A 417,111-nucleotide genomic window follows, 5' to 3' on the forward strand; every position below is an offset into this window, starting at 1 on the left:
TGGCGTTCTGAGTGTTCTGCAGGGCACTCTGGGTGTTCTGCAGCGTCTGGAGGGCGGCCATTGCGGAATTGTTGGTAATAATGCTGGTCATAGGAGTGTCCCCTGGAAACTGGATACGAAAGGAGGACATACCGGACTGGGAATACCGGCGATGACGGAGCAGCTTCATGCCCCTCGATCCATTTTCCTAGAGGACCAAACCCGTCATGTCGCGAGGAAGTTCGCACCCATTGCTTGCCAATTTCTTAAATCCGAGGCTGGGGGACACCGCCTCTCTGGAACGTGGCTAAGAATCCGTAAAGGCATTTCCGACCGGTGCTTCGGTTTCAGGCAAGCTCCGTGAGGGATCATGAAGCGAATCCATGATGCCGGCCCTCGACCTTCGGCGGGAGCCGGTCAACATATTGCTCGGAGTTCTCGCTCGTGAATACGAAAAATGCCTTTGTGACAGCGTCCGGCTTCTACCAAAAGGGGCAATATACGCGCGCACTCGAAACGCTGAACGAGCTGCTGAACGTCGACAGATCGCCCAAGACCTATGCCCTCCTGGCAAAGACGCTGCTGAAACTCGGTTTTCGATCGGATGCGGCGAGCGCCTACGAGCTGGCCGGCCGGCAAAAGCCGCAGCGCGACGACTATCTTCGGGAGGCCCTGCTGCTGCACGGCGACTGCGGCAACGACGATCAGGCTCTCGCCATCGGAAGTCTGATCCTGCCTCTGGCTTTCAAGGATCCGGACCTTGCCTTCGTCCTTAGCCGCATCTTCCTCGGCCGTCAGCAAAAGGACCTGTTGACCGGTTTCAAGACGGTGCTCGTCGAAGGACCGGAACTCAAGCATCGCCAGATGGCTGCAAGACTGCTGACCGACGATCTCAATGACGAAAGCAACCGGCACATCGTCACGACGCTGTTCAAGAAGCATCCCGACCATGTCATTTTCCGCGCGCTCTACCTGATCTTCGCACGCGAAGTATCCGATCTGGCGGCCGTCGAAAAACATATCGCCCCGGTCACGACATCGCTTGCGCAAGGCAAGCTCGAGCATGTCATTCCCGACAACCCCTTCTTCCATCTCCATTGGTGCGGCGACGAGGCGCTCAACAAGCTCGTGGTCCACGACACCGATCCATTGCCGGTGGGGCATGCAGAAGCCCGCCGCAAGCTGCCGCACACATGGGGCAGCAAGATCCGCATCGGCTACCTCTCCTCCGACTTCTGGCCGGGGCATGCGACGATGAAGCTGATGCAGCGCGTTCTCGAACTGCACGACAAGGATCGGTTCGAAATCACCCTTTTCGATCACTCGGAGGCGGCTCACCAGAAGGAGGAGGCCTTCGACTATTCGGCACTGGGGACGACGGTCGACATTCGCGGCCTTTCCAACCAGGCTGCGGCGGAAGCGATCCGCGCCCGGGGAATCGACATCCTCGTCGACCTCAAGGGGCATACCAAGGGAAGCCGCGCTTTCATCCTCAACTACATGCCAGCTCCGATCCACGTTGCCTGGCTGGGCTTTCCCGGCACGACCGTCAACATCGACCTCGATTACATCATCGGCGACCATTACGTCCTGCCGGATCAGTCGAAGGCGCATTTCTACGAAAAATATTGCCGCCTGCCCGAATGCTACCAGCCGAACGATCCGCTCAACCGCCCGAAGGCGCGGCCGACAACGCGCGCGGAGCACGGGCTACCCGAAGACGCGTTCGTCTACGCTTCCTTCAACGGCAACCGCAAGATCACGCCGCAGATGGTCGACGTCTGGTGTAATATCCTCAAGCGCAGCAAGAACAGCGTGCTCTGGCTCCTATGCAACGGTCCGCGCGCGGAAGCCAATATCTGGTCGCGCCTGGAAGCCCGCGGCGTCAACCGCAAGCGGGTCGTCTTTACCACCCGTATCCGCTACGAGGACCATATAGACCGCCAGCAGCTTGCCGATCTCGGCCTCGACACCTTCCCGGTCAACGGCCATACGACGACGTCGGAACAGCTTTGGGGCGGCCTGCCGGTTCTCACCATCAAGGGCACCAATTTCGCCTCGCGCGTCAGCGAAAGCCTGCTGAATGCCATCGGCCTACCAGAACTGGTGGCCGACGACGTCAAGGCCTACGAGGACATGGCGGTGCAGCTTGCCGGCCAGCCGGAGCGTATCGCCCAATTCAAGCAAACGCTGGCGGCCAATCGCTACATCAAGCCGCTCTTCGATGCGGAGCGCTTCACACATCATCTGCAGACGGCTTTCGAGATGATGGCGGCGCGGGCCAAGCAGGGGCTCGCACCCGACCACATGGACGTGCCGGCACTGCCGGTGCGTTCGGAACCGTTCATGGAAGACGACCAGAACTCGGCGGCGATCGCGGCCGAGTAAAGCACAGCGGTCATCAGGCAGCAGCTTCGATGACCGCTTTCCGCTTATCGTATCAGTGGAAAGAGCGGACCAGGCTGCCGACCAAAAGATTCCAGCCGTCGATCAGCACGAAGAAGAGAATCTTGAACGGCAACGAGATCGAGGTCGGCGGCAGCATCATCATGCCCATCGCCATGACGATAGTCGACACGATCAGGTCGATCACGAGGAATGGCAGCACCACGAGAAAGCCAATTTCGAATCCGCGGCGAATCTCCGAGATCATAAAGGCCGGGATGAGGACACGATAGTCGATCTTGTTGTCAACCACGGTCGTCTGGCCACGCTCCTGCGCCAGATCGACGAAAAGCTTCAGATCCTTGTCGCGCGTGTTGTTGGACATGAAGGTACGGAACGGCTCGGCGATGCGCTGCACCGCATCGGCTTCCGAAATCTGATTGGCAAGCAGCGGCTGCACGCCATCCTTCCAGGCCTGATCGAAGGTCGGCGACATGACGTAGAAGGTCATGAACAAAGCAAGGCTGAGCAGGATCATATTCGACGGCGTCGTCGCAAGGCCCATGCCGGTGCGCAGGATCGAAAACGCGATGATGAAGCGCGGAAAGCTTGTCACCATGATCAGGATGCCGGGCGCGATCGACAGGATCGTCAACAGCCCGAATGTGCGGATGATCCAGGCGGCAACCGAACCGTTGACCGGCGCGTTCAGAAGATCGGTCGGAAGCTGCTGCGACAATTGCTGCGCCGCCGCCAGCTCAGGCGACAATGCAGCAATGACGAATATAGACAGGGCAAGTGCTAATCGACTCATTCGATCACGAAAGTTCTGAACATAACTTTCGATACCCGTCCTTCCGAGCGCAGGTCAACACGCTCCTGGATGTCATCCCGAAGATATTGCAGGCCGCGTGCACCTTCGATCTGCTGCAAGGAAACCGTGCGGATGTAGGCAAGGATATCCTGATGGATCGCCTGGGCGAGCTGGGCGTCCGGCGGTCCCTTGAAAGCAAGCGCAAGCTCCAGCCTGATCCAGCTCTGCGCGGGATAGGCGAGATTGGTGGTGATCGGATCGAGCGCGATGATGCCGTTCGCCTGGGCGGCAGCAGCTGCCTGCTTGCTGTCACCGCCGGCCTTCGCAGTCGCCTGGACTGCGGCCGTGGCCGCCTTGATCCGCGGCGCGACCATCGTTCCCAACATCCAGCCGCCGCCACCGCCCAGCACGGTCAGCACCAGTAGCCCGACGATCATCATGATCAACGGCGATCCCTTGCCCTTTGCCGATTCGTCTGCGGCTGCTGCCATATCAGTATCCGTCCACTGTCAAATCAGAGCGGCGAGAGCAGGTCGACAGCCTGCTGTCCCCTCGGCGGCTGCTGTATTTCCGTCAGGCGACCGCGGCCGCCATAGGAGATGCGCGCCTCGGCGATCTTGTCGTAGGAGATCGTATTATCCGAGGTAACGTCCTGCGGCCTGACGATGCCCGCGACGTTGAGAATACGGATTTCCTGGTTCATGCGCACTTCCTGCGAGCCGCTGATCATCAGGTTGCCGTTTTCGAGAATGCCGGTCACGACAGCTGCGACCAGAAGATTGATCTGCTCGGAGCGCTGCATCTTACCCTTGGCGTCGGTGCTGGTGTCGGAGCCCGAAGTCGCATCGGCATTGGTGCTGGGCTGCCAGCCGAAAATCTTGGCGGTAATGTTCCAGTTCATATCGCTCTTGTTCGTGCGATTGCGATTGGTCTCGTTGTCCCAATTCGCCTTGTCGTCGATCTTGATCGTCACCGTCAGGATATCGCCGACATTGAGCGCGCGCGCGTCCTTGAAAAGGGCGGCCTGCGAATCATTCCAGAGCGAATAGCCCTGTGCGACCTGGTGCGGCCGCTTCGGATACTGCGACATCTGCGGCGTCTGCGCATATTGCAGACCGCTGCCGATCGGACTCATGGCAGGCGCCCTGCCGATTTCCTTGAGGGCCTGCGACTGGCAACCGGCGAGAAAGACGACGATTGCGCAGGCGGCCGTAAGACGCGTGTTCATGAGGGGTCCTTCGACTTCGATGTATTCGGGTCGGATGCGCTGGCGATGATATTGGTGATGACGGCCGCCTTCTTCGCATCCATTTCCGCGAGGATCAGGCTCGATTGACGCGCGGAGAGCTTCATGATGATGGCCGCTGCGATGACAGTCCTCACATCGTTGAGACTGGCGGCCGCGGCATCCGGCTTCATGTTCTTGTAGATATCGACCAGACCGAGATCGGCTGTCTTGAGGAAGTCGTCGCGGCGTTTCAGCCAGTCCTCATATTCGGCCTTGCGCTTGTCCATGGTGGCGATGCGCTGATCGACATCGGCCTGAAGTTTTTCCAGTTCCTGCTTCTGCAGCAGATAGCGCTGATCGCGGGCCGGATCGGCGATATTGGTGCAGAACTGACGGATCTCATCCTGGCTGGACGCCGGATCGGTAGCCGGCTTCGGCGCCTCCTGCGCCGCCGCCGTACCCAGCGACAGCAGCATGGCGCCTGCCGTAAGACTGCAGGTGATCAGCAATTTTCTGGCGATGGCGTTCAAGATCATTGCAGCACGAGCTCCGCTTGCAGGGCGCCGGCCGACTTGATGCCTTGCAGGATGGCGATGATGCCGTCCGGCTTGACGCCTATATTGTTGAGACCCGAGACCAGCGTTTTCAGGTCAGGCCCTTCCAGCACCGCCACACGGCCGCCGCTCTTGGTGGCGGTGATATCCGTCTGGTCCTGGATCGCCGTCTGGCCGTCCGAGAAGGGTTCCGGCTGGATAACCTGCGGGTTTTCGCTGACCTGCACGGTCAGCGTTCCATAGCTGACGGCGACTGGCGAGACGCGGACATCGGCGCCGATGACGATCGTTCCGGTGCGCTCGTTGATGACAACCTTGGCCGGCGTGTCGGTCTGGACGTTGAGATTTTCGATATCGGCCATCAGCCGCGTCAGGTCCGCCATCTTCGGCTTGGCGATCGTCACCTCCTGCGAATCCTTGGCTTCGGCGATCGGCGCGCCGAAACGCGAGGTCGCCCAGGTATTGACCGTGTCGGCGATACGGATCGAGGTGGAGAAGTCCGGATTGCGCAGCTGCAGGACCAGATTGACGGAATCCTTGAAGCGCGAGGGCAGCTCACGTTCGATGATGGCGCCGCCGGGCACGCGGCCGGCCGTTGTCACACCTTCGGTCACCGTGGCGGCCGCACCCTGCGCCTGGAAGCCCGATACGATCACGGAGCCCTGTGCCACAGCGTAAATCTGTCCATCAGCGCCGCTCAGCGAGGTCATGATCAGCGTGCCGCCACGCAGCGACGTCGCATCGCCGAGCGAGCTGACCGTTACATCGATGCGGCTGCCGGGGCTTGCAAAGGGCGGCAGGTTCGCCGTCACCATGACGGCGGCCGTATTCTTCGCGGCGGACTGGCCGCCCTGCGTCGAGATGCCGAGGTTCTGCAGCATCGCGCGCATGGACTGTTCGGTGAAGGGCGAGGAACGCAGACCGTCGCCGGTCCCCTGAAGACCGACGATCAGACCGTAGCCGATCAGCTGGTTGTCGCGGCCGGATTGCAGCGACGCAATATCCTTGATGCGCGATTGCATTGCGAGAGCCGGATCCGCGACGATCAGGCTCGGCAATGCGAATAGAACTGCTAGAAATTGACGAAGCCGTTTCATTTCGCAACCACGCGGATCGTACCGTTTTGCAGGACCGTGCCGTTAACGATGATGCCGGAGTCCATATTGCGGGCACGGACGTTATCGCCGACGGCGCCATCATCGAGCGGCGTGCCGGCTGCCGTGATCGTCATGCTGCCCATGCTCATCACCAGACGGACATTGGAGCCGCGCGTCACCGCATAGGGCTGGCGCAGCGCCGAGATGGAGATGGTTCGGCCGGGAAGAAGTGTGCGCTTCGACACCAAGCCCGTGACCTCGCGAAGCCGCTTGGCGTAATCGCCACTCAGGTTTGGGTTGGTGACCTCGACCTCTTCGAGCTGACCGCTGCTGATGATATCGCCCGGATAGATCGTCTCGGTCGGCACCACGGCGGTTCCGAGGCTTGGGCCGTCGGCGCTCATTGCGCCGACCGGAGCAGCTGACGCGAATACGACGGAGAGGCTCGCTGCGGCGAACCATGCCATTGCCAAGCTTTTCATCCGGCGAAACCTCATGTTCGGCCCGTCCCTCTTGCTACTTCAGGTTCTTGCTGACGATCTGCGCCATTTCGTCGGCCGTCGTGATGACCTTCGAATTCATCTCGTAGGCGCGCTGCGCGGTGATCAGATCGGTGATTTCCTTGACCGGATCGACATTCGACGATTCCAGATAGTTCTGCTTCAGATAGGCGAAGCCGTTCTGGTTCGGATCGGAGACGACAGGATCGCCCGAGGCCGGCGTCTGCGTGAAGAGGTTGCTGCCCATCGGCTGCAGGCCGGCTTCATTGACGAAATTGGCGATCTGCAGCTGGCCGAGTACCGTCGGCGTTGTCGCTGTGCCGATGATCGCCGTCACCTGGCCGGACTGGCTGATGGCGAGGCTGCTCGCATTGTTCGGGATCGTGATACCCGGCTCCAACACGTTGCCATCGGGCGTGACGATCTGGCCGGTGTCGCTCTTGTTGAAGGAGCCGGCGCGCGTGTATGCGGTCGTGCCGTCGGGCATCTGAATCTGGAACCAGCCGCGACCGACGAGAGCGACGTCGAGCTCATTCTGGGTCTGCGACAGCTCGCCCTGGACCTGGATGTTGCGCACCGCAACGGTCTGCACGCCGAGGCCGATATTGGCGCCTTCCGGCACGACCGCCTGGTTCGGCCTGTTAGCGATGCCCTTGGCGCGTTCGGTCTGATAGAGAAGGTCGGAGAATTCGGCGCGCGAGCGCTTGTAACCCGTCGTATTGATGTTCGCGATGTTGTTCGCGATCACTTCGAGATTGGTCTGCTGGGCGTCCATGCCCGTCGCGGCAATTGCGAGCGCTCTCATGCTTTCGTCCTTCGAGCCAGGGCGGAACCTTCGAAACCGCGAAGCGGCCTGCGAACAACTCACGCCAAATCAAGTAATTAGAGCGGGCAACCCCGCGCTAGATCTGCATCTTTGTAATATCGAGAAAGGCCGAGACGACCTTGTCGCGCAGTGCAATCGCGGTCTGCAGGGTCTGATCGGCCTGCATGACCTTGTCGACGACTTCGCGTGTGCTCATCGTGCCCTTGATGCCGGCGAAGGAAGCGTTTTCGGCATCCTTCAGCGAATTGATCGAGTCTTTTGCGACATTCGACATGACCGACGCGAAGCTCATTCCGGCATCCGCTCCCGCGGCGACCGCCGGCGAGGCGTTCATTGCGCTGGAAGCGGCTGAGGTCAGATCCGTGGCGATGCTGCTAAGGCCGCGCGTCGCCGAGAGAGAGGCTACATTCTTAACCGAGTCGATCATTGGTTCTTCAGCAGATCAATAGTGGAGGAGATGAGATCACGGGCCTGTCTGACCGTCTGCAGATTGGCCTCGTATGAACGGTTGGCTTCGCGCATGTCGGCCATCTCGACCAGAATGTTGACGTTGGGCATCTTGACGTAGCCCTTCTGGTCGGCGGCCGGATTACTGGGATCGTATTCTTCGACGAATTTGCCCGTGTCTTCGCCGAGCTTCTTGACGCCGACCGTGGTTACGCCATTGGCGCGGTCCATTTCGGCACCGAACGTTACCGTCTTGCGCCGATAGGGATCGGCACCGGGCGTATCACCCGTCGAACGGGCGTTGGCGATATTTTCGGAGACGACACGCAGACGTGTCGATTGAGCCTCCAGGCCGGAGCCCGCAATCTTCAATGCGGCTGATAAGGGGTCCATGACATCTTCACTTCATCTATTGTTTTACGGTCATCAACATCATGCGATGAAAGGAGCCGACGAGAGCGGTGTTCAAGCTGTACTGGCGCTTGATTTCACCGGCCTTCGCGAGCTCGTCTTCCAGACCGACGGTGTTACCCGACTCCTGGACACCAATTTCCTGGTTGAGCGACGCGTCCTCAACGTTGACGTTGCCGCTCGTGCTGAATTCGCTGCCCGAAAGATGCGCGGGATTGGTCCGGGCCATGCTGGCATTCTGGTTGTCCAGAACGGCCTGAAACGGCGTGACATCCTTGGCGCGAAACTTCGGCGTATTGGCATTGGCGATATTGCCGGCAACAACCTCCTGACGCACCTGGAGCCACTCGGCTTGCCGCGAGGCCAGGTCAAAGAGCTGAATGGGTTGCATGGGCTTCTCTCCGTTCTTACACTGGGAATCTAGCGGGATAATCTTGCGTGGGACTTGCGAGAAATGCGTTCCTGTAAAGTCTTCGAAGTGCCTGAAATCCAGGCGATTCCGGGTTTTCTTCAATTGTTGCCGTAGACATCGCCCGCCGAGGTGACGATGACCCATTTTCCCTCTCGCTGTTCGATCGAAGCCAACCGGCTGTTGTCGGGCAGAAGCGATCCGACACGCACGACGTACATGCCGGTATCATCCTCGATCAGCGCGCGGCCATTGGCGACATGCAGCAGTTGAAATGCGGACTTGCCAGGGAACGGCTGCTGATCGGCAGGAGGCCCCTTGTCGTCTTCGCGACCGGCGTTGCTGACCGTCGCCGTCGTCAGCGGATCGGGAATGAAATCCTTCGGCTCGGCGGGATTCTTGTTGACCATGGCGAGCGGCGATACGCTGACGATGGTACGGCCAGGCCAGTTCGGCAAATCGCGGCTGCGATCGCCTTCGGCCACCTGAATGCCGAACTTGTCCGGGTTCAGAAAGACGTACCAGGGGAAGAAGGCAGAGGCACCGGCAAGCGCCAGTCCCGTGAAGGCCAAAGCCTTGTCCGTAACGGTTCGCCTTCTCGCCGATTTCGGCGGGGCAACCGGTTCGTCTGCGTCGGATTCTTTCACTTCTGGCCCCTTTTTCGGCATGACATTCGGCGATATCCGGCAGGCTGCGGACAAGAAAAAATCGAGATAGTGCTGCGCGCGACCATCACTTGGCTCTGGCGGGGACACCGCTCGAAGCATTTCTGAGGGCCGTCGCAAGATCGGTGAAGGCATCCGCAGAAGGCTCCTCGCCCGGCGTCTGCTTCAGTATGTCGTAGATGATCGGCACCTGGCGCACGGCGATATCGAGATCGGCGTCGCTGCCTTGGCGGTAGCCGCCGATCAGCCGCAAGTCGCGCGTCTCTTCGTAGCGGTGCACCAGCGCCTTCAGACGCGAGACCAGCTTCTCCTGATCCGACGTCCAGGCCTTTCGCGCCAGACGGGAGACGGATGCGAGCGGATCGATCGGCGGGTAGCGCCCTTCTTCGGCAAGACTGCGCTGTAGGACGATGTGGCCATCGAGAATGCCACGGGTGGAATCAGCGATCGGGTCGTTGTGATTGTCGCCGTCCACCAGGATGGAGATGATGGCGGTGATCGTACCGGTGCCTTCCGGCCCTGGGCCGGCGCGCTCGAGAAGGCGCGGCAGTTCGGTGAAGACGGACGCCGGATATCCGCGCGCGATCGGCGGCTCGCCGGAGGCGGTCGCCACTTCGCGGATGGCATGGGCGAAACGGGTGACGCTGTCGACGATCAGGAGAACGTTGTCACCCCTGTCGCGAAAATGCTCAGCGATCGTGATAGCCGAAAGCGGCGCCATCTTGCGCAGCATCGGGCTCTCGTCGCTCGTCGCGACCACGGCTACCGATTTCCGCATGTGAGAGCCGAGCGTATCCTCGATGAATTCGCGCACTTCACGGCCGCGTTCGCCGACGAGGGCGATCACCACCTTGTCGAAGGCATCGGCCCGCGCCAGCATCGACAGCAGCGTCGATTTTCCGACGCCGGAACCGGCAAAGATGCCGAGGCGCTGACCAAGGCAGAGCGGCGAGAAGATATCGATGGCACGGACACCGGTCTTGAACCCGGTCTCGACACGCTTGCGGGTCATCGACGGCGGTGCGGTGTTGGAGATCGAGCGCGCTTCGAGACCGGCTGTCAGCGGTCCCAGTCCGTCGATCGGCTCGCCGAGCGAGTTGATCGTGCGGCCGCACCAGCTGTCATCGGGCGCGATGCGGAAAGCGCCCTTGCGGATGATGGTATCCTGAATGCCGATCGGTTCGCCCGGCTCGATCGGACAGACATAGGTGAGTTCCGGCTCGACGCGGACGACCTCGCCGAGGTGAACGCCCGTTGCCGACCGATGCGCAACGAAATCGCCGAGGCGCACCTGCCTAGACAGGCCGGCAACCGTATAATGCCCGGCGGCGATGGTGCGCACGTGGCCACCATGGGCCACGGCATTCTCCGCCATCGCATACTGGCCGGCCAGAACGGCCATATGCGAAAGCTTCGGCGACAGTGCGCCTTCCGGCAACCGATCCTCGACCATCATCAGTCTCTTTACTGGCTGCCGCCGAGGGTCTTGATGGCGTCGGTAAGCGTGCCTTCACTGCTGCCGGTGAGCGTGCTGATGTTATCGAAGGCGCGGCTGACCTCGATCAGATTGGTCATTTCCCGCATGCCGTTGACGTTGGAGTTTTCGAGATAGCCTTGGGCGATGCCGATATTCGAGCGATCGATCACCGCCTGTGGCGTATCGGTCGGCAGGATGCCGCTGTTTTCGTAGCGCAGGAAGCCCTTGCTGACGTCGGCGCTATAGAGGCCGATCTGGCCCATGCGGCGGCCGTTCTGCGTGATCGTACCGTTCGACGCGACGCTCGGCGGACCGCCGGCGGGATCGAGCTGGATCGGCGCACCGCCAGGATCGAGGACCGGGAAGCCGCGGGTGGAAACCAGCGCGCCGCTTTCGGTCATGGTAAAGCGGCCATCGCGGCTCAGCACCAGGCCTGCCGGCGTGTTCATGCCGAAATAGGCGTCACCCTTGACGGCGAAATCGAAGAGATTGCCGGTGTTCTGAAGTTCGCCATTGTCCGTGGAGAGGTAGTCGTTGCCCTGGGAGACGAAGGCGACCTTGGCGTTGAGTTTGTTTTGGGTATTGCTGAGGACCTGATCGAACTTGACCTCGGTGCCGCGGAAACCCGTGGTGTTCACGTTGGCCAGATTATCGGCGATCGTGGTCAACCGCCGCTCAAGCGCCATCTGGGACGACAGCGCCACATAGATACCAGACTGCATTTTCAACGCCCTCCGGACATTGGAGAATAACGGGAAAGGAAACGCCGGGCGCTCCTACATTTCGTTAGCGGGGCATGGATGCCCTTACCCGCCATCCTGCAGGGCTTGGCTTGTGCGAAGCTGACAAGGCAAAAAGGACGTTCAGCGCCCATCGAACAGCCTCACGCAAGGCAGGTCCCCTAGTTCATCATATGAAGCAACGTTCAGGTGTGGACCGACGATGAATATTATTATCGGATTTGTAGTGACCTGCGGCTGCATCATAGGCAGCTTCATGGCTATGGGCGGAGACGTAGGCGCGCTGTTCCAGCCCTTCGAATTTGTCATTATCGCGGGCGCCGGCATCGGCGGCTTCATCATGGCCAATCCGATGAAGGTCGTGAAGGATTCGGGCAAGGCGCTCGGAGAAGCCTTCAGCCACAAAGTGCCGAAGGAGCGCGACTATCTCGACACGCTCGGTGTGCTCTACGCCCTGATGCGCGACCTGCGCACCAAGTCGCGCAACGAGATCGAAGCCCATATCGACAACCCGGATGAATCGACGATCTTCAAGGCCGCTCCGACGGTTCTGAAGAACAAGGACCTGACGGCTTTCATCTGCGACTATGTCCGTCTCATCATCATCGGCAACGCCCGCTCGCACGAGATCGAGGCGCTGATGGACGAAGAGCTCGAGACCATGCAGCACGACAAGATGAAGCCTTATCACGCGATCACGATCATGGGCGATTCGTTCCCGGCGATCGGTATCGTCGCTGCCGTTCTCGGCGTCATCAAAGCGATGAGCCACATCAACGAATCACCCGAAGTGCTCGGCCACCTCATCGGCTCGGCACTGGTCGGCACCTTCCTCGGTATCATCCTGTCCTATTCCGTCTGCGCGCCGCTGGTCTCCCAGATCAAGGTGGTGCGCAACAAGCAGCACCGCCTCTATGTCATCGTGAAGCAGACGCTGCTTGCCTATATGAACGGATCGGTGCCGCAGGTCGCACTCGAATACGGCCGCAAGACCATCTCCTCCTACGAGCGTCCGTCGATCGATGCCGTCGAGCAGGAAATGATGAACCCCGGCGGTGAAAGCAAGGCAGCCTGACGATCATGAGCCAGCAATCCGCACATACGACACAGACGATGGACCGGACCCTTTTTGCCAAGCTCACTGGCAATCTCGGCGATCAGGCGACGCTTGCGAAACTCGGCATCGCCTTCGCCCAGGTCTATGCCGAATTCCTGCCCGACATCATCAAGAGCGAAACGGGCCTGGACATCAACATCGCCTATGCCGGCTGTCAATCCGGCTCGATGAACGAGCTGATTGCCGGGCTTGGCGGCAGTCATGCTCTGGTCAACGGTTCGCTGCGCAACTGGGCACCGAATTTCATCCTTGGCTGCGGTGCCGGCTTCATCATGACGCTGATGGAGCATATGCTGGGTGCACGCGCAGAAGACATGGAAGCAGCCGTCGCGCGGCCGCTTTCGGTGATCGAACTCGATCTCTCGGTCATGGTGTTCGAAAAGATCGCCAAGGTGCTTCGCTCGGCGGTCAATGCATCCGGCGGCTTCGAACCCTATCTCGACCCGCCCTACAATATCGAGAGCCGACCGGCGGCTATCGGCGATGAAGGCAATGACTTCGCCGCCGCGATCACAATGACGATCTCGCTCGGCAAATCGCTTTCCCAGATCATCATCATCGCGCCGCAACGCGATTTGCTACGCACCGTCGTCAGCGCCCCCCGCGCCAAGAATCCAACGGCTGCCTCCCAGGCATGGTCGGAACAGCTCAGCGAACAGGTACGCCGCTCGCAGGTGACGCTGGAGGCTCGAATCCGGCTCGAATCGCTGACGCTCGATACCATTTCCAAGCTCGCGGTCGGCGATATCATTCCCTTCATGGACACCGGCGACGTCCGCGTCGAAGTCAGCGCCAACAGCAAAGACCTTTACATCTGCGAATTCGGCCGCTCTGGCGAAAATTATACGGTGCGCGTCAAGGACAATGTCAATTCCGACGACGAGCTTCTCAGACACTTGATGAATTGATCGGCTGGCGCGTGATCCCGCACACGGCAGCTTGAGGCAAGTTTCAACTGGAATAGTGATTTCATGGCTACGAAGACGACACAGCAAAGCAGCGAGGAATCGCTGGACATTTCAAACAGCGACGCCGCCTTGGACGAGGCCATCGATGGTCTGCGCGGCGTCCTGAAGAAGGATAACGAAGGCGGTCTGCCTGACTTCGACGCCGATGCATTCGGCGGGCAAACAGGCACGGATCTTTCGACCTTCGGCGATTTCGGCGACGACAATTCCGCTTCGGCCTTCGATGACGGCGAGTTCGGTGGCGTTTCCACGGCACCGGCTGCCCCCGGCAGCGCGCTGACCGCCAATCTCGATCTGATCATGGATATTCCGATCGACGTCCAGATCGTGCTCGGCAGCAGCCGCATGCAGGTGTCCGGCCTGATGAACCTGGCCGAGGGCGCAATCATCGCACTCGACAAGAAGATCGGCGAACCGGTCGAAATTACCGTGAACGGCCGCAAGATCGGCCGGGGCGAGATTACCGTTCTGGAACATGATGACACCAGATTCGGCATCAAGCTCATTGAAATCTACAACACGAAGAAAAGCTGAACCCGGCTCAGGATGAGCCCACGCCCCTTGCGGGACGGAGACGAAGACCATGATGGACTTTGACGATTTCAGCGGCGCGATTGCCGAGAAACCGTTATCTCAGACTGAAAAGGCAGCCGCCGTCCTCCTCGCCATGGGAAAACAAGTGGCGGGACGGCTGCTGAAATACTTCACGCAGAACGAGCTGCAGATGATTATCGCCTCGGCGCAATCGCTGCGGCTCATTCCGCCGGACGAACTGGCGCAGCTCGTGGCGGAATTCGAAGACCTCTTCACCGAGGGCGCCGGCCTCATGGATAACGCCAAGGCCATCGAGAGCATTCTCGAGGAAGGCCTGACGCCCGACGAGGTCGACAGCCTGCTCGGCCGCCGCACCGCCTTCCAGGCCTATGAGACATCCATCTGGGATCGCCTGGGCGAAGCCGATCCGGTTTTCGTCGCCAAGTTCTTCCTGCGCGAGCATCCGCAGACGATCGCCTATGTCCTGTCCATGATGCCTTCGGCCTTCGGCGCGAAGGTCCTGCTGCAGCTCCCCGAAGCCCAGCGCGCCGACATCATGAACCGAACGGTCAACATCAAGGACGTCAGCCCCAAGGCAGCACAGATCATCGAGAATCGCGTGCTCGGGCTGATGGCCGAGATCGACGCCGAACGCAACGCTTCCGGTTCCACGAAGGTCGCCGACCTGATGAACGAACTCGACAAGCCGGTGGTTGATACGCTGCTGAGCTCGCTCGAGACGATCAACAAGGAATCGGTCGAGAAGGTTCGCCCGAAGATCTTCCTCTTCGACGATCTCACCCGTATGCCGCAGCCGAGCCGCGTCCTGCTGCTCAACGACATCGCCGCCGACATCCTGACGATGGCTCTGCGGGGATCCGGCAACGAGATTCGCGAGATCGTGCTGTCCTCGATCAGCCCGCGCCAGCGCCGCATGATCGAATCCGACCTGCAGATGGGCAATACCGGCATCAATCCGCGCGAAATCGCGATTGCCCGGCGCGCCATCGCCCAGGAGGCCATCCGTCTCGCCAACTCCGGCCAGATCGAGCTCAAGGCCAAGGAAAATACGCCTGTGGAAGAAGCCGCATAAGCGCGGCGCGACTCAGCTAAAACGTCATAGACTGACAAGCTATGGGCCGCGCATGAAGCGCGGCCTCTTTCCGTTTCGCAAAGGGCGGCTTCTTTGGCTGACGAAGACAAGGACAGTAAAACAGAAAAACCGACGGAGAAAAAACTCCGCGATACGATCGAGAAGGGCAATGTCCCTCACTCCAGGGAAGCGACGCTTTTTGCTTCCATGCTCGCGACTGTCATCTACGTCACCTTCTTCCTGCCCGAGCGCATGGGCCGCATGGGCGAAGTTTTGCGCGATCTCTTCGAAAAGCCGGATCAATGGCAACTGGAGACAGGCCCAGACGCCATCTCGCTGTTTACGCGCATCGGCTGGGAAATCGGTAACATGGTGCTGCCGGCCGTGGTGCTCTTCTTCACCTTCGGCATCGGCGCCTCGATGTTCCAGAACCTGCCGACACCCGTTCTGGAACGTATCCGCCCGCAATTTTCGCGCATATCGCCCATGTCCGGTTTCAAGCGCATCTTCAGCGCGACCGGCATGGTGGAATTCGGCAAGTCCCTCGCAAAAATCGTGCTTGTCGGCATCGTCATGTTTTTTGTGCTGCGCAGTCAGTATTTCCACGCGATGGATTCGATGGTGTCCGACCCGCAGACCATCTTCGTGCGGCTGTCGACGATCGTTCAGCGCATCCTGATCATCGTGCTGATGGCGACCATCGTCGTCGGCGTTGCCGACCTGTTGTGGAGCCGGCACCACTGGTTCGACCAATTGAAGATGACGAAACAGGAGATCAAGGACGAGCACAAGCAGTCGCAGGGCGACCCGATCGTCAAGTCTCGCCAGCGCTCGATCGCGCGCGACCGTGCCCGTCGCCGCATGATGAAGCAGGTGCCGCGCGCCACCCTCGTCATCGCCAACCCGACTCACTTCGCCGTCGCGCTGCGGTATGTGCGCGAGGAAAACGACGCGCCTGTCGTCGTCGCCAAAGGCCAGGATCTGATTGCTTTGAAAATCAGGGAGATAGCCGAGGCCAACAATATTCCCGTTTTCGAAGACCCGCCGCTCGCGCGCTCCATGTTTGCGCAAGTCTCGGTTGATAGCGTCATACCGTCAGTATTTTACAAGGCTGTCGCAGAACTCATCCATCGGATCTATGCCGCGCAGTCGAATAGAAAACGGGTACGATAAACCAAATGAAAAAATGCCCCTACTCTGCCCAGCGTGAACAAATACTAGCCGAAGCCATCAGCCCGGTCGCAAGCGAACTACGCCTCCTGGATGCCGCCGACCTGATCTCGCTGCTGCGCTTCGAACGATATGGCAATCTTGCCGACCTCGTCGCTTCGGCGGCCGAGCTGTATTTTCTTCCCGGCGTGGTCAATTTCGGGCTTGGCGGTGACTACAAGCTTGATTGGGGCGGGCCGGCGGAAGTGACGCTCGATCTGGAAATCAAGCCACGCGGCGTCACCATCTATGCCAAGCTTGCGCTGGCGGAACATCATGCAGGCATCGAGATCAACCACATTGCCTTCGACAAGGCTTCCGTCGATCCCGACGAGAACACGGCCCTGCTCGCCCGCAGCCTAAGGGATGCGCGCTACGTCGTCCGCGGCGAGGCCGCACACGCGTTCTAAGGGATTCTTCTTTCAAAAAATCGGTGAAGTGAGTCGCGAGAGCGGCGTGCATCCGGCAGAATCCGGACCGCCGCTCTATTCATTCTGCGGCAGTGCCCCAAGACGCAACCATCTCAGCTTATGTAGCCGAAGCGGATCGCCTTTGCGATGGCCTGGATGCGATTGACGCTGTCGAGCTTGATCGTTGCCGATCCAAGATAGGCATTGACGGTATGCACCGACAAACCCAGCTTCTCGGCAATCTCCTCGCTGATGCGCCCGTCGCCGGCAAGCTGCAGGCAAGCGATTTCGCGCTCGCTCAGCGCTTCGGCTGCCTGGGACCGACGCTCATCCAGTGACAGAAGCTCCATCATGATCTGGCAGCTACGGCCGTGCAGCTCGACGATCATATCGCTCGCAAGATCCATGAACTTGGCAGTGAAGACGGTATAGCCGTTGCCGACGGCGCCCAGCCGCACCGGAAAGGCGGCGCCGGCAAAAGGCAGGAGGTGCGGCTTCAGGCGCTGCGTGAAGGCGGCAAAATCCGGTGTCTCGGCGGTGCTGTCGCTGTCGCGCCCGTTCCACATCAGCGGCAGCAGCGATTTGTCGATATGCTCGATCAGCGCTTCGCCATAGGCCTCAACGAAGGATTTGCCGACGACCGAGTTGGCCGAGCCCCAATTATCGAGCTCGCATACCAGGCGCTGCTTGTGCGGCAGGCCGGAGCCATGAAGGCGATAAACAGCAAAATGCTGCGCATCGATCAGCTTTTGCATCGACACCAGCTTCGGAAACAGATCGGAGCGGCCGGAGATTCGACCGGAACGGGTAAGCCGTGATTCGCCCGGCATATCCGTCGTCCTGTCAGACTGATAGCGCATCCGGTCGGCCCTTAAACGAGGTTGTTGCGCACTGCAAAGGCGATGGCCTCCGAGCGGGTCTTGGTGGCGGTCTTGCGCATGACGCTGGTGATATAGTTGTTGATGGTGTTGCGCGAGATCCCGAGAATCATCGCGATCTCGTCGCTCGTCTTGCCTTCCGCGATCCAGAACAGGCATTCCAGCTCACGCTCGGTCAGATCGAAATCACGCTCCAGCTTGCCCTCGAAGCAGCGCGTGGAGCTGGCGAGATAGCCGGCCAAGAGGCCGACATCCCTCAATCGCTCGGGCAGAAGCACCGCCGCTTCACTCGCCAGCAGCAACAAGGAGAAGCGGGTGCGACCGACATTGAACGTCAACGCATGATATTGCCGGCCCACACCGTCAGGCAGCGAGACATCATCGGGAAGCAGCGCCAGGCTCGGCTGAAATAGCGCCATGCACTTTTCCAGCTCGCCGATACGGCCGTAACCACTCGCCAGCTCCGTCGCCAGGCGCCGGACGAGATCGAAGGGCCAATCGGAGGAAATCACGAAATCGAGGCCGCTTTCCTGGACGAGATCGGACCTGACAAGAAGATAGTGGGAGGCGCCGGCATAACTCGTCAGGGCATTTAGACCGGCTTGCAGATAGGCAGGACCAGAAACGGCATTCAGCTGCAGAATGAGCTGCTCGCGCGACATGGCTCCGGCGGACACGATCAATCGCGCATCCCTATCGCCTTTGCTCAACTGCGATATCTGCATGTCCATACTTGCATTTCCTGCCGCTGTTTGACGATCGGTCGTCAACGAGAGCATTGTTCCGTCAGAACCCAATCCCTTCACCTCAGAGAACCGATAACGAAACTCGACGAGGCATCGAAGCCGGATCTTTCTCTATCGCGACACAAACATATCCCGGTGGATTCGGGCGGATGGGCAAATATCTCATCCCTGAATTCAACATCCGCGATCGCACCGGCATACATTGCCGCAAGCAAGATCCACGAACCATGAACTAATTTTTCCCGCTCCGGAATCTACGAACTTAAACATGCGAAACGCGGAAAACGATGGCCGATTCGCTCGGAATACACGGTTATTACGCAATAGATAAAGTATTTGTAAGTCGATTCTTTATACCCAGCAACCGTATATCCATTGAAATTCCATCTTACGAACACGTCAATTCGTTCGGCAGCGACTAATTGATCACAGGTGGCATCGACAATGAGGCAAGCTCAAATGCCACCCCTAGACAAAAAAAGGACCGGGAAATTTCCCGGTCCTTTTGTCAGGCTGCCTGATCGACGGCCCATTTTCTGAGGATCTTGGCGGCGCGTTCTTCGCTGATTTCCACCATGCGGGACAGGCGGCGCTCCGGCCCTTCCTTGACGCGGCGGTTGAAGGTGCCGCCGTCGTCGCCCATCGTCAGCAAGTCGTCGGTGCTGTCGAAGCCGAAGTCCGAGCCGAAGCCGTCCATCAGCGCCGCGCCGGGGCCGCCCACCGCCGGGGCAAAATCCGGCAGTTCCAGGCCTGCCGCTTCCGGAAGCGCCGTACTGTTGGACGAACCACCGAGTGAGCGGATCAGCGGACGGAAGCCCATCCAGACGATCAGGAAGGCGACCGCAACGAAGGCGAGCGAGTTGATGATGCCGGCCATGTTGCGGCTCAGCATATCGGTGATGCTGAAGCCGGAAGACGTGTCCTCAAGCAGCTGGTTGTCGAGGAAGTCCATGGCATTGACGGTGACGATGTCGCCGCGGGCCGGATCGACGCCTGCCGCCGTTGCGACGATCTTCTGCATTTCGGCGACATAGGCGTCGACCTTCGCCTGATCCGCGCCCTGGCCGACCATCTGGGCAATGCGGCCCCTGTTGACCACCACGGCGACGGACAGCTTTTCGATCTTGTAGCTGTTGCGGGTCGTCGCGGTCGTCTTGCTGTTGATTTCGTAGTTGGTCTGCTCTTCGCGCTTGTCGGACTGGTCGTTCGACGTCGGCGTGTTGCCGCCGGACTGCGGAGCGGCTTGCGGAATGTTCTGCTCCACGGTCGCGGCGCTATCGGGCTGGCTCTGCTGCGACTTCTGCGCTTCCTTCACGGTGCGGACGGAGCGCTCGACCTTCGAGTCTGGATCGTATGTGGTTTCCTGCACCTGCTGGCTGTCGGTGTTCAACTGCGCCGTCACGCTGGAGCGGAAATTGTCCATGCCGAGGAAAGGCGCGAGAGCCTTGTCGATATTGGATTCGACTTCGCTCTGCACGTTCTGCACGATGCCGAGGTTGCGGCTGAGAGCGCCGTTGCCGGGATCGTCGCCCGATGCAAGCAACTGACCGGTCGAGTCGAGAATCGTAACATCATCGACCTCCAGGCCGGGAACGGCGGAGGCGACGAGGTGGCGGATGGCAGAAGCCGATTTGCGCGCAGCTTCGGCGCTTGCGCGGATCATGACGGATGCCGTCGGCTTCTGATCCGCCTTCCGGAAGTTGCCGACATCCTGCATGACGATGTGGACGCGTGCAGCACTGATACCGGCGATCGAGGTGATGGTGCGGCTGATTTCGCCCTCGAGAGCGCGGACGCGGGTGACTTCCTGCATGAAGGACGTCAGACCGAGCGAACCGACATTGTCGAAGAGCTCATAACCGGCCTTGCCGCTGGTGGGCAGGCCGCGCTCGGCAAGAAGCGCACGGGCCTTGCCGGTCATGCCTGCCGGAACGGTCAGGCTGGTGCCATCCGTGCCGACCTGAAAATTGATCTTGGCTTCTGCGAGCGCGATGCTGATCTGGTTGAGATCCGTCGCATCCAGGCCGACATACAGTGTCTCCTGTGCGGGCTTATTGACGTAGAGGGCTGCAAAAAGGATCAGCAGCATGGACACGGCGCCCACGCCCCCCAGGATCATCAGCCGCGTTCTCCCGAGATTCTGAAGATTCCGAAGTAGGGGAACTAATTGATTTAACAGATTCATTCTGTTCTCGCACGATTCGTCAAAGACCTGATGGCTTTGTGCTATGCGGCGAAAATAGAAACCGAAACTTGTGCGAGCGTTTCGTCCGGCCAGAAAGGCCCAGGAAAAAGCCGGGAAGAAACGAAGGAGATTATATAAGAAAAACAGTATCTATTGCTGACCGCGCGGTCAGAAGAAATCAAAGTCTCCGGCCGCCTTTGCTATGGGCTGGGAATGCGTGTGGAACCCGCCGCCGCCAAGCGCCCTTTGCATCTCCGTTAGCTTGACAAGGCTCAGCGCTGTCGCAAGGTCCACCGTCCAGCCCTCGGGCATGGTGCCGGCAATCGTGTCGATAAATTCGGCGATGCCGCGCGTCTTCTGCACGGCAAGATCGATGCCCTGGACCACCTTCATGGCCTCCGGCGAGGCCAATATGTTGGCATCACTGATGTCCAGCAGCTGGGGCTCGATACGTTCGATCAGATAGGCGACATCATGCAATTCGGAAACGATGCGCAAAAGGATAGCCGGAAGCGTCTCCTCGATGGCGGTCGTCTCAACGCGCTGGAAGGGGGTCATACGCTTGCCTCGTTGATCAGAAAAATTCGATCGTGTTGTCTACCGGCTTGGGGGCAACAACCGGACGCTGTTCCAGCGCCACGGTCTTCTGCGTCTCAGCGCCGGTCAGCGGGTATTGCCTGGCCCTTCCGGAGATCGGCCAATATTCGATCTTGCGCCCATGCTCACCGCCCGTGCTGGAGCTGACGACTGGGATGCCTTCGTCTTTTAGAAATTGCATGGCGAAGATCGCGTTCTGCTCGCCGACATTGGAGAAGGTCGCAATCGTCTTGGCGCCGCCGAAGACTTTCGCCTCCAGCCGGTCGCGCCTTGCGCCCTTCTTCAGGAGACCGTTGATCAGAAGTTCCATCAGGTGCACGCCGTAACGCGTCGCATCGCCACCGCTCATCGGCGAGTTCGCCATTCCCGGGAGGAGAAAATGGTTCATCCCGCCAACGCCGGCAATGGGATCGCGCAGGCAAGCCGCCACGCAAGAGCCGAGAATGGTCGTCAGCACCACGTCGGGATCGCTGATGACCTTGTACTCGCCCTGAATAATATGCACGCGACGGGCAGCACCCTCGACGATCATTTTAGAGCTCCGAAGACGGCCTCGATGGCAGCTTTCATCTTTTCGATGGTGAAGGGCTTGGCGAGCACGTTGTTGGCTCCGAGCTGCGCCGCCTTCTGGACCAGCGCGCGGTCACCCTGCGCCGTCAGGATGATGAAGGCCGCCTTCTTCGTGGTCGGATTTGTCCGGACGGCCTGCAGGAGACCAAGCCCGTCCATTTTCGGCATGTTGAAATCCGAAATGACCAGATGATGGGGCTGCTGCTCCATGATCTTCATCCCCTGCTCGCCGTCGCCGGCAGCCGTGATCTGCTTGAAGCCGAGCTGCGTCAGAGCATCACTCAACAGAAGGCGACTGGTGACCTGATCGTCGACGATCAGAACTTTGATTTTCTCCGCTAGAGACATTATTCGCTCCCTTCCTTTCGGGCGGCTGTGATTTTCAAAATTTCCTCGCCAATGGCGTTCAGCGGAAACTGTTGTTCGACGGCGCCGAGCTCGTGGGCGACCCTCGGCATGCCGTAGACCACACAGGTCTTTTCGTTCTGGCCGATGGTACGCGCCCCGGCGTGGCGCATCTTGAGGAGACCGGCGGCGCCGTCGCGCCCCATACCGGTCAGGATTACGCCGACGGCATTGCGGCCTGCCAGTTCGGCAACCGAATCAAAGAGCACGTCGACGGAAGGGCGATGGCCGTTCACCGGCCCGCCGTCCACCAGACGGCAATGGGGCGCGGAGGCATTGGCGACCCTAAGGTGCCTTTCGCCGCCCGGCGCCAGATAGATCTTGCCGATTTCCAGCCGCGCGCCATCGGTCGCCTCCTGGACGACCGGCGCGCAGAGGCGGTTCAGCCGCTCGGCAAAGCTGCGCGTAAAGGTCGGCGGCATGTGCTGTGTGATGACGGTCGGCGGACAATTGGCCGGAAACTTCTGGAGCACGTTGATCAATGCCTCGACGCCGCCGGTAGACGAGCCGATGGCGACGATCTTGCGACCAACACGGAAGTCAGCGACAGCCGGCGGCGGCACGCGCTGGGCGGCGGGCTTCACATATTGCCGCTGCGAGCGGGCTGCGGCCTTCACTTTGTCCGCCAAGTCGCCGAAGGGATGCGGCTCGCCCGGCGAAGGCTTTCCGACGCAGTCGAACGCTCCGATCTCAAGTGCGGCAAGCGTCGCGTCAGCGCCGCGATGCGTCATCGTGGAGACCATGATGACGGGCATGGGCCTGAGCGTCATGATCTTTTCCAGGAATTCGAGGCCGTTCATGTTCGGCATCTCGATATCGAGGGTGACGACATCGGGATTGAGCGCCTTGATCGCGGCGCGCGCTTCCATAGCGTCACCCGCCTGACCAATGACATCGACCTCGGGATCGGCACGCAAGACGGCGGTGATCAAGCCGCGCATGGTCGGAGAGTCGTCGACGACGAGAACGCGGGCAGCGGTGCTCATGGTTTTCTCCCCGCATTCTTGCCGAGATAGCGATAGGTGGTGATACCGATATTGTCGAAGACGTGCTTTGCCTCACCGGCGACCCGCTCGGAGTGGCCGATATAGAGGTGGCCGTGATCGTGGAGCTGGCCGGCAAAGCGCGTCCAGATCTTGGTCTGTGTCGGCTCGTCGAAATAGATGACGACGTTGCGGCAGAAGATGACGTCGAACAAGCCCTTGAAGGGCCATTGCCCGAGCAGGTTCAGCTCGTTGAAGGTGATGAGACGCTTGACGCGATCGTCGATCTGGAATTTGCGGCGGCCCTGGACATTGACGTCCTGGAACCATTGCTTGCGCATGGCGGGCGAGATGGTTTCAAGCGAGTTCTCGTCATAGGCGCCGGCGCGGGCGAGCCCCAGGATCTTGGGATCGATGTCGGTCGCCAGGATCTTGAAGTCGAGATCGGCGACATTCGGCATTAAGGACAGCACGGTCAGCGCGATTGAATAGGGCTCCTGCCCGTCGGAACAGGCGGCCGACCAGATGCGAACCCGGCCGCCGGCCTTGGCGCGCGCCAGAAGACCCGGCAGAACCTCGTCGCGCAGATGATCGAAATGGTGGTTTTCGCGGAAGAAGCGCGTGAAATTCGTCGTCAGATGCGACAGCATCTCGCGCCGCGCAGCACTTCCCGCTGGCGAGGAAACCAGCGCGCAGTAATCACGAAAGCCGGAAAGGCCCAGCGCGCGGATGTGCTTCGACAGCCTGGAATAGACCAGCGACGCCTTGCTTTCGTTCAACGAAATACCCGCATCCGCATAGATCATGGCGGCGATTTCCGAGAGGTCGCGCCGCGTCAGCGGATATTCGCCGCTCGCCAACACCTCGTCAGGAGAGGCCTTGAAATCTATCGCTCCCATCCCGCTCATGCAGCCTCGCTTTCGCTTTCAGGGAACAGGGCTTCCAGCTCGATCAGGCAAATCATGCGGCGATCGATCGACACGATGCCGCGAGCAAACTGCCGCTCGTGATCGGAGGAGACTTCCGGCGTCGGCTGGATGCTGTCATCCGTGATCGTCAGAATGTCCGAAACCGCATCGACCAGGAGACCGACCACCTTGCGGTTGATCTGCGCAACGATGATCACGTGCCGCGCCGTCGGTTCCGCCCGCTTCATGCCGAGCCGGGCCGAGAGATCGATGATCGGCAGCACCGCGCCACGCAGATTGATGACGCCCAGCATGTAGCCCGGCGCATGCGGCATGGCCGTTGCCGGGGTCCACCCACGGATTTCGCGAACCGACATGATGTCGACGCAGAATTCCTGATCGCCGATGCGGAAGGCGATCAGCTCGCGATTGCCCTGGCTCAGGTTCTTGACGGCATAAGACATCAACTCACCCCGCCGCCGCGTAAGACATTTCGGGTTTCAGCGACTGGCCGCGCGAAGCGCCGACCACCGCGTCGACATCGAGGATCAGCGCCACGCGGCCATCGCCGAGGATGGTTGCAGCGGCAATGCCCGGCACGTGCGTATAATTGGCCTCGAGGCTCTTGATGACGACCTGGCGCTGACCCTGGATGGCGTCGACCATGAGGGCGCGCTGACCGCCGCCTTCCGATTCCACCAGCAGCGCGACGCCTTCGACCGGGTTGGCCTGCGTGGCGCGGAAGTTCAGGATGCGGCCGACATCGACCAGCGGGCAGAAGCTGTTGCGGATCGAAATCAGGCGATGGTTAGCGCCGAAAGAGTGGATGGCGGAAGCCTCGGGCTGCAGTGTCTCGACGATCGCCGTCAGCGGCACAACCAGCGTCTGGCCGGCAACGGTGACCACCATGCCGTCGAGGACGGCGAGCGTCAGCGGCAGGCTCATGGTGAAGACCGAGCCCTGCCCCGGACGAGAGCTGATGTTGATCCGTCCGCCGAGCGCCTGGATCGAGCGCTTGACTACGTCCATGCCGACGCCGCGACCGGAAATGTCCGAAATCTTGTCGGCGGTCGAGAAGCCCGGCAGGAAGATCAGGTTGTCGACTTCCTCGTCCGACAGATTGGCATCGGCCGGGATCAAATCGTTGTCGATCGCTTTCTGGCGCACCTTTTCGCGGTTGATGCCGGCGCCGTCGTCGGCAAGCTCGATCAGGATGCGGCCGGAGCGATGCTTTGCCGTCAGGCGAACCGTGCCTTCCGGGTTCTTACCCAGCGTCGCGCGCTTTTCCGGGGTTTCGATGCCGTGGTCGACGGCATTGCGGATCATATGCGTCAGCGGTTCGGCAAGCTTGTCGATGACGGTCTTGTCGACTTCGGTATTCTCGCCCTCGGTGATCAGGCGGATCGACTTGCCGGTCATGTCGGCAATTTCGCGGACGATACGCGACATGCGCTGGAAGACCGGCTTCACCGGCTGGGCGCGGATCGCCATGACGCTGTCCTGGATCTCGCGGGTGAGCTGCTGCAGCTCTTCAAGACCCATGTTGATGGAGGACGCGCCGTTATTGTCGTTCTCGATGACGCTCTGCGAGAGCATCGCCTGGTTGATGACGAGCTCGCCGACGAGGTTGATCAGGCGATCGACGCGGTCGAGGTCGACACGGATGGTCTGGCCGGCGGCGGCAGCGGCAGCGCTGTTCTGTGCAGCGGCGGCATTGGAAGCGGCAGCGGCGGCAAGGGCTGCTTCCTTCTTCTCGACGCGTGCGGCAGCAGAGGCGAGCTGCGTGACGTTGCTTGCGGTTTCCGCAGCAGCCACGGCGGCAGCGACATCGTTTTTCAGCGCCGGCGTCTCCTCCAGGGTTTCGGCAGCCGGGGCGGCGCCGTCATCGTCGAGGATCGAGAGATCGAAGGGCACGGGCACCATCGGCAATTCCTCGCCGCTTGAAGATCCAGTGCTTCCGGCCAGCTGGACATCGAGATCGCAATCCCATTCGGCGAATTCGAAGACGGTGCGAATGGCGTCCTCGCCCTTGTCCGTCTTGATCGAAATTGCCCATTTGAAATAGGCGCTTTCGGGATCGATGTCGGGAAGAGCCGGCAGTGCGTCCATGTCGCAGAAGATGCTCATCTCGCCCAGCCGCGAAAGGTCTCGCAGCAGCAGCGTCGCGTCGTTGCCCTTGGCATAGAGATCGGAGCGCGGCTTGAAGTTGACTTCATACTCCGGAACGCCGGCACCGGCCGGCTCGTCGGAGCCGAAATCGTCGTCGAAGCTGAAGGGGATCGGCTGGAAACCGCTGTCGTCCGTTGGTGCAGGCGCGGCCGCGACGGGCTTCGGAGCAGCCTCGGCGACCACTGCAGCCGACGGCGCGGGAACCTCGCCGTTCGCCAGCGCTTCCAGTTCCTTGACCAGGCCGCGGCTGCGGGCCTGATCGACACTGCCGCCATCGCGAGCAGCATTGGTGAGATCCGCCAGAACGTCGGCGGCCTTGAGCATGACCTTCAGGACATCCTGGGTCGGCTCCAGCTTGTTGGATCGAACGCAATCAAGCGTGGTCTCGAAGACGTGGGCGAATGCGACCAGGTCGTCCAGACCGAAGGCACCTGCCCCACCCTTGATGGAATGAACGGCGCGGAACACGGCATTGACGGTTTCCGGGTCACGGTCTCCGTCATTCATTTTCAGGAGACCGGATTCCAGTTCGGCGAGCTGCTCTTCGCACTCCTGGAAGAAAATCTCTTTGATTTCGTTCATATCCATGAGGGGTGGATCCTGTTTAGGCGGTTACGCGCTCGATGGCATCGATCAGCTTGGCGGGATCGAACGGCTTGACGATCCAGCCGGTCGCACCGGCCTGGCGGGCACGGTTCTTCTTTTCCGCATCGCTTTCCGTCGTCAGAACGAGGATCGGGACGGCGCGGTATCTGTCGTTGCGGCGAACGCCCTCGATGAAGCCGAAGCCGTCAAGACGCGGCATGTTGATATCCGTGACGATGACGTCCGGATTGGCTTCTTCCAGGATCTCCAGGCCCTCGACACCGTCTTCGGCCTGAATGGTCTCGAAACCCGCATTGTTGAGAGTGACGAGAAGCATGTTTCGAATGGTCCGTGAATCATCCACGGTCAGCACTTTTTTCTTCATTGCCGGATCTCCTTGGCAAGCAGATGGGAGATATCCACCCCGATCACCTGCATCGTTTTTTGAAATGCATCCGACACCTTGGAGAAGGTGAAGGAGAGCTTGTCTTCATCCCAGGTCTTGGCGGCGGCCATGATGACCTGAACGCACAAGGTCCCGATCCTTTCGACGCCGGACGCATCAATCGCGACATTGCTGCCGCGCAATCCCATCAACGTGCCGCGAAGGGCCGAAGCCTCGTTGAGGTCCAGCACCGTGGCCAGACTGACTGTCTTTTCGCCTTTCCTGCTCCGCATCGCTTCATTCCTTGTTGTCTGAAATCGGACCGGTCGGCCCGCATATGCATGAAACTGAAAGATCAATAGGCATTGCGCTCGCCTCCCGACGCGGTCCTGCGAAGCGGAAAGCCGAAATCGGCCATGTCTTCTTCATCCCGTGTGAGGTTGAATTCATCACGATCCGAAAGCTGTCGTTGCGGCGCGGCCTTGACCGAGGCTGCGTGACGCCGTTCGCGCTCGATGCGGAACTCGCGGATGGTCCGGCCAAGTTCGACGACGACGGTCTGCAGGTGATCGGCACCTTCTTCGGAGCGGTTGGCCTCGCTCCCGGCGGCAGCCGCACGCTCGCTGTAGCCGCCGATATCTGATGTCAGTGTCTTGAGGCCTGCGACCTGCTCATCGCTCGCCGCCGCAATTCCGGAAATGGCGTCGTTGATATCCGTCACCTGGCGCACGATGCTGCCGATCGCATCCTGGGTGCGGCCGACCATCTGGACGCCGGCGTCGACCTGCGCCTTGGTGCCTGTCACCAGCACCTTGATCTCACGCGCCGCATCGGCGGACCGTTGCGCAAGCGCGCGAACCTCCTGCGCGACGACGGCAAAACCGCGGCCGCTGTCGCCGGCGCGGGCCGCCTCAATACCGGCATTCAGCGCGAGAAGGTTGGTCTGGAATGCAATCTCATCGATGACGCCGATGATCTGGCCGATCTTTTCGGCCGATGTCTCGATATCGGCCATGGCTGAAATCGCCTGGCCAACGATCCTGCCGCTGTCTTCCGCCGCCACGCGGGTCGATGCCGTCACACGCTCGGCGGAGCGGGTATTGGCTGCATTGCCGCGTACCTGTTCGGCAAGCTCTGCGAGCTGCTTTGCAGAGGCCGCAAGCCCTCGCGACTGTTCGGACGAATTCTCCGCAAGGGATTTCGAGGCGCGCGCGATGGCATCGGCCGTCGACTGAGCCGCCAGCACGCCGCCGGAGAGAGCCGAAAACTGCTGCTGGATATCGGCAAGCGCCACATTCAAGGCTTCCGCGACCTCGACGTAAGCCTCGGGACAATCGGTCGTCATCCGGGTCGTCAGATCGCGATCGGCAAGACCATTGGCGAGATCGGCGATGAAGGATGCCGCTTCGGCGCGATCGGCAATCCGCTGCTCGGAGAGCGCACGCTGATGGCCGACCCGCAATTCGTTGAAGCGCAGCGATACGGCAATCTCGACATCGACCATGACGAGGCGCACGACCGCAGTCACGAGTTCGCTGAGTTCGCGGGCGCGACGCCTGGCTCCCGGCAGAATGGCGCGGCCGCCCATCTCATCGAGAAGGCCGGAAAGAAGATGCTCCAGCATGACGCCATGGCCCGCGACATGCCAGCGCGGATCGAGGCCCATCTTGCTCTCGCTATCGGAGAGTACCTTGACGCGCTCGGCATAGAGACTGTCGAAGCGCGCATCCGTCAGCACGCCCCAGTGCGAGGACTGCAGATCCTGGAGCCGTTCGAATTGGCTTTCGCTCGAAAAATTTCGGGAAGCGTCCGGAAAGGTCTGGAGGCGGTGGAAAAGATCGCGAAGGCCGGCTTTGAGATGCGTCTCGAGCATCGGCCGGTTGCGGCGCAGGGTTTCGCATTGCCCGGCGTCGAGACCAGCAAAACGCAAGCGATCGCGAAGGCTGCCAGCCTGCGCCCTGCCTGCCTGATCTGACGGCGTATCCTGCGCCAAAGTCGCCCCTGCCGAACTGCCGGGCATCCAAGCGCCGGCGAAACCGCGGATGATCCACGCCAGGCGCAATGAGGAGGCGAGAAAAGGCAGCCGTCGCCGTCGATCAGCTGATCGAGGCACCGAAGCTCGCTCGTTCATCAAAGTCTGTTGCGGACCTGTTTGATGAAATGGATACCGGATCGGACCCGGTACGACGGGGCGGCTTCATGCCTGGTGAGAACGAGTCACAATTTTCCCATTCCGACGTTCAGGCTCAATATTTATGGTTAATTCCTTGCCCGAAGGTTAATGACGGAAGAAGGCGCACTCAACAGCATTTCGCCCTAAATTAGGTATTACTTTCAGATATGCTTTTTCGACCGGTAAAGACGCTGATCGCAAGTCACAAGCAAGCTTCATCCCTTACTACCCAAGGGATAGACAGTTTCGATGTCGCTACGGAGAGAGCAATGATTGTTCTTGGTTTGACCGCCTCGCTGATGGCCAGCCTGACGCTTGTGGCCTTCATGCTTCTGTCCCGCCTCGAAGAGGCGCGCGGCAAAGCTACCCCTCGCATCCTCTAGGCAAAACGGTAACGGACGTCTCAGATCCAAAATCGGACATATGGCACTTCGTGGCCATGACGGCGAGCGCTGCTATTCTTGCAGATGGCGGGGAGCTAGCTTTGGCCTCAATAGTTCCGTATTAAGCCTCACGATCAGGCACCGAGACCCATCCTTTAATGCTCGACACGACCCATTCCCGAACAAACGCCCAGAAACTTTCGCTGGGGCTCGCCCTTGCGATCATCTTCGGAGTAACGCTCTGGCGCGTCCTCATGTTGCTTCTCAACAGGACGGATCTCTTCGTCGACGAGGCGCAATATTGGTTCTGGGGCCAGAATCTGGATTTCGGCTATTATTCCAAGCCGCCGATGATTGCCTGGGTCATCCGCTTCTTCAATGCGATCTCCGATTCGGACTCGACCTTCTGGATCCGCATATCGGCGCCGCTCTTCCATCTTGCCACCGCTCTGATGCTGATGTCCACGACGCGGCGATTGATTGACGACGAGACCGGACGCGAAATCGCGCCATGGGTCGGCGTCATCTTCATCACCCTGCCGGCCGCCTCGCTCTCGGCCGTGCTGGTATCGACCGATACGATCCAGATCCTGTTCGTGACGATCGCCATCTGGGCCTTTATAGGCCTGACCAAGCGCTCCTCGGTGCTGGAAGCTTTCATCCTCGGCGCCAGCCTCGGCATCGCTTTCCTGACGAAATATTCGGTGCTCTTCCTTCTGCCGGGTGTGGGCATTGCCATGTTGACGATGCGTTCGGCGCGCATCGCCTGGCGGGATGTCGCCATTGCCGCCATTGTCGGCGCCATCGTCGTTTCCCCCAATCTCTGGTGGAACCTCACCCACGATGCGACAACCATAAAGCACACCGAAAATATTGCCCAATGGAGCAAGAGCGGCGGCGGCAATAGTCTGCTGAAGCACATACTCAACGGGCTCAGCTTCTTCGGCGCGCAGTTCGGCGTTGTCGGTCCGGTGGTCTTCTATGCGCTTTTGTGGGCGACGTGGCGGCTCATCCGTGGGCAGAGCGACGACCGGGAAAAACTGCTGTTCTGGCTGTCCGTACCGGTCGTGGCGCTGATCACGCTGCAGGCCTTCCTCGCCAAGGCCTATGCCAACTGGGCAGTCTCGGCCTATGCCGCCGGCACCATTCTCGCCGTCTGGCTGCTCTATCGCCTGACGAAAAAGGGGCTGAGCACCTCGCTGATCATCGGCGCCGTCGTCGCCTTCGTGATCCCGGTGCTGACGGTCTTTGCCTATGACATCAAGCTGCCGAACGGCGACCTCGTCATGAAGCGCTATGTCGGCCGCAGCGTCATCAGCGAGGAAATCGCCAATATCGCCACGGAGGCGAAACTGGCTGACATCGTCGCCCAGGACCGAGATATCCTCGCCGATCTCTATTACACGCTGAAGGGCAAGCCGTTCCGCATCTATGCCCGCCATTTCGGCGGCTTCCCGGCAAACTATTACGAGCAGGATTTCTCACTGCCAGCCAGTGTGACCGACCCGGTCTTGTTCGTCGACAACGATCCGATCGAGTGCCCGGAAGGCCAGGCTGAGCTCATCAAGAGCTGGTCGCCTCCCTATGGCGAGATGAAAGGCAAGACGCTTTACGCCTATCGCGTTCCGGCATCCTGTCTGGCGCCCAAGTCGTCAGCCGCCGGAACGGGAGCTACGGAAAATTAAGAAATCGGGCCGGGACTGTTGACCGGCTCGTACAACTACATCATGACAGGTCGCCGTAGCGCTTTTAATCTGCTGCATAATTCCTTAAATCGACATCGATCTAAGGAATTATGCAGTGGGAAGACGCAAGGCCTGCTGATATCATAACCGAACCATCGGCGTTCGCGCCGGCAGAGGAATAAAGGCATTTTCGACCGTTGAACCCGTTCGAATTCGGCGCTGCCGACAGCGAAGATAAAGACAACAAGACGCACCGCGCCGGAGCGCGCGTGATCGCCTCGCTGTTCGTCGCGTTCTTCGCCTATATCGGACTGGCGCTCGGCGGCGGCATCAATGTTGCCACGCGTGCCGATGCGGACGCACTCGCCTCGGGCAAGGACAGCCAGCCGCTCTATCTTTCGCTGCGCGATCCGGTGCGCGGCATCGTCGTCGTTGATCGTCTGGCGACACCCAAGGCCACGTGGCACGACATGGGGCCTGCAACGCTTGCCGCCCTTCCCTCTCTCGGATATCCGGCAACGCCCTGGCAGCCGAGTCACCCAGACAATGCAGCGCGGCTCGAATCTCTCGCTTTCCGCGCCTATCTCGCACGCGCGCCTCCAGGCGTGCTCGCCTAAGCGGTTGGCGCAGACGCGCCGCATTTCCGACCAGACCTCAAGTCCGCCTGCGGCCAGACCGTCGGCACAAGCCTATTTTCAAGGATAATACCCATGCGTACCTCACCATGGCTCGTGACACTCTATACAGTGATCATCGTCATCGGCTTTCTGATCGCTCTGCCGAATGCGCTGTCGCCGTCGGTTCTGAGCAAAATCCCGTCCTGGCTGCCGCATAGCCAGGTGTCTCTCGGCCTCGACCTTCGCGGCGGCTCCTATCTCGTCCTCGAAGTCGACGAGAAGGACCTGACGAACGGCCGGCTGCAATCGCTGCAGCAGGACGCACGTCGCGTGCTGCGCGACAAGAACATTCAGACCCGCTCGGTCGTCCGCAACGGCGACCAGATCGTCGTGACGCTCAACGATGCCTCGCAGAGCGGTGACGCGGTGACGCAGCTGCAGACGCTGGCCAACACGATCACGTCGGGTCTCTCGGCCGGCCAGTCCGATCTCACCATCAAGCCGAATGGCGCAACGATCGCCATGTCCTTCTCGCAGGCAGGCATTTCGGCCAACGTCGATTCCGCCGTCCAGCAGAGCCTTGAAGTCATCCGCAAGCGCGTCGACCAGGTGGGCGTCGCCGAGCCGACCATCCAGCGCGTCGGACCGAACCGCGTTCTCGTCCAGCTTCCGGGTGCACAGGACCCGTCGCACCTGCGCGAACTTCTCGGCTCGACCGCGAAGATGTCCTTCCACCTGCTCGCTGACAACGTCGATCCGAACAATCCCGGCCCCGGCGTCACCATCCTCAAGGACGAGCAGGGCAACAGCTATCCAGTTCTCGACCGCATCGAACTGTCCGGCGACCGTCTGACGGACGCTCGCGTCAGCTTCGATCCGAATACGCATGAGCCGCTCGTCACCTTCCGCTTCGACAGCGCGGGTGCCAACCGCTTTGCTGAAATCACCCGCGAAAACGTCGGCAAGCCCTTTGCCATCGTCCTCGACAACAAGGTTCTGAGCGCGCCGAACATCCGCGAGCCGATCACCGGCGGTTCGGGCCAGATCTCCGGCAACTTCACCGCCGACAGCGCCACCACGCTTGCAGCGCTGCTGCGCGCCGGCGCTCTGCCGGCCAAGCTCACCGTCATCGAAGAGCGCACCGTCGGCGCCGACCTCGGCAGCGACGCGATCCAGAAGGGTATCTACAGCGGCCTGATCGGCTTCGTCCTGGTTGCCGCCTTCATCTTCGTACTCTACGGCGCCTGGGGTATCCTCGCGAATGTCGCACTGCTCATCCACACGGTCCTGACCTTCTCGGCCCTGACGCTGGTCGGCGCCACGCTGACGCTGCCCGGCATCGCCGGTGTCGTCCTCGGTATCGGCCTTGCGGTTGATGCCAACGTTCTCATCAACGAGCGCATCCGCGAAGAAACCCGCAAGGGCCGCGGCGCCTTCGCCGCCATCGATAACGGCTTCAAGAAGGCTTATTCGACGATTATCGACGGCAACATGACGGCCCTGATCGCCGCCGCCATCCTGTTCTACTTCGGCTCCGGCCCGGTTCGCGGCTTTGCCGTGACTATGGGTCTCGGCCTCATTATCTCGATGTTCACCTCCGTCGCCTTCGTGCGCGTCGTGATGATCGCCATCACCCGCCGCCGCAAGCTGAAGGTGATCAACATCAGGCCGCTGATTCCCTTCAGCCCCTATGACAAGCACATCCAGTTCATGAAGGCCCGCTTCTTTGGCATCACCGTCTCGGCGATCCTGTCGATTGCCTCGGTGGTCCTGTTCATCCATCCGGGCCTCAACTACGGCGTCGATTTCCGCGGCGGCATCCAGATGTCGGTCAAGACCAAGGATGCGGCCGACCTAGCGACGTTCCGCGAGGGCCTGAACACGCTCGGCCTCGGCGAAATCGCACTGCAGTCCTTCGGCGACAACAACAGCCTCCTTGTCCGCGCGCAGCGCCAGGACGGCGGCGAAGAGGCGCAGACGGCCGCCGTGACGAAGCTCAAGGCAGAGATCGTCAAGATCGACCCAAGCGCAACCATCGAGGGCACCGATGTCATCGGTCCGAAGGTCTCGGGTGAGCTTGCCTGGGCCGGCATCCTGTCGGTCGTGATCGCCAGCCTGGCGATGCTCGTCTACATCTGGGTGCGGTTCGAATGGCCGTTCGCGGTCGGCGCCATCGTCACTCTGGTACTCGACGTCACCAAGGCGATCGGCTTCTTTGCGATCACCGGCCTGGATTTCAACCTGACGGCTATCGCCGCGATCCTGACGCTTGTGGGATATTCGGTGAACGACAAGGTCGTGGTCTATGACCGCATGCGTGAAAACATGCGGCTCTACAAGTCGATGCCCCTGCGAGAGATCATCGACAAGTCGATCAACGAGACCCTGGCGCGAAGCCTCTACACCAACGCCACCGCCTTCCTGGCGCTGGTGCCGATGGCGATCTGGGGCGGCAGCGCCGTCTCCAGCTTCGCGATCCCGATGGTGTTCGGCATCCTCGTCGCTGGCGCCTCGTCGGTCTTTATCGCCGCGCCGATCCTGCTGTTCCTCGGCGACTGGCGTCGCCGCCATGCCAAGCCGGCCGCCAACGATGCGAAGTCGGCGGACGACAAGTCCAGCAAGGACAAGCAGATTCCTGCAGCCGAATAAGCGGTAAACATTCGAAAAAGACATGCCCGGAGGCCGGGCATGTCCGCCAGCCGAACAAAGCATATAGCGGTTTTGCGAGATAGGCGCCGAGACGCGGATTCGTCGGGTCGCAAAGCGACTCAAAGCGCGTCGCGATCTTTCAGATTCGCTTTTCGCGCTTTAGGTCTTTGATTTTGCGCATGTCGTCATCGCAAAACCGCTGCACACTTTTGCGCGACATGCTTTAGGATATGGTCGGCATATGCAACGGCAGGCCTGGGCGCGGCGCCGTTATCTTTTCCACAACACCCTTTTCCTGCTCGGCAACGAGCAAGTGCTTTCCATCGGCGGTAAAGGCGATGTTTCCTGGCCGTGCGCCATCGGTGCGGATATGGCCGGCCATCTTGCCCTCGGTGTCGATCAGGCAGATTTCACCGAGGCCATACATGGCGCAATAGAGCATGCCGCTGCGGTCAAAGGCCAAACCGGATGGTCCGCGCAGCGCGTTTATGGCTGGCGATGTCATCGAGCGCGCAAACATTTCCTGCCGCCCGCCGACGATCTGCCGATAGATTTTTCCCGTCAGCGTCTCACTGTAGTAGAGCAATCCACCGGCATCGAATGCGATGCCGCCAGCAAGGAGCAGACCGGCGGCCAGGACACGAATGACCCGGCCCTCTGCCGGATCGATCTGATAGACACAGCCATTATAGGCAGCCTTGAAGAAATCGGGATGGATATCGCCGCCTTCCAGCAGATCCGCCAGGCGGAAACCGGAATCGGTCATGTAGAGCAGGCCATCCGGCCCGAAGGCGAGAGCGTTCGGATGGAGAAACGGACCGTCCGCACTGCCCTCTATTACTTGCAAGACCCGCCCCTGCGGCGAAAGCCTCACGAGAGAATCTTCCGGTCCGCCGGCTATCCAGAAACATCCGTCGCCATCGGCGGCGATACCACTCGGAGTGCCGCCAAGCCGGCAAACTTCTCGGGACGCGCCGCCCGCATCATAGAGCTTCAGATAACGGCGACTGGCATCCATTTCGACGAGCGCAAGGCGCCCGTCTGGCAAAGCCACCAGTCCGCTAGGCAGACGCAGGCCAGTGGCAATCGTTTCGTTCATGTTCTGAAACCTTCACTCTACGCACTGCGAAACTCCAAAAACTCAAATTGCCGCGCCAAAACGATACATAAGCACGAAGAAAGTCCTTTTCGAGCCGCATCCGCCAAAATCAGAATAAGATTCTTGCAGAAAAGGTCACATCTGCGTGCAGGTCGCGCCAATCTTGACAGGCTTTACCGATTCGGAACATCCATAGAACGCCCATATGGTTTCGCAACTGCGATTCGCCGCGCATTATGCGCTCACATTCCCTGCCCGAGGCATCCAGGAGAGTTGATGACCGCCGCCTATCTGGAAAAGCTGAACCCGGAGCAACGGCTGGCGGTGGAGCATGGCACGACTGCGGGCGACAGTCATATCGCCGGTCCGCTGCTTGTCATTGCCGGAGCTGGGTCCGGCAAGACAAATACGCTCGCTCATCGCGTTGCGCATCTAATTGTTAGAGGCGCCGATCCGCGCCGCATCCTGCTGATGACCTTCTCCCGTCGCGCCGCCGCCGAGATGGGGCGCCGTGTCGAACGGATCTGCCGCGAGGTACTGGGAGCGAATGCCGGCATCACCGCCGATGCACTTGCCTGGAGCGGCACGTTCCACGGCATCGGCGCACGCCTGCTGCGGGATTACGCAGAACAGATCGGCATTGACCCGGCCTTCACGATCCACGACCGCGAAGACAGCGCCGACCTGATGAATCTGGCGCGCCACGACCTCGGCTTTTCCAAGACCGAGAACCGCTTCCCGACGAAGGCGACATGCCTTGCGATCTACTCGCGCTCCGTCAATGCCGAAGCGCCGCTCGACGGCGTGCTGCGCGACTTCTTTCCCTGGTGCGCCATGTGGGAGCAGCAGTTACGCGATCTTTTCGCTTCTTATGTCGAGGCGAAGCAGATGCAGAACGTGCTCGACTACGACGACCTGCTGCTCTACTGGGCGCATATGCTGCAGGAGCAGCTGATCGCCGAGGATATCGGCAGCCGCTTCGATCATGTGCTGGTCGACGAATATCAGGACACCAACCGGCTGCAGTCCTCCATCCTGCTTGCCCTGAAGCCGGATGGCCGAGGCTTGACCGTCGTCGGCGACGATGCGCAGTCGATCTATTCCTTCCGCGCGGCGACCGTGCGCAACATCCTCGACTTCCCCAAGGCCTTCACGCCCTCGGCCGATATCGTCACGCTCGACCGCAACTATCGCTCGACACAGCCGATCCTTGCCGCCGCCAATGCCGTGATCGATCTTGCCTCGGAGCGTTTCACCAAGAACCTGCGCACAGAGCGGCAGAGCACCGAGCGCCCACGGCTGGTGACAGTGCGCGACGAGGCCGATCAGGCGCGCTACATCGCCGATCAGGTGCTGGAAAATCGCGAGGGCGGCGCAAGGCTGAAACAGCAAGCCGTGCTCTTTCGCACCTCGAGCCATAGCGGCCCGCTGGAAGTGGAGCTCACCCGGCGCAACATTCCCTTCGTCAAGTTCGGCGGGCTGAAGTTTCTCGACAGCGCCCATGTCAAGGACATGCTGGCGGCGCTGCGCTTTGCCCAAAACCCGCGCGACCGCGTGGCGGGTTTTCGCCTGATGCAGCTTCTGCCCGGCGTCGGCCCCTCGACGGCGCAGCGCGTGCTTGACCAGATCGCCGAAGAGGCGAGCCCGATCACGGCGCTGACGGAACTGCCGCCGCCACCCCGCACCGGAGGCGACTGGACCGCCTTCGTCGAGACGATGCGGGAGGTCAAAAGCGGCAAGGCCGGCTGGCCGGCGGAAATCGGTCTGGTCCGCCAATGGTACGAGCCGCATCTGGAGCGTGCCCATGAGGATGCGGCGACGCGCCAGGCAGATCTCGTTCAGCTCGAACAGATTGCCGCCGGTTATGGCTCGCGCGAGCGCTTCCTCACCGAATTGACGCTCGATCCGCCTGACGCCACCAGCGATCAGGCCGGCGTGCCGCTGCTCGATGAGGACTACCTGATCCTCTCGACCATCCACTCCGCCAAGGGGCAGGAATGGACGAAAGTCTTCATCCTCAACGCCGTCGACGGCTGCATCCCCGCCGACCTTGCCGTCGGATCATCCGCAGAGATCGAGGAAGAGCGTCGACTGCTCTATGTCGCCATGACGCGGGCAAAGGACAATCTCGATCTCGTCACCCCGCAACGCTTCTTCGTGCACGGGCAGCATGCGCAGGGCGACAAACACGTCTTTGCCTCGCGAACCCGCTTCATTCCCGCGACACTGCTGCAGTTCTTCGAGGTTTGCGGCTGGCCGCAGGCGCGCGCCGAAAGCGCAGCCGCCATTCGGGCACGAGAGGTAAGGGTCGATGTCGGGGCGCGCATGCGCGGCATGTGGCGGTGAGTTCCAGCGATTGAGATCGGCAAGTCAGGCACGTCCGTCGACGCCGCCTCTTTGTGCCTGACCCCTCACCCTAGCCCTCTCCCCGTGAACGGGGAGAGGGGACGACCGCGCCAAACCGCAGCGTCCTCAACCATCGAGAGCTGTATGGGGCACAACTCCCCCCTCTCCCCGCATGCGGGGAGAGGGTCGGGGTGAGGGGCAAACCCACACCCGACCAATTCTCCAGCAACCCTCACTTCGCCTCGCGAAACATCTCGATGATCGCCGAAAAATCGCGGCCGCCGTTGCCGAGCTTTTCGAAGAGCGCATAGAGCTGTGCCGCTTCCGCACCCAGAGGTGTCGATGCACCGCTGGAGAGTGCCGCTTCCTGCGACAGCCGCAAATCCTTCAGCATCAAGGCAGCCGCAAAACCGGGCTTATAGTCGTTGTTGGCGGGCGAGGTCGGCACGGGGCCGGGCACGGGGCAATAGGTATTGATCGACCAGCACTGGCCAGACGAGGTGGAGGCGACGTCGAACAGGGCCTGGTGCGAGAGGCCGAGCTTTTCGGCGAGCACGAAGGCCTCGCAGACGCCGATCATGGAAATGCCGAGGATCATGTTGTTGCAAATCTTTGCGGCCTGGCCGGCGCCGGCATCGCCGCAATGGACGATCTTCTTGCCCATCATTTCGAGCAGCGGCTTGGCGGCCGCAAAGCTCTCCTTGGAGCCGCCGGCCATGAAGGTCAGCGTTCCCGCCGCAGCACCACCCGTGCCGCCGGAAACAGGCGCATCGAGCGAAAGGCAGCCGGCATCGCCTGCCATGGCGTGGGCCTTGCGGGCGCTGTCGACATCGATGGTGGAGCTGTCGATCAGCAGGGTTCCCTTGGGCACCGAGCGCAGCACGTCGGTCCAGACGGTGAGGACATGCTGGCCTTTCGGCAGCATGGTCACGACCACTTCCGCATCGGCCAGGGCCTCGGTCAGCACGCTGGCGGCTTTCACGCCCGCCGCTTCGGCTGCCTTCAGCACATCATGCGAGAGGTCGAACCCGGTGACGGCATGGCCCGCCTTGACGAGATTGGCCGCCATCGGGCCTCCCATATTGCCGAGGCCGATGAATGCGATCCGTGTCATGATGTTTTCCTCCCATGATCGGTTGAAGCAACTCCGGAAAAAGAGACAGATCTGCCCTCCATTCCGGAATTGCCTAAAGTAGCGAGATAGAGCGGTTCAGAAACTCGGTGATGAGCGGAACCCGTCTAGCTCGCAAAAAGCGGCGGCAGCGCCGGCACGAAGAAGCGGTCGATATCGGCGGCGGTCACCTCGGAAAGACTGGCCGGCGACCATTTCGGATTGCGATCCTTGTCGATGACAGCGGCACGCACGCCTTCGTAGAAATCGTGATTATACAATATGCCCTTGCAGGCGCCGAGTTCACGATCGAGGCATTCGGCGAGATTGGCGCTCGCCCTCCCTGCCCTCAGCAGCCGCAGGGTCAGTTTCAGGCTGGTCGGCGAGCGGCTGGCGATCACGCCGGCGGCTTCGGCGGCAAATTCTCCCGGCTCATCGGCCAATGCCTTTAGAATCTGCTCCACCGTATCTGCGGAAAACGCCCGATCGACCACTTCGCGGTTTGTCGCAAGCCGGCTTTCGCCGGCATCCGCCGCCATCGTTCTGATGAGGGCATGTACCTCTACGGCGGAGATATTAGCGGGTAGCCCTGCTATCGCATCTATGAGAGCCGGCAACGTGGAGGATGCGACACAATGATCGGCGAAACCTGCATGGATAACGTCAGCCGCCTCGACAGTCTGGCCGGTCAGGCCCATCCAGGTGCCGGCTTCGCCCGGTGCGCGCGGCAAAAGCCAGGTGGCGCCGACATCCGGGAAATAGCCGATGCCTGTTTCGGGCATGGCAAGGCGGGTGCGCTCGGTGACGACGCGATGGCTGCCATGGGCCGAGAGGCCGACGCCGCCGCCCATGGTGATGCCGTCCATCAGCACCACATAGGGTTTCGGGTAGCGAGAGATGGCATAGTTGAGCAGAAACTCCTCGCGCCAGAAGGTTTCGGCTTCTTTGGTGCCTTCCTTGCCGCTCCGGTGCAGCAGGCGGATATCGCCGCCCGCGCAGAAGCCACGCTCGCCCTCGCCCATGACGATGACACTTGCGATCGCCGGGTCTGCGGCAAAATCCTCCAGCGCCGGAGCGATCACCCGCACCATCGGCAATGTCAGGCTGTTCAGCGCCTTGGGGCGATTGAGCCTGATGATCCCGGCCGATCCGCGCCGCTCGATGATGACTTCGTCCGTGCTATCCATGCAAATCTCCTGTCCTTGCTGCCATCAATCCTCAGAGATTCATCTGTTGTCGGCAAGGATCATCTCGGCTGCCTTTTCGGCGATCATGATGGTTGGCGAGTTGGTGTTGCCCGATGTGATCGACGGCATGACGGAAGCGTCGGCGATACGCAGCCGTGCCAATGCCCGTAGCCGCAGCCGGGGATCGACGACGCTTTGCGCGTCGCCACCCATGCGGCATGTGCCGACCGGGTGGAAAATCGTCGTGCCTATGTCGCCGGCGGCGCGCTCCAGATCCGCATCCGTCTCATAGGCAGATCCGGGCTTGAATTCCTCGGGGTGGAACCGGGCGAAAGAAGGTTGCGCCACGATCCGCCGCGTCAGGCGAATGGAGCGCACTGCGATCTCCCGGTCACGATGCGCCGAAAGATAGTTCGGACTGATGGCCGGCTGCAGGGCGAAATCCGGGCTGCGCACATGCACAGAGCCACGGCTTTCAGGCCGCAGATTGCAGACGCTGGCCGTGATCGCCGGAAAGGGATGGACGGGGTCGCCGAACTTGTCGAGCGAAACCGGCTGCACATGATATTGCAGATCCGGCGTTTCCTTGTCCGGGCCGGAGCGGGTGAATATGCCGAGCTGGCTCGGCGCCATCGCCATCGGGCCGGAGCGGCGCACCAGATATTCGAGGCCGATCGCCGCCTTGCCGATGAGGCTCGTCGCCTTCTCGTTCAGTGTGGGAACGCCGGTCACTTTGTAGGCAAGACGAAGCTGCAGATGATCTTGCAGGTTTTCGCCGACCGACCGAACCTCGCGCACCACCTCGATGCCGGCCTTCCCAAGCACATCGCCATGGCCGATACCCGAGAGTTCGAGAATGTGCGGCGAGCCTATGGAGCCGGCCGAGAGGACGGTCTCCCTAGTGGCATAGGCGCGTTTCGCCACGCCGTCGTGCTGGAATTCGACGCCGGTCACGGCATCGTCCTCGACGATCAGGCGGCGGACCTGCGCTTTCGTGTAGACAGTGAGATTGCCGCGCTTCATGGCCGGACGCAGGAAGGCCTTCGTCGTGTTCCAGCGGATGCCGGAGCGCTGGTTGACGTCGAAATAGCCAGAGCCTTCGTTGTTGCCGCGATTGAAATCCGCCGTTTCGGGGATGCCGGCCTCCCTGGCCGCGGCCTGGAAAGCGTCGAGCACGGCCCAACGGACACGTGCCTTCTCGACCCGCCATTCGCCGCCGGCGCCGTGCATCTCGTCCTTGCCACGATAGTAATCCTCGGACTTGATGAAATAGGGCAGCACATCGTCCCAGCCCCAGCCGGCGCAACCGAGCTGACGCCAGAGATCATAGTCACGCGCCTGGCCGCGCATGTAGATCATGCCGTTGATGGAGGAGCAGCCGCCGAGCACCTTGCCGCGCGGATAGTTCAGCGACCGGCCGTTCAGGCCCGCTTCCGGCGAGGTGGTGAAGCACCAGTCGGTGCGGGGATTGTTGATGCAATAGAGATAGCCGACAGGGATATGAATCCAGTGATAATTGTCGTTGCCGCCGGCTTCCAGCAGCAAAACCCTATTGTTGCGGTCAGCCGAGAGCCGGTTGGCCAACACGCATCCGGCACTGCCGGCACCGATGATGATGTAGTCGAAGCGATCCATTCAAGAGACTCTATCGTCCCCTCTCTCCGCATGCGGGTAGAGGGCTAGGGTGAGGATGAGGGGCGGGAAGGCTCGGCAAATTCGGTATTCGCTGGAATCCGTGCAGGCCCCTCATCCGCCCCTCGGGCACCTTCTCCCCGCTTACGGGGAGAAGGAAAATCAAGCGGGTCACCGCCGATATTCGAACCCCAGCTTCCGTCCCAGCCGCGAGGCATAGAATTCGCCGACGATGCCACGGCGGAAGAGCAGGACGCAGACCATGAAGACGATGCCGGTGATGATGGTGACCGGGAATTCGGAAGTTGCGAGATAGTTTTCCAGCGTCGCCACGAAGCCCGCGCCGAAGATCGGCCCGATCAGCGTGCCGATACCGCCAAGCAGGGTCATGAGAATGACTTCGCCGGACATCTGCCAGGCGACGTCCGTCAGCGTCGCAAACTGGAAGACCAGCGCCTTGACCGCGCCCGCGAGCCCCGCGAGCGCCGCCGACATAACGAAGGCGCCGAGCTTGTAGCGGGCCACGGAATAGCCGAGCGAGATCGCCCGCTGCTCGTTCTCGCGGATCGACTTCAGGATCATGCCGAAGGGCGAATTGATGAAACGCCAGATGACCAGCACACCGATCAGGAACACGGCGAGGACGAAATAATACATGTTGAAGGAGTTGTTGAGATCGAGGACGCCGAAGAGGTAGCCGCGCGGCACCGACTGGATGCCATCTTCGCCATGGGTGAAAGCCGCCTGCAGGCAGAAGAAATAGAACATGTAAGAGAGCGCCAGCGTAATCATGGCGAAATAGATGCCCTGTCGGCGGATGGCGACGAAGCCTATGACGAGACCAAGCAACGAGGCTCCCGCGACGCCGATCAGGATGCCGATCTCGGGCGGCAAGCCCCATTCCTTCACCGCGTGCGCCGTGAAATAGGCGGCGCCCCCGAAGAAGGTGGCGTGGCCGAAAGACAGCAGGCCGGCATAGCCGAGCAACAGATTGAAGGCGCAGGCGAAGAGCGCAAAGCAGAGCACCTTCATGACGAAGATCGGGTAGATAAAGAACGGTGCCCAGATCAGGCCGACGAGACCGACCACCAGAAGCAGCTTCTGCACGGAAAGCTTCGGACGCTCCTTGGAACTCAAGGTGATCAATCCAGCCATATCACGCCTCCCGACCGAAGAGGCCCGCGGGCCTGAGGAGCAACACGATCGCCATGATGACGAAGATGACGATATTGGAGGCCTCCGGATAGAAGACCTTGGTGAGGCCCTCGGCAATCCCGAGCAGATAGCCTGTCACGATCGCCCCCATGATCGAACCCATGCCGCCGACGACCACGACCGCAAAGACGATGATGATCATGTTCGAGCCCATCAGCGGCGAGACCTGGTAGATCGGCGCGGCGAGCACGCCGGCAAAGGCGGCAAGCGCCACGCCGAAGCCGTAAGTCAGCGTCAACAACACCGGCACGTTGACGCCGAAAACCTGCACGAGCACGGAATTCTCCGTCGCTGCACGCAGGTAGGCGCCGAGCTTGGTCTTCTCGATCAGCAGCCAGGTGCCGATACAGACGATCAGCGAGGCGATGACCACCCAGCCGCGATAGACGGGCAGGAACATGAAGCCGATATTTTTCGCGCCCGCCAATTCCGTCGGAACGGCATAGGGCTGGCCGGAAGAACCATAGAGATAGCGGAAAGTCCCTTCGATGGTCAGCGCCATGCCGAAGGTGAAGAGCAGTCCATAAAGCGGATCGATCTTGTAGAGCCGGCGCAGGCAGAGCCGCTCGACCAGCGCCCCGAACAGGCCGACGATCAGCGGCGCAAGAACCAGGGCCGGCCAATAGCCGATGCCGGCATAGGCAAGCAGCAGATAGGCGGTGAAAGCCCCGAGCATATAGAGCGCGCCGTGGGCGAAATTAATGACCCTGAGCATGCCAAAGATGATCGCCAGGCCAAGGCTCAAGAGCGCATAGAAGGAGCCGTTGATCAGACCGATCAGCAATTGACCGAGAAGCGCCTGGGCGGGGATGCCGAATATCGTCGTCATGGCTCAGACCCCCAGAACCTTGTGCAGCATATCCATGCGCTCTGTGAGTTCGCCGACCGGAAATTCCGAGACCATCTGGCCATGATCCATCAGATAGAAGCGATCGGCGATGCGGCTCGCAAAGCGGAAATTCTGTTCGACCAGCAAGATGGTCATGCCGCGCCCTTTCAGCTTCTGCAGGACTTCGCCGATCCGCTGGACGATGACGGGCGCCAGGCCTTCCGTCGGCTCGTCGAGCAGCAGCATGCGGACGCCGGTGCGCAGGATGCGGGCCATGGCAAGCATCTGCTGTTCGCCGCCCGAAAGCCTTGTGCCGACGCTGTTGCGCCGCTCGTGCAGATTGGGAAACAACTCGAAGATCTCGTCGAGCGTCATGCCGCCGGGGGCGACAACAGGCGGCAGCATCAGATTTTCGTAGACGCTGAGCGTGGAGAAGATGCCGCGCTCTTCCGGCACGAAGCCGATGCCCTGATGCGCCGTCTTGTGCAGCGGCACCTGCATCATATCCTTGCCGGCGAAGGCGATCCTGCCCTTGCGGGCGCGGACGATGCCGACAATCGTGCGCAATGTCGTCGTCTTGCCGACGCCGTTGCGGCCGAGGATGGTGATGGTTTCCCCCTCGCCCACGCGCATATCGACGCCGTGCAGGATGTGGCTTTCGCCATACCAGGCATTGAGACCCTGAACTTCCAGAAGCGGCGCCATCGTCAAGCCTCCTCCGTGCCCATATAGGCCTCGCGAACGCGGGGGTCGCGGCTGACGGTCGCATAGTCGCCCTGAGCCAGGATCTCGCCGCGTTGGAGGACTGTGACATGGTGGCAGATATCGGCAACGACGGAGAGATTGTGCTCCACCATAAGCACAGCCCTGTCGCGAGCGACATCGCGGATGATGGCGGAGACGGTGTTCACGTCCTCCAGCCCCATGCCGGCCATGGGCTCGTCGAGCAGCAGCACCTTCGGGTCGAGTGCAAGCGTCGTTGCGATCTCCAGCACGCGCTTGCGGCCATAGGAAAGATCGGCCGCTATAGCATTGCGCTCCTTCGAGAGGCCGACGGAGGCAATGAGCTGTTCGGCACGCGCATTGAGGCTGTCGAGTGCCGAAAGCGGCCGCCAGAACTGGTGGGCGAGATTGTTTGGCCGCTGCAGGGCGACGCGGACATTGTCCAGCACCGTCAGATGCGGGAAGACGGCCGAGATCTGGAAGGAGCGCACGAGACCCATGCGCGCGACCTTGTCGGGTCTTGTCTTGGTAATATCGGTGCCGAGCAGCGTAATCGTGCCATGCGTCGGCTGCAGGAACTTGGTGAGCAGGTTGAACACCGTCGTCTTACCAGCGCCGTTCGGCCCGATCAACGCGTGGACGCGAGCGTGCTGTACGTCGAGATCGACATTCTTGACGGCGGTGAAGCCGCCGAAATCGCGTCGCAGTCCCCGGGCGGACAAGACCACCCGGGGCTCTTCATGCAGATGTGTCGCTGACATCGCCATAGGCTGGTCCAAGCCCTATTGCTTGACGAGGTCGCAGCCGCTCTTGGCGGGATCGATATAGGCTTCCTTGCCCGGGATCGTCGCCAGTACGTTGAAGTAATCCCACGGCTCCTTGCTCTCTTCCGGCTTCTTGACCTGAAGCAGATACATGTCGTGGATCATGCGGCCGTTGGCGCCGACCGTGCCGCCACGACCGAAGAAGTCGTCGACGGGCATTTCGTGCAGTTGCTTGGCGACGGCCTCGGTATCGTCCGTGCCGGCCTTCTGCACAGCCTTCAGGTACTGCAGCACTGCTGAATAGGTGCCGGCATGGATCATGTTCGGCATCTTGCCGGTGCGGGCAAAGAAGCGCTTGCCGAACTCGCGGCTCTTGTCGTCGAGGTTCCAGTAATAGCCTTCCGTCAGCGTCAGACCTTGCGCCGCCTGCAGGCCGAGACCGTGAACTTCGGCCAGCGTGAAGAGCAGCGCCGCCAGATGCTGACCGCCCTGGGTGATGCCGAATTCGGAAGCCTGCTTGATGGCGTTGGACGTATCGAGGCCGGCATTGGCAAGGCCGATCACCTTGGCGCCGGACGACTGCGCCTGCAGCAGGAAGGACGAGAAATCATTGGTCGACAGCGGGTGGCGGACGGAACCCAGGATCTTGCCGCCGCTGGCCTTGACGAAATCGCTGGTCTGCTGCTCGAGGGAGTAGCCGAAGGCATAGTCCGCAGTCAGGAAGAACCAGGTGTCGCCACCCTGCTTGACCAGCGCGCCGCCTGTGCCGACGGCCAGAGCATGGGTGTCATAGGCCCAGTGGAAGCCGTAGGGCGAGCATTGCTTGCCGGTGAGATCGGTCGTGGCAGCGCCTGTGACGATGTCGATCTTCTTCTTTTCCTTGGCGACCGCCTGCACAGCGAGCGCGACCGAAGAGGTCGTCAGCTCCATGATGGCGTCGACCTTGTCCTGGTCATACCATTGGCGAGCGATGTTGGAGGCGATATCGGGCTTGTTCTGGTGATCCGCATCGATGATCTCGATCGGCACGCCGAGAACCTTGCCACCGAAATCCTCGGCAGCCATCTTGGCGGCCTCGACCGACGATTTGCCGCCGAAGTCCGCATAGACGCCGGACTGGTCGTTGAGGATGCCGATCTTGACGACACCATCGGACGCGCCGGCGGCGAAGGCCGCGGTGCTGGTTGCAAGCAGAAATGCCAGGGACGCAATAAGACTCTTTCGCATATCCTCTCCTCCCAGAGATTTGGCAAAAATGAATCTGTTCAAAATTGGCCAGCCGCTTTCCTCAAAACGACTTTTCCCGAGAGGCAAGATCACGGAATTCGCGCGTTGACGCAAGTCGCGATTGCAACTAATTCCAAACAAGGTCTGTTCATTTTTGAACAGAGGAGGATGCATGAAGCGCACACCGCACTTTACCTGGGACGATCTGCAGTTTTTCCTCGCCGTTGCGCGAACCGGGCAGCTTTCGACTGCGGCGCGACAATTGCGCAGCAGCCACGCCACGGTCTCACGCCGTATCGACCGGCTGGAATTCGCCTTGAAAGTCAAGCTCTTCGAGCGCAATCCACGCGGCTACATGCTGACCAGCATGGGACAGCGCTTCGTCGATACCGCCGAGCACATGGAGCAGGAAACGGAACGTCTTCGTGCCGATCTTTCTGCTGGATCGGCGGCACAACGGGGTGTCGTGCGCATCAGCGCGCCAGAGGGGTTTTCCAATTTCTTCTTCACCGGCGTCCTGCCGGAGTTCGCCGCCAGGCATCCGAATATCTCGCTCGAGCTGATCACCATTCAGCAGATCATGTCGCTCTCGCGCAAGGAGGCCGATATCGTCGTGGTGCTCGACCCGCCGAAAGCTGGCCCCTATTTCACCGAGAAACTGACGGACTACCACCTACAGGTCTACGGATCGCGCGATTACCTTGCCCGCCATCCGCCAATCGAAAGCCGCGATGACCTGCCTGACTTCGCCTTCATCGGTTATATCGAGGATATGATCTTCGCGCCGGGCCTGGACTATCTCGACGACGTCCACCCGCGCATCAGACCGCAGTTCCAGAGCTCAAGCATCTTTGCGCAGCTGACGGCGACGAAGAACGGCCAGGGGCTCTGTGTGCTGCCGTTCTTCATCGCCGGCAAGCATCCGGACCTGCAGGTAGTCCTGCCGCATGCGGTGGATCTCAAGCGCCACTACTGGATCACCTGCCACCGCGACCTGCGCCAATCGCCGCGCGTGCGCACCGTCATCGATTTTCTGGCGGAGGCTGTGCGCAAGAACGCGCCGGCTTTTCTGGGACCTTGGAGAAGTAGCGACGGCTGAAGTCGCTCCCGGCTACGACATGCTCGGGGCGGCGTAGATCCTGCCGGCTCCGGCAGCATCGAAGCCCACACGCTCGGCAAGGCGAAGCTCCCAATCCAGCGAGGAGCGCACGATCGCTTCCAGGCTGTCGTATCTCGGCGCCCAGCCCAATTCGCGCCGGGCGAGCGTCGCATCTGCAACGATGCTCGCCATATCGCCGGGCCGGCGCGGCGCGATATGGATGCGGAAGGCGCGGCCATGGACGCGCATGACCATGTTGAGCACATCAAGCACGGAATAGCCGTGGCCATAACCGCAGTTGGCGACCAATGACCGCCCGCCATCGCGCAGATGTCGCAACGCCATGAGATGCGCCTCAACGAGATCGCTGACATGGATATAGTCGCGGACGCCGGTGCCGTCATGCGTGGCATAGTCGGTGCCGTAGATATCCACCTGGCGGCGGCGGCCAAGGGCTGCCTCGCAGGCGACCTTGATGAGATGGGTGGCGCCATCGGTCGACTGACCAGCCCTCCCCTCTGGATCAGCGCCAGCGACATTGAAATAACGCAGCGCCACATAGCGGAAGTCATAGGCTGCGGCAGCATCGCGCAGCATCAGCTCGGACATCAGCTTGGATTGGCCATAGGGGGATTCGGGCCGCAGCGGCGCATTTTCGCTGACCGGCCGATCCGCGGGCTGCTGACCATAGACGGCAGCCGTGGACGAGAAAACGAAATGGCGGATGCCGGCCCTGACGGCGGCGCTCATCAAGATGCGGGTCTTGCCGGTATTGTTCTCATAGTAGGCGAGAGGATCCTCGATCGACATCGGCACGACCGCCGAACCGGCGAAATGGATGATGGCCTCTATGTCGTTTTCGGCGAAAATCTGATACAGCAGCGCTTCGTCGGCGACATCGCCGAGATAGAAACGGGCAGCCGGCGGCACCGCCCAGCGAAAGCCTGTGGAGAGGCAATCGAGGACGACAACGTCCTCGCCCGCATCAAGCAATCTCCAGACCATGTGGCTGCCGATATATCCGGCTCCGCCCGTTACCAACACCGTCATTCGTCGCGTCCCCGCCAAGTCTTGTCGGTACCATATGAGGCCGCTTCCCCTGCGAAATTGATTAAAGGCGGGAGGTGGGGCGGGAAAGATTGCGGGAATGGTTAGAGTGGTCTTTCGCGGATCGATTGCATTTTATGGAATCGCTGAATCGCGTGATGCGGAGAGTGTTCACCCCCTCTGTCACTTCGTGACATCTCCCCCACAAGGGGGGAGATTGGAAACTTGCGGCACCAACCCACCTCAAGTCAATTTTGTATCTGGAGAAACTGAAGCGCATCGCATTGTTAAGGGCGGCTGCAAACTCCAAACGATCTCCCCCCTTGTGGGGGAGATGTCGCGACAGTGACAGAGGGGGGTATGCGGACAGACTAAAGGGAAGTTGCTAACGCAACAGAACGGCTAGCTCCTACAGCCCCAAAATATACCGACTCAGCCTTTCCGCAGCATCCGCAACCTGCACGGGATCGCGCAGAAAGCAGGCGCGCATGAACAGCTCTCCGCCCTTTCCAAAGGCCGTCCCGGGCGCCAGACCGACGCCGGTCTTGTCGACGATGTCTATGGCCGCCTTGCGGCTGTCGGTGACGCCGTCGATCCTGAGGAAGGAATAGAGCGCGCCATCCGGCTTCAGCGTCTGCACGCGATTGGTGGCAATCAACGCGTCGCAGAGGATATCGCGCGAGCGAGTGGCCTTGGCGATGTTGGAGCGGACGAAATCATCACCCTCGTTCAGCGCGGCAACCGCGCCCTTCTGCATGAATTGCGCGACGCCGGAGGTCGAATATTGCACGAGGTTTTCGATCACCTGTCCGAGCTCGGCTGACGCAACGATCCAGCCAACGCGCCAACCGGTCATCGACCAGTTCTTCGAGAAGGAATTGACGAAGAGGATCTTGTCGTCGGCTTCCTTCACATCCAGGAAACTCGGCGCGCGGCCACCAGCGTAATAGTACAGCGCATAGATTTCGTCGGCCATGATCCAGAGATCGTGCTTGCGCGCCAATGCCAGAATATCGCGGAGATCCTGATGGGTCGCCGTCCAGCCGGTCGGGTTGGATGGGGTATTGATGAAGAGACCCTTGGTTTTCGGCGTGATCGCTGCCTCCAGCCGCCCGAGATCGAGCGACCATTTGCCGTGCTCGAACTGTAGCGGCACAGCGACGGAACGGGCGCCCGCAATCTCCAATGCCGCGGCGATATTCGGCCAGGCCGGAGAGAGATAGACCATCTCGTCGCCGGGAGAGGTGATCGCCTGCACGGAAAGCTGGATCGCCTGCATACCAGAGCCGACGACATAGAAATTCTCCATCGGCAGGGAGGTACCGAAATGCCGGCCATAGTAATCGGCAAGCGCCTGGCGCAGCTCCGGAATGCCGCGCTGCCAAGTGTAAAAGGTTTCGCCGGCATTGAGCGAGGCCATAGCCGCGCGATTGATGAAATCCGGCGTCGGCAGATCGCCCTCGCCGACCCAGAGCGGCAGCAGACCCTCGCGGCCGCGGGCATAATTGACCACTTCGACGATCCCGCTTTCGGGTGCTGCGAGCGCGCGTGGGCTGAGGCTGTTCAGTATCGACATGCAAAGTCTCCGGTTTCTGCCTTCATAAAGCAGAGCAGCGGACAAATCCCATGACTTTGCCTTAGCGATCGATCGATTTTAGTGATGAATAAAGCCTCGGTCCTTTCGGACCGAGGCTTGCAAAGAAATTAAGTGAAACGTGTCAGCGCTTGGCGAGAAGATCGCGGATTTCCGTCAACAGCTGAACGTCGGCCGGCGGCGGCGCTGCCTCGGCAACTTTCTCTTCCTTGCGAGCGACCTGGGCCTGCAGAGCGTTCACGCCCTTGACCATGAGGAAGATGATCCAGGCGAGGATCAGGAAGTTGATGAGGACGGTGATGAAGCTACCGTAAGCGAGAACCGCACCCTGGGCGCGGGCGGCAGCGAGCGTCGGTGCATTGACCCCCGAAGCGAGGCCGACGAAGTAGTTCGAAAAATCGAAGCCGCCAAAAATCGCACCGACGATCGGCATGATGATATCGTCAACCAACGATTTCACGATGCCGCCGAAAGCGCCGCCAATGATCACGCCGACTGCGAGATCCATGACATTGCCACGGGCGATAAATGCCTTGAATTCATTAAGCATTGAGCAATCCCCTTCGCGTTGCCGTTGAATTCACTGATGATAATTAGCACCATCTTTTTCCTTATTTTTCAACAGCAAATTGACCGCGAGCCTCGTCCAGGCATGCATATCCCATGATAATTTCGCAGCTTTGGCAACTTTATCGTGCATATGTTCGACTACTTGTTCGTCAGTTGCGAGCAACCAAGCCGGAGCCACTGAATATGCTTAGCGGAGATCGAGTGAGTCGCTCGGCATTGCCGATTGCGCATCAAGTACCGGCTGCGCTCTCCGGCATTACCTTCGCAACGAGCCTGCGAACGCAGTCGGAGCCGGGCGCCTGATCGAAGAGGATGCGGTAGATGATCGGCGAGATGACGTGATCCATCAGGTCCGTCAAGGTGGGAAAGGGCTCGCCGCACTTCTCAGCCCGGGCAATGAAAACGGCAAGTTGATACCGCGTGTAGGTACCGCATTTTTCCGCATTTGCGCTGTCGGCTGCCGCAAGAACGTCGCGCAGCATTTGCCGGCCGACACCGGAGGCCATCTCATCGGCATATTGTTCGACCCAGGCCTCCAAATCTTCACGGGCGCTGCCGATGCTGGCCGGCTCACCCTCCGGCTGCAGATGCGACGCCGCCACATCCGCCAGAAGCTGTTGAAGATCGCCCCAGCGACGGTAGATCGTCGACGGCGTGACATTGGCACGCTGCGCAATCAGGGGGATTGTCACATCGGCGCGATCCATCGTTGCCAGCATGTCGCGGACGGATTGATGCACGGCAGCCTGCACTCTGGCGCTGCGTCCGCCGGGACGGGGATTTTCTCTGTAGCCCATAGGCCCTTGCCAATCTTTCCCTTTTGCCGATCGTGAATGACCAAGAGGCATTCACTAACGCAAATTATTTGCTTTTATACATCAGGCGACCTATATCCACCTAACGCAATGTTTTAGCTTTAGGCAGGATATAATCGATGACCTCGCTCGATTCCACCGCCAGCACGCCGATTTCACCAGCAAGACGCCTGGCGCCGGCCTATTATGCCGCAACCAGCGCCTTGTTTTTGGCCGCCTCATCCGCACCGACGCCTCTCTACCGCCTTTACCAGCAGGCCTTCGCCTTCTCGCCGGTGCTGCTCACGGTGATCTTCGCCGTCTACGCCTTCTCCCTCCTCGCCGCGCTGCTCATCGTCGGCTCGATTTCCGACCATCTCGGCCGCCGTCCGGTGATCTTCGCTTCGATCCTCCTCAATATGGTGGCGATAGCGCTGTTTTTAATGGCCAGAGGTCCGGATTGGCTGATTGCCGCCCGCATCGTGCAGGGCTTTGCCACGGGCACCGCAGTCAGTTCCATCGGTGCCGCCCTTGTCGATCTCGATCCGATCAGGGGATCGATCACCAACAGCCTTGCCCCGCTTGCCGGCATGGCGATCGGCGCGCTCGGCACAAGCCTGCTGATGCAGTTCGCGCCAGCCCCAACCGTGCTCGTCTATATCGTCACGCTTGCCCTGCTGGCGCTGCAGGCCGCGCTGCTATGGCTGGTGCCGGAGACAACGAACCGGCGGGCCGGCGTACTCGCATCGCTGAAGCCGGAAATCGCCGTTCCCCCGCAGGCGCGCCGGACGCTGCTGGCGCTGACGCCGATCAATAGCGCCGTCTGGGCGCTTGCCGGCTTCTATCTGTCGCTGGTGCCTTCGCTCGTCAGCGCGACGACCGGCAGCACGGCGCCGCTGGTGGGCGGCTCCGTGGTCGCGGCCTTGACAATCAGCGGTGCTGCCGCCGTCTTCCTGCTGCGTAAGAGATCCGCCGCCACGATCATGAAGTTCGGCATACCGACCATGGCCCTCGGCATACTGACCATTATCGCCGGCATGCATGCGGCTGAAGTGCCGATCCTCGCCTTGGGAACTCTGATTGCCGGCTCGGGCTTCGGGGCGGCTTTCCTCGGCACCGTTAGAAGTATCATGCCGCTGGCAAAGCCGGACGAGCGCGCCGGGCTGCTCTCGGCCTTCTACATCCAGAGCTACCTCGCCTTCAGCGTACCCGCCATCCTCGCCGGCTTTTTGTCGAAAGCACTCGGCTTTACCGAGGCCGCCGACATCTATGCGGCGGCAATCCTTCTGCTCATCGGCTGGGGCGTCGTTGCCTTGCGATCCAGTCGGGAAAAGCTCTTGAGTGTTGCGTAATAATACACTTACATAACACTTCCCGCTTGGCGAACCTCTCGAGGACGAATGAAAAAGGGCCGCTCCCGACAGGAGCGGCCCACCATTTACGCTGACCAGATGGCTGCTGGCTCAAGCTGCCTTCGCGACGCGGTAGGGATCGAAACGCCCGTAGAAGGTCTCGCCCTTCGCCGCCATGTCCTTCAGCAGCGCGGTCGGCTGGAAATGCGGGCCGTAGGCGGCTGCCAGCTTCTCGCAGAGCTCGACGAAAGCCTTGACGCCCATGCCGTCGATGTAGGACAGCGCGCCACCAGTATAGGGCGCAAAACCGAAGCCGAGGATGGAGCCGACATCGGCCTCGCGCGGATCGGTGACGATGCCTTCCTCGATGGTGCGCGCTGCCTCGAGCGCGATGGTGGCGAGGAAGCGCTGCTTCAGCACGGCGACATCGACATCATCGGCCTTCTTCTGCGGATAGAGATCCTTGAGGCCCGGCCAGAGCGACTTCTTCGCCGGCTTCGGCGGATAGTCGTAGAAGCCCTTGGCATTCTTTCGGCCCAGACGTCCCTCACGCTCCACCAGACCGGTGACGAGCTGCATGTGACGTGGGTCGACCGCCTTCTCGCCGAGATCGGCGACTGTCGCCTTCAGGATCTTGTAGGAAAGATCAATGGCGACTTCGTCGTTCAGCGCCAGCGGTCCGACCGGCATGCCGGCCATCTTGGCGGCATTCTCGATCATGGCAGCGGGCACGCCTTCGATCAGCATGTCATAGGCTTCGTGGATATAGCGGAAGACGCAGCGATTGACGAAGAAGCCACGGGTGTCGTTGACGACGATCGGCGTCTTCTTGATGGCGGCGACATAGTCGAGCGCGACGGCGAGCGCATGATCGCCGGTCTCCTTGCCGAGAATGACTTCGGTCAGCATCATCTTCTCGACCGGCGAGAAGAAGTGGACGCCGATGAAATCGGCCGGGCGCTTGGAATTCTTCGCGAGCCCGGTGATCGGCAGCGTCGAGGTATTGGAGGCGAAGACCGCGCCAGCGGGCAGCACGGCTTCGACAGCCTCGATGACGGCCTTCTTGACTTCGCGATCCTCGAACACAGCCTCGATGACGAGATCGGCATCCTTCAGATCGGCATAATCGGCCGACGGCGTGATACGGGAAAGCAGGGCTGAACCCTCATCTTGCGTCAACCTCCCCTTACCGATCGAATCCTTGACCAGCCCCTCGCCGACACCCTTGCCCTTCGTCGCGGCTTCGATATCGCGGTCGATGAGCGTGACGGGAATGCCGGCGGCGGCGGTAACATAGGCAATGGATGCGCCCATGAAACCGGCGCCGACGACGCCGATCTTCTTCAGCTCCGTCTTCGGCTGGCCTGCAGGGCGGCGAGCGCCCTTGCCGAGTTCCTGCATGGAGATGAACAGCGAGCGGATCATCGAATAGGCTTCGGTGGTCTGCAGCACATGGGTGAAATAGCGCTGCTCGATCTTCAGGCCGGTATCGAAGGGAACCTGCAGGCCTTCATAGACGCATTTGAGGATGGCGAGTGCAGCGGGATAATTACCCGATGTTTCGCGGCGCAGGATGGCGGGTGCTGCCGGCCAGAGCTGGGCTGCGGCAGGCGTCCAGATGCCGCCGCCTGGTGCCTTGAAGCCCTTTTCATCCCAGGGGGCGACGGGCTTCAGGCCGTCCTTGATCATCTGCTTGGCGGCGGAGATCAGCTGGTCCGGCTCGACCACCTGATGCACGAGGTTCATCGCCTTGGCGCGGGCTGCCGTCAGCGACTGGCCCGTCGTCATCATCTGCAGCGCCGACTGAGCATCCGTCAGGCGCGCGATACGCTGCGTGCCGCCGGCACCGGGGAAGATGCCGACCTTGACCTCAGGCAGCGCGATCTTGACGCTCTTGGCGCTTGACGCGACGCGACCGTGGCACGCCAGCGACAGCTCGAAAGCGCCGCCCATGCAGGTGCCGTTGATGGCCGATACCCATGGCTTGCCGCAGGTTTCGAGCTTGCGGAAGAGGCCGGTCATGCGTCCGACGAGATCGAAGAGCTTCTTCGCGGCCGCGGCCGGGTCCTTCGCTTTCTCATCCTGATAGAAGGAGAACATGGACTTGATCATCGAGAGATCGGCACCACCGGAGAAGGAGGACTTGCCCGACGTGAAGACCACGCCCTTGACGGCGGCATCGGCGACGGTCGTGTCGATGATGGCGTTCAGCTCTTCGAGGATTTCGGCGGTGAAGACGTTCATGGACTTGCCGGGCATGTCCCAGGTGACGAGCGCGATACCGTCTGCGTCGGTCTCAACGGTGAAATTTGTGTAAGCCATTGGTTTCCCTCCTCAGACGCGTTCGACGATCGTGGCGGTACCCATGCCGGCGCCGATGCAAAGCGTGACCAGCGCGGTGTTGAGATCGCGGCGTTCCAGTTCGTCAAGCACTGTGCCGAGGATCATCGCGCCGGTCGCGCCGAGCGGATGGCCCATGGCGATCGCGCCGCCATTGACGTTGATCTTGTCATGCGGAATTTCGAATGCCTGCATGTAGCGCAGCACGACTGCGGCGAAGGCTTCGTTCAGCTCGAAAAGATCGATATCGGCAAGCGTCATGCCGGTGCGCTTCAAGAGCTTTTCGGTGACGTCGACCGGGCCGGTCAGCATTAGCGCCGGGTCGGAACCGATATTGGCGAAGGCCCTGATGCGGCCGCGCGGCTTCAAGCCCATGCTCTCACCGCCCGCCTTGGAGCCGAGCAGCACGGCAGCGGCACCATCGACGATGCCGGAGGAATTGCCGGCGTGATGGACGTAGTTGATGCGCTCGACTTCCGGATGCGCCTGAATGCCGACAGCCTCGAAGCCGCCCATCTCGCCCGGCATCTGGAAGGACGGGTTGAGGGAGGCGAGCGCCTGCATATCGGTGCCGGGACGCATATGCTCGTCGCGGTCGAGAATGGTCAGGCCGTTGATGTCCTTCACCGGAATGACCGAATTCTTGAAGTAGCCCTTTTCCCAGGCATTGGCCGCGCGCCTCTGGCTCTCGACGGCATAGGCGTCGACATCATCGCGCGAGAAGCCGTATTTGGTGGCAATAAGATCGGCCGATACGCCCTGCGGCATGAAATAGGCCGGGAAGTTGACCGAGGGATCCATGAACCATGCGCCGCCGGACATGCCCAGGCCGACGCGCGACATGCTTTCGACACCGCCGGCGATGACGATATCATCGGCACCTTGCGCGATCTTCGCCGCGCCGAAATTCACGGCATCGAGGCCCGAGGCGCAGAAACGGGAAATCTGCATGCCGGGGGCCTTGGTGGAATAGCCTGCCTCGAAGGCGGCACCTCTCGGGATGACAGCGCCGGCTTCCATGACCGGATCGACGCAGCCCATGATGATGTCGTCAACCGTCTCGGTGTCGAGGCCGTTGCGGTCGCGGAGTGCCTCAAGCGTCTTGGCGGCAAGGCGAACGGAGGGCACTTCGTGCAGCGACCCATCCTTCTTGCCGCGCCCGCGCGGCGTGCGCACGTGGTCGTAAATGAAAACCTCGGTCATGTGTCATCTCCCTGCAGCGGCAAGCGCCGCCTTGATCAAAAGGCTTCCGCCGCCAGTTCCATCATCGTGTCGGCGCCGGTTTCGATGCGGGCCTTGCGCAATGCCGTTTCCGGCATGATGCGCTCCATGTAGAACCGCGCCGTGACAAGCTTGTTCTTCAGATAATCCTCGCGCGCGGTATCGCCGCTTGCAAGGCCATCCTGCGCCGCCTTCGCCATCTTCGCCCACATATAGCCGAGGACGACGAGGCCGAAGAGGTGCATGTAGTCGGTCGAGCCGGCGCCGGCGTTGTCGGGCTTGGCCATGGCGTTCTGCATGAACCACATGGTCGCGGCCTGCACGTCGTTCAAGCCCTTCTTCAGATGCTTGGTGAAGAAAACCATCTGCTCGTCGTTGCGGTTTTCCTCGCAGAAATCGCCGATTTCCTTGAATAGAGCCATGACGGCGCGGCCACCGTTCAGCGCCAGCTTGCGGCCGACGAGATCGAGCGCCTGGATGCCGTTGGCGCCTTCATAGATCATGGCGATGCGGGCATCGCGGACATACTGGCTCATGCCATGCTCTTCGATATAGCCATGGCCGCCGAAGACCTGCTGCGCCATGACAGCATGTTCGAAGCCCTTGTCGGTCATGACGCCCTTAAGGATCGGCGTCGCGAGGCCAAGAATATCGTCTGCAGCCTGACGGTCCTTTTCGTCCGGGGAGCGATGGGCGATATCGGACTTCAGCGCCGTCCAGAGCAGAAAGGCGCGGCCGGCCTCGTTGAAGGCGCGGATCGTCATCAGCGAGCGGCGGATATCGGGGTGGACGATGATCGGATCGGCCTTCTTGTCCGGCGCCTTCGGGCCGGAAAGCGAGCGGCCCTGGATGCGTTCGCGGGCATAGTTGGCGGCATTCTGATAGGCGATTTCGGCGATGGAGAGACCCTGCAGGCCGACGCCAAGGCGTGCCTCATTCATCATCACGAACATGGCGTTGAGGCCCTTGTTCTCGGCGCCGATCAGGAAGCCGGTGGCTTCGTCATAGTTCATGACGCAGGTGGCGTTGCCGTGAATGCCCATCTTGTGCTCGATGGCACCACAGGAGACCGGATTGCGCGCGCCGAGCGAACCGTCTTCCTTGACGAGGAACTTCGGCACGATGAACAGCGAAATGCCCTTGGTGCCCTCAGGCGCACCTTCGATGCGGGCAAGGACGAGATGGACGATATTATCCGTCATGTCGTGCTCGCCGGCGGAAATGAAAATCTTCTGGCCGGAGATCTTGTAGCTGCCGTCGGCTTGCGGCACCGCCTTGGTGCGCAGGAGGCCGAGATCGGTGCCGCAATGCGGCTCGGTAAGGTTCATGGTGCCGGACCAGCTGCCCTCGACCATCTTGGGCAGATAGGTCTGCTTCTGTTCATCGGAGCCGTGAACGAGGATCGCTGCGATCGCGCCCTGCGTTAGGCCCGGATACATCATCAACGACATGTTGGCGGCGGAGGTATATTCGCCGACGGCGCAGTGCAGCACATAGGGAAGCCCCTGCCCGCCGAATTCTTCCGGCACGGCAAGACCCAGCCAGCCGCCCTCGCGATAGGCGCGATAGGCTTCTTTGAAGCCCTTCGGCGTCGACACCGTGCCATCGTCATGGCGCACACAGCCTTCCTGATCGCCCGAGTAGTTCAGGGGGAAAAGCACCTCTTCCGACATCTTGGCCGCCTCGCCTACGATCGCCTCGATCATGTCTGGCGTCGCATCGGCATAACCCGGAAGATTGTTGTAGCGCTCCAGCCCGAGCACATCGTTCAGGACGAAGAGCGTATCGTTCACGGGGGCCTTGTAGACTGGCATTTCTCGAATTCCTCCAATTCGTCGCCGGACCTTTAGATTCCGGCCACTGTCATACTCTTACAAAATATTGACGTTTGCGTAAACGTCAAATTTGTGAGGCGCGCTGAAATTTTGGTGAAGCCGATGCGGGGTAGCGTGCCGCACGTGACCGACATCCCTTCATTCACCCAAGTAACGCGGCGCTGCCTGCGCGCAAGAATATCAGGCTGCGGGACAGCAGAACCGAAATAAAAGGTTAAAGATTTCCGCCAAACTTAACGAGTTGTTTACCACGTTTCGTGAATTGTACGAGTTGAGCAGCAGTGCTTCGCGTTTCTTCAACTTATGCTTGGATCGCGCGCTGGTTTTGCGGCTTCGTTTGAGGAAAGCCAATACATTTATCCCTTTCCGAACGGCGGGATGCAGACAGGGCGGCGATGCAGCAACGTCTTCTTCCGTCAGCATGACGGCCCGGGGTGGTCCATAGTTCAAGGCGAGCAAAAGATATGAGCGGATCGCGATCAAATCCTACCGGTACGGGCGACTGGACGTCGCTGGATGCTCTGAGCCGCACGATCGAGGGACTGGAGGCACGCATCGAAGGGCTGATGGGAACCGCCGCCGCGCGCGATACACGCCAGCGCGTCGCTGTCGGCTATGCGCCTGCCCCCGAGCGAGCCGCACCGGAGCGGATGCCGTCCCGCCCCGAACGCGAGCAGCATGCCAGTCGCCCCTATGAGCGCCCGCTGCGCAACGACCGGCAGGAAAGTGACCTTCGCTCCGACCCGCTTGCCGAAATCCGTCAGCGCCAGCGCACGCTGGAAGCGAACCGCGAGCGTCTGCAGGCGCGGCGCGAGGAAATCGCGCATGCGGAACCGCAACCAGTGCGGCGCCCCGTCGACAACTACCCGCAGCGCCAGCCGATGCGCGCTGCTGTCGCCTCCGAAGCCCCGGTCGATATCGCCCAGGCACTCGTCAACCTTCGTCAGGATCTCAAGCGCGACATCGCCGAGAGCGTGACCCGCGAAGTCACCGCGCTGCGCGCCGAAATCCGCGATATCCGCGAAAACACAGAGGACAAGCATTTCGTCGCCGATGTCCGCGAAGACATGGCCCGGCTTGCCGACAGCATCAACCAGCTCGCCGGCCAGCCGGAAACCATTGGTCTGAAAGCCGAGTTCGACGAGCTACGCTCGCTGATGGACGGTCTCGCCCGTGAAGAGTCGCTGCACCATGTCGAGCGCCAGGTGAAGGCTATCGACACGTCGGGCCTGCAGGACGAGCTCGTTTCGCTGGCCTATCGCCTCGATGACATCAAGCAGCATCTCGGCGGCATGAACGACAGCCCGGCCGTGCACGCGCTGGAAACCAAGCTGCTGACGATCGCAACCGCGATGGAAAGCCTCGGCTCGATGATGCAGCCGCAAGACCAGGCCATGCAGCGGCTGGAAGGACGCCTCAGCGGCCTTGCCGACCAGATCGACCTGATGAGCCGCGATGCGGGCCGCCGCCAGCCCGCCGACGATCTTTCAGGCCGTCTCGAAGCGCTTGCCATGCGCATCGATGAACTCGGCAGCGCCAAGGCCGTCGCCCGCCTTGAAGAGCGGCTGGATCAGCTTTCGCATCTGATGGAGCGGTCGCAGAAGGCCGCACCGCAGCCGGAACTCGTCACCTATCTCGCCGATATCTCCCACAAGATCGACGCGCTGGAACATGGCTCGGTCGGCAACGCGCTGGCGGACCGGCTGGATTATCTCGCCCGCCGCATCGACGAGATCGATTTCCATCCGGCAGCGTCGGCTGCAAGCTTTGACGACAGCATGGCGCGCCGGCTCGAAGGCCGCCTCTCCGACATCGCGGCCCGGCTGGAAGCGAGCACCGCAGCACCGCCGACGGATACGCAGGCGCTGCGCAATCTTGAAGAGCAGATCGCCCATCTCTCGACATTGCTGACTGCCGAGCCGCGGGCCGCTGCCGATCATCTGCCCCCGGATTTCGATCGCCGGATGAGTGCGATCGAAGACTATATGGCGACCAACGACGAATACATCATCGAGGCGGCCCGTCATGCGGCGGAAACCGTCGTCGAAGCCTATTCGCGCGAAGGCGGCATGGGCCACGGTGCGCAGCCGGCCGACATGGCCGCGTTGACGGCGCTTGCCGAGGACCTCCGCCATCTCGAAGACCTCAGCCGCGCCAGCGACGAACGCACGCACCGCACGTTCGAGGCGCTGCACGACACGCTGCTTCAAATCGCCGACCGGCTCGACCACATGGAACAGCGCAAGCCGGCGCCTGCCATGCCTGCAGCTGCCTTCGAAAGCGACGTCTTCGCGGAAGAGGATGCTCCGGCGTTGAAGCCGCCGATGGCAGCACAGCAGAAAGCTGGTCCCATCATCCGCACGGTTGCGCCCGCCGACGCCTCGGTTTCCGCCGAAGTCGCGGTCGCACAGGCGATCGACGCCAATACGAAGGCTGAAATCAAGGCTGCTGCCAAGAAGAGCGGCAAGACCAGCCTGTTTGCCAGCCTCGGCAAGCGTTTCTTCATGCCGGAAAAGGCCGAGCCGATCTTTCCGCCGGACCGCCCCGTCATCGAGCAGGCTCCGTCGATCGATCCCGCCGACGTGATGCCCGGCGAAGAGGCCAACGAGCTGCTGGAACCGGGTTCCGGCGCGCCTGACATCAAGAAGATCCTGGAGCGCGTGCGCGCCAGCCAGAACACGTCGCGGAGCGGAAATGCCCGTCAACCGACCGAAAACGAGCGGGCCGATTATATTGCGGCCGCCCGACGCGCGGCGCAGGCCGCCGCCATGGAAGTCGACCAGACGCAGCGCTCGGCTCCTGCCTCCAAGAAGGACGCCAAGAAGGGCGGCGCGTTCTCGCGCTTCCGTCGGCCGATCCTGCTTGCATTAGGCGCCGTCATGCTCGCCATCATGGCCTATCCGCTGGCAAACACACTGACGCGGGGTCAGAAAGCACCGCCCCCAGCCCAAGTGTCGACGATGGTCGCGCCTGCGGACAGCGCCGCGACCAATACCGTCGTCGCCAATGTGAACCCCGTCGCCAGCAATCAGCAGCCTGCTGCAAATCAGGCCGCTGCACCCTCGGCCTCCACGACGGAGACGGCGGAAGCCCAGCCGGCGCCTACAGCCATCGATCCCGCCGCCGCTCCGGCAAATGATCGCCTGACGGCAGCGACCCCGCTCGACGGCAACCAGACGGCAAGCGAAGCCCTGGCCCCTGCCGGCAGCGCACCCACACAGCAGGCCACCGCCTTTGTTCAGACGGACAATACGGCCGCCGCAACTCCTGCTGCCGCACCGGCAGCACCGGAGATTGCGGTGCCTGACGGCATCCAGCCGCCGTCACTCGTCGCCGCCGCCAAATCGGCCGATCCGGTTGCGCTCTTCGAAATCGGCGCCCGCTATACGGATGGTCGCGGCGTTGCGGCCGACATGAAGCAGGCAGCGAGCTGGTATCAGCTTTCGGCCGATAAAGGCTATGCCCCCGCCCAGTATCGCCTCGCCAGCATGTACGAGAAAGGCAACGGTGTCGATCGCGACCTCGTCAAGGCCAAGCAGTATTACGAGCAGGCGGCCAACCAGGGCAATGCCAGCGCCATGCACAATCTCGCGGTTCTCTACGCCTCGGGTACAGCAGGACCGCAGGATTACGATAGCGCGGCAAACTGGTTCATCCGCGCCGCCGATCTTGGCGTCTCCGACAGCCAGTTCAACCTCGCGATCCTCTATGCGCGCGGCAACGGCGTGAAACAGGACCTGCAGGAATCCTACAAATGGTTCGCCATCGCCGCAAAGAGCGGCGACAAGGACGCCGCCCAGAAACGTGACGAAGTCGCCAACGCCATGAAGCCGGCCGATCTCGAAAGCGCCCGCGCCAAGGTCGACCTCTGGAAAGTGCAGCCGGCCGACCCGAAGACCAACGGCACCGACATCCCCGACGAATGGACCACCGGCAAGGGCGTGAACACAGCCTCCATCGACATGAAGAAGGCGATCCGCAACATTCAGGCCATCCTCAACAAGAATGGCTTCGACGCTGGCGCGCCCGACGGCGCCATGGGGGACAAGACGGTCACCGCCCTGAAGAGCTTCCAGAAGTCTGTCGGTCTGCCGGCAGACGGACGGGTCACCGATCAGGTCGTCAAGGAGCTGCTCGCCCGCAACAAGTAGGGCCAGGATCTCGTGTGAAAGCGATCAATCGACATGCCGGCGCGACGACGCCGGCATTTTGTTTAGGAAGCTCAAGACTGCCGCATCCCCTGCCGGTGCCGGCCACGCCGCTATGCAGCGTCACAGAAAAGTGGAAAAACGCGGATTAAAGTAAAACCGGCAATTCGAAAACTGTGGCAGTGCGACCTTTCCTAAGGCTCTGGCAATGATTTCAGATTAGAATCCGCCGTTTAAGGGGAAATGGGCTTCGGTCACCGCGCCGAAAAAGCCTGCAAATGGGAACAAGGCGTGACGATCTATCTGCCGATCGCAGAATTGTCGGTGAATATTTTCATTATTCTCGGCATGGGGGCAGCCGTAGGGTTTCTCTCCGGCATGTTCGGCGTTGGTGGCGGCTTTCTCATCACGCCTCTTCTGATTTTCTACAATATCCCGCCGGTCGTTGCCGTCGCCACCGGCTCCAATCAGGTCGTCGCCTCCTCGGTATCGGGCGCGCTCAGCCACTTTCGCCGCGGCTCGCTCGACCTGAAGCTGGGCGCGATCCTACTTGCCGGCGGTTTGGCAGGGGCGACGTTTGGCCTCTGGCTGTTCGTGCTTTTGCGAAGGCTCGGTCAGATCGACCTGATCATTTCGCTGATCTACGTGCTCCTGCTCGGCACGGTAGGTTCGCTGATGCTGTGGGAAAGTGTGCGGGCGATGCGCCGCGCGGCCGGCAAACTGCCTCCGGCAACCGGCAAGCCGCGCCATCATAACTGGGTACAGCGGCTGCCGTTAAAACTGCGTTTCAAGAAGTCCAAGCTCTATCTCAGCGCCATTCCGGTGATCGGCCTCGGCTTCTTCGTCGGCATGCTGACGCCGATGGGTATTGGCGGTGGCTTCATCCTCGTGCCTGCCATGATCTATCTGCTGCGCGTTCCGACCAATGTGGTCGTCGGCACCTCGCTCTTCCAGGTCATTTTCGTCACCGCGTTCACGACCATCGTCCAGGCAGCCACCAACTATTCCGTCGACATCATCCTGGCCTTCCTGCTAATGGTAGCCGGCGTCATCGGTGCACAATACGGCGTTCGCGTCGGCCAGAAGCTGCGCGGCGAACAATTGCGTGCGCTCCTCGGCCTCCTCGTCCTTGCCGTCGGCCTTCGCCTCGTCGTTACACTCGTAATCACCCCCGCCGACATCTACTCGGTCATCATGGAAGGGGTGAGCCGATGAGAATGTCCGGACTGCTTATCGCCGCCGCATTGCTGCTCACTCCGTTCTTGGCACAGGCGCAGGTGCTGCTCGATCAGCCCACGACCTCGACCACGGCGCGGGAGACGATGGAGATCGGCACCTCGACGAGCGAGATCGCCATCACCTCGGATTTCACCGGCGCGGATCTGACGATTTTCGGAGCACTTTCCAATACCGACCAGCTGCTTCTGGCGATCGGCCAGTATGACATTGTCGTTGTGCTGGAAGGCCCGCGCGAAAACGCAACGGTGCGCCGGAAAGAGCGCGTCTTCGGCATATGGGTTAACACCCGCTCGATGACGTTCGAGCATGTGCCGGAAGCCTATTCGCTGTCGAGCACGCGCGCCGTTGACAACATCACCACGCCGCTCGAGCTCAGCGATCGCGGCATCGGCGTCGACCATATTCCGCTGGCGCCCATTGGCTTCGTCGGCAATGTCGGCGATGTTCCGGAATTCCGCGACGCCTTCCGGCGCCTGCAGAAGTCAGGCGGGCTCTATGAGAGCGATCCCGCCGGCGTCCGCTTCGTCAGCTCGTCGCTCTTCAAGGCGACGCTCAGGGTCCCGGCCGATGTGCCGAACGGGGTGCATACGGTACGTGCTTATCTCTTCAAGAGCGGCAAGTTCCTGAGCGAGAAATCGCTGCCGCTGCGGGTCATTAAGACTGGCATCGAGCAGATGATCACGGATGCGGCACATCAGCGGCCAATTACCTATGGCATTTTCTCCGTGTTGCTGGCCCTCGTCACCGGCTGGGGCGCGAGCTTCATCTTCCGGAAGAACTGATCAGCCGCCTTTCCGGCGATTGACGATCTCAAGATAGGCTTCGGTCAAGCATGGTGCGGTGGCTCTACGATGCGAGCCGGTGAAAGTCGCCTGAAAATGATCGCGCAATTGCAGACGAAAAGCCGCTGCACACCTCTGCGCAACATGCTCTAGGCCGAGAGATTGCCGAAGCGGACGGAGTAGATGCGGTCGCGGCCGAGCAGGTGCGCGATCAGGCTTTCCCGCGCAAAAAGACCGGCCATGGCCTTGTGGCGCAGGTCGAGGCCGCCGGTCATCACGCCGAAGGCTGGCATCAGCAGCCGGGCGCCATCCGTTGCGAAGCATGGGCGGCGCACCGATTTTTCCCGGCGCCGAACGGTGGCGGCGGGATGCAGATGACCGGCAATTTCGCCCGCGTGCTGCCCCGCTCTCGGTTCGTGACGGAAGGTCAGGCCGCCGTAGTGCATCTCGTCGACCGAATGGCCGGGGAGATCGACCGTGCCATCCGGATCGTGATTGCCATTGATCCAGATCCATTCGCGACCGCGGGCCATGCTGACGATGAGGCTTCGAAACTCCTCAGGCAGATGCTGCGACCCGACCCGGTCATGGAAATTGTCGCCGAGAGAAACCACAAGTTTCGGATCGTAGCGGCCGATGACGGCAGAAAGAACGGTGAGCGTCGCCAGCGTATCATAGGGCGGCAGCATCATGCCGCGACGGGCGAAAGCCGCCCCCTTCTCCAGGTGCAGATCTGAGACGACGAGAATGCCGGCATCGGGCAGATAAAGCGCGCCGAGGGGATCGCAGACGGCGGCAACGCCCTGAACGGCGGTCTCGACGCCTGACGTGGCCGTCGCACCGTTTCCCTGTCCGTTCATGTCTCGCGCCAGCGCCAAGCGGTGCATCACCTTGATCGTCTACCTTCGTCGTCCATTTCGCATGATCTCACGGGATCATACCTATTCCATCGCCTCGCGGATCAGATCGTCAGCCGCTTCCGCAAGCAGGGAATCGTGCGCCTCGCCCGGCACCGGCACCTTGCCGATTTCCAGCATCACCGGTACGGCGAGCGGGGAGATATGATCCAGCGCGCGATGGGTGATATGGCCCTTGATTCGCTTCAGCATATCCGCAAGTCGGCCAATATCCAAAAGCCCGGTCGCCGCATCCTGCCTCGTTGCCTGCAGCAGGATATGGTCGGGTTCGTGGCTGCGCAGCACGTCATAGATCAGATCGGCCGAAACGGTCACCTGCCGGCCGGTCTTTTCCTTGCCGGGATGCCGGCGCTCGATCAAGCCGGCAATCACGGCGCAATTGCGGAAGGTGCGCTTCAACAGGAAGGATTCGTCGAGCCAGGCTTCGAGATCGTCCCCGAGCATATCCTCGTCGAAGAGGTCGGAGAGGCTGAGATGGCCGTTGGCGATCATCAGCCCCATATCCTCCAATCCCCAGATGCCGAGCGAGTAATCGGTCGCGACGAAGCCCATCGGCTTGGCGCCGGCGCGCTCGAGCCTTCGGGTCAGGAGCATGCCGAGCGTCTGGTGCGCCAGCCTGCCCTCGAACGGATAGGCGACGAGGTAAGCGCGGCTGCCGCGCGGGAAAGTCTCGATGAGGAATTCGTCGCGCTTCGGCAGCAGCGACTTCTCTTTTTGAATTTCCAGCCAGTCGCGCACCTGGTCCGGCAGGCGGTGCCGCCGGTCGGGATCGGCAATCATCGCCCGCACCTGATCGGCGAGGTAGGTGGAGAGCGGAAACTTGCCGCCGGCATAGGAGGGGATTTTCGGGTCCAGCGAGAAGGCCTGCGACGCCAGGCACTCGCTCTCGCGAATGCCTTCGAAGCGCAGAACCTTGCCGGAAAAGAGGAAGGTGTCGCCGGGTGCCAGCTGCTCGACGAAATACTCCTCGACCTTGCCGAGCGGTGCGCCGCCTCGTCCAAGTGAGCCCAGCGCATTGCGCTTCACCAGGCGGATGTTCAGCATCGCCTCTTCGACGATCGTGCCGAGGTTCAGGCGATATTGCTGGGCGACCTGAGGATTGGAGACGCGCCAGCGCCCATCCGCAGTCTTGCGGATGCGGGCATAGCGCTCATAGGTCCGGAGCGCATAGCCGCCGGTGGCGACAAAATCGACGATGCGCTCGAAGGTTTCCCAGGAAAGCTCGGCATAGGGAGCGGCACTCTGCACCTCATCATAAAGCTCCAGCATGTCGAAGGGCTCGGCGCACGCCATGCCGAGCACATGCTGGGCGAGCACATCGAGCGCGCCGGCGCCGATCGGCGGCGTATCCTGCGCGCCGATGTAATTGGCATCCAGCGCCGCCTGGCATTCCATGACCTCGAAGCGATTGGCCGGCACCAGGATCGCCTTCGACGGCTCGTCCATACGGTGATTGGCGCGGCCGATGCGCTGGGCAAGGCGGCTGGCACCCTTGGGCGCGCCGACATGGATGACGAGATCGACATCGCCCCAGTCGATGCCGAGATCAAGCGTCGAGGTGGCGACGACGGCGCGCAGCCGATTTTCCGCCATGGCTGCTTCCACCTTGCGGCGCTGGCCGACATCGAGCGAGCCGTGATGCAGGGCGATCGGCAAGTTATCGTCATTGGCCGACCACAGCTCCTGAAACAGCATTTCGGCCTGGGAGCGCGTGTTGACGAAAAGGAGCGTCGTGCGATGCGCCTTCAGCTCGCGATAGATATCCGGGATCGCATATTTGGCGGAGTGGCCGGACCAGGGGATGCGCTCCTCCGTCGACAGGATCGAAATATCAGGCTTGGCGCCCCCCTCGACGATGACGAGGCCGGCATGGCGTTCCTTTCCCGGCTCTTGCGCCACCAGCCATTTCTGCAGGTCCATGGGGTCAGCAACCGTCGCCGAAAGGCCGATGGTCTGGACGCGCGGCGCCAGCTTGCGGATGCGAGCAAGGCCGAGCGACAGCATATGGCCGCGCTTGGAGGTGACGAGCGAATGCAGCTCGTCGAAGACGATGTATTTCAGATCCTTGAAGAAGCGCTCGGCCTCGCGATTGGCGAGCAGCAGCGCCACCTGCTCCGGCGTCGTCAGCAGGATATCGGGCGGATTGAGCTTCTGCCGCTGCCGCTTGCCGCTCGGCGTATCACCGGTGCGGTTCTCGACCGATACAGGCAGACCCATTTCCGAAACAGGCTTCATCAGGTTACGCTCGATATCGACCGCGAGCGCCTTCAGCGGGGAAATGTAGAGCGTATGGATGCCGGTAAAGGCCGAGCCCGGCGGGATCTTGCCGCGGCGCGTGAGGTCCGTCAGCGACGGCAGGAAGCCGGCGAGCGTCTTGCCCGCACCTGTGGGCGCAATCAGCAGCGTGCTTTCGCCTGCCTCGGCGCGGCCCAGCAGCTCCAGCTGATGGGCACGCGGCTGCCAGCCCTTTTCCGCAAACCAGCGGAGGAAAGGGGCAGGCAAGGCAAGAGGGTGTGCAGCGTCGATGTGGTCCACGGGGTAAATGTAATGGATATGCGGCGGATGAGAAGCGGGGAGGTTTAGAGAAGCACAACGATGGGCAGCACGTTCTTTCACCAAGACCGCCTTAGGTCCATCGGCTTCCATCCGCACCGTCATCCTCGGGTCAAGCCCGAGGATGATGGAACCCTCTTCTGGTGCCAGTCATAACCGGGCATTTCGCGCTCATCCGCCAAATAATAACACTATCCGCATTCCTCACTTGACTCCCACGATAATCATAGATAAAAAATATCCATAATTAGAGGGGCACGAAGATGAAACTCGGAGACGGCGTCGAACAATCCATCCATTGCGTCAGCATGCTGGCGGGATTGTCTCAAGGCGGCGTGCTTTCTGCGGCTGCACTTGCCGAATTTCACGGCATCTCGGTCAGCTATCTCTTGAAGCATCTGCAGGCGCTTTCGGGCGCCGGCATTCTCGACACCGTGCCGGGGCCGAAGGGCGGCTACCGGCTGGCGCGCAAGCCGGAGGAGATCACACTGCTTGACATCGTGCTGGCCGCCGAAGGTCCGGCGCCTGCCTTTCGCTGTTCGGAAATCCGCCAGCGCGGTCCGAACCCGCTGGAAGGGCTCTATTTCGTCAAGCCCTGCGGCATCAATGCCGCCATGCTGGCGGCCGAACGTGTTTACCGCGCAGAACTCGCCAAGACCACCATTGCCGACATTCTGACCGATCTTAGAGAGACGGACACGGATGGCGGAATTGCCGCGAGAGGCTGCGCCTTTCTCGAGCTTCATGAACGCAAGACGAAAAACTGAACCGAAAGACCCGAACCCAAGGAGAAGACCATGCATCCCCGTTTCAATTTTGCCAAAGCTTCGCCCGACTCCTACAAGGCCGTTACCGCGCTCGAAAACTTCGTCCAGAGCAGTGGCCTGGAGCGCCGCTTCATCCATCTCATCAAGCTTCGCGCCTCGCAGATCAACGGCTGCGCCTATTGCGTCGACATGCACGTGAAGGAAGCCCGGCACGACGGTCTCAGCGAGCAGTGGATCAACCTGATGTGCGTCTGGTGGGAATCGCCCGTCTATGACGATCGCGAACGTGCCCTGCTGCGCTGGGTCGACTCGGTCACCAAGATCGCCCAGACCGGCATTCCGGATTCCGACTATGAGCCGCTGAAGCAGCATTTCAGCGAAGAAGACATCGTCAAGATCACGGTGGCGATCGGCACGATCAACATCTGGAACCGCCTCGCCGTCGGTTTCCGCGCACTGCATCCGGTGGACGCGGCGAATAAGGCTGCTTGAGCTTGGTTTCTCTGAACGTGCTGTATGCCTGAATGCGCCTCTTGAGCTCCGTCATCCTCGGGCTTGACCCGAGGATGACGGAGTCCGGAGTTGGCAGCAGGCCTAGGAGAGTCTGGGCGACAGCCGCTGCTTGATAACCTCAAAACGAAAAACGCGGGGCCGAAACCCCGCGTCATTCATCGACTTTCCTGTGCTTGACAAGCCAAGCGCGAAAACAATCAGGCAGCTTCAGAAGCGAAACCAGCCGTCGGAACTTCTGAGATGGTCTTCAGAACCTGGGAAGCGATCTGGTAGGGGCAACCCTGAGAGTTCGGACGACGATCTTCGAGGTAGCCCTTGTAATCGTTCTTGATGAACGAGTGCGGGACACGGATCGAAGCGCCACGGTCGGCAACGCCGTAGCTGAACTTGTTCCACGGAGCAGTTTCATGCTTGCCGGTCAGGCGCATGTGGTTGTCCGGGCCGTAGACCGCGATGTGGTCGTGCAGATTCTTGTCGAACTGAGCCATCAGCGCTTCGAAATAGGCCTTGCCGCCGACTTCGCGCATGAACTTGGTGGAGAAGTTGCAGTGCATGCCGGAGCCGTTCCAGTCGGTGTCGCCGAGCGGCTTGCAGTGGAACTCGATGTCGATGCCGTACTTTTCGCACAGACGCAGCAGCAGGTAGCGAGCCATCCAGATCTGGTCGGCGGCGCGCTTGGAGCCCTTGCCGAAAATCTGGAATTCCCACTGACCCTTGGCCACTTCGGCATTGATGCCTTCATGGTTGATGCCTGCTTCCAGGCAAAGGTCGAGGTGCTCTTCAACGATTTCGCGAGCGACATCGCCGACGTTCTTGTAGCCGACGCCGGTGTAGTACGGGCCTTGCGGAGCCGGATAGCCGGATTCCGGGAAGCCGAGCGGACGGCCGTCCTTGTAGAAGAAGTATTCCTGCTCGAAGCCGAACCATGCGTCTTCATCGTCGAGGATGGTCGCGCGGCTGTTGGATTCATGCGGGGTGACGCCATCCGGCATCATGACTTCGCACATGACGAGCGCGCCGTTCGTACGGGCCGGGTCCGGATAGATGGCGACGGGCTTCAGCACGCAATCGGAGCTGCGGCCTTCGGCCTGCATCGTCGACGAACCATCGAAGCCCCAAAGCGGAAGCTGCTCGAGCGTCGGAAATGCGTCGAATTCCTTGATCTGCGTTTTACCGCGCAGGTTCGGTACTGGGGTATATCCGTCGAGCCAGATGTACTCGAGCTTAAACTTCGTCATTACGCACCTCATAACAGTTAATCAGGCGAAGTAGGAAAACTTGGCCGGCGCGCCCGCCGGAAAATTCCTCACTACGAACGGCTGCCGAGGGAGATGCATTTGCCGTGCCAAATCGCATCGACACCTGGCTCGTCAGGTGAGATTTTTATGAATCAGTCATGTTCGGGCAAGATTTCCGGGCGCCAACCATCGGATTCTTTTTCAAATCGCCTGCGTCGTTCCAACGGAGCTGACAAGATGTCGCAGGCTTGTCGTCCCCGGGAATGGATCAGAAAACCAGCAGATCAAAGAAACGGCATCGACCGCACGATTGTCGAATTGCCTATAATTTCATCATTTAGCATTTTTTTTAAGCGGAATGGTGATCTTTGCCTTCGGCTTTGCTATATATGAGCTGTCTCTTGAAGCGCGCCCGCTTGAACACCAAAAAGGGAGAGACAACGAATGGCAATCGGTACCCGGCACGAAACCGCAAAGATCTATCAGTTTCCCGTCACGGCCCGCTCCACGGCGGTCAGCCAGCGTCCGAAGGTGAACCTCACCCCGGATATCGGCCCGACCATTGCGACGGCTGCATTCGACAGCTGGTATCACGAAGCTGCGATCGTCGAATCCGACGAGACCCGCAAGCAGTAAGCCTCAGCTTTACAGCGCTATGTAGCGATCCGAGCGATGATTGATCGCGACGAAGAGGTTGAGCGCGATTGCGCCGATGACAGAGCAGATGACCACCGGAGGTGTGGTCACCGCGAAAGCAACAGCAAGCACGCATAGATCGATTGCCAGCTGTACCAGCCCTGCCCTGACACCAAAACGTTCCTGCAGATAAATCCCAAGAATGCCGACGCCGCCGAGACTGGCGCGATGACGATAGAGCGCGAGCAGCCCGAAGCCGAGCAGGATGCCGCCGAGAAGCGCCGACCACAGCGCATTGATATGCGCGACATCGAAGAGCAACGGCTGCACATTGGTCAGCAGCGAGGTCAACGTGATGGCGATGAAGGTCTTGACGGTGAAGACCGTGCCGAGCTGCTTCAGCGACAGATAGAAGAACGGCAGATTGACCACGAAGAAGGCCAGGCCGAAGTTCACGCCGATCGCATAATGCAGAAGGAAGGCAATCCCGGCGGTGCTGCCGGTCAAGAGGCCTGCGCTCGAGAGGCAGAACAGCCCCAGCGACGAAATCAGACTGCCGGAGACGATGCCCTGAACATCCTCAATCCACGAATGCCGGGTCGCGGAAGTATTCCAGACGCCAAATGCGCTCTTTGCGTTCGCCATGTGCTTTCCCCTGGGTTTCCAGGCTTTTTGCTGAAAGCGCCGATAACAATCAAGCGAAAATACGTAAGCAATGCTGACCTATTTTAAATTCGCAAGATTCGCAATCGTCAGGCCGATTTGTGGGTAATGAACAGAATGCCGTGGACCGGTTTTCCGCCATCCATGCGAATGACGCTGCGGGTGAGATCCAGCACCGTAAAGCCGTGGGCGGCCAAAATTTCTCTGACATAGGCCTCGGAGTGGGCGAACCGCAGGGAATCGCGCAGCACGTAACCGCCCGGCTGTTGCGCATCCTCGACGGAAAAGGCGAAGATTGCGTCATCAGTCGAAAGCTTGCGCACGATCGCCATCACGCCTTGCAGATTGCCGAGATACATCAGCACATCAGCAGCTGTCACCAGATCCGCGCGGCCGGCGGCAAGCCCTTCCTCAAACACGCCAGAGAGATCCGGCTCCAGAGACAGGTCGGCCTGGCCGAGATAGTCATAGACACTCTTCTCGGCCGCCTTGGCAAGCATGCCTTTCGATAGATCGTAGCCTTCGAGCCGATCGACGCGCGCGCGGATTTCCGGCCCGAGCAGCCCCGTGCCGCAGCCGAGATCGACGGCGAGGCGGAAATGGTTCGGGATACCGGCAGTCTCGGCAATCAGCGCCGCGAGCTTGCCGGGAACGGTATAGCCGAGCTTCTCGACCAGCGAGGTTTCGAAGCGATCGGCATAGTCGTCGAACAGTCGCTCAACATAGAGGCTCGGCGGCCGATCGGGCACCTCAGCGCCACCGAGAACCGCAAGCTTCAGGCGGGCGCCAAAGACATCACCTTCATCGAGCGCCAGCACCTCGTTCAGCGCTGCGATCGCGCCCGGCGCATCGCCGGCCTTCTCGCGATAGGTCGCAAGCGTGAACCAGCCGGCCGCCCAGCGAGGAACCAGCTCCAGCGCCTGCTCCATCAGTTCGGCAGCGCTTGCAGGCTCGCCGCTTTCGGCAAGCATCTTCGCATAATCGGCGCGACGGTCGGCGATGACATCGCCGGAGGAAAGCTGGCTCGGCAGCATGGGTTTCATCCTGTTTGACGCTCGCCTTTGAACGCGGCCATAAAAAAACTCAAGTCCTATTTCAGGCAGGCGCAAGAGCACTTCCGCTTTTCTTCGAATCGCGAAAGGGCTCTGCCTTGCTTCTTTCTGCATTCTGGATGGAAAACCGCTGCGCACTTTTCCTGGAAGTGCTTCAGTTTGGAGTGTAAGCCGGGCAAAAATGCTTGCGAGTCGCAGGTCCCGGCACTATTTCAACACCGACCGACTGCCATTATGGAGACGTCAGAATGTCCGATCAGGTGAACAGATTCCTTGGCGACTCGCCGGGCCGAACGCTGGTGAAGCTCGTCATCGTGTCGCTCGTCGTCGGCTTCGTGATGAAATTCTTCGGCTGGCGGCCGCTCGATTTCCTTTATGGCGTCCGCCGCTTCCTCACCGATCTCTGGCATAGCGGTTTCGCAGCACTCGGCGAGTTCGGTGATTATGTGCTGCTCGGCGCATCCATTGTCATTCCCGTCTTCATCATACTTCGTTTGTTCAATCACCGCAGCTGACATGACCTCCCAGACCCTGACCTTAACGCGCCGCGATGCGTTGCGCCTAGCCGCCCTTGCGCTCACCGCATCAGTCGCAAGCTGTGCGACGCCGCCGACCCATGTTTCCAATATACCGGCCAGCGACCAGACCGCCTCGGCCCTGCCGCTCGTCAATGCACTGCGCGCCAAGAACGGCCTGCCGCCCCTGAAAATCGACACGGCCGCCAGTGCCGCCGCTGTCTATCAGGCCCGGCGTATGGCGGATGCCGGCAAGATGGAACACCTGATCGGCCTCGGCGACGATTTCGGCAAGCGCGTCAAGGCAAGCGGCGTCAAGCTGCCGGCAGCCGAGAACATCGCCGAGGGACAGCACGACGTGAATGCCGCGGTGACGGCCTGGATCAATTCGCCGAAGCATTTGCACAACATGCTCGGCAAATATGATGGGCTTGGCGTCGCACTTGCGTCCACCCCCTCTTCCGGCGACAGGCCTTATTGGTCCATGGTGCTGTCCTCGAACTGAGGAGGCGCAAGGTCAAATGGATGTCCAGCAAGGGAGCGTAAGGGTTCTGCCCTTCGACGTGACACATCGGCTCGTGCTGTCGATCGCGCTTCCGATGACGCTTGGCTTCATGACGACACCGCTGCTCGGCCTTGTCGACACAGCCGTCGTCGGCCATATGGGACAGCCGGATGCGCTGGCAGGCCTGGCGATCGGCGCCGTGCTCTTCGACCTCCTCTTTGCCAGCTTCAACTTCCTGCGCGCATCGACGACGGGGCTGACCGCACAGGCCTATGGCCGCCACGATCGGCACGAGCAGCAGGCCGTCTTCTGGCGCGCCATCATCTCGGCGCTCGGCTGCGGCATCGTGATCGTGCTTCTGTCGCCGCTGCTGCTCTGGATCGGCATCAAGCTGATGGGACCGGAAGGCGGCATTGCCGACGCGACGCGCACCTATTTCTCCATCCGCATGCTCTCCGGCCCGGCAGCACTTGCCAATTACGCACTGCTTGGCTTCGTGCTCGGCCGCGGCCAGGGTCGTATCGGCCTCCTGCTGCAGACCGTTATCAACGGCGTCAACATCGTGCTCGCCATCCTGCTCGGGCTCCGTCTTGGCTGGGGTGTAGCCGGCGTTGCCTGGGGCACGCTGATCGGGGAAGCGAGCGGCATGCTGCTCGGGCTTTTCATCGTGCTGCGCGGCTTTGCCGGCGAAGAGCGGCCGGCACGCGCGGAGCTGCTTTCGCGCGCCAAGCTCACGCAGCTCTTCGCGCTCAACTGCGATATCCTGATCCGTACCTTCGTGCTGATCGGTGCCTTCACGCTGATGACGCGCATCGGCAACAGCTTCGGCGCCGTGATGCTGGCGGCCAATGCCGTGCTGATGAACTTCTTCTTGTTATCCGGCTATTATCTCGACGGGCTGGCAAACGCAGCCGAACAGATCACCGGCCGCTCCATCGGCGCCAATTATCGGCCGGCCTTCGAGCGCGGCTTGAAACTGACCGCGCTCTGGTCCTTCGGGTTGGCGCTTGCCGCCGCCATCTTCTTCTTCACTCTGGGACCAGCCCTGATCCGCCTGCTGACGACGTCCGAGGAGGTTCGCGCTGCGGCTGGGGCCTACCTGCCCTGGGCGGCGATCACCGGGCTGACCGGTGCCCTCGCCTTTTTGATGGATGGAGTCTTCATCGGCGCCACATGGTCGCGTGAGATGCGCAACAAGATGCTGCTTTCCTTCGGCGGCTATCTGATAGCGCTGGCCATTTTTGTGCCCACGCTCGGCAATCACGGCCTGTGGATAGCCATGAATACCTTCCTGCTGTTTCGCGGCATCTTCCTGGTAATGGGCCTGAAGAAGCGGGCGGATCAAACCTTCCGGTTCGCCCAGTAGTCCAGCTTGGCATCGCGCAGATCTCGGACTGAGCCGACACGCTCGCGATCGAGCAGCTTCGACAGGCCGGCAACGACCTGTCCCGGCAAACCCGGCCCTTCATAGACCATGCAAGAATAGAGCTGCACGAGATCGGCACCCGCCTTGATCTTTTCCAGCGCCGTCTCCGCCGACGACACGCCGCCGACGCCGATGATCGGCAGAGCCGCACCCACGCGGCGGCGCATCTTGGCAAGCACCGCGGTCGATTTTTCGAAGACCGGCTTGCCGGACAGGCCGCCTGCCTCTTTCGCCTGGCGCTGATCCTTCAAACCGTCGCGCGACAGCGTGGTGTTGGAGACGATCAATCCGTCAAGCGCATGCGACAGCACTTCCGCTGCAATATCGTCCATGCCCTCCTCCGTCAGATCCGGTGCGATCTTGAGGAAGACGGGAATGCGCTTGCCGGCCTTGACCGCTTCGTCGTCGCGGGCGGCAAGCACGGCCGACAGCAGGGCCGACAGGCTTTCGCGCGCCTGCAGATCGCGCAGGCCGGGCGTATTCGGCGAGGAGATATTGGCGGTGAAATAACGCGCCACGGAATAGAAGCGACGAATGCCGGCGACGTAATCGGCGATGCGGTCGACACTGTCCTTGTTGGCGCCGATGTTGACGCCGATGATGCCGCTGCCACGAATGGTTTTGAGCCGCTGCAGAGCTGCTTCATGACCCTCGTTGTTGAAACCGAGGCGGTTGATGACGCCTTCGTCCTCGACCAGGCGGAAGATGCGCGGACGCGGGTTGCCAGACTGCGCCTTCGGCGTCACCGTGCCGATTTCGGTAAAGCCGAAGCCGAGCTTCAGCAGCGCCTCCGGCACCTCGGCATTCTTGTCGTAGCCGGCGGCCATGCCGATCGGGTTGGCGAAATCGAGCCCGGCCACGGTCTGGCGCAGGCGGGGATCGGCACTGATGCGGCAGGCCGGAACCAGCCCCGATTTCAGCGCCGCTATCGACATGCCATGGGCGGTTTCCGGATCGAACAGGAACAGGCCGCGCCGGCCGAGATCGCGAAAGGCGCCGATCATTCCGCCATCTCCGGAAAGACGTGAGCGCCATCGTCGCCAATCGGCAGCGGCTTTTCCCAGATTACTGCGGAAAGCGGCAGCGGCGCATAGAGATGCGGGAAGAGATCGCCGCCGCGCGAGGGTTCGAAGACCAGCTTGTCGCCGAGCGCATCGCCGTCGACCGCCACCAGCAGCAGGCCGGTCTGCCCCGCGAAATAGAGCTCGGCAGTTTTCTTTGACTGTTTCGCGGTGGAAAGGTGAATATAGCCGTCGGTCAGATCGATCGCCGCGCCATGAAAAACGCCGGTTTGTCTGGCTTGCTGCCAGAGCGTGTCCGGCACGATCTTGTAAACCACTGGCATGGCGGTCATCATCCCTCTGTAAAGCTGTCCTGATAGGGCTTTGCACGAAAACATCAGCCGATGTCCACGGTTTCCGTGATGGATTTGGGGTTTAACGCAGAAAATCCGGAGGATGACATGACGAAGGAACTGAAAATCGGCCTTGTGGCCATGCTTCTGCCTACCGCCTTTCTTCTCGCCACGCCGGCTCTATCGGCCGAACCGGATGCAGAACGCTTTCAGCTTGAGCGCAGCGGCGATCACTTCATCCGCCTCGACAAGCAGACGGGCGCCATGTCCATCTGCCAGGATCAGAACGGCAATCTCGTCTGCCGCATGGCTGCCGATGAACGCGCCGCCTATGACGACGAGCTGGATCGCTTGGCCGACCGCGTGACGAAACTGGAAAAAACGGTCGCCTCGAACAAGGGGGCAAGCCTGCCCGACGATGCCGAGATCGACCGCACGCTCGGCATCATGCAGAAATTCATGCGCGGCTTCATGGGCATGGCGAAAGAATTCCAGAACGAGCAACCGGACGTCAAGCCGCAACCGCAGAAGACCTGAGGCCGGCAAAAAGGCCATACGACGAAAGCACGGGATAAAGGACCGTATTCCTATGCCGGTCTTTACTCGCCAAAATGCCTCGGTTAACGTTTTCTAAAGAGCAGAGCGCCGGGCGAGCCGGCGCGGATACCGAGCGGCGATGCTGTCACACGAGCAGATATGGGGTGCGATCGACCGGCTTGCCGAGCGGCATGCCCTGACCCCCTCTGGTCTCGCCCGCCGCGCCGGCCTTGATGCCACTTCCTTTAACAAATCCAAGCGGTTGAGCCAGGACGGCCGCCTGCGCTGGCCCTCGACGGAATCGATCGCCAAGATCCTCGATGCAACGGGTGCCAGCCTGGAGCAGTTCCTGAGCTTCATCCGGCCGAGCGAACCACCGGGCGCTGCGCTCGTGAATGGGACCCTGTCGGCCGGCCACTCGATCCCCCTGATCGGCTTCGCCCAGGCGGGCGCAGGTGGCTTCTTCGACGATGGCGGATTTCCGGCCGGTCAGGGCTGGGACATGGTGGAGTTTCCTGTTGCAGCCGGGCAAAGGACTGGCGCCTATGCGCTCGAGGTGCAGGGCGAAAGCATGTTGCCGCTCTACCGGGATGGCGATATTCTGATTGTCGAGCCAGGTGCTCAGATCAGGAAAAATGACCGTGTCGTCGTGAAGACCCGCGAGGGTGAAGTCATGGCCAAGGTCCTGCTGCGGCAGAGCGCCAAGTCGATAGAACTTTTGTCGCTCAACCCCGAACACCCCAATCGCAGCTTCGAGCTTGCGGATGTGGAATGGATTGCCCGGATCATTTGGGCCAGCCAATAGGAAAGTTTTCTCGTTATGCGTCGTGATATTTGGCTTGCCGGTGTGGCAGGCGCCATTGTCGGTTCTTGGTTGACCCTCGTCGCGATTCAGGTCAGTGAGCGTGGTTTCAGCCTGCCCCACCGGGGCAACAGCACCACGGCGGCAGAAAACAAGCCGGCTGCGACTACCCCGAGCGAGACCGCCCAGGCCGGCACCATGCCGCCGAAGGCTATCGAGGCACCCAAGCCCGCTGAAACCACGAAGCAGAGCGACGCGAATTCGGGTCAGCCGCTAGCGCAGGCCGACGGCTCGGCCACGCAAGCAACGAAGGATAAGGCAACGATCCTAGCCACAGCGTCCCCTTCCACAAGTAGCTCCGACGGCGGTCCCGAGCTGTCCGCCACCGCCATGGCGGCGGCGGCAGCGGCGAGTGACGACGACGAGGCCAAGGTCGAGGGAAACAAGACGGCGGCAGCGGAGCCGGTGACGCAACAGGACAACGAGGTTCCGACAGACGCGGCGAAGGACAAGGGCGCTGCCCAGTCCCAGGCTTCACAGCCAAGCGAAAGCGCGCCGGACAAGGCGGCTGCCGCTTCATCGGAGACAGCGTCTTCCGATGAGGTCAAGACGGATCCCGTCCCGGACAACCGGATACCGGCCGACCAGATCGACAGGGAAACGGCGGCCGCCGAACATCGAACCCTGCCGCCGGAGTCACCACAGCAGCAGCCTCAGCCGGAGCCTCAGTCCGAACAGACAGCGCTTGATCCCGCATCCAAGCCGCAGGAGCAGACGACAACGATCGAACTCGTCCGCCCCTTCTCGGATCAGGCTGGCATATTGACCATTACCGGCAGGAGCGTGCAGCTCAGCGGGATCGTTCCGACCGATGTCGACCGGATGTGCACCGGCCCAAGCGGGAAGGCCTGGCCCTGCGGCCAGGCCGCACGCACGGCCTTCCGCATGTATCTGCGTGGCCGCTCGATCGATTGCGATGTGCCCGATGCCAACTGGAAAGGCACCGTCAAGGGCGCCTGCCGCTATGTCCGCGTCGATCTCAGCGCCTGGCTGGTGCGCTTTGGCTGGGCCGATCCGGAGCCAGGCTCGCCGCTTGCATCGCTGGTCGATGAGGCCAAGCAAAAGAAGCGTGGCATGTATGGGGACGATCCACGCAAGAATGGAAAATCGACGCTCGGACCAGCCTTGCCCAAGGAAGACCCGCTCAATCCGATCTGACGCCCTGCTTCCGCCGTTACAGCGCCGCGCGTCATATGTGACCCGCAAAGGTCGCTGTAGCACTTTAAACCCGCTGCATAATTCCTTAAATCGATTCCGATTTAAGGAATTATGCAGTAACTTTTGCGATGAGACGCGCGACTTTTCAGCCTGCCAAATTCAAAGGACTTCGCCTGTCATGAACAAGCCGCTTTCTGCTCACGAGGCCCTGATCTATGTCATGGTACTGGCCTCGGCCGTTGATCGCACGATGAACGATCGGGAACTCAGCCGCATCGGTGAGCTCATCCACGCCCTGCCGGTCTTCAAGGGGTTCGACGACGAGAAGCTGATTTCCGTCTCCCGCGATTGCGCCAAGCTCCTGGCCAGCAATGAAGGGCTCGACATCGTGCTCGAAACCGTACGCGATACGCTGCCGGCGCGGCTCTACGATACAGCCTACGCCCTTGCCGTCGAAGTGGCTTCGGCCGACCTGTCGGTCAAGGCCGAGGAACTGCGCCTGCTCAGCCTGCTTCGCGACCGTCTTGGCCTCGACAAGCTGACCTGCGCGGCCATCGAGCGCAGCGCGATTGCCCGCTACCGCAAGGCCTGACCAGAGCAATTCCGGGAAAAGTGCGCAGCGGTTTTCCGTCCGCAATTGCGAGAAAACAAAGAGCTAGGGCGCTTCAGAGAAGCCGTGAAAAGCTGAACCGCTCTAGTACAGCCCATAAGGGAAATAGCGCAGATAGATTTCCTGCAGCCTGCCATCGCGTGAGAGTGTGGCGAGCGCATGATTTATCGCGGCCGTCAGATCGGCATCCTGCTGACGCAGCATGATGGTCAAGCCCTCGCCGAGAAACTGCTGCGACAGGTAGGGACCATCAAACAGAGCGCAGCATTTTTCCGCCGCCGGCGACGAGACCCAAAAGGAAAGCTGCAGGCCATCAGCGAAGGCGGCATCGACCTTGCCGTCCTTGACGGCGGCCAGCAGCGCATCCTTGTCGTCGAACGGCACTGGCTTGATCGCCGGGAAGAAGGCCGTCAGCATTGCCTCGTGCACCGTGCCCTTGACGACACCGACCGGATGTCCCGAGAGCGAGGCGGCCGTGCTGCCGCTGATCGATGCCTTGAGATTGCGCGCGAAACGGGCCGGCAACGTCAGGAAAGGCCGCGAAAAGGCAAAAGTCTTGCGCAGTTCAGGCGTGACCGCGACGCCGGCAATGACGGCATCGCCCTGGGAGGCCGCGAGTGCGCCCTGCAATTCGCCGAAGGGCAAGGCCTGGATCTGGCATTTGTCGGATATTGCGAGCTCATCGCAGATCTTGCGCGCCAGTTCGACATGGAAGCCCGTGAGCTTGCCGTTCTGATCGAGGAAATTGAAGGGCGGAAAATCGATCGATGTCAGGAAGCGCAGCCTGACCAGGGAGGACAGGTCCGGCTTCGGCAGGCGCTCGCGCGCATCGAACAGGATCGGCAGGTTCTGCGGCTTCGTCTCCTCGGCAGCAACCGGCCAGGCGCAGGAGATGGCGACCAATGCCGCACACGCGAGGAGCCGGGCGACGAAGATCGTCGACGAAAGGCAAACAGGCATGGTCTTGATCCAGCCTCCGGTCGTGGATGCACATTTCTGATTCACGAATCCGATTTAGCAGAGTCACGCCGCAGGGGGAATATCGCGCCATGCAATGTCGGCGGCCGCGTCTGCTGGATGAACGGCGGAGATCATGCGCACCACCCGGTTGCGAAGTTTTGCACATGCACAAAATTAATGACGGAATCCGGCTCTGCCGCCGCCACCGTTAGCGGTCGATTAAGCTCTGTTGATTGTACTCAGCGCCATCGACGACATCGGCCCCAACGCCGATCGCATGATGCAGGTCGTCTGGACCTTCTCGGCAAGGTATCACGCAAATTCGGCTTCACCCGTGCACTTCAGGCAGCGCTCCCCTCACGACCCAAGACGGGCGAGCGGGTTCTTGGTCTCACTCTGAATAAGGCACGGCATTCGCAGGCGGACCGCCATGTTCAGGAACCTGAAAATCAAAACCAAGATGCTCGCCGTGATCCTGTTTCTCGGCGTCATTTCCTTCGTCGGCCTGCTATTGATCGCCAGCGAATTCCACAAGGCGGATCGGGCCTATAGCGCCTTCCTCGACAATGAAGCCGTCGCGGCGAGCGAGGCCGCGCGTGCGAGCGCTGCCTCTCTCGCTTCCGTGCTGCAAGCAAGCCTGATGCTGAATTTCGATCCCGGCAGTGACGCCTTCAAGGCGATTGCGGCGGGCAGCAGCTATTTCGGCGAAGCCAAGCAAAGACTGACCCATGCGGAAAATCTCATTCCCTCGGCAAAGCAATCGATCGATGAGATCCTTGCCCGTCTCGATGAGGTGCAAAGCCTCACCGAAAAGACCATCGATCAGCGCAAGAACGGCGACCTCAAGGGCGCCGAGGCGACTCTGATGCTGGTCAACCAAAAGCTGCCCAAGCTCATTGCCAGCATCCAGGCCAACGACGATGCGCTGACAAACCGGATGAACCAGGGCGCCGATGCCTTGTCGGTCCATCTCAACAGCTCCGTCAACTACATGCTCATGGCTCTCGCCGGGTTGATCATGCTGGCCATCCTCCTCGGCATGTATGCCGCGCAGAAGGGCATCGCCGCGCCGCTGATGCGGCTGCATCAGCGCATGACGACACTTGCGCATGGCGACACGGCAAGCGAGATAGAGGGCCAGGAGCGCCGCGACGAGATCGGGCAGATGGCCTCAGCCGTCGCCATATTCCGTGACAACGCCGTCGAGCGGTCCCGCCTTGAAGTGCAGGCCGAGGCGGATCGCATCCTCAGCGACAGCGAGCGTAGCCAGCGCGAGACAAGGCAGGCTGCCGAAGCGGCACAGCTTCAACAGGCCGTTCAGGCTGTCGGCGACGGCCTAAGGCGTCTTGCGGAAGGCGATCTCGTCACGCAGATCGATACCCAGTTCGTTGCGCATCTCGATCAGTTGCGGCAGGACTTCAACAGCTCGCTCGACAAGCTCAACGCAACGATACAAGCCGTCGGCTCCAACGCCCGCGCCATCAGTGCCGGTGCCGACGAAATCCGTGGCGCAGCCGACGAGCTTTCCAAGCGCACCGAACAGCAGGCCGCTTCCGTCGAGGAAACCGCTGCCGCCCTGGAGCAGATCACCACCACCGTCAAGGACGCCGCCAAGCGCACGCAGGAGGCCAGCCAGCTCGCCGCCCATACCCGCGGCGACGCGGAACACTCCGGCGAGATCGTCCGCAATGCAATCGAAGCCATGCAGCAGATCGAAAAGTCCTCGGGCGAGATCGGCAACATCATCAGCGTCATCGACGATATTGCCTTCCAGACCAATCTTCTGGCGCTGAATGCCGGCGTCGAGGCCGCCCGTGCGGGGGATGCCGGCAAGGGCTTTGCCGTCGTCGCCCAGGAAGTGCGCGAGCTTGCTCAGCGCTCCGCCAATGCTGCCAAGGAAATCAAGGGTCTCATCGCTACTTCCGAAACGCATGTACGTACGGGCGTCGGACTGGTCAGCGAAACCGGCAAGGCACTCGATGCCATCGTCTCGGGCGTGCAGGAAATCAACCGGCATGTGCAGGCGATCGCCGAAGCCTCCCGCGAACAGTCGGCTGGCCTGCAGGAGATCAATACGGCCGTCAACAGCATGGATCGCGGCACGCAGCAAAATGCTGCCATGGTCGAGGAGAGCACGGCTGCAAGCCACAGCCTGGCGACGGAGGCTGCCTCGCTGTCCAACCTGCTTGCTCAGTTTCGCACGGATGGCGGCGATGCCATGCGCGTCTCTGCGAAACCTGTCGTCAGCCCAGCGCCGAGGCCGGCACCTCGACCGGCGGCCCCGCCGGTTGCAACTCCGCGTATCCGGGCCGTCGACAATGCCAAGGTGCGGCCGGCCGCTTCTCCCGCGCGTGCGCTCGGTCAGAAGCTGCTGAGCGCCTTCGGTGCCACGCCGGCGGCGACAACGAGCAAGGAATCGGATTGGACTGAGTTCTGAAACCGGCAACGTCGGCATCGACAGCCACTCGCGGTGCATTCAATGTAAAGCGTCCAGCCCGACGAGATTACCCGGTCGAACTGCTTACTTTTTCGCGCGGGCGAATTGTTCGACCCTTGCAGATCCGCGGTCGCCGGTTTCTCCGCGCCGCTTCAGTAGCCTTGCGGGAGCTCCGACATAGATGCCATAGGGCTCGGTCTTTCCTTTGACAACGGCATTGGCGCCGATGACGCATCCCTTGGCGACGTGGGCGCCGCCGAGGATCTTGGCGCCTGCGCCGATCCAGACGTCATCTTCAATGACGATCGGCTTCTTCGTGACACCCTGAAGGCGGATCGGGCGGGAAACATCATCGAAATTGTGATCGAAGGAGACGATCATCGCATGAGCGGCGATGCGCACGTCGTTGCCGATGGAGATGCCGCCACGGCCCAGCAGGATGCTATAATCGTTAAAGGAAACGTGGTTGCCGACCTCGATACTGCCTTCTTGCGCATCGATGACCACTCCCTTACGGAAATGCACTCTCTCTCCGATGCGAACGTCGCCGCGCCTCCAGATGATCCTGGTGCCGAGAGGGACTTTGGTGCTGCGGGCAATTCTCAGCACGCCGCTCCTAAAGACAGCTCTCAGCCTGTAAAGCCATGCAATTCCACGCATTCCGACACTCCTGACAAGGGGCGTCTGTTTTTACATGTTTGTCTGGCGCCCACCTGAAAGGGCTACAAATGGCGATGCGGCCGTGCGATCACAAGTGCTGCCCGTCTCCTGGCATCGTTCAGGTGCGTGCGGCAAGGCCCGTGATCAATGCAATCACGCCAAAGCCCGCGGCCCCTGCACAGACAGCAACCCAGCCGCCGAAATCCCATGCCGTGCCGGCAAGCGCCGATCCGAGAGCTCCGCCGAGAAAGAAGATGCCGACGAAGAGACCATTGATGCGTCCGCGAGCCTCCGGCTTCAGGAGATTGACAGCACGACGGCCCAAGGTCTGGTCTCCGGTGACGCCGACATCGAGCAGGACGGCGCTGGCACCCAGAAGGATCAGCAGGGCCATAGAGTCGCCCGACCGTATTGCGCCTACCCATGCGGCGAGCGCCATGGCGGCAAGGACGATCAGATGCGAGGTCAATGTCGCCGTCCGTGTCCAGCCCCTGTCACCCATGCGGCCGAAGACAGAGGTCGCGGCAGCGCCGCCGGCGCCCACGAGGGCAAACAGTGCGATGCCGGATTGGCCAAGCGAGAATGGTGGTTGTGCCAGACGCAGGGCGACGGAAGTCCAGAACAGGCTGAAGCTTGCCATCATCAACGCGGCGGTGAAGGCGCGCAGCCTCAACACCGGCTCCTCCCGCAAGAGATCGAAGAGCGAGCCGATCAAGGCCCCGTAGCTTGCGCTGACCAACGGGCGCCGCTCCGGCAGGCGCAGGGCGAGAACGGCCGCCAAGAGCGCGAGCGTCACCGCACTCATGGCATAGAAACTTCTCCAGCCCCAGAAATCGGCGATCAGGCTCGCTAGCGGGCGCGAGACAAGAATGCCGACCATGACACCGCTCATGACATTGCCGATTACCCGGCCGCGATGTTCAGGCGGTGCCATGGCGGCTGCGATCGGCACGAGGATCTGGATCGCCGAACAGGCCGCCCCCAGCAGGAAGAGGAAGATCAGCAGGCTCCAGCCTGTCGGCGCGAAGGCGGCGGCAATAGCCATGACCAGAGCCGAGACAAGCATGCGCAGCACCAGCCGCCGATTTTCCATGAGATCCGCCAGCGGCACTAGAAAAAACAGGCCAGCGGCATAACCGAGCAGCGAGGCCATGGCTACCAGGCCCGCGCCGCTCTCGGAAAAGCCGAGCGAGGGGCCGATGATGCCAACCAGCGTCTGGGGTGCGAAGAGATTGATGATGATGACGCCGGTGGCGATGGCGAACAACAAGGTCGAAGGAGCGGCCGCTGCCGTGTAAACATCTTCCTCCGGCTCGCTCGTCATGCATTCGGGAACTTGCGACATGAGCTCTCCAATAATTTCTGATAATAAAGATAGCCATGTTTATCGCCTTGTTGCATAATGCGGCAATTGAAATGAACTAATAATGATTATGCGAGTTCAGCATGAACATTCATGATCTGGAAGCTTTCGTCGCTGTGGTGGAAACGGGCTCGATTGTCGCGGCCTCTGCACGCATCAATTTGACCCAGCCGGGCATCACCCGGCGCATACAGAACCTGGAAGACAGTCTCGGCATCGCCCTCCTCGACCGGCAATCGAAGCCCCTGAGGCCGACGGCGGAGGGACGCGAGGCCTATGAGCATGGGCGCCGGGTGTTGCGCTCGCTCGATGATCTCAAGGCCGGTGTTTCGCCCGGTGGTACGATCGGCGGTGAATTTCGCCTCGGGATCATGCCCTATCTCTCCGAAGCGGCCTTATCCGCTCCGCTTGATGAATTGCGCAGCCAGTTTCCGCAATTGACGCTACGGATCGTCACCGGCTGGTCGCCACAGCTGATCGAGCAGGTCGCGCACAGTCAGCTCGATGCGGCGACGGTCTGCCTGGCGGAGGGGCTGCAGCCGCCGGACAATGTCGTCGGCGATGTGCTCGGAGTCCACGCCGTCATTCTCGTCGCGGCGCCGTCGCTCGGCGTCCCCAAGGAGCCGAGACTTGAAGATCTCTCCCGTTTCCCCTGGATCATGAATCAAAGCGGCTGCGGCTTTCGCGCCTTCATTCAGCATCGCTTCGAAGCCGAGCGCCTGCCTTTCGATGTCGGAGTCGAGGCCATGAGCGCCGATCTGCGCATGTCGCTGGTTGCGCGCGGACTCGGCATCGGTGTCTTGACGCCGGCCGCGCTGGCCGACAGCCGCTGGCGCAATTCCATCGAGATCATCGAGGCTCCCGATTTCAGCCCGAAGGTCGTCAACTGGCTGGTGCACCGGCCGCCGGCGGGACGCCTTGCTCGTCCAATCGCAACCTTCGGTGAAGCACTGGCGGAAACGCTGAAGGCGAAAAGACCCTTCCTGACCTGAGCCCGGCAATCAGGCGCCGGGTCTGTTGACCATCGCCTCGATATTGTAGCCATCGGGATCGAGGACGAAGCAGGCATAATAATCGGCGCCATAGTCCGGTCGCGGTCCAGGCACGCCATTATCCTTGGCACCCGCTTCGAGCGCAGCGCGATGGAAGGCATCGACTTCGGCCCTCTTCTGGACTCGGAAGGCGACATGCAAATGCGTCAGAGGCAGCTTGCTGCCGGTATGCTGGATCTCGAAGAGGCTGCCATCGCCGACATCGAACGCCCAGAACACGTGCTCTTTTCCAAAAGACAGGCGATAGCCCAAGGGTTCGAAGGCCCGCTCGTAGAAGGCCTTGCTTCCCTCGAGATCGCTGACTTCGATGGTTATGTGATCAATCACCTCGAGCGCATCCCCGCAATTAAAGACATAAAGACAGGCTAAACAGGGGTGGCGATTCAAACAACAGCTATTGCACGGGCGTCACCATCTTTAATTGCGACGCCTCGCGAGGACAGGCTATGGTGTTCAACAGGCCCCTATCCAGTTTCGCTTACGTACTCGCCTTGGCCATGACAGTGTGGGCCGTTCCTGCGGGATCCTCGGAACTCGGCATCGACCGCTCGGGGCTATCTATGCAGAGCACGGCGGTTCAGGAAAAGACACTCACGGACATTCGAGGCCTGGGTGCTGCCTGGTTTCGCGACGGACCGACATCCGGCTCGGCGCAGGGTGTGGCGAATTTCGTGAATGAGATCCGGCTCGCGAAACAACGGCACCTGAAGGTTCTGATAACCATCGCCCAGATGGACGAGGACTATGATGTTCCCTTGCAAATGCATGACCGCGGCTGGAAAGCGAAGAAGCTGAGCCAGATCGATCTCGCGAAATTCACACAGCGCTTCCAGAGCCTGCTTGGCGCGCTGAAGGCGGCAGGTCTGACGATCGATGCGGTCGAATTCGGCAGCGAGGATGACAGCTATTATTACGATGCAGACGTGCCATACGACCATCCGGCTACGGCAGATGAATTGCACACGTGGCTGCGCGGATACGGCGCATTCCTGAAAACAGGGGCGACCATTCTGCACGATCCTCGCTACTATCCCACCGCGAAGATCATCACCTTCGGCATGGCCCATGGCTGCGACCCATGTAAAGGCCCGCCCCGTCACCTCATCAACCCGGCCTGGGCCGTCGCCATGCTGAAGAATGTCGATGGTTTCAACTACCTCAGCAATGCCACCTATCACGTGGACGGCTACGGCACGCATATCTACGTGTCGCCGAACTACATTGACGGCATGGCGACGCAGATGCTGCGCCAGGATGCCGCCGCACTCGGCCGGGACAAGTCCCTATGGATCACCGAATGGGGATTCCTCGATCTCAACGCCTTTCCCAACAAGAAAGGCGAGACCCTGAGCCAGTGCATACAGGTGTTTCTCGATACGCTCGACAGGCTTCGCACCCAGATTTCAATCGGGCCGATGATGTTCTATCGCTACGATACCTGGCTGTCGGACGCATCCGGGAAACTGCTGCCCCAAGCCAAGGTGCTCGCTACCTACACAGCGAAACAATCACCCCAAAAGGGAGACGCGGGCGGTCAACTGTGAGGAAAATGGAGCGGGTGAAGGGAATCGAACCCTCGTATTCAGCTTGGGAAGCTCGACTTAAGGCCTATAGTCCAAGCACTTAGCTGTAAAACTCAGCCGTTCGCGCGAGAAAAAGCCGTTTAGTATCAATCGGGGTGTAAAACATGGAGTGCCAGATTTGAGTAGTGCGTCCAAGCCATTCTCGAAACGCGCGGGCGTCCGCGCGGCCGATTGGTCACGCAGATTCACCGCCCTCAAACTTACAATCGAAGCGAAGGTTACATCACAAGGGGGAGACGCCGGCTAGATCATAGCTCATTGTAACGCAAAATGCCGAGGTGATCCGCGTGACGCGATAAAGTCAGCCGCGAAGCTTACTTATCGACGACGAATAGACACTGCTTGAAGACGCTTCGAGCTCACGGTAGCAATTTTGTGACGCCGTGAGCGGATTAATTTCCGAAAGTTACCCGCGAGAGGGCGAACTCTTGATTACCGGCATAACCGGCAATTCGGCTTTTGATTCCCACGAGAGATGCGCAACCAAGCCGCGAAAATATGGATAAGACGCAAATCGTCCGACCCTCTTTAAGTAAGCCTCTAGATGAACCTTTTCCACCTCTGGAACGCTTCGATAGACAACGAAATACTGAGCGTCGACTTTGAGAAGCTTCTTTTTGGAAACTGCAACATTGGTTGACCAGGAGAAATGCCCTCCCAATGTTTTGGACTCCGGATCATAGTTGACAGCTGTCAGCTCGCCATCAAATGAACGAGATAGCGGTCTTCCGCCTTCCTCATCTTCCCGCAAGGCGGCAAAATACTCGGGTTTAACGGAAAACTTGAGATCCATTAGTCGGATGTCAAGGAGATCGGCATGCTCCACAATCTGGTTGTATGCCTCAAGGGCCTCAGCCTTCGCAATCTCAGGCTCACCCTTTGAAATACTGACTTCACTCATGCTACCGCTGCTTGCTCGTAGAGCTTTTCCGAGAGATTGTCGTTCACAACCATTGGTGTAATTTTCCGCGATCGCTTCTCGATCAGCTGCATGAGCATATTGGTGGTGGTTGCCGTCGTACCCACGACGGCAACCTCTACATCAACAAAATGTGATTCTGCCGAAATCTCGACAGCCGCAATCCACCCGGCATCCTTAGTCGATGGCGCAGAATTACTCCTAGGGGCTTGGCGGTAACCTTGCTCCTTGGTGGGGATGCTTTGCCATTCGCAACGCTTGCCGAGCGCGCAATAAATGCGCGCAATCGTCTCAATCGTCAGGTTTGCATCATCGCCCAGAATCTGGGAAACCCAAGCAGCACTGACTTTCAGCCGTCGAGACAACTCTGCCTTGGAGACATTTGCGTCCTTCATCGCACGCAAGATGTCGTACTGGATGTTGGCGCGAAGCTCTTCGATGGCGAAGATCACTGCTTCATTTTCATCAGCGGGACCAAAATTCACATTGCCCTCCTGTTACATATACATTGCCAACTTGCGTGCCGCAGCCTCAAGCGTCGCCCGATCGGCGGCATTTTGTTTTTTCGCAGTGTCGATTTCCGTTGCGATGAACAACCCTTCGGCTGCAAGCCCTCCGTAGACACGAAGCTGCCACGCCTTGAATGCAGAAATCGCGACCTTTGTTCCCGCTTTCTGCCCGGTGGAGAAGCGGCCCTCGAATTTGAATTTTTCATCATCGAGATATTCATCGCCGTCTTCGGCGAACCGCATCATCCACATCTTACAACGGGCACGTTGGCGCGCATCTGACTTTTCGAACTTCTTAGCAACCTGCGGCGTCATCATAACTCTATAGCGTTTGCCGACGCACACTTCGATCAGATCTTCCATACTGCGCTCAGCTGCACCATTAAGTTAAAACTTAATTCTTGACAACAAGTGAATCAATACCCGGAAAGAGATTTTGGCTGGGCGGACAGCCTCGCGCAAGCCCAGCCCAAATCAATCCCCCTCGCCAGCAATAGCCCAGGCAGATTTATGAATTAATCGCGACGATTGCAATGTTTTCGTCACCATCTCTACCGTCTTTGCATATAAAGCTGTGTAACAAGGGCGCGTCCACAGCAACCTGGCAGTACTGACGCTCCGGATAAGATGTATTGACTCTTCCCCAAAATGAGAACATTTATAGAACAAATTGAGGAAGACAGCATGAGCACCGCCGAGAAATTCATTATCCTGCCGTATCGCAAGAACCGTGGAAACCTTGTGCCCGGCGAGATGCGTCAGGCGTCGAGCGTGCCATCTGCAGAGAAGATCGCGGCTTCCATGGCTTCCCGATTTGTTGGCGTTGCCGCGTATGCGGTCATGGTCGACGAGGAGACCGGCGACATGTCGTCTCCCCGCCTGCTTGCGAAGCACGGCGAAATCGCTGACCTGAACGCCGCCTGAGATAGACCGATATTTTCAATGTTGAGCCGCCGTAGCGATACGCCGGAATGAGGACGTGTGACCATGACTGCCCAGCCGATCGCCGTTGAAGCACCTGAACTTGATCCTATCGATGCGGCGCTTGCCCTTTATGATGGCGATGCTCGCGCGACGATCGCTGCCGCACTGGATATGCTGCAGTTCGTCCGCGCTCAGCTGGCCTTGACGGAAGCAGCCATGTGCCACGGCTTTACCAGAGGCTTCAGGCCAGCCTACGAACCGGAATAGACCGATGTCAGCGCGTACCAGGCTCGCGGATTACAAGGGAGCCAAGCTCGCTGTCATTTGCGAAGACTGCGAACTGCTGAAGAACCTTGATGGAGACGCCCTGCTTGCGGAGTTCGGAGAGGCAGAACTGCCTTCCATCCTCATGCCGCTCGCGAAGTCTTTCGGATGCCAGCGCACGGAGAATAACTACTATGACCGCTGCAGGCTTCACTATCACTATTCGCCTGACGAGTGGGCGAAGAGGTTGGGTTACATCAATCCCAATGAGCGGAAAGATGAGGACCTTCGCTTTTCGGATTTGAGCCGATGGCATAGGCTCTACGTGCACTGCAATTGCGGACGAAAGAGCCAGCTCGATCGAGAACGGCTTGAGCGATCCTTGGGGAAGGATGCCTCGATCGCCGATGCCGTCACGAAACTTGTCTGCAAGAAGTGCGGCACCAAAGGCATGGCAAAGATCATCGTCCGCTCGCCGCCACGGGATTAGGGGGAAACGAACATGTGCAACCTTTATAATGTCACGACCAACCAGGAAGCGATCCGGCAGATCAGCCGTGCGCTGATCGACAGTATCGGCAACCTTGAGCCGGAGCTCGATCTCTATCCCGATCAGATGGGACCGATTGTGCGGAACACGCCGGCCGGCCGAGAGCTGGCGAAGGTCCGGTGGGGCTTGCCGTCGTCGCAGAAAGCAATTTTCGACAATGCGACCAAGCGAGCCGACAAGCTCCGCGCCAAAGGCAAGGAAGTGAACTTCGATGAATTGCTGAGGATGGAGCCGGATGGCGGAACAACGAACGTCCGCAACACCTCGAGCAAGCATTGGGCGAAGTGGCTTGGCGTGGAAAACCGCTGCGTCGTGCCCTTCACGAGATTTGCCGAGCCGGACCCGGCCAGCAAGATCGAAGGTGGCAGAACGCCGAATGCCTGGTTTGCAGGCGGCGCGGACGAGCCGCTGATGTTCTTCGCAGGCCTATGGGTGCCGCAATGGAATTCCGTCCGAAAGATCAAGGAGGGAGAGATCACGGTCGACCTCTATGGCTTCCTGACCACAGAACCGAACGGGGTCGTTGCGCCTATCCATCAGAAGGCGATGCCCGTCATTCTTCGTAATCAGGATGAGGTCGAAACCTGGCTAACAGCGCCGTGGGCGGAAGCGAAGGCGCTTCAGCGGCCGTTGCCAGACGATGAGCTGATTCTACTGCCCGCGAGGAAAACTATGGGAGAAGAAAAATGATCGAGAGCCGCGTCAAGAAGCTGGAACAGACGATCATAGAGCTAGATGCGCGCTGCCTGATGCATGATTTTCTCATTGCGCATCTGCTTGGCAGGATGGGGTCGACAACGGCGGATGTGCGCGGCTTTACCAGCGCCGTGATACAGCAGGTAGGGCGTGACCTTCGCGACAACGGGATGCGCGCTCTCGGCACACCTGACGCGCAACGATTCGCTGATGCGCTGAAGACGTTGGAGTATTTCTCGGATTCCTTGCTGGGCGCGATGGATAAGGCCCCGAAAGAGGAATTGAACTGACATGAGCGATGAAACCGCCGCTTCACTACGCGGGGCGCCCTTTCTATTTTCAAGCACTATTGCGAACATATCGCGCCAGCCTCACAGCTTCAGCCAATGCCGCACGATCGCCGAAGCCGTGTCGCTGGCCCAGACGATGAGTGATCCAACAGAGATCCCGAACAGAATGAGGAGAGCGCCAACACCTGTTCCGAGAAGCTTGATGCGCCGCCACTCCGAAAGTGCCGGCTCGACTTCTTTGTGATTTTTCGCCACCGTTTCCTTAAGGGCGATCACCTCGTTTCGGATCTGCGCATCAACCTGTCCTGCGATGGCAATCGTCTCGTCGGTCTTTGCCATCTGTTTCGCATGATCATCGAGACGCCGATGGATGACAGCGCGGCTCTCGTGCGCGCTCTCCTTCTCTTCCTGAAAATCCTCCCGAATACGGTCAAGCCCCTCTTCCATGCGGCCGAGAGTGCGCATGATTTCGTGCAGTAGATCGCTCTGTGTCGGCATTCGGGCTGGACTTTCATGGCATGAGTGAGAGCAGGCCACAGCCGACCATACAAAGGAAGGCGCCGGCTGAAAGAAAGAAGAGGATAAGACTGACCCGAGCCGGCATCATTTCCGACCGTCCAGCCGGCTATCGCGGTCGGCGTAGAAGTCGCGTAAAGCGCGTTTCTCGCGACCGCAGTTCTTCAGCGCCTTGCGGTCCAGTATCCAGAATTTTTCCGTCTGCCCCTGCGAGAGCGGCTGAGAGCCGATATCGACGGGATCGGGACAATCCTTCGTCAGCGCCGAGTCGGGAGCCGCCAGCTTCGGCGCTGACGGCGGCACAACCAGGCTATCGGACTTCGTTAATACGGCGCACGCTGGCAGCGCCAAGGGCAGGCACGCCAGCAGCAGGATCTTGATCTGCTTCACGCTGCAGCTCCATAGTTCGGTTTTCAAGGGATCGGCTGGCCGCCTGCATCTCGGCAATGCTTCTGGCTTCGGCTTGCTTGGCGGCATTATTGGCCGCGTCCTGGCGCTCGATCTCGCGCAGGCTGGCGGTCGCCGCCGCTGCTCTCGTGGCAGCGATCTTGGCCTCGTAATAGGCTTCCGCCCTCGCATAGCCGCGATGGTCGATGTACCAATAGACCGAACCGAGAGCGCCAGCCGCGAGCAGGCCGGCGACGACGTAGGCGGCAAGACTGCTGCCGCCCAACAGTTTAGTCAGGACCGAAAACATTATTTCACCTCCGTATCCAGCGGATCGGCCGGCGCGTCGCTGTCATCGCGGTAAGGAAGCGCCCGGCCGGTGCGCCAGATGGCGATGACATCCTGCACGGTGGCGAAGCCTGTATAGCCAAGGACGAGGATGGCGATCAGCATGATCCAGCCGTAGGCGATCGTCTCATTGACGCGCGTGTCTGGCGCATTGATGAGCAGGTGCAGCTGGTAGCAGGCCCAGCAGACGATGGGAAAGATGATCACCCGCCGCCACATCCACGCGGGCTCGCCATGTTTCTTCCGGGCCATCAGCGAGCCGCCTCGATCGCAGCCAGGAACTTCTTGGCGTAGAGGGCAATATCGGCAGCGCGATCGGTACCGTTGATGATCTTGCGGGCGCCGGTCCAGTCGCTCGCCGTGGCAGTGAAGAAGTCCGCCAGCTTCTTGCCGGTGAAGCGGCCATTGATCATGCCGTCGTACAGGATTTCGACCGCCTTCATCGCATCGAGCGCCTTATCCGGATCATCGGCAATACCGTACTTGGCGTAGTTGTCCCGCCCGGTGATCTGCACCAGGCCGCGACCGCGATAGCGCCATCCGTCGCCGCTCGCCGCGTCACCATTACCCATACGGTCGGCATAGACGCGGTTTGCGATCTTCTCCGGCTTGCGGGCATAGGCGGTAGCCTGAGCGGAATTGAAGTATTTCGGAAAGGTCGCGAGCAGCCCCTGCGCCGAATAGTTCAGGTTTTCCGAAACGGTGCACATAGTTGCGCCGGTCTCGTGATAGGTTGTCGCCAGCATGTAGGCGAGCCATCTGGTATCGAAGGGCTTTGGCGCCCAATCCGCCAGAATGGCTTCGATGCCATTAAACTGTGCATCCGACAGGCGCCCGCCAAACATCGACGTGCGCACCGCCGCGAAGAATTTCGCGCGATCCATAATGAGACCTTTCTAGTTGGAAATCTGGCGCCGGATTGCCGGCAAGCCGCTTAGATTGGGTTCTAGATCAGAGCTTCGCAGCTGCGATCCAGAGAGCGTCGATCTGATCATCCGTCATGCCATTGGCGGCGCCGAACTGCTCGACAAGCGGATGATTGCGGGAGAACTGCGTGGCACCGCACAGCACCATGCGGGCCGAGAATTGATCTCCTTCCGCCAGGCTGTCGATGAAGGTTTCCATCGCGGTCGGGATATCTCCGGTCCTGACGGCGGCAAGCGCTTCCACGTCGGTGATCATGCCCGCGATGGCGAGCTGCTGGAAAAACTGGCGATCGCTGATGATCTCAGGGACAAGCTCCGGCGTTTCTACAGGCGGAGCCGGAGCCTGGTTGATCTCAGTTACCAGTTCGTCGAGAGACTGACCTGGACGCCCGCACAAGCGCCATCCGTCCGCATTGACCCACTCCGGCCATGGATCCGATTGGACCTGCTCAAAATCAGATGCCTGTATCGTCATATTACTGACCTCGATTGAGACATGATGGTTTTAACGGTGATGGCGGAGGTTCGACCGTTATTGATGATCATCCCTGTGCCGGAGAGATAGCCGACGTTGATGGTGCCAGCTTGGCCAATGGTCGTAGAATAATAGCCGCCCGGATCGGCGATTTTCACGGCAGTGGTCTGACTCAACAAGAATAGTGCCGAGCCGCCTGCGCTCAGGTCTTCGCCAATCAAGAGGAGACCAGCGCCGTTTTGAATGGCGAGGTTGCCGCCATTCGCCGCGAGAGTAATGGGATTTGCAGCTCTCTGGTGCCAACTATTTGCGCTCGCCACAAAATCCAAGGGTCCAGTCACACTGTCGCCGGCCTTAGCGATGCCACCAAACGCAGCAAGGGCCGCTGCGGCGGTTTTCTGGCCGCTGCCGCCAGAGGCGATGGGGAGTGCGTTTGTAAACGAGACAGTGCCGCCGACACTGAAATTGCCCAATACCGCAAACAACCCAGCGCTCAGCTGCAGTGTGCCGTTCGCATTCGTGCCGTCCCAAAGCCCTAGGGTCCACAGCGCTGCCGTCGCTTCCTTGGTCAACTGGACACGCGGCTTGCCCGTTCCGTAGTCTGTCGGTTGCCAATACTGGTAACCGAAGACTGTTGTCGCAGTGCTGGCGGAGATCTGCTGTCCGTCCGTGAACGTGTTCGCACCGTCCGTTCTAGCAGCCTTCAGTGTCGCACGGGCTGTTGCTGCGTCGGCATCATCCAGGAGAGAGCGGGCAAAGCTCGTAATGGTCGCCAGTGCGGCCGTGCTGGGGCCTGTGAAATACGCGAACTTGTCGACGGCCGGCGTAAGCGCGGAAATTGCAGCTATGGCGGTCGCCTTCAGTTGCTGCAGGATCGTCGCTAACGCGCTCGAATTGGCGAGCACCTGGCGATCATAGGCCGTATCAGGAGCCAGGGCATAGGAATAGGTGCCACTCACCCCTTTCCAAGCCACATCAGCAGTGATCTGCGTGTCGCTGGTGACGGCCGAGAACGGCATGGGATTGCCGGCTGCTTCGGGATAGATGATGCCGCCGACGATCAGCGCGGTCTGCCAGGCCGTGCCCGTGCCGTTCACCGTCTTCGATCCGTTGGTGAGGGTAATAGTACCCGTCGTATAGTTCGCCATGAATATTTGCCCTTATCTCTTCCACCAGAGCTGAGTGATCGTCGCGGTGATATTCTGAGCGTTAGCCTGGCCGCGAATTGAGTATTGATAATTGCCCTGCGCACCCGGTCTTGGCTCGATCATCATTCCCTGGACGCTCTGCGTAGAGCTGCTTCCGGCCGCTGGAACGTTGATGGTCAGGCCAGCGAGTTCCGCGCCAGTGGTATCGTTGACAAGCCGCACGCGGATCGATCCGCCGCTCCCCGCGCCCTGCACCGTGAACTGGAAAAAGTAGGAGGTTAGAACCGGGTTCGGGTTCGGATTGGTGATGACCCACGGCGCGCCGACCACACTTTCGTTGCCTGGAGGGGTGGTGCCAGTTCTCGTCTGTGTCGTGGTATCGGTGATCTGGTTGAAGTCGAGATTGGAAGTCTTGACGGTGAGGTTGCCGATCTTGGCATTCGTAATCGCGCCGTCCTGAATTTGCGCGCTTGAGATAGACACATTCTGAATCTGCGCCCACTGGATCGTCGCATTGACGATATCGGCCCACTCGACCTTGACGCCCTGCAGCTTGAGCACGCCACCCTGGAAAACCAGCGGCAGATACGACGTCCCAATATCGTCCGGATTGAGAACGCTGAACTGACCCGCCAGCACCGAGAAACGCGATTTCTGCACACCGCCGACAGTGTAGATTTCAAGGAACATGCCACTTTCGACATAGGCATTCGCGATCGAGGTGCGCAGCGCGATCGAGAAGCGAGCGTTGACGCCGGTCTGATCGGCAGCGACCGAGAACTTCACCAAGCCTTGAGCTGAGAGATCGCCAACCGTCGCGGAAAGCGCTGTCGCCTGCGCGGCCGCTGCATTGGCGACGCCGGAGACGGCGGCAAGCTCGACATCAACCTCCGCCTTATTGTCGGCGACGGTCGCCGTGAGCGTCGTGACCTGACTGACCGCCGCATTGGCCGCGTCAGCTACGACCTGAATATTTTCCGAGAACGTTGCGTTGCTCTGGCCCACCGACGCGACGAGACTGCGATGCGCGCTATCCAGAACCGCATCCGACAGCTGCGTATTGATCATCAGCTGCTCGACCAGCGGCCGCACGTCCAGCAGCTCTTGCTGCAGCCCCTTGAAGCGGTCGAGAATGTCGTTCTTCACATGCTGCAGATCAACGATCAGATCGGTGATTAGAACATTCGGCGTCCTCACCGGCAACCATTCGGACCACTCGGTCACACGGTTGCCGGCAGGGATGAAGCGTCCGCGTGCCTCGAAATCGGTGTTCGGTTCGAAGTTGGCGTTGATGATCCAGCTATACGGCGCTTCATAGCGCGTCGAATCGCTATCGAAGACATTGGCGCCGGTCGCTGCGTTGCGAACCTGCACCCAAACGCGCACAACATCATCCTGATCCGGCGCGCAGCTGATCTTGATCGACGGGCGCCAAGGCACGCCAGAACTGTCGTTGATCGTCGCAGGCTCGACCTGCCAGCCATACATCGGCTGGGCGGGCGGCATGACAGGCCCAAGCGGCGCGAATACCGGCGGCTTGTAATCATGGTCCTGATCCCAATCATAATCCGAAGGATCGACTTCGGTAATGTCGATCGTGACGTCGAGATCAGCCGAATCCGTCACGCCGTCGACGCGGAAGAGCTTGGCGACATAGCCGTTGCGGTTTGAGGTCCACGCCACGATATCGCCGGGCTCCAGCACTTCGGCAGAAGGCGGCAGGGAGATCGTGTGCCGGCGCTCGCGACGCGCTTCGGCCAGCGCCGATTTCATGATGCGCTGCACCTGGCTGGACCGGTAAACCATGTCCAGCTGCAGATCGGTCATCAAGCGCCGGCCGCCATCGCGCGCCTCATAGGCGGCGTTGTAGAGCGGAGGCGCGGTCTTGGTGTTCCATGCCTCGTTCGGTTCCGGATAGGTCGCCGACACGCCGTTGATGCTGTCGGCCAGCCCAAGGAACGGCTTGAAACTCTGATCGTCCGTCGAAAGAATATCGTCGTCGGAGAAGGCGAAGACAGCCGCGCCAGGCTCGCCGACGCGCACCTTGTAGACGCCACCCGCCTCGATCAATCGCCCATGGCAGCCGGTCAAGAGCCTGTCGATCGTCTTGCCGATCTCTGTTGCGACCTGCACCTCCGAGCTGGTCAGATAGGTCGCCTCGATCCCACTCGGTCCATCGATGCCGGCGCGGCACTTGTTGATCTGGCCGATCCAGTCTGCGGCCGGAAGGCGTGCGGCCGTCAGGCTCTGCAGGCCGTAGACCCATGTGCCGCCGTAGGTGATGCCGCGCAGGATATTGTAGATCTGCACGACCGGCAGATCGTCTCCGTCGCCACCCCATGTCGAAGGATCATTCCAGCGATGCGGGCCAACACCGCCGGCCGTGCTGTCGCGCGACACGTCATAGAGCTTCGCACCCTGCACCTCGAAGCGGAAGGTCGGAAAGCCGGTAAACAGCTCATCATCCGCCTGCGATGTTACGATGGCATAGGCAACACCGCGCCCGACGCGCGTTGCCGCATAAGGCCTGTTGCTGCTGGAAACCGTGTTGACCAGAAATGGATCTGCGACAGTCTGCGTGCCGTCGTAGAACTTGATCCACATATGGTTGTTGTTGCCGGTATTGTACTCGACAACCGGAAAGCCCCAATCGCCATAGCTTGTATCGCTGGTATCGACGGTGACCGGCGCGCCATTCACCCAAACTGCGGGAATGGCGCCACTCGGAATATCAGTCAGCGCGATAACCTGCGTGAAATAGGCGTTCGGCGTCTTGCCCGCCTGGCCCCAGGTGTTCGCATAGACCAGCGAACCGGCCGTGCAGCGGCGGCCGAGAATAATGGAACGGCCGACATCGCCGCCAGCCTGCAGCTTGCCTTGCACGCCATTGATGGCATGGGTATCGGCGGGCTTGGTGAGCTGCTGGGCAAGCATGGATACGCCGATCCCGACTGCAGCATTGAGCGCAAAGGCGGAGACCGACGCAAGGAAGCTCGAACCGAGGACGCCAGTCAGCGCCGCAGCAGTAAAGACAGCCATATTGAAACCGGAAAATTAGAGAGATTTCAGAAAGTGCATTTCGACGGGCTCATAGCCCTGTCGTTCGTAAAGCTCGGCGGGCGCCGGATAGCGGCCGAGGCCAACCATCGAGATATAGGCGCACCCGCGTTCCTTGGCCCACGCCTCATAGGCGGAGAGCATTTTCAGCGCCGACCGGCCGCGCCAGGCGGGATCGATCCACCAGACCAGTTCCGAGGCGACCCTGACCGGCGCTAGATGATGCGGAGCGGCGATAGCGGCCAGGACACCGCGCGCCACGCCAGTCTCCTCGAGGATGAGGCAAAGACGGTCGTCATCGGCGAGCGATGCGCGAAACAACCCATCAGCCATGGCGGCGGAGAACGGCAATGCAATTCCGGATGCGGCATGGAAGGCCTTACACATGGTGAGCACGCGCATCTTGTCGGCTTCGACCGCATGGCGGATCATCGGTTCGCCGCCTGCACATTGGAGCTGATGCGCTGCGCGCCGGCCGTGTCGATCTTGCCGGTTTTCCGGCCCCAGAAGAATTCCCAATCGCCGACCGTCGTGGCATCGCGAAAGAAATCATCCGTCGCGTTGCGCAGGATCTGGCTGTCATGCGAGCGGGTATCCGGGTTGCTGCGCGTCGTCTCCTGTGTGTTCGGCGCACAGGTCAGCGTGATCGAGCCGGCGTCACCCTCTTTCGGGGTGACGATATCGAGATCGTCGACGTAGCCGATGAAGCGCGAAAAGGCCGGATCGACCATCTGCCGCGTAATCGGATCGAACATGCCGCGATAGACTTCGACGCCGGCCTGCTTCATGTCATAGCCGCGGACGATATTAGCAACCGCCTCGTCGAGCTGCGACATGGTAATAGTGACATTCTGGATCGAGAGGTTCGACACCAGCGGAATATCGCTGATCTGGATCAGCGAGCCGCTGCCCTCGAAATTGCGCGTTTCCGGCAATCCTGTGTTCGGGTTCAGGACCTGAGCGGCGACGTTACCGAGATCCGACCAGAAGCCATATTCGAACGGTGCGCCGGTATCGAGCGTCCTCGCCTTGATCCAGAGGAAGTCGCGCGCGACCAGGCGCCGCGCCTGCAGGGCGGCATAATTGTTGGCTGATATGTTTCGCATCAGCGCGCCTCCATGCCTTTGAAGGTGATTGAGCCGCGACCGGTCTGCAGATCACTCGTCGAGGTGATCGAGTCCGGCACGATGTTCATGATGCAGCTCGGCCGCACGAGGCGAACGGAGGCATTCACAAGCGCGGTCGGCCAGAGATAGGGGCGCACCTCGAATTGCCCGGTCACCCCGCCACCGCTCGCCGTCGCCACTTCCATGACGCGATGCAGATCCGCCGTGCCGATCTGCAGGAGATCGCCGACGCTGACCTTATAGGCGGCCGGCAATCCCTTCAGGGAAACGATGCGGCCGCCCGATAGGCTGTTGAGCTGGCATACGCCCGAAAAGGCGCCACCGGTCGGCCAGGAGCCGTTGGGATAGGCGATCGGGTAGCAGCGGCTCAGCGGATATCCGACGAAGGTTGCGGCGCCATTTTCGAGCGCATCGAGGCGAGCACGCCATTCATCCAATTCGTTGGCGGTCAGGCTACGGGTCTGCCATGTGCCAACCCAAAGGGGCGAGCCGAGATCCTTGACATAGGTTTTGCCATTGGCGGACCGGCTTTGCTCCTGGCGCCACTGCGGCTGAAACTCCGTCGTCCATCCGGGGAACGAGGCCAGAAAGTCCAAAGGAAATGACAGCATAGATCAAATGCCCTGCTGGCGCGTCTTCTTGGCGACACGCACGGTATTGATGACGCGCGAGGAAAACTCCTGACGATCCCTGTCCATCTGCTGCTGCAGGCGGGCGACGGCGGCGGCATCCGCACCGCGATTGTCGATTACGGGAGCGTAGGTGATCTGATAGCTGTCATTGGCCGCGCGGGGCGCAATCTTCGGCATGCGCAGGCTAACGGGAATGGTGCGACCATCCGGCAACGGAACCGCTGCTTCCGGCCAGCCAGTTTCACCAAAGATGGCGGCGCTGCTCGACACGCCGCCGCTGGCGAAACGCTTCAGCGGCCGGCCATTGGCGGCGATACCGCCATCGGCGAATGTGAACCACTTGCCGATCGACGAAAAGATGTTGCCGAAGGCACCGCCAGAGGAATTACTTGTCGCAGGTTTGAACAGCGCGTCGAAAGCTTGGTTCAAAAACATGTCCCCTAGTTTCTTCCCGATATCGCTCAAAACCTCACCGAAGCTCTTGGCGCCGGTAATCGCATCGATCGTATCGCTCTTGAAGGTCTGGTAGAACTCATCCGCCGCCTGCTGCGACCGCTCCTGCGCCTCCTGCACTTTGCGAAGCGCCTCCGCCTGAGCAGCGTAAGCCGCCGACTGCTTGTCGATTTCGGCCACCTTGTCGGACGATAACTTTATATCGTCGAGATCGGTCTGACCCTTCCTGCGAGCCTCCTCACGGAGATCCTTTAAAGCGCGCTGCTCAAGATCGAGCGCCGTACGGCGCTTCATCTGCTCCTCGAAGGATTTCCCGACAAGGCCGATTTCTTCCTGAAGCGCCTGAGAGCGATCCTTGATCGACTGCAGATCCTCGCGAAAGCGATCATCGGCCGTCTTCTGCGGTGCGCGTGGCGCTCGTGTCCGGCCGAAACGCTCGCCTGGCAGACCTTCCAATTCAATATTCGGCCGCTTTTCAGGCGTCGGAACCGGAATGTAGACGCCATTGCTAAGAATTCTGGGATCTTGGTTTTCGTATTGCTCTGCGTTGTAAGTCTGCTGTTCATTCGCGTCGGTGATAATGCGACCGTCACCCGATATCATCGGGTTTAGCGAGCCCAGAGGCGGCAGGTTTTTGACGATTTCAGTCAGTGCCGCCGCCTCCTCACGAAAGCCAGCCGCTGTTCGCGATGCTGTTTCGATCTGCGCGGCAAGGCCACCGAACTGATTGGCAAAATCTTTGATCGCGGGAATGCCAGTCGCATTCGCGAAATCAATCAATTCTGCTTGGACCGTCTTCGCATTCTCTGCTTTTGCAGAGCCGTCATCTATCCCTTTGGTCAGCTCATTAAACGAACGCTGTAGGGCATCAATGCTTCCGGCCTCAGCGCCAGCCAGCTGCAGCAATGATACGATGTCAGTGAAGTTGACTTTCAGATCGCCGGTCGTCTTACGCAAGTCGCTCCACTGCGAATCCGCTTCAGAGGCAGCGGCCCCCGTGATGTCCTCGCTGTCTTTGAGCCGTTGGCGTTCGTCAGCGTACCGCTTCAATTGCGGCAGTGCGTCGCCCCATTTTTCGGCTACTCGCTGAATAAGTTCGGCCTCTTTCTCAAGCGCCTCTTGCGACTTTTCCCCGTTGCCAGCGACAGACATGAAATATTGGATTGCCGCCGCACCAGCCGCGGTCAAACCTATCGTTGCGAGGGAGACCGGGCTCACCAATGAGGTGAAGGCAGCAGCAAGGCCGCCCACGATCTGGCGGCCGCTGCCCATTGTCGACAACACAGACGATAACTGAGTGCCTTGCTGCAGGGCAATCTGCAGCGGGTTCATACCCATCGCCGCCGTAACGGCTACATCCTGGAACTGCGCGGCAATGTTGGCGGTCTGAAACGAGTTCGCCTTGCCGACGCCACCCGAAGTGGTGATTGTCGCGGTGATCGCACTGTTGCGTCTTTTGATCGCATCAATGCTGGCAAGAGCCGCCTGCCGTTCGCGCTGGATCGCCGCCGTCATTTCATCGGCGGAAATCGCGCCGAGATTATGGGCTGTCTTAATCTCGCCCACCACAGCTTTATATTGCGAGATGGTGGCATAGAGCGGATTATATTTCGCCCTTAGCGCATCGACTTGCCGCCCCTGATCGGCGAGCAAGCCATTCCACTGCTTGACGCCCTGTTGGCCGATACCAACCATGTCGTTGATTCGCGACTGCAGGGCGGTGGTCATCGATTTATTGATGCTGCTGCCCACACCATCAAATTTGCGGACAATCGCGTTCGTCGCCGAGCCAACATCACCCACAAGGCGGTCGAGCGATCGCCGCACGGTTGCAAGATCCGTGCTGATACTGATAATCAGATCGTCAGTTTGGTCGGACATTTCTACAGAACCGATGCTGGGAGGAATTGATGGACGCTGCGCTGAAAGCATTGATCGCGGTGACGTGCTTTGCGATCATTGCCACCTGCGGCTATTTCGGATTGCGCGATTTTCATGAGAGTTCAGCTCAAGAAGGCCGCACGGAAGCATTTGCAAAGAAGCTGGAAGGCGCAAATGCTCAAAGAGATCGAAGGCGTACAACCGAACTCGCGCGGGACGGGTGCCGAGCCAGAGTTGGAGAATTGCTTGTAGCGCACCAATCAAACTCGATCGTGGCGGCAAGCGATGTCGCGCCCAATCTTGCGCACGACATAGGCCTCTGTATCAGAGGCGGAATTTTATATCCGTTTGAGAAGCAGGAGCTTCAGGAGAGGTCTCTCACAGATATATTTAAGGATGCGTAGCTTTACCGTATCTGGCGACCAGAGCGTCTAACTGATCGTTCGTCGGCCCGTTCGCTTGCTGATCAGCTCCATTTGCCTCGTTCCATCCGGCAATGGCATCGAAGAATTCAGTCAGAGTGCTGCTCCAAAAGTCTGCCGGCTTCCAGCCGAGCACGCCGAAGGCGGTACGCATCCACTCCCGCCAAGGAAATGGCGCGACTAGTTTGTCGCGCTGCTCGTTTCCTTGGCGGTCTCGTCGTTTCCCTCATCACCATCGAAATGATGAGCAAGAGCTGCCGCGAAAGCGATGGCGCAAGCCTTAAAATCCTTCAGGCGGACTGCCCCAAGCGCTGCCTTGCGATCGCCTTTGTCCTTTACCGTCAGATGAAGGATTGCAGCTTCTGTAGCCGCGACTTCTGTCCCCGTCAGCCTCACGAACAAATCGGCGAGCGATTTGCATTCAAGATGCGTCGAGACGGCGGAAAGGCCGTGCATTTCGGCCGCGATGACGAGGGGAACCTTGCCGACCCACAGGGCGACTTCGCCCCGTGCGCCGTTCACCTCATATGGGAAATCCCTTTTATCCATGGATTACACCTCGGCCGTGAAGGCGAGCTTGCCGGCGGCTGTCCACGTACCATTAAAGGTCATAGTGCCTTCCATTTCGCCGCCAAGCTCGAAATTCGTGACGATCCAAGGTCCAACGAAGGAACCAAGGCCCGGCGCAATGACGGTGGCATTGAACTTTTCGCCGTTGATGACGTGGTTCATGAAGGCCGTGGTGCTAGCGCCTTTCACGTATTTTCCTTGACCGGTAAAGGTTCGGCTCAAGATGCCCGCGTCAGAGGTTTTCTGCGGCGTATCACCGGGATTGACGCAATCGGGAATGGTCGTATCGACTTCATTGGCCGAGAGATTGAAATTGCGGGTCGTCAAGCCGCAAAGGTTCGCGAATGTTTCAGGAGAGGCCCCGTCTCCGATCTGAATCAACAGGAGGCGGCCTGTCTGCTGTCCGTCTGCCATGGTGCTACTCCTATGAGCTGGCTTTTTCGAGGATTACCGCAAAGTTGATGACGGCATGGCTCGTCAGGCCGTCAGCATCGCGCATGGTTTGGGTATAGCGGTGGTCGACCGTCACCACGCGATGATTTGAAAGTGTCAAAGGCTTCTGATGCAGCGCATCTTCCACGGCGCCGGCCACCCGTTTGACCTCGGTAGAGCCAGGCTCTACGGACCATGCATGCAGGGTCAGATAAGCCGTACCGCCGGCAATGCAGCCGATATCGCCACGCTGAAAATCGGATTCGCCGAGCGTGACGCGAGGAAAGGTCGCGTCGTCCGGAACACTGTCGTAGACAGCATCGCCGACAAGCGCAGTCAGGGCGGCATATTGCGTCAGGCAGGAATAGACTGCCTTCTGCAGCTCGAAATCCGATGAAGACATGTCAACCCTTCTTACGGGCGGCCCTGACCGCCTTATTGATGGCATTGGCGATCTTGCGCTTTGCCTTTGGCTTATAGGCGCGCCATGTCGGGAAGATATGCGGTTGCGCTGGTGTGCCGGGGTGCCTGACACTGCGCGTAAAAACGCTCTCGCCTTCCGCCGTCTTGAAGGCCAGCTTTTCGCCTGGCCTGGCCTTGATCATGTGGGCGCGAGAGCCGAATTCCAGAAACCGCCAGATAAGAGGACCGAAGACGCCTGTTGCGTCCGGATCTTTCGATTTCTGCGTGGAAAGCGTGCTTTTGGCGTTATGATCGCGCTGATAGCCGCCGACGATCTCGTTGCGGTATTCCCCGGTATCGACCGGTGCGCGCGCCGCGATCAGCCTTGCGGCCTCCTGCGCCACCTCAAGTTTCGCCTTTTCGGCCTGCTTTTCCGCCTCCGGCACGAGCGCGGCAAGCCTCGCCGTCAATTCGGCGCGACCAAAAACCTTTGCTTTGAACATGACTACTGCGCCACGCCGCTCTGACAGAGAAAATCAAGCCACAAACGATCATCGCTCGGCGTGACATCGCGGATATTGAATGCGACACCCGTCCGAACATCGCGCAGGCGCCAATCGGTCGTCACTTCACGCGCAAGGCTGGACGATCGCACGAAAACGACCTGAGAGTGCCGGCCTTGCAGACGATCGGCCATGACGGCCTCTCCCCCTCGCAAATGCGCATAGCCGGCGCGCGCCTGAAACTGCTCCTGCCAATCGCCGCGCTTGTTGCCGGCTCCATCGGAGATCATTACGCGCTTGTCAAAGGCGATGCGGAAAAAGAGGTCACCCGCTGATCGAGCTTGCCCCATCGTCTTCCATCTTTCTCGGTGCGTTGACTGCCTTGCCGGCAGAAATTGCCTGAATGGCGCAGTCGCGCTTGACGACCTCGACCATGCCGGCGGTGTAAAGAATCGATACGGCCGGCGTCGGCCGATACAGGAAGTCAGCGGTGAAACGAACGCGGGCCATGGTCACCAAACCCTGTAAGACGACAGCAGCGCTTCGACGGCAAAAGGCACAACGAAAGGCTGCTGCCCCGTCGTAACGACAGGCTCGCGCACCGTGTACCACTGAGCTGCGAGCATCTTGACCGCAATCCGGATCGGCTCTGGAACAGTATTGATCCACTTTGTCGGATCGTCGGGATCCTGCTTGCCGTAGCCTGCCCGATAGCGGATCTTCACATCGCCCTCGTGTCCTCGAACCGCTGGCAGATCGTCGAAATATAGCGGAGTCGGAAAAGGCCAAGTCTGCTCGACGCCATCCGGATCAACATACTTTATCGACAGGATTTCGACCTCGGGCGGAAATGGCAGCGGCTCGCGATTGCTCGGCCAGTCGCATCGCTGCCATTCTAGCACCTGAACGCCGAGAGCACGCCCCAGCCATCCGGCTGGTCCATCAAGCCACTGCGTAGCGGCCAGAATGAACGACCTGATCAACTCGTCATCGTCAGTGATGGCTTGATCGACCACTAGGTACTGCTTGGCCTCATCAACGGTGACAATCTCGGTTGGAGGTTCGATGACAACGACGCGCACGGCATGCCCCTACTTGTTTTTCTCAGTGGCTTGCTCGGCCTTGTTGGAAGGCTGATCCTCCGGTTTGGTCTTACCGCCAGTCTCGGCTTTTGCCTTTTCCACATCAGCCGTGAGCGCGCTGATCTTGGCCTCAGCATCCTTCCGCGCAGCATCAACCCGGCCGGTGATCTCCGTCAGCTCAACACCAGCACGCTCTCGGGCTGTGGCGATCTCAACGCCGATTTCCGCAAGTTTGGCGTCGGCGGCTTCCCTGGCCTCTTTCAGCTCCTTCGAGATAGCCTCGCGGGCCTGCGAGGCCTGGTCCGCGAACAGGTTAATCTCGGCCAAGATTTCCGCCTTAGTCGTGGTTCCGGTGGCGACCGCGTGTTCCCGCTCCGAGCCGGGCAATGCCAGCACGCCGAGAGCGACCAGATGCTGTGCATCGTTTTCCGGGATCTCGCGTGTTTCCCCGCGCTTGTAGAAGCGATCGCCTTCATGTTCGCGAAGAACGTCGTATTTCACGATTTTGCTCATGCTACTCTCCTTCGGTTCATGAAGCAGGCGGATTGCGCCGCCTGCTGTTATGAGCCGAAGATTAGGCAACGCGACCGAAGTCGCCGTAGATGAAGGCTTCCGGACGGTACACCGCAAGCGCAAGCCGCTCTTCGATCAGCATGGTGATCAGGTTCTTGATGAAGTCGTCCTCGTTCTCGGTGGCGATTTCGACACGCGCCATCCAGCGGTCAAAGATCTGCGCGCCGAGCTTGAAGGCGCCCGTCAGGAACTTGTCGACCGCCATTGCCTGGGTCTGCACGACAGGCAGGCCCCAGAGCGTCGGTGTGATGGTGCCCTGCGGATTACCGATGATGTAACGGTCAGTCGTATCCTTGAGCGTTTCGACCCAAGCCCAATCGATAGGGTTCATGACGTGACCGGTGGCCGGATATTCCGCCAGGACTGCCTGCAGCATTGCCAGACGCATGATGTCGATGCTGGTCGGATTAGCCAGAGCGATGGGTGCCGCAAACGCCGTTGCCTGCGGAATGATGCCGAGCAGGTTCTGTCCGGTGCCATCGCCGTTCAGGAGCTGCGTCTCCTCCTTGAACGCAAGCCCGTATCGACCGCGCCCGTCAATATAGGAAGCCAGCTGCGCAAAGTCCTCCATGGCCTGACGGGATGCCTTGAAGTGATGGGCGATAACTTTTGCCGATGTGTTTTTCAGCGCGAACTTGATATCGGACTGCGGTTTCGCTGCGCCTTCCGCGACCATGCCAGCACCATTGGTGAACCCTGTTTCCTGCACATATTCGAGGACACCACCATCCATTCGGCCAGGAGTAAGCAGGTCGCGAACGGTCATGCGGCGCTCAGGCGGCGCAATGATGCCGGGAAGTCTGGTCGGAGGAATGGCAGCTCCGATGGCGCCCGCGGTATCGGTCGTGGCGGTCGTAATGACGGCCTTGACCTGCATGTCGACGCGGCCGCGCGGGTTGCTTTGGCCGCAGAACTCCTTGACCTTGGCATCCTCGACGAACTGCTGGCCCAGGCTTTTTTCCGCGTCGGCAGTATCGCCACGATTGCGCGCAAGCTTCTGCTCGAACTCGGCCACCTGCTCCATGAGGCCATTCATCTTGAGAAGCGCCTCGTCGGCCTTCTCCTTGATGCTGGACGACATCTCGCCGCTCTTCTTGGCTTCGCCAAGCGCCTTTTCGGCAATCTCCTTGGTTTCATCCATCGACTTCTGGAACAGCGCCTTGACCTCATCGGCAAGTTCCTTTGCCGATTTGGTGTCGTGACCGCCGGCATCACGCAGATAGCGGCCGGCCGCACGTTCATTCGCACTCATTGCGCCGAGCACAGCAAAGGCCGACGCGTAGAAACGCATCTTCATTTTCATGGTAGTCTCCAATGTTGGATTAGCGCAGGAGAGCCTGCAGGAACGTGGTTGCATCGCTTACCGGCGCTTCGGGATCCCCCCGAAGATGCGGAGCGGCCTTGCTGGCAATGGCCGTGGCAAGGGCTTTCGAGAAACCACCTGCATCCCGCAGGAAGTCTTCGAACTCACGGACGGTCGGCATCTTGCCGGAGTCCAGAATGGTTTTGACTGAGGTAACACGAGCCTCGACATTCATTGGCATGGTGACGAGCGAAATCTCGCGAAGGTCGACGGTCTTGAGGCGACTGACACCGCGCCGCTTCTCATCCTCGACAATGCCGCCTGGAGGAATGCGATAGCCGATGGACATCCCGCCGATGGCTTTCGCCTTCAGCAAGCCATGGGCTCGCTTGGCGAGCGGATCGTGATCGACGAGCAACTGTCCCTTGACGTAAAGGCCTTTCGCGTCTTCGGAAATATCCTTCCAAAAACCGATAGGCTCCCGCTGGTCGTGCTGCCACAGCATTGGGATGGTGCGCTTGTCCGACTTCGCTTTCACGATGCTTTCGATGAAGGCGCCCGGCTCTACAACATCGCCGCCCTGGTCGACGTTCCCAAAGGTGGATGCATATCCCTCGAATTCACCAGCATCGCCGACACTCTTCGTATCGAGCACGAAATCATAATTGTGGGTCATGTCGCACTCCGCGAATTCAATTGTTCGAGCCATTGGGAAGCTTCCCGCCTTGGGTGATGGGAACATTCTGCATCTGCATGCGCGGGATATCGCCGCCCTCAACGGCCGGCATGTTCTCAAAGGCGCGAACCTCGTTGATCGTCATCGCGCCGATCTGCGTCATCGTTTGATAGAATGTCGCGCGCGCCGAGCTGTCGCCGCGCAGCAGTCCATCAAGGTTGAATTCGATCGTAATTCCTGCTGCGCGCTCCACTGGCGTCAGCAGCTGCTTTTCGAGCGCTTGCTCAATGCGCTTCAAGCGACGACGAAGAGTGAACTTCTGGAACCCCAGGACCTGTTCCGACAGGCCGGAGCCGAAGCTAGTCACCTTCTCCGTGTGACCGATCATGAACGGAGGGACACCGAAGAAGCGGCAAATCTCCTGAACCGAAAACGCGCGCGACTGTAGCATCTGCGCGTCTTCCGGCTTCATATCGATAACCTGAAGCTTCTGGCCTCCTTCGAGAACGAATGGCTTGCCGGCATTTACGGCGCCGACGAACTTCTCTTCGAGCTTGCCGTCGATGTCCTTCCGCTGTTGGTCAGTGAGCCACTTCTCGAACGTCAGCGTGACGCCTGGCCGCATCCCGTTAGCGAACATCTTTCCGGCCGTCTTGTCGATCGTCCTCGCGAGCCCGAAGGCATGACGGCCGAAATGCAGGGTCGACATGCCGCCGAGAGGATCGCCTCCGAAGCCGCGAATATGGAGAACGCCACGATCCGACTCGACGTAAGACTTTCCGTTATCAGTCCATGAGTACTGAATAGATCCATCCGACAGGCGCCGCACGTTCATGCAGCCAGGATTGATAGGGACAAGACCGATGATCGCCGTAGTAGACCGCAGGATCTGGGCGTAGGCGTTGCCACGAAGCTCAATCGAGGCAGCAACGAAGTCCCAGAAATCGACGGCTGTCTGGTCGTAGTTCGGGCTATCGTGGAGGATCCGATAGAGCGGGTGGTCCTTCGCGACGATCCGGTTTCCCGACCCATCGAGGCGGTAGACCATGAGCGGCAATGACGAAATCGTGCCGGAGATCAGGTTCACACATGCCCATACCGACGATATCGTCATGACGTTGGCATCGTTCACGCTCTCGCCCGCATCGCTCGCGGAGCCGGTTCGCGACCCTCCGTTTGGACTGCGCAGCGAAAGGGTGCGCACAACGGCATTCGCCATCTTCTGCAGAATGTTCACGCTGCCCCCGCGAATTGCTTGAAGTAGTCCGCCTCGCCAGCACCGGAGGCCTCCGGGTTAAGCTCCATGAGCTTGCCGGCGTTTAGCATCGCCATGAAAGGATCGATCTTCGCCCAGGCCTCTTTCTTATCGACGAGGACCAGGGTCGGACGATGCTCAAGTTTCACATTGCTCACGCACCAAGCCATGAGGTCAGAACCAGAGTGTTTGAACGTCCCGTCCATCAGTTTGCGCTCGATACCGAAGACGGCGGAGCTAAGCCGGCCACCTTGGGGAACGGAGCGAACCTGCGGATCGACGATCTCCCGCACTGCCAGTTCCTCAACGAGGGCGGTAATGCCCCACGCATCGACGCCGACACCGCCATCCTCTGGCAAGAGACCGGCGTCGCGAACGCGAGCTATTATGGCTGCGGCCTCTTCTGCATCCTGCGTGGGTCGCTCGCAAATGACGAGATCACCACCCTCGCGGGCGAAGCCGTTCAGCAGTTCGGCAATATTCTTGCGAGCCTTCAAAACCGAAGGATGGCACCATGCTCTTATCCAGAGCAACCATTGCCGCGTCACCTTGTGTCGGCCGATCAGCGCGAGGCCCCAAAGATCATCAAGGCCACCGGCATCACCGCCCGCAACGATCACATCGCAATTTTCGATGAGATATTCGAGGGTGATTGCCTTATCGGCCGCCGCCTCCCAATAATCGACGCCGCCCCAACGGTCGCCATGCATAGCCATCCCGATTTGAACATTGAGATGCTGCGATGCCCAACGCCGACGCTCTTCCTCGCCCTTCTCCGATGCTTCCTTCCACTCCTCCATTAACCGGGCGATGGTGATCGACAGGTTGAGGTTCGGGAGAACCATCGGCCAATTTGCCGGGTCGCTCCAAGGCTGATCCGGATGGCGCTGCATTGCCTCTGGGAACTCATAGAGGACCGGAAGCGTGCGAGCGTCTGTTATCTTGCCATCGCGAACATTGCGGGCATATTCGAGTTCGACCTTGAACGGCCCGGACGGCGGCTCGTCGCTCTGGGTCGTGATGATGATCAGGAACGATTCCGGGTTCGGAATGAGACCGCCGCTGATCTGCCCCAGGACACGCGAGGCGTACGAATAAGCCGACATGACGTGCAGCTCATCGAGCAGAACGCCGACCGGTTTAACGCCAGTCATCACCTTCATATCGAAGGTCTTGATCTTCAGTTTCGCCTTAGTGAGGCGATCCTTGATCGTCTTCTGGTGCTCGATGCATTGGAAGCGCTTGGACAGATATTCATCCGCCTCGATCATACCGGACGCCTGCTGGAATGCCGTATCGGCAACATCCTGCGTCGGCCCGACCAGAAGAAATTCGGCACGCGGTCGGCGGTTCATGAGGAGCGCCGTCACCATGATGCCGGCGCCGCCGGTCGTCTTCGAATTCTTCTTTGGCACGAGGCCAAAGACCTTGCGGACGTGGCGCTCGCCGTCTTCATCGATCGAACCGAAGACAGCCCGAACGATATCGCGGAACCAGTCGCCTGCACCTTCCTCCATGGTCGGCTGACCGTGAACGTCGGGAAGGCGTAGCTTGTTGAAGATCTTGACCGCCCTGTCACCCTCTTCCGTGTCTAGGGGAAGTGCAGGCACAAGCGAGCGGCCAGACTTCAGGCGCTCAATCCAATCAGGGCAAGAGAACTGCCATTCCGCCTTTATTGAAGAAGCGTACCCCATTCCGTTCCCTCATGCGCGGTCTGCGCTTCGCGGTTGGCGGTCTCCTTCTTGCCGAGACGCTCCTGTTTCTCTGCCTTCGGGGCAATCGGCACGGCGGGCTTACCCTGCTTGTCGATGATGTCGAAGACGCGAGAAATGGCGACAGAATTGCCGGACTTCATTTTCTTCAACGTCACTTCCAGCGCCATGCCCTCGATGATATCGAGACCTTGTTCCAGCTCTCGGGAAAAATTCTTGCGCAAAGTCTTCTCGTCGCAGCCGATGTAGTTGGCGATCCGCGATTGCGTCCAACCTGCAGCGCGCAATAGAGAGACAAGCTCTTGATTTTCCTTGTTTTTTCCGAACGATGGCCGGCCGCGACGATCCTTGATAGGCAAGATCGGGTCGCCGAACATGTCGCGTTCTTGGACCAGCTCGGATTTTTCGTCTGACACGGGAAAAAACTCTCCGAATGGATGGGGCGCGGGTCTAGGCCGGAAGGCCTCGTGGACTTTCGACCGCCCCCCCCCCGGTCGGGTCAGGCCTCGACCGGTGCCTCGCCGACCTCGACCATGACCGGCGGGTGTGCGGTCCCGAGGAGGCGGAGGTGCACCGATGCGCCAGCGTTGAGGCGGGCAAGCTCGTCCGGTGTTGGCTGCCATGCGGTGACCATGCAGGGTGTGCCTTCCCCACCAACGGTGCAGCTGATGGCTTCATCTCTGATCGGCAAACCGAGATAGCCTTGGCTCTTGCCGATGATGCGGGTCGCGCCTTCGATCATTGCAATCTGCATGTCACCAACTCCGAAACGATTGACGTTCCTGCTTCTGCTTCAGGCTGTCGTGGCAGGGCTTACAGAGACAATGCAGATTGTTCTCATCCCAGAACAACACCTCGTCGCCATGGTGCGGTATCTTGTGGTCTGCCACGAGCTGCGAGGTATTAGCCTCGATGCGACCGCATCCCTTCATCTGGCATGTGAACAGATCACGGACCAGCACGGACATGCGCAGCTTCTGCCAACGAGCCGTCTTGTACCAGGCGCGCCACGACTGCGTGCGGTCACGCTGGCGATGACGCTCGGCCTCCGCTTCCTGCCTGTTTGACGGCGCGGCAATGCGTGAGCCAAGCGCCTGAAGACGCGGCTTGATAGAAGATAGCCTTGCCATGAACCTCGACCGATTGCGGCCCCAGAAATGCGAAACCCGCCGGGCTTTCGCCTAGCGGGTTTCATCTAACCTTTTACAGTGTGCGTAAGATGCACCAAACATGTGCCGCGTGTCAATGGGCCATTCTACTTATTATTAGACAGCAATATCAATGGCTTGCTCCATTGCATCGCGCTTTCGCGATGGTGCCCATGGATGGCGGTTTGGGGTGAATGGCAGCAAGTCATGCTGACCAAGGGCGCCCGAAAGCGATTCATGTAGCGCCTCAAGAGCCGATTGCCAAAGCTGCCATTCCAAGCGCGAAATCACCGCTGATCTGATCGGATCTGCAAGGCGGTACTTACGATAGGCGCCTCGCATGGGGCGCTGGCGCTTTGCGTTAAAGCCATTGTCCTCATATTCGATGGAGCCGCCGAACGCATCCTTGGCATAGCGCTTGATAAACCAAGCATCCTTGCCACCATTCTTCACGGTGACGACCTTCGGCTGTTCCGCTGTCCAGTCCGGCCCGCGCTTCAGAATGGCGGCGCTGGTTACGAGCGTGACGACGTGACGGCCGTTCATCCTGCCACCGCGCTCATAGACCTGCTCTGCCGCGATCCTGTCGACTTCGGCGCGAATGATCCCGTGCGGATCATCCCATTCCGGAAACGGCCACCAGCCGCTCATGATCTCATACCCATTGCGATCAGCTAGGGCGCGCACCGCGTTGCCAACGATCAGCGCGTCAGGGTGCGGCTCGTCCATATTGGCGAATTCGGCGACCACGCCAAAGCCGTTCGGGCTCTTGTCGATATTGGTACCGAGCGTGATGACATCAAACATCATCTGCCAAGCAGAAGGCGCTCCACCGCCGAACATCGGTCCAGCGTCCACCTTCGGTAGCTCTTCAACAAATGCCCAGGTCAAAAGGGCTTCAATTGTCATCATCTTCTTCATTTTCACCCTTTCAGACAGTTCTGACAGTTTACTGACAGTTCAACAGATAGTTTTATTATTGTATTTCATACACTTAGACAGTTTCGGATAGTTTTGGTCGCGCTTAGAGGATTTGCATCCTCCTCACCTCCTCACCACCATTATGCGTATAGGCGAGCAAAACTGTCAGAACTGTCAGGCTCGCATTGATTTTGCTGCGTTTTCTTCATTGAAACTGTCAATCAAACTGCCCGGTAAACTGTCAGTATCGTCGGCATTTCGGGCAGTCTCTGCAGATATTCGACCCTGTAATGAGGGGTTGCGGGGAGCGTTACGGCAGGTCATCGGGCCATGGCTCCTGTGGATCGAAGCGGCCTTCCGGCGGCTCTGGCTCGCGCGGTTTCGGCTGCGAACGCAGGCGGATGCCCTTGTATTGCACCGTGCCGCTCGATCGGTCCTTATTGAATTTCTTCGCCATGGCTCTCCCGAAGGCAGTCACGTTCATCGGCCTGCCGCCCTGGTCGACGGTATCGTCGCAATAGGCCGCGTACAGATCCTTTCCGGGCAGCGGCGGCGCCTTGTCATCCTTGATGATACATCGCGCCACAAAGCCCGCGGTGCGGTCCATATCATCGCGATATTCCTGCGTCGCTCGCTCGACGGCTTCGGGGATCACAAGCCCCTCTCTGAGGAACATGTGCACGCCATCGATCAGCCAGTTCAGGATGCCGGGATATTCGACCTCGAAGGATGAGACGATCTCCTCGAATTCTCGCCTGTCTTCCTTGGCGATCTTGATCGGCCAATGCACCACAGCCATGCGCCGCCATATGCCGTCGTCAGTGCCGGTAATGCGGGGATAGCCATTGCCGCTCATCATGGCGATGAACAGCGGCTGGAAATCCATGTATCCGGCAAAGAGATCGCGCGCCGTGATGGTCTCGCCGCCGGTCAGTTCCTTGACGAGGTTTTCGCGCAGATCCTCGCCCTCCGGCAGCTCCTTCACGCGCAAGAGCCGGCGCCCGTAAAGCCGCGCCATGTCCGGGCTCGCGCTTCCGGATGATCCTCCCTCGCCGATCAGGCTCGTCGATGGCAGCGTCACGGACACCTCGCCAAGCAGCCTGCAGAGCGTTTCCATGTAGACGGATTTGCCGTTGGCGCCGTCGCCATAATGGAAGAAGAGGTATTGCACGGTGATCCCGAGCATGCCGAGGCCGGAGCTGATCTGAACCAGCTTGCGAACTTCGGGATCGGGTAGCTTGCCATTGAGAAAGGTCGTCCATTTCGGGCAAGTCGCCTTCGGATCGTATTTGACCGGGACGATGTGGGTGATGAAGTCCTGCCGCCGATGTCCCTCGATCACTTCGAGCGACGAGTCGGTGCAGGCATCCACATATTCGGGCGCGTCCGGCGTCTCTTCAAGGCTGCGATAGCGGGGATTGCGCTGCCGCTCCATCTTCCTGTGGAATTTCAGGGTCACATTGCGCACCGCCACCATCATCTTGTCGGAATTGAACTCGTCGGCCGATCTCATGATGTGCGGAGCCAGGCAGGCGAGTGCAGCGCTCATCTTGGCTGCGTTCTTCGATGTGACGGCGTGATCGAGCCGGCGCTTCACGCGCTTGCCGTGCGCCTCCTTGGCCTTCTCCGCCGCCAGGATTAGGTTACGCTCGCCTGCAGAGCGATCCTCCTCTTTCTTCTGATAGGCTTCAGCCGCACGGTCGATCATGTACTGCTCGAACTCGTTCGGCCGGATGTATTCTGTCTCCTGCGCGATCCTGCCGCCAAGACGCTGCGCGATGGCTGATGCCTTCGGACCGCCGTTGGCCGCATCCCAATGCGACCCTGTCCAGACGGCGAAAAGCGGCTGCTTTGCCTTCTCCTGTGCGATGACGACCAGATCGTCGCCGAAGTGCAGCTTCATGCGAATGCCGTTGTCAGTGTCGGAATGATCGAGCCCGGCGCAATATTCAACGATCGCGTCGTCGGCATCATGATCGGCAGCAACGGCAGCTGGCGGTTCGGCCTCGATCTGCGAGGGGGTTTCGGGGAATTCGGGCGCGCGCTGCTCGGCCGCCGCCTCCATCATGCGAATGACGGCTTCCGGCCGGCTATCCTGTTTCTTCGTTTTTGCCACGCTATGCCCCGATCAAATGCGATGTCATGAGTTTGGAAAAGTCAGATCCCTCTGGCGGCCACCATGTCTCGATGGCGCGTCCGTCCCGCGAAAAGCGCTCTTCGGCGCGCGCCATGGCGGAAGCCGTAAAAACCGGCTCGCTGTCGCCATCGGCGAGCAACACGAGCTGCGCCACATGGTCGGGGATCTGCAAAGCCTCGTCCGGCGCCATGTCCGGCTTCGGAAGCGGTCCCGGCACGCGCTGACGGATGGTGCGGCCATTCGTGCTCTGCTTGGTGATGGTCGGATGCGCGAAGGATGATTTCGGATCGGCCGGCCCCGCCAGGTTGCCGAGATCGCCGGCCGCGAAATAGAAGGTATCCTCGCGAAAGCCTTCGGCGCCGGCAATGGCAAGCCCATTCTCGATCCCCTCACCGCCAACCCATCGCGCCGCGACAATCAGGCCGAAGAGCGGAATGAACGATCCCCTTTTCGTGCCGCGCATTTTCTTCGCGGGCAATGGGTTGCCTTCCTCGTCCACGCCGAGATCCGCACGGAATTTCGGTGCGCGGCTGATGTCGATCCATGTCTGGTGACAGCCGGTGATCCGCATATCGAGATTGACGAATGGCGCGATCATCGCCGGCCCGGTATAGCGCGCGATCTCGAAGCCGCGGTCATCCTTGCCGTGCCAGTAGGTGCTGTTGGGCAGCAGCCGCAGATTGGCGAACACGCCCTCGTGCATCTGAAAGCCGGTGCGGCGGTAAAGATATTGCCGCAACAGATCCGATGTCAGGATCTCAGGCGCCTTCAGATAAATGCCGCGCGCCCGCTCGATCTCGCGCTGGCGAAACCAATCCTGATCCTTGTTCGCCTTCTCGGCTTTCTCCGCATTGATGCGCTTACGCTCGGCGATCCGATCGAGCCGCGCCTGCCGATCCGCCTCGCTCTCACGCTCGGCCTCCTCCGGAACCGATTGGCCGAGTGCATCGGCGCATGCCGCAAGAAAGCCTTCACGCGTCGAGGTATCGTGATGGTTGGCGAGCGCCATGAGGCTTATGCCATCGCGTCCCTTCCCGCCACATTGGCGGCAATTGAAGGCGCCGGCCGTGGGACTGATCGAGAAGCGATCCTTGCCGCCGCAATAGGGACACGGGCCAGCGTGATTTCTGGTCACCTTGTCGGCGGCGATGATGCCAAGTGACAGCGCAGCCTCGATGACGGTGATCGTGCGCGCCTCTTCGATGAAGCGGGTAATGGCACCGCTCATATCAGCATCCACATTCACGCAAGCCTCCCCTGGTACCGACTGTCAAAAGTCGCGATATTCGATGGAGGATGTTCGTGCTTGAGTGGTGGATGAAGAACTGTGTGGCGGTGATTGCCATCGCGCTGCCGGCGACGGTTGTTCTGCTTTGGCTTAGTCCGGCTATTCACGCCACCACGCTTTGCAGCGCTGGCGACCCGTGCATCAGAGAGTGGGTATCCGCCCTCAGTGGATGGGTAGCCCTCCTGATTGCCATCCCGACGCTCATTTCCCTGCGCAGGCAGGTGAAAGAGGCGTCCCGGCAGGCCGATGAAGCGGCCAAGGCCAATATCAACAGCGCCCGAATTCAGCTGCGCCGGAACTACACACTTGCAAAACGGGTTGAGAGTATCGCTGGCTTTATATTGATGAATTCGATCTCCCTTGAAAACGATGTAAAGAAAGGAACCAACTCGCCGACAATAAATCCGAGTGAAAGCAATGTTTCTTTCCGGATCGACCTGCTCATAGATTTGTTGGAGCAAGGCGGTTTCGATCAGTTCGAGCGCGAGATCGAGTTTCCGACGCCGTACACGGCAGAGTTTATCCGTCGCCGCGCCGCGTACTTGAAGGATATCCTTAAGCCGCTCGGCGACGTCGCCCTCAATATGAGGTTGCGCGCCGAAATTCTGGACTTTGCCGAATGGTGTAGGTCGTATGCCGGCTTCTGCGACACAGCGGCTAAGAGCTTTATTGAGGAGGCTGATGAAATGAGAGGCACCGCTCATGCCCTAGCCTCCCGCAACGGCACGTCTGGAAACGCGATGTAATTCGGCCGGTCGTCATCGCCCATCGGTCGCACGCGGCCGAGCCGCTGCAGCGTGTCGAGCGCCTGATCGAGCGCGAAGCCTTCCGGCGTCGCGGCCCAGCTCTGGCGGTTGATACAGATAAATGGCGTGCCTGGCACGACGCCGCGCAGCTCGATCGCCTTCGTCACGTTGCGGAAGTTGTCGATCTGGCCCGGCGTCAGCCCCCATTCCTTGGCGGCATGCCAGCATTCGTATAGGGTCGGCGCGATGATCAGCAGCACGCGCGGGCTGCGCTTCGGAGCGGTCAGCATCAGGTCCACCTCTGCGATTGCACAAGGTTGCGGATTTCCGGTTTCGGGGTGATCGTTTGCGGGATATCCGGAATTTTTTCTGGAATATCCTCAGCTGCAGAAATACGCCTGCGGGATATCCACGCTTCCAGCTTCTGCCAGTCATCGTCGGCAAGCCCGATGATGCCGTCCATCAGCCGGCGCTCCCGCCATGCCAGTTCCGCCTCCGACATGCGCTTGCGGCTGGAAAACCAGACGGCGATGCACTTCGCGCCGTTCGGGATATTCAGGATATCCTGCGGATCGCTGATGACCCGCACCCAGGACGGCGCATTGGTCGTCGCGCATTGCAGCGTGCGCGCCAGCGCCTCGTCTGGGCATTCTGTGACGAGATAGAGACGGATGACTTCAAGCATCTTCCGCCTCCATCTCTTCCGCCTCATCTTCGAAGAGGCGATTCTCCGGCGGCTTGTCGAGCTCGGCGAGATTGCGGACGGACTGGCGGAAATAGGATGGTTTCAGCTCGAAGCCGATGCCCTTGCGGCCCATATCGACGGAGCAATAGACTTCCGAGCCGATGCCAAGGAATGGCGTCAGAACCGTCTCACCCGGCGCCGACCAAAGCTCAAGGCAGCGCTCGATCACGTCGAGCTGTAGCGGCGAAATATGCTGTTCGTCCTGATGGTCGCGAGCGCCGCGATATTGTAGCGTGCGCGTCTGGCGGATATCCGTCCATACCGGCGAAGCATAGCGCTGCCAGACGCGAACGGAACGCCACATATCGAGCGGCCAAGGCTTGTATTCCTCGATCGCCGCCCGCCTCACATAATCGGCATAGCCATCCTGGCTGATATCCAGCCCGCCGACGCTCTCATCGGCTTCGCCGATGAAGCGGTCAAACATGCCCTCGATCGGCGTCAGGTTGATGCCCGGCTTGCGGAAGGTGACGATGTAGTCGGCAAGTCCCATGCCGGAAAGGCTGCTATCCTTGACGATCTGCTTGTGCAGGAGCCGCAGGCTCTTCGTGCGCTGCTGCGCGACGACAGGATCCTTCCAGATGCAGACTTCGGAGTGGAAGATCCAGCCCGCCGCCTGGTAAGCTCGCACGATCTCGCCGCGAAAGTCGCGCATTCCGATGAAGCCATCGCGGTTCTTGCTGGTCGGCAGCTGCATGCAGTGAACTGAATGCAGACGTCCCGCCTTCGTCACGCGCAGCAGCTCGGAGATCAGGAAGCCGTAATGCTCCCAAAACTCCGCGCCCTCATTGTTCGAGATATCGCGGTCGTAATTCGAGAACTTGTAGAGGCCCTCGAAGGGCGGCGAGTGGATTCCGAAATCGACGCTCGCCTCGGGCAGGCCCTTGATGAGATCGCAGCAATCGCCCTGATAGATGGCGTAGCGATCATTGACGATCTGGTCGACGGTCTTGGCGCGCTTCATTACTGGCCCCCGTAAACGAGGTTGTACGCCACTCGAAGGTCAGAAAACTTAAATGACGACAATAAGAGATCGTGGTCATAAAGCCCGATGTAGAACTCTTGCGTCGGCCCAGCGCCGCAGAATTCGAAGCCTTTGAACTGGTCAGCGAATGGGATCAGAGCGGCCCTCACCCCCATCAGCGGAGTTTGTTCCGGATCAACTTTCACATCTAGTTTCCGCTCGATCGCCTTAATCACCGCATCGCGCTGCCAACGTGACAGCGATCTTGCACCCTTAACGCCAACGAATGCGCCCGGATCGAAGATCGCGTCGCCGATCACATCCTTCACTTCCATGCTCAGATTCATGCGGCCATCTCCTTGAGCCATGTCGGGATCGTCATGCGCTGCGTCGGCGCATAGGTGGGCTTGTCGCGAACAAGGCCGCGAACTTGCGTGGCGGAAAGATCGGCCATGTGGCGCACCATCGCCGCCGCCATGCGATCGGCGTCGGCTTCCTTGCGGCGGAAGTTGGCAACAACGGCGCCCTCGCGTTCATCCGCCACGAAGTGCGCATTGACAGGCAGAAGCTGGCCGAACCGCCAGAAGCGGCGGATGGCCTGGTAGATCTGCTCGAAGCTGTCCGTCAGGCCGACGAAACCGGTATCAGCGCAATGCTGCCAGTTCATGCCGAAGCCGGCGATCGATGGCTTGGTGATCAGCACGCGGATGCGGCCGAGCGTGAAATCCGTCAGCTTGCGCACCTTCACCATGTCGCTATCCGAGCCGGCGAGATTGACTGCGCCCGGAATGGCATAAGCCAGTTGCTCGGCCTCAGAATTCAGATTGCACCACCAAACGAAAGGCCGATCAGTCGGCGTCAGCGATGCCGCCTTGGCGACGCGAACGCCGACACTGTCACGCCGCGCCGCCAGCCGTTCCGAGAGCGTGCGCGCCTCCATCGGAAACAGCGTGCCGGTTTCGAAGCTCGGCTTGAACTCGGCCGCAACCGTATGATGATGGTAGCGCAGCTCCGGCAGGTCATAGCCATCGTCGGAATAGCCGAGATCGGAAGGTTTGCGCAGCATGACGGCCCACGAGGCCATCCACTTCCAGAAATCGTCTTCGGCGTGTCCCTTGAGGCGCCACGCCTTGGTATCGCCGCCGTCATGTACGAAGAAGGTGGCGAGCATGTCGGTGTAGGACATCACCCCGAGGAATTCGGCATGATTGCCAAGCTCCATGAAATCGTTTGGGGCCGGCGTCGCCGTGGCGGCGAGGCGGAACGGCAGCTTGGCGCATTCCTGAATGAGCCGCGTGCGATAGTGCCCGTCAACATTCTTCAGGATCGAGCTTTCGTCGAGCGCCACGCCGCCGAAGGCGGAAAGATCGAAGCGATCGAGCTTCTGATAGTTGCTGATGTCGATCGCGCCACCCGATCGAGCATCGACGACCTGCGCGCTGATGCCCCACTTTTCCGCTTCGCTACCATGCTGGATCGAGACGGCGAGCGGCGCCAACAGCAGCACCGGCTTACCGGTATATTCCGACACGCGATGCGACCAGACCAGCTCCATCAGCGTCTTGCCGAGACCGGTCCCGGCGAAGATCGCCGCGCGGCCGCGTCGCAACGCCCAGCCGGTAATGTCGCGCTGGTGTGGCATGAAGAATTCGGGAAGCTCAAAGGTGCCCTCGATGCCCGTTGCCGGATCTAGGATGCGCTTGCGCTCAAGGAAGCGTTCGTAAGCGCCCATCAGCCGACCCTCGCGCAAGAAATCATGGCATGGTGAGCGCAATACGGGCTCGTCCATCCCGTTTCCGGCGAGCCCCGACGCTGACGACCGCAGCAGGGCATATCAGGGCCGTCGTCATCCTCGAAATTCGTAAGCGGCCACGAGCATTGCCGGCTGGAAAGCGAGGAAAATGGCGTAACCGTCTTCGGATCGACCGCCTGCCCGGCGTGCTGGTATCTGCGGCCGCCATCGCCGGCACCGCTTCCCCTTGCCCTCAGCCCGAGAGATGCAAGTCGCGCGCTCGTCTGACGTTGCGGCTGATGATCATGCGATCTGGGCGCCGACCGCTCTCGCAACGGGAACATGTGAGAATGAGAGCGGCGCGCCATGATGACGCGGTCGCGCTTGATGCCCATGATGTTTGCAATCTCGCGGTCGCTTCGACCCTGCTGCCAAAGCATGCTGGCTGTACTCAGATCCTCTCGGGACCATGGTCGCGATGATTGCTTGAAGTCTCCGCCAACTTGGCGGGAAGGAAAAAGGTCACGCTTGCGGTGCGCAATGCCGATGACAGCGTTTCTCTGACAACCCAGCTTCGCGGCGATCTTCGCCGCGCTCATCCGGGTTTCTTTCCACATCTTGGAGGCCGCCAAGATCCGTTCATCGGTCCAGAAGCTCATTGGCGCGCCCTCCCGACATTCCGCTCGGCAATCGCGCGACGTCGCTGCTCGCGCTCGAAACGGCTGGTTCCCATCGGATCGCGCCAGCAGATTGGCCCTTCGATATCGAAACGTGCCTCGATGTCGTCGATGTCCTGAGAGATCGTCGAGGCGACGGCATTCGGATGGACCGCGGGCTCGATGGCAGCCGCGTGCGCCACGATGACTTCGGCGCGCGGATAGTCCGGATCGATGACGGCACGGAAGCCAGGTTTGACGGCCGTCATGCGCGCACCCTCAGTCTTCCAAGCACGTCCTGGAATGCGGAAATGGCCTCGTCGATCTCGCGCGTGATGACACGTTCCTCGGCGCCATCGATCTGATCGTCATTGGAGAGGGCTTCGGTAATCGCCTTGACGACATCGGCCGCCTCGTTGGCGATGCGCAGCGCATCCTTCACCGTGACGGGCTTGAGCGAGATATTGGTAACCGCACCGCCATTGGGCACGAGCTTGTAGCCCAGCATCTCGGCCATGGCACCGACAATGATCGGGGAATTGGCTTCGAGATCCGCCTCGACGGCAACGTCGATCGGCATGAAGCTCTTCTCTTCCGACTGGCTGCCGTATTTCGAGAGCTGACCGCCATTGACGCGCGTCATGTGCTGAAAGCTCTCGCCGCCGCCCGCCATATCGACGGCGCGGCGGGTCGAGGCCTTGAGCGTCAGCGCCTGTCTGTCTGAAATTGAACGCAAGTCATCCTCCCCGAGAGTCAAGGAAATATTTTCGGAAATTCTTTCGGTGCAGCGCGGCGAGCGCGCGGGTACGGTCAGCCCATCAGATCAAGGGGGACCGCATGAATTCTCATTTGGCGTTTGCAGCTCGATATCTTTCTCCAGTAGGGCGAGCAGGCGCGAAACGGGACCGTTCATCGGGCCGCCGTTTTCCATCCGCGATACGCTCGAACGATCAACGCCGAGATAATCGGCAAGCTGATCCTGCGTCCAAGCCAACCGCACCCTGAGAGTTCGAATGTCTAGCTTAGTCATGCAGCGTAGTGTGCATAACGCACGTTTCTGTGTCAAGTCGAAACGCACACCGATTTCGTGCAATTTGCACACTATGGAATTTGACGACAGACCAGAAGCCGCAAAAAGGCTTGAACGTGCGCGGAAGGCCAGGGGCTTTGCAACCGCGAAGGAAGCGGCCGTGTTCTTTAGCTGGAACTACGACACGTATGCTCAACATGAAAACGGCACGCGCGGTCTTTCACGCGCGGCTGAAACCTACGCCAAAGCCTTTCGTGTCAGCGCCGCATGGCTCTTGACCGGCGAAGGCCGGGGTCCTGGCGCGGAGAATGATGCGCCTGCGGGTTTGCGACGAATAAAAGTGGCGGCCCATATCCAAGCGGGTTATTGGGCGGAGACCTGGGAGTGGGAAGAAGACGCACAATACCCGGTCTACATCCCAGACGATCCTGAATATCGCCCTTATCGCCTCTATGGCGCCGAGACACGCGGGCCTTCCATGAACAAGCGTTATCCTGAAAAGACGGTTCTCGTCTTCACGGATGTTCAGGAAACGCAGGAGCAGCCAATTGCCGGCAAGCGATATATCGTTGAGCGTCGGCGGGCGAGCGGAGAAGCCGAGCATACCGTCAAACTTCTGCACGTCGACGAGGAAGGAAAATATTGGCTCCTTCCCGAATCTGATGATCCGCGCTTTCAGGCCGCGATATCCATTGATGATGGAATAGATGACGGCGATACGGTCTCTATCATTGGCCGGGTATGCTATGCGGTTTCAAAGGAGTAGCAAAACGCACATCGGCCAGTACCATCGCCATTGATGTGCGTTTCGCACTTTTCTGATTGACACTTCTGTGTGCGTAATGCACATTTGCCTGCATTCTACATTACGAGGATGCAGCGATGATCCGTTTCCAGACAATCGAACCCAAAGCAGCGCCGAAAATCGCGCCGCAGCCGCGCCCCACGCGGACGATCATTGATCGCCTTGCCGACGCGATCTGCGAAATTGCCGGCGAACAGCGGCCGGTCACCACGCAGGCGCTGCTGGATCGTGGCTTCGCCGAGCCGGTGATCAAGCGCTATGCCGATCAGGCACGCGCCGCAGCGCGCCGACGCTTCCTCAAGCACATCTGAGGGCGCCATGCAGCAAAACGCCTTCACCCCCATGATAGACAGCGACACTCTTGACCGCTATCGGCGCCTTCAGCGTGAACTGGCGGAGATGGATCCATCCGCCTATCCCGCGCGGCGCTCCTGCGTCGAAGCTCAAATCGATCATCTTCGCGAAATGCAGATCTGGCACATGCGCTTGATCGAGCTGACACTCGCGAGCGTCCTTTTCTTCTGCCTTGGCTTCGCCGTCGCCGTGAGGTGCCTATGACGGCAGCCGCGCGCGTTTCGCTCCCCCGCCTCGCCGACAAGCAGGTCTGGTCTTTCAACAATGACGGCACGGTCATGGATCTGGCCGCGCCAGATCAGGCTAGCGTCTGCTTTATCGAGATGGGCAACACCCTCTCGGGTGTCCGCCGCTTCAACGGGCGCGGCATTTCCGATGCGCAGCATCTGGTCATGGGCGCGCAGGCGATCATCAACGAAGGCGGATCGTCGCTTCTTGCGGCCCTCTACATCCTCCATGACGGGCACGAATGGGCGCTTGGCGACATCACCCGCCCTATGGAACAGCTTCTCTCGTTGACGCTGCCATCCCTCGCCATCCGCGAGGCAATCCGCCGCGCCAAGGAGGGCTGGGATGATGCCATCTATGGCGCTGCCGGCCTGCCGCTACCGGCCGCATGGACGGCGGCGCAGAAGAAGATGGTGAAGGCGATGGACGATCGCATGTGCGCGGCCGAAGCCATCGCCATCTTCGGCCCGCGTGCCGCCAGCCAGTTTCCAAAATTCGTTGTTCCGAAGACGACCGGCGCCATTCGCCCATGGGGCGCGGCCAAGGCTGAGGAGGAATTCCGAAAAATGCTCACCCGCCTGATCGGCGAGGAGCGGATCGTCAGCCAGGCGGCCCTTGCCGCCGCAGCAAGGGAGCTTCGATAACATGCTCAAGGCCATTGCCGATGTCATGCTGGAACGCCAGCGACAGATCGATGTCGAGGGCTTCACGCCGGAACACGATGACCAGCGCCAGCCGTGCGATTTGGCCCTCGCAGCCTCAGCCTACGCAATCAATACGGTCTACCCGATGGACAATCCGTCTTGGTGGTGGCCGTGGAAGCGCCAGTGGTGGAAGCCGAAGGATGAGCGCCGCGATCTTGTGCGCGCCGCAGCTCTTCTCGTCGCCCGTATCGAGCAGATCGACCGGGAAGACGCAGCCAAAGCGGCGAGGCCCGAATAATGGCGGGATATCTCAACAAGGTCACGCTGATCGGCAATCTCGGCGCCGATCCGGAAATCCGCCGCACGCAGGATGGCCGGCCCATCGCGAACCTCAATCTCGCCACGGCCGAACAGTGGCGCGACAAGAATACCGGCGAGCGCAAAGAGCGCACCGAATGGCACCGCATCGTTATCTTCAACGAGCAGCTTGCCAAGATCGCCGAGCAGTACCTTGAGAAGGGCGCCAAGATCTACATCGAGGGCCAGCTCGCCACGCGTAAATGGCAGGACCAGAGCGGGCAGGACCGATGGAGCACGGAAATCGTGCTGCAGGGCTTCGACGCCAAGCTGATCATGCTGAACAAGAAAGACGGCTCGGGCTATCGCCCGGGCGGCAATGGCGCCGGCGACTTTGGCTATGACAGCAACCGCGCTGCCGGCTCTTCCTCATCCACATCCAACCGATCATCGCAGACGAGCGGCGGCAATTTCAGCCGCGACCTCAACGATGACATTCCGTTCTGAGGCCCGTCATGCCGGTCATTACACTGAACGCGGAATTCTCATTCGATATTGCAGACGTCGACGATGACACTCTTGGGAGAGAGGTCCGGCGCCGGGACGAACTTTGGGCGAAAATCGAGAGCGCCATCCTCGAAGACAAAACCGTCAGCATCGACGATTTCAGCAGCCAAGATCTCATTGCTGCGCTGCAAGAGCGGAGCGTGGAAACGCCACGGCATTGGGATGTCGATCTCTACAGAATGATCGCCGAAGGCCGCAACGCTGACGCCCTGGATCTTCTTTACAGAAACTCGACGGAAGGGCTTGCCCCCCCGTCGACCGAAACCGGTATCGCCGATCTTCTCGCCGGCAGGAAGGCATCCTCCAATGTTCGTGACTGAAAAACCGGCGCTTGCCGAAGCGCTCGCCGTCGTGCGCGATGTCGTCAAGTCGAAGAACAAGTTCCCGATCCTCGATAACGTGCTGATTGAGCGCGATGGCGAGCAGCTGACGGCGCTATCCAGCAACCTGACGCTGGAGATCCGCACGCGCTTCGCCGCCACGATCGGCGAGGAGTTCATTCCCTTTACCTGCCCTGCCCATATCTTTGCGGATATCGTCCGCAACGCGCCGGAGGATCGGATCGCCGTCAACGCGATCGAGCAGGCCGGTGTCATGGCGCAGATCCAGATCAAGTCCGGCCGCTCCCGCCTCAAGCTGCCGGTCCTGCCCGCGTCTGATTTTCCCAAGCTCGACGCGGGCAACCTTTCGCATGAGCTAAGCCTGAATGCCTCGACCCTGCAGAAGGCGCTGCGCGCCGTCGAATATGCCGCCGAGACCAATCAGGCGAAGTTCTATCTCTGCGGCGTCCGCTTCGAGCCAGGCGACGATGGCGTCTCGTTGGTGACCACCAACGGCGTACGCCTGGAAAAGCGGCTAATACCGGCGACGATGTTCGATCAGGACGATTTTGCGGGCATGAAGTCCGTCACCATTCCCAGCGAATCCGTCGACAAGATCATCAAGCTCCTCGAAGGGGCCGACGAGGCGGTCGTTCAATGGTCGCACGATCGCATGCGTGTGACGGCCGGCGAGACGACGCTGACGACGAAGCTGATCGACGGCGAGTATCCCGCTTGGCGCCGCATCGAACCGGCTCCGGATAGCCTCATCTCCCGCTTCAGCGGCAGGGCCTTGAGCGACGCCATCCAGCGGCTACTGACCGTCACGCCTGATGCCGGCAATGGCGTCGCCTTCAGTTTCAAGGAAGACCTGCTGGCGCTCCGCTCGCGCGACATCAACGTCGGCGAAGGCGAGGATGAAATCCCGGTCGAGACCAACGGCGAAATCCAGACCGGCTTCCACGGCCGCCACCTGCGCGAAGCCATCGCACACTACGACGGCGACAATTTCGAAATGCTGATCGGCGTCGGCGCCGCGCCGACCCTGCTCCGCATCGCCGGACAAGAGAGCGGCTACACGATCCTGATGCCGATGCAGGTCAAAGGCGCCTTGGGCCATGGATGACCCTTGGACCACCGTCCAGCTCAGCGCCTTCACCTTCGCAGCGCTCGCGATCCTCTTCGTCCTCATGCTCATTGTGGTTAGAAACTGGAGAAGCCGGAAATGAACATCACCCTTGCCGACCTTCGCACGGCCAATCTAGCGAGACAGGAAGAATGGTGCCCAGATCAGAAGCCGGATCTGTCGTTTCGAGGCAATGAGCTTGCCGGCGAGATCGGAGAGACCATCGAGGCTGCGGTTCAGGTCCTCGTCCTCAGCACTCTTGCTGGTCGAGCCTCGAACCTCATTAAGAAGCTGGAGCGTGAGCGCCACGGCTGGATTGGCTCGCGCGTCACAACAGCCGACCTCGCCGAAGAACTTGGCGATATCGTCATCTGCTGCGACTTGGTGGCGATCACGGCCGGCATTAGCCTGCAGGAGGCCGTCGTCGCCAAATTCAACGCGACCAGCGAGAAGAATGCGCTGACGGTGCAGCTATCGCCACAGCCGGTGAGCGTTAAGATGCTGGAGTGGAAGCAGCGAGACGAATACTACCAAAGTGCATTAGACGATTTTCAGGGTCTTTATGTAGCAAGTGAGGCCGGGTGGAGGCATACCAGTTTTGGTTCATGGCATGAGGCAATCGGCCTCGATGAAGCCAAAGCCGCCGCCCAAGCCGATTACGAATCCCGCATCCGCTCCGCCCTCACAGTCGAGACGGGGCGATGAGACTACTCGTCGAACACATAGATCCCGCTCTCGTTCAAGGCGTCCAGAAACGCCTTTCGCGCCGCGACGGGCTTGGCCTTCCCTTCAAGCGCACCGAGGAGTACCGACTGCGCTCGGGCGAATGCCTTTCCTCGAATGCTGGACGGCCATTCCTGCAGCATGAATTCTGCCGCTCGCTCCGGATTCATAATCACGAGTCGCTGGCCGATTTTGCTTGTCTCGACGATCACCGACTTTCCCCAACCAGACATGTTGATGTCCTCCCGCTCATCAACGTTGCTAATCGGCGGATGTTCCTCGCGGGGAGACGCCATGAGCCGGCGTGACAGGATCCGCGCCCGCATCATGGAGCGCGTCTATATCGATCCGGTCACCGGCTGCTGGATCTGGACAGGCGGAACATCCGGATCGAACGGTCGCGGCAAGGACTACCCGCGCATGTCGCTCAACGGCCGCACCGTCGCCGTCCACATCGTCATGTGGACGAACGAGCACGGCTACATCCCAGGCAATCGTGAGCTTGACCACGCCTGCCGCAATCGCCTCTGCGTGCGGCCAGATGACGGTCACCTCGAACTAGTCAGCCATAGCCTCAACATCAAGCGCCAGTGGAAGGCGCGCAAGGAAGCGTCGATGCTCGGCCACAATGGCGGGCCGCCGCTCGTCTGCGAGGAGATCTGAGATGGCACGGCGCGCCGCAATCCGATCGAGCGATATCAAGACGACCGTTTCCGCACTGAAGGAAGCCGGTCTCACCCCTCTCGCACTCGACACCTTGCCGAATGGTGGTATGCGGTGGCATTTTACAGCTCCGCAGGGAACCGGCGAGGATGACCTCGATCGGGAATTGAGAGAGTTCGAAGAACGACATGGTGCAGGTCGAGCTTAAAGGCATCCACACGGTCAAGGTTAAGGGCCGCGTCTACTACTACGCATGGCGCGGCGGGCCGGCCTTGCGTGGCGCGCCGGGAACACATGAATTCATGGCGTCCTATAACGAGGCCATCGCAGATCGGCAGGCGCCGGATGAAGGCAAGTTCCGCTCGATCATCACTCACTACAAAACGCATGAGTTTCCGAAGCTCGCCGCATCGACCAGGCGCGTCTGGACGCCATGGCTTGACAAGATCAGCAAGTATTTCGGCGATCTCCGGATCGCGCAGTTCGACAGGCCGGAGAAGATCCGCCCCGTTATTCGCCGCTGGCGCAGCCAGTATGCCGAGACACCGCGCACCGCGGATCTCGGCCTGCAGGTGCTTTCGCGGATCCTCTCGCATGCCGTCGACCCGATGGGAAAGATCGCATCGAACCCTTGCGATGGTATCAAGCATCTTTATTCCAGCACGCGCGCCGAAATCATCTGGACCGATGACGACATCAAGCAGCTGAAGACCGAAGCTTCGGCAGAAGTTGGCTTCGCCGTTGACCTGGCGGCGCATACCGGCCTGCGTGTCGGCGATCTCGTGCGCCTTTCATGGTCGCATATCGGGCCTGACGCGATCGTCATTTCGACCGGAAAGAGCAAACACCGCAAGGAAGCGGTTATTCCCCGCTACGATGCCCTGAACGAGCTGCTGGCCCGCATCCCGAAGCGATCACCCGTCATCCTCACCAACAGCCGCAAGAAGCCCTGGACGCAGGACGGCCTCGCCAGCTCCTTCTGGACGGCGAAGGTCGAGGCAAAAATGCAGGAGCGCGATCTCCACTTCCATGACCTGCGCGGCACGGCTGCCACCAAGTTCTATATAGCCGGCCTCTCTATCCGCATGATCGCCGAGATCATGGGATGGGAAGAAGATCAGGTGGAGAAGATTATCAAACGCTACGTCAGCCGCGGCGCCGCCACGCGCGAGGCCATCCGTCAGCTGAATGAAGCCCGCCAGCGCAAGCAGGACGAATCGAAAAAGAACGAGGGATGAACAGGTTGCTGTAAAACAGCCCGTAAAACCACGGTTTGTTCTCGCTATCGGAACGTAGACTAAGCCATTGAAAAGGTTGCTGGAGCGGGCGAAGGGAATCGAACCCTCGTATTCAGCTTGGGAAGCTGCTGCTCTACCATTGAGCTACACCCGCCTGCACCCTTGAGATGTCCAACAGTTGGCGGCCTCTGTCAAGGCCGCCAAATAGTCGATCAAAGCCGGAAGTGCTTCGAGAGCTTCAGGCCCTGTGCCTGATAGTTCGAGCCGAGGCCCGAGCCGTAAAGGCTGCTCGGCTGCTCCAGCATGTGTTCATAGATCAGGCGGCCGACGATCTGGCCGTCCTCGAGGATGAAGGGCACTTCGTGGCTGCGCACTTCGAGCACCGCGCGGCTGCCACGGCCGCCGGCCGGCGCATGGCCGAAACCGGGATCGAAAAAGCCGGCATAATGGACGCGGAATTCGCCGACCAGCGGATCGAACGGCGTCATCTCTGCGGCAAAGTGCGGCGGCACATGCACCGCTTCGCGCGAAACGAGGATATAGAACTCATCGGGATCGAGGATCAGCTCGGTGCGGCCGCGGCTGTAGAGCGGCTCCCAGAAATCGAAGATATCGTGCTGGGCCTTCTTGTCGACATCGACGACGGCCGTGTGGTGCTTGCCGCGATAGCCGATCAGCCCTTCCTTGTCACCGGCAAGATCGATCGACAGCGCGATGCCGCCGCCGGTGATGTTCGGCTTCTTGCTGGCAACAAGCGTTTCCGTCTCGTGCAGCGCCAGCAGCTCCGGCTCGGTGAGCAGGGCCTGGCCGACACGGAAGCGGATCTGCGACAGGCGCGAGCCGCGGCGGACGACGATCGGGAAGGTGCGCGGGCTGATTTCGAGATAGAGTGGGCCGGAATAGCCGGCCGGGATCTTGTCGAACTCCTGCGCCCGGTCGGTGATGACGCGGGTGAAGATGTCGAGACGGCCGGTGGAGCTCTTCGGATTGGCCGAAGCCGACATGTCCTCAGGCAGGTCGAGACGCTCCATCAGCGGCACGATATAGACGCAACCCGTTTCGAGCACAGCGCCTTCGGAGAGATCGATGACGTGCAACTTCAGCCGGTCGAGCTTGTCGGCGACCAGATGGGACGGGCCGGGCATGAAGCTGGCGCGGACGCGAAAAGCATGCGAGCTAAGCCTGAGATCAAGGCTTGCCGGCTGGATCTGATCGACGTCCAGTTCTCTCTCACTCGTCAGACGCCCCGTTTCAAAGAGCGCTGCGATGGCGCGATCAGCCAAGATTCCAGTATTGCGAGCCATCATGCCTCTCTCATAATTTGTCGCAGACAAAACCAAACTCGGGGAATTGACGCAAGCCGTCAACGGCAGTATTGCAACTTATCCCGTGGTGATTTGGCCGGTCGGCTTGCAGCCACGTTAAACAAATGGCTAAAAAGACCGGGGTTGAACCGGTCTGCTTTCGCGACCGGTTTTTTTGTTTTGAAAGTGGTGATGGCATGAGCAAGACTTGGCGCCCCGCAACCCAGCTCGTACACAACGGAACGCTCCGTTCGCAGTTCGGCGAGACCTCCGAAGCAATCTACCTGACCCAGGGCTTCGTCTATGACACCTCGGAAGCCGCGGAAGCCCGCTTCAAGGGCGAGACGGATGGCTTCATCTACGCCCGCTACGGCAGCCCGACCAACGACATGTTCGAGAAGCGCATGTGCGCTCTGGAAGGCGCTGAAGATGCCCGCGCCACCGCGTCCGGCATGGCCGCCGTTTCCGCCGCCATCCTCTGCCAGCTGAAGGCCGGTGACCATATCGTCGCGGCCCGCGCGCTCTTCGGCTCCTGCCGCTGGGTGGTCGAGACGCTCGCGCCGAAATACGGCATTGAATGCACACTGGTCGATGGCCGCTTCACCGAGAACTGGGAAAAGGCAATCCGCCCGAACACCAAGGTCTTCTTCCTCGAAAGCCCGACCAACCCGACGCTGGAAGTGGTCGATATTGCCGCCGTCGCCAAGCTCGCCAACCAGATCGGCGCCAAGGTGGTGGTCGATAACGTCTTTGCGACGCCGCTCTTCCAGAAGCCGCTCGAACTCGGCGCCCATATCGTCGTCTATTCCGCCACCAAGCATATCGACGGCCAGGGCCGTTCGCTCGGCGGCGTCATCCTTTCCGACAAGCAGTGGATCGACGAGAACCTGCAGGACTATTTCCGCCATACCGGCCCGGCCATGTCGCCGTTTACCGCCTGGACGCTGCTGAAGGGCATCGAGACCCTGCCGCTGCGCGTTGCGCAGCAGACGGCGAATGCCTCCAAGGTTGCGGATTTCCTCGCCGAGCAAGGAAACAAGGTCGCTCGCGTGATCTATCCGGGCCGCAAGGATCATCCGCAGGCCGATATCATCGCCAAGCAGATGAGCGGCGGCTCGACCCTCGTCGCCTTTGAGCTCAAGGGCGGCAAGGAAGCGGCCTTCAAGCTGCAGAACGCGCTTGATATCGTGAAGATTTCCAACAATCTCGGCGACTCGAAGAGCCTGATCACCCATCCGGCCACGACGACGCACAAGAACCTCACGGACGAAGCCCGCGCCGAGCTCGGCATTTCGCCGGGCACCGTGCGCTTCTCCGCCGGCATCGAAGACGGCACCGATCTGGTCGAGGATTTCGCCCGCGCGCTCGAGCAGGTTTCCGCCTGATATCAATCGAGCCGCCCGGAAGCTTTCCGGGCGGCTCGACCTGCCCTCATCGGGCAATGGCAGGATGTGGCAGCCTGTCAGCCGGCAGCCTTGAACTGAACCCGACCGTTGTTCAGGAAGACCATCTTGTCGAACAGCTTGAGATCTAGCGGATTCGGCAGGCGGACATCCGACAGATCCGGCACGGGCTTCAGCGCCGGATCATAAGACCGGTCGATCTGCGAGACGAAGACGACGATCACGCCTCTGGCACGCGCAAACGCCTTCAATGTCTGAACCTGGGTCATCAGTTCCGGCTTCTCCCGCTTCTGATCCAGCAGCTGCAGAAAATCGACCACCGCCAGCGTGCCGCGCGACGCCTGGGCCAGCCTCTCGACGATATAGTCACCACTGATGGCGTCGGAATTGTCGAACTCGAACAGATCAGCAAACTCCGCATGATCGGCACCGATCACCGGGAAACGGTCCAGAACGACCCTTTCCGTGTCTTCCAGCGTAAAGAAGACGCCGCGATTGCCAGCCTTCATGGCTTCGACGGCGAGCCTCAAGCTCATCAAGGTCTTGCCGTGGCCGGGCCGCGCGCCGACAAGTACCAGATCGCCCGGGCTCAAACGCGAATACAGCTCGCCGACGGGCACGGCTGAGCTCGTTTTGCTGGCAAGCAAGCTCCAGCCTTCAAAACCTTCGCCGGCCGCAACGCGATCCAACGCGGCGTGCAAGGGGATATTCTGCTGGCGAGACAGAAGTTTCGCCTTACGCTTCAAATGATAAACAGGGGCAGAAAGCCTCATCTAAACCTCCTATTGCGAGCAATGACCGCAACCCCTCCTTATGCCAGGCGCTCAAACAGTCGGTTTGGATATCGACGGCCCTGCACGAAATATACTTTCCCGTATGGAGGGGGGAGGCACGGGCCATGCCAGAATCAGATGATAGCCGAAATCCTGCTGACAGGGAATCCGGAGCAAGCTCCCCTAGAGGAACATAAGAAAGGAACAGGGCTTATATGGCCAGGAGGTTTTAACAACTGGCAATCAGATGTGACGACCGGTGCTTGAAGTGCACCAGTAATCGCAGCAAGCGTATTTACGCGCCGCACGCCCCATCAGCGGGCATTACGGTAGACAAGACTAAATGACGCGCGAAACAAGATACTTTGAGAAGAAAGGACTAACCTTTTTCATCGACCGTAATAACTGAATTTCAGAACGGCCCGTCTCCATGAGCGAGATTTCATCACGCCGTTCCTTGACGGAATGGATTGGTTATAGGATACCGCTAGATATCCTGCGCTTTGCGGGAGTAGTGGAAAGCGGATAATATGCCGCAGACTTGAAAATGCTGAAACGACAATGGGGCTTCAAGAAGCGCCCGGCGTTTCAGGGCAGTGGCAAGGTATCAGGCATGTATCGCGCCCTAACACGCGACATCGAAGTGGTTGTAGAGCCGTTTTATCTGGAGGAGCAATCCGACCCGGACGATGATCGCTATGTCTGGGGATATCGCATTGTTATTTCCAACCACTCCGAACAGGCCGTGAAACTGGTGACGCGCTACTGGCACATCACCGACATGAACGGCATGGTGGATGAGGTGACCGGGCCTGGCGTCGTCGGCGAGCAGCCGCATCTGAAACCGGGCGATACCTATGAATATTCCTCAGGCTGCCCGCTCGACACGCCCTCAGGCATGATGTTCGGCCACTATCAGATGGAGACGGACGACGGGGAGCTCTTCCATGTCAAGATCCCCGCCTTCTCGCTGGATACACCGAACCTGCTTCGCACGCTGAATTAAGCGGCATCAGGCCACTTCAATCTCCGACACTTCGAAGCGATAAGTGGTCGAGCAGAATTCGCAGGTCACGGCGATCTCGCCATTGTCCTGGCTCGCTTCGATTTCCTCGGCCGTAAACCCCTTCAAGACGCCCTTCAGCTTGTCGCGCGAGCACGAACAGCGGTCATAGACGGCCTTCGGCTCGTAGACGCGCACGCCGCGTTCGTGGAAGAGACGGTAGAGAAGACGCTCGGTGCCGACTTGCGGATCCGTCAGCTCATCGGCATCGATGGTTTCCACCAGGCTGCGCGCCTCCGCCCAGGCATCATCCTCGACATGGTTGCGAACGCCGGAATCGCCATCACCGCCATGCAGGTCCGGCTGGCGCATGCGTTCGGGCGCCTCTGGAAGGAACTGCGCGATCAGGCCGCCAGCACGCCAGCGGTGGCGCGGCTTGCCATTCTCGTCGCGATCGAAGAGTTCCGCAGCACCGAGGCGCACGCGCGTCGGTATCTGTTCCGACTGGCGAAAATAAGTGCCGGCGATCTCCTCGAGCGAAGCGCCATCGAGTGCCACGATACCCTGATAGGGCTGGCTGAAACGTCCCTGATCGATGGTGAAGGCGAGCACGCCCTTGCCGAGCAGCTGCTCCGGCTCGGTCCGGCCTTCGGCGACAGCCTTTGCCAAAGCTTCTTCGTCGAAACGAGCGTAGGCGCGAACATTTTCCGGCGTCGAGAAATCGGCAACCAGAAGGTCGACGGGACCGTCGCCCTTGGTCTGCACGGTGAACTTGCCTTCGAACTTCAGCGACGTGCCGAGCAGGACGGTGAGAACAACGGCCTCGGCCAGAAGGCGTGCAACCGGCGTCGGATAGTCGTGCCGGGCGAGGATCGCATCCAGCAGCGGACCGAGCTGCACGGCACGGCCTCGCACGTCCAAACCTTCCACCTGGAAGGGAACGACGTGATCGTCACCGGCGAAATCGAACTGACCCAGCGTTGAGGCATTTTCGGCCATTGCTTTACTCCTACTGCGCCCGCGCCTTTGAGGCGCGGTTTGATATCTTCAGATCGCGCCCAGGCACCAAGCAAGAATCGACTTTTGCGCATGAAGGCGGTTTTCCGCCTCATCAAAGACAACGGATTGCGGACCGTCGATCACCTCGTCCGTCACCTCCTCTCCGCGATGGGCGGGCAGGCAATGCATGAACAACGCGTCTTTGCCGGCCTGTGCCATCAAAGCCTTGTTGACCTGATAGGGCTGGAAGACGTTATGACCGCGAGCCCGGTGCTCCTGATTCATGGAAACCCAGGTATCGGTTACCACGCAATCGACGCCGGCGACCGCACGGTCTGCATCATGCGAGAGCATGATTTCGGCGCCCTCGTTGCGGGCCCAGTTCAGATAGTGATCCTTCGGCTCGGAACCAAGGGGTACCGCCATATTCATGCGATAGCCAAAGCGCGCGGCGCCTTCGATCAGCGAATGCAGCACATTGTTGCCGTCGCCCGTCCAGGCAAGCGTCTTGCCTTTGATCGGGCCGCGATGCTCCTCGAAGGTCATGATATCGGCCATGATCTGGCAGGGATGCGTATCGTCGGTCAGCGCATTGATGACGGGCACGGTCGCGTGTTCCGCCAGCTCCAGCAGGCGGGAGTGATCGGTCGTGCGGATCATGATGGCATCGACATAGCGCGACAGCACCTTTGCCGTATCGCCGATCGTCTCGGCGCGGCCAAGCTGCATTTCGGTGCCGGAGAGGAACAGCGTCTCGCCGCCGAGCTGTCGCATGCCGACATCAAAGGAGACGCGGGTTCGGGTGGACGGCTTCTCGAAGATCATCGCCAGCATCTTGCCGGCGAGCGGCTTGTCGGCCGTGCCGGCCTTCTGCGCGGTCTTTCGTACGATCGCGTCATCGATGATGTTGCGCAGATCTGCAGCCGGAACGGCAGAGAGATCGAGAAAGTGTTTCGGAGAAGCCATGTCCTTACCTGTACTCCAGAAAAAACAATAACGCCCGCGTGGGGCAGGAACGCCCCGACTGCGGGCGTTGAACTCAAGCCGATTTTTTAGTGCGGGCGGCGCGCGCACGCTCGGCGGCACGCTCCAGGCGAGCGAGACCTTCGCGTGCTTCTTCGGCAGTCACGACCAGCGGCGGCAGCAAGCGGATGACGTTGTCGCCGGCCGGCACGCCAAGCAGGTGCTCCGCACGGATCGCCTGCAGCAGCTCCGCCTGCGGAATGGCCGCCTTGACGCCCAGCATCAGGCCTTCGCCGCGAACATCCTCGATGATGTCGGGGAAGCGATCCTTGAGCGAGGCCAGCCCCTGACGGAACACCAGCGCGATATCGCGCACATGTTGCAGGAAGCCTTCGGCGAGCACGATGTCGAGAACGGCGTTGCCGACGGCCATGGCAAGCGGATTGCCGCCATAAGTCGAGCCGTGCGTGCCCGCCTTCATGCCGGAAGCAGCTTCCGCCGTCGCAAGGCACGCACCGAGCGGGAAACCACCGCCGATACCCTTGGCGACCGCCATGATGTCAGGCTTGATGCCAGCCCATTCATGGGCAAACAGCTTGCCCGTTCGGCCGACGCCGCACTGCACTTCATCAAGGATCAACAGCAGGCCGTGCTCGTCGCAGATCTGGCGCAGCCCCCGCAGGAATTCATTGGTGGCCGGGCGGATGCCGCCCTCGCCCTGCACCGGTTCGATCAGGATCGCGGCCGTCGCGTCGGTGATAGCGGCACGCACGGCATCGAGATCGCCGAACTGCACCTGGTCGAAGCCCGGCGCCTTCGGACCGAAACCTTCGATATACTTTTCCTGACCACCGGCAGCGATCGTCGCGATCGTGCGGCCATGGAACGCACCTTCGAAGGTGATGATATGGAACTTTTCAGGATGCCCCTTGGCGAACTGATAGCGCCGTGCCGTCTTGATGGCGCATTCCAGCGCTTCTGCACCCGAATTGGTGAAGAACACCTTGTCGGCGAAGGTGGCTTCCGTCAGCCGCTTCGACAGCTTCTCCTGACCGGGCACCTCATAGAGGTTGGAAAGGTGCCAGACCTTGTCAGCCTGGGCCTTCAATTCGGCAACAAGATGGGGATGGGCATGGCCGAGCGAGTTGACCGCGACGCCGGCCGCGAAATCGAGGTAGCGCTCGCCATTTTCGGTGACCAGCCAGACGCCCTCGCCTCGCTCGAACCGTAGCGGAGCGCGCATATAGGTGTCATAAAGCGGCGTGGTCTCGGCCATGGCCATATCTCCTCGATCACAACTTTAAGGACCGATCGCTTCCATTTGATGAAACGGGTCCGAAAAAATCAAAAATGCCGCCTTGCGGCGGCTTGGGCACTATTGATGTTTTGCACCGCGATGTCAACAAAACTGGCGCTTTAGCAGGTGCGAGATAGCGCTTGCGGGCGAAAGAGATGGGTTCGGCGGCGCCTATTGCAGAAATGCCACGCCTGGGCAGCAAGTTGGGGAAAACCTCGAAATCGATTCCTCAAGATTCTCGCGACTCTTGTCACGGAGTCAGCCTCACACTAGGTTAAAAACCAATTGCTAGACTGCATGCGGCGGAACTAGTCACCACAATTTTAGAGCGTTTCGCGCCTTGTTCCCATGCGAGGCAATGGTGAGGGATTCTGCCATCGGAAACGCGACAGCGGAGACAGGGCATGAATTGGACAGACGAACGCGTCGAGAAGCTGAAAAAGCTATGGTCCGAAGGGTTGAGCGCCAGCCAAATTGCTGCGCAGCTCGGTGACGTGAGCCGTAATGCCGTCATCGGCAAGGTGCATCGCCTGAACCTTCCCGGTCGAGCGAAGGCGGGCGGCACGACAACCACAGCGCGCACGCCGAAGCGCAGCGCCGCAGCGCCTCGCGCCGCAAGCTACGGATCGCGCGTTGCTACCCGCACGGTGGTCACCCGTCAGCAGGGCGCAACCATGCTGAAGGAAGAGATCGAGGTCGATTCCGTCAACGAAATTCAATATCGCCCGGCTGCAAATGTCGTCGTTCCGATCTCCCGCCGGCTCGGCCTGACGGAACTGACGGAACGCACCTGCAAGTGGCCGGTCGGCGACCCGCTGAAGGATGATTTCCACTTCTGCGGCAACGACAGCCCGGATTCGTCGCCTTATTGCACCTATCATCAGCGCATGGCCTACCAGCCGGTGCATGATCGCCGACGCAACAACGGCTGAAAACCATAAGCAAAACCCAAGAAAAACGGGCCCCTCGAGGCCCGTTTTTATATTTCCGCCGCTATGTCGTAATGCCCGAGCGGCCTTGCCGCTCAGGCTTCCATGGAATAGCCCGCGCCACGAACGGTGCGGATGACATCCTGCATATTGGAGAAATTCAGCGCCTTGCGCAGACGGCCGACATGGACGTCGACGGTGCGTTCGTCGACATAGATATCGTGCCCCCATACGCCGTCGAGCAGCTGCGAACGCGAGAAGACGCGTCCAGGCGAGGACATCAAGAATTCCAGCAGGCGGAATTCCGTTGGCCCCAACCGCACTTCGCGGCTCTTGCGATGGACGCGATGGGTTTCGCGGTCCAGCTCGATATCGCCACAGCGCAGCACCGTGGAGAGAACCTCCGGGCGGGCACGCCGCAGCATCGCCTTGACGCGGGCCATCAGCTCCGGCGTCGAGAACGGCTTGACGACGTAATCGTCCGCGCCGGTGGAAAGCCCACGCACGCGCTCGCTTTCCTCGCCGCGGGCCGTCAGCATGATGATCGGCAGGCGCTCCGTCTCCGGCCGCATACGCAGCCGGCGGCAGAGCTCGATGCCGGATACACCGGGGAGCATCCAATCGAGGATCAGGAGATCGGGGATGCGCTCCTGGAGACGCAGCTCAGCCTCATCGCCTCTGAGGATCGTGTCGACCTCGAAGCCTTCGGCCTCAAGATTGTAGCGCAGCAGAACGCTAAGCGCTTCCTCGTCTTCTACAACAGCAACTCTCGGAACCATGCGCCTATGGTCTCCTTTCTTCGCTTCCAGATTATTCCGTCACCGCGCCGACGGTGTTGGCGGTATCGTCTTTCGGGCGCTCGCCTTCCGGCTGCGCGCCTGTCGCCATGTAATAGATCGTCTCGGCGATGTTCGTGGCATGGTCGCCGATGCGCTCGATGTTCTTGGCGCAGAAAAGAAGATGCGTGCAGGTGGTGATGTTGCGCGGATCCTCCATCATGTAGGTCAACATCTCGCGGAACAGCGAGGTGTACATTGCGTCGATTTCCTCGTCGCGTTCGCGGATCGACACGGCCTTGTCGGGCGAGCGGGTCGCGTAGACATCCAGAACTTCCTTGAGCTGGCTCAGCGCCAGTTCGGAGAGGTGCTCGATGCCGCGAGCGAGGCGGCGTGGAACGCCGGTGCCCTGAACGGCGATGACGCGCTTGGCGGTGTTCTTGCCAAGATCGCCAACACGCTCCAGGTCGGAGGCGATGCGGATCGAACCCATGATCTCACGCAGGTCGGCTGCCATCGGCTGGCGGCGAGCGATCGTGACGATCGCCTTGTCGCCGACTTCGCGCTCGGCATGGTCGAGAACGACGTCGTCGGAAATGACCTTCTGGGCAAGACCGGCATCGCTGTTGACGAGCGCGCGTACGCTGTCGCTGACCATCTGCTCGGCCAGGCCGCCCATTTCCGCAATGCGGCGCGTCAGGAACTTCAGGTCTTCGTCGTAGGCAGAGAGAATGTGAGTGGAGACCATTTTTCTATCCTCAAGGTGAACTGTGTGAAATGAGCCGCGCGCCTGACATCATCAACCAAAACGGCCCATGATGTAATCCTGCGTGCGGAAATCGTCGGGATTGGTGAACATCTTATCGGTGTCATTCTCCTCGACCAGGTGGCCGAGGTGGAACATTGCGGTGCGTTGCGAAACGCGGGCTGCCTGCTGCATGGAATGCGTCACGATGACGATCGTGAAATTTTCCCGCAGCTCGTGGATAAGGTCTTCGACCTTGGCCGTTGCAATCGGATCGAGCGCCGAGCACGGCTCGTCCATCAGGATGACCTCCGGGCTGACCGCAACGGCGCGGGCGATGCACAGACGCTGCTGCTGACCGCCCGACAGGCTCGTACCGGCGTCATGGAGCCGATCCTTCACCTCGCCCCAAAGACCGGCCTTCTGCAGGCTGGTTTCGACGATATGTTCGAGATCGGCTTTCGAACGATGCAGGCCATGGATGCGCGGACCGTAGGCGACATTCTCATAGATCGACTTCGGAAACGGGTTGGGCTTCTGGAAGACCATGCCGACGCGGGCGCGCAATTCAACGACATCAATGCTGTTATCGTAGACATCCTGATCGTCGAGCGTGATCTTGCCGGTGACGCGGCAAGTCTCGATCGTATCGTTCATGCGGTTGAGGCAACGCAGGAAGGTGGACTTGCCGCAACCGGAAGGACCGATCAGAGCCGTGACCGTATTCGCACGGATCTTCAGATTGACGTCGAAAAGCGCGCGCTTGTCGCCATAGAAGACCGAAACGTCCTGGCCGATCATCTTGTAGGGGATCGTCATCATCTTCTTGGTCAATGCTTTTTCGCTTGCGGCTTCCGTCATCATGTTCATCCTACGGCCCTCCCTTACCAGCGCCGCTCGAAGCGGCGGCGCAGCAGGATGGCGCCGATATTCATTGCGACGAGGAAGAAGAGCAGGACGATGATGGCCCCGGACGTTCTTTCGACGAAGGCACGCTCGGCTTCGCTCGCCCACATGTAAATCTGCACCGGCAGCGCCGTCGACGGATCGAGGGGCGATGCCGGATAGTTGGCGACAAAGGCGACCATGCCGATCAAAAGCAGCGGCGCCGTCTCGCCGAGCGCATGGGCAAGCCCGAGGATCGTGCCCGTCAGAATGCCCGGCATCGCAAGCGGCAGGACGTGATGGAAGACCATCTGCATGCGTGACGCGCCTAGCCCGAGCGCCGCGCTGCGGATCGACGGCGGCACGGCCCGCAATGCCGAGCGCGTGGCAATGATGATCATCGGCAGCGTCATTAGGCTCAGCACCAGTCCGCCGACCAGCGAGGCCGAACGCGGCAGGCCCATCATGTTGATGAAGACCGAGAGACCCAGCAAGCCGTAGACGATCGAAGGAACGGCCGCGAGATTGTTGATATTGACCTCGATCAGATCCGTCAGCCGGTTCTTCGGCGCGAACTCCTCCAGATAGATCGACGCCGCAACGCCGACGGGCAGAGCAAGAACGAGCACGGTCAGCATCAGATAGAGCGAGCCGATCAGCGCGACACCGAGACCGGCGGCCTCCGGCCGGCTCGAATTGCCCGATACGAAAAGGCCGCTGTTGAAAGCCTTGTACAGCGCACCGCTATCGCTGAGCTGCTTCATCCAGGCGATCTGCCGATCGGATATCTTGCGGTCCTTTTCGTCGACGGTGAGATCGATCTGGCCCTTGTTGGCGGAATCGATATTGGCGCTGGCCAGGAAGGTGACGTTCTCAGTCGTTCCTATGATCGAGGGGTTGGCAACGACCCGGTCACGCAGCACGACCCTGGCGCCCTCCGACACTATGGCCGTCGCCTCGCGAACAAGCGCGCGATTGGCCGGATCGATGCGAAGCACTTTCACCAGCGCGTCCCGTACGAGAACCGGATAGTTGGCAGCAATCAGTACCTTCGGATCGCTCGTGCGCTTGGCAGTCGGGTCGATCACCTTCTCGCTGAATTCGATCGGCAGGGTGATCGAAGTCTGAACGAAGGCGGTATAGCCGGTGCGGACCACGGTCGAGACCAGGATGATGAGGAAGACGAGACCAAAGATGACGGCCGTGATGCCGTAGGCGCGAAAGCGGCGCTCGGCGGCGTAGCGTCGCCTGATGCCGATATCGCGGCGCGCGGGCGCACCCGGTGTCAGGCCGCGCGGCATGTTCACCTGAGGGGAGGATACGATGTCGCTCATTCGTATTGCTCCCTGTAACGGCGGACAATGTAGAGCGCATAGACATTGAGGCACAGCGTCAGGCAAAACAGCGTGATGCCGAGCGCGAAAGCGACGAGCGTCTGCGGCGAGGTAAACTCCAGATCGCCGGTCAGCTGGTTGACGATCTTCACGGTGACAGTCGTCATCGGTTCGAAGGGATCTAGCTGCATGCGGGCGGCCACGCCGGCAGCCAGCACCACGATCATGGTTTCGCCGATCGCCCGCGACGCGGTCATCAGCAGCGCACCGACGATGCCCGGAAGGGCGGCCGGCAGGAGCACGCGCTTGACCGTTTCGGAACGCGTGGCGCCGAGGCCGAGCGAGCCGTCGCGCAGCGAACGCGGCACGGCCATGATGATATCGTCCGATAGCGAGGAAACGTAAGGGATGAGCATCACGCCCATGACGAAGCCGGCCGTCAAAACGCTCTGCGCTTCGATGAAGCTTCTGTAGCTCCCGGTCATCAAGCCATCGATCTCGGCGGAGATATCGCGCAGGAAGGGGCCGACCGTGATGAGGGCGAAGAAGCCGTAGACGATCGTCGGAATGCCGGCCAACACCTCCAGCATCGGCTTGGCGATGGAGCGCACGCGCGCCGAGGCATATTCCGCCATGTAGATCGCCGCGAACAGGCCGATGGGCACGGCAAAGAGCATGGCAACGAAGCCGATATAGATCGTGCCGGCCAGCAGCGGGATCAGGCCAAAGGTGCCCGAGGTCTGCGAGCCTGCGCCGGTGAAGCGCGGATCCCAGACGGTTCCGAAGAAGAATTCGCTGGCCGGCACCATGCTGAAGAAACGCGCCGCTTCCGAAAGCATGGAAACGACGATCCCGACCGTGGTCAGCACCGCGATGGAAGAGGCGACGATCAGGGCACCGAGAATGACCTGCTCGACACGGTTTCGAGCGCGAAAACGTGGCGCTATGGCGCGCAGGCCATAAGCGGCGCACAGCAGCGACAGGATGATCGCCGCCGCCGACATCACCAGTCGGCTCACTTCGCGCATGCGATTGTACTTGTTGGCGGCATCGATCATATAGCCGGTGGGGCGAACGGCGAGGGGGACGCCCTTCTGCGCCAGCAGCAATTGTAGATCAGCCTTGCCGCCATCGACATCGGCAAGTTCCTCGCTATCGAGCATACGCATGCCGTGGGCGATGCTGCGCACCATGCCGTAGCTGAGATTGAGTTCGGCCGGCGGAAGAGACTGAACCTCCTCGGGGAAGGATTTGGTCACCACGCGGTCGATCACGATTGGGCTGACGATCAGCCAGACGCAGACGAGCGCCAAAGCCGGAAGTATCGCCCAGATAGCGGCATAAGCACCGTGATAGCCGAGCCGGGAATGCATGGACGAAGACCTGCCGCCCGACAGCGCAGCCGCCCTCACCCGCCCCAGCACGAAAGCCGAGGCGCCGAAGACCGACAAGCAGAGCAGCAGCAGCGATACACTCATTCCCATTCCCCGGCGAGCACCGGCGCGGCAACGAGCCGCGCCGGTGCTCGATCCTTACGCACTCACATGATCTTCCCGCCCGCGAAATCCTTGCGGATCTGGTCGCGTTCAGCATCCGGCGCAGGCACGAGGCCATATTCCGCCAGCGGACTGTCCGGTCCGATCATCTGATCGCTCGTGAAGAAATCGACATATTCCTTGAGCCCAGGGATGACACCCAGATGGGCCTTCTTGACGTAAAAGAACAACGGCCGCGATACCGGATAGGTGCCATCGGCGATCGTCTGGCCCGAGGGCACGATGCCGCTGACAGTGGCGACCTTCAGCTTGTCGGCGTTGTTCTGGAAGAAATACAGGCCAAAGACGCCGATGCCGTGCTTGTTGGCATTGATGCGGGCCAGCGTCTCGGGATAGTCGCCGTCGATATCGACAGCGACGCCATCCTTGCGCACGGCTATGCATTTCTTGGCCTGCTGGCCGGCATCGGAAACCGCGACCTTGATGACATCAGCCGCGCCGGAAGCCTTGCAGCCGGCGGCGAGCACCTTTTCTTCGAAGACTTCGCGCGTGCCATGCTTCTCGCCCGGAATATAGGCGACGATTTCAAAATCCGGCAGCGACGGGTTGATCTCAGACCACTTCTTGTAGGGGTTGGCGACCAGCTTGCCATCGACGACCACTTCGGCGGCAAGCGCCTTGTAGAGGTCGACCGGCTCGAACTTGATGTCGGGATTGCTCTTGTCGAAGGCAAAGACGATGCCGTCATAGCCGATCTTGATCTGCTGGATGTCAGCAACGCCGGCGGCCTTACAGGCTTCGACTTCACTGTCCTTGATCGGGCGCGACGAATTGGCGATGTCGATTGAATCCGTTCCGACGCCCTTGCAGAACTCCTTCAGGCCGGCTCCGGAGCCGCCGGACTCCACCACGGGAGTCTTGAAATTGGTGAAGGTCTCGCCGAAGGTTTCAGCAACGATCTTGGCATATGGAAATACGGTCGACGAGCCGGCAATCTGAATTTGATCGCGGGCGGTTGCAGCTCCTCCAAGGGCAGCCGATGCAACCAGCGCAAGAATGGATATTTTCAAAGCATTCATAACGAATCCCCCTAATGAGCTTTGAAGAGCGCTGAGGTGGACGCCACATCCACTTTTTCAGCAGTCCATTCTTACTGGCGAAAACACCGCCCTTTTATGTCAGGCGAGTGAAACAATTATGACAGACCATCTATCTGATATTATTTGGATAAATCACTGGCCAAAAGAGCGTTTTATAGAGGTTCTCAGAAGCGGACCGTAAAGTCGGTTCCCTTTCCAACTTCCGACTTGACGATCAGTCTGGCGCGGTGGCGGGTCAGGATGTGCTTGACAATAGCAAGCCCGAGACCGGTTCCCTTCTTGGATCGACTGTCCTCAACGTTGACGCGATAGAAGCGCTCGGTCAGACGCGGCACATGTTCTGCGGGTATCCCCGGCCCCTTGTCCGAGACGACGACCTCGACGGCCTGATCGGCACCACTCAGCAGCGAAACTTCGACCGACTTGCCTTCCTGGCCATATTTGCAAGCATTCTCGATCAGGTTCTCGAAGACCTGCACCAGCTCGTCGCGATCGCCCAATACCTCCACCTTGCCTGTCGGCAAATGCAGATTGATGGTCACATCGAGATCACCGGCAAGCGGCAGCAGGGAGTCGCGCACATGGCCAAGTAGGGGTACGAGATCCACCTTCTGATCCGGCGCAATATGTGACTTCAGCTCCAGGCGCGACAGCGAGAGGAGGTCGTCGACCAGCCTGCTCATGCGGGTCGTCTGATCGAGCATGATGCCAAGAAAACGCTGCTGCGCCTTGGCATCGGACTTGGCCGGCCCCTGGATTGTCTCGATGAAGCCGCGAAGCGAAGCGAGCGGCGTGCGCAGCTCATGGCTGGCATTGGCGACGAAATCGGAGCGCATGCGGTCAATATGGCGCAGCTCCGATATATCGCGGAAGGAGAGCAGGAAGAGGGCATCCTCTTGCCTGTCGATCTCGGGCAAATGGATCGGTGCGATGCGCACGACATAGACCCGCTCCGAGGGCAGACGCTCGGAATGCTCGATCTGGTTCGGCGTATTGGTGGCGATGGTCTCGCGCACCATATCGAGCAGGCCCGGCGAGCGCAGCTTCGAGGAAATATGCGCTCCAATCGGAAAGGCGCCGAAGGCTTTTTCGACGGCCATGTTCTGCACCAGCACCGACGCTTCACGATCGATGATCAGCACCGGCATGTCGAGCGACGCCAATCCCGCAAAGGCGGTGCGCAATAGGGCTTGCGGATCAACGGGCGCCGACTCGGCCTGCGATGGCACCACCACCCGCTCGACCAGCGGCGGGCGAAGCAGCGTGACGATCATGACGATGGCCCAGATCCAGAATACGGCACCGGTGTTGATGCCTTCAACGAGAGCGAGCGCGGCAATCAGCGTCGCCAGAACCAGGATGGCACTCTCCTGCCGCAGCCGCACTGCCAACTTCCTGACAAATGACCATTCGTCTTCCAACTGCGCCCGTCCCTTCGCCTACCATCATGGAATGCTGGATTCCGCGTCTTATCCGCGATTCATGACAGAAGTATTCGGCTCTATCCACAGAAGCCCATAACTGACAAGAATAAATGTAGCCGGCAAAACAGGATGACGGCAAAGGGCTTGAAACCATTGAACAAAAGCTCCAGTTTCCTCGAAGAGCTTTTTTGCCGCCGTCAGGCGGCAGGGTTAACACAGCGTAAACAGCCGAGGAGCCGACATATGGGGGAGAAAGCAGAAAGCCGCGCGGTGGAACTGGATATTCGTGGCGTCAAGCGCATATTCGATGTCGATGATCCCATCCTGCCGAGCTGGATCGACGACGAGGCTCTGACCTCGGGCGGCTATCCCTACAACAAGAAGCTCAAGGAAGACGAATATCTCGATGAGTTGAAAGCGCTGCAGATCGAACTCATCAAAGTGCAGTTCTGGTTGCAGGCGACCGGCAAACGGGTGATGGCCCTCTTCGAGGGGCGCGATGCCGCTGGCAAGGGGGGCTCGATTGCGGCGACCTCGGCCCATATGAATCCCCGTCTGGCGCGCGTGGTGGCACTGACGAAGCCAACCGACCGCGAAGGCGGCCAATGGTACTTCCAGCGCTATGTCGCCCAGTTTCCGACGGCGGGCGAATTCGTGCTGTTCGACCGCTCCTGGTATAACCGCGCCGGCGTCGAGCCGGTCATGGGCTTCTGCACGCCGAAGCAATATGAGCAGTTTCTGAAACAGGCGCCGCAGATGGAAAAGCTCATCGTCCAAGAGGGCATCTATTTCTTCAAATTCTATCTCGATATCGGCCGGGAGATGCAGCTGAAGCGGTTCCATGACCGCCGCCATGATCCCCGCGCCGTCTGGAAGCTTTCCTCGATGGATATCGCCGCCCTGCCGAAATGGAAGGACTACAGCGAGAAGCGCGATCGCATGCTGAAGGATACGCATACCGACCATGCACCCTGGACCGTTATTCGCGCCAACGACAAGCGACGTGCCCGCCTGAATCTTGTCCGTCACATTCTGCTGACGCTCGACTATGACGGCAAGGACAAGAAGGCCATCGGCAAGATCGACGAAAAAATCCTCGGCATGGGTTCGGACATTCTCGCCTAGAGCCTTTTGCCGTGACGGAATTCCAGGCGGAAAACCGCTGCGCATTTTTCCTAGAATTGCTTTAACGGCATGCGGCCCGGGCTTATTGCCCGGGCAATACGCGAATGGCGTAGATATTGACGCCCCGCGCCTTGCCATCGACATCGCTGTTGATGATCAGGCGGCCCGAACCGGTCGGCGCCATCGAGCGATCGAACTGGACCTGAAAGAGCGAATCCGTCTTCTGGCGGCTGACCGTGAAGCGATGACGCCCGCAACGCCCCAGCGAGCCGAAATCGCATTCCACCGTAATCTGCGTCGGCGCATCCGAGGTTGACTGCAATGTCAAGGCGATCGTCGAGGCCTTGCCAGCCATCTGCTGCAGCACATTGACCGGCACTTCGATCGAACCGCTGCCGCCCGAACCGCTGCTGAGCGAGGTCAGCCGCACGGCAGGTCCCTCGTTCTCCGATACGTTTTCGGCCTTCGACTGCGGGCCGGTCGTAACCTTCGGCGCGTCAGTGGGCTTCAATATCTCGAGCCATTCCGCCGAGAAGCTGTTCTGCGGGTCGATGGTCGCAAGACCCGGATTGACCGGACCGCTATTGTCGTCCTGATCCGACATATCGTCATCGCTGGCATTGCCGCTGAAATCCTGCGAATCGACATGTGCCGGCGGGTTGGGCACGCTCGTATCCCTTTGGGAGGCAGACATGAGCAGACCCGAGCTCTTGATCCACCAGGCGCCGACACCGAGGAAAGCGAGCAGGATACAGAAGACCAGCAGGCGGGAGAAGAACTTGCGCGGCTTGCGGCGCACGGCCGCGCGCTCCGGCTTGAAATTCATCGACCGCGCCGGGGCCGCATCGGCCGTCGGACGCACATCGCTGTCCGCGCCGAGATGATCGGCGGGGCCGGCGCGCATATCGCCGAATTCATCTTCACGCGCCGCCAGCTCGGCCGACGTCGGTTCCGCGGGAACGGCAGGGCCTGCCGACATCGGCGGATCGCGTGTTTCCCCGCGCACGCTCATGACGGGCTCCTGCGGCGATGCGGCGGCCTGCCTTGCATCCGGCCTGGGTGCGGCAGGAGAGACATGCGGAGCATCCAGCTCCGGCGAAACCGGCATCGCCTGCGCGGGGCGGGCACGCTCCTGGGCTTCGATTTCGCGGATCGTCGCCTCCAGACGCTGGCGCTGGGCGGCGACGACGTTGACATCGGTAATGTCCTGCTTGCGAAGGCCTGCTTCCAGCGCCTGCCGCGCCGACTGATAGATGCGAGCCCGAATTTCCGGATTGGCGCGATCAGACCGATCCAAGGCGCTTCTGATAGCCGTTTCTAATCCGCTCACATCAGATCCTTTACTCTCACCCGCAACATACGCGCAGACTCTGCCGACAAGGCAGCCACATTTTCATCATCCGTTAACCGGATTCGGTAACGCCCAGATTTGCAATAGGCAAGCCTCCGGCATGGGTTAAGGGCACTCGGGCGGGGATAAACGGCAAAGACGACGCAAATGGGGTAACCTCGGAAGCGTGGAGAGGTGTCTGTCGCGGAGGGGATCATCACTATCGCCTGCTGCCTCGTGGCGATTGGCTGTTGCTCGCTGCGGCTTGCTTTCGCCATCTTCCCCTTGCCATTCACATCTGCTATCCCTTTTGACGTTTTCGTAAACGTCAAAAGGGATGATGTTCATGGCCCTCCCCTCCATCTTGACCGAGCGCCTGCGCCTGCCGGTCGTGGCTTCGCCTCTCTTCATCATCTCTCATCCCGCCTTGACGCTGGCGCAATGCAAGTCTGGCGTCGTCGGCTCGTTTCCGGCGCTGAACGCACGCCCGGAAAGCCAGCTCGACGAATGGCTTGCCATGATCACCGAGGATCTTGCCGCACACAATGCCGTAAATCCGGACCGTCCGGCAGCTCCATTTGCGGTCAATCAGATCGTCCATACGTCAAACAAGCGCCTGGAACACGATCTGATGCTTTGCGTCAAATACAAGGTACCGATCGTTATTTCTTCGCTCGGCGCCGTGCCCGAGGTGAATGCAGCCGTGCATTCCTATGGCGGCATCGTGCTGCATGACATCATCAACAACCGCCATGCCAATTCTGCGATCCGCAAGGGTGCGGACGGGCTGATTGCCGTCGCTGCCGGCGCCGGCGGCCATGCCGGCCAGCTTTCGCCCTTCGCGCTGGTGCAGGAGATCCGCGAATGGTTCGACGGGCCGCTGTTGCTGGCGGGCGCCATCGCCACCGGCGGCGCTATCCTGGCGGCGCAGGCGGCGGGCGCCGATCTTGCCTATATCGGCTCGCCCTTCATCGCGACGGAGGAAGCGCGTGCAGCCGACGCCTACAAACAGGCGATCGTCGAGGGAACTGCCGCCGATATCGTCTACTCCAACTATTTCACCGGCGTCCTTGGGAATTACCTGAAGCCCTCGATCCGCGCTGCCGGCCTCGACCCGGACAACTTGCCCGAAGCAGATCCTTCCAAGATGGACTTCGAGGCCGCCACGACGGGCGTGAAGGCCTGGAAGGACATCTGGGGCTCGGGCCAAGGCATCGGCGCTGTCAAATCCATCCAGCCCGTTGCCGCCCTCGTCGACCGGCTGGAGAGAGAATACCGGCAGGCGCGCGTCCGGCTGGCGCTTTGACCGACAATGAAAAGCGGGGCTTTTTTCACAAGCATCCCGCTTTTTTGCCAATTGGCAATTTGAGCGCTTGAAATCTGACCGCATAGACTGTATCAGCGCCATGCAAATCGCGGGGCCGAACCGAATGCTTCGCAGAATGCCGCTTTAGCTCAGTCGGTAGAGCACATCATTCGTAATGATGGGGTCACGTGTTCGAGTCACGTAAGCGGCACCACTCATCCTGTTTGCTCCCCCGAATATCCTCCGTCCCGGGCCTTGCCAGTCTTCGGCGAATTCGCCGGCGCTGTCGACCAAATTTGCCGCGGAGAAGCATCAATCTTGGCGTGGTCGATCAGCCCCGTACTCAGGAGCGATTTTGCGAATATCGCAGGGGCCATGGGCGAAGATTGATCACACATGCCCAAAAGCGTGCCTGCAGATTAAGAAAGTTAAATGCATCCCCAACGGCAAAAGGCTCAAAACAGTCTCTGCTTTGGCGGAGTCTTCGACCATGAATACCATGTCGCGCTTCTCTCCAATTCGCGTCGTTCGCGGCCATTCCGGAGAAACCAGATCGGTCGATACGGCCGATGAAGTCTGGAAGACGCTCCTTGATGACTGGCCGTCGGAGGAAGGCGACTGCTTTCTGTCCGCATTGCTCATCTGCATAGACGTCCAACGCGGCGAACGGGCGCCCGAAGAGGCGCGCCTTGCCTTCATTGCCGCCGCGGTCGAAGCGGGAGTTCCTTTGCTCTCGTGACAAGGAGGATTCGGCCGGCTTATCTCCCTATGGCGCAGGAAAGCAGATTTCAGCGCACCTCAGCCGTGGCACGCCCGCAAGCCATGGGCTACGGCGCCTAGAGCCGCTTCAGCGAGAACGAAAAATGTCCATGGGATTCCAGGGTCATGTATTCGAACTGCCAGTGGAAATCCTTGCAGAACTTCGTGCAGGCTTCGACCACGCCATATGGAATGGCGTCGACGACATTGCCGGTGCAGAAGTCGTGGCCGGCGATGCGGCCGTCCTGCTTCACCTTGAAGTGGCTGATCTGCAGCTCCTCCAGGGTCGTCTCATAGCTGTGATTGGTGTCGACATAGACCCAATCGAAAAAGCTGTTGGGAAATTCCGAAAGCCGGACGGTGGAGTAGCCCTGGACGAGGCGCAGGCGGCCCTGATCCAATGCACCCCGGAATTTTGACTTGATCTGCTCAAGGCCCTCCTGATAGCGGGGCGTGTCCCATGCGTCGATCAGGTAAAGCTCTCGCGGCGCGTTCTTTTCGAAGATCTCGGCCGTGAAATCACCGAAAGCCGCACCGATTTCGGCGCAGACGCCGCCATGCGGCAGGCGGTGCAGAAGCTCGCCGCGATCAGGCAGCAACCGCGCATTTTCCATATGATGCAGGCCGAGCTGCGTATGCGGCATGCCGCTCTTGTAATGAAATCTCGAGTCGCGCGTTTGCATTTGGCGGCGGATACCTTGGACATGGGCTGAAGGGCAGATCGCGTGGGCGACCTGTTTCGGAACCGTGGATACTGCAAGTCTTGGCATTGATGGCTTGCGTCAGGCATTCGAGGCAATTGCGAACGCCGGCCCGCGAGGCGGATGGCCTCCTTCGAAACGCTCCATCGGCAGGTGCAGACGGGCCGACCGCGGACAATGAAACGCCTTTTGCGCGCAATCCGTTGAATGCATGCGATTAGTACAACCAAAGATTCAGTTTTTGGTGGTTCCGTGCGCCTTGGGATCATATTCTGGGGGACGCATCATGAAAATTGCCGTTGGCGTGGCGACATGCGGTCGCAAGGCGATTCTCGCCGCGATGATCGATAGATTGGCGAAGCAAGCGCGCAAGCCGGATCATCTCTTCCTGTGCCCGGCCAAGGGCGACGACATCGATACGGGCCGCTTACGCTCCGCACCCTTCCCAGTGACGATCGTCTCTTCACCGCAGGGAAGCTGCCCGCAACGCAATGCCATCATCGATGCAGCCGTCGGTATAGATCTGGTCGTCTTCTTCGATGACGATTTCTTCCCGGCAACGAACTATCTCGCCGAAACGGAAGCCCTGTTCGAGGCGGATGACGAGATCGTCGTGGCGACCGGCGAAGTGGTCCGTGACGGTATCCTTGGACCGGGCCTGACGGCGGACGAAGCGGATGCGGCGCTCGCAGCCGATGCCACGCCCTTTCCTGTGCCGATGATCGAGGACACGCACAACGCCTATGGCTGCAACATGATCTTCCGGCGGAGGCCGATGCTCGCAAATGGTATCTATTTCGACGAAGACCTGCCGCTCTACGGCTGGCAGGAGGATGTGGATCTGTGCCGGCGGCTACGTCCTTTCGGCAAGATCGTCAAATTCAATCGCCTGCGCGGCGTCCATCTCGGCGTGAAGGCCGGCCGCACGTCCGGCGTGCGCCTTGGGTACTCCCAGGTCGCCAATCCGCTCTACCTCGTCAAGAAGCGCTCGGTATCGCTGAAATGGCGCTGAAGCTGATGGGCGGCAATGTCGCTTCCAACCTCGCCGGTTCCGTCAACCCGCCGTCCTATATCGACCGACGCGGCCGCCTGCAGGGCAACCTCATCGCCTTCGGCCATCTGCTGAGCGGATCGCTCGATCCGAAATACATCAACCGGATGTGAACCCTGCCGATCCGACAAGAATTCCATGCGCGATTAAAATTGAAGTTCGGCGTTCGGGTGGCCCTGTTCCGTGATAAGGGTTGAAACCGGCCGCGTGTTCGGCGGCGTCCGTTATTCTCAATCCGTATTGCCTATCGTTTCAAGGATATCCCCATGATTCACGTACTCGCCATCCTCACTGCCCAGCCCGGCAAGCGCGCCGAAGTGCTCGAAGCATTCCAGGCGAATGTTCCGGCCGTTCATGCCGAAGATGGCTGTATCGAATATACTGCTGTCATCGATGTCGAAGGGGCAGATCCTGCCTTTGGGCCTGACACCTTCGTCGTGGTCGAGAAGTGGGAAAGCCTGGCGGCGCTGAAGGCGCATGCCGCCTCCGCGCACATGGCCGCCTATGGCGAGAAAGTGAAGCATCTGATGGCCGACCGCGCCGTCCACGTGCTGAACCCGGCATGAGCCTATCGCTGCCGGACAGCTTATAAGATCATCGTGAAACGGCGCCGAAGGGCGCCGTTTTGCCAGCGGCCAGGCCGTCAGTTGTGCGAGAAATGCGGTTGGTTGTAATAGCGCCAGTGCCCACCGCCGCCATGCCATCCGCGATGCCCGCCGCCATACCATCCGTGATGGTATCCGCGTCCGCCGTACCAACCATGGTGGCGATACCCACCGAAGCCGCCAAACCAGCCGAAGGAATAGTAGGGCTGGTCGTAGCCATAGTAAGGTTGGTAGTATGGATTGTAGTAGCCGTAATACGGCCGGTAGTAGGGGCGATAATAGTAGTGATGATAATGATGGTGCCGATGGACGATCACGCGGTGGTGATGGCCATGATAGTGACGACGCGCTTCGGCGTGAGTTGCCGGCAGCGCGAACATGCCTAATGCAATGAGCGCCGTTGCCAGAATTTTCATTTCCAGCCTCCTTGAATGCCGGACGCCAGCGCGACTCGGATCATTCGCGTCGTCCGGACCACAATATTAACGCGATTGCGCCTTCAAAAGTTCCACTGGAGGGGCACGATGACGGACGTTTTCACGGCATATCACACCGCTCGTCGGCTCGCGGCAATTTGGGATCCGCGACGGGCTTCGGCTCGACAAAGGCGGCGCCCGGCGGCGTAGCATGTCAACCCGATGGACGGACAAAAAAACGGCGCCAAAAGGCGCCGTTTTCATGCCCGTCCGCAGCCGTCAGGCATGCGAGAAATGCGGCTTGCTGTGCCAGCGATGATGGCCGTGCCCATGCCGCCATCCTTCATGGCGATGCCAGCCATGATGATGAGGACGATACTCACGATGATGGTGGTGATGCCAGCGGTGATGGTGATGATCACGCGCCTCGGCATAAGTAGCGGGTAGAACAATAATGCCTAATGCGACGAGCGCCGTTGCAAGAATTTTCATGTATGGTCTCTCCTTGGGTACCGAACGAGCCCCCCGGCTGCGTACGCCCGGACTAACCTAACCCACCTAAACGCGAAAAAGGCGCATTTGTTCCGCTACCCGCGAGCCGGCAGTCGCTTTCTTGTCGTTCCCATGTCTCCGACAAGTTCGCGAACCGCCTGCTGGATCAGCCGGCAGGCTTCGACCGAGGCTTTGCGGCCATTGTGGGCGAGGTGATACGACAGAGGTAAAATCTCATCGGGATCGACGATCCGCACCTTGTCTGAAATCGGCAAGGCACTCACACGGCCGAGAAACGAGACGTAGCCGTGGTTGGCGACGAGATCGACGATGACGGGCAGCGAGTCGGCCGAAGTGATGTCGCGGCCACGAAATCGGCGGCGATCGCGGCTGTCATAGCCGAAGGCCGTTGCGGCATTGCCGATGCCGGTGCGCGGGCTTGGCACGCAAAGCGGATGGTTTTCCACGAGCGCGGCGAAGGTCTGCTCGGTACTGTCGGGCGGCGCGATCGCCACCATATCGGTCGCGACAAGTTCCACATGTTCGAAGGCGTCGAGGCCGAAGACGGAATCGACGATGGCGACATCGATGCGGCCGGATCGAAGCGCCTCGCGCAGATCGTCAGCCGTCATCAGCAACAGCGACAGCATGTTGCGGTTGCCGCCGATGTTCCAGCGCGACACTAGGCTCGCAAGCGAGCGTGCCACCCAGCTTTCCGAGCCGGTCGGGATGATGGAGCCGATGCGCACGGCGCGGGCGGTCCGCTGAAAGCGTTCGTCCGCCGCCGCTTTCATTTCGTCCCAGGCCTGCGCAATGGCGGAGAGAATGGCATGAACCTCCTGCCCGGCGGCCGTCAGCACCGAACCCTGCGCCTGCCGCTCGAACAGGCGGCAGCCGAACAGCTCTTCCAGATTGGCGATCTGCAGAGAAAGCTGCGGCTGGCCAAGACGCAGGCGGCGGGCGGCGCGATTGATACTGCCCTGATCGGCGACTTCGAGAAAGCGCTCGATGGTGGCGATCTTCAATGGCAGTCGCGCGGCCCACTGGTCATAGTCCGCTGGCGCCGGCGGCTCCTTCATCAACGCGGACAGCTGGTGGATACAGCCGAGAATGGGTTGCAAGCCCTTCTGAACCTTCGAGCTCGCCAAAAGGGTCGCAAGCTCGCCGGACGCGCGCTCGACAAGCTTCATTGCCAGCTCCGTCTCCAGCCGGCGCAGCGCGCTGGAGACGGTCGAGGCCGAAAAGGAGAGCCGCCGCGCGGTCTCCCGCACCGAGCCTATGGAGAATACCGTGTCGGCTATGAACAATGCGCCGAGATACAAATGCCGCTTCCCCTTGTCCGCTGCCTGATCCAGTTCGAACCGCAGCAATATCAACGATATCCCGACGATATGACGTGTTCTCAAAAAAAGATATCCCTAAGCCGAAAAGTGACGGCTATCGTCATTTTGTCGCCTAACTGATCCAACCGCAAAATGAGATCGGAACCGCGCCAAACGGGTAAGGGGAACAAAAACAAACGCACTTGCCCCCGAAAAAAGAAATCCAATTTCGCGCGAATGTCGAGTACGCTCGTCATAATCGCGCGACTGCAACGGGAATCCGCAGCGCATCGACTTTTCCGCGATGAGCGCTACGTGCCCGAAGCAGCGACGAATTCGCCTGTGGGCCATCGGCCCACTCGAAACCTGTATGTCCGGACTGCAGCCTTGTGAGGCGGCGCGGACAGGCGGAACAAAGGTTTAACGGGGTACAAAGGGAAACATCATGCTCAAGAAGCTTGCACTTGCCGCCACGCTGACGGCTCTCCTTGCCAGTAGCGCCAACGCTGCCGACGTCGTCGTCTCCTCGAAGATCGACACCGAGGGCACGCTGCTCGGCAACATCATCCTCGCCGCGCTCAATGCCAACGGTATCAAGGCACAGGATCGCATCGCGCTCGGCACGACGCCGGTCGTTCGCAAGGCGATTACCGCGGGCGAAATCGACATCTATGCCGAATATACCGGCAATGCCGGCTTCTTCTTCAACAAGGCCGACGATGCGGCCTGGAAGAACCAGCAGCAGGGCTACGATCTGGCGAAGAAGCTGGATTACGACGCCAACAAGATCGTCTGGCTGACACCCTCGCCCGCCAACAACACCTGGGCGATCGCCGTGCGCAACGATGTCGCCGGCCCGGCCAAGCTGAAGACCATGTCCGATTTCGGCAAGTGGGTTGCCGGCGGCGGTTCCATCAAGATCGCGGCCTCCTCCGAATTCGTCAACTCTCCGGCAGCGCTGCCGGCCTTCGAAACGACCTATAGCTTCAAGCTGAAGCCGGACCAGGAAGTCGTGCTTTCGGGCGGCGATACGGCAGCGACGATCAAGGCTGCGGCCGACCAGACCAACGGCGTCAACACCGCGATGGTCTACGGCACGGACGGCGCCATCGAAGCGGCCGAACTGACCGTTCTCGAAGACGACAAGAGCGTACAGCCTGTCTACGCGCCGGCCCCGATCGTCCGCGAGGCCGTGCTGAAGGCCAATCCGAAGATCGAAGAAGTTCTCGCTCCGATCTTCAAGGGCCTGACCGCCGACGTGCTGCGCAAGCTGAACGGCCGCATCCAGGTCGATGGCGAGCCGGCCAAGGCTGTTGCCGAATCCTACCTCAAGGACAATGGTTTCCTGAAGTAAGGCTTTGAGCCTGCTCTCGCGGCTGCATTTTGATAGAGTGAGGCCGCGGGAGTTTCGATTGGGCATGATCTTGTCCGAACCCGCCCTGTATTTTGGGCTCATGCGCTGACGGAGCTTGCCTGATGGAAGATGCGCTAGCGGTCCGCAGAGTGGACCGTCTCGGAGTGGTGCTGGTGGCGGGTGGCGCGCTGGCAATGGCCTGGATGCCCTTCATCATCGTCAAGGCAAACCGCATCGCCGCCGGCAAGCCGCAACTGCTGACCCAGCTTCTCGCCCAGCCGTCCGCGCTGTGCCTGCTCGTGCTTCTGGCCGCGGCCGCGCTTGCCGCGCTTTTCCTCCACAATCAGGTCATCCGTCTCGGGATCGCGACACTTTCGATCGCCCTGCTCATCGTCACGCTCGGGCTCGTCTCGACGGCCGCAACGCCCACGGGCAGCACCGTGGCGCGCATTACGCCCGGCGGCTGTTTCTGGGTGCTGCTCGCCGTTGTCGGCCTGATGATTTCGGACGCGCTGGTCAAGCTGCGGCTGACGCCATGGCTCAGGGTCGCGGCACTGGCGATCTACGCCGCCCTGCTTGCCGTCGTCCTACGCTCCGGCCTGCTCGACAACCTGTCCATCATGAAGGAATACGCCAACAATGCCGACAAGTTCTGGCACGAGGCGCTCAACCACGTGTTCCTCTCCCTCGGCTCCGTCGCCATCGCCATCGTGCTGGCGCTGCCGCTCGGCATCTTCTGCTACTGGCAGCCGCGCATCCGCGCTGTCGTGCTGCGGGCGTTGAGCCTGGTGCAGACCATTCCGAGCCTGGCGCTGTTCGGCATCCTCATGCTGCCGCTCGGCTATATCGCTGCCAACGTGCCCTTCGCCGCTGCGATCGGCATCAAGGGTATCGGCGTGGCGCCGGCGCTGGTGGCGCTCGTCATCTATTCGCTGCTGCCGATCGTCGCCAATACTGTCGTCGGCCTTGCCGGCGTCGATCCCTCCGTGCGCGATTCCGCTGCCGGCATGGGGCTGACGCGCCGGCAGATCCTGACCGGCATCGACATGCCGCTCGCCTTTCCCGTCATCCTCACCGGCATCCGCATCGTGCTGGTGCAGGCGATCGGCCTCGTCACCGTGGCAGCGCTGATCGGCGGTGGCGGATTCGGCCTCTTCATCTTCCAGGGCATCGGCCAGACGGCCAATGACCTCGTGCTGCTCGGCGCCGTGCCGACGGTCTTTCTCGCCTTCTCATCGGCCGTCATCCTCGATGCGGTCATCGACAGCATCCGGGGACAACGCGCATGACCAACATGATCGAGCTCAAGGGCGTCACCAAGCGCTATGGCAGCGCAACCGTCGTCGACGATGTCAGCATGAGCATGGAGAAGGGCACGATCACCGTCATCGTCGGCACCTCCGGCTCCGGCAAGTCGACGCTGATGCGGATGATCAACCGGCTGGTGCCGATCACGGACGGGCACATCTCCGTCGGCGGCGAGGATGTCATGAACGTGCCGGCGACGGAGCTTCGTCGTCGCATCGGCTATGCCATCCAGGGGCACGGGCTGTTTCCGCATCGCACCGTCGCGCAGAATATCGCCACCGTCCCCGAGCTGCTCGGCTGGGAAAAGGCGCGCATCGACAGCCGCGTCGAAGAACTGCTCAACCTCTTCCATCTCGACCCCGGCACCTTTGCCGGCAAATATCCGAGCCAGCTTTCCGGTGGCCAACAGCAGCGCGTCGGCGTCGCGCGCGCCCTTGCTGCCGAACCGGAAGTGCTTTTGATGGACGAGCCCTTCGGCGCGCTCGATCCTGTCATCCGCGGCAAGGCACAGGATGATCTGCTCGCCATCCAGAAGCAGTTCGGCACGACCGTCATCCTCGTCACCCATGACATGGACGAGGCCTTCCATCTCGGCAACAAGATCGCCGTGATGAGCGGTGGCAAGCTTTTGCAATGCTCCGAGCCCGAAAAGATTCTGACCGAGCCGGCCGATCCGTTCGTGCAGCAGCTGACCGGCACGTCCGACCGCGCCCTGAAGCTGATGTCGTTGCTGCCGCTGAAGGAAAGCATGCAGCCGCCGCGGCCCGGCCTCGGCTATCGCCTGCCGCAGACCCTCAATCTGCGCGACGCCTTGGCGGAACTGATCTGGCAGGGCGCGGATGAGGCGACGGTGGAAGACGAGCGCAAGATGCCCGTCGGCTCGATTTCGATCCAGCACCTGATCGAGCTGGGCCGCAAAGCATGAGATTTCTAGCGGCCAATCTCTTCCGCCTCCTGGCGCTGTCGCTGCTGCTTGTCATGCTGTTCCGCCCGGAATGGCTGACGCCTGTTCTGGCGCCGCTGACCAAATTCGGGGCATCGCCGATCTATATGCAGAACAGTCTGCCGAGCCTGGCGCTCAGCCATCTCGAGCTGATCCTCGTTTCGATCGCCGCAAGCGGGATCCTCGCCGTTCTCGGCGGCATCTTCGTGACGCGGCCCATCGGCGCCGACTTCCTGCCGCTGTCTCGCGCGATCGCCAATGCCGGCCAAACCTTCCCACCGGTTGCCGTACTAGCGCTTGCCATCTCCACCACCGGCTTCGGCGCCGTCCCGACATTCATCGCGCTTTTCCTCTATGCGCTGCTGCCGATCTTCGAAAATACGGTCGCCGGCCTGCAGCAGGTGCCCGCCTCTGTGCTCGATGCCGCCGACGGCATGGGCATGAACGGCTGGCAGCGCCTCTTTCGCGTCGAGCTGCCGCTTGCCCTGCCCCTCATCATCGAAGGGCTGAAGATCGCAACCGTCATCAATATCGGCACGGCGACGATCGGCTCCACCGTCGCAGCCAAGGGGCTCGGCGAAGTCATCATCGCCGGTCTCATTAACGACAACACCGCCTTCATCCTGCAGGGCGGCCTCATCGTCGGCCTGATGGCGGTGCTGATCTATGACGGCATGGAGATGATCGAGCGATCCGTCACGAGCAAGATCGGCCTCCAATCCCATTAGAACCGGAGGCGACCGCTGTGTTTCAGCGCTGCCATGCGCGAGGTTTCGTCAATTGCCTTCGCCCGATGGCAAGGATGCGCCGGGCAGGTAGAGCGAGATCGGCCTGATTTCGTAGACGGCTGTCGGGTTGGCGCGGCGTAGTTCGCGCGCGGCCTCGACGGCTCCCTCGATCGTCGGAAAATCGACGACGTAGAAGCCGAGCAATTGCTCCTTGGTTTCGGCAAAGGGACCGTCGATCACCAGTCCCGCACCCTTCCCGCGCAAAGTCACAGCGTTTTGGGTCGATCCGAGACGCGCAGCCGGCCCGAGCGACTTTTGCGCGACCATGCGGTCATTGATCTCCAAAAGGTCCGTCATGAGCGCGGCATCCTCCTCCTGGCTCCAGGATTCGACGATGTCTTCCTCATGATAGGCCAGAATGGCGTAATACATGGCTTCCCCCTTGAGACATATGCCTGAGCGCCGGGGAGTTAAGCAGACCGATCGCAATCCGGGAACCCTGGATCTGCGCCTGACTGGAGATATGGCAAGTTTCCGCACACTTGCCTTCGCCCGTTGCCGATGGCATTGGCTTTTCGGGATATGCCCAGACAATCAACGGAGGCAGCGATGGCCAAGATGATTCACTCGATGATCCGCGTGCTCGACGAGGCGCGTTCGCTCGATTTCTATGCCAAAGCTTTTGGGCTTGAGATGGCCGACCGCATCGCTTTCGAGACCTTCACGCTGATCTATCTCAGCAATGCCGAAACCGGCTTCGAACTCGAGCTGACGGTCAACCAGGGCCGAAAGGAACCCTATGCCCTGGGCGAGGCCTATGGGCATCTCGCGGTTTCGGTTTCAGAACTCAAGGACGAGCATGCGCGCATGACAGAACTCGGGCTCAACCCCGGCAAGATCGTGGAACTCAATCGCGATGGGAAGCTCTTTGCGCTGTTCTTCTTCGTCACCGACCCCGACGGTTACAAGATCGAGGTCGTGCAAAGGCATGGCCGGTTTCAATAAGGCCGCACAAAACAATGCCCCGCGCCGGCGGGGCTTGCCGGGTCCACACTCTCGGCGCGCTCACATCCAATAGGGGGGCACGCCGAAATAATCATGGCTCCTGTGGCCATGATCCTTGTGGTCGTGGTCATCCTTGATGGCAAAACGGCGGGCTTTTTCTATATCGTTCTTGGTCATGCTGACGCGATAGCCGGCGATGCGGGCATCGTAGCGCAGCTTCTCCCACGGCAGCCGGTAGTGATCCTGACCGATGCCGAAAAAGCCGCCGAAGCTCAGAATGACAAACGCGATGCGTCCATCACTTTTCTCAAGCATCAGGCGCTCGATATGACCAATCTGCTTACCGTCCGAACCGAATACCCGGGACCCCTCGACTCGGTCGCAGGCGACCAGCATCGACATGTCCTTGACGTAAAGGTCACGACCCGAAAAATCGGCACTCTCTTTATGCATATGCGCACCTCCTTTTGGATACGCGTCACATAAACTATGGAGCGTCCGATCTGCTCTTTGAGGCAGCACGATGCTCCGATGGGTTTAACCCCATGGCGCTATTAACGCTCCGTTGTCATAAAAGTTCCAGTACTTTTTTCAAAACTGTAAAAAAACGTGAGCGCACGACGATTATTGACGTTTACGTCAAGGTTATTGTAGCTTCGGACGTGCTCCGATGATTTAGTTGAGAGCAACAACTGCGGCGATGCGAAAAGCGGGAGACTTTTCGATCGTCCAATGACACTCTGCATAGCCGCCGCATATGACGGCGGGGCGTGGTGATGGTGCGTAAAGGAGGAAGTGCGCATGAATTCAGTCTCCGCTCCTTCGGATAGACCGCAGGTCAAGAAAATATGGCTTGCCTCTTATCCGGATATCGTACCGGTGGAACTGCCACCGCTGGAGCATGCCTCGCTCGCCGAACTGTTGGAGGAAAGCTGCGCGCGCTATGCCGACAGACCCGCCTTCACCAGCATGGGCAAATCCATCACCTATCGCGATCTCGACATGCAGACGCGCAAGATTGCCGCCTGGCTGCAAAGCCTTGGCCTTCAGAAGGGCGATCGCGTCGCCGTCATGATGCCGAACGTGTTGCAGAACCCGATCGCGGTTTACGGCATCCTTCGTGCCGGTCTCGTCGTCGTCAACGTCAACCCGCTCTATACGCCACGCGAGCTTGAGCATCAGTTGCGTGATTGCGGCGCCAAGGCGATCTTCGTTCTGGAAAACTTCGCTCATACGGTGGAACAGGTCCTGGCGCATACGGATGTCCGCCACGTTGTCGTGACCGCGCTCGGTGACATGCTGGGCCTCAAGGGCCATATCGTCAACTTGATCGTCCGCAAGGTGAAGAAGCTCGTGCCGGCCTGGTCCATCCCCGGCCATCGCAGCTTCAAGAGCGTGATCGCCGAGGGCTCGCGGCTGCCCTTGAAACTATCGGAGCTGACGGGCAGCGACATCGCCTTCCTGCAATATACCGGAGGCACGACCGGCGTTGCCAAGGGCGCGATCCTCACCCATTCCAACCTGCTCGCAAACCAGCTGCAATTGCTGCTGTGGCTGCAATCCGCCTATATCAACAAGCCACGCCCCGAGCAGCTGACTTTCATCTGCGCGCTGCCGCTCTATCACATCTTCGCGCTGACGGTGAATTCGCTGATGGGCATGTCGCTCGGCGGCCATAACGTGCTGATCGCCAATCCGCGCGACATACCGGCCTTCATCAAGGAGCTCGGCAAATACAAGTTCGACATGTTCCCGGGCCTGAACACGCTGTTCAATGCGCTGATGAACAATCCCGAATTCACCAAGCTCGATCTTTCCAATACGGCAACGCTTGCCGGCGGCATGGCGGTGCAGCGGCCGGTCGCCGAACGCTGGCAGAAGATGACGGGCGCCTGGATCACCGAGGGCTATGGTCTTTCTGAGACCTCGCCGGTCGCCAGCGCCAACCGCTTCGACAGTTCCGAATTCTCCGGCACGATCGGTCTGCCGATCACCGGCACCGACTTCGATATTCGCGATGAGAACGGCAATTCGCTGCCGCTCGGTGAAGTCGGCGAAATCTGCATTCGCGGGCCTCAGGTCATGGCAGGCTATTGGAAGCAGCCGGCCGAAACCGCGCGCGTCATGACGGCGGATGGCTTCTTCCGCAGCGGCGACATGGGCTTCATGGACGAGCGCGGCTACACAAAGATCGTTGACCGCAAGAAGGACATGATCCTGGTGTCGGGCTTCAATGTCTATCCGAACGAGATCGAGGAAGTCGCGGTCATGCATCCGGGCGTTCTGGAGGCAGCGGCGATCGGCATCCCTGATCCGCATTCCGGCGAGGCGGTGAAGCTGTTCATCGTCAAGAAGGACCCCGCCCTGACGGAGGCCGACGTCAAGGCGCATTGCGCAGCCAACCTGACCAATTACAAGCGCCCGCGCTTCATCGAATTCCGCACGGAGCTACCGAAATCGAACGTCGGCAAGATCCTGCGCAAGGAGTTGCGCGGCTGACATAATTCCATGTCATTCGGGAAGCCGCTCGCTCCTTTTCGCGAGCGGCTTTTTTCGTTTTGGACGATACGTGAACTTGATTTACGCCCTACATAGGGAATAGTTTCCGCGACCAACTCAGAGTGCCCTGCCCTCCCCGGACGGCAAGCGGCGCGAACCGCAAGGAGTCCTCCATGAACGCCCTCGTCGATCAACTGAAGAGCACCGCATCTGCAACGAAGGCCACCGATATTCGCGCCGCCTTCGCCGCCGATCCCAAACGCTTTTCCCGCTTCAGCGCCTCTTTCGACGACCTGCTGATGGATTACTCCAAGACGGCGGTGAACGACGATATCCTCGCCCTGCTTGAGAAGCTCGCTGCCGAAGGCGGCGTTGCGGCCAAGCGCGAGGAAATGTTCTCGGGCGTCGCCATCAACTTCACCGAGAACCGCGCCGTGCTGCACACAGCGCTGCGCAACCGCTCGAACAAGCCGGTGCTGGTCGATGGCAAGGATGTCATGCCTGACGTCAACGGCGTTCTGGCCGCCATGGGCAAATTTGCCGACGGCATCCGTTCGGGCGCGCTGAAGGGCTCGACTGGCAAGGCGATCACCGACGTCATCAACATCGGCATCGGCGGCTCGGATCTCGGCCCGGTCATGGCGACGCTAGCGCTGGCGCCTTTCCATGATGGCCCACGCTCGCACTTCATCTCCAACATCGACGGCGCCCATATCGCCGATATCCTGAAGCTCGTTAAGCCGGAAACGACGCTCTTCATCGTTGCCTCGAAGACCTTCACGACCATCGAAACGATGACCAACGCCCAGACGGCGCGCAAGTTCATCGCCGATGCGCTCGGCGAAGCCGCCGTGCAGCATCATTTTGCCGCCGTTTCGACGGCGCTCGACAAGGTCGCTGCCTTCGGCATCGACAGCCAGCGCGTCTTCGGCTTCTGGGATTGGGTCGGCGGCCGCTACTCGATCTGGTCGGCCATCGGCCTGCCGCTGATGATCGCGATCGGCCCGGAAAACTTCGGCAAGTTCCTCGATGGCGCGCATGCGATGGACAACCATTTCCGCCAGGCGCCCTTCAAGGAAAACCTGCCGATGCTGCTCGGCCTCATCGGCTTCTATCACCGCAACGTGCTCGGCTATCCCACGCGCGCGATCCTGCCCTATGACCAGCGCCTGTCGCGCTTCCCGGCCTACCTGCAGCAGCTCGACATGGAATCGAACGGCAAGGGCGTCACCATCGACGGCACGCCGGTTGAAGGCAATTCCGGCCCGGTCGTCTGGGGCGAACCCGGCACCAACGGCCAGCACGCCTTCTACCAGCTCATTCACCAGGGCACGAGCATCATCCCGGCCGAATTCATGATCGCCGCCAACGGCTTCGAACCGAACCTGCGTCATCAGCACGACCTGCTGATGGCCAATTGCCTGGCGCAGTCGGAAGCGCTGATGAAGGGCCGCACCTTCGAAGAGGCCAAGGCTCAGCTCACCTCCAAGGGCATGGACGACAAAAAGGCCGATTTCATCGCGCCGCACCGCGTCTTCACCGGCAACCGTCCGTCGATCACCTTCGTCTACGACAAGCTGACGCCGTTTGCACTCGGCCGCCTGATCGCGCTCTATGAACACCGCGTCTTCGTCGAAGGCGTGCTCTTCCGCATCAACTCCTTCGACCAGTGGGGCGTCGAGCTCGGCAAGGAACTGGCAACGGGCCTGCTTCCGGTCATCGAAGGCAAGGAAAGCGCTGCCGGCCACGATTCCTCGACGCAAGGGCTGGTGGCTGCGCTGGCAAGCCGCGCGAAGTAAATCATTGAGCCACCTCCCCCTCGAGGGGGAGGTCGCCGCAAAGCGGCGGGTGGGGGTGACTGGACTCACCGTTCGCCCGAAAGATCACCCCGCCCCGGCACTGCGTGCCGACCCTCCCCCTCAAGGGGAGGGTTGGATTGCGGGCCGGTCGCATTTATCCAATGTGGTGAGTTTACCCCCTCTGTCAGCTTCGCTGACATCTCCCGCAAAGGGGGGAGATCGTTGGGAGTTTGCTGCTGGCTCGACAAAGACAATACGCATCAACTTCAACAGAGACGACGCCTACTTGATGAGCGAGAGAGCGCCACAGGCTACCAATCTCCCCCTTGTGGGGGAGATGTCCCGATAGGGACAGAGGGGGGTGCGGCCTCTCCGCACCTTCAGGGCCGATAAACGATTACAGCCCGATCTCATGCGCCCAGGGCGGGTTGGCACCGGCGCGCGAAACCGTGACTGCCGCAGCCTTGGCGCCCAGAGCCAGTGCATCCTGCAACGCCTTCTCGCTCAGCGAAGCCACCTGTGCCTTGGTCAGCAGATTGTTCATCTTCAGCGATGCCAGAATGCCGGCATCGAAAGTATCGCCAGCCCCTACGGTATCGACGACGGTGACGCGCTCGCTCGGCACAGAGACCTTCAGCGACTTGGTGTAGCCAGTCGCGCCTTCCGCACCCTTGGTGATGACAACAAGCTTGGCACCCTGACCCAGCCAATGCGCGGCGAGCTCATCGTGATTGCCAGAGATGCCGAACCATTCCAGATCCTCGTCGGAGAATTTGAGAATGTCGGACATGGCCGCCATCCGGCCGATGCGGCCCATATGGGCGGCTTTGTCCTTGATGAAGCCGGGACGGATGTTCGGGTCGAGGGAGATCACGCGGGCCTGGTGCTCGCGCTTCATCAGCGCCTCGTAGGTCGCGCCGCACGGATCGGGGATCAGGCTGATCGCGCCGAAATGCAGCGCTTCGCAATCATCGCCGAGCGTCGGAAGATCGGCTTCTGTGATCATGCGGCCAGCCGTACCTTCGTCATAGAAGGCATAGGTCGCCTGGCCGTTGACGAGCTTGACGAAGGCGATCGTGCTCGGGCGTGGCGTGATGGCGCAATAGCTGAAATCGACCTTGGAGGCCGACAGCGTGTCGCGCAGGATCTCGCCCATCATGTCATCGGCAATACCGGTGAAGAAGCCCGTGGGAATGCCGAGACGACCAAGCGCGATCGCCGTGTTGAAGATCGCGCCGCCGGCGTAGGGGGCAAAGCCCTTTTCGCCCAGCGTCGTATCCCGCGGCAGCATGTCGATCAAAGCTTCGCCACAGCACAATATCATTCCGGCCTCCCAAAGAGCGCATCTGTCGTGTCCAGTCTTATAAATCGATTAGATAGATTCAGTGCAAGAGCAAAGCGTCAGTTTGTGGGCAACTCCGAAATACCGCCGTTCCAGCCCGACCAGGCAAGCGGCGCGTTGAGAAAGGCTTCGACTTCCTCGAGCGTCTTGTCGTCGAACAGCTTCTGCTCCTTGGCGACGGCAAGCACCTCGCGCCAGGTCGTGATGTGATGCAGGTTGACCTTCCGGTTGGCAAAACGTTCGACCGCCTCAGGGAAGATGCCGTAGTAGAACAGCGCCATGCCGTGATCGACGATGCCGCCGGCCGCGCGGATCGCATTGATGAAGGTGAACATGCTGCCGCCGGCCGTCGTCAGATCCTCGATAACAAGCACGCGGGCGCCGTCCTTCATGTCACCTTCGATCTGGGCGTTGCGGCCATGGCCCTTCGGCTGCTTGCGAACGTAGATCATCGGCAGGTTCAGGCGCTCGGCCAGGAAGGCAGCGAAGGGAATGCCCGCCGTTTCGCCGCCGGCAACGCAGTCGAACTGCTCGAAGCCGACATTGCGTACGATGATGCTGGCGGCGAAATCCATGACCGTCGAGCGGATGCGCGGATAGGAGATCAGCTTGCGGCAATCGATATAGACCGGGCTCGCCATGCCGGACGCGAATTTGTAGGGCTTGTCGGCATTGAAGTGGACCGCCTTGATCTCCCAAAGCATCCTGGCCATCAGCTCAGCCATGACGGCGCGATCGGTGAATATCATCTGGGTCATAAGGGGCCTCCTTCGCAGCGCTAATATTCCAGCGGCAATAGCAGCAAGCGGCCCGAGTTTCCAGACGCATGAGAGGTTTTGCAGGTATCGCCGCGGCTGCCGCGGGCAAAGGCGGGTCCGAGCGAGCTACCGGGCAAGCCCGAGGTCGGCAGGCAACATGGTCTTGAACAGCGCGATCACCTTGTCGCCCTCCTCGCGGTCGATCGAAATCGCGTAGCGGACGGCAGCGGCGACCAGCTGCATGGTCAATCGCGCTGTTCTTGCGAGCTCGGAATGGTCGCGTTCCGGCCAGAGGCGTTCAAGAACGGTGAGAAAAGCCTGGGAGTGCCACTCCATATCCTCGGCATCGACCTGCTGCAGCAGCTTGTCGGCATGGGTGGCGTGCCAGATATCGCGCATGACGGGCTCTCCCAGAAACATGGCGTAGTAGCCATCGACGATCCGGCCAAGGGCTGACTGGAGCTGGTCGCGGCTTTGGATCGCCATCAGCTCATCCTCGACGCATTGCCGTCCCTGCTCGTTGAAGCGCTCGGCCAGCACGCGGATGATCGCTGTCTTGTCCGGGAAATATTGGTAGAGCGAGCCGAAGGACACGCCGGCTTTTTCAACAATCTCGCCCATGCGCAGTGCATCGCTGCCATTCCTGGCGATCAGATCGGACGCCACCGAGAGAATCAGGTCCACCCGCTCACGGCCACGTTGCTGGCTCGGTATGCGGCGCGGCGTGCCGGCCTCGTCCTTGCTGCGCCTGCGTCTCGCGATCTGTTCCTCGGTCATTTCATTCCCTGCCTGTGACTGTTGACAAGCAATATAAGAGAGTTTATCACATTTCGCAAATGAGAGAGTTTATCACATTTTACGCTGGAGGAGCTTGAAATGCAGATCTCGACAATTGCCATCATCGGTGGATTGGGAAAGACCGGCGGTCGGGTCGCCGGGCGGCTGAAGGGACGCGGCATCACGGTTCGCGCCGCATCCCGCTCGACGACACCCCGCTTCGACTGGCTGGATCGCAACACCTGGCATCAGGCGCTGGAAGGCGCTTCCGCCGCCTATGTCACGTTCCAGCCCGATCTTTCGGTCGACTGGGCGGCCGAGGCCATCGGCGTGCTTGCCAAGACAGCCGCTGAAGCTGGTGTGGGACATATCGTCCTGCTCTCCGGGCGCGGTGAAGACGGCGCTGTTCGCAGCGAGGAAGAGCTTAAGGTCGCCGGCATCGACTACACCGTGTTGCGCGCCAGCTGGTTCAGCCAGAATTTCAGCGAGGGAGCTTTCATGGACGGAATTCTGCAAGGCAAGCTCGCCTTGCCGGCCGGCGATGTACCGGAGCCTTTCATCGATGCAGACGACATTGCCGACGCAGCCGTCGAATGTCTCATCGATCCCCGCCATCGCAATCAGACCTACGAGTTGACGGGACCCAACGCTCTGACCTTTCGCCAGGCGGTTTCCGAAATCGCGGCCGCTTCCAATAGGACCGTCCAATACGAAACGGTTCCAATCGAAGCCTTTATCGCCGAGATGACCGCCTACGGACTGCCGCAGGAGACGACCGATCTCCTGCATGAACTCTTCACGCAGGTTCTCGATGGCCGCAACTCGCTTGTCATGGATGGCATCAGCCAGATCCTTGGCAGGAAAGCCAAAAACTTTTCCGACTACGCCCGTGAAACCGCCGCAACCGGCATCTGGAGTGTCCAGCCATGACCTTTCCGATCACGACTATCGCCCTCATCGTCGCCGCGATCAGCAGCGGCCTTCTCGCCGGCGTCTATTTCGCCTTCTCGACCTTTGTCATGCAGGCCTTTGCCCGCCTTCCCGTCGATCAAGGGATCGCGGCGATGCAATCGATCAATACGACAATCGTGCGCTCGCCCTTCATCGTGCTGTTCGTACTGACGGCAGCGCTCTCGATCTTCATCGCCGTGATAGCCATTCTTTACTGGCGGGGCGGTACCAGCATCATGATGCTGACGGGTGCTGCGCTCTATGTCATCGCGAGCTTTCTTTCGACCATGGTGTTCAACGTGCCGCTGAACGATGCTCTGGACAAGCTCGACGGCCATTCAGCAGAGTCGGCACAATTATGGTCCAGCTATCTCAGCGACTGGATGGGGTGGAACCATGTACGCACGGTCGCCTCGCTTGTGGCCGCATGCGCCTTCGTGAAAGCGCTGTTCTAAGAGCGTTGGTATGGTGGCGGTGCAGCTCGCCAAAGATTGCCGGTTAGACAGCCCGCAGATAGGCCGCGACCTCAACACGGTTGCGGCCGTTTCGCTTCGCCTCGTAGAGCGCCTTGTCGGCAGCGCGAAGCACGTCGTCGAAGCCGAGCCCTTTGATGGTACCGGTCGCGACGCCCGCACTGACGGTGCAGGCGAAGGATTTGTCTTCGATGCTGACCACCCGTGCCGCAAAGGCATCGCGCACCCGCTCGGCCACCTGCTCCGCACGACCCGGCAGGGCATTGTCGAGTACGAGCGCAAATTCCTCGCCGCCAAGACGGGCCACGGTATCGGAAGAACGCAAACCGAAGGAAAGTTCCTCGCCGAAAAGCTTGAGCACGAGATCGCCGGCGGCATGGCCATGCTGATCGTTGATCGTCTTGAAGCGATCGATGTCGAAGATGATGACAGCCATGGAAGGGCCGAAAGTGCGGCGCCCATGGAGATCGAACAGAGCCCGACGGTTCAGCAGCCCGGTTAGAGCATCGGTGATCGCCTCCTGACGGTGAAACGCGGCCTGACGCCACTGATGCAGGGCAAGCGACAGCGCCCCGATCCCGGTCATTCCGGCAATGCAGATCGCAAGGCTCAAATCCTCCGCCCAATTGTTGGGCGCGTGACCGAGCACGAGCTTGCCATCTGCGATCAATACGGCCGCGCACAGCGCGAAGGAAATCGCCGTCAGCGTGTAAAGCGCGGTGATGCCGTAGAGCGGCGTCGGCGCCTCACGCCGGCTCAGCCAGTATTCGCGCGCCGTCAGAACCAGAAGAACGCAAATGACGAGGTTGTCACCGATAAATGCCAACCCGTCATAGCCGGCCAGCATCGGCCCGACCGATGCTGCTATGCCCACCAGGCAACCAAAGACGAAGCGGATTTTGGAAAAGCGACGCGTGCGGAACTGGTAGCCGGCCACCCAGATCGCCGCAAAGCCGATGAAGAACAGCACGAAGGTCAGAATTGCAAAAACCGGGCGCGGCGTGTCGACATAAGAGCCGTAGATGAAGATGCCGCCGACGAGAGGCACAAGACCGGCCGAGCAGGTCAGGAGAAAAGTATCGGGCCGGCGCGAGAACCAGCTTCCGACCAAGGTAACCGCAAGGCATGACGCGGAAACGCCGAGGGCCAGAAGAAGCGAGTTGTAATCGACCAGCATCATGCTCTTTCAACGGTTTGATTTCTACCGCAGGGGATTGCTGCCACGCTAGGCCGCCAAGGGTATCAAATTAGTTACGGCAAATAATAAAGAAAATGTATTTCAACAAAATATACGTTCCAAATTGCGGCATACACCAATGGAGTGTTGAAATACAGCTCCATATTTTTATTTTTACTTATGTAGATTAAACTTAAATTAAGTCTCGACATCCCAGTGCAGGGGGAACATCGGATCGAAAACGGTGACCGGACCGGCGCCAGTTTCAACTCTTGCCGGGAAGGTCACAGCCTCAACCCGTCGCACCAAAGTGATGCTATCCTCGTTGACCGGCAGGCCATACCAGGCCGGACCGTTCAGGGATGCAAAAGCCTCAAGCTTGTCCAATGCGCCTTCCTGCTCGAAGACATGGGCAAGGCAGCTCATGGTGTTGATCGACGTGTAAATGCCGGCGCAGCCGCAAGCGCATTCCTTCAGCGGGTCGACATGCGGTGCGGAATCCGTACCGAGGAAGAACCTGGCGTCGCCGCTCGTTGCTGCGGCACGCAGCGCCAGACGATGGCTTTCGCGCTTGGCGACCGGCAGGCAGTAATAATGCGGGCGAATGCCGCCGACGAGGATGGCATTGCGATTGATGATAAGGTGATGCGTCGTGATCGAGCCAGCGAGATTGGCCTTTGCCGATTTGATGTAATTCACGCCGTCCGATGTCGTCACATGTTCCATCGTGACCTTCAATTCCGGCAGGCGCTGGCGCAGCGGATCGAGCACGGTCTCGATAAACACGGCCTCACGATCGAAAATATCGACCTCCGGCGTCGTGACCTCGCCATGCACGCAGAGCGGCAGGCCGATCTTCGCCATGCGTTCCAGCACCGGCATTGCCTTGTTGAGATCCCGTACGCCGCCATGCGAATTGGTCGTCGCACCGGCCGGATAAAGTTTGACGGCTGAGATGAGACCGCTCTTCTTGCCCTCCTCGACATCGTCGGGATTGGTGTGTTCGGTCAGATAGAGCGTCATCAGCGGCTGGAAACGATCGCCCGCCGGCAGCGCTTTCAGGATACGCTCGCGATAAGCGGTCGCATCCGCTGTGGTTACGACCGGCGGCACGAGATTGGGCATGATGATGGCACGGGCGAAATGCCTGGAGGTGTCGCCGATCACGCCTTCGAGCATGGCTCCGTCACGCAAATGCAGATGCCAGTCGTCAGGACGGCGGATGGTGAGCTTTTGCATGGGCGCGACCTCTGGAAATGTGAGCGCGATCCTGCCCGAAAGCCGCCTCGGCCTTTTCGGGATCGTGCTCTTTGCTATCGCGCTTCGATAACACCATACGCCCCCGCAAAACAATCCGCGACGGCGGTTAAATGATGGTCGGGCTCAATCCTGCACGATGTCGATAGTGACGTCTGCGCGGCGGCGATTTTCCAGAATCAGCCGACCATTCGGCAGATCATTGCCGTAGACTTTGGCGCTGGCGGCCTCTTCGTCGAGATCGTAGCCCCTCCAGCGCGCCCACAGCCGCTCTTCCAGCACTTCCATCGGCGGGGCAAGCATGATCGAATAGTCGAACATACCTTCCAATTCAGCCCATTTCCCCTGACTGAACAGCAGATAATTGCCCTCGATGACAATAAAGCGGTGATCGGCCGAGACGATGCGGGCCGAGGCGATGGCAATCTCTCGCGAACGGTCGAAGACCGGCACCAGCACCTCCTGATCGGCGGCGCGCACGGCCCTGACGATATCGAGGAAGGCGCGCACGTCGAAACTGTCAGGCACGCCCTTCCGCTTCAAAAGTCCCTTCTCGATCAGGACCGCATTATCCATGTGGAAGCCGTCCATCGGCAGGACTTCCGCGCTCTCGCTCCTAGCCTTCAATGCCTTGGCGACATTGTCGGCCAGTGTGGATTTGCCGGCGCCGGGAGGGCCGGCAATCGCGACCAGGAAACGTTTCGTGTTGCCGGCGCGTGCGATGATCTCGCCGGCAACATCGTCAAGAGAAACGCTCATGCGGCAACATTCTCGACCGGCGGAGCCTTGGCGCCGGTCATGAAGGCAACAGCATCGGACATGGTATAATCCTTGGGATTGATGACGGTCAGGCGTCGTCCAAGGCGATGGATATGAATGCGGTCCGCCACCTCGAAGACGTGCGGCATATTGTGCGAGATCAGCACGATCGGCAAGCCGCGAGCGCGCACGTCAAGGATGAGTTCGAGAACCTTGCGGCTTTCCTTGACGCCGAGGGCGGCCGTCGGCTCGTCCATGATGACGACCTTGGAGCCGAAGGCGGCGGCGCGCGCCACGGCCACACCCTGACGCTGGCCGCCGGAGAGCGTTTCCACCGCCTGATTGATGTTCTGGATCGTCATCAGACCCAGCTCGGTCAGCTTGTCGCGGGCACGCTTTTCCATCGCCGGCCGGTCGAGCATGCGGAACACCGAGCCGAGAATGCCGGGCCTGCGAACTTCGCGGCCGAGGAACATGTTGTCGGCGATCGAGAGCGCCGGCGACAGAGCCAGGTTCTGATAGACCGTTTCGATGCCGGCCTCGCGCGCCTCCATGGGCGAGCGGAAGTGAACGGGCTTGCCTTCCAGCTTGATCTCACCCTCATCCGGGGTGACCGCGCCGGAGATCGCCTTGATCAGCGAGGATTTGCCGGCGCCGTTGTCGCCGATCACGGCGAGGATCTCGCCGGGATAGAGATCGAAATCGGCATTGTCGAGCGCGGTCACGCGTCCATAGCGCTTGACGAGACCGCGGGCAGTGAGAATGGGTTCGCCGGTCGTGGTCATGCCGATACCTTTCTGATCCATTGGTCGATCGCAACGGCGCCGATGATGAGGACGCCGGTCAGAAGCACCTTCCATTGCGGGTCGGCGCCAAGCATGTTGAGGCCCATGGAGACGACACCAACGATCATGGCGCCGAACAACGTGCCGAGGATCGAGCCGCGGCCACCGAAGAGCGAGATGCCGCCGATGACAGTTGCGGTGATTGCCTGAAGATTGAAATCGGTCACGGCAGACGATGGCGAGACCGAGCCGTTGCGGCCGATGGAGACCCAGGCGGCAAGCGCTGCGATCAGTCCCGAAACGCCATAGACGGCGAGAAGCACCTTCTTGGTCTGGATGCCGGCGAGTTTCGCCGCTTCCGGATCGTCGCCAACGGCATAGACATGCCTGCCCCAGGCGGTGTGATTGAGGACATACCAAAGGCCGATGACGAGAAGCACCATGGCGATGACGCCGAGGGTCAGCACGGCACCGCCGACGCGGAAGCTCGCGGCAAACAGATGCAACAGCGGCGCCTTTTCATCGACATCGGTGTCGCGGATGGTTTCATTGGCGGAATAGATGAAGTTCGTCGCCATGACGATATTCCAGGTGCCGAGCGTCACGATGAATGGCGGCAGCTTCATATTGGCGACGAGGAAGCCGTTGAGCAGCCCGCAGAGGCCGCCCACGGCCATGCCCGCGACGATGGCGATCGGCGTCGGCAAGCCGTATGTCACGGCGACATTGCCCATAACGACCGAGGAAATGACCATGATGACGCCGATCGAGAGATCGATGCCGGCGGTCAGGATAACCAGCGTCTGCGCCGCGCCGAGAATGCCGACGATGGCGATCTGCTGCAGGATCAGCGTCAGCGTATAGGCGGAAAAGAACTTCCCGCCGATCGTGATACCGAAGATCACGATCGCCAGCACCAGGACGATCAGCGGCACCGCCGCCGGCGTCGAATGCAGAAAGTGCTGCACGCGCTTCAAAAGAGAGACATCGTTGTGCTCGAACGAAGCGACGTTCTTGTCGCTGCCGTCGAGAACACGTTCGAATTCCTGTGCTCCGGACATAATTATTCCTCCGCCACCGCGCACATGCGCGGAAACCGCCGGCTGTTAGGGGCCAGCCAGGATCTGAGCCCGACCGACGTGACTGTTGCGATTGTCTGCTCCCTGTAAAAGAGCCGCGCCAGCAGGCGCATGACGCGGCTCCCGAAGGGACTATATCACATTCGTGCGAGGCTTAGCCCCAGCACTTGTTGAGGCCTTCCTTGGTGTCGATGGATTTCAGGCCGGAAACCGGCTTGTCCGTCACCAGGGAGACGCCGGTGTCGAAGAAGGTCTTGCCTTCGGTCGGCTTCGGCTTCTCGCCGCTATCGGCGAACTTCTTGATCGCCTCGACGCCGAGGGCCGCCATCATCAGCGGATACTGCTGGGCAGTTGCGCCGATGACGCCATCCTTGACCGACTTGACGCCCGGGCAACCGCCGTCGATGGAAACGATTAGCACCTGCTTTTCGAGACCGACGGCCTTCAGAGCCTGATAGGCGCCGGTTGCAGCCGGCTCATTGATCGTGTGGATGACGTTGATGCTGGAATCCTTCTGCAGAAGGTTTTCCATGGCCTTGCGGCCTCCTTCTTCGTTACCGTTGGTGACGTCATGGCCAACGATGCGCGGATCGGTTTCGTCGCCGATCTTGTTCGGGTCCTTCGGGTCGATGCCGAAGCCGATCATGAAGCCCTGGTCGCGCAGAACGTCGACCGAAGGCTGCGACGGCGTCAGATCGAGGAAGCCGATCTTGGCATCCTTGGCCTTGTCGCCCAGCGTTTCCTTGGCCCACTGCCCTACGAGCTTGCCGGCGAGCAGATTGTCGGTGGCGAAGGTGGCATCAGCGGAATCAGCCGGCTCAAGCGGCGTATCCAGCGCAATCACCAGCAAGCCGGCATCGCGTGCCTTCTTAACCGAGGGAACGATACCCTTGGTGTCGGATGCGGTGATCAGGATGCCCTTCGCGCCATCGGCGATGCAGCTCTCGATCGCGGCAACCTGGCTTTCACTGTCGCCATCGATCTTGCCGGCGTAAGACTTCAGCGTCACGCCGAGTTCCTTGGCCTTGGCGGTCGCACCTTCCTTCATCTTGACGAAGAAGGGATTGGTATCGGTCTTGGTGATGAGGCAGGCGGATACGCCGGCAGCCTTGACAGGGGCTGCGAATGCAACGCCGATCGCCAGAGCGGCGACTGCTGCGGAAATAACAGATTTCTTCATTCAATCCTCCCGATGTTTGAAAAGCCGGACCCTCCGGCAGCGCCGGGCCTGAACCCGACTTGAAGATGCGCCATGCCTGTCGGATTATTTCCTGCGGACCTCCTCCACGGCCATATGCGCATCTCCTACGGCCATATCTGAGCCTAAAGATTTCCGGCTGTCAATAAATAAATCGGATTGAATTATTAATTCGATGTGGCATTCTGGAAAGAAATAAGGCATGGCCATGATGGAAGGAGCAGGCCCATGTCTCTCGTGCACGACCCTGAGGACACACCCACAACACCCGCGATTCTCGACCCCACCGGGGGTGCGAACCAGCTTGGCGTACGCGCCCATAACGAACGGCTCGTGCTTTCGCTCGTTCGCCGTCATGGTGCGCTCTCGAAAGCCGATATCGCGCGACGGAGCGGCCTTTCGGCGCAGACGGTGTCCGTCATCATGCGGGAGCTGGAGAAAGATGGGCTGCTGTCGCGCAATGCGCCCGTGCGCGGCCGCGTCGGCCAGCCGTCCATTCCCATGCGTCTCAATCCGGATGCGGTGCTCTCCTTCGGCGTCAAGATCGGCCGGCGCAGCGCCGACCTCGTGCTGATGGATTTCGTCGGCGGCATCAGGATGCAGCTCCATCAGACCTACCCCTATCCGCTGCCGCAGGACATCATCGCCTTCGTCACGGCCGGCATCAAGGAATTGGAGGGGCGCCTCAGCGATGAGCAGCGTCGCAAGATTGCCGGAATGGGCGTTGCCGCGCCGTTCGAGCTCTGGAACTGGGCCGAGCAGGTGGGAGCACCGTCCGGAGCCATGGATGTCTGGCGTGGCTTCGACCTAAGAGCCGAAATCGCCTCGCGGGTCGCTTACCCCGTCTTTCTGCAGAACGACGCTACCAGCGCCTGTGGCGCGGAACTCGTTTTCGGCGTCGGCCCACGGTATCCGGATTTCGTCTACTTCTTCATCGGTTCCTTCATCGGCGGCGGCATCGTCCTGAATTCGTCCGTCTTCGTTGGCCGGACCGGGACGGCCGGCGCACTCGGCCCCCTGCCCGTGCGCGGCCGCAACGGCGAGAACCGCCAGCTTCTGGAGATCGCCTCGATCTTCGTGCTCGAGAATCTTCTGCGGGATCACGGTTTCGACCCGCGCCCCCTCTGGTACTCGGCGGATAACTGGATCGATTTCGGCGAGCCGCTGGAGATCTGGATTCAGGATACGGCCAAGGCGCTGGCGCAGGCGATCGTCGCCGCCGCCTCGGTTCTTGATTTCAGTGCCGCCGTCATCGATGGCGGCTTCCCCGACTGGGTGCGGGAACGCGTGGTGCGCGCGACGACGAAGGCCGCCGCCGAACTGGACCTCCAGGGGGTCGTCATGCCTGAAATCATCGAGGGCGCCGTGGGGCCACAGGCCCGCGCCATCGGCGGCGCAAGCTTGCCGATCTTCGCACGCTACCTGATCGACCAAAACGTTCTTTTCAAGGAGATAGAGCATGCTGAAGGGCATTGACCCGCTGTTGAGCCCGGAACTGCTGGCGACGCTGCGCGCCATGGGCCATGGCGACGAAATCGCCCTCGTCGACGGCAATTATCCCGGTCTCGAACATGGGCGCCGTCTCATCCGCCTCGACGGCCACGGCGTCATACCCGTGCTCGACGCCGTGCTGAGCGTGCTGCCGATAGACGATTTCGTGCCGCAGGCGATATTCCGGGCGACCGTCAAGCAGGACCGCGATGCCATCGATCCCGTTCATGCGGAAATGATCGAATGCTGCGCGCGGCATGTGCCAGACATCAGGGTCGTGCCGTTGCTGCCGGCAGAATTCTACGAGCGGGTGAAGCAGGCGCATGCGCTGATACAGACCAGCGAGCCGCGGCTCTATGGGAATATCATTCTGCGCAAGGGTGTGATTTACCCGCAGGGATAGGAAAGTGCCCCTCATCCGGCCTCCTGAGCTTGTCGAAGGGGGGCCACCTTCTCCCCGCTCGCGGGGCGAAGGGGATGGACGCACCTGCAGCCTTCCTTCCGGCAATTTGCCTAGACGAAGATTCAGAACTAGTCCTCTCTCCCCGTCCAAACGGGGAGAGGGTTAGGGTGAGGGGCCGAACTCTCCATGCGATGCAAGGGAGTGGATTCCTCTTCTAGCCTCAAATATCCCCCGCCGAAGGTCCCCAGACATCCGTCATGGCAAAGCCTTCCGACATTGGATCGAAGGGGTCGAGGGCCACCTGGCTAAGGCCGAAGGTGAAGCCGCGGCCGGTGATCGTCGGGATGATAGCCGGCTTGCCGGCCACCTCTGTCTCCGCCTGCAGGCCGACTTCGAACTCCGAACCGATGATCGAACGGGATTTGAAGACATCGCCGACCCTGGCTTTGCCGCGCGCGTGCAGCGTCGCGAGATTGGCAGAATTACCAGTGCCGCAGGGTGAACGGTCGGCGCGGCCAGGCCACATGGTGGTGCAGGTGCGGATGGCTCCATCGGCATCGATGTCGCGGAACATCACATAGGCAACGCCTGAAATCGCCGGAATTTCCGGGTGAACGACGGTCATCGCCCGGTTGATCGCTTCCTTGATGACCATGCCGGCCTGAACGAGGGCAGCCGCATTGGACTTTTCGATGGTCAGGCCGATCTGGCCGACATCGACGAGCGCATAGAAGATACCGCCATAGCAGAGGTCGAGCGTGATCCTGCCCCATTGTGCCGTATCGAGTGCAACATCGAGCTCATGTACGAAGGATGGCACCATGGTCAGCCGCACCTTCTCGCAACGGCCGTCACGGCAGGTTGCGGTGGCGCGGACGAGGCCGGCGGCCGTGTCAAGCGTGACGACCGTTTCCGGCTCCTTCATTTCGACGATGCCGGATTCGAGCAATGCCGTGGTCACGCAGATGGAATTCGAGCCCGAGCTCGCATGCGCCTGATCCGGTTGCAGGATGATGAAGCCGGCGTCGGCATCGGGATTCTTAGCCGGCAACAGAAGATTGACGGAGCCGATCGGCGCACCGCGCGGCTCTAGCACGAGAAAGCGGCGCAGCTCCTGCCCCTTCGGATCGGTATTCAGCCAATGAAGCTGCTCGGCAATGCTGTTGCCGGGGATTTTTGGGACGCCGCCGATGGCAACCTTGCCGATTTCCCCTTCGCAATGAACATCCAGCAGCTGGATCGTACGCTTCCATCTCATCTCATAGGCTCCAATCAGACGTGTCGCGTAATACCGCCGTCGACGCGGATATTCTGGCCGGTGATGTAGCCTGCGCCATCCGACAGCAGGAAGGCCGCCGTCTTGGCGATTTCGCTCATCAGGCCGATGCGCTTCATCGGTACCTTGTCGGCCGTTTCCGGCTTGTGGTTCAAGCTGTCGATATAGCCGGGCAGGATGCAGTTCATGCGGATATTGTCGGCCGCGTAGCGATCGGAATAGAGCTTGGTGAAGGCGCCGGCTGCGGCGCGATATGTGCAGGAAACCGGGAAGACCAGCGACGGCTCATAGGCGGCGAATGTGGTGATGTTGACGAAGGCGCCCTTGCCCTGCTTCAGCATGACCGGCGTCACCAGCCGCGCCATACGCACGAGCGACAGGATCATCATATCCGAGCCAAGCGTCCAGTTCTCGTCCGAAATATCGAGCAGATCGCCCTTCGGCGGATGACCAGTGTGATTGACCACGGCATCGATGCGGCCATAGGTCTTCATCGTCAGGTCGAAGATCGCCTGGATATCTTCCGCCTTTTCGGCAACACCGCGCGAGGCGACGCCGCCGAGCTCGGCTGCCAGGGCCTCGCAGCTTTCCGACGGCGACATCAGCGCCAGCCGATAGCCATTGGCGGCAAGCTCACGGGCAATCGCTTCGCCCATGCCACGGCCACCGCCGGTAATCAGTGCAACGGGCTTTTCGGTATCGGACATGGTTTCCTCCTGGTTGCGGCTGATGCGAACGGCGTCCTGCCGAGCGTCGGTTTGATCCCTGTTATCATATCGGCCGCCAGCCGACCTGTCGCCGGTGATGTCCAAAACCATTCGCGCCAATGGGTTCGATTCTCTGATATATCAGATTGCTCGGCATAGCTATGGGGTTTTGTAGCGGCCGTGAAGGCTGCCGCTGCAGATCGCGTCACGAATGAATTATTGCTGCAGCGCTTCCCCGACATTGCTGCCGGTCGCCTCGACACTGTCGCCGAGCGAGCCAACGGTATTGCCGGCCGAAGCGCCGACACGGCGCCATTGCTCGCCATAATTTTGTCGCGTGCGAGGATCGAAAATCGCGATCGGGGCACTGACGGCGGCACCCGCTACACTGCCGACTGTCTGGGCAGCGCCCATGGCAACTGCACCGACGGCATCGCCGATGCCGACATCGGAATCGGTGATCGTTTGGCCGGCGATCAACCGGGCGCCAATCAGTTTCACCACTTCCGGGCTTTCGGCAAACTTGCCGTGATTGAGGCCATCGCCGGTCTTGAGCTTGGTGAGATCGAGCACGGTAATCCCCTGCTTCTCCAGCTCGCTGCGATAGGGTTCGGCCGTGGGGTCGATCTGGCCGAGGCGGTCGATATTGCCGGAAATACGTCGTGAGAGGGAAAGCGCGCGATCATCGCGCGAGACGAACAGCGTGAAATGCGGCTTGTCCTTGCCGAGTGCCGCGAACTGCCTTCCGAAGACATCGACATCGAGATCGGGCGACGCCAAGATGACGTTCTTGATCTTCGGCGCGACGCGGCCATTGCGGATCGCCATCTGCCGTAGCGATTCGACCGCGAGCCAGCTGCCCATCGAATGCGCCATGACGGTGATGTCGCCGACGGAAGGATCGGCCGCGACGCGGCGCAGCAGCTCTTCCAGCGAGTCGCGGGAATAGTTGGTGCTTTCCTTGTCATAGGCATAGTCGAAAATGCTGGCGCGCGACGGCCAAGTAAACACGATCGGCGCGACGTCGGCATGCGAATCGTGAACGATCTGCGCAAAGCGGTAGACTGCATCCTCATAGCGGTTGTTGAAGCCATGCACGAAGATCAGCACCCGCTTGTTTTTCGGCAGTTCCGCATGCAGCCAGGCGCGACCATCCGCCTCTGTCGCCAAGGGCTTGACGGCGGTGGTGACGAAATTCTTCAGCGGATTACCTGGCAGACGGTTCGGCCACTGCACCTGACCGACCTTGCGATTGGCCTCCGGCGGGATGGAGACACTGACAGCATCGACCTTGAGCCCCGGTCCGCGCTCGCCCGAAAACAGAATGGCCGGGTCCTTGTCCGGCAGGCGTGTCGTCGCAACAAGGAGATCAACCTTGGATGTGCCCGGCACGTTTTCACTGACGGGCTGCATGACCCCGATGGGACGGCCGCATGCGGCCAGCGACAATGTCGCAACGATCGCTACAGTTCGGAAAAAGAGCTTTCCCCATCGGTCCGAACCCGTCATGCGCTGCATCATGCAACCCTTCCTTACCGCCTAACGTTGCGCCACTCTACGCATGGATACCTGCGGCGCAAGCGACTCCAGCGGTTCCTGACCACATGATGCGATGCTAATTCGCGACGGCATTGCAAAGGCGCAACGCCTTTAGACGTCCGGCAAATCATTGAGGAAGTTAGGATAAAAAAAGAGCCCGATGCGGGAGGAGGATGCATCGGGCTCTTGATCCGGATTGGCAACTGGGAGGAGGAGGAGTGTTGCCAATCATTGAAGGAGCGCTGGGAGGAGGAGTGCGCTGCCTTCGAGAGATTAGATATAACGCGAGAGGTGTCGTGAACAGACCGGCTTTCGCATTGCAGCATTGCAGTGAACGCATTGCTTTCTTCATGGATGCCGAAAATATCGCATAGCACCGGCATTTTCGGGGGTTTTACGCCTATTTTACAGTCGTTATTTGCCCAACTCCCGAGATTCACATGATTGTGATCGTCGTTTTTGCATTGGGCGTGGCCCCCGCTGGCATCCGGCCGGCGGGCAACCGCTACCGGCCGGACCACTTTCTGTTCAAGCCGCCCTGAATGCCTTCTTGCCTTCGGCATCGAGCGCTGCGAACTCCTCGTCGGACAGAACGATATCGACCGCCGCAGTGTTTTCCTCGAGATGCTTGACCTTGCCTGTTCCGGGGATGGGCAGCATCACGGGGCTGCGCTTCAGCACCCAGGCAAGTGCAATCTGGCTCGGGGCGGCATTGCGCTTCTTCGCGATGGTATCGAGCAGCGAGCCTTTCTTGGCGAGATCGCCGGCCGCCAGCGGGAACCAGGGAATGAAGCCGATTCCGTGCTTTTCGCAATAGTCGAGCACGTCTTCGCTGGTGCGGTCGACCAGATTGTAGCGGTTCTGCACCGTCACCACCTTGAAATGCTTCGATGCTGCCTCGATGTCAGCAACAGACACTTCGCTCAGGCCCGCATGGCGGATGATGCCATCATCCAGCAGCGATTTCACGGCATCGAACTGCTCGGCCGCCGGCACCTTGGAATCGATGCGGTGCAGCTGCCAGAGATCGATGCGGTCGACACCGAGATTGCGCAGGCTCTTGTGTGCCTGCTGGATCAGATATTCGGGGCGGCCCAAAGGCACCCAGACATTCGGGCCGGTGCGGGTAAGACCGCCCTTGGTCGCAACCACGAGACCGTGGCCATAGGGATACAGCGCCTCCTTGATCAGACGCTCGGAAACGTCCGGCCCGTAGGAATCGGCCGTATCGATGAAATTGATGCCGAGTTCCGGCAGGCGCCTCAGCGTCCGGATGGCTTCGTCATGGTCTTCAGGCTCACCCCAGATACCGGCACCGGTAATACGCATGGCACCGAAACCGAGACGATGAACGGGAAGGTCACCGCCGATCTTGAACTGACCGGACTTGGCTGCGTCGAATTCTGACATGGTTATAGTCCCTTTTGCTGATCTGAAATGTATCTGGCGTTTCCGGCGTCCGGGGAGGAGCCGAGATTTGAAGGGCAAATCGTGGGTTTCGCGAGGGAGAGATACAGTCGCGACCCGATACTAGATGGGTCTGCATCACGGCATATGCAATGCATCGACGTGCGATGCATTGCGACCGATCAAGGCGGGGCTCCCCTAGCCTAGCGCGGTCATGTGCGCTGTTGTACCTGCTCACCGAGATCGGCAAGCGCTGCCCAAAGCTCATCGAACATGGTGCGAGCGAACTGCTCCACCGAAACATTCTGCGGAGATTGCGTCCAGCGCTCACCGCCGATGCGCAGCATCGTCACGACGGCGGCCGCAAGCATGCCAAGACGGAAGCGTTCCTCCTGGCTGCCGCTGCCACGGGCAAGCAGCGCGTCCGCGAGCTTCTTCTCCAGCTTGGCATATTTCAGCTGATCGCGGGCTTGAAGCGTCGGCGTATCGTGGATCAGGGCAGCCAAAGCAAGGCTTTGCGGATCGGCGATGGCAGTACGAAGTGCAGAATTGACGGCCGTCTCGATGACTTCGACAACCGAAGCATCTTCGGGCTGGGTGGCGACGGCGCCGATCAGCTCACGGGCGAAGCCATCCTGCCAGGCGGCAACGACCTCTTCCTTGCTGGGGAAGTAATCAAAGAAGCTGCGCTTGGAAACATCGGCGGCCTCGGTGATATCCTCGATGGTCGTGGCGTCAAATCCGCGCTCGAGAAAAAGCCTCAGGGCGGCGGATTCGATGCGTTCGCGGGTTTGGCGACGCTTGCGCTCGCGCCGGCCTTCCTTCACCGCGCTATCGACCTCCGGCTTCTTCGCCATCCGCTACCCCTGCCAGGCATTCACTTCGGGCCGCCCCAAATCGGCCTTTCCGGTTTCCGGCGCCTAAGCGCTGATTCCGGCATTCTCACCGGTGCTACGATATTTGGAGCCGGTGATCGAGAGCTCCAGAGGATTTTGCCGCGATATCCTGTAGACGCCGGCCGGCGGAATGTTGCGCACCGTACTGCCGATGCGCTTTGCGGTGAGCCCGAGGCTTTCAAGGATCGGTTTCTGCACTGGACAGCGCGGGCCGTAGGTGAACTGATAGAAAGCCCCACCCGGCTTCATGGTTTCGAAGGCGCCGCCGACAATGGCTGCCACCTTGGAAGGCGGCATGGACAGCAAGGGCAAGCCGCTGATGACGGCACCGAAAGGCGCATCGTCGAAAAGACCACATTGGCCAAGCTGGGCCGCATCCATATGCACCACTCGCGCCTCGGGGAAACGCCCGCGCAGACGGACGGCGAATTCCTCGCCGAATTCGACGAGCGTCAGCGCGCTTTCGGGGATACCACGCGCCAGCAACGCCCGCGTGAATACGCCGGTGCCAGGACCGAGCTCAAGGACCGGACCATCGAAGGGTTCGATCTCCTGCGTCATCAGCCTTGCCAGACGCTCGCCCGAGGGCGCCACCGCCGCAACGCGCATGGGATTGCTCACCCAGGAGCGAAAGAACTGTACGAAATCAGCGCATGAGGTTTTTGTCGTCATTCCGCACATCCAATCTCCGGCGATAAAATATGATGAGGGCCGAACAGCGTGGCAATTCAAAGGCATGCCCCGCCATTAGACCGTTGAAAGTTCTTGATATGCAAGCACCATCGAACATTTTGCGTTCATATATTTTCATTTATTGCAAACTTGCATTTAGTGTAGAAATAGCCAGATACAATGGGCAATGCCAAAATCTCTTCACAGGAGCCCGCAATGCCAGACTGGACAATAAAGGATATTCCGCCGCAGACAGGTCGAATCGCAGTCATCACCGGCGCTAACAGCGGTATCGGCTATGAGGCGGCAAAGGCTCTGGCAGATGCCGGCGCAAAGGTCGTCATCGCATCGCGCAACGAGGCCAAGGCCAACGAGGCACTCGCCAAGATCCGCTCGGCAACACCCGGTGCAGACGTGACATTCGAGGCGCTCGATCTTGCCAGCCTCGATTCCGTCGCCCGTACGGCCAACCGCATCGCCGATACGCTGCCGCATATCGATCTGCTCATCAACAATGCCGGCGTCATGGCCATTCCCGATCGGCATGAGACCGAAGATGGTTTCGAGATGCAGATGGGCGCCAATTATATCGGCCATTTCGCCTGGACGATGCGGCTGCTGCCGAAGGTTTCTGCGGCCGAAAATCCGCGAGTAGTCACGGTCAGCAGCCTGGCGCATCGCAGCGGCAAGATCAATTTCGACGATCTGCAATGGCGCAAGCGCTATCGGCCCTGGCCTGCCTATTGCCAATCAAAGCTGGCAACGCTGCTCTTCAGCCTGGAACTCGATCGCATCGCACGCGCTGAAGGCTGGAAGCTCAAAAGCATGGCCGCCCATCCCGGCTATGCGGTCACCGGTCTTCAGACGGCAGGACCACGCATGGGCCGCGACAGGCCGGGCAGTCTTGAACTCCTGACAAAACTGCTGCAACCGTTTGCATCACAATCGGCAGCAGCCGGCGCCCTGCCGACACTCTTTGCCGCCACTGCACCGACCGCGGAAGGCGGCGCCATGTATGGCCCGAACGGCTTCTATGAGCTCAAAGGCCCGCCAGTACGGGCCAAGATTGCCGCTCATGCCCATGATCAGGCGATCTGGCGGCGGCTGTGGGACGTCTCCGAGCAGTTGACCGGCTGAAGGGTGCCGGGCCACAACGACCTTAAAAAATCCCTCTCCGCGTGACGGAGAGGGATTTCGACATGTGCGATATCACCGACTAACGCACTGACGGCGCGGACCATTGGTCGGCTGATAGGTATTGTCCGACACACGATAGGTCTTGTAGCGGCTTGCACACCAGCGAACATGCGCGCTGCCGCGCGGTGGCTGCGAAACGGCTCCGCCGATGATTGCTCCGGCGGTGAATGCAGCCATCGGATACCACCAGCCATCATGGCGCCGATAGCCGGGACGGTGATGGCGATAGCCGCGATGACCATGCCAATAGCCCGGGCGATGATGCGGACGGTAGTGGGGACGATAATGCGGACGGTGACGCCCGCGATAGTGCCTGTTGTGGTGGCGATATTGAACTTCGGTCAGGCCAGCGGGCTGATCACCCGTCTGCTGGATTGCCGGCTGGATCAGCGGCTGGATCGGTGCGGCCGCCGCCGGGTCGAAAGACGTTACGGCAAGCAGGGCACTCAGGGCAGTCACTGTTACGGTTGTCAGAAATCGTTTCACAGCTCTTCTCCTCCTCATGAGTCGCAAATACTGATGAACAACGCGCAATGATTGAAAATCTTTCACAATATTATCGCTTGCGCAAGTACATGCCGCACGATAGGTCTATAGATAGGAAGCCTATCTATCTATACGCGAGCGAGACTATCGATGACCAAAACCGACCAGCATCAAGGGATCGAGGAGGCCTACGCGCTGGCCGAGGCGTTGCGTCCCGCCCTCCATCGCCTGCATCGACAATTGCGGCGCGAGAGCGACGAGGCCGGACTGTCGCCGCTGCATGCCTTGCTGCTCGTCGCCATCATGCGCCAGCCGGGCATTGGCGTTGCCGAGCTGGCGCGGATAGAGAGACTGCGCGGACCGACGATCTCAGGCCATGTGAAAGCCATGGAGCGGGATGGCCTCATCGCCCGTTCGGAGCCGGACCCGAGCGACCGCCGCCGCAATGGTCTGGTGGCGACGGCGAAAGGCGAAGAAATCATCTGCAACCTGAAACGGCGGAGAACCGACTGGCTCGCCTCCGAACTTGCCAAACTGTCGCCGCAGCAGCGTGACGCCATTCGCGCCGCAATCGAACCGCTCATGGAGATCGGACAATGAATACGGCTCGTCCGAATGCTGTCCCACCATCAGCTCCGACGGCAGGCGAGCCGCCCGATCGTCGCGAGATCCGCGCCGTCATCCTCGGACTGATGATCGTTCTCGGCCTCGGCGCCATCGACCAGAGCATCGTTGCGACGGCACTGCCGCGCATCGTCAGCGATCTCGGCGGCCTAACGCACCTCTCCTGGGTCGTCAGCGCCTATGTGCTCGCCTCGACCAGCACCATGCCGCTCTACGGCAAGCTCAGCGACCAGTACGGCCGCAAGCCGATGATCTATACGGCGATCCTGATCTTCCTTCTGGGCTCGGTGCTGAGCGGCATGGCGCAGACGCTGATACAGCTCATCATCTTCCGGGCGATCCAGGGCATCGGCGCCGGCGGCTTGCTGCCGTTGGCGCAGATCATCATCGGCGACATAGTGCCGCCGGCCAGGCGCGGGCGCAATCAGGGTTCGATCGCAGCGGTATTTGCGATCTGCAGCGTCATCGGCCCGATCGCCGGCGGCGTCATCACCGACCTCCTGTCATGGCACTGGATCTTCTACGTCAACCTGCCGATCGGCGCCGTCGCCCTCGTCATGATCGGCAGGGCGCTGAAGCGACCGCATCATGCGCGCAGCCGCCGTATCGACTATCTCGGCGCGGCTCTGCTGACGAGCTGTACGACCAGCTTCCTGCTGGTGCTTGCGCTCGGCGGCAATGAATGGGCCTGGAACTCGCCAGAGATCTTCGGCCTCTCCGCCATCGCCCTCGTGCTCTTCGTCTTCTTCATCCTGCATATCCGGCGCGAACCAGAGCCGGTATTGCCGCCCGATCTCTTCCGTAACCGGCTCTTTGTCGTCGCCTGCATCGTGCTGGCCCTGACCTTCATGGGCATGCTGGGAGCAAGCCTCTTCTTTCCGCTATTCTTCCAGATGGTCATGGGGGTCAGCGCCTCGCATTCCGGCCTGCTCACCGGCCCGCTGATGATCGGCGTCGTCATCTCTTCCATGGTCAATGGACGTGTGCTGCTGCATCGCTTCGGACGCTACAAGCCGGCGCAGCTCTGCGGCCTCAGCCTCGCAACCGCCGCCTTTGCCGTGCTCGCCTGGGCGGCCGCCACCAGCCAGGGCTTCTGGGTTATCGAACCGACGATCTTTGCTCTCGGTCTCGGCCTTGGCCTCGTCATGCCCACCATGACGATCGCGGTGCAGAACGCCCTTCCCCTCGCCCATCGCGGCGTGGGAACGGCGACGCTCGCCTTCTTCCGTTCGCTCGGCGGCCTCATCGGCGTTACTGGTTCCGGCGCCATTCTTGCCTATCGCGTACAGAATGCTGGCGGCGTCCTCGACGGGATGCATGTATCTTCATTGACCGAGGCCGGCATGAAGCAGCTCGCGACTGCCTCCCCCGAAGCGCATGACGCCGCGATAGCGCTCTATCGCCACGCGATCGCCATGACCTTTGCGACGGGCACGGCGATCGTGGCCTTGGCGCTGATTGCGCTGCTTTTTCTACCGGAATTGCCGTTGGCGACGGATCATGGGCAGGAAGCAAAGCGTCAGGGCTGAACGGCGCGGGGCAATTGCAGTCACCCGGCAACAAGTCCGGCTTAAGCCAGCGCTGCCCGCGGAAAGGCGCGCATTCGCAACGCGGGAGTGCCATGCTCTCGATCTAAATGAGTATGCAAACAGCGCGCGGGGCAGGATGAAATTGGTAGAGCGTATGTTATGATCACGGCCTTGTGATCAAAGAATGTGCCCCGGAGAAAGGAGGTATCAAGCCTCCGGTTTCTCTAATTGGGACGAAGGGTGCCGAAAGCGCAGCGGCGAGGTTCGAGACGGCAGTCATGACCGGCCGGTACGACGCGTTACGGCGCTCTATCGCGGGAACATTTGCGGGGTTATCCAATGCCGCTTGTTTACAGACCTGCCCTTGCGGACGATTTGGCCGCGACCGATGCCCTGGTGGTTGCCAGCATCAACGATCTCACCGTTCGGCATGGCTTCGGTACGATGGCGGCGGCAAGCGCTCCCAACTTTCAGCTGTTCTCGCTCAAGGACGACCCTGATGGACTATGGGTCGCGGACGATGGTGGAGAAATCCTCGGCTTCGCCTGGAGCTGGGTTTGCGGCAATGTCTGGTTCCTTGCCCAGCTGTTCGTCGATCCCGCCCGGCAGGGTCAGGGCATCGGAAATGAACTCTTGGAACGGACCATGGAGCACGCCCGGAAATCAGGCGCGGCTCACAAGGCACTGATTACTTTCACCTTCAATCGCGTCTCGCAAGGCCTCTACATGCGGCACGGCCTCTTTCCCAAGATGCCGATCTACTCTTTCAGCGTCGCGCGCGAACGGGTGAGCCGGACATTGCCGGAGCCGCGGTTGCACGCCATCCCACTCGACACCGGTGGCACGGCGATGGAAAATCTTGTCGAGATCGATGCCCGTGCCATAGGCGTCTCGCGGGAGAAGCATCACCGCTATCTGCTTGGCGACCCATCGACCGCAGGCTTTTTGCTCTGCGCTGGCGATGATATTGTCGGCTATGGCTATATCAGCTCCAACGGGCATATCGGCCCCCTCGCTGTCGCGCGGCCTGATTTTCTTCATGATGCTTTTGCGACCGCGTTGAAGCTGGCGGCGGATGGCTCTGCCGAGAACATATCGGCGTTCCTGCCGGGCACATGCGACAGCGCCTTGAGCCTTGCGATCAACCAAGGCATGCGGATCACTTTTCCGATGCTATTGATGGCATCGCCCGGCTATGGCGGCTGGACTCAATATCTGCCGCGAAATCCAGGCTTTATGTGACCGGCCATCTGCAGCTCCAGCAATGCGGAATGGCTATATTGATTCCAAGCCTTGTCGATTATCGGGATGGGCCAACGAGCAGCTTGCGTCTGGGCTCAGACGTTGGTGCCCAACTTAATTCTCTATTGGCATGGAGAAGAAGAAAATGGCGCACCCGAAGAGATTCGAACTCCTGACCCCCAGATTCGTAGTCTGGTGCTCTATCCAGCTGAGCTACGGGTGCGTGGCCGAAACGGAAGAAACCGTTGGCGTGGGCGGTTCTCTAAAGCCTCCCTTGAGGGAATGCAAGTGGATTTCTGAAAAAGATCGCGATTTTCGTGCATATTGACGCCAAACGACTGAAAACAATCAGCTTTCTTGGAGGCTTCTGCTGCGGTAATCGTCGAGAGATACCGGGCGGTCGGGAATTTCGATGCGGAACTGCGTGCCGGCGGCCGGCTTTTCAACGAGCGCAATCGTTCCGCCATGGGCAAGGACGAGCTCACGGGCAATCGCCAGGCCAAGGCCGGTGCCGCCCGAACGAGCCGAGCCGCGGAAGGCCGTGAACAGGTTCTCCCTCGCCTTTTGCGGCATGCCGGGTCCGGTGTCATCGACGGTGATGCTGACGACGCTGCCGATTCGATGCGCCGACACAGTGATCCGCCTGACGCTATCGGGCTCCGCCTCGCCGAAAGCGATCAGCGCCTGATGGGCGTTGCGGCAGAGATTGTGGATGACGCGGAACAGCTGCTCGCTGTCGGCATCGACCTCCAGATCCGGGCTGAGCTGCTCGATGAATTCGATGCCGCTATCCGGATCGATCGCCAGAATATCGCGTACCTCCTCGATAAGCTCGAATATGCGAATCTTGCGCCGGCGAGGCGCCGACTCGGAAGTCTGGCCATAGGACAGGACCTCGGTCGTATAGCCGACGGCACGGTCGATGGTGCGCAGCAGCTTCGGAGCGAAGCGCTTGACCATCGGGTCATCGACATCGACCAGACGGTCCGACATCAGTTGCGCGGCCGAGAGGATATTGCGCATGTCATGATTGATCTTCGACACCGCCAGACCAAGCGCAGCCAGATTCTTCTGCTGCTTCAAGGTTTTCTGCAATTGCGACTGCATCGCGGCGAGATGCCGGCCAGCCACGGCCAGTTCGTCGCGTCCCTTCTCCGGCACAAGAACACGGCCGGGATCCTCCGGATCATCAGAATAGGCCTGCATGCTGTCCGTCAGCCGGCGGATGGGGCGGATCATCATGCGGTTGATCGCAAAGAAGATCAGCGTCGCGGTGAACAGGGAAATCAGGATCGAGACGAAGAACACGCTGACCGAATAGGCAAGCATCGCATTGCGCAGGCGGGTATCCTTCAGCACCACCTCGATACCGGTGTTGGCATCGCCGCCGACGGGGCCGAAGACGCGGATGATGCGATTGCCGCCGAACAGCAGCGTATCGAGCGCATCCTTGATCGCGGTCAGCTGGGACACATCGCTGAGATCGTATTTCTCGTCGACGGAGGCCGGCATTTCGGCCGTCGCCAGCAGGCGCGAGGTGCCGTCCTTGCGCAGAACGATGGCCCGCGTGCCCGTCGCCATCAGCGTTTCCTTCTGCAGGGCACGCGGCAGTTCCGCCGGCTGCAGGCCATCGATGACGATAGCAGCGGCAGCGGCGGTGTTCAGCCGATCTTCCAGCCAGCGCAGCCGCATATTGGCGACGGAGGGCACGAAAATCAGCACTTCCGCCAACGAAATGAAAACGACGGTGAGGATGAGAAGCTTGCCGGAAAGCCCGCCGAAGATGCCCGTCGGGCGGCAGAACTGGGACAGGCGGCCCTTCTCGACCTTGCCGTTCTTTACGGCGCCCTTGTCCTGCCCACTGTCCATTTCAATTGTCCCGCTTCGCCGCAAAGCGATCTGATGCGACCTGATCGAAACTACATAATAGGCGATTGTGGGCTTTTTTCCAATCGGCTCGGCATTTTGGCACAAGACAAAGGCCGGCGACGACGCTCAGGCGCCGTAACCAGCCTCATATTCGCGGGATCAGAACTCTTCCCAGCCCTGCGCCGCGGCAGCCGGCGCAAGCGCTCCACCACCAAAGGCAGTCGCGACCCTGTCGATCATGCGCCGCGCCGGCGAAGCAGTCGGACGATGCGTCTCGGCGCGCGCTGGAACCGGGGCGGGAGCGTGAACAGCATCGACCTTGAAGCGGGAGACGAGATGGACAAGGCCATCCGCCTCGGCCGCCAGTCGATGGGTCGCGGCCGATGTTTCCTCGACCATGGCGGCATTGCGCTGCGTGACCTCATCCATCTGGTTGACCGCGTTGTTCACTTCGGAGAGGCCCGTCGCCTGCTCACGCGCCGCCGTTGCGATCGAGTGGATGTGGTCGTTGATCTTGAGCACGCGCGCCTCGATGGACGACAGCGCCTCGCCAGTCGCCTGCACGAGCTTGACGCCGATCTGCACCTCACCGCCGGACTTGCCGATCAGGGCCTTGATATCCTTGGCGGCTGTCGCGGAGCGCTGGGCAAGCTCGCGCACTTCCTGCGCAACAACGGCGAAACCCTTGCCCGCCTCGCCGGCGCGGGCTGCTTCAACACCTGCATTCAGCGCCAGAAGATTGGTCTGGAAGGCGATGTCGTCGATCACGCCGATGATCTGGCTGATCTCGCCGGACGCCTGCTCGATCCGCCCCATGGCATCGATGGCATTGCGAACGACCGTACCGGAACGTGCTGCATCGTCCTTGGCTTCGCTCACCATGACACTGGCTTCGCGCGCCCGCTCCGTGGAATTCTGGACGACGGACGTGATCTCGTCGAGCGCTGCCGAAGTCTCCTCAAGAGCGGCCGCCTGCTGTTCCGTGCGCTTGGACAGGTCGTCGCTGGCGTGACGCAGCTCATTGGTGTTGGAGTTGATCGAACCCGTGGTCTCGCGCACTTCGCTCATCGTGCTCTTCAGCGTTGAGAGCGTCGCATTGACGTTCTGCTGCAGTTCGGCAAAGGCACCCTGGAATTCGCCCTTCATTGCCTGGGTCAGATCACCGTCCGCCAGGCTTGCTATGACACGGCGGACCTCGCCGATCCCAGTGTCAACGCTGATCAGGAGCTCGTTGACGTTGCGCGCGAAGCGGTTGAGATTGACGTCGCCATAGTCCTTCTCGATGCGCTGGCTGAAATCGCCGGCTGCCGCGGCAGAGACTGCCAGAGACATGCTCGACTGAAGCTCGTCGCTCTTGGCGCGCATGGCCGTTTCCTCGGCGTTCATGCGGCGCACGGCATTGCCATTTTCCTTGAAGACGTCGACGGCTGCCGCCATCTCGCCGATTTCATCCCGACGGCCGGCAAACGGCACCTCGATATCGAAATGGCCATCGGCGACATTCTTTATCGCATCAGTCACCTTGCGGATGGGGCGGCTCAGATGGACGGTTCCGATATAGGCGCCAAGGCCGACGCCCGCCACGATACCGGCGATCATGATGCCGAGGACGACCCACAGGACATTGCTGTGGAAGGTTGCGATCTCGGTCTCGGCCTTCGCGAGTTCCGCCTTGTCGGTCTCGACGACCGCATCGATCTCAGCCTGGAAGGCCTTGCGGTTGGCGCGGTTCGCCTCGTTGTTACCCTGCTTGCCGGCGGCATCCGGGCCGTCGGTCACGCCAAGCCTGGCCGTTTCCGTGCGAAAGACGCGAAATTCCTGGGCACGGGCCTGCAGCTTGGCGAATTCCGGCTTCTGTGTATCCGGCACCAGAGGCGCCCAGCTCGTCAGCACCTTGTCGATTTCATCGAGATCGGCCATCAGCCCATCGGCAAAGGGTTTGGAATCCTTTGCCGCGGCTGCGGCATATATGCCGCGCGCTTCCATGACCACGGCGGTCACATAGCGATTCAGGCGCTCGCCCATGTAAGCGCGGCTCGCCGTCTGCTCGTAGCTCTGTAATTTCTGGTCATATTGATGCAACGCATAGAGGGCAGTAGCGCCAATCAGAAGCGCTGCCCCAGCCATGACAGATACAAGCAGATTTATTTTGCCGCGAATTTTCACAATACCCCTCCGGCGCAGATCCCATCCCCCATAAATCGATGGGTTTTACGACATAGAGCTAGATATCGGCTAAAATCATTAATGTTATATTGAAGTATTTTTAATCTAAACATACGACATTCTTCACTATACTTCCCATATATTTTAGAAGATTCGCAATCTATATTTAAGGTTGCACGCACATTTCGCCGGTCACTGCCACCAAATGACGCGCCGCCGACACCAACAGCGTGAATTTGCCGGAAAACAAGGAATCTGCGCCGCTATAATTGACTTCCGGGGCCTTGATCCGTATAAGCCCGCGCACGTCCGGTCATGGAGCCTGCATTTGCGGGCCAAGTCCGTTCGCCATAATCAACAACGCTCCTTGCTATTGAAGCAAAGCTCAAGAAGGGCCGCACTCCGCGGTGTTTAAATAAATGAAGCGTACCTACCAACCATCCAAGCTTGTCCGCAAGCGTCGCCACGGCTTCCGTGCGCGCATGGCCACCAAGGGCGGCCGCGCAGTTCTTTCTGCTCGCCGTAACCGCGGCCGCAAGCGTCTTTCGGCCTAAGGGCCGAAGTGCCCGATAATCCAGGATGGCGGGCAAATTGACGAATGAACGACCAAAAAAGACTGTCGGGCGGCTGAAAAGCCGGCCGCAGTTTCTTGCAGTCCGCGAAGGCGAGAAGCGCAGAGGCGGCTTCTTCCTCATTGAGGTGCTGGACCGCAAGCTTGCCGACGCCGACCCCCGCGTTGGATTTACCGTCACCAAAAAACACGGCAACGCGGTGGAGCGCAACCGCATGCGGCGCAGGCTGAAAGAAGCCGTGCGGCTTCATGCAGGGTTTGCAATGCAGCCCGGACACGACTATGTGGTTGTCGCGCGGCGCGATGTGCTGACCGCTCCTTTCGAAAAACTGGCAAGCGAACTCGTAAGCCGCGTCGAAACCAGGCCGAAACATCGGCGGTCGGAAAACGACCGCTCCAGGAAAGTATGATGGAAAACAACCGCAATTACTTCATAGCAATTGCACTGTCTGTGCTGATTGTTCTCGGCTGGCAGTTTTTCTACATGAACCCGCGCCTTGAAGCGCAGCGCCAGGCCGAGCAGGCTGCCAAGGCCCACCAGCAGGCGCAGCAGACCCAGACGACGCAGTCGCCCGTAGCAGCGGGTGCCGCGGTGAACGGCTCGTTGCCGGCAGGCGGTCAGACGGCGCCGGCGGTCCTCACCCTCGAGCAGTCGGTCGCCAAGACCGCTTCGTCGCGCGTCATCATCGACACGCCCGCGCTTGCCGGCTCCATCAATCTGGAAGGCGCGCGTTTCGACGACCTCCAGCTCAAGGCCTATCACGAGACCGTCGACAAAAGCAGCCCGATCATCACGCTGTTCAGCCCGGCCGACACCAAGAACGGCTACTTTACGGAACTCGGCTATGTCGGCAGCGATGCCACGGGTTCCGTTCCCGGACCTTCGACGGTGTGGAAGCTCGCAAGCGGCGACAAGCTGACCGACAAGACGCCGGTGACGCTGTCCTATACCAACGACAAGGGCATCACCTTCAGCCGCACGATCTCGGTCGACGATCGCTACATGTTCACGATCACCGACAAGATCGCCAACGCCGGCCAGGCTCCGGTTTCGCTGTCGAGCTACGGCCGCGTCACACGCTACAACAAGCCTGAAACGCCATCTGCCTACGTTCTGCACGAAGGTTTCATCGGCGTTATCGGCGACGATGGCCTGATCGAGACCAAATATGCGTCTACCGAAAAGGAAGCCACGACGCCTGCCAAGGCGACCGGCGGCTGGCTCGGCATGACCGACAAGTACTGGGCTGCAACCATCGTGCCGCCACAGTCGACGGCGTATGACGCACGTTTCTCGCACTTCACCGATGGCACGCCGCGCTATCAGGCCGATTACAAGCAGGATGCCGTCACTATTGCTCCCGGCCAGTCGCAGGATCTGAAGAACCTGGTCTTCGCCGGCGCCAAGGAAGTTCCGGTCATCGACCGCTATGAGACGAGCTATTCGATCCCGCGCTTCGATCGCCTGATCGACTGGGGCTGGTTCTATTTCATCACCAAGCCGATGTTCAAGCTGATGGACTTCTTCTTCCGCTACTTCGGCAACTTCGGCGTCGCCATCCTCTGCACGACCATCGTCGTCAAGGCGCTCTTCTTCCCGCTCGCCAGCCGGCAATATGCCTCGATGGCGAACATGAAGCGCATGCAGCCGAAGATGGAAGAACTCAAAGCCAAGTTCGGCGACGACCGAATGGGGCTGCAGCAGGCGACGATGCAGCTTTACAAGGAAGAGAAGATCAACCCGATCGCCGGCTGCTGGCCGGTGCTCTTGCAGATCCCGATCTTCTTCTCGCTCTACAAGGTGATCTACATCACCATCGAGATGCGCCACGCGCCGTTCTTCGGCTGGATCCAGGACCTCTCCGCGCCGGATCCGACCTCGATCGTCAATCTCTTCGGCCTGCTGCCGTTTGCGGCTCCGACCTTCCTGCATCTCGGCGTCTGGCCGCTGATCATGGGCGTCACCATGTTCTTCCAGATGCGCATGAACCCGACGCCGCCGGACCCGACCCAGGCGATGATCTTCAACTGGATGCCACTGGTGTTCATGTTCATGCTGGCGAGCTTCCCGGCCGGCCTCGTGATCTACTGGGCCTGGAACAACACGCTCTCGGTCATTCAGCAGTCGATCATCATGAAGCGCCATGGCGTGAAGGTGGAACTCTTCGACAATCTGAAGGGCCTCTTCAAACGAAAACCGGCACCATCGAAATGACGACAAAAGCCCCGCTCCGGCGGGGCTTTTCTTTTGTGGCGACAGGTGCCATCGGCGTGAACTCCGGCACCGATGTGCCGCCAACAACGGTCATCGCAATGCTGCGATGGAAGATAGAGCAGCGATGGAAAGCCCACCCAGAGCGGCCGTGATGACGAGTGACGGCGTGATGCCGATATTCTCCATCGCGAAGGCCAGGACGAACGGGGCGAGAGCTGAAAGGATCAGCCGTGCCGCCATCATCTTCCCCTGTAGCTTTCCGTCGGCATCGCTGCCGAAAAGATGCAGAGGCAGCGTGCCGGTGACGATGCTCAGGAGGCCGTTGCCCATACCGAAGATCATCGCGAAGGCCATGGCGCCGGGTACGGAGGGAGCAGAAAACAGAAGCACGAGCACTCCGCCCGGGATCAGCATCGAGGCGATCACGGCCAGATGGAGTGCGGGCAGGTTCTTGCCGAACACCATGTTGATGAGGCGGCTGCCGACCTGCGACGGACCGAAGAGTGTCCCCACGAGAGCGGCGGTCGCGCCGAGGCCGAGACCGGACAGCAGTGGAACCAAATGCACCAGAATGGCCGAACTGACGAGCGACATCAGCGAAAAACCCATAACCATGACCGCAAAGCCAAGGCGACGGCGAGCAGGTGGCAACACACCCTCGACGCGCGGAGCTATGCTCGATGCCTTCGCCTCGTGCATAGTTCCCTGACGCACCAGCCACGCGTGGATTGGCAGGCAGATACAGAGGTTGAGGACGGCGAAAACCAAATAGACGTTCTGCCATGCGAGATGCGAATGGAGTGTCGTGGTTACCGGCCAGAAGATTGTCGAGGCGAATCCGCCGATCAGCGTCAGATAGGTGATGCTGCGGGAGGCGACCTGCGGTCGGATTTGCACGAGCAACGCAAAGGCCGCGCCATACTGGACCAGATTGGCGGAAGCCTCGATCGCAACAAGTGCTGCGATATAAGCTGCCTTGTTGGGCGCAAAGGCACAGGCGGCCAAAGCGGCTGCCGCCGCGAAGGAGCCGATCGTCATCACCCGGGCGGCTCCGATCCTGTCGAAAAGCACGCCTAGCCACGGTGCGGTGAGGCCGCCTATCAGAAGCGCGAACGACAGCGCGCCGAAAACCCATTCGCTCGACCATGCGAACTGCGCGACCATATCGGGTGCGAGGATGCTGAAGCTGTAATAGAGAGTGCCGTACCCGATGATCTGCGTGACACCGAGCGCGAGCACGGCAAGAAGGGGCACCCGTTCAGACAAGGCGCTTGCCGTCAGCGTCGAGGACCTGCTCGCCATCTTCTTTGGCGAACGGGCCTTTATGCGTATCGGGCAGGATATCCAGGACGACTTCCGAAGGCCGGGCAAGACGCGTGCCCATGGGCGTTACGACGAACGGGCGGTTGATCAGGATCGGATCCTTCAACATGGCATCGAGCAACTGGGCATCGGTCAAGTCCGGATTGTCGAGGCCGAGCTCGACGTAGGGCGTGCCCTTTTCACGGATCGCCTGCCGGACAGTCAAACCCGCCTTGGCAATCATCTTGATGAGGTCATCGCGACTTGGCGGATTGCTCAGATATTCGATGACGGTCGGCTCGATACCGGCATTGCGGATCATCGCCAGCGTGTTGCGCGAGGTGCCGCAGTCGGGATTGTGGTAGATCGTAACATCCATGGTCATGGGATGGCTTCCGTTTCAGCGAGAGTTTGAGGATTACGGACTTCCAACAGCAGCCAGTTCGCAAGCATCAGTGCCAACACTGCGCCCAGGATTTCCGCGACGATAAAACCCGGCAGATCGACAGGACGGATGCCGGCGAAGGTGTTCGTCAGCGAGCGGGCGATTGCGACAGCCGGATTGGCAAAGGAGGTGGAAGCGGTAAACCAGTATGCGGCCGTTATGTAGAGGCCTACCAGCCATGACACGGCGTCGGCGCGAAACCGCAAGCCGGCGAGGATGACGAAGACAAGGCCGAAGGTGGCCGTCACCTCGGCCAACCATTGCGCGCCGCCGCTGCGAATGGTCGTCGAAGCCTGCAACAAAGGCAGTTCGAACATGGCATGCGCGAGGAGTGTTCCGGCAATGCCGCCGAGGATCTGCGCGACGATATAGCCCAGAGCCGACATCGCGGTCAGCTCGCGGCGCAGCGTGAAGACCAGCGATACGACCGGATTGAAGTGAGCGCCGGATATCGGCCCGAGGACGATGATCAGCACGACAAGGATCGCGCCGGTAGGCAGCGTATTGGCGAGCAGCGCAAGCGCAATATCGGTCGTCAGCCTGTGCGCCATGATGCCTGAACCGACGACCGCCGTGACCAGAAGGCCCGTGCCCAAGGCCTCCGAGACAAGGCGGCGCGAAAGCGGAAACGATGTCATGGCTTCAGGCCCCGGATCAGCATATTCATGGAACACTTCTCGCAGCTGGTACGCAGCAGGCAGCGACTTGCGCCGCCGGCGCGCAGACCTCCGGATGCCCCGCGCAGCAGTCTTCCATCAGGAAGCGGACGAGACCTCCGAGCGCATCGTAATTGGCGGTGTAGACGATAGAGCGAGATTCCCGCTGCTGGCCAATGAGGCCGGCCCGATCCAGTTCCTTCAGATGGAACGAAACATTCGAGGGTGATACCTCGAGCTTCTCCGCAATCACGCCCGCAGCCATGCCATCAGGACCGGCAACGACGAGCATGCGGACGATCTGCAGGCGGGTCTCCTGAGAGAGTGCACCGAACGAAGCGAGGGCTTGACCTTCATCCATATTTCAATAATCCTTGAAATGTTGAAATATGGAGTACATCAAATGAATGCGATCGACAAGACCCTGGCTTCGGATATCAACCTCGGCCTTCTGCTTGAGACTTTGGCCGCTGCCCGCGATCTGCCCCTTGTATTCCGCTATGACGGTCGGCCGGTAAGGCCGGGCTATCATGTCACAGAAGTTAAGGCCGGGCAGTTTTCGGCATTGGACTGCGGGGCCAACCCGGAAGCATGGGCTGAGATTTTCGTGCAGCTTTGGGATATCGAGGAAGGCAACCGCACGCATATGCCGGCGGGCAAATTCGCCGCTATCATCCGCAAAGTTTCCGAGCACGTGCAGCTCGACGGCTCCGCGAGGCTGACCTTTGAGGTGAGCGACGGGGTGCAGCCGATGCAGCTCTACTGCGCATCAACTCCTGTTATCGGCGACGATGCCGTCTATGTCGAGCTCATTGCCCGCGCAGCCAGCTGCAAGCCACGCGACCGGTGGCTGGCAGAACAGACCCAAGCGGCAGCCTGCTGTGGATCAGCGAATGCTGCCAAGTGCTGCGGCTAGTCATTACCGACTCCTTGGCCGACACCGAAGCTCGGCGGCATGAAGCGTCATGGCTTGAAGGTGGAGCTCTTCGACAATTTGAGGGGCCTCTTCAAACGAAAACCGGCGCCATCGAAATGACGAAAAAAGCACGCTTCGGCGAGGCTTTTCTTTGTGATTGATATTTCGATGCGAGCGGGCTGGGTACGCCGCGGTCTTCTCAGCTCGTGCGCTCAGATGCGAGATGCTGACGGAAGAGTTCGAGGACATCCGCATCAAACGTCTTGTGGAAAGCGGCCCTGTCAAATCCCGCCTGACCGTGCAGATCTCAGGCTGCGGCATCGAGCCTTAGCACGACTTGCGCGGCGCCGTGGTGCAGCAATTGCGGATTTTACAGGATCACCATGGCTGCGGATGAAAATTCCGGTCTAGGTCGACCGCCTGGGAAATTTCAGCCGCGCAGAGTCGGGTAATTCCATCGCCCCGCTAACAAGCTGCGGGCATCGGCGAGAATCTGCCTGTACTCAGGCTTGAACGGAGCAGTAAGCTGCTTCTCGATATCCCCGAGCAAACCGTTCAATACCGCGCATTCGGCAGGGCTCTCGAAACATGATTCATCGGGAGTGTGTGTCCCCTTCGGATCGGACCAACGAGAGAGAAGCTCGAATAGAACGACGGCTTCCTTCGCATCGAGGCATATTTCTACGACATCGTCGTCTTTCGTGGGATCTTGCTCCATCTGCGCAGCATGACAGGGTACGTGCAGGTCCGCAACGTGTCACACACATCGATCAAAACTTGACTTTCATGGGCAAAACCCCGAAGCCAGATCATCAAACCAAGCAAAAGACCGGGCAAATGGCAGACCAGACGACAAAAGACGACAAGCCGCTTTTCGGGCGTCCGTGGATCTTCATCCGCGGTGTGCCGTCGATGAAATTTCTGCCGCCGGAAGGGCCGCCGGAAATCGCTTTTGCCGGCCGCTCCAATGTCGGCAAGTCGTCGCTGATCAATGCTCTGGTCGGACACAAGGGGCTGGCGCGGACCTCGAATACGCCGGGGCGCACGCAGGAGCTCAACTATTTCGTTCCCGACGGTTTTTCCGGCGAGGGTGGCGATCTGCCGCCGATGGCGCTGGTCGACATGCCTGGCTACGGCTATGCCGAAGCACCCAAGGATCAGGTCGATGCCTGGACGAAGCTGGTCTTCGACTATCTGCGCGGACGCACGACGCTGAAGCGCGTCTATGTGCTGATCGACAGCCGCCACGGCATCAAGAAGAACGATGCAGACGTGCTGGATCTGCTCGACAAGGCCGCCGTTTCCTATCAGATCGTGCTTACGAAGACCGACAAGATCAAGGAGGCGGGCATACCGAAGCTGCTCGCCGATACCGCCGAAAAAATCCGCAAGCGCCCGGCCGCCTATCCCGGCATCCTCGCCACCTCCTCGGAAAAAGGCGTGGGACTTCAGGAATTGCGCGAGGCCATCGGGCTGACGGTCGGCATCCAGGTCTGAGGACCGCTCCGATACAATGAGGCCGCCGCCCCCGACCCCGCGTAAGGCGACGGCGGCCGTGTTGCCGCTAAGGATTACATCTTCGGCAACAACACCTTGTCGACCACATGGATCACGCCGTTCGACTGCTTGACGTCGGCGATTGTGATATGGGCGGTGCCGCCGGCCTCATCGGTCAGCGTCAGCTTGCCGCCCTTGTCCATGGCCTTGATGGTACAGCCGCCGACCGTTTTCAGATCGTATTCGCCGCCCTTGCTCATCGCCCACTTCTTGATGGCGGCGGCCAAGTCATCACCGGCCACGACATGGCAAGTCAGGATCTTGACCAGCTTTTCCTTGTTTTCCGGCTTCAGCAGCGTTTCCACCGTACCGGCCGGCAGCTGCTTGAAGGCTTCGTTGGTCGGTGCGAAGACGGTGAAAGGGCCTTTGCCCTCAAGGGTATCGACGAGACCGGCCGCCTTCACGGCCGCGACCAGTGTCGTGTGATCCTTGGAATTCACGGCATTCTGGATGATGTTCTTGCTGGCGTACATCGCGGCACCACCCACCATCGGGTCCTTGGCGTAGGCGAGGCTGCTTGCAGCGGGCAGCATCGCGGCGATGGCGGCAATGCGAAACACGGTCTTGATCATAACGTCTCCTCTTCCTCTCTGTTGCCCCGCTCGGGCGGGGTCGGAAGAGGATACGGAGCGCGCCGACGATAAGTTTCAGCCGCCAGCAGCTTTTATGAGACGCAGTCCCTCAGGGCAGATGGATCGTGCCGGAGGCAACCACATCGCCCGTGGGCTTGCCGGTCGGCGAGCCGCCAAAGGGCTCGACGCTGACGGCGATGATCGCGCCTTCCGTCAATTTGGCGTGAAGCTCCGGCGACAGGACGATTTCGCCATCGCCAGTCGGTGGCAGGATGCCCAGCGCCTCGGCGGGATCGCTGCCGCGAATCAGCCAGAGCTCCAGCGATTTCTCCTCGGGCTTGCCGGCGGCGACCGGCGTAATTTTCAGACGCCCGTTGGCGACGTCGTAGTTGGCGAGGAGATTGAAGGGACTGTTCTGGCCGGAAAGAGACGCGGTGAGCTGCTTGCCGGGGGTTGTGCGCAAGCCGCCTTCGTTCGTGATGGCGAAGACGAGTACGCCGGCCGCCAAAAACAGCGAGCCGAAGGCGACGGAACGCCAGAGCATCAGCGAATTCCAGAGATGGGCACCGAGTGCCACTTCGCCGAAAATCCGCTTTTCGATCTTTGGATAGACCGAAGGGGATGGCGTCGCCGCTTCGTATTCCTCGTTGAATTCCGAGAGGTTCTGCTCCCAGCGGCTGACGATGGCGGCAAACTGGCGGTCGTTGCGCATGCGGCGCTCGACCTTTTGCCGGTCCTCCAAGGAAAGCACGCCAAGCACATATTCTCCGGCCAGGACTTCGTCGCGGGAGCGGCCTCCCTTGCTTTGATCGGGCGTACTCATCGGTCCATGCACTCTCTCAGTCTAATCAGGCTTCGGCGCAGCCACGTGCGCATAGTGTTCAGTGGCACAGCGTGTTGGTCGGCGAGCTCCTGATAGCTCAAGCCCTCGACATAGGCGCTGCGAACTGCCCGCGCGCGATCAGCTTCCAACTCTTCCATGCACCTGTCAATCCGCCTCCCCTCTCCCTTCACGATTGCTTGTTCTTCGGGGCCGGGTTCCAGGTCGGCGAGATCGTAAGCGCTGTCTATTTCGTCGGCTACAGGCTTGCGCGCGCGGATGAAATCGATGGCGCGGTTGCGTGCGATCGTCATCAACCAGGCCATTGCCGGCCCTTCCGCGACAGCAAATTGCTCGGCCCGCTGCCAGACCTTGATATAGACCTCCTGCAAAACCTCTTCCGCATCCGCCTTGTTGCCAACGATACGCAGGCAAACACCGAGGAGTTTCGGGCTGGTACGCTTGTAGAGCGCGGCAAAGGCTTTCTGATCGCGCATGGCGATGCGGCCGATCAGCGCTTCCGTCTCCTCGCTCGCCATCCAAATCCCCGGGGTGCGATGCCTGCACCATCTTTAGAAGAAAACTTCGCTTCGGCAAACGTGTCCGCACCATCAATTTCGGCGACGCTAATGTGACATAGCGTCAACTAAGGCGCAGCGCGATCTTTCAGATCCGCTTTTCGCGCTTTAGGTATTTGATTTTGCGTATGTCGTAGTCGCAAAACCGCTGCGCACGTTTGCGCGGCATGTTTTAATCCCGAGATCATTATTCCCTCTGTCAAAAACTTGAGATAAAAGGCCGCGATCAATTTCGAAGGGTGCACCATGTCCGAAGCCCAAAGCGAACTCCAAGCCAACCTGCTCGCACAGGCGCTGCCCTACATGCAGCGTTACGAAAACAAGACCATCGTCGTGAAATACGGTGGCCATGCCATGGGCAATGTCGAACTCGGCAAGGCCTTTGCCGCCGATATCGCCCTGTTGAAGCAATCGGGCGTCAATCCGATCGTCGTTCACGGCGGCGGCCCGCAGATCGGCGCCATGCTGACGAAGATGGGCATCGAATCGAAGTTCGAAGGCGGCCTGCGCGTCACCGACCAGAAGACGGTCGAGATCGTCGAAATGGTGCTCGCCGGCTCGATCAACAAGGAAATCGTCGCGCTGATCAACCAGACCGGCGAATGGGCGATCGGCCTTTGCGGCAAGGACGGCAACATGGTCTTCGCCGAAAAGGCGCACAAGACCATCAAGGACCCGGATTCGAACATCGAGCGCGTGCTCGACCTCGGTTTCGTCGGTGAAGTGGTCGAAGTCGACCGCACGCTGCTCGACCTGCTCGCCAAGTCCGAGATGATCCCGGTCATCGCCCCGGTCGCCCCCGGCCGCGACGGCGCGACCTACAACATCAACGCCGACACCTTTGCCGGCGCCATCGCCGGCGCGCTCTCCGCCACACGCCTGCTCTTCCTGACGGATGTTCCCGGCGTTCTCGACAAGCAGGGTCAGCTCATCAAGGAACTTTCCGTCGCCCAGGCCCACGCGCTGATCGCCGACGGCACCATTTCCGGCGGCATGATCCCGAAGGTCGAAACCTGCATCGACGCCATCAAGGCAGGTGTTCAGGGCGTCGTCATCCTCAACGGCAAGACGGCCCATTCGGTGCTGCTCGAAATCTTCACCGAGCGTGGCGCCGGCACGCTGATCGTCCCGTAAGGGCGGCGTCGTCTTAAAGGCTAACTGAATAATTGGCTGATTTTAATCTGTTGTGATTCCGTTGGGCTGCGAAGCCCAATGGACATGACGGTGGCTTGGACTAAAACTACCAGCCGTGTGAGCGGCGCGAGGCGTTGAAAACACGGCGCAGGGAAAATTACCCGCGTCTAAACTTGAGCACAGCCCTTCCTGTTGGATTGCCCGATACCAACGGATTGGGCATCCAGCTCGTAAAGACCTCGAGCGTGTCTCCATCAAGCTTGTAGAAGCGTTCCTGCTCACTGCCGTTCCAGGCTTCATTCCAGGACGAGTCGATCTTTGTGATGAACCTGTCCCCCTCTATCCGATAGCGTCCGGTATAGGTCATCATGGTACGGAAAAGTCCGAGCAGTTTCTCATCTGTAGTCCCTGGCTCCCGCGCCTCGGCGGTCACCAGCACTATCATTCGCCCATCCGGGCCGAACATAAGGTGCCCATTGGGGTGGTCGCCCCACGGTCGACTGCGCTCCCTTGAATCCTGAAGTTCCGTCTCAAAGGAAACCAACCGCCAGCTACCGTGGAGCTCGGTGTCGCGCTCAGACATTTTCACTCCTGTCGCACTTTGCTCAAGGTACCCACTTGTCGGGGACGGAAAGTATCCTGGCTCCCATCATGCCTCAAGTCGGCCGGTAGATTGCCTCGGCTTCGCTTTTCAGCATTCCCATGACAGAGCGGTAGGGTGCCGGCCCGTAGCTGATGCGGCTGACGCCCAGCTTTGCCATGGTCTCGTTGTCAGGCGTCGTCGGGCGCACCATGATATTGACAGGCAGAGGCGAACGCTCGCAAAGAGCCCCGATCAGTTCCGGTTCGACCAGGCCCGGCGCGAAGAAGCCGCTGGCGCCAGCCTCGGCAAAGGCATCGGCGCGCTGAAAAGCGTCATCCAGCAGCAGCTGATGATGGGCCGTATCGCTTTCCTGCAGGAAAAGATCGGTGCGGGCATTGATGAACAGCGGCATCTCGCGGCGGTCCGCCATTTCCCGGATGGCGCGGATGCGCGCCGCCTGCGTCTCGATAGGATGAACGCCCTGACCGCCGATCACCTGATCCTCGAAATTGATGCCGATGGCGCCGTGATCCATGATCTTTTCGACATTGGTAGCGACTTCCTCCGGCTCGACGGCATAGCCACCCTCGAAATCGACCGACAGCGGCAATGGGCTCGTCACCGAAATCAGCCGGGCGGTGACCGCCAGCAGCGATAACGGAATGGCCTGGCCGTCGCCGAAACCATTGGCTGCGGCAACCGACCAGCTTCCCGTCGCCAGCGCCTTGGCGCCAGCCTCCGTCACGGCCTTGGCCGAGCCTGCATCCCAAATATTGAAAAGGATCAGCGGCTCACCCTTCTTGTGCAGCCGCGCGAATTCCTGCGCCTTTTCCACCTGACTCATCGCATCCCCTCCGAAAAGCCCGGCCGGGCGATTTCTCCTCCGCGACCCAAAAGAGCGTAAGCTCTCCCTCACATGGCAAATAGAGTAAAACCCCGGAAATCAATGGTAAAATCATAGCCGGCATTGGATCGCACGGCAATCTCCCCAAAATGGCTGAGATGCCGCAGTGTGAATATTTCCCTTCCCCCGCCTGGAGCGGGCATGCCATAAGACCGGCATGAACCAGACAAAAACACTATCCGAGCCTTCAGATTTCGCCGACATCCGCGATTGGGTGTTCGATCTCGACAACACGCTCTATCCGCACCATGTCGATCTCTTCGCGCAGATCGACAAGAACATGACGGCTTACGTCTCGGCCCTCTTGCAGATGGAGCGCGAAGATGCCCGCAAGTTGCAGAAGCAATATTACCTGGAGCATGGCACGACCCTGCAGGGCTTGATGATTCATCACGGCATCGACCCTAACGATTTCCTGGAGAAGGCGCATGCGATCGACTATTCGGCGCTGACGCCGCAGCCGGAGCTCGCCGCCGCCATCAAGGCGCTGCCGGGACGCAAGTTCATCTTCACCAACGGCAGCGTCAAACACGCCGAGGCGACGGCCGGCGCTCTCGGCATCCTCGACGGGTTCGATGATATTTTCGATATCGTTGCGGCGGACTACGTGCCGAAGCCGGCCGGGACGACCTACGACAAGTTCATGAGCCTTCATCGCGTCGACACGAAGAAGGCCGTCATGTTCGAGGACCTGCCGCGCAATCTCACCGTGCCCAAGGCACTCGGCATGAAGACGGTGCTGCTGGTGCCACAGAATCTCGAGACGGCTGTCGTCGAATGGTGGGAGCGCACGACCGGCGAGGACGATCATATCGACTACGTGACCGACGATCTCACCGCCTTCCTCAAAGCGCTGATTTAACCATTCATTAGAACGGGGTTACCAAAGTTTCATCCGCCTTACAGAGGTTTAATTGGTCGCTTTCGACCGCCAGCCGTATCGTTTGACCATTCCTCGACACGAAAGGAAAAGCGATGAACGGGAAAAAACTTCTTCTGGCTGGACTTTCCGCAACCCTGCTTCTCAGCGGTGCCGCACAGGTAGCACTCGCCGCCTCGCATGATGGCGACGGCCGGGACAGGCATCATCATCAAGGCCGCTGGCACAGACCGCATTTTTCGCCCGAAGTCCTTTACGTCCGCATGCTGAAGGAATTCGGCAATCCCGGCGATACGAAGCTCACCAAGGATGAAGTCAAGGCGGGTGTCGACAAGATCTTCGACCAGATCGACGTCAATCATGACGGCGAAATCACCCCTGGCGAATATCGCGCCTACCGCCAGGAGCAGATGAAGCAGTGGCGGGCCGAACATGCCAAGGCCGATGGCGATCAGACACAAAATGGCCAGGCTCAGGGCGGCGACCAGGCACAAGGAAATCAAGCCCAGGGCAATCAGGCGCAGACCAATCAGACCCAGGGCAATCAGGCTCCGGCCGACCAGTCCAAGAGCGACCAGGCTCAAAACGACCAAGCCCAGAACGACAATGACAACGACAAGGGTGGTGAAGGCCATCGCCATCACAGACCGCATGGCCGCTTCATGCACGAGGGTGGCTTCATGCGCGGTGCGATGATCTTCCGTTTTGCCGATACCGACCAAAGTGGCCAGATCAGCAAGAAGGAAGCCGAAGACGCCATGAACAAGCTCTTCGACCGGCTGGACCGCAACCACGACGGCGTGGTCAACCTGGACGACATGCCGGGCCGGCCGCTGCTGTAAGCCGATAGTTCCGGCAATAGTCCCATGAACGGACACCCGCCCTCGCCTCCGCGACGGCGGGCTTTTCATTGTCAGTGCCCGTTGTCGTGCTCATAGAAGTCGGCGACGATCTTCCATGCCTCGTCGGCGGTATCGACAAAGCTGATGAGGTTCACATCGTCGGGCGCGATGGTGCCGAACTCGGCCAGCGCGTCGAAATTGATGATGCTGCGCCAGAACTTCTCGCCGAAGAGGATGAGCGGCAGGCGCTCCATGCGGCCGGTCTGGATCAACGTCAGGCACTCGAACAGTTCGTCGAGCGTGCCGAAGCCGCCCGGGAATACCGCGATTGCCTTGGCGCGCACCATGAAGTGCATCTTGCGGATCGCGAAATAATGGAAATTGAAGCTGAGCTCCGGCGTCACATAGGCGTTCGGCGCCTGCTCGTGCGGCAGCACGATGTTGAGGCCGATCGAGGGTGCCCCTTCTTCGGCCGCACCGCGATTGCCCGCCTCCATCACGCCCGGGCCGCCGCCGGTGACGACGACATATTCGTGGTAGTCGAAACCGGCGGAATAGCGCGAGCAAAGCCGGGCGAACTTGCGCGCTTCCTCGTAGTAAACCGATGCAGCCTCAAGATTGGCGCGTTGCACATCATTGCGCGCGGCCCAGGCATTGGTGCCGGGAGCAGGAATGCGCGCGCCGCCGAACATGACGACCGTCGACTTGATGCCGCGCTCGGTCAGCGACATTTCGGTCTTCAGCAATTCCAGCTGCAGGCGGATCGGCCGCAACTCCTCGCGGCAGAGGAAATCCTCGTCCGCATAGGCAAGGCGGTAGGACGGCGACATCGACTGCGGCGTGCGCGGCACCGACTCGGCTCGCTGCTTGTCCGCCGAGCTCGTCTTCAACGGGTCCCAGACCCCGTCCTTGCGCCTCAGCCTGCCGTTCTTCCCCTTGCTCATCTATTCATGCCTTTCGAATCGATCATGACAGGCCATTTCCATTCGCAAACAGAAATAGCCAAGCTCTTGCATATGCCCCTACAACGCCTTGAATCCAAGCTCAATCGGCGCGGAAAAGACATTCCATTTTCGGCATCCATGCTATAGGACCAATCGACCGCTTCCGGACCTTTATCCGGAAATCCCGATAGGCCCTGACGTTGTAAGGAATTCCCATGAGCGCTACCGACCTTGCCTCCCTCGAAAAGTCCATCGAGGCTGCCTTCGACAATCGCGACAATGTGAACACGTCGACGCGCGGCGAAGTCCGCGATGCCGTCGAAACGGCGCTCAATCTTCTCGATAGCGGCAAGGTTCGCGTGGCCGAGCGCGGTGTGGACGGTAACTGGACCGTCAACCAGTGGCTCAAGAAAGCGGTTCTGCTCTCCTTCCGCCTGAACGACATGAAAATCGTTGAAGGCGGCTCCGGCGGCGCAACCTGGTGGGACAAGGTTCCCTCGAAGTTCGAAGGCTGGGGTGAGAATCGCTTCCGCGAAGCCGGCTTCCGCGCCGTGCCGAACGCCGTCGTGCGTCATTCGGCCTACATCGCTCCCAACGCCATCCTGATGCCGTCCTTCGTCAATCTCGGCGCCTATGTCGGCGAAGGCACCATGGTCGACACCTGGGCGACCGTCGGCTCCTGCGCCCAGATCGGCAAGCATGTGCATCTTTCCGGCGGCGTCGGCATCGGCGGCGTGCTGGAGCCGATGCAGGCCGGCCCGACGATCATCGAAGACAATTGCTTCATCGGCGCCCGCTCCGAAGTCGTCGAGGGCTGCATCGTCCGTGAAGGTTCCGTGCTCGGCATGGGCGTCTTCATCGGCAAGTCCACCAAGATCGTCGATCGCGCCACCGGCGAGATCACCTATGGCGAAGTACCGCCCTACTCGGTCGTCGTCGCCGGCGCGCTGCCGAGCGGCAATACCATGGCGAACGGCCAGCCGGCCCCGAGCCTTTATTGCGCCGTCATCGTCAAGCGCGTCGATGAAAAGACGCGCTCGAAGACCGGCATCAACGAGCTGCTGCGCGACTGATTTTGGAATTTTTCGGAAGCGCGGTTGCCATATCGCGCTTCCCTTATGCTTGCCGGATGAACATGCCTGTGCGATTGCTGGAATCGCGGCAAGGATTTTCGACTCATCGCCAATCCTTGCCATCGCTTTGCCATTTCCCGCCGGATACATTGCCTCCGATGACCGTTACCAATCCCATCACGAATCTGCAGACCCTGATCCGCTGCGCCTCCGTCACCCCGGCCGAAGGCGGCGCGCTGACCGCGCTTGCCGACATGCTGCAGCCTCTCGGCTTCAAGGTGGAGCGCATGACGGCCAGCGAGCCGGGAACGCCCGATATCGAAAACCTTTATGCGCGGCTCGGCACGGATGGGCCGCATCTGATGTTTGCCGGGCATACGGACGTCGTTCCCGTAGGTGATGCCACCTCGTGGAGCCATCCGCCCTTTGCCGCCGAGATCGCCGATGGCGAGCTTTTCGGCCGTGGCGCCGTCGATATGAAGGGCGGCATTGCCTGTTTCGTGGCCGCTGTCGCGCGTCATGTTGAAAAGCACGGCAAGCCTGCCGGTTCGATTTCCTTCCTGATCACCGGCGACGAAGAGGGACCGGCGATCAACGGCACTGTGAAGCTGCTGCAATGGGCGGCCGAGCGCGGCGAGACATGGGATGCATCGCTTGTCGGCGAGCCGACCAACCCCGACCGGCTCGGCGACATGATCAAGATCGGCCGCCGCGGCTCGGTCTCCGGCACCATTACCGTTCACGGCGTTCAAGGCCACGCCGCCTATCCGCACCTTGCCGACAATCCGGTGCGCAGCATCATCAAGCTGACGGAAGCGCTACTCGACCCGCCCTTCGACACCGGCACGGACAATTTCCAGCCATCGAACCTTGAAGTGACAACGATTGATGTCGGCAATACCGCCACCAACGTCATCCCCGCCAGGGCGACTGCCACCTTCAACATCCGCTTCAACGATACCTGGACGGCCGACACGCTGAAGGCGGAAATCCTGGCCCGCCTGGATGCGGCTGCGGCCGACCAGACGCTGCGCCCAGGGCGTCCGCCGGCGAAATACGACATCGTCTGGTCGGAGCGCCCGAGCCAGGTGTTTTTGACGCGCAACAACGCGCTGATCGCTTCGCTCTCTTCCGCCGTCGAAAACATCACTGGCCAAAGGCCGGCGCTTTCGACCACCGGCGGCACGTCGGATGCCCGCTATATCAAGGACTACTGCCCTGTCGTGGAATTCGGCCTCGTCGGCCAGACCATGCATATGGTCGACGAGCGCGTGGCAGTCTCGGATCTCGAAACGCTGACCGGGATCTACCAGACCTTCATCCAGCGCTGGTTCGAGAATGCCGACCTTTAGGGAAGTCCAATACTATCTGTCCGGTCTCTGGCTGCTGATCCGCATGGATGCGCGCGGCTTCCAATATCTGGACATATCGGATCGTGGCATGATGCGCTCCTTCTGGGCGATCTTGTGGAGCCTGCCGTCGATCGGCATTTCCTGGCTGTGGTGGCAGAAGGCCTATCTGACCGCCATGCCGCCGGAGACATCGACCGGTCTCGGCTTCTTCCTGCGCCTGGCCTTGGTCGAGCTTGCGAACTGGCTGGTCCCGCTCGTTCTTGCCGGCGTGCTGCTGCTGATCTTCCGTTTCGGCGACAAATTTACGCCCATCGTCGTCGTGGTGAACTGGCTGGGCGTGCCGACATCCTATCTGAATGCGCTGCTCATCGCCGTGATCGCTTTCGTCCCCGGCTCCAGCGGATTGGTGGCGCTGCTATGGCTGGCGCTGATGATGGCAATCATCTTTTCGCTGGCGCGCATGCTCAGAATGATCTGCGGCACGCATCCGCTCTTCATCGGCACGCTGACACTAGTGCTGCTCATTCCGACCATGCTGCTGACGGATTTCCTGCAGCGCTTTCTGGGCGTTTATCCGCCGGGTTAAGATGGTCAGTGTGGACTACGACAGATCCTCGCCGTCATCTGCACTTTCGCCGTCGCCAGGCAGCCCGGTACCATCGCGATAATCCACCTGCATGAAATAGAGCCCATCCGGCGGAGCGACGGGGCCGCAGGCCTTGCGATCCTGAGCTTCGAGCGCCGCGCGCACATCGTCAGGCGTCCACTTGCCCTCGCCCGCCAGCTTCAAGGTGCCGGCGAAGGAGCGGATCTGATTATGCAGGAAGCTTTGCGCCGTGGCGCGGATCTCGATGAGTTCGCCACTGCGCGTCACGTCAAGCCGGTCGAGCGTGCGCACCGGGCTGTTCGCCTGGCAATGCGCCGATCGGAAGGTGGTGAAATCATGCCGGCCGACAAGGGTTTGCGCGGCGGCGTGCATGACCTCGTGATCCATGTCCTTCGGCACCCACCATGCGCGTCCGGCTTCCAGCGCAAGGGGCGCGCGGCGGGCGATGATGCGGTAGAGATAATGACGGCGGATTGCCGAAAAGCGGGCGTCGAAGCTTGCATCGACCTCGACGATATCGAGAATGGCGACCCGCTCTGCGGCCATCCTCAGATGGGCGTTGAGCGCATTGCGCAGCGTGTAGATCTTCCACTCCTTGGAAAGATCAGCATGCATCACCTGTCCCGTGGCGTGCACGCCGGAATCGGTGCGTCCCGCGCCACGGATTGAGACCGTCTCGCCGGTCAAAGACCGGATGGCGCCCTCGATCGCCCCCTGCACTGAAGGGCCGTTCTCCTGGCGCTGCCAGCCGACATAGGGGATGCCGTCATATTCGACGGTCATTTTATAACGCGGCATCAGCCCTGCTCCGAAGCGAGCACCGTACCCGACGCGATCGGCGTGCCACGCAGGAAATCCGCCGCAGCCAGCGGCTTGCCGCCGGCCTTCTGCAACTTCGTCAACCTAACGGCGCCGGAAGCGCAGGCAATGACGAGATCATCCGTCAGAACCTTTCCCGACGCACCGTCGCCCTCCGCCAGTTCCGAGCCGAGCACCTTGATACGCTCTGGGCGGCCCGCGATGTCGACCTCAAACCAGGCGCCTGGGAAAGGCGACAGGCCGCGAATGTGATTGTGGACATCGGCCGCCGGCCTGCCAAAATCGATGCGGGTTTCACCCTTGTCGATCTTGGCGGCGTAAAGGACCCCTTCGGAGGGCTGGGCGGTCAGCGGAAGCTCGTCATGCTCCAGTCTGTTCATCGCCTCGGCCATCGCCTTTGCGCCGACGAGCATCAGCCGGTCGTGCAGCTCGCCTGCAGTCATGGTATCGCCGATCTCGACTTCGCGCGTCAGCGCGACCGGGCCAGTATCGAGCCCCTTGTCCATCTTCATCACCATCATGCCGGTCTTCGCATCGCCGGCCATGATCGCGCGCTGGATGGGGGCAGCGCCGCGCCAACGCGGCAGCAACGAGGCGTGGCCGTTATAGCAGCCAAGGCGCGTGCCTGACAGAATCGCTTCCGGCAGCAGCAGGCCATAGGCGACGACGACGGCGACATCGGCCTCCAGATCGCGAAAGCGCTGGCGCTCGTCCGGATCCTTGAAGTTGACAGGCGTGAAAACCGGCAGGCCCAGCAATTCGGCCGCCTGATGCACCGGCGATTTCTGCAGATCAAGCCCACGCCGGCCGCCTGGGCGCGGCGGCTGCGTATAGACGGCACGAACCTTGTGTCCAGCATCGATCAAGGACCGCAGCGTCGGTACGGAAAATTCGGGCGTTCCCATGAAAATGATGTTGAGCGACATGCGATCCATCCGGCTAGGATTCAAACTTGGAGTGACCCGGCAGCGCTAACGCGCGCCATCGTGGTCAAACGTTAGCCGCCTTCAAACGGGTTTATGAGCTTCAGATCAAGCCCCTCGAAGTCTTTTGTGTTGCGCGTCGCCAATGTCGCGCCATTCGCAAGGCAGATGGCGGCGATCATGGCGTCCTGCACGGAAATCTGATGGCCCGAACGTTCGCGACGGGCGCGAATGCGGCCTGTCTCGATGGCGGATTTTTGGTCGAACCTAAATATCCTACCCTGGAACGACGCCAGCAACGCATTGAAAATCCGTATGTAGCGATCGGATTTTGTACGAAGTAAAAAGCGCTCCGCACCATAGGATTGCTCCATCACCACGACATCACAAAGATAAAACTCAGTGCTTGGCCGGGCCTTCATCCAGCTGGCAACATTTCGATCAGGTGCAGGTTTTTCCAATTCGGAAATAATGTTCGTGTCGAGGAGGATCATTCAAAGTCCTCGACCGGCCGGCCGAAGTCCTTCTTTCGCTCCACCTCGATCTCATCCATGATACGGGCATATTCCGTTGCCGCCACATCATCGCCATCGTAAAGAATTGGTCGAAGAAGGTCCCAAGCAGACAATCGGGAGTTCTCCGTTTCGCTATTCTCCGCGACCAAGGCTTTTCGCAAGAGTTCTTTCGCTTCGTCCGAAAGACTACGCCCGGCCTGCTTTGCCCGTTCTGCGATGTCCTGCTTCATCGGCTCGGAAATATCGCGAATCAAAAGGTCACTCATCCACGCCTCTACTTGATATCAATGATATCATAAGCGTTTCAGGCTGATCTTTCAATGCCAGAGGTCAGAGCGCCTTCGACTTGGCCGCCTTGGTGAACTTCTTGATCACCATGTCGCGCTTCAGGCGAGAGATGTAGTCGATGAAGAGCACACCGTTCAGGTGATCGATCTCGTGCTGCACACAGGTCGCAAGCAAGCCGTCTGCTTCGGTCAGCTGCTCCTTGCCGTTGCGGTCCAGATGCTTGACGGTGACGCGTGCCGGGCGCTCCACTTCGGCATAGTAATCCGGAATGGAAAGGCAGCCTTCCTCATAGACCGAACGCTCGTCCGAGGACGCAACGATCTCTGGATTGATGAAAACCAGCGGCTTCTTCTCTTCGCCTTCGCGCGCGACGTCGATGACAAGCATGCGGCGGGGAACGCCGATCTGGATCGCCGCAAGGCCGATGCCCGGCGCGTCATACATGGTTTCGAGCATGTCGTCGGCGAGACGCTGAATTTCGGTATCGATCTGCTCGATAGGTTTGGAAGCCTGGCGGAGCAACGGGTCGGGCAAAATGATGAGTGGCTTGATCGTCATGACGTTTCCCTTAACGCATCTTGTCGTGCGATGGAATCGCCAAGATGGCGATGGCGCGGTGTTTTTTCGCCGGCGGCGATCTCAACAGCAGCAAATAGGCTCGAAATTTTGTTCACGTTTTGATCTGGATATTCACAGCAATTTTGCTATGCTCCGCGTAAGAACTTCATCAGCGCGCCAGGTTTCATGTCCTTCATCATCTTCGGCCAAGCCATTTCCACGGTCCAGGTTCTGACCGGCATCGTCATTCTGCTTGCGATCACAGTGATCGTGCTTTTCATCCGCGGCAAGGCACGTGCAGAAGACGACGCGCTCGACACCGAGCATACGATGGCGGCGCTGCTACGTTCGCAGGCGGAGATGCAGGGACGGCTTGCCACCATGGCCGAAGTCTTCGGCTCCAGGCAGGCAGAGCTCAACCAGGCCATCGGCCAGCGCCTGGACGGCATGTCGCAGCGGGTGACGGCGACGATCGGCGAGCAGACGCGCTCGACGCATGAAAACCTGCGCCGCCTGCAGGAGAGGCTTGCCGTCATCGATGCCGCGCAGACCAACATCCAGACGCTGGCGAAGGATGTCGTTGGCCTGCAGGCCATTCTTTCCAACAAGCAGACGCGTGGCGCCTTCGGCCAGGCGCGCATGGAAACCATCATCGCCGACGGGCTGCCGATGGGCGCCTACGCGTTCCAGGCGACGCTTTCCAACGGCTCGCGGCCGGACTGCACCATTCGCATGCCGAATGGCTCGCCGCCGCTTGTTATTGATGCCAAGTTTCCGCTGGAAGCCTGGAACGCCATTCGCAGCGCCGCCAGTCCCGAACATGGCAAGATCGCCGCGCAGCAGTTCCGCCGGGATCTGGAGCTGCATATCCGCGACATTTCAGAGAAATATCTCATTCCCGGCGAGACGCAGGATACGGCCTTTCTCTTCGTGCCGTCCGAATCGATCTTCGCCGAGATCCATGAGAATTTCGAGGCAATCGTGCAGAAGGCTCAGCGCGCCCGCATCGTCATCGTTTCACCATCGCTGCTCATGCTGTCGATCCAGGTCATCCAGGCCGTGCTGAAGGACCAGCGCATGCGCGAGCAGGCCCATGTGATCCAGAGCGAGGTGGCGCACCTGATGGACGACCTTTCGCGCCTGGACGAGCGGGTGCGAAAGCTGCAGGGGCATTTCGCCATGGCGCAGAAGGATGTCGACATGATCGTCACCTCGGCCGACAAGCTGGCAAGGCGTGGCGAGCGCATAGAGGCGCTGGAATTCGAGGCTGCGAAAGAGCCTGCCAAGGCGCGTGCGGAAGAACGGCCGAAGCCTGTCGACAACCGCACGAGCCAACTCAAGCTCAGGGTAGTTGACGAAGACTGATCGCTTCGGCAGTGTCGCGCCCAATCGATGCATGATCCGAAAAGACAAAGGCAGCCTTCGGGCAGGATCATGCAGCAGCAACACCCAGGGCAGGACATCGCATGATCACTATCTTCGGCTCCATCAACATGGACCTCATCGCCACCACGGATCGTCTGCCGAAGCCGGGCGAGACCGTTGCCGGCAACGGCTTTTCCACCGCCGCCGGCGGCAAGGGCGCCAACCAGGCGCTGGCCGCACGCCGCGCCGGCGCGACCGTGCGAATGAGCGGCGCCGTCGGCAATGACGGCTTTGCGGAGCCTGCGGTCGACCTGCTGCAGACGGCAGGCACCGATCTTTCCACAGTCCGGCGCGTCTCCGAGCCGACGGGCACTGCTCTCATCCTCGTCGGCGGTGACGGCGAGAACATGATTGCCGTCGTCCCCGGTGCCAATGGCACCAATACGGCCGAACACGCGACGGCTGCCGTCGCTGCACTGAACCCGGGCGATACGCTGATGCTGCAGTTCGAAATCCCGGTCGCAGCCGTCGAAACGGCGCTGAATGCCGCAAAGGCGAAGGGCATGCGCACCGTACTCAATCTCGCGCCGCTGATCCCGGAAGCTGCCCGCCTCGGCCGGCTTGCCGATATCGTTATCGCTAACGAGACGGAATTCGAAAGGCTGGCCGGCCAGGACAACATGTCGGCATCCGAACGCGAGGCGGCCCTCATCCGCCTGCATAGCGAAACCGGCCAGACGCTGATTGTCACACTTGGCGGCGATGGCGTCATTGCCATTCGCGACGGCGAGCTCGCGCGCGCCAAGGGCCTCGTCATCGAACCCGTCGATACCGTGGGCGCCGGCGATACCTTCTGCGGCTATTTTGCCGCAAGTCTCGATCAGGGCCTGGATTTCCATGCCAGCCTGCGCCGCGCCGCCGTCGCCGGTTCGCTGGCTTGCCTGAAGCCGGGCGCGCAGCCGTCCATCCCGGTTGCCAGCGAAGTCGCCGAAAAGCTTTAGGGCTAAATTTCACAACCCTTGCGAAGCGCAATTAATTAAATTTTTGCGCTTCCATATCATTCTCCTCTGGCCTGGCGCGTATGGCCTTCCGGCTGCGGCAGGAATTTAACGGCGGCCCCATGACAGGGCCATCCTGCGCCGACCTTGCATCTGGATAATGTGTATCCGACGCATCGTTTTTTCGAGGAAATGATGTTCATCTTTCGTATGAAGTCGCTTGCGGCCAAGCTGATCTTGGTCACCGGGCTGGCGATCGCACTCGTTTTGCTGGTTTCCAACTTTCTGCTGATTTCCCAGACCCGCGATCGCGTCGAGACGCTGACCATGGATCAGGCGAATACCGAGGCCAAATCCATTTCCAACGAGATCGCCGCCAATGTCGGCGAAATGGCGAGCGCCGCCCGCTCCATGGCCGCCATCATCGGCCGCGGCCACGAAGGCCATACCTTCGACCGCAAGGGCATGATCAACATCCTCAAGGCGAATGTCGAACAGAATGCCTTTGCCTTCGGCAGCTGGTTCTGCGAGCAGCTCGGCGCGCTGGATGGCAAGACCACGGAGCTTGCCAACAACAAGGATCAGGGCGTCAACGACAAGGGTGCCTTCACACCCTACTGGTCGAAGACGAAGGATGGCGGCATCCAGTTCTCGACCTTCGACAATGATTACACTGCCGCCTGGTGGAAGCTCGCCGCCGACAGCGGCAAGGGCGCGATCACACCGCCCTACCTCGCGCAGGGCACTGATGTCCCGACGACCATGAGCTCGATCGCCTATCCTGTCATGTCGGGTGGCAAGCTGATCGGCATTGCAGGCGTCGATATCTCCCTCAATTCGCTTTCGACGAAACTGCAGAAGATGCAGCCGTTCGGCTCCGGTCGCGTACTTCTGGTTTCCCAGGACAACAAGTGGCTGGTGGCACCGAGCGCCGACCTGCTGATGAAGGACTATAATGGTTCTGGCGCGGACGTCATCAAGGCAGCTCTGAGCTCCTCTTCCGCAAGCATCCTCAAGAATCTTTCCGATGCAGGCAGCGAAGAATTCGACCGCGTCGTCTATCCTTTCGCTGTTCCTGGCCTCAATGCCACCTGGGTCGTTCTCATCGACGTACCGCACAGCGCCACCGCGGCCCCGGTACGCGATCAGACCTATATGATGATCGTTGCCGGTCTTTTGGTGCTCGCCGCCGTCATGCTCGCTCTCTATGTCGCGGTGCGCAGCTTCGTGCAGAAGCCGCTGGCCGGCCTTGTTGCAAGCGTCAATCGCCTGAGCGCCGGCAATTACGCCGAACCTGTCGCGGGGCAAGCAGGTGCCGACGAAGTGGGTTCGGTCGCCAAGGCACTGGAAGGTTTCCGCTTCGCGCTCGCCGATACCAAGCGCCTGGAGGGCGAAGCCAACGACCAGCGTCTGGCCGCCGAAGGCGAGCGCCGCCGTTCGGAGAGCGAACGCAACGAGAGCGTTACGCTGCAGCGCCATATCGTTGCCATTCTCGGCCAAAGCCTCGCCGAGCTTTCGAAGGGCAATCTTACGCAGCGGATCACGGACGACTTCCCCGGCGAATATGCCCAGCTCAAGCAGGATTTCAACGCCGCGCTGACGAGCCTTGAAGAGACCGTCCACACCGTCAATGTCAGCGTCGGCAACATCGGCAGCGGCACCGGCGAAATCAGCAACAGCGCCTCGGATCTCGCCCGCCGCACGGAACAGCAGGCAGCAAGCCTTGAAGAGACGGCTGCGGCCCTCAACGAGCTGACCGCGCAGGTCAATTCCAGCGCCGAGAACGCCCGCACGGCGGCAAGCAGCGTCAATGCGGCATCGCAGGACGCCGAGCATTCCGGCGAGATCGTGCAGAAGGCCATTTCTTCCATGCACGGCATCGAGCAATCGTCGCAGGAAGTGTCCCGCATCATCAGTGTCATCGACGAGATCGCCTTCCAGACCAACCTCTTGGCGCTCAATGCCGGCGTCGAAGCTGCCCGCGCAGGTGAAGCCGGTAAGGGCTTTGCCGTTGTCGCGCAGGAAGTGCGTGAGCTGGCCCAGCGCTCGGCCAATGCCGCCAAGGAGATCAAGACCTTGATCAATACCTCGGCCGGACAGGTCAAGGAAGGTGTCAATCTGGTCGGCCGCACGGGCGATGCCCTGCATAAGATCGCCCAGCAGGTGATGGAGATCAACGGCCTGATCCGCCAGATCTCAGCCTCCGCGAGCGAGCAGGCTATTGGTCTGAAGGAAATCAACTCGGCCATGAACCAGATGGATCAGGTGACCCAGCAGAATGCCGCGATGGTCGAGGAGACCACCGCCTCCAGCGTGGCGCTTGCCGAGGAAGCTCAGTCGCTCCGGACGCTCGTTGCGCGCTTCCGCACCGCACGTGCCATCCAGGAGAATACCAGCGCATTGCGGGCAACCGCCCAGCAGATGCGGGCTCCGGCGGCCCCGCGCCGGGCAGCTCCCCCCGTTGCAGCACCCGCACGCAAGGCAATTCCGCAGATGCAGGGCGCCAATGCACTCGCTCAGGATGACTGGGAAGAGTTCTGAGCCGACCTTGGCTCGATGAAATAAAAAGGCCGCCGGATCGCTCCGGCGGCCTTTTTCGTAGGTCTTTACTCAGTCAGATGCGGGCAAAACGCTCCGTCAGCAGCGCGAAGAAGCCATCGGCATCAACGTCGCGCATGACCTTGGCATTGCGCTTGCGGTCGGTGACATGCCACCAATCGACGACGGTCATGCCGACGGTCAGTTCGGACGTCACTTCGATCTCGACATTGCATTCGCGACCCTTGAAGAGCTCAGGCTTCAGAAGGTAGGCGATAACGGTCGGGTCATGCAGCGGACCGCCGTCCGAGCCATACTTCTCGATATCGAAGCGCTCGAAGAACTGCAGCATTTCGACCATGGCCTTGGCCGGCGGCGTGCCAACCGCGGCAATACGCTCGACGCGATCCTTGCGCGTCAGCAGCTTGTGAGTGACGTCGAGCGGCATCATGACGATCGGAACGCCCGAACGGAACACGACGTCTGCCGCCTCCGGGTCGACATAGATGTTGAACTCGGCCGCCGGCGTGATGTTGCCGCCCTCGAAGAAGCCGCCACCCATCATGACAAGTTCGCGTACACGTCCGACGATTTCAGGCGCCTTCTGGAAGGCCAATGCGATGTTGGTCAGCGGGCCGAGCGTGCAGAGCGTGACGGCGCCTTCCGGCTCCTTGCGCAGCGTGTCGATGATGAAATCGACGGCGTGGCCCGGCTGCAGCTGCATCGTCGGCTCGGACAGGTCCGGACCATCCAGTCCGGTCTTGCCATGCACATGCTCCGCCGTCACCAGCTTGCGCTTCAGCGGCGCGTCGGCACCGGCAAACACCTTGACGTCGCGACGATCGCAGAGCTCGCAGACGATGCGGGCATTGCGGCTCGTCAGGCTCAGCGGCACGTTGCCGGCAACCGCGGTAATGCCGAGCACCTCGATCTCCTCGCGGCTGCCGAAGGCGAGAAAGATCGCCGCGGCGTCGTCCTGACCAGGGTCGGTATCGATAATGATTTTTCTAGGTTCGGTCATATCTGTAACTTTCCTCCGGTGCAGATCGACAGGCTTTGTCGCGGGTCCGGTCCGGCTTTGTCAAGCGCTCGCTCGTCATGGCATGAAACGATTCTTCACCATGGATTTCGATCTCGCAAATGCGAAGACGCGATGGCTTGCACTCACAGGCGCGTACTCCCATATTAGGGACAACCGGGTGCTGAAGATCAGGTCCGGAACGGTCGCTTGACACCCAAGGACTTTGAGACGATGAGCCGGACGACTCCCTTTGCCAGCCCGCTGCTTCTGGGCTTTGATACTATGGAAAAGACGCTTGAGCGGATTTCCAAGGCCAGCGACGGTTACCCTCCCTACAATATCGAACGGATGCGTGCGGATCGCCTTTCCGGCGAGCCGGAGCGGTTGCGCATCACGCTGGCTGTCGCCGGCTTTTCCGAAGACGAGCTCGATGTCACGACGGAAGAAAACCAGCTGCTGATCCGCGGTCGCCAGATCGAGCAGGGCGAGCGCGATTATCTCTATCGCGGTATCGCCGCCCGACAGTTCCAGCGTGTTTTCGTTCTCGCCGACGGCATGCAGGTGCTCGGCGCCACGCTGAAGAACGGCTTGCTCGCCGTCGATCTCATTCGGCCCGAACCCGACCGTATAGTAAAGAAAATTAACATTTCGGTCTCACAGTAGGACAACGGCCTAGAGCCGGACGATTTCAGGCCGAATCGGCCTGAAGTCTGAATCGGCTCTAGAATCAAAGAACTAGAGCACGACATCGCCCGAAAGCCATCCACACTTTTCGGCATCATGCTCTGGAGCCGTTGGTCCCTCATACTGGAGGTACGAGCATGTTGTTGAAAGAAGCTACCGCCCGCCTGACCGCATCCGAACTTGCCAATATCGGCACCGGTGAGGTCGCCTACATCAGAAAAATGGATTGGTCCGAGGTATCCCGCTGCTTCCCAGAAGCGCCCGATATTGATCCGGATGTCGATCTCTGGGCGCTTTTCGGCGCCGACGGCACCCCGATCCTGTTGACGGACAATCGCTCCAGCACCTTCTACCGTGCTGCGGAAGACGAATTGAAGACGGTCAGCCTGCACTGACCATGAGCGTCGCCCGACGGTGAAACTCACCGTCCGCAAGGACCGCATCGAACCGGCCCCACCTGGCAACGCATGCGCATGATCCAGACCGCCCAAAGCGGCGGTCCTCACGGGATGATGCGAATATCTCAATCTGAAATTTTCGCCCGCAATTGGAACGATCAGACCCTCTTGAAGGTCAGATAGGCCGATGAGCGTCCCTCGCGGCGGGCCTTTGCCTCGTAGCGCGTGCTCGGCCAGCCTTCATAGGGCGTCAGCCAGTCGGCAGCGTTTTGGGCTGTCCACTCGAAGCCGCCATGCGCCTGACAATGCTGCAGCGTCCAATTGACATAAGTGTCGATGTCGGAGGCAAAGCAGAAGAGAGCGCCGGGCTTCAGGACGCGGTGGAAACGGGCAAGGTTCACCTGTGAAACGAAGCGGCGCTTCCAGTGCTTCTTCTTCGGCCAGGGGTCGGGATAGAGCAGGTCGATCTGATCCAGGCAGCCATCCGGCAGCCAATCCAGCACCTGCGTCGCGTCGTCATTGTAGACGCGGATATTGTGTGCGCCTGCCTCTTCGACGCGCGCAAGCAGCTTCTGCATCGAATTGACAAAGGGCTCGACACCGATGAAACCGGTCTTTGGCTGCTCCAGCGCCCTGTGGATGAGATGCTCTCCACCGCCGAAGCCGATCTCCAGGCGCAGACGCTCTGATGGCACCGGGAAGAGATCGTTCAGCGGCTGCGGCGCCGGAGCGGAAAGATCGACGATGAACTGCGGCAGCAATGCTTCCAGCTTTTCAGCCTGCTGGCCGCGCAAGGCCTTACCCTTGCGCCGGCCGAAGAATGCTTCCGTCGCCCGCGACCGGCGCTCGGTATCGATCATGCGGCTTCCCGGAGCTTCACGGCTTCCTTGAGGGCCTTCACCAGGTCCGTACGCTCCCAGGAGAAGGAGCCGTCGCGGCCGGCCTTGCGGCCGAAGTGACCGTAAGCCGAGGTCTTGGCGTAGATCGGCTTGTTGAGGTCGAGGTGGCGGCGGATGCCGGTCGGCGAGAGGTCCATGTTCTTGCGGATGGCCGCTTCGACCTGATCCTCGGTCACGCCCTTGCCGGTACCGTGCAGGTCGACATAGATCGACAGCGGCTGGGCAACGCCGATGGCGTAGGAGAGCTGGATCGTGCAGCGATCGGAAAGACCGGCGGCAACGACGTTCTTCGCCAGATAGCGGGCGGCGTAGGCCGCAGAACGGTCGACCTTGGTCGTGTCCTTGCCGGAGAAGGCGCCGCCGCCATGCGGGGCTGCGCCGCCGTAGGTGTCGACGATGATCTTGCGGCCGGTGAGGCCGGCGTCGCCGTCGGGGCCGCCGATGACGAACTTGCCCGTGGGGTTGATGTACCACTTGCAATCGGGGGCGATCTTCAGGTCGCCGAGCGCTTCGACGATATAGGGCTCGACAACGGCGCGAACCTTCTTCGAGTCCCAGCTCTCATCGAGATGCTGGGTCGAAAGCACGATCGAGGTCACTTCCGACGGCTTGCCGTCAACATAACGGACCGTTACCTGGCTCTTGGCGTCCGGGCCGAGCTTGGCGACTTCACCGTCGCCCTTCTTGCGGGCGGCAGCGAGCAGCTGCAGGATCTTGTGCGAATAGTAGATCGGCGCCGGCATGAGATCGGGCGTTTCCTTGCAGGCGTAGCCGAACATGATTCCCTGGTCGCCGGCACCTTCGTCACCCTGCTGGTCGGCGGCATTGTCGACGCCCTGGGCGATATCGGCGGACTGCGAGTGCAGCAGCACGTCGATGCGCGCCTTCTTCCAGTGGAAGCCGTCCTGCTCGTAGCCGATATCCTTGATGGCGCGGCGTGCAGCAGCCTTGAACTTCGATGGATTGATGACGTCGTTGCCGTCCTTATCCTTCTTCATCAGGCTCGGCGGCAGACGCACTTCACCGGCGATGACGACGCGGTTGGTGGTGGCAAGGGTCTCGCATGCAATGCGCACGGTCCAGGGGTTTACGCCGGTCTTTGTGGCCTCGCGGTAAACCAGATCGACAATTTCATCGGAAATGCGGTCACAAACTTTATCCGGGTGACCTTCGGCAACAGACTCACTCGTAAACAGATAATTCGCGCGCATGCGGGATTCCCCTCAAAGAACAAATCTCTGCTTTTGATATTCGTCTCCGCCTCGAAAAACAAGCCGCACAAGGACATAAATATATCTTTATATCCCTGCTCAAGTGATAAAATTTTGCCGTAAATAGCGAAAAGGCGGCCAAAATGACCGCCTCTCGACTTTGTCGGTTTAACCCCGCCTCGAAGGGCTACTCAGCATCCGCCTCGGCCGCGAGCGCCTTGACCAGCTCGACAACCTTGCGTCGGACCTTGCCATCGGAAATTTTCACGAAGGCGCGGTTGAGCTGCAATCCTTCCGAAGAAGACAGAAAGTCGACGACGTAGTTGGAGCTGGATGCTTCGGCCATGCCACCCGCGCCGGCCGAATGCTCGCCCGGTGCATCCTCGAAGAAGAAGGAAACCGGGACATTGAGGATGCTGGAGATATTCTGCAGGCGGCTGGCGCCGACGCGATTGGTGCCTTTTTCGTATTTCTGAATTTGCTGAAACGTAATTCCGAGGCTTTCGCCGAGTTTCTCCTGGCTCATGCCAAGCATCGTTCGGCGGAGGCGTATGCGGCTACCGACATGAATGTCGATGGGGTTCGGCTTCTTTTTATTCTCAATCATCATTTTACCCTAACATAGGTTGAATTCAGGACCTGCCACCCGGTACCCTTCACCACCCCTATAACGCCACGTTGCAGCCGACGCCCCCAAGGCCTCCAGTCTACGTTCGAAAGGCGGACATCTAGCACTATGCAATTTTAGGGTTTTTTGGTCAATTCACCCTGAAAATAAAACCCATGCGCGAAATTGCGGCAATTATGCCGACTGCTCCGATGATCAACCAAAAGTATGTTTTTCTGGATTTATCGTCGATGCGCGATACGGTTGCGCCACCTAAAGTGGTATCAATGAAGCCTTGTTGATTATAATCGATACCAGAAAGCACCCGTCCGTGTGCATCAACAAATGCTGAAATGCCTGTATTGGCGCTTCGAATCAGCGGCAGCCCCTGCTCCACCGCCCTCACCCTTGCCTGCAGGAAATGCTGGTATGGACCGGGCGTATCGCCGAACCAGCCGTCATTCGTAACGTTGAGAATGGCATCGGCCTGCCGGATCCCCGCCGTCATCTCGTTCGGGAAGATGATCTCGTAGCAGATCAGCGGATAGAATTTGACGCCGTCGGGCATGGCCAGCAATTGCCGCTTGGTGGCCGCTGAAAATCCCCCAGGCAGCTCCACGACGTTCTCGATGCCGAGATAGCTCAGAATATGCTCGAAAGGCACATATTCGCCGAAGGGGACGAGATGGGTCTTGTCGGACGCGCCGATGATCTGCCCGCGGCCGTCGATGACATAGATCGAATTGTAATAGCGCGGCTCGACGCCCGGCCCCATGTCTTCAACGCGGACGGCGCCGGTGATCAGGATCTGGTCGTCTTCGAGCTGATCCGCGATGCGGGCGAGCGCATCGCGATTATCGGTCAGGATGAAAGGCACGGCCGTTTCCGGCCAGACGATGATGTCGGGCCGCTTGCCGCCATTCGCAGGCGGCTGGACCGAAAGCGCCAGATGCTTATCGAAGATGGCGGCGCGATCGGCAGTCGTGTCCATCTTGGTTTCCTGATCGATGGACGGCTGCACGATACGCACGACCGGCGCGGTCCTGGCGTCAGTGAGCGGTGCTTCCGGCTGACTCAGTGCGTAGTAGCCATAGCCAAAATGGGCCGCGGCGATGAGGGCGGCAAGGCCTATCCCCGGCACCCGCCCCTGGCGCGTACCGAGCAGCGCGGGTGCGGCGAAGACGAAGACGGCAAGCACGGTGACCCCGAGCATGCCGATCACATGCGCCGACTGCATCATCAGCGGAGTAGGCATGGCGCCATAGCCGATGGCATTCCAGGGAAAGCCGGTAAAGAGAAAGCTGCGCAGCCATTCCAGAATACCGAAGCTGAAGGCGAGCGCCGCGATCCGCCCCATGCCATCGGACCACAGGATGCGGGCAAGCACGGTCGCGACGCCGTAGAAGACAGCCAAGAAGGCGGGAAGGCCGAGGATTGCCAGCGGCAAGGCCCATGCGAACTCGTCGGCATCGATCAGCAGCGCATGGCCGAGCCACCAGAGACCAGCAACGAAATAGCCGAAGCCGAACAGCCAGCCGGTGAAGAAAGCCGGCCACAGCCGCCCGAGCAGGCCGCTATCCGGGCTGGCGGCGACACCGTCCAGCAGCCAGACCAGCAGTGTAAAGGAGATGAACATCGCCGCAAAGAAGCCGAGGGGCGGCAATGCCAGCACACCGACGGCACCGGCTAAAATCGTAAGCAATGCACGTTTGAAACCCCAGACGAGGATCACCCTGCCCGAAAGCCATTCCATGCGCCAGCTCCGTCCAATCGCGAATCAATTGGGCGCAGTCTTTCAAAAATGCAGCGATTTGTCCCGTTGAAGCGCCGATTAGAGCATGATGCCGAAAAGTGTCAGGGGATTTCGGACGACATCATGCTCTACTTCTTTGATTTTAGAGCAGATTCAGATTTTAGATCGTATCGACCTAAAATCATCCGGCTCTAATGGCTGGTCGCGTTGCGTTCTGCCGATGTTTCCTCAGCAATCGCTTCCGGTGCCGGCAAATCGCGCTCCGGCGCACCTGCCTCCCCTTCCAGCTTGACGGTCGGTCGGCGGCGGACGGCATGACGCTTACGCGTGATGCGTACTCGCTTGATACGGCGTGGATCGGCATCGAGAATATGGAATTCGAAGCCTGGAAGCGCCTGCACGACCTCGCCACGCACCGGAATGCGGCCAAGAGCCGAGAAGATCAGGCCACCAAGCGTATCCACCTCGTCCACCTGCTCAGCGATATCGAAATCCGGACCGATCGCGGCTGCGATCTCCTCCAGCTCGACACGGGCATCGGCCACGAAGACGTCTTCGGAGACGCGCTTGAACATTACTTCTTCGTCATCGTGCTCGTCGTCGATATCGCCGACGACCATTTCGACGATGTCCTCGTGCGAAGCCAGACCGTCGGTACCGCCGTACTCGTCGATAACAAGCGCCATCTGCGTGCGGTTGACCTGCATGCGGCGCAGGAGATCCGAGGCAAGCATCGAAGGCGGCACGAAGAGGATCTTGCGGATGATGCCGGCCTCAACCAGCGTCTTCTGCAGATCGACCCGCGAGAGATCGAAATTCGGCTTGGCCGAGCGTGTCGGCTTTTCGGCTGCAGGCGCGGCCGTTGCGGCAGCCGCCTTGGCACTGCCGGCGCGGCGCTTGTTGCGGGCCTGCTTGGCGACATAGGACAGCAAGTCACGGATATGCACCATGCCGCGCGGATCATCCAGCGTGTCGGCGTAAACGGGCATACGCGAGCGGCCGCTTTCCTCGAAGAGGATCATCAGCTCGCCGATGGTAATGGTCTGATCCACGGCCTCGATGTCGGCACGCGGCACCATGACATCCTCGACGCGCACCTCGCGGAAACGCAGGATATTGTGCAGCATCGCCCGCTCATCTGCGGAGAAGGCGTCGTCACCGGCCGCGTTGGTCATCAACGCGTCGGCGAGATCCTCGCGCAATCGGGCGGAGTCCTGTGCCGGGCGCAGGATGCGTGCAGCACGTGCCCAGAAGGAAGATTGGGATCGCTTGCCGTTGCTACTACTGCCACCCTCATCGGAGGAGGCTGCATCGGCTCCGTCTTTGGCCTCGGGGGCCGATCTTGTCGTAAAGTCGCTCATTGTTCCTGGTCAGACAGGGTTCAAATCAAATGGGGTCTTGTCCCGCATAGGGATCAGATAGGCCAAGACTAGCCAAAATGCGAGTCTCCAGCCCCTCCATTCTTTCGGCTTCGCTATTATTCATATGGTCGTAGCCGAAGAGATGCAAGAAACCATGCACCATCAAATGCGTCAGATGGTCGTCAAAACTCTTTTCCAGATCGACCGACTCACGCTCCACCGTCTCCCTGGCGATGATGATATCGCCCAGCATCGGGCCGGGCTTGCCGCCGGGCTGCAACGGGAAAGCCGGAAAGGACAGCACGTTCGTCGCCTTGTCCTGCGAACGCCACTCCGCATTAATCTCACGGATCGAGGCATCGTCGGTAAAGACCAGCGACAATTCCGATGCATCCTTTGGAAAAGGCTGCTTTTCATGTGTCTTCAAATAGGTGGCTGCAGTGCCGAGAACACGCTCCGCCAGGGCCTGCAATTGCTCTTCGGAGGGCCAATCGCCCTCCTCCACGCTGATCTGTATATCGAGTTCGGCCATCGGTTTCCGCACCGCAGATCAGATCTGCGGATCGCTTTCCTCTGCCTTTGCGGCATAGGTGGAATCATACGCCCGAACGATGCGCGCCACCAGCGGATGGCGGACGACGTCCGTATCCTTGAAGCGGACGATGGTGATGCCCTCGACGCCGTCCAACAGCTGCAGCGCTTCCACCAGGCCGGACTTGACGCCGCGCGGCAAGTCGATCTGGCTCGGATCGCCCGTGACGATCATCCGCGAATTTTCGCCGAGACGCGTCAGGAACATTTTCATCTGCATGGACGTCGTGTTCTGCGCCTCGTCGAGGATGACGGCAGCGTTGGCGAGCGTGCGGCCACGCATGAAGGCGAGCGGCGCGATCTCGATGACGCCCGCCGTGATGGCCCGTTCGACCTTGTCGCCCGGCATCATGTCGTAGAGCGCATCATAGAGCGGACGAAGGTAAGGATCGACCTTTTCCTTCATGTCGCCAGGCAGGAAGCCGAGACGCTCGCCGGCCTCGACGGCCGGGCGCGACAGAATGATCTTTTCCACCGCGCCGCGCTCCAGGAGCTGGGCGGCGTGGGCGACGGCGAGGTAGGTCTTGCCGGTACCGGCAGGGCCGACGCCGAGGACGAGCTCTGAGCGCTCCAGCGCCCGCATATAGGCATCCTGGGTCGGCGTGCGCGCAATGATCGTCTTCTTGCGCGTCGAAATCTGCGCCATCGTCAACTTGGCTTTTCTCTCCATCGTCGGCAGCGTCAATTGGTCGTCGGCGGCAACCGCCATGCGGATTGCCCCTTCGACATCGGAACGCTCTACATTGCCGCCTTTTTGCAGCTTGTCATAGAGGTAATCGAGCGTGCGGCGTGCCTGATTGGTGGCCAGCACGTCGCCGGTGATGACGACGGAATTGCCGCGAGCGCGAGCATCGATGCCCAAGCGCTCCTCGAGCAGCTTCAGATTCTGGTCGAACTGCCCGAAAAGCTCGCTGGCGAACCGATTATTCTCGAACGTCAGGGTGAAGTGATTGGCGTCGCTCGCGGTGCGGGGCTGGCGCGATGAAGAAGAAACCAATTCCTGTCCGTTCAAGCGGTGCGGCTCCCTTGGGTCGGCCGGAACCTAGAGCAATTCAGCGAAAAGGCTGTTGGTGCTGGTTCCGGTGATTCGTACGTTAATAATGTCACCGATTTGCGATGCTTTTGCATCAACATTCACAGATTGCAGCCAGGGAGAGCGTCCAATCAACTGGCCCGGCATCCGGCCCGGCTTTTCCAGAAGGATATCCACTGTTTTGCCCACGCAAGCCTCGGCAAAAGCATGCTGCTGCCTCAGCAGCAATGCCTGCAATCGCTCCAGCCGCTCGGTCTTGACCTCTTCGGGCACCTGATCCTTCAATTCCGCGCCGGGCGTACCCGGCCGCGTGGAATATTTGAACGAGAAGGCCTGTGCATAATTCACCTCCTCGATCAATCTGAGTGTATCCTCAAAATCCTGGTCTGTCTCCCCCGGGAAGCCGACGATGAAGTCACCCGAAAGGGCAATATCCGGGCGGGCCGTGCGGATTCTCTCGATGAGAGTGAGGTATTCCGCCGCCGTGTGCCGGCGGTTCATCGCCTTCAGGATGCGGTCCGAGCCGGCCTGTACGGGCAGGTGCAGATAGGGCATCAGCGTGCGCAGATCGCGATGCGCGCCGATGAGACGATCGTCCATGTCACGCGGATGGCTGGTGGTGTAGCGCAGGCGCGCCAGACCGCGGATCTCAGCCAGGCGATAAAGGAGATCGCCAAGGCTCCAGGTCTCGCCCGTCGGGCCGATGCCGTGCCAGGCGTTGACGTTCTGGCCGAGCAGCGTGATTTCGCGCACGCCGCCATCCACAAGTTTCTCGGCTTCCTCGACGATCTGGGAGACCGGACGGGAGACTTCGGAACCGCGCGTATAGGGCACGACGCAGAAGGTGCAGAACTTGTCGCAGCCTTCCTGCACCGTCAGAAAGGCGGTGACGCCGCGGGCGCGGATCTTCGTCTTTTCAGCGATCGGCAGATGCTCGAACTTGTCCTCGATCGCATATTCGGTGTCGACGACGCGCTGGCCTTCCTTGGCGCGGCGAAGCGCATCCGGCAGACGATGATAGGTCTGCGGGCCAATGACGACATCGACGGCCGGCGCGCGGCGCAGGATTTCCTCACCTTCGGCCTGCGCGACGCAGCCGGTGACGCCGATCATCATCTCGCGGCCGTCGGCTGCCTTGCGCTTTTTCATCTCACGCAGACGGCCAAGTGCCGAATAGACCTTCTCGGCCGCCTTCTCGCGGATATGACAGGTATTCAGAAGGACGAGATCGGCCTCTTCCATATCCTCGGTCGGCTCATAGCCGTCGCGGGAGAGCGCATCGCTCATCCGCGTGGAATCATACACGTTCATCTGACAGCCGTAGGTCTTGATGAAGACCTTGCGGCTGTTGGAGCCGTCGCGGGTGCCGAGCTGCGAAGCATCGGCCGCCGGGGCGTCGAGGGTCAGGCTGTCCTTGGTCATGGGCCGCTATGTAGTGGCTTTTGCCTTCGGAGAAAATGGAAAAGTTGGAATCACCTGGAAATCAGGCGATCTCGCGTCCGAGCAGGCGGCCGGCAAGCATATTGCGGATGCGCCACGCGATGGTGGCGCTCACTTCCTTGCGGTTGGTGCCGGCGCGATAATCGACCGCCTCGCCGAAGCAGACGTCGACATCGATGGCCCCGCACTGAAAAATGCCCTTCAGGTGCGGCACAAGCTCGATATCGCCGGGCCATGCCGTCAGCGGACGATAATAGCGGCCCATCGGCGTTCCGTGGACGCGGGTATAGGCGACCGCGACCGGCTGGACATGCACCACGGCATCCGGCGCCTTCGGCAGGGCCGCAGCGGCAGCGCCAAACAGCGAGGACTTGACTTCGAGCAGGCGATTGCCGTCCGAGGTCGTCCCCTCCGGAAACAGCACCATAATTTCGCCGTCGGCCATGCGGTCGGCGATCTCGTTCACCTGCTCGCCGGTCTTGCGCTTCTGCTCGCGCTCGACGAAGACGCTTTTCTGCCATTGTGCGAAAAGCCCGAAGATCGGCCAGTCCCGCACTTCCGACTTGGCGATGAAGGAGACATCGGCAACGGCGGAGAGAACGAGAATATCAAGCCAGGACGAATGGTTGGAGGCCAGCATCAGGGGCCGGCTCGTTTCCATCGTGCCGACCACGTGAATGCGCACGCCGAGGCAATAGCAGACGATGCGATGCCAGTAGCGCGGCAGATAGCGCCTGAGCTTCCAGTCGAAGCGCAGGCAAACGATCTGCATCGGCAGCATCACCATGCTGACGATGCCGATGACCACGAGGGCACAGCCGATGCGCAGCCTCGTCATCAAATCATTCGCTCCTGCATGAAAGCTTTCACCTCAACCTTCGTCCTTCTTCAGCGGGATGCCGTAAAGCTCCAGCCGGTGGTCGACGAGTTTGAAGCCGTGTTCGCGGGCAATGCGCTCCTGCAGCGCCTCGATTTCCGGTGAGTGGAATTCGATCACCTGGCCACTCTTGAGGTCGATCAGATGATCGTGGTGCTCTTCCGGCACGGTCTCGTAGCGGGAACGGCCATCGCGGAAATCGTGGCGGGCAAGTAGGCCGGCATCCTCGAATAGCTTGACGGTGCGATAGACGGTGGAGATCGAGATCTTCGCATCCACCTGCACTGAGCGGCGATAGAGCTCCTCGACATCCGGATGGTCTCCGGAATTCTCGATGATGCGCGCAATGACCCGACGCTGCTCCGTCATGCGCATTCCGCGCTCGGCGCAAAGCTCCTCCAGGGATTTTACGGCGTCTTCCATCAATCGCTGTCTTCGATCTGTTTGGACTGTGACAACAGTTAGACCGCCGAATTGCCGCTCTAACTATTTGTTTTGCCGCATTTCTGCGACGCCAAGTGATGCCACTTGGCTGCAAAATGCTCTAGCGAAGAACGCGACGCATGACAAGCGCCGTCGACTTCTGGCCGTTTTCGCCGACATAGTAGGCCTTGCGCTCGCCGACGGTCTCGAAGCCGAGCTTGCGATAGAGGCCGAGCGCCGGCTGGTTGCTGCCGTCGACCTCCAAAAACATGGTTTCGCCACCGCGATTGCGGGCCTCGCGCAGGGCCGCGTGCATCAGTCGCCAGCCGAGACCGGAGCGCCCGAGCTTGGCGTTGACGGCAATGGTCAGAATTTCCCCCTCGCCTGCCACGTGTCGCGCCAGCACGAAGCCGGGAAGCGCCTTTTTCAGGATGGCGTTGGTCTGGCGGGCGACGAAGCCGAAGGTAGTTTCCTGCGAGAGGAGGCCCTGAAACTCACTCTCGTCCCAGACCCGCGGGAACCGCTCGCCGTGCAGGATCGCCACCTCGGCGCAATCCTTCAGCTCCATCGGGACGATTTCGTATTCTGCTTTCAAGGTAAGATAGGATTCGAGCATGTCTACTGCCTGGCAACTGCGTATCCGGCCTGCGGTCTGGCATCGGGTCCGCGAAGATAAAGCGGCTTCGGCTTTTCACCAGCAGATTTGCCAGCGCCCAGCCGGGCGACGATGGCAATCGGAAACGCGTCTGGCCGCTCCGCCGGCGGCCTGTCGCTCAACCGGGCGACAGCCGTTCCGGTGACGATGCCGTCGAAGGCGGCGGCAATTGCCCGCGCTTCGTCTATCGTCACGGCCCGAGCCTCGTCCAGCGGGCTACCATCGGCATCGAAGGTCTGGAGATAGATCTCCTCGCGCTTCGCATCGATGGCAGCCAGAACCGACTTACCCGGATTCTGCGCTCGCGCGGTCGCCGCCATGACCTCGAGGGTCGTGACACCGACTGCGTAGATATTAAGGGAAAGTGCAAACCCGCGTGCGGCAGCGACGCCGATGCGGATACCGGTGAAGGAACCGGGGCCGACGGTCACGACGACACGCTCTATGGCCGAAAGCGCCACACCAGCTTTCGCCAGCGCTTCGTCGACAACGTGCATCAAATGCTCGGCATGCCCCCGTCCGATCGTTTCCGTGACCTCCCCCATCACAGAATCACTGCCGCTATCATACACAGCGGCAGCGCAATCCACACCTGCCGTGTCGAGCGCCAGTACGATCATGTCAATTTTTCCGAAAAGCCGCGCTTGCGGCGCGGTTGATTTGCCTTCGAATGTTTCCCTGCGCGAGCTTTTGGTTCTTGCATAATCCTATCCAAAAACCGCTCGGCGCCTTGGAACCACGCTTAGACGGCTTCGACTTCCTGAACTTCGGGCACGAAATGGCGCAACAGGTTCTGCACGCCATGCTTCAGGGTCGCCGTCGAGGACGGGCACCCGGCGCAGGAACCCTTCATGTTGAGGTAGACCTTGCCGTCGCGGAAGCCGCGGAAGGTGATATCGCCGCCGTCCTGGGCAACGGCCGGACGCACACGGGTATCCAGCAGTTCCTTGATGGTCAGCACGATCGACTCATCGCCCTCGTCGAAGAATTCGCCGCCGGCGTCCTGCACTTCGGATAGCACGGACGTCGAGCCCATGACCGGCTTGCCGGACATGAAGTGCTCCATGATCGAACCGAGGATGGCGGGCTTCAGATGCTGCCATTCCTGATTTTCCTTGGAGACGGAGATGAAGTCGTAGCCGAAATAGACGCCGATAACGCCCGGGATCTCGAACAGGCGGGCGGCAAGCGGCGAGGCTTCGGCTTCCTCGGCACTGCGGAATTCGGCCGTGCCGTTTTCCATCACCACCTTGCCCGGCAGGAACTTGAGGGTCGCGGGATTCGGCGTCGCTTCGGTCTGAATGAACATCTTGATCTCCATGCGGCGGGCAGACACCCGGTCCCGACTTTAGAATATTTCAAAAGAAGATAGGCCTTTTGGCCATTCTATTCAAGAGAGTGTTTCTCAAGAAATAGCACACGCGATCAACTCAGCGCGTCGATTTCCTCGTTGCTCAGCGTATCCGGAAGCACCGTCACCGGGATCGGGAAGGCGGCGGCTCGACCGGCGATCGACGAGACGAGCGGGCCTGGGCCTTCCTTGGCAGAACCGGCAGCAAGCACGAGAAGCGCGATATCCCGGTCATCCTCGATGACGGCATTGATCTGCTCAGCCGCGGCGCCCTCGCGGATGACGATTTCCGCATCGATGCCGATGTTTTCACGCACGGCCTGCGCCGCCTTTGCAGTTGCCGCCTCGGCCTCTTCGCGCGCCTCCGCCCGCATGATCTCCTCGACCCCGAGCCATTGCTGGAAGTCGCCCTCGGGAATCACGTAGAGCAGCACGAGGCCACCATTGGAATTCTTGGCGCGTCGTCCGGCATAATGGACGGCGCGCTGGCACTCGGGCGTGCCGTCAATGACCGCCATGAACTTGCGGCGATGGCCTTCGAGCCGAGAGAGACGTTTTGAAACCATGCGACAACTCTGACACCCGAAGGCGGCGTTTTGCAAGCCCCCGTTTGGCAACGGGAGCTCTCCATTACGACATCATCAATAGAGAAAGCCGATAATGTCGCGAACCTGCTTCATGGTCACGTCGGCGCGCGCGCGGGCGCGGGCACTGCCATCGCGCAGAACGGCGTCGATGTGGCCAGGATCGGCCATCAGGCGGCGCATTTCCATCGTGATCGGCGAAAGCACATGCACGGCGAGATCGACCAGTGCCGGCTTGAAGACCGAGAACTGCTGGCCGCCGAATTCGGACAGGACATCGGCCTTCGACTTGTCGGCAAGGGCCGCATAGATGCCGACCAGATTGTCGGCTTCAGGGCGGCCGGCGAGACCGGCGAGTTCGCTCGGCAAGCCATCCGGATCGGTCTTGGCCTTGCGGATCTTCTTCGAGATGTTTTCCTCGTCGTCGAGCAGGTTGATGCGCGACAGGTCCGAGGCATCGGATTTCGACATCTTCTTCGTGCCGTCACGCAACGACATGACGCGCGGCGCCGGGCCATCGATCAGCGGCTCGACCATCGGGAAATAGGCATGGACCGGCTCGTCGCCGACGGTGATGTCGATGCCGTAGCCCGCGCGGCGGATATGCTCCATGTAGTCCAGATTGAACTTCATGGCGATGTCACGGGTGAGCTCCAGATGCTGCTTCTGGTCGTCGCCAACCGGAACATGCGTGGCGCGGTAGAGCAGAATGTCGGCGGCCATCAGGCTCGGATAGGCGTAAAGACCGAGCGAGGCCTGCTCGCGGTCCTTGCCGGCCTTGTCCTTGAACTGCGTCATGCGGTTCATCCAGCCGATGCGGGCGACGCAGTTGAAGATCCAGGCGAGTTCGGCGTGCCCCGGCACGGCCGACTGATTGAAGACGATATGCTTTTCCGGATCGATGCCGGCGGCAAGGAAGGCTGCGGTGATCGAGCGCGTCTGGTTCGGCATGTCCTCATGCACGAGCTGAGCGGTCAGCGCATGCATGTCGACGACGCAATAGATGCAGTCGTTGTTGGCCTGCAGGGCCACGAACTTGCGGATCGCGCCGAGATAATTACCGAGATGGAGATTGCCGGTGGGCTGAACGCCGGAGAATACGAGCGGCTTGAATTCGGTCATGTCGTCCTCAAAAGGCTTGTGGAGGGCCTGGGCGAGCGGGGCTCGACCCTTGGTTTCGAGCGGCTTATGCACGCGGGATCGGCGGGGATCAAGAGGCTATGTGACAGAGTCTCAGGAAGAATGCTGGATCAGGTCCCAGGTGTTGCCGTAGGGATCGGCAAAGACCGCCACCGTGCCACAAACCTCATGACGCGGCTCTTCCCGGAACGTGACGCCCTTGGCCAGCATCGCGGCATGATCACGGGCGAAATCGTCGGTCTTGAGGAAGAAGCCGACCCGGCCACCTGTCTGGTTGCCTATCGCCGCGCGCTGGCTGTCGCCCGCCGCCTGGGCGAGCAACAACGCTGCCCCTTCCCCGCCTTTCGGCCTGACGACAACCCAGCGCTTGCCCTCCGGCTGCACCTCGTCAGCCAAGCAATCGAAGCCAAGGGCATCGCAGTAGAAGGCTTTGGCGCGATCGTAGTCATCGACGACGAGGGCGACGAGGAAGAGGGATTGGGTCATGCGGGGCTCCACTTCTGGCAAAGTCGTCCCCTCGCCCCGCTTGCGGGGAGAGGGCTAGGGTGAGGGGCCATGCACAAACGTTCGGCGTGGGCAGACTGTCTTGGCCAGCCGCTAAAGTGGCGATGCCTACATACTTTAACTCTGCGGGAGCCTCGATTGACGCCCCTCATCCGACTTGTCGCGATCTCACTTTGTTCGATCGCGCCAAGCCACCTTCTCCCCGCATTGCGGGGCGAAGGCGCTTTGTTACTCCCCATTCACCGCCTTCGCATCCGGCGCTGGCTTCGCCCGCTTGCGCTTCAAATTGCGGCGTACCATGCCCAAATCCACGCCGCCGATCAGGAAGGCCACAATGAAATAAACCGCCATCGCAATCAATATGAGCAGGCCCAGGACGCCGGTCTTGGTGAGCAGCGTCGAGCCAGACCCCAGGAGCGGCTCCCACCGATGAGACAAATATACAATGGCACCACCCATGACGGCGGAGGAGACGAGCAGCATGGCGGTGCGGCGCACCAGCGACCATTCCCAGACGAGATGCCCGCGGCGATAGAGCGTGACGAAGAGCTGTACAGCGTTCAGCCATCCGGCAACCGCCTCGGCGACCGCGATGCCGCGTTCGGCCAGCACCGGGAAAAGCAGGATGGACAGCGCCGAATTGACGAAGACGGCGACCGCCGTGTAGCGCATCGGCGATTTCGTATCCTCGCGGGCATAAAAGCCGGGCTGCAAGGCCTTGATCAGCACGAAAGCCGGCAGGCCTAGGCCGAAGATGGCGAGGATGGAGCCGACCAGCTTTGTATTTTCCGAGTTAAAGGCGCCGCGCTCGTAAAGCACGCGGATGATATCGTCGGAGAGAAGCCACAGGGCGACAGCGGCCGGCAGCGTCAGGAACAGCACGAATTCGATCGAGCGGTTCTGGATATTGGCGGCTTCCTTGATATGGCCCGACTTCAGCGAACGCGCCAGTTCGGGCAGAAGCACGATTCCGACCGCGACGCCGACGACGCCGAGCGGCAACTGGTAGATGCGGTCTGCATATTGCAGGGCGGCGATCGCGCCCTCCTTGCCCGAGGCAATCGCCTGGCCGATCACCAGATTGATCTGAGTGACGCCGCCGGTGATAGCCGCTGGAATCGCGAGAAGCAGGAGCCGCTTGACATTGGGCGTGAAGCGCGGAAAGCGCAGGCCGATACTGATGCCCGCATGACGCACGCCGATATAGACGACGGCCAGCTGCAGCACGCCCGCCACCAATACCGACCAGGACAGATACCAGGCGGTGCTCAGTGGATCGGCGCCGTAGTAGATCGCGTAGAACAGCGCGCTGATCATCACCAGGTTCAGGAAGATCGGAGCCACGGCGGCGGCGAAGAAATGATGCAGCGAATTCAGCATGCCGCTCATCATCGCCGTCAGCGACATCGACATGAGATAGGGGAACATCACGGCCGCCAGCCGGACCGTCAGGTCGAATTTCTCGGCATCGTCGGCAAAGCCGGGCGCGATGACCCAACGCACCAGCAGCGGCATTGCCAGTTCCATGACGATGGTGATCAGCAGCAGGACCGAGAAGAGAACGCCGAACACTTCCTCGGAAAACCGCTTGGCGCCCTCGATGCCGTGTGCCTCGATCTCTTTTGCAAAAAGCGGCACGAAGGCGGCGTTGAAGGCACCCTCGGCAAACAGGCGACGGAACAGGTTCGGAAAGCGGAACGCGGCGTAGAAAACATCGGCCATCGGCCCGGTGCCGAGGGCTGCGGCCATCAGCGTTTCGCGGGCAAAGCCGAAAATGCGGCTGCCAAGCGTCGCGCCACCGACGGTGATGAATTTCTTGACTAGGCTCATGCGGCGGAACCGGCTTTCTTCTCAGTGTCTGACTTTTCGACGGCGACGCCGCGCGTGGCGGCAGGCGCGATGATGCCCGACGGCATGCGCTCGCGCATTTCATCCTCCTCGCCGGCCATGACAGCCTTCAGGCGCGCGGTGATATAGGCTCGCCTGTTCTCGTTGGAAATCTTCTGGCCCACCAGGTCGGCGACATAGAAGGTATCGATGACCTTTTCGCCGAAGGTGGTGATGCGGGCCGACTGGATATCGAGCGACAGGTCCGAAAGAACGGCCGTGATTTCCGACAGGAGGCCGGGGCGGTCGAGGCATTCGACCTCGATGACCGTGAACTTGTTGGAGAGGCTGTTGGTGATGATGACAGACGGCGGAATGACGAAGGCCTTGTTCTTGCGGCGGTTCTTCGTGCGTGTCGCGATGACCTCCGGCAGCCGTTTGCGGCCGGCCAGCACGTCCTCGATCATCTTGCCGATGGTGCCGGCACGGCGCAGCTCGTCGGCATCGTCAGGGAATTCGCGACTGACATGGATGGTGTCGAGCGCACGGCCGTCCGACGTCGTGAAGATCTGCGCATCCGCGATATTGGCGCCGGCAGCAGCGCAGGCGCCGGCGATCACGGTCAAAAGACGCGGATGGTCGGGCGATAGAACGGTAATCTCGGTGATGGCATGGAAGCTGTCGGTGCGCACCATGGTGGCAAGCACCTTGCCGGCCTTGTCAGATTCACGCATGAACTGCGTATGGCGGATCTGATCCTCCAGCGGTACGGACAGTAGATAGGGCTGATAGTGCAGCTTGACGTAGGCCTTGCGTTCCTTCGGGTTCCAGTCTGCCAGCGCCCGTTCCAACGCTTCGGCCGCGGCTTCCGCCCGCTCCTTGCGGGACACTTCGGAGAAACCGCCTGACAGCAGCAGCTCGGTTTCATAATAGAGCGTGCGCAGCAGCTGGCCTTTCCAGCCGTTCCACACACCGGGGCCGACGGCGCGGATGTCGCAAACCGTCAGGATCAGCAGCATCTTCAGCCGGTCGAGCGACTGCACCCGATCGGCGAAATCGATGATGGTCTTGCGGTCGGTGAGGTCGCGCGTCTGGGCGACCATCGACATGGTCAGGTGTTCGGCGATCAGCCAGACGACGAGCTCCGTCTGCTTCGGCGACAAGCCGAAGCGCGGGCAAAGCTTGCGCGCTACCTTGGCGCCGGCTTCCGAGTGATCCTCCTCGCGGCCTTTGGCGATATCGTGCAGGAGCACGGCGACATAGAGCGCGTCGCGATCCTCGATATTGGGCATCAGCTTGTTGGTCAGCGGATGGATATCCTCTGCCTTGCCCTTGTCGATCTCCGACAGCACCTCGACGGCGCGGATCAGATGCTCGTCCACCGTATAGTGGTGATACATGTTGAACTGCATCATCGAGACGATCTTGCCGAATTCCGGAATGAAGCGACCGAGCACGCCGGCCTCATTCATGCGGCGCAGGATCAACGCGGGATCGCGTTTGGAAGTAAGGATCGCCAGGAACAGGCGGTTGGCTTCTTCATTCTCGCGCAGATCGTTATCGATGAGGTTCAGGGAGCGAGTGACGCGCTTCAGGGCATCCGGATGGAATTCCAGGCCGTTAATGTCAGCGACAAAGAACAGCCGGATGAGGCTGACCGGATCGCGCTTGAACACATCCGGATTGGCAAGCGCGATGCGGCCGCGATCCTCGACGAATTCGACGGTGCCGGCGATCTTGCGCGAGCGATTGGCAAAGCGGCTGATGACGCCGGTCAAGCCCGGCGTCGCCTTTGCCTGCTGGTCTTCCAGTGCGGCGCAGAGAATGCGGGTGAGATCGCCGACATCCTTGGCGACGAGGAAATAGTGCTTCATGAAGCGCTCGACCGCCGAAAGGCCAGGGCGCGCGTGATAATCGAGAGCTGCAGCGATATCACGCTGGATATCGAAGGAGAGCCGCTCTTCCGCCTTGCCGGTCAGGAAATGCATGTGGCAGCGCACGGCCCAGAGGAAATCCTCCGCCTTCTCGAAGAGGCGGTATTCCTGTTTCGAGAGTACGCCGAGCTTCACCAGCTCGGCCGGATCGCGGACGTGATAGTAATATTTCGAAATCCAGAAGAGCGTGTGCAGGTCGCGCAGGCCGCCCTTGCCCTCCTTGACGTTCGGCTCGACCAAATAGCGGGTATCGCCTGCCTTGCGGTGGCGCTCGTCGCGCTCGGCGAGCTTGGCGGCGATGAATTCCGGGCCGGTATTGGTGACGATTTCCTTGTCGAATCGCGCCTGCAACTCGCGCTCCAGCGGAGCGTTGCCGCAGATATAGCGAGTTTCGAGGACGGCGGTGCGTACCGTCATGTCAGACTTGGCCTGACGGATGCATTCCTCGACCGTGCGCGTGGCGTGGCCGACTTTGAAGCCCATGTCCCAAAGCATATAGAGAATGAACTCGACAGCCTTGTGGGTCTCGCTCTCAGGCTTCGGCTGGAAGAGGAAGAGAAGGTCGATATCGGAGCCCGGCGCCAAGGTATCGCGGCCGTAACCGCCGACGGCCGTGACGGAGAAGGCGTCCGCCTGTTTCGGATAAACGTGATGAACGGTGAAATCGTAGAGGACGGTGATGATCTGATCTTGCAGCCAGGAAATCCGGTGTGCACAATCGAGCCCGCTGCCATCGACGGCCAGAGACTTCCGTGCCTCTTCGCGCCCTTCCTGGCTCACCCTTTTGAGCACCGCCAGCAGAGCGGAACGCTCCTCATTCTTGTCCAGGCCGCGTTTGGCGAGCGCCTCGCACTCCGCCCTCAGCGCGGGCACATCGAGAATGGTCGAAAAATCGATATGATGCGTTTCCATGCTCTGCCGATCGGCTTTCTCTTCGCTGACCGCGACCCGTTGCCGGCGCGCCCGTCTTTTCGTCTGCATGCGCTATAGCCTCTTTGGCCGGCGATTGACACAGGCATTCTACGCCCCGGGTTTCTTGAGGGTAACCTGTATGGAATCGACGATCCCTATGGCTTCTACCGGGCCAAAGTTGACGAAGCGTGACGGCAATCCGCGCAGAAACCGGCAGTTTTAGGGCCTTGCCAGGTCAAGCGACCGCCTGAGTTCATTCAAACTGTATAATATATTCCGCGACTGGGCGCCGATCTGCGTCACCATTTCGCGTTCGCATTCCCAATAGCCGGCCTTGGCAATCTTCGAACAGATGTCGGAAATGCGGCTGCAGGACAAGGTGATATCGAGCAGGCCACGATCGGATTCGCAATCCGGGGGCTCGCCCTCGCCACAGATCTTGCCGCGCGCGGCGATCGGAGAGAAGCGCTCACCCAGAAAGCGGACTTCGGCGAGAAGAACTTCGAGATACATCATGTTGTCCTTGGAATATCGCCTATGGTCAGCCGGTCTTGGTAAGCGTTTTCTTCAGTTCATAGAGCACGTCAAGAGCGGCACGCGGCGTCAGGTCATCGAGGTCAAGCGTTTTCAGCCGTTCCTCGACCTTGGACGGTTCCCGCCTCCCGACCGCTTCCTCCCGACGAACAGCCACCTGGAAGAGAGGCAGATCATCGATGAGCTGGCTTGCCGGATTCTTGCGGTCCGCATCTTCGAGCCGCGTCAGAACGTCGCGGGCGCGCGCCACCACGGAAGCCGGAAGGCCGGCGAGACGCGCGACCTGGATACCATAGGAACGATCGGCAGCCCCCGGCCCGACCTCATGCAGGAAGATGACGTCGCCATCCCATTCCTTGACGCGCATGGTGGCATTGGAGAGCCGGCCAAGCTTTTCCGACAGGACGGTCAGCTCATGGAAATGCGTGGCAAAGAGGCCGCGGCATCGGTTGGCTTCGTGCAGATGCTCGACGGCGGCCCAGGCGATGGAAAGGCCGTCGAAGGTCGCGGTACCGCGACCGATCTCATCGAGGATGACGAGGGAACGCTCTGTCGCCTGATTGAGGATCGCCGCCGTCTCGACCATCTCGACCATGAAGGTCGAACGTCCCCGCGCCAGATCGTCGGAAGCGCCGACGCGCGAGAAGAGCCGGTCGACGATGCCGATATGGGCTGACGCGGCAGGCACGAAGGAGCCCATCTGCGCGAGGATGGCGATCAGCGCGTTCTGGCGCAGGAAGGTGGACTTACCGCCCATGTTCGGGCCGGTCAGCAGCCAGATGGCGCCGTCCTTGCCGTCGGACTTCGGCGAGAGATCGCAATTGTTGGCGACGAACGGGCCGCCGGCCTGACGACGAAGCGCCTGCTCGACGACCGGATGACGGCCGCCTTCGATTGCGAACATGCGGCTGCCATCGACGACGGGCCGGCAATAGGCCTGCTCTTCGGCAAGCAGCGCAAGCCCGGCGGCGACATCGATGACAGACAGTGCCCGAGCGCCAGCCTTGATCGCCTCAGCAGCGGCAACGACGGCCGTGACCATGCGGTCAAAGGCTTCAAGCTCGATCGCCAGCGCCTTGTCGGCGGCATTGGCGATGCGGCTTTCGAGATCGGCAAGTTCGGTCGTGGTAAACCGCATGGCGTTCGCCATGGTCTGACGATGGATGAAACGCGCCTTGGCCTCGCTCGTATCGGTCATCGGGCCGGCGTTGCCGGCGGTAACCTCGATGAAATAACCGAGCACATTGTTGTGCTTGATCTTCAGCGACTTGATGCCGGTTTCCTCGGCATATTGCAGCTGCAGGCCGGCGATGACGCGGCGGGACTGGTCGCGCAATGCCCGCACTTCGTCCAGCTCGGTATTCGCCCCTTCCCTCAGGAAACCGCCATCGCGCTTCAGCAGCGGCAACTCATCGGCAAGGGTAGCCGCAAGCATCGCTTCGAGATCGGCAGGCAAGGCGCTGAGTCCGGCGAGTGCGGCCTTCAGCTCCTCCGGCAGAAGTGCTGCGCCGAGCATACGTGCAACATCAGTCGCAGCCGCCAGCCCTTGGCGGATCGCCCAGAGATCGCGCGGCCCGCCACGGTCGAGCGCCAGGCGTGACAGGGCACGCGGCATGTCAGGCACATGCTTCAGCGCCGCGCGCAGATCGCTTGAAAGCGACGGCTCGTCAGCCAGGAAGCCGATCGAATCCAGCCGCTCGTTGATGCGCTGGGGGTCGGTCAACGGCGACATCAGCCTTTCGGCGAGAAGCCGGGCTCCACCGCCGGTCACAGTGCGATCGATCGCTTTCAGCAGCGAACCGTTGCGATCGCCGGAGAGCGTGCGCACCAGCTCGAGATTGGCGCGGGTGGCGGGGTCGATGAAGAGAGTCGAGGCGCCGCTTTCGCGCTCCGGCAGGCCGAGCGGCGGACGCTCGGCAAGCTGGGTCTTCTCGACATAGGCGATGGCGGCGGCGGCGGCGGCCAGTTCGGCGCGGCTGAAGGTGCCGAAACCATCGAGCGTCGAGACGCCGAAATAGCGGGTGATGCGTCCCTCGGCGCTGGCGCTGTCGAACAGCACGGCCGGCTGAGGAACCGCCGTGCGGCCAAGGATATCAAAGACCGGCTTCAACTCCGGATCATGGAACATCGTATCCGGCAGGATCAGCTCTCTCGGATCGATACGCAGGATATCGGCGAGCAATCGCGAAGCTTCCGTCTCGGCAAGGCGAAAGACACCTGTTGAGATATCGATCCAGGCGAGCGCCAGCTGGGGTTCTGCACCACCGCGAATGCGCGTCAGCGTCATCAGATAATTGGATTCCGAAGGCGAGAGCAGCTTTTCCTCGGTGATCGTGCCCGGCGTCACCAGGCGCACGACGTCGCGGCGCACCACCGATTTGCCGCCGCGCTTCTTGGCTTCGGCCGGATCTTCCACCTGCTCGCACACGGCGACGCGGAAGCCAAGCGCGATGAGCTTCTGCAGATAGTCGTCGGCGGCATGAACCGGCACGCCGCACATGGGGATATCCTGCCCCATGTGCTGGCCGCGCTTCGTCAGCGTGATGCCGAGGGCGCGCGAAGCATCGATGGCGTCTTCGAAGAACAGTTCGTAGAAGTCGCCCATGCGGTAGAACAGCAGCGAACCCGGATTGTTCGCTTTGATCTCGATATACTGCTCCATCATCGGAGTGGCCGAGGCGCGGCTTTCCTCCGAGGCAAGCTCGGCGGCCGAGAAGGCATCGATGCTGGCGTTAATACGTTCGTTCACGGAGGTGCAGTTTTTCCAAAAAAATGAGGTGCCACCCTACCCGCGCGCCGCTATAGAAGACAACAGCTATCGGGCAAGAGGGACCGGTCGCCCACAGGAGGTTTGGAGGAACAATGGCAGACAGCAAGAGCAAGTCGCGTCCGGGAACGGGGATCACCGATCAGGAAGCACTGGACTTCCACAAGAACGGCCGCCCCGGCAAGCTTGAGATCAACCCGACCAAGCCGATGGCGACCCAGCGCGATCTTTCCCTTGCCTATTCGCCAGGCGTCGCCGTTCCCGTGAAGGCGATCGCGGCCGATCCGGCTACCGCCTATGATTATACATCGCGCGGCAACATGGTCGCCGTCATCTCCAACGGCACGGCCATTCTCGGCCTCGGCAATCTCGGCGCACTCGCCTCCAAGCCAGTCATGGAAGGCAAATCGGTCCTCTTCAAGCGCTTCGCCGACGTCGATTCGATCGACCTTGAGATCGACACCGAGAATGTCGATGAATTCATCAATTGCGTGCGCTATCTCGGCCCCTCCTTCGGCGGCATCAACCTTGAGGATATCAAGGCGCCGGACTGCTTCATCATCGAACAGCGGCTGCGCGAACTGATGGACATTCCCGTTTTCCATGACGACCAGCATGGCACCGCCATCATCGCCGCCGCCGGCCTCATCAATGCGCTGGAGCTGACCGGCCGCGACCTCAAGACCACCAAGCTGGTCTGCAACGGCGCAGGTGCTGCGGCCATCGCCTGCATCGAACTGATCAAGGCCATGGGCTTCAACCCGGAAAACATCGTCCTTTGCGATACCAAGGGCGTGATCTACCAGGGCCGCAGCGAAGGCATGAACCAGTGGAAGTCGGCGCATGCGGTCAAGACAGACAAGCGCACGCTGGCCGAAGCGATGAAGGGCGCCGATGTCGTATTCGGCCTGTCGCAGAAGGATGCCTTCTCCGAGGACATGATCCGCTCCTTGGCGGACAAGCCGATCATCTTCGCCATGGCCAACCCCGATCCGGAAATCACGCCGGAGGAAGTCGCCCGCATCCGCGACGACGCCATCATGGCGACCGGGCGCTCGGACTATCCGAACCAGGTCAACAACGTCCTCGGTTTCCCCTACATCTTCCGCGGCGCGCTCGACGTGCGCGCCACCACCATCAATGACGAAATGAAAATCGCTGCCGTCAACGCGCTGGCGAGCCTGGCGCGTGAGGACGTGCCCGATGATGTCGTCGCCGCCTATCAGGGCGCAAGACCGCGCTTTGGTGCACAGTATATCATCCCCGTGCCGTTTGACCCGCGGCTCATCTCGGCCATTCCGGTGGCTGTCGCCAAGGCGGCGATCGAAAGCGGCGTCGCACGCCGCGAGATGCCCGACATGGCCGCGTATGCGCGCGAACTCTCAGCCCGGCGCGATCCGATCGCGTCGACGCTGGCACAGCTCTATGAGCGCGTGCGCCGGCATCAGAAGCGCATCGTCTTTGCCGAGGCGGAAGAAGAACAGGTCATGCGCGCAGCCCTCTCCTACGCCAATCAGGGGCTTGGCACGGCCATCCTGCTCGGCCGCGAGGATCTGATCGAAGCCACGGCCGAGCGTGCTGGCATCGATCTCAATCGCCCGGGTCTCGAGATCGTCAACGCCCGCATCTCGAAGCGGGGCGATGCCTATATCGACTACCTCTATGCCCGCCTGCAGCGCCAGGGCTACCTGCATCGCGACGTGACGCGCCTGATCCATAACGACCGCAATCACTTCGCCGCCTGCATGGTGGCGCTGGGCGACGCGGATGGCATGGTGACGGGCGTTACCCGCAACTACTCGACGGCGCTCGGCGACGTGCGCCGTTGCATCGACGCCAAGCCGGGGCATCGGGTCATCGGCATATCGATCGTACTTGCACGCGGACGGACCGTCTTCGTTGCCGATACCGCCGTGCATGACATGCCGACCTCCGAAGAACTCGCCGATATCGCCGAGGAAGCCGCCGGCTTTGCCCGCCGCATGGGTTACGAGCCGCGCGTCGCCATGCTCGCCTACTCCACCTTCGGCCATCCCTCCGGCGAGCGTTCGGAGCGGGTGCGCGAAGCCGTCAGCATCCTCGACAAGCGCCATTTGAACTTCGAGTTCGACGGTGAAATGGCAGCCGATGTGGCGCTGAACCGCAAGACCATGGAGAGCCTCTATCCCTTCTCGCGGCTGTCCGGACCGGCAAATGTACTCGTCATGCCCGCATTCCACTCGGCGGCGATCTCCACCAAGATGCTGCAGGAACTCGGCGGCTCCACGGTGATCGGGCCGCTGCTCGTCGGCCTCGACAAGCCGGTGCAGATCACCTCGATGGGCGCCAAGGATTCCGATATCGTCAACATGGCCGCCATCGCGGCCTATGGTGCGGGGTCCTGATCACTACGCCTGAAGGCGGAGCCCGCGACCGAACAAAGGTAATGGGCTGCCGCGTCAATTGGGTGTAAACTCAAGGGATGAGTGAAGCCCAGGTCCTGTTTGGGGTGCTGCGCCATTCCGCGCGGCCTGACATCGTCGATGCTATCGAGCGGCTCGTCCTTGAGGCACCCGACCGCAAGCTCAACCGTGTGAATGCGCTTGCCTTCGCGGCAAGCCATGGCTTTGAGGAAGAGCAGACAGTCAACGCTTTCCTGCACGCCGCGCGCCTTGGCCTGTTCGAGATGTCGTGGAATGTTCTTTGCCCTGGCTGCGGTGGCGTGTTGGATGCCAATACCTCACTGAAAACGGTGCAGAGCGAGACCTATACCTGCACGCTTTGCGCAGCCGGTTACGAGCCGACACTCGACGAGATGGTCGAAGTCACCTTCACGGTCAGCCCACGCGTGCGCCATATCGAAGCGCACAATCCGCACGACCTGCCGCCGCTCGAATATTTCCGGCAGATCTATTGGGGCTCGGGTATCGACCTTCCCGACGAAGGCTACGAAGAGAAGGTGGATCAATTCGTCCTGGAATCCCTGGAACTGCCGCCCGGCGAGAAAGCGGTCATATCGCTTCAATTGCCGGCGGAATTTACCATCATCTTCGAGCCCGTCACGCATGCGGCGCAATTCCTCGACGTGAAGGGGGAGCCATCGAAGGAGCGACAAGCTCTCTCGCTCGTTTTCGATCGCATGCACCGACACAGCGAGGCCATCGAATTGCGGCCCGGCCCCTTGCGCGTTCAAATGGAGAACCACACGGACCTTCGTGTTCTGCCATCGATCTGCCTAGCCAACGAAGCTCTTCACACGCTACTCGGACAACGCCGACCATTCCTGACCGCCAAGCAGCTGCTCTCCAACCAGACCTTTCGCGATATCTACCGGACGGACACGATCGACATCGACCAGCGGCTGAAAATCACCAGCCTCACATTTCTGTTCACCGATCTGCGGGGTTCGACAGAATTATACGAAAGGGTCGGCGATCTCGCGGCCTTCGATCTGGTCAAAACCCATTTCGGCATCCTGCATGAAATCGTAGCGGCGGAGGCGGGTGCGGTCGTCAAGACCATCGGCGATGCCGTCATGGCCACCTTCCCGACGCCGGACCGGGCGCTGATTGCGGCGATGCGGATGCGCGAGGCCATGCTCAGCCTCAACAGTGAGCGAGGCAACGACGATCTTCTTCTGAAAATCGGCATCCACGAGGGGCCGTGTATCGCCGTGAGCCTGAACGAACGGCAGGATTATTTCGGGCAAACGGTCAATATCGCGTCCCGCGTCCAGCATCTCGCCACGTCGCGCGAAATATTCGCAACCAGCTCGGTGCTCGATCACCCCCGCGCCGCCGAACTGATGACAAGACGTGGCCTCACACCGCAATCGCATCATGTCGCGCTGCGCGGTATCACCGATGCGATCGATATTTTTGCGATCCCTTAGAGCGGCTCAGCTTTTCACGGAAGCTCCGAACCGTTCTATCTCTTTGTTTTCACGTAATTCCGGACGGAAAACCGCCACGCACTTTTCCTGGAATTGCGCTATATCCGTCAGCTGGCGAAGCGACCGGCATCCGCACCGTAATAATTCACGTAGCGGTTGGAAATGCTGGCGATCGGCAGAACGATCAGAACGTCCGTCGTGTTGAAGGCCTGATCGACGACGGCAGTCGAGCCGACCATGGCGCCGAGACGCAGATAGCCCTTGATCAAGGGCGGCATCGCCATCAGTGCCTTCTTCGGATTGACGGCCTCGACCGGCATCAAGTCCATGTTGCGGGCAAGTGACGGCAAGGCACCGACAGTCCACTCGTCCTTGGCAACGACGTTGTGATAGAGGAAGGACAGAGCCAGCGCGTGCTGTTCCGGCAGGACGCCCGGGAAAGAGGCGCAACCGATCATCGCGCCCATGCCGTGCTTCAGCGCATAGGCCCAATTGCCCTGCCACAGCAGCTCGACCGTACGCTTGTTGCGGTAGTCAGGCAGCACGCAGGAGCGGCCGAGTTCCATGAAGCGCTTGTCGGGATGGCGGGCAAGCAGCGCGTCGATGTCGAATTCCGATGAGGAATAGAAGCCACCGTTCGCCATGGCCACTTCCTGACGCAACAGGCGATAGGTCCCGACGATCTGGTCTTCCGGATCGCCTTCGAGCGAACGGTCCAGCACCAGAAGATGGTCGCAAATGTCGTCCCAGCTGTCGACATCACGCTGACGGCGCATGGCGTCGGCCGGCAATTGCGCGTTCATCTCCTCGACGAAAACGCGGTAGCGTACAGCCTGAGCGGCATCGATTTCGCGCGCCGTGCGAGCAAGGCGCGTTTCGAGATTTCCGATGCGTCCGAGCACATCGCTGGCAACCGGCTCAACCGTTGCCTTTGAAGACTGAACCATTTCGCCCTGAGCTTCGCGATTCAAGATTTCGATGGACATGGCGATTCTCCCCCTGCGGGCCGATATAGCGCCATAAACCAAATTCGTGCGACAGGAAAGTGACACGCAGCTTCGCTAAAAGCAAGAACCGTGCCCATTGCAATTTTTCGAATGGACACGCCGTCCCCAACTTAGCAACAGCAATTGCCGTAAGTTGAGCCATATCGCCGACCTCTATCGGACATTGATGAGCCGGCTTTGCAATTTTCATCCGCAGATCGGGAATAGTTTCTACGCGCGTTCGAAGACGGACCTCGACAGACCACGTAGCGCAGCCGCCAGCTTTTCGGGATCGACCGGCTTGACGATGACGGCATCGGCCCCGGCCAGAAGCGCCTGACGGCGGATCGAATCGCGGCTATCTGCGGTCAATACGATGATCGGAAGCGGCGGCAGGCCCTGCCTGCGCTCATGAGCTCGCAACTGCGCAAGCACAGCTGCGCCCGTACCACCCGGCATGTTGAAATCCGTCACCAGCACCTCCGGCCGCGCTTCGGCATCTTCGGTGCGGGCTCGAAGGCCATCGAAATCCTCGACCAGGCGAACCCTGTGACCAGCCTTGGAGAGCATGGCCCGAACCAGCATCGCGTTGACCGGGTCGTCCTCACCCAGCAGAATATCGAGCGCGCGGTCTTCCGACTCGGGCGTCGTGATGCCGATCTCGGAGACGGCCTCGATCAAGGCTTCGCGTTTTTCCATGCCGCGCATGCGGCCTCTCAGCACATCGATCAGCGATTGCTCGCGCAGCGGCCGAATGAGCCAGGCATCGAAAAGGTCGAGCGGATGGGTGTTGCGCTCCTCGGGATTGACCAGGAAGATCTTGCGCAGCCGCGGCACCGCAAGAGCATTTCCCTCGCTGAAATACCAGGGTGCCATGCGATGATCGACGATCAGATCCGTCCAGACCCCACCCTCTCCCATCGGGAACGAAGGCAGCAGGTCATCCATGTCGCCGGGGCCGATCAGCCTGCAATGGCCGCCAAGGGTCTGGATGGTTCGCTTGATGGCCGTGCTTGCCGCCCCTTCGGGAGCCAGCAGCAGGATACGGGATCCCCTGAGCATGGTATTGCGCCGATCGTATCCGTCCTCCCCGGCAATCAGGCCAACCGGGAAGGAGATGACGAACTCGCTGCCCTTGCCGCGCTCGCTGGCAACGCTGAGCCCGCCGCCGAATTCACGCAGGATGCGCGCCGAGATGGCAAGGCCAAGGCCAGTGCCGGCGCTTCTTTCCACCGTTGTACCGGCCTGCTCGAACTCGCCGAAGACGCGGGCCTGCTCTTCCTCGGTCATGCCGGGACCGCTATCCCGCACCGATATCGTCAGGTTCCGCTCCTCGAGATCGACGCGCACAAGAACGCCGCCGGTCTGGGTGAACTTCACCGCATTGCCAATCACGTTGAACAGGATCTGGCGCAAACGTGCGGGATCGAATTCCATGCTCTCGGGAACATCGGCCGCAACGCTCGCGGCAATTTCAATGCCCTTTTCATGGGCGCGATGGGCGAGCATCTCGATAACGCCTTCCAGCAGCGGCCGCAAAGCCTCCTGGCGCGGATGCAACTGGAAGCGACCAACTTCGATCGTGGAGAAATCGAGGAGATCTTCGACCAGCTGCACCAGCGCATGACCCGACTGGCGAATGCCGGTCAGGTAATTTGCCTGCTCGAGGGTCAAGGGCGTCTGAGCAAGCAGATGGTTCATGCCGAGAATGCCCGACAGCGGCGTGCGGATCTCATGACTGACGGTGGCAAGCAGGCGCGATTTGGCGGCGCTGTTATATTCGGCCTTCAGCCTAGCATCTTCGCGCAAGCGGGCGGTCTGCCGCTCCTCCGTCACGTCGCGGGCGATACTCTGTATGCATAATTGCCCGGTCGTCGCATCGCGGAACATGACATCGTGCCAGGCAAAGATGCGCCGGCCCTCGGGTGTCGCAATTTCCGCATCCTGATGCTTCGCATCGGTGACGGCGCGGAATACGAGGCCGGCCTCTTCCAGCGTCAGGCCTTCCGGTTGCGATCTGCCGGTCAATCTGCTGAAAGTGGCGTTGGCGTGCAGAATCCGGCGGTCGATGCTGCGCGTGACCGCGATGTCGCCGAGTGCATCGTGGACAGTTGCAAGGAGGCTGGTGCTTTCCTTGTGCTCCCATAGGCGATCGTGATCGCTCTCGCTGAAATCGACGGCGGCAATCTCGGGCTTGCGGGCGGCGTTTCGGGTTTTGACGATGCCGGCAGCTGCGAGCGCAAGGGCTGCGAGGCCAAGAAAGCCTACAAGCACCAATGGACCTCCAGCAAAGCCGATCGCGAGAAAAGCCGCGCCCGCCACCAGACCGCCGCCATTCAGCCAGTGGCCTTGCAACCACCGGCCTCGCGCGGGCGGCGCCGATTGCCGGCCTGCCTCATGCGATACGGTCGATTTGGCAAGCAACGACTCGTCTGCGGCCGGCCCTTCGATCGGTCCCGTTTGGCCGCGAACTGCCGCCGCAGCAAGCTTTTCCTGCAGATCTGCCAGAGTGCTCATGCAGTCTGGCTAACATGAGCATTCTTCCTGATGCCTTCAGGGATTCGCTAGAATTTTAAGCTTTTGCCTTTTTCGGCATCAGAAGCTCGTCAAGAATGACGCAGCCCGCACCGACAGTGATGAAACTGTCGGCAAGATTGAAAACGGCGAACGACCATGTCTGCGTATGGAAGAGGATGTAATCGATCACGTGGCCATAGAGAAAACGGTCGAGCAGATTGCCAAGGGCGCCGGCAATGATCAAAGCAAAGCCCATATGCGCGAGCCAGCGATGATCGGGCGTGCGCCGCCAGAGCCACAGCACGAAGGCAACGATGATGAGCCGCATGCCGACGATGAACCAGCCATCCATGCCCGAGAGCATCGAAAAGGCCACGCCGAGATTGTAGGTGCGATAGAGCGCCAGCATCGGAATGACTGGCACCATCTCCTGCAGCGGCAACCAGTGATCGACCATGATCTTGATAGCCTGATCGAGAACCACGGCAACCACGATGAAAATCAGGATCGGCAGGGGCCGCGAAAACAGGGCTGGCTTTGCAGTCGGCTGTTCGTGGGTCTCGCTTTCGGTCATCGGGTCTCGCCAGGTAAATGTCAGGATCAGGTGAGTGTCAGGATATGGCGGCGGGCCTCGAACAGCATGACTGCTGTGGCAACCGCCAGATTGAGGCTATCGGCGCGGCCGGCCTGCGGAATGCGGGCAAGTGCATCGGCCTCTTTCGCCAGGGCATCCGGCAGGCCGGATTGCTCGTTGCCCATCAGGATGACGACCGGCTTCTTCTTGTAATCGATGGTGCGGTAATCAACAGCGCCGGCCAGATGGGTGGCGACGACAGAGACGTCAGCCTTCTTTTTCCAGGCCAGAAACTCCTCCGGCGTCGCCTTGACGACGGGAACGGCGAAGACCGAGCCCATGGTGGCGCGCACGGTTTCCAGCGAAAAAGGATCTGTGGTCTCACCGACAAGGATGACGCCGGAAGCGCCGGCCGCATCGGCGGTGCGGATGATGGTGCCGAGATTGCCGGGATCGCGCACGCGGTCGAGCGCCACCCAGGTCTCGCCAGTCGCCGGCTTGACGTCCCGAAGCGGCCGCCAGCGCTGTTCGAAGACGCCGACCACCATCTGCGGATTGTCGCGGCGGGTGATCGAGCCGATTACCTTTTCGCTGACCTCAAGCACCAGCCCACCGGCTGCCACCGTCTTGGCGGCGACCTGCTCGACGAGCGGCTTGCCCTTGGCGGCCTTGGCATAGACCAGCGTGCGGATCGTCCAGCCGAGATCGAGCGCGTCGATGACGAGCTTCAAGCCCTCGGCCAGGAAGGCGCCGCTTTCCTCGCGGGACTTCTTGACCGTCAGCGCCTTGATATCCTTGACGATCGGATTGGCAAGCGAGGTGACCTCCTTGACCTGTCCGACCTTGCGCGGGCCGTCATTACGGAAATCCTGGTTCATTTCGGCACCCAGCGGCTGAAGAGAGAGGTGGAAAGCGCCCTGCCCGGCGTGTGGCCATCAAGGCCGGCCTCGCGGATCACGAGCTCGCCGGATTCGACCACGCCGCCGGCGCCGCGCATTGTCTCGCGCATCAGCTCATGGATCGAATAGAAGCTGGCGCGGATCGAATAGGCCGTCAGCACCAGGCCGAGCGCCTTCGGCGACAGGATCTCGCGGCAGATGTCGAGCATCAACGGCAGATGCTCGAACAGATGCCAGACCTCGCCGTTCGGGCCGCGGCCGAACTTCGGCGGGTCCGTCAGGATGATGTCGTATTTGCTGCCGCGCCGCTCCTCGCGCAGGATGAACTTCATCGCATCCTCGCAGATCCAGCGGATCGGCAGCTTTTCCATGCGGCCCAAGGCCTGGTTTTCTCGTGCCCAGCCGATTGCCTTCTTGGAGGCATCGACATGGGTCACTTCCGCGCCGGCGGCGGCCGCCACCAGCGACGCGACGCCGGTATAACCGAAGAGGTTCAGGACCTTCAGCGGCCTTTTCGCCGCCTCGACCTGCTCCTTCATCCAGGCCCAGTGCACGATCTGCTCCGGGAAGACGCCGACATGGCGGAACGCGGTGAAGCGGCCGAGAAAATCGACGCCGAGCAGTTGCAGCGGCCAGGTCTCGCCAAGCGCTTCACGAGGGAAGCGCCAGCGGCCCATGCCATCCTCATCCGTATCGCCGGTGAAGACGGCGTCTGCATTGTCCCAGACATGCGCGGCAAGCGACGGCGGCCACAGCGCCTGCGCTTCCGGCCGGACGATGCGATAGGGACCGTATTGCTCGAGCTTCAGCCCATTGCCGCTGTCGATAAGATGAAAATCCCCGGCGCCCAGCGATTCAAGGATCACGGGCACGCGCTCCGCCGGCCGCTCGCCGGTTCGGGCAATCAGCGGGCGTTCGGGCGCGGCAGCTGCTGGTGCGGCGGCACGCGGCTCGGCCATATGCTCGCCTTGATCGCGCGAAGGCTTGGCTGGCCTTGAGGCATGCGCGGGCTTTGCCGGCGGCTTGCCGGGCATGTCACGCCGGGGCTTTGCCCCGAGACCGCCCGCGGTTTTCTGGCCGGGCCGGTTTTCCCTATGTTTCACCATGCTTGTCTCAAAATTGATATGTGCGTGCAAATAGCATCTGGCCGCCACTTGGCAAAGCGCTTTCCGATCTGCGATGATCCATGCACAAAATGTCGCAATCGGGAGGATCGCGCATGGACATGACCGGCGAAGAGCGCATCGCAGCACCCAGGGACGCGGTGTGGGCGGCACTTAACGATCCCGAGATCCTCAAGCAATGTATCCCCGGCTGTCAAAGCCTGGAGCGGATTTCTCCGACGGAGCTGACCGCGACCGTGAAATTGAAGATCGGTCCGGTTTCCGCCTCCTTCAACGGCGAGGTCAAACTCTCGAACATCAACGCGCCGGAAAGCTACACGATATCGGGCGAAGGAAAGGGCGGCATTGCCGGTTTCGCCAAGGGTGGGGCGGACGTCGTGCTGAAGGAAGACGGCAACGAGACGATCCTGCAATATGAAGCGAAAGCGCAGGTCGGCGGCAAGATCGCGCAGCTCGGCTCGCGGCTGGTGGATTCGAGCGCCAAGAAGCTGGCGCAGCAGTTTTTCGCCGATTTCACCGCGGCGATCAACGGCCAGCCGAGCGCCTGATTGCCGAGCGCACATTTGGCGCCCATATAGTCGATCATGACATCGAGATTTCAGACCTGGGCCATCCGGCCTGCACGCGAACAGGATATGCAGAAACTCGCGGAGATTTATCTTCGTGTCCGTCGCGAGACATTCCTCTGGGTCGATCCCGGCCGCTTCACCCTGGAAGACTTCGCCACCCATACGAATGGCGAACGCCTGTTCGTTTGCGAAGATGGACGTGGTGAGATTGCCGGTTTTGCGGCGATTTGGGAGCCGGACGACTTCATCCACATGCTCTATATCCTGCCGACCTTCCAGGGCCGCGGTGCCGGCAAGGCCCTGCTTGCCGGACTGCCGGAATGGCCTCAGCGCCGCTACCGGCTGAAATGCCTGGTCAAAAACATCCGCGCCATGGCCTTTTACAGGATGCTCGGCTTCGAGATCATCGGCGATGGCGCTTCGCCCGAGGGCGACTATAAAGAGATGCGGCTCGGCGACATTGCCTCACTTTGACGGCAGCTGCCCGGCAATCTCTTCGGCGCGCGTGCGATGCTTGTCGGCCTCGGCCTGCCAGCGTACCGCTTCCCGCGATTGATTGCGGGCACGCTTGCGGTGCTTTCCCTGATTGAACCAAGTGACTGCGGCCCCGACGATCATGCCGAGGATCAGCGCCACAAACAACAGCACGAACAGGGGCGCATTCAGCGACAGCACCTGATCTTCCGGCCGGAACGGATTGAGGGCCAATGTCACGGATTGCCTGTTGGCGACGCAGAATATGATGAGGATGATGCCGAGCGGCAGCAATATCAGCAGATTGACGATCTTCTTGGCCATTGCGCAGCTCCTTTATCCGCAGCCATAGATGCCCCGCACCCAAGCCACCTTCAGCCGCAGAATAGAAAAGAGGCGGCTGAATTCAAGTGCCACCGCGTCGCGGCACAATCATGTCCGACAACTATTTCCGTCGGAGCTTTTGGGGAAATTCGGCCGGAATGGCCCGATCAGTTGTCGTCTTCCTCGTCGTCGCCGGCGCCCGGATTCAGGCGCTCGCGCAATTCCTTGCCCGTCTTGAAGAAGGGCACCCATTTTTCTTCGACGAAGACCGTATCGCCCGTGCGCGGGTTGCGGCCAGAGCGTGAAGGTCGGTTCTTGACGGAAAAAGCGCCGAAGCCGCGAAGCTCAACCCGGTTTCCCGCAGCGAGCGCATCGGTGATCTCATCCAAGACAGCATTGACGATATTTTCGACGTCGCGGTGATAGAGATGCGGGTTGCGGGCGGCAACAATCTGCACCAGTTCCGACTTGATCACAGCTATCCCCTTAAATCATTGATTTATCAATTGGCTGCACCCTGCCAAACAGAAAGCAGGCCGTCAAGAAACAACTTATCGGTCATGATTTTCTGGAGACTCTCTCCTTTAATAAAATCATCATAACCGAGACGATTTAGCAACCAGGAAGCGGCACCCGGCCAAAAGAAGGACGAAGTTTTGTCTTCCCGCTTCCAATCGACGATCGGCAGGTCCTTCTTGACCTTGCGCGTTTCGAGATAGGCAAGGATTTCGTCCTCGCCGCCGAGCGTGTCGATCAGCTTGTTCTGCAACGCCTGGCGACCGGTGAAGATGCTGCCGTCAGCAAGCTTCAGCACCTCGTCGCGCGAAAGCTTACGGCGATCCGCGACCAGATCGACGAACCAGCCGTAGCTGTCCATGACCATGTTGCGGATCATGTTCTTGGCGTCTTCGCTGGCCGGATGGAAGGGCGATGGCTCCGCCTTCAATGGCGCCGACTTGATCTCATCGAGGGACACGCCGACCTTGTCGAGCAGGTCCTTGACCTGCGGATACTGGAAGATGACGCCGATCGACCCGGTGATGGAAGTATCGCCCGCAACGATATCGTCGCCGGCTGTCGCGATCATGTAGCCGGCCGAGGCTGCGACGGTACGAATGTCCGAGACCACCGGCTTCTTGGCGGCAACGGCGCGGATTGCCTTGAAGATGCGCTCGCCGCCATAGGTCGTTCCGCCAGTCGACGAGATCGAGACGATCAGCGCCTTGACCTGGTCGTTATCGCGGATTTTCTTCAGCCGCTCCAGGAGTTCCGGATCGTCCTGAATGAGCCCGGAGATGGTGACGCGGGCGATTTGCGGACCGCGCGCATCCGGCAGGTCGGCGGCAAAAAAGCGGTAAAGCGCAAAACCCAGTCCCACGAGGAGCAAAACGGCAACAATGCGCCAGAAACCAAGCTTGCGGCGCAATTGTCGCCGATCCGCGATTGCAGAACTGTCCATCACGCCTTATTTCTCCCTGCAACAAATTGAAAGCGCTACAAACCGGATGTATGACACCTTGAAACGGGCACAATCCTTAGAGAAAAGCGTTTCCCGTTTTCGATGTCGTCGGCGGGACGTCGCTCTGCTGGTTCATCAGATAGGACATCGCCCGACCTGATGAAACCGGCTTATGGCATATTTTTTCTGCTAAAATTCGCCCACCGCAGAAAAAAATCCATATTGGCAAGCCAGTGCAATAATGCGAAACGATCCGATAGGCTTTTTGGCACAGCCTCGCATAGCGTGAATGCGGTTCTCCGGATCATAAAAGACGGACCTGTTGCATGCTCAATACGATCGAGCCCCCCGGCGAGGCAATACGCTCGGCGCCGGACCGGAACGCGTATAAAGACGCGATGTTCCACTCTAACCGCGTAAAGCGGCTCAGGGTGCTGCTGCCGCTTGCCGCCATCATCATCTCGCTCCTCTTTATTGCCGTCTCCGTCATCCGCGCCTATCTGCCGGCAAACATCCAGATCGAAGGCGCCAAGATCGAGGATGGCAAGGTCGTCATGGAACGCCCGGCCATTGCCGGCCGCAACAAGGATGGCATCAACTACTCGCTGCTTGCCGAAAAGGCGCTGCAGGATATCAAAAACCCCAATATGATCACGCTCAAGACCATCAAGGCATCGATGCCGGTCAATACGGATGTGATCGCCCACGTTACGGCCAGGAGCGCGGATTTCGACCGCCAGGCCGACACGCTGAAGCTGACCGAGCCCTTCACCATCATTATGGACAACGGCCTGCACGCCGAATTCAAGACCGCGTTCCTGGATGTGAAGAAGGGCGACCTTTCCAGCCAGGACGAGGTTGCGATCACCCGCGGTGGTATGTCGGTTGTTGCGCGTTCGCTCAAGATGACGGATAAGGGAAGCGTAATCGAATTCGACGGGCAGGTTCGGATGAACATCGAACCTGCCGCTCTCCATAATTCAGATAGCCAACAGAAGCCGGGCGGTTCATGATAAAGTATTGGCCTAATTCAATTTTCAATTCCGGCCTGCGCAAGGCGGGCCTTCTCTGTGCTTTTGGCGCAGTCGCCTTCTTCGCCGCAGCTGAGGCCGGCGCGCAGTCGACGACCAGCTCGATGCCGGGTCTTGCCCTCTCCAAGGATCAGCCGATCCAGATCGAAAGCGACAAGCTCGAGATCCACGACCAGGAGAGCCAGGCCGTGTTCACCGGCAACGTCAAGGTGGTCCAGGGCACCACGACCATGCAGGCCGGCAAGATGACGGTCTTCTACAAGAAGAAGCAACCGGGCGATGCCAATGCCAAGCCGGCGGAAGAAAATCCCGTTGCCAAGGCCGCCAAGGAGCAGAACCAGTCCCTCGTTTCCGGCGATGCCAACATCGACCACATCCTGGTAACCGACAAGGTCTACCTCGTTTCGGGCACGCAGACGGCGACGGCCGAGGACGGTTCCTTCGACATGGCCAACCAGCTTGCGGTCCTCAAGGGCAAGAAGGTGGTTCTGACTGACGGACCGAACGTTTTCACCGGCTGCCAGCTCACCGTGCATATGGCAACGGGTGAAGCGCAGCTGGATTCCTGTGGCGGCCGCGTCCAGATTCAGCTCGATCCGAAGTCGCAGCAAGTGCAGCAACAACAACAAAAGAAAAACTGATACCGGCCCCCTCGTGACGACATCGACCACTTCCACCTTGCCCGGCGTGCCCGGGCCGTCTTCCGCGGCATCCAGCGCACCGGCCGCGGACAAGGCACGCTATAAGGGCACGCTGATTGCCCGTGGCCTCACCAAGACCTATGGCAGGCGACGAGTCGTCAACGGCGTCTCGCTGGTGGTGCGCCGCGGCGAGGCAGTCGGCCTGCTCGGGCCGAATGGCGCCGGCAAGACGACCTGTTTCTACATGATCACCGGACTGGTGCCGGTCGATGAAGGTACGATCGAGATCGACGGCAACAATGTTACCTCGATGCCGATGTATCGCCGCGCGCGGCTTGGCGTCGGCTACCTGCCGCAGGAAGCTTCGATCTTCCGCGGACTGACCGTCGAAGAAAACATCCGCGCCGTGCTCGAGGTCCATGAAAGGGACAAGACGAAACGGGAGCGCAAGATCGACGAATTGCTGGAGGAATTCCACATTCGCAATCTGCGTACCGTGCCGGCGATCGCTCTTTCGGGCGGCGAACGGCGCCGCCTCGAAATCGCCCGTGCACTGGCGACCGACCCGACCTTCATGCTGCTTGACGAGCCTTTTGCCGGCGTCGACCCGATTTCGGTCGCCGACATTCAGAACCTCGTGCATCACCTGACGGCACGCGGCATCGGCGTGTTGATCACGGACCACAATGTGCGCGAAACGCTCGGCCTGATCGACCGCGCCTATATCATCCATGCCGGCGAAGTCCTGACCCACGGCCGGGCAAACGATATCGTCAGCAATCCTGAAGTACGCAAGCTGTATCTGGGTGACAATTTCAGCCTCTGATAGGCTGAAATTCCATCCTCTCATCCGCCAATATTAGCGGATGCTACCGCGTGCCGGAAATTTACTTCGGCTTCACAGTTCCGCTTGACCAAATCCAATAAAAAAGCAATTTTTGGGCCAGTTGGAATTTCGCGAGAATTTTAGTGACAAAGGCGCGGATTCCCGAGGAGTTCAAGGGGAGTCCCGCGTCCGCCATGGCATTATCGGCCAATCTTTTCCTGCGCCAAAGCCAGAGCCTGGTGATGACACCGCAACTGATGCAATCCATCCAGTTGCTGCAGATGACCCATTTCGAGCTTACCCAATTCATCGCCCAGGAAGTCGAGAAGAATCCGCTGCTGGAATTTGCGTCAAATGACGAGGATATAGGCAGCGGCGGCGATCGCGACGCGAAGGACGATCGCTTTGAGATCACGGAAGAGGCCTATGGCGAGGATGGCGCCGAGCGCGGTTCAGGCGAGCTTGCAAGCGATTGGTACGAGAGCGACAATACCGGCAATACCGACCGGCTGAGCGCCGAGCTCGATACCAACTTCAACGACGTCTTTCCCGATGACGGCAACCCGCAGCGTGCCGATGCGCCGGAGCTGCTCAGCCAGTGGAAGTCCATGCCCGGCGGCGAGGCCGGCGAAGGCTACGATCTGGACGATTTCGTCGCCGGTCAGGTGTCGCTGCGCGACCATCTCAACGGACAGATCCCGTTCTCGCTTCCCGCGATCGGCGACCGGCTGATTGCCCAGCACCTCGTCGATCAGCTCGACGACTGTGGCTATCTGCGCGGCGAGCTCGGTGAGACGGCCGAACGCCTCGGTGCGACGCTTGCCGACATCGAGCGCGTGCTGGAGGCCCTGCAGCAACTCGATCCGCCCGGCGTCTTTGCCCGTTCTCTCAGCGAATGCCTGGCGATCCAGCTCCGGCAGAAGGATCGCTTCGATCCCGCCATGGAGCGGCTGATCGAAAATCTCGAGCTGCTCGCTCGGCGCGATTTTGCCACGCTGAAACGGCTCTGCGGCGTCGATGAGGAAGACCTGCTCGACATGATGGCGGAAATCCGCCAGCTCAATCCGAAGCCCGGCAGCGGCTTCGAGACCGACATATCGGAAGCGATCATGCCCGATATCGTCGTGCGCCCCTCCGCAGACGGGAGCTGGCTGGTGGAGCTCAATCCCGATGCGCTGCCGCGGGTATTGGTGAGCCAGTCCTATTTCGCCTCCGTCTCCAAGACCAGCCAAGACCACGCCTTCCTGTCGGAATGCCTGCAGAACGCCAATTGGCTGACCCGCAGTCTGGACCAGCGCGCCAAGACGATCATGAAAGTGGCAAGCGAGATCGTGCGGCAACAGGATGCGTTCCTGCTGCATGGCGTCGACCATCTGCGGCCGCTCAACCTGAAAACTGTGGCGGACGCCATCAAGATGCATGAGTCGACGGTCAGCCGTGTGACATCGAACAAATACATGTTGACGCCGCGCGGGCTGTTCGAGCTCAAATATTTCTTCACGGTTTCGATCGGCGCGGTCGAGGGCGGAGACAGCCACTCCGCGGAAGCCGTGCGCCACAAGATCCGCCTGCTGATCTCGAACGAGAGTCCGGATGCGGTTCTGTCCGACGACGATATCGTCGATACGCTGAAGAAGGGCGGGATAGAGCTTGCTCGCCGCACGGTTGCAAAGTACCGCGAAGCCATGAACATTCCCTCCTCCGTGCAACGGCGCCGGGAAAAGCGGGCGTTGGCCAAAGTCTCTGGTTTCTGATGGCTGACGCCCTTCAACCACAGGCTGCTGAACTCCTAACGGCCGGTTAAGACGCAGTTGACTTTCCCATGTGGCAAGGCTAGAAGCCCGCCGCAATCGCTGCAGGACAGCACGACCATGAAACTTATCCCCACCATCCAAAAGGCGGTCGATATACGCAATTTGCCTTTGACTGCGTGAAGTGCTTGGATGAGCTTGAGGCTTGGCGTAAACTGATACGCGCAATAACCACTACAAGAAGGGAAACTCCATGAGTGTGCGTGTCTCCGGTAAACATATGGAAATTGGTGACTCCTTCCGCCAGCGGATAGAAGACCAGATCGGTATGGCCGTGACCAAGTACTTCGACGGGGGGTATTCAGGTCAGGTAACTGTACACAAGTCCAGTTCGCGCTTCGCGGCCGATTGCAAGCTTCACCTCGATAGCGGCGTCGTGTTGCATGCTGCCGGCGAAGCCATGGACCCGCAGCTTGCTTTCGATGCAGCATCCGAGCGCATCGAAAAGCGCCTGCGCCGCTACAAGCGCAAACTCAAGGACCATCAGGCCGGCAACCACGTCAACGGACAGGCAGAAGTCGCCTATACCGTCATGGACGGCGTTCCGGATGACGACGAGGAGATTCCTGCCGATTTCGCGCCGGCGATCGTCGCAGAGAGCACGAAGCAATTGAAGACCATGTCGGTGGCGACTGCCGTGATGGCGCTCGACATGACCGACGAGCCGCTACTGCTGTTCCGCAGCCCCGGCAACGAACACTTGAACATCGTCTACCGCCGACAGGACGGTAACATTGGCTGGATCGACGCGGCCAATATCAAAGGCTGAGAATAGAAGATAAGCGGCGGCTGCGCATCATCGCAGCTGGCCGCCGCTTGCCCGTCATCGGCTCTCGGCGACACGAAGGATAAAGAGAATGGCATTGGCAGATTTGCTACAGCAAGATGCGATCATCCCCGCCTTGAAGGCAAATTCCAAAAAACAACTGCTTCAGGAGTTGGCCGCCAAAGCCTCCAAGCTGACCGGACTGCCCGAGCGTGAAATCTTCGACGTCGTGCTGCAGCGAGAGCGCCTGGGCTCCACCGGCGTCGGCAACGGCATCGCCATTCCGCACGGCAAGCTTGCCAGCATCAAGTCCATTGCCGGCATTTTCGCGCGCCTTGAAGCGCCTGTCGATTTCGAGGCGCTGGACGACCAGCCCGTCGACCTCGTCTTTCTGCTGCTCGCGCCGGAAGGCGCAGGCGCCGACCACTTGAAGGCACTCTCCCGCATCGCCCGCGTTTTGCGAGACCAGGATCTGGTCGCGAAGCTGCGCGCCACCGATTCCGCCTCCGCCATTTACGCATTCCTCAACGAAGAGCAGGCATCGAACGCCGCTTAAGGTGCGTCGTTGTCGCAAGACCGCTGCCCACTTTTGCGCGACATGCTTTGACGGATTGGATTGCATCGGACCAAGGCAAAAATAAGAGCCGGATGATCTGAAATCATCCGGCTCTTTTCTTTTGCCATCGCCTGAAAAGGATCAGGCGTCTTTTTCATCCAGCGGGCTGTTGGCACCCTGCTCGGCATTTTCCACGATCTTCGGGCCGCCCTTGGCGACACCGACCATGGCCGGACGCAGAACGCGATCGCCAATGGCGAAACCGGCCTGGACGACCTGGACCACCGTGTTGTTCGGCACCTCGGGATTGGGCACTTCGAACATAGCCTGATGGAAATTGGGATCGAACTTCTGTCCGACCGGTTCGAGCTGGCGTACGCCGTGACGCTCGAGAGCCGACAGCATGGAACGCTCGGTCATCTCGACACCTTCGATCAGCGTCTTCAGGCCGGCATCGGCGCCGGCGCGCGCTTCAGCCGGGATGGCATCCAGCGTGCGGCGCAGATTATCTGCCACCGAAAGCATGTCGCGGGCAAAGCTTGCCACGGAATAGGACTTTGCATCCTTCACATCGCGCTCGGTGCGGCGACGGAGGTTGTCCATCTCGGCAGCGAGGCGCAAGTAGCGATCGCGCAGTTCGCCGTTCTCGGCCTTCAGCAGCTCAACCGGATCTGGCTGAAACGGTTCTGCCGCATCGACGGTTTCCGCTGCGTTTTGCGCGAAATCCGCTGACGTGTCAGCCGCCGTGGCGTCAGGTCCGGTTTTTGTCGTTTCGTCGGTCATGACGGTCTCCGAATTGCTTGGTCTTTGGATGTGCCCGATATCGAGGTTTGGTTGGAAAAAATCAAGGCTTTGTCGAGAAGAACAGCCAATTCGCGGCTTTGCGGCGATGGCAATACACCACCCCGCTCCTGGCTACCATTCGCGACGTCGACTGTTCAGCCCTCCTCCCCGGTGGTATGCTGAAGTGCATCTCAGCACAGCGTGGGGTGACATCAATGTCTAATGGCAAATCCCTTTCAGGCAAGTGTTTCTGTGGCGCAGTGGAAATTGCAGTCGACGGCGAGCCAATGGCGATGGGTTACTGTCATTGCGATTCCTGCCGCGAATGGTCGGCGGGACCGGTCAATGCCTTCTCGCTCTGGCCGCCGGAAGCCGTTCAAGTCACCAAGGGCACGGACAAGATCGGCAGCTACCAAAAGACCGAGAAGAGCGTGCGCAAATGGTGCACGGTCTGCGGCGGTCATCTGCTGACCGAGCATCCGCTGTGGGGCGTGACCGATGTCTATGCCGCCGTCCTGCCCGGCCTCGATTTCCAGCCGGCGCTGCACGTCAACTATGAAACGACAGTGCTGCACCTGAGCGACGGGCTGCCGAAGCAGAAGGATCTCCCGGCGGAAATGGGCGGATCGGGGATGCTGCTTCCCGATTGACCGTCGCCCGTCAGATCCGTCTCGTCAGATCCCCGGCCGGGTCAGCCGCGAAATCAGCTGGGCCGTATAGTCGACCATGGGCACGATGCGGGCATAATTCAGCCGCGTCGGGCCGATGACGCCGACAGCACCGACGATGCGATCGTCCTCGTCGCGATAGGGCGCGACGATCAGCGACGAGCCGGACAGCGAGAAGAGCTTGTTTTCCGAGCCGATGAAGATGCGCACGCCCGGGCCGCTTTCGGCGAGATTGAGGATCTCGATCAGGCTGTCCTTCTTCTCCAGATCGTCGAAAAGCAGGCGCAGGCGATCCAGATCCTCCACACCGCCGATTTCGGCGAGCAAATTGGAGTGGCCGCGCACGATGAGCTGCGTTGGCTTGCCGTCATCATCGCCGCCGGACCAGACGGCAATGCCACGCTCGACCAGCTGATGGGAGAGGCTATCCAGCTCCTGACGCACGCTCTCCTTGAGACTTTGCAACTGCCGCCGCAATTCCGGCATTGTCTGGCCGGTCATGTGGGCATTGAGAAAATTGGCTGCTTCCGTCAGTTGCGACGATGTGGTGCCGGCCGGTAGTTCGATGATGCGGTTTTCCACCTGATCGTGATCGCCGACGAGCACGGCAAGCGCCTTGGTCGGTTCCAGCCGGATGAACTCCACATGCTTGAGCACCGGATCGCTCTTCGAGGTGATGACCAAGCCGGCACCGCGTGAAATGCCCGAAAGCACCCGGCTTGCCTCCGACATCATCGATTCCACTGGCTGGTCGCGATTGCTGCCGCGCACCTGCCGATCGATATTGGCGCGGTCTTCGGCAGAGAGATCGCCGACCTGCATGAAGGCATCGACGAAGAAGCGCAGGCCCACCTGGGTCGGCAATCGGCCGGCACTCACATGCGGCGAGTAGATGAGCCCCAGCTCTTCCAGATCGCTCATGACATTGCGCACCGAGGCCGGCGACAAGGACATCGGCAACAGGCGTGAAAGATTGCGCGAACCCAATGGCTCGCCATTTTCCAGATAGCCTTCGACGATGCGGCGGAAGATTTCCTTGGAGCGTTCGTCCAGTGCAGCAATGACATCCGAGACCGACGATGTCGTGAATACCATTTCGCTGTCAGATCCATTCCGTTGAGCCTTAGCCAAAATATAATCATTCAGTTAGCAATGGCAAAAGGGAAAAATGTCGCCATGGCTGCCGAGGGGCTTTCCAGCCTGCTTTTCCTTTGCAAAAGCGGCCTGTGGGTCGTAGAAGCGGTCAACGAACTTTCAGGAGAGTGGAATGCGGCCTTCAGGCAGAAAAACCGACCAGATGCGCAAGGTATCGTTCGAGCGCAATTTTTCCAAGCATGCGGAAGGCTCCTGCCTGGTGAAATTCGGCGATACGCATGTGCTCTGCACGGCAAGCCTGGAAGACAAGACGCCGCCATGGCTGCGCAACAGCGGCAAGGGCTGGGTCACGGCCGAATACGGCATGCTGCCGCGCGCGACGGGCGAGCGCATGAAGCGCGAGGCAGCCGCCGGCAAGCAGGGCGGTCGCACGCAGGAAATCCAGCGCCTCATCGGCCGGTCGCTGCGCGCCGTCGTCGACCTCAAGGAACTGGGCGAGCGCCAGATCACGGTCGATTGCGACGTCATCCAGGCAGATGGCGGCACGCGCACGGCCTCGATCACCGGCGGCTGGATTGCGCTTTACGACTGCCTGAAGTGGATGGAAAGCCGCAACATGGTGAAGGTCGAGCGTGTGCTGAAGGATCACATCGCCGCCATCTCCTGCGGCATCTTCGCCAACCAGCCCGTCATCGACCTCGACTATCTCGAGGATTCCTCGGCCGAAACCGACGCCAATTTCGTCATGACGGGCAAGGGCGGCATCGTCGAGATCCAGGGAACGGCTGAAGGCGCACCCTTTAGCGAAGAGGAATTCGCCACGCTGATGCATCTGGCCAAGAACGGCATCGCCGAGCTGGTGGAGCTGCAGAAGCAGGCCATCGCCTGAGGATATTTTGAATGGCTGATCCGGCCCTCGCAGGCGTCCTTGAAACCGCACTCTATGCGGACGATCTCGATGCGGCCGAGGCTTTCTATGGTGACGTACTCGGACTGCAGAAGATTTCGCGGGGCGGCAATCGCCACGTCTTTTATCGTTGCGGGCCGGGCGTGCTCTTGATCTTCAACAGCGGGGAAACGGTGAAGCCGCACGAACCGGGTGCCTTGCCCGTGCCGCCGCATGGCACGAAGGGGCATGGTCACGTGTGCTTCCGCGTCGATGGCAACGAGATCGAGGCCATGGCGCAGAAGCTGAAGGCTGCCGGTGTCGATATCGAAGCCGATTTTCACTGGCCGAATGGCGGCCGATCGATCTATTTCCGCGATCCGGCCGGCAACAGCCTGGAATGCGCCGAGCCCCGCATCTGGGGCCTTTGACAGGACAAGACATGCGCAAGCTCGATACCAAGACCATCGTCGTCGCCAGCCATAATGCCGGCAAGATCCAGGAAATTCGCGATCTCATCGGCCCTCTCGGCTTTGCCGCCAAGTCCGCTGCCGATCTCAACTTCATCGAGCCGGACGAGACGGGCACGACTTTCGAGGAAAATGCGACGATCAAGGCGCTTGCCTCTGCGAATGCTTCCGGCCTGCCGGCGCTCTCCGACGATTCCGGCCTGGTGATCGATGCGCTTGGCGGCGATCCCGGCGTCTATACCGCCAACTGGGCCGAAACGGCTGATGGCACGCGCGACTTCGCCATGGCAATGCAGAAGGTTGAGACCGCGCTTGAGAAGGCTGGCGCCGCCTCACCGGAGAGCCGCACGGCCCGCTTCGTCAGCGTACTCTGCCTTGCCTGGCCGGATGGACATACCGAGCTTTTCCGCGGCGAAGTCGAAGGCACCGTCGTCTGGCCGCCGCGCGGCACCCAGGGCTTCGGCTACGATCCGGTCTTCCAGCCGCAGGGATACGAGACCACGTTCGGCGAAATGAGCGCCGAGCAGAAGCATGGCTGGAAGCCGGGCGATGAGCAGGCGCTCTCGCATCGTGCCCGCGCCTTCAAGATCTTTGTCGAAACCTGCCTGGAGGCGCAAGCTTAGTTCGTGGAAATCGTGGATACCGAGGATCTGATGCGCGGAGCGCAATTGCTGCCCGATACCGGCGAACCCGGTTTCGGCGTGTATGTGCATTGGCCCTTCTGCGCGGCCAAGTGTCCCTATTGCGATTTCAACAGCCATGTCCGCCATCAGCCTGTCGATCAGGAGCGTTTCGCCGCTGCCTTTCTGAAGGAAATGGCGACGATGCGGATGATCAGCGGTCCGAAGACGGTGACCAGCGTCTTCCTCGGCGGCGGCACGCCTTCGCTGATGAAGCCAGAGACGGTGGGTGCGATCCTCGACGGCATCGCCAGGACCTGGCACATGCCTGACGGCATCGAAATCACAATGGAGGCCAATCCCTCCAGCGTCGAGGCGGAACGCTTTCGCGGCTATCGCGCGGCTGGGGTCAACCGCGTCTCGATGGGCGTGCAGGCGCTGAACGACCGCGACCTGAAGTTCCTCGGCCGCCTGCACGATGTCGCCGATGCGCTGAAGGCGATCAGGCTGGCGCGCGAAATCTTTCCGCGCATGTCCTTCGATCTCATCTATGCCCGGCCGAACCAGACGGTCGAGGAATGGGAGCGCGAGCTGAAGGAGGCGATCTCCTATGCGGTCGATCATCTCTCGCTCTATCAATTGACCATCGAGGAAGGCACGCCTTTCTACGGCCTGCACAAGGCCGGCAAGCTGATTGTGCCCGACGGCGACCAGTCGGCGCTGCTCTATGAAGCGACGCAGGAGATTACCGAGCGCGAGGGCATGCCAGCCTACGAGGTTTCCAACCACGCCCGTCCCGGCGCCGAAAGCCGTCATAACCTCACCTACTGGCGTTACGGCGACTATGCCGGCATCGGCCCCGGCGCCCACGGCCGCCTGACCCGTGGACCGCAAAAGCTGGCAACCGCCACCGAGCGCAAACCGGAAAGCTGGCTCGAGATGGTCGAGCGCGATGGTCACGGCATGGTCGACCAGGAAATGCTTGGGTTCGATGAGCAGGCCGACGAATTGCTGCTGATGGGACTGCGGCTGCGCGAAGGCGTCGATCTCGCCCGCTGGCAGCAGCTTTCCGGCCGTGACCCCGATCCGCAGCGCGAGGCATTTTTACTGGAACACGGTTTCATAGAGCGGATCGGCAATTCCCGCCTGCGCTGCACGCCGGCGGGAATGCTGGTTCTCGATTCGGTCGTCGCCGATCTCGCCTGCTGACTACGTCCCCCTTGAGGGTGTCTCAGCTCTTACCGAGATCACCCCACCCCGGCACTACGTGCCGACCCTCCCCCTCGAGGGGAGGGTGAAGAGACGTCCATCGATTGCCGCAAGGCCGACCGCGATTAGCGCCATGCCGATGAAATGCTTCGGCTGCAGGCTCTCGCCAAGGATGAGCGCACCCAGCAGGATCGCGCTGACGGGGATGAGGAAGGTCACCAGCATCAGGTTGGTGGCGCCGGCCGTCGCAAGGATGCGGAAAAACAGCACATAGGCGACAGCGGTCGACAGGATTGCCAGGCCGGCGAGCGCCAGCCAGGTCTCGGTCGACGGCATTGCCAGCGTCCAGGGGCGATCCGCGAAGAGCGCGATCGGCAGCAGCAGAATGGCCGAGCCGGTGACCTGACCGGCGGCAGGAATGATCGGTGCGAGCCCCATGCGGCGGAAACGCCGACCGAATATGCCGGCCAGCGAATAGCTGAAAGCGGCGCCCAGCACGGCAAGCTGTGCCAGCACGTTCGAACCGAGGCTTGCGAGCACCGATGGGCCGATCATCAGGGCCACGCCGGCAAAGCCGACGATGACGCCGATCAGGCGATTGCCTGTCATCTTCTCATCCTCGGTCAGGAAGTGGGCCACGACGACGGCAAAGAGCGGCGTGGTGGCGTTGAGGATCGAGGCGAGCCCACTCGCGATATGCGTCTGCCCCCAGACGATCAGCAGGAACGGAATGACATTGTTGAGGAAGCCCATGCCGAAGAAGGCGAGCCAGGTCTGACGATCTTTCGGCATGGCGTGCCCCGTTGCACGCACGATGACATGCAGCGCAATGGCGGCGATCGCGACACGCGCGGTGACGATGGTGAAGGGCGGAAGCTCGCGCACCAGAATGCCGTTGAACAAGAAGGAGCCGCCCCAAAGAATGGACAGAGCGACCAGCATGCCCCACTCGACTGCGCCCATGGATTTCTGTGACATGAGACCATCTCCAGCATCTTACTGATTGAGTTTTACTTACCTACTGCTTTGCCTGATATCATTGCCAACCATCAGAATTGTTGCAATAATCTCGCGATTTCGAGGCTCTGACAAACGAGTCTTTTTCGAACAATGATTTAGTTGAACTCAATCATCATGGATCAACTGCCATCCCTTTCGGCGCTGCGCGCCTTCGAAGCCTCCGCCCGGCACCTGAGCATGACGCTTGCCGCAAACGAGCTGCATGTGACGCCGGGTGCCATCAGCCTGCAGATCCGCGACCTCGAAAGCGCGCTCGGCGTGCGGCTTTTCGAGCGCCGGGCACGCAGCCTCGCCTTAACGACTGATGGAGCCGAATATTTCGCGACGATGCGGACGGCTTTCCGGCTCATCCGAGAGGCAACGGCGGCTCTCGCAATGCGCTCCAAGGATACAGTGCTGACCCTTACCTGCACTGCCGGCTTTGCCACACATTGGCTGGTGCCGCGGCTGCGACGCTTCGAGGAGGCGCATCCCGATATCGATCTGCGCATCAGCGCTTCCTACCGCATCATGGACTTCCACCGAGATGGGATCGACATCGCCATTCGTCACGGCCTCGGCGGCTACGAGGGGCTGGCAAGCGAGAGATTCCTCGATGACGAATATGTTCCGGTCTGTACGCCGGAGATGGCGGCGGCACTCGGCCCCTCCCCTGCGGTCAACGATCTCGCCACACTGACGTTGATCCACGATGTCTATCGGCGCGACTGGGAGCTCTGGCTGCAGGCCGTCGGGGCGACGCAGGTGGATGCCATGCATGGGCCGGTCTTCACGGACGGCATGGGTGCCTACCACGCCATGAAAGCAGGTCTCGGCATCGCCTTGATGCGCCGGTCCTTCGTGGAGCAGGAACTGGCTGAAGGCACGCTCGTTGCGCCCTTCCCGACCGGATTTGCGAGCGCACTCGCCTATCATCTCGTCTATCAGCCGGGTGCGCTGGAAAGGCCGGCAATCGCGGCGCTGCGGGCCTGGCTGTTTTCCGAGGTCTCGCGCACGACGCCGCCGGCGTAGCCGTGCTTTCGTTCCGGCTATCATCCCAAAAGAAACGGCCGGCGATCAAGCCGGCCGTAGACTGTATAGTGAAGCCGATCGGTCGGCTTATTCGTTGATGAGGCGCTTCAGCAGCTCGATCTCATGCGACAGCTTGCTATCGCCGGAAATCAGTTCCTCGATCTTGCGCACCGCATGCAGCACGGTCGTGTGGTCACGACCACCGAAGCGACGGCCGATCTCCGGGAAGGAGCGCGGCGTGAGCGTCTTCGACAGATACATGGCGATCTGGCGCGGCTTGACGATGACGCGCGTGCGGCGGTTCGAGACCAGTTCCTGGCGCGAGACATTGTAGTGACGTGCAACGATGCGCTGGATGTCCTCGATGCGGACACGGCGCGGTTCGCCGGAACCAACCAGATGCGCAAGCAGCTCGTCGACACGCTCAACCGTCAGGTTCGGCTCGAAGGAGCGACGGAAGATGAGCTGGTTGAAGGCTCCTTCCAGCTCGCGGCCGCTGGCGGTCACATTGCGGGCGACATGCGAGAGGATCTCCGCCGGTATTTCCAGCGACGGATCGTCCTGACGGGCAGCATCGAGGCGGCGCTTGAGGATCTCAAGGCGCATTTCATAGTCCGGTGCCTCGACTTCGATCGCCACGCCGCCCTGCAGGCGCGAACGCACGCGCGGGTCGAGCGATTCCAGCTCCCAGGGAGCGCGATCAGCAGCAACGACGACCTGCTTGGCACTGTCGAGCAGCATGTTCAGGAGATGGCAGAACTCGTGCTGGATCATCTTGCCCTGCAGGAACTGCATGTCGTCGATGATGAGCAGGTCGATGTTGCGTAGCGAGTCCTTCAGCGTCAGCGCGTCATTGTCGCGGATCGCGGTTGCGAAGCGCCACATGAAGTATTCCGCCGTCAGATAGACGACCCGCAGGCCGCGCGGGTTCTGCACGGCTGCATTGGCGATCGCCTGCAGCAGATGAGTCTTGCCGAGACCGACCGTTGCATGGACGAAGAGCGGGTTGAAGCGCACCGCGCCGGAGCCGGCTTCAGCGATAGTCTTAGCCGCTGCCAGGCTAACACGGTTCGAGCCGCCTTCGACGAAAGTATCGAAAGTGAAGCGGGAATCGAGCGGAGAGCCGAAAAGCGGCGCACCTGCCGTTGCGGGCCGCGCAGCCGCAGCTGCACCCACGGCCTGGGCAACAACCTGACCGGCTGGCTGAGCGACGGCGCGACGGATCGGAGCGACAGCCGCTTGATCCGGCACGGCCGGCTGCTCGTCGGCGCATGGCTTCGCGCCCTGCCGGGTCGCAGTGCGCACCAGAATTTCGACTTTGAGTATCTCGGCATCCTCAGCCTGGAACAGGCTGGTAATCAGGTCGAGATAGCGATTGTTGATCCATGACTTCAGAAAAGTCGTCGGGACCGTGAGACGAACGACGCTCTTCGATACCGAATGAAGCTTGAGCCGCGCAAACCAGCTGGCATAGACATCGGGTCCGACCTGAGCTTTCAAGCGCGCGCTGACGCGCTCGAACAAATTACTTTGCGCCACGTCACCCTTTTCCCCCGCCGCTTCTAAGCAAACCGCACCGAACGCCTGCGCATTGTCCCCATTTTCCAACGCACCCGTCGTCCTCGTATGTATCTGCATATAGTGCCGCCTTCCACAGTCTCTTTATAGGGCGAGAGCACTTCACTGCCGCCCTTGGTTCTTCGCCATGGCATGACGGTCACGCTCGTTGTCTCAAGCTGCGCCGCATACCGGTTCATCAGCCACGCCCGGCCAGCGGGCTTTACAGAAGCACTGTGGCGAAAACCGCTCTTCAAAGCTGTTCTCGTCCCGGCGTCTGTAACCGGAGCATCAATCGGCCCTCGTATTCCGACTGAATGCCCCGACGGCTGTCAATTTTTCTCCCCTCCCTGCAGCCACGCCAATAAATTGGGCCGCAAAGGACAGACAAGCTTCCTCGTTCCGCAAGCGCTGCCGCTTCCGGTTTTTACTCGTCAACTGTTTGAAAAAACGAAACTGAACTGCTCCGTTACAAGAGACAAAACCACCCACACCGTCCTAAGCGACGATGTTTGCCGAAGCTGTTTAAGGTGAGATCCGCGCCCCTTGTTGAAAAGCATTTAGGCAGGATCGAAGGCAGATATCAACGATGAATTTTACACAAAATTAAGAGGCAGCCATTGACTCGGGAGGTCATTTTTGACTGTCACAAGCCCTTCAAAAAAGAATCGCTGTTGAATCAAAGAGATTCCTGCCGAGCGCGATTCCCACAGCTTTCAAAAGAAAAAAAATAAAAAATCCCTTGACTCAGTTGTGAGCCGGCAATGCGTCATGCAGATCACCCAGCGCTGGGATATCCTGCCGCAAGCCCTTGTTTCCAAAGGTATATTTCTGTCACGTCAATGACATGATCGGCCGGCCATTTTTGGCAATGCGGCATTTTTTTGGCCGAATCCAAAAAGCCCGGCGCGAGGGCCGGGCTTAACTCTAACGATTAAATCGTTAACGAAAGATTATGCAGTCGGGGCCGAAAGAGCCTTCACACGCTTGGCAAGACGCGAAACCTTGCGGGAAGCGGTGTTGGCGTGAAGCACGCCCTTGGTGGCTGCGCGAGCCAGCTCCGGCTGAGCAGCAACGAAAGCTGCCTTTGCGCGATCTGCATCACCCGATGCGATGGCTTCTTCGACCTGGCGAACGAACGTGCGAACGCGCGAGCGACGAGCCTTGTTGACATCGGTGCGGCGGGCGATCTTGCGGGTCGCTTTTTTCGCCGAGGTAGTATTGGCCATGTATGCCTCTCTTAGAATTCGAACAAAACTCCATCGTTGCAGCGCGGGCCCTGCGGCCACTTCATCCAGCAATGCGGGAGCAATTGCGGAAAACCAGAGCGGCTTTCCAAACTGTGGCGGGCATATAACCGGAATGAGCCGCGGCGTCAACGCGGATTCTCGCCAAACCCGCGTAATTCCTCAATCCCGGCCCCTAGCGGTTCTTGAAGGACGGCTTGCGCTTCTCGACGAAGGCCGCCATGCCCTCCTTCTGATCCTCCGTGGCAAACAGGCTATGGAACAGGCGGCGCTCGAACCGCAGTCCCTCCTCGAGCGTGGTTTCGAAAGCCCGGTTGACCGCTTCCTTGGCCATCAGCACCGAAGGCCGCGACAGCGATGCGATCTTGGCGGCGGCGGCCAGCGCCTCGTCCAAGAGCTTGTCTGCCGGCACGACGCGCGCCACGAGACCTGCACGCTCCGCCTCTGCCGCATCCATCATCCGGCCGGTCAACACCAGATCCATCGCCTTCGCCTTGCCGACGGCACGTGTGAGTCGCTGGGAGCCGCCCATGCCGGGAATGACGCCGAGCGTAATTTCCGGCTGGCCGAATTTGGCGGTTTCCGAAGCGATGATGAAATCGCACATCATCGCCACTTCGCAGCCGCCGCCGAGCGCAAAGCCGCTGACCGCCGCGATGACGGGCTTGCGGGCATTGGCGATCTCGGCCCAGCCGCTGAAGAGGTCATTCTTATAGGCGTCGACGAAATCGAGCGACTGCATTTCCTTGATATCGGCGCCGGCGGCAAAGGCTTTTTCCGAACCGGTGAGCACGATCGCTCCGATGGCATCATCGAGATGAAAAGCGGCATAGGCCTGCTTCAGCTCGGAGAGGACGGTTGAGTTCAGCGCATTCAGCGCCTGCGGCCGATTGATCCTGACGAGACCGACGGCACCATGTGTTTCGACGATGAGGGTTTCGTAAGCCACTTCTCTCTCCCGTTAAATCAGCTTTGGCCCTTTAAAACAGCTTGGCCCTTCAATCAGCCCTGGCAGGAGGCGCAGTAGAAAGAAGAGCGCCCCGCCTGGACGATGCGGCTGACCGTACCGCCGCAACCGGGCGTACTGCAAGGCTGCGCCTCACGATCATAGACGGAAAAGGAATGCTGGAAATAGCCGAGCGAACCGTCCGTCTGAATATGATCGCGCAACGACGAGCCACCTGCGGCGATCGCATCGGCAATGACCTCCCGGATCGCCTCGACCAGCGTCAGCAGCGCTTCGGTCGGCTTGCCGGTATCCGTAACCAGCGTGCCAGCGGCGCGCAGCGGCGACAGGTGGGAGCGCCACAGCGCCTCGCACACATATATATTGCCAAGGCCGGCGATATTCTTCTGGTCGAGCAATGCGCTTTTCAGTGGCTGCGCCTTGCCAAGAAAACGCTTAGCCAGGTAATCAGCGCCGAGTTCATTACCCGTGGGTTCCGGACCGAGATCGCGGAAGAAGGGATGCGTGGCCATATCGGCCCGCCTGACGATGTCCATGAAGCCGAAGCGGCGCGGGTCATTATAGATGACGCGCGCATTGCCGCTGCCGGCTGTCAGATGGAAGACGACATGATCGTGTTTCTCGTCCTTGGAGCGTGGATGATGGAAGGTTCCGGGTGTCTCCGCCGCCCCTGCCTCCACCCGGAACGAGCCGGACATGCCGAGATGCGCGATGATGGTCTTGCCATCTTCCAGATCGATCAGCAGGTACTTGGCGCGGCGCGACAGCGACGTGATGCCGCGGCCCGAAACATGCCGGGCGAAATCGGCGGGGAAAGGAAAGCGCAGATCGTTGCGGCGCAGTTCCAGTTCCCTGAGAACAGCACCTTCCATGGAGGGCGCCAGCCCGCGTCTGACCGTTTCGACCTCTGGTAATTCCGGCATGGCTATCCATCTTTATGTTTCAACCGCTTATGATCTGGGCTATAGCCCAAAGCATCGCGGCTGGTGATCTGGCTGATGAGATAGCGTGGCAATCGCGATTTCGCTATGGTCCGCCGCGGAATACTGCATAATTCCTTGGATCGGAATCGATCTAAAATTGAAATTATGTAGACGATTTAATGTGTTACGGCGACCTTGCGCATCACATATGACGCGCGGCGCTGTAGCGTAACGGAGTTGAGCCGATGGCAGAAAGCCGCACCTCCGCCGATGGCGGCATGGAAACATCCTATGGCTTCCGCGAAGTGGCCGATGGCGAAAAGCAGGGCCTCGTCAACGAGGTGTTCCATAAGGTCGCCAAGCGCTACGACGTCATGAACGACGTCATGTCCATGGGCATGCATCGCGCCTGGAAGGATGCGATGGTTGCGGCGCTCAACCCCCGCAAGGATCCGTCCTATAGGCTGCTCGACGTGGCGGGCGGCACGGGCGATATCGCTTTTCGCATCGTGGAAGCCTCGAACCGGCTCGCGCATGCGACCGTGCTCGACATCAACGGCTCGATGCTTGCCGTCGGCGCCGAGCGCGCGGAAAAGAAGAAGCTTTCGGACAACCTCACCTTCGTCGAGGCGAATGCCGAGGAACTGCCCTTCGAGCCGAATTCCTTCGACGCCTATACGATCGCTTTCGGCATCCGCAACGTGCCGCGTATTGATGTCGCGCTGAAGGAAGCCTATCGCGTGCTGAAGCGCGGCGGCCGGCTGCTCGTGCTCGAATTCTCCGAAGTCGATCTGCCGCTGCTCGACCGCGTTTACGACGCCTGGTCCTTCAACGCCATTCCGAAATTCGGCAAGGCGATCACAGGCGATGCCGAGCCCTATCAGTATCTGGTGGAATCGATCCGCAAGTTCCCGAACCAGCAGGACTTCGCGACGATGATCCGCGAGGCCGGCTTCTCGCGCGTGAGCTTCACCAATTATACCGGCGGCATCGCCGCGCTGCACTCCGGCTGGAAGCTCTGAAGCATGATGTCAAGCCATGCGATGCGGCTTATGGCCTCCGCTTTCCGAGACCTTGAGGCTCTATCTTTTTGTTTTGACGCAATTCCTGACGAAAAACCGCTACGCACTTTTCCTGGAACTGCTCTATGAGTGCTTTCAGCGCATATTTCGGCCTGATCCGGGTCGGCTGGGTGCTCGTGCGCGAAGGCGTGGTCATGGCGCTGCCGTCGGAAGGGTTGCCACCCTCCGTCAGCCTCGCCAAATCCTTCGTCAGCATCTTTGCGCGCAGGAAGGCGAAGAGCCAGGCGCGTAGCGACCGGCTGGCGCAGGCGGTGGAACGGCTCGGCCCCTCCTATGTGAAGATCGGCCAATTTCTGGCGACCCGGCCCGACGTCGTCGGTGTCGACATGGCAAACGACCTGTCGAAGCTTCAGGACCGGATGGCCTTCTTCCCGCATGAGACTGCAACCGCAGCCATCGAGTCTTCGCTTGGCCGGCGGATCGACGATCTCTATGCCAGCTTCGGCGAGCCGATTGCAGCAGCTTCGATAGCACAGGTACATCCGGCGGAGGTCGACACGGCCGAAGGCCGCAAGCGCGTTGCCGTCAAGGTGATACGGCCGGGCGTGCGCCAACGTTTTTCCAACGATATCAGAGCGATGTATCTCGTCTCGCGGCTGCAGGAGCGTTTCATGCCTTCCAGCCGTCGTCTTCGGCCGGTGGAAGTGACGAAGACGCTCGAGCAGACCACGAAGGTCGAGATGGATCTGCGGCTGGAAGCGGCCGCGCTCTCGGAAATTGCCGAAAATACCGAGAAGGATCCGGGCTTCCGCGTTCCGAAGGTGGATTGGGAACGCACGGGGCGCGACGTCATCACCATGGAGTGGATCGACGGCGTGAAGATGTCCGACGTCGAGGGGCTGAAGGCCGCCGGCCACGACCTCAACATGCTCGCCGACGCGCTGATCCAGTCCTTCCTCCGCCATACGCTGCGCGACGGCTTCTTCCATGCCGACATGCATCCCGGCAACCTCTTCGTCGATGCGGCCGGCATGATCGTCGCCGTCGACATGGGCATTGTCGGCCGTCTAGGCAAGAAGGAGCGCCGCTTCCTCGCCGAAATCCTCTACGGCTTCATTACCCGCGACTATGTCCGCGTCGCAGAGGTGCATTTCGAGGCCGGCTATGTGCCCGCCCATCACAATACAGAGAGCTTCGCCCAGGCCATCCGCGCGATCGGCGAGCCGATCCATGGACAGCCGGCCGAGACGATCTCCATGGGCAAGCTTCTGACCCTGCTGTTTGAAGTGACCGAACTCTTCGACATGGAAACACGGCCCGAACTGGTGATGCTGCAGAAGACCATGGTGGTGGTCGAGGGCGTGTCGCGCATGCTCAATCCGCGCTTCAACATGTGGAAAGCATCGGAACCGGTGGTCGGCGACTGGATCCGCACCAATCTCGGCCCCAAGCGGATCATGACCGACCTGAAGGACGGCTTGAAGGCCGCGGTGAAGCTTGCCGAAGCGGCACCCGAAATCGCCGCCAAGACCGAGAAGTTCCATCACGAACTCCTGCACATGAGCGAAAACGGCCTGCGCTTCGATCCGCAGACGGCGGAAGCGATCGGCAAGGCTGAAGCCAAGCACAGCCGCTCCGGTCGTTTCGCGCTATGGGTGATTGCGCTGACGCTGCTCTACATCGCCTGGCATGTGAGCTAACCCGCAAAGCCCACCGCGTTTCGTCGAAGTGCTGGACCCGCGCAAACACAGAGTTGCGCGGCGGCTGAACTCGCTCCAAAATTTAGTCCTATGCCGTCTATCGAGGTGTTCGCCATTTGGGATATCCCATTGGCGATAAGGCTCGCATAGCCTTGCGAAAAAGGAGAACAAAAGACATGGAGCGTCAGAGAGCCGGCATCGAACTCACCGGGCAACCCCTTGGGTTCAGCGACCTGGTGCGGATCGGGGCGGGTGTCGCCCTGCCCTCGGCATCGGAAACCGGCATGGCGCGGGTGCGGCTGGCGCGCAGCGTTCTTGAAAGCACGATCCAATCCGGCATGCCCGTCTATGGCTCCACCACCGGCGTCGGCGCCATGAAGGATGTCGAGTGGTCTCCCGAAGATCTCGATGCCTTCAATCTCGGCCTCGTGCGCGCCCATCACTTCGGCACCGGCGCACCCTTTTCCATGTCGGTCGTCCGCAATGCCATGGCGATCCGGGTCAACACTGCTCTCACCGGCCAGGTCGGATGCTCGCAGGAACTGATCCAGGCCTATCTGCAGCTTCTCAGCGCCGACGTCATTCCCGTCGTCCGCCGCACCGGCTCGATCGGCTGCGCCGATATCGGCCTGATGGGGCAGATCGGCGCAGTTCTGACGGGCGTTGGTGAAGCAGTCTATCGCGGCCGTCGCATGCAGGCGGCCGATGCCTTCGATGCTGCCGGCATCGCTCCCGTAAGGATGATGCCGCGCGACAGCCTCGCTTCGCTCAGCGTCAATGCCGTCAGCTTTGCGGCCGCTGCCGAGACAACCCGCAATGCCGCCGCGTCGATCCGCGTCCTGCTTGCGACCGGTATGATGGCGGCCGGCGCGCTCGGCGCTTCGCGCGATCCCTGGATTTCGGTGCGCCATGTCGGCACTGCCCGCGAAGCTCTGATCGGCGCTTGGCTCTGCAATGCCTCGGACGAATGGCCCTGGCCGGTCGCAACCCATGTGCAGGACCCGCTGAGCCTGCGCATGATTGCCCAGGTCTTTGGCGCCGTCATCGAAAACCTGCTCACGGCAGGCCACAAGATCCTCGCCGCCACCGGCCGTTCGGACGACAATCCTGTCATCGTCGACGGGCGTGTGATGACCTCGGGTGGCTCCCTTCCGCTGGATGTCACCGTGCTTCTCGAAGCAGCCGTCATCTGCATGGCCCACGCCGCGCGCAATGCCTTCAATCGCTGCGTCCTGCTCGGCAATGGTCAGCGTCGCGGCCTGCCGGTCAATCTCGTTCCGGAAGGAAAGATCGCGACCGGTTTCGGCCCGATCATCAAGCTGGCAGGCGAAATCTTCTCGCGCGTTCTGTCCATGTCCAATCCGGTCTCGGCCCAGTCGCTGGTAGTTGCCGCCGGGATGGAAGACGAGGCTGCCTTCCTGCCGCTCGTCATCGAGCGTTTCGAGCGGCAGATGCGGGCGCTGAAACGCCTGGCGGCGCTCGAAGCGCTGTTGTCAGCCCAAGCCATGGATATTCTCGGCGACAAGCCGGAAGGTGTCGCGCGCATGCTCTACGACGTCGTGCGCAAACATGCGGATTTCTATGTCGTCGACCGTCCCCTTTCGGCCGAAGTCGAGGCGATCGAGGAGGAACTGGCCTCAGAGGCGTTCGTTTCGGAATTGATCGCCCATAAGCCCATCATCGCCTATGATGATTTCTTTGCGCTCGGCTCGCTGGAGCGGGTCGAAGAGCGGCTTTATCACGACACCGTTGCCATCTGAACCAACCGACCGGCGGAGAGAATGCACATGGCCGATTTCGATCTAGTTCTGCAAGGCACCGTGGTTTTGCCTGGACGCATCGTGGAAGCCGGCTATGTCGCCGTCAGCGACGGCAAGATCGCCGAGGTGGGCATCGGCGTGCCGCCGGCTGCCCGCGAGCGGCATCTACTCGGCAAGGCGCTGATCCTGCCTGGCGCGATCGACGCGCAAACCCACTCCCTGTCCCAGAAGGATCAGGAGGATTTCATCTGGTCAACGCGTTCGGCAGCCGCTGGCGGCGTGACCACCATCGTCGATATGCCCTATGACGAAGGCAATCTCGTCTGCTCGGCAGCATCGGTGAAGAAGAAGATCGACCATGCCGCGCCGCAATCGCGCGTCGACTTCGCCCTCTACGGCACGGTCGATCCCGAAGAAGGCCCGGCGCGTATCGCCGAGATGGTCGAGGCCGGTGTCGCCGCCTTCAAATTCTCCACCTTCGGTACCGATCCGAAGCGCTTTCCGCGCATTCCGCCTGCCCTGCTTGATGCCTGCTTCGCCGCAATCGCGCCAACGGGCCTGACCGCCGGCGTCCACAACGAGGATGACGAAGCGGTGCGCACCTATATGGAGCAGGTGAAGGTAAGCGGTGTTACCGACTACCGCGCCCACGGCCTTTCCCGCCCGCCAATTACCGAGCTTCTCGCCATGCATACGATCTTCGAGACGGGTGCAGATACCGGCTGCCCGGCGCATGTCGTGCATTGCTCGCTCGGCCGCGGCTACGACATCGCCCGCGCCTATCGCCGCGACGGCTTCGAAGCGACAGTCGAATGCTGCATCCATTACCTGACGCTCGACGAGGAAAACGATGTGCGGCGTCTCGGCGGCAAGGCGAAAATCAATCCGCCCATCCGCCCGCGCGCCGAAGTGGAAACCTTGTGGCGCAAAGTGGCGGAGGGCAATGTCTGGCTCGTCTCGACCGACCACGTCAGCTGGTCGGAAAACCGCAAGACCAATCCGGACATGCTGGCAAACGCTTCCGGCGTGCCGGGACTGGAGGTCATGGTGCCGCTCTTCGTCAAGGGTGCTCTGGAACGCGGCGTGCCGCTCACCTGGGCCGCGAAGCTGATGGCGGAAAACCCGGCCAGGCATTTCCGCCTCGACCACGTCAAGGGCGCGCTGACGCCGGGCAAGGATGCCGACATCGTCGTGCTGGAGCCGCGCGAAATGGTTTATGACGCAGCGGCGAGCGGCAACAACGTCGTCGGCTGGAGCCCCTATAACGGCATCCGCCTGCCCTGGACTGTGTCCGCCGCCTATCTTAGAGGCAAGCAGATTACCGAGGGACAGAAGGTGCTGGCCGAACCCGGCTCCGGCAGCTTTGTCCGTCCCTTGCCTCGCCAAATTCTTGCCGGAGATGCAGCCCGATGACCGACCCCAAGCGCCACAACCTGCCCGTCAACGCCGATCGTATCGCCGAGGATATCGATGCGCTCGCCGGCATCACCGATCCGGGCCATCCCTGGACACGCCGCGCCTTCTCCCCGCTTTTCCTTGAAGGGCGCGCCTATATCGACGCGCGGATGAAGGCGGCGGGGCTTGAGACCCGGATCGATGCCGCCGGCAATCTGATCGGCCGGCGCGCAGGCGCCAAGCCGGGCCTCGGCACGATCCTTGTCGGCTCGCATTCCGACACCGTTCCCGATGGCGGCCGCTTCGACGGCATTGCCGGCACGATCGCGGCACTTGAAGTCGCGCGCTCCTTGAAGGATCGCGGCATCGAACTCGACCACGATCTGGAGATCGTCGATTTCCTCGCCGAGGAAGTCAGCATCTTCGGCGTCTCTTGCATCGGCAGCCGCGGCATGACCGGACAGATTCCCGAGGCGTGGCTTTCCCGCATGAGCGGCGACCGCACGCTGTCGCAGGGCATTGCCGAAGTCGGCGGCGATCCTTCGGTGCTGCTCTCCCAGAAGCGCCCGGATCTCGCCGGTTTTCTGGAGCTGCATATCGAGCAGGGTCCGGTGCTGGAAGCCGAGAACAAGGATATCGGCATCGTCACCGCGATCGCCGGCATCACCCGCATCGAAATCACCGTGGAAGGTCGCGCCGATCACGCCGGCACGACGCCGATGGATCGCCGCGCGGATGCGCTGGTGGCGGCCTCGCGATTGGTCCTTGACATTCGCCAACGCGCCGCCGAGCAGGCAAAGACGCCGGGCCATTTCGCCGCGACCGTCGGCGAATTCCGCATCGAGCCGAATGCCGCCAATGTCGTACCCTCGAAGGTCGTTCTGCTGATCGACGGCCGTGCCGAAATCCGCAGCGACATGGAGGATTTCCTCACCTGGATCGACGGCGAGGTGAAGACCATTGCCGCCGATTACGGCGTGACGATCAATACGCCGGTGCGCGTCTCCGACAACATGCCGACGCCGGGCGCGCCGGTGCTGCTCGAAACGCTCGAGCGCGCCTGCGAGACGGTCGGCGCCAAGCATCGCCGCATGGCCTCCGGCGCCGGCCATGACACGGCCTGGATCGCCAAGGTCGCCCCTGCCGCCATGATCTTCGTGCCCTGCAAGGAAGGCCGCAGCCATTGCGCCGAGGAGTGGGCCGAGAATGACGACATCGCCATGGGCGCCGCCGTTCTTTTCGAAGCGGTGCGCGACATGGATAAGAACCTCAAACAGAACCGGGAGTAGTCAATGGGACGCGTACTCGTTGCCAAGGATGTGGAAGCGGCCGTCAAGGGCGGCTCCGTTTACGCCGCAGGCGGTGGCGGCTGGGCCGATCACGGCCGCATGCTCGGCTATGCGGCCGTCAATGTCGGCAAGCCGGAGCTGGTGTCGATCGACGAGCTTAACGACAACGACTGGATCGCCACAGCTGCCGCCATCGGCGCTCCGGCCTCCACGACCCCCTGGGAAATGCAGGGCATCGATTACGTGAAGGCCGCGCAGCTGCTGCAGGACGAGCTTGGCGAGAAGCTTTCCGGCCTGATCATCGGCCAGAACGGCAAGTCCTCGACGCTGAACGGCTGGCTGCCATCGGCGATCCTCGGTACGAAGGTGGTGGACGCTGTGGGTGACATCCGCGCCCATCCGACGGGTGACATGGGCTCGATCGGCATGGCGGGTTCGCCTGAGCAGATGATCCAGACCGCCGTCGGCGGCAATCGCGCCGAGAATCGCTATATCGAGCTGGTCGTGAAGGGTGCGACGGCGAAGATTTCGCCGATCCTGCGCGCGGCCTCCGACCAGTCGGGCGGCTTCATCGCCTCCTGCCGCAACCCCTTGCGCGCTTCTTACGTCCGCACGCACGCGGCGCTCGGCGGCATTTCCATGGCGCTTTCGCTCGGCGAAGCGATCATCGAGGCGGAAAAGAAGGGCGGCAGTGCCGTCATCGACGCCATCTGCAAGACCACCGGCGGCCATATCCTGGCTGAAGGCATGATCACCAAGAAGGACGTCGTCTACACGAAGGAAGCCTTCGATATCGGCACAGTCACTGTAGGCTCAGGCGACAAGGCCGTCGTCATGCACGTGATGAACGAGTACATGGCCGTCGAGGATACCGGCGGCAAGCGGCTCGCGACCTTCCCCTCCGTCATCACCACGCTGTCGCCGGAAGGCGAGCCCTTGAGCGTCGGCCAGCTGCACGAGGGCATGAAGGTTTTCATCCTGCATGTGCCTATGGATATCATTCCGCTCTCTGCCAGCGTGCTCGACCCCACGGTCTACCCCTCCGTCGAAAAGGCGATGGGGATCGAAATCGCCAAATACGCGCTGGCCGGCAAGAAAGGCTGAAAAACGCAGGAGGCTTGAATGGCCCGTGATGCTGGTCTCGAGGAATTGCTGAGAGAGGAACTCGGGGAACGACCCGGGCTCAGCGGGAAAGCGATGTTCGGCGGCTGGGCCTTTCTGCTCAACGGTCATCTCCTATGCGGCGCCCGTGACGACGGGATGCTGATCCGCCTTGGCAAGGGCAACGATGCCTGGGCGCTGGAGCAGCATGACGTCAAAACCATGTTGATGGGCGGCCGCGAGATGAAGGGGTGGCTGCGTGCGGGGCCGGAAGCCTATGGCAACGACATGCTGCGCAAGCGGCTGCTTCTGGCCGCGCTGGACTTCGTCGAAGGCCTGCCGCCGAAATAGCCGGGCCACCGAAACAACAAAGAAAATAGGGAAGGGAAATCCATGCCGAAAGCCAATCCACGTCACCCGAAATTCCCCATTCCGGGCGGCCCGGAGCTGCGTGCCAAGGGTTGGCGGCAGGAGGCCCTGCTGCGCCTGCTCGAAAACGTGCTCTCGGTCGGCGAAGATCCCGACAACCTTGTCGTCTACGCAGCCCTCGGCAAGGCTGCCCGCAATTGGGCGGCGCATAAGGGCATCGTCAAGGCGCTGACCGAAATGGATGAGAACCAGACCCTGCTCATCCAGTCCGGCAAGCCGATCGGCCTCATCCGCACGCATGACAAGGCGCCGCTCGTCATCATGGCGAACTGCAACATCGTCGGGCAATGGGCGAAGGCCGAGGTGTTCTACGAGCTGCAGCGCAAGGGGCTGATCTGCTGGGGTGGCCTCACAGCCGGCGCCTGGCAGTATATCGGCAGCCAGGGCGTGATCCAGGGCACCTACGAAATCTTCATGCGCATCGCCGAGCGCCGGTTCGGCGGCGATCTCTTCGGTCGTTTCGTACTGACGGCCGGTCTCGGCGGCATGGGCGGCGCGCAGCCACTCGCCGGCCGCATGGCGGGTGCCGCGATCCTCTGCGTCGATATCGATGCGGAGCGCGCCAGGAAGCGCCAGGAAATCGGCTACCTGCAGGAAATCGCCCCGGACCTCGATTCCGCGCTGGCGATGATCGACGCGGCCGTCAAGGAAAAGCGAGCGCTTTCCGTAGGCCTCGTCGGCAATGCAGCCGAGATATATCCCGAGATTGCACGCCGCGGCATCGTGCCCGATATCGTCACCGACCAGACCTCCGCCCACGACCTCGTCTACGGCTACGTGCCGAAGGGCATGAGCCTCAGCCAAGTCAAGGATCTCCGCGACGACGGTCAGGGCCAGCTGATGGCAGCAAGCCGCGCCTCGATCGTTGAACATGTGAAGGCCATGCTGGACTTCCAGAAAAAGGGCTCCGAAGTCTTCGACAACGGCAATCTGATCCGCACGCAGGCGAAGGAAGGCGGCGTCGCCAACGCCTTCGATATCCCGATCTTCACCGAAGCCTATCTGCGCCCGCTCTTCTGCCGCGCCATCGGTCCGTTCCGCTGGATGGCGCTCTCGGGCGAGGAAAGCGACATTGCCCGCATCGACGATCTACTTCTGGAAATGTTCCCGGACAACAAGATCATCACCAACTGGATCAAGCTTGCCCGCGAGCACGTGCCCTTCGAAGGCTTGCCGGCCCGTATTGCCTGGCTCGGCCATGGCGAGCGCACCGCACTTGCCCGCCGTGTCAACGAACTTGTCGCAAGCGGCGAGCTCAAAGGTCCGATCGCGTTTTCACGCGACCACCTCGATGCCGGCGCCATGGCACATCCGAACATCATGACAGAGGGCATGAAGGATGGCTCCGACGCTATCGCCGACTGGCCGCTGATCGACGCCATGATGCTCTGCTCGTCCATGGCTGATCTCGTCGTCGTCCACTCCGGCGGCGGCGGCTATGCCGGCTATATGACGAGCTGCGGCGTCACCGTGGTCGCCGACGGCACGGCCGCCGCCGACGAACGGCTCGATCACGCGCTGACCAACGACACCGCGCTCGGCGTGATGCGCTACGCCGATGCCGGCTATGAGGAAGCGCTGGACGAAGTTGCGAAAAAGGATGTGCCCTATATCCGTTTGGGATAAGCGCGTCTGTTCTTACCCATTCTGAAAGACTATGGTCCCGGGCAATTCGTAACGACCTGTTGTACACGCAATTCCGGACGTAAAGCCGCTATAAGCTTTTCCCGGAATTGCTTTGGAGAGTTGCCCGTGATCCCCTGGACCCTGCTCGACACTGCGAAAATCCCTGGCGGCGGCGAGCTGCGCCTGAAGCAGCGCGGCCAGGAATTTTCCATCATGCTCGGCACCAACGAGCTGATGAATAGCCGCCTTTCCGGCTCTGAGCGCGCGCTTGCCACGCTTTCCTGCGAGAAGATCAAGGGCGTGAAGACGCCGCACATACTGATCGGCGGCCTCGGCATGGGCTTTACCTTGCGCGCGGCGCTTGGCGAACTCGGTGCGGACGCGAAGGTTACTGTCGCAGAACTGGTTCCGGCTGTTGTGACCTGGGCACGCGGGCCGATGGCGACGGTTTTCGACGGCTGCCTTGATGACCCGCGAGTCTCCATTCACGAGGGCGACGTGCGCCCGCTCATCCGCGCCCGCAAGGCGGCCTACGACGCCATTCTGCTCGATGTCGACAACGGCCCGGATGGCATTACGTCAGAGGCCAATGACGGGCTCTACGACTATCAGGGCCTCAAGGCAGCGCGCGATGCGCTGCGGCCCGGTGGAGTGCTCGCGGTCTGGTCTTCAGGACCTGACGAGCGTTTCACGAAACGCTTGCGCGACAGCGGCTTTGCAGCCGAAGTGGTCAATACGCGCGCCAACGGCAAGACAGGCGCGCGTCATGTCATCTGGCTGGCGGTGAAGGCCAGATCGTAACGCCTGGAATTGAAATCGCCGCGCCGTTGCTATATATCAATGTCATATCTCAAAGGAGTTATGGCATGGACACCGCAAAAATCTTCTGGTCCGGCCGCTCGCAGGCCGTACGCTTGCCGAAGGAATTCCGTATCGACGGCGAAGAAGTGCGCATCCGCCGGCAGGGAAATCAATCATTCTGGAGCCGATCGCGGAAGATTGGGATTGGCTGGAAGCGATCACTGGGCCGGTCGATCAAGACTTCGTGGAAGCGACCGAGGAAGAGCCGGCTGAGCAGCAGCGCCCCGAGCTGGATATTTTCAAGTGAAGTATCTGCTCGACAGCAATGCCGTCATCGCCTTGATGAAGGGACACTCCGGCTTCATGAGTGAACTTCGCAGACACAAACCGCAGGACTTTGCCATTCCGGCCATCGTTGCGCACGAACTGTTCTATGGCGCTTACAAAGGCCAGCGTGTTGCCGAGAACCTTGCGCGTGTGGAAGCTCTTCAGTTCGAGACGCTGGATTTCGACAAGGAAGATGCCCGTGTGGCCGGTGAAATTCGTGCTTCCCTTGGCACACCGATCGGCGCCTATGACGTTCTGATCGCAGGCCAGGCAATCGCCCGCGATCTGATCCTCGTGACGCACAATGTCAGGGAATTTCAGCGCATTCGACAGCTGCGTTTCGAGGACTGGGAGTCCTTGCCGAGCGGCTAGAGCATTTCCGCTTTTCTTCGAATCGCTGAAATGCTCCAGCTTATTATTCCTTTACGCATTCCGGACGGAAAACCGCTACGCACTTTTCCTGGAAATGCTCTAGAGATAGCGCGTTTCCTCCGGGGCATGATCGAAGCGATCGTCGCGGCCGTCGAAATATCCCACAGGAAGCGAGGCGAGTTCCTCGTCGGTCGTATCGTCCAGGCAGCTGACGCTAATCGCATAAAACTTGCCGCCGAGTGCAGGGTTTTCACCCCAGTTGAAGGAGCTGATGCCGCAGGTCTTGCAGAAGAGGTGATGCAGGATGCGCGGGCCGAACTGGTATTCGCCGATGCTGCCCTCGCCCGATGTCAGCCGGAAATCGGCGGGTGTGGCGACGGCCAGCCAATTGCGCTTCTTCTTGCAGATCGAGCAGTTGCATTTGAAGGTGCCGCCCTGCAGATCGAGATCGGCTTCGTAAGCGACGGCGCCGCAATGGCAGCTTCCATGATAGGTCTTCTTCATCACTCCAATCCTTCCCTTGAGGTGGCTTCTGCGTAGGCGACGTATTTGTCGAGAGCCTGCTCCCAGCCGCCGGTCTGCAATCTGAGTTCGGTATCGTCGGGCAGCTGGACCTTGCGGAAGACGAGGCGCGTCTTCTCGCCAAGCTCTTGAAATTCCACAGTCACCTGCATCGGGTGGCCGGGTTTTCCATCCTGATTCTCCCAGGCGAAGGTGAAGACGAGGCGCTCGGGCGGGGCGATCTCCAGATAGCGACCGTGGCTCCAATACTCCCTGCCCTCCTGCGTCAGAATGCAATGCCGCCAGGCGCCGCCCTCCCGCAGGTCGACGGAGACCGACGAGGCAGTCGTGGTCTGCGGTCCCCACCAGCGCATCAGATGTTCCGGCTCCGTCCAGAGGCGAAACAAGAGGGCGCGCGGCGCGGCAATATCGCGGGTCAGCACAATCTCGCGCGGTGGGCGCAAGCTGCCGCCCTCAGTTGCTGGGTTCATTCTTTCCTCCCTTTTGCAATAGTGCCGCGTAGGCTTCCAGGCGATCGAGATTGTCGTTCCAGAACTGGCGGTAACTCTCCAGCCAGTCATCCACCTGCCGGAGCGGCTTCGGCTCCAGCCGGCAGGGCCGCCATTGGGCCTCCCTCCCCTTCGAAATCAGGCCGGCCTTTTCCAGCACCTTCAGATGCTTGGAGACAGCGACCAGCGACATGTCGAAAGGTTTGGCCAGTTCGGAAACGGATGCCTCGCCATTCGCCAGCCGCGCCAGGATTGCCCGGCGGGTCGGGTCAGCCAAGGCGGAAAGGGTAGTGCTCAATGTGTCCATGGAATTTCGTAAACCAAGTAGTTAATTAACTTATTGGTTTAATATAAGCCGCAACAATGCTCTGTCAAGAAGCGCCGGCCGACGAGCAATCTCAGGAAATTTTGTTGGATACTTCGATCAGATTCTGATCCGGATCTCGGAAATAGACCGAGAGAATGGGACCGGTTGCGCCCGTCCGGCGCACGGGACCTTCCTTGATCGCAACGCCCTCAGCCGTGAGGTGAGCGATGATGTCATCGAGCGGCGTGGTGCTGATGAAGCAGAGATCGGCGGAGCCCGGTGTCGGCCGCTCGGCCTTCGGCTCGAACTCATGTCCTGCGCGGTGCAGGTTGATCTTCTGATTGCCGAAGGTCAGGGCCTTGCGGCCCTCTCCGAAGGTTTCGACACTCATGCCGAGGACACGGTCATAGAAATCGCAGCTCTCATCGATGCTCGCGACCGTGAGCACCAGATGATCGAGATGGTCGATGCGGATCATGGCGGCCTCCGGTCTCAACGACGCGCCAGCCTAGCAACGGCAAGAGCGCTGACGAGGCATAGTGCCAGCATGATGAGGATGAAGGCAACCACGGCATTCCAGCCATCGGCAAGCCAGAAGTAGCCGCCGAGCGAACCGGCGATGCTGGAGCCGAGATAATAGGCCAGCAGGTAAAGCGAGGAGGCGTGCCCCTTGAAGCCGCGGGCGAGCCGCCCCACCAACGCACTGGCGACGGAATGCGCCATGAAGAAGCCGATCGTCACCAGAACGATGCCGAGAATGATCAGCGGCAGCGAGCTGGAGAGCGTCACCGCCGCCCCAAGCGCTGCGATCAGCACGCCAATCGGTAGCACGATGAAATGGCCGATGCGATCACCAAGCAGGCCCGCGGCCCAGGAGGCGACGATGCCGAAGAGATAGGCGGTGAAGATCAGGCCCAGCTCGGTCTGGCTGAGATTATAAGGCGCGGCGACCAGGCGGAAGCCGGCATAATTATAGACCGTGACGAAGGAGCCCATGACAAGGAAGGCGATGGCAAAGAGAAATGGCAGCGCCGGATTGCCGAAGTGGCCGCCCCAGGCCTTTACGTGAAAGCCGGCATCGAAGCCCTTGCGCGGGGTGAAATTGCGCGACGGCGGTAGCAGATAAAGGAAGCCGACGGCGGCGATCAGGCCGAGAATGCCGACCGTTGCCAGCGCCGGTCGCCAGCTCAGATATTCCGCGATCGTACCCGTCACGACGCGCCCGGCCATGCCGCCAAAGGCGTTGCCGGCGATATAGAGGCCCATCGCACCGCCAAGGCCGCGCGGCTCGATCTCTTCGGCCAGATAAGTCATGGCGACGGCGGGGACGCCGCCCAGAAGGAAGCCCTCAAGCGCACGAACAGCGAGCAGCATGTGCCAGCTCGGAGACACCGCGCAGACGATCGTACAGATGGCCGCGCCGAGCAGCGATATGAACATCAAACTGCGCCGGCCAAGGCTTTCGGAAACGGCCGCGGCGCCGAAGATCGCAAAGGCCAGGAAGCCGGTCGAAAGCGACAGCGACAGCGAGCTTGCGGCGGGCGTGACACCGAAATCCTGAGAGAAGATCGGCATCAGCGGCTGCACGCAATAGAGCAGCGAGAAGGTGGCAAAGCCAGAGAGAAACAGCGCGATGGTCGCGCGGCGGAAGGCGGGCGTGCCGCGCGTCAGGAATTGGCGAGACTCGGCCGGCGGCTCGCTCCTGACGAGTGTCAATTCGGGACTGGACGGAACTTCGGAAGCAGTGATTGCCTGCTGTCTAGCGGCGCGAAACATGGGGGCACCCAACCTTTCTTGCCCCGGAATCTAGTCAGGTCCGCTTCATTAGTCCAATATATGGAACAGGCGATCTCAATAGCTTTTGGAGATAGCGATGGAGCTACGTCATATCCGCTATTTTCTGGCGCTTGCGGAAGTGGGGAATTTCACCCGCGCGGCCGCCAATCTCGGCATCGGCCAGCCGCCGCTCAGCCAGCAGATCCGGGATCTGGAAAACGAGGTTGGCGCGCAACTGTTCCACCGTGTTCCGCATGGTGCGGAGCTGACGGCTGCCGGCGAGGCTTTTCTGGCCGAAGCGCGAACGGCAATCGACGCGGCGGAAAAGGCAAAGCTTGCCGCCCAGCGCGCCAATCGCGGCGAGATCGGCCGCCTCTCACTCGGCTTCACCGCATCCTCCGCCTTCAACACCATCGTCACATCAACCATCCGCGAGTTTCGGGGTCACTGGCCGGAGGTGCGGCTATCGCTGACCGAGATGAACACCAATGCGCTGATGGAGCGGCTGATGCGCGGCGAGATCGACGCGGCCTTCATCAGACCGGGCCTCGAAGACCCTAGGGACGTACGCCTGAAACGCTTTGCCGACGAGCCGATGCTGATTGCGCTGCCGGCCCATCATCCATTGGCGAAAAAGGAGCGCGTGCCAATTGCGGCGCTGGCTGGCGAGCCCTTCATTCTCTTTCCGCGCATGGTAGGTCTCAGCCTTTATGACGATATCGTCGGGGCTTGCCGCGAGGCGGGCTTCGAGCTGGTGGTGACGCAGGAAGCGCCGCAGATCCCCTCCGTCGTCAATCTCGTCGCCGCCAATCTCGGTGTTTCCATCGTTCCTGCTTCGATTGCGCAGATCAAGCTCGACGGCGTCGCATATCGTCAGATCGATGGGCCGCCGGTCGTGGCGCGTCTCGGCCTTGCCAGTCTTAAGGCGCAGAAATCGCCCGTCATCGCCAATCTTATGAGCCTGATTGCTTAGTTACGTGCCCCGCTCCCAATAGGGCGGATCGCCAAAGGCCTTCTTCAGATGATCGGCCATCGCGCGGAGCTTGGCCGAGGGATTTCGCCCCTCCGGATGGGCCATGAAAATGAATTCCGGCTCGGGCCGATAGCCGACATCGATTTCGACAAGCCGCCCTTGCTTGACCGAGGGGTCAGCGATGAAGGCCGGCAGCAACGCAATGCCGAGCCCGGCGATCGCTGCATCGTGAAGGACATCGCCGTTGTTGACGCCGAGTGCCAGCTTCGCACGAATGACGACAGCGCCATCCGGCCCCTCGAAACGCCAGTCGGCGACGCCGCGGTTGGTATAAAAAATACCGCGATGATCTTCGAGATCGGAGAGCGATGCGGGTTTGCCCTGACGGCTGAGATAATCCGGCGATGCCACGAGAAGACGGCGGCTGCGGGCGAGCTTCCATGCGACAAGGCGCGAGTCGGCAATCAGGCCGTGGCGAATGATCGCGTCATAGCCATCCGAGGCGGCATCGACCCGGCGGTCGTCGAGATCGAGCGTCAGTTCGATCTGCGGATGCTCGGCAAGAAACGGATAGAGGGCCGGCCCCAGATGCAGGCGCCCGAAGGTGACGGGCGCGGCGATGCGCAGCGGCCCCATCAATGTACCTCGCCGTTCGGCGAGATCGGCGGCGGCCTCGCGAACCTCCTGCGCGATGCGGGTCGCGCGCTGCAGAAAGGCGGTGCCATCCTCCGTCAGGGTCAGCTTACGCGTGGTACGGTGAAGCAGGGTTGCCCCCAGCGCCTTCTCCATATCCGACAGGCGCTCGCTGACGACGGATTTCGACAGGCGCAGGCGCCGTGCCGCCTCGCTGATCGAACCGGCCTCTGCTACGGTCACGAATGTTACGATCCCCTCGATTTTCAACATCGTTCGGCGATTCCGAATTCGAATTCCATTATTTACAGACTAATCCGAACGATCGGAAAAGGCCATCTTCCGTGTATCGGACAAACCGAAAGACACATCCTCACACAGGAGATGGAACAATGAACCGCTTGAATGGAAAAGTCGCAATCGTCACCGGTGCCAGCTCCGGCATCGGCCGCACCACGGCAAAGCTCTTCGCAGCCGAAGGCGCAAAAGTTGTCGTCGGCGCTCGCCGCGCCGCAGAGCTGGAAAGCCTTGCCGCCGAGATCAAGGCTGTCGGCGGTGAAGCCGCCGTACTGGCCGGCGATGTGCGCTCGGAAGACTACCACAAGGCGCTGGTCGCCCTTGCGGTCGAGCGCTATGGCAAGCTCGATATTGCCTTCAACAATGCCGGCACGCTCGGCGAGGCCGGTCCGAGCACCGAGGTTTCGGAGGCAGGCTTTGCCGATGCGCTGGCAATCAACCTCACCGCGTCGTTTCTCGCCGCCAAGCACCAGATTGGTGAAATGGTTAAGCACGGTGGCGGTTCCGTGATCTTCACGTCGACCTTTGTCGGCTACACTGTCGGCTTCCCCGGCGTTGCCGCCTATGCCGCCAGCAAGTCCGGCCTGATCGGCCTGACGCAAGCACTCGCCGCCGAATTTGGCCCACAGAATGTGCGCGTCAACGCCATCCTGCCAGGCGCGGTCGATACAGATATGTACCGTGAAATGAACGACACCGCCGACAAGCAGGCTTTCATCACCAATCTGCATGCGCTGAAGCGCGTTGCCGGCCCGGAAGAGATTGCACGCTCGGTCCTCTACCTCGCCTCCGATGACGCAAGCTTCGTCAGCGGTACTGCTTCGCTCGTCGACGGTGGTCTGTCGATCACGCGGACCTGAGCGGGCGTTTTGCCGACGCGATTATCGCGCCGGCAACGTCGGAATACGGACATCATCCCGCAAGCAAGAAATGGGTGCGGGATCATGTCGTCGGAATGCTTTGAATGGATGAGAAAGGCCGCAGATCTTACTTCCCTTCGGCCCTTCCACTCAGAACATCGTATTGTTGTTCTTCGACGTCTCGGGGATCGGCTGGACAGAATCCCAATGCTCCTGGATCTTGTTGTCTTCGACGCGGAATATATCGACGATGGCGCTGCCGCGATCGCCCGGCTGGCGAATGGCATGGACGCGCAGAATCACATAATCGCCGTCGACCATCACGCGCTTGATCTCGCTTTTCGACTGCGGATAGTTCTTCTTCAGGTATTCGAGGAAGCCACGCAAGCCTTCGGGACCATCGGCGGCCATCGGATTGTGCTGGATGTACTTGCCGAGATATTTGGAGGCCGCGTCGAAATCCTTGTCGTTCAGCGCCTTCTGATAGAAATCCAGAACGATCTCCTTGTTCTTCTGCTCTTGCGGCGAATAGGCGCGCTCGGCAAAGGCCGGCATGGCAGCGGCCAGGATTGGCAGGGCGATCATCGCGACTTTCATCAGTTTCAAGGCGTTGCTCCTTTGGTCGTTAACGTGTTCACCTTTGTCGAGACCAAGGGTACGCGCAAATGACAAGGGCGTGAGGGCGATGTGATCGTCTGCCGGAAATGGCAAGAAAGGACAGCTCACAACCGCAATGAGAGAATGCCGCGATTGCCTATGACACGCCAAAGGCTTAGGCTTGCGAGCAAAAGAACAGGCGACGGGTTCAGGCATGGTTCTCGCAGGAAAGCGCATCCTTCTCATCATCTCCGGCGGGATCGCGGCCTATAAGAGCCTCGATCTCATCCGCCGGCTGCGCGAACGCGGCGCGAGTGTGCGGCCCGTCATGACATCGGGCGCGCAGGAGTTCATCACGCCGCTTGCCGTGGGAGCTCTCGCTGCCGACCATGTCTTCACCGATCTGTTTTCGCGCCAGGATGAGCAGGATGTCGGCCATATCCGGCTGGCGCGCGACTGCGATCTCGTGCTGATCGCGCCGGCGACGGCCGATCTGCTCGCCAAGATGGCGAACGGGCTGGCGGACGATCTTGCCTCGACCATATTGCTTGCCACGGACCGGCCTGTGCTCGCCGCCCCCGCCATGAACCCGAAGATGTGGGCGCATCCGGCGACGAAGCGCAATGTCGAGACGCTGCGTGGCGACGGTATCGCCTTCGTCGGTCCGATGACGGGCGAGATGGCAGAAAGCGGCGAGAGCGGCGCAGGCCGGATGGCCGAACCGCTCGATATCGTCGCAGCCATAGAGCGTCGACTGGATAACGGCGCGAAGCCGCTTGCCGGCAAGAAGGTGATCGTCACCTCGGGGCCGACACATGAGCCGATCGACCCGGTGCGCTATATCGCCAACCGCTCATCGGGACGGCAGGGCCACGCAATTGCGGCAGCGCTTGCGGCGCTCGGCGCTGACGTGACCCTCGTCTCCGGCCCGGTCACCATACCCGATCCGGTTGGCCTCAAGGTCGTGCATGTCGAGCGGGCGGACGAGATGCGCGACGCAGTACTTGCGGCCCTTCCCGCCGATATCGCCGTGATGGTGGCGGCGGTCGCGGACTGGCGCGTCGCCTCGGCATCCGACCAGAAGATCAAGAAGCATCCGGGCGAGTCGATCCCGACGCTGGCCCTGACGGAAAACCCCGACATTCTGAAGACGGTCGGCCACCACACGCAGCGGCCGAAACTCGTCGTCGGCTTTGCCGCCGAGACGCAGGATGTCGAGAGCAATGCCCGCGCGAAGCTGGAGCGCAAGGGTGCCGACTTCATCGTCGCCAACGACGTCTCACCCGCGACCGGCATCATGGGCGGCACACACAACCGCGTGAAGATCATCAGCCACCATGGCGTCGAACAGTGGCCCGATCTCGATAAGGATGAGGTGGCCGTACGGCTCGCGGCACTGATCGCAGCTCAGTTTACGCAGGAATAGCGGCTATCGGCTGGCGCTCTGCGGCTGCTCGCTCTTCCGGCTGGAAGGGCGTGACGTTGACGCCGGCATCATCGATCATGACGGCGCTGCCATCGGGGATCTCGCGCCAGGCGTCGACATCGTCGTTCAGCGGTTCGGAAACCAGACAATTGCCTGACCCGACGGGCGAGGCATAGAGCGTCGGCGCCTTGCGGTCGGTCGCATAGCGGATGGCATAGAGCGACTTGCCGTCGGAGAATGCTGCCGTGAAGCGCACCAGCACCGAGCCAGTCAGATGCAGCGACAGCCCCTCGACAAAGCCGATGGCTTTTGCCATCGCGGCGATCGGATTGGTGGTCATGCCGAACTGTATCGCAAGCAGGAAGAGCAGTTCGGAATCGGTGGTGCCGCTGCGGGCATGGAACAACCGGTCGTCAAGCATGGCTTCCATCGGCCGGCGCAGGCGGTCGAAATTGGAAATCTGGCCATTGTGCTGGAACGACCAGTTCTCGAAGACGAAGGGATGGCAATTGTCGCGCCGCGTGCCGCCGCCGGTGGCGGCGCGGACATGGGCGAGGAAGAGCGGCGAACGGATCTGCCGCGCCAGGCTCTTCAGATTGCAATCGGACCAGGCCGGCAGGATATCGCGATAGCGGCCAGGCTCCGGCCGATCGCCATACCAGGCGATGCCGAAACCATCACCGTTGGTCGCCGTCTTGGCGCGCGTGGCGCAATGGGATTGTTCGATCAGGGAATGGGCAGGCGAAGACACCAGCTCCTCCAGATAGAGGGGGTCTCCACGATAGGCTGCCCAGCGACACATGCGTCTTTCTCTCCGATTCCCGCTGTCTTCCTGTCCCGCGGGAGAATGGCAAATCTTGGACGATTGTTTATGCAGAATGGGTAATAAAGTCTTAATTTTCCATGCCGCGATCTGCAACATGACAGATATTTGACGCTTCGTCCGATCACGTTTCGCATCGCAACATTTTCTTCGTGAAGCCCGATGCCACAGGGCTTTGACCGGAGATTTGGCAACGGAAGAGATTTCGATGCGACAAGAAGTGTGAAGCGCCAATGGATCGCCCCCCTTGCATCGGCCCGAATTTGAGCTACCTTTGGCTTGTCTGAAACGTAACGAAAGGAAGGTGATCCAATGTCTAGTGGGATTTCGGTCTTGGTATCTGGCATGGAAATGGTTGTGAACGTTGCGAGGCAGCCCTCGCTCTGACCAACACCTTCCCGAAGCGTTCGCCGCTTCAGGCCAGTTACGGGCCAAAGCTCATGGGGGGTCGCTTAAGGCGGCCCCTTTTGCATTCATGGGTGCCGTTATCCAGGCGATTGCCGCCGACCTCGGCAAGCAATTTCGTTTTTTTCCTTGCCGAATGGGAAGAGCGCCTTAGCTAAGGCAGCATGTCTTCTCAGGAACAGCCCGAACAGGGTGAAGCCAAGCCGAGGCCGCTGAACGAGCCGGCCCTTACCGCACTCTCATTGTATCCGAAGGACTGGGCCTTGTTCCTCGACATTGATGGAACCCTGCTCGATCTTGCCGAAAGACCGGAAGCGATCGTTGTTCCGGACTATTTGCCTGGCACGCTGCATGCGCTCTCCCGCCAGCTCGGCGGCGCGCTGGCCCTGGTCACGGGACGCGCTATCGAATTCGTCGATCCGCTTTTTGCGCCCTTCCGCTTTCCCGTTGCCGGCCTGCATGGCGCGGAGCGGCGCGATGCGGGCGGACGACTGCGGCGGGCTCATATTCCACCCGCCTTCCAGGCGATGAAGCAGACCATTGCATACGAGGCTCAGGCCTGGCCTGGCGCCATCGTCGAGGACAAGGGGGCTGCGGTCGCGGTTCACTTCCGGCATGCGCCGGCAAGCGAGGTCGAGATCGGTGAAGCCATGCAACGCCATCTGGAGGAAGCCGGCCCCGACTGGACCCTTCAGCGCGGCAAGATGGTGATCGAAATCTGCCCGGCGCACGCGAGCAAGGGACATGCCGTCGAGGCGTTTCTTGCCGAAGCCCCCTTCGAAGGACGCCGTCCGGTCGCGATCGGTGACGACGTGACCGACGAGACGATGTTTGCCGCTGCCAACCGTATCGGCGGCCAATCCGTGCGCATCGGCGATACCAACGGAAAAACGCTGGCGCGTGCATCCATTGCCTCGCCTGCGCGTTTAAGAGACGTGCTGGCAACGCTCGTCAAATAATCCATCGATCCGTACGGCGCTCTCCAGCTTCTGATTTTTTCGCAATTCCGAACGGAAGCCGCTGCGCACTTTTCCCGGAATTGCTTCAGCTTTCTCGAAAGGAAGTTACGTTGAGTCGTCTCATCATCGTTTCCAACCGCGTTTCCGTGCCCGACCACAAGGGCGCGGCAGCCGCCGGCGGCCTTGCCGTGGCGCTGCAGGCGGCGCTTGCCGAGCGCGGCGGCATCTGGATGGGCTGGTCCGGCAAATCGAGCGGCGAGGTCGAGCCTGAGCCGCTGCAGATGACGCAGGACGGCAACATTACCTATGCCCTCACCGATCTGACCCAGACCGATGTCGAGGAATATTATCAGGGCTTTGCCAACCGCGTGCTCTGGCCCATCTGCCACTACCGGCTCGACCTTGCCGAATATGCCCGCAAGGAAATGACCGGCTATTTCCGCGTCAACCGCTTCTTCGCCCATCGGCTGGCACCCTTGGTCGAGCCTGACGACATCATCTGGGTTCACGATTATCACCTGATTCCACTGGCCGCCGAGCTTAGGCAGATGGGGTTGAAGAACCGCATCGGCTTCTTCCTGCACATTCCCTGGCCGCCGGCCGATGTCGTGCTCGCCATGCCGGTGCATGAGGAGATCATGCGCGGTCTTTCCTCCTACGACCTGCTCGGGTTCCAGACGGACCATGATCTCGAGAACTTCGCGGGCTGCCTGAAGCGCGAGGGCATGGGCATCGAGAAAAGCCCCGGCCATTTCAGCGCCCATGGCCATGATTTTCGCGGCGGCGCCTATTCGATCGGCATCGAGACGGCGGGCTTTGCCGCCTTCGCCCGCAAGGCCGCATCGCACAGCATGGTGCAGAAGGTGCGCCAAAGCATTGAAGGCCGCGACCTCATCCTCGGCGTCGACCGGCTCGACTACTCGAAGGGCATCACCCAGCGCATCGATGCCTTCGAACGCTTCATCACCAACAACCCCGCTCACCAACGCAGCATCACCTATCTGCAGATCACGCCGAAATCCCGCTCGGAAGTCCCCGAATACGAGGCGATGCAAAATGCGGTCGCCGAGCAGGCCGGCCGGGTCAACGGTGCGATCGGTACGGTTGACTGGGTTCCCATCCGCTATATCAATCGCTCGATCAGCCGCCCGATCCTGGCGGGTCTCTACAGGCTCGCGAAGGTCGGGCTGGTGACGCCCCTGCGCGACGGTATGAACCTGGTCGCCAAGGAATATGTTGCCGCGCAGGACCCGGACAATCCCGGCGTGCTGGTGCTCTCGCGCTTTGCCGGCGCCGCGCGAAAGCTGAAGGGTGCCCTTTTGGTCAACCCCTATGATGTCGACGGCACCGCCAACGCGCTGGCGCGCGCCATCAACATGCCGCTGCAGGAACGTCAGGAGCGCTGGCGCGGCATGATGGACTATCTGCTTGAGAATGACGTATCGCACTGGTGCGAGACGTTTCTTAACGATCTCACGTCGGAATAGCTCACCTTTGCCCCGCGGTGGCCTCGGAAAGCAGCCACTGCGCCAGCCGCTCGGCGTGCGGGTTCGGCGCCGATGGCGGCAGCAGCCAATAGCCGCGCTCCGGCGCTTCCAGCATCGGGCCGGCCGTCACCAGCGTCCGAGCGGCAAGCAGCGAATCGACGAGACCCATCCAGCCGATCGCAACACCTTGCTCGCTGAGGGCTGCCTGCACGACTAGCGAATAGGTGTTGAAACGCAGATCGCCTCGGCCGGCATAGGCATCTCGGCCAATGCCGTATGCGGAAAGATAACTCTCCCAGTCGAACCAGGGCGATGGCATCTCCGAATCGAGATGGATGAGCGTCGTACCGGCGAGCTGCGAGGGATCGGCGAACGGGCCGTGACGTTCGGCAAAACCTCTGGTGCAGATCGGCACCACCTTCTCGGGCAGAAGCAAGGTGGCGGATTGGCCGAACTCGCTGCGCGTGCCGAAGAAGACGGCGATATCGCCGCTCTCAGGCGCACCGCGATCCAATCGCTGCGTGGCGACGATCTGAATATCCACCTCTGGATGGACAAGCCGGAATGCGTGCATGCGCGGGATCAGCCAGAGAGCGGAAAAGGCGTAGTCGGTGCGCAGGCGAACGGACGGCCGCTCCGCCTCGACGCGGAAGCTGCGCACCAGATTGTCCACGCCGCCAACCGCCTTTTCGACGATCTCGAACAGGCGCTGCCCCTCCGGCGAAAGCTCGACGCCGCGATGCTGGCGGTGAAAGAGGGCGACGCCCATCTGCTCCTCAATGCGGCGGATTTGATAGCTGACGGCCGGTTGCGTCAACCCAAGCGCAGTGGCGGCGGCGGAGAGACTGCCAGAGCGGCCGACCTCCAGGAATATCCGCAGCCAGCCAAGATCGACCAAACGTTCAGCCATAAAATTTCCTTTTGGCAGCTATCGAAAAATGTCCGCTTCACAGGGTGAACTCTAGTGATGTTCAATAAAATAATCCAATAACAAGAGGGAACCATCGTCATGCGCATGTCTGCTATGGGTCGGCTCGCCGCCGGCGCTCTTCTTTCCGTTCTTTCCTTTGTCGGTATCGCCCGCGCCGATGGCGAAAGCTGCAAGACGATCCATCTTTCGGATCCGGGCTGGACCGACATCACCTCGACCAACGGCGTGACCGGCGTGCTGCTGACCGCCCTCGGCTACGAGCCCGATATCAAGACGCTTTCCGTACCGATCGGCTATCAGGCGATGAAGACGAAAGAGATCGACGTCTTCCTCGGCAACTGGATGCCGGCGCAGAAGGCCTTCGTCGACGACCTCAACAAGGCGAAGGCGGCGGAGGTGCTGAACCGCAATCTTCAGGGCGCGAAGTTCACGCTCGCCGTCCCGACCTATGTTGCCGACAAGGGCATCAAGGACTTTTCCGACCTGCAAAAGCATGGCGACGATTTCGGCCGCAAGATCTATGGCATCGAGCCGGGTGCGCCGGCCAATGCCAATATCCAAAAGATGATCGACGCCAACGACTTCGGCCTGAAGGGCTGGGAACTGGTGGAATCGAGCGAGCAGGCGATGCTGTCGCAAGTGGAGCGCGCCTCGAAGGACAAGCAGGCGATCGTCTTCCTCGCCTGGGCGCCGCATCCCATGAACGAGCGATTCAAGATCGCCTATCTCTCCGGCGGCGATGCCTATTTCGGCGCGAATTACGGCGGCGCCGAAGTCTATACGCTGGCGCGCACCGGCTGGGCGGCGCAATGCCCGAATGCCGCCAAGCTCTTTCATAACCTGACCTTCGATATCGGCATGGAGAATTCGCTGATGGGTTCGATCCTCGGTGGCCAGAGCGCCAAGGATGCGGCAACCGCCTGGCTGAAGGCGCATCCGGACGCCTTGACGCCCTGGCTTGCCGGCGTCACCACTATCGACGGCAAGCCCGGCCTCGATGCCGTCAAAACCGCCATCGGCCTCTGATCGTAAGGAATAACCTCACATGTCCCGCCCGAATATCCTCATCCTCATGGTCGATCAATTCAACGGGACATTCTTTCCCGACGGCCCGGCCGAATTCCTGCATGCGCCGGTGCTGAAGGCCCTGGCGAAGCGCTCCGTGCGCTTTGCCAACAGCTATACGGCAAGCCCGCTCTGCGCGCCGGCGCGCGCTTCCTTCATGTCCGGACAGTTGCCGAGCCGCACGCGTGTCTACGACAACGCCGCCGAATTCTGCTCCGACATTCCGACCTTCGCCCATCACCTGCGCGCCGCCGGCTACCAGACAGCGCTGTCGGGCAAGATGCACTTCGTCGGCCCGGACCAGATGCACGGCTTCGAGGAGCGGCTGACGACGGACATCTATCCCGCCGATTTCGGCTGGACGCCCGACTACACGAAACCCGGCGAGCGCATCGACTGGTGGTATCACAATCTTGGTTCGGTGACCGGCGCGGGCACGGCCGAGATCACCAACCAGATGGAGTATGACGACGAGGTTGCCTATCACGCCAACCGCAAGCTCTACGATCTCTCGCGCCGACACGACGAGCGGCCATGGTGTCTGACCGTCAGCTTCACGCATCCGCATGACCCTTATGTCGCGCGCCGGCGTTTCTGGGATCTCTATGAGGATTGCCCGGCTCTCGACCCGGAAGTCGGCGAAATCCCCTTCGATCAGCAGGATCCGCATTCGCAACGCCTGATGAAAGCCTGCGACCATACCGCCTTCGACATCACGCCGGAGCAGATCCGCCGTGCACGCCGCGGCTACTTCGCCAATATCTCCTATGTCGATGAAAAGATCGGCGAGATTCTCGACACGCTCGAGCGCGGCCGGATGGCCGACAACACGATCATCCTCTTCGTTTCGGACCATGGCGACATGCTCGGCGAGCGCGGCCTCTGGTTCAAGATGAACTTCTTCGAGGGCTCGGCTCGCGTGCCGCTGATGATCGCAGCTCCCGGCTGGCAGCCGAAGCTTATCGACCAGCCGGTGTCGACGCTCGACGTGACGCCGACTCTCGCCGCCCTTGCCGGGATCGACATCGCCTCGCTGCGCCGCTGGACCGACGGCGAGGACCTGACGCCGCTTGCTCTCGGAACTGGAAGCCGCAGCCCCGTGCCGATGGAATACGCCGCGGAAGGCTCCGAAGCGCCGCTCGTGGGTCTCCGCGACGGCCGCTACAAGCTGACGCTTTGCGAGTTGGACCCGCCTATGCTCTTCGACCTCAGGGAGGACCCCAGGGAGTTGACCAATCTGGCGAGCAATCCAGCCTATGCGGAAACGCTGAACAGGCTGACAACACAGGCCATGGAGCGCTGGAACCTTTCAAACTTCGATGCTGCCGTGCGCGAAAGCCAGGCGCGGCGATGGGTAGTCTACACCGCACTGCGCAACGGCGCCTATTATCCCTGGGACTATCAGCCATTGCAGAAAGCATCGGAGCGCTACATGCGCAATCACATGGATCTAAACGTGCTGGAAGAGAACCAGCGCTATCCGCGGGGCGAATAGGATTTCGGTGGCCCATCGCCAGTTGAGGCGGTATGGTCGCGCCGGTTAAAAGGGAGAAGCATCCATGAAAATCAGCGCAAGAAACCGTCTCAAGGGCAAGGTCGTCGAAATCACCAAGGGCGCGACGACGGCGCATGTCCGCATCGATATCGGCAACGGCTCGATCGTCACCTCCTCGATCACCAACGAGGCTGTCGATGAGCTCGGCCTGACGGTAGGCGCATCGGCCTATGCCGTCATCAAGGCATCCGACGTCATGGTTGCGGTGGACTAAGTATGCGAGGTTAGGACGATAGAGAATGTATACGGTCGATTTGCTGTTTCTTGGCCCCATTATGCAAAGCAGCATCGGATAGTTGCAGATTTTTAGGGAGGAGAAACGACAAAGGGAGGCCTACCCCATTTGACTGATTGTGATCGGCTGGCCTGATAAATTGACCCAGTTTCGGGGCAAAGATAAAAATGCGGCATGGGGATTTTTCGGATCACATTCGGTCGCGAACCGATCAAGCTGGCGATTAGGTTTATCCTGATCGCGACGATGTTGATCGTGCCGGAGTTGCGGTTGGTTTCCACGGTTCAGCGCTATCCGCTGCTGCCGGATGCGCAGATTGCATCCATTTCGGTCGAGCGTGTCGCTACCTGCCGGAGCGCAGAAGATGTTGGTGCGACGCAAGATCATAAACATAGTCGCGGACGGAAATGTTATGGTGTCGCGTACCTAGTTTTTGGCGTCCTGACGACTGTGGCAACCCTACATGGCCCACGCCTCACAGCCGTTCGTTTTATCCAAGGCTGGCCGAAGTTAATGTCCGTCATTCCCCCCAGTATTCTTCGTCCCCCCAATAGGATGATCTATGAAGCCGCGCAGCCAGTCAGTGCTGCGCTCGATGCTTCGGACTGCGATCCAATCACGCTTGTAGCTTGAAGATGGAACGACAGCCTCTGCCGGCTCGGTCAATTTGTGGTACCCCAACGTCATTATGGTCTCGGCGACCACGTTGGGCCTGACCGATGATAAGGCCGTAGTTTGCCAAACATCTTCATTGGATCGCCGCAGCCAGCCAAGCTGAATTCCGAAGCCTCGTCGAACTTCATTCACGTCACCAATGATGCTCCGACCGAAGGATCGTTGCCGGACGAGCATCTACGAGGGATTTCGCCATGCTGAATCAGGTAATGGGAATAAGCGTTGTGATGCGCCGAATGCCGCGTCGGGTTCTGCGCACTCTGTGGGCAGGGATGCCGCCAGGTATGATGAAGACCACGCTCGTATATCGCAGCGGCCGATATATCTATCATCGATACAGCCGCGAGGCTGCGAAAGTTCAAAGCCACTACACGCATTTCATGCGAAACCCACCGCTGCTGGAGGTTCTCGCGGGGACGCTATCGGATCATGCAAAGGAATCGACGCTGCGAGTGGCATCGATCGGGTGCAGTACCGGGGCGGAGCTTTATTCGACTTTATACGTGCTTAAGGCTAAGCGGCCAGACCTGAATTTCATATCGCATGGGCTCGATATATCCAGCGGCGTCGTCGAGGTTGCTGCGCGAGGCGTTTATCGTCCCGACCAGGCGGCCGGGGTGGCCGGTCTTTATACGGCCGGACGGGCTGAAGTCTCAAGCGACGATGTCGAGAAGCTCAGTGGCATCGTCGAAGCCCTGCCGGATGGAACAGTCCGTGTCTGGGACTCACTTCGCAAAAACATTACTTGGCTGACGGCCGATGCAACCGATCCAAAGGTCGCAGATCTGATTGGCGAACAGGACATTCTGATTGCGAATAATTTCATGGGACCGATGGATGATGGTCTCGCGGAAAAATGCCTTCGCAATTTGATGAGGCTCGTTGTGCCGGGCGGCTATCTCGTGATCGACGGTATTGATCTCGACGTCAAAATGAAGGTGCTGAAGGGCTCTCGCTTCAAACCTGTCCTTATGCGACAGGATGATATCTGGCTGGCCGATGAATCAAAAAAAGGATGGCCATGGCTTCGGTGGAGCCGAGAACCGCTCAACCGAAACGAACGAGGTTGGGAGATCAGGTATTCGGTTATTTTTCGCCTGGCAGGCCAGCCAAACCAGCCTTCAAATCCATGACTAGCATTCGGGAAAAGTCGTCCGAAGGGCGGTGCCGGCAACAGTCCGGGTCGATTGCGGCCTGCATGCTTGCCGGTGGAGAGGGGTGGAAATGAAAGGAGGAAAATCCCTATCCGTTCTTCGGAAGGTTGTGGCGGACGGATCCTGGGTCGCCGCAGCAAAGATCACATCCCAAGTGAGCCAAATTGGGACCTTCTTCCTGGCTGCCCGTATCTTGATGCCGAGCGAGTTTGGTTTCTATGCTTTCCTGTCAGCACTCATGGTTCTGCTCGTCGTCCTTGCAGAGGGAGGATGGGCAGAATTCATCATGAAATCGGGTTACGATCGCGACCGCTTCGAACAGCTCGTGAGCATATCGCTCGTGAGCGGTGTGCTGGTCACGTCGGTTGGCTTGGGCGGCGCCTTCGTCCTCTACACGGCATTCGCGCAACAGGCGGAGGGCGTGCTGGTGGCCATATTCAGCTGCTGGATACTGCCTGCGGCAATAACCACCGTCTATGACGGCACGCTCGTCGCCTGCGGAAGGCTTCGCGCGCAAGCTGTCGTTCGTATCGTCAGCGAAGTGGTGGGGTTCTCCGTGACAGCTACAGGCCTCTTCATGGGAGGGCATGCCATTGCGCTCGTCGTCGGCCGGATCGTTTCGCAGCTCGTAATTTTGGTTGGATCCGTCTGTTTCGTTCGGCAAAAACCACGATTGCATCTAACCCGGGCTATGGTGGCGGAAGTCGCAGCATTCTCGAAATATATCGTTGCGACCCGATTGATCATTTTCCTTGGTTCCTATTCGGGGACACTGGCCGTCGGTGGCTTCCTTGGCGTTACGGAAGCGGGATACTACCGCGCCGCAGAACGGATTGTTGCCGCTATCTCGGAGCTTATGGGCGAGCCCATAAGGGCGCTTGCCTGGGTAGAGTTCAGGCGGGCACGAGACCTCGGTGAATTAAACGGAACGAATGTTCTTGCCGACGCCGCCAGACAATTCCTGGTTTGGCTTTTTGTCGTCGCGAGCCCGGTCTACCTCGGGCTTATGCTGGTTTCGCCCGAGCTGATCCATATCGTGCTTGGCGAAAAATGGATGCCCTCCGCGATCATTGTCTCCATATTGTGCGTGAAACTGCTGTTGCTTTCACCAGGATATATCTCCGAACCGCTTTTGACGCTGAGTGGCAACATTCACCGGAGAATGGCGGTCACCATGGTCAATGCGGCTGTCTCTGTCCTTTTCATCATCATTTTTGCACCGATGGGGCTTTTGGCCCTGGCGGCGAGCCAATGTGTGAGTGCATCCTTTTCACTGACAACCTCCGCCAGAATTCAGATCCGTTACGTCGGAGTGAATTGGCGAAAAGTCATCACGGATGCCATCCATATGATTGGCCCTTCAATCGGGCTGATGATAGCAGCGGTTCTAAGTCTTCAATACGCGGTTGAGTTCGCGGCGATGCCGACCATATTGGCGCTCTTTCTGAAGATCGCAGTGGGCACCGTGGCATATGTCTCGCTGTTCCTGATAGTCAGGTTTTGGATGAGGCGATTTCCGACGCCCGCTTAGAGCGGTTCGGTTTTTCCCGAATTTCTGAACCGTTCCATCTCTTTGCTTTCTCGCGATTCCCCACGGAAAAGTACGCTCCGGTTTTCTGACCCGAATTGCGAGAAACAATAGCTTAAAGCGATTCCGTGAAGTGCTCTAAGCATCGCGTTTTTGGCAGTAATGCGCCGTCTCGCCGTCGCCGGTCTGGAAATCTCCGGGCTGCGGCGGCGCGATCGGCTTGAACAGCGTGCGATCCGGCTTCAGGTCGAGCAAGGGCGTGCCATCAAGGCAATCGAGGCCGCGCACCAGCAGTACGGCACCCTCGACGGCCTCCAGCTTGACGATGGACGTGCCGATGGGATTGGGCCGAACGGGGGAGCGCAGCGAGAAGGTGCCATGCACCTTGCCGTTGCTCGCCGGGCTCTGCAGCACGAGATCGCGCCGGGACCGATCCAGCCAGTAGAGGACTTCCAGCCGCTCGAAGACATCCACGCCCTTCAACGCCGCCACCCAGGGTTCGAATATCTCGATCCGGCAGATCGGGCCGTCGTGGCGTCCCTGGCGCGGCGTTTCCATGCGCGATGTCCAGGGTGTGGAGATACGGCCGATAAAGGTGAGACCGGCATCGGACGTCGAAGGCGGCTCGACAGCCACCTCGTTTTCACGAATTTCGTTTTCCCGGACCATGAATGCCCTCCTTGCCCGAGCGGTTACTTCATGCCCTTCAGCAATGCAGCCAGCTGATCGTCGGTCAGATCGACCTGATAGAACAGCTTGTAGAATTGCTTCACATCATCGGAAAAATCGCTGCGGAAGAGTTTGGGGTAGAGCAGCTTCTCCATCCAGCGCACGCCGAGCAGCCGGTTGACGCCCGGCGGGGAATCGAACCAGCCGAAGGGCAAGGACGGCGGCACGAAGATCTTGCCGTCCTTGACGGCCTTGATGCCGGCCCATTGCGTATCGCTCTTCACCGAAGCGGCAAAAGCGGGGCTCTCTGCGATGATGATATCCGGATTCCAGCCGACGACCTGCTGCGGCGTTACCTTGGTGAGCCCACCCTTGCCGGCTGCAGCGGCGACGTTCATCGTGCCCACGGCATCGAGGATTTCGAGATTGATCGAGCCGGACAGCCCGGATTCAAGACCATCGGCACCGCGGCCATAATAGACGCGCGGGCGCGGATCGTTCGGCAACGTCGCCAGCTTCTCGTTCAGATCCTTGATCGCCGAATCCGCGTAATCCGCAAGCTTGTTGGCCCGGTCTTCGACACCGATCAGGGCGCCGACGTCGCGAAGCGTATCGGCAGTGCGGGCGAAGCTGCCATCGACAAGCACATAGGGAATATGCGTTTCGGACTGCACCTTGTCGGCCAGCGCCTTGTAGGTGGGATCGACCGTGCCGGCATCGAGGATGATATCGGGCTTGGCGTCGATAACCGCCTGCGAACTGATGGCGCCGTCCTTGCCCGTCAATCGCCCAATCGTCGGCAACGACCTTACCGATGGCATCAGGTAGGCCTTGGCGGCATCATCCGGTGCATGAACCCAACCCACCAGTTTTTCGGGCGCCAGGACATAGACCAGCACGGTGGCTGGCGGCCCGGCGACGAGAATACGGTTGATCTTGTCCGGCACGGAGACCGTGCGTCCGGCCGCATCGGTGATGATTCGCGCCTCGGCTGCGACCGGCATCAGGCCGACAAAGGCCAGAGCAAGAACCGCAAGAAATTTCATCATGAAAGCTGCTCGTTCTGATCGAGGGGACCCCGGGGCGGCACTATGGCATAGCGCTATATCGGATGGAACATCGCGGAGGCACTATTCCAAAATGAAACGCATCCGAACCGATCACGTCGGCTTGAAACGCAATCGGCAGGCTTTGATTACATCTGATGTAATTGAGGGCAGCGCTCGCCCTGGAGTATCTAAAGACCATCTTCTTGCAGGAAGAGCTTTCAGCCCTTCAACCAAAGAGAGCTCAGCCGACAGCGATGTCGATGGCCACGACATCGCTTCACCGGCAGGCTCGGGAGAATTCCATGACGACCATGTCATTCACCAAGAAAGACGCCCCGCAATGGCTGCTCGCCTTCTGGCGGGAAATCGATGACAAAACCTTCGGCCAGGGCTTTGATTGCCTGGCGGAGGACGCCATATGCAATCTCGGCATTGCCGACTGGAAGGGGCGCGAGACCATTCGCCGGAACCTGCGCGCCTTCATCGACACCGGCTTCACGGCATTGCATGATGTCACCGAATACTGGGACGCCGGATCGCTGAAAGTGTTCCGCGGGACCGTGACCATGACCCCCAACGACCGCACGCACGCGGTGGTCAAACCGGTCATGACGCATTTCTTCTACATGGACGAGGCAGACCCGACGAAAGTGCGTCACTGGTACGGCTCGGTCGGGCCGGTTGCTTTCTCCTGAAAACCGAGGCTGGCGGGGCTGCCCATTACGGCCCCGCCACGCCAAACGAACGAAGCGAGGCTTTGCAGAATGAGTTCTTCCCCCGCGGCTCTGAGATTGCCAAACGAGCTGGGACCGCAGCTGCGCGCATGGCGCGACACGCGCGGCAAGAGCCAGCTCGAGCTTTCCCTCGACACCGGCATTTCGCAGCGGCAAATCAGCTTTATCGAAAGCGGCAGGAGCACGCCGGGCCGGCAGAATGTGTTGCGTCTTGCCGATGCCCTGGATGTGCCGTTTCGCGAGCGTAATACCCTGTTGCTCGCCGCTGGCTATGCGCCGATCTATTCCGAAGGAAGTTTTGACGATCAGGAAATGCAAGGCGTTACCAACGCGCTGAAGCGCATGCTGCGCCAGCACGAACCGTTTCCGGCCGTCGTGATGGACCGCTACTGGAATGTCCTGATGACCAACAGTGCGACGCTGCGCTTCTTCGGTCACTTTACCGATATGGACGCACGCCCGAAGCCGCGCAATCTTCTGCATCTGATGTTCGACCCCGCGGGCATGCGGCCCTTCATCCCGGATTGGGACAAGACGGCCGAAAGCCTGATGGGGCGCGTCTTCCGCGAATCCGTCGGTCGCGTCATTGATGCGCGGACGAAGGAGCTCATCGACAGCCTGCTCGCCTATCCCGATGTGAATGCCGACTGGCAGACATCGCCGGCGATCGAGAATACGCCGATCATTCCCCTCTCCTTCACGAAGGACGGGCATGTTCTGAAATTCTTCTCGCTGGTGACGACGGTCGGAACGCCGCAGATGGTCACGACCCAGGAGCTGCGGGTCGAATGCATGTTTCCGCTGGATGACGCCACGGAGGCGCACTACGCGGAGCTGATGAATACAGCAGAGGGGTAGCGGCATGAGCCACAGGCCGATCGCCTGTGGCCAGATATCTCCGATATCAAGCCGCCTTGACGGCGTGATATTCCTTGATCGCGACCATCTTGATAGCCGGATAACGTTCCGCCTCGTAGCGCAGCGAGAAGCCGTCCTGCGCGAGGAAGACCGGATCTCCGTCGAGATCGCGGGCGATATCGCCGCGGCGCTGGGTGACGAATTTCTCGAGGTCGGCTGACTGGTCGGCCGAAATCCAGCGGCAGACGGAGAAGCGCGACATTTCGAAGGAAACCGGCAGGCCGTATTCGGCCATCAGCCGCTCCTTCAGCACGTCGAGCTGCAGGGCGCCGACGACACCGACGATGGCGGGCGACCCGTCCTCCGGCGAGAAGAGCTGCACGACGCCCTCTTCGGCCATCTGCTGCAGCGCTTCCTTGAGCTTCTTTGCCTTCATTGCATCTTCAAGACGAACGCGGCGCAGGATTTCCGGCGAGAAGTTCGGCACGCCCTGGAAGACGAGGGATTCGCCTTCCGTCAGTGTATCGCCGATGCGCAGCGTTCCGTGGTTCGGAATGCCGACGACGTCGCCGGCATAGGCGGTGTCGGCGAGCTGGCGCTGCGAGGCGAAGAAGAATTGCGGCGCGGTGAGCCCGAGCTGCTTGCCGGTGCGCGACAGCCGCGCCTTCATGCCGCGCTCCAGCTTGCCGGAGCAGATGCGCGCAAAGGCGATGCGGTCGCGATGGTTCGGGTCCATGTTGGCCTGGATCTTGAAGACGAAGGCCGTCATCTTGTCGTCGGTGGCGTGAACCGTCCTGATATCGGCGACCTGGTCGCGCGGCGGCGGCGCGAATTCGCCGAGCGCGTTGATGAGATCGCGCACGCCGAAGTTACGCAGCGCCGAGCCGAAGAAGACCGGAGTCATGTGACCTTCGAGGAAGGATTCCCGGTCGAACGGACGGCAGGCTTCGATCGCCAGCTCCGTTTCGTCGACGAAAGCCTGACGCTCGTTCTCCGGCAGCCTATCAGCGACAGCCTGCGGGCCGTTCACCTTGGTCACCTCGACCTCGGTATCGGAACCGCGCACCGTGTTCGCGGCAATATGATAGGAGCCGCAGAAGGTCTTGGAGCGGCCGATCGGCCAGGTGATCGGAGCCGTATCCAGCGCCAGCTTCTCTTCGACTTCATCGAGGATTTCGAAAGGGTCGCGGCTTTCGCGGTCCATCTTGTTGATGAAGGTGATGATCGGGATGTCGCGCATGCGGCAGACTTCGAACAGCTTCAGCGTCCGCGGCTCGATACCCTTGGCGGCGTCGATGACCATGACCGCGGCATCGACGGCCGTCAGCGTACGATAGGTGTCGTCGGCGAAGTCTTCGTGGCCGGGCGTATCGAGAATGTTGAAGACGTTGCCTTCATATTCGAAGGTCATGACGGAGGTCACGACCGAGATGCCGCGCTCGCGCTCGATCTTCATCCAGTCGGATCGCGTCTGCATGCGATCCTTCTTCGCCTTGACCTCGCCGGCAAGCTGAATGGCGCCGCCGAACAGCAGCAGCTTTTCGGTGAGCGTCGTCTTGCCCGCGTCCGGGTGAGCGATAATAGCGAATGTGCGGCGGCGGGAAACCGCCTCGGCGAGACTTTCGGCCATGCGTGTGAATCCTGTGAATTGCGGCCGTATCTAGCGACTCAAAGGCCTAATTGCAATTGACCTGCGGCTTTCGAGCGCAAACTATTGCCGCATGACCATTCACACCGACACTCGCCCGCCCCTGAACCTCATCCGCTTGCCGCACGGCGAAGGCCTTGAGCTGCCAGCCTACCAGACCAGGGGCGCTGCCGGCATGGACCTGCGCGCAGCGGTCGATGATGGCGCAACGCTGACGATCCTTCCCGGCAAGCGGGAACTCGTTCCCACCGGCTTCATCTTCGAGATTCCGGAAGGCTACGAGGGCCAAGTCCGCCCGCGCTCCGGCCTTGCGTATAAGCACGGCATCACCTGCCTGAACTCGCCCGGCACGGTGGACAGCGATTACCGCGGCGAAGTGAAGGTGCTACTGATCAACCTCGGCGAAGAGCTCTTCGAAATCACTCGCGGCATGCGCATCGCGCAGATGGTCATTGCTCCCTCAATCCAGGCCCGCATCTTCGAGACGACCGAAGTGAGCGAGACCATACGCGGAGCAGGCGGTTTCGGCTCGACCGGCGTGTGATGCCAGGGCCAGCGCATGACCTGACCCTGCGTCAGGACTACTTCGGTGATCCCACCACCTGGATGGGGCTCGTCGACTTGCTGCAGGATACCTTCTCGATCGACATCAGCTTGCAGGCCCAGTTCGGCGGCCCTGATCCCACAAGCATGCCGTTCGGCTATTTTGATGACGACGGCCGTTGCGTCGCCAATTTCAGCGCTTTCTTGATGCCCATGATCGTCAACGGCCAGCTGGTGAAGGCAGCGGGATACCAGTCCGGCGCCGTGCGGCCGGAATGGCGCGGGCGCGGCCTCTATCGCGATCTCATGCAGCGCGCCTTTGCCCGAACCGCGGCCGAAGGCTACGAACTCGATCTCCTGCTCACCGACAAGCCGGCGCTCTATGAGCGTTACGGCTTTCGCATCCTGCCGCAGCATATCTCCGTCGCGCGAATTCCGAAGCTCCAGAAATCCGATTTGACTGCCCGGCAGCTCTCCCTGGAAGCGCCTGAAGATCTGCGGCTGATCAAGAGGCTTCTACAGGAGCGGCAGCCGGTCTCCGCCCGATTTGCCGTTATCAGGCAGATGGAGATGTTTCTGCTGAATGCCTCTTTCAATTCCGCGATCCGCCTGACGGCACTTGCGAACGACACGGTCATCGCGTGGACGTTTGACGGCGCCACTTTCTGGCTTCTCGATGTCGTGGGGCCAGCCATCCCCTCACTGGCAACCATACTGTCAGCACTTGAGGTCGAACCCGAGCGTATCGAGATCTGCTTTTCTCCGGATCGCCTGGATTGCGAGGTATCGCTGGAGCCTTATGAGGGTTACACGATGCTGATGGTGCGCGGCAAAGCTGCAGACGATATTGCCGGGCCGCTCATGCTTTCGCCGATGGCGGAATTCTAGAGCCGTCAAGCGGCTCTGGCTTATTGGATTGCGCAATTCCCAACGGAAACCGCTGCGCACTTTTCCTGGAATTGCTCTAGTGCGAAAGCGGCGGCAGCCGGCGCTTGACCGGCGTCGCCTTGATCATCGACGTGTTCGTCTCGGCCCGTTCGGTGATCTTGTCGAGAATGCCGTCGAGCTCACCCATGGAGCGCACCACCAGCCGGCCAATGAAGCAATCGTCGCCGGTAACCTTGTCGCATTCGATGAACTCCGGCGTCTCCTGAATGATCCGCTCGACGACATGCAGCTGGCCGGGCAGAGGCCGGATGCGAACGATCGCCTGCAGCGGATAGCCGATCGCCTCCGGCGCGATATCGACGGTGAAGGCTGAAATGATGCCCCGCTCCTCCAGCCGCCGCAGCCGTTCCGCCGCGCTTGGCGACGACAGGCCGGCTGCTTCCGCAAGCTCTTTCAAGGATATCCGAGCATTGCGCGCCAGCGCCTCGAGCATCCGCTGGTCGGTATCATCGAGATTCAAGGCCGCATTAGGAACACCCATGTCAAAACCTCGTTTAATTAGGTAAATGCGCAAGATTGCCTTATTAAACTTATATCACCTGCCCCTGGCCCGCAATATGATTGGTTCCGATAGATGGGAGCCAAGGTGATGAACGAGATAAAACGCGGCACAGTGGAAATGACGGCAGCGATGCTGATTTCAGGCACGATCGGCTGGTTCGTGCTGATGTCCGGACAAGCCGTGACCGGGGTCGTCTTCTGGCGCTGCTTCTTCGGCGCACTGACGTTGCTCGTCATCTGCGCGGCCATGGGCCTGCTGCGTCCCGGCATTCTGAATCTCAAGACCTTTTCCATCGCCGTTGGAGGCGGGATCGCCATTGTCCTCAACTGGCTGCTGCTCTTCGCCGCCTATTCCCACGCTTCCATTTCCATCGCCACGACGGTCTACAACACGCAGCCCTTCATGCTACTCGGGCTTGGCGCATTGTTTCTCGGCGAACGGATCACCTTCACCAAGCTCTTCTGGCTGGGCCTCGCCTTTGCCGGCATGGCTGTCATTGTCGAAGGCAAACCGACCGAAGCTGCCGGCTCGGGAAGCTATGCGATCGGCATCCTGCTGTCATTGGGCGCGGCATTCTTCTATGCGCTGGCGGCGATCGCTGCCAAATGGCTGAAGGGCACGCCACCGCATCTGATCGCGCTGATCCAGGTCTCGACGGGTATCCTGATGCTGGTGCCCTTCACCAATTTCTCGGCCACACCCCAGGATATCGGCGGATGGTCGATCCTCGTCACCATGGGCGTCGTCCATACCGGATTGATGTATGTGCTGCTTTACGGCGCCATCCAGAAGCTGCCAACGCACCTGACCGGGGCGCTCTCCTTCGTCTATCCGATCGCCGCCATCGTGGTCGATCGCTTCGCCTTCGGCCATGTCCTTGGTGCCACACAAATCATCGGCGCGATCATCATTCTCGGGGCTGCGGCCGGCATGAACCTGGGCTGGACGATCCCCCTGCCCCGGAATAGAAACGATCATCTTTCCAAGGGGACCGCCGAATGATCACCTGCTACCTGCGCTACGTCATCGACCCTTACAAGCTTGCCCAGTTCGAGCATTACGCCAAGCTCTGGATCCCGCTGGTCAACAAAATGGGCGGCACGCATCACGGCTATTTCATGCCGCATGAGGGCGCCAACAACATCGCATTGGCGCTCTTCAGCTTCCCGAGCCTTACCGCCTATGAGGAATATCGGCTGAAAATACCCGAAGATGCGGAATGCCAGGCCGCCCTTGCCTATGGCGAGGAAACGCGTTGCATCATCAGCTACGAGCGCAGCTTCATGCGCCCGGTGTTCTAAGAATTATTTAGCCGGCTGCAGACAAGTCTGCGGCTGGCCATCGAGGCCTTCCGCCATCTTCTCGAAGGTCGCTGCCGATGTGGCCTTGTTCCCGCCGATACGCAACACATAGAGGCTGTCGAAATCCTTGCCATGCCATTTCGGCACGGCCTTCTCGTCACCGCCATTGTCGCTCATCAGCTGGCGAGCGAGATCGACGATCTGCTTGTGCTCCCACGCAACGAAAATCAGCTTGCCGGCATAGGCCGGTTTCTTCAGCTCGGATTTCAGATCGTCGATATCCTCATAGCCGAAGCTGGTATCAACAGGCATGCCAAGGGCGATTGCCGTGGGTTCGATGGTCGCGAGCGGCCGGATATAATCGTAGGAAGTGCCGGAATCCTTCTTTCGCTTCGATGGATCAGGCGCGAAGATCGCCGCCGGCTTGCCGAAGAGTTTTGTCAGCACCGGTGGCAAAGCGAGCGCCCGGTTAAGCCCCTGGCAACTCAATTGGCCAAGACCGGCCTCGGGCTTTTCGCCATGACGCATGAAGACGATCGTCTGCGTGCCCGTCTCCGCCGCCGAAGCGACGCTCCAGAACGATGCTAATGCCAAAAGGCTGGCAGCGAGCGGCAGCGAAATGCTCCGCATCAACGCTGCGCTTCGAACGCCATGCGCACGGCGAGCCCGGCCAGCACCGTGCCCATCAGCCAGCGCTGCACCAGCGCGAAGGACGGGCGGCGGGTGAGGAACATCGCGATCCAGCCAGCGCTCAGCGCGAAGATGGCATTGAATGTCACGCTGATGACGATCTGCGCAAAGCCGAGAACGAGCGACTGGGTGAAGACGCTGCCGGCGGCGGGGTCGATGAACTGCGGCAGCAGCGACAAGTAAAGGATCGCAACCTTCGGGTTCAAGAGGCTGGTCACCAGCCCCATGGTGAAGAGCCGGCGCGTGCTATCCTTCGGTAGTTCGCGCACCTGAAAGGCGGAACGGCCGCCCGGCTTCAGCGCATTCCAGGCAAGCCAGGCGAGATAGGCGGCACCCGCGAGCCGCAGCGCATCATAGGCGAAGGGAACGGCAAAGACGAAAGCCGTGATGCCGAGCGCGGCCGAGAACATGTAGAAGAGGAAGCCGCAGGCGACGCCGCCGAGCGAGATCAGGCCCGCCGCCGGCCCCTGCGAGATCGATCGCGACACCAGGTAGATCATATTCGGCCCGGGTGTCAGCACCATGCCGAGAGCGATCAGGGCAAAGGCGATCATACTGGTCAAATGCGGCATAGAGCCTCCGGCGGGGAAAGGGCTTCAGAAGGAAATTTCGGTAGATGCGACCAGCTTGATTTCATGCGGCCCGGCATCGAAACCGTCAAGCAGCATATTGTGATGGGTGACAATGTCTTCGAAGCTCAGCCGGCCCATATCCGCCGTGGTGTGTCCGTCTGATATCAGCGTCACATCGAAGCCCAGCGAAACGGCACGCCGCACGGTCGTATCGACGCAGAACTGCGTCATGCAGCCGCCGACGATGAGATGAGTGACGCCACGGCCCTTGAGCCTAGCCTCCAGATCCGTCTCGAAAAAGGAATCGCAGCTTGTCTTATGCACGACGACATCGCCGGCTTCGGGCGCGATTTCCCGGCGCAGCTGCCAGCCCTCGCTGCGCTTGACCAGCCGATGCCCCGGCGCGCCGTCATGCTGGACGATAAAGGCCGGAATGCCGGCGGCACGGGCGCTGTGCTTCAGCGCCGCAAGCTTGGCGATAACAGTCTCGAGCGCGGCATCGATGGCCGGCTGACGATCCGGCGAGCCGAGGCCTGTCAGGATGGAGTTCTGAAGATCGATGAGGAGCAATGCGGAAGACATGATATCCTTGGGCAAAGCAGTTTCGACGCGTCGCTAACGCCTTGGTAATATGTTCGCAGCATCGGCGCAATCGCTTGAAAACGTAGAAGTGGTGCGATAGAGCCAATACCATTCCAGGAGGAAAGCTTCATGACGCTTGCGGCCCTGTTTGCCTATTGCGGCGCGCTCTTCATCGCCGCCGCCATCCCCGGCCCGGGCATTACGGCGATCGTGGCGCGGGCGCTCGGCTCCGGCTTTCGCGAGACCTTCTTCATGGGCCTCGGGCTCGTGCTCGGCGACACCATCTACCTGACGGCCGTGATCCTTGGCCTCGCCTTCGTGGCGCAGACCTTCACCGAGGTCTTCATCGTCATCAAGATCGCCGGTGCGCTCTATCTCGGCTATATCGCCTGGAAGCTCTGGACAGCGGGCCTGCTTGCGGCCGATATCGCGGCGAAGAAATCCAACAACGCCGGCATGTCCTTTCTCTCGGGCCTGCTCGTCACGCTCGGCAATCCCAAGACCATGCTTTTCTACGTCGCACTGGTGCCGACGCTGATCGATATCGGCAGCATCGGCCTGCGCGAATACGCGACCCTGGTGGCGGCGACTTTCGTCATTCTTCTGATCGTTCTCGTGCCTTATATGCTGCTGGCGTCGCGGGCGCGCACCTTTCTCAAGAAGCCGAGGGCGCTGCAAATCCTGAACCGGGTCGCTGCCAGCATTCTCGCCGCCACCGCCGCCTTCATCGCAGCGCGCGCCGCCTGAAAAAAACATCCCAAAAGAAGGCCTTTGGGAGATTCTTTTCTCACGTGGCTCGCGCGGGGAACGTGTGCACACTCTGGTTTCTGCGGGCGTTTGATCCTATTGTCATTGCATAATTCCAAACTAGGGAGAGCTACCCATGTCCGACACCCGCAAACCCGGCCGCGGCCGCGTCTATGCATCGATCACCGAGACCATCGGCGATACGCCGATCGTCCGCCTCGACAAGCTGGCGAAGGAGAAGGGCGTCAAGGCCAACCTCTTGGCAAAGCTCGAATTCTTCAATCCGATCGCCTCCGTCAAGGACCGTATCGGCGTCGCGATGATCGAGAGCTTGGAAGCCCAGGGCAAGATCGCTCCCGGCCGGACCGTGCTGATCGAGCCGACCTCAGGCAACACCGGCATCGCGCTCGCCTTTGCCGCCGCCGCCAAGGGCTATCGGCTGATCCTCACCATGCCGGAGACCATGTCGATCGAGCGTCGTAAGATGCTGGCGCTGCTCGGTGCCGAGCTGGTGCTGACCGAGGGACCGAAGGGCATGAAGGGCGCGATCGCCAAGGCCGAAGAACTGGCCTCGACCCTGCCGGATGCCATCATCCCGCAGCAGTTCGAGAATCCGGCCAATCCGGAAATCCACCGCAAGACGACGGCCGAGGAAATCTGGAACGATACCGACGGCAAGGTTGACATCTTCGTTTCCGGCATCGGCACGGGCGGCACGATCACCGGTGTCGGCCAGGTGCTGAAGGCCCGCAAGCCCGACATCAAGGTCATCGCCGTCGAGCCGACGGATTCGCCGGTTCTTTCGGGCGGCAATCCCGGCCCGCACAAGATCCAGGGCATCGGCGCCGGCTTCGCGCCGAAGATTCTCGATACGCATGTCTACGACGAGGTGGTCACCGTCAGCAATGACGAGGCCTTCCAGCAGGCGCGGCTCGTCGCCAAGCTCGAAGGCGTGCCGGTCGGCATTTCTTCCGGCGCGGCACTGACGGCGGCGATCAAGGTCGGCCAGCGCCCCGAGAACGAAGGCAAGACGATTGTTGTCATCATCCCGTCCTTCGCGGAGCGCTATCTCTCGACCGCACTATTCGAAGGACTTGGCGGCTGAACTTACGGCCGCAATCGATTGAGAAAAGGGGTGCTGCGGCGCCCCTTTTTATTTGGACGGTCTGGAGACGGCACCACGCCGCCTCGGTTTCGGACTTTCAGGCATGAGCGGCCAGCCGCTCGCCGGCGATGCGATAGGAAATGGCTTCGGCGAGGTGAATGCGCCCGACTGTGGGCTTATCGTCGAGGTCGGCAAGCGTTCGCGCCACCTTGAGGATGCGATGATAGCCGCGGGCGGAGAATTTCATCTTCTCGGCCGCATCGCGCAACAATTGGAGGCCGGCGGCATCCGGCTCGGCGATGGTTTCGATCATCGCCGTCGAGCAGCGGGCATTAGTGCTGACATCCTTCATGCCGGCCCGCTCGAAACGCTCCCGCTGCCGTTCACGGGCGCGGGCGACGCGGAGTGCGACATCGGCACTGCTCTCTGAGGCTGTCGGCCGGATGAGGTCGGCGGCGGAGACTGCCGGCACATCGATGCGGATATCGATGCGATCGAGCAACGGGCCGGAAATGCGGCCCTGATAGTCGCTGGCGCAACGCGGCCCGCGGGCGCAGGTGTGGCCCGGCTCGCCGGCCATGCCGCAGCGGCAAGGGTTCATTGCCGCGACAAGCTGGATGCCGGCCGGATAGGCGACGCGGTGGTTTGCTCTGGCGATAACGCATTCGCCGGTTTCCAGCGGCTGGCGCAGCGCATCGAGCGCCTGCGGCGAAAACTCCGGCAGCTCGTCAAGAAAAAGGATGCCATGATGGGCCAGCGATACCTCGCCCGGCCTCGCGCGCAGGCCGCCGCCGACGAGTGCCGCCATGGTGGCGGAATGATGCGGCGCGCGATAGGGCCGCCGATCCGAGAGCTTGCCGCCGGAAAGCTGGCCAGCGATCGAATGGATCATCGACACCTCCAGCAGCTCGTTCGTCGACAGTGGCGGCAGGATCGACGGCAGACGCGAGGCGAGCATCGACTTGCCGGAACCCGGCGGCCCGACGAAAAGCAGATTATGACCACCGGCCGCGGCCACTTCCAGGGCGCGCTTGGCGCTCTCCTGCCCCTTGATGTCGGCAAGATCCGGCAGGTTGGTCGCACCCGCGCGAACAGAGGGCTCCGGCCGTGACAGAACTTGCGTGCCGCGAAAATGATTGGCGAGCGCGATCAGGCTGCGCGGCGCCAGAATATCGATCTCCTTGCCGGCCCAGGCGGCCTCCGGCCCGCTTTCGGCCGGGCAGATCAACCCCTTGCCCATAGCATTGGCAGCGATCGCCGCGGGAAGCGCGCCGGCAACGGGCGCGATCGTGCCATCGAGATTGAGTTCGCCGATGACGGTGTAAGAGGACAGAGCGTCGGCCGGGATCGCGCCGAGCGCCGCCATCAGGCCGAGCGCGATGGCGAGATCGAAATGACTGCCCTCCTTCGGCAAGTCCGCCGGTGCGAGATTGACCGTGACCTTCTTCGGCGGCAAGGCGAGGCCGGAAGCGTGCAGTGCTGCCTGAACCCGCTCCCGGCTTTCCGCCACGGCCTTGTCCGGCAGGCCGACGATGTGCATCAGCACCTTGCCCGGCGCAATCATCACCTGCACTTCGACGGGTACGCCTTCAATCCCCTGAAACGCCACCGTGCTGACGCGCGCTACCATGCCCTATCCCCTATCGCCGAACCCGTTTGCCGTTACGTGCCCCGATCAGCAAACTTCGGGTTGCAATCTGGCATAAGACAAGGAATGAAACAAGAACAATGAACGAACAAAAGCTTCAGCCAGTCATATCGAAATCATCGAGATGACTGGCTGAATATTGTTGTTCAGCCGGGAAAGCGTGGTGGCAACCGCCGATCAGGCCCGCTTGGCTTCGATCGCATCCCAGAGCAGGCTGGCGATATCGGCACCGCCGAAGCGCTTGACTTCGCGGATGCCGGTCGGCGACGTGACGTTGATCTCGGTCATGTAGTCGCCGATGACGTCGATGCCGACGAGCAGGAAGCCGCGTTCCTTCAGGGCCGGTCCGATGCGGGCGCAGATTTCCTTCTCGCGCGCCGTCAGCTCTGTGGCTTCAGCGCGGCCACCGACATGCATGTTGGAGCGGGCGTCATGCTCGGCCGGGACACGATTGATCGCGCCGACGGCCTCGCCATCGACGAGGATGATGCGCTTGTCGCCCTTGCGCACGTCAGGCAGATATTGCTGAGCAATAAAGGGCTCGCGGAACAGCTGGCCGAACATTTCGAGCAGCGACGAAAGATTGCGGTCGTCGCGCGTCGAATGAAAGACGCCGGCGCCACCATTGCCGTAGAGCGGCTTCAGGATGATATCGCCCATCTCATCGCGGAAACTGCGGATTTCAGCCGGATCGCGGGTGATCAGCGTCTTCGGCATGAGATCGGCGAATTCGGTGACGAAAATCTTTTCCGGCGAGTTGCGCACCCAGGCCGGATCGTTGACGACGAGCGTCTTCGGGTGGATGCGCTCGAGCAGATGCGTCGAGGTAATGTAGGCCATGTCGAAGGGCGGATCCTGACGCAGCAGCACCACGTCCATGGTCGAGAGATCGACGCGCTCGGGCTCGCCGAGCTCGAAGTGATCGCCCTTCACATCACGCAGGATCATCGGCTCGACGGACGCATAGATCTTGCCATCGCGCATGCTCAGCCGCTCGGGCGTATAGTGGAAGAGCTTGTAGCCGCGGTTCTGCGCCTCGAGGCTCATGGCGAAGGTCGAGTCGCCCGCAATGTTGATGCTCTTCACATGGTCCATCTGGACCGCAACATTCTTGATACCAGCCATAGTCAGCCCTCGCTCGATTTGCGGACAGATGTAGGTCGGCCCGCCTGCAAACGCAACGGCTATTCAAGGGCTTCTGTCAAGGATGTCTTCGTGCGGAATGTCTTTCGTGAGGGCCGGCCGCGCTCAGGCGGCAAGGCCCTGCGTGTTGCCCTGCCGGACGAGGTTGCGCAGACGATAAGCCATCGTCAAAGGCTTCGGGAACGGCTTGCGCAAAAAGGCGACCTTGCGCAGATAGCGGTCGATGCGCCATGTCGCCCAGGTGCCGCCGGCAAAATAGGCGACATCACCGGCATGCAGCGTGCGCTCGACACCGTCTTCCGTGGTGATGTGAACCTCACCCTCAAGGATCATCACGGTTTCGTCCCAGCCGAAATACCAGCGGAATTCGCCTGCAGTGCAGTCCCACAGCGCGGTCATCGCGGCATCGTCCTGCCCGCGCGAATGCTCGGCAATGCGAGCGACCGGATCGCCCGACAATATCCAGGAGCGTTCGATCGGCGATGGCTTCATCTCCATCTCGTCGCTGGCGCCTGCCACGAAGTTCTTCGACGGCGGCATCGCGACGACGACCGGGGCGGCACGCGCGGCAAAGGCCGCCATGCTCGCCAACATCAGTTTCAAGACCATGCAATCCCCCAAATTCCATGCGCGTCTACGATCTCATCGCATGGAAGGGGTAACGGCGCGGTTCATGAAACCAAGCGCATTTTAACGATTGCAACGATCAGGCAGAGAAACCTTCGATTGTGCAGACGATCATGTCGTGATCGGAAAGCGGCTTGCCCTCTCCATTAAGGGAGGAAACGAGATGGCTTTCGCCGATCTTCAGTCCGCGAGTAATGAACCAGTCGAGCTTCATGGTGCGATCCGGGAAACGCGTGATCAGGCTCGGGCGCGTGCTTGTCTGATCGAGCGGGCCGCCATGGCACTCGAAGCCGCGGCCTTCGGCCATGGCAAACAGCGTATCGGTCGAGTAATCACCGCCGGTATGGTTGCCTGTGTTAAGATCGCCGCCGATCAGGATCGGCAGACCAGGCGCGAAGGCCTCGACCGCATCGATCAATGCCGCCAATTGCCGCTCGCGATAGGCGGCGGTGGCCACACTTTCGAGATGGACGGAAACCGCGACCATCGGACCAGCCTCCGTCTCGACGATGGCGCCGACGGCGCAGCGATCGCCGATACGCGGCTGCTCGTTGCTGTCGTTGAACCAGACGGCCTCGCCTGGCAGGCGGATCATGAACGCATCCTTGAGGGCGACCGAGGCCATCAGCGCATTGCCGTGGAAGCCCTTTTCGTTGAAATCATCGTGGCAGTAAGAACGCTCGATTTCCGAACCAAGGCTGAGCTCAAGGAATTCGACGCCATAGGCATGGTTCATGCCGAGTTCGCCGGCGACGATGCCTGTCGGGTCGCGCTGCTCGGTGCGGGCCATGCCCAGATCCATTTCCGACAGCAGGACAAGCGGCGCTCCGGTTTCCCGCAGCTTGGCGGCACTTTCCTCTGGAAACAGGCAGCGTTCGAGGTTCCAGGCAGCGACCGTAAACGGGAAGGACAAGGCCTTCACCTCAGCATCCGGCCCGCCGACACGCACCACATTCAGGCAGGCGAGCGACGAGAGCTTAGCGGCATGAACGCCCGGGGTCTTTTCGAGAGAGACGAAGCTCTTGCGCTCCTCTTGCGAAGGAACGGTGAAGGCAGAAACGGTGTTGCGGATCATGATAAGGCCTGTCGAAACGAAATGAGGGGCGCCGGCAGAGAAATCTCAGGCGCTGGTCGCCCGGCAATAGGCTGATTTTGTGACGGTGCTGTAACGCCTCAGTCAAAACGCATCGGGAAAATGCTGCGGCCAGCGGCCGGGCAGCATGGCGACGATGTCGTAGCGTTGCGAGAGACGGGCGAAATCCGGCTGGCGGGCGAGCCAGAGATCGCTTGCGGCACGGATTCGCCTCTGCGAAGAGACGGAAACGGCATCGATCGCCTCCTGCGCGCCGCGCCGCGACTTGACCTCGACGAAGACGGCGAGATCGCCCTTACGGGCGACGATATCGATTTCGCCGAGCTTGGTGCGGTGGCGGATCGCCACAATCCGATAGCCCTTGAGCATAAGAAAGGCGGCGGCGAGATATTCGGCGACATGGCCGCGCCGCCAGGCCTTTTGCCGCTTGAGCGTCTGGCCCGTCTCAAGCCTCGGATCAGGCATGGCGCTCCTTCATATCGAGCAGGCGCTGGTAAAGCTCCTTGCGCGGCAGGCCGGTGAGGCGCGCCGCTTCGGTCGCGGCCTTGGCTGTTGGCATCGTCCCTGAGAGATCGGCCAAAATGGCGTCGATATCGGCTTCAGCAGTTACGCTTTCTGCCGGCGGCCCGACGAGCCAGACGATCTCGCCCTTCACATTATCAACCGCGTCATAGAATGCGGCGAGTTCGGACAGCGTGCCGCGGCGGAACTCCTCGAAGGTCTTCGTCAGCTCGCGGCAGACGGCGCCGGCGCGCTCACCACCCAAGACATCGGCAGCGGCGGCAAGGGTGGCTGCGATGCGATGCGGCGATTCAAAGAAGATGAGGGTGGCGGGGACGCTTGCAAGTTCGGCCAGCCGATCGCGCCTGCCCTTGTCCTTGGCGGGCAGGAAGCCGGCAAAGAAGAAGGCGTCGTTCGGCAGGCCGGAGCCGACGAGGGCTGCGAGCGGCGCCGAAGCACCGGGAATGGGAACGACCTTGTAGCCCGCGTCAATCGCCTGCACCGCAAGCCGGTAGCCGGGATCGGAGACGAGCGGCGTGCCGGCATCGGAGACCAGCGCCACCGAGCGGCCGGCTTCCAACGCCTGCAGCAGTCGCGGGCCTGCCTCATCGGCATTGTGCTCGTGATAGGCATAGGGCTTGTTCTGGATGCCGTAGCGATCAAGCAGCACGCGGGTGACGCGGGTGTCCTCGCAGGCGAGCACGTCGGCGCCGGCGAGCGTTTCCAGCGCCCGCAGCGTGATATCGCCAAGATTGCCGATAGGGGTCGCGACGAGATAGAGCGCCGGTTCGAGGGGACGGGCTGGAATCTGGGTATTGTGCAGGCGGAAACTGCGTGTTCCGCCGCTCGATTGATCTTCGTTCATGCCGGTCCTGAATTCGCTTGGGATAAGCAGCCTTTATGGGCGAGGCGTGCGCCGACGGCAAGAGCGGTGCAATTCCTGTGGAGCATTGTTGACGAAATGTCGAATTGGCGCTTGGCAATTGAGCCATGCCTCTTGCATTCGGATGGAGAAGTCTGCCAAGTTGCCTGTCCAATCTTTCGGGCCTCGTCCGAAAACATGTCGCTCGGGCGCCTCGGGCCGCCCGGCAAGTCACGGTCGAAAGCGGTAGCATCCATGCGTATAACAATTGAGCGGTCGAACCTCCTGAAGTCGCTGAACCACGTGCATCGCGTGGTCGAGCGTCGCAACACGATCCCGATCCTGTCCAACGTGCTGCTGAAAGCCGATGGCACGAACCTCGACATGAAGGCGACCGACCTCGACCTTGAAATCACCGAGGCGACGCCCGCCAATGTCGAGCAGGCCGGCGCCACCACGGTTCCCGCGCATCTGCTCTACGACATCGTGCGCAAGCTGCCCGACGGTTCGGAAGTGCTGCTGGCCACCAACACCGACGGCAGCTCGATGACGGTGGCCTCCGGGCGTTCGAAATTCTCGCTGCAGTGCCTGCCGGAATCCGATTTCCCGGATCTCACCGCCGGCAGCTTCAGCCACTCCTTCAAGCTGAAGGCAGCCGATCTGAAGATGCTGATCGACCGCACGCAGTTTGCGATCTCCACCGAGGAGACGCGTTACTACCTCAACGGCATCTTCTTCCACACGATCGAAAGCGGCGGCGACCTGAAGCTCAGGGCTGTCGCCACGGATGGCCATCGCCTGGCCCGCGCCGATGTCAGCGCTCCTTCGGGCTCCGAGGGCATGCCTGGCATCATCATCCCGCGCAAGACGGTTGGCGAACTGCAGAAGCTCGTGGATGCACCGGATACGATGGTCACCGTCGAAGTCTCCGACGCCAAGATCCGCCTGACGATCGGCTCCATCGTCATGACGTCGAAGCTGATCGACGGCACCTTCCCGGACTATCAGCGCGTCATCCCGGCCAATAACGACAAGGAAATGCGGGTCGATTGCGAGACCTTCGCCCAGGCCGTCGACCGCGTCTCGACGATCTCGTCCGAACGCGGCCGCGCCGTCAAGCTCGCTCTGTCCGACGGCCAACTGCTGCTGACGGTCAACAACCCGGATTCGGGCAGCGCGACAGAAGAAGTTGCCGTCGGCTATGAGATGGACCCGATGGAAATCGGCTTCAACGCCAAGTACCTTCTCGATATCACCGCACAGCTTTCGGGCGATTCTGCCGTGTTCCTGCTGGCCGATGCCGGCTCGCCGACGCTCATCCGCGACACGGCCGGCGACGACGCGCTTTATGTGCTGATGCCGATGCGCGTGTAGCGAAACCAAAGCGCCCTTCATGCGTTTATTCAAACGCAGGGGCGCTTTTATTTGGTCCTTTGTCGATTGCGACATTTTCCCTCGTTATTGCGGCATCCTATTGCAAGAACGCCGAGAAAGAATATGTAAGTCGCAACCATAACATCTGGTGGGGGGAGAGCATGGCGCTGCGTCTCAAGGAACGGCTGGGCAAGAAGTTCGACGAAGAGATTCGTTTCTTCAAGGGCATGATGCAGGGACCCAAGACGGTCGGCTCGATCGTCCCCACCTCGTCGATCACGGCCCGCAAGATGGCTGGTGTCATCAACCCGCAATCCGGCCTGCCCGTGCTGGAGCTCGGGCCGGGAACCGGGGCGATCACCAAGGCGATCCTGGCGCGCGGCGTCGAGCCGCAGAACCTCGTCGCCATCGAATACTCGACCGATTTCTACAATCATCTCGTGCGCCGTTACCCAGGCGTCAACTTTATCAACGGCGATGCCTTCGATCTCGATACGACACTCGGCGTGCTGCGTGGCCAGACCTTCGATTCCGTCGTATCGGGTATCCCGCTTCTCAATTTTCCCATGAAGGCGCGCGTCGCGCTTCTGGAAAGCCTGCTGGACCGCATGCCACCCGGTCGCCCGGTGGTGCAGATTTCCTACGGGGCTGTCTCGCCGATCATCGCCAAGCCGGATCGCTACCATATCCGCCATTACGACTTCATCGTCCGCAACATTCCGCCGGCCCAGCTCTGGGTCTATAGCCGCGGCTGAGACAATCGCTGGGAAATCCATGTACGCTCTTTATATTACGCATCCACAGGTGCGCATCGATCCGGATGTGCCGGTGCCGCAATGGGGCTTGTCCGAAATAGGCGCCGAGCGGGCGCGACTGGCCGCGAGCCGACCCTGGGCCGGCAAGCTCGGCCTTATCGTCTCCAGCGGCGAGCGCAAGGCCATCGAAACGGCCGAGGCTTTGGCGACGGCAAGCGGCGCACCGATCGAAGTCATCGAAGCCACGCATGAAAACGACCGCAGCGCCACGGGCTTTCTCGCGCCACCGGAGTTCGAGAAAGCGGCGGACTGGTTTTTCGCCCATCCACATGAAAGCTTCAAAGGCTGGGAACGCGCCATCGATGCGCAGGCAAGAATCGTCTCCAACGTCGAGGCCGTTCTTGCGCGGCACGATCCGAACGAGCCGATCGCCTTCGTCGGTCATGGCGGTGTCGGCACCCTGCTGAAATGCCATCTGGAGGGAAAGCCGATCGCGCGGCAGGGCGATCAACCTCCCGGCGGTGGCAATCTTTTCTGTTTCGACCTTGCGAAGCGCGCCGTCTCATGCGACTGGACACCCATGGAAGACTGGATGGGATGGGCTTGATATGACCGCACGCGACCGCTTGATCGTTGGACTGGATGTTCCAAACCTTCAGGAGGCCGAGAAAGTGGTCGGCGCCCTCGGCGACGATATTCTCTATTACAAGATCGGCTATCAGCTCGCCTTTGCCGGCGGCCTGGAATTCGCCCGCGATCTTGCCGCCAGCGGCAAGAAGATCTTCCTCGACATGAAGCTGCTCGACATCGACAACACGGTGGCTTCGGGCGTGGAGAACATCGTCAAGATGGGCATGTCGATGCTGACTTTGCACGCCTATCCCAAGGCGATGAAGGCGGCCGTCGAAGCTGCGAAGGGTTCCGATCTCTGCCTGCTCGGCGTCACGGTACTGACCTCGATGGATGAAGGAGACCTGATCGCCGCCGGTTATGAATATGATCCGCACACGCTGGTGCTGCGCCGGGCCGAACAGGCCCATCTCGCCGGCATGGGCGGCATCGTCTGCTCGGCGGAGGAAGCCGCCGCGGTTCGCAAGATCATCGGACCGGATATGGCGCTGGTAACCCCCGGTATCCGACCGGCAGGCAGCGACAAGGGCGACCAGAAGCGCGTGATGACACCGGCCGCCGCTATTCAAGCCGGCTCCAGCCATCTCGTCGTCGCACGACCGATCGTCAAGGCGGCCGACCCGAGGCAAGCCGCCTGCGCCATCCTCGCCGAGATCGACGCAGCAATCTAAACGACCAGAACAAGCAGGGAGGAAAACATGCCAAAGGGATATTGGATCGCGCGCGTGGATGTCCGCGACCCCGAGCGTTACAAGGATTACGTTGCCGCCGCCAAGCCTGCCTTCGAGAAATACGGCGCGAATTTCCTTGCCCGTGGCGGAGCGTTTACCCCGCTTGAGGGACAGGCGCGCGGCCGCAATGTCGTCATCGAGTTTCCGTCGCTGCAGCATGCCGTCGATTGCTACAACTCGCCGGAATACCAGATCGCGGCCAAAATCCGCCAGCAGGTCGCAGACGCTGAAATGGTCGTCGTCGAAGGGGTTTAAACCCTTTGAAAAGCCGACGCTGCAATGCAGCGCGATAGCACTTCACCTCGGCGCCCGGATCGGCTAAGACGAAACCCAGATAAGCCCAATCCAAGCCTTTCGAGGAGCCTGCCATGACCCTGTCCAACCTCCCGCCGCTCGTCACCGTGTTCGGAGGATCAGGTTTCATCGGGCGGCACGTCGTGCGTGCGCTTGCAAAGCGCGGCTATCGCATCCGTGTCGCCGTTCGTCGTCCCGATCTTGCCGGTTTCCTGCAGCCGCTCGGCAATCTCGGCCAGATTTCGATCGTCCAGGCCAATGTGCGCTATCGCAACTCCGTCGACCGCGCCGTCGAAGGCGCACAGCATGTCGTCAACTGCGTTGGCATTTTGGCGCCGAGCGGCCGCAACACCTTTGAAGCCGTGCAGGAATTCGGCAGCAAGGCCATCGCGGAAGCCGCCCGCGGTGTCGGCGCCTCGCTGACGCATATTTCCGCGCTTGGCGCCGATGCCAATTCGGCTTCGGCCTATGCCCGCACCAAGGCTCGCGCCGAAGCCGCGATCCTGTCGATCAAGCCGGATGCCATCATCCTGCGTCCCTCGATCGTCTTCGGTCCGGAGGATGAGTTCTTCAACAAGTTTGCCGACATGTCGCGCACGGCGCCGTTCCTGCCGCTGATCGGCGGCGGCAAGACGAAGTTCCAGCCCGTCTACGTCGAGGATATCGCCGAGGCCGTTGCCCGCAGCGTCGACGGCAAGCTGAAGGCCGGAACGACCTATGAGCTTGGCGGCCCGGAAGTGCTGTCCTTCCGCGAATGTCTCGAGACGACGCTGTCCGTCATCAACCGGAAGAAGTCGCTCGTCTCCATTCCCTTCGGCCTCGCCTCTCTGATCGGCTCGGTCGCCTCGCTGGTGCCACTCATCAAGCCGCCGATCACCGCTGATCAGGTAACGCTTTTGAAAAGCGACAACGTCGTTTCCAAGCAGGCGGAAGCAGAAGGACGCACCTTGAAGGGCATCGGCCTGTTGCCGACGTTGCTCGTCTCCGTGCTGCCGTCCTATCTGGTGCGTTACCGCCCGCAAGGCCAGTTCACGGGCTCTGGCAAAGCTGCCTAACGATTCGGCTGTTCTGCGAAATTGATGCGCCGCCCGGCTTTGCCGAGCGGCGTTTTTTATTGCCCCACGAAGACAGAATCGTACTTCAAGGCGCTGGCAGAGCCTCACCATTCACAGCTTGGCGTTGCTCAAAAGACGCAGTGTGGAAATAGTAGCATTAACGTCAAATTTAATATGAACATTTATTGCTATTGCTCATCTCACTGACTAACACAGCCGCGCGTCCCAGGCTTGGACAATGAACCGGTCCGTGGCGCGCTTCACACTTCTGCGGAAAGGCATTTTTCGATGGGCAAGTCTATCGCGCTTTTGTTTGCGTGCGCGGCACTGGTGATTCTCGCAGGCTCCTTCGTGGCCCGCGGCAGCATCGCTTCGATCAAGGGCGAGTGTGCGCCGACCTACGGCGTCGACCCCTGCACGACGGGTTCCATCGACACGTCCTCCCCGAACTGATCGGGTATGAAAAAGGCCGGTTTTCACCGGCCTTCGCTTTTTCCAGGATTGCAGTACGGACGATCGGCCTCAGCCGAAATAGAGCCCGATCAGGCCGACCGTGCCGACGGCAATGCGCCACCATGCGAAGGGGGCGTAACCACGGCGCGACACGAAGTCGAGCAGAGCACGCACGACAAGCAGCGCCGAGATGAACGCCATGACGAAGCCGATGACGATCAGCTGACCATCCGCGAAGCTGAGATCGTGGCGGCTCTTCCACAAATCCAGCGTGAAGGCGCCGACCATCGTCGGCATGGCGAGGAAGAAGGAAAATTCAGCGGCCGAGCGCTTGTCGGCACCGAGCAGCAGAGCACCGACGATGGTGGAACCGGAGCGTGACGTTCCCGGGATCATGGCCAGGCACTGGAAGAAGCCGATCTTGACCGCCATCGGCCAGGAGAATTCATAGGCGCTGGTGTATTTCGGCTTGAATTCGATCCTGTCGATGACGAGCAGGACGATGCCGCCGAGGATCAGCGAGATACAGATGACCTTCGGCGAATCGAACAACACGGTCTTGATGAAATCATGCGCGAGCGCGCCGATGACGGCAGCCGGCAGAAAGCCGAACAGGACGGCGAGTACGAAGTGGCGAGCCTTGACGCTGACGGGCAGCGCCTTGGCGATCTGGACGAGGCGATTGAAATAGACAAGCAGAATGGCGAGAATCGCGCCGAGCTGGATCAAAACTTCAAAAGTACCGGCCGATTTGAAGCCGAGAAAGTGTCCAAACAATATCAGATGGCCTGTCGAGGAGACCGGAATGAACTCCGTAAGCCCCTCCACAAGGCCCAAAACCAACGCGATAATAATTTGTTCAGCCATATCGTGTCCTTTGTCTAACGGCAGGGCGGCCCGATTCGCTTGTGCAAACTAGGCCAAGATCCTATAGCTTCAACCGATGACAAATGACTAGGGCCGCAGAATCGCGACCCAAAAAGACTCCATAGCATCAATCAGAAACACCCGAGTACCAATGCCGACGCTGTATCATCACCCAATGTCATCTTCCTCCCGGTTCGTTCGTCTGATCCTGACGGAATATGGCTATCAGACGGAGCTGATCGAGGAACAGACCTGGGAAAAGCGACGGGACTTCCTGGCGCTGAACCCGGCCGGCACCTTGCCTGTCTATGTCGATGACAGCATGCGGGCGCTTTGTGGCGCCTCGGTCATTTCCGAATATCTCGACGAGACGCATGGCGTGCTGAAGCGCGACCGGCGGCTTCTCGCCGAAGATCCGTTCCAGCGTGCCGAAATCCGCCGGCTGACGGAATGGTTCATGCAGAAGATGGAGCAGGACGTAACGCGGCCGCTCACGCGCGAGCGCGTCTTCAAGCTGCAGATGACCGCCGAACAAGGCGGCGGCGCGCCGGATTCCAAGGTCATGCGCATGGCGCGAGGCAATATCCGCCAGCACATGAAGTATCTCTCCTGGCTGGCAGGCTCGCGGCAGTGGCTGGCAGGCGAACGGCTGAGCTATGCCGATCTCGCCGCCGCGGCCTCGGTTTCCGTGCTAGACTATCTCGGCGAGATCGACTGGACGGAATCGCCTGTTGCCAAGGAATGGTACCAGCGGCTGAAGTCGCGCCCCTCCTTCCGGCCGATCCTGGCGGAGCGTGTGCGTGGCGTCACCCCGGTTTCGCATTATGCCGATCTGGATTTCTGACGAGGGCTCGATATGCCCGATGATCGCGAAGCGGAAAAAACTGACAAGCGCCGGAAAGCATTGACCGCCTTCCTACGGGAAGAAGCGCTTGCACAGGGTTTCGATCTCTGTCGCATCACAAGGCCGGATGCCATTCCCGAAGCCGCTGTCAGGCTCGGGGAATTTCTCGATAAAGGCCATCACGGCACCATGGGCTGGATGGCGGAGACGCGCGACCGGCGGGGCGATCCGCGCGTGCTCTGGGGCGAAACCCGTTCCATCGCCGTCTTCGGCCTCAATTACGGCCCTGACGAGGATCCGCGCGGCATTCTGGAGAAGAAGGACAAGGCGGCGATCTCGGTTTATGCCAGAAACCGCGATTATCACGATATCATCAAGGGGCGGCTGAAAGAGATCGCCACGCGCTTTGCGGCGCGCTCAAAAGAGGATGTCAAGGTCTTCGTTGACACGGCGCCGGTCATGGAGAAGCCGCTCGCCGGCGCAGCCGGCCTCGGATGGCAGGGCAAGCACACCAATCTCGTCAGCCGCCACTTCGGTTCCTGGCTCTTTCTCGGCTCGATGTTCACCACGGCCGATCTCGAGCCGGATGAGCCGGAGATAGACCATTGCGGCTCCTGCCGGGCCTGTCTCGACGTCTGCCCGACCGCTGCCTTTCCGGCTCCCTATCAGCTCGATGCGCGCCGTTGCATTTCCTATCTCACCATCGAGCACAAGGGACCGATCGATCCAGAACTGCGGCCGCTGATCGGCAATCGTATCTATGGCTGTGACGACTGCCTTGCCGCCTGTCCCTGGAACAAGTTCGCCAGCGCCGCCTCGGAAATGAAGCTGGTCTCGCGGGACGATCTCAAGGAGCCGTCGATCGCCTTCCTGCTTGATCTGGACGATGCGGCCTTCCGTGCCTTCTTCAGCGGCTCGCCGGTCAAGCGGATCGGCCGCGACCGGTTCATCCGCAACGTGCTGATCGCCGCCGGCAATTCCGGGCAACGCTCTCTTATAGGGAGATGCTGCGAATTGACCGGAGACCCCTCGCCCGTTGTGCGCGGCATGGCGATCTGGACGCTGTCACGGCTGATGACCGCTGGCGAATTCAGCGCATTTGCGGCACAAAGAGGCGACGAAGCGGACGAAGAGGTTCGCACCGAATGGGCATTGGCGGGAGTATTATGATGCATGTGATGATTTTCGGCTGCGGTTATTCCGGAACCGCCATCGCCAAGGCCTTCGCAGGCGCCGGCATTCGCATCACCGGTACGACCCGCTCTGCCGACAAGGCCGAGCAGCTGACGAAGGAAGGCGTCGAAGCCTTCGTCTTCGACGGCGAGACGCTCGATCCGGCGCTTGCCGAAGCGATGCAAACCGCAACGCATCTCGTGCAATCGATCGCGCCCGGCAAATCGGGCGATCCGCTGCTGCGGCTGGCGCATCTCAATCTCAAGGCGCTGATGCCGAAGCTGGAATGGATCTGCTATCTCTCGACCGTCGGCGTCTATGGCGACCACAAGGGCGCCTGGGTCAGCGAGCAGACCTCGCTGCATCCCATCGCCGATCGCTCCGTCGAACGGGTGGAGGCGGAAGACGGCTGGCTGCGGGTCGGCATCAGACTCAGTCTGCCCGTCGCCGTGCTCCGGCTTTCCGGCATTTACGGCCCCGGCCGCAATGCCTTCTGCAATCTGGAAAAGGGAACGGCGCGGCGACTCATCAAGGCGAACCAGGTGTTCAATCGTATCCGCGTCGAGGATATCGGCGGCTCCGCCCGCTTTCTGTCCGATCGCAAGCTCGGCGGCATATATAATGTCACCGACGACGAACCCGCGCCGCCACAGGATGTCGTTGCCGAGGCTGCCCGTCTGATGGGTGTCGAACCACCGCCGGAACAGCCGTTCGAAACGGCAGAGCTGACGCCGATGGCGCGCTCCTTCTATGGCGAGAACAAGCGCGTTTCGAACGCGAAATTGCGGGCGCTCGGCTTCCCCTTTCGCTACCCTGAGTATCGTATGTCGCTCGCCGAACTCTGGTCCTCGCAACATTGGCGCGGCTGAAAAACCGCTCGGCATATCAACCGGAATCGCACGAAAATTCCTACTTAGCCGGCTGGCTTAGTTCAATTTACTCCGTATTTAAGGTTAACGACCTCTAAAAATGCACAAATGCGGCAGCGATTATGGCAAAGTCGGAAAATTATTTTTTCGATTTTCGTGATCCCTGGCATCGGCGCGCACTCGCGAGAAAATTCATTCCATTTTTAACTGATTTTATTAGGTTTTTTCCAGAATCAAGCAAATTCGCCGAATAGCCATAGTATTCCCTTAATATCACAAATGTTACAGCCTGTAACACTCCGTGATTAATGATGGCACTTTTTCGCCATTTTTGGCCTGATTTAAGCCCCGCCGCCTACCCAGGGCGCAAGTTCAATAGCTTGAGGGAAAAATCGGTTTGAAGAAACTCGCACGTTCTTTGGCAATCGCCGCAACTATATCCGCCTCCTTTGCTGTCGTTTCGACACCGGCATTTGCATCCGCTGGCTGCGGAGGCGCTTCATGGTACGGGGGAAGCTCCAAGACTGCTTCCGGGGAACGTATGAGTTCCAAAAATCTTACTGCAGCCCATCGCTCGCTTGCCTTTGGCACGCGCCTTAGGGTCACCAACAAGCACAATGGCCGCAGCGTCGTCGTTCGCATCAACGACCGTGGGCCTTTCATTCGCGGCCGCGTTCTCGATCTCTCCCGCGCTGCTGCTCAGAACATCGGCATGGTCGCTTCGGGTACCGCCAAAGTCTGTTACGAGGTCGTTGCCTCGAAGTAATCGCCGGAAGCCGGAACGACCCGGCAAATCGGCATGACGCTTGCTCTCCCGGCCAATCGCGGCTACCACGCGATTGAGATGTCTCAAAATCCGCCGCCATGGGCATTGCTCGCGCGGATTGGCGAGCCGTCAGCGGTTTTGGTAGGGCGCAGATTCCCAGGATGAGCTCCAATGAGTTCCGGGTCATGCGCAAGCAGGAGAGTGTGGATGCGTCTGGGCGGCCGATTGCAGGGGGCCATCGAAGTTCTTGCCGATATCGAAACGCGCAAGCGACCAGTGGCCGATGCCCTGAAGGATTGGGGCCTTGCCCATCGCTTCGCCGGTTCCGGCGACAGGGCCGCGATCGGTAATATCGTCTATGACGCCCTGCGCATGCGCCTATCCCACGCCTGGCTGATGGGAGACGACAGCCCCTCGGCACTCGCCCACGCCGTCCTCTTTCGGCAATGGGGCCTGACGCCCGGGGCATTGGCTGCCGAGCTCGATGGCGATAAGTTCGCCCCCGAAGCTCCAAGCCCAGAAAATCTGGCCGCCTTTGTGGCCCGCAAGCTCGAAGATGCGCCGCCACATATTCAGGGCGATATTCCCGAATGGGTCGAGCCCTCCTTCAGCCAAGCCTTCGGCGACGGCTGGCTCTCCGAAGCGCAGGCTCTCTCCGAACGTCCGACACTCGACCTTCGCGCCAATGCGCTGAAGGCCGACCGCGCCAAGGTCGTGAAGGCGCTGGAACGCGCAGGCGCTCAAGCCTCGCAGATCGCCCGTTTCGGCATCCGCATTCCCGCCGGCGAAGGCGCGTCCCGCCTGCCGAACGTGACCGCAGAGCTCTCCTTCCAGAAGGGCTGGTTCGAGGTGCAGGACGAAGGCTCGCAGATCGTCGCCGATCTGGTGCTGCCCGAAGAGGGCGACCAGGTGCTTGACTATTGCGCCGGCGGCGGCGGCAAGACGCTCGCCATGTCGGCGGCCATGCACAACAAGGGCCAGGTCCACGCCTATGACAGCGACCGGCGGCGGCTTGCGCCAATCATCGAACGGCTGAAGCGGGCTGGGACCCGCAACGTTCAGGTCCATGACGAGCGCAATGGCCTGCTTTCGCTGCGCGGCAAATTCGACAAGGTTCTGGTCGATGCGCCCTGCACCGGCACGGGCACCTGGCGGCGCCGTCCCGATACGAAATGGCGGCTGACGCAGAAGAATCTCGACGAGCGCACCAGCCAGCAGCAGGAAGCCCTCGCCCAGGCCGGCGAGTTCGTCCGCCCCGGCGGGTCGCTGCTCTATGTCACCTGCTCGGTTCTGCCGGAAGAGAATGAGGCTCAGGTGACCCGCTTCGCCGCCCGGAATCCGGACTTCGAGGTGGTGGAAACCATGAGCTCCTGGGAGAAGCTGTTCGGCAGGGACGCCCCAAAGCCGCGCTCCTCCGACGGCAAGACCATTACGCTGACACCAGCCTCCACAGACACGGACGGCTTCTTCTTCTGCCGCCTGCAGCGGAAGATATGAGCTGAACTCCATCCACTCGCGGCGGATTATCGCTCTGGAAATCACAGAAGGGATGTGACGACAGTCGGATGGCCAATTGTGGCCAACCGGTCGTGCTGTCGTCACCCTACATCAACCGCCCCGCCAACAAGCTGCCAAGCGGCTTACATCCGTGCATCTGCAGGCGAATCCATTTCGGTTGCAGCGCCTGGACCCGTGGCTCCTCGTCTTAAAATCATTCTAAACTAGAGCGTTTGACACAAGTTTGTTTTTCATACATGACACAAATTGCCAAGTTTTGACGGTGCCCCCCGCTGTCACAGGAGAGGAACATGAAACTAAAGATCAATGTTGGCACCGCGCTCGCGGTGGCCGTTGTCACGACCGCCACATTCAGCCTGCCGGCCCTTGCAGCCACTCCAGAGCCGGCTGCCGTTCTCAAGCATTATGCTGATGTGGCGCATGCCAAGTATCAGGACTCGCTGACGACGGCACAGGCGCTCGACAAGGCGATCGACGCTCTGCTCGCCAACCCCAGCGACAAGACGCTGAAGGCGGCGCGCGCCGCCTGGATCAAGGCTCGCGTCCCCTATGCGCAGACGGAAGTCTATCGCTTCGGCAACCCCATCGTCGACGATTGGGAAGGCAAGGTGAATTCCTGGCCGCTGGATGAGGGCTTGATCGACTATGTCGACGCCTCCTACGGCACGGAAAGCGACGAGAACGCGCTCTATGTCGCGAACGTCATCGCCAACAAGACGATCAAGATCAACGGCAAGGATGTCGACGCCTCGCATCTGACGCCGGAATTCCTGTCGGGCACGCTGCATCAGGCTGGCGGCGTGGAAGCCAACGTCGCGACGGGCTATCATGCCATCGAGTTCCTGCTCTGGGGCCAGGACCTGCACGGCACCGGACCGGGTGCCGGCGAACGCCCAGCCACCGACTATGACCCGAAGAATTGCACGCACGGCAATTGCGACCGCCGCGCCGAATATCTGAAGTCTGCCTCGACGCTGCTCGTTGCCGACCTCAAGGACATGACGGAAAAGTGGGCGCCGGACGGCGAAGCGACCAAGAATGTCGAGGCCGATCCGAAGGCTGGCCTTACCACCATCCTGACCGGCATGGGCTCTCTCTCCTACGGCGAGCTTGCCGGCGAGCGCATGAAGCTCGGCCTGCTGCTGCACGATCCGGAAGAGGAACAGGATTGCTTCTCCGACAATACCTATAACGAGCACAATGGCGACGCCATCGGGATCGCCGCCGCCTATACCGGCAATTACACCCGTGTCGACGGCACCAAGATGAAAGGCCCGTCGCTGCATGATCTGGTCAAGGCCAAGGATGCAGCGCTCGACAAGGAGATGGAAGGCAAGCTCAACACCACGCTTGACGCCATGAAGGCCCTGGTGCATCGCGGCGAGACGGTCGAGAAGTACGACCAGATGATCGGCGAAGGCAACAAGGAAGGCAACGCCACGGTTCAGAAGGCCATCGACGGCCTGCTCGACCAGACGAAGAGCATCCAGCGCGTCATCGCCGCTCTCGATCTCGGCACGATCAAGCTTGAAGGTTCGGACAGCCTGGACAACCCGAACTCCGTCTTCAAGAAGAAGTAATGAGGGAAGGTGGCAGCGCGTCTACGCGCTGCCACCCCGATACCCATGACAGTTTTACCGGCCAATCGCGCCCTTTTGCCCGCCATCGCCGCGGGTTTTTTGGTTTTTTCCATTACGCTGGCAGCCGCCGACATCCTCGATTTTCCGACCACGCGCAGCGATCTTTCCGCCGAAGAGCTGAAGCGCGTGCGCGACGTGACCCGCGCGACCAGCAATTTTCTCAAGGCCGAACCCTATGAGACGATGCAGGGCGGCAGTCTGACCTCGATCGACAAGCTCACCCGCGATATCTTCTCGCAGCCATCCGCCAATCTGAACCCGGAACTGGGCCAGGATTTTCATCTCGGCAACGCGCTCTTCCGCAAGCTCTGGGTCTCCGCCCCCTCCTCCACCCAGGCCTCGGATGGGCTAGGGCCGCTGTTTAACGCGCGCTCCTGCCAAAGCTGCCATGTCCGCGATGGACGCGGCCATCCGCCTGAGGAAGTAGGAGCGGCCGCGACCTCGATGGTGCTGCGCCTTGCACGGCCTGCCGCAACGCCGGAAGAGGAGCAGGCCGTCAAGGATTTTCACGCGCTGAATTTTCCGGACTCCACCTACGGCGCACAGCTGCAGGATCTCGCCGTTCCCGGCCTCGCCGCCGAGGGCAAGGTAACCGTCCGCTATAGCGAGGAGACGGTGACGCTTGCCGGCGGGGAAACCGTGACCTTGCGCAAGCCGATGTACGGTATCAGCGATCTCGCCTATGGGCCGATGAACGTCAACACCACGATTTCGCCGCGCATCGCGCCGCCGATGATCGGCCTTGGCCTGATCGAAGCCATTCCGGATGCCGATATCCTCGCCAATGCCGACCCGGACGACAAAAAGGGCACCGGCATACGGGGCCGCCCCGCCATTGTCCGCGATCATCGCACTGGCCAGCTTGCGCTCGGGCGCTTCGGCTGGAAGGCCCAGAATGCGACCGTGCGCGACCAGGTGGCCGACGCCTTCTCGATCGACATCGGCATTTCGACGCCGGACCGTCCCAATCCCTATGGTGACTGCACCGCCAAGGAGCCACAGTGCCTGGCCGTGCCGAACGGCGTGCAGGAACGCCTTGGCACGACGGAAGCACCGGACCCGGTGCTTCCTCTCGTCACCTTCTATTCCGAAAATCTCGCCGTCCCGGCCCGCCGCACGACGAGCCAGCCTACCGTACTGCACGGCAAGGATATGTTCTACCGCTCGGGCTGTGCGGCCTGTCATACGCCGAAATTCGTCACGCGCGATGGCCTCAAGGGTAGCGACGGCAAGGATTCGCCGCAGGCCTTCCAGCTGATCTGGCCTTATTCCGATTTTCTGCTGCATGACATGGGCGAAGGCCTTTCGGATGGGCAGCAGGTGGGCGTGGCATCCGGTCGCGATTGGCGCACGCCGCCGCTCTGGGGTATAGGCCTGACACAGACGGTCAGCGGCCAGCAGGCCTATCTGCACGACGGCCGCGCCCGCACCTTGACCGAAGCCATCCTCTGGCACGGAGGAGAGGCGGAAAAAGCCCGCAACGCATTCGCCGGTCTTTCAAAAGACGACCGGCAAGCCCTCATCAACTTTCTGGAGTCCCTCTGATGCGCCACTGGAAACGTCTTGCAGCCAGCCTACTGCTTACCGTTGCGGCCTTGCCTGCTCACGCCGAGGACGCGACGACCACCGGCGCCGGCCTGAACGAGGCCGCCGTGCCGGCAACCCTGCAGAAGGCCGTGGATGACGTGATCCGCCCCGGTTACCGCGCCATGCATGAGTCCGCTTCGAAACTAACGACGGCGATCAAGGCGCTTTGCGCCGATCCCACGGACGCAACGCTTTCCGGCGCGAAGTCTGCCTTCGGCGATACGGTGAAGAGCTGGTCGCGCATCGAGATCGTCGACACCGGCCCGATCATCGAAAAGAACCGCTTCGAACACATCCTCTTCTATCCCGACCGCAAGGGCGTTGGCCTCAAGCAGGTGCAGGCGCTGATCGCCAAGGCCGACGAACACGACACGACCGTCGAGGCCATCGCCGGCAAGAGCGTGGCGCTGATGAGCATGACGGCGTTGGAATATGTGCTCTTCGGCAACGGTTCGGACGTTCTCGGCAAGGAGAAGCAGAGCTTCCGCTGCCGCTATGGCGCCGCTGTCGCCGGCAATATTGAAAATACGGCCAAGGAGCTCGCCGACGAATGGGACGCGCCCGACGGCGTGCAGAAATCCTGGAAGTTTCCGGGCAAGGACAGCAATGATTTCATGGACAACAAGGAGGCCGTCACCGCACTGCTCGGCATCCTCGTGCATGGCGCGGCCAATGTGCGCGACCAGCGGCTGGAAACCTTCTACAAGGGCGATCAGGTAGCCGCACGGCCGAAGATGGCGATCTACTGGCGCTCGGCCAACACCTGGACCTCCTTTACAGGTAATATCGAGGGGCTGAAGACACTCTGGGAAAAGGCCGATATGGCAAGCCTGCTGCCGGCGGACAAGCGCGCTGCCGCCACCAAGATCGACGGCCTGCTGAACGAGCTTGCGACGACGGCGCCAACCATCAACCCGGATATCGAGATGGCTATCGGTAACGATGCGGAGCGCGCGAAGATCGACAAGCTGCTCGCCGTCAGCCGCGACCTCGCCACCAGCTTCAGCGATGAATATGGCGGCGCCATCGGCCTTTCAGCCGGCTTCTCCTTCGCAGACGGAGACTGAGCGTGATACGCAGCGGCCTGATCGATCGGAGAGCCTTCGTCAAGGCAGCAGGGCTGACCTTCCTCGCGGCGCTGAAGCCCGGCGCCTTGATGGCGTTGGAGCGGGCGGATGCAGTCTATGCTTCCGGCATCCGCACCGCCAACGGCTCCTTTGCCGTCGCGACGGTGACGGAACAGGGCCGCATCGTCGATCAGGTCGCGCTGCCCGCCCGCGCGCATGGCATGGCCTTTTCGAGGGCCACCGGCAAGACGGTCGCCTTCGCGCGCCGGCCCGGCACCTATGCGATGATCTTCGACCCCTGGAACAAGGCCGAGCCGATCGTGATTGCCGCCAAAGAGGGGCGGCATTTCTATGGGCATGGCACGTTTTCGCCCGACGGCAGACTGCTCTATGCCAGCGAAAACGATTTCGATTGGAATCGCGGCATCATCGGGCTTTACGACAGCAGCAATCGCTTTGCCCGCATCGGCGAATACGAGACCTATGGCGTCGGCCCGCACGACATGACGGTTTCGGATGATGGCAGGTATCTGATCGTCGCCAATGGCGGCATCGAAACCCATCCGGATTTCGGCCGCACCAAGCTCAACCTCGACCATATGGAACCGTCGCTGACGCTGATCGATGCCGCCAGCGGGCGGCTGATCGAGAAGCACACATTGCCGCCGCAATATGCCCAGGTCTCGACCCGGCATGTCGATATCGATGCAAGCGGCCGCGTCTGGTTTGCCTGCCAGTATGAGGGCCACCGCAACGACCTGCCGCCGCTCGTCGGCCATTTTGCGAGGGGCGAGGACCTGAGCTTCGTCACGCTGCCCGACGATACGACGCGGGCGCTTGGCAACTATGTCGGCGCCATTGCCGTCAACCGCGCTGAAAACCTCGTCGGTGTGACGTCACCGATCGAAGGGACGTCGGTAACGCTGGATGCGAAAACCGGCAAAGTACTGAAAGTGGAGAGCATCGCCGATGCGGCCGGCATCGCGCCGGCTCGGCATGGCTTTGCCGTCTCGTCCTACGACGGCGATTTCCTGAACGAGCACAGCGACGTCGCCTGGGATCAGCATATCGTGCGCATCGCACGCGGCTGATCGTTAGCTGAACTGCCCTAAGCAAGGCTGCCGGCTTCGATGAAGCATCGGCAACGCCGTCGCCGCATTTAGCATATGCGCCCGCACGCACCGCGGCGCCATTTTCCCCGTCCCTTTCCGCGACGGCCTGGATGATGGCCTCGTGCTGCGAATACGGTTGGACAACAACTCGCGATGTTCAGCCGCGTCATCCAGCCCTTCCATCATTCGCAGCTCTCCGAGATCAACCAAGGCTTGTATGCAAAAACGTCGATTCTCATGGTCTCCGCATACAAATAACCAATCACGCAACCGTTACGCATCCAATTATTGACTAAAGAAGCCTCTTGGAATACAAAACCAATCGACAGCCTCGCTTTTGCATACACAAGGCAAGCTCGACGCTGAACCGGAATACAGGATCGGGCATATTTGATCCGCTTGTTCGGTCAGATGCCGCTCCGAGAGATACAAGATTTCAGAAGCTTCACCGTTCCGACATTCGGCGCGGACGGCTTTCTGGTGTCCATTTGTCCTCTAAACCATAGGGATCACGATGATGATGATGACCAGACGGAATTTCTCGACCGCAATTATCGCCGGTGCCGCCGCTTCCCTCATTTCCACGCGCAGCATGGCCGCCAGCAACCCAGCTTCCGCCTCCGGAGCGGCTAAGTCTGCACCGTTGAAGGCCCGCAACGTCGTTCTTGCGCATGGACTTTTCGCAGACGGCTCCTGCTGGACGGAGGTCATAGCCCGGCTGCAAGCCAAGGGGCTGAACTGCACGGCCGTGCAGAACCCGTTGACGACGCTCCCCGAGGCCGTCGCATCGGTCCAGCGCGTTCTCGATCGCCAGGACGGCCCGACCGTCCTCGTCGGCCATTCCTTCTCCGGCATGATCGTTACCGAAGCCGGCGTGCATCCGAAGGTTTCCGCGCTCGTCTACGTCGCGGCCCGCGCGCCGGATGCCGGCGAAGATTATACGGCACTCGCCAAGACATATCCGACACCACCTGCCTCGGCCGGCATCGTCTTCGACGGCGATGAAGGGCGGTTGAGCGAGGAAGCTTTCCTGCGCGACTTCGCCGGCGACCTCCCCAAGGCGAAGGCCGAGGTGCTTTATGCCGTGCAGCAGCCTTTCCAGAAGGCATTGCTGACCGGAAAGACCACCCAGGCCGCCTGGCGCAGCAAGCCGAGCTGGTATGCCGTTTCCACCGAGGACAGGACGATCAATCCGGATCTGGAGCGCTTCATGGCCAAACGCATGAGTGCCAGGACCATCGAGGTGAAAGCCAGCCATCTCGCGCTGATCTCGCACCCCGATACGATCGCCCACCTGATCCTGGAAGCTGCCGGGCATTGACCGATTGCGGCCTAGCCCTTCCTGGCAAACTCCGCCTGTTCCGCCGTGACTGCCGTGGCTGCCGCCTTGGCGGCCATGCGCAGCCAATCGGAGCTGCGGGCATCGAGATCAGCCAGAATGCCGGGAATGAGCGAAGCATCGTTGGCGTGGCAATTGGCGATTTCGAAGCCCATCAGGTCCAGCATGTCAGGCGACAGCAGCACGTCTGCATCGCCTTCCACCTCGATCTTGCGGCTGTTGGGCGACAGGCGGCGCACCAGCAGGTTTCCATCCACCTGATACCGCGGGTCCAGCGAGCGCGCCCGTCCGCCGGCAATGATCCCTGTGCGGATCGTCTTGTTCGGCGGATCGTGCTTCAGCGCCCAGCCGGATTGCAGCAAGGCCTTGACCTCGCGCAGCACCGGACCACCGCGCCATTCGGCATAGGCGACGAAGCGCGGGCGACCGAGGCTACCCGTGCCGGCGAGACGCGGCTTCGGCTCGAATACGCTTGCCGGATCGGGTAAAGCCTTCTGCAGCGCCTTGAGATAGCGGTCGCCCACGGGGGCATTTGCCGGCGGCAGGTTGCGATATTTTTCCCAGAAAGCCTTGCGTTCGGCATTCGGCAGCAGCACCACATTGCGCAGCCATTTGTAATCGCGTTCGAGGATGACGGGCGAAGGCTCGCGCAAGCCGCGTCGATAGCCGGCAAGGATGCTGTCGGCAACCACGCGCGGCGTCGGACCATCCTCGCTGCGCGCCAGGATGGCGCTCGTTGCCAGCCGCACGAGATCGAGTGCATAGGGCATGACGGCCGCCTCGTCGAAGTCATTCGCACCCCAGACGAGCCGCCCTTCCTCGTCGCGCCAGGTGCCGAAATTTTCCAGATGCGTATCGCCGATCGCCAGCAGCGGCGGCGCGGACTTGAGCTCGGGGCAGATGTCGAGGATGGTTTCGGCCCAGCGCCAATAGGTGCCGCGCAAGAAGGAGAAGCTGTCGGCCTTCATCAACTTGTGTTTCTTGTCCAGCCCCACCTCGACCAGATCGGCGCCGAGCTGCGCCCGCATCCAGGTCTCGTAGGCTGTCACCGATTGCCGGATCGTCGTCATCTGCGCCCCCGCCACAAGCTTGATCGCTTCGGATAGCATGGCGATCCGATCGTGGAAATTCGATGTCTGAATGTTAGGCCGGCACACCTCTCCTTTTCCACCGGATAACCCTTGTCCAAACCGCCTCTCCGTGCCAATTTCGCACCCGCGAAAAGGGGACGGCATGACAGGGGCAGACGAGACGGGGACCAGCGGCGACTTTCGGACCCGCATCCGAACGAGCTTCGAGCGGCAGGCGGCGATGGCGACGATCGGCGCGGAGCTGACGCGCGTCGAGCACGGTACGGTCGAGATCGAACTGCCCTTCGATATCAAGCTGACGCAGCAGCACGGCATATTGCACGCCGGCATCATCGCCGCCGCGCTGGATTCGGCCTGCGGCTTTGCCGCCTACAGCGTCATCGATCCCTCCGCATCGATCCTCACGATCGAATTCAAGATCAATCTGATGTCGCCGGGTCGCGGCGAACGCTTCCTGTTTCGCGGCGATGTCACCAAGCCGGGCACGACGATCATCGTCGCCGACGGGCGCGGCTATGCCATCGGCGACGGACCGGCCAAGCTGATTGCCTCGATGACGGGAACGATGATGGTCATCCGGGGCAGAGAGGGAATTAGCGGATGAAATTCGAATTGAAGCGGGTATCGGGCAAATCGATCCTGTTCGTCATGGCGGCCGAGGCCGAGTATGGACCCTTTCTGCGCTCGCGCATCGATCCGCTGATGACGGGCGTCGGCCCCGTCGAGGCGGCGATTGCGCTGACCCGTGCCTTCGCACAGCTCGAGGCACAGGGCGATCTTCCCGATCTCGTAGTATCGCTGGGCTCGGCCGGCTCCGCCAAGCTGGAGCAGACGGAAGTCTACCAGGTCACCTCGGTTTCCTACCGCGACATGGATGCCTCGCCGCTCGGCTTCGAGAAGGGTCGCACGCCTTTCCTCGATCTCCCCGCAACGATCGAACTGCCGCTGCGCATTCCCACCATTGCCGAGGGCAGCCTCTCGACAGGCGCCAACATCGTCTCCGGCGCGGAAGCCTACCACCGCATCGGCACCGACATGGTCGATATGGAAACCTTCGCCGTGCTGCGCGTCTGCCAGACCTATGGCCTGCCGCTGATCGGCCTGCGCGGGATTTCCGACGGTCAGGTCGAGCTGCAGCGCATTTCCGACTGGACAGAGTATCTGCATGTGATCGACCGCAAACTGTCCTACGCCGTCGATGGCCTGTTTACCGCGCTGGAAGACGGCGTGTTCTGGTTCTGAGCGGGAGTTTGTCTTCCAACAAACCGCTCTTTACTATGCTTCCCATGGCGTCAAAGATATTACTTGCGCTATAAGACAAAAGTGGCCGCTGGCGCTCTGTCATTCGGGAGGAGATAGTGGAGACGCTCAAATTACTGCTAGAACGAGCGGATGCTGTAAACAAATACTGGAATTTATATATCGCCGTTTCGTTGGGCGTTATCGGTGTCTCGCAGGCCATCAAAGGCGATGGAAGCTTTTCAGCGTTGCGGATTTTATTGGCACTCGGATTCGTTATTTTTGCGATTTCAAATCTTTTGGCGATCCGCTCGATCAACGCGCAGCGTGTGCAGATATCGATGCTGGTGGAAGATCCGTATAAAAATATCGCCAATTTAGGTCGCCCGCCGTCAGAATTCGTATTTCTATGTTTCCACGCTGGTATCGACGTAACGGTTGTTCTGAGCATTCTACTTCTTCATGGATAATCAGAGGAATCCGGTTGAAAACTCCCATGGAGGCTGGGCAAGGCCCCAAATAGGACAATCGGGACAATAAAATCCGCTGCGGCGTGATTTGCCCGATTGCCAGGTAAAGCGCTTTTCATTAAAGGCTCGCCATGACCCAGACAGCACATCCAGACACCGTTCTCATCGTCGATTTTGGCAGCCAGGTGACGCAGCTCATCGCACGGCGTGTGCGCGAAGCGGGCGTTTACTGCGAAATCGTTCCCTTCCAATCCGCCGAAGCCGGCTTCAAGCGGCTGCAGCCAAAGGCCGTGATCCTCTCCGGCAGCCCGGCCTCGACCGTGGACGAAGGCTCGCCGCGAGCGCCGCAGATCATCTTCGACAGCGGCATCCCGGTCTTCGGCATCTGCTACGGCCAGCAGACCATGTGCATGCAGCTCGGCGGCAAGGTCGAGAGCGGACATCACCGCGAATTCGGCCGCGCCTTCCTCGAGGTCGACAAGGATTGCGCCCTCTTCGAAGGACTTTGGTCGAACGGCTCGCGCCATCAGGTCTGGATGAGCCACGGCGACCGCGTCACCGCGCTGCCTGATGGCTTCGAGGTGGTCGCCACCTCTTCGAACGCACCTTACGCCTTCATTGCCGACGAGAAGCGCAGATATTACGGTGTGCAGTTCCATCCGGAAGTCGTGCATACGCCCGATGGTGCCAAGCTCATCGGCAATTTTATCCATAACATTGCCGGCATCAAGGGCGACTGGTCGATGTCGGCCTATCGTGCCAAGGCGGTTCAGGCGATCCGCGATCAGGTGGGCGACAAGCGCGTCATCTGCGCTCTGTCAGGCGGCGTCGACTCCTCCGTTGCCGCACTGCTGATCCATGAGGCCGTCGGCGACCAGCTGACCTGCATCCTCGTCGACCACGGCCTGATGCGCAAGGACGAGGCGGCCAATGTCGTCGCCATGTTCCGCGAGCACTACAATCTGCATCTGCTGCACGTCGACGCTTCCGACCGCTTCATCGGCGAGCTGGAGGGCGTCAGCGACCCGGAAACCAAGCGCAAGATCATCGGTCGCCTCTTCATCGAGACCTTCGAGGAAGAAGCCAAGAAGCTCGGCGGCGCCGATTTCCTCGGCCAGGGCACGCTCTATCCGGATGTCATCGAGAGCGTTTCCTTCACCGGCGGTCCCTCGGTCACCATCAAGTCGCACCACAATGTCGGCGGCCTCCCCGAGCGCATGAAGATGCAGCTCGTCGAGCCGCTGCGCGAACTCTTCAAGGACGAAGTGCGGGCGCTCGGCAAGGAGCTCGGCCTGCCCGACAGCTTCATTGGCCGCCACCCCTTCCCAGGTCCCGGCCTCGCCATCCGCTGCCCAGGCGGCATCACCCGCGAGAAGCTGGAAATCCTGCGCGAAGCCGATGCCATCTATCTCGACGAGATCCGCAAGGCCGGCCTCTATGACGCGATCTGGCAGGCCTTTGCCGTGCTCCTGCCGGTCCAGACCGTCGGAGTCATGGGCGATGGCCGCACTTACGAGTTCGTCTGCGCGCTGCGCGCCGTCACGTCCGTCGACGGCATGACCGCGGATTTCTATCACTACGACATGGAATTCCTCGGCCGCGCCGCGACCCGCATCATCAACGAAGTCCGCGGCATCAACCGCGTGGTCTACGACGTCACGTCGAAGCCGCCCGGCACGATCGAGTGGGAGTGACGACCAACTGCCAAGGCGACTAAAGGGTGTCACCGTTTTCGCGATTGTGGAGCTCGTTATCAGCGGTACAGCCGCCGGCGTGAGCGGCTGAATATCCAAGCTGCAAGTGCCAGCGCGCCTACCGCACAGGCCCAGGCGAAGACATCGCCGATGCGTGTATAGAGCGTCGGCCCCGGCCCCTCGGGCACCGGCCCGACGATGGTTGTCAATTCGGAGGAATCGGCAGTAGCGCGAGCGGTGACGCGGCCTTGAGCATCCGTAATTGTCAGAAGCCCATTTCGAGCCGCGCGCACCATGGCGAAGCCGTTTTCGACACCGCGCATGATAGCAATGTTCGCATGCGCTTCGCGATCTCTGCCGAAATCCCATGCGGGCACGAACAGAATGCGAATGCCAAGCTGCGCGTCCCGCCGGATCGTATCCTCGAAATCCATGTCCTTGCAGATGGCGACGGCGCGACCCGCGCCCAGAAACCCCGGGCTGAGGCCCGGCGAAAGCGGCTCCAATCCCGGTATGAGGTGCCGTTTTATATAGCTGGCTGTGCCGTCACGGGAGAATGTGAAAGCGATGTTGCGAGATGTCTCCGCAACCTCCCGATATCCAACGACGATATGGCTGCCCGTCGCTTCAGCAGTGCTTGTGAAGCCGTCAGCTGCATTGCGCCATTCGGGCCTAAGTTCAGCTATCTCCTCCGGCAGGACGATGGTGTGTATGTCCTGAGCCGCTAGTGCCGTTACCGCCTTGACGTAGTCTTGCGACACTGTTCGCGCCGCGACTTCGGTGGAAGGGAGGTTTGTCTCGCCATTTCCGATTGCGGCCACAAGCACAGTTACGGCGGAAGGTGCCGCGAGCCGCGCCAAACCGAACGCCAAATTGGCTACGAAGAGAACAGCCACGGCAATCGCGGGAACCGTTGCGCGCCGCCCCTCCCTGAGCAGAAGAGCTAACGCGCTCGCAACGGCGCAAATGAGAAAAGTGACGCTCCACAGGCCGGTCAAGGAGACGCTTTGAATGAACACCGGCGCGGGGACCTGACTATAAGCAAACGCTCCGAAGCTGCCATACGCCGAAATGCGTGCATTGAGATATTCGACACTGGTCCAAAGCAGGGGAAAGGCGAACACAGCGCCTATCGCCGGTAGATGTCTTTGCGCTGCTCGCGCGAACAGCATTGTCGCTGCGTAAATGGCTGCGGTTATGGCGATGACGACGGAGATTTCAGGCGCCATCTGCCAATAGGCTTCGAACAGGTTGAGCTGCCCGATCGCATATGCGGCAAAACTCGCGGCGAACACATGCCAGGCACGTGCCGGGCCGTACGCAAGCCACAGAAGCGGCACCTGCGCGATCCACATCAGCGGCCATACCGTGTTCAGTTCTACAGAAAAGAAGAATAGAACGCCGCTGAGCAGCACGCATATGATCGCAGTCATCGTCAATCGTTCCTTAGAAACGAGTGAATGCAATGCAGCATAGCCATACGGTAAGCTGCGCGGAATTCCGGTTCGCCGACAAAGCGGCCGGCTTGGTAAAGCGAAATCAATCCCTGGCCAAGCGCACTGAGCGTTAATCCCATGTCCGTCGCGGATACGTTGCCGATCATTCCCAATTTCTTGGCATGTTCTATGCGATCGTGGAGGATGGCGACCGCAGGGGAACGGCCGGCAGCGAAGTCGTCCGGATAACGCCTTGCCTGAGTGGCGGGCAGAAGGAAGGCAGCCTCGTACTGGCGTGGCTCCTCGAGCGCGAAAGCAAGAAATGCTTCGCTCGCCGCATGGAGCCATTGAATGGGGTCGCTCTCCTGAATGGCCCGAACCCGTTCCTCCCATGCTGATATGCCGTTTCGCATGAGCGCATTTGTCAGAGCCTCCTTATCCGGATAGTGCCGGTAGATGGCCATAGCAGTAATGCCGACGTCCTTGGCAATCGTGCGCATGGAGACGCCGGTAAGTCCTTCCCGTTCGAACCGCCGCTTTGCGGCTTCGAAGATTTGCTGTTTGGTCGTCATGTATACAGCGTATACATATACGGCGTATACATCAAGAGGATCGCCCAGGGTGTGCCCACATAAAGTTCGCGACCCTTGGTCTGAGCCGCGGACAGCGCTGAGTCGAGAAGCGATGGTGTGCTGGTCAGCCAGAAGCGCAGAAACGCGGCCACCGCTTCGTTTGAGATCGTGACGTGGCGCTCGATCCGCGTCAGGTCGCGGCTCATGCGACCGAGCCGCCGCGCGAGCGCCGCCGCGAACACCTGGAGCGGTTCAATTTTTCACGTAATTCCGGACGGAAAACCGCTGCCCACTTTTCCTGGAATTGCCCTAGTCAGTTATGACAGTGTTTTTTCGGGGAGTTAGCTTCGACCTTCCCCGTTAGCCCGTGCCCAGGAAATTGGCCGATAGATATCGATAGTTCACAAAATTTTTCTGACTACTCGCCTCTAAAAACCCAGTGAAATCACGACTTCAACTTTTCAACGGACTCACTCGCGGCGCGAAACTGGAAATTTTTCACAATAAAATCAATTCATTAATGCAGAAAATAATAGAGTCGGCACAAGAGAAACGATATTCTCTCCGCAATTTTCCCGAGGAAACCCAACCGTCCTATTCAACAATCGGGTTTCTCCAAGGATGATGAACGGTGTCGCGCCCTTACTTCACCGTGATGCTCAGGCCGCTGATGTCGGCGTTGACCTGCAGGCCGACCTGCCTGCCCGTCAGTTCGAGCTGGGCGCCCTTGTCGTTGGTCATGACAATCATCTGGGCGCCTTTGCCGATCGCGCCGCCGCCGCCGGCTGCACCGTAGACTCCGCTCACATCCTGAGCGCGGCGGATATGGCGCACCGTACCCTGGAAATAGGTCTTGGAGGCCCCAAAAGCGAGGCCGCCGGAGATGCCGCCGATCGAGACCGGGTAGCGTTTGCCATGGAAGGTCAGCGTGCCTTCGCCACCGGAGCCACCGACGAAGAAGGCCGCCTTGTAGACGGAGAAGCGGATCGTGCCGCTATCGGCATGTGCGGCGCCGGCGAAGCCAATTCCTGCGGCAGCGATGGCGGCAACCGCCACTGAGCGAAATCCAGACGAAATCTTCATGATGAGCTGTTCCTCAAAATGCGCCGCTTCCCCAGCCGGCCGGGCACGACGTCAGCGTCGTATCAAAGTTAGAGATAAACGATCTCGCACGACCTTTAGTTCCAAAGCACGTTAATAACAACGCGTTAGGACGTAGGCGGATGGTGGCATCTGCTCCCAACGCAATTGCTTGGTTATAAGGCTTCATGGGCTGCTTCATAAACGAAGTCCGCAAAATCGTACAATCTATGATCAGTAACCGGACCTTCAGTGTTACTGCTGAAAATTCGAGCGAGTTTCAGGGCTGCCGATGGCAGGCCCGCAATCTATCGGCTAGGATGATGGGACGCGGCTTTCCGCATCGCCTTCGCCTCCTCTCGCGCATGGACGTTTCATATGCAGGATGATGTCCCGGTTGAAAGGATGAGTGTTCGGATAGAAAACACCGCCCCGCCGAGTGGGCTCGCCGAAATCCTGGCCCCTCATCTCTCCGTGGTCTTCTGCGGATTGAACCCCGCGCTTACCGCGCATCGCGACGGACATAACTTTTCCAACCGCAGCAACCGCTTCTGGCGAGTGTTGCACCTTGCCGGCTTCACCCCTCGCCTGTTGCGGGCGGAGGAAGAGCGCGAGATGCTGCAATATGGTCTCGGCCTGACATCGGCGGTCTCCCGCCCGACGAAAAGCGCCAGCGAGTTGAAGAAGAGTGATTACATTGCCGCAGCCCCTGTGCTCGAAGAGAAGATCAGGAGGCTTGCGCCTGATAATCTGGCATTCCTCGGCAAAGCGGCCTATGCGGCCATCAGCCTGCGGGCCGATATCGAATGGGGCAGGCAACCGGAGGCATTTGCCGGCGCCTCGATCTGGGTCCTGCCCAATCCAAGCGGCCTTAACCGGGCTTTCGATCTGGCGAAACTGACGGAACATTATCGCGAGCTAAAGCTGGCGGTTGAAGACCAAAGGAATCTCATCAAATAGCCCGCACTTCCCGGGCTGCGATCACGCAAGTCGGCCTGCCATCGCGATCAGCCATTCTTTTGCGGACCGAGCACGCCGATCGTGTGCAGCCACTGTTCCGCCAGCGCCGGCCAGTGACTGATGGGAAACTTCGTGGGACGAAGACCGAAGGCGTGGCTGCCTTGCGCGTATAGATGCATTTCCGTGGGAACGCCGGCTTTCTGCAGCGCGATATAGTAGGCGAGCGATTGCTCCACACCATCGACATGATCGTCTTCGGCCTGCAACAGGAAGGTTGGCGGGGTGTCGGCGCTGACGCGGATGTCGGGGCGGAGGCTCATGTCTGCCTCGTTTCGGGTGGCACCGTCCTCATCCTCATGCACCCATAGATGACCGGGATAGAGCGCCATGGCAAAGTCCGGCCGGCAGCTCAGCTTGTCGGCATCATCGACCGGCGCATATGTCCGCTGCGAGAAATGCGTGCTCAGCGCGGCAACGAGATGTCCCCCGGCGGAAAAACCGATGATGCCGATCTTATGGGGATCGACATGCCATTGTGCAGCGTTTTGGCGCACCAGCCCCAGCGTGCGCTGGGCGTCCTGCAAGGCCGTTTGCACCTTCGGAGAATGGCGGTGTCCTTTTTCCCATGTCGGGCCTGAATTGGGAACCCGGTACTTGAGAAGAATGCAGGTAATGCCGCGCGAGGTCAGCCAGTCGCAGATCTCCGTGCCCTCCAGGCCCATCGCCAGGACCTTGTAGCCTCCGCCCGGAAACACCACCACGGCCGCACCAGTGTTGCTGCCTTCGGGGGCATAGACAGTCATCGTCGGCCGGCTAACATCGGTGACCGTCTCCCCATCCGTGCCAACGGACTCGGGTTTGGCTTCCGGCACCGCATCCGGTACGGCACCAGGCCAGATCGGCATCTGGACGTGGCCGGGTGAAGGTTGCCAGCCAGCTGACTGCGCTGGCGAATATGCGAAAACGAGCGTGAGAAAGGAAATTGCGAAGATCGATTTCTGCATGGCACGATATACCTCGCTGGGAGCATCAATTCATATCGATGAACGAAATCAACTCACGTTGGATGATGATCGATTGCAGCTTTATCGTGACCGCAAACGGGCACGCCCTACCGATCAAATGGGGAAATTGATGGCTCCAGAATCCGAATGCTCCATATGATAGCTATTGCCAGCCGATCACACGGAATGATAGCGAAAACTCCTGTTTCAATAGCAGGAAAAGTCGAGCCGGCATGTACACGATCAAAGAATTCTCCGGCCAAAAGATCATCATCGGCAATGACAGCGGACCGCTTCTCACCAGCGAAAGGGACGTGAACGACTGGATCGGTGCAGCATGGGATGCGGAGGCCAAGCTGGTGGCCATTCCGGTATCGCGGCTGAGCGAGGAATTCTTCCAGCTCTCGACCCGTATCGCCGGCGCGATCATCCAGAAATTCGTCAACTATCGCGCCCAGCTCGTCATCGTCGGCGACATCTCCCGGTGGATCGCAGGCAGCAACGCCTTGCGCGATTTTGTCTACGAGTCCAACAAGGGACGTGAGGTCTGGTTTCTGCCCGATCTGGATGCGCTTGCGCGGCGCCTGCAGCAGAATGCCCAAAGCTAAATCAGAGGTCTGCCTTTATGGAAGCGACGCTTTCCCCACCGAGACTGGAAACCGAACGGCTTATCCTGGCCGGGCATACGCTCGATGATTTCGAGCCGCTTGCAGGCATGTGGAGCGATCCTCTGGTCGTGAGGCATATTTTCGGCAATGTCGTCTCCACTTCCAGGGAGTCATGGATGCGGATGCTGTCCTATCATGGCCTCTGGCCACTGCTCGGGCATGGCTACTGGGCAGTGCGCGAGAAGTCCTCCGGACGCTATGTCGGCGATCTCGGCTTTGCCGATTTTCATCGGGTCATGGAGCCGTCGATCAAGGGTATTCCGGAGGCCGGCTGGGCACTGGCCGCGTGGGCGCATGGCAAGGGCTTCGCCACGGAAGCTCTTGCCGCAGCCACTGCCTGGCTCGACGAGCAGCCACGATTTGATCGTAGCGTCTGTCTGATCTCACCCGACAACGCGGCTTCGATCCGTGTTGCCGAAAAGGCCGGCTATCGCGATCCGAAGCCAATGCGCCTCAATGAGAAGGACACGTTGCTGCTTTCCCGCGCCCGTCAGACAGGGGAAAAATAGGACGAGCGGCCGAAGCCTCCCGCCCTGCTTCATTGCCTAAAACGCCAGCGACTGCTGCACCGGCTTCGGCGGCGCAAGCTGGACGCCTTCCAGCTCAAGCATTCGGGCCTTGGAATTGGAGCCGCCCGGTGCGGAAAAGCCGCCGATCTTGCCACCTGCCGCCAGAACACGGTGGCAGGGGATGATCAGCGCCACCGGGTTTTTCGCCATGGCCTGCCCAACATCGCGCGCGGCTTCCGGCCCGGCGCCAAGCTGCTTGGCCAGTGTTCCATAGGTTGTCGTGTGGCCCCAGCCGACCTGCCGGGCGGCATCGTAGATCTGCTTGAAGAAGGCATCCTGCTCGCCGAGGTCGAGCGTGACGTCGGAGAAGTCGATCTCCTCACCGGCGAAATAGCGCTTCACCTTGGCAACCGCCTCGGCAACCTCCAAGGTCGGCGTGCCGGGCTGCGCATTCGGCAAGCGGCGCAGAAGCAGGCGCTCGGTCGCGCCCGCATCCTTGGTCGGCAATTGAAAGCGCAGTACGCCGACATCGTTCCAGGCGATGCCGCAGAAGCCGCCGGCGGTTTCGAAGATCAGGTAATCCTGCCTTGTCTTGTTCATGACGAAAGCTCCCGTGTTTCCACTTGTCATGAAAATCGTCCTCGGAAGCGTCGAATTCAACCCGATTCTTGCAAAGATCGGGAATTGCCACCGTTTTAGCGGCAATGGGATGCCACTGAGACGATTACAGGCACGAGCATCAATATCCGCCGCCAGTCGGAGGGGCGTTCAGCGTCATGCCGCCGCCAGAATTGCGCTCACCCGAGGTGGAGCAAGAAGCGATGCCAAGGCCGATGAGAGCGAGAACAATGGCTGCGGCGACTGATCTGGTGAACATGGCTGTGATTCCTGTTGGTGAGAATGGGCACGAAGGCCCGAACCTGGAATGAACAGATCAAGCCGACCTTTTATTCGATCGCTTTTTCAAATGGCGCTCACAGCAGGGCGCCCTGTCAATCCATTATATGTTCTTGTTTTGTTCTTGAATTAGCAATTGCTTTACTCTATCATTTTGCGGTCAAAAATCAGGAAGGGGCAGAGCGGTAAGGCTTTGAAGCAACCCATGAAGAACAACAGGCAACTCTCGCTCTATCTCAGCGGCGGATCGTACAGCCGGACACCGCTGCCAGTCGATCAAGAGCCAGTTAGCGAGCTCTATTTTGCGGTCCTTCCCGATGCGGAGAGTGCCGCTCGTAGTCACAAGCTCGCAGGCAATTTCCATCGGCAATACCGATTTTTCGCAAGACCACGAAGAGCCGATCTCCTGCATGTGACGCTCTATACGATCGGTTCGTTCCGCTGCTTGCCGGAGGAGACCGTATTTGCAGCGATGGAGGCTGCCTCGAGAGTGAGAAAGCCATCCTGTCCAGTGGTTTTCGATCAGGCTGTCAGTTTCGGTGGTGGCGATAATCGCCCGCTTGTTCTGTGGAACAGGAACGGGAACCCCGAACTCAAGGCTATCCATCAGGAATTGGTCGACGCCATGCGGCTCACGGGTATTGCGCCGGAGAAAGAAAAACCCGTAGAGCCGCATATGACGCTGCTCTATCGGGGGCAAATCGTTCCGGACATTGTGCTTGAAGAACCCGTGAGCTGGACAGCCAAAGACTTCGTCCTCATCAACAGCCTGCAGGGTCAATCGACCCATCAGCACCTTTGCTACTGGACTTTGCGTGACTGAGCGATCCGGTCAAACCTTCGACCGATTGCCATCCGCCATCACCGCCGCCACGGCATCATCGACGCTGAAGCTGCAGCGTTTGTCGACATCGGCAATACCGGCGACTGTCATGAGATCGCGAACACGGTCATGCACGCGCGCAAACTGGACGCGCAGACCGGAGCGCTGCATGGCGCTGTCGAACTCCATCAAGGCGTCCATCGCCGTGCTGTCGATATCGGAGCTTTCTTCAAGGCTGAGAATGGCTGCCCGCAACCCAGCTTCGCTGCGGCTGCCGGACAATATCTCGCCGAAGATCGTATCGGCGTTGCCGAAAAACAGGGTCTCGCCGGGGCGCCAGATGGCAATGCCCGGTATCTCAGAGGCATCGTCATGCCTGCTGACATCGACGAAGTCATGGCTGTTGTTGAGCCGCCCCAAACGGGCAACATGTGGCGAGGCCAGGCGATGCATCATCGCGGCAAGCGAGAGCGCGATCGCCAGCAGCATGCCGTTGAGGACGCCGAAGGCCAGCACACCGAGCGCGGCACCCACTGCCACATAGAAATCACGGTGCAGTCGGCGCAAACGTAGGATGGGACTGGGATCGAGCGCATGCGTAAGAGCCGCGATCACGACGGCCGCGAGCACCGGCTCAGGCAGAAGAGCAACAAGCGGGCCGGCACAGGCAATCAGGATCGCAAGGCCAATGGCGGCGAAGACGGTGGTCGCCCGCGTTTTCGCGCCCGCCGCCTCGCTGGCAAAGCCGGCGGAAAAACCGGCACCGACCGGCATGCCCTGAACGACGGCGCTGGCGATATTGGCGGCACCCAGCGCACCGAGCTCTCGATTGACCTCCAGCGTCTCGCCGTAGCGCAGCGCCAAGGCCCGCATCGTGCCCCAGGACTCGGCAAAGAGGATGAGGACAAGCGGCACGGTGAACTGCACCAGCCGCGAATAGGCGGTCCAGTCGGCGTCCGGCAGCGACGGCCATTGCGGTAGGATCTCGATGGGGCCAACCAGTTTGACACCATGACCTTCCAAGCCGAACAGATAGGAGGCGAAGATGCCGGCAACGAGCACGAGGAAGGCGCCAGGGATACCAGGCAATCGCTTCAGCAGCAGCAACGCCGCCAGCGCGACGAGGCCGACTGTAACGCTGACCGGATTCCACTCCAGGATCGCGCCGAAGAGTGCGGCCGCGTATGTCAAAATATTCGAGCCCTGCACGGGCACGCCGACCAGGATCGGCAGCTGATGCAGGATGATCGTGATTGCCAGCCCCAGCGCGAAGCCGCGCAGCACCGGCCGCGAGATGAAACCGGTGATGCCGCCGAGCCGCAGCGCGCCGGCGACGACGAATAGAATGCCGGCGAGCGCCACCGCAACCGTGGCAAGCCCCGCCTTGATCGTGGCATCGCCCGGCACCACCGCCAAGGTGGCGGCGAGAATGGCGGCGGACGAGGATGTCGGAGAGACGATGGCAAAGCGGCTGCGGCCGAATATGGCATAGATGAGACAGCCGGCGATGCCGGCGAGGATCGCCCGATGCGGCGGCAGGCCGGCAATGCCGGCGTAAGCAACCGCTTCCGGCAACATCAGCCCGGCAACCGATATGCCCGCGACCAGATCCGCCCTGTCCACCACGAACCAACTGCCCAGCTTCGTCATCGATCACCGACCATAGGGATGGCGCATTCATTTATGGATAGAGATTCGCGGCGAAGCTGCAACAAGAAAATATGGCCAGGAGTTACCCTTACGCTCCTGCGCTTGCGTCGTCCCGGATGGGGCAGCTTTGGCCGATCACGTCGCAGACAAAATCCATGACGGCTCGGACAGCCGGCGAACGTCGTAGATCCGGGTAGGTTACCAGCCAAAGATCCCGTGTGGGTGACGGAACCGTTGCCGGAAGGCGCGTCAAGGCAGGTTCGCTATCCCCCAGGAAAGTGGGAAGCACGAGGACGCCAATGCCGGCGCGCGCAGCTTCGAGCTGCCCGAAGATATCGGCGGCGCGGAATACGATTGGCCGCCCGGCCAGCAGACTGCGCAGCCATGTCTCCCGCGTCAGATGTTCAAGGGCTGCATCATAGCCGATGAAGACCCAGTCTTCCTCCGGCATCTGCACGAAGGATGGGACGGCATAAAGACCGAAGCGCATCACGCCGATGCGCCGAACCAGCAGATCGCTCTCCTCCGGCCTCGTCGTTCTCACGGCAATATCCGTCTCACCGTGATCGATCGCCGCACGGCGCGAGACACCGGCGACAGTCAGGGTGATGTCCGGATGGTCCATGCGAAACAAGGCCGCTTTCGGAGCAAGGAGATGAGCGGCGACCGATGGCGGCGCGCTGATCTTGACCGCGGCGGAAAGCCCGGCGACGGCGCTCTTCGAATAGCGCCTGATCGCCTCGACATTTTCATCGATACGTCCCACCAATTCGGCAATCGCGCGGCCATCTGCCGTCAGAGGAGAAGTGCGCGGCCGCCGGTCGATGAGGCGCAAATCGAGCGAACGCTCCAGCGCGGCAATGCGCCGGCCGACCGTCGCGTGATCGACGCCCAGCTCCCGCGCCGCGGCGGACAGCGAGCCGGTTCGTGCGAGGGCGGCGAAATGGTGAAGGTCCTGCCAGTCTATCATCGGTGCATTATTGCACAGATGTGGTGAGTTCATACCGAATTTATTCAAGCCGGGCTTTGTGGTCAAAGATCTCCTGAAAGGAGACTTCCGCATGCCCCTAGCGATTGCCATTACCGGCCCCGGCGGGCCTGAAGCCATGAAAGCTGTCGAGCTCCCCGCCACGGAACCAGGTCCCGGCCAAGCCCGCATCCGCCAGAGCGTTTCCGGCGTCAATTTCGTCGATATCTATGTCCGCTCCGGGCTCTATCCGCTGCCGCCAGGCCAAAGCGTGCTCGGCTTCGAGGGCGCCGGTGTCGTCGAGGCGATCGGCCCCGAAGTCGCAGGATTGAAGGTTGGCGACCGTGTCGCCTATATCGGCCATCCACTCGGCAGCTATGCCGAAGTGCGCACGCTGTCTGCCGCCCGACTGGTGAAATTGCCCGAAGGCGTCAGCGAACGCGTTGCCGGCAGTACGATGCTGCGCGGACTGACGGCGCACATGGTGCTGCAGAAGGTTTACCCTGTGAAAGCAGGCGAATGGGTGCTCGTCCATGCGGGCGCCGGCGGTCTCGGCCAGCTCGTGACGCGCCTTGCCAAGCGGATTGGCGCGAACGTCATCGCCACAGTCGGCTCCGAAGCCAAGGCTGAGTTTGCCTATGAGGCCGGCGCGGATGTGGTGCTCCTGCACACATCGGAAGATTGGGTGGAGGAAACGCGCCTTATTGCTGATCGTCGCGGCGTGCATCTTGCCGTCGACGGGATCGGCGGGACGATGCTGTCGCAGACGCTTGCCGCGGTACGCCCCTTCGGCATGGTCGCAAGCCTGGGCCAGGCAGGCGGCCCGATTCCGCCGATCCAGATCGAGGAGCTGACAGCGCCTCGCGCAATCGGCCTGGCACGCCCAAGCGTATTGACCTACGCCAGCGATCCGGACCTCTACCGCCAAGGCGCCACGGCGCTGATGGATGCGCTGCAGGCAGGCCTCATCAACCCGATCGGCGCCGAATATGCGCTCAAGGATGCAGCCCAGGCCCATGCCGACCTGGAGGCCGGACGAACAACGGCCAGTGTCATATTGACGATGTGAGACGTTTCCAGCGAGGCCGGTTCGCCGGCTTCGTTGCAAAGGCACAGCAGCTTCAAGCCGCACGCACAATCAATTCATCCCGTCAATCGCTTTTGCTGCAAGGCAGCAATTCGTTGACCATGCCTGCCCTTGCCTGATACCCGTTGTCTGTGGCGCCGCACGGCCATCCGGCCGCCGCCGTCATGGCTATCCGATACGAACCCCGATCCTTCGTGGCAAACAGCATGGACACCGTTGCCGGTGCCCGCAGGCGATATCCCGTGAACACTGTTTCTCAGACCATCCGATCCACCTCGACCCTATCCCTCGTCTCAATCGTCGCGCTGACATTCTTCGGCTACATCGCCATCGGTCTTCCACTCGCAGTTCTGCCGACCTATGTCGACAGCAGCTTGGGTTTCGGCGTCGTCTGGGCAGGCATCGCCGTCAGCACGCAATATGTGGCGACCATCGTCAGCCGCGCCCATGTCGGCCGGCTCTGCGATCAATATGGACCGCGCCGCTCGGTCTTTCTCGGCTTCCTTGCCTATGGCCTGTCTGGCGCATTGACGATCGCCTCCACATTTACGGTCAACGTCCCGGCGGCAAGCCTTGCGCTCCTGCTTGCAGGCCGGTTGGCGCTCGGCATCGGCGAAAGCTGGGTGAGCACGGCGGCGATTACCTGGGCAATCGGGCTGATGGGATCGCGCGAGACCGTCCGCATCATCTCCTGGAACGGCATCGCCACCTATGGCGGCATCGCGCTTGCCGCCCCCTTCGGCGCCTGGCTACAGGGGCAATACGGTTTCTTCGCCATCGGCGTCGTCACCATCATCCTTGCGGTTGCCGGCTTCATGCTGGCGCAAACGCGCCCGCCGGTGCCTGGCGTGAAAAAAAAGGGCATTGGCACCGGCCAGGTGCTGAGCCGCGTCGCGCCTTTCGGCGTCGCGCTTGCCCTTGCCTCCAGCGGTTTCGGCGTGGTCATGGCCTTCGTGGCGCTGTTCTTCCACAGCCGCGGCTGGGAGGGCGCCTCGTTCGCCCTGAGTGCTTTCGGCCTTGCCTTCATGGGCGTGCGCCTGGGTCTTGCCCAGGCAGTCGCGCGCTTCGGCGGCCTGCCTCTGGTGCGCATCTCGCTCGTCGTCGAGATCATCGGCCTGGCAGCCCTTGCCTTTGCGCCCTCCCCGACCGTTGCCATTATCGGCGCGGCTCTGGCCGGTGCCGGCTTCGCGCCCGTCTTCCCGGCACTCGGCAACGAGGCCATGGAGCGCATCCCTCCGCAGAACCGCGGCGTCGCGCTCGGGCTCTATTCGATCTTTCTCGATGTATCGCTCGGCTCGACCGGCCCGATCGCCGGCCTGTTTGCCGATCATCTCGGCTATGCCGCGCCCTTCTCCTTCGGCGTCGGCGCAGTGCTGCTCAGCCTTATCCTGAGCTTCTGCCTGCGCAGGAACCGCAGCCGCTAGACGCAAGTTAAGCTGCACTTCCCATTCCAGCTGCCGTCGATAGACGACAAATGGTTGCGGCCTGCGGTCAAGGCTTGATAAGGATCTCCGATGATCACGCAGCAGGAGGCCCGCCCATGAACGTCACCGAAATCGTCATCGAAGGCGACACTCCGGGGATCGCCTGGCGGCTGCCCATCCTGCATTTTGCCGGCACCAAGGCCGATGCACCGAAAATCTATATCCAGGCCGCATTGCACGCCGGCGAGCTGCCGGGAACAGCGCTCGTCCATTTCCTCTGCGAGAGGTTGCGGCAGGCCGAGGCGGGGGGCAGGATCCTCAGCGATATCGTCGTCGTGCCACACGCCAATCCGATCGGTGCAGCGCAATCGCACTTCGGCGAGATGCAAGGTCGCTTCGACCTGGGATCGCGCACCAATTTCAACCGCGACTTCCCGCTGATCTCGCTACGCGATCGCGAGCTGCTGATCGAGAACCTCGATCGCTATCCTGCCGTCGACCGGCTGAAGCGCCAGCTGATCCATATGGCGCTCGGCGCCGATCTGGTGATTGACCTTCATTGCGATGACGAATCCTTGCAATATGCCTATATCGACGAGGCCTTCTGGCCCGAGGCGGCGGACCTTGCCGCGGCACTCAAGATGGATGCCGTACTACTTTCCGATGGCGAAAGCTCGGCCTTTGAAGAGGCTGTCAGTTTCGCCTGGAAATATGAAGTGCCGGGAGAAAAGAAAGCAAAGCTGCCGGGCAAGCTTTCGGTCACGGTGGAATTGCGCGGTACCCGCGATGTTTACCCCGAAATGGCAAAGGAAGATGCCGCAGGACTTTGGCGCTTCCTCGCCGCGCGTGGCGCGGTGCAGGACGACAGCGTCGCGCTAGGCGGCTTTAGCGGACCGGCCGTACCGCTCGACAATATCGAGATGATCCGTGCGCCACAGGCAGGCACCGTGCTCTTCCATCGCAATATCGGTGAACGCGTTGCGGAAGGCGACCTGCTGGCGACGATCATCACCTCTCCCGGTATGGCGGATGGGACCATCAATGTCCACGCGCCGCAGGCAGGCCTCATCGTCACTCGTGTCTCCGACCGGCTGGTACGCAGGCGTGGCGACCTGATGAAGATCGGCTCCGATAGGCCGAGTTCCGTTACTCGCAAGCCCGGCACGCTGGAAGATTGATCTGCCTAGCGGCGATCGATGACCCGGCAGCGGATGATGAAGGCGATTGCGGCCGCCTCTTGGAGAAGCATACCAATGCGATGAAGATGATGCTGCACGCCAGCAAGTGCGGCACGTCCTTTACCCCTTAGCCGGGCAAGAATTGAACGATTTCCCATGGCGATCATGCCTCCGATCGAGTCGATGCAGGCAAGGTTCAAAGCATCGATAACGCCAGCCATCGACACTATCTTCGATATATGTATGCAGTGTGCATATATATTGATGCAATGTCAAGAGAGTGCTGAGGCACTAGATCATGAAGGCAATGGGGCAGCGATCCTGATCGCAAACACCCTGATCGCAAACGCGACAGACCACATCCTGATCGTCGCCAAGGTCGACCAATGCCGGCAGCAGCTTCTCCACCAGGCGGCCGAGCTGCTCCTTCTCTTCAGCTTCCAGCGCTGCGAAAGCTCGATGAATGATGGCTCGGCGGGCACCAAGGCTTTTGTCAAAGAGCGCGCGGCCACTCTCCGTCAGCTGCAGTGAGCGAGCGCGCTTGTCGCCCTCGACACCACCGGCACGCAGCACGAGATCGGATGCCACCAACTGGTCGACGAGGCGCACGGTGGCCGAATGGGAGAGCGCGATCATTCGACGCAAGGTCTCGATCGTCAGGCGAGGCTCGGTGCCGATTTGAACGATGGCAGCGATCGCGCTCGGGCCGAGACCGGTTTCATCCGTGAAAGCCTTTTCCATCTTGTCCACCAGAGCAAGGCTCATGGCGCCGAAAAGATTCTCCAGCCGCAATATTTCCTTGTCCGTCGCCATGCTCCACCTGCGCCATAAATATGCACACTGCATATTTACAGGATGATGGGTGGCAACTGCAACGGATGAGAGAACCGCTTGGCCCCACGATCGGCTTTCATCCGCCTTTATTCGCATGGTATGCGCTATCGGACAGCAAGAGACGGATTCGACATGACGATCACCATTTACGGCATCAAGAACTGCGACACGATGAAGAAGGCGCGCACCTGGCTCGAGGGCCACGGCATCGCCTATGATTTCCACGACTACAAGGCCGCTGGCATCGACCGGGATCACCTGGAGCGCTGGACGAAGGAAGCCGGCTGGGAAGTGGTGCTCAACCGTGCCGGCACCACCTTCAAGGCCTTGCCGGAAGAGGACAAGGCCGATCTGTCGAACGACAAGGCCATCACGCTGATGCTGGCGCAGTCTTCGATGATCAAGCGCCCGGTGCTGGAGGCAGACGGTAAGTTGCTGATCGGATTCAAACCCGACATTTATGCGGCCGCATTCGGCAAGGCCGCCTAGAGACAAGCCATGTCAAAAACCACCCGCGCCACGCAAGTGCTGACCCAGGCGAAGGTTGCCTTCACGGTGCACACCTATGACTACGATCCGAATGCAGAGCGGGTCGGCCTGCAGGCGGCTGAGGCGCTTGGCGAAGAGCCGCATCGCGTACTGAAGACGCTGATGGCCGAGGTGGACGGCAAGCCGGTCTGCGCCGTCGTGCCCTCCGACCACGAAGTCAGCATGAAGAAGCTCGCCGCAGCCTTCGGCGGCAAGTCTGCCGCCATGATGAAGCCCGTCGATGCCGAGCGCCTGACGGGATACCATGTCGGCGGCATCAGCCCCTTCGGCCAGAAGAAGATCGTGCCGACAGCGATCGAGGCGCAGGCGATGACGGAGGCCTATGTCTATATCAACGGCGGCCAGCGCGGGCTACAGGTGCGGCTGAGCCCGCAGGACGCGTTGACCGCGCTCAAGGCCAAGGCTGCGCCGCTGATTGCCTGACGATCTTCAGGATCGGACAAAGCGCCTTCAATTTCGCCGCAAACCGGTCTAAGTCTTTAGACCATCTTCGATATAAGCCAAGCAGGTTTTGCCATGACATCAGCCTCCCCCAACCATCATCCCGTCGATCATGCCAAGCTGGAAAAGCTTGCGGAAGTGGCCGTAAAGGTCGGGTTGCAGCTGCAGGCCGGACAGGATCTGCTGATGACGGCGCCGGTTGCGGCGATGCCGCTGGTGCGGCTGATCACGCGCGAGGCCTATAAGGCCGGTGCCGGCCTCGTCTCCACCTTCTATGCGGACGAGGAAACGACGCTTGCCCGCTACGAATACGGTCACGATGCGAGCTTCGACCGCGCGGCGACATGGCTCTACGAGGGCATGGCCAAGGCCTTCTCCAACAACACGGCGCGCCTCGCCATTGCCGGCGACAACCCGATGCTGCTCTCCAACCAGGACCCGAACAAGGTGGCCCGCGCCAACCGCGCCAACTCGGCCGCCTACAAGCCGGCACTCGAAAAGATCTCGAATTTCGACACCAATTGGAACATCGTCTCCTATCCCAATCCCTCGTGGGCGAAGCTGGTCTTCCCGAACGATCCGGAAGCGATCGCGGTTGCGAAGCTCGCCAAGGCGATCTTTTCCGCCTCGCGCGTCGATGTCGAAGATCCGATTGCGGCCTGGGCCGAGCACAATGCCAATCTGCACAAGCGCTCGGCCTGGATGAACGGCCAGCGCTTCGCCGCCCTGCATTTCCAGGGACCTGGCACCGATCTGACGGTCGGCCTCGCGGACGGCCATGAATGGCATGGCGGCGCTTCCACCGCCAAGAACGGCATCACCTGCAACCCGAACATCCCGACGGAGGAGGTCTTCACCACGCCGCACGCGCTGCGCGTCGAAGGCCATGTCTCGTCGACGAAGCCGCTTTCGCATCAGGGCACGCTGATCGACAATATCCAGGTGCGCTTCGAAGGCGGCCGGATCATCGAAGCCAAGGCGACGCGCGGCGAGGAAGTGCTGAACAAGGTGCTGGACACCGACGAAGGTGCGCGCCGGCTCGGCGAAGTGGCGCTGGTGCCGCATTCCTCGCCGATTTCGGCAAGCGGCATCCTGTTCTACAACACGCTCTTCGACGAAAACGCCTCCTGCCACATCGCGCTCGGCCAGTGCTATTCCAAGTGCTTCATCGACGGCGCCAAGCTCAGCCAGGAACAGATCAAGGCGCAGGGTGGCAACTCCAGCCTGATCCACATCGACTGGATGATCGGCTCCGACAAGGTCGATATCGACGGCATCAATGCCGATGGCTCGCGCGTGCCTGTCATGCGCAAGGGCGAGTGGGCGTAAGGACGCCCGGACATTTCGACGCTATCGTGCCGCGGTATCCTTGCCGCGGCATATTTTTGGCTCGACTGTGAGATCAGATCGTCGCCAGCACTCGGCTGATGCGTTCGAGATGCGCCTTGCGTCCTGCATCAGTGACGCGGTCCATGTCATGGAGCGCCAGCATGCGAAAATTCAGCCGCTTGGCGCAGAAGGCGGCGATGCCGCGCTTCAGCAGGCGCCGCACCGGATTGCCCATGTAGAGATGAACGATCCACCAGGGCGAGCCGGTCGTCGTCAGCGCCCAGAACAGGCGGATATTGGTGAGCTTTGGCACGATGCGGCCGCCGGCCGGATCATGGGTGAAAGCGACGCCGGGCGCAAAGGCACGATCGAAGAAGCCCTTGAGGATGGCCGGAAAATTGAACCACCATTGCGGAAAGACCAGGATCAACCCTTCTGCCGCTCGAAGCCGCACGACGATGTCGTCGACGCCCGACGTATCATAGGGCTGATCGAAATAGCCTCGCCGTTCCGTTTCCGAAAGACTGGGATTGAAGCCTTCGCGATAGAGATCGAGCAGATCAACCTGGTGGCCGCCGGCAACGAGCGTCTCCCCCACCAGCTTCGCGACGGCGGCGGCGAAGCTGTCTTCCAGGGGATGGGCCAGCACCAGCAGGATGCGCATCAGAACAGGCTTCCCTGCTTCGGCGGAGCGGCAGGTTCTACCGGTTTGGTTGCCCGCTTCTTCGCAGGCATAGCGCCTGATGCCGTGGATGAAGACGATGGTGGGGTAGCATCGTCGCCGGTGACGGCACTGACGCGGCCGTCCGCGAACTCGATCGATATGGCCGCCCCCGTCGAAAGTGCTGCCGCCAGCGAAACCGGGCGGTCGTCCTCATCACGCACCACGGCATAGCCGCGCTTCAGGACGTTCTTGTAGGAGAGCGACTGCAGGATACGCTCCTGCGCGACCAGTTCGCTGCGGGCACGTGTCAGCTGATGACGGATGGCCGTATCGGCGTGGCGGACGAGATTGCCGAGGCGATCGCGAGCCCTGCCCGTCTGTGCTTCTAGCCGCGAGGGCAGCGTGGCGAAAACGGCATCGGCGCGTTCGATGCGGGCTCGGGAACGGTCGAGCATGCGCTCGATGGTCCGCTCGGCACGGGTCATCCGCTCGGTCAGCTGCTGGCGGCGCTCGGCGATCCGGTTCGACAGGATATCCGGCCGCAGCTGCGAGGCCGTGCGCTCGAAGGAACGACGCTTGTTCAGCGTGTTCAGCTCCAGCCCGCGGCCGAGGCCGGCGGCCGCCTCATCGAAACGGCGGCGCGGCAAAGCAAGGATTTGGTCGAGCGACGGCAAGGCGCGCAGCAACGCGCGCACTGCCTGCCGCCGTTGGTCCATCTGCCTACCCACGCCGCCCTGCAGCCGGGCGGCAAGGCTTGCAAGCTGTGCCTCAAGTTCCGCCTTGACCGGCACGGCCATTTCCGCAGCGCCCGTCGGCGTCGGAGCGCGCACGTCGGCAGCATAGTCGATCAAGGTCCAGTCGGTCTCGTGGCCGACGGCGGAGATCAGGGGAATATCGCTGCCGGCAGCGGCACGAACGACGGCCTCGTCGTTAAAACTCCAGAGATCCTCCAAGCTGCCGCCACCGCGCGCAACGATCAACACATCGGGGCGCGGGATCGGGCCGCCGGGTGCAAACTCGTTGAAGCCGCGGATGGCGTTCGCCACCTCGTCGCCGGAGCCCTCTCCCTGCACCTTCACCGGCCAGACCAGCACATGCACGGGGAAGCGATCGGAGATGCGGTGCAGAATATCGCGGATGACGGCACCCGTCGGCGAGGTCACAACGCCGATCACGGCAGGCATGAAGGGAAGCCGGCGCTTGCGCTCGGGATCAAAGAGACCTTCGGCGCCGAGCTTGCGCTTGCGCTCCTCCAGCAGCGCCATCAGAGCGCCGGCACCGGCAGGCTCCAGGCTCTCGATGACAATCTGATATTTCGACGAACCTGGGAAGGTCGTCACCTTGCCGGTCGCAATGACTTCCATCCCCTCCTCGGGGCGGAATTTCAGCTTGGAGAACGTACCTTTCCAGATCACCGCGTCGATGCGGGAGCGGTCGTCCTTCAGCGAGAAATAGGCATGGCCCGAGGAATGCGGCCCGCGATAGCCGGAGATTTCCCCGCGCACGCGCACCTGATCGAACGCGTTCTCGACCGTGCGCTTGATCGATCCCGACAATTCCGAGACGGAGTATTCCGTCAGGTTCGACGGCGAATCATTCTCAAAAAAGCTGCTCATGTCCTCTTTCTAGCCGATGTCGCGGAAAATGCGGAGCCTTGTCATACCCCTTAAGTCTGAATCGATCGAAGGCGAGGATTGTGCGCATATTTGAGGGACAGCAGCGATTATTGCATGTCCCATAAAGAGCGTGGAGCTTATCACTTCATCAAACGTTAACCCTGCTGACAAAGCCTTTCTTAGCCATCGATGCGTAAACCTGTGCAAACTGATTCTTGGTAAAGAGGATATGGAGCGATGATATTCGCGACCGCCACGATCATCGGAATTGCCGCCGGCCTGCAGCGCACGACGATCGGCGCGCTGCTCGGCGTGGCGCTGGTGAGCATCGCCTTCATGGCAGCGGTAGCAATGTCTGTCACGCCGCCGCCGTTGATGATGCTGTTCATCGCACTTGGCGGCTATAATCTTGGCTTCATCGGCTATCTCATCACCGCCGATGTGATGGAACAACGCCGCGCTTAAAGGCAACCTCGGGAAGTGTTTAGCGGTTTCCCGACTGGAATTGCGTGACGCGGAGCGGTTTAGAGAATCCGGGAAGAGCTGAGACGCTCCAGCTCGATTCTATGGCTTGAAGCGGAAGAACTGCACATCCGATGCCGTCGATGCCGCAATGGGTTCCAGATAGACGGGTACACGCCCGGCGCTTAGCTGCGCATAAAACCCCTTGGGTGCCCGTTCGCTCATGATTTCCACCTGTGGATCATCCTTGCAGAAAGCGACAATCGTCACCTTTGCCTCACGCAGAAGCACCTCAGCCTGCTTCGGCTCCGCAAGGCCGATATGCAGCTCGGCCAGCATCCCATCGGGATCGCGATGATAGGGGCCGGAGAGGGTGCGGTGCGGCGTGAAGCGCAAAATCGGCGCTCCCATGTTTGAGGCCGCCGCGACGACCCCTGGCTCAAGACCTGCGATCGGTGCCAAGGCCTCTTTTGAGGCGCAATTGGCAGCCTCCTCCGCCTTGGCGGGTGTCGCGACCGCAAAGCCGTTGACGATGCCCTTGCTCGCAAGCGCACCGCCCACGGCCCAAACAGCCGGAACGGAAGCCAATATCGTCACTGCATAAAGCAGAACGGAACGAAGATTTCTGGTATCGGCCATATAGGTTTTTCGCAGCTCGGCGATCACCAATGCCAATGGCGGTATGGCCAGGAGATTGGCAAATTCTGCGCCGCGTACCTGCACGAGCGTAATCACCCAATTGATCGCGATCAGAGCCATCAGCATTGCATGGAGGCTCGCGCGATTGCCCCGCAGGATACGAGCGGCGCAAATGAGCATCGCCAGGAGACCCGTCGCATAGAAGGCACCGAGCGTATCGGGCTGCCGATGGGCCACGGAGATGATCGACTGTGCCTCGGTCACCCTGCTGAGCCAGAGATCCACCAGCATGGGGTCCAGATCGGCAAGCGGATTGCGCAGGCATTGCGGCGCAAGCGCGACGGTCGTCGCAAAGACGAAAGCGCCGTTGACCGCGAGAATTGCAATACGCCAAGGCCTGGAGAGACGGCTGGCAAAGAGAGATGACAGGAGAAGCCCGACGCAGCCGGCGCTGGTGATGCCATAAAAGCCGAGCGAGAGATTGTCGCAGGTGACCATGGAATAGAAGCGCGGCGGCACCAGCGAAAGGAAGGCGGCGCTGACGGCAACCGTCAGCGTCAGGGCAAAGGCTTTCGCGGCAGGTGCGAAGACTTCGCCCTTCCAGGCCCACAAACAGGCAACTGACACGCAGGCGACGGCGACGAAGGGTGTCGTCTCCGCGCCGATACCGAGCTGGATGGCAAGCGCAACGGCGGCGATCGCAAAGTTACTGGGCTTGTAGCCTTCGTCGACCAGCATAGCAATGGCAAGGGCGACGAGGCCAAGCTGGACGTTGTCGTGATCGATAGATCCCGGCACGAAACGCGGCGAAAGCAGCACGAAGAATGCTGTCAGGATCAGTGAAAAGTGCATGCCTTGCGGACCGGCGATGCGCCTGCCGGCGAGACCCATGAAGAACATCAACGGCAGGATGAGCATCAGCGGCCAGACGGTCAGTGCCGCCGCCTCGGCGCCTTCGGGTGAAAAGAACATCCGGAAGAAGAGGATGAGGCTTGCAATCGGCAGATCGATGAAGCGCGACCAATGCATCAGCGTGCCGCCATCGAGGCCGAGGCGGTACTGCATCATGTCGAACCAGCCCTGGCCGGCGAGAAAATCGCGCACTTCGACAAGACGCATGGCGTCGTCATTATCCGGGCCGACGTAGTCCGTGAGATTACGATGAATGACGAGCTGCGCGACGATGACGACGACGGTATAGACGAGCGCTACTAGGGCAGGATGAGACCAGCGCAGAGGCGCCTTCTTCTCTGCCGTTCCGGCTGCCTCGGGCGGCATTGCCAGCGTTTGCGCCATCTCGATAAACCCCATGTTGGAAGGATAGTCGGGGCGATACGCTAACGGCTGCCGATCAAAAAAAAGTAAAGCTCATGCCGGTTGCCGCTTTCATCACGATAATGTTTTTCGCGGCGCCGATATCCCGCCATTTTTATTTCGCAGCCATAGGGTCTTATTAACAGCCAACGGGATAAGCTCTCGTCCGGATCGTCAATCGGGCCTCAACTTGACTTCACGCGTAGCAACCGGCCAAGACCATGTGGAATGAGAAGCTGAACATCGCCGTCCTCCTGCCTTGCTACAACGAAGCCGCAACGATCGGCGAGGTCGTACGCGGCTTCCGCAAGGCGCTGCCGCAGGCCGCGATCTACGTCTACGACAATAATTCGACCGACGGCACCGCGCTGCATGCCATGCTCGCCGGCGCGAGCGTCGTGCGTGAGCGTCGGCAGGGCAAGGGACATGTGGTGCGCCGCATGTTCGCCGATATCGAAGCCGACATCTATCTGATGGCTGACGGCGACGGAACCTATGCGCCCGAGGACGGCGAAGAGCTGATCCGCACGCTGCTGACTGAGGGATCCGATATGGTCGTCGGCACGCGCCGCAACGTCCAGAACGACGCCGGCCGACAGGGCCATGCCTTCGGCAATCGCATCTTCAACTGGCTCTATCGCACCATCTTCGGCGCCGATTTCACCGATATCTTCTCCGGCTACCGCGCCTTCTCGCGCCGCTTCGTCAAGAGCTTTCCGGCCGTGTCGGGCGGCTTCGAGATCGAGACGGAAATGTCGGTCCATGCTTCCAGGCTGAAGCTGCCCGTCAGCGAACTGGAACTCGATTACGGACGGCGGCCCCAAGGTTCGCATTCAAAGCTTTCCACCTTTCGCGACGGTGGCAAGATCCTGTGGATGTTCGCGATGCTGATGAAGGAAACGCGGCCTTTCGCCTTCTTCGGCATCTTGAGCGCCATTGCCGTGGAGCTCAGCATCGGCTTCGGCATTCCGGTCCTTGTCGAATATTTCGAGACCGGGATGGTGACGCGTATGCCGACCTGGGTGCTTTCCGTGGCATTGACGATGATCGCTTTCATGCTGTTCACGGCCGGTATCATCCTCGATTCCGTGGCGCGCGCCCGCGCCGAACAATTGCGCATCCACTACATGAGCCTGCCCAAGCCGTCCTCGCGTGAAAACGGCGATGACAGGACGGTCTACGTGGCGGAAATCGAGAAGCCCGCAAGCCGGAAGAAAAGGGCCAAGGCCGCATGAAGAAGCTCTTTCGCTTCCTGATCGCCGGTAGCATCGGTTTCGTCGTCGATGCGGGCGTCCTGCATCTCTTGATATGGTTCACGCCCGTCGGCCCCTTTGTCGGGCGTGCTATCTCCATACCGAGCGCACTGCTTGCAACCTGGGTGCTCAACCGCAACTTCACCTTCGGCCGATCCAACCGTTCGCTTGCGGCGGAGGGCTTCCGCTATGGTTCGGTCGGGTTGACCTCGGCTCTGCTGAACTACGCCCTCTTCAGCTCGTTGCTGATGACCGAGCCGTCATTGCGGCCGATCATCGCGCTGACGCTTGCATCGGCGGCGGCGACTGCGTTCAGCTTCTTCGGCTATTCACGCTTCGTCTTCCGCCACCGGCAAAATTCCTGAGAAAACGCTCAGACCGGCTCCCAGCCATCTTTCTCGCTGGCGCGGTAGATGGCATCGATGACCTTCTGGTTGAGCTTCGAGCTTTCCAGCGACACTATTTCTGTGCCCTCCCCAAGTGCGGCCGATGCGAAGGCCTCTGCCTCGCGCTTGTACTGGCGGCTGTCAGGGAAGCGGAAAATCTGGGATTCCGAATGGCCGCGATTGGTCAGCTCCAGCTCTTCCGCGCCATAACGATCGGCATTGAAAGGCGATTTCACCTCGATGAAGCCTTCCGTGCCGTGGAAGACCATGACCTGGCGGTTGGCCATCTGCGTCGAGATATAGAAGGTCAGTTCGAAATCGCCGAAGTCTGCCTTCACGCTGGAATAGATGTCGGTGCCGAATTCCGGGTCGCGCTCCGTCACTGCCTGAATGCGCAGGGGCTCGCGACCGGTGACGAAACGGGTACTGATCGTCGGGTAGACGCCGATGTCAGGCAAGCCGCCGCCGCCAAGCGCAGGAATATTGCGCATGTTGTCGGCATCGCGGTTGAAATAGGTGAAGGCGCCCTGGATGTGGCGCAGTCGGCCGATCGCGCCATCGGCGAGCAGCGAACGAACCTTCCGCCAGACCGGTGCATAGGTGACCATATAGGCTTCCGTCACCAGCACCTTGTTGCGATCGCGGGCGGCGATGAGGCTATCGATCTCATCCGCCTCGAGCGCGATCGGCTTTTCGCACAGCACATGCTTGCCGGCATCGGCCGCCTTGATCGTCCATTCGACATGCTGCGAGGTCGGCAGGGGAATGTAGACGGCGTCGATCGTGTCAGAGGCGAGCATCTCTTCATAGGAGCCGAAAGCGTGCGGCACGGAGAAGCGATCCGCCATCTGCCGCGCACGGGCGAGATCACGGCTGGCAATGGCCGTTACAACGCAATTTTCCGCATCCTGAATGGCGGGCACCACCAGATCGCGGCCGATCTTCGCAGTCGACAGAATTCCGAAACGCAGCATGATCTCTCTCCTAAAGCATCATCCCGAAGCAGACGGCTGCATGGCGACGATCGCCACCCGGCTCTTCCGGCGGGATATTTTCTGAACACGGTGGGTAAAGCGAAACGAAGGCCGTTACGCTCTCGATGAAATCGACGCCAACCTTATTCGGCCCTTCCCAGAGGCGCAACGCCCGAGACAGCCAGTCTACGCAAACATGACGGCATGACGATCATCAAGCATGTCCGTATTTGTCCTCTTTCTGTCTGCCAGATGGCTTTCGAAGCTTTCAACCGACGCCTAATCTCGGCTATCCTTCAAGCACAGGAGATACGAAAATGTCCCACGCGGATACCGCACTGCTCGTCATCGACGTACAGGAATCCTTTCGCCAGCGCCCCTATTGGCGAACGGACGACCTGCCTGCCTTCACAAACCGCCTGCAGGCGCTGATCGACGGCGCGAAGGCGAAGGGCATTCCCGTCGTCCAGATTTTCCATGTCGAGGACAGCGACGCGCATTTCAGCCTGAACAGCGGATTCGTGCGCAAGCTCGATGAAATCTCTCTGGAGGCTGATGCCGTGTTTCACAAGCGTCGCCACTCGGCGCTTGTCGGCTCCGGCCTCGATGTCTGGCTGGTGGCAAACGGCATCCGCAAGGTGATCGTTTCGGGCATTCGCACGGAGCAATGCTGCGAGACGACGACACGGCACGCCTCAGATCTGGGCTATGAAGTCGATTACGTCACCGAGGCGACGCTGACCTTTCCGATGACGCATGCCTCGGGCACCGTCTTCAGCGCCGAGGATATCAAGAGGCGCAGCGAACTGGTGTTGTCTGGCCGTTTCGCCCGCATCGCGACGGTCGAAGAGGCGCTTGCCGACGCATCGATCCGGAGTGCCGCATGACCCAAAGCGACCGGCGCCTCCATCGGCGGATCATTCCTGTCTACGTCCTCCTGCCGCCTTATACGCTGCTGATGGACGTGGCCGGGCCGGTGGAGGTGTTGCGCCGCGCCAATATCGAACAGGACGACGTCCTGTTCGACTACCAGTTCATCGCCCTCCAATCGTCGCAGACCACCTCGGTCGGGCTGACGCTTGCCGATCTCAGACCACTGCCGGATCATATTCCCGATGGCGCCTATGTCATCCTGTCCGGCAGCGTCACGCCGCCTGACGACGCAGAGGATATCGAACCGGAACTTGCTACACTTGCGACGTGGCTAAGAGGCACGATCCGTCCGGGCATTACCCTCGTCACCATCTGCTCCGGCGCCGTGCTTGCCGCCCGCGCCGGCCTGATGGACGGCTACGCCTGCACCACGCATGCCGCCTGCCTCGACGAGGTCAGGGAACATGCCCCGACGGCAAGGGTTCTCGACAACCGGCTCTATGTCGAGGATCGTGACCGCTATTCGAGCGCCGGCATCACCACGGGCACCGACCTGATGCTGCATCTCGCCTCCAAGCTCACCTCGCCGGTGACGGCGCTGACCATTGCCCGCCACATGGTCGTCTATATGCGAAGAACGGGTGCCGAGCCGCAGCTTTCCCCCTGGCTCAGCGGCCGCAACCATGTTCACCCCGCCATCCATCGCGTTCAGGATGCGATCATGGCCGATCCGGCCCATGGCTGGTCGCTTGCCGAGCTTGCGGGCATCGGCGCGATGAGTGCGCGGCATATTTCGCGGCTGTTTCAGGAACATGCCGGCCTGTCGGTGACGGCCTATATCAATCTGATGCGTGTGACGCTGGCGCGCGACGTCCTTGCCAATTCACGGCTGGACATGGAGCGCGTGGCGGAAAAATCCGGCTTCGCATCGCCTCGGCACATGCGGCGCGTCTGGTCGAAATACAACACGCTGCCGCCCAGCCACTATCGGCGCTCGACGGCCGAATAAAGAAATCGTTAGTGGCCTTTGGGGCGAAACGCCGATAGCCTTGCCTTGTCCCTTCGTGCCGGCACCCGCTCGCCGGCTTGCCCCTCAAGTGATTTGGAGAAATATCATGGACATGCGCAAGCTTGGACGAACCGATCTGTTTGTCGCCCCGATCGTTTTCGGCGGCAACGTCTTCGGCTGGACGGCCGATGAGAAAACCTCCTATGCACTGCTCAACGCCTTCTTCGACGCCGGCTTCAATACGATCGACACGGCCGATGTCTATTCCCGCTGGGTTCCCGGCAACAAAGGCGGCGATTCCGAAGAGATCATCGGCAAATGGCTGAAGCAGGGCCGCGTTTCGCGCGACAAGGCCATTATCATCACCAAGGTCGGATCGGACATGGGTCCCGGCAAGAAAGGTCTCAAGGCCGACTATATCATCGAGGCGGCCGAGGCATCGCTGAAGCGGCTGCAGACCGACCATATCGATCTCTATCTCTCGCACTGGCCCGACCCCGAGACGCCGCATGAGGAATCGCTTGCTGCCTATGCCAAGCTGAAGGAACAGGGCAAGATCCGCCATGTCGGCTGTTCGAACCTCAGTGCAACGCAGCTCCAGGCGTCGTTGGATGCTGCCGAAAAGGCCGGGCTGCCGCGCTACGATGTGCTGCAGCCCGAATATAACCTCTACGCCCGTGACAGTTTCGAGGGACCGCTGGCAGATCTCTGCGTCAGGGAAGACATCGGCGTCATCACCTATTTCAGCCTCGCCGCCGGGTTCCTGACCGGCAAGTATCGCACCAAGGCGGATACGGAAGGGCGCGCGAGAGAGAACCGGGTTGCCGCCTATCTCGACGACAAGGGCCTTCGCATCCTCGCAGCGCTCGACAAGGTCGCGGCCGAAACCGGCGCAAAGCTCGCCGAGATCGCGCTTGCCTGGCTGCTGCGCAAGCGCGGCGTCACCGCCCCGATCGCCAGCGCGACTAGCCTCAGCCAGCTCGACGCGCTAATCAATTCGGCAAAGCTTTCGCTTTCCGATGATGCCATGCGCCTGCTCGACGCAGCCGGTGAATAGATAGAGGCAGACCGATGACCGTGACGATCCGAGACGCCAGGCCCGAAGACGAAGCGCGCTGGCGTGCGCTTTGGGACGGATACCTGGCCTTCTACGGCGTCACCATCGCGCCCGACATCACCGATGCGACATGGCGCCGGGTCTTCGATCCGGCGTCGGCGATCTTCATGCGCGTGGCCGAAGTCGGTGGCGAGGTGAAGGGGTTCACGCTCTGCATCACGCATGAGGGCACCTGGGTGCGCGCGCCGGACTGCTATCTGGAAGACCTGTTCGTCGACGAAAGCGCCCGAGGCCGTGGTGTCGGCCGGGCGCTGCTCAACGATCTCGTGGCGCTCTGCAAGAAGAACGGCTGGGCGCGTCTTTACTGGCACACCGAAGAAGGCAATGCGACCGCCCGCAAACTCTACGACACCTATGTCGAGAGCGACGGGCATATCCGCTATCGCGTCATTATCTGAGTTTCGGAAAGCCCTCATAGTGGGCGGAATGATCGCCCTCCCAGTTCGCCATACCCCGCTTGGTCAGCATGCCGCGCGGGCTGACATAGCTCTGGATCGTTCGCATCGGCCGCTCGTGCCACTGGATGTTGAAGGCCCATAGCTTCGGGAAGAAGCAGAGCGACGCATAGGGCAGATGATCGTGGATCCACCAGGCGAGCTTCTGCCAATCGCCCTCATGGCTGTGGTGATCGATCAGCCAGGGCACGACGATGCAGACGGCCGAGCCCATGCAGCCATCGAGATCGCGCATGTCCCAGATGTGATGCGCGGCGGTGTGAGGATTGGTCGAGCAATTCAGCCCGTTCCTGTTGCCGAAGGCGTTGACCTCGGGCGAGCGGTAGCCCGAGCGGATATGTAGCCGGCCAAAGGTTGCCTCGAGCGGCTCCAGCAATTCCTCGCAGAGCCTGCGTCCGGTCTCGATCGCCAAATCCGGATCTTCGGGAATGTTGGGAATGCGATAGAAATCAGCAATTTCCGAATGCAGGAAATCGCGAAAGAAGAAGTTCTTCGACAGCCTGACGCGGCCGAGCTCCTCAAGCCCCTTCATCGATCCCGGTTTTCTCATTGCTGCAATCCCTTCCTGAAATCATCCGATCAGTCGAGACGAGTTATGGCATTGCCGCCACCCGATTTCTGTCAGCAGTCGCTCCTCGCTTGTTTCGACGTAATTCCAGACGCTCTTAAGGCCCCGTATATTTGAAGAAATCGATGAAGGCTCTGAGGGCCGGGCGCATCTGCCGGCGGCTCGGATAATAGATGCAGAAGCCGGGATAGGGCGGGCACCAGTCCTCGAGCACGCGGATGAGCTTGCCCTCGGCCAGTTCCTGCTGCACGCGGATATCGAAAAGATAGGCAAGGCCGGCGCCATTGACGGCCGCCAACACCGCCAGTCGGTCCTCGATCACGATCAGGGGGCCATCGATCGCCACGATCAGCTCGCGGCCATCCTTCTCGAACTCCCAGCGATAGAGCGAACCATCGGTAAATCGCCGTTTGATGCAGCGATGATGAACGAGATCGCGCGGATGCAGAGGCTTCGGATACTTCTCGAAATAGGCCGGAGAGCCGGCAATCACGGTGCGGATGTCGGGGCAGACCTTCACCGCGATCATATCGCCCTCGATACTCTCCTCCAGCCGGATGCCGGCGTCATAGCCGTCCTTGACAATATCGCTGAAGCCATCCTCGTTGGCGATCTCCAGCGTGATATCGGGATAGGTATTGAGGAAATCGCCGATGCGCGGCGCCATCAGCAGATCGGAGGCAAAGCGCGGTGCGGTGATGCGCAGCGTGCCCGCCGGGCGGCCTCGGGTCGCAAGCGTATCCTCCAGCGCGATGTCGATTTCCTCGAGAGCCGGCGCCAGCCTTTGAAGCAATGCCTGCCCTTCCTCGGTCGGCAGCACGCTGCGCGTGGTGCGGGCGAGCAGCCGCACGCCGAGGCTTTCCTCGAGGCTGGAGACAGCGTGGCTGACCGCTGACGGTGCGATCGACAATTCCTTGCCGGCAGCGCGGAAGCTGCGATGGGCGGCGACGGCGGCGAATACCGCAAGTTGGGAGAGCTGCGTTCTGTTCATTGATCTAAATTATAGAACAGCTCATTAGGATTTGCATGGATTTTCATTCATTATCCGGAATCCTAACTTGAGCGTGTAGGCAGCAGGCATCGACCACTGCCGCTCCCATACATCGCAAGAGGAACACACCATGAAAACCCGCAGGCTTGGTAAGGATCTCACCGTTTCCGCCGTTGGGCTCGGCTGCATGGGCATGAGCTTTGCCTATGGCGCCGCCGACGAAGCCGAATCCGTCAAGACGCTCCATCGTGCCGTCGATCTCGGCGTCACCTTTTTCGACACCGCCGAAACCTATGGCCCCTTCACCAACGAGGAGCTGCTCGGCCGCGTCCTGAAGCCCGTTCGCGACCGCGTGGTCATCGCCACCAAATTCGGCTTCAAGCTCGATCACACGAAATCAGGCCCGGCCGCGATGATCGGCGTCGACAGCCGGCCCGAGCACGTCAAGCAGGTCGCCGAAGCCTCACTGAAGCGGCTCGGCACCGATGTTATCGACCTCTTCTATCAGCATCGCGTCGATCCGAGCGTGCCGATCGAAGACACGGTCGGCGCCATGGCGGAACTGGTAAGAGAAGGCAAGGTCCGGGCGCTCGGCCTTTCCGAAGCCGGCTCCGCTACCATCCGCCGCGCCCATGCGGTGCATCCGATCGCTGCCTTGCAGAACGAATATTCGCTCTGGAGCCGCGACCCGGAAGAAGATGTGCTCGCCACCTGCCGTGAACTCGGCATCGGTTTCGTGCCCTACAGCCCGCTCGGCCGCGGCTTTCTGACCGGCGCGATCCACAAGACGGACGACCTTGCCGCCGATGATTTCCGTCGCTCGCTGCCGCGCTTCCAGAGCGAGAATTTCGATGCCAACGCGGCGCTTGTCGCAAGACTTCAGGCTCTGGCCGAAGAAAAGGGCGTCACGGCGGCACAACTGGCGCTCGCATGGGTGCTGCACCAGGGCGAGGATATCGTGCCGATCCCGGGCGCACGCAAGCTGCATCATCTCGAGCAGAATTCGTCGGCTGCCGATATCGTGCTGTCGCCAGGGGAAGTGAAGGAACTCGGCGACATCATCTCGCCCGAAACGGTTGCCGGCAAACGGTATACGGATGCCTCTCTGGCCATGACGAATATATGACAAATGGGCTGCCTTTCCTGCCCAGGCGAAGACACCGGCCATCAGGGCCGGTGTCATTCTGGGACTGAAAAGAAAAGTGAAGCCTCGCCGATGCGTGGCCGAACATACGAACCGCCTGATTTGCAGCCTCTTTCAAGCTTCTAGCAGATCGTCATGAGCGCAAAGCCGACATCGGCGCTCGACGCTCGGTTGACAAACGGGTCCGAAATTTGAAGATTGCCGCCATCAAAAACGGGCAGCGTTGGGAGGACTTATGTCTAAGCGCGCGTTTATCGGCTTCTCTGCTTTTCTTCTCGCCACTTTCGCATCCTTGAACCCCTCGGTCGCGGCTGACGTCAAGCGCCAGGTGGTCACCACGAAGGATGGCGATTACTTCGGCTTCGATCTGCGCACAGAGCAGAATGTGACGCTGGACCAATGCTCCGCCTCCTGCATCGGCGACAAGTCCTGCAAGGCCTTCACCTACAATCCCAAGGTGAAGTGGTGCTTCATGAAGTCGGACTTCAACCAGCTCAACAACTTCCCCGGCGCGATCGCCGGCAAGATCGTCGAGACGGCCGCAACCAGCGAGCCGGATATTGGTGCCGCCCCTGCCCTTTCCTTCCTTTCCGACAATTTCGTCCAGAGCGCGCGCGACGCGAAGAATACGCTGACGCTCGGCAGCGAGCTGAAGGGCCAGGGTGTCGAAAGCCTGATTGCGCTCGGCCGCATCGAACTAACCTCGGGCAATGTCAATAATGCGCTGAACGCCTTTCAGGGCGCGCTTTCGCTCAGCCCCGATAACGGCGATCTGTGGGTCGAGATGGCTCGCGCCGCCAATACGATCACGAACGACACGTCCGTTGCCACGCGCGCCGCCTATGCCGCGCTCAACGGCTATCAGCTGACCCGCACGACGAGCAGCCGCGCCGATGCGCTGGCGGTTTTGGCCGAGGCGCTGAAGAACGCACAGAATTACCGCCCGGCGCTCAATGCCTACAAGGCCAGCCTCAATCTCGTCAGCTCCGCCGCCGTCCAGGCAGCCTATAACGATCTTCTGGCCCGCCAGGGCTTCCGTGTCACCGGCAACACGCTCGACAACGACAATGCTTCGCCGCGCGCCTGCGTGCAGTTCTCCGAGAAGCTGGTGAAGAGCGGCGTCGACTACACCCCCTTCGTCACCCTCAACGGGGCCGCACCGAAGGGCGTCGATGCCAAGGACAACCAGATCTGCGTCGAAGGCCTGGAGTTCGGCCAGCACTACCGCATTTCGCTGCGCGCCGGCCTGCCCTCCTCCGTGGATGAAAACCTCGCCTCGCAGGTCAATGTCGATATCTACGTCAAGGATCGCGCCGCTTCGCTGCGCTTCACCGGTGACAATTTCGTCCTGCCCTCGACAGCTCGCCGCGGCATTCCGATCGTCTCCGTCAACGCCACCTCGGCCAATCTCAAACTCTATCGCATCGGCGACCGCAATATCGCGCAGCTTCTGAACAACTCGCAGTTCCTGACGCAGGTGGACAGCTACAGCGCACAGACCATCCAGGATACCAATGGCGAACTGGTCTGGCAGGGTTCCATCGAGATCAAGCAGGAACTCAACAAGGAAGTCGCGACCAGCTTCCCGGTCGACGAGGCGCTGCCGCAGCGCAAGCCCGGCGTCTACGTGCTGACGGCGGTTGCGCCCAACAGCGGCCATGAGTGGGACCCGCAGGCGACGCAGTGGTTCGTCGTTTCCGATATCGGCGTCACCACCTATGCCGGCACCGACGGACTGAATGTCTTTGCCCGCTCGCTCGGCAGCGCAAAGCCGCTCGCCGGCATCCAGCTGCAGCTGCTCGCCAAGAACAACGAAATCCTCGGAACGGCAAAGACCGACGACAATGGTCGCGCTGTCTTCAGCGCCGGCCTGATGCGCGGCACGGCCGGCATGACGCCGGCCGTCATCACCGCTCAGAACGGCGATCAGGACTACGTCTTCCTCGACATGACCCGCGCCGGCTTCGATCTTTCCGACCGTGGCGTTGCCGGCAGAACCGCGCCTGGCGCAATCGACCTGCTCACCTGGACCGAGCGCGGCATCTACCGTGCCGGCGAAACCGTGCATGCCTCCGCCCTTGCCCGCGACGCCAGCTCGACCGCAGTCGATAGCCTGCCGCTCACCTTCGTCTTCCTGCGCCCGGATGGCGTCGAGGACCGCCGTATCGTCACCGACGGTGGCAAGCTCGGCGGTTACAATGTCGACCTGCCGCTGCAGCAGACCTCGATGCGCGGCACCTGGACGATGAACATCTATACCGACCCGAAGGGCGCCTCGATCGGCTCGCAAACCTTCCTCGTCGACGACTTCGTGCCGGATCGCATCGAATTCGACATGAAGAGCGACGCCAAGGAGATTGAGGTCGGCCAGCCGACGCCGGTCAATGTCGATGGGCGCTACCTCTATGGTGCGCCGGCCGCCGGCCTCAACCTCGAAGGCGAAGTGACGCTGAAGCCGACCCGCCAGAGCGATGCCTACAAGGGCTATCAGTTCGGCCTCGCCGACGAAGGCGCCGGCAAGGCAAACGCAAACAATGACGACGACGACAGCAGCAGCGGTGACAGCAAGGCCGAGAGCACGCAAGTGCCGCTCGAAGACCTGCAGGCGCTGGACGAAGACGGCAAGACCACCTTCAACGTCACGATCAACGACACGCCTTCGACCACACAGCTGCTGAACGCCAATATCACGGTGCGCATGCAGGAAGCCGGCGGCCGCGCCGTCGAGCGTTCGCTGACGCTGCCCGTCAAGGCGGATGGACCGCGCATCGGCATCAAGCCGGAATTCGACGGCGACCTCGGCGAGAATTCCGTCGGCAATTTCCACATCATCGCGGTCGATGCCAACGGCCAGAAACAGGCCATGCAGGGCCTGACCTGGAAGCTGCTCAGCGTCGAGCGCAATTATCAATGGTATCGCGACGGCAACAGCTGGAAGTTCGAGCCGATCATGTCCACCAAGCAGGTGGCGGTCGGCACGGTGAATGCGACAACGGATGGCGCGGCGATTTCCATGCCCGTCACCTGGGGCCGCTACCGCCTCGAAGTTTCCACCGCCGATGCGAACGGCCCTCAGTCCAGCGTCGAGTTCAATGCCGGCTGGTATGTGGCCTCCACCTCGACGGAAACGCCGGACGCGCTTGAAATCGCGCTCGACAAGGAAAGCTACCATGTCGGCGATACCGCCAAGCTCAAGGTAACCTCGCGCTATGCCGGCCAGCTGATGGTGGCGGCAGGCTCGGAAACGCTGATCTCGGTCACCAATGCCGATATCGGTGCGACGGGCGGCGAAGTCGATATCCCGGTCACGGCCGATTGGGGTGCCGGCACCTATCTGACCGCAACCCTCTTCCGCCCCGGCGACGCCCAGGAAAGCCGCATGCCGATGCGCGCCATCGGCATCAAATGGGCGCCGGTCGACCCCGGCGAGCGCAAGCTGCAGATCAAGATCGACGCGCCCGAGAAGACGCTGCCGCGTCAGCCGCTCAACATCGGCTTGCAGGTTTCAGGCGCAGGCGCCAATGAGGACGCCTATGTCACGATCGCCGCCGTCGATGTCGGCATCCTCAACCTGACGCGCTACCAGCCGCCGGCACCGGATGACTGGTATTACGGCCAGCGCCAGCTCGGCCTCGAAATCCGCGATATCTATGGTCGCTTGATCGATGGTTCGCTCGGCGCGACCGGCAAGCTGCGCACCGGCGGCGACGGCGGACAGGCGGCCTTGCAAGCGAGCCCGCCGAAGGAAAAGCTGATCGCCTTCTTCTCCGGTCCGATCAAGCTCGATGCCAGCGGCAAGGCCAATGTCAGCTTCGACATTCCGCAGTTCAACGGCACGGCGCGGCTGATGGCCGTTGCCTGGTCGAAGGCCGGCGTCGGCCACGCGACACAGGACGTGATCATCCGCGATCCGGTCGTCGTCACCGCGAGCCTGCCGAAGTTCCTGGCGCCCGGAGACAAGGCCAACCTGCGTCTCGACGTCGCCAACACCGATGCGCCCGCCGGCGAGTACACTCTTGCGGTGACAGGCAACAGCGCCGTGACGGTGGACGCAAACGCTACCCAGCAGAAGATCAACTTGGCGACTGGCGGCAAATACAACATCACGCTGCCGCTGACCGGCGGGCAGCCGGGTGACGGCACGGTTTCGATCAAGCTCTCGAACGCCTCAGGCATGTCGCTCGACCAATCGGTCGATATCCCGGTTCGTCCGTCGCAGCTGCCGCTGACCGAACGGCGCGTCATCGCGCTTGCCCCCGGCAAGAGCCTGACCGTCAATGCCGACCTTCTCGCCGACAGCGTGCTGCCCGGCGCCTCGGTCAGCGTCAACGTCAGCCGCTCCAGCGCCTTCGATGTGCCGGCGCTGCTGATGAGCCTCAGCCACTATCCCTACGGCTGCGCGGAACAGACTGCGAGCAGCGCCATGCCGCTGCTCTATTTCAGCGACATGGCGATCAAGAACGGCCTTGCAGACGATACCGAGATCCGCAAGCGTGTGCAGGACGCCATCTACCGCGAAATGTCCTACCAGTCCTCGACCGGCAGCTTCGGCCTCTGGGGGCCGGGCTCCGGCGATCTCTGGCTCGATGCTTACGTGATGGACTTCCTGACCCGCGCCCGCGAGCAGAAGTACAATGTGCCGGATCAGGCCATGGTGCAGGGGCTTGAAAACCTCCAGAATGCGCTGAGCGCCAATACCAACGTCAAGGATAACGGCAACGAGATCGCCTATGCGCTCTACGTGCTGGCGCGCAACAAGAAGGCCTCGATCAGCGATCTGCGCTACTATGCGGATACGATGCTGAACGACTTCCCGACACCGCTTTCCAAGGCGCACCTGGCCTCGGCTCTGTCGCTTTATGGGGATGCTCAGCGCTCGCGCAACATCTTCGTGGACTCGCTGCAGATGTCGCAGCAAGCGGCGGTCACCAAGGTCAGCTTCATTCGCTCGGACTACGGTTCATCGCTGCGCGACGGTGCCGCCGTGCTGGCGCTGGCCGCCGAAAGCCGCCCGGTGCCGCCGATCATTCCGGAACTCGCAAGCGTTGTCGCCAAGGATTGGCAGAGCAGGAAATATACCAGCACCCAGGAACAGACCTGGATGCTGCTTGCCGCCCGCGCCCTGCAGAATGGCGATGACGGCCTGACGCTCGATGTCAACGGCGCTGCCCATAGCGGCACCTACATGGCGCAGATGTCCGGCGACGCCCTGATGGGCCATCCGCTGACCGTCACCAACACGACGCGCCAGCCGCTGTCGGCTGCCGTGACCACGGTCGCGGCTCCGGTTGCGCAGCTGCCTGCCGGCGGCAACGGCTTCAAGATCGAGCGCAAGTACTACACGCTCGACGGCGAAGAGGCGAATGTCAGCCAGGCACAGCAGAACGAGCGCTATGTCGTCGTGCTGCACGTGACCGAGGACAATGACTGGCCGCAGCGCATTCTCGTGACCGATCTCCTGCCGGCAGGCTTCGAGATCGACAATCCGAGCATCGTCAACAGCGCCCAGCTCTCGAATTTCGACTGGCTCAGCGAGGTTCAGCCCGCCCATGTCGAATTCCGCTACGACCGTTTCGTCGCAGCCTTCGACCAGAATTCCGGCGCCGACCGTGACATGACCTTCGCCTATGTCGTGCGCGCCGTGACCCCCGGCGTCTACGACCATCCGGCCGCAAGCGTCGAAGACATGTATCGTCCGCAGTTCTCGGCCCGCACGGCGATGGGCCGTATGGAGGTGCTGGGCGCCCAGCAGTAAGAAGCAGTCATGAAGGCGCGGTGGAAAATTGCGATCGGCTTTGGAGCCACTGCCGCAACAGTGGTGGCTCTGGTCTTTGGCCTGGAAGCCGCTGACCGCGCCTATCCGCCACCGCTGGACAATGCGCGCGTCGTCTCGTCCGAGGTGCTCGACGCCAATGGCGATCTCTTGCGTGCCTTCGCGACGCCCGAGGGTCGCTGGCGGCTGAAGACCAGCGTTGCCGATGTCGATCCACAATATCTGCGCATGCTGGTCGCCTATGAGGACCGGCGCTTCTACGACCATCACGGCGTCGACCCCATGGCGATCGGCCGTGCCTTCCTGCAGCTCGCCACTCACGGCCGTATCGTCTCGGGCGGTTCGACGCTTTCGATGCAGGTGGCACGCCTGATCGAGCCGCGCAGCGAACGGTCCCTGACGGCAAAACTCTTGCAGGTCGTTCGCGCCATCCAGATCGAGCGGCGGCTCTCCAAGGAGCAGATCCTCGACCTTTACCTGACGCATGCGCCCTATGGCGGCAATCTGGAAGGCGTTCGGGCCGCGAGCCTCGCTTATTTCGGCAAGGAGCCGAAGCATTTGACGGTCGCGCAGGCAGGCTTGCTGGTTGCCCTGCCGCAGCTACCGGAAAAACGCCGGCCGGACCGCAATCTCGCCGCCGCTCAGGCCGCCCGCCATCGCGTGCTGGAGCGCGCCGCCGTGGCAGCTGTTATCGGCGAAGGCGAAGCGGAGCGCGCCTCGTTTTCCGCTATTCCGGCTCAGCGCCGGCAGCTGCCGGCCTATGCCGCCCATCTGGCCGAACTGGCGCTCAAAAAGCAGCCCGGTGTCATCAAGCACAAGACGACGCTGCGGCGGGATGTGCAGCAGGGGCTGGAAGCCGTTGCGGATACGGCGGCAAAACGGCTGGGGCCGAAGGTGTCTGTCGCGATGATCATGGCCGACGCCAAGACCGGCGAGATCATCGGCGAAGTCGGCTCGGCGAATTATTTCGATTCCTCACGCGCCGGCTGGGTCGACATGACCCGCGTACTGCGCTCGCCCGGCTCGACGCTGAAACCTTTCATCTACGGGCTTGCCTTCGAGCAAGGCTATGTGGCGCAGGAAACGATCATCGAGGATCGTCCCGCCGATTTCTACGGCTATCGCCCGCGCAATTTCGACATGAGCTATCAGGGCGATGTCAGCGTGCGCCAGGCGCTGCAGCTGTCGCTGAACGTGCCGGCCGTGCGCCTGCTCGATGCCGTCGGGCCGACGCGGCTGCTGGTGCGCTTCCGCCGCGCCGAGGTGAAGCCGAAGCTGCCGCCGAACGAGGCGCCAGGCCTCGCCATCGGCCTCGGCGGCGTCGGCGTGACGCTGAAAGATCTCGTGCAGCTCTATGCCGGACTTGCCAATCGCGGCAAGGCGATGAGGATCGGCGATGGTATCCAGGATGAGCCGGGGCCGATCGACGGCGAACCGCTGATGGAGCCGATCGCGGTGTGGAACATCACCGACATCCTTTCCGACATCATCGCGCCGCGCGGCAGCAAGCAACTCGGTATCGCCTACAAGACCGGCACCAGCTACGGCAATCGCGATGCCTGGTCGGTCGGCTATGATGGCGCGCATGTGCTCGGCGTCTGGGTCGGCCGCCCGGACAATGGCGCCGTGCCCGGGCTGGCGGGCTATGTTTCGGCCGCGCCGATCCTGTTCGAAGCCTTCGCCAAATCGGGGGTTGCCATAACCCCCTTCCCGCCGGCACCGATGGGCGCCGTACGAATCGCGCCGACCGAGCTGCCGATCAGCCAGCGGCGCTTTTCCGTCACCGCCGCCGGGCTGCTGGCGGCGTCAAGTCGCGAGCCGGCGCCGCAGATCGTCTATCCGCCGGAGGGGGCACGCGTCGATCTCGGCGCCAGCAGCGGTGGCAATGAGATCATGCCGCTGGCGCTGAAGCTGCAGGGCGGCCGTGCGCCGTTCCGCTGGCTCGCCAACGGTAAGCCGCTGCCCGACATGTCGCGTCGGCGCACCAACCAGTGGACTCCCGACGGTGCCGGCTATTCGACGCTGACCGTCATCGATGCGGCCGGACGCGCGGCAAGCGTGCGCGTTTTCGTGGAATAATATCCTTCAAATCATTGCGAGCACGTTGACCGCATTTTTGTCAGCGGGCGGCGTCTATGATATCTTAGGCATGACTCAAACGAGGAATGGCGAGATGTCGGAAGAGCAGGCAATCCGTGCGGTTGTTCATCTCTACGTCGATGGCATGGCATTCGCGAGCGAGCCGGCGCTGCGCAAGGCCTTCCATCCGCGAGCGGCGATCATCGGCAATTATCAAGGCGCGGTGGAATGGATGACGCGGGATGAATTCATCGCCGCGATCGTCGAGGAAGGCAGTGCCCCGCCTGGCACCATACCGCTGATGGAGATCGAGCTGATCGACATCGAAGGCGATGCGGCGAGCGTCAAGGTCGTCGACGAATTCGCCGGCATGCGGTTTTCGGACTATCTGTCGCTGGTGAAGATCGATGGACGGTGGAGCGTGGTGAACAAGGTGTATCACCTGCATCGGTAGATAATCGGCAGCTGAGTGCGCCGCACCTCCGATACCCCCTCTGTCGCTTTCGCGACATCTCCCCCACAAGGGGGGAGATTGGTAACTCGCCTGCCTTAGTCAAATATCGAAGCTACAGACGCTGAAGCTCTTGGATTTGGAAGAGCACGCGACATACTCCCCACGATCTCCCCCCATGTGGGGGAGATGTCCCGAAAGGGACAGAGGGGGGTAAACCCTCTCCGCCAACTCGGCAGCAGCCAATTACCCTCTCAGCACCCCACCCGTCGACTTAGTGACATTCGCCACGATCTTCTGGGTCAGCGCCTCGAAATCTTCATCCGTCAGTGTGCGTTCAGCCGGCTGGATCTGCACCTCGATGGCAATCGACTTCTTGCCTTCGCCGAGCGAGGCGCCTTCGAAGATATCGAAGACGTTGACGCCGGTGACCAGCTTGCGGTCGGCGCCGACCGCAGCGCGGACGATGGCGCCGGCTTCCACCGACTTGTCGACCACGAAGGCGAAATCGCGCTTGACGGCCTGGAAGGGAGAAAGCTCCAACGCCGGCTTGGTGCGGGTCGCCTTCTTCTTCGGCTCGGGCATGGCATCGACATAGACTTCGAAGCCGGCGAGAGCGCCCGACACGTCGAGCGCTTCCAGCGTCTTCGGATGGAATTCGCCGAAATAGCCGAGCACGACCTTCGGACCCATCTTGATGGTGCCGGAACGGCCGGGGTGATACCAGGCCGGACCACCCTGCTCGATCTGGATATTGCCCATCGGCAGGCCGCAGGCTTCGATCACGGCAAGCGCATCGGCCTTGGCGTCGAAGACGTCGACCGGCTTGCCGCCGCCCTTGGCGGCGTTCGACCACATGCGACCGGCGCCGGCAAGCGTTGCCGTGCCGCGGCGGATGCCGCCGGCAACGCGACGCTGGCCTTCGGGCGTGTCATTCTCATAGGTGCCGGAGACTTCGAAGATCGCGACGTCGCCATAACCCTTGTCGGCATTGCGCTGCGCAGCAGATAGCAGCCCCGGCAGCAGCGAGGGGCGCATGTCGGACATGTCGGCAGCGATCGGATTGGCGAGCTTCAGCGCATTGGAGCCGCCGCCGAAGAGCTTCGCTTGATCTTCCGAAATGAAGGACCAGGTGACGGCTTCCAGCATGCCGCGCGACGCCAGTGCACGCTTGGCGGCGCGCGTACGGATCTGCAGCACCGTCAGGATCTTGCCGTTAACGGCGGCATGGCTGCTGAGCGGCTGCGGCTTGATGTTGTCGACGCCGTGGATGCGCATGATCTCTTCGACGAGGTCAGCCTTGCCGTCGACATCCGGACGCCAGGAGGGAACAGCGACGGAAATGCGCTCACCCGAACCGGAGACCGAGAAGCCGAGCTTCGTCAGGATCGACTTGCTTTCGTCAGTCGAGACTTCGAGGCCGGTGAGGCGCTTGACTTCCGACAGTGGGAAATCGACGACCTTGGCCTCATAGCCCTTGTAGCCCTCGACGCGGGCCTTGGCGGCCGTGCCGCCACAGCTGGCCAGCACCAGCTCCGTGGTGCGCTCAAGGCCGGGCACCATATATTCCGGGTCGACACCGCGTTCGAAACGATAGCGCGCATCGGTGATGATGCCGAGGCTGCGGCCGCTCTTGGCGATGTTCATCGGGTCCCAGAGCGCCGACTCGATCAGCACGTCCGTGGTGTTCTCGTCGCAGCCGGAATGTTCGCCGCCCATGATGCCGCCGATCGATTCGACGCCGTTATCATCGGAGATGACGACATTGCTCGGGTTGAGCTTGTATTCGCGCTCATCGAGCGCCAGCACGGTCTCGCCGTCCTTGGCGCGACGCACGACCAGATTGCCCTTGACCTTGGCGGCGTCGAAGACGTGCATCGGCCGACCCTGATCGAAGGTCATGTAGTTCGTGATGTCGACGAGCGCGCTGATCGGGCGCAGACCGATGGCGAGCAGGCGCTGCTGCATCCACTTCGGGCTCGGGCCGTTCTTGACGCCGCGCACGAGGCGAAGCGCAAAGCCCGGGCAAAGGCGCGCATCATCCAGATCGATCTTGAGCTCCGTCGTCGTCTCGCCTTCGATGGCGAAGGACGGCGTGCCGCGCGGCTTCAGCGTACCGAGGCCGGAAGCGGCGAGATCCCGCGCAATGCCGTAAACGCCGGTGCAATCCGGGCGGTTCGGCGTCAGGTTGATCTCGATCATCGGATCGTCGAGGCCGGCATAGGCGGCAAAGCTCGTGCCGACGGGCGCATCGTCCGGCAGGTCGATGATACCGTCATGGCTGTCGGAGATTTCCAGTTCCTTTTCCGAGCACATCATGCCGCGGCTCTCGACGCCGCGGATGTTGCCGATCGCAAGCGTCACATCGATGCCGGGAACATAGGTGCCTGGGGCGGCGAAAGCGCCGACGAGGCCGGCGCGGGCATTCGGAGCGCCGCAGACGACCTGAACGGGCGCGCCGTTGCCGGTATCGACCATCAGCACCTTCAGGCGATCTGCCTGCGGATGCTTTTCGGCCGAGAGAACCTTGGCGATGACGAAGGGCTTGAACGCGGCCTTGTCGTCGACCTCTTCCACTTCCAGCCCGATCATCGTCAGGCGGGCGCAGATCTCATCGAGCGTGGCGTCGGTTTGCAGGTGTTCTTTCAGCCAGGAGAGTGTGAATTTCATGTGCTTTATCCCTTCCTTACGCGCTCAGGCCGCCGAACAAAGTCGGCATGTCGAGCGGGCGGAAGCCATAGTGGTTCATCCAGCGGACATCGGCGTTGAAGAAGTCGCGCAGGTCGGGCATGCCGTATTTCAGCATGGCGATGCGGTCGAGGCCCATGCCCCAGGCAAAGCCCTGGTACTCATCCGGATCGAGCCCGCCGTGGCGCAACACATTCGGATGCACCATGCCGCAGCCGAGGATTTCCATCCAGTCGGTGCCTTCGCCGAACTTGACGATCGGGCCGGAGCGGTCGCACTGGATATCGACCTCGAAGGACGGCTCCGTGAACGGGAAGAAGGACGGGCGGAAGCGCATCGTCACGTTGTCGACCTCGAAGAAGGTCTTGCAGAACTCTTCCAGCACCCAGCGGATATTGGCGACGTTCGCCGTCTTGTCGATAACCAGGCCTTCGACCTGATGGAACATCGGCGAATGTGTGGCGTCCGAATCCTGGCGGTAGGTCTTGCCGGGGATGATGATGCGGATCGGCGGCTTCTGCGCTTCCATGGTGCGCACCTGAACCGGTGAGGTGTGCGTGCGCAGCACCTTGCGCTCACCCTTCTCGTCCGGCTGGAAGAAGAAGGTGTCGTGCATTTCGCGGGCCGGATGCCCTTCCGGGAAGTTCAGCGCCGTGAAGTTATAATAGTCAGTCTCGACGTCGGGACCTTCGGCGATCGAGAAGCCCATGTCGCCGAAAATGGCGGTGATTTCGTCGACGATCTGGCTGATCGGATGAATGCGGCCGCGCTCAGTCGGCGACGAGCGGACCGGCAGGCTGACATCGACCGTCTCGGCCTTCAGCTTGGCGTCGATCGCCGCAGCGCGCAGCGCGCCCTTGCGTTCGTTGATCGCGTCGGTGACGGCATTCTTGAGGGCATTGATCGCCGCGCCGCGCGTCTGCCGTTCTTCCGGCGACATCGAGCCCAGCGTCTTCAGCAGTTCCGAGACCGAGCCCTTCTTGCCGAGCGCGGAGACCCTGACGGCTTCGATCGACTGTTCGTCCGTCGCCGCGGCCACCTCGGCCATGAGTTGGGTTTCAAGTGTTACGAGTTCCGTCATCTGGTCCTGCCTTGCGGACCAGGGGCCATCGGGCTCTCAGTCCACGGAATAAGTGGTGAACGCATGCATCAGAAAGCTTGTCGCAACGATGAAGCGCTGGAGATCACTACCCATGTGCACGCGGCCAATCAACCGGGCAAGGAACAAAAAACCGCCGAGAAAGCGAATCATGCGCTGAAGCTCGGCGCGCGCAGCCGCCGGCGCCTGCTCGGACCAGGCCTCATAAGCCCTGTTCTGTGTTGCAAGACCGAGGTGAGCGCCCGTCGCAATCTGCAGGAAGAGCAGCCATATGTCGCGAGCCTGCGCCACCTCGAGTGGCATGACGGTCTGCGGGTCTTCCTCGAAATCCATGAAGCCCAGCCGGTTGCCGACAAAGAACATGTCGCGCGGATAGGGCCGGCCGTGGCAAAGCCCCTTGGCGTGCAGCCGGCCAAGCTCAGCAGCGCAGACGACCATGAGGTCGTCATGAGCTATTGGATCACTCTCCTTCAACTGCACGAGGCGGCACTGCACCGTGATTCCAGCATCCCCAAGAACGAGAGTACCATTCGAGGCGTAGAGAATCTCCGGAACGGCGATGCCCTCTCGGCTGAACAAGCCGATGCGCCGGGTTTCCCGCTCAACCATTTGCCGTGGCGACAGATAGGCGCAAGGTCGTAGGAAGGCGACCGGGACGATGCGCGAAAAGACCGCTTGCAGAAGACGCCAAGCAGACGGCCTCTTCGTACCGTATCGCTTGATCCAGACCTGACGTGCAGAAAGGGGTACTCGCTCGACACGGCTGGAGCCGCTGACCAGCACCGTCAGCAAGGTCTCGATGTCCTTACCGTTCAGATTGGGTATGAAGTTCAATTCCGCAGTCTTGTCATTCAATAATTTCACCCATTCCCGATAGCGGGAATGCCCGAGGTGATCTTCGCAAATTGATTGTGTCGCGAAAAATACAAAACCCGCGCTGGTTACACAAGCGCGGGTTTCATAAATATGACAAAAACTGTCTAGTAGACGTTCTTAGCCAACAGCGGCTTCGAACTCGTTCTTCGTGCCAGCGTCCTTGAGGTACTCAAGTGCCTTCTTGGAGGCAGCAACGAGAGCACCGAAAGCGTCCGCTTCATGGATAGCCATATCGGAGAGGACCTTGCGGTCGACTTCGATACCAGCCTTGTTCAGACCGTCGATGAAACGGCCATAGGTCAGGCCATGTTCGCGGACGGCAGCGTTGATGCGCTGGATCCAGAGGGCGCGGAAGTTGCGCTTGTTGACCTTGCGGTCGCGGTAAGCGTACTGCTTGGAACGGTCGACGGCGGCCTTGGCGGTACGGATGGTGTTCTTACGACGGCCGTAGAAGCCCTTGGCTGCCTTCAGAACCTTCTTGTGCTTGGCGTGGGCGGTAACGCCTCTTTTTACGCGTGCCATTTCATGATCTCCTTAGTCTATAGCGTTACGAATAGTCTTAGAGACCGTTCGGCAAGTAGTTCTTGATAACCTTACGGCCATCCGGTTCTGCGAGAACCATGGTGCCGCGGGCATCGCGAATGAACTTGTTGCTACGCTTGATCATGCCGTGGCGCTTGCCAGCAGCGGCTGCCTTGACCTTGCCGGATGCGGTGATCTTGAACCGCTTCTTGGCAGAGGACTTCGTCTTCATCTTGGGCATTTTGCTACTCCTTCGATGCTTCCTGGCGTGCTTTGCTTAAAAGCCCTTCCCACAGATCCGGACAGGCCGGGCTGCAACAAGGTGCCGGAGCGTTTGTTGTTGAACTGCGGATCCGGTGACGAACCGCTCCGCCAGCATTCTGAACTGCCACGGCATGCCCTGCCGGTCAGTTCGGACGCGCGCTTATAACCGCACTTGCCCTGAAGTGCAACGGGCCTGACGCGGGAATCTTTGCAGATCGATGACAACGCGCAACCGGACCGCAAAAAGGAAAAAGCCGCCCAATGGGACGGCTCCGACCTCTTATTTCAACCTGCGCCTCACTTCGGCGCAAGCACCATCATCATCTGGCGGCCTTCGAGCTTGGGCTCGGCTTCCACCTTGGCGATCTCGAGCGTATCTTCCTTGACCTGCTGAAGCAGCTTCATGCCGAGCTCCTGGTGGGCCATTTCGCGGCCACGGAACTTCAAGGTCACCTTCACCTTGTCGCCTTCTTCAAAGAAACGACCGATCGCCTTCATCTTCACCTCATAGTCGTGGGTGTCGATGTTGGGACGCATCTTGATTTCTTTGACTTCGACGATCTTCTGCTTCTTGCGCGCCTCGGCGGCCTTCTTCTGGTTGGCGTATTTCAGCTTGCCCAGATCGAGGATCTTGCACACAGGCGGTTCAGCATTGGGGGAAATCTCTACCAGATCGAGACCGGCCTCCTCTGCCATTCTCAATGCCTGGTCGGTCGGGACGATGCCCATATTCGCGCCGTCGGCAGCGATGAGCTGAACTTTGGGAATGCGAATTTCCCTGTTGGAACGTGGCCCGTCCTTTACGGGCGCATCGGTTTTAAAGGGTCTGCGAATGGTCGTACTCTCCACGAATTGTTTCGGATAGCTGCAGCCTCTCGCTCCCCGTCGGCGCAACTGACGGAAATGTCGTAAAAGCTGTGTTGAAGTCAATAGCATGACAGCAGGAAAAAAGCACCTCCCGCGTGTCAATAGAGTGTCACGGAAGCGCGAGATGCGCGAAGGACACAGTATACTTCCCTAAATATATAGAGACTGCGGCGGAAAGATCGAGGATTTTTCGGGTCAGGCGGACGCGAATCTGTTCTATAGGGCAGAAAATCCGGGAGTTTTTCATGTCCGAGACCGCCGCAATCATCCAACCGACCTTCCTTCCCGTTGGCACGGGCGAGAACGAACGCCAGATCGCCATCGTCCAGCGCGGCGCCGGCAAGGGCGCCAGGAATGTCAGCTTCGTCTGGTTGTCCGGCTATCGATCCGACATGAGCGGTTCCAAGGCGATGGAAGTGGACGCGCTGGCGGAGCGGCTTGGTATCGGCTGCATCCGCTTCGACTATTCCGGCCACGGGCAATCCGGCGGCAAGTTCACCAACGGCACGATCTCGCGCTGGCTGGAAGAGGCGCTTGCCGTCATCGACCATAGCAAGCCGAAGAAGATCGTTCTCGTCGGTTCGTCGATGGGCGGCTGGATCGCACTCAGGGTCATCCAGGAACTGCGCAAGCGCAAGAAGGCACCCGCCATTGCGGGCCTCGTGCTGATCGCGCCCGCGCCCGATTTCACGATCGACCTCATCGAGCCCAACCTTTCCGACGTCGAGCGGCGATCGCTGGCAGAGCGCGGCTATTTCGAGGAACCTTCGGAATACAGTCCAGAGCCGAACATCTTCACCCGCGCGCTCATCGAGGACGGCCGCGCCAATCGCGTGCTCACCGGCATCATCGAAACCGGTTGCCCCGTGCACATATTGCAGGGCATGCAGGATGCCGACGTGCCCTTCTCGCATTCGTTAAAGCTGGTCGAGCACCTGCCGGCCGACGACGTGGTGTTAACACTTGTGCGCGATGGCGATCACCGCCTGTCGCGGCCACAGGATCTGGAGCGCATGCTCTCCGTGGCCGAGACATTGGCGCTGCACAATACGCCATAAAAACAAATAGATATCTGCGAAATGCTTCCAACGCTGCCGCCTTCCAGGGCGCCGCGTGAGCGCGCCTGCATAATCTCTGGCAGCAGGAAATTATGGCAACTATCTCCTTGATTGTGCCGAAATTAACCATATGAGCCGGTTCCGGCGTTAACACTTAAGTAACGATTGACTTCGCGCACCCCCCTACATTAACAATTTGTTAACAAATGCAGGGACGATACAAGGATAGTGGGCGTGCGTATTAAGGGCTTGTTGATTGCCTTCGCTGCTATAGTTGCGATGTCGTCGGCGGCGATGCCGGCACCTCAGCAGGGCGTTTCGATGACCGTCGGCAACGTGACCTCCCAGCCGATCGGACACTACGATTTCTGCCAGAGACACACCGACGAATGCGGCCCGACCCGCAATGTCGGTCCCGTCGACATGAACGCTGCCTCCTGGGCGCTCGTGAACCAGGTTAACCTGCGTGTCAACAAGACCATCCGCCCGGCGACTGACATGGAAGTCTACGGCCAGGAGGAATATTGGGAATATCCGAAGACTGCCGGCGACTGCGAGGATTTTGCCCTGCTGAAGCGCAAGCTCCTGATGCAGAGCGGCATTTCCGCCTCCAACCTGCTGATGACTGTGGTGCGCAAGCCTGATGGCGAAGGGCATGCGGTGCTGACCCTGCGCACGAAGCAGGGCGATTTTATCCTCGACAACCTCGAAGACGAGATCAAGGTCTGGACCAAGACTCCCTATTCCTACATGAAGCGCCAGGCGAGCTTCAATGCCGGCCGCTGGGTTACCATCGAGAACGGCAACGACGTCCTGGTCGGCGCCGTCAAGTAAGCGAAGACACAAACGCTACATGCAGGAAGCCGGTCCAATGGGCCGGCTTCCTGCATTTTCGGACGTCAAAAGAACGATCTTCGCGTGACCAGAGCGGTTCAGCTTTTCATGGAATCTCTGAAGCGCTCTAGCTCTTTGTTTTCTCGCAATTCGGGACGGAAACCCGCTGGGCACTTTTCCTGGAATTGCTCTGGCCGAATGCGGCTCACCCATTTCCAATCAAAATGCCAGCGCCCAGTACCAGCGAACCGCCGAGGACGACCTGGAAGGCCGCCCGCAGGAACGGCGTCTCCATATATTTGTTCTGGATGAAGGCGATGGCCCAGAGCTCGAAGAAGACGACGACGGCCGCAGTGATCGTCGCGGTCCAGAAGTGCGGGATGAGGTAGGGCAGTGCATGGCCGAGGCCGCCGAGTGCCGTCATGATACCGCAGGCAAGGCCGCGCTTGATCGGCGAACCGCGCCCTGAAATCTTGCCGTCGTCATGGGCCGCCTCGGTGAAGCCCATGGAGATGCCGGCGCCGACCGAAGCCGACAGGCCGACGAGAAAGGTCTGCCAAGTCTGCTGCGTGGCAAAGGCGGCGGCGAAGATCGGCGCCAGCGTTGAGACGGAGCCATCCATCAGGCCGGCGAGGCCCGGCTGCACATAGGTGAGCACGAACTGGCGGCGCGCTTGCGCATTCTCTTCGTGCTTGACCTCTTCAGGCGTATGCTTCTCGCCAAGCATGCGGGCGACATCTTCATGGCCCTGCTCGGCGAGTGCGAGATCGCCGAGAAGCTGGCGCGTTGAAGCATCGGACACCTGCTTGGCCGCTTCGACATAGAAATTGTAAGCCTGCTGCTCCATCGCCTCGGCCTCATCGCGCATGGCATCGAGGGAGAGGTTCTTGCGCAACCAATCCGGCTTGCGCTCGTAAAAGCCACGCACATGCTCGCGCCTGATCAGCGGAATACGCTCGCCGAAACGGCGGCGGTGCATGTCGATCAGCGTCTTGCGGTGCGTATCCTCCACTTCGGCCATATCCTCGAAAACCTTGGCGGATTCGGGATAGTGCGGGCGCAGCGTATCGGCATAGGCGAGATAGATGCGCGAATCATCCTCTTCTGCCGCGATGGCGATCGCCAGGATCTCCTGCTCGGAAAGGGAGGTGAAAGGGCGTTTCGACGGGCGGAATAGGCCTAGCAGCATCGGGGCAACCTCATAACTTTAGAATTATTCTAATTCTAAAGTGGGTAATTGCGTCGGTCAAGCGCGGAGGCGCCGTTGCAGGGAGAAAATCGTGCCGGAAAATTTGCGGCCGCCCAACGGGTTCACGGAAAATGGCGGCGTGACTTTGACAGATTGCCGCAACAGCTCCATGACGTCTTGGCCGCGCTGGGAAATTGCATACATAGAGGTCGAAAGAAGTCGGAGCAGCGAGCTTCCACGCGCCCGCACTCGGAGAACATCATGGAAAACGAGATACAGGCCCGAGCCGCCCATCTTGCCGGCATCCGCGAAAGGGCCGAGACAGAGATGGCGCGGATGGGCATCGATGCCGCCTTCATCGACAGGCTGGTCGACACATTCTATGGCCGCGTTCAGGCGCATCCCCGCCTCGGACCGGTGTTCGACGGACGCCTTGCCGGACGCTGGCCAGATCATATGGAAAAGATGAAGCGCTTCTGGTCCTCCGTCGCCTTCAAGAACGGCGCCTATGGCGGCAAGCCTGTGCAGGCGCATCTCGGCGTCGAGGGCATGGCCGCCGACCTGTTTCCGGAATGGCTGGCGCTGTTTTCACAAACGCTGAGCGATATTGCGCCTTCCATGGAAGCAAAGGACTGGTTCATGGCGACAGCCGAGCGTATCGCCAAGAGCCTGACGCTCTCGCTCTTCTACAATCCGGCGCTGGACGATCCCGCGAGGAAGACGGTTTAAGGCAGACCGCGCGAAAATGCGGAGTTCGCAGCGGATGCCGACAGGGGAGCGATTGGCGGAGTTTCAGAACTTCCTCGCCAATAACTGCGACAAGAGGTGAGCGATGCCCACTCTCTCGACGGCGGCAAGTCACTTCAAACTCGCCGCTGCAAGGTCAGGCAACGCCTATGCCTGTGCTTTGCGATAGGCCGCGACCGTAAGCCAGATTGCGGAAAGCAGGAAGTAGAAGGCTCCGAATGCCGCATAGGGGACAATATCCAGAATCGTCGGCGCAACCGTGCCGAGGGATCGGCTGAGCATGAAACCGCCGGCAAGGGCCGACTGCGCGCCACTCAGGATCATCACCCATTGAGCGCCGTAGGTACGCCAGCGCCTTACGCCGGTATAGAGTTGCAGCAGGCCCGAAAGGATCGCCCAAGCCCCAAACACGGCCAGGACGGCATAGGTGCTATTATAGGCGGCCACGACAACGGCGAGCGCAGTGACGATGCTGACGACAACATTCAATGCCTGGGACGGATTGACCCTCAGGCCGTCATTAACCCGGGCGTCGACCAGATTGGCGAGAGCATCCCATAGGGGATAGATAACCAGCAGAGATGCGGCGGGCAGCGGCTGTCCGCTGAAAAGGATCGCAGCGGCAATCCAGGCGATCGAGAATATCGCACGCGTGAAATAGTAGGATTGCAGCCAGTTGGACTGGGGTGAAATGCGGCTTTGCATCGGTAGGTTCCTTGTATTTACCTACCTACTAGTAGGAAGAAGACATCATCGAGTCAACACGACGCTCAAACACCGTTTTGTGAGAACCGGAAGCGCTGTGGCAATCTTGACAAGCCGCCTACCAAAAGGTAGGCAGTAACATGAAATCAATAACTTCGACTTCAGAAAAAATTCTGGACATCGCGCAGTCTCTTATCGTGGCAGGAGGCTACAACGGCTTCAGTTATGCCGACATCTCCGCTGCGATCGGCATCCGAAAGGCGAGCATCCACCATCACTTTCCGACGAAGGCCGAACTGGTCTCGGTGCTGGTGGATCGCTACAGGCAGCAGACCGAGGCGGGCCTGAAGTCGCTGCGCGAAGGAGTTTCAAGCCCCGCGGAACAGCTGCAGGCCTATGTGAACTACTGGCATTCATGCATTCGGGACGCCTCGCTGCCCTTCTGCGTCTGCGCGATGCTCGCCAGCGAGATGCAGATGCTGCCGGAAGAAGTCGCATCCCAGGTCCAGGGCCATTTTCATAGTCTTGCCAGATGGCTTGCATCAGTGCTGCAGACTGGGGCTGAAAATGGTCATCTCAGGCTGGACAAGCAGCCTGAGGAAGAGGCGCAAATGCTGATGGCTTCGGTTCATGGGGCGATGCTCTCTGCGAGGGCTTTCGGCGACCCAGAACTGTTAATCGCAATCGTTGCCCCCCAGATCGCCAGACTTCAGGCACAGGATTGAAAGGGAGTTGCGAGCCGAGCGTCAATCGATGACCGCCTATGGCCAAAGGCGGCATTTGCGGAAAGGCTATGCGCTCAATCTCAGCCTTTCGTCGCAAACACCGTTGCCCCGATGCTGGCGGAAACGACGAGCGCCGTGCCAAACATCTGCGACGGTGTCATCGGCTGCGACAGGATGACGAAGCCGGCAAAGGCGCCGATGGCGGGCTCGAGGCTCATGAGGATACCGAAGGATGAGGTCGGCATGCGCCTGAGCGCCACCATTTCCAGCACATAGGGAAGCAGCGGAACGAGCAGCGCCAGACCGGCGATTTCGAGGAGCCCGAAGGCCGTGAGGTTCGGAAGGGCGGAGGCGAAGCCGAAGGGCGTCGAAACGACCGCTGCAACCAGCAGCGACATGGAAAGCCCTTCGAGACCCTGAAAAGCATTGCCGACCCTCTTCGTCAGCAGGATGTAGCAGGCCCAGCCCGCGCCGGCGCCGATGGCAAAGAGGATGCCTGGGAGATTGCCGACCCACTCTTCGCCATCATAGGCCAACAGCAGAACGCCGATGGCCGCGAAGATCGGCCAGAGAAGTTGGCGGCTGAGCCCGAAGCCGAGGGTCGCGACCAGCAGCGGCCCGAGGAATTCGATGGCGACGGCAAGGCCCAGGGGAATGCGTGCGATCGCTGAGAAGAATGAGGTTGTCATCATCGCCGAGACCGTGCCGAGCGCCAGCACGCCGAGCCATTGCGAGCGGCTGTAGCTCATAATCTTCGGACGGACGATGATCGCCAGGGCGATAGAGGCAAAGACAAGCCGCAGCCAGGTCGCGCCGGCCGGTCCATAGGCATTGATGATCGGAGCCGACAGGGCCGAGCCGAACTGGATGCAGGACATGGACATGACGCACATCAGCACGCCGGCAGCAATTCCGCCGGTCGATGGCACGACATCCGGATGCGGCATCAAGGCCGCGCCGCCATCCGTGCCACTCTCGATAAGCTTCTGGTCCATGACCTCTCCCGTTTGGCGGGTTTTTAGAGGTCTGGCCATATGCTGGCAAATTCAAACTTTTCATCCTGCGATCAGGCGCTTTGATACAAGCACCTCTCAGGCCTCGAGGCCTCTCAGTACATTGGCGACGTTCAGGCCGATCTCGGGCACGCCGTAGCCGCCCTCCATGCAGACGAGGACGGGCAGCCCCGCGGCCGAGACGCGCTCGCCCATGCGGATGAAATCCGCTGACGTCAGCTTGAAGAAGGAGATCGGATCACGCTCGAAGGTATCGACGCCGAGCGAAAGCACGATCGCCTCTGCGCCGAAGGTTTTGACGCGGGCAAGCGCATCGTCGAGTGCTGACGACCAGGCCTCCCAGGGCGTGCCGCGCGGCATGGGATAATTGCGATTAGTTCCGAGACCTTCGCCCTCGCCTTCCTCGTCGGCATGGCCGAGGAAATAGGGAAAGGCATGGATGGGATCGCCATGCAGCGAGGCAGTGAAGACATCACCGCGCCTGTAGAAAATGTCCTGCGTGCCGTTGCCGTGATGAAAGTCGACATCAAGCACGGCAACCTTGGCCGCGCCGTGATCGCGCAGCCGCTGCGCCGCGACGCCGGCATTGTTGATGAAGCAATAGCCGCCGAAGAGGTCGATACCGGCATGATGGCCCGGCGGGCGGCAGAGCGAGAAGGCAAAGCGATTGCCGGCGTTCAGCCAATCGGCGCCGGTCAGGGCGCAGCGCATGGAGGCGAGCGCCGCTTCATAGGACCCCTTGGTGATCGAAGTATCGGCTGCATTGGCATAGTGGCCGATCATGCCGACGATATTGTCAGGCACGCGTTGGCTGGTGCGCCTGACGGGGAAGGAATTGGCGATCGCCTCGCCCGTGTAACCGGCGGCGACCCAGCGCTCCCAGGCAACGCCGAGAAAATCGAGATAGGCCGGATCATGAACCTTGCGCGCAGTCTCCAGCCCATGGGCTTCGGGCGCGACGACATCGGTAAAGCCAGCATCCTTGACGGCGGCCAGAATCCATTCGGCGCGGAAGGGCGCTTCGAAGGGCGTGACGAGCTGGCCATCATGCAGCTCGGTCTTGGCGTCCCTGAGCTTGTGATCCTCCGAATAGATGACGCGCATGCCTGCCTCCTCCGTTATCCTGTCGACGCAAAGGCTTACATGGATCGCGCACGAGAAAAAAGAGCAGCTTGCGCCCTTGAAGACAATCACAAACGACTGCACCTTCCGCCTGCATTGGATGAAGCGAGGGCAGCAGCATGAAAATCCTGATGGTCGATGTCGACGGTGTGTTGGTGCATGGCCGCCCAAGCGACGGGCAGCCGCTGTTCACTTATCTGGAGCGCGATCTCGGACTGAAGCTGGAGGTGCTTCAACAGGCGTTCTTCAAAACCTGTTGGGTCGATATCGTCACCGGCCGTGATGCGCTGGAGCCGAGGCTTGCGGAGGTTCTCGGCAGGATCGCTCCCCATCTCAGCGCCCGAACGCTGATCGACTACTGGTTCGAAAACGACTCCCGCCTCGACCACAGCCTGCTCGAAGACTTGGCCGCGCTGCGTACTGGGGGAACGAGGATGTTCCTTGCCACCAACCAGGAGCATATGCGCGCCGCCTATCTGATGGACGAACTCGGGCTCTCCTCGCGTTTCGACGGCATCTTCTATTCCGCCGCCCTCGGCCACCAGAAGCCGTCGACCGAATTCTTTCGGCTGGCGACGGAGCGGGTCGGCCTTCCCGCTCACGAGATCGGCTTCATCGATGATGTCGAGGCCAATATCGAAGCCGCGCGGCAATTCGGATGGAAAGCAATGCAATGGACATCGGGTTCCAAGTTGCGAGATGCCATCGCTGTCTTCTCTGCCTGAGTGATCCCTGTCAGGCTCCGATACGCTTATAGAAAATGGTCGTGTCGCAAAGACCGCCCTCCGGCCACATGGCATAATCGGGCACGACGCCGACGCGCTGCCAGCCGAGGCGCGGATAGATCGCCTCGGCATCGCTGCCGGTCGCCGTATCGAGCACAAGCAAGGTCTTGCCGATGCGGGCGGCTTCGCGCTCCGCCGCTTCCATCAGGAGGCGGGCAAGACCCTTGCCCCGCGCGGAGCGGTGCACCAACAGCTTCTTGAGATCGCCGCGATGCGGCTGGTTCGGCATCTGCGCTGCACCCACCTGCACGGTGCCGACGGCCCTGCCCTCGATCACGGCGACAAAAAGCAGTGTCGCGCCGCTCTCGACGCTATCGGCGACGCCCTGCCAATAGGGCAAGGCATCGGCCGTTCCGTAGGGCTGCATAAAGCCGACGGAGGCGCCGCCATTGACGCAATCGACAAGCACGTCGCAGAGCTCGGAGAGCCTGTCGCGAGCCTCGGCAGCGGAGAGAAGACGAATATCGGTCATGAAAAGGTCCTTGGGTAGCTATGAACGGCCGCGATCGAGGATGACGCTGTAGCGCGCCGGATCATCGCCGGGATTATGGAAGGCGTGGCCATCGCCGACGCCCATGAAGAGGCAATCGCCCGGCAGGAGATGATGGACGACATCGCGGTGCGTCACCTCCATCTCGCCGTCGAACAGCCAGACATGCTGGGTCATATCGGCGCTTGCCGCATTCGGCGGGAAAATGACGCGGGCGCCGGCGGGGAAGATGACTTCGACGACATCGACCTTCGAGCCCGTGCCCGGCGGCGAGACGGCGCGCCTCACATAGCCGGTTCCCGGATCGCGCCAGATCGCCTGCTGCTCGCGGCGGGCAAGTGGCGATACCTCATTCTCCTCCTCGGCAAAGAAGGCCGAGAGGGAAAGGCCGAGCGCCGCGCAGAGCCGTGACAATAGCGAGGCCGTGGGACTCGCCTCCGCCCGCTCGATGCGCGAGATCATCGCACGGCTGACGGCCGAGGCATTGGCAAGCTCATCTAGCGTCAGGCCGCGGGCGATGCGCAGCTCCTTGATGCGCACGCCGATCGCCAGTTCCAGATCATCATCCGCCATCGCCGTGTCTCGCGCTCCATATTCTACTATATGAGAAATACACGATCTCATGATGGAATCAAGTGAGGTTCGGAGTCCATCGGCGGCGGGCCGGAAAAGGCTAACATAACGTGAAGATAGCCGCCAAAACCCCGCTTTTCCGCTTTGCGGCGCGGGGCGGCGCTGCTATATGGCGCGCATGAGCACCAATTCCACCACTCCGCTTTCGCATATCCGCAACTTCTCGATCGTGGCCCATATCGACCACGGCAAATCGACGCTGGCCGATCGCCTGATCCAGACGACGGGCGGCCTTGCCGAACGCGAGATGTCGGAGCAGGTGTTGGACAATATGGAGATCGAGCGCGAGCGCGGCATCACCATCAAGGCCCAGACGGTGCGCCTGCACTACAAGGCCAACAATGGCGAGACATATATCCTCAACCTGATCGACACGCCCGGACACGTCGACTTCGCCTATGAAGTCTCGCGCTCGCTGTCGGCCTGCGAGGGTTCGCTGCTTGTTGTCGACGCATCGCAGGGCGTGGAAGCGCAGACGCTCGCCAACGTCTATCAGGCGATCGACAACAATCACGAGCTCGTCACCGTCCTCAACAAGATCGACCTGCCCGCGGCCGAACCCGACCGCATCAAGGATCAGATCGAGGAAGTGATCGGCATCGATGCTTCCGACGCCGTGCTGATTTCGGCGAAGACCGGCCTCGGCATTCCCGACGTGCTGGAAGCCATCGTCCACAAGCTGCCGGCGCCGAAGAGCCCAGGCGGCGAAAAGGCACCGTTGAAGGCGCTGCTCGTCGACAGCTGGTACGACACCTATCTCGGCGTCATGGTTCTCGTGCGCATCATCGACGGCACGCTGACCAAGGGCCAGACCATCCGCATGATGGGTACGGACGCGAAGTATCAGATCGAGCGCGTCGGCGTTCTCACGCCGAAGATGGTGGCCGTCGACAGCCTCGGCCCCGGCGAGATCGGCTTCATCACCGCCTCGATCAAGGAAGTGGCCGACACCCGCGTCGGCGATACCATCACCGAGGACAAGCGCCCGACCGCCGCGGCCCTGCCGGGCTTCAAGCCGGCGCAGCCCGTGGTGTTCTGCGGTCTCTTCCCGGTCGATGCCGCCGATTTCGAAGACCTGCGCTCGGCCATGGGCAAGCTGCGCCTCAACGACGCCAGCTTCTCCTTCGAGATGGAATCGTCTGCCGCTCTCGGCTTCGGTTTCCGCTGCGGCTTCCTCGGCCTGCTTCATCTGGAAATCATCCAGGAGCGCCTGGAACGCGAATTCAACCTCGACCTGATCGCGACGGCCCCCTCAGTCGTCTATCAGCTCACCATGACCGACGGCACCGAGATCGAGCTGCACAACCCGGCCGACATGCCCGACGTCGTCAAGATTTCCGAGTTCCGCGAACCGTGGATCAAGGCGACGATCCTGACGCCGGACGATTATCTCGGCTCGATCCTGAAACTCTGCCAGGACCGCCGCGGTATCCAGACCGAGCTGACCTATGTCGGCAACCGCGCCATGATCACCTACGACCTGCCGCTCAACGAAGTCGTCTTCGACTTCTACGACCGCCTGAAGTCGATCTCGAAGGGCTATGCCTCCTTCGACTACAGCCTGACCGACTATCGCGAGAGCGATCTCGTCAAGATGTCGATCCTCGTCAATGCCGAGCCGGTGGATGCGCTTTCCATGCTGGTGCACCGCTCGGCTGCCGAAAAGCGCGGTCGCGTCATGTGCGAGAAGCTGAAGGACCTGATCCCGCAGCACATGTTCCAGATCCCGATCCAGGCCGCCATCGGCGGGCGCATCATCGCGCGCGAGACGGTGAAGGCGCTGCGCAAGGACGTGACCGCCAAGTGCTACGGCGGCGACGCCACCCGCAAGCGCAAGCTGCTCGACAAGCAGAAGGAAGGCAAGAAGCGCATGCGGCAGTTCGGCAAAGTCGAAATCCCGCAGGAGGCGTTTATCGCCGCGCTGAAGATGGGGGATGAGTGACGTTAGGTATCGCGGCATATTGACCACTTCCGATTTTTGAACCACATTTGTGGTGAAAGAATCGGAAGCTGGAGATTTCAATGCCGATTAAAGCAAAGATCATTCTCAACGACGCGGACGTGCGCCGTCGCTTGGCAGAACTTGGTTTGACTATTGAGGCCTTGCTGGACGTTCTCAGGCACTATGCACTTTCATTAAATAGCCAAACCGAAGATCATCCCAGTTGGGGCCGCGGAATCGGTCCCGCTAGCGAGGCTGTGTTTGCGCTGAGGAGCCGTCTAAAAGCTGACGGATGGACCCGAGAGGAAGAGAAGGGGTTTGCTCTAACTGTGCATCCCACAGAAAAACTGGCGATTAATATTGCAAAAGGCGATGATGGAACTGGCGACCCACTCGTCAATGTTACGACCTCGTCGGAAAAGGGTATCTGCACGGAAGCCGCCGTTAACGCTAACCAGTATCTTCTAGATCTTCCCGCCCCGGAACCGGTACTCAAGATTCATCGTCCGACTTGGTATCTGCTCTTCAAGAAAAAAATCGACGGGATACACGCAGAGTTTTCGCTCCCGGTGGGATTGGTAGACAAACACATCTCCCTATGGCAGGAGCGTATCATGTTGCCTGTTGTGCCAGAGGACGGCGCTGGAGTCTTGGTTGCCGGCTTCGACGATGGTGGATTTGACGTTGAATTAAGCAGAAAAAAATGAATGCCTTTTACCCAGACCGATTGGTATGGATGAGAAAAAAACGCGGTTTAACAAAGACGGCACTTGCGAAAGCCGTCAATGTTGATCTGCGCAGCATATCCGCATATGAAGCTGGTGAGTTTGAACCGGGTTCAGATACCCTTCAGCGGCTGGCAGATACTTTAAAAGTTAATGCGGACTTTTTTCAAAAAGGTAATTTTAACGGACCGGAGCCGGCTCAAGCCAGCTTTCGCGCGTTCTCAAAACTGACAGCAGCCAAACGTGATATGGCGCTTGCAAGTGGTGCGATCGCTTTCGCGCTCTGCGAATGGCTGGAAACGAAATTCAATCTTCCCGAGTCAAACATTCCGGATTTGCGCCAAGAAGGTGCAGAACAAGCCGCTTTGACGCTTAGATATATGTGGGGACTTGGAGAGAAGCCAATCTCAAATATGATTCATTTACTTGAATCAAAAGGCGTGCGCGTTTTTTCACTAGCGCTCGATATCGCCGATGTAGATGCTTTCTGCACATGGCAAGATAGCGTTCCCTACGTATTTCTGAACACCAAAAAATCGAACGCAAGACGGCGTTTTGATGCTGCTCACGAACTGGGCCATCTGGTGATGCATCGGCACGGCGACTACGACGGAAGAACAACGGAAGCGGAGGCCGACGAATTCGCTTCTGCATTCTTGATGCCACGATCTGGCTTTATTTCTACCATGCCGCGCCTTCCAGATTTAAGGAATATCATCGAGCACAAGGGGCATTGGGGAGTGTCAGTTGCGGCTTACATTGTCCGATTGCATCGCCTCAAGCTTATTGGTGACTGGCACTATCGCACACTATTTCAACAGATCTCGCAACGAGGTTATAGAAGCAAAGAACCTTTTGATCACAAACAAGAAATGTCGAAATTGGTTCAACTTTTGTTAGAAGAACTGAAATCTGAGGGTATCGGGATCGATCATATTGCTGATCAACTAGGGATTTCTAGCGATGATATTAAAGATTTGCTCTTTAATATAGCTATCTTCAGTGTGACTAGTACGCAGAAAATTGGCAACTCAAACACAAAGAAGGAATCAGCCATTTCGCTTGTCGTAGACAATACAAAAAAGTAATGATTGTCCGTGTCGATTACTGAAGTCGTTCCTAGACATATTGGTGGTATGCGCTGCCAACCTGCGGAACAGATGCAACTTCACCCTTGTCCCATATACTCCCCGATCAAGCCCTCATATTCGTCCATCGCCGGCAGCGCGGCGTAGCTGTGTTTGGCCGGCGTCGTCACCCAGGGCAGCTTTTCGCTCGTCCAGGTCTCGACGAAGGGCGTGAACCAGCCGGTGTCATCAAGCATGGTCGCGCGCACATTGACGAACCAGTCCACGCCATCCAGCTTCGTGAACAGCCAGCTCATGCAATGCGGGCAGAAATAGTGATGGATGGTATCGCCGTGCAGGCCGCCGATGACAGGCTCGCCCTCGGTCACCTCGAAACCATCCGTGGGGATGGCGGCGCTCAGCGAATAGGGGCCGGCGGTCATGCGCTGGCAGCCTGTGCAATGGCAGGCCATGGTCAGCAACGGCTTGGCGCTGATCTTCAACCGCACCTGTCCACAGCGGCAGCCGCCCTCGCTCGGTAGTTCCAGCGTGCTCATGGGGTCATTTCCTCCTATTACATAGATTATCGACGCGTGGCACATCGTTATCGCAATCAGCTGCCCCGCGATTAATTCGGGCGCTCTTGCGATCCTCAAACCTCCGCGACGTGCAGCGGTTCCGTTCGGGCGCCGATCGTCCGCACCCAGGCCCTGGCGATGGCAAGGCCAGCCGCCTCGGCCGCAGCGGCATGCTTGGCAACAAGCTGCGGATAGTTTTCCAGCCAGCCGGGCTCCTTGCGCTCGATCGTTTCCTTGAATTCGCCGCGCCAACGCTCGACCACGGCGGCATTGGCCTCGAAGTGGAACTGCGTGCCATAGGTGGCACGGCCGATGCGGAAGGCCTGGTTCGGCGTGACACCGTTGGCGGCAAGGCGCGTGGCGCCGGCCGGCAGGGTAAAGGTGTCGCCATGCCATTCGAAAATGGTGAATTCGTCGCCGACATCGACCAACAGCGGATCTGCCTTACCCTCTTCCGTGAGGCCGACCGTCTTCCAGCCAAATTCATGGGCGATGCCGAGATGGTTTTCCGCTTCATAGGCGCGCGCCAGGATCTGGCTGCCAAGACAGATGCCGAGGACGGCCTTGTCCTCGCCCTCGAAACGGCGCATCAGCCGCGCCAGCTCCGGCAGATAGGGATGGGTATCGTCGTCGCGCGCGCTCTGTTCGCCGCCAAGTACGACAAGCGCATCGTAAGAGGAGATATCCTTGGGCAGCGCTTCGCCACTCCACGGGCGGAACCATTCGATCCGTGCTCCGGCCTCTTCGAGAGCGATACCGAGAGCACCAAGAGGAGTGTTCTTCATATTCTCGATGATGGCGACGCGCATTCCGATGATCCCCGAACATGTTACCGACAGAGATGAGCATTTGGCGACAGGACAAGCAAGAGTATAACTTGCAGCCAGCTAAAGCTGAGCCTAAATCTCATCAAAACAGCGAAGGACCGCGATGATGAGCGACAAGCCCCGGATCACCATTCTCTACTGCACCCAATGCAACTGGCTGCTCCGCTCCGGCTGGATGGCGCAGGAGCTGTTGCAGACCTTTACCGACAGCCTTGGTGAAGTGGCGCTGATACCGGGCACCGGCGGCGTCTTCGAGATCCGCATCGACGGCGAGCTTCTGTGGGAGCGCAAGCGCGACGGCGGCTTCCCCGGACCGAAGGAGCTGAAGCAGCGGGTACGCGATGTTATCGACCCGGAACGCGACCTCGGCCATACCGACCGCGCATCGCTGGAAAGCTGAGCCTCCTGCTGCTCGGGGCATCAGTCGAAGGGCGAACGGCAGGGCTTGGTGCCGTTGTTGATCGTCGTATAGCTGTTGGTGCCGGGATTGTACGTCCGGTAGCGCTCGGCGCACCAGGTCTGATGCTGCCTAAGTTTCTGGGCCGGCGAAGGATAGAGTGCCCTCGGCGGCGGTGTAAAGGTTTCACGCGGCGGCACTTGAACACGCGGACTGCCATAGCGATTGAGGCCTCCCGTATAAGGCGGTGTGATCGGAAGCGGCTGGCCAGGGCGGGTGTAAAACTGCCGCTGTCCGAAACCGAAACAGCCACGGGTATCGCAGATAACGGTATTGGTGCGCGGTGGCGTGATGAGTTTCCGGGCGTCCGAGGCAGCAGCCGCGAAATCCGCTTGCGACATTGCGGCGAGTGCCAGGGCGCAACCAAGCGCGATCCTTTGAAAAACAGCCATGACAAGCTCCTGTTCCGGACGCTACAAACCTACGACGCGGCAGCCGCGCCCCTATCTTATTTGGGGTCATGACGGTGGCAAAACCAGTGCTGCCGCAACCGCAACGTATCGACCCACGATGAGTTGATCGCCGCCACCGCTTGCGCCATAACAGCGCAATCATTTCTAGGAGATTGCCAGTGAGCAGCTTGAAATTCGGCACCAGCGGCCTTCGCGGCCTATCCGCAGACCTTACGGGACGAGCATCCGCGCTCTATGCCACGGCCTTTGCCCGCCATCTGCTGAAGAGCGGCCATGCCAAGCCAGGCGACCTCGTCCTCGTCGGCCGCGATTTTCGCGAATCGAGCCCGGCGATCTCGGCCACCTGCATCGGCGCGCTGAAGCGGGCAGGCCTGACGCCGATCGACTGCGGCACATTGCCGACGCCGGCGCTGGCGCTCTACGGGCTGCAACTGAAGGCCGGCTCGCTGATGATCACCGGCTCGCACATCCCCGCCGACCGCAACGGCATCAAATTCTACCGGCCGGACGGCGAGATCGACAAGCGCGACGAGGTGGCGATCAGCGAAGAAGCCCTGGCGATCGGCGATTCGGTGCTCGACGAAACGCCAGCGGAAGCGGAAAACCGGACGGCTCAGACCGAGGCGCTGTTCCTGGAACGCAACAAGGACCTGCTGCCATCAGGCAGCCTTTCCGGCCTCACCATCGGCGTCTATCAGCACAGCACGGTGGCGCGCGATCTTTTCGGCCAGGTGCTCTCGCATTACGGCGCCCGCGTGGTGCCGCTCGGCCGCTCTGAAAGCTTCATCCCGGTGGATACAGAAGCGGTCTCGGCCGAGACGATCCGCCTCATGAAGGGCTGGGCACCGGAGCATGGGCTGGACGCCATCGTTTCGGCCGATGGCGACGGCGACCGGCCGCTGGTCGCAGACGAAACCGGCGAACCGTTGCGCGGCGACCTGCTCGGCCTCATCGCCGCAAACTTCCTTGGCGCCGAAGTCGTGGTGACGCCGGTCACCTCCAATTCGGGCATCGAGGCCGCCGGCTCCTATGCGGTCACACGCACCCGTGTCGGCTCGCCCTATGTGATTGCCGGCATGGACGAAGCCATTGCCGCGGGCAAGGCCAATATCATGGGCTTCGAGGCTAATGGCGGCACGCTGACAGCCAGCCGCTTCACCGTCGAGGGCAAACCCTTCGAACCGCTGCCGACGCGCGACAGCTTCCTGCCGATCCTGGCAACGCTCTACGCCGCCGCAAGGGCCAAGAAGCCGCTCTCCGCCGTTGCCGGCAGCTACCGCCTGCCCTTTGCCGCCGCCGATCGTCTGGAAAACTTCCCCGTGGAAACCAGCGCGGCGCTCATGGCCTATCTGCGCGCTTCCGACGCCAATCTGGCAGATTTCCTCAAGCCCATCGCAACGGTCGCGTCAAAGAGCGATATCGATGGGCTGCGTGTCACGCTTGTGGATAACCGAATCATCCATTTCCGCCCTTCCGGCAATGCGCCGGAAATGCGCTGCTATGTGGAAGCATCCAGCGAAGACGAGGCAAAGGCCCTGCTGGAACAGGGACTTGGCTTGATCAGCGCATGGGCCGCAGCCCGGGTTTGACCCGGGCTTCACCCGCTTTTTTCACGATTGCCACGAAAACTTCAAAAACCCTGTTGACACCGGACGGCCACCCCCTTACATGCGTGTCCGTCGCCCAGATGGCGGAATTGGTAGACGCGCAGGTTTCAGGTACCTGTGCCGCGAGGCGTGGAGGTTCGAGTCCTCTTCTGGGCACCATTTCCTTTCTTGAGAAACGTGGATTTCTCAAAGATTTCAAGACTTAATGAGTTCGCAGAATGCAGCTTTCGGTTAGCCGGAAGTTCATTTGCGCCTGTCTTGAAAATAGGCTCAGCGGGTGAAAAACCTCGCCTTCGGCATCGCGAACAATCTCGGTTTGAACCGGCATCCCTGATGCCGTGCCGGGAAGTGATAAAAGCCTGATCGACGGCCGTCACCGCACTTCTTTAAATCATTGACTGCCGAAGAAGAGGTCGACCTAATAGGGGAAACCTTGAGGGATTTTCGATGGACCATAAGAGCGACTGGTACGATCTGATCGTCGGCAATGGCAATGTCAACGAAGGGCTCGGCAGGATGATAGGTTTCATCCTCGCCGTCATCTTGATCCTTAGCCTGATCTTCTGGATCATCTGAGTGCCTCCGGTCCGAATGTCCGGGCCGCTTCGTCACTCCCACCACGTGTTGCATATCGATCTAGTGCAGGCTTTTCGGCATCCGGCTTGACGCTGAGCCCCGCCTCACGCGCCGCATCCAGGAAGGCCTTTCGAGATTCCTCGGCGGAAGCCTTGCCGAGCACGGCGTCGAGGCACACCAGCACGGCCTCGTCGACCGCAGGCCCGCTACTCACCGGCCACTCCTCGCTCATGCAGTTCGCCGCGTCGAGCGCGTTGGTTATGATTGCAAAATGTCCCGCGCCGCCAAGCTCGACTATGACGGGATTGTTCCAATCACCGTGTTCCATGACCCTACCTCCTCAGCCCGTGCATCTTGCGATAACGGGGAGTAGAGGCGAGATGTTCCGGGATCGCAGCAGTGCCGTTAAGATTTTATTGAGGTTTCATCGGATCCGGCCCGATATGGCGCGCGCCGCGCGATAATCATCCGGCTTGCTCGCCGATCTCCCAAGACATCGATCGCCGCATCCGCGCTTCCCGCTTTGCGCAGACCTCCATCCCGCTATAGCGCTACCTCATGCATCTCCAACTCGTTAACCTCTGCGGCAGGGAGGGCAAGACGAATAAGGGGAACAAAAAAATGGACCACGTCTGCAATCTGCTCTGGCTGGCCTTTAGCGTCGGCCTTCTCTTTGCCGCGCTGAACCGGCGCCTGGTCGGGGATTATCTTACCATGTGGTATCTTCTTGTCATCACCGCCATGACCGTGATGGCCTGGGCGGGCTTCTTCCCGACTGACATGGCGACCTTGCGGGCCGGCTGACTTCCTATGTCAGGCATGAGAAAGCCGCCGAAATGCTCGTTCGGCAGCCCTCAGGGGCGTTCGGATATCGGCGGGTGATCCTGCCGCCGACAATGACCTTAAAGCTTGGGGCTCAGCGGCACGATGGCGGCAAAGCGCAGCCAGTCCTTCCCTGCCTTCGGCGTCCAGGCTGCCTCGGCAATGGCGGGAAGACGCGGGAAGACCAGACGGTTGAAATAGTCGCGGGAGATGAAATTCTCCTGCCAGATGCAGGCCTGCACACCCTTCATCAGGTGCTTCAGCTCATCCGGGAAATCACCCTCGGCCTCATAGGCATAGGTGTGGGCCGGCGGCACGGTGCCTGCCCAGCTTGCGCCCGGCTCCTGCCAGGCATCGGCCTGCACCATATCGAGATAATAGGCCTGGCCCGGCGTCATGACGACTTCATAGCCTTCACGCGCCAATTCAATGCCGACCTCCGGCTTTTCCCAGGCCATCAGCAGCGTGCTTTCTGGATCGACGCCGCCGCCATGGGCGACTTCATTCCAGCCGGCAAGCTTGCGTCCGCGCTCGGTAAGCATAGCCTTGATGCGCTTCAGGAAATAGGACTGCAGCGCAAACGTCCCCGATATGCCTTCTTTCTCCATCAGCTTGCGCGCCAGCGGCGAAGCGAGCCAGGAGCCATTGGCAACCTCGTCGCCGCCGATATGGAGATATTCCGACGGGAAGAGCTCGACCATTTCATCGAGGACCTTGGCGAGAAATTCGTAAGTCAGCTCGATCGCCGGGTTCAGGGCGTTGTTCGGATAACCCTGCACGGAGTGGTAGCTGTCCGGCGCCTCCTGCCCGTCCGTCAGCTCAGGCAGAGCGACGAGGGTGGCGGTGCTGTGGCCGGGAATATCGATCTCAGGGATGACCTCGATGCCGAGCGCTGCGGCATGGGCGACGATCTCCCGAACATCATCCTGCGAATAGAAACCGCCGACCGGCTCGGCAGCGTTACCGAGCTGCGGCAACAGTGGCTCGTCCGGTCCGCGCAGCACGCCCCTCGTGGTCAGCTGCGGATAGGCGCGGATTTCCAACCGCCAGGCTTCGTCATCGGTCAGGTGCCAATGGAAGATGTTGAGCTTCAGCCAGGCGAGAATATCGAGCAGCCGCAGGACGTCGTTCTTGGGGGTGAACTGCCTGGAGACGTCGAGATGGCAGCCGCGCCAGCCGTAGCGCGGCCGGTCGGCAATTGAGCCGGCGACTGGGAAGCGGAACCTGCCGGGCTCGCGTCGCGCGCCATCGAGAAGCTGCGCCAACGTCGTCAGGCCGTAGAGGCGGCCTGACGCAGTGGAGAAGCCGAGTACGACCTCATTGCCGGAAAAGGAAAGCTCATAGGCTTCGCGGCCAAGCGCCGGCCGCTCGACGAAACGCAGTGCCCGGCCCTGCGGCGCGGCAATGAGGCTGAAGGGCATGTGATTGGACGGAAACAGCCGGCGGAACAGCGCCTGCGCCGTCGCAAGCGCCTTGAAGCTCGCGGCATCCGTGCCCTTTGCCGGGTAGAGCGCGACCGGAAAGTCTTCCTCCGGCTTCACGTCGATCTCCGCCGGCCAGGGCTGGATGGCATAGGGAAGCTCCAGCCTGCCTTCCGGCAGCAGCACCGGCAGTGGCTCGCTGGTGCGATCAGCGAGCAACAAGTCCGAGGCGAAGACGGTGACATGCGTGCCATCCTCAAGCGTCACATAGGCGGACTTGGCGCCATCGGTGCAATGGCGCGCGATGCGGTGGAGGCTTGAAACACTGAACGTCCAGCTCTCTCCGGGAGCTACGGACAGGCCGGCCGCCGGCGCAAACTCATGAAAATTGGCGTTGCGGCGAACGAAGACAGCATTGTCACAGATCTTCGGATCGACGAAGCGCGTCAGCGTCGTATAGGCGAGACGAAAATTCGCGAGAGGCGTATCCGAAAAATTGAAAAGCGTCAGGGTCAGGCGACCATGCTTTCCGCCCTCGGGAGACCATGTGTTTTCGAGATGATAGGGGGACGGCTGCATTATGTTCCCTTTGGCAGTGCGCGTCAGTAGTGTTCGGACTGTGAGAAGGTGTGGGCAAGCTCGGCCTGACCCGCCGTCAGGCCGCAATCGACAGGCAGGCAGACGCCAGTGATCGCCGAGGCAAGCGGGCTTGCGAGGAAGGAGACGGCATTGGCAACGTCGACCGGATCGACGACGCGGCGCAGCGCATACCAGCGCTTCGCTTCCTCGAAGACATTCGGATTTGCGGCGGCGCGGACTTCCCAGGCCTGGGTGCGCACGGTGCCGGGCGCGACCGCATTCGAGCGGATGCCGAACTTGCCGTATTCGACTGCGACCAGCCGGGTGAAATGCAGAAGCCCGGCCTTGGCGGCGCTATAGGCTGGATGACCGAAGACGGCCATGCCGTTAACGGAGGCGATATTGATCACCGACCCCTTCGACGCCTTCAGCATGTCTTCGACTGCACGGAAGCACAGGAAGGCCGCCTCGAGATTGAGGGCATTGTCGGCACGCCAGATGGCCGGCGTGGTGTCGTGGAGGCTGACGGCGCGGGCAGCACCGGCATTGTTGACGAGCGTCTTCACCCCACCGAGATCCGATGCGGCCTTGGCCGTGGCGGCGACATCGGCATCGCTGGTGATATCCGCCTTGAACGGCACGAAACGCTCCGCAGAGCCGAGTTCCCCCGCTGCCTTTTGCACGGCTGTCTCGTCGATATCGACGAGCAGGATGATATCGTGGTCATCCGCCAGACGCTTTGCGATGGCACGACCGATATCGCCGGCCGCCCCTGTGACGATGGCAACGGATTTGCTCATATGTTTCCCTCTGATTTAAGTCCCCGAACGGCGAACACCCGCCGCTCCTTATTGTTGCTTCCCGCACGGCTCCTAACGCGAAACCGTTTGGAGCCTTCCTTAATCCCCCAGCAGCTGGCGGTCGTCACCGTCACGATGGGTGACAAGCTGCTGCTTGATACGGCGCAGCGTCACCGTGGCCTGCGGCTGGATGCGGTAGGCGATCAGACTGGCGAGAATGTCCACCACGGCCAGATAGGCAATGCGGGTCGATGTCGGACGATAGATGTTGTCTCCCTCCGGCAAATCGACGGGCAGCGTGATCTCGGCGGCGCGCGCCACCGGGCTTTCGCTCTGCGTCAGCGCGATGGTCGGCACCTTGGCTTCGCGTGCCAGCGCAAAGGCGCGCACCAGTTCGGCATTTCGGCCGGAGAAGGACGAGCCGATCAGCACATCGGTCGGCTTGGCGGCAGCCGCCATCATCAGCTGCATGCTGTGGTCGGAGCTTGCGGTAATACGAAGGCCGAGCCGGAAAAGGCGGTTCTGCAACTCGGTCGCGATCATCGAGGAATTGCCGCCGGAGCCGAAGGCATAGATCATCTCGGCGCCGGCAAGCCGGTTCGCCGCCCGCTCGATGGCGGCGACATCCAGACCGCGATGCAGCAGGAAGAGCGCGTTCTGCGCCTTGGTGATGATGTCCTGGGCAACGTCGGCAGGCGCGATGCTCTTCGGCTCGGGCTTCAGATAGCGCATCCCGACATAGGCGGTGCGCGCCAGCTGCACCTTGAAATCGGAAAAGCTCTCGCAGCCCAAACGCCGGCAGAAGCGCGTCACCGTCGGCGGCGAGACATCCGCCTTGCCCGCAAGCTCGATGATGGAAGCATTGACGGCGAATTCGAAGTCATTGAGGACGATATCGGCGATGCGGATTTCCGATTGCGAAAGCCGGCCTCTCTCTTCCTGCATGGTCGTGAAGATATCCATCAGCCCCCCTTTGTCGCTGGTTTGTCCACGTTTGACACGTAGTCAGCGACGCGATCCATCTCAATTTCATCAATCCCGCCGGCGCCTGTGGACAGGCGTGCGGGCAGATGAGGCTTGTCATTCGTTCCCATTCAGCCGGAACCCTGACATGCGATGGCCACCATGCGGTTCCTGCAAATTATTTTCTTGATACGTTGACAAATGACCATAGAAAGCAGAATTTGACCAGTGAAAATCGTAAATTATGAAAAGAATTTAAATGGCGGCTGCTACCATGCGTGATCCTTTCAAGAATCCTTTCCCTGCCAGCGATGCCGCCAAGCACTCGATCTGGGAGATGCTCGTCCCGCGCGATATCGATGCCTTTCTTGCCGCCGACTGGTCGATGGTTGCAGGCGATTTCGTCGAAGAGGGCTTCATCGGCATCGATGGCAAGCGCGATGTCAGCCCGGACAAATGGCGCCTCGCCTTCCCGACGTTGTCTGCCTATCGCGACGAATGGCTGCGCCAGGCACGCGACTTCGCCACACAGTCGTTCGCTGAAGACGCCCGCACGGCCATTTTCACAACGACGACGCTCGAAGACATCGAGATCGAAGGCGACATGGCCCTGGTGCGCAAGAAGTTCGACGGCAGCCTGAAGAAGTCGGATGGCGGCATCGACGTGATGAAGTGGCAGACACTTTATTATTGCCGCCTCCACGAAGGGCGCTGGAAGATCTGCGGCTTCACCGGTTACCTGCCGAACCCCATGGAATAGAGGCGACAGCATTGCGCATTTTCACCGCGGCCCTTGCGACCGAGACGAATACCTTCTCCCCCATCTGCATCGACCGACGCGCTTTCGAAGCCTCTCTTTATGCGCCGCCGGGCAAGCACCCGGAGACACCGACGCTGTGTTCCGCGCCGATCACTGTCGGCCGGCAAATTGCGGTGGAAAAGGGCTGGGACGTGATCGAGGGCACCGCCACCTGGGCCGACCCCGCCGGTCTGGTGAACCGCCTGACCTATGAGGACCTGCGGGACGAAATTCTCGAGCAGCTGCGGGCGGCGATGCCCGTCGATGCCGTCGTCCTCGGGCTGCACGGCGCCATGGTCGCAGACGGCTATGAGGATACGGAAGGTGATTTCCTCACGCGCGTGCGCGAGATCGTCGGACCTGATATTCTCGTCTGCGCCGAGCTTGATCCGCATAGCCATCTGACCGCGAAGCGCCTCGCGGCGGCAAATTTCTTCGTCTATTTCAAGGAATTCCCGCATACGGATTTCGTCGATCGCGCCGAGGACCTCTGGCGCATCGCCATCGACACGCTGGAAGGCCGGGTCAAGCCGGTCATGTCCGTCTTCGACTGCCGCATGATCGATGTCTTTCCAACGTCGCGCGAACCCATGCGCTCCTTCGTCGACAAGATCATGGCGATGGAAAGGAGCGATGCCGAGATTTTGTCCATCTCCGTCATTCACGGCTTCATGGCCGGCGACGTACCGGAAATGGGCACGAAGCTGCTCGTCGTCACCAATAATAAGCCGGATAAAGGCTCTTCTGTCGCGCGTGATCTCGGCCTGGAACTTTTCTCCAAGCGCGGCACGTTCATCATGCCGCAGATCGATGAGAAGCAGGCCGTGAGCGAGGCCATGGCCGCGACGTCCGGCCCGGTCGTCATCGCCGATCTCTGGGACAATCCCGGCGGTGGCACCGCAGGCGACGCGACCGTGATCCTGCAGGAGCTGCTCGACCGTGGCGCCACCGATACGGCGATCGGCACGATCTGGGACCCGATGGCCGTGCAGATATGCATGGCGGCCGGTGAAGGTGCGGAAATCCCGCTGCGCTTCGGCGCGAAGTCGGCGCCAGGCACGGGCAATCCGATCGACGGTCTCGTCAAGATCATCCGCCTCGTCCCCAATGCCGAGATGCGTTTCGGCGAGAGCTTCGCTCCCTTCGGCGATGCCGCACATATTCAGCTCGATGGCATCGACATCATCCTGAATTCGACACGCGCCCAGAGCTTCGACCCGAGCCTGTTCTCCGTCATGGGCATCGACCCCACGGCCAAGAAGATCCTGGTCATCAAATCGACCAATCATTTCTACGCGTCCTTCTCGAAGATCGCCGCGGAGATCCTTTACTGCTCCGCGGGAACGCCTTATCCCAACAATCCGGCGCGCACGCCCTATCGCCGCGCGCGAAAGGATATCTGGCCGATGGTGGCGGACCCCTTTGCGGAAGAACAGAAAGACGCCTGATATGGCACATGACATCGCCTCGGAAATCAGCCCCAAGCCGGGCGACCGGATCGAAAGCCTCTCGACCCCGCGCCCGATCATCGATGAGGACCGGCTGGCCGGCAACATTGCCCGCGTGCAATCCTACATGGATGCGCATGGCCTGAATTTCCGCCCGCATATCAAGACGCACAAGATTCCGGCGCTCGCACGCGCCCAGGTTGCCGCCGGCGCCAAGGGCATCAACTGCCAGAAGATCACCGAGGCGGAAGTCTTCGCCGAGGCCGGCTTCGAAGATATCCTGATCACCTTCAATATTCTCGGTGCCGAAAAGCTTGTGCGGCTCTCGGCTCTGAATGACCGCATTGCCGGTCTCAAGGTCGTGGCCGACAGTACCGTGACGGTGGACGGCCTCTCCGCCTGGTTTGCCAGCCGCAAGCCGCTGACGGTGCTGGTGGAGTGCGATACCGGCGGCGCGCGCTGCGGCGTGCAATCGCCCGAGCAGGCGGCTTCCCTCGGCAAGTATATCGCCGGCAAGCCGGGTCTCGTCTTCGGTGGCCTGATGAGCTATCCGAAGCCGAACAATGCCGCTGCCACACAGGCTTTCCTTGTTGAAGCCGTAGCGCTGCTGAAGAATGATGGCATCGAGTGCCCGATCGTCAGCAATGGCGGCACGCCGAGCCTCTTCGAGGCGCATCTGGTGACGGCCGCCACCGAGCATCGCGCCGGAACCTACATCTATAATGACCGCTCGATGGTACGTGCTGGCCATTGCAAGGAGGAGGATTGCGCCATGCATATCCTCGCCACTGTTGTCTCCCGGCCGACCGAAGATCGCGCCGTCATCGATGCTGGCTCGAAGGCACTGACCTCGGACCTTCTCGGCTTTGCCGATTATGGTCAGGTGGTCGGCTATCCCGACGCCGTCATCAAGGGTCTTTCCGAAGAGCACGGCGTCATCGACCTGTCGAACTGCACAGGCCCTCGCCCGCAGATCGGCGACAAGATCCGCATCATCCCGAACCACACCTGCGTCGTCTCCAACCTGTTCGACCAGATGGTGTTTCACTGCGATGGCGTCGTCACCCGCGTCGAAGACGTGGCGGCGCGCGGGCTCGTCTGGTAGGACTGCCCATCATACGCCCTCGTGGTTCGAGACAGCCTTTTA

Annotated in this window: 434 protein-coding genes, 4 tRNA genes, 2 pseudogenes and 1 riboswitch; of the genes and pseudogenes, 193 read left to right on the forward strand and 247 right to left on the reverse strand. The window is 60.7% G+C overall.

Features of this window, described 5'->3' with window-relative positions; all coding sequences use genetic code 11:
- Positions 1–423: 423 nt before the first annotated feature.
- Positions 424–2,367 (forward strand): O-linked N-acetylglucosamine transferase, SPINDLY family protein, encoded by a 1,944-nt coding sequence (locus tag AC13Q5_RS21040; protein WP_488503038.1) that lies wholly within the window; start codon positions 424–426, stop codon positions 2,365–2,367.
- Between the two features lie 52 nt (positions 2,368–2,419).
- On the opposite strand, the gene fliP is transcribed toward AC13Q5_RS21040, so the two are convergent.
- The 13 genes from fliP to flgF all read right to left on the reverse strand — a co-directional run bounded on the left by fliP (position 2,420) and on the right by flgF (position 11,514).
- Positions 2,420–3,178, reverse strand: a complete 759-nt coding sequence (gene fliP / locus AC13Q5_RS21045; protein ID WP_457891998.1) for a flagellar type III secretion system pore protein FliP — start codon at positions 3,176–3,178, stop codon at positions 2,420–2,422.
- Complete coding sequence (locus AC13Q5_RS21050; RefSeq protein WP_488503039.1) at positions 3,175–3,669, reverse strand: flagellar basal body-associated FliL family protein; 495 nt, start codon at positions 3,667–3,669, stop codon at positions 3,175–3,177. Before AC13Q5_RS21050 ends, fliP begins: the two co-directional genes overlap by 4 nt.
- A 23-nt stretch (positions 3,670–3,692) precedes the next feature.
- Positions 3,693–4,406, reverse strand: a complete 714-nt coding sequence (gene flgH, locus AC13Q5_RS21055) for a flagellar basal body L-ring protein FlgH (RefSeq protein WP_075855186.1) — start codon at positions 4,404–4,406, stop codon at positions 3,693–3,695.
- A complete protein-coding gene (locus AC13Q5_RS21060) occupies positions 4,403–4,942 on the reverse strand; it encodes a MotE family protein (protein ID WP_075855188.1) in 540 nt (179 codons plus the stop codon). Before AC13Q5_RS21060 ends, flgH begins: the two co-directional genes overlap by 4 nt.
- Complete coding sequence (locus AC13Q5_RS21065) at positions 4,939–6,057, reverse strand: flagellar basal body P-ring protein FlgI (protein ID WP_075855189.1); 1,119 nt, start codon at positions 6,055–6,057, stop codon at positions 4,939–4,941. Before AC13Q5_RS21065 ends, AC13Q5_RS21060 begins: the two co-directional genes overlap by 4 nt.
- The gene (gene flgA / locus AC13Q5_RS21070) at positions 6,054–6,539 is read right to left on the reverse strand and encodes a flagellar basal body P-ring formation chaperone FlgA (RefSeq protein ID WP_425298702.1); all 486 of its coding nucleotides are present in this window, start codon (positions 6,537–6,539) and stop codon (positions 6,054–6,056) included. The genes AC13Q5_RS21065 and flgA overlap by 4 nt, the downstream gene beginning before the upstream one ends.
- Positions 6,540–6,573: 34 nt before the next feature.
- The gene (gene flgG, locus AC13Q5_RS21075) at positions 6,574–7,362 is read right to left on the reverse strand and encodes a flagellar basal-body rod protein FlgG (RefSeq protein ID WP_075855192.1); all 789 of its coding nucleotides are present in this window, start codon (positions 7,360–7,362) and stop codon (positions 6,574–6,576) included.
- Positions 7,363–7,459: 97 nt separating this feature from the next.
- Complete coding sequence (fliE, locus tag AC13Q5_RS21080) at positions 7,460–7,810, reverse strand: flagellar hook-basal body complex protein FliE (RefSeq protein ID WP_174175320.1); 351 nt, start codon at positions 7,808–7,810, stop codon at positions 7,460–7,462.
- Positions 7,807–8,223, reverse strand: coding sequence for a flagellar basal body rod protein FlgC (flgC, locus tag AC13Q5_RS21085; protein ID WP_075855195.1), 417 nt, complete (start codon positions 8,221–8,223; stop codon positions 7,807–7,809). Before flgC ends, fliE begins: the two co-directional genes overlap by 4 nt.
- A gap of 16 nt (positions 8,224–8,239) precedes the next feature.
- Positions 8,240–8,632, reverse strand: a complete 393-nt coding sequence (flgB, locus tag AC13Q5_RS21090; protein WP_075855197.1) for a flagellar basal body rod protein FlgB — start codon at positions 8,630–8,632, stop codon at positions 8,240–8,242.
- Positions 8,633–8,751: 119 nt separating this feature from the next.
- Positions 8,752–9,297, reverse strand: coding sequence for a flagellar protein (locus tag AC13Q5_RS21095; RefSeq protein ID WP_457878690.1), 546 nt, complete (start codon positions 9,295–9,297; stop codon positions 8,752–8,754).
- A gap of 85 nt (positions 9,298–9,382) precedes the next feature.
- Entirely contained in the window at positions 9,383–10,768 is a 1,386-nt protein-coding gene (fliI, locus tag AC13Q5_RS21100; RefSeq protein ID WP_075855198.1) for a flagellar protein export ATPase FliI, read from the reverse strand.
- 11 nt (positions 10,769–10,779) lie between these two features.
- Complete coding sequence (flgF, locus tag AC13Q5_RS21105) at positions 10,780–11,514, reverse strand: flagellar basal-body rod protein FlgF (RefSeq protein WP_075855200.1); 735 nt, start codon at positions 11,512–11,514, stop codon at positions 10,780–10,782.
- 220 nt (positions 11,515–11,734) lie between these two features.
- On the opposite strand from flgF, the gene motA reads away from it, so the two are divergent.
- From motA to AC13Q5_RS21135, 6 genes are all read left to right on the forward strand, one after another.
- Positions 11,735–12,607, forward strand: a complete 873-nt coding sequence (gene motA / locus AC13Q5_RS21110; protein WP_075855201.1) for a flagellar motor stator protein MotA — start codon at positions 11,735–11,737, stop codon at positions 12,605–12,607.
- Positions 12,608–12,609: 2 nt separating this feature from the next.
- Positions 12,610–13,557, forward strand: coding sequence for a FliM/FliN family flagellar motor switch protein (locus AC13Q5_RS21115; RefSeq protein WP_488503284.1), 948 nt, complete (start codon positions 12,610–12,612; stop codon positions 13,555–13,557).
- Between the two features lie 63 nt (positions 13,558–13,620).
- Positions 13,621–14,151 carry a flagellar motor switch protein FliN gene (gene fliN, locus AC13Q5_RS21120; protein WP_488503040.1) on the forward strand — a complete coding sequence of 177 codons (531 nt, stop codon included), beginning with the start codon at positions 13,621–13,623 and terminating at the stop codon, positions 14,149–14,151.
- A gap of 49 nt (positions 14,152–14,200) precedes the next feature.
- Complete coding sequence (fliG, locus tag AC13Q5_RS21125; RefSeq protein WP_075855206.1) at positions 14,201–15,244, forward strand: flagellar motor switch protein FliG; 1,044 nt, start codon at positions 14,201–14,203, stop codon at positions 15,242–15,244.
- 93 nt (positions 15,245–15,337) lie between these two features.
- Positions 15,338–16,417, forward strand: a complete 1,080-nt coding sequence (gene flhB, locus AC13Q5_RS21130) for a flagellar biosynthesis protein FlhB (protein WP_488503041.1) — start codon at positions 15,338–15,340, stop codon at positions 16,415–16,417.
- A 5-nt stretch (positions 16,418–16,422) separates the two neighbouring features.
- Complete coding sequence (locus AC13Q5_RS21135) at positions 16,423–16,863, forward strand: hypothetical protein (RefSeq protein ID WP_113406706.1); 441 nt, start codon at positions 16,423–16,425, stop codon at positions 16,861–16,863.
- Between the two features lie 113 nt (positions 16,864–16,976).
- Here the strand turns inward: AC13Q5_RS21135 and visR are convergent, their stop codons facing one another.
- The 13 genes from visR to AC13Q5_RS21200 all read right to left on the reverse strand — a co-directional run bounded on the left by visR (position 16,977) and on the right by AC13Q5_RS21200 (position 29,294).
- The gene (gene visR, locus AC13Q5_RS21140; RefSeq protein ID WP_075855211.1) at positions 16,977–17,723 is read right to left on the reverse strand and encodes a transcriptional regulator VisR; all 747 of its coding nucleotides are present in this window, start codon (positions 17,721–17,723) and stop codon (positions 16,977–16,979) included.
- 11 nt (positions 17,724–17,734) lie between these two features.
- Positions 17,735–18,472, reverse strand: coding sequence for a transcriptional regulator VisN (visN, locus tag AC13Q5_RS21145; protein WP_075855213.1), 738 nt, complete (start codon positions 18,470–18,472; stop codon positions 17,735–17,737).
- Between the two features lie 523 nt (positions 18,473–18,995).
- A complete protein-coding gene (fliF, locus tag AC13Q5_RS21150) occupies positions 18,996–20,672 on the reverse strand; it encodes a flagellar basal-body MS-ring/collar protein FliF (RefSeq protein WP_075855215.1) in 1,677 nt (558 codons plus the stop codon).
- A 168-nt stretch (positions 20,673–20,840) separates the two neighbouring features.
- Positions 20,841–21,230: a chemotaxis protein CheT gene (cheT, locus tag AC13Q5_RS21155; RefSeq protein WP_075855216.1), complete on the reverse strand. Its 390-nt coding sequence runs from the start codon at positions 21,228–21,230 to the stop codon at positions 20,841–20,843.
- A gap of 16 nt (positions 21,231–21,246) precedes the next feature.
- Positions 21,247–21,801, reverse strand: coding sequence for a chemoreceptor glutamine deamidase CheD (cheD, locus tag AC13Q5_RS21160; protein ID WP_075855217.1), 555 nt, complete (start codon positions 21,799–21,801; stop codon positions 21,247–21,249).
- The gene (locus tag AC13Q5_RS21165; protein WP_004128537.1) at positions 21,798–22,187 is read right to left on the reverse strand and encodes a response regulator; all 390 of its coding nucleotides are present in this window, start codon (positions 22,185–22,187) and stop codon (positions 21,798–21,800) included. The genes cheD and AC13Q5_RS21165 overlap by 4 nt, the downstream gene beginning before the upstream one ends.
- On the reverse strand, positions 22,187–23,230 hold the full coding sequence (cheB, locus tag AC13Q5_RS21170) for a protein-glutamate O-methylesterase CheB (protein ID WP_075855219.1): 1,044 nt from the start codon (positions 23,228–23,230) through the stop codon (positions 22,187–22,189). Before cheB ends, AC13Q5_RS21165 begins: the two co-directional genes overlap by 1 nt.
- The gene (gene cheR / locus AC13Q5_RS21175; RefSeq protein ID WP_075855221.1) at positions 23,227–24,135 is read right to left on the reverse strand and encodes a protein-glutamate O-methyltransferase CheR; all 909 of its coding nucleotides are present in this window, start codon (positions 24,133–24,135) and stop codon (positions 23,227–23,229) included. Before cheR ends, cheB begins: the two co-directional genes overlap by 4 nt.
- Positions 24,132–24,599 (reverse strand): chemotaxis protein CheW, encoded by a 468-nt coding sequence (locus tag AC13Q5_RS21180; RefSeq protein WP_075855222.1) that lies wholly within the window; start codon positions 24,597–24,599, stop codon positions 24,132–24,134. Before AC13Q5_RS21180 ends, cheR begins: the two co-directional genes overlap by 4 nt.
- 4 nt (positions 24,600–24,603) lie before the next feature.
- Positions 24,604–26,892, reverse strand: a complete 2,289-nt coding sequence (locus AC13Q5_RS21185) for a chemotaxis protein CheA (protein WP_488503042.1) — start codon at positions 26,890–26,892, stop codon at positions 24,604–24,606.
- Positions 26,893–26,908: 16 nt separating this feature from the next.
- Positions 26,909–27,274: a chemotaxis response regulator CheY1 gene (cheY1, locus tag AC13Q5_RS21190; RefSeq protein WP_004128526.1), complete on the reverse strand. Its 366-nt coding sequence runs from the start codon at positions 27,272–27,274 to the stop codon at positions 26,909–26,911.
- Positions 27,271–27,567, reverse strand: a complete 297-nt coding sequence (locus AC13Q5_RS21195) for an STAS domain-containing protein (RefSeq protein ID WP_075855226.1) — start codon at positions 27,565–27,567, stop codon at positions 27,271–27,273. The genes cheY1 and AC13Q5_RS21195 overlap by 4 nt, the downstream gene beginning before the upstream one ends.
- 62 nt (positions 27,568–27,629) lie before the next feature.
- Positions 27,630–29,294, reverse strand: coding sequence for a methyl-accepting chemotaxis protein (locus AC13Q5_RS21200; protein WP_488503043.1), 1,665 nt, complete (start codon positions 29,292–29,294; stop codon positions 27,630–27,632).
- Between the two features lie 694 nt (positions 29,295–29,988).
- Here AC13Q5_RS21200 and AC13Q5_RS21205 point away from each other — a divergent pair.
- The 3 genes from AC13Q5_RS21205 to secD all read left to right on the forward strand — a co-directional run bounded on the left by AC13Q5_RS21205 (position 29,989) and on the right by secD (position 34,781).
- Positions 29,989–31,515 (forward strand): ArnT family glycosyltransferase, encoded by a 1,527-nt coding sequence (locus AC13Q5_RS21205; protein ID WP_488503044.1) that lies wholly within the window; start codon positions 29,989–29,991, stop codon positions 31,513–31,515.
- A gap of 197 nt (positions 31,516–31,712) precedes the next feature.
- Positions 31,713–32,132, forward strand: a complete 420-nt coding sequence (locus AC13Q5_RS21210) for a hypothetical protein (protein ID WP_488503045.1) — start codon at positions 31,713–31,715, stop codon at positions 32,130–32,132.
- A gap of 93 nt (positions 32,133–32,225) precedes the next feature.
- Positions 32,226–34,781: a protein translocase subunit SecD gene (gene secD, locus AC13Q5_RS21215; RefSeq protein WP_075855231.1), complete on the forward strand. Its 2,556-nt coding sequence runs from the start codon at positions 32,226–32,228 to the stop codon at positions 34,779–34,781.
- 223 nt (positions 34,782–35,004) lie between these two features.
- On the opposite strand, the gene AC13Q5_RS21220 is transcribed toward secD, so the two are convergent.
- Positions 35,005–35,880 carry an SMP-30/gluconolactonase/LRE family protein gene (locus AC13Q5_RS21220; protein WP_488503046.1) on the reverse strand — a complete coding sequence of 292 codons (876 nt, stop codon included), beginning with the start codon at positions 35,878–35,880 and terminating at the stop codon, positions 35,005–35,007.
- Between the two features lie 276 nt (positions 35,881–36,156).
- Between AC13Q5_RS21220 and AC13Q5_RS21225 the strand changes: the two genes are divergently transcribed.
- The gene (locus tag AC13Q5_RS21225; RefSeq protein ID WP_488503047.1) at positions 36,157–38,226 is read left to right on the forward strand and encodes an ATP-dependent helicase; all 2,070 of its coding nucleotides are present in this window, start codon (positions 36,157–36,159) and stop codon (positions 38,224–38,226) included.
- 232 nt (positions 38,227–38,458) lie between these two features.
- On the opposite strand, the gene mmsB is transcribed toward AC13Q5_RS21225, so the two are convergent.
- From mmsB to AC13Q5_RS21265, 8 genes are all read right to left on the reverse strand, one after another.
- A complete protein-coding gene (gene mmsB / locus AC13Q5_RS21230; RefSeq protein ID WP_488503048.1) occupies positions 38,459–39,340 on the reverse strand; it encodes a 3-hydroxyisobutyrate dehydrogenase in 882 nt (293 codons plus the stop codon).
- A 125-nt stretch (positions 39,341–39,465) separates the two neighbouring features.
- Complete coding sequence (locus tag AC13Q5_RS21235) at positions 39,466–40,524, reverse strand: enoyl-CoA hydratase/isomerase family protein (RefSeq protein ID WP_488503049.1); 1,059 nt, start codon at positions 40,522–40,524, stop codon at positions 39,466–39,468.
- 39 nt (positions 40,525–40,563) lie between these two features.
- Positions 40,564–42,159, reverse strand: coding sequence for a GMC family oxidoreductase (locus AC13Q5_RS21240; protein WP_488503050.1), 1,596 nt, complete (start codon positions 42,157–42,159; stop codon positions 40,564–40,566).
- A gap of 168 nt (positions 42,160–42,327) precedes the next feature.
- Positions 42,328–43,311 (reverse strand): branched-chain amino acid ABC transporter permease, encoded by a 984-nt coding sequence (locus AC13Q5_RS21245; RefSeq protein WP_488503051.1) that lies wholly within the window; start codon positions 43,309–43,311, stop codon positions 42,328–42,330.
- Between the two features lies 1 nt (position 43,312).
- A complete protein-coding gene (locus AC13Q5_RS21250) occupies positions 43,313–44,200 on the reverse strand; it encodes a branched-chain amino acid ABC transporter permease (protein WP_488503052.1) in 888 nt (295 codons plus the stop codon).
- A gap of 3 nt (positions 44,201–44,203) precedes the next feature.
- On the reverse strand, positions 44,204–44,905 hold the full coding sequence (locus AC13Q5_RS21255) for an ABC transporter ATP-binding protein (RefSeq protein WP_075855243.1): 702 nt from the start codon (positions 44,903–44,905) through the stop codon (positions 44,204–44,206).
- 2 nt (positions 44,906–44,907) lie between these two features.
- The gene (locus AC13Q5_RS21260) at positions 44,908–45,690 is read right to left on the reverse strand and encodes an ABC transporter ATP-binding protein (RefSeq protein ID WP_488503053.1); all 783 of its coding nucleotides are present in this window, start codon (positions 45,688–45,690) and stop codon (positions 44,908–44,910) included.
- Positions 45,691–45,705: 15 nt separating this feature from the next.
- On the reverse strand, positions 45,706–46,914 hold the full coding sequence (locus AC13Q5_RS21265; protein WP_075855246.1) for an ABC transporter substrate-binding protein: 1,209 nt from the start codon (positions 46,912–46,914) through the stop codon (positions 45,706–45,708).
- A 172-nt stretch (positions 46,915–47,086) separates the two neighbouring features.
- Between AC13Q5_RS21265 and AC13Q5_RS21270 the strand changes: the two genes are divergently transcribed.
- Complete coding sequence (locus tag AC13Q5_RS21270) at positions 47,087–48,013, forward strand: LysR family transcriptional regulator (RefSeq protein WP_457878706.1); 927 nt, start codon at positions 47,087–47,089, stop codon at positions 48,011–48,013.
- Between the two features lie 12 nt (positions 48,014–48,025).
- Here the strand turns inward: AC13Q5_RS21270 and galE are convergent, their stop codons facing one another.
- The 4 genes from galE to AC13Q5_RS21290 all read right to left on the reverse strand — a co-directional run bounded on the left by galE (position 48,026) and on the right by AC13Q5_RS21290 (position 52,021).
- Positions 48,026–49,063: a UDP-glucose 4-epimerase GalE gene (gene galE / locus AC13Q5_RS21275; RefSeq protein WP_488503054.1), complete on the reverse strand. Its 1,038-nt coding sequence runs from the start codon at positions 49,061–49,063 to the stop codon at positions 48,026–48,028.
- Positions 49,064–49,469: 406 nt separating this feature from the next.
- On the reverse strand, positions 49,470–50,636 hold the full coding sequence (locus AC13Q5_RS21280) for a pyridoxal phosphate-dependent aminotransferase (RefSeq protein ID WP_488503055.1): 1,167 nt from the start codon (positions 50,634–50,636) through the stop codon (positions 49,470–49,472).
- Between the two features lie 142 nt (positions 50,637–50,778).
- On the reverse strand, positions 50,779–51,204 hold the full coding sequence (gene mscL / locus AC13Q5_RS21285; protein WP_075855254.1) for a large conductance mechanosensitive channel protein MscL: 426 nt from the start codon (positions 51,202–51,204) through the stop codon (positions 50,779–50,781).
- A 250-nt stretch (positions 51,205–51,454) separates the two neighbouring features.
- Complete coding sequence (locus AC13Q5_RS21290) at positions 51,455–52,021, reverse strand: TetR-like C-terminal domain-containing protein (RefSeq protein ID WP_488503056.1); 567 nt, start codon at positions 52,019–52,021, stop codon at positions 51,455–51,457.
- Positions 52,022–52,158: 137 nt separating this feature from the next.
- Here AC13Q5_RS21290 and AC13Q5_RS21295 point away from each other — a divergent pair, with 137 nt between their 5' ends.
- Positions 52,159–53,370, forward strand: a complete 1,212-nt coding sequence (locus AC13Q5_RS21295) for an MFS transporter (protein ID WP_488503057.1) — start codon at positions 52,159–52,161, stop codon at positions 53,368–53,370.
- Positions 53,371–53,481: 111 nt separating this feature from the next.
- Here AC13Q5_RS21295 and AC13Q5_RS21300 read toward each other — a convergent pair whose 3' ends face one another.
- The 3 genes from AC13Q5_RS21300 to AC13Q5_RS21310 are packed head-to-tail and all read right to left on the reverse strand — an operon-like array spanning position 53,482 to position 58,745.
- Positions 53,482–55,692, reverse strand: a complete 2,211-nt coding sequence (locus AC13Q5_RS21300) for a 3-hydroxyacyl-CoA dehydrogenase NAD-binding domain-containing protein (protein WP_488503058.1) — start codon at positions 55,690–55,692, stop codon at positions 53,482–53,484.
- 12 nt (positions 55,693–55,704) lie between these two features.
- Positions 55,705–56,913 (reverse strand): acetyl-CoA C-acetyltransferase, encoded by a 1,209-nt coding sequence (locus AC13Q5_RS21305; protein WP_075855262.1) that lies wholly within the window; start codon positions 56,911–56,913, stop codon positions 55,705–55,707.
- 35 nt (positions 56,914–56,948) lie between these two features.
- The gene (locus AC13Q5_RS21310) at positions 56,949–58,745 is read right to left on the reverse strand and encodes an acyl-CoA dehydrogenase C-terminal domain-containing protein (RefSeq protein ID WP_488503059.1); all 1,797 of its coding nucleotides are present in this window, start codon (positions 58,743–58,745) and stop codon (positions 56,949–56,951) included.
- A gap of 485 nt (positions 58,746–59,230) precedes the next feature.
- Between AC13Q5_RS21310 and AC13Q5_RS21315 the strand changes: the two genes are divergently transcribed.
- The 3 genes from AC13Q5_RS21315 to AC13Q5_RS21325 all read left to right on the forward strand — a co-directional run bounded on the left by AC13Q5_RS21315 (position 59,231) and on the right by AC13Q5_RS21325 (position 64,935).
- Positions 59,231–62,917, forward strand: a complete 3,687-nt coding sequence (locus AC13Q5_RS21315) for a peptidoglycan-binding protein (protein WP_488503060.1) — start codon at positions 59,231–59,233, stop codon at positions 62,915–62,917.
- A 288-nt stretch (positions 62,918–63,205) separates the two neighbouring features.
- Positions 63,206–64,129, forward strand: coding sequence for a sulfite exporter TauE/SafE family protein (locus AC13Q5_RS21320; protein ID WP_075855480.1), 924 nt, complete (start codon positions 63,206–63,208; stop codon positions 64,127–64,129).
- Positions 64,126–64,935, forward strand: coding sequence for a TIGR02186 family protein (locus AC13Q5_RS21325; RefSeq protein WP_488503061.1), 810 nt, complete (start codon positions 64,126–64,128; stop codon positions 64,933–64,935). The genes AC13Q5_RS21320 and AC13Q5_RS21325 overlap by 4 nt, the downstream gene beginning before the upstream one ends.
- 149 nt (positions 64,936–65,084) lie before the next feature.
- Here the strand turns inward: AC13Q5_RS21325 and pdeM are convergent, their stop codons facing one another.
- Complete coding sequence (gene pdeM, locus AC13Q5_RS21330) at positions 65,085–65,822, reverse strand: ligase-associated DNA damage response endonuclease PdeM (RefSeq protein ID WP_488503062.1); 738 nt, start codon at positions 65,820–65,822, stop codon at positions 65,085–65,087.
- Positions 65,823–65,876: 54 nt separating this feature from the next.
- The gene (locus AC13Q5_RS21335; RefSeq protein ID WP_488503063.1) at positions 65,877–68,387 is read right to left on the reverse strand and encodes a ligase-associated DNA damage response DEXH box helicase; all 2,511 of its coding nucleotides are present in this window, start codon (positions 68,385–68,387) and stop codon (positions 65,877–65,879) included.
- A 281-nt stretch (positions 68,388–68,668) separates the two neighbouring features.
- On the opposite strand from AC13Q5_RS21335, the gene AC13Q5_RS21340 reads away from it, so the two are divergent.
- On the forward strand, positions 68,669–69,172 hold the full coding sequence (locus AC13Q5_RS21340; protein ID WP_488503064.1) for an RrF2 family transcriptional regulator: 504 nt from the start codon (positions 68,669–68,671) through the stop codon (positions 69,170–69,172).
- 30 nt (positions 69,173–69,202) lie between these two features.
- On the forward strand, positions 69,203–69,664 hold the full coding sequence (locus AC13Q5_RS21345) for a carboxymuconolactone decarboxylase family protein (RefSeq protein ID WP_457878718.1): 462 nt from the start codon (positions 69,203–69,205) through the stop codon (positions 69,662–69,664).
- Between the two features lie 218 nt (positions 69,665–69,882).
- Here AC13Q5_RS21345 and AC13Q5_RS21350 read toward each other — a convergent pair whose 3' ends face one another.
- Positions 69,883–70,923: a glutamine synthetase beta-grasp domain-containing protein gene (locus AC13Q5_RS21350; RefSeq protein WP_488503065.1), complete on the reverse strand. Its 1,041-nt coding sequence runs from the start codon at positions 70,921–70,923 to the stop codon at positions 69,883–69,885.
- 444 nt (positions 70,924–71,367) lie between these two features.
- Between AC13Q5_RS21350 and AC13Q5_RS21355 the strand changes: the two genes are divergently transcribed.
- Positions 71,368–71,559: a DUF2735 domain-containing protein gene (locus AC13Q5_RS21355; protein WP_075855272.1), complete on the forward strand. Its 192-nt coding sequence runs from the start codon at positions 71,368–71,370 to the stop codon at positions 71,557–71,559.
- 9 nt (positions 71,560–71,568) lie between these two features.
- On the opposite strand, the gene AC13Q5_RS21360 is transcribed toward AC13Q5_RS21355, so the two are convergent.
- Positions 71,569–72,204 (reverse strand): YitT family protein, encoded by a 636-nt coding sequence (locus tag AC13Q5_RS21360; protein WP_075855273.1) that lies wholly within the window; start codon positions 72,202–72,204, stop codon positions 71,569–71,571.
- A 107-nt stretch (positions 72,205–72,311) separates the two neighbouring features.
- The gene (locus tag AC13Q5_RS21365; RefSeq protein ID WP_488503066.1) at positions 72,312–73,256 is read right to left on the reverse strand and encodes a class I SAM-dependent methyltransferase; all 945 of its coding nucleotides are present in this window, start codon (positions 73,254–73,256) and stop codon (positions 72,312–72,314) included.
- A gap of 266 nt (positions 73,257–73,522) precedes the next feature.
- Here AC13Q5_RS21365 and AC13Q5_RS21370 point away from each other — a divergent pair, with 266 nt between their 5' ends.
- From AC13Q5_RS21370 to AC13Q5_RS21380, 3 genes are read left to right on the forward strand one after another with little or no spacing between them, the layout of a single operon-like run.
- Positions 73,523–73,789, forward strand: a complete 267-nt coding sequence (locus tag AC13Q5_RS21370) for a DUF6460 domain-containing protein (RefSeq protein WP_075855275.1) — start codon at positions 73,523–73,525, stop codon at positions 73,787–73,789.
- Between the two features lies 1 nt (position 73,790).
- Positions 73,791–74,294: a CAP domain-containing protein gene (locus tag AC13Q5_RS21375; RefSeq protein WP_075855276.1), complete on the forward strand. Its 504-nt coding sequence runs from the start codon at positions 73,791–73,793 to the stop codon at positions 74,292–74,294.
- 16 nt (positions 74,295–74,310) lie between these two features.
- Positions 74,311–75,660, forward strand: a complete 1,350-nt coding sequence (locus tag AC13Q5_RS21380; protein WP_488503067.1) for an MATE family efflux transporter — start codon at positions 74,311–74,313, stop codon at positions 75,658–75,660.
- Here the strand turns inward: AC13Q5_RS21380 and AC13Q5_RS21385 are convergent.
- Both AC13Q5_RS21385 and AC13Q5_RS21390 read right to left on the reverse strand, forming a co-directional pair.
- Entirely contained in the window at positions 75,636–76,724 is a 1,089-nt protein-coding gene (locus AC13Q5_RS21385; RefSeq protein ID WP_488503068.1) for a quinone-dependent dihydroorotate dehydrogenase, read from the reverse strand. The genes AC13Q5_RS21380 and AC13Q5_RS21385 overlap by 25 nt on opposite strands.
- A complete protein-coding gene (locus tag AC13Q5_RS21390) occupies positions 76,721–77,077 on the reverse strand; it encodes a DUF952 domain-containing protein (RefSeq protein WP_457878722.1) in 357 nt (118 codons plus the stop codon). Before AC13Q5_RS21390 ends, AC13Q5_RS21385 begins: the two co-directional genes overlap by 4 nt.
- Positions 77,078–77,182: 105 nt before the next feature.
- On the opposite strand from AC13Q5_RS21390, the gene AC13Q5_RS21395 reads away from it, so the two are divergent.
- From AC13Q5_RS21395 to AC13Q5_RS21410, 4 genes are all read left to right on the forward strand, one after another.
- Positions 77,183–77,611, forward strand: a complete 429-nt coding sequence (locus tag AC13Q5_RS21395; RefSeq protein WP_488503069.1) for a hypothetical protein — start codon at positions 77,183–77,185, stop codon at positions 77,609–77,611.
- A 139-nt stretch (positions 77,612–77,750) separates the two neighbouring features.
- A complete protein-coding gene (locus AC13Q5_RS21400) occupies positions 77,751–78,416 on the forward strand; it encodes a S24 family peptidase (protein WP_075855280.1) in 666 nt (221 codons plus the stop codon).
- 15 nt (positions 78,417–78,431) lie between these two features.
- Entirely contained in the window at positions 78,432–79,631 is a 1,200-nt protein-coding gene (locus tag AC13Q5_RS21405) for a thermonuclease family protein (protein ID WP_488503070.1), read from the forward strand.
- A gap of 178 nt (positions 79,632–79,809) precedes the next feature.
- Complete coding sequence (locus AC13Q5_RS21410; RefSeq protein ID WP_075855283.1) at positions 79,810–80,223, forward strand: tellurite resistance TerB family protein; 414 nt, start codon at positions 79,810–79,812, stop codon at positions 80,221–80,223.
- 102 nt (positions 80,224–80,325) lie between these two features.
- On the opposite strand, the gene AC13Q5_RS21415 is transcribed toward AC13Q5_RS21410, so the two are convergent.
- A complete protein-coding gene (locus tag AC13Q5_RS21415; protein ID WP_349957412.1) occupies positions 80,326–81,201 on the reverse strand; it encodes a transporter substrate-binding domain-containing protein in 876 nt (291 codons plus the stop codon).
- Positions 81,202–81,631: 430 nt separating this feature from the next.
- On the opposite strand from AC13Q5_RS21415, the gene AC13Q5_RS21420 reads away from it, so the two are divergent.
- Positions 81,632–83,638: a methyl-accepting chemotaxis protein gene (locus AC13Q5_RS21420; protein WP_488503071.1), complete on the forward strand. Its 2,007-nt coding sequence runs from the start codon at positions 81,632–81,634 to the stop codon at positions 83,636–83,638.
- Positions 83,639–83,722: 84 nt separating this feature from the next.
- Here the strand turns inward: AC13Q5_RS21420 and AC13Q5_RS21425 are convergent, their stop codons facing one another.
- Both AC13Q5_RS21425 and AC13Q5_RS21430 read right to left on the reverse strand, forming a co-directional pair.
- Entirely contained in the window at positions 83,723–84,298 is a 576-nt protein-coding gene (locus tag AC13Q5_RS21425; protein ID WP_075855286.1) for an acyltransferase, read from the reverse strand.
- A 118-nt stretch (positions 84,299–84,416) separates the two neighbouring features.
- Positions 84,417–85,643 (reverse strand): MFS transporter, encoded by a 1,227-nt coding sequence (locus AC13Q5_RS21430; RefSeq protein ID WP_488503072.1) that lies wholly within the window; start codon positions 85,641–85,643, stop codon positions 84,417–84,419.
- A 101-nt stretch (positions 85,644–85,744) separates the two neighbouring features.
- On the opposite strand from AC13Q5_RS21430, the gene AC13Q5_RS21435 reads away from it, so the two are divergent.
- A complete protein-coding gene (locus AC13Q5_RS21435; protein ID WP_488503073.1) occupies positions 85,745–86,653 on the forward strand; it encodes a LysR family transcriptional regulator in 909 nt (302 codons plus the stop codon).
- A 9-nt stretch (positions 86,654–86,662) separates the two neighbouring features.
- On the opposite strand, the gene AC13Q5_RS21440 is transcribed toward AC13Q5_RS21435, so the two are convergent.
- A complete protein-coding gene (locus AC13Q5_RS21440; protein WP_075855290.1) occupies positions 86,663–87,040 on the reverse strand; it encodes a VOC family protein in 378 nt (125 codons plus the stop codon).
- A gap of 233 nt (positions 87,041–87,273) precedes the next feature.
- Between AC13Q5_RS21440 and AC13Q5_RS21445 the strand changes: the two genes are divergently transcribed.
- Positions 87,274–88,257 carry a hypothetical protein gene (locus tag AC13Q5_RS21445; RefSeq protein ID WP_488503074.1) on the forward strand — a complete coding sequence of 328 codons (984 nt, stop codon included), beginning with the start codon at positions 87,274–87,276 and terminating at the stop codon, positions 88,255–88,257.
- Positions 88,258–88,702: 445 nt separating this feature from the next.
- Here AC13Q5_RS21445 and AC13Q5_RS21450 read toward each other — a convergent pair whose 3' ends face one another.
- Genes AC13Q5_RS21450 through AC13Q5_RS21460 form a run of 3 tightly spaced genes read right to left on the reverse strand, consistent with a single transcriptional unit; the run spans position 88,703 to position 90,087 of the window.
- Positions 88,703–89,197 (reverse strand): hypothetical protein, encoded by a 495-nt coding sequence (locus AC13Q5_RS21450; protein ID WP_488503075.1) that lies wholly within the window; start codon positions 89,195–89,197, stop codon positions 88,703–88,705.
- Positions 89,194–89,700, reverse strand: coding sequence for a hypothetical protein (locus AC13Q5_RS21455; RefSeq protein ID WP_488503076.1), 507 nt, complete (start codon positions 89,698–89,700; stop codon positions 89,194–89,196). The genes AC13Q5_RS21450 and AC13Q5_RS21455 overlap by 4 nt, the downstream gene beginning before the upstream one ends.
- Positions 89,701–89,712: 12 nt before the next feature.
- Positions 89,713–90,087 carry a hypothetical protein gene (locus AC13Q5_RS21460; RefSeq protein ID WP_488503077.1) on the reverse strand — a complete coding sequence of 125 codons (375 nt, stop codon included), beginning with the start codon at positions 90,085–90,087 and terminating at the stop codon, positions 89,713–89,715.
- A gap of 321 nt (positions 90,088–90,408) precedes the next feature.
- Between AC13Q5_RS21460 and AC13Q5_RS21465 the strand changes: the two genes are divergently transcribed.
- The 5 genes from AC13Q5_RS21465 to AC13Q5_RS21485 all read left to right on the forward strand — a co-directional run bounded on the left by AC13Q5_RS21465 (position 90,409) and on the right by AC13Q5_RS21485 (position 92,448).
- Positions 90,409–90,648 (forward strand): hypothetical protein, encoded by a 240-nt coding sequence (locus AC13Q5_RS21465; RefSeq protein ID WP_174174065.1) that lies wholly within the window; start codon positions 90,409–90,411, stop codon positions 90,646–90,648.
- A gap of 63 nt (positions 90,649–90,711) precedes the next feature.
- Positions 90,712–90,915: a hypothetical protein gene (locus AC13Q5_RS21470; RefSeq protein WP_488503078.1), complete on the forward strand. Its 204-nt coding sequence runs from the start codon at positions 90,712–90,714 to the stop codon at positions 90,913–90,915.
- 4 nt (positions 90,916–90,919) lie between these two features.
- The gene (locus AC13Q5_RS21475; RefSeq protein WP_488503079.1) at positions 90,920–91,402 is read left to right on the forward strand and encodes a hypothetical protein; all 483 of its coding nucleotides are present in this window, start codon (positions 90,920–90,922) and stop codon (positions 91,400–91,402) included.
- A 12-nt stretch (positions 91,403–91,414) separates the two neighbouring features.
- Positions 91,415–92,152: an SOS response-associated peptidase gene (locus AC13Q5_RS21480; protein ID WP_488503080.1), complete on the forward strand. Its 738-nt coding sequence runs from the start codon at positions 91,415–91,417 to the stop codon at positions 92,150–92,152.
- Positions 92,149–92,448: a hypothetical protein gene (locus AC13Q5_RS21485; protein WP_488503081.1), complete on the forward strand. Its 300-nt coding sequence runs from the start codon at positions 92,149–92,151 to the stop codon at positions 92,446–92,448. Before AC13Q5_RS21480 ends, AC13Q5_RS21485 begins: the two co-directional genes overlap by 4 nt.
- Before the next feature lie 81 nt (positions 92,449–92,529).
- Here AC13Q5_RS21485 and AC13Q5_RS21490 read toward each other — a convergent pair whose 3' ends face one another.
- The 12 genes from AC13Q5_RS21490 to AC13Q5_RS21545 form a co-directional block, all read right to left on the reverse strand.
- Positions 92,530–92,946 carry a DUF1515 domain-containing protein gene (locus tag AC13Q5_RS21490; protein WP_488503082.1) on the reverse strand — a complete coding sequence of 139 codons (417 nt, stop codon included), beginning with the start codon at positions 92,944–92,946 and terminating at the stop codon, positions 92,530–92,532.
- Positions 92,947–93,051: 105 nt separating this feature from the next.
- Complete coding sequence (locus tag AC13Q5_RS21495; protein ID WP_488503083.1) at positions 93,052–93,267, reverse strand: dehydrogenase; 216 nt, start codon at positions 93,265–93,267, stop codon at positions 93,052–93,054.
- A 7-nt stretch (positions 93,268–93,274) separates the two neighbouring features.
- Positions 93,275–93,661, reverse strand: a complete 387-nt coding sequence (locus AC13Q5_RS21500; RefSeq protein ID WP_488503084.1) for a hypothetical protein — start codon at positions 93,659–93,661, stop codon at positions 93,275–93,277.
- Positions 93,661–93,951: a hypothetical protein gene (locus tag AC13Q5_RS21505; protein ID WP_488503085.1), complete on the reverse strand. Its 291-nt coding sequence runs from the start codon at positions 93,949–93,951 to the stop codon at positions 93,661–93,663. Before AC13Q5_RS21505 ends, AC13Q5_RS21500 begins: the two co-directional genes overlap by 1 nt.
- Positions 93,951–94,583: a hypothetical protein gene (locus AC13Q5_RS21510; RefSeq protein ID WP_488503086.1), complete on the reverse strand. Its 633-nt coding sequence runs from the start codon at positions 94,581–94,583 to the stop codon at positions 93,951–93,953. The genes AC13Q5_RS21505 and AC13Q5_RS21510 overlap by 1 nt, the downstream gene beginning before the upstream one ends.
- A gap of 67 nt (positions 94,584–94,650) precedes the next feature.
- Positions 94,651–95,022: a hypothetical protein gene (locus AC13Q5_RS21515; protein ID WP_488503087.1), complete on the reverse strand. Its 372-nt coding sequence runs from the start codon at positions 95,020–95,022 to the stop codon at positions 94,651–94,653.
- A gap of 74 nt (positions 95,023–95,096) precedes the next feature.
- On the reverse strand, positions 95,097–96,248 hold the full coding sequence (locus tag AC13Q5_RS21520; protein ID WP_488503088.1) for a hypothetical protein: 1,152 nt from the start codon (positions 96,246–96,248) through the stop codon (positions 95,097–95,099).
- 12 nt (positions 96,249–96,260) lie between these two features.
- On the reverse strand, positions 96,261–99,287 hold the full coding sequence (locus tag AC13Q5_RS21525) for a phage tail protein (protein WP_488503089.1): 3,027 nt from the start codon (positions 99,285–99,287) through the stop codon (positions 96,261–96,263).
- Positions 99,288–99,302: 15 nt separating this feature from the next.
- Positions 99,303–99,737, reverse strand: coding sequence for a GNAT family N-acetyltransferase (locus AC13Q5_RS21530; protein WP_488503090.1), 435 nt, complete (start codon positions 99,735–99,737; stop codon positions 99,303–99,305).
- On the reverse strand, positions 99,734–100,411 hold the full coding sequence (locus tag AC13Q5_RS21535) for a hypothetical protein (RefSeq protein WP_488503091.1): 678 nt from the start codon (positions 100,409–100,411) through the stop codon (positions 99,734–99,736). The genes AC13Q5_RS21530 and AC13Q5_RS21535 overlap by 4 nt, the downstream gene beginning before the upstream one ends.
- Complete coding sequence (locus AC13Q5_RS21540; protein ID WP_488503092.1) at positions 100,411–101,043, reverse strand: hypothetical protein; 633 nt, start codon at positions 101,041–101,043, stop codon at positions 100,411–100,413. Before AC13Q5_RS21540 ends, AC13Q5_RS21535 begins: the two co-directional genes overlap by 1 nt.
- A gap of 3 nt (positions 101,044–101,046) precedes the next feature.
- A complete protein-coding gene (locus AC13Q5_RS21545; RefSeq protein ID WP_488503093.1) occupies positions 101,047–103,449 on the reverse strand; it encodes a phage tail length tape measure family protein in 2,403 nt (800 codons plus the stop codon).
- On the opposite strand from AC13Q5_RS21545, the gene AC13Q5_RS21550 reads away from it, so the two are divergent.
- Positions 103,428–103,802 (forward strand): hypothetical protein, encoded by a 375-nt coding sequence (locus tag AC13Q5_RS21550; RefSeq protein ID WP_488503094.1) that lies wholly within the window; start codon positions 103,428–103,430, stop codon positions 103,800–103,802. The genes AC13Q5_RS21545 and AC13Q5_RS21550 overlap by 22 nt on opposite strands.
- Here the strand turns inward: AC13Q5_RS21550 and AC13Q5_RS21555 are convergent.
- From AC13Q5_RS21555 to AC13Q5_RS21645, 19 genes and pseudogenes are all read right to left on the reverse strand, one after another.
- Positions 103,789–103,980, reverse strand: a pseudogene (locus tag AC13Q5_RS21555) (phage tail assembly chaperone); the annotation flags it as partial. The gene AC13Q5_RS21550 and the pseudogene AC13Q5_RS21555 sit on opposite strands and share 14 nt — an antisense overlap.
- Positions 103,981–104,000: 20 nt before the next feature.
- Positions 104,001–104,369 (reverse strand): hypothetical protein, encoded by a 369-nt coding sequence (locus AC13Q5_RS21560; protein WP_488503095.1) that lies wholly within the window; start codon positions 104,367–104,369, stop codon positions 104,001–104,003.
- Between the two features lie 3 nt (positions 104,370–104,372).
- Positions 104,373–104,804 (reverse strand): phage major tail protein, TP901-1 family, encoded by a 432-nt coding sequence (locus AC13Q5_RS21565; RefSeq protein ID WP_488503096.1) that lies wholly within the window; start codon positions 104,802–104,804, stop codon positions 104,373–104,375.
- A gap of 10 nt (positions 104,805–104,814) precedes the next feature.
- Positions 104,815–105,225, reverse strand: a complete 411-nt coding sequence (locus AC13Q5_RS21570) for a DUF3168 domain-containing protein (protein WP_488503097.1) — start codon at positions 105,223–105,225, stop codon at positions 104,815–104,817.
- A 1-nt stretch (position 105,226) separates the two neighbouring features.
- Positions 105,227–105,727: an HK97-gp10 family putative phage morphogenesis protein gene (locus tag AC13Q5_RS21575; protein ID WP_488503098.1), complete on the reverse strand. Its 501-nt coding sequence runs from the start codon at positions 105,725–105,727 to the stop codon at positions 105,227–105,229.
- Positions 105,728–105,729: 2 nt separating this feature from the next.
- Positions 105,730–106,017 (reverse strand): phage head completion protein, encoded by a 288-nt coding sequence (locus tag AC13Q5_RS21580; RefSeq protein ID WP_488503099.1) that lies wholly within the window; start codon positions 106,015–106,017, stop codon positions 105,730–105,732.
- 34 nt (positions 106,018–106,051) lie between these two features.
- On the reverse strand, positions 106,052–106,237 hold the full coding sequence (locus tag AC13Q5_RS21585; protein WP_488503100.1) for a hypothetical protein: 186 nt from the start codon (positions 106,235–106,237) through the stop codon (positions 106,052–106,054).
- Between the two features lie 2 nt (positions 106,238–106,239).
- Positions 106,240–106,809, reverse strand: a complete 570-nt coding sequence (locus tag AC13Q5_RS21590) for a head-tail connector protein (RefSeq protein WP_488503101.1) — start codon at positions 106,807–106,809, stop codon at positions 106,240–106,242.
- Positions 106,810–106,818: 9 nt separating this feature from the next.
- Complete coding sequence (locus AC13Q5_RS21595) at positions 106,819–107,322, reverse strand: hypothetical protein (RefSeq protein WP_488503102.1); 504 nt, start codon at positions 107,320–107,322, stop codon at positions 106,819–106,821.
- Positions 107,323–107,383: 61 nt separating this feature from the next.
- Positions 107,384–108,634 carry a phage major capsid protein gene (locus AC13Q5_RS21600; RefSeq protein ID WP_488503285.1) on the reverse strand — a complete coding sequence of 417 codons (1,251 nt, stop codon included), beginning with the start codon at positions 108,632–108,634 and terminating at the stop codon, positions 107,384–107,386.
- Between the two features lie 70 nt (positions 108,635–108,704).
- On the reverse strand, positions 108,705–109,361 hold the full coding sequence (locus tag AC13Q5_RS21605; protein ID WP_488503103.1) for an HK97 family phage prohead protease: 657 nt from the start codon (positions 109,359–109,361) through the stop codon (positions 108,705–108,707).
- A 16-nt stretch (positions 109,362–109,377) separates the two neighbouring features.
- Positions 109,378–110,598: a phage portal protein gene (locus tag AC13Q5_RS21610; RefSeq protein ID WP_488503104.1), complete on the reverse strand. Its 1,221-nt coding sequence runs from the start codon at positions 110,596–110,598 to the stop codon at positions 109,378–109,380.
- A complete protein-coding gene (locus AC13Q5_RS21615; protein WP_488503105.1) occupies positions 110,595–112,226 on the reverse strand; it encodes a terminase large subunit in 1,632 nt (543 codons plus the stop codon). The genes AC13Q5_RS21610 and AC13Q5_RS21615 overlap by 4 nt, the downstream gene beginning before the upstream one ends.
- 62 nt (positions 112,227–112,288) lie before the next feature.
- The gene (locus tag AC13Q5_RS21620; RefSeq protein WP_285174690.1) at positions 112,289–112,744 is read right to left on the reverse strand and encodes a hypothetical protein; all 456 of its coding nucleotides are present in this window, start codon (positions 112,742–112,744) and stop codon (positions 112,289–112,291) included.
- 83 nt (positions 112,745–112,827) lie between these two features.
- The gene (locus tag AC13Q5_RS21625) at positions 112,828–113,082 is read right to left on the reverse strand and encodes a hypothetical protein (protein WP_488503106.1); all 255 of its coding nucleotides are present in this window, start codon (positions 113,080–113,082) and stop codon (positions 112,828–112,830) included.
- 1 nt (position 113,083) lies between these two features.
- On the reverse strand, positions 113,084–113,458 hold the full coding sequence (locus AC13Q5_RS21630; RefSeq protein ID WP_488503107.1) for an HNH endonuclease: 375 nt from the start codon (positions 113,456–113,458) through the stop codon (positions 113,084–113,086).
- A gap of 135 nt (positions 113,459–113,593) precedes the next feature.
- Positions 113,594–114,397 (reverse strand): hypothetical protein, encoded by an 804-nt coding sequence (locus AC13Q5_RS21635; RefSeq protein ID WP_488503108.1) that lies wholly within the window; start codon positions 114,395–114,397, stop codon positions 113,594–113,596.
- A gap of 310 nt (positions 114,398–114,707) precedes the next feature.
- Entirely contained in the window at positions 114,708–116,513 is a 1,806-nt protein-coding gene (locus AC13Q5_RS21640; RefSeq protein ID WP_488503109.1) for a DNA primase family protein, read from the reverse strand.
- 1 nt (position 116,514) lies between these two features.
- Positions 116,515–117,780 carry a DUF7146 domain-containing protein gene (locus AC13Q5_RS21645; RefSeq protein ID WP_488503110.1) on the reverse strand — a complete coding sequence of 422 codons (1,266 nt, stop codon included), beginning with the start codon at positions 117,778–117,780 and terminating at the stop codon, positions 116,515–116,517.
- Between the two features lie 56 nt (positions 117,781–117,836).
- Between AC13Q5_RS21645 and AC13Q5_RS21650 the strand changes: the two genes are divergently transcribed.
- The gene (locus tag AC13Q5_RS21650) at positions 117,837–118,568 is read left to right on the forward strand and encodes a hypothetical protein (RefSeq protein WP_488503111.1); all 732 of its coding nucleotides are present in this window, start codon (positions 117,837–117,839) and stop codon (positions 118,566–118,568) included.
- On the opposite strand, the gene AC13Q5_RS21655 is transcribed toward AC13Q5_RS21650, so the two are convergent.
- From AC13Q5_RS21655 to AC13Q5_RS21695, 9 genes are all read right to left on the reverse strand, one after another.
- Positions 118,523–118,858 (reverse strand): hypothetical protein, encoded by a 336-nt coding sequence (locus AC13Q5_RS21655; protein WP_488503112.1) that lies wholly within the window; start codon positions 118,856–118,858, stop codon positions 118,523–118,525. The two genes, AC13Q5_RS21650 and AC13Q5_RS21655, sit on opposite strands and share 46 nt — an antisense overlap.
- Positions 118,858–119,253 (reverse strand): hypothetical protein, encoded by a 396-nt coding sequence (locus tag AC13Q5_RS21660; protein ID WP_488503113.1) that lies wholly within the window; start codon positions 119,251–119,253, stop codon positions 118,858–118,860. The genes AC13Q5_RS21655 and AC13Q5_RS21660 overlap by 1 nt, the downstream gene beginning before the upstream one ends.
- Positions 119,246–120,277: a DNA-methyltransferase gene (locus AC13Q5_RS21665; protein ID WP_488503114.1), complete on the reverse strand. Its 1,032-nt coding sequence runs from the start codon at positions 120,275–120,277 to the stop codon at positions 119,246–119,248. Before AC13Q5_RS21665 ends, AC13Q5_RS21660 begins: the two co-directional genes overlap by 8 nt.
- Positions 120,277–120,624: a hypothetical protein gene (locus AC13Q5_RS21670; protein WP_488503115.1), complete on the reverse strand. Its 348-nt coding sequence runs from the start codon at positions 120,622–120,624 to the stop codon at positions 120,277–120,279. The genes AC13Q5_RS21665 and AC13Q5_RS21670 overlap by 1 nt, the downstream gene beginning before the upstream one ends.
- Positions 120,621–122,066: a DEAD/DEAH box helicase gene (locus AC13Q5_RS21675; RefSeq protein WP_488503116.1), complete on the reverse strand. Its 1,446-nt coding sequence runs from the start codon at positions 122,064–122,066 to the stop codon at positions 120,621–120,623. Before AC13Q5_RS21675 ends, AC13Q5_RS21670 begins: the two co-directional genes overlap by 4 nt.
- Positions 122,009–122,668 carry a GcrA family cell cycle regulator gene (locus AC13Q5_RS21680; protein ID WP_488503117.1) on the reverse strand — a complete coding sequence of 220 codons (660 nt, stop codon included), beginning with the start codon at positions 122,666–122,668 and terminating at the stop codon, positions 122,009–122,011. The genes AC13Q5_RS21675 and AC13Q5_RS21680 overlap by 58 nt, the downstream gene beginning before the upstream one ends.
- A complete protein-coding gene (locus AC13Q5_RS21685; RefSeq protein ID WP_488503118.1) occupies positions 122,665–122,934 on the reverse strand; it encodes a hypothetical protein in 270 nt (89 codons plus the stop codon). The genes AC13Q5_RS21680 and AC13Q5_RS21685 overlap by 4 nt, the downstream gene beginning before the upstream one ends.
- Positions 122,931–123,401, reverse strand: coding sequence for a phage regulatory CII family protein (locus AC13Q5_RS21690; RefSeq protein WP_488503119.1), 471 nt, complete (start codon positions 123,399–123,401; stop codon positions 122,931–122,933). Before AC13Q5_RS21690 ends, AC13Q5_RS21685 begins: the two co-directional genes overlap by 4 nt.
- 87 nt (positions 123,402–123,488) lie before the next feature.
- Complete coding sequence (locus AC13Q5_RS21695; protein WP_488503120.1) at positions 123,489–123,695, reverse strand: helix-turn-helix domain-containing protein; 207 nt, start codon at positions 123,693–123,695, stop codon at positions 123,489–123,491.
- Positions 123,696–123,768: 73 nt separating this feature from the next.
- Here AC13Q5_RS21695 and AC13Q5_RS21700 point away from each other — a divergent pair, with 73 nt between their 5' ends.
- The 9 genes from AC13Q5_RS21700 to AC13Q5_RS21740 all read left to right on the forward strand — a co-directional run bounded on the left by AC13Q5_RS21700 (position 123,769) and on the right by AC13Q5_RS21740 (position 128,741).
- Entirely contained in the window at positions 123,769–124,461 is a 693-nt protein-coding gene (locus AC13Q5_RS21700; protein WP_488503121.1) for a S24 family peptidase, read from the forward strand.
- Positions 124,462–124,577: 116 nt separating this feature from the next.
- A complete protein-coding gene (locus AC13Q5_RS21705) occupies positions 124,578–124,811 on the forward strand; it encodes a hypothetical protein (RefSeq protein ID WP_488503122.1) in 234 nt (77 codons plus the stop codon).
- A 7-nt stretch (positions 124,812–124,818) separates the two neighbouring features.
- Positions 124,819–125,058 (forward strand): hypothetical protein, encoded by a 240-nt coding sequence (locus tag AC13Q5_RS21710; RefSeq protein WP_488503123.1) that lies wholly within the window; start codon positions 124,819–124,821, stop codon positions 125,056–125,058.
- On the forward strand, positions 125,055–125,726 hold the full coding sequence (locus tag AC13Q5_RS21715; protein ID WP_488503124.1) for a hypothetical protein: 672 nt from the start codon (positions 125,055–125,057) through the stop codon (positions 125,724–125,726). The genes AC13Q5_RS21710 and AC13Q5_RS21715 overlap by 4 nt, the downstream gene beginning before the upstream one ends.
- A 1-nt stretch (position 125,727) precedes the next feature.
- Entirely contained in the window at positions 125,728–126,024 is a 297-nt protein-coding gene (locus AC13Q5_RS21720; protein WP_488503125.1) for a hypothetical protein, read from the forward strand.
- The gene (locus AC13Q5_RS21725) at positions 126,024–126,530 is read left to right on the forward strand and encodes a single-stranded DNA-binding protein (RefSeq protein WP_488503126.1); all 507 of its coding nucleotides are present in this window, start codon (positions 126,024–126,026) and stop codon (positions 126,528–126,530) included. The genes AC13Q5_RS21720 and AC13Q5_RS21725 overlap by 1 nt, the downstream gene beginning before the upstream one ends.
- An 8-nt stretch (positions 126,531–126,538) precedes the next feature.
- On the forward strand, positions 126,539–126,910 hold the full coding sequence (locus AC13Q5_RS21730; RefSeq protein ID WP_488503127.1) for a hypothetical protein: 372 nt from the start codon (positions 126,539–126,541) through the stop codon (positions 126,908–126,910).
- Positions 126,897–128,036: a DNA polymerase III subunit beta gene (dnaN, locus tag AC13Q5_RS21735; protein ID WP_488503128.1), complete on the forward strand. Its 1,140-nt coding sequence runs from the start codon at positions 126,897–126,899 to the stop codon at positions 128,034–128,036. The genes AC13Q5_RS21730 and dnaN (AC13Q5_RS21735) overlap by 14 nt, the downstream gene beginning before the upstream one ends.
- Before the next feature lie 99 nt (positions 128,037–128,135).
- Positions 128,136–128,741: a hypothetical protein gene (locus AC13Q5_RS21740; protein ID WP_488503129.1), complete on the forward strand. Its 606-nt coding sequence runs from the start codon at positions 128,136–128,138 to the stop codon at positions 128,739–128,741.
- 2 nt (positions 128,742–128,743) lie between these two features.
- Here the strand turns inward: AC13Q5_RS21740 and AC13Q5_RS21745 are convergent, their stop codons facing one another.
- Positions 128,744–128,992, reverse strand: a complete 249-nt coding sequence (locus tag AC13Q5_RS21745; RefSeq protein ID WP_488503130.1) for a DUF982 domain-containing protein — start codon at positions 128,990–128,992, stop codon at positions 128,744–128,746.
- A 61-nt stretch (positions 128,993–129,053) separates the two neighbouring features.
- Here AC13Q5_RS21745 and AC13Q5_RS21750 point away from each other — a divergent pair, with 61 nt between their 5' ends.
- From AC13Q5_RS21750 to AC13Q5_RS21760, 3 genes are read left to right on the forward strand one after another with little or no spacing between them, the layout of a single operon-like run.
- A complete protein-coding gene (locus AC13Q5_RS21750; RefSeq protein WP_488503131.1) occupies positions 129,054–129,422 on the forward strand; it encodes an HNH endonuclease signature motif containing protein in 369 nt (122 codons plus the stop codon).
- 1 nt (position 129,423) lies between these two features.
- Complete coding sequence (locus AC13Q5_RS21755) at positions 129,424–129,630, forward strand: hypothetical protein (RefSeq protein WP_285203978.1); 207 nt, start codon at positions 129,424–129,426, stop codon at positions 129,628–129,630.
- Complete coding sequence (locus AC13Q5_RS21760; RefSeq protein WP_488503132.1) at positions 129,611–130,660, forward strand: tyrosine-type recombinase/integrase; 1,050 nt, start codon at positions 129,611–129,613, stop codon at positions 130,658–130,660. The genes AC13Q5_RS21755 and AC13Q5_RS21760 overlap by 20 nt, the downstream gene beginning before the upstream one ends.
- An 80-nt stretch (positions 130,661–130,740) precedes the next feature.
- Here AC13Q5_RS21760 and AC13Q5_RS21765 read toward each other — a convergent pair.
- Positions 130,741–130,814, reverse strand: a tRNA-Gly gene (locus AC13Q5_RS21765).
- A gap of 58 nt (positions 130,815–130,872) precedes the next feature.
- Positions 130,873–131,967 carry a 2'-deoxycytidine 5'-triphosphate deaminase gene (locus AC13Q5_RS21770; protein ID WP_075855293.1) on the reverse strand — a complete coding sequence of 365 codons (1,095 nt, stop codon included), beginning with the start codon at positions 131,965–131,967 and terminating at the stop codon, positions 130,873–130,875.
- Between the two features lie 72 nt (positions 131,968–132,039).
- Positions 132,040–132,118, forward strand: a riboswitch (SAM riboswitch).
- 43 nt (positions 132,119–132,161) lie between these two features.
- Here AC13Q5_RS21770 and AC13Q5_RS21775 point away from each other — a divergent pair.
- Positions 132,162–133,349 (forward strand): O-succinylhomoserine sulfhydrylase, encoded by a 1,188-nt coding sequence (locus tag AC13Q5_RS21775; protein WP_488503133.1) that lies wholly within the window; start codon positions 132,162–132,164, stop codon positions 133,347–133,349.
- A gap of 77 nt (positions 133,350–133,426) precedes the next feature.
- Here AC13Q5_RS21775 and AC13Q5_RS21780 read toward each other — a convergent pair whose 3' ends face one another.
- Positions 133,427–134,140 carry a DNA helicase gene (locus tag AC13Q5_RS21780; protein ID WP_488503134.1) on the reverse strand — a complete coding sequence of 238 codons (714 nt, stop codon included), beginning with the start codon at positions 134,138–134,140 and terminating at the stop codon, positions 133,427–133,429.
- 613 nt (positions 134,141–134,753) lie between these two features.
- On the opposite strand from AC13Q5_RS21780, the gene apaG reads away from it, so the two are divergent.
- On the forward strand, positions 134,754–135,146 hold the full coding sequence (gene apaG / locus AC13Q5_RS21785; RefSeq protein ID WP_075855483.1) for a Co2+/Mg2+ efflux protein ApaG: 393 nt from the start codon (positions 134,754–134,756) through the stop codon (positions 135,144–135,146).
- A gap of 6 nt (positions 135,147–135,152) precedes the next feature.
- Here apaG and AC13Q5_RS21790 read toward each other — a convergent pair whose 3' ends face one another.
- From AC13Q5_RS21790 to AC13Q5_RS21800, 3 genes are all read right to left on the reverse strand, one after another.
- The gene (locus AC13Q5_RS21790) at positions 135,153–136,142 is read right to left on the reverse strand and encodes an Hsp33 family molecular chaperone (RefSeq protein WP_075855297.1); all 990 of its coding nucleotides are present in this window, start codon (positions 136,140–136,142) and stop codon (positions 135,153–135,155) included.
- A gap of 48 nt (positions 136,143–136,190) precedes the next feature.
- Positions 136,191–137,108 carry an ornithine carbamoyltransferase gene (gene argF, locus AC13Q5_RS21795; RefSeq protein ID WP_075855299.1) on the reverse strand — a complete coding sequence of 306 codons (918 nt, stop codon included), beginning with the start codon at positions 137,106–137,108 and terminating at the stop codon, positions 136,191–136,193.
- A 73-nt stretch (positions 137,109–137,181) separates the two neighbouring features.
- Positions 137,182–138,381: an acetylornithine transaminase gene (locus AC13Q5_RS21800; RefSeq protein WP_488503135.1), complete on the reverse strand. Its 1,200-nt coding sequence runs from the start codon at positions 138,379–138,381 to the stop codon at positions 137,182–137,184.
- A 425-nt stretch (positions 138,382–138,806) separates the two neighbouring features.
- Between AC13Q5_RS21800 and AC13Q5_RS21805 the strand changes: the two genes are divergently transcribed.
- A complete protein-coding gene (locus AC13Q5_RS21805; RefSeq protein ID WP_488503136.1) occupies positions 138,807–139,334 on the forward strand; it encodes a GcrA family cell cycle regulator in 528 nt (175 codons plus the stop codon).
- A 92-nt stretch (positions 139,335–139,426) separates the two neighbouring features.
- Here the strand turns inward: AC13Q5_RS21805 and phoB are convergent, their stop codons facing one another.
- From phoB to phoR, 7 genes are all read right to left on the reverse strand, one after another.
- Positions 139,427–140,110 (reverse strand): phosphate regulon transcriptional regulator PhoB, encoded by a 684-nt coding sequence (phoB, locus tag AC13Q5_RS21810; protein WP_004128368.1) that lies wholly within the window; start codon positions 140,108–140,110, stop codon positions 139,427–139,429.
- 31 nt (positions 140,111–140,141) lie between these two features.
- Positions 140,142–140,855 (reverse strand): phosphate signaling complex protein PhoU, encoded by a 714-nt coding sequence (gene phoU, locus AC13Q5_RS21815; protein ID WP_075855303.1) that lies wholly within the window; start codon positions 140,853–140,855, stop codon positions 140,142–140,144.
- Positions 140,856–140,906: 51 nt separating this feature from the next.
- A complete protein-coding gene (pstB, locus tag AC13Q5_RS21820) occupies positions 140,907–141,722 on the reverse strand; it encodes a phosphate ABC transporter ATP-binding protein PstB (RefSeq protein WP_075855304.1) in 816 nt (271 codons plus the stop codon).
- A gap of 14 nt (positions 141,723–141,736) precedes the next feature.
- Positions 141,737–143,071, reverse strand: coding sequence for a phosphate ABC transporter permease PstA (pstA, locus tag AC13Q5_RS21825; RefSeq protein ID WP_488503137.1), 1,335 nt, complete (start codon positions 143,069–143,071; stop codon positions 141,737–141,739).
- Positions 143,068–144,549 carry a phosphate ABC transporter permease subunit PstC gene (gene pstC / locus AC13Q5_RS21830; RefSeq protein WP_488503138.1) on the reverse strand — a complete coding sequence of 494 codons (1,482 nt, stop codon included), beginning with the start codon at positions 144,547–144,549 and terminating at the stop codon, positions 143,068–143,070. The genes pstA and pstC overlap by 4 nt, the downstream gene beginning before the upstream one ends.
- Before the next feature lie 62 nt (positions 144,550–144,611).
- Positions 144,612–145,646, reverse strand: coding sequence for a substrate-binding domain-containing protein (locus tag AC13Q5_RS21835; RefSeq protein ID WP_488503139.1), 1,035 nt, complete (start codon positions 145,644–145,646; stop codon positions 144,612–144,614).
- Positions 145,647–145,831: 185 nt separating this feature from the next.
- On the reverse strand, positions 145,832–147,058 hold the full coding sequence (gene phoR / locus AC13Q5_RS21840) for a phosphate regulon sensor histidine kinase PhoR (protein WP_342196272.1): 1,227 nt from the start codon (positions 147,056–147,058) through the stop codon (positions 145,832–145,834).
- 276 nt (positions 147,059–147,334) lie between these two features.
- Here phoR and ppk2 point away from each other — a divergent pair, with 276 nt between their 5' ends.
- Positions 147,335–148,216 carry a polyphosphate kinase 2 gene (ppk2, locus tag AC13Q5_RS21845; RefSeq protein ID WP_488503140.1) on the forward strand — a complete coding sequence of 294 codons (882 nt, stop codon included), beginning with the start codon at positions 147,335–147,337 and terminating at the stop codon, positions 148,214–148,216.
- An 82-nt stretch (positions 148,217–148,298) separates the two neighbouring features.
- Here the strand turns inward: ppk2 and AC13Q5_RS21850 are convergent, their stop codons facing one another.
- Complete coding sequence (locus AC13Q5_RS21850; protein ID WP_488503141.1) at positions 148,299–149,546, reverse strand: hypothetical protein; 1,248 nt, start codon at positions 149,544–149,546, stop codon at positions 148,299–148,301.
- 346 nt (positions 149,547–149,892) lie between these two features.
- On the opposite strand from AC13Q5_RS21850, the gene AC13Q5_RS21855 reads away from it, so the two are divergent.
- From AC13Q5_RS21855 to AC13Q5_RS21865, 3 genes are all read left to right on the forward strand, one after another.
- Positions 149,893–150,852 (forward strand): NAD(P)H-dependent flavin oxidoreductase, encoded by a 960-nt coding sequence (locus tag AC13Q5_RS21855; RefSeq protein ID WP_488503142.1) that lies wholly within the window; start codon positions 149,893–149,895, stop codon positions 150,850–150,852.
- A 138-nt stretch (positions 150,853–150,990) separates the two neighbouring features.
- Positions 150,991–151,066 (forward strand) — tRNA-Thr (locus AC13Q5_RS21860).
- Positions 151,067–151,342: 276 nt separating this feature from the next.
- Complete coding sequence (locus AC13Q5_RS21865; protein WP_075855313.1) at positions 151,343–151,591, forward strand: DUF982 domain-containing protein; 249 nt, start codon at positions 151,343–151,345, stop codon at positions 151,589–151,591.
- Between the two features lie 97 nt (positions 151,592–151,688).
- Here the strand turns inward: AC13Q5_RS21865 and AC13Q5_RS21870 are convergent, their stop codons facing one another.
- Positions 151,689–152,294 carry a class I SAM-dependent methyltransferase gene (locus AC13Q5_RS21870; protein WP_075855314.1) on the reverse strand — a complete coding sequence of 202 codons (606 nt, stop codon included), beginning with the start codon at positions 152,292–152,294 and terminating at the stop codon, positions 151,689–151,691.
- Between the two features lie 304 nt (positions 152,295–152,598).
- On the opposite strand from AC13Q5_RS21870, the gene AC13Q5_RS21875 reads away from it, so the two are divergent.
- From AC13Q5_RS21875 to AC13Q5_RS21885, 3 genes are all read left to right on the forward strand, one after another.
- Positions 152,599–153,324, forward strand: coding sequence for a glycosyltransferase family 2 protein (locus tag AC13Q5_RS21875; RefSeq protein ID WP_488503143.1), 726 nt, complete (start codon positions 152,599–152,601; stop codon positions 153,322–153,324).
- Positions 153,315–153,476 (forward strand): hypothetical protein, encoded by a 162-nt coding sequence (locus AC13Q5_RS21880; RefSeq protein WP_488503144.1) that lies wholly within the window; start codon positions 153,315–153,317, stop codon positions 153,474–153,476. Before AC13Q5_RS21875 ends, AC13Q5_RS21880 begins: the two co-directional genes overlap by 10 nt.
- A gap of 153 nt (positions 153,477–153,629) precedes the next feature.
- On the forward strand, positions 153,630–153,929 hold the full coding sequence (locus AC13Q5_RS21885) for a putative quinol monooxygenase (protein ID WP_075855317.1): 300 nt from the start codon (positions 153,630–153,632) through the stop codon (positions 153,927–153,929).
- 77 nt (positions 153,930–154,006) lie between these two features.
- Here AC13Q5_RS21885 and AC13Q5_RS21890 read toward each other — a convergent pair whose 3' ends face one another.
- The 3 genes from AC13Q5_RS21890 to AC13Q5_RS21900 all read right to left on the reverse strand — a co-directional run bounded on the left by AC13Q5_RS21890 (position 154,007) and on the right by AC13Q5_RS21900 (position 156,198).
- Positions 154,007–154,384 carry a hypothetical protein gene (locus AC13Q5_RS21890; protein ID WP_457878737.1) on the reverse strand — a complete coding sequence of 126 codons (378 nt, stop codon included), beginning with the start codon at positions 154,382–154,384 and terminating at the stop codon, positions 154,007–154,009.
- A 260-nt stretch (positions 154,385–154,644) separates the two neighbouring features.
- Positions 154,645–154,806 carry a hypothetical protein gene (locus AC13Q5_RS21895; protein WP_488503145.1) on the reverse strand — a complete coding sequence of 54 codons (162 nt, stop codon included), beginning with the start codon at positions 154,804–154,806 and terminating at the stop codon, positions 154,645–154,647.
- Positions 154,807–154,971: 165 nt separating this feature from the next.
- Positions 154,972–156,198 carry a LysR family transcriptional regulator gene (locus AC13Q5_RS21900; protein WP_488503286.1) on the reverse strand — a complete coding sequence of 409 codons (1,227 nt, stop codon included), beginning with the start codon at positions 156,196–156,198 and terminating at the stop codon, positions 154,972–154,974.
- 445 nt (positions 156,199–156,643) lie between these two features.
- Between AC13Q5_RS21900 and osmF the strand changes: the two genes are divergently transcribed.
- The 4 genes from osmF to AC13Q5_RS21920 all read left to right on the forward strand — a co-directional run bounded on the left by osmF (position 156,644) and on the right by AC13Q5_RS21920 (position 160,531).
- The gene (gene osmF / locus AC13Q5_RS21905; RefSeq protein WP_488503146.1) at positions 156,644–157,552 is read left to right on the forward strand and encodes a glycine betaine ABC transporter substrate-binding protein OsmF; all 909 of its coding nucleotides are present in this window, start codon (positions 156,644–156,646) and stop codon (positions 157,550–157,552) included.
- 122 nt (positions 157,553–157,674) lie between these two features.
- Positions 157,675–158,841 carry an ABC transporter permease gene (locus AC13Q5_RS21910; RefSeq protein ID WP_075855323.1) on the forward strand — a complete coding sequence of 389 codons (1,167 nt, stop codon included), beginning with the start codon at positions 157,675–157,677 and terminating at the stop codon, positions 158,839–158,841.
- Between the two features lie 5 nt (positions 158,842–158,846).
- Positions 158,847–159,785 carry an ABC transporter ATP-binding protein gene (locus AC13Q5_RS21915; protein ID WP_488503287.1) on the forward strand — a complete coding sequence of 313 codons (939 nt, stop codon included), beginning with the start codon at positions 158,847–158,849 and terminating at the stop codon, positions 159,783–159,785.
- The gene (locus AC13Q5_RS21920) at positions 159,782–160,531 is read left to right on the forward strand and encodes an ABC transporter permease (RefSeq protein WP_488503147.1); all 750 of its coding nucleotides are present in this window, start codon (positions 159,782–159,784) and stop codon (positions 160,529–160,531) included. The genes AC13Q5_RS21915 and AC13Q5_RS21920 overlap by 4 nt, the downstream gene beginning before the upstream one ends.
- 48 nt (positions 160,532–160,579) lie before the next feature.
- Here the strand turns inward: AC13Q5_RS21920 and AC13Q5_RS21925 are convergent, their stop codons facing one another.
- Positions 160,580–160,963 carry a YciI family protein gene (locus AC13Q5_RS21925; protein ID WP_075855328.1) on the reverse strand — a complete coding sequence of 128 codons (384 nt, stop codon included), beginning with the start codon at positions 160,961–160,963 and terminating at the stop codon, positions 160,580–160,582.
- 177 nt (positions 160,964–161,140) lie between these two features.
- Between AC13Q5_RS21925 and AC13Q5_RS21930 the strand changes: the two genes are divergently transcribed.
- The gene (locus AC13Q5_RS21930) at positions 161,141–161,536 is read left to right on the forward strand and encodes a VOC family protein (RefSeq protein ID WP_075855329.1); all 396 of its coding nucleotides are present in this window, start codon (positions 161,141–161,143) and stop codon (positions 161,534–161,536) included.
- 60 nt (positions 161,537–161,596) lie between these two features.
- Here AC13Q5_RS21930 and AC13Q5_RS21935 read toward each other — a convergent pair whose 3' ends face one another.
- Positions 161,597–161,989, reverse strand: coding sequence for a PRC-barrel domain-containing protein (locus tag AC13Q5_RS21935; RefSeq protein ID WP_075855330.1), 393 nt, complete (start codon positions 161,987–161,989; stop codon positions 161,597–161,599).
- Between the two features lie 348 nt (positions 161,990–162,337).
- Between AC13Q5_RS21935 and AC13Q5_RS21940 the strand changes: the two genes are divergently transcribed.
- Both AC13Q5_RS21940 and pgi read left to right on the forward strand, forming a co-directional pair.
- Complete coding sequence (locus tag AC13Q5_RS21940) at positions 162,338–164,035, forward strand: long-chain fatty acid--CoA ligase (protein ID WP_075855332.1); 1,698 nt, start codon at positions 162,338–162,340, stop codon at positions 164,033–164,035.
- 173 nt (positions 164,036–164,208) lie between these two features.
- Positions 164,209–165,834: a glucose-6-phosphate isomerase gene (gene pgi / locus AC13Q5_RS21945; protein ID WP_488503148.1), complete on the forward strand. Its 1,626-nt coding sequence runs from the start codon at positions 164,209–164,211 to the stop codon at positions 165,832–165,834.
- A 397-nt stretch (positions 165,835–166,231) separates the two neighbouring features.
- Here pgi and AC13Q5_RS21950 read toward each other — a convergent pair whose 3' ends face one another.
- The 3 genes from AC13Q5_RS21950 to AC13Q5_RS21960 form a co-directional block, all read right to left on the reverse strand.
- On the reverse strand, positions 166,232–167,158 hold the full coding sequence (locus tag AC13Q5_RS21950; protein WP_488503149.1) for a carbohydrate kinase family protein: 927 nt from the start codon (positions 167,156–167,158) through the stop codon (positions 166,232–166,234).
- Between the two features lie 77 nt (positions 167,159–167,235).
- On the reverse strand, positions 167,236–167,934 hold the full coding sequence (locus AC13Q5_RS21955; protein WP_488503150.1) for an orotate phosphoribosyltransferase: 699 nt from the start codon (positions 167,932–167,934) through the stop codon (positions 167,236–167,238).
- Positions 167,935–168,060: 126 nt separating this feature from the next.
- The gene (locus tag AC13Q5_RS21960; protein WP_488503151.1) at positions 168,061–168,711 is read right to left on the reverse strand and encodes a TetR/AcrR family transcriptional regulator; all 651 of its coding nucleotides are present in this window, start codon (positions 168,709–168,711) and stop codon (positions 168,061–168,063) included.
- 99 nt (positions 168,712–168,810) lie between these two features.
- Here AC13Q5_RS21960 and AC13Q5_RS21965 point away from each other — a divergent pair, with 99 nt between their 5' ends.
- Together AC13Q5_RS21965 and AC13Q5_RS21970 are read left to right on the forward strand one after the other, a co-directional pair.
- Positions 168,811–169,641, forward strand: coding sequence for an SDR family oxidoreductase (locus tag AC13Q5_RS21965; RefSeq protein WP_488503152.1), 831 nt, complete (start codon positions 168,811–168,813; stop codon positions 169,639–169,641).
- Positions 169,638–170,117, forward strand: a complete 480-nt coding sequence (locus tag AC13Q5_RS21970; protein WP_488503153.1) for an anthrone oxygenase family protein — start codon at positions 169,638–169,640, stop codon at positions 170,115–170,117. The genes AC13Q5_RS21965 and AC13Q5_RS21970 overlap by 4 nt, the downstream gene beginning before the upstream one ends.
- Positions 170,118–170,160: 43 nt before the next feature.
- Here AC13Q5_RS21970 and AC13Q5_RS21975 read toward each other — a convergent pair whose 3' ends face one another.
- The 6 genes from AC13Q5_RS21975 to AC13Q5_RS22000 form a co-directional block, all read right to left on the reverse strand.
- Positions 170,161–171,312 carry a GGDEF domain-containing protein gene (locus AC13Q5_RS21975; protein WP_075855486.1) on the reverse strand — a complete coding sequence of 384 codons (1,152 nt, stop codon included), beginning with the start codon at positions 171,310–171,312 and terminating at the stop codon, positions 170,161–170,163.
- A 198-nt stretch (positions 171,313–171,510) separates the two neighbouring features.
- The gene (pyrC, locus tag AC13Q5_RS21980) at positions 171,511–172,551 is read right to left on the reverse strand and encodes a dihydroorotase (RefSeq protein ID WP_075855342.1); all 1,041 of its coding nucleotides are present in this window, start codon (positions 172,549–172,551) and stop codon (positions 171,511–171,513) included.
- Between the two features lie 144 nt (positions 172,552–172,695).
- A complete protein-coding gene (locus AC13Q5_RS21985) occupies positions 172,696–173,328 on the reverse strand; it encodes a nucleoside triphosphate hydrolase (RefSeq protein ID WP_075855344.1) in 633 nt (210 codons plus the stop codon).
- On the reverse strand, positions 173,325–174,134 hold the full coding sequence (locus AC13Q5_RS21990; protein ID WP_208621575.1) for an ATP-binding cassette domain-containing protein: 810 nt from the start codon (positions 174,132–174,134) through the stop codon (positions 173,325–173,327). The genes AC13Q5_RS21985 and AC13Q5_RS21990 overlap by 4 nt, the downstream gene beginning before the upstream one ends.
- Positions 174,110–175,174: an ABC transporter permease gene (locus AC13Q5_RS21995; RefSeq protein ID WP_075855345.1), complete on the reverse strand. Its 1,065-nt coding sequence runs from the start codon at positions 175,172–175,174 to the stop codon at positions 174,110–174,112. The genes AC13Q5_RS21990 and AC13Q5_RS21995 overlap by 25 nt, the downstream gene beginning before the upstream one ends.
- 172 nt (positions 175,175–175,346) lie before the next feature.
- Positions 175,347–176,372: a substrate-binding domain-containing protein gene (locus tag AC13Q5_RS22000; protein WP_488503154.1), complete on the reverse strand. Its 1,026-nt coding sequence runs from the start codon at positions 176,370–176,372 to the stop codon at positions 175,347–175,349.
- A gap of 246 nt (positions 176,373–176,618) precedes the next feature.
- On the opposite strand from AC13Q5_RS22000, the gene AC13Q5_RS22005 reads away from it, so the two are divergent.
- Positions 176,619–177,866, forward strand: coding sequence for an ROK family transcriptional regulator (locus tag AC13Q5_RS22005; RefSeq protein ID WP_075855348.1), 1,248 nt, complete (start codon positions 176,619–176,621; stop codon positions 177,864–177,866).
- Positions 177,850–178,284, forward strand: a complete 435-nt coding sequence (locus AC13Q5_RS22010; RefSeq protein ID WP_075855349.1) for an RbsD/FucU family protein — start codon at positions 177,850–177,852, stop codon at positions 178,282–178,284. The genes AC13Q5_RS22005 and AC13Q5_RS22010 overlap by 17 nt, the downstream gene beginning before the upstream one ends.
- A 220-nt stretch (positions 178,285–178,504) precedes the next feature.
- Here the strand turns inward: AC13Q5_RS22010 and AC13Q5_RS22015 are convergent, their stop codons facing one another.
- From AC13Q5_RS22015 to AC13Q5_RS22040, 6 genes are all read right to left on the reverse strand, one after another.
- Positions 178,505–179,542 carry a 4-hydroxyproline epimerase gene (locus AC13Q5_RS22015; protein WP_457878750.1) on the reverse strand — a complete coding sequence of 346 codons (1,038 nt, stop codon included), beginning with the start codon at positions 179,540–179,542 and terminating at the stop codon, positions 178,505–178,507.
- Positions 179,543–179,556: 14 nt separating this feature from the next.
- A complete protein-coding gene (locus tag AC13Q5_RS22020) occupies positions 179,557–180,267 on the reverse strand; it encodes an SDR family oxidoreductase (protein ID WP_075855488.1) in 711 nt (236 codons plus the stop codon).
- Positions 180,268–180,483: 216 nt separating this feature from the next.
- On the reverse strand, positions 180,484–181,788 hold the full coding sequence (locus AC13Q5_RS22025; RefSeq protein WP_143525524.1) for an alpha/beta hydrolase: 1,305 nt from the start codon (positions 181,786–181,788) through the stop codon (positions 180,484–180,486).
- A 546-nt stretch (positions 181,789–182,334) separates the two neighbouring features.
- Positions 182,335–183,216, reverse strand: coding sequence for an aldo/keto reductase (locus AC13Q5_RS22030; protein ID WP_488503155.1), 882 nt, complete (start codon positions 183,214–183,216; stop codon positions 182,335–182,337).
- Positions 183,217–183,425: 209 nt separating this feature from the next.
- Entirely contained in the window at positions 183,426–184,070 is a 645-nt protein-coding gene (locus AC13Q5_RS22035) for a TetR family transcriptional regulator (RefSeq protein ID WP_488503156.1), read from the reverse strand.
- 63 nt (positions 184,071–184,133) lie between these two features.
- Positions 184,134–184,781 carry a class I SAM-dependent methyltransferase gene (locus AC13Q5_RS22040; RefSeq protein WP_488503157.1) on the reverse strand — a complete coding sequence of 216 codons (648 nt, stop codon included), beginning with the start codon at positions 184,779–184,781 and terminating at the stop codon, positions 184,134–184,136.
- A gap of 216 nt (positions 184,782–184,997) precedes the next feature.
- Here AC13Q5_RS22040 and AC13Q5_RS22045 point away from each other — a divergent pair, with 216 nt between their 5' ends.
- On the forward strand, positions 184,998–185,918 hold the full coding sequence (locus AC13Q5_RS22045; protein ID WP_488503158.1) for an oxidoreductase: 921 nt from the start codon (positions 184,998–185,000) through the stop codon (positions 185,916–185,918).
- Between the two features lie 72 nt (positions 185,919–185,990).
- Here AC13Q5_RS22045 and AC13Q5_RS22050 read toward each other — a convergent pair whose 3' ends face one another.
- A complete protein-coding gene (locus AC13Q5_RS22050; protein ID WP_488503288.1) occupies positions 185,991–186,323 on the reverse strand; it encodes a BA14K family protein in 333 nt (110 codons plus the stop codon).
- A 291-nt stretch (positions 186,324–186,614) separates the two neighbouring features.
- Here AC13Q5_RS22050 and AC13Q5_RS22055 point away from each other — a divergent pair, with 291 nt between their 5' ends.
- The 3 genes from AC13Q5_RS22055 to AC13Q5_RS22065 all read left to right on the forward strand — a co-directional run bounded on the left by AC13Q5_RS22055 (position 186,615) and on the right by AC13Q5_RS22065 (position 189,859).
- Positions 186,615–187,064, forward strand: a complete 450-nt coding sequence (locus AC13Q5_RS22055) for a MarR family winged helix-turn-helix transcriptional regulator (RefSeq protein WP_488503159.1) — start codon at positions 186,615–186,617, stop codon at positions 187,062–187,064.
- Positions 187,061–188,617: an MDR family MFS transporter gene (locus AC13Q5_RS22060; protein WP_488503160.1), complete on the forward strand. Its 1,557-nt coding sequence runs from the start codon at positions 187,061–187,063 to the stop codon at positions 188,615–188,617. The genes AC13Q5_RS22055 and AC13Q5_RS22060 overlap by 4 nt, the downstream gene beginning before the upstream one ends.
- Positions 188,618–188,956: 339 nt before the next feature.
- The gene (locus AC13Q5_RS22065) at positions 188,957–189,859 is read left to right on the forward strand and encodes a GNAT family N-acetyltransferase (RefSeq protein WP_488503161.1); all 903 of its coding nucleotides are present in this window, start codon (positions 188,957–188,959) and stop codon (positions 189,857–189,859) included.
- A 146-nt stretch (positions 189,860–190,005) separates the two neighbouring features.
- Here the strand turns inward: AC13Q5_RS22065 and AC13Q5_RS22070 are convergent.
- The 3 genes from AC13Q5_RS22070 to AC13Q5_RS22080 all read right to left on the reverse strand — a co-directional run bounded on the left by AC13Q5_RS22070 (position 190,006) and on the right by AC13Q5_RS22080 (position 193,855).
- Positions 190,006–190,082, reverse strand: a tRNA-Arg gene (locus AC13Q5_RS22070).
- 125 nt (positions 190,083–190,207) lie between these two features.
- Positions 190,208–191,728 carry a sensor histidine kinase gene (locus AC13Q5_RS22075; protein WP_075855365.1) on the reverse strand — a complete coding sequence of 507 codons (1,521 nt, stop codon included), beginning with the start codon at positions 191,726–191,728 and terminating at the stop codon, positions 190,208–190,210.
- Between the two features lie 159 nt (positions 191,729–191,887).
- Entirely contained in the window at positions 191,888–193,855 is a 1,968-nt protein-coding gene (locus AC13Q5_RS22080; protein ID WP_488503162.1) for a methyl-accepting chemotaxis protein, read from the reverse strand.
- A gap of 458 nt (positions 193,856–194,313) precedes the next feature.
- Here AC13Q5_RS22080 and rpmH point away from each other — a divergent pair, with 458 nt between their 5' ends.
- The 3 genes from rpmH to yidC are packed head-to-tail and all read left to right on the forward strand — an operon-like array spanning position 194,314 to position 196,680.
- Positions 194,314–194,448, forward strand: a complete 135-nt coding sequence (gene rpmH, locus AC13Q5_RS22085; RefSeq protein WP_041677194.1) for a 50S ribosomal protein L34 — start codon at positions 194,314–194,316, stop codon at positions 194,446–194,448.
- A 25-nt stretch (positions 194,449–194,473) separates the two neighbouring features.
- On the forward strand, positions 194,474–194,875 hold the full coding sequence (rnpA, locus tag AC13Q5_RS22090; RefSeq protein ID WP_075855368.1) for a ribonuclease P protein component: 402 nt from the start codon (positions 194,474–194,476) through the stop codon (positions 194,873–194,875).
- Positions 194,872–196,680 carry a membrane protein insertase YidC gene (gene yidC, locus AC13Q5_RS22095; RefSeq protein WP_488503163.1) on the forward strand — a complete coding sequence of 603 codons (1,809 nt, stop codon included), beginning with the start codon at positions 194,872–194,874 and terminating at the stop codon, positions 196,678–196,680. The genes rnpA and yidC overlap by 4 nt, the downstream gene beginning before the upstream one ends.
- Positions 196,681–196,770: 90 nt before the next feature.
- Here yidC and arsK read toward each other — a convergent pair whose 3' ends face one another.
- Genes arsK through AC13Q5_RS22115 form a run of 4 tightly spaced genes read right to left on the reverse strand, consistent with a single transcriptional unit; the run spans position 196,771 to position 199,444 of the window.
- Positions 196,771–197,982 carry an arsenite efflux MFS transporter ArsK gene (arsK, locus tag AC13Q5_RS22100; RefSeq protein WP_488503164.1) on the reverse strand — a complete coding sequence of 404 codons (1,212 nt, stop codon included), beginning with the start codon at positions 197,980–197,982 and terminating at the stop codon, positions 196,771–196,773.
- Entirely contained in the window at positions 197,939–198,367 is a 429-nt protein-coding gene (gene arsC / locus AC13Q5_RS22105; protein WP_457878761.1) for an arsenate reductase (glutaredoxin), read from the reverse strand. Before arsC ends, arsK begins: the two co-directional genes overlap by 44 nt.
- On the reverse strand, positions 198,364–199,065 hold the full coding sequence (locus AC13Q5_RS22110) for an aquaporin (RefSeq protein WP_488503165.1): 702 nt from the start codon (positions 199,063–199,065) through the stop codon (positions 198,364–198,366). Before AC13Q5_RS22110 ends, arsC begins: the two co-directional genes overlap by 4 nt.
- A 25-nt stretch (positions 199,066–199,090) precedes the next feature.
- Positions 199,091–199,444 carry an ArsR/SmtB family transcription factor gene (locus tag AC13Q5_RS22115; RefSeq protein WP_488503166.1) on the reverse strand — a complete coding sequence of 118 codons (354 nt, stop codon included), beginning with the start codon at positions 199,442–199,444 and terminating at the stop codon, positions 199,091–199,093.
- A gap of 42 nt (positions 199,445–199,486) precedes the next feature.
- Here AC13Q5_RS22115 and AC13Q5_RS22120 point away from each other — a divergent pair, with 42 nt between their 5' ends.
- Positions 199,487–199,999 (forward strand): DUF6428 family protein, encoded by a 513-nt coding sequence (locus AC13Q5_RS22120; protein WP_075855375.1) that lies wholly within the window; start codon positions 199,487–199,489, stop codon positions 199,997–199,999.
- Between the two features lie 837 nt (positions 200,000–200,836).
- Positions 200,837–201,496, forward strand: a complete 660-nt coding sequence (gene yihA, locus AC13Q5_RS22125) for a ribosome biogenesis GTP-binding protein YihA/YsxC (protein ID WP_457878764.1) — start codon at positions 200,837–200,839, stop codon at positions 201,494–201,496.
- A gap of 74 nt (positions 201,497–201,570) precedes the next feature.
- Here yihA and AC13Q5_RS22130 read toward each other — a convergent pair whose 3' ends face one another.
- The 3 genes from AC13Q5_RS22130 to AC13Q5_RS22140 form a co-directional block, all read right to left on the reverse strand.
- Positions 201,571–202,128: a fasciclin domain-containing protein gene (locus tag AC13Q5_RS22130; RefSeq protein WP_488503167.1), complete on the reverse strand. Its 558-nt coding sequence runs from the start codon at positions 202,126–202,128 to the stop codon at positions 201,571–201,573.
- A 109-nt stretch (positions 202,129–202,237) separates the two neighbouring features.
- Complete coding sequence (locus AC13Q5_RS22135; protein ID WP_488503168.1) at positions 202,238–202,951, reverse strand: anti-sigma factor; 714 nt, start codon at positions 202,949–202,951, stop codon at positions 202,238–202,240.
- Positions 202,948–203,487, reverse strand: a complete 540-nt coding sequence (locus AC13Q5_RS22140; RefSeq protein ID WP_015338658.1) for a sigma-70 family RNA polymerase sigma factor — start codon at positions 203,485–203,487, stop codon at positions 202,948–202,950. Before AC13Q5_RS22140 ends, AC13Q5_RS22135 begins: the two co-directional genes overlap by 4 nt.
- 285 nt (positions 203,488–203,772) lie before the next feature.
- Between AC13Q5_RS22140 and argB the strand changes: the two genes are divergently transcribed.
- Complete coding sequence (argB, locus tag AC13Q5_RS22145; RefSeq protein ID WP_069611182.1) at positions 203,773–204,660, forward strand: acetylglutamate kinase; 888 nt, start codon at positions 203,773–203,775, stop codon at positions 204,658–204,660.
- A 157-nt stretch (positions 204,661–204,817) separates the two neighbouring features.
- Here argB and AC13Q5_RS22150 read toward each other — a convergent pair whose 3' ends face one another.
- Positions 204,818–205,243, reverse strand: a complete 426-nt coding sequence (locus AC13Q5_RS22150) for a lipocalin-like domain-containing protein (protein WP_488503169.1) — start codon at positions 205,241–205,243, stop codon at positions 204,818–204,820.
- Positions 205,244–205,316: 73 nt separating this feature from the next.
- The gene (locus AC13Q5_RS22155; protein ID WP_488503170.1) at positions 205,317–206,087 is read right to left on the reverse strand and encodes an isocitrate lyase/PEP mutase family protein; all 771 of its coding nucleotides are present in this window, start codon (positions 206,085–206,087) and stop codon (positions 205,317–205,319) included.
- Between the two features lie 217 nt (positions 206,088–206,304).
- On the opposite strand from AC13Q5_RS22155, the gene AC13Q5_RS22160 reads away from it, so the two are divergent.
- Positions 206,305–207,009, forward strand: a complete 705-nt coding sequence (locus AC13Q5_RS22160; protein ID WP_488503171.1) for a pyrimidine 5'-nucleotidase — start codon at positions 206,305–206,307, stop codon at positions 207,007–207,009.
- 113 nt (positions 207,010–207,122) lie between these two features.
- Positions 207,123–207,869, forward strand: a complete 747-nt coding sequence (locus tag AC13Q5_RS22165) for an EF-hand domain-containing protein (RefSeq protein WP_488503172.1) — start codon at positions 207,123–207,125, stop codon at positions 207,867–207,869.
- A gap of 71 nt (positions 207,870–207,940) precedes the next feature.
- Here the strand turns inward: AC13Q5_RS22165 and AC13Q5_RS22170 are convergent, their stop codons facing one another.
- Entirely contained in the window at positions 207,941–208,813 is an 873-nt protein-coding gene (locus AC13Q5_RS22170) for an LOG family protein (protein WP_457878766.1), read from the reverse strand.
- 215 nt (positions 208,814–209,028) lie between these two features.
- On the opposite strand from AC13Q5_RS22170, the gene dapD reads away from it, so the two are divergent.
- From dapD to AC13Q5_RS22185, 3 genes are all read left to right on the forward strand, one after another.
- The gene (gene dapD / locus AC13Q5_RS22175) at positions 209,029–209,886 is read left to right on the forward strand and encodes a 2,3,4,5-tetrahydropyridine-2,6-dicarboxylate N-succinyltransferase (protein ID WP_457878767.1); all 858 of its coding nucleotides are present in this window, start codon (positions 209,029–209,031) and stop codon (positions 209,884–209,886) included.
- Between the two features lie 158 nt (positions 209,887–210,044).
- On the forward strand, positions 210,045–211,238 hold the full coding sequence (gene dapE / locus AC13Q5_RS22180; protein ID WP_488503173.1) for a succinyl-diaminopimelate desuccinylase: 1,194 nt from the start codon (positions 210,045–210,047) through the stop codon (positions 211,236–211,238).
- Entirely contained in the window at positions 211,225–211,824 is a 600-nt protein-coding gene (locus AC13Q5_RS22185) for a hypothetical protein (RefSeq protein ID WP_488503174.1), read from the forward strand. The genes dapE and AC13Q5_RS22185 overlap by 14 nt, the downstream gene beginning before the upstream one ends.
- Positions 211,825–211,839: 15 nt before the next feature.
- Here AC13Q5_RS22185 and truA read toward each other — a convergent pair whose 3' ends face one another.
- The 5 genes from truA to def all read right to left on the reverse strand — a co-directional run bounded on the left by truA (position 211,840) and on the right by def (position 214,948).
- The gene (truA, locus tag AC13Q5_RS22190) at positions 211,840–212,643 is read right to left on the reverse strand and encodes a tRNA pseudouridine(38-40) synthase TruA (RefSeq protein ID WP_488503175.1); all 804 of its coding nucleotides are present in this window, start codon (positions 212,641–212,643) and stop codon (positions 211,840–211,842) included.
- Entirely contained in the window at positions 212,643–213,590 is a 948-nt protein-coding gene (gene fmt / locus AC13Q5_RS22195; RefSeq protein ID WP_488503176.1) for a methionyl-tRNA formyltransferase, read from the reverse strand. Before fmt ends, truA begins: the two co-directional genes overlap by 1 nt.
- A gap of 71 nt (positions 213,591–213,661) precedes the next feature.
- Positions 213,662–214,081, reverse strand: a complete 420-nt coding sequence (locus AC13Q5_RS22200) for a type II toxin-antitoxin system VapC family toxin (RefSeq protein ID WP_075855389.1) — start codon at positions 214,079–214,081, stop codon at positions 213,662–213,664.
- Positions 214,078–214,356 (reverse strand): FitA-like ribbon-helix-helix domain-containing protein, encoded by a 279-nt coding sequence (locus AC13Q5_RS22205; RefSeq protein ID WP_457877570.1) that lies wholly within the window; start codon positions 214,354–214,356, stop codon positions 214,078–214,080. Before AC13Q5_RS22205 ends, AC13Q5_RS22200 begins: the two co-directional genes overlap by 4 nt.
- Positions 214,357–214,432: 76 nt before the next feature.
- Positions 214,433–214,948 carry a peptide deformylase gene (gene def, locus AC13Q5_RS22210; protein WP_075855391.1) on the reverse strand — a complete coding sequence of 172 codons (516 nt, stop codon included), beginning with the start codon at positions 214,946–214,948 and terminating at the stop codon, positions 214,433–214,435.
- A 186-nt stretch (positions 214,949–215,134) separates the two neighbouring features.
- Here def and AC13Q5_RS22215 point away from each other — a divergent pair, with 186 nt between their 5' ends.
- From AC13Q5_RS22215 to AC13Q5_RS22225, 3 genes are all read left to right on the forward strand, one after another.
- Positions 215,135–216,313 carry a DNA recombination protein RmuC gene (locus AC13Q5_RS22215; RefSeq protein ID WP_488503177.1) on the forward strand — a complete coding sequence of 393 codons (1,179 nt, stop codon included), beginning with the start codon at positions 215,135–215,137 and terminating at the stop codon, positions 216,311–216,313.
- A 101-nt stretch (positions 216,314–216,414) separates the two neighbouring features.
- Complete coding sequence (locus tag AC13Q5_RS22220) at positions 216,415–217,314, forward strand: ribokinase (protein WP_488503178.1); 900 nt, start codon at positions 216,415–216,417, stop codon at positions 217,312–217,314.
- 192 nt (positions 217,315–217,506) lie between these two features.
- Positions 217,507–219,852 carry a methyl-accepting chemotaxis protein gene (locus tag AC13Q5_RS22225; RefSeq protein ID WP_075855493.1) on the forward strand — a complete coding sequence of 782 codons (2,346 nt, stop codon included), beginning with the start codon at positions 217,507–217,509 and terminating at the stop codon, positions 219,850–219,852.
- A gap of 73 nt (positions 219,853–219,925) precedes the next feature.
- Here the strand turns inward: AC13Q5_RS22225 and AC13Q5_RS22230 are convergent, their stop codons facing one another.
- Entirely contained in the window at positions 219,926–220,870 is a 945-nt protein-coding gene (locus AC13Q5_RS22230; RefSeq protein ID WP_075855394.1) for a nucleoside hydrolase, read from the reverse strand.
- Between the two features lie 231 nt (positions 220,871–221,101).
- On the opposite strand from AC13Q5_RS22230, the gene AC13Q5_RS22235 reads away from it, so the two are divergent.
- Positions 221,102–221,533 carry an Hsp20 family protein gene (locus tag AC13Q5_RS22235; protein ID WP_075855395.1) on the forward strand — a complete coding sequence of 144 codons (432 nt, stop codon included), beginning with the start codon at positions 221,102–221,104 and terminating at the stop codon, positions 221,531–221,533.
- 158 nt (positions 221,534–221,691) lie between these two features.
- The gene (locus tag AC13Q5_RS22240; protein WP_075855396.1) at positions 221,692–221,949 is read left to right on the forward strand and encodes a BQ00720 family protein; all 258 of its coding nucleotides are present in this window, start codon (positions 221,692–221,694) and stop codon (positions 221,947–221,949) included.
- 161 nt (positions 221,950–222,110) lie between these two features.
- On the opposite strand, the gene trmB is transcribed toward AC13Q5_RS22240, so the two are convergent.
- From trmB to mutS, 20 genes are all read right to left on the reverse strand, one after another.
- Positions 222,111–222,812: a tRNA (guanosine(46)-N7)-methyltransferase TrmB gene (trmB, locus tag AC13Q5_RS22245; RefSeq protein WP_457877564.1), complete on the reverse strand. Its 702-nt coding sequence runs from the start codon at positions 222,810–222,812 to the stop codon at positions 222,111–222,113.
- Complete coding sequence (gene metK / locus AC13Q5_RS22250) at positions 222,809–224,062, reverse strand: methionine adenosyltransferase (protein ID WP_075855398.1); 1,254 nt, start codon at positions 224,060–224,062, stop codon at positions 222,809–222,811. Before metK ends, trmB begins: the two co-directional genes overlap by 4 nt.
- Positions 224,063–224,249: 187 nt before the next feature.
- Positions 224,250–224,669 carry a helix-turn-helix domain-containing protein gene (locus AC13Q5_RS22255; protein WP_075855494.1) on the reverse strand — a complete coding sequence of 140 codons (420 nt, stop codon included), beginning with the start codon at positions 224,667–224,669 and terminating at the stop codon, positions 224,250–224,252.
- Positions 224,670–224,820: 151 nt separating this feature from the next.
- Positions 224,821–226,422: an apolipoprotein N-acyltransferase gene (lnt, locus tag AC13Q5_RS22260; RefSeq protein WP_488503179.1), complete on the reverse strand. Its 1,602-nt coding sequence runs from the start codon at positions 226,420–226,422 to the stop codon at positions 224,821–224,823.
- Positions 226,423–226,613: 191 nt separating this feature from the next.
- Entirely contained in the window at positions 226,614–227,783 is a 1,170-nt protein-coding gene (locus AC13Q5_RS22265; protein ID WP_488503180.1) for a hemolysin family protein, read from the reverse strand.
- Between the two features lie 25 nt (positions 227,784–227,808).
- Positions 227,809–228,315, reverse strand: a complete 507-nt coding sequence (ybeY, locus tag AC13Q5_RS22270) for an rRNA maturation RNase YbeY (protein WP_488503181.1) — start codon at positions 228,313–228,315, stop codon at positions 227,809–227,811.
- Positions 228,316–228,333: 18 nt separating this feature from the next.
- Positions 228,334–229,386 (reverse strand): PhoH family protein, encoded by a 1,053-nt coding sequence (locus AC13Q5_RS22275; RefSeq protein ID WP_457877559.1) that lies wholly within the window; start codon positions 229,384–229,386, stop codon positions 228,334–228,336.
- 30 nt (positions 229,387–229,416) lie between these two features.
- Complete coding sequence (gene miaB / locus AC13Q5_RS22280; protein ID WP_075855403.1) at positions 229,417–230,829, reverse strand: tRNA (N6-isopentenyl adenosine(37)-C2)-methylthiotransferase MiaB; 1,413 nt, start codon at positions 230,827–230,829, stop codon at positions 229,417–229,419.
- Between the two features lie 61 nt (positions 230,830–230,890).
- Positions 230,891–231,688, reverse strand: coding sequence for a lyso-ornithine lipid O-acyltransferase (olsA, locus tag AC13Q5_RS22285; RefSeq protein ID WP_488503182.1), 798 nt, complete (start codon positions 231,686–231,688; stop codon positions 230,891–230,893).
- Positions 231,689–231,718: 30 nt separating this feature from the next.
- On the reverse strand, positions 231,719–232,147 hold the full coding sequence (locus AC13Q5_RS22290) for a Fur family transcriptional regulator (protein ID WP_075855405.1): 429 nt from the start codon (positions 232,145–232,147) through the stop codon (positions 231,719–231,721).
- A gap of 121 nt (positions 232,148–232,268) precedes the next feature.
- Complete coding sequence (locus AC13Q5_RS22295; RefSeq protein WP_488503183.1) at positions 232,269–232,763, reverse strand: GNAT family N-acetyltransferase; 495 nt, start codon at positions 232,761–232,763, stop codon at positions 232,269–232,271.
- 2 nt (positions 232,764–232,765) lie between these two features.
- Positions 232,766–233,422 (reverse strand): tRNA (adenosine(37)-N6)-threonylcarbamoyltransferase complex dimerization subunit type 1 TsaB, encoded by a 657-nt coding sequence (gene tsaB, locus AC13Q5_RS22300; RefSeq protein WP_488503184.1) that lies wholly within the window; start codon positions 233,420–233,422, stop codon positions 232,766–232,768.
- 122 nt (positions 233,423–233,544) lie between these two features.
- Positions 233,545–234,111, reverse strand: a complete 567-nt coding sequence (locus AC13Q5_RS22305) for a NifU family protein (RefSeq protein WP_075855408.1) — start codon at positions 234,109–234,111, stop codon at positions 233,545–233,547.
- A 116-nt stretch (positions 234,112–234,227) separates the two neighbouring features.
- The gene (locus tag AC13Q5_RS22310; RefSeq protein WP_075855409.1) at positions 234,228–234,719 is read right to left on the reverse strand and encodes a universal stress protein; all 492 of its coding nucleotides are present in this window, start codon (positions 234,717–234,719) and stop codon (positions 234,228–234,230) included.
- 75 nt (positions 234,720–234,794) lie between these two features.
- On the reverse strand, positions 234,795–235,859 hold the full coding sequence (trpS, locus tag AC13Q5_RS22315) for a tryptophan--tRNA ligase (protein ID WP_488503185.1): 1,065 nt from the start codon (positions 235,857–235,859) through the stop codon (positions 234,795–234,797).
- 111 nt (positions 235,860–235,970) lie between these two features.
- Positions 235,971–236,363 (reverse strand): VOC family protein, encoded by a 393-nt coding sequence (locus tag AC13Q5_RS22320; protein ID WP_488503186.1) that lies wholly within the window; start codon positions 236,361–236,363, stop codon positions 235,971–235,973.
- A gap of 246 nt (positions 236,364–236,609) precedes the next feature.
- A complete protein-coding gene (murJ, locus tag AC13Q5_RS22325) occupies positions 236,610–238,211 on the reverse strand; it encodes a murein biosynthesis integral membrane protein MurJ (RefSeq protein WP_488503187.1) in 1,602 nt (533 codons plus the stop codon).
- Positions 238,208–241,123 carry a [protein-PII] uridylyltransferase gene (locus tag AC13Q5_RS22330; protein WP_457881094.1) on the reverse strand — a complete coding sequence of 972 codons (2,916 nt, stop codon included), beginning with the start codon at positions 241,121–241,123 and terminating at the stop codon, positions 238,208–238,210. The genes murJ and AC13Q5_RS22330 overlap by 4 nt, the downstream gene beginning before the upstream one ends.
- A 150-nt stretch (positions 241,124–241,273) precedes the next feature.
- On the reverse strand, positions 241,274–241,567 hold the full coding sequence (locus AC13Q5_RS22335) for a hypothetical protein (protein ID WP_488503188.1): 294 nt from the start codon (positions 241,565–241,567) through the stop codon (positions 241,274–241,276).
- 28 nt (positions 241,568–241,595) lie between these two features.
- Positions 241,596–244,253, reverse strand: coding sequence for a DNA mismatch repair protein MutS (gene mutS, locus AC13Q5_RS22340; RefSeq protein ID WP_488503289.1), 2,658 nt, complete (start codon positions 244,251–244,253; stop codon positions 241,596–241,598).
- Between the two features lie 197 nt (positions 244,254–244,450).
- Here mutS and AC13Q5_RS22345 point away from each other — a divergent pair, with 197 nt between their 5' ends.
- Positions 244,451–246,739, forward strand: coding sequence for an NADP-dependent malic enzyme (locus AC13Q5_RS22345; protein ID WP_457881093.1), 2,289 nt, complete (start codon positions 244,451–244,453; stop codon positions 246,737–246,739).
- Positions 246,740–246,816: 77 nt separating this feature from the next.
- Positions 246,817–248,226, forward strand: a complete 1,410-nt coding sequence (locus tag AC13Q5_RS22350; protein WP_075855417.1) for an adenylate/guanylate cyclase domain-containing protein — start codon at positions 246,817–246,819, stop codon at positions 248,224–248,226.
- A gap of 107 nt (positions 248,227–248,333) precedes the next feature.
- On the opposite strand, the gene olsB is transcribed toward AC13Q5_RS22350, so the two are convergent.
- The 5 genes from olsB to AC13Q5_RS22375 all read right to left on the reverse strand — a co-directional run bounded on the left by olsB (position 248,334) and on the right by AC13Q5_RS22375 (position 254,305).
- On the reverse strand, positions 248,334–249,212 hold the full coding sequence (gene olsB, locus AC13Q5_RS22355; RefSeq protein WP_075855418.1) for a l-ornithine N(alpha)-acyltransferase: 879 nt from the start codon (positions 249,210–249,212) through the stop codon (positions 248,334–248,336).
- Positions 249,213–249,443: 231 nt separating this feature from the next.
- Positions 249,444–251,729, reverse strand: coding sequence for a hybrid sensor histidine kinase/response regulator (locus tag AC13Q5_RS22360; protein WP_488503189.1), 2,286 nt, complete (start codon positions 251,727–251,729; stop codon positions 249,444–249,446).
- 55 nt (positions 251,730–251,784) lie between these two features.
- Positions 251,785–252,303 carry a signal peptidase II gene (gene lspA / locus AC13Q5_RS22365; protein WP_457881090.1) on the reverse strand — a complete coding sequence of 173 codons (519 nt, stop codon included), beginning with the start codon at positions 252,301–252,303 and terminating at the stop codon, positions 251,785–251,787.
- Positions 252,304–252,329: 26 nt separating this feature from the next.
- Positions 252,330–253,181 (reverse strand): TrmH family RNA methyltransferase, encoded by an 852-nt coding sequence (locus AC13Q5_RS22370; protein WP_488503190.1) that lies wholly within the window; start codon positions 253,179–253,181, stop codon positions 252,330–252,332.
- The gene (locus AC13Q5_RS22375; protein WP_488503290.1) at positions 253,178–254,305 is read right to left on the reverse strand and encodes a class I SAM-dependent methyltransferase; all 1,128 of its coding nucleotides are present in this window, start codon (positions 254,303–254,305) and stop codon (positions 253,178–253,180) included. Before AC13Q5_RS22375 ends, AC13Q5_RS22370 begins: the two co-directional genes overlap by 4 nt.
- Positions 254,306–254,421: 116 nt before the next feature.
- Here AC13Q5_RS22375 and AC13Q5_RS22380 point away from each other — a divergent pair, with 116 nt between their 5' ends.
- Both AC13Q5_RS22380 and AC13Q5_RS22385 read left to right on the forward strand, forming a co-directional pair.
- Positions 254,422–254,874: an SRPBCC family protein gene (locus AC13Q5_RS22380; protein WP_075855423.1), complete on the forward strand. Its 453-nt coding sequence runs from the start codon at positions 254,422–254,424 to the stop codon at positions 254,872–254,874.
- 87 nt (positions 254,875–254,961) lie between these two features.
- Positions 254,962–255,369 (forward strand): GNAT family N-acetyltransferase, encoded by a 408-nt coding sequence (locus AC13Q5_RS22385; protein ID WP_425298705.1) that lies wholly within the window; start codon positions 254,962–254,964, stop codon positions 255,367–255,369.
- Here AC13Q5_RS22385 and AC13Q5_RS22390 read toward each other — a convergent pair.
- The 3 genes from AC13Q5_RS22390 to sppA all read right to left on the reverse strand — a co-directional run bounded on the left by AC13Q5_RS22390 (position 255,361) and on the right by sppA (position 257,152).
- Positions 255,361–255,693, reverse strand: coding sequence for a LapA family protein (locus tag AC13Q5_RS22390; RefSeq protein WP_069611376.1), 333 nt, complete (start codon positions 255,691–255,693; stop codon positions 255,361–255,363). The genes AC13Q5_RS22385 and AC13Q5_RS22390 overlap by 9 nt on opposite strands.
- A gap of 167 nt (positions 255,694–255,860) precedes the next feature.
- Positions 255,861–256,169 carry an integration host factor subunit beta gene (locus AC13Q5_RS22395; RefSeq protein WP_015338608.1) on the reverse strand — a complete coding sequence of 103 codons (309 nt, stop codon included), beginning with the start codon at positions 256,167–256,169 and terminating at the stop codon, positions 255,861–255,863.
- Positions 256,170–256,195: 26 nt separating this feature from the next.
- Positions 256,196–257,152 carry a signal peptide peptidase SppA gene (sppA, locus tag AC13Q5_RS22400; RefSeq protein ID WP_075855425.1) on the reverse strand — a complete coding sequence of 319 codons (957 nt, stop codon included), beginning with the start codon at positions 257,150–257,152 and terminating at the stop codon, positions 256,196–256,198.
- A gap of 326 nt (positions 257,153–257,478) precedes the next feature.
- Between sppA and lptC the strand changes: the two genes are divergently transcribed.
- The 6 genes from lptC to ptsN all read left to right on the forward strand — a co-directional run bounded on the left by lptC (position 257,479) and on the right by ptsN (position 262,783).
- Complete coding sequence (gene lptC, locus AC13Q5_RS22405; RefSeq protein WP_075855426.1) at positions 257,479–258,165, forward strand: LPS export ABC transporter periplasmic protein LptC; 687 nt, start codon at positions 257,479–257,481, stop codon at positions 258,163–258,165.
- Positions 258,162–258,824, forward strand: a complete 663-nt coding sequence (locus tag AC13Q5_RS22410; protein WP_075855427.1) for an LptA/OstA family protein — start codon at positions 258,162–258,164, stop codon at positions 258,822–258,824. Before lptC ends, AC13Q5_RS22410 begins: the two co-directional genes overlap by 4 nt.
- Positions 258,825–258,861: 37 nt before the next feature.
- Positions 258,862–259,650, forward strand: coding sequence for an LPS export ABC transporter ATP-binding protein (gene lptB, locus AC13Q5_RS22415; protein ID WP_075855495.1), 789 nt, complete (start codon positions 258,862–258,864; stop codon positions 259,648–259,650).
- A gap of 194 nt (positions 259,651–259,844) precedes the next feature.
- Positions 259,845–261,404 carry an RNA polymerase factor sigma-54 gene (rpoN, locus tag AC13Q5_RS22420; protein WP_457881087.1) on the forward strand — a complete coding sequence of 520 codons (1,560 nt, stop codon included), beginning with the start codon at positions 259,845–259,847 and terminating at the stop codon, positions 261,402–261,404.
- A gap of 250 nt (positions 261,405–261,654) precedes the next feature.
- Positions 261,655–262,230: a ribosome hibernation-promoting factor, HPF/YfiA family gene (gene hpf / locus AC13Q5_RS22425; RefSeq protein ID WP_075855429.1), complete on the forward strand. Its 576-nt coding sequence runs from the start codon at positions 261,655–261,657 to the stop codon at positions 262,228–262,230.
- An 88-nt stretch (positions 262,231–262,318) separates the two neighbouring features.
- Positions 262,319–262,783 (forward strand): PTS IIA-like nitrogen regulatory protein PtsN, encoded by a 465-nt coding sequence (gene ptsN, locus AC13Q5_RS22430; RefSeq protein WP_015338601.1) that lies wholly within the window; start codon positions 262,319–262,321, stop codon positions 262,781–262,783.
- Positions 262,784–262,924: 141 nt separating this feature from the next.
- On the opposite strand, the gene grpE is transcribed toward ptsN, so the two are convergent.
- Positions 262,925–263,566 (reverse strand): nucleotide exchange factor GrpE, encoded by a 642-nt coding sequence (grpE, locus tag AC13Q5_RS22435; protein ID WP_488503191.1) that lies wholly within the window; start codon positions 263,564–263,566, stop codon positions 262,925–262,927.
- A 215-nt stretch (positions 263,567–263,781) separates the two neighbouring features.
- On the opposite strand from grpE, the gene AC13Q5_RS22440 reads away from it, so the two are divergent.
- Positions 263,782–264,216 carry a GFA family protein gene (locus AC13Q5_RS22440; protein WP_457881086.1) on the forward strand — a complete coding sequence of 145 codons (435 nt, stop codon included), beginning with the start codon at positions 263,782–263,784 and terminating at the stop codon, positions 264,214–264,216.
- A gap of 24 nt (positions 264,217–264,240) precedes the next feature.
- Here AC13Q5_RS22440 and hrcA read toward each other — a convergent pair whose 3' ends face one another.
- On the reverse strand, positions 264,241–265,329 hold the full coding sequence (hrcA, locus tag AC13Q5_RS22445) for a heat-inducible transcriptional repressor HrcA (protein WP_075855432.1): 1,089 nt from the start codon (positions 265,327–265,329) through the stop codon (positions 264,241–264,243).
- A 172-nt stretch (positions 265,330–265,501) separates the two neighbouring features.
- Between hrcA and rph the strand changes: the two genes are divergently transcribed.
- From rph to hemW, 4 genes are read left to right on the forward strand one after another with little or no spacing between them, the layout of a single operon-like run.
- Positions 265,502–266,218, forward strand: coding sequence for a ribonuclease PH (gene rph, locus AC13Q5_RS22450; protein WP_075855433.1), 717 nt, complete (start codon positions 265,502–265,504; stop codon positions 266,216–266,218).
- 11 nt (positions 266,219–266,229) lie between these two features.
- Positions 266,230–266,646: a VOC family protein gene (locus AC13Q5_RS22455; RefSeq protein ID WP_488503192.1), complete on the forward strand. Its 417-nt coding sequence runs from the start codon at positions 266,230–266,232 to the stop codon at positions 266,644–266,646.
- Positions 266,647–266,657: 11 nt separating this feature from the next.
- Positions 266,658–267,308, forward strand: a complete 651-nt coding sequence (rdgB, locus tag AC13Q5_RS22460; RefSeq protein WP_488503193.1) for an RdgB/HAM1 family non-canonical purine NTP pyrophosphatase — start codon at positions 266,658–266,660, stop codon at positions 267,306–267,308.
- Positions 267,309–267,338: 30 nt separating this feature from the next.
- Positions 267,339–268,514, forward strand: coding sequence for a radical SAM family heme chaperone HemW (hemW, locus tag AC13Q5_RS22465; protein ID WP_488503291.1), 1,176 nt, complete (start codon positions 267,339–267,341; stop codon positions 268,512–268,514).
- A gap of 54 nt (positions 268,515–268,568) precedes the next feature.
- Here hemW and AC13Q5_RS22470 read toward each other — a convergent pair whose 3' ends face one another.
- The gene (locus tag AC13Q5_RS22470; RefSeq protein ID WP_488503194.1) at positions 268,569–269,492 is read right to left on the reverse strand and encodes a DMT family transporter; all 924 of its coding nucleotides are present in this window, start codon (positions 269,490–269,492) and stop codon (positions 268,569–268,571) included.
- 156 nt (positions 269,493–269,648) lie between these two features.
- Here AC13Q5_RS22470 and gcvA point away from each other — a divergent pair, with 156 nt between their 5' ends.
- Positions 269,649–270,545 (forward strand): transcriptional regulator GcvA, encoded by an 897-nt coding sequence (gene gcvA, locus AC13Q5_RS22475; RefSeq protein ID WP_488503195.1) that lies wholly within the window; start codon positions 269,649–269,651, stop codon positions 270,543–270,545.
- Between the two features lie 87 nt (positions 270,546–270,632).
- Here gcvA and dnaA read toward each other — a convergent pair whose 3' ends face one another.
- The 4 genes from dnaA to mutM all read right to left on the reverse strand — a co-directional run bounded on the left by dnaA (position 270,633) and on the right by mutM (position 275,239).
- Complete coding sequence (gene dnaA / locus AC13Q5_RS22480) at positions 270,633–272,183, reverse strand: chromosomal replication initiator protein DnaA (protein ID WP_075855438.1); 1,551 nt, start codon at positions 272,181–272,183, stop codon at positions 270,633–270,635.
- 872 nt (positions 272,184–273,055) lie between these two features.
- Positions 273,056–273,331, reverse strand: a complete 276-nt coding sequence (gene rpsT, locus AC13Q5_RS22485; protein WP_004108374.1) for a 30S ribosomal protein S20 — start codon at positions 273,329–273,331, stop codon at positions 273,056–273,058.
- A gap of 193 nt (positions 273,332–273,524) precedes the next feature.
- Positions 273,525–274,298 carry an enoyl-CoA hydratase gene (locus AC13Q5_RS22490; protein WP_075855439.1) on the reverse strand — a complete coding sequence of 258 codons (774 nt, stop codon included), beginning with the start codon at positions 274,296–274,298 and terminating at the stop codon, positions 273,525–273,527.
- A gap of 53 nt (positions 274,299–274,351) precedes the next feature.
- The gene (gene mutM, locus AC13Q5_RS22495; RefSeq protein ID WP_075855440.1) at positions 274,352–275,239 is read right to left on the reverse strand and encodes a bifunctional DNA-formamidopyrimidine glycosylase/DNA-(apurinic or apyrimidinic site) lyase; all 888 of its coding nucleotides are present in this window, start codon (positions 275,237–275,239) and stop codon (positions 274,352–274,354) included.
- Between the two features lie 245 nt (positions 275,240–275,484).
- On the opposite strand from mutM, the gene ubiE reads away from it, so the two are divergent.
- From ubiE to AC13Q5_RS22550, 11 genes and pseudogenes are all read left to right on the forward strand, one after another.
- Positions 275,485–276,261, forward strand: a complete 777-nt coding sequence (ubiE, locus tag AC13Q5_RS22500) for a bifunctional demethylmenaquinone methyltransferase/2-methoxy-6-polyprenyl-1,4-benzoquinol methylase UbiE (protein WP_488503196.1) — start codon at positions 275,485–275,487, stop codon at positions 276,259–276,261.
- Between the two features lie 125 nt (positions 276,262–276,386).
- Positions 276,387–277,961, forward strand: a complete 1,575-nt coding sequence (gene ubiB, locus AC13Q5_RS22505) for a 2-polyprenylphenol 6-hydroxylase (protein ID WP_075855442.1) — start codon at positions 276,387–276,389, stop codon at positions 277,959–277,961.
- 176 nt (positions 277,962–278,137) lie between these two features.
- On the forward strand, positions 278,138–279,721 hold the full coding sequence (locus AC13Q5_RS22510) for an aromatic amino acid lyase (RefSeq protein ID WP_075855443.1): 1,584 nt from the start codon (positions 278,138–278,140) through the stop codon (positions 279,719–279,721).
- A 27-nt stretch (positions 279,722–279,748) separates the two neighbouring features.
- On the forward strand, positions 279,749–281,134 hold the full coding sequence (ertD, locus tag AC13Q5_RS22515; protein ID WP_488503197.1) for a hydantoin-5-propionate amidohydrolase: 1,386 nt from the start codon (positions 279,749–279,751) through the stop codon (positions 281,132–281,134).
- Entirely contained in the window at positions 281,131–282,405 is a 1,275-nt protein-coding gene (locus AC13Q5_RS22520; RefSeq protein WP_488503198.1) for a Zn-dependent hydrolase, read from the forward strand. The genes ertD and AC13Q5_RS22520 overlap by 4 nt, the downstream gene beginning before the upstream one ends.
- Before the next feature lie 3 nt (positions 282,406–282,408).
- On the forward strand, positions 282,409–283,509 hold the full coding sequence (gene ertC, locus AC13Q5_RS22525; RefSeq protein ID WP_075855446.1) for a thiohydantoin desulfurase: 1,101 nt from the start codon (positions 282,409–282,411) through the stop codon (positions 283,507–283,509).
- 18 nt (positions 283,510–283,527) lie between these two features.
- Positions 283,528–283,857, forward strand: coding sequence for a TfoX/Sxy family protein (locus AC13Q5_RS22530; RefSeq protein WP_075855447.1), 330 nt, complete (start codon positions 283,528–283,530; stop codon positions 283,855–283,857).
- A gap of 42 nt (positions 283,858–283,899) precedes the next feature.
- A complete protein-coding gene (ertB, locus tag AC13Q5_RS22535) occupies positions 283,900–285,561 on the forward strand; it encodes a thiourocanate hydratase (RefSeq protein ID WP_174175691.1) in 1,662 nt (553 codons plus the stop codon).
- Between the two features lie 126 nt (positions 285,562–285,687).
- The gene (locus AC13Q5_RS22540) at positions 285,688–286,362 is read left to right on the forward strand and encodes a spermidine synthase (protein ID WP_488503199.1); all 675 of its coding nucleotides are present in this window, start codon (positions 285,688–285,690) and stop codon (positions 286,360–286,362) included.
- A 65-nt stretch (positions 286,363–286,427) separates the two neighbouring features.
- Positions 286,428–286,669 (forward strand): annotated as a pseudogene (vapB, locus tag AC13Q5_RS22545) (type II toxin-antitoxin system antitoxin VapB).
- Complete coding sequence (locus AC13Q5_RS22550; protein WP_488503200.1) at positions 286,666–287,061, forward strand: PIN domain-containing protein; 396 nt, start codon at positions 286,666–286,668, stop codon at positions 287,059–287,061. The pseudogene vapB and the gene AC13Q5_RS22550 overlap by 4 nt, the downstream one beginning before the upstream one ends.
- 99 nt (positions 287,062–287,160) lie before the next feature.
- Here AC13Q5_RS22550 and AC13Q5_RS22555 read toward each other — a convergent pair whose 3' ends face one another.
- The 5 genes from AC13Q5_RS22555 to AC13Q5_RS22575 all read right to left on the reverse strand — a co-directional run bounded on the left by AC13Q5_RS22555 (position 287,161) and on the right by AC13Q5_RS22575 (position 290,154).
- Positions 287,161–287,565: a GFA family protein gene (locus tag AC13Q5_RS22555; RefSeq protein ID WP_488503201.1), complete on the reverse strand. Its 405-nt coding sequence runs from the start codon at positions 287,563–287,565 to the stop codon at positions 287,161–287,163.
- A complete protein-coding gene (locus AC13Q5_RS22560) occupies positions 287,565–288,053 on the reverse strand; it encodes an SRPBCC family protein (protein WP_488503202.1) in 489 nt (162 codons plus the stop codon). The genes AC13Q5_RS22555 and AC13Q5_RS22560 overlap by 1 nt, the downstream gene beginning before the upstream one ends.
- Positions 288,037–288,378, reverse strand: coding sequence for an ArsR/SmtB family transcription factor (locus AC13Q5_RS22565; protein ID WP_488503203.1), 342 nt, complete (start codon positions 288,376–288,378; stop codon positions 288,037–288,039). Before AC13Q5_RS22565 ends, AC13Q5_RS22560 begins: the two co-directional genes overlap by 17 nt.
- A 91-nt stretch (positions 288,379–288,469) precedes the next feature.
- Positions 288,470–288,856, reverse strand: coding sequence for a VOC family protein (locus AC13Q5_RS22570; RefSeq protein ID WP_488503204.1), 387 nt, complete (start codon positions 288,854–288,856; stop codon positions 288,470–288,472).
- Positions 288,857–288,870: 14 nt separating this feature from the next.
- Positions 288,871–290,154, reverse strand: a complete 1,284-nt coding sequence (locus tag AC13Q5_RS22575; RefSeq protein ID WP_488503205.1) for an MFS transporter — start codon at positions 290,152–290,154, stop codon at positions 288,871–288,873.
- 97 nt (positions 290,155–290,251) lie between these two features.
- Here AC13Q5_RS22575 and AC13Q5_RS22580 point away from each other — a divergent pair, with 97 nt between their 5' ends.
- Complete coding sequence (locus AC13Q5_RS22580; RefSeq protein ID WP_488503206.1) at positions 290,252–291,127, forward strand: LysR family transcriptional regulator; 876 nt, start codon at positions 290,252–290,254, stop codon at positions 291,125–291,127.
- Here AC13Q5_RS22580 and AC13Q5_RS22585 read toward each other — a convergent pair whose 3' ends face one another.
- A complete protein-coding gene (locus tag AC13Q5_RS22585; protein WP_457881070.1) occupies positions 291,128–292,033 on the reverse strand; it encodes a LysR family transcriptional regulator in 906 nt (301 codons plus the stop codon).
- 119 nt (positions 292,034–292,152) lie between these two features.
- Here AC13Q5_RS22585 and AC13Q5_RS22590 point away from each other — a divergent pair, with 119 nt between their 5' ends.
- Positions 292,153–292,917, forward strand: a complete 765-nt coding sequence (locus tag AC13Q5_RS22590) for an SDR family oxidoreductase (RefSeq protein WP_488503207.1) — start codon at positions 292,153–292,155, stop codon at positions 292,915–292,917.
- A gap of 150 nt (positions 292,918–293,067) precedes the next feature.
- Here AC13Q5_RS22590 and AC13Q5_RS22595 read toward each other — a convergent pair whose 3' ends face one another.
- On the reverse strand, positions 293,068–293,514 hold the full coding sequence (locus AC13Q5_RS22595) for a nuclear transport factor 2 family protein (RefSeq protein WP_208621578.1): 447 nt from the start codon (positions 293,512–293,514) through the stop codon (positions 293,068–293,070).
- 214 nt (positions 293,515–293,728) lie between these two features.
- On the opposite strand from AC13Q5_RS22595, the gene coaBC reads away from it, so the two are divergent.
- A complete protein-coding gene (gene coaBC / locus AC13Q5_RS22600; RefSeq protein WP_488503208.1) occupies positions 293,729–294,940 on the forward strand; it encodes a bifunctional phosphopantothenoylcysteine decarboxylase/phosphopantothenate--cysteine ligase CoaBC in 1,212 nt (403 codons plus the stop codon).
- On the opposite strand, the gene AC13Q5_RS22605 is transcribed toward coaBC, so the two are convergent.
- Positions 294,927–295,742, reverse strand: a complete 816-nt coding sequence (locus AC13Q5_RS22605; protein ID WP_488503209.1) for a class II glutamine amidotransferase — start codon at positions 295,740–295,742, stop codon at positions 294,927–294,929. The two genes, coaBC and AC13Q5_RS22605, sit on opposite strands and share 14 nt — an antisense overlap.
- A gap of 590 nt (positions 295,743–296,332) precedes the next feature.
- Between AC13Q5_RS22605 and otsB the strand changes: the two genes are divergently transcribed.
- Positions 296,333–297,127 carry a trehalose-phosphatase gene (gene otsB / locus AC13Q5_RS22610; RefSeq protein WP_488503210.1) on the forward strand — a complete coding sequence of 265 codons (795 nt, stop codon included), beginning with the start codon at positions 296,333–296,335 and terminating at the stop codon, positions 297,125–297,127.
- 110 nt (positions 297,128–297,237) lie between these two features.
- Positions 297,238–298,614, forward strand: a complete 1,377-nt coding sequence (gene otsA / locus AC13Q5_RS22615; RefSeq protein ID WP_488503211.1) for an alpha,alpha-trehalose-phosphate synthase (UDP-forming) — start codon at positions 297,238–297,240, stop codon at positions 298,612–298,614.
- A 1-nt stretch (position 298,615) separates the two neighbouring features.
- On the opposite strand, the gene AC13Q5_RS22620 is transcribed toward otsA, so the two are convergent.
- Positions 298,616–299,524, reverse strand: coding sequence for a choline sulfate utilization transcriptional regulator (locus AC13Q5_RS22620; protein ID WP_488503212.1), 909 nt, complete (start codon positions 299,522–299,524; stop codon positions 298,616–298,618).
- Between the two features lie 99 nt (positions 299,525–299,623).
- Here AC13Q5_RS22620 and AC13Q5_RS22625 point away from each other — a divergent pair, with 99 nt between their 5' ends.
- From AC13Q5_RS22625 to AC13Q5_RS22650, 6 genes are all read left to right on the forward strand, one after another.
- On the forward strand, positions 299,624–300,571 hold the full coding sequence (locus tag AC13Q5_RS22625; protein ID WP_425298706.1) for a choline ABC transporter substrate-binding protein: 948 nt from the start codon (positions 299,624–299,626) through the stop codon (positions 300,569–300,571).
- Positions 300,572–300,590: 19 nt separating this feature from the next.
- Positions 300,591–302,105 carry a choline-sulfatase gene (betC, locus tag AC13Q5_RS22630; RefSeq protein ID WP_488503213.1) on the forward strand — a complete coding sequence of 505 codons (1,515 nt, stop codon included), beginning with the start codon at positions 300,591–300,593 and terminating at the stop codon, positions 302,103–302,105.
- A gap of 64 nt (positions 302,106–302,169) precedes the next feature.
- A complete protein-coding gene (locus tag AC13Q5_RS22635) occupies positions 302,170–302,379 on the forward strand; it encodes a TOBE domain-containing protein (RefSeq protein ID WP_004108310.1) in 210 nt (69 codons plus the stop codon).
- A 195-nt stretch (positions 302,380–302,574) separates the two neighbouring features.
- Positions 302,575–303,033, forward strand: coding sequence for a hypothetical protein (locus AC13Q5_RS22640; RefSeq protein WP_488503214.1), 459 nt, complete (start codon positions 302,575–302,577; stop codon positions 303,031–303,033).
- Positions 303,034–303,269: 236 nt separating this feature from the next.
- Positions 303,270–304,208, forward strand: a complete 939-nt coding sequence (locus AC13Q5_RS22645) for a CheR family methyltransferase (protein ID WP_488503215.1) — start codon at positions 303,270–303,272, stop codon at positions 304,206–304,208.
- Positions 304,209–304,299: 91 nt separating this feature from the next.
- On the forward strand, positions 304,300–305,760 hold the full coding sequence (locus AC13Q5_RS22650) for an oligosaccharide flippase family protein (RefSeq protein ID WP_488503216.1): 1,461 nt from the start codon (positions 304,300–304,302) through the stop codon (positions 305,758–305,760).
- 135 nt (positions 305,761–305,895) lie between these two features.
- Here the strand turns inward: AC13Q5_RS22650 and tsaA are convergent, their stop codons facing one another.
- Complete coding sequence (tsaA, locus tag AC13Q5_RS22655) at positions 305,896–306,426, reverse strand: tRNA (N6-threonylcarbamoyladenosine(37)-N6)-methyltransferase TrmO (protein WP_075855470.1); 531 nt, start codon at positions 306,424–306,426, stop codon at positions 305,896–305,898.
- 23 nt (positions 306,427–306,449) lie between these two features.
- Positions 306,450–307,475 (reverse strand): iron ABC transporter substrate-binding protein, encoded by a 1,026-nt coding sequence (locus AC13Q5_RS22660; RefSeq protein WP_075855471.1) that lies wholly within the window; start codon positions 307,473–307,475, stop codon positions 306,450–306,452.
- A 302-nt stretch (positions 307,476–307,777) separates the two neighbouring features.
- Here AC13Q5_RS22660 and AC13Q5_RS22665 point away from each other — a divergent pair, with 302 nt between their 5' ends.
- Together AC13Q5_RS22665 and AC13Q5_RS22670 are read left to right on the forward strand one after the other, a co-directional pair.
- The gene (locus tag AC13Q5_RS22665; RefSeq protein WP_488503217.1) at positions 307,778–308,170 is read left to right on the forward strand and encodes a nuclear transport factor 2 family protein; all 393 of its coding nucleotides are present in this window, start codon (positions 307,778–307,780) and stop codon (positions 308,168–308,170) included.
- A 69-nt stretch (positions 308,171–308,239) separates the two neighbouring features.
- The gene (locus AC13Q5_RS22670; RefSeq protein WP_488503218.1) at positions 308,240–309,067 is read left to right on the forward strand and encodes a helix-turn-helix domain-containing protein; all 828 of its coding nucleotides are present in this window, start codon (positions 308,240–308,242) and stop codon (positions 309,065–309,067) included.
- A gap of 46 nt (positions 309,068–309,113) precedes the next feature.
- On the opposite strand, the gene AC13Q5_RS22675 is transcribed toward AC13Q5_RS22670, so the two are convergent.
- Complete coding sequence (locus AC13Q5_RS22675) at positions 309,114–310,697, reverse strand: peptide chain release factor 3 (protein ID WP_075855474.1); 1,584 nt, start codon at positions 310,695–310,697, stop codon at positions 309,114–309,116.
- 91 nt (positions 310,698–310,788) lie between these two features.
- Between AC13Q5_RS22675 and dut the strand changes: the two genes are divergently transcribed.
- Together dut and AC13Q5_RS22685 are read left to right on the forward strand one after the other, a co-directional pair.
- Positions 310,789–311,259 (forward strand): dUTP diphosphatase, encoded by a 471-nt coding sequence (gene dut / locus AC13Q5_RS22680; RefSeq protein ID WP_488503219.1) that lies wholly within the window; start codon positions 310,789–310,791, stop codon positions 311,257–311,259.
- Positions 311,259–312,146, forward strand: coding sequence for a GNAT family N-acetyltransferase (locus AC13Q5_RS22685; protein ID WP_488503220.1), 888 nt, complete (start codon positions 311,259–311,261; stop codon positions 312,144–312,146). Before dut ends, AC13Q5_RS22685 begins: the two co-directional genes overlap by 1 nt.
- Positions 312,147–312,222: 76 nt before the next feature.
- Here the strand turns inward: AC13Q5_RS22685 and AC13Q5_RS22690 are convergent, their stop codons facing one another.
- Entirely contained in the window at positions 312,223–312,687 is a 465-nt protein-coding gene (locus AC13Q5_RS22690; RefSeq protein ID WP_075856605.1) for an Lrp/AsnC family transcriptional regulator, read from the reverse strand.
- A 108-nt stretch (positions 312,688–312,795) separates the two neighbouring features.
- Between AC13Q5_RS22690 and AC13Q5_RS22695 the strand changes: the two genes are divergently transcribed.
- Both AC13Q5_RS22695 and AC13Q5_RS22700 read left to right on the forward strand, forming a co-directional pair.
- Complete coding sequence (locus AC13Q5_RS22695) at positions 312,796–313,710, forward strand: DMT family transporter (protein ID WP_075856606.1); 915 nt, start codon at positions 312,796–312,798, stop codon at positions 313,708–313,710.
- Positions 313,707–314,009: an NIPSNAP family protein gene (locus tag AC13Q5_RS22700; protein ID WP_075856607.1), complete on the forward strand. Its 303-nt coding sequence runs from the start codon at positions 313,707–313,709 to the stop codon at positions 314,007–314,009. The genes AC13Q5_RS22695 and AC13Q5_RS22700 overlap by 4 nt, the downstream gene beginning before the upstream one ends.
- A 3-nt stretch (positions 314,010–314,012) precedes the next feature.
- Here the strand turns inward: AC13Q5_RS22700 and AC13Q5_RS22705 are convergent, their stop codons facing one another.
- Genes AC13Q5_RS22705 through AC13Q5_RS22715 form a run of 3 tightly spaced genes read right to left on the reverse strand, consistent with a single transcriptional unit; the run spans position 314,013 to position 315,853 of the window.
- Positions 314,013–314,639, reverse strand: a complete 627-nt coding sequence (locus tag AC13Q5_RS22705) for a hypothetical protein (RefSeq protein WP_457881052.1) — start codon at positions 314,637–314,639, stop codon at positions 314,013–314,015.
- Positions 314,639–315,271, reverse strand: coding sequence for a LysE family translocator (locus AC13Q5_RS22710; RefSeq protein WP_075856609.1), 633 nt, complete (start codon positions 315,269–315,271; stop codon positions 314,639–314,641). Before AC13Q5_RS22710 ends, AC13Q5_RS22705 begins: the two co-directional genes overlap by 1 nt.
- A 24-nt stretch (positions 315,272–315,295) precedes the next feature.
- Complete coding sequence (locus AC13Q5_RS22715; protein WP_488503221.1) at positions 315,296–315,853, reverse strand: cysteine hydrolase family protein; 558 nt, start codon at positions 315,851–315,853, stop codon at positions 315,296–315,298.
- A 129-nt stretch (positions 315,854–315,982) separates the two neighbouring features.
- Here AC13Q5_RS22715 and AC13Q5_RS22720 point away from each other — a divergent pair, with 129 nt between their 5' ends.
- Positions 315,983–316,600, forward strand: a complete 618-nt coding sequence (locus AC13Q5_RS22720) for a LysE family translocator (protein WP_075856610.1) — start codon at positions 315,983–315,985, stop codon at positions 316,598–316,600.
- 136 nt (positions 316,601–316,736) lie between these two features.
- Positions 316,737–317,705, forward strand: a complete 969-nt coding sequence (gene cysK / locus AC13Q5_RS22725) for a cysteine synthase A (RefSeq protein WP_075856611.1) — start codon at positions 316,737–316,739, stop codon at positions 317,703–317,705.
- Positions 317,706–317,802: 97 nt separating this feature from the next.
- Here cysK and AC13Q5_RS22730 read toward each other — a convergent pair whose 3' ends face one another.
- From AC13Q5_RS22730 to rsmI, 6 genes are all read right to left on the reverse strand, one after another.
- A complete protein-coding gene (locus AC13Q5_RS22730; protein WP_488503222.1) occupies positions 317,803–319,335 on the reverse strand; it encodes a YifB family Mg chelatase-like AAA ATPase in 1,533 nt (510 codons plus the stop codon).
- A gap of 195 nt (positions 319,336–319,530) precedes the next feature.
- Positions 319,531–320,478, reverse strand: coding sequence for a glutathione synthase (gene gshB / locus AC13Q5_RS22735; RefSeq protein ID WP_075856613.1), 948 nt, complete (start codon positions 320,476–320,478; stop codon positions 319,531–319,533).
- Between the two features lie 123 nt (positions 320,479–320,601).
- Positions 320,602–321,105, reverse strand: a complete 504-nt coding sequence (locus AC13Q5_RS22740) for a cupin domain-containing protein (RefSeq protein ID WP_075856614.1) — start codon at positions 321,103–321,105, stop codon at positions 320,602–320,604.
- A 97-nt stretch (positions 321,106–321,202) separates the two neighbouring features.
- Positions 321,203–322,198 carry an endonuclease gene (locus AC13Q5_RS22745; protein ID WP_488503223.1) on the reverse strand — a complete coding sequence of 332 codons (996 nt, stop codon included), beginning with the start codon at positions 322,196–322,198 and terminating at the stop codon, positions 321,203–321,205.
- Between the two features lie 102 nt (positions 322,199–322,300).
- Entirely contained in the window at positions 322,301–322,681 is a 381-nt protein-coding gene (locus AC13Q5_RS22750) for a YraN family protein (protein ID WP_075856616.1), read from the reverse strand.
- On the reverse strand, positions 322,674–323,582 hold the full coding sequence (rsmI, locus tag AC13Q5_RS22755; protein WP_075856617.1) for a 16S rRNA (cytidine(1402)-2'-O)-methyltransferase: 909 nt from the start codon (positions 323,580–323,582) through the stop codon (positions 322,674–322,676). Before rsmI ends, AC13Q5_RS22750 begins: the two co-directional genes overlap by 8 nt.
- Before the next feature lie 252 nt (positions 323,583–323,834).
- Here rsmI and dnaN (AC13Q5_RS22760) point away from each other — a divergent pair, with 252 nt between their 5' ends.
- The 7 genes from dnaN (AC13Q5_RS22760) to AC13Q5_RS22790 all read left to right on the forward strand — a co-directional run bounded on the left by dnaN (AC13Q5_RS22760) (position 323,835) and on the right by AC13Q5_RS22790 (position 328,871).
- The gene (gene dnaN / locus AC13Q5_RS22760) at positions 323,835–324,953 is read left to right on the forward strand and encodes a DNA polymerase III subunit beta (protein ID WP_488503224.1); all 1,119 of its coding nucleotides are present in this window, start codon (positions 323,835–323,837) and stop codon (positions 324,951–324,953) included.
- 161 nt (positions 324,954–325,114) lie between these two features.
- Entirely contained in the window at positions 325,115–325,708 is a 594-nt protein-coding gene (pmtA, locus tag AC13Q5_RS22765) for a phospholipid N-methyltransferase PmtA (protein ID WP_075856619.1), read from the forward strand.
- A gap of 19 nt (positions 325,709–325,727) precedes the next feature.
- Complete coding sequence (locus AC13Q5_RS22770) at positions 325,728–326,315, forward strand: histidine phosphatase family protein (protein ID WP_488503225.1); 588 nt, start codon at positions 325,728–325,730, stop codon at positions 326,313–326,315.
- 1 nt (position 326,316) lies between these two features.
- Entirely contained in the window at positions 326,317–327,009 is a 693-nt protein-coding gene (gene pyrF, locus AC13Q5_RS22775) for an orotidine-5'-phosphate decarboxylase (RefSeq protein ID WP_488503226.1), read from the forward strand.
- A gap of 27 nt (positions 327,010–327,036) precedes the next feature.
- Positions 327,037–327,324, forward strand: coding sequence for a DUF1330 domain-containing protein (locus AC13Q5_RS22780; protein ID WP_075856622.1), 288 nt, complete (start codon positions 327,037–327,039; stop codon positions 327,322–327,324).
- 113 nt (positions 327,325–327,437) lie between these two features.
- Positions 327,438–328,418 (forward strand): complex I NDUFA9 subunit family protein, encoded by a 981-nt coding sequence (locus AC13Q5_RS22785; protein ID WP_488503227.1) that lies wholly within the window; start codon positions 327,438–327,440, stop codon positions 328,416–328,418.
- Between the two features lie 288 nt (positions 328,419–328,706).
- Positions 328,707–328,871, forward strand: a complete 165-nt coding sequence (locus AC13Q5_RS22790) for a hypothetical protein (protein ID WP_167459855.1) — start codon at positions 328,707–328,709, stop codon at positions 328,869–328,871.
- Between the two features lie 69 nt (positions 328,872–328,940).
- Here the strand turns inward: AC13Q5_RS22790 and AC13Q5_RS22795 are convergent, their stop codons facing one another.
- Positions 328,941–329,738 (reverse strand): undecaprenyl-diphosphate phosphatase, encoded by a 798-nt coding sequence (locus tag AC13Q5_RS22795; RefSeq protein ID WP_488503228.1) that lies wholly within the window; start codon positions 329,736–329,738, stop codon positions 328,941–328,943.
- Between the two features lie 151 nt (positions 329,739–329,889).
- Here AC13Q5_RS22795 and AC13Q5_RS22800 point away from each other — a divergent pair, with 151 nt between their 5' ends.
- The 10 genes from AC13Q5_RS22800 (at position 329,890) to AC13Q5_RS22845 (ending at position 341,635) form a co-directional block, all read left to right on the forward strand.
- Complete coding sequence (locus AC13Q5_RS22800) at positions 329,890–330,582, forward strand: glutathione S-transferase family protein (protein WP_015338534.1); 693 nt, start codon at positions 329,890–329,892, stop codon at positions 330,580–330,582.
- Between the two features lie 12 nt (positions 330,583–330,594).
- Positions 330,595–331,752 carry a tRNA epoxyqueuosine(34) reductase QueG gene (gene queG / locus AC13Q5_RS22805; protein WP_488503229.1) on the forward strand — a complete coding sequence of 386 codons (1,158 nt, stop codon included), beginning with the start codon at positions 330,595–330,597 and terminating at the stop codon, positions 331,750–331,752.
- The gene (locus AC13Q5_RS22810) at positions 331,752–332,624 is read left to right on the forward strand and encodes an SDR family oxidoreductase (protein WP_488503230.1); all 873 of its coding nucleotides are present in this window, start codon (positions 331,752–331,754) and stop codon (positions 332,622–332,624) included. Before queG ends, AC13Q5_RS22810 begins: the two co-directional genes overlap by 1 nt.
- 397 nt (positions 332,625–333,021) lie before the next feature.
- A complete protein-coding gene (locus tag AC13Q5_RS22815) occupies positions 333,022–333,390 on the forward strand; it encodes a septal ring lytic transglycosylase RlpA family protein (RefSeq protein WP_075856627.1) in 369 nt (122 codons plus the stop codon).
- A gap of 207 nt (positions 333,391–333,597) precedes the next feature.
- Positions 333,598–334,887 carry an RsmB/NOP family class I SAM-dependent RNA methyltransferase gene (locus AC13Q5_RS22820; protein WP_488503231.1) on the forward strand — a complete coding sequence of 430 codons (1,290 nt, stop codon included), beginning with the start codon at positions 333,598–333,600 and terminating at the stop codon, positions 334,885–334,887.
- Positions 334,888–335,198: 311 nt separating this feature from the next.
- A complete protein-coding gene (locus tag AC13Q5_RS22825; protein WP_488503232.1) occupies positions 335,199–336,488 on the forward strand; it encodes an imelysin family protein in 1,290 nt (429 codons plus the stop codon).
- Between the two features lie 45 nt (positions 336,489–336,533).
- A complete protein-coding gene (locus AC13Q5_RS22830; protein WP_488503233.1) occupies positions 336,534–338,093 on the forward strand; it encodes a di-heme oxidoreductase family protein in 1,560 nt (519 codons plus the stop codon).
- Entirely contained in the window at positions 338,093–339,202 is a 1,110-nt protein-coding gene (locus AC13Q5_RS22835) for an imelysin family protein (RefSeq protein ID WP_488503234.1), read from the forward strand. Before AC13Q5_RS22830 ends, AC13Q5_RS22835 begins: the two co-directional genes overlap by 1 nt.
- Before the next feature lie 2 nt (positions 339,203–339,204).
- A complete protein-coding gene (locus AC13Q5_RS22840) occupies positions 339,205–340,293 on the forward strand; it encodes a DUF1513 domain-containing protein (protein WP_488503235.1) in 1,089 nt (362 codons plus the stop codon).
- Positions 340,294–340,831: 538 nt separating this feature from the next.
- Positions 340,832–341,635 carry an alpha/beta fold hydrolase gene (locus AC13Q5_RS22845; protein ID WP_457881098.1) on the forward strand — a complete coding sequence of 268 codons (804 nt, stop codon included), beginning with the start codon at positions 340,832–340,834 and terminating at the stop codon, positions 341,633–341,635.
- An 11-nt stretch (positions 341,636–341,646) separates the two neighbouring features.
- On the opposite strand, the gene AC13Q5_RS22850 is transcribed toward AC13Q5_RS22845, so the two are convergent.
- Positions 341,647–342,723, reverse strand: coding sequence for a DUF2252 family protein (locus AC13Q5_RS22850; RefSeq protein WP_457881097.1), 1,077 nt, complete (start codon positions 342,721–342,723; stop codon positions 341,647–341,649).
- A 163-nt stretch (positions 342,724–342,886) separates the two neighbouring features.
- Between AC13Q5_RS22850 and AC13Q5_RS22855 the strand changes: the two genes are divergently transcribed.
- From AC13Q5_RS22855 to guaA, 4 genes are all read left to right on the forward strand, one after another.
- The gene (locus tag AC13Q5_RS22855; RefSeq protein ID WP_075856633.1) at positions 342,887–343,348 is read left to right on the forward strand and encodes a PaaI family thioesterase; all 462 of its coding nucleotides are present in this window, start codon (positions 342,887–342,889) and stop codon (positions 343,346–343,348) included.
- Positions 343,345–343,986, forward strand: coding sequence for a 5'-methylthioadenosine/S-adenosylhomocysteine nucleosidase (locus AC13Q5_RS22860; protein WP_075856634.1), 642 nt, complete (start codon positions 343,345–343,347; stop codon positions 343,984–343,986). The genes AC13Q5_RS22855 and AC13Q5_RS22860 overlap by 4 nt, the downstream gene beginning before the upstream one ends.
- Before the next feature lie 116 nt (positions 343,987–344,102).
- Positions 344,103–344,453, forward strand: coding sequence for a hypothetical protein (locus AC13Q5_RS22865; protein ID WP_488503236.1), 351 nt, complete (start codon positions 344,103–344,105; stop codon positions 344,451–344,453).
- A 131-nt stretch (positions 344,454–344,584) separates the two neighbouring features.
- The gene (guaA, locus tag AC13Q5_RS22870; RefSeq protein ID WP_488503237.1) at positions 344,585–346,147 is read left to right on the forward strand and encodes a glutamine-hydrolyzing GMP synthase; all 1,563 of its coding nucleotides are present in this window, start codon (positions 344,585–344,587) and stop codon (positions 346,145–346,147) included.
- Between the two features lie 59 nt (positions 346,148–346,206).
- Here the strand turns inward: guaA and AC13Q5_RS22875 are convergent, their stop codons facing one another.
- The 4 genes from AC13Q5_RS22875 to AC13Q5_RS22890 form a co-directional block, all read right to left on the reverse strand.
- Entirely contained in the window at positions 346,207–347,580 is a 1,374-nt protein-coding gene (locus tag AC13Q5_RS22875) for a nitrilase-related carbon-nitrogen hydrolase (RefSeq protein ID WP_488503238.1), read from the reverse strand.
- A 2-nt stretch (positions 347,581–347,582) separates the two neighbouring features.
- Positions 347,583–348,155 (reverse strand): TetR/AcrR family transcriptional regulator, encoded by a 573-nt coding sequence (locus AC13Q5_RS22880; RefSeq protein WP_488503239.1) that lies wholly within the window; start codon positions 348,153–348,155, stop codon positions 347,583–347,585.
- Positions 348,152–348,361 carry a hypothetical protein gene (locus AC13Q5_RS22885; RefSeq protein ID WP_488503240.1) on the reverse strand — a complete coding sequence of 70 codons (210 nt, stop codon included), beginning with the start codon at positions 348,359–348,361 and terminating at the stop codon, positions 348,152–348,154. Before AC13Q5_RS22885 ends, AC13Q5_RS22880 begins: the two co-directional genes overlap by 4 nt.
- Positions 348,362–348,797: 436 nt before the next feature.
- Positions 348,798–349,238, reverse strand: a complete 441-nt coding sequence (locus tag AC13Q5_RS22890) for a lipid-binding SYLF domain-containing protein (RefSeq protein ID WP_457878602.1) — start codon at positions 349,236–349,238, stop codon at positions 348,798–348,800.
- A 375-nt stretch (positions 349,239–349,613) separates the two neighbouring features.
- On the opposite strand from AC13Q5_RS22890, the gene mug reads away from it, so the two are divergent.
- A complete protein-coding gene (mug, locus tag AC13Q5_RS22895) occupies positions 349,614–350,195 on the forward strand; it encodes a G/U mismatch-specific DNA glycosylase (protein ID WP_488503241.1) in 582 nt (193 codons plus the stop codon).
- Between the two features lie 47 nt (positions 350,196–350,242).
- Here the strand turns inward: mug and AC13Q5_RS22900 are convergent, their stop codons facing one another.
- Positions 350,243–351,199 carry an alpha/beta hydrolase gene (locus AC13Q5_RS22900; protein ID WP_488503242.1) on the reverse strand — a complete coding sequence of 319 codons (957 nt, stop codon included), beginning with the start codon at positions 351,197–351,199 and terminating at the stop codon, positions 350,243–350,245.
- A gap of 233 nt (positions 351,200–351,432) precedes the next feature.
- On the opposite strand from AC13Q5_RS22900, the gene AC13Q5_RS22905 reads away from it, so the two are divergent.
- Both AC13Q5_RS22905 and AC13Q5_RS22910 read left to right on the forward strand, forming a co-directional pair.
- Positions 351,433–351,807: a DUF4180 domain-containing protein gene (locus AC13Q5_RS22905; protein ID WP_488503243.1), complete on the forward strand. Its 375-nt coding sequence runs from the start codon at positions 351,433–351,435 to the stop codon at positions 351,805–351,807.
- Between the two features lie 17 nt (positions 351,808–351,824).
- Entirely contained in the window at positions 351,825–352,376 is a 552-nt protein-coding gene (locus AC13Q5_RS22910) for a GNAT family N-acetyltransferase (RefSeq protein ID WP_488503244.1), read from the forward strand.
- A 36-nt stretch (positions 352,377–352,412) separates the two neighbouring features.
- On the opposite strand, the gene AC13Q5_RS22915 is transcribed toward AC13Q5_RS22910, so the two are convergent.
- Together AC13Q5_RS22915 and AC13Q5_RS22920 are read right to left on the reverse strand one after the other, a co-directional pair.
- Entirely contained in the window at positions 352,413–352,976 is a 564-nt protein-coding gene (locus tag AC13Q5_RS22915) for a methylated-DNA--[protein]-cysteine S-methyltransferase (RefSeq protein ID WP_488503245.1), read from the reverse strand.
- A 139-nt stretch (positions 352,977–353,115) separates the two neighbouring features.
- Positions 353,116–353,253, reverse strand: coding sequence for a hypothetical protein (locus tag AC13Q5_RS22920; protein ID WP_159444822.1), 138 nt, complete (start codon positions 353,251–353,253; stop codon positions 353,116–353,118).
- A gap of 225 nt (positions 353,254–353,478) precedes the next feature.
- On the opposite strand from AC13Q5_RS22920, the gene AC13Q5_RS22925 reads away from it, so the two are divergent.
- Positions 353,479–354,096, forward strand: coding sequence for a 2'-5' RNA ligase family protein (locus AC13Q5_RS22925; protein WP_488503246.1), 618 nt, complete (start codon positions 353,479–353,481; stop codon positions 354,094–354,096).
- A 9-nt stretch (positions 354,097–354,105) separates the two neighbouring features.
- Here AC13Q5_RS22925 and AC13Q5_RS22930 read toward each other — a convergent pair whose 3' ends face one another.
- Positions 354,106–355,746 (reverse strand): SulP family inorganic anion transporter, encoded by a 1,641-nt coding sequence (locus AC13Q5_RS22930; protein WP_488503247.1) that lies wholly within the window; start codon positions 355,744–355,746, stop codon positions 354,106–354,108.
- Positions 355,747–355,834: 88 nt separating this feature from the next.
- Positions 355,835–356,716, reverse strand: coding sequence for a LysR family transcriptional regulator (locus AC13Q5_RS22935; RefSeq protein ID WP_488503248.1), 882 nt, complete (start codon positions 356,714–356,716; stop codon positions 355,835–355,837).
- Positions 356,717–356,807: 91 nt separating this feature from the next.
- Here AC13Q5_RS22935 and AC13Q5_RS22940 point away from each other — a divergent pair, with 91 nt between their 5' ends.
- From AC13Q5_RS22940 to AC13Q5_RS22950, 3 genes are all read left to right on the forward strand, one after another.
- The gene (locus tag AC13Q5_RS22940) at positions 356,808–357,782 is read left to right on the forward strand and encodes a quinone oxidoreductase family protein (RefSeq protein ID WP_075856646.1); all 975 of its coding nucleotides are present in this window, start codon (positions 356,808–356,810) and stop codon (positions 357,780–357,782) included.
- Between the two features lie 260 nt (positions 357,783–358,042).
- The gene (locus AC13Q5_RS22945; RefSeq protein WP_488503249.1) at positions 358,043–359,224 is read left to right on the forward strand and encodes an MFS transporter; all 1,182 of its coding nucleotides are present in this window, start codon (positions 358,043–358,045) and stop codon (positions 359,222–359,224) included.
- 116 nt (positions 359,225–359,340) lie between these two features.
- Complete coding sequence (locus AC13Q5_RS22950; RefSeq protein WP_488503250.1) at positions 359,341–360,402, forward strand: M14 family zinc carboxypeptidase; 1,062 nt, start codon at positions 359,341–359,343, stop codon at positions 360,400–360,402.
- Between the two features lie 5 nt (positions 360,403–360,407).
- On the opposite strand, the gene AC13Q5_RS22955 is transcribed toward AC13Q5_RS22950, so the two are convergent.
- Positions 360,408–360,623: a hypothetical protein gene (locus AC13Q5_RS22955; protein WP_457878582.1), complete on the reverse strand. Its 216-nt coding sequence runs from the start codon at positions 360,621–360,623 to the stop codon at positions 360,408–360,410.
- Between the two features lie 70 nt (positions 360,624–360,693).
- Entirely contained in the window at positions 360,694–361,215 is a 522-nt protein-coding gene (locus tag AC13Q5_RS22960; RefSeq protein ID WP_488503251.1) for a MarR family winged helix-turn-helix transcriptional regulator, read from the reverse strand.
- A gap of 153 nt (positions 361,216–361,368) precedes the next feature.
- On the opposite strand from AC13Q5_RS22960, the gene AC13Q5_RS22965 reads away from it, so the two are divergent.
- The 3 genes from AC13Q5_RS22965 (at position 361,369) to AC13Q5_RS22975 (ending at position 363,555) form a co-directional block, all read left to right on the forward strand.
- Positions 361,369–361,725 carry an ArsC family reductase gene (locus AC13Q5_RS22965; protein ID WP_488503252.1) on the forward strand — a complete coding sequence of 119 codons (357 nt, stop codon included), beginning with the start codon at positions 361,369–361,371 and terminating at the stop codon, positions 361,723–361,725.
- Between the two features lie 9 nt (positions 361,726–361,734).
- Positions 361,735–362,208 carry a Cys-tRNA(Pro) deacylase gene (gene ybaK / locus AC13Q5_RS22970; protein WP_457878580.1) on the forward strand — a complete coding sequence of 158 codons (474 nt, stop codon included), beginning with the start codon at positions 361,735–361,737 and terminating at the stop codon, positions 362,206–362,208.
- Positions 362,209–362,301: 93 nt separating this feature from the next.
- A complete protein-coding gene (locus AC13Q5_RS22975; protein ID WP_488503253.1) occupies positions 362,302–363,555 on the forward strand; it encodes an aminopeptidase in 1,254 nt (417 codons plus the stop codon).
- A gap of 73 nt (positions 363,556–363,628) precedes the next feature.
- Here the strand turns inward: AC13Q5_RS22975 and AC13Q5_RS22980 are convergent, their stop codons facing one another.
- Complete coding sequence (locus tag AC13Q5_RS22980; RefSeq protein WP_488503254.1) at positions 363,629–364,219, reverse strand: NAD(P)H-dependent oxidoreductase; 591 nt, start codon at positions 364,217–364,219, stop codon at positions 363,629–363,631.
- On the reverse strand, positions 364,219–365,835 hold the full coding sequence (gene xseA / locus AC13Q5_RS22985) for an exodeoxyribonuclease VII large subunit (RefSeq protein WP_488503255.1): 1,617 nt from the start codon (positions 365,833–365,835) through the stop codon (positions 364,219–364,221). Before xseA ends, AC13Q5_RS22980 begins: the two co-directional genes overlap by 1 nt.
- A gap of 237 nt (positions 365,836–366,072) precedes the next feature.
- Between xseA and AC13Q5_RS22990 the strand changes: the two genes are divergently transcribed.
- Positions 366,073–366,300: a homogentisate export protein gene (locus tag AC13Q5_RS22990; RefSeq protein ID WP_075856654.1), complete on the forward strand. Its 228-nt coding sequence runs from the start codon at positions 366,073–366,075 to the stop codon at positions 366,298–366,300.
- A 99-nt stretch (positions 366,301–366,399) separates the two neighbouring features.
- Here AC13Q5_RS22990 and AC13Q5_RS22995 read toward each other — a convergent pair whose 3' ends face one another.
- Positions 366,400–368,232, reverse strand: coding sequence for a hypothetical protein (locus tag AC13Q5_RS22995; protein WP_488503256.1), 1,833 nt, complete (start codon positions 368,230–368,232; stop codon positions 366,400–366,402).
- A 239-nt stretch (positions 368,233–368,471) separates the two neighbouring features.
- Here AC13Q5_RS22995 and AC13Q5_RS23000 point away from each other — a divergent pair, with 239 nt between their 5' ends.
- Positions 368,472–369,485 (forward strand): glycosyltransferase, encoded by a 1,014-nt coding sequence (locus AC13Q5_RS23000; RefSeq protein WP_488503257.1) that lies wholly within the window; start codon positions 368,472–368,474, stop codon positions 369,483–369,485.
- Entirely contained in the window at positions 369,482–369,868 is a 387-nt protein-coding gene (locus AC13Q5_RS23005; protein WP_457878572.1) for a GtrA family protein, read from the forward strand. Before AC13Q5_RS23000 ends, AC13Q5_RS23005 begins: the two co-directional genes overlap by 4 nt.
- An 8-nt stretch (positions 369,869–369,876) precedes the next feature.
- Here AC13Q5_RS23005 and AC13Q5_RS23010 read toward each other — a convergent pair whose 3' ends face one another.
- Positions 369,877–370,863 (reverse strand): Gfo/Idh/MocA family protein, encoded by a 987-nt coding sequence (locus tag AC13Q5_RS23010; protein ID WP_488503258.1) that lies wholly within the window; start codon positions 370,861–370,863, stop codon positions 369,877–369,879.
- Positions 370,864–371,180: 317 nt separating this feature from the next.
- On the opposite strand from AC13Q5_RS23010, the gene AC13Q5_RS23015 reads away from it, so the two are divergent.
- From AC13Q5_RS23015 to AC13Q5_RS23030, 4 genes are all read left to right on the forward strand, one after another.
- The gene (locus AC13Q5_RS23015) at positions 371,181–371,750 is read left to right on the forward strand and encodes an isochorismatase family protein (protein ID WP_075856658.1); all 570 of its coding nucleotides are present in this window, start codon (positions 371,181–371,183) and stop codon (positions 371,748–371,750) included.
- Positions 371,747–372,745 carry a GlxA family transcriptional regulator gene (locus AC13Q5_RS23020; RefSeq protein ID WP_488503259.1) on the forward strand — a complete coding sequence of 333 codons (999 nt, stop codon included), beginning with the start codon at positions 371,747–371,749 and terminating at the stop codon, positions 372,743–372,745. The genes AC13Q5_RS23015 and AC13Q5_RS23020 overlap by 4 nt, the downstream gene beginning before the upstream one ends.
- A 106-nt stretch (positions 372,746–372,851) precedes the next feature.
- Complete coding sequence (locus tag AC13Q5_RS23025; RefSeq protein WP_488503260.1) at positions 372,852–373,802, forward strand: aldo/keto reductase; 951 nt, start codon at positions 372,852–372,854, stop codon at positions 373,800–373,802.
- Positions 373,803–373,816: 14 nt separating this feature from the next.
- Positions 373,817–374,260, forward strand: a complete 444-nt coding sequence (locus AC13Q5_RS23030) for a GNAT family N-acetyltransferase (protein WP_174175982.1) — start codon at positions 373,817–373,819, stop codon at positions 374,258–374,260.
- On the opposite strand, the gene AC13Q5_RS23035 is transcribed toward AC13Q5_RS23030, so the two are convergent.
- Positions 374,253–374,867 carry a hypothetical protein gene (locus AC13Q5_RS23035; protein ID WP_488503261.1) on the reverse strand — a complete coding sequence of 205 codons (615 nt, stop codon included), beginning with the start codon at positions 374,865–374,867 and terminating at the stop codon, positions 374,253–374,255. The two genes, AC13Q5_RS23030 and AC13Q5_RS23035, sit on opposite strands and share 8 nt — an antisense overlap.
- 115 nt (positions 374,868–374,982) lie before the next feature.
- Positions 374,983–375,876 carry a LysR family transcriptional regulator gene (locus AC13Q5_RS23040; RefSeq protein WP_075856663.1) on the reverse strand — a complete coding sequence of 298 codons (894 nt, stop codon included), beginning with the start codon at positions 375,874–375,876 and terminating at the stop codon, positions 374,983–374,985.
- 130 nt (positions 375,877–376,006) lie between these two features.
- On the opposite strand from AC13Q5_RS23040, the gene AC13Q5_RS23045 reads away from it, so the two are divergent.
- From AC13Q5_RS23045 to AC13Q5_RS23060, 4 genes are all read left to right on the forward strand, one after another.
- Complete coding sequence (locus AC13Q5_RS23045; protein WP_488503262.1) at positions 376,007–377,002, forward strand: aldo/keto reductase; 996 nt, start codon at positions 376,007–376,009, stop codon at positions 377,000–377,002.
- A gap of 253 nt (positions 377,003–377,255) precedes the next feature.
- Positions 377,256–382,775: an alpha-2-macroglobulin family protein gene (locus AC13Q5_RS23050; RefSeq protein ID WP_488503263.1), complete on the forward strand. Its 5,520-nt coding sequence runs from the start codon at positions 377,256–377,258 to the stop codon at positions 382,773–382,775.
- A gap of 9 nt (positions 382,776–382,784) precedes the next feature.
- A complete protein-coding gene (gene pbpC, locus AC13Q5_RS23055; RefSeq protein ID WP_488503264.1) occupies positions 382,785–384,872 on the forward strand; it encodes a penicillin-binding protein 1C in 2,088 nt (695 codons plus the stop codon).
- A 94-nt stretch (positions 384,873–384,966) separates the two neighbouring features.
- Positions 384,967–385,326 carry a nuclear transport factor 2 family protein gene (locus AC13Q5_RS23060; RefSeq protein WP_488503292.1) on the forward strand — a complete coding sequence of 120 codons (360 nt, stop codon included), beginning with the start codon at positions 384,967–384,969 and terminating at the stop codon, positions 385,324–385,326.
- 243 nt (positions 385,327–385,569) lie between these two features.
- On the opposite strand, the gene pheT is transcribed toward AC13Q5_RS23060, so the two are convergent.
- From pheT to infC, 6 genes are all read right to left on the reverse strand, one after another.
- Positions 385,570–387,993: a phenylalanine--tRNA ligase subunit beta gene (gene pheT / locus AC13Q5_RS23065; RefSeq protein WP_488503265.1), complete on the reverse strand. Its 2,424-nt coding sequence runs from the start codon at positions 387,991–387,993 to the stop codon at positions 385,570–385,572.
- 16 nt (positions 387,994–388,009) lie between these two features.
- The gene (gene pheS, locus AC13Q5_RS23070; RefSeq protein WP_488503266.1) at positions 388,010–389,092 is read right to left on the reverse strand and encodes a phenylalanine--tRNA ligase subunit alpha; all 1,083 of its coding nucleotides are present in this window, start codon (positions 389,090–389,092) and stop codon (positions 388,010–388,012) included.
- 36 nt (positions 389,093–389,128) lie between these two features.
- A complete protein-coding gene (locus tag AC13Q5_RS23075; RefSeq protein WP_244558003.1) occupies positions 389,129–389,965 on the reverse strand; it encodes a BUD32 family EKC/KEOPS complex subunit in 837 nt (278 codons plus the stop codon).
- 138 nt (positions 389,966–390,103) lie between these two features.
- Positions 390,104–390,508, reverse strand: a complete 405-nt coding sequence (gene rplT, locus AC13Q5_RS23080) for a 50S ribosomal protein L20 (protein WP_075856670.1) — start codon at positions 390,506–390,508, stop codon at positions 390,104–390,106.
- Between the two features lie 37 nt (positions 390,509–390,545).
- Positions 390,546–390,749 (reverse strand): 50S ribosomal protein L35, encoded by a 204-nt coding sequence (gene rpmI, locus AC13Q5_RS23085; RefSeq protein WP_012759782.1) that lies wholly within the window; start codon positions 390,747–390,749, stop codon positions 390,546–390,548.
- Positions 390,750–391,069: 320 nt separating this feature from the next.
- Positions 391,070–391,606 (reverse strand): translation initiation factor IF-3, encoded by a 537-nt coding sequence (gene infC / locus AC13Q5_RS23090; RefSeq protein ID WP_028750883.1) that lies wholly within the window; start codon positions 391,604–391,606, stop codon positions 391,070–391,072.
- 278 nt (positions 391,607–391,884) lie between these two features.
- Between infC and AC13Q5_RS23095 the strand changes: the two genes are divergently transcribed.
- Both AC13Q5_RS23095 and AC13Q5_RS23100 read left to right on the forward strand, forming a co-directional pair.
- On the forward strand, positions 391,885–392,697 hold the full coding sequence (locus tag AC13Q5_RS23095; RefSeq protein WP_488503267.1) for an alpha/beta hydrolase: 813 nt from the start codon (positions 391,885–391,887) through the stop codon (positions 392,695–392,697).
- A 234-nt stretch (positions 392,698–392,931) separates the two neighbouring features.
- The gene (locus AC13Q5_RS23100; protein ID WP_075856672.1) at positions 392,932–393,531 is read left to right on the forward strand and encodes a transglutaminase-like cysteine peptidase; all 600 of its coding nucleotides are present in this window, start codon (positions 392,932–392,934) and stop codon (positions 393,529–393,531) included.
- Between the two features lie 205 nt (positions 393,532–393,736).
- Here AC13Q5_RS23100 and mbfA read toward each other — a convergent pair whose 3' ends face one another.
- Positions 393,737–394,720 carry an iron exporter MbfA gene (gene mbfA / locus AC13Q5_RS23105; protein ID WP_075856673.1) on the reverse strand — a complete coding sequence of 328 codons (984 nt, stop codon included), beginning with the start codon at positions 394,718–394,720 and terminating at the stop codon, positions 393,737–393,739.
- A gap of 261 nt (positions 394,721–394,981) precedes the next feature.
- On the opposite strand from mbfA, the gene AC13Q5_RS23110 reads away from it, so the two are divergent.
- Complete coding sequence (locus tag AC13Q5_RS23110) at positions 394,982–395,449, forward strand: group III truncated hemoglobin (protein WP_488503268.1); 468 nt, start codon at positions 394,982–394,984, stop codon at positions 395,447–395,449.
- 165 nt (positions 395,450–395,614) lie between these two features.
- Here AC13Q5_RS23110 and AC13Q5_RS23115 read toward each other — a convergent pair whose 3' ends face one another.
- The gene (locus AC13Q5_RS23115) at positions 395,615–396,172 is read right to left on the reverse strand and encodes a DUF308 domain-containing protein (RefSeq protein ID WP_488503269.1); all 558 of its coding nucleotides are present in this window, start codon (positions 396,170–396,172) and stop codon (positions 395,615–395,617) included.
- 140 nt (positions 396,173–396,312) lie between these two features.
- Here AC13Q5_RS23115 and AC13Q5_RS23120 point away from each other — a divergent pair, with 140 nt between their 5' ends.
- Positions 396,313–396,897: a TetR/AcrR family transcriptional regulator gene (locus AC13Q5_RS23120; protein ID WP_488503270.1), complete on the forward strand. Its 585-nt coding sequence runs from the start codon at positions 396,313–396,315 to the stop codon at positions 396,895–396,897.
- An 80-nt stretch (positions 396,898–396,977) separates the two neighbouring features.
- Here the strand turns inward: AC13Q5_RS23120 and AC13Q5_RS23125 are convergent, their stop codons facing one another.
- Together AC13Q5_RS23125 and AC13Q5_RS23130 are read right to left on the reverse strand one after the other, a co-directional pair.
- Positions 396,978–397,892, reverse strand: coding sequence for an EamA family transporter (locus tag AC13Q5_RS23125; protein ID WP_488503271.1), 915 nt, complete (start codon positions 397,890–397,892; stop codon positions 396,978–396,980).
- A 96-nt stretch (positions 397,893–397,988) separates the two neighbouring features.
- Positions 397,989–399,014, reverse strand: coding sequence for a histone deacetylase family protein (locus AC13Q5_RS23130; protein ID WP_488503272.1), 1,026 nt, complete (start codon positions 399,012–399,014; stop codon positions 397,989–397,991).
- Positions 399,015–399,151: 137 nt separating this feature from the next.
- Between AC13Q5_RS23130 and AC13Q5_RS23135 the strand changes: the two genes are divergently transcribed.
- Positions 399,152–399,757, forward strand: coding sequence for an HAD-IA family hydrolase (locus AC13Q5_RS23135; RefSeq protein WP_488503273.1), 606 nt, complete (start codon positions 399,152–399,154; stop codon positions 399,755–399,757).
- A gap of 10 nt (positions 399,758–399,767) precedes the next feature.
- On the opposite strand, the gene AC13Q5_RS23140 is transcribed toward AC13Q5_RS23135, so the two are convergent.
- Together AC13Q5_RS23140 and AC13Q5_RS23145 are read right to left on the reverse strand one after the other, a co-directional pair.
- Positions 399,768–400,289, reverse strand: coding sequence for a GNAT family N-acetyltransferase (locus tag AC13Q5_RS23140; protein ID WP_075856678.1), 522 nt, complete (start codon positions 400,287–400,289; stop codon positions 399,768–399,770).
- Between the two features lie 18 nt (positions 400,290–400,307).
- A complete protein-coding gene (locus AC13Q5_RS23145) occupies positions 400,308–400,880 on the reverse strand; it encodes a helix-turn-helix domain-containing protein (protein WP_075856710.1) in 573 nt (190 codons plus the stop codon).
- A gap of 169 nt (positions 400,881–401,049) precedes the next feature.
- On the opposite strand from AC13Q5_RS23145, the gene lepA reads away from it, so the two are divergent.
- The 3 genes from lepA to AC13Q5_RS23160 all read left to right on the forward strand — a co-directional run bounded on the left by lepA (position 401,050) and on the right by AC13Q5_RS23160 (position 404,695).
- Complete coding sequence (lepA, locus tag AC13Q5_RS23150; RefSeq protein ID WP_163985015.1) at positions 401,050–402,882, forward strand: translation elongation factor 4; 1,833 nt, start codon at positions 401,050–401,052, stop codon at positions 402,880–402,882.
- Between the two features lie 80 nt (positions 402,883–402,962).
- Positions 402,963–403,589: a hypothetical protein gene (locus AC13Q5_RS23155; protein WP_488503274.1), complete on the forward strand. Its 627-nt coding sequence runs from the start codon at positions 402,963–402,965 to the stop codon at positions 403,587–403,589.
- Complete coding sequence (locus AC13Q5_RS23160) at positions 403,586–404,695, forward strand: XRE family transcriptional regulator (protein ID WP_488503275.1); 1,110 nt, start codon at positions 403,586–403,588, stop codon at positions 404,693–404,695. Before AC13Q5_RS23155 ends, AC13Q5_RS23160 begins: the two co-directional genes overlap by 4 nt.
- 80 nt (positions 404,696–404,775) lie before the next feature.
- On the opposite strand, the gene AC13Q5_RS23165 is transcribed toward AC13Q5_RS23160, so the two are convergent.
- The gene (locus AC13Q5_RS23165) at positions 404,776–405,231 is read right to left on the reverse strand and encodes a GFA family protein (RefSeq protein ID WP_488503276.1); all 456 of its coding nucleotides are present in this window, start codon (positions 405,229–405,231) and stop codon (positions 404,776–404,778) included.
- 95 nt (positions 405,232–405,326) lie between these two features.
- A complete protein-coding gene (locus tag AC13Q5_RS23170; RefSeq protein ID WP_488503277.1) occupies positions 405,327–406,061 on the reverse strand; it encodes a type 1 glutamine amidotransferase in 735 nt (244 codons plus the stop codon).
- Between the two features lie 124 nt (positions 406,062–406,185).
- On the opposite strand from AC13Q5_RS23170, the gene AC13Q5_RS23175 reads away from it, so the two are divergent.
- The gene (locus tag AC13Q5_RS23175) at positions 406,186–406,479 is read left to right on the forward strand and encodes an Rdx family protein (RefSeq protein ID WP_034514177.1); all 294 of its coding nucleotides are present in this window, start codon (positions 406,186–406,188) and stop codon (positions 406,477–406,479) included.
- A 20-nt stretch (positions 406,480–406,499) separates the two neighbouring features.
- Here the strand turns inward: AC13Q5_RS23175 and AC13Q5_RS23180 are convergent, their stop codons facing one another.
- On the reverse strand, positions 406,500–406,928 hold the full coding sequence (locus AC13Q5_RS23180) for a BA14K family protein (protein ID WP_488503278.1): 429 nt from the start codon (positions 406,926–406,928) through the stop codon (positions 406,500–406,502).
- Between the two features lie 179 nt (positions 406,929–407,107).
- On the opposite strand from AC13Q5_RS23180, the gene AC13Q5_RS23185 reads away from it, so the two are divergent.
- From AC13Q5_RS23185 to AC13Q5_RS23195, 3 genes are all read left to right on the forward strand, one after another.
- Complete coding sequence (locus tag AC13Q5_RS23185; protein WP_488503279.1) at positions 407,108–408,538, forward strand: phosphomannomutase; 1,431 nt, start codon at positions 407,108–407,110, stop codon at positions 408,536–408,538.
- A gap of 92 nt (positions 408,539–408,630) precedes the next feature.
- Positions 408,631–408,715, forward strand: a tRNA-Leu gene (locus AC13Q5_RS23190).
- 288 nt (positions 408,716–409,003) lie between these two features.
- Entirely contained in the window at positions 409,004–409,132 is a 129-nt protein-coding gene (locus AC13Q5_RS23195) for a hypothetical protein (RefSeq protein WP_280173864.1), read from the forward strand.
- On the opposite strand, the gene AC13Q5_RS23200 is transcribed toward AC13Q5_RS23195, so the two are convergent.
- Positions 409,125–409,460 carry a DUF982 domain-containing protein gene (locus AC13Q5_RS23200; RefSeq protein ID WP_488503280.1) on the reverse strand — a complete coding sequence of 112 codons (336 nt, stop codon included), beginning with the start codon at positions 409,458–409,460 and terminating at the stop codon, positions 409,125–409,127. The two genes, AC13Q5_RS23195 and AC13Q5_RS23200, sit on opposite strands and share 8 nt — an antisense overlap.
- A 293-nt stretch (positions 409,461–409,753) precedes the next feature.
- Between AC13Q5_RS23200 and AC13Q5_RS23205 the strand changes: the two genes are divergently transcribed.
- Entirely contained in the window at positions 409,754–409,936 is a 183-nt protein-coding gene (locus AC13Q5_RS23205; protein ID WP_075856685.1) for a hypothetical protein, read from the forward strand.
- A 98-nt stretch (positions 409,937–410,034) separates the two neighbouring features.
- Here AC13Q5_RS23205 and AC13Q5_RS23210 read toward each other — a convergent pair whose 3' ends face one another.
- The 3 genes from AC13Q5_RS23210 to AC13Q5_RS23220 all read right to left on the reverse strand — a co-directional run bounded on the left by AC13Q5_RS23210 (position 410,035) and on the right by AC13Q5_RS23220 (position 413,717).
- Entirely contained in the window at positions 410,035–411,954 is a 1,920-nt protein-coding gene (locus tag AC13Q5_RS23210; protein WP_488503281.1) for a beta-N-acetylhexosaminidase, read from the reverse strand.
- 23 nt (positions 411,955–411,977) lie between these two features.
- Positions 411,978–412,754: an SDR family oxidoreductase gene (locus tag AC13Q5_RS23215; protein WP_488503282.1), complete on the reverse strand. Its 777-nt coding sequence runs from the start codon at positions 412,752–412,754 to the stop codon at positions 411,978–411,980.
- A gap of 99 nt (positions 412,755–412,853) precedes the next feature.
- Positions 412,854–413,717: a MurR/RpiR family transcriptional regulator gene (locus AC13Q5_RS23220; protein ID WP_075856688.1), complete on the reverse strand. Its 864-nt coding sequence runs from the start codon at positions 413,715–413,717 to the stop codon at positions 412,854–412,856.
- Positions 413,718–413,991: 274 nt separating this feature from the next.
- Here AC13Q5_RS23220 and AC13Q5_RS23225 point away from each other — a divergent pair, with 274 nt between their 5' ends.
- Genes AC13Q5_RS23225 through AC13Q5_RS23235 form a run of 3 tightly spaced genes read left to right on the forward strand, consistent with a single transcriptional unit; the run spans position 413,992 to position 417,069 of the window.
- Entirely contained in the window at positions 413,992–414,477 is a 486-nt protein-coding gene (locus AC13Q5_RS23225; protein WP_075856711.1) for a hypothetical protein, read from the forward strand.
- A gap of 11 nt (positions 414,478–414,488) precedes the next feature.
- Positions 414,489–415,964 (forward strand): M81 family metallopeptidase, encoded by a 1,476-nt coding sequence (locus tag AC13Q5_RS23230; RefSeq protein WP_075856689.1) that lies wholly within the window; start codon positions 414,489–414,491, stop codon positions 415,962–415,964.
- Between the two features lies 1 nt (position 415,965).
- Complete coding sequence (locus tag AC13Q5_RS23235) at positions 415,966–417,069, forward strand: D-TA family PLP-dependent enzyme (protein WP_488503283.1); 1,104 nt, start codon at positions 415,966–415,968, stop codon at positions 417,067–417,069.
- Positions 417,070–417,111: the final 42 nt, after the last annotated feature.

It is taken from the genome of Martinezella sp. CNPSo 3964 (assembly GCF_057784375.1).

Bases quoted from the DNA above. Each gene is read 5' to 3' on its own strand.
- fliP (WP_457891998.1), bottom strand. From the start codon at position 3,178: ATGAGTCGATTAGCACTTGCCCTGTCTATATTCGTCATTGCTGCATTG.
- AC13Q5_RS21050 (WP_488503039.1), bottom strand. From the start codon at position 3,669: ATGGCAGCAGCCGCAGACGAATCGGCAAAGGGCAAGGGATCGCCGTTG.
- flgH (WP_075855186.1), bottom strand. From the start codon at position 4,406: ATGAACACGCGTCTTACGGCCGCCTGCGCAATCGTCGTCTTTCTCGCC.
- AC13Q5_RS21060 (WP_075855188.1), bottom strand. From the start codon at position 4,942: ATGATCTTGAACGCCATCGCCAGAAAATTGCTGATCACCTGCAGTCTT.
- AC13Q5_RS21065 (WP_075855189.1), bottom strand. From the start codon at position 6,057: ATGAAACGGCTTCGTCAATTTCTAGCAGTTCTATTCGCATTGCCGAGC.
- flgA (WP_425298702.1), bottom strand. From the start codon at position 6,539: ATGAAAAGCTTGGCAATGGCATGGTTCGCCGCAGCGAGCCTCTCCGTC.
- flgG (WP_075855192.1), bottom strand. From the start codon at position 7,362: ATGAGAGCGCTCGCAATTGCCGCGACGGGCATGGACGCCCAGCAGACC.
- fliE (WP_174175320.1), bottom strand. From the start codon at position 7,810: ATGATCGACTCGGTTAAGAATGTAGCCTCTCTCTCGGCGACGCGCGGC.
- flgC (WP_075855195.1), bottom strand. From the start codon at position 8,223: ATGGACCCCTTATCAGCCGCATTGAAGATTGCGGGCTCCGGCCTGGAG.
- flgB (WP_075855197.1), bottom strand. From the start codon at position 8,632: ATGCAACCCATTCAGCTCTTTGACCTGGCCTCGCGGCAAGCCGAGTGG.
- fliI (WP_075855198.1), bottom strand. From the start codon at position 10,768: ATGGTCGAGGATCGGTTGCCGGAAGGCGCACTGTCGCCGAAGCTTTCG.
- flgF (WP_075855200.1), bottom strand. From the start codon at position 11,514: ATGCAGTCTGGTATCTATGTGGCGCTGTCGTCCCAGATGGCGCTTGAG.
- motA (WP_075855201.1), top strand. From the start codon at position 11,735: ATGAATATTATTATCGGATTTGTAGTGACCTGCGGCTGCATCATAGGC.
- fliN (WP_488503040.1), top strand. From the start codon at position 13,621: ATGGCTACGAAGACGACACAGCAAAGCAGCGAGGAATCGCTGGACATT.
- fliG (WP_075855206.1), top strand. From the start codon at position 14,201: ATGATGGACTTTGACGATTTCAGCGGCGCGATTGCCGAGAAACCGTTA.
- AC13Q5_RS21135 (WP_113406706.1), top strand. From the start codon at position 16,423: ATGAAAAAATGCCCCTACTCTGCCCAGCGTGAACAAATACTAGCCGAA.
- visR (WP_075855211.1), bottom strand. From the start codon at position 17,723: ATGCGCTATCAGTCTGACAGGACGACGGATATGCCGGGCGAATCACGG.
- visN (WP_075855213.1), bottom strand. From the start codon at position 18,472: ATGGACATGCAGATATCGCAGTTGAGCAAAGGCGATAGGGATGCGCGA.
- fliF (WP_075855215.1), bottom strand. From the start codon at position 20,672: ATGAATCTGTTAAATCAATTAGTTCCCCTACTTCGGAATCTTCAGAAT.
- cheT (WP_075855216.1), bottom strand. From the start codon at position 21,230: ATGACCCCCTTCCAGCGCGTTGAGACGACCGCCATCGAGGAGACGCTT.
- cheD (WP_075855217.1), bottom strand. From the start codon at position 21,801: ATGATCGTCGAGGGTGCTGCCCGTCGCGTGCATATTATTCAGGGCGAG.
- AC13Q5_RS21165 (WP_004128537.1), bottom strand. From the start codon at position 22,187: ATGTCTCTAGCGGAGAAAATCAAAGTTCTGATCGTCGACGATCAGGTC.
- cheB (WP_075855219.1), bottom strand. From the start codon at position 23,230: ATGAGCACCGCTGCCCGCGTTCTCGTCGTCGACGACTCTCCGACCATG.
- cheR (WP_075855221.1), bottom strand. From the start codon at position 24,135: ATGAGCGGGATGGGAGCGATAGATTTCAAGGCCTCTCCTGACGAGGTG.
- AC13Q5_RS21180 (WP_075855222.1), bottom strand. From the start codon at position 24,599: ATGTCTTATGCCGTCAAGAACCTGAGCCAGGGCAATCGCGAGCTGATC.
- AC13Q5_RS21185 (WP_488503042.1), bottom strand. From the start codon at position 26,892: ATGGATATGAACGAAATCAAAGAGATTTTCTTCCAGGAGTGCGAAGAG.
- cheY1 (WP_004128526.1), bottom strand. From the start codon at position 27,274: ATGAAGAAAAAAGTGCTGACCGTGGATGATTCACGGACCATTCGAAAC.
- AC13Q5_RS21195 (WP_075855226.1), bottom strand. From the start codon at position 27,567: ATGCGGAGCAGGAAAGGCGAAAAGACAGTCAGTCTGGCCACGGTGCTG.
- AC13Q5_RS21200 (WP_488503043.1), bottom strand. From the start codon at position 29,294: ATGCCCGGCAGTTCGGCAGGGGCGACTTTGGCGCAGGATACGCCGTCA.
- AC13Q5_RS21205 (WP_488503044.1), top strand. From the start codon at position 29,989: ATGCTCGACACGACCCATTCCCGAACAAACGCCCAGAAACTTTCGCTG.
- secD (WP_075855231.1), top strand. From the start codon at position 32,226: ATGCGTACCTCACCATGGCTCGTGACACTCTATACAGTGATCATCGTC.
- AC13Q5_RS21220 (WP_488503046.1), bottom strand. From the start codon at position 35,880: ATGAACGAAACGATTGCCACTGGCCTGCGTCTGCCTAGCGGACTGGTG.
- AC13Q5_RS21225 (WP_488503047.1), top strand. From the start codon at position 36,157: ATGACCGCCGCCTATCTGGAAAAGCTGAACCCGGAGCAACGGCTGGCG.
- mmsB (WP_488503048.1), bottom strand. From the start codon at position 39,340: ATGACACGGATCGCATTCATCGGCCTCGGCAATATGGGAGGCCCGATG.
- AC13Q5_RS21235 (WP_488503049.1), bottom strand. From the start codon at position 40,524: ATGGATAGCACGGACGAAGTCATCATCGAGCGGCGCGGATCGGCCGGG.
- AC13Q5_RS21240 (WP_488503050.1), bottom strand. From the start codon at position 42,159: ATGGATCGCTTCGACTACATCATCATCGGTGCCGGCAGTGCCGGATGC.
- AC13Q5_RS21245 (WP_488503051.1), bottom strand. From the start codon at position 43,311: ATGGCTGGATTGATCACCTTGAGTTCCAAGGAGCGTCCGAAGCTTTCC.
- AC13Q5_RS21250 (WP_488503052.1), bottom strand. From the start codon at position 44,200: ATGACGACGATATTCGGCATCCCCGCCCAGGCGCTTCTCGGTCAATTG.
- AC13Q5_RS21255 (WP_075855243.1), bottom strand. From the start codon at position 44,905: ATGGCGCCGCTTCTGGAAGTTCAGGGTCTCAATGCCTGGTATGGCGAA.
- AC13Q5_RS21260 (WP_488503053.1), bottom strand. From the start codon at position 45,690: ATGGCGATGTCAGCGACACATCTGCATGAAGAGCCCCGGGTGGTCTTG.
- AC13Q5_RS21265 (WP_075855246.1), bottom strand. From the start codon at position 46,914: ATGCGAAAGAGTCTTATTGCGTCCCTGGCATTTCTGCTTGCAACCAGC.
- AC13Q5_RS21270 (WP_457878706.1), top strand. From the start codon at position 47,087: ATGAAGCGCACACCGCACTTTACCTGGGACGATCTGCAGTTTTTCCTC.
- galE (WP_488503054.1), bottom strand. From the start codon at position 49,063: ATGACGGTGTTGGTAACGGGCGGAGCCGGATATATCGGCAGCCACATG.
- AC13Q5_RS21280 (WP_488503055.1), bottom strand. From the start codon at position 50,636: ATGTCGATACTGAACAGCCTCAGCCCACGCGCGCTCGCAGCACCCGAA.
- mscL (WP_075855254.1), bottom strand. From the start codon at position 51,204: ATGCTTAATGAATTCAAGGCATTTATCGCCCGTGGCAATGTCATGGAT.
- AC13Q5_RS21290 (WP_488503056.1), bottom strand. From the start codon at position 52,021: ATGGGCTACAGAGAAAATCCCCGTCCCGGCGGACGCAGCGCCAGAGTG.
- AC13Q5_RS21295 (WP_488503057.1), top strand. From the start codon at position 52,159: ATGACCTCGCTCGATTCCACCGCCAGCACGCCGATTTCACCAGCAAGA.
- AC13Q5_RS21300 (WP_488503058.1), bottom strand. From the start codon at position 55,692: ATGGCTTACACAAATTTCACCGTTGAGACCGACGCAGACGGTATCGCG.
- AC13Q5_RS21305 (WP_075855262.1), bottom strand. From the start codon at position 56,913: ATGACCGAGGTTTTCATTTACGACCACGTGCGCACGCCGCGCGGGCGC.
- AC13Q5_RS21310 (WP_488503059.1), bottom strand. From the start codon at position 58,745: ATGCCAGTCTACAAGGCCCCCGTGAACGATACGCTCTTCGTCCTGAAC.
- AC13Q5_RS21315 (WP_488503060.1), top strand. From the start codon at position 59,231: ATGAGCGGATCGCGATCAAATCCTACCGGTACGGGCGACTGGACGTCG.
- AC13Q5_RS21325 (WP_488503061.1), top strand. From the start codon at position 64,126: ATGAGAATGTCCGGACTGCTTATCGCCGCCGCATTGCTGCTCACTCCG.
- pdeM (WP_488503062.1), bottom strand. From the start codon at position 65,822: ATGCACCGCTTGGCGCTGGCGCGAGACATGAACGGACAGGGAAACGGT.
- AC13Q5_RS21340 (WP_488503064.1), top strand. From the start codon at position 68,669: ATGAAACTCGGAGACGGCGTCGAACAATCCATCCATTGCGTCAGCATG.
- AC13Q5_RS21345 (WP_457878718.1), top strand. From the start codon at position 69,203: ATGCATCCCCGTTTCAATTTTGCCAAAGCTTCGCCCGACTCCTACAAG.
- AC13Q5_RS21350 (WP_488503065.1), bottom strand. From the start codon at position 70,923: ATGACGAAGTTTAAGCTCGAGTACATCTGGCTCGACGGATATACCCCA.
- AC13Q5_RS21355 (WP_075855272.1), top strand. From the start codon at position 71,368: ATGGCAATCGGTACCCGGCACGAAACCGCAAAGATCTATCAGTTTCCC.
- AC13Q5_RS21360 (WP_075855273.1), bottom strand. From the start codon at position 72,204: ATGGCGAACGCAAAGAGCGCATTTGGCGTCTGGAATACTTCCGCGACC.
- AC13Q5_RS21365 (WP_488503066.1), bottom strand. From the start codon at position 73,256: ATGCTGCCGAGCCAGCTTTCCTCCGGCGATGTCATCGCCGACCGTCGC.
- AC13Q5_RS21370 (WP_075855275.1), top strand. From the start codon at position 73,523: ATGTCCGATCAGGTGAACAGATTCCTTGGCGACTCGCCGGGCCGAACG.
- AC13Q5_RS21375 (WP_075855276.1), top strand. From the start codon at position 73,791: ATGACCTCCCAGACCCTGACCTTAACGCGCCGCGATGCGTTGCGCCTA.
- AC13Q5_RS21380 (WP_488503067.1), top strand. From the start codon at position 74,311: ATGGATGTCCAGCAAGGGAGCGTAAGGGTTCTGCCCTTCGACGTGACA.
- AC13Q5_RS21385 (WP_488503068.1), bottom strand. From the start codon at position 76,724: ATGATCGGCGCCTTTCGCGATCTCGGCCGGCGCGGCCTGTTCCTGTTC.
- AC13Q5_RS21390 (WP_457878722.1), bottom strand. From the start codon at position 77,077: ATGATGACCGCCATGCCAGTGGTTTACAAGATCGTGCCGGACACGCTC.
- AC13Q5_RS21395 (WP_488503069.1), top strand. From the start codon at position 77,183: ATGACGAAGGAACTGAAAATCGGCCTTGTGGCCATGCTTCTGCCTACC.
- AC13Q5_RS21400 (WP_075855280.1), top strand. From the start codon at position 77,751: ATGCTGTCACACGAGCAGATATGGGGTGCGATCGACCGGCTTGCCGAG.
- AC13Q5_RS21405 (WP_488503070.1), top strand. From the start codon at position 78,432: ATGCGTCGTGATATTTGGCTTGCCGGTGTGGCAGGCGCCATTGTCGGT.
- AC13Q5_RS21410 (WP_075855283.1), top strand. From the start codon at position 79,810: ATGAACAAGCCGCTTTCTGCTCACGAGGCCCTGATCTATGTCATGGTA.
- AC13Q5_RS21415 (WP_349957412.1), bottom strand. From the start codon at position 81,201: ATGCCTGTTTGCCTTTCGTCGACGATCTTCGTCGCCCGGCTCCTCGCG.
- AC13Q5_RS21420 (WP_488503071.1), top strand. From the start codon at position 81,632: ATGTTCAGGAACCTGAAAATCAAAACCAAGATGCTCGCCGTGATCCTG.
- AC13Q5_RS21425 (WP_075855286.1), bottom strand. From the start codon at position 84,298: ATGCGTGGAATTGCATGGCTTTACAGGCTGAGAGCTGTCTTTAGGAGC.
- AC13Q5_RS21430 (WP_488503072.1), bottom strand. From the start codon at position 85,643: ATGTCGCAAGTTCCCGAATGCATGACGAGCGAGCCGGAGGAAGATGTT.
- AC13Q5_RS21435 (WP_488503073.1), top strand. From the start codon at position 85,745: ATGAACATTCATGATCTGGAAGCTTTCGTCGCTGTGGTGGAAACGGGC.
- AC13Q5_RS21445 (WP_488503074.1), top strand. From the start codon at position 87,274: ATGCAGAGCACGGCGGTTCAGGAAAAGACACTCACGGACATTCGAGGC.
- AC13Q5_RS21450 (WP_488503075.1), bottom strand. From the start codon at position 89,197: ATGAGTGAAGTCAGTATTTCAAAGGGTGAGCCTGAGATTGCGAAGGCT.
- AC13Q5_RS21460 (WP_488503077.1), bottom strand. From the start codon at position 90,087: ATGGAAGATCTGATCGAAGTGTGCGTCGGCAAACGCTATAGAGTTATG.
- AC13Q5_RS21465 (WP_174174065.1), top strand. From the start codon at position 90,409: ATGAGCACCGCCGAGAAATTCATTATCCTGCCGTATCGCAAGAACCGT.
- AC13Q5_RS21470 (WP_488503078.1), top strand. From the start codon at position 90,712: ATGACTGCCCAGCCGATCGCCGTTGAAGCACCTGAACTTGATCCTATC.
- AC13Q5_RS21475 (WP_488503079.1), top strand. From the start codon at position 90,920: ATGTCAGCGCGTACCAGGCTCGCGGATTACAAGGGAGCCAAGCTCGCT.
- AC13Q5_RS21480 (WP_488503080.1), top strand. From the start codon at position 91,415: ATGTGCAACCTTTATAATGTCACGACCAACCAGGAAGCGATCCGGCAG.
- AC13Q5_RS21485 (WP_488503081.1), top strand. From the start codon at position 92,149: ATGATCGAGAGCCGCGTCAAGAAGCTGGAACAGACGATCATAGAGCTA.
- AC13Q5_RS21490 (WP_488503082.1), bottom strand. From the start codon at position 92,946: ATGCCGACACAGAGCGATCTACTGCACGAAATCATGCGCACTCTCGGC.
- AC13Q5_RS21500 (WP_488503084.1), bottom strand. From the start codon at position 93,661: ATGTTTTCGGTCCTGACTAAACTGTTGGGCGGCAGCAGTCTTGCCGCC.
- AC13Q5_RS21505 (WP_488503085.1), bottom strand. From the start codon at position 93,951: ATGGCCCGGAAGAAACATGGCGAGCCCGCGTGGATGTGGCGGCGGGTG.
- AC13Q5_RS21510 (WP_488503086.1), bottom strand. From the start codon at position 94,583: ATGGATCGCGCGAAATTCTTCGCGGCGGTGCGCACGTCGATGTTTGGC.
- AC13Q5_RS21520 (WP_488503088.1), bottom strand. From the start codon at position 96,248: ATGGCGAACTATACGACGGGTACTATTACCCTCACCAACGGATCGAAG.
- AC13Q5_RS21525 (WP_488503089.1), bottom strand. From the start codon at position 99,287: ATGGCTGTCTTTACTGCTGCGGCGCTGACTGGCGTCCTCGGTTCGAGC.
- AC13Q5_RS21530 (WP_488503090.1), bottom strand. From the start codon at position 99,737: ATGATCCGCCATGCGGTCGAAGCCGACAAGATGCGCGTGCTCACCATG.
- AC13Q5_RS21535 (WP_488503091.1), bottom strand. From the start codon at position 100,411: ATGCGAAACATATCAGCCAACAATTATGCCGCCCTGCAGGCGCGGCGC.
- AC13Q5_RS21540 (WP_488503092.1), bottom strand. From the start codon at position 101,043: ATGCTGTCATTTCCTTTGGACTTTCTGGCCTCGTTCCCCGGATGGACG.
- AC13Q5_RS21550 (WP_488503094.1), top strand. From the start codon at position 103,428: ATGGACGCTGCGCTGAAAGCATTGATCGCGGTGACGTGCTTTGCGATC.
- AC13Q5_RS21545 (WP_488503093.1), bottom strand. From the start codon at position 103,449: ATGCTTTCAGCGCAGCGTCCATCAATTCCTCCCAGCATCGGTTCTGTA.
- AC13Q5_RS21560 (WP_488503095.1), bottom strand. From the start codon at position 104,369: ATGGATAAAAGGGATTTCCCATATGAGGTGAACGGCGCACGGGGCGAA.
- AC13Q5_RS21565 (WP_488503096.1), bottom strand. From the start codon at position 104,804: ATGGCAGACGGACAGCAGACAGGCCGCCTCCTGTTGATTCAGATCGGA.
- AC13Q5_RS21570 (WP_488503097.1), bottom strand. From the start codon at position 105,225: ATGTCTTCATCGGATTTCGAGCTGCAGAAGGCAGTCTATTCCTGCCTG.
- AC13Q5_RS21575 (WP_488503098.1), bottom strand. From the start codon at position 105,727: ATGTTCAAAGCAAAGGTTTTTGGTCGCGCCGAATTGACGGCGAGGCTT.
- AC13Q5_RS21580 (WP_488503099.1), bottom strand. From the start codon at position 106,017: ATGATCTCCGATGGAGCCGGCAACAAGCGCGGCGATTGGCAGGAGCAG.
- AC13Q5_RS21585 (WP_488503100.1), bottom strand. From the start codon at position 106,237: ATGGCCCGCGTTCGTTTCACCGCTGACTTCCTGTATCGGCCGACGCCG.
- AC13Q5_RS21595 (WP_488503102.1), bottom strand. From the start codon at position 107,322: ATGAGCAAAATCGTGAAATACGACGTTCTTCGCGAACATGAAGGCGAT.
- AC13Q5_RS21600 (WP_488503285.1), bottom strand. From the start codon at position 108,634: ATGAGTGCGAATGAACGTGCGGCCGGCCGCTATCTGCGTGATGCCGGC.
- AC13Q5_RS21605 (WP_488503103.1), bottom strand. From the start codon at position 109,361: ATGACCCACAATTATGATTTCGTGCTCGATACGAAGAGTGTCGGCGAT.
- AC13Q5_RS21625 (WP_488503106.1), bottom strand. From the start codon at position 113,082: ATGCAGATTGCAATGATCGAAGGCGCGACCCGCATCATCGGCAAGAGC.
- AC13Q5_RS21630 (WP_488503107.1), bottom strand. From the start codon at position 113,458: ATGGCAAGGCTATCTTCTATCAAGCCGCGTCTTCAGGCGCTTGGCTCA.
- AC13Q5_RS21635 (WP_488503108.1), bottom strand. From the start codon at position 114,397: ATGAAGAAGATGATGACAATTGAAGCCCTTTTGACCTGGGCATTTGTT.
- AC13Q5_RS21655 (WP_488503112.1), bottom strand. From the start codon at position 118,858: ATGCTGACCGCTCCGAAGCGCAGCCCGCGCGTGCTGCTGATCATCGCG.
- AC13Q5_RS21660 (WP_488503113.1), bottom strand. From the start codon at position 119,253: ATGCTTGAAGTCATCCGTCTCTATCTCGTCACAGAATGCCCAGACGAG.
- AC13Q5_RS21665 (WP_488503114.1), bottom strand. From the start codon at position 120,277: ATGAAGCGCGCCAAGACCGTCGACCAGATCGTCAATGATCGCTACGCC.
- AC13Q5_RS21670 (WP_488503115.1), bottom strand. From the start codon at position 120,624: ATGAATCTGAGCATGGAAGTGAAGGATGTGATCGGCGACGCGATCTTC.
- AC13Q5_RS21675 (WP_488503116.1), bottom strand. From the start codon at position 122,066: ATGGACGAGCCCGTATTGCGCTCACCATGCCATGATTTCTTGCGCGAG.
- AC13Q5_RS21680 (WP_488503117.1), bottom strand. From the start codon at position 122,668: ATGAGCTTCTGGACCGATGAACGGATCTTGGCGGCCTCCAAGATGTGG.
- AC13Q5_RS21685 (WP_488503118.1), bottom strand. From the start codon at position 122,934: ATGACGGCCGTCAAACCTGGCTTCCGTGCCGTCATCGATCCGGACTAT.
- AC13Q5_RS21695 (WP_488503120.1), bottom strand. From the start codon at position 123,695: ATGACTAAGCTAGACATTCGAACTCTCAGGGTGCGGTTGGCTTGGACG.
- AC13Q5_RS21700 (WP_488503121.1), top strand. From the start codon at position 123,769: ATGGAATTTGACGACAGACCAGAAGCCGCAAAAAGGCTTGAACGTGCG.
- AC13Q5_RS21705 (WP_488503122.1), top strand. From the start codon at position 124,578: ATGATCCGTTTCCAGACAATCGAACCCAAAGCAGCGCCGAAAATCGCG.
- AC13Q5_RS21710 (WP_488503123.1), top strand. From the start codon at position 124,819: ATGCAGCAAAACGCCTTCACCCCCATGATAGACAGCGACACTCTTGAC.
- AC13Q5_RS21715 (WP_488503124.1), top strand. From the start codon at position 125,055: ATGACGGCAGCCGCGCGCGTTTCGCTCCCCCGCCTCGCCGACAAGCAG.
- AC13Q5_RS21720 (WP_488503125.1), top strand. From the start codon at position 125,728: ATGCTCAAGGCCATTGCCGATGTCATGCTGGAACGCCAGCGACAGATC.
- AC13Q5_RS21725 (WP_488503126.1), top strand. From the start codon at position 126,024: ATGGCGGGATATCTCAACAAGGTCACGCTGATCGGCAATCTCGGCGCC.
- AC13Q5_RS21730 (WP_488503127.1), top strand. From the start codon at position 126,539: ATGCCGGTCATTACACTGAACGCGGAATTCTCATTCGATATTGCAGAC.
- dnaN (WP_488503128.1), top strand. From the start codon at position 126,897: ATGTTCGTGACTGAAAAACCGGCGCTTGCCGAAGCGCTCGCCGTCGTG.
- AC13Q5_RS21740 (WP_488503129.1), top strand. From the start codon at position 128,136: ATGAACATCACCCTTGCCGACCTTCGCACGGCCAATCTAGCGAGACAG.
- AC13Q5_RS21745 (WP_488503130.1), bottom strand. From the start codon at position 128,992: ATGTCTGGTTGGGGAAAGTCGGTGATCGTCGAGACAAGCAAAATCGGC.
- AC13Q5_RS21750 (WP_488503131.1), top strand. From the start codon at position 129,054: ATGAGCCGGCGTGACAGGATCCGCGCCCGCATCATGGAGCGCGTCTAT.
- AC13Q5_RS21755 (WP_285203978.1), top strand. From the start codon at position 129,424: ATGGCACGGCGCGCCGCAATCCGATCGAGCGATATCAAGACGACCGTT.
- AC13Q5_RS21760 (WP_488503132.1), top strand. From the start codon at position 129,611: ATGGTGCAGGTCGAGCTTAAAGGCATCCACACGGTCAAGGTTAAGGGC.
- AC13Q5_RS21770 (WP_075855293.1), bottom strand. From the start codon at position 131,967: ATGATGGCTCGCAATACTGGAATCTTGGCTGATCGCGCCATCGCAGCG.
- AC13Q5_RS21775 (WP_488503133.1), top strand. From the start codon at position 132,162: ATGAGCAAGACTTGGCGCCCCGCAACCCAGCTCGTACACAACGGAACG.
- AC13Q5_RS21780 (WP_488503134.1), bottom strand. From the start codon at position 134,140: ATGAGGCTTTCTGCCCCTGTTTATCATTTGAAGCGTAAGGCGAAACTT.
- apaG (WP_075855483.1), top strand. From the start codon at position 134,754: ATGTATCGCGCCCTAACACGCGACATCGAAGTGGTTGTAGAGCCGTTT.
- AC13Q5_RS21790 (WP_075855297.1), bottom strand. From the start codon at position 136,142: ATGGCCGAAAATGCCTCAACGCTGGGTCAGTTCGATTTCGCCGGTGAC.
- argF (WP_075855299.1), bottom strand. From the start codon at position 137,108: ATGGCTTCTCCGAAACACTTTCTCGATCTCTCTGCCGTTCCGGCTGCA.
- AC13Q5_RS21800 (WP_488503135.1), bottom strand. From the start codon at position 138,381: ATGGCCGAGACCACGCCGCTTTATGACACCTATATGCGCGCTCCGCTA.
- AC13Q5_RS21805 (WP_488503136.1), top strand. From the start codon at position 138,807: ATGAATTGGACAGACGAACGCGTCGAGAAGCTGAAAAAGCTATGGTCC.
- phoB (WP_004128368.1), bottom strand. From the start codon at position 140,110: ATGGTTCCGAGAGTTGCTGTTGTAGAAGACGAGGAAGCGCTTAGCGTT.
- phoU (WP_075855303.1), bottom strand. From the start codon at position 140,855: ATGGTCTCCACTCACATTCTCTCTGCCTACGACGAAGACCTGAAGTTC.
- pstB (WP_075855304.1), bottom strand. From the start codon at position 141,722: ATGAACATGATGACGGAAGCCGCAAGCGAAAAAGCATTGACCAAGAAG.
- pstA (WP_488503137.1), bottom strand. From the start codon at position 143,071: ATGAGCGACATCGTATCCTCCCCTCAGGTGAACATGCCGCGCGGCCTG.
- pstC (WP_488503138.1), bottom strand. From the start codon at position 144,549: ATGAGTGTATCGCTGCTGCTGCTCTGCTTGTCGGTCTTCGGCGCCTCG.
- AC13Q5_RS21835 (WP_488503139.1), bottom strand. From the start codon at position 145,646: ATGAATGCTTTGAAAATATCCATTCTTGCGCTGGTTGCATCGGCTGCC.
- ppk2 (WP_488503140.1), top strand. From the start codon at position 147,335: ATGGGGGAGAAAGCAGAAAGCCGCGCGGTGGAACTGGATATTCGTGGC.
- AC13Q5_RS21855 (WP_488503142.1), top strand. From the start codon at position 149,893: ATGGCCCTCCCCTCCATCTTGACCGAGCGCCTGCGCCTGCCGGTCGTG.
- AC13Q5_RS21865 (WP_075855313.1), top strand. From the start codon at position 151,343: ATGAATACCATGTCGCGCTTCTCTCCAATTCGCGTCGTTCGCGGCCAT.
- AC13Q5_RS21870 (WP_075855314.1), bottom strand. From the start codon at position 152,294: ATGCAAACGCGCGACTCGAGATTTCATTACAAGAGCGGCATGCCGCAT.
- AC13Q5_RS21875 (WP_488503143.1), top strand. From the start codon at position 152,599: ATGAAAATTGCCGTTGGCGTGGCGACATGCGGTCGCAAGGCGATTCTC.
- AC13Q5_RS21880 (WP_488503144.1), top strand. From the start codon at position 153,315: ATGGCGCTGAAGCTGATGGGCGGCAATGTCGCTTCCAACCTCGCCGGT.
- AC13Q5_RS21885 (WP_075855317.1), top strand. From the start codon at position 153,630: ATGATTCACGTACTCGCCATCCTCACTGCCCAGCCCGGCAAGCGCGCC.
- AC13Q5_RS21890 (WP_457878737.1), bottom strand. From the start codon at position 154,384: ATGAAAATTCTGGCAACGGCGCTCATTGCATTAGGCATGTTCGCGCTG.
- osmF (WP_488503146.1), top strand. From the start codon at position 156,644: ATGCTCAAGAAGCTTGCACTTGCCGCCACGCTGACGGCTCTCCTTGCC.
- AC13Q5_RS21910 (WP_075855323.1), top strand. From the start codon at position 157,675: ATGGAAGATGCGCTAGCGGTCCGCAGAGTGGACCGTCTCGGAGTGGTG.
- AC13Q5_RS21915 (WP_488503287.1), top strand. From the start codon at position 158,847: ATGATCGAGCTCAAGGGCGTCACCAAGCGCTATGGCAGCGCAACCGTC.
- AC13Q5_RS21920 (WP_488503147.1), top strand. From the start codon at position 159,782: ATGAGATTTCTAGCGGCCAATCTCTTCCGCCTCCTGGCGCTGTCGCTG.
- AC13Q5_RS21925 (WP_075855328.1), bottom strand. From the start codon at position 160,963: ATGTATTACGCCATTCTGGCCTATCATGAGGAAGACATCGTCGAATCC.
- AC13Q5_RS21930 (WP_075855329.1), top strand. From the start codon at position 161,141: ATGGCCAAGATGATTCACTCGATGATCCGCGTGCTCGACGAGGCGCGT.
- AC13Q5_RS21935 (WP_075855330.1), bottom strand. From the start codon at position 161,989: ATGCATAAAGAGAGTGCCGATTTTTCGGGTCGTGACCTTTACGTCAAG.
- AC13Q5_RS21940 (WP_075855332.1), top strand. From the start codon at position 162,338: ATGAATTCAGTCTCCGCTCCTTCGGATAGACCGCAGGTCAAGAAAATA.
- pgi (WP_488503148.1), top strand. From the start codon at position 164,209: ATGAACGCCCTCGTCGATCAACTGAAGAGCACCGCATCTGCAACGAAG.
- AC13Q5_RS21950 (WP_488503149.1), bottom strand. From the start codon at position 167,158: ATGATATTGTGCTGTGGCGAAGCTTTGATCGACATGCTGCCGCGGGAT.
- AC13Q5_RS21955 (WP_488503150.1), bottom strand. From the start codon at position 167,934: ATGACCCAGATGATATTCACCGATCGCGCCGTCATGGCTGAGCTGATG.
- AC13Q5_RS21960 (WP_488503151.1), bottom strand. From the start codon at position 168,711: ATGACCGAGGAACAGATCGCGAGACGCAGGCGCAGCAAGGACGAGGCC.
- AC13Q5_RS21965 (WP_488503152.1), top strand. From the start codon at position 168,811: ATGCAGATCTCGACAATTGCCATCATCGGTGGATTGGGAAAGACCGGC.
- AC13Q5_RS21970 (WP_488503153.1), top strand. From the start codon at position 169,638: ATGACCTTTCCGATCACGACTATCGCCCTCATCGTCGCCGCGATCAGC.
- AC13Q5_RS21975 (WP_075855486.1), bottom strand. From the start codon at position 171,312: ATGCTGGTCGATTACAACTCGCTTCTTCTGGCCCTCGGCGTTTCCGCG.
- pyrC (WP_075855342.1), bottom strand. From the start codon at position 172,551: ATGCAAAAGCTCACCATCCGCCGTCCTGACGACTGGCATCTGCATTTG.
- AC13Q5_RS21985 (WP_075855344.1), bottom strand. From the start codon at position 173,328: ATGAGCGTTTCTCTTGACGATGTTGCCGGCGAGATCATCGCACGCGCC.
- AC13Q5_RS21990 (WP_208621575.1), bottom strand. From the start codon at position 174,134: ATGGATCAGAAAGGTATCGGCATGACCACGACCGGCGAACCCATTCTC.
- AC13Q5_RS21995 (WP_075855345.1), bottom strand. From the start codon at position 175,174: ATGTCCGGAGCACAGGAATTCGAACGTGTTCTCGACGGCAGCGACAAG.
- AC13Q5_RS22000 (WP_488503154.1), bottom strand. From the start codon at position 176,372: ATGAAGAAATCTGTTATTTCCGCAGCAGTCGCCGCTCTGGCGATCGGC.
- AC13Q5_RS22005 (WP_075855348.1), top strand. From the start codon at position 176,619: ATGTCTCTCGTGCACGACCCTGAGGACACACCCACAACACCCGCGATT.
- AC13Q5_RS22010 (WP_075855349.1), top strand. From the start codon at position 177,850: ATGCTGAAGGGCATTGACCCGCTGTTGAGCCCGGAACTGCTGGCGACG.
- AC13Q5_RS22015 (WP_457878750.1), bottom strand. From the start codon at position 179,542: ATGAGATGGAAGCGTACGATCCAGCTGCTGGATGTTCATTGCGAAGGG.
- AC13Q5_RS22020 (WP_075855488.1), bottom strand. From the start codon at position 180,267: ATGTCCGATACCGAAAAGCCCGTTGCACTGATTACCGGCGGTGGCCGT.
- AC13Q5_RS22025 (WP_143525524.1), bottom strand. From the start codon at position 181,788: ATGATGCAGCGCATGACGGGTTCGGACCGATGGGGAAAGCTCTTTTTC.
- AC13Q5_RS22030 (WP_488503155.1), bottom strand. From the start codon at position 183,216: ATGTCAGAATTCGACGCAGCCAAGTCCGGTCAGTTCAAGATCGGCGGT.
- AC13Q5_RS22035 (WP_488503156.1), bottom strand. From the start codon at position 184,070: ATGGCGAAGAAGCCGGAGGTCGATAGCGCGGTGAAGGAAGGCCGGCGC.
- AC13Q5_RS22040 (WP_488503157.1), bottom strand. From the start codon at position 184,781: ATGACGACAAAAACCTCATGCGCTGATTTCGTACAGTTCTTTCGCTCC.
- AC13Q5_RS22045 (WP_488503158.1), top strand. From the start codon at position 184,998: ATGCCAGACTGGACAATAAAGGATATTCCGCCGCAGACAGGTCGAATC.
- AC13Q5_RS22055 (WP_488503159.1), top strand. From the start codon at position 186,615: ATGACCAAAACCGACCAGCATCAAGGGATCGAGGAGGCCTACGCGCTG.
- AC13Q5_RS22060 (WP_488503160.1), top strand. From the start codon at position 187,061: ATGAATACGGCTCGTCCGAATGCTGTCCCACCATCAGCTCCGACGGCA.
- AC13Q5_RS22065 (WP_488503161.1), top strand. From the start codon at position 188,957: ATGCCGCTTGTTTACAGACCTGCCCTTGCGGACGATTTGGCCGCGACC.
- AC13Q5_RS22075 (WP_075855365.1), bottom strand. From the start codon at position 191,728: ATGGACAGTGGGCAGGACAAGGGCGCCGTAAAGAACGGCAAGGTCGAG.
- AC13Q5_RS22080 (WP_488503162.1), bottom strand. From the start codon at position 193,855: ATGGCTGGGGCAGCGCTTCTGATTGGCGCTACTGCCCTCTATGCGTTG.
- rpmH (WP_041677194.1), top strand. From the start codon at position 194,314: ATGAAGCGTACCTACCAACCATCCAAGCTTGTCCGCAAGCGTCGCCAC.
- rnpA (WP_075855368.1), top strand. From the start codon at position 194,474: ATGGCGGGCAAATTGACGAATGAACGACCAAAAAAGACTGTCGGGCGG.
- yidC (WP_488503163.1), top strand. From the start codon at position 194,872: ATGATGGAAAACAACCGCAATTACTTCATAGCAATTGCACTGTCTGTG.
- arsK (WP_488503164.1), bottom strand. From the start codon at position 197,982: ATGGCGAGCAGGTCCTCGACGCTGACGGCAAGCGCCTTGTCTGAACGG.
- arsC (WP_457878761.1), bottom strand. From the start codon at position 198,367: ATGACCATGGATGTTACGATCTACCACAATCCCGACTGCGGCACCTCG.
- AC13Q5_RS22110 (WP_488503165.1), bottom strand. From the start codon at position 199,065: ATGACATCGTTTCCGCTTTCGCGCCGCCTTGTCTCGGAGGCCTTGGGC.
- AC13Q5_RS22115 (WP_488503166.1), bottom strand. From the start codon at position 199,444: ATGGATGAAGGTCAAGCCCTCGCTTCGTTCGGTGCACTCTCTCAGGAG.
- AC13Q5_RS22120 (WP_075855375.1), top strand. From the start codon at position 199,487: ATGAATGCGATCGACAAGACCCTGGCTTCGGATATCAACCTCGGCCTT.
- yihA (WP_457878764.1), top strand. From the start codon at position 200,837: ATGGCAGACCAGACGACAAAAGACGACAAGCCGCTTTTCGGGCGTCCG.
- AC13Q5_RS22130 (WP_488503167.1), bottom strand. From the start codon at position 202,128: ATGATCAAGACCGTGTTTCGCATTGCCGCCATCGCCGCGATGCTGCCC.
- AC13Q5_RS22135 (WP_488503168.1), bottom strand. From the start codon at position 202,951: ATGAGTACGCCCGATCAAAGCAAGGGAGGCCGCTCCCGCGACGAAGTC.
- AC13Q5_RS22140 (WP_015338658.1), bottom strand. From the start codon at position 203,487: ATGGCGAGCGAGGAGACGGAAGCGCTGATCGGCCGCATCGCCATGCGC.
- argB (WP_069611182.1), top strand. From the start codon at position 203,773: ATGTCCGAAGCCCAAAGCGAACTCCAAGCCAACCTGCTCGCACAGGCG.
- AC13Q5_RS22150 (WP_488503169.1), bottom strand. From the start codon at position 205,243: ATGTCTGAGCGCGACACCGAGCTCCACGGTAGCTGGCGGTTGGTTTCC.
- AC13Q5_RS22155 (WP_488503170.1), bottom strand. From the start codon at position 206,087: ATGAGTCAGGTGGAAAAGGCGCAGGAATTCGCGCGGCTGCACAAGAAG.
- AC13Q5_RS22160 (WP_488503171.1), top strand. From the start codon at position 206,305: ATGAACCAGACAAAAACACTATCCGAGCCTTCAGATTTCGCCGACATC.
- AC13Q5_RS22165 (WP_488503172.1), top strand. From the start codon at position 207,123: ATGAACGGGAAAAAACTTCTTCTGGCTGGACTTTCCGCAACCCTGCTT.
- AC13Q5_RS22170 (WP_457878766.1), bottom strand. From the start codon at position 208,813: ATGAGCAAGGGGAAGAACGGCAGGCTGAGGCGCAAGGACGGGGTCTGG.
- dapD (WP_457878767.1), top strand. From the start codon at position 209,029: ATGAGCGCTACCGACCTTGCCTCCCTCGAAAAGTCCATCGAGGCTGCC.
- dapE (WP_488503173.1), top strand. From the start codon at position 210,045: ATGACCGTTACCAATCCCATCACGAATCTGCAGACCCTGATCCGCTGC.
- AC13Q5_RS22185 (WP_488503174.1), top strand. From the start codon at position 211,225: ATGCCGACCTTTAGGGAAGTCCAATACTATCTGTCCGGTCTCTGGCTG.
- truA (WP_488503175.1), bottom strand. From the start codon at position 212,643: ATGCCGCGTTATAAAATGACCGTCGAATATGACGGCATCCCCTATGTC.
- fmt (WP_488503176.1), bottom strand. From the start codon at position 213,590: ATGTCGCTCAACATCATTTTCATGGGAACGCCCGAATTTTCCGTACCG.
- AC13Q5_RS22200 (WP_075855389.1), bottom strand. From the start codon at position 214,081: ATGATCCTCCTCGACACGAACATTATTTCCGAATTGGAAAAACCTGCA.
- def (WP_075855391.1), bottom strand. From the start codon at position 214,948: ATGACGATCAAGCCACTCATCATTTTGCCCGACCCGTTGCTCCGCCAG.
- AC13Q5_RS22215 (WP_488503177.1), top strand. From the start codon at position 215,135: ATGTCCTTCATCATCTTCGGCCAAGCCATTTCCACGGTCCAGGTTCTG.
- AC13Q5_RS22220 (WP_488503178.1), top strand. From the start codon at position 216,415: ATGATCACTATCTTCGGCTCCATCAACATGGACCTCATCGCCACCACG.
- AC13Q5_RS22225 (WP_075855493.1), top strand. From the start codon at position 217,507: ATGTTCATCTTTCGTATGAAGTCGCTTGCGGCCAAGCTGATCTTGGTC.
- AC13Q5_RS22230 (WP_075855394.1), bottom strand. From the start codon at position 220,870: ATGACCGAACCTAGAAAAATCATTATCGATACCGACCCTGGTCAGGAC.
- AC13Q5_RS22235 (WP_075855395.1), top strand. From the start codon at position 221,102: ATGAGCCGGACGACTCCCTTTGCCAGCCCGCTGCTTCTGGGCTTTGAT.
- AC13Q5_RS22240 (WP_075855396.1), top strand. From the start codon at position 221,692: ATGTTGTTGAAAGAAGCTACCGCCCGCCTGACCGCATCCGAACTTGCC.
- trmB (WP_457877564.1), bottom strand. From the start codon at position 222,812: ATGATCGATACCGAGCGCCGGTCGCGGGCGACGGAAGCATTCTTCGGC.
- metK (WP_075855398.1), bottom strand. From the start codon at position 224,062: ATGCGCGCGAATTATCTGTTTACGAGTGAGTCTGTTGCCGAAGGTCAC.
- AC13Q5_RS22255 (WP_075855494.1), bottom strand. From the start codon at position 224,669: ATGATTGAGAATAAAAAGAAGCCGAACCCCATCGACATTCATGTCGGT.
- lnt (WP_488503179.1), bottom strand. From the start codon at position 226,422: ATGGAATGGCTTTCGGGCAGGGTGATCCTCGTCTGGGGTTTCAAACGT.
- AC13Q5_RS22265 (WP_488503180.1), bottom strand. From the start codon at position 227,783: ATGAGCGACTTTACGACAAGATCGGCCCCCGAGGCCAAAGACGGAGCC.
- ybeY (WP_488503181.1), bottom strand. From the start codon at position 228,315: ATGGCCGAACTCGATATACAGATCAGCGTGGAGGAGGGCGATTGGCCC.
- miaB (WP_075855403.1), bottom strand. From the start codon at position 230,829: ATGACCAAGGACAGCCTGACCCTCGACGCCCCGGCGGCCGATGCTTCG.
- AC13Q5_RS22290 (WP_075855405.1), bottom strand. From the start codon at position 232,147: ATGGAAGACGCCGTAAAATCCCTGGAGGAGCTTTGCGCCGAGCGCGGA.
- AC13Q5_RS22295 (WP_488503183.1), bottom strand. From the start codon at position 232,763: ATGCTCGAATCCTATCTTACCTTGAAAGCAGAATACGAAATCGTCCCG.
- tsaB (WP_488503184.1), bottom strand. From the start codon at position 233,422: ATGATCGTACTGGCGCTCGACACGGCAGGTGTGGATTGCGCTGCCGCT.
- AC13Q5_RS22305 (WP_075855408.1), bottom strand. From the start codon at position 234,111: ATGTTCATTCAGACCGAAGCGACGCCGAATCCCGCGACCCTCAAGTTC.
- AC13Q5_RS22310 (WP_075855409.1), bottom strand. From the start codon at position 234,719: ATGGTTTCAAAACGTCTCTCTCGGCTCGAAGGCCATCGCCGCAAGTTC.
- trpS (WP_488503185.1), bottom strand. From the start codon at position 235,859: ATGACCGAATTCAAGCCGCTCGTATTCTCCGGCGTTCAGCCCACCGGC.
- AC13Q5_RS22320 (WP_488503186.1), bottom strand. From the start codon at position 236,363: ATGACCCAATCCCTCTTCCTCGTCGCCCTCGTCGTCGATGACTACGAT.
- murJ (WP_488503187.1), bottom strand. From the start codon at position 238,211: ATGAGCCTAGTCAAGAAATTCATCACCGTCGGTGGCGCGACGCTTGGC.
- AC13Q5_RS22330 (WP_457881094.1), bottom strand. From the start codon at position 241,123: ATGCAGACGAAAAGACGGGCGCGCCGGCAACGGGTCGCGGTCAGCGAA.
- AC13Q5_RS22335 (WP_488503188.1), bottom strand. From the start codon at position 241,567: ATGTATCTCGAAGTTCTTCTCGCCGAAGTCCGCTTTCTGGGTGAGCGC.
- mutS (WP_488503289.1), bottom strand. From the start codon at position 244,253: ATGATGGAGCAGTATATCGAGATCAAAGCGAACAATCCGGGTTCGCTG.
- AC13Q5_RS22345 (WP_457881093.1), top strand. From the start codon at position 244,451: ATGGCAGACAGCAAGAGCAAGTCGCGTCCGGGAACGGGGATCACCGAT.
- AC13Q5_RS22350 (WP_075855417.1), top strand. From the start codon at position 246,817: ATGAGTGAAGCCCAGGTCCTGTTTGGGGTGCTGCGCCATTCCGCGCGG.
- olsB (WP_075855418.1), bottom strand. From the start codon at position 249,212: ATGTCCATCGAAATCTTGAATCGCGAAGCTCAGGGCGAAATGGTTCAG.
- AC13Q5_RS22360 (WP_488503189.1), bottom strand. From the start codon at position 251,729: ATGAGCACTCTGGCAGATCTGCAGGAAAAGCTTGCTGCGGCGGCAGTT.
- lspA (WP_457881090.1), bottom strand. From the start codon at position 252,303: ATGACCGAAAGCGAGACCCACGAACAGCCGACTGCAAAGCCAGCCCTG.
- AC13Q5_RS22370 (WP_488503190.1), bottom strand. From the start codon at position 253,181: ATGAACCAGGATTTCCGTAATGACGGCCCGCGCAAGGTCGGACAGGTC.
- AC13Q5_RS22380 (WP_075855423.1), top strand. From the start codon at position 254,422: ATGGACATGACCGGCGAAGAGCGCATCGCAGCACCCAGGGACGCGGTG.
- AC13Q5_RS22385 (WP_425298705.1), top strand. From the start codon at position 254,962: ATGCAGAAACTCGCGGAGATTTATCTTCGTGTCCGTCGCGAGACATTC.
- AC13Q5_RS22390 (WP_069611376.1), bottom strand. From the start codon at position 255,693: ATGGCCAAGAAGATCGTCAATCTGCTGATATTGCTGCCGCTCGGCATC.
- sppA (WP_075855425.1), bottom strand. From the start codon at position 257,152: ATGGACAGTTCTGCAATCGCGGATCGGCGACAATTGCGCCGCAAGCTT.
- lptC (WP_075855426.1), top strand. From the start codon at position 257,479: ATGCTCAATACGATCGAGCCCCCCGGCGAGGCAATACGCTCGGCGCCG.
- AC13Q5_RS22410 (WP_075855427.1), top strand. From the start codon at position 258,162: ATGATAAAGTATTGGCCTAATTCAATTTTCAATTCCGGCCTGCGCAAG.
- rpoN (WP_457881087.1), top strand. From the start codon at position 259,845: ATGGCATTATCGGCCAATCTTTTCCTGCGCCAAAGCCAGAGCCTGGTG.
- hpf (WP_075855429.1), top strand. From the start codon at position 261,655: ATGAGTGTGCGTGTCTCCGGTAAACATATGGAAATTGGTGACTCCTTC.
- ptsN (WP_015338601.1), top strand. From the start codon at position 262,319: ATGGCATTGGCAGATTTGCTACAGCAAGATGCGATCATCCCCGCCTTG.
- grpE (WP_488503191.1), bottom strand. From the start codon at position 263,566: ATGACCGACGAAACGACAAAAACCGGACCTGACGCCACGGCGGCTGAC.
- AC13Q5_RS22440 (WP_457881086.1), top strand. From the start codon at position 263,782: ATGTCTAATGGCAAATCCCTTTCAGGCAAGTGTTTCTGTGGCGCAGTG.
- hrcA (WP_075855432.1), bottom strand. From the start codon at position 265,329: ATGGTATTCACGACATCGTCGGTCTCGGATGTCATTGCTGCACTGGAC.
- rph (WP_075855433.1), top strand. From the start codon at position 265,502: ATGCGGCCTTCAGGCAGAAAAACCGACCAGATGCGCAAGGTATCGTTC.
- AC13Q5_RS22455 (WP_488503192.1), top strand. From the start codon at position 266,230: ATGGCTGATCCGGCCCTCGCAGGCGTCCTTGAAACCGCACTCTATGCG.
- rdgB (WP_488503193.1), top strand. From the start codon at position 266,658: ATGCGCAAGCTCGATACCAAGACCATCGTCGTCGCCAGCCATAATGCC.
- hemW (WP_488503291.1), top strand. From the start codon at position 267,339: ATGCGCGGAGCGCAATTGCTGCCCGATACCGGCGAACCCGGTTTCGGC.
- AC13Q5_RS22470 (WP_488503194.1), bottom strand. From the start codon at position 269,492: ATGTCACAGAAATCCATGGGCGCAGTCGAGTGGGGCATGCTGGTCGCT.
- gcvA (WP_488503195.1), top strand. From the start codon at position 269,649: ATGGATCAACTGCCATCCCTTTCGGCGCTGCGCGCCTTCGAAGCCTCC.
- dnaA (WP_075855438.1), bottom strand. From the start codon at position 272,183: ATGCAGATACATACGAGGACGACGGGTGCGTTGGAAAATGGGGACAAT.
- rpsT (WP_004108374.1), bottom strand. From the start codon at position 273,331: ATGGCCAATACTACCTCGGCGAAAAAAGCGACCCGCAAGATCGCCCGC.
- mutM (WP_075855440.1), bottom strand. From the start codon at position 275,239: ATGCCGGAATTACCAGAGGTCGAAACGGTCAGACGCGGGCTGGCGCCC.
- ubiE (WP_488503196.1), top strand. From the start codon at position 275,485: ATGGCAGAAAGCCGCACCTCCGCCGATGGCGGCATGGAAACATCCTAT.
- ubiB (WP_075855442.1), top strand. From the start codon at position 276,387: ATGAGTGCTTTCAGCGCATATTTCGGCCTGATCCGGGTCGGCTGGGTG.
- AC13Q5_RS22510 (WP_075855443.1), top strand. From the start codon at position 278,138: ATGGAGCGTCAGAGAGCCGGCATCGAACTCACCGGGCAACCCCTTGGG.
- ertD (WP_488503197.1), top strand. From the start codon at position 279,749: ATGGCCGATTTCGATCTAGTTCTGCAAGGCACCGTGGTTTTGCCTGGA.
- AC13Q5_RS22520 (WP_488503198.1), top strand. From the start codon at position 281,131: ATGACCGACCCCAAGCGCCACAACCTGCCCGTCAACGCCGATCGTATC.
- ertC (WP_075855446.1), top strand. From the start codon at position 282,409: ATGGGACGCGTACTCGTTGCCAAGGATGTGGAAGCGGCCGTCAAGGGC.
- AC13Q5_RS22530 (WP_075855447.1), top strand. From the start codon at position 283,528: ATGGCCCGTGATGCTGGTCTCGAGGAATTGCTGAGAGAGGAACTCGGG.
- ertB (WP_174175691.1), top strand. From the start codon at position 283,900: ATGCCGAAAGCCAATCCACGTCACCCGAAATTCCCCATTCCGGGCGGC.
- AC13Q5_RS22555 (WP_488503201.1), bottom strand. From the start codon at position 287,565: ATGAAGAAGACCTATCATGGAAGCTGCCATTGCGGCGCCGTCGCTTAC.
- AC13Q5_RS22560 (WP_488503202.1), bottom strand. From the start codon at position 288,053: ATGAACCCAGCAACTGAGGGCGGCAGCTTGCGCCCACCGCGCGAGATT.
- AC13Q5_RS22565 (WP_488503203.1), bottom strand. From the start codon at position 288,378: ATGGACACATTGAGCACTACCCTTTCCGCCTTGGCTGACCCGACCCGC.
- AC13Q5_RS22570 (WP_488503204.1), bottom strand. From the start codon at position 288,856: ATGATCCGCATCGACCATCTCGATCATCTGGTGCTCACGGTCGCGAGC.
- AC13Q5_RS22575 (WP_488503205.1), bottom strand. From the start codon at position 290,154: ATGTTTCGCGCCGCTAGACAGCAGGCAATCACTGCTTCCGAAGTTCCG.
- AC13Q5_RS22580 (WP_488503206.1), top strand. From the start codon at position 290,252: ATGGAGCTACGTCATATCCGCTATTTTCTGGCGCTTGCGGAAGTGGGG.
- AC13Q5_RS22585 (WP_457881070.1), bottom strand. From the start codon at position 292,033: ATGTTGAAAATCGAGGGGATCGTAACATTCGTGACCGTAGCAGAGGCC.
- AC13Q5_RS22590 (WP_488503207.1), top strand. From the start codon at position 292,153: ATGAACCGCTTGAATGGAAAAGTCGCAATCGTCACCGGTGCCAGCTCC.
- AC13Q5_RS22595 (WP_208621578.1), bottom strand. From the start codon at position 293,514: ATGAAAGTCGCGATGATCGCCCTGCCAATCCTGGCCGCTGCCATGCCG.
- coaBC (WP_488503208.1), top strand. From the start codon at position 293,729: ATGGTTCTCGCAGGAAAGCGCATCCTTCTCATCATCTCCGGCGGGATC.
- AC13Q5_RS22605 (WP_488503209.1), bottom strand. From the start codon at position 295,742: ATGTGTCGCTGGGCAGCCTATCGTGGAGACCCCCTCTATCTGGAGGAG.
- otsB (WP_488503210.1), top strand. From the start codon at position 296,333: ATGTCTTCTCAGGAACAGCCCGAACAGGGTGAAGCCAAGCCGAGGCCG.
- AC13Q5_RS22620 (WP_488503212.1), bottom strand. From the start codon at position 299,524: ATGGCTGAACGTTTGGTCGATCTTGGCTGGCTGCGGATATTCCTGGAG.
- AC13Q5_RS22625 (WP_425298706.1), top strand. From the start codon at position 299,624: ATGCGCATGTCTGCTATGGGTCGGCTCGCCGCCGGCGCTCTTCTTTCC.
- betC (WP_488503213.1), top strand. From the start codon at position 300,591: ATGTCCCGCCCGAATATCCTCATCCTCATGGTCGATCAATTCAACGGG.
- AC13Q5_RS22635 (WP_004108310.1), top strand. From the start codon at position 302,170: ATGAAAATCAGCGCAAGAAACCGTCTCAAGGGCAAGGTCGTCGAAATC.
- AC13Q5_RS22640 (WP_488503214.1), top strand. From the start codon at position 302,575: ATGGGGATTTTTCGGATCACATTCGGTCGCGAACCGATCAAGCTGGCG.
- AC13Q5_RS22645 (WP_488503215.1), top strand. From the start codon at position 303,270: ATGCTGAATCAGGTAATGGGAATAAGCGTTGTGATGCGCCGAATGCCG.
- AC13Q5_RS22650 (WP_488503216.1), top strand. From the start codon at position 304,300: ATGAAAGGAGGAAAATCCCTATCCGTTCTTCGGAAGGTTGTGGCGGAC.
- tsaA (WP_075855470.1), bottom strand. From the start codon at position 306,426: ATGGTCCGGGAAAACGAAATTCGTGAAAACGAGGTGGCTGTCGAGCCG.
- AC13Q5_RS22660 (WP_075855471.1), bottom strand. From the start codon at position 307,475: ATGATGAAATTTCTTGCGGTTCTTGCTCTGGCCTTTGTCGGCCTGATG.
- AC13Q5_RS22665 (WP_488503217.1), top strand. From the start codon at position 307,778: ATGACGACCATGTCATTCACCAAGAAAGACGCCCCGCAATGGCTGCTC.
- AC13Q5_RS22670 (WP_488503218.1), top strand. From the start codon at position 308,240: ATGAGTTCTTCCCCCGCGGCTCTGAGATTGCCAAACGAGCTGGGACCG.
- AC13Q5_RS22675 (WP_075855474.1), bottom strand. From the start codon at position 310,697: ATGGCCGAAAGTCTCGCCGAGGCGGTTTCCCGCCGCCGCACATTCGCT.
- dut (WP_488503219.1), top strand. From the start codon at position 310,789: ATGACCATTCACACCGACACTCGCCCGCCCCTGAACCTCATCCGCTTG.
- AC13Q5_RS22685 (WP_488503220.1), top strand. From the start codon at position 311,259: ATGCCAGGGCCAGCGCATGACCTGACCCTGCGTCAGGACTACTTCGGT.
- AC13Q5_RS22690 (WP_075856605.1), bottom strand. From the start codon at position 312,687: ATGGGTGTTCCTAATGCGGCCTTGAATCTCGATGATACCGACCAGCGG.
- AC13Q5_RS22695 (WP_075856606.1), top strand. From the start codon at position 312,796: ATGAACGAGATAAAACGCGGCACAGTGGAAATGACGGCAGCGATGCTG.
- AC13Q5_RS22700 (WP_075856607.1), top strand. From the start codon at position 313,707: ATGATCACCTGCTACCTGCGCTACGTCATCGACCCTTACAAGCTTGCC.
- AC13Q5_RS22705 (WP_457881052.1), bottom strand. From the start codon at position 314,639: ATGCGGAGCATTTCGCTGCCGCTCGCTGCCAGCCTTTTGGCATTAGCA.
- AC13Q5_RS22710 (WP_075856609.1), bottom strand. From the start codon at position 315,271: ATGCCGCATTTGACCAGTATGATCGCCTTTGCCCTGATCGCTCTCGGC.
- AC13Q5_RS22715 (WP_488503221.1), bottom strand. From the start codon at position 315,853: ATGTCTTCCGCATTGCTCCTCATCGATCTTCAGAACTCCATCCTGACA.
- AC13Q5_RS22720 (WP_075856610.1), top strand. From the start codon at position 315,983: ATGACGCTTGCGGCCCTGTTTGCCTATTGCGGCGCGCTCTTCATCGCC.
- cysK (WP_075856611.1), top strand. From the start codon at position 316,737: ATGTCCGACACCCGCAAACCCGGCCGCGGCCGCGTCTATGCATCGATC.
- AC13Q5_RS22730 (WP_488503222.1), bottom strand. From the start codon at position 319,335: ATGGTAGCGCGCGTCAGCACGGTGGCGTTTCAGGGGATTGAAGGCGTA.
- gshB (WP_075856613.1), bottom strand. From the start codon at position 320,478: ATGGCTGGTATCAAGAATGTTGCGGTCCAGATGGACCATGTGAAGAGC.
- AC13Q5_RS22740 (WP_075856614.1), bottom strand. From the start codon at position 321,105: ATGGTCTTGAAACTGATGTTGGCGAGCATGGCGGCCTTTGCCGCGCGT.
- AC13Q5_RS22745 (WP_488503223.1), bottom strand. From the start codon at position 322,198: ATGATCCGCAACACCGTTTCTGCCTTCACCGTTCCTTCGCAAGAGGAG.
- AC13Q5_RS22750 (WP_075856616.1), bottom strand. From the start codon at position 322,681: ATGCCTGATCCGAGGCTTGAGACGGGCCAGACGCTCAAGCGGCAAAAG.
- rsmI (WP_075856617.1), bottom strand. From the start codon at position 323,582: ATGAACGAAGATCAATCGAGCGGCGGAACACGCAGTTTCCGCCTGCAC.
- dnaN (WP_488503224.1), top strand. From the start codon at position 323,835: ATGCGTATAACAATTGAGCGGTCGAACCTCCTGAAGTCGCTGAACCAC.
- pmtA (WP_075856619.1), top strand. From the start codon at position 325,115: ATGGCGCTGCGTCTCAAGGAACGGCTGGGCAAGAAGTTCGACGAAGAG.
- AC13Q5_RS22770 (WP_488503225.1), top strand. From the start codon at position 325,728: ATGTACGCTCTTTATATTACGCATCCACAGGTGCGCATCGATCCGGAT.
- pyrF (WP_488503226.1), top strand. From the start codon at position 326,317: ATGACCGCACGCGACCGCTTGATCGTTGGACTGGATGTTCCAAACCTT.
- AC13Q5_RS22780 (WP_075856622.1), top strand. From the start codon at position 327,037: ATGCCAAAGGGATATTGGATCGCGCGCGTGGATGTCCGCGACCCCGAG.
- AC13Q5_RS22785 (WP_488503227.1), top strand. From the start codon at position 327,438: ATGACCCTGTCCAACCTCCCGCCGCTCGTCACCGTGTTCGGAGGATCA.
- AC13Q5_RS22790 (WP_167459855.1), top strand. From the start codon at position 328,707: ATGGGCAAGTCTATCGCGCTTTTGTTTGCGTGCGCGGCACTGGTGATT.
- AC13Q5_RS22795 (WP_488503228.1), bottom strand. From the start codon at position 329,738: ATGGCTGAACAAATTATTATCGCGTTGGTTTTGGGCCTTGTGGAGGGG.
- AC13Q5_RS22800 (WP_015338534.1), top strand. From the start codon at position 329,890: ATGCCGACGCTGTATCATCACCCAATGTCATCTTCCTCCCGGTTCGTT.
- queG (WP_488503229.1), top strand. From the start codon at position 330,595: ATGCCCGATGATCGCGAAGCGGAAAAAACTGACAAGCGCCGGAAAGCA.
- AC13Q5_RS22810 (WP_488503230.1), top strand. From the start codon at position 331,752: ATGCATGTGATGATTTTCGGCTGCGGTTATTCCGGAACCGCCATCGCC.
- AC13Q5_RS22820 (WP_488503231.1), top strand. From the start codon at position 333,598: ATGCGTCTGGGCGGCCGATTGCAGGGGGCCATCGAAGTTCTTGCCGAT.
- AC13Q5_RS22825 (WP_488503232.1), top strand. From the start codon at position 335,199: ATGAAACTAAAGATCAATGTTGGCACCGCGCTCGCGGTGGCCGTTGTC.
- AC13Q5_RS22830 (WP_488503233.1), top strand. From the start codon at position 336,534: ATGACAGTTTTACCGGCCAATCGCGCCCTTTTGCCCGCCATCGCCGCG.
- AC13Q5_RS22835 (WP_488503234.1), top strand. From the start codon at position 338,093: ATGCGCCACTGGAAACGTCTTGCAGCCAGCCTACTGCTTACCGTTGCG.
- AC13Q5_RS22845 (WP_457881098.1), top strand. From the start codon at position 340,832: ATGATGATGACCAGACGGAATTTCTCGACCGCAATTATCGCCGGTGCC.
- AC13Q5_RS22850 (WP_457881097.1), bottom strand. From the start codon at position 342,723: ATGACGACGATCCGGCAATCGGTGACAGCCTACGAGACCTGGATGCGG.
- AC13Q5_RS22855 (WP_075856633.1), top strand. From the start codon at position 342,887: ATGACAGGGGCAGACGAGACGGGGACCAGCGGCGACTTTCGGACCCGC.
- AC13Q5_RS22860 (WP_075856634.1), top strand. From the start codon at position 343,345: ATGAAATTCGAATTGAAGCGGGTATCGGGCAAATCGATCCTGTTCGTC.
- guaA (WP_488503237.1), top strand. From the start codon at position 344,585: ATGACCCAGACAGCACATCCAGACACCGTTCTCATCGTCGATTTTGGC.
- AC13Q5_RS22875 (WP_488503238.1), bottom strand. From the start codon at position 347,580: ATGACTGCGATCATATGCGTGCTGCTCAGCGGCGTTCTATTCTTCTTT.
- AC13Q5_RS22880 (WP_488503239.1), bottom strand. From the start codon at position 348,155: ATGACGACCAAACAGCAAATCTTCGAAGCCGCAAAGCGGCGGTTCGAA.
- AC13Q5_RS22885 (WP_488503240.1), bottom strand. From the start codon at position 348,361: ATGAGCCGCGACCTGACGCGGATCGAGCGCCACGTCACGATCTCAAAC.
- AC13Q5_RS22890 (WP_457878602.1), bottom strand. From the start codon at position 349,238: ATGAAGATTTCGTCTGGATTTCGCTCAGTGGCGGTTGCCGCCATCGCT.
- mug (WP_488503241.1), top strand. From the start codon at position 349,614: ATGCAGGATGATGTCCCGGTTGAAAGGATGAGTGTTCGGATAGAAAAC.
- AC13Q5_RS22900 (WP_488503242.1), bottom strand. From the start codon at position 351,199: ATGCAGAAATCGATCTTCGCAATTTCCTTTCTCACGCTCGTTTTCGCA.
- AC13Q5_RS22905 (WP_488503243.1), top strand. From the start codon at position 351,433: ATGTACACGATCAAAGAATTCTCCGGCCAAAAGATCATCATCGGCAAT.
- AC13Q5_RS22910 (WP_488503244.1), top strand. From the start codon at position 351,825: ATGGAAGCGACGCTTTCCCCACCGAGACTGGAAACCGAACGGCTTATC.
- AC13Q5_RS22915 (WP_488503245.1), bottom strand. From the start codon at position 352,976: ATGAACAAGACAAGGCAGGATTACCTGATCTTCGAAACCGCCGGCGGC.
- AC13Q5_RS22920 (WP_159444822.1), bottom strand. From the start codon at position 353,253: ATGTTCACCAGATCAGTCGCCGCAGCCATTGTTCTCGCTCTCATCGGC.
- AC13Q5_RS22925 (WP_488503246.1), top strand. From the start codon at position 353,479: ATGAAGAACAACAGGCAACTCTCGCTCTATCTCAGCGGCGGATCGTAC.
- AC13Q5_RS22930 (WP_488503247.1), bottom strand. From the start codon at position 355,746: ATGACGAAGCTGGGCAGTTGGTTCGTGGTGGACAGGGCGGATCTGGTC.
- AC13Q5_RS22935 (WP_488503248.1), bottom strand. From the start codon at position 356,716: ATGATAGACTGGCAGGACCTTCACCATTTCGCCGCCCTCGCACGAACC.
- AC13Q5_RS22940 (WP_075856646.1), top strand. From the start codon at position 356,808: ATGCCCCTAGCGATTGCCATTACCGGCCCCGGCGGGCCTGAAGCCATG.
- AC13Q5_RS22950 (WP_488503250.1), top strand. From the start codon at position 359,341: ATGAACGTCACCGAAATCGTCATCGAAGGCGACACTCCGGGGATCGCC.
- AC13Q5_RS22955 (WP_457878582.1), bottom strand. From the start codon at position 360,623: ATGGCTGGCGTTATCGATGCTTTGAACCTTGCCTGCATCGACTCGATC.
- AC13Q5_RS22960 (WP_488503251.1), bottom strand. From the start codon at position 361,215: ATGGCGACGGACAAGGAAATATTGCGGCTGGAGAATCTTTTCGGCGCC.
- AC13Q5_RS22965 (WP_488503252.1), top strand. From the start codon at position 361,369: ATGACGATCACCATTTACGGCATCAAGAACTGCGACACGATGAAGAAG.
- ybaK (WP_457878580.1), top strand. From the start codon at position 361,735: ATGTCAAAAACCACCCGCGCCACGCAAGTGCTGACCCAGGCGAAGGTT.
- AC13Q5_RS22975 (WP_488503253.1), top strand. From the start codon at position 362,302: ATGACATCAGCCTCCCCCAACCATCATCCCGTCGATCATGCCAAGCTG.
- AC13Q5_RS22980 (WP_488503254.1), bottom strand. From the start codon at position 364,219: ATGCGCATCCTGCTGGTGCTGGCCCATCCCCTGGAAGACAGCTTCGCC.
- xseA (WP_488503255.1), bottom strand. From the start codon at position 365,835: ATGAGCAGCTTTTTTGAGAATGATTCGCCGTCGAACCTGACGGAATAC.
- AC13Q5_RS22990 (WP_075856654.1), top strand. From the start codon at position 366,073: ATGATATTCGCGACCGCCACGATCATCGGAATTGCCGCCGGCCTGCAG.
- AC13Q5_RS22995 (WP_488503256.1), bottom strand. From the start codon at position 368,232: ATGGCGCAAACGCTGGCAATGCCGCCCGAGGCAGCCGGAACGGCAGAG.
- AC13Q5_RS23000 (WP_488503257.1), top strand. From the start codon at position 368,472: ATGTGGAATGAGAAGCTGAACATCGCCGTCCTCCTGCCTTGCTACAAC.
- AC13Q5_RS23005 (WP_457878572.1), top strand. From the start codon at position 369,482: ATGAAGAAGCTCTTTCGCTTCCTGATCGCCGGTAGCATCGGTTTCGTC.
- AC13Q5_RS23010 (WP_488503258.1), bottom strand. From the start codon at position 370,863: ATGCTGCGTTTCGGAATTCTGTCGACTGCGAAGATCGGCCGCGATCTG.
- AC13Q5_RS23015 (WP_075856658.1), top strand. From the start codon at position 371,181: ATGTCCCACGCGGATACCGCACTGCTCGTCATCGACGTACAGGAATCC.
- AC13Q5_RS23020 (WP_488503259.1), top strand. From the start codon at position 371,747: ATGACCCAAAGCGACCGGCGCCTCCATCGGCGGATCATTCCTGTCTAC.
- AC13Q5_RS23025 (WP_488503260.1), top strand. From the start codon at position 372,852: ATGGACATGCGCAAGCTTGGACGAACCGATCTGTTTGTCGCCCCGATC.
- AC13Q5_RS23030 (WP_174175982.1), top strand. From the start codon at position 373,817: ATGACCGTGACGATCCGAGACGCCAGGCCCGAAGACGAAGCGCGCTGG.
- AC13Q5_RS23035 (WP_488503261.1), bottom strand. From the start codon at position 374,867: ATGAGAAAACCGGGATCGATGAAGGGGCTTGAGGAGCTCGGCCGCGTC.
- AC13Q5_RS23040 (WP_075856663.1), bottom strand. From the start codon at position 375,876: ATGAACAGAACGCAGCTCTCCCAACTTGCGGTATTCGCCGCCGTCGCC.
- AC13Q5_RS23045 (WP_488503262.1), top strand. From the start codon at position 376,007: ATGAAAACCCGCAGGCTTGGTAAGGATCTCACCGTTTCCGCCGTTGGG.
- AC13Q5_RS23050 (WP_488503263.1), top strand. From the start codon at position 377,256: ATGTCTAAGCGCGCGTTTATCGGCTTCTCTGCTTTTCTTCTCGCCACT.
- pbpC (WP_488503264.1), top strand. From the start codon at position 382,785: ATGAAGGCGCGGTGGAAAATTGCGATCGGCTTTGGAGCCACTGCCGCA.
- AC13Q5_RS23060 (WP_488503292.1), top strand. From the start codon at position 384,967: ATGTCGGAAGAGCAGGCAATCCGTGCGGTTGTTCATCTCTACGTCGAT.
- pheT (WP_488503265.1), bottom strand. From the start codon at position 387,993: ATGAAATTCACACTCTCCTGGCTGAAAGAACACCTGCAAACCGACGCC.
- pheS (WP_488503266.1), bottom strand. From the start codon at position 389,092: ATGACGGAACTCGTAACACTTGAAACCCAACTCATGGCCGAGGTGGCC.
- rplT (WP_075856670.1), bottom strand. From the start codon at position 390,508: ATGGCACGCGTAAAAAGAGGCGTTACCGCCCACGCCAAGCACAAGAAG.
- rpmI (WP_012759782.1), bottom strand. From the start codon at position 390,749: ATGCCCAAGATGAAGACGAAGTCCTCTGCCAAGAAGCGGTTCAAGATC.
- AC13Q5_RS23095 (WP_488503267.1), top strand. From the start codon at position 391,885: ATGTCCGAGACCGCCGCAATCATCCAACCGACCTTCCTTCCCGTTGGC.
- mbfA (WP_075856673.1), bottom strand. From the start codon at position 394,720: ATGCTGCTAGGCCTATTCCGCCCGTCGAAACGCCCTTTCACCTCCCTT.
- AC13Q5_RS23110 (WP_488503268.1), top strand. From the start codon at position 394,982: ATGGAAAACGAGATACAGGCCCGAGCCGCCCATCTTGCCGGCATCCGC.
- AC13Q5_RS23115 (WP_488503269.1), bottom strand. From the start codon at position 396,172: ATGCAAAGCCGCATTTCACCCCAGTCCAACTGGCTGCAATCCTACTAT.
- AC13Q5_RS23120 (WP_488503270.1), top strand. From the start codon at position 396,313: ATGAAATCAATAACTTCGACTTCAGAAAAAATTCTGGACATCGCGCAG.
- AC13Q5_RS23125 (WP_488503271.1), bottom strand. From the start codon at position 397,892: ATGGACCAGAAGCTTATCGAGAGTGGCACGGATGGCGGCGCGGCCTTG.
- AC13Q5_RS23130 (WP_488503272.1), bottom strand. From the start codon at position 399,014: ATGCGCGTCATCTATTCGGAGGATCACAAGCTCAGGGACGCCAAGACC.
- AC13Q5_RS23135 (WP_488503273.1), top strand. From the start codon at position 399,152: ATGAAAATCCTGATGGTCGATGTCGACGGTGTGTTGGTGCATGGCCGC.
- AC13Q5_RS23140 (WP_075856678.1), bottom strand. From the start codon at position 400,289: ATGACCGATATTCGTCTTCTCTCCGCTGCCGAGGCTCGCGACAGGCTC.
- AC13Q5_RS23145 (WP_075856710.1), bottom strand. From the start codon at position 400,880: ATGGCGGATGATGATCTGGAACTGGCGATCGGCGTGCGCATCAAGGAG.
- lepA (WP_163985015.1), top strand. From the start codon at position 401,050: ATGGCGCGCATGAGCACCAATTCCACCACTCCGCTTTCGCATATCCGC.
- AC13Q5_RS23155 (WP_488503274.1), top strand. From the start codon at position 402,963: ATGCCGATTAAAGCAAAGATCATTCTCAACGACGCGGACGTGCGCCGT.
- AC13Q5_RS23160 (WP_488503275.1), top strand. From the start codon at position 403,586: ATGAATGCCTTTTACCCAGACCGATTGGTATGGATGAGAAAAAAACGC.
- AC13Q5_RS23165 (WP_488503276.1), bottom strand. From the start codon at position 405,231: ATGAGCACGCTGGAACTACCGAGCGAGGGCGGCTGCCGCTGTGGACAG.
- AC13Q5_RS23170 (WP_488503277.1), bottom strand. From the start codon at position 406,061: ATGCGCGTCGCCATCATCGAGAATATGAAGAACACTCCTCTTGGTGCT.
- AC13Q5_RS23175 (WP_034514177.1), top strand. From the start codon at position 406,186: ATGAGCGACAAGCCCCGGATCACCATTCTCTACTGCACCCAATGCAAC.
- AC13Q5_RS23180 (WP_488503278.1), bottom strand. From the start codon at position 406,928: ATGGCTGTTTTTCAAAGGATCGCGCTTGGTTGCGCCCTGGCACTCGCC.
- AC13Q5_RS23195 (WP_280173864.1), top strand. From the start codon at position 409,004: ATGGACCATAAGAGCGACTGGTACGATCTGATCGTCGGCAATGGCAAT.
- AC13Q5_RS23200 (WP_488503280.1), bottom strand. From the start codon at position 409,460: ATGGAACACGGTGATTGGAACAATCCCGTCATAGTCGAGCTTGGCGGC.
- AC13Q5_RS23205 (WP_075856685.1), top strand. From the start codon at position 409,754: ATGGACCACGTCTGCAATCTGCTCTGGCTGGCCTTTAGCGTCGGCCTT.
- AC13Q5_RS23210 (WP_488503281.1), bottom strand. From the start codon at position 411,954: ATGCAGCCGTCCCCCTATCATCTCGAAAACACATGGTCTCCCGAGGGC.
- AC13Q5_RS23215 (WP_488503282.1), bottom strand. From the start codon at position 412,754: ATGAGCAAATCCGTTGCCATCGTCACAGGGGCGGCCGGCGATATCGGT.
- AC13Q5_RS23220 (WP_075856688.1), bottom strand. From the start codon at position 413,717: ATGGATATCTTCACGACCATGCAGGAAGAGAGAGGCCGGCTTTCGCAA.
- AC13Q5_RS23225 (WP_075856711.1), top strand. From the start codon at position 413,992: ATGCGTGATCCTTTCAAGAATCCTTTCCCTGCCAGCGATGCCGCCAAG.
- AC13Q5_RS23235 (WP_488503283.1), top strand. From the start codon at position 415,966: ATGGCACATGACATCGCCTCGGAAATCAGCCCCAAGCCGGGCGACCGG.